At 67.1% G+C, this 382391-nt stretch carries 398 protein-coding genes, 10 tRNA genes, 1 other RNA gene and 5 pseudogenes (1 of these 414 cut by a window edge); 203 read left to right on the forward strand and 211 right to left on the reverse strand.

The features are described from left to right. The 4 genes from ACP7AZ_RS01375 to purM all read right to left on the reverse strand — a co-directional run. On the reverse strand, positions 1-972 hold the 5' portion of the coding sequence (locus ACP7AZ_RS01375; protein ID WP_426035354.1) for a M13 family metallopeptidase. The gene continues 1089 nt to the left of window position 1, outside the view; only the first 972 of its 2061 coding nucleotides appear in the window; it begins with the start codon at positions 970-972; the stop codon falls past the left edge of the window. A 72-nt stretch (positions 973-1044) separates the two neighbouring features. Further along, positions 1045-1647 carry a phosphoribosylglycinamide formyltransferase gene (gene purN / locus ACP7AZ_RS01380; RefSeq protein WP_426035356.1) on the reverse strand — a complete coding sequence of 201 codons (603 nt, stop codon included), beginning with the start codon at positions 1645-1647 and terminating at the stop codon, positions 1045-1047. Beyond that, positions 1644-3020 (reverse strand): M28 family metallopeptidase, encoded by a 1377-nt coding sequence (locus ACP7AZ_RS01385; RefSeq protein ID WP_426035358.1) that lies wholly within the window; start codon positions 3018-3020, stop codon positions 1644-1646. Before ACP7AZ_RS01385 ends, purN begins: the two co-directional genes overlap by 4 nt. A gap of 59 nt (positions 3021-3079) precedes the next feature. Further along, positions 3080-4111 carry a phosphoribosylformylglycinamidine cyclo-ligase gene (purM, locus tag ACP7AZ_RS01390; protein WP_426035360.1) on the reverse strand — a complete coding sequence of 344 codons (1032 nt, stop codon included), beginning with the start codon at positions 4109-4111 and terminating at the stop codon, positions 3080-3082. Between the two features lie 80 nt (positions 4112-4191). Here purM and rnd point away from each other — a divergent pair, with 80 nt between their 5' ends. Then, positions 4192-5340, forward strand: a complete 1149-nt coding sequence (gene rnd, locus ACP7AZ_RS01395; protein WP_426035362.1) for a ribonuclease D — start codon at positions 4192-4194, stop codon at positions 5338-5340. Between the two features lie 9 nt (positions 5341-5349). Here the strand turns inward: rnd and ACP7AZ_RS01400 are convergent, their stop codons facing one another. The 3 genes from ACP7AZ_RS01400 to ACP7AZ_RS01410 all read right to left on the reverse strand — a co-directional run bounded on the left by ACP7AZ_RS01400 (position 5350) and on the right by ACP7AZ_RS01410 (position 9827). Next, positions 5350-6771, reverse strand: a complete 1422-nt coding sequence (locus ACP7AZ_RS01400; protein ID WP_426036055.1) for a Ppx/GppA family phosphatase — start codon at positions 6769-6771, stop codon at positions 5350-5352. A 62-nt stretch (positions 6772-6833) separates the two neighbouring features. After that, complete coding sequence (locus ACP7AZ_RS01405) at positions 6834-9050, reverse strand: RNA degradosome polyphosphate kinase (protein ID WP_426035364.1); 2217 nt, start codon at positions 9048-9050, stop codon at positions 6834-6836. A gap of 93 nt (positions 9051-9143) precedes the next feature. Next, on the reverse strand, positions 9144-9827 hold the full coding sequence (locus tag ACP7AZ_RS01410; protein ID WP_426035366.1) for a chromosomal replication initiator DnaA: 684 nt from the start codon (positions 9825-9827) through the stop codon (positions 9144-9146). A gap of 382 nt (positions 9828-10209) precedes the next feature. Here ACP7AZ_RS01410 and aspS point away from each other — a divergent pair, with 382 nt between their 5' ends. Next, on the forward strand, positions 10210-12045 hold the full coding sequence (gene aspS, locus ACP7AZ_RS01415) for an aspartate--tRNA ligase (RefSeq protein ID WP_426035368.1): 1836 nt from the start codon (positions 10210-10212) through the stop codon (positions 12043-12045). A gap of 41 nt (positions 12046-12086) precedes the next feature. Here aspS and ACP7AZ_RS01420 read toward each other — a convergent pair whose 3' ends face one another. The 4 genes from ACP7AZ_RS01420 to ACP7AZ_RS01435 form a co-directional block, all read right to left on the reverse strand. Further along, positions 12087-12995, reverse strand: coding sequence for a pentapeptide repeat-containing protein (locus ACP7AZ_RS01420; RefSeq protein ID WP_426035370.1), 909 nt, complete (start codon positions 12993-12995; stop codon positions 12087-12089). Between the two features lie 62 nt (positions 12996-13057). Next, a complete protein-coding gene (locus ACP7AZ_RS01425) occupies positions 13058-13540 on the reverse strand; it encodes a pentapeptide repeat-containing protein (protein WP_426035372.1) in 483 nt (160 codons plus the stop codon). A 65-nt stretch (positions 13541-13605) separates the two neighbouring features. After that, positions 13606-14028, reverse strand: a complete 423-nt coding sequence (locus ACP7AZ_RS01430) for an acyl-CoA thioesterase (protein ID WP_426035374.1) — start codon at positions 14026-14028, stop codon at positions 13606-13608. Positions 14029-14034: 6 nt separating this feature from the next. After that, positions 14035-16803, reverse strand: coding sequence for a TSCPD domain-containing protein (locus ACP7AZ_RS01435; protein WP_426035376.1), 2769 nt, complete (start codon positions 16801-16803; stop codon positions 14035-14037). A gap of 205 nt (positions 16804-17008) precedes the next feature. On the opposite strand from ACP7AZ_RS01435, the gene ACP7AZ_RS01440 reads away from it, so the two are divergent. Beyond that, positions 17009-17401: an NADH:ubiquinone oxidoreductase subunit NDUFA12 gene (locus ACP7AZ_RS01440; protein ID WP_426035378.1), complete on the forward strand. Its 393-nt coding sequence runs from the start codon at positions 17009-17011 to the stop codon at positions 17399-17401. Then, complete coding sequence (locus ACP7AZ_RS01445) at positions 17398-18078, forward strand: DUF2155 domain-containing protein (protein ID WP_426035380.1); 681 nt, start codon at positions 17398-17400, stop codon at positions 18076-18078. The genes ACP7AZ_RS01440 and ACP7AZ_RS01445 overlap by 4 nt, the downstream gene beginning before the upstream one ends. Here ACP7AZ_RS01445 and aat read toward each other — a convergent pair. From aat to aroQ, 4 genes are read right to left on the reverse strand one after another with little or no spacing between them, the layout of a single operon-like run. Next, entirely contained in the window at positions 18045-18740 is a 696-nt protein-coding gene (gene aat / locus ACP7AZ_RS01450; RefSeq protein ID WP_426035382.1) for a leucyl/phenylalanyl-tRNA--protein transferase, read from the reverse strand. The genes ACP7AZ_RS01445 and aat overlap by 34 nt on opposite strands. Position 18741: 1 nt before the next feature. Next, positions 18742-20094, reverse strand: a complete 1353-nt coding sequence (gene accC, locus ACP7AZ_RS01455) for an acetyl-CoA carboxylase biotin carboxylase subunit (RefSeq protein WP_426035384.1) — start codon at positions 20092-20094, stop codon at positions 18742-18744. Positions 20095-20098: 4 nt separating this feature from the next. Next, positions 20099-20611 carry an acetyl-CoA carboxylase biotin carboxyl carrier protein gene (gene accB, locus ACP7AZ_RS01460; protein ID WP_426035386.1) on the reverse strand — a complete coding sequence of 171 codons (513 nt, stop codon included), beginning with the start codon at positions 20609-20611 and terminating at the stop codon, positions 20099-20101. A gap of 25 nt (positions 20612-20636) precedes the next feature. Beyond that, positions 20637-21098 (reverse strand): type II 3-dehydroquinate dehydratase, encoded by a 462-nt coding sequence (gene aroQ, locus ACP7AZ_RS01465; RefSeq protein WP_426035388.1) that lies wholly within the window; start codon positions 21096-21098, stop codon positions 20637-20639. Positions 21099-21227: 129 nt separating this feature from the next. Between aroQ and thiS the strand changes: the two genes are divergently transcribed. The 4 genes from thiS (at position 21228) to ACP7AZ_RS01485 (ending at position 24612) form a co-directional block, all read left to right on the forward strand. Further along, entirely contained in the window at positions 21228-21425 is a 198-nt protein-coding gene (gene thiS / locus ACP7AZ_RS01470) for a sulfur carrier protein ThiS (RefSeq protein ID WP_303695557.1), read from the forward strand. Positions 21426-21465: 40 nt separating this feature from the next. Beyond that, positions 21466-22272, forward strand: a complete 807-nt coding sequence (locus ACP7AZ_RS01475) for a thiazole synthase (protein WP_426035390.1) — start codon at positions 21466-21468, stop codon at positions 22270-22272. A 57-nt stretch (positions 22273-22329) separates the two neighbouring features. After that, on the forward strand, positions 22330-22833 hold the full coding sequence (locus ACP7AZ_RS01480) for a DUF3224 domain-containing protein (RefSeq protein ID WP_426035392.1): 504 nt from the start codon (positions 22330-22332) through the stop codon (positions 22831-22833). A 69-nt stretch (positions 22834-22902) separates the two neighbouring features. Further along, positions 22903-24612 (forward strand): hypothetical protein, encoded by a 1710-nt coding sequence (locus ACP7AZ_RS01485; protein WP_426035394.1) that lies wholly within the window; start codon positions 22903-22905, stop codon positions 24610-24612. Between the two features lie 224 nt (positions 24613-24836). Here the strand turns inward: ACP7AZ_RS01485 and ACP7AZ_RS01490 are convergent, their stop codons facing one another. Then, a complete protein-coding gene (locus ACP7AZ_RS01490; protein WP_426035396.1) occupies positions 24837-25421 on the reverse strand; it encodes a hypothetical protein in 585 nt (194 codons plus the stop codon). A gap of 124 nt (positions 25422-25545) precedes the next feature. Between ACP7AZ_RS01490 and ACP7AZ_RS01495 the strand changes: the two genes are divergently transcribed. The 3 genes from ACP7AZ_RS01495 to ACP7AZ_RS01505 are packed head-to-tail and all read left to right on the forward strand — an operon-like array spanning position 25546 to position 27060. After that, complete coding sequence (locus tag ACP7AZ_RS01495) at positions 25546-25827, forward strand: hypothetical protein (protein ID WP_426035398.1); 282 nt, start codon at positions 25546-25548, stop codon at positions 25825-25827. A 37-nt stretch (positions 25828-25864) separates the two neighbouring features. Continuing rightward, complete coding sequence (locus ACP7AZ_RS01500; RefSeq protein ID WP_426035400.1) at positions 25865-26167, forward strand: putative quinol monooxygenase; 303 nt, start codon at positions 25865-25867, stop codon at positions 26165-26167. A gap of 53 nt (positions 26168-26220) precedes the next feature. After that, positions 26221-27060, forward strand: a complete 840-nt coding sequence (locus ACP7AZ_RS01505) for a sigma-70 family RNA polymerase sigma factor (RefSeq protein WP_426035402.1) — start codon at positions 26221-26223, stop codon at positions 27058-27060. 321 nt (positions 27061-27381) lie between these two features. Here ACP7AZ_RS01505 and ACP7AZ_RS01510 read toward each other — a convergent pair whose 3' ends face one another. The 7 genes from ACP7AZ_RS01510 to ACP7AZ_RS01540 form a co-directional block, all read right to left on the reverse strand. Continuing rightward, the gene (locus ACP7AZ_RS01510) at positions 27382-27819 is read right to left on the reverse strand and encodes a BLUF domain-containing protein (RefSeq protein ID WP_426035404.1); all 438 of its coding nucleotides are present in this window, start codon (positions 27817-27819) and stop codon (positions 27382-27384) included. A gap of 254 nt (positions 27820-28073) precedes the next feature. Then, positions 28074-28457, reverse strand: a complete 384-nt coding sequence (locus ACP7AZ_RS01515; protein WP_426035406.1) for a VOC family protein — start codon at positions 28455-28457, stop codon at positions 28074-28076. A gap of 197 nt (positions 28458-28654) precedes the next feature. Beyond that, positions 28655-29338, reverse strand: coding sequence for a glutathione S-transferase family protein (locus tag ACP7AZ_RS01520; protein ID WP_426035408.1), 684 nt, complete (start codon positions 29336-29338; stop codon positions 28655-28657). A 164-nt stretch (positions 29339-29502) separates the two neighbouring features. Then, a complete protein-coding gene (locus ACP7AZ_RS01525) occupies positions 29503-30942 on the reverse strand; it encodes an IS1182 family transposase (protein WP_426035410.1) in 1440 nt (479 codons plus the stop codon). Between the two features lie 231 nt (positions 30943-31173). After that, positions 31174-31971, reverse strand: coding sequence for a thioredoxin domain-containing protein (locus ACP7AZ_RS01530; protein ID WP_426035412.1), 798 nt, complete (start codon positions 31969-31971; stop codon positions 31174-31176). Between the two features lie 22 nt (positions 31972-31993). Beyond that, positions 31994-33418: a M48 family metalloprotease gene (locus ACP7AZ_RS01535; protein ID WP_426035413.1), complete on the reverse strand. Its 1425-nt coding sequence runs from the start codon at positions 33416-33418 to the stop codon at positions 31994-31996. A gap of 55 nt (positions 33419-33473) precedes the next feature. Beyond that, entirely contained in the window at positions 33474-36167 is a 2694-nt protein-coding gene (locus ACP7AZ_RS01540; protein WP_426035415.1) for an Rne/Rng family ribonuclease, read from the reverse strand. Between the two features lie 526 nt (positions 36168-36693). Here ACP7AZ_RS01540 and ACP7AZ_RS01545 point away from each other — a divergent pair. From ACP7AZ_RS01545 to prfB, 3 genes are all read left to right on the forward strand, one after another. Next, positions 36694-37914 (forward strand): N-acetylmuramoyl-L-alanine amidase family protein, encoded by a 1221-nt coding sequence (locus tag ACP7AZ_RS01545; RefSeq protein ID WP_426035417.1) that lies wholly within the window; start codon positions 36694-36696, stop codon positions 37912-37914. 76 nt (positions 37915-37990) lie between these two features. Then, positions 37991-40417: a penicillin-binding protein 1A gene (locus tag ACP7AZ_RS01550; RefSeq protein ID WP_426035419.1), complete on the forward strand. Its 2427-nt coding sequence runs from the start codon at positions 37991-37993 to the stop codon at positions 40415-40417. Between the two features lie 147 nt (positions 40418-40564). Further along, a protein-coding gene (gene prfB, locus ACP7AZ_RS01555) for a peptide chain release factor 2 (RefSeq protein WP_426035421.1) occupies positions 40565-41687 on the forward strand; the annotation gives its coding sequence in 2 pieces (ribosomal slippage) (positions 40565-40633 and positions 40635-41687; 1122 coding nt in all). A gap of 55 nt (positions 41688-41742) precedes the next feature. On the opposite strand, the gene ACP7AZ_RS01560 is transcribed toward prfB, so the two are convergent. The 4 genes from ACP7AZ_RS01560 to tyrS all read right to left on the reverse strand — a co-directional run bounded on the left by ACP7AZ_RS01560 (position 41743) and on the right by tyrS (position 45522). Next, a complete protein-coding gene (locus ACP7AZ_RS01560; protein WP_426035423.1) occupies positions 41743-42324 on the reverse strand; it encodes a bactofilin family protein in 582 nt (193 codons plus the stop codon). Continuing rightward, positions 42314-43462 (reverse strand): peptidoglycan DD-metalloendopeptidase family protein, encoded by a 1149-nt coding sequence (locus ACP7AZ_RS01565; protein ID WP_426035425.1) that lies wholly within the window; start codon positions 43460-43462, stop codon positions 42314-42316. Before ACP7AZ_RS01565 ends, ACP7AZ_RS01560 begins: the two co-directional genes overlap by 11 nt. A 197-nt stretch (positions 43463-43659) precedes the next feature. Then, positions 43660-44112 carry a peroxiredoxin gene (locus tag ACP7AZ_RS01570; RefSeq protein ID WP_426035427.1) on the reverse strand — a complete coding sequence of 151 codons (453 nt, stop codon included), beginning with the start codon at positions 44110-44112 and terminating at the stop codon, positions 43660-43662. 150 nt (positions 44113-44262) lie between these two features. Then, positions 44263-45522, reverse strand: a complete 1260-nt coding sequence (gene tyrS, locus ACP7AZ_RS01575; RefSeq protein WP_426035429.1) for a tyrosine--tRNA ligase — start codon at positions 45520-45522, stop codon at positions 44263-44265. 191 nt (positions 45523-45713) lie between these two features. Between tyrS and ACP7AZ_RS01580 the strand changes: the two genes are divergently transcribed. Together ACP7AZ_RS01580 and ACP7AZ_RS01585 are read left to right on the forward strand one after the other, a co-directional pair. Beyond that, positions 45714-46220: a DOMON-like domain-containing protein gene (locus ACP7AZ_RS01580; RefSeq protein WP_426035431.1), complete on the forward strand. Its 507-nt coding sequence runs from the start codon at positions 45714-45716 to the stop codon at positions 46218-46220. After that, the gene (locus ACP7AZ_RS01585; RefSeq protein WP_426035433.1) at positions 46217-47416 is read left to right on the forward strand and encodes an exo-beta-N-acetylmuramidase NamZ family protein; all 1200 of its coding nucleotides are present in this window, start codon (positions 46217-46219) and stop codon (positions 47414-47416) included. Before ACP7AZ_RS01580 ends, ACP7AZ_RS01585 begins: the two co-directional genes overlap by 4 nt. A 1-nt stretch (position 47417) precedes the next feature. On the opposite strand, the gene ACP7AZ_RS01590 is transcribed toward ACP7AZ_RS01585, so the two are convergent. Both ACP7AZ_RS01590 and ACP7AZ_RS01595 read right to left on the reverse strand, forming a co-directional pair. Further along, positions 47418-48239, reverse strand: a complete 822-nt coding sequence (locus tag ACP7AZ_RS01590) for a transporter (protein ID WP_426035435.1) — start codon at positions 48237-48239, stop codon at positions 47418-47420. A gap of 71 nt (positions 48240-48310) precedes the next feature. Beyond that, a complete protein-coding gene (locus ACP7AZ_RS01595; RefSeq protein WP_303695578.1) occupies positions 48311-48961 on the reverse strand; it encodes an alpha/beta hydrolase in 651 nt (216 codons plus the stop codon). A 156-nt stretch (positions 48962-49117) separates the two neighbouring features. On the opposite strand from ACP7AZ_RS01595, the gene ACP7AZ_RS01600 reads away from it, so the two are divergent. The 12 genes from ACP7AZ_RS01600 to ACP7AZ_RS01655 are packed head-to-tail and all read left to right on the forward strand — an operon-like array spanning position 49118 to position 58871. Further along, entirely contained in the window at positions 49118-49582 is a 465-nt protein-coding gene (locus ACP7AZ_RS01600) for an Rrf2 family transcriptional regulator (protein ID WP_426035437.1), read from the forward strand. After that, a complete protein-coding gene (locus ACP7AZ_RS01605; protein ID WP_426035439.1) occupies positions 49579-50721 on the forward strand; it encodes a cysteine desulfurase family protein in 1143 nt (380 codons plus the stop codon). The genes ACP7AZ_RS01600 and ACP7AZ_RS01605 overlap by 4 nt, the downstream gene beginning before the upstream one ends. A 4-nt stretch (positions 50722-50725) precedes the next feature. Then, positions 50726-52192: a Fe-S cluster assembly protein SufB gene (sufB, locus tag ACP7AZ_RS01610; protein ID WP_426035441.1), complete on the forward strand. Its 1467-nt coding sequence runs from the start codon at positions 50726-50728 to the stop codon at positions 52190-52192. Positions 52193-52206: 14 nt separating this feature from the next. Then, positions 52207-52956: a Fe-S cluster assembly ATPase SufC gene (gene sufC / locus ACP7AZ_RS01615; protein WP_426035443.1), complete on the forward strand. Its 750-nt coding sequence runs from the start codon at positions 52207-52209 to the stop codon at positions 52954-52956. After that, positions 52953-53975 carry a Fe-S cluster assembly protein SufD gene (sufD, locus tag ACP7AZ_RS01620; protein ID WP_426035445.1) on the forward strand — a complete coding sequence of 341 codons (1023 nt, stop codon included), beginning with the start codon at positions 52953-52955 and terminating at the stop codon, positions 53973-53975. The genes sufC and sufD overlap by 4 nt, the downstream gene beginning before the upstream one ends. After that, positions 53954-55195 carry an aminotransferase class V-fold PLP-dependent enzyme gene (locus ACP7AZ_RS01625; RefSeq protein WP_426035447.1) on the forward strand — a complete coding sequence of 414 codons (1242 nt, stop codon included), beginning with the start codon at positions 53954-53956 and terminating at the stop codon, positions 55193-55195. The genes sufD and ACP7AZ_RS01625 overlap by 22 nt, the downstream gene beginning before the upstream one ends. A 5-nt stretch (positions 55196-55200) precedes the next feature. Beyond that, positions 55201-55587 carry an SUF system Fe-S cluster assembly protein gene (locus ACP7AZ_RS01630; RefSeq protein WP_303695925.1) on the forward strand — a complete coding sequence of 129 codons (387 nt, stop codon included), beginning with the start codon at positions 55201-55203 and terminating at the stop codon, positions 55585-55587. 9 nt (positions 55588-55596) lie between these two features. Then, positions 55597-56016, forward strand: coding sequence for a HesB/IscA family protein (locus ACP7AZ_RS01635; RefSeq protein WP_426035449.1), 420 nt, complete (start codon positions 55597-55599; stop codon positions 56014-56016). A gap of 1 nt (position 56017) precedes the next feature. Next, positions 56018-57013 carry a methionine ABC transporter ATP-binding protein gene (locus tag ACP7AZ_RS01640; protein ID WP_426035451.1) on the forward strand — a complete coding sequence of 332 codons (996 nt, stop codon included), beginning with the start codon at positions 56018-56020 and terminating at the stop codon, positions 57011-57013. Beyond that, positions 57013-57675 (forward strand): methionine ABC transporter permease, encoded by a 663-nt coding sequence (locus ACP7AZ_RS01645; protein ID WP_426035453.1) that lies wholly within the window; start codon positions 57013-57015, stop codon positions 57673-57675. The genes ACP7AZ_RS01640 and ACP7AZ_RS01645 overlap by 1 nt, the downstream gene beginning before the upstream one ends. 20 nt (positions 57676-57695) lie before the next feature. Beyond that, entirely contained in the window at positions 57696-58499 is an 804-nt protein-coding gene (locus tag ACP7AZ_RS01650; RefSeq protein WP_426035455.1) for a MetQ/NlpA family ABC transporter substrate-binding protein, read from the forward strand. 3 nt (positions 58500-58502) lie between these two features. Continuing rightward, a complete protein-coding gene (locus ACP7AZ_RS01655) occupies positions 58503-58871 on the forward strand; it encodes a TfoX/Sxy family protein (RefSeq protein ID WP_426035457.1) in 369 nt (122 codons plus the stop codon). Here the strand turns inward: ACP7AZ_RS01655 and ACP7AZ_RS01660 are convergent. From ACP7AZ_RS01660 to ACP7AZ_RS01670, 3 genes are all read right to left on the reverse strand, one after another. Next, positions 58861-59646, reverse strand: a complete 786-nt coding sequence (locus ACP7AZ_RS01660; RefSeq protein WP_426035459.1) for a lysophospholipid acyltransferase family protein — start codon at positions 59644-59646, stop codon at positions 58861-58863. The genes ACP7AZ_RS01655 and ACP7AZ_RS01660 overlap by 11 nt on opposite strands. Before the next feature lie 66 nt (positions 59647-59712). Next, positions 59713-60768, reverse strand: coding sequence for a GGDEF domain-containing protein (locus ACP7AZ_RS01665; protein WP_426035461.1), 1056 nt, complete (start codon positions 60766-60768; stop codon positions 59713-59715). Positions 60769-60881: 113 nt separating this feature from the next. After that, the gene (locus ACP7AZ_RS01670; RefSeq protein ID WP_426035463.1) at positions 60882-62477 is read right to left on the reverse strand and encodes a DEAD/DEAH box helicase; all 1596 of its coding nucleotides are present in this window, start codon (positions 62475-62477) and stop codon (positions 60882-60884) included. 298 nt (positions 62478-62775) lie between these two features. Here ACP7AZ_RS01670 and ACP7AZ_RS01675 point away from each other — a divergent pair, with 298 nt between their 5' ends. Further along, a complete protein-coding gene (locus ACP7AZ_RS01675; protein ID WP_426035465.1) occupies positions 62776-63135 on the forward strand; it encodes a hypothetical protein in 360 nt (119 codons plus the stop codon). A 125-nt stretch (positions 63136-63260) separates the two neighbouring features. After that, on the forward strand, positions 63261-64625 hold the full coding sequence (locus ACP7AZ_RS01680; protein WP_426035467.1) for an MATE family efflux transporter: 1365 nt from the start codon (positions 63261-63263) through the stop codon (positions 64623-64625). Here the strand turns inward: ACP7AZ_RS01680 and parE are convergent. The 4 genes from parE to ACP7AZ_RS01700 all read right to left on the reverse strand — a co-directional run bounded on the left by parE (position 64622) and on the right by ACP7AZ_RS01700 (position 70970). Next, positions 64622-66700 (reverse strand): DNA topoisomerase IV subunit B, encoded by a 2079-nt coding sequence (gene parE, locus ACP7AZ_RS01685; RefSeq protein WP_426035469.1) that lies wholly within the window; start codon positions 66698-66700, stop codon positions 64622-64624. The two genes, ACP7AZ_RS01680 and parE, sit on opposite strands and share 4 nt — an antisense overlap. Beyond that, a complete protein-coding gene (locus ACP7AZ_RS01690) occupies positions 66666-68012 on the reverse strand; it encodes an O-antigen ligase family protein (protein WP_426035471.1) in 1347 nt (448 codons plus the stop codon). Before ACP7AZ_RS01690 ends, parE begins: the two co-directional genes overlap by 35 nt. Positions 68013-68053: 41 nt before the next feature. Then, positions 68054-68458: a hypothetical protein gene (locus ACP7AZ_RS01695; protein WP_426035473.1), complete on the reverse strand. Its 405-nt coding sequence runs from the start codon at positions 68456-68458 to the stop codon at positions 68054-68056. A gap of 136 nt (positions 68459-68594) precedes the next feature. Continuing rightward, on the reverse strand, positions 68595-70970 hold the full coding sequence (locus ACP7AZ_RS01700; protein WP_426036058.1) for an ATP-dependent helicase: 2376 nt from the start codon (positions 70968-70970) through the stop codon (positions 68595-68597). Positions 70971-71093: 123 nt separating this feature from the next. Here ACP7AZ_RS01700 and ACP7AZ_RS01705 point away from each other — a divergent pair, with 123 nt between their 5' ends. After that, positions 71094-71285 carry a hypothetical protein gene (locus ACP7AZ_RS01705; RefSeq protein ID WP_425987218.1) on the forward strand — a complete coding sequence of 64 codons (192 nt, stop codon included), beginning with the start codon at positions 71094-71096 and terminating at the stop codon, positions 71283-71285. Further along, the gene (locus ACP7AZ_RS01710; protein WP_426035475.1) at positions 71286-71612 is read left to right on the forward strand and encodes a hypothetical protein; all 327 of its coding nucleotides are present in this window, start codon (positions 71286-71288) and stop codon (positions 71610-71612) included. It abuts the gene before it with no gap. A gap of 55 nt (positions 71613-71667) precedes the next feature. Here the strand turns inward: ACP7AZ_RS01710 and ACP7AZ_RS01715 are convergent, their stop codons facing one another. Together ACP7AZ_RS01715 and ACP7AZ_RS01720 are read right to left on the reverse strand one after the other, a co-directional pair. Next, entirely contained in the window at positions 71668-72384 is a 717-nt protein-coding gene (locus ACP7AZ_RS01715) for an SIMPL domain-containing protein (RefSeq protein WP_426035477.1), read from the reverse strand. Between the two features lie 42 nt (positions 72385-72426). Next, a complete protein-coding gene (locus ACP7AZ_RS01720) occupies positions 72427-72651 on the reverse strand; it encodes a ribbon-helix-helix domain-containing protein (protein ID WP_426035479.1) in 225 nt (74 codons plus the stop codon). A 75-nt stretch (positions 72652-72726) separates the two neighbouring features. On the opposite strand from ACP7AZ_RS01720, the gene ACP7AZ_RS01725 reads away from it, so the two are divergent. Further along, positions 72727-73488, forward strand: a complete 762-nt coding sequence (locus ACP7AZ_RS01725; RefSeq protein ID WP_426035481.1) for a Coq4 family protein — start codon at positions 72727-72729, stop codon at positions 73486-73488. A 102-nt stretch (positions 73489-73590) separates the two neighbouring features. Continuing rightward, positions 73591-74505 (forward strand): DMT family transporter, encoded by a 915-nt coding sequence (locus ACP7AZ_RS01730; RefSeq protein ID WP_426035483.1) that lies wholly within the window; start codon positions 73591-73593, stop codon positions 74503-74505. On the opposite strand, the gene ACP7AZ_RS01735 is transcribed toward ACP7AZ_RS01730, so the two are convergent. Further along, positions 74502-74681: a hypothetical protein gene (locus ACP7AZ_RS01735; RefSeq protein ID WP_426035485.1), complete on the reverse strand. Its 180-nt coding sequence runs from the start codon at positions 74679-74681 to the stop codon at positions 74502-74504. The genes ACP7AZ_RS01730 and ACP7AZ_RS01735 overlap by 4 nt on opposite strands. A 3-nt stretch (positions 74682-74684) precedes the next feature. Further along, positions 74685-74861 carry a DUF4169 family protein gene (locus tag ACP7AZ_RS01740; protein WP_426035487.1) on the reverse strand — a complete coding sequence of 59 codons (177 nt, stop codon included), beginning with the start codon at positions 74859-74861 and terminating at the stop codon, positions 74685-74687. Positions 74862-74927: 66 nt separating this feature from the next. Here ACP7AZ_RS01740 and ACP7AZ_RS01745 point away from each other — a divergent pair, with 66 nt between their 5' ends. Continuing rightward, positions 74928-75170, forward strand: a complete 243-nt coding sequence (locus ACP7AZ_RS01745; protein ID WP_425987210.1) for a DUF2171 domain-containing protein — start codon at positions 74928-74930, stop codon at positions 75168-75170. Between the two features lie 108 nt (positions 75171-75278). Then, on the forward strand, positions 75279-75671 hold the full coding sequence (locus ACP7AZ_RS01750; RefSeq protein WP_303695611.1) for a YccF domain-containing protein: 393 nt from the start codon (positions 75279-75281) through the stop codon (positions 75669-75671). Positions 75672-75678: 7 nt separating this feature from the next. On the opposite strand, the gene ACP7AZ_RS01755 is transcribed toward ACP7AZ_RS01750, so the two are convergent. Then, on the reverse strand, positions 75679-76410 hold the full coding sequence (locus ACP7AZ_RS01755) for an AAA family ATPase (RefSeq protein ID WP_426035489.1): 732 nt from the start codon (positions 76408-76410) through the stop codon (positions 75679-75681). Positions 76411-76412: 2 nt separating this feature from the next. After that, positions 76413-77804, reverse strand: a complete 1392-nt coding sequence (fumC, locus tag ACP7AZ_RS01760; RefSeq protein WP_426035491.1) for a class II fumarate hydratase — start codon at positions 77802-77804, stop codon at positions 76413-76415. A 97-nt stretch (positions 77805-77901) separates the two neighbouring features. On the opposite strand from fumC, the gene ACP7AZ_RS01765 reads away from it, so the two are divergent. Continuing rightward, a complete protein-coding gene (locus tag ACP7AZ_RS01765; RefSeq protein WP_426035493.1) occupies positions 77902-78516 on the forward strand; it encodes a peptidylprolyl isomerase in 615 nt (204 codons plus the stop codon). A 62-nt stretch (positions 78517-78578) separates the two neighbouring features. Then, the gene (locus tag ACP7AZ_RS01770; RefSeq protein ID WP_426036060.1) at positions 78579-78872 is read left to right on the forward strand and encodes a RusA family crossover junction endodeoxyribonuclease; all 294 of its coding nucleotides are present in this window, start codon (positions 78579-78581) and stop codon (positions 78870-78872) included. On the opposite strand, the pseudogene ACP7AZ_RS01775 reads toward ACP7AZ_RS01770, so the two are convergent. From ACP7AZ_RS01775 to ssrA, 4 genes and pseudogenes are all read right to left on the reverse strand, one after another. Continuing rightward, positions 78869-79268: pseudogene (locus tag ACP7AZ_RS01775) on the reverse strand (GFA family protein). The gene ACP7AZ_RS01770 and the pseudogene ACP7AZ_RS01775 overlap by 4 nt on opposite strands. A 61-nt stretch (positions 79269-79329) precedes the next feature. Then, entirely contained in the window at positions 79330-80085 is a 756-nt protein-coding gene (locus ACP7AZ_RS01780) for a C13 family peptidase (RefSeq protein WP_426035495.1), read from the reverse strand. A gap of 186 nt (positions 80086-80271) precedes the next feature. Beyond that, on the reverse strand, positions 80272-80757 hold the full coding sequence (locus ACP7AZ_RS01785) for an SspB family protein (RefSeq protein WP_426035497.1): 486 nt from the start codon (positions 80755-80757) through the stop codon (positions 80272-80274). A gap of 138 nt (positions 80758-80895) precedes the next feature. After that, positions 80896-81263: a transfer-messenger RNA gene (gene ssrA, locus ACP7AZ_RS01790) on the reverse strand. Positions 81264-81437: 174 nt separating this feature from the next. On the opposite strand from ssrA, the gene ACP7AZ_RS01795 reads away from it, so the two are divergent. Continuing rightward, a complete protein-coding gene (locus tag ACP7AZ_RS01795; RefSeq protein WP_426035499.1) occupies positions 81438-83132 on the forward strand; it encodes a bifunctional protein-serine/threonine kinase/phosphatase in 1695 nt (564 codons plus the stop codon). A 46-nt stretch (positions 83133-83178) separates the two neighbouring features. Here ACP7AZ_RS01795 and ACP7AZ_RS01800 read toward each other — a convergent pair whose 3' ends face one another. Further along, positions 83179-83400: a hypothetical protein gene (locus ACP7AZ_RS01800; RefSeq protein WP_426035501.1), complete on the reverse strand. Its 222-nt coding sequence runs from the start codon at positions 83398-83400 to the stop codon at positions 83179-83181. A gap of 210 nt (positions 83401-83610) precedes the next feature. Between ACP7AZ_RS01800 and ACP7AZ_RS01805 the strand changes: the two genes are divergently transcribed. Both ACP7AZ_RS01805 and ACP7AZ_RS01810 read left to right on the forward strand, forming a co-directional pair. Continuing rightward, positions 83611-84015, forward strand: coding sequence for a BlaI/MecI/CopY family transcriptional regulator (locus tag ACP7AZ_RS01805; protein ID WP_426035503.1), 405 nt, complete (start codon positions 83611-83613; stop codon positions 84013-84015). Beyond that, positions 84002-85474, forward strand: coding sequence for a TonB family protein (locus ACP7AZ_RS01810; RefSeq protein WP_426035505.1), 1473 nt, complete (start codon positions 84002-84004; stop codon positions 85472-85474). The genes ACP7AZ_RS01805 and ACP7AZ_RS01810 overlap by 14 nt, the downstream gene beginning before the upstream one ends. A gap of 28 nt (positions 85475-85502) precedes the next feature. Here the strand turns inward: ACP7AZ_RS01810 and miaA are convergent, their stop codons facing one another. Continuing rightward, on the reverse strand, positions 85503-86372 hold the full coding sequence (gene miaA, locus ACP7AZ_RS01815) for a tRNA (adenosine(37)-N6)-dimethylallyltransferase MiaA (protein WP_426035507.1): 870 nt from the start codon (positions 86370-86372) through the stop codon (positions 85503-85505). A 70-nt stretch (positions 86373-86442) separates the two neighbouring features. Between miaA and ACP7AZ_RS01820 the strand changes: the two genes are divergently transcribed. The 3 genes from ACP7AZ_RS01820 (at position 86443) to ACP7AZ_RS01830 (ending at position 89648) form a co-directional block, all read left to right on the forward strand. Continuing rightward, complete coding sequence (locus ACP7AZ_RS01820) at positions 86443-87492, forward strand: Mrp/NBP35 family ATP-binding protein (RefSeq protein WP_426035509.1); 1050 nt, start codon at positions 86443-86445, stop codon at positions 87490-87492. A gap of 250 nt (positions 87493-87742) precedes the next feature. Further along, the gene (locus ACP7AZ_RS01825) at positions 87743-88840 is read left to right on the forward strand and encodes an NADH:flavin oxidoreductase (RefSeq protein ID WP_426035511.1); all 1098 of its coding nucleotides are present in this window, start codon (positions 87743-87745) and stop codon (positions 88838-88840) included. Between the two features lie 43 nt (positions 88841-88883). Next, on the forward strand, positions 88884-89648 hold the full coding sequence (locus ACP7AZ_RS01830) for a sterol desaturase family protein (RefSeq protein WP_426035513.1): 765 nt from the start codon (positions 88884-88886) through the stop codon (positions 89646-89648). Here ACP7AZ_RS01830 and ACP7AZ_RS01835 read toward each other — a convergent pair. The 6 genes from ACP7AZ_RS01835 to ACP7AZ_RS01860 form a co-directional block, all read right to left on the reverse strand. Beyond that, positions 89615-89935, reverse strand: a complete 321-nt coding sequence (locus tag ACP7AZ_RS01835) for a YbjQ family protein (protein ID WP_303695630.1) — start codon at positions 89933-89935, stop codon at positions 89615-89617. The genes ACP7AZ_RS01830 and ACP7AZ_RS01835 overlap by 34 nt on opposite strands. 17 nt (positions 89936-89952) lie before the next feature. Further along, positions 89953-90480, reverse strand: a complete 528-nt coding sequence (locus ACP7AZ_RS01840) for a dihydrofolate reductase (RefSeq protein ID WP_426035515.1) — start codon at positions 90478-90480, stop codon at positions 89953-89955. A gap of 173 nt (positions 90481-90653) precedes the next feature. Beyond that, a complete protein-coding gene (locus ACP7AZ_RS01845; RefSeq protein WP_426035517.1) occupies positions 90654-90869 on the reverse strand; it encodes an aquaporin in 216 nt (71 codons plus the stop codon). A gap of 93 nt (positions 90870-90962) precedes the next feature. After that, the gene (locus ACP7AZ_RS01850) at positions 90963-91277 is read right to left on the reverse strand and encodes a phosphoribosyl-ATP pyrophosphohydrolase (RefSeq protein ID WP_426035519.1); all 315 of its coding nucleotides are present in this window, start codon (positions 91275-91277) and stop codon (positions 90963-90965) included. Next, positions 91274-92131 carry a thymidylate synthase gene (locus tag ACP7AZ_RS01855; protein WP_426036062.1) on the reverse strand — a complete coding sequence of 286 codons (858 nt, stop codon included), beginning with the start codon at positions 92129-92131 and terminating at the stop codon, positions 91274-91276. Before ACP7AZ_RS01855 ends, ACP7AZ_RS01850 begins: the two co-directional genes overlap by 4 nt. 323 nt (positions 92132-92454) lie before the next feature. Then, positions 92455-92997 carry a DUF924 family protein gene (locus ACP7AZ_RS01860; protein ID WP_426035521.1) on the reverse strand — a complete coding sequence of 181 codons (543 nt, stop codon included), beginning with the start codon at positions 92995-92997 and terminating at the stop codon, positions 92455-92457. On the opposite strand from ACP7AZ_RS01860, the gene ilvC reads away from it, so the two are divergent. Then, positions 92996-94012 carry a ketol-acid reductoisomerase gene (gene ilvC, locus ACP7AZ_RS01865; protein WP_426035523.1) on the forward strand — a complete coding sequence of 339 codons (1017 nt, stop codon included), beginning with the start codon at positions 92996-92998 and terminating at the stop codon, positions 94010-94012. The genes ACP7AZ_RS01860 and ilvC overlap by 2 nt on opposite strands. Positions 94013-94080: 68 nt before the next feature. Here ilvC and ACP7AZ_RS01870 read toward each other — a convergent pair. Continuing rightward, a tRNA-Pro gene (locus tag ACP7AZ_RS01870) sits at positions 94081-94157 on the reverse strand. 155 nt (positions 94158-94312) lie between these two features. Here ACP7AZ_RS01870 and ACP7AZ_RS01875 point away from each other — a divergent pair. Then, a tRNA-Gln gene (locus ACP7AZ_RS01875) sits at positions 94313-94386 on the forward strand. Positions 94387-94433: 47 nt separating this feature from the next. On the opposite strand, the gene ACP7AZ_RS01880 is transcribed toward ACP7AZ_RS01875, so the two are convergent. After that, positions 94434-95036: a sensor histidine kinase gene (locus ACP7AZ_RS01880; protein WP_426035525.1), complete on the reverse strand. Its 603-nt coding sequence runs from the start codon at positions 95034-95036 to the stop codon at positions 94434-94436. Positions 95037-95226: 190 nt separating this feature from the next. Between ACP7AZ_RS01880 and ACP7AZ_RS01885 the strand changes: the two genes are divergently transcribed. Further along, a complete protein-coding gene (locus ACP7AZ_RS01885; RefSeq protein WP_426035527.1) occupies positions 95227-95625 on the forward strand; it encodes a response regulator in 399 nt (132 codons plus the stop codon). On the opposite strand, the gene ACP7AZ_RS01890 is transcribed toward ACP7AZ_RS01885, so the two are convergent. Together ACP7AZ_RS01890 and ACP7AZ_RS01895 are read right to left on the reverse strand one after the other, a co-directional pair. Then, positions 95626-96174, reverse strand: a complete 549-nt coding sequence (locus tag ACP7AZ_RS01890; protein ID WP_426035529.1) for a GNAT family N-acetyltransferase — start codon at positions 96172-96174, stop codon at positions 95626-95628. Then, entirely contained in the window at positions 96171-98387 is a 2217-nt protein-coding gene (locus ACP7AZ_RS01895) for a S9 family peptidase (protein ID WP_426035531.1), read from the reverse strand. Before ACP7AZ_RS01895 ends, ACP7AZ_RS01890 begins: the two co-directional genes overlap by 4 nt. An 88-nt stretch (positions 98388-98475) precedes the next feature. On the opposite strand from ACP7AZ_RS01895, the gene ACP7AZ_RS01900 reads away from it, so the two are divergent. Continuing rightward, positions 98476-99267: a trypsin-like serine peptidase gene (locus tag ACP7AZ_RS01900; protein WP_426035533.1), complete on the forward strand. Its 792-nt coding sequence runs from the start codon at positions 98476-98478 to the stop codon at positions 99265-99267. Positions 99268-99737: 470 nt separating this feature from the next. On the opposite strand, the gene ACP7AZ_RS01905 is transcribed toward ACP7AZ_RS01900, so the two are convergent. Then, complete coding sequence (locus ACP7AZ_RS01905) at positions 99738-101522, reverse strand: acyl-CoA dehydrogenase (protein ID WP_426035535.1); 1785 nt, start codon at positions 101520-101522, stop codon at positions 99738-99740. 154 nt (positions 101523-101676) lie between these two features. Between ACP7AZ_RS01905 and ACP7AZ_RS01910 the strand changes: the two genes are divergently transcribed. The 3 genes from ACP7AZ_RS01910 to ACP7AZ_RS01920 are packed head-to-tail and all read left to right on the forward strand — an operon-like array spanning position 101677 to position 103707. After that, positions 101677-102228 (forward strand): cytochrome b, encoded by a 552-nt coding sequence (locus ACP7AZ_RS01910; protein ID WP_426035537.1) that lies wholly within the window; start codon positions 101677-101679, stop codon positions 102226-102228. Position 102229: 1 nt separating this feature from the next. Beyond that, positions 102230-102796 carry a YceI family protein gene (locus ACP7AZ_RS01915; RefSeq protein WP_426035539.1) on the forward strand — a complete coding sequence of 189 codons (567 nt, stop codon included), beginning with the start codon at positions 102230-102232 and terminating at the stop codon, positions 102794-102796. Then, a complete protein-coding gene (locus ACP7AZ_RS01920) occupies positions 102730-103707 on the forward strand; it encodes an L-threonylcarbamoyladenylate synthase (RefSeq protein ID WP_426035541.1) in 978 nt (325 codons plus the stop codon). Before ACP7AZ_RS01915 ends, ACP7AZ_RS01920 begins: the two co-directional genes overlap by 67 nt. Here the strand turns inward: ACP7AZ_RS01920 and ACP7AZ_RS01925 are convergent. The 3 genes from ACP7AZ_RS01925 to yaaA form a co-directional block, all read right to left on the reverse strand. After that, positions 103704-104783 carry a patatin-like phospholipase family protein gene (locus tag ACP7AZ_RS01925; RefSeq protein ID WP_426035543.1) on the reverse strand — a complete coding sequence of 360 codons (1080 nt, stop codon included), beginning with the start codon at positions 104781-104783 and terminating at the stop codon, positions 103704-103706. The two genes, ACP7AZ_RS01920 and ACP7AZ_RS01925, sit on opposite strands and share 4 nt — an antisense overlap. A gap of 19 nt (positions 104784-104802) precedes the next feature. Next, complete coding sequence (locus ACP7AZ_RS01930) at positions 104803-105651, reverse strand: 3-hydroxybutyrate dehydrogenase (RefSeq protein WP_426036064.1); 849 nt, start codon at positions 105649-105651, stop codon at positions 104803-104805. 108 nt (positions 105652-105759) lie between these two features. After that, positions 105760-106533 carry a peroxide stress protein YaaA gene (gene yaaA, locus ACP7AZ_RS01935; protein ID WP_426035545.1) on the reverse strand — a complete coding sequence of 258 codons (774 nt, stop codon included), beginning with the start codon at positions 106531-106533 and terminating at the stop codon, positions 105760-105762. 121 nt (positions 106534-106654) lie between these two features. On the opposite strand from yaaA, the gene ACP7AZ_RS01940 reads away from it, so the two are divergent. Continuing rightward, entirely contained in the window at positions 106655-107452 is a 798-nt protein-coding gene (locus tag ACP7AZ_RS01940; RefSeq protein ID WP_426035547.1) for a phytanoyl-CoA dioxygenase family protein, read from the forward strand. Here the strand turns inward: ACP7AZ_RS01940 and ACP7AZ_RS01945 are convergent. After that, positions 107449-108855 (reverse strand): FAD-binding oxidoreductase, encoded by a 1407-nt coding sequence (locus ACP7AZ_RS01945; protein ID WP_426035549.1) that lies wholly within the window; start codon positions 108853-108855, stop codon positions 107449-107451. The two genes, ACP7AZ_RS01940 and ACP7AZ_RS01945, sit on opposite strands and share 4 nt — an antisense overlap. Positions 108856-108931: 76 nt before the next feature. On the opposite strand from ACP7AZ_RS01945, the gene ACP7AZ_RS01950 reads away from it, so the two are divergent. From ACP7AZ_RS01950 to ACP7AZ_RS01965, 4 genes are all read left to right on the forward strand, one after another. Next, complete coding sequence (locus ACP7AZ_RS01950) at positions 108932-109348, forward strand: NUDIX hydrolase (RefSeq protein ID WP_426035551.1); 417 nt, start codon at positions 108932-108934, stop codon at positions 109346-109348. A 156-nt stretch (positions 109349-109504) separates the two neighbouring features. Beyond that, positions 109505-109954, forward strand: coding sequence for a hypothetical protein (locus ACP7AZ_RS01955; RefSeq protein ID WP_426035553.1), 450 nt, complete (start codon positions 109505-109507; stop codon positions 109952-109954). 125 nt (positions 109955-110079) lie between these two features. After that, the gene (locus ACP7AZ_RS01960; RefSeq protein WP_426035555.1) at positions 110080-111063 is read left to right on the forward strand and encodes an SPFH domain-containing protein; all 984 of its coding nucleotides are present in this window, start codon (positions 110080-110082) and stop codon (positions 111061-111063) included. Positions 111064-111077: 14 nt separating this feature from the next. After that, the gene (locus ACP7AZ_RS01965) at positions 111078-111539 is read left to right on the forward strand and encodes an NfeD family protein (protein ID WP_426035557.1); all 462 of its coding nucleotides are present in this window, start codon (positions 111078-111080) and stop codon (positions 111537-111539) included. Between the two features lie 4 nt (positions 111540-111543). On the opposite strand, the gene ACP7AZ_RS01970 is transcribed toward ACP7AZ_RS01965, so the two are convergent. Together ACP7AZ_RS01970 and rnhA are read right to left on the reverse strand one after the other, a co-directional pair. Further along, positions 111544-112134, reverse strand: coding sequence for a hypothetical protein (locus ACP7AZ_RS01970; protein WP_426035559.1), 591 nt, complete (start codon positions 112132-112134; stop codon positions 111544-111546). A 72-nt stretch (positions 112135-112206) separates the two neighbouring features. Beyond that, positions 112207-112653 (reverse strand): ribonuclease HI, encoded by a 447-nt coding sequence (rnhA, locus tag ACP7AZ_RS01975; protein WP_426035561.1) that lies wholly within the window; start codon positions 112651-112653, stop codon positions 112207-112209. Between the two features lie 103 nt (positions 112654-112756). Between rnhA and ACP7AZ_RS01980 the strand changes: the two genes are divergently transcribed. Genes ACP7AZ_RS01980 through tatC form a run of 3 tightly spaced genes read left to right on the forward strand, consistent with a single transcriptional unit; the run spans position 112757 to position 114431 of the window. Beyond that, positions 112757-112975 carry a twin-arginine translocase TatA/TatE family subunit gene (locus ACP7AZ_RS01980; RefSeq protein WP_303695654.1) on the forward strand — a complete coding sequence of 73 codons (219 nt, stop codon included), beginning with the start codon at positions 112757-112759 and terminating at the stop codon, positions 112973-112975. A 26-nt stretch (positions 112976-113001) separates the two neighbouring features. Further along, the gene (gene tatB, locus ACP7AZ_RS01985; protein ID WP_426035563.1) at positions 113002-113547 is read left to right on the forward strand and encodes a Sec-independent protein translocase protein TatB; all 546 of its coding nucleotides are present in this window, start codon (positions 113002-113004) and stop codon (positions 113545-113547) included. Next, positions 113544-114431 (forward strand): twin-arginine translocase subunit TatC, encoded by an 888-nt coding sequence (gene tatC / locus ACP7AZ_RS01990; protein WP_426035565.1) that lies wholly within the window; start codon positions 113544-113546, stop codon positions 114429-114431. Before tatB ends, tatC begins: the two co-directional genes overlap by 4 nt. 249 nt (positions 114432-114680) lie before the next feature. Here the strand turns inward: tatC and glnA are convergent, their stop codons facing one another. Next, positions 114681-116090, reverse strand: a complete 1410-nt coding sequence (glnA, locus tag ACP7AZ_RS01995) for a type I glutamate--ammonia ligase (protein WP_426035567.1) — start codon at positions 116088-116090, stop codon at positions 114681-114683. Positions 116091-116161: 71 nt separating this feature from the next. Next, complete coding sequence (locus ACP7AZ_RS02000; RefSeq protein ID WP_271086072.1) at positions 116162-116500, reverse strand: P-II family nitrogen regulator; 339 nt, start codon at positions 116498-116500, stop codon at positions 116162-116164. A 118-nt stretch (positions 116501-116618) separates the two neighbouring features. Between ACP7AZ_RS02000 and ACP7AZ_RS02005 the strand changes: the two genes are divergently transcribed. The 4 genes from ACP7AZ_RS02005 to ACP7AZ_RS02020 all read left to right on the forward strand — a co-directional run bounded on the left by ACP7AZ_RS02005 (position 116619) and on the right by ACP7AZ_RS02020 (position 120213). Beyond that, positions 116619-117437: an NAD(P)H-hydrate dehydratase gene (locus tag ACP7AZ_RS02005; protein WP_426035569.1), complete on the forward strand. Its 819-nt coding sequence runs from the start codon at positions 116619-116621 to the stop codon at positions 117435-117437. A gap of 41 nt (positions 117438-117478) precedes the next feature. Continuing rightward, a complete protein-coding gene (locus ACP7AZ_RS02010; protein ID WP_426035571.1) occupies positions 117479-117988 on the forward strand; it encodes a flavin reductase family protein in 510 nt (169 codons plus the stop codon). Further along, a complete protein-coding gene (locus tag ACP7AZ_RS02015; protein ID WP_426035573.1) occupies positions 117985-118839 on the forward strand; it encodes an NAD(P)-dependent oxidoreductase in 855 nt (284 codons plus the stop codon). Before ACP7AZ_RS02010 ends, ACP7AZ_RS02015 begins: the two co-directional genes overlap by 4 nt. A gap of 297 nt (positions 118840-119136) precedes the next feature. After that, positions 119137-120213 carry an alpha/beta fold hydrolase gene (locus tag ACP7AZ_RS02020; RefSeq protein ID WP_426035575.1) on the forward strand — a complete coding sequence of 359 codons (1077 nt, stop codon included), beginning with the start codon at positions 119137-119139 and terminating at the stop codon, positions 120211-120213. A 39-nt stretch (positions 120214-120252) separates the two neighbouring features. Here ACP7AZ_RS02020 and ACP7AZ_RS02025 read toward each other — a convergent pair whose 3' ends face one another. Further along, positions 120253-121155 carry a LytTR family transcriptional regulator DNA-binding domain-containing protein gene (locus ACP7AZ_RS02025; RefSeq protein WP_426035577.1) on the reverse strand — a complete coding sequence of 301 codons (903 nt, stop codon included), beginning with the start codon at positions 121153-121155 and terminating at the stop codon, positions 120253-120255. Between the two features lie 17 nt (positions 121156-121172). On the opposite strand from ACP7AZ_RS02025, the gene ACP7AZ_RS02030 reads away from it, so the two are divergent. Beyond that, the gene (locus tag ACP7AZ_RS02030; protein WP_426035579.1) at positions 121173-122123 is read left to right on the forward strand and encodes an alpha/beta hydrolase family protein; all 951 of its coding nucleotides are present in this window, start codon (positions 121173-121175) and stop codon (positions 122121-122123) included. On the opposite strand, the gene ACP7AZ_RS02035 is transcribed toward ACP7AZ_RS02030, so the two are convergent. From ACP7AZ_RS02035 to hemB, 3 genes are all read right to left on the reverse strand, one after another. Next, positions 122120-122731, reverse strand: coding sequence for a peptidylprolyl isomerase (locus tag ACP7AZ_RS02035; RefSeq protein WP_426035581.1), 612 nt, complete (start codon positions 122729-122731; stop codon positions 122120-122122). The genes ACP7AZ_RS02030 and ACP7AZ_RS02035 overlap by 4 nt on opposite strands. A 42-nt stretch (positions 122732-122773) precedes the next feature. Continuing rightward, positions 122774-123982: a hypothetical protein gene (locus ACP7AZ_RS02040; protein WP_426035583.1), complete on the reverse strand. Its 1209-nt coding sequence runs from the start codon at positions 123980-123982 to the stop codon at positions 122774-122776. Positions 123983-124122: 140 nt separating this feature from the next. Continuing rightward, positions 124123-125127, reverse strand: a complete 1005-nt coding sequence (gene hemB / locus ACP7AZ_RS02045; RefSeq protein WP_426035585.1) for a porphobilinogen synthase — start codon at positions 125125-125127, stop codon at positions 124123-124125. Between the two features lie 194 nt (positions 125128-125321). Here hemB and ACP7AZ_RS02050 point away from each other — a divergent pair, with 194 nt between their 5' ends. The 5 genes from ACP7AZ_RS02050 (at position 125322) to ACP7AZ_RS02070 (ending at position 130587) form a co-directional block, all read left to right on the forward strand. After that, positions 125322-126461 carry an acyl-CoA dehydrogenase family protein gene (locus tag ACP7AZ_RS02050; protein ID WP_426035587.1) on the forward strand — a complete coding sequence of 380 codons (1140 nt, stop codon included), beginning with the start codon at positions 125322-125324 and terminating at the stop codon, positions 126459-126461. A 19-nt stretch (positions 126462-126480) separates the two neighbouring features. Next, entirely contained in the window at positions 126481-127185 is a 705-nt protein-coding gene (locus ACP7AZ_RS02055) for a hypothetical protein (RefSeq protein ID WP_426035589.1), read from the forward strand. A gap of 19 nt (positions 127186-127204) precedes the next feature. Beyond that, positions 127205-128713, forward strand: coding sequence for a tryptophan halogenase family protein (locus tag ACP7AZ_RS02060; RefSeq protein ID WP_426035591.1), 1509 nt, complete (start codon positions 127205-127207; stop codon positions 128711-128713). Continuing rightward, positions 128710-129750, forward strand: coding sequence for an enoyl-CoA hydratase/isomerase family protein (locus ACP7AZ_RS02065; RefSeq protein WP_426035593.1), 1041 nt, complete (start codon positions 128710-128712; stop codon positions 129748-129750). The genes ACP7AZ_RS02060 and ACP7AZ_RS02065 overlap by 4 nt, the downstream gene beginning before the upstream one ends. 63 nt (positions 129751-129813) lie before the next feature. Then, complete coding sequence (locus ACP7AZ_RS02070; RefSeq protein WP_426035595.1) at positions 129814-130587, forward strand: class I SAM-dependent methyltransferase; 774 nt, start codon at positions 129814-129816, stop codon at positions 130585-130587. Here the strand turns inward: ACP7AZ_RS02070 and ACP7AZ_RS02075 are convergent. Next, a complete protein-coding gene (locus tag ACP7AZ_RS02075) occupies positions 130584-130892 on the reverse strand; it encodes an EthD family reductase (protein ID WP_426035597.1) in 309 nt (102 codons plus the stop codon). The two genes, ACP7AZ_RS02070 and ACP7AZ_RS02075, sit on opposite strands and share 4 nt — an antisense overlap. A 121-nt stretch (positions 130893-131013) precedes the next feature. Here ACP7AZ_RS02075 and ACP7AZ_RS02080 point away from each other — a divergent pair, with 121 nt between their 5' ends. From ACP7AZ_RS02080 to ACP7AZ_RS02150, 15 genes are all read left to right on the forward strand, one after another. Beyond that, a complete protein-coding gene (locus ACP7AZ_RS02080; RefSeq protein WP_426035599.1) occupies positions 131014-131778 on the forward strand; it encodes a class I SAM-dependent methyltransferase in 765 nt (254 codons plus the stop codon). Between the two features lie 70 nt (positions 131779-131848). After that, on the forward strand, positions 131849-132757 hold the full coding sequence (gene mmsB / locus ACP7AZ_RS02085) for a 3-hydroxyisobutyrate dehydrogenase (RefSeq protein WP_426035601.1): 909 nt from the start codon (positions 131849-131851) through the stop codon (positions 132755-132757). Positions 132758-132932: 175 nt separating this feature from the next. Further along, positions 132933-134159 carry a 5-aminolevulinate synthase gene (gene hemA / locus ACP7AZ_RS02090; protein ID WP_426035603.1) on the forward strand — a complete coding sequence of 409 codons (1227 nt, stop codon included), beginning with the start codon at positions 132933-132935 and terminating at the stop codon, positions 134157-134159. Between the two features lie 40 nt (positions 134160-134199). After that, positions 134200-134556, forward strand: a complete 357-nt coding sequence (locus tag ACP7AZ_RS02095; RefSeq protein ID WP_426035605.1) for a hypothetical protein — start codon at positions 134200-134202, stop codon at positions 134554-134556. Next, the gene (locus tag ACP7AZ_RS02100) at positions 134556-134735 is read left to right on the forward strand and encodes a DUF6898 family protein (RefSeq protein ID WP_426035607.1); all 180 of its coding nucleotides are present in this window, start codon (positions 134556-134558) and stop codon (positions 134733-134735) included. The genes ACP7AZ_RS02095 and ACP7AZ_RS02100 overlap by 1 nt, the downstream gene beginning before the upstream one ends. Before the next feature lie 72 nt (positions 134736-134807). Next, positions 134808-136094 carry a serine hydroxymethyltransferase gene (gene glyA, locus ACP7AZ_RS02105; protein WP_426035609.1) on the forward strand — a complete coding sequence of 429 codons (1287 nt, stop codon included), beginning with the start codon at positions 134808-134810 and terminating at the stop codon, positions 136092-136094. 9 nt (positions 136095-136103) lie between these two features. Continuing rightward, positions 136104-136580: a transcriptional regulator NrdR gene (nrdR, locus tag ACP7AZ_RS02110; RefSeq protein ID WP_303695931.1), complete on the forward strand. Its 477-nt coding sequence runs from the start codon at positions 136104-136106 to the stop codon at positions 136578-136580. Further along, entirely contained in the window at positions 136580-137215 is a 636-nt protein-coding gene (locus ACP7AZ_RS02115) for a RibD family protein (RefSeq protein WP_426035612.1), read from the forward strand. Before nrdR ends, ACP7AZ_RS02115 begins: the two co-directional genes overlap by 1 nt. 57 nt (positions 137216-137272) lie before the next feature. Further along, a complete protein-coding gene (locus ACP7AZ_RS02120) occupies positions 137273-137878 on the forward strand; it encodes a riboflavin synthase (protein ID WP_426035614.1) in 606 nt (201 codons plus the stop codon). Next, complete coding sequence (gene ribB, locus ACP7AZ_RS02125; protein WP_426035616.1) at positions 137875-139023, forward strand: 3,4-dihydroxy-2-butanone-4-phosphate synthase; 1149 nt, start codon at positions 137875-137877, stop codon at positions 139021-139023. Before ACP7AZ_RS02120 ends, ribB begins: the two co-directional genes overlap by 4 nt. Then, complete coding sequence (ribH, locus tag ACP7AZ_RS02130) at positions 139020-139481, forward strand: 6,7-dimethyl-8-ribityllumazine synthase (protein WP_426035618.1); 462 nt, start codon at positions 139020-139022, stop codon at positions 139479-139481. Before ribB ends, ribH begins: the two co-directional genes overlap by 4 nt. Next, a complete protein-coding gene (gene nusB / locus ACP7AZ_RS02135; RefSeq protein WP_426035620.1) occupies positions 139478-140008 on the forward strand; it encodes a transcription antitermination factor NusB in 531 nt (176 codons plus the stop codon). The genes ribH and nusB overlap by 4 nt, the downstream gene beginning before the upstream one ends. A 3-nt stretch (positions 140009-140011) precedes the next feature. After that, positions 140012-141001 (forward strand): thiamine-phosphate kinase, encoded by a 990-nt coding sequence (gene thiL, locus ACP7AZ_RS02140; protein ID WP_426035622.1) that lies wholly within the window; start codon positions 140012-140014, stop codon positions 140999-141001. Between the two features lie 92 nt (positions 141002-141093). Further along, complete coding sequence (locus tag ACP7AZ_RS02145; RefSeq protein ID WP_425991600.1) at positions 141094-141522, forward strand: hypothetical protein; 429 nt, start codon at positions 141094-141096, stop codon at positions 141520-141522. A 241-nt stretch (positions 141523-141763) separates the two neighbouring features. Further along, positions 141764-143911, forward strand: a complete 2148-nt coding sequence (locus ACP7AZ_RS02150; protein WP_426035624.1) for a sodium-translocating pyrophosphatase — start codon at positions 141764-141766, stop codon at positions 143909-143911. Positions 143912-144125: 214 nt separating this feature from the next. On the opposite strand, the gene ACP7AZ_RS02155 is transcribed toward ACP7AZ_RS02150, so the two are convergent. Continuing rightward, positions 144126-144605 carry an outer membrane protein assembly factor BamE gene (locus tag ACP7AZ_RS02155; protein WP_426035626.1) on the reverse strand — a complete coding sequence of 160 codons (480 nt, stop codon included), beginning with the start codon at positions 144603-144605 and terminating at the stop codon, positions 144126-144128. 91 nt (positions 144606-144696) lie between these two features. Between ACP7AZ_RS02155 and ACP7AZ_RS02160 the strand changes: the two genes are divergently transcribed. The 7 genes from ACP7AZ_RS02160 to ACP7AZ_RS02190 all read left to right on the forward strand — a co-directional run bounded on the left by ACP7AZ_RS02160 (position 144697) and on the right by ACP7AZ_RS02190 (position 148868). Then, positions 144697-145236: a ubiquinol-cytochrome C chaperone family protein gene (locus ACP7AZ_RS02160; protein WP_426035628.1), complete on the forward strand. Its 540-nt coding sequence runs from the start codon at positions 144697-144699 to the stop codon at positions 145234-145236. Further along, positions 145233-145757, forward strand: a complete 525-nt coding sequence (locus ACP7AZ_RS02165; protein WP_426035630.1) for a YceD family protein — start codon at positions 145233-145235, stop codon at positions 145755-145757. The genes ACP7AZ_RS02160 and ACP7AZ_RS02165 overlap by 4 nt, the downstream gene beginning before the upstream one ends. 96 nt (positions 145758-145853) lie before the next feature. After that, positions 145854-146930: a phosphate acyltransferase PlsX gene (gene plsX / locus ACP7AZ_RS02170; protein WP_426035632.1), complete on the forward strand. Its 1077-nt coding sequence runs from the start codon at positions 145854-145856 to the stop codon at positions 146928-146930. Next, on the forward strand, positions 146927-147904 hold the full coding sequence (locus ACP7AZ_RS02175) for a beta-ketoacyl-ACP synthase III (RefSeq protein ID WP_426035634.1): 978 nt from the start codon (positions 146927-146929) through the stop codon (positions 147902-147904). Before plsX ends, ACP7AZ_RS02175 begins: the two co-directional genes overlap by 4 nt. A gap of 53 nt (positions 147905-147957) precedes the next feature. Next, positions 147958-148290, forward strand: a complete 333-nt coding sequence (locus tag ACP7AZ_RS02180; RefSeq protein ID WP_426036066.1) for an integration host factor subunit alpha — start codon at positions 147958-147960, stop codon at positions 148288-148290. Next, entirely contained in the window at positions 148290-148718 is a 429-nt protein-coding gene (locus ACP7AZ_RS02185) for a MerR family transcriptional regulator (RefSeq protein WP_426035636.1), read from the forward strand. The genes ACP7AZ_RS02180 and ACP7AZ_RS02185 overlap by 1 nt, the downstream gene beginning before the upstream one ends. Before the next feature lie 73 nt (positions 148719-148791). Next, positions 148792-148868: transfer RNA gene (locus ACP7AZ_RS02190), tRNA-Pro, on the forward strand. Positions 148869-149040: 172 nt separating this feature from the next. Here ACP7AZ_RS02190 and ACP7AZ_RS02195 read toward each other — a convergent pair. Further along, complete coding sequence (locus ACP7AZ_RS02195) at positions 149041-149253, reverse strand: DUF2842 domain-containing protein (RefSeq protein WP_426035638.1); 213 nt, start codon at positions 149251-149253, stop codon at positions 149041-149043. Next, positions 149253-149516: a transglycosylase gene (locus tag ACP7AZ_RS02200; protein WP_426035640.1), complete on the reverse strand. Its 264-nt coding sequence runs from the start codon at positions 149514-149516 to the stop codon at positions 149253-149255. The genes ACP7AZ_RS02195 and ACP7AZ_RS02200 overlap by 1 nt, the downstream gene beginning before the upstream one ends. A gap of 135 nt (positions 149517-149651) precedes the next feature. On the opposite strand from ACP7AZ_RS02200, the gene ACP7AZ_RS02205 reads away from it, so the two are divergent. The 5 genes from ACP7AZ_RS02205 (at position 149652) to msrB (ending at position 153651) form a co-directional block, all read left to right on the forward strand. Next, positions 149652-150743 (forward strand): COX15/CtaA family protein, encoded by a 1092-nt coding sequence (locus tag ACP7AZ_RS02205; protein WP_426035642.1) that lies wholly within the window; start codon positions 149652-149654, stop codon positions 150741-150743. A gap of 184 nt (positions 150744-150927) precedes the next feature. Beyond that, entirely contained in the window at positions 150928-151404 is a 477-nt protein-coding gene (gene rplM / locus ACP7AZ_RS02210; RefSeq protein WP_425991582.1) for a 50S ribosomal protein L13, read from the forward strand. A 2-nt stretch (positions 151405-151406) separates the two neighbouring features. Next, a complete protein-coding gene (gene rpsI, locus ACP7AZ_RS02215; protein WP_303695693.1) occupies positions 151407-151907 on the forward strand; it encodes a 30S ribosomal protein S9 in 501 nt (166 codons plus the stop codon). Positions 151908-152119: 212 nt separating this feature from the next. Further along, a complete protein-coding gene (argC, locus tag ACP7AZ_RS02220; protein WP_426035644.1) occupies positions 152120-153058 on the forward strand; it encodes an N-acetyl-gamma-glutamyl-phosphate reductase in 939 nt (312 codons plus the stop codon). 89 nt (positions 153059-153147) lie between these two features. After that, entirely contained in the window at positions 153148-153651 is a 504-nt protein-coding gene (msrB, locus tag ACP7AZ_RS02225) for a peptide-methionine (R)-S-oxide reductase MsrB (protein WP_426035646.1), read from the forward strand. Here msrB and ACP7AZ_RS02230 read toward each other — a convergent pair. Together ACP7AZ_RS02230 and phaC are read right to left on the reverse strand one after the other, a co-directional pair. Then, on the reverse strand, positions 153638-154012 hold the full coding sequence (locus ACP7AZ_RS02230; protein WP_426035648.1) for a hypothetical protein: 375 nt from the start codon (positions 154010-154012) through the stop codon (positions 153638-153640). The genes msrB and ACP7AZ_RS02230 overlap by 14 nt on opposite strands. After that, entirely contained in the window at positions 154009-155988 is a 1980-nt protein-coding gene (gene phaC / locus ACP7AZ_RS02235; protein WP_426035650.1) for a class I poly(R)-hydroxyalkanoic acid synthase, read from the reverse strand. The genes ACP7AZ_RS02230 and phaC overlap by 4 nt, the downstream gene beginning before the upstream one ends. 120 nt (positions 155989-156108) lie before the next feature. Here phaC and ACP7AZ_RS02240 point away from each other — a divergent pair, with 120 nt between their 5' ends. The 4 genes from ACP7AZ_RS02240 to ACP7AZ_RS02255 all read left to right on the forward strand — a co-directional run bounded on the left by ACP7AZ_RS02240 (position 156109) and on the right by ACP7AZ_RS02255 (position 159514). Continuing rightward, positions 156109-156528 carry a hypothetical protein gene (locus ACP7AZ_RS02240; protein ID WP_426035652.1) on the forward strand — a complete coding sequence of 140 codons (420 nt, stop codon included), beginning with the start codon at positions 156109-156111 and terminating at the stop codon, positions 156526-156528. Between the two features lie 62 nt (positions 156529-156590). Further along, positions 156591-157547: a class II fructose-bisphosphatase gene (gene glpX, locus ACP7AZ_RS02245; RefSeq protein WP_426035654.1), complete on the forward strand. Its 957-nt coding sequence runs from the start codon at positions 156591-156593 to the stop codon at positions 157545-157547. After that, positions 157547-159379: a single-stranded-DNA-specific exonuclease RecJ gene (gene recJ, locus ACP7AZ_RS02250; protein WP_426035656.1), complete on the forward strand. Its 1833-nt coding sequence runs from the start codon at positions 157547-157549 to the stop codon at positions 159377-159379. The genes glpX and recJ overlap by 1 nt, the downstream gene beginning before the upstream one ends. A gap of 60 nt (positions 159380-159439) precedes the next feature. Continuing rightward, a tRNA-Glu gene (locus ACP7AZ_RS02255) sits at positions 159440-159514 on the forward strand. 597 nt (positions 159515-160111) lie between these two features. On the opposite strand, the gene ACP7AZ_RS02260 is transcribed toward ACP7AZ_RS02255, so the two are convergent. Both ACP7AZ_RS02260 and ACP7AZ_RS02265 read right to left on the reverse strand, forming a co-directional pair. After that, positions 160112-160504, reverse strand: coding sequence for a hypothetical protein (locus ACP7AZ_RS02260; protein ID WP_426035658.1), 393 nt, complete (start codon positions 160502-160504; stop codon positions 160112-160114). Positions 160505-161433: 929 nt separating this feature from the next. Continuing rightward, positions 161434-163164, reverse strand: coding sequence for a DUF6538 domain-containing protein (locus ACP7AZ_RS02265; protein WP_426035660.1), 1731 nt, complete (start codon positions 163162-163164; stop codon positions 161434-161436). Between the two features lie 360 nt (positions 163165-163524). Here ACP7AZ_RS02265 and ACP7AZ_RS02270 point away from each other — a divergent pair, with 360 nt between their 5' ends. The 6 genes from ACP7AZ_RS02270 to ACP7AZ_RS02295 all read left to right on the forward strand — a co-directional run bounded on the left by ACP7AZ_RS02270 (position 163525) and on the right by ACP7AZ_RS02295 (position 165584). Further along, a complete protein-coding gene (locus tag ACP7AZ_RS02270) occupies positions 163525-164088 on the forward strand; it encodes a cold-shock protein (protein WP_426035662.1) in 564 nt (187 codons plus the stop codon). A gap of 23 nt (positions 164089-164111) precedes the next feature. Continuing rightward, entirely contained in the window at positions 164112-164588 is a 477-nt protein-coding gene (locus tag ACP7AZ_RS02275; RefSeq protein ID WP_426035664.1) for a DUF192 domain-containing protein, read from the forward strand. Between the two features lie 67 nt (positions 164589-164655). Continuing rightward, positions 164656-164732: transfer RNA gene (locus ACP7AZ_RS02280), tRNA-Pro, on the forward strand. A 72-nt stretch (positions 164733-164804) separates the two neighbouring features. Continuing rightward, positions 164805-165110, forward strand: coding sequence for an ETC complex I subunit (locus ACP7AZ_RS02285; RefSeq protein WP_303695702.1), 306 nt, complete (start codon positions 164805-164807; stop codon positions 165108-165110). Positions 165111-165226: 116 nt separating this feature from the next. After that, positions 165227-165303, forward strand: a tRNA-Arg gene (locus ACP7AZ_RS02290). A gap of 20 nt (positions 165304-165323) precedes the next feature. Beyond that, complete coding sequence (locus ACP7AZ_RS02295) at positions 165324-165584, forward strand: hypothetical protein (RefSeq protein ID WP_426035666.1); 261 nt, start codon at positions 165324-165326, stop codon at positions 165582-165584. On the opposite strand, the gene metC is transcribed toward ACP7AZ_RS02295, so the two are convergent. Beyond that, positions 165581-166753 (reverse strand): cystathionine beta-lyase, encoded by a 1173-nt coding sequence (gene metC / locus ACP7AZ_RS02300; protein WP_426035668.1) that lies wholly within the window; start codon positions 166751-166753, stop codon positions 165581-165583. The two genes, ACP7AZ_RS02295 and metC, sit on opposite strands and share 4 nt — an antisense overlap. Before the next feature lie 79 nt (positions 166754-166832). Here metC and ACP7AZ_RS02305 point away from each other — a divergent pair, with 79 nt between their 5' ends. Together ACP7AZ_RS02305 and ACP7AZ_RS02310 are read left to right on the forward strand one after the other, a co-directional pair. After that, the gene (locus ACP7AZ_RS02305; RefSeq protein WP_426035670.1) at positions 166833-167972 is read left to right on the forward strand and encodes an amino acid ABC transporter substrate-binding protein; all 1140 of its coding nucleotides are present in this window, start codon (positions 166833-166835) and stop codon (positions 167970-167972) included. 48 nt (positions 167973-168020) lie between these two features. Then, a complete protein-coding gene (locus ACP7AZ_RS02310; protein WP_426035672.1) occupies positions 168021-169349 on the forward strand; it encodes a dicarboxylate/amino acid:cation symporter in 1329 nt (442 codons plus the stop codon). Between the two features lie 3 nt (positions 169350-169352). Here the strand turns inward: ACP7AZ_RS02310 and sseA are convergent, their stop codons facing one another. Continuing rightward, the gene (gene sseA, locus ACP7AZ_RS02315) at positions 169353-170189 is read right to left on the reverse strand and encodes a 3-mercaptopyruvate sulfurtransferase (protein ID WP_426035674.1); all 837 of its coding nucleotides are present in this window, start codon (positions 170187-170189) and stop codon (positions 169353-169355) included. On the opposite strand from sseA, the gene ACP7AZ_RS02320 reads away from it, so the two are divergent. Further along, complete coding sequence (locus tag ACP7AZ_RS02320; RefSeq protein ID WP_426035676.1) at positions 170188-171753, forward strand: cryptochrome/photolyase family protein; 1566 nt, start codon at positions 170188-170190, stop codon at positions 171751-171753. The genes sseA and ACP7AZ_RS02320 overlap by 2 nt on opposite strands. A gap of 9 nt (positions 171754-171762) precedes the next feature. Here the strand turns inward: ACP7AZ_RS02320 and ACP7AZ_RS02325 are convergent, their stop codons facing one another. After that, positions 171763-173220, reverse strand: a complete 1458-nt coding sequence (locus ACP7AZ_RS02325) for a cryptochrome/photolyase family protein (RefSeq protein ID WP_426035678.1) — start codon at positions 173218-173220, stop codon at positions 171763-171765. Between the two features lie 93 nt (positions 173221-173313). Between ACP7AZ_RS02325 and kdsA the strand changes: the two genes are divergently transcribed. From kdsA to ACP7AZ_RS02345, 4 genes are read left to right on the forward strand one after another with little or no spacing between them, the layout of a single operon-like run. Further along, positions 173314-174204, forward strand: coding sequence for a 3-deoxy-8-phosphooctulonate synthase (kdsA, locus tag ACP7AZ_RS02330; protein WP_426035680.1), 891 nt, complete (start codon positions 173314-173316; stop codon positions 174202-174204). Positions 174205-174222: 18 nt separating this feature from the next. Beyond that, positions 174223-175695 (forward strand): D-glycero-beta-D-manno-heptose 1-phosphate adenylyltransferase, encoded by a 1473-nt coding sequence (gene rfaE2 / locus ACP7AZ_RS02335; RefSeq protein ID WP_426035682.1) that lies wholly within the window; start codon positions 174223-174225, stop codon positions 175693-175695. Between the two features lie 8 nt (positions 175696-175703). After that, positions 175704-176693: an ADP-glyceromanno-heptose 6-epimerase gene (rfaD, locus tag ACP7AZ_RS02340; RefSeq protein WP_426036068.1), complete on the forward strand. Its 990-nt coding sequence runs from the start codon at positions 175704-175706 to the stop codon at positions 176691-176693. Beyond that, a complete protein-coding gene (locus tag ACP7AZ_RS02345; protein WP_426035684.1) occupies positions 176690-177796 on the forward strand; it encodes a DUF3089 domain-containing protein in 1107 nt (368 codons plus the stop codon). Before rfaD ends, ACP7AZ_RS02345 begins: the two co-directional genes overlap by 4 nt. Here the strand turns inward: ACP7AZ_RS02345 and recG are convergent. Further along, complete coding sequence (gene recG, locus ACP7AZ_RS02350; RefSeq protein WP_426035686.1) at positions 177793-179883, reverse strand: ATP-dependent DNA helicase RecG; 2091 nt, start codon at positions 179881-179883, stop codon at positions 177793-177795. The genes ACP7AZ_RS02345 and recG overlap by 4 nt on opposite strands. Before the next feature lie 98 nt (positions 179884-179981). On the opposite strand from recG, the gene ACP7AZ_RS02355 reads away from it, so the two are divergent. Continuing rightward, positions 179982-180302: a succinate dehydrogenase assembly factor 2 gene (locus tag ACP7AZ_RS02355; RefSeq protein WP_426035688.1), complete on the forward strand. Its 321-nt coding sequence runs from the start codon at positions 179982-179984 to the stop codon at positions 180300-180302. Next, a complete protein-coding gene (gene mfd / locus ACP7AZ_RS02360) occupies positions 180302-183766 on the forward strand; it encodes a transcription-repair coupling factor (protein WP_426035690.1) in 3465 nt (1154 codons plus the stop codon). Before ACP7AZ_RS02355 ends, mfd begins: the two co-directional genes overlap by 1 nt. 867 nt (positions 183767-184633) lie before the next feature. Here mfd and ACP7AZ_RS02365 read toward each other — a convergent pair. After that, a complete protein-coding gene (locus ACP7AZ_RS02365) occupies positions 184634-185950 on the reverse strand; it encodes a diguanylate cyclase domain-containing protein (RefSeq protein WP_426035692.1) in 1317 nt (438 codons plus the stop codon). 190 nt (positions 185951-186140) lie between these two features. Here ACP7AZ_RS02365 and ACP7AZ_RS02370 point away from each other — a divergent pair, with 190 nt between their 5' ends. Further along, entirely contained in the window at positions 186141-187064 is a 924-nt protein-coding gene (locus ACP7AZ_RS02370; RefSeq protein ID WP_426035694.1) for a YihY/virulence factor BrkB family protein, read from the forward strand. Here the strand turns inward: ACP7AZ_RS02370 and ACP7AZ_RS02375 are convergent. Together ACP7AZ_RS02375 and ACP7AZ_RS02380 are read right to left on the reverse strand one after the other, a co-directional pair. Beyond that, positions 187030-187275 (reverse strand): sulfurtransferase TusA family protein, encoded by a 246-nt coding sequence (locus ACP7AZ_RS02375; RefSeq protein ID WP_426035696.1) that lies wholly within the window; start codon positions 187273-187275, stop codon positions 187030-187032. The genes ACP7AZ_RS02370 and ACP7AZ_RS02375 overlap by 35 nt on opposite strands. Then, positions 187272-187766, reverse strand: a complete 495-nt coding sequence (locus ACP7AZ_RS02380; protein ID WP_426035698.1) for a CinA family protein — start codon at positions 187764-187766, stop codon at positions 187272-187274. The genes ACP7AZ_RS02375 and ACP7AZ_RS02380 overlap by 4 nt, the downstream gene beginning before the upstream one ends. 87 nt (positions 187767-187853) lie before the next feature. On the opposite strand from ACP7AZ_RS02380, the gene ACP7AZ_RS02385 reads away from it, so the two are divergent. Then, positions 187854-190145, forward strand: coding sequence for a fused MFS/spermidine synthase (locus ACP7AZ_RS02385; RefSeq protein ID WP_426035700.1), 2292 nt, complete (start codon positions 187854-187856; stop codon positions 190143-190145). Between the two features lie 14 nt (positions 190146-190159). On the opposite strand, the gene ACP7AZ_RS02390 is transcribed toward ACP7AZ_RS02385, so the two are convergent. After that, on the reverse strand, positions 190160-191293 hold the full coding sequence (locus tag ACP7AZ_RS02390) for a bifunctional 2-C-methyl-D-erythritol 4-phosphate cytidylyltransferase/2-C-methyl-D-erythritol 2,4-cyclodiphosphate synthase (RefSeq protein ID WP_426035702.1): 1134 nt from the start codon (positions 191291-191293) through the stop codon (positions 190160-190162). Between the two features lie 64 nt (positions 191294-191357). Between ACP7AZ_RS02390 and dusB the strand changes: the two genes are divergently transcribed. From dusB to ACP7AZ_RS02445, 11 genes are all read left to right on the forward strand, one after another. Next, positions 191358-192419: a tRNA dihydrouridine synthase DusB gene (dusB, locus tag ACP7AZ_RS02395; RefSeq protein ID WP_426035704.1), complete on the forward strand. Its 1062-nt coding sequence runs from the start codon at positions 191358-191360 to the stop codon at positions 192417-192419. Beyond that, complete coding sequence (locus tag ACP7AZ_RS02400) at positions 192416-194677, forward strand: ATP-binding protein (protein ID WP_426035706.1); 2262 nt, start codon at positions 192416-192418, stop codon at positions 194675-194677. The genes dusB and ACP7AZ_RS02400 overlap by 4 nt, the downstream gene beginning before the upstream one ends. A 12-nt stretch (positions 194678-194689) precedes the next feature. Then, a complete protein-coding gene (locus ACP7AZ_RS02405) occupies positions 194690-196096 on the forward strand; it encodes a sigma-54-dependent transcriptional regulator (protein ID WP_426035708.1) in 1407 nt (468 codons plus the stop codon). Next, positions 196096-196959, forward strand: a complete 864-nt coding sequence (locus tag ACP7AZ_RS02410) for a D-amino-acid transaminase (protein ID WP_426035710.1) — start codon at positions 196096-196098, stop codon at positions 196957-196959. Before ACP7AZ_RS02405 ends, ACP7AZ_RS02410 begins: the two co-directional genes overlap by 1 nt. Positions 196960-197183: 224 nt before the next feature. Beyond that, positions 197184-197429, forward strand: a complete 246-nt coding sequence (hfq, locus tag ACP7AZ_RS02415) for an RNA chaperone Hfq (protein ID WP_013269198.1) — start codon at positions 197184-197186, stop codon at positions 197427-197429. 292 nt (positions 197430-197721) lie between these two features. Continuing rightward, positions 197722-199038, forward strand: coding sequence for a GTPase HflX (gene hflX, locus ACP7AZ_RS02420; RefSeq protein ID WP_426035712.1), 1317 nt, complete (start codon positions 197722-197724; stop codon positions 199036-199038). A gap of 144 nt (positions 199039-199182) precedes the next feature. Then, entirely contained in the window at positions 199183-200190 is a 1008-nt protein-coding gene (locus ACP7AZ_RS02425) for a hypothetical protein (RefSeq protein WP_426035714.1), read from the forward strand. Beyond that, positions 200180-200884, forward strand: a complete 705-nt coding sequence (gntA, locus tag ACP7AZ_RS02430; RefSeq protein WP_426035716.1) for a guanitoxin biosynthesis heme-dependent pre-guanitoxin N-hydroxylase GntA — start codon at positions 200180-200182, stop codon at positions 200882-200884. Before ACP7AZ_RS02425 ends, gntA begins: the two co-directional genes overlap by 11 nt. Further along, positions 200874-201479 (forward strand): DUF1989 domain-containing protein, encoded by a 606-nt coding sequence (locus tag ACP7AZ_RS02435; protein ID WP_426035718.1) that lies wholly within the window; start codon positions 200874-200876, stop codon positions 201477-201479. The genes gntA and ACP7AZ_RS02435 overlap by 11 nt, the downstream gene beginning before the upstream one ends. Continuing rightward, positions 201476-201847 carry a hypothetical protein gene (locus tag ACP7AZ_RS02440; protein ID WP_426035720.1) on the forward strand — a complete coding sequence of 124 codons (372 nt, stop codon included), beginning with the start codon at positions 201476-201478 and terminating at the stop codon, positions 201845-201847. The genes ACP7AZ_RS02435 and ACP7AZ_RS02440 overlap by 4 nt, the downstream gene beginning before the upstream one ends. Before the next feature lie 74 nt (positions 201848-201921). After that, positions 201922-202542: a hypothetical protein gene (locus ACP7AZ_RS02445; protein WP_426035722.1), complete on the forward strand. Its 621-nt coding sequence runs from the start codon at positions 201922-201924 to the stop codon at positions 202540-202542. A gap of 97 nt (positions 202543-202639) precedes the next feature. Here the strand turns inward: ACP7AZ_RS02445 and mazG are convergent, their stop codons facing one another. Next, complete coding sequence (mazG, locus tag ACP7AZ_RS02450) at positions 202640-203425, reverse strand: nucleoside triphosphate pyrophosphohydrolase (RefSeq protein WP_426035724.1); 786 nt, start codon at positions 203423-203425, stop codon at positions 202640-202642. Then, positions 203422-204786, reverse strand: a complete 1365-nt coding sequence (locus ACP7AZ_RS02455) for an MFS transporter (RefSeq protein ID WP_426035726.1) — start codon at positions 204784-204786, stop codon at positions 203422-203424. Before ACP7AZ_RS02455 ends, mazG begins: the two co-directional genes overlap by 4 nt. A 112-nt stretch (positions 204787-204898) precedes the next feature. Here ACP7AZ_RS02455 and ACP7AZ_RS02460 point away from each other — a divergent pair, with 112 nt between their 5' ends. The 3 genes from ACP7AZ_RS02460 to ygiD all read left to right on the forward strand — a co-directional run bounded on the left by ACP7AZ_RS02460 (position 204899) and on the right by ygiD (position 207037). Beyond that, positions 204899-205759, forward strand: a complete 861-nt coding sequence (locus ACP7AZ_RS02460) for a D-alanyl-D-alanine carboxypeptidase family protein (protein WP_426035728.1) — start codon at positions 204899-204901, stop codon at positions 205757-205759. Then, on the forward strand, positions 205756-206217 hold the full coding sequence (locus ACP7AZ_RS02465; RefSeq protein ID WP_426035730.1) for a hypothetical protein: 462 nt from the start codon (positions 205756-205758) through the stop codon (positions 206215-206217). The genes ACP7AZ_RS02460 and ACP7AZ_RS02465 overlap by 4 nt, the downstream gene beginning before the upstream one ends. A 64-nt stretch (positions 206218-206281) precedes the next feature. Next, entirely contained in the window at positions 206282-207037 is a 756-nt protein-coding gene (ygiD, locus tag ACP7AZ_RS02470) for a 4,5-DOPA dioxygenase extradiol (RefSeq protein ID WP_426035732.1), read from the forward strand. A gap of 364 nt (positions 207038-207401) precedes the next feature. Here the strand turns inward: ygiD and ACP7AZ_RS02475 are convergent, their stop codons facing one another. Further along, entirely contained in the window at positions 207402-208958 is a 1557-nt protein-coding gene (locus ACP7AZ_RS02475) for an AMP-binding protein (protein WP_426035734.1), read from the reverse strand. Between the two features lie 307 nt (positions 208959-209265). Here ACP7AZ_RS02475 and ACP7AZ_RS02480 point away from each other — a divergent pair, with 307 nt between their 5' ends. The 6 genes from ACP7AZ_RS02480 to ACP7AZ_RS02505 all read left to right on the forward strand — a co-directional run bounded on the left by ACP7AZ_RS02480 (position 209266) and on the right by ACP7AZ_RS02505 (position 214209). After that, a complete protein-coding gene (locus ACP7AZ_RS02480; RefSeq protein ID WP_426035736.1) occupies positions 209266-210201 on the forward strand; it encodes a GSCFA domain-containing protein in 936 nt (311 codons plus the stop codon). 52 nt (positions 210202-210253) lie between these two features. Further along, positions 210254-210850: a WcbI family polysaccharide biosynthesis putative acetyltransferase gene (locus tag ACP7AZ_RS02485; protein ID WP_426036070.1), complete on the forward strand. Its 597-nt coding sequence runs from the start codon at positions 210254-210256 to the stop codon at positions 210848-210850. 298 nt (positions 210851-211148) lie between these two features. After that, positions 211149-212111, forward strand: coding sequence for a lipoyl synthase (gene lipA / locus ACP7AZ_RS02490; protein WP_426035738.1), 963 nt, complete (start codon positions 211149-211151; stop codon positions 212109-212111). A 7-nt stretch (positions 212112-212118) separates the two neighbouring features. Beyond that, positions 212119-212574 carry a type II toxin-antitoxin system RatA family toxin gene (locus ACP7AZ_RS02495; protein ID WP_426035740.1) on the forward strand — a complete coding sequence of 152 codons (456 nt, stop codon included), beginning with the start codon at positions 212119-212121 and terminating at the stop codon, positions 212572-212574. Beyond that, complete coding sequence (locus ACP7AZ_RS02500; RefSeq protein WP_426035742.1) at positions 212571-213686, forward strand: NAD(P)/FAD-dependent oxidoreductase; 1116 nt, start codon at positions 212571-212573, stop codon at positions 213684-213686. The genes ACP7AZ_RS02495 and ACP7AZ_RS02500 overlap by 4 nt, the downstream gene beginning before the upstream one ends. After that, on the forward strand, positions 213679-214209 hold the full coding sequence (locus tag ACP7AZ_RS02505) for a GNAT family N-acetyltransferase (protein WP_426035744.1): 531 nt from the start codon (positions 213679-213681) through the stop codon (positions 214207-214209). Before ACP7AZ_RS02500 ends, ACP7AZ_RS02505 begins: the two co-directional genes overlap by 8 nt. On the opposite strand, the gene ACP7AZ_RS02510 is transcribed toward ACP7AZ_RS02505, so the two are convergent. Further along, entirely contained in the window at positions 214210-214551 is a 342-nt protein-coding gene (locus ACP7AZ_RS02510; protein ID WP_426035746.1) for a hypothetical protein, read from the reverse strand. Between the two features lie 46 nt (positions 214552-214597). On the opposite strand from ACP7AZ_RS02510, the gene ACP7AZ_RS02515 reads away from it, so the two are divergent. The 11 genes from ACP7AZ_RS02515 to lpdA all read left to right on the forward strand — a co-directional run bounded on the left by ACP7AZ_RS02515 (position 214598) and on the right by lpdA (position 223719). Beyond that, the gene (locus ACP7AZ_RS02515; RefSeq protein ID WP_426035748.1) at positions 214598-214828 is read left to right on the forward strand and encodes a GNAT family N-acetyltransferase; all 231 of its coding nucleotides are present in this window, start codon (positions 214598-214600) and stop codon (positions 214826-214828) included. Positions 214829-214950: 122 nt separating this feature from the next. Continuing rightward, positions 214951-215133 carry a 50S ribosomal protein L32 gene (gene rpmF / locus ACP7AZ_RS02520; RefSeq protein WP_029416334.1) on the forward strand — a complete coding sequence of 61 codons (183 nt, stop codon included), beginning with the start codon at positions 214951-214953 and terminating at the stop codon, positions 215131-215133. Between the two features lie 118 nt (positions 215134-215251). Next, entirely contained in the window at positions 215252-215866 is a 615-nt protein-coding gene (locus ACP7AZ_RS02525) for a hypothetical protein (protein ID WP_426035750.1), read from the forward strand. A gap of 99 nt (positions 215867-215965) precedes the next feature. Next, complete coding sequence (eno, locus tag ACP7AZ_RS02530; RefSeq protein ID WP_426035752.1) at positions 215966-217243, forward strand: phosphopyruvate hydratase; 1278 nt, start codon at positions 215966-215968, stop codon at positions 217241-217243. 151 nt (positions 217244-217394) lie between these two features. Further along, on the forward strand, positions 217395-217712 hold the full coding sequence (locus ACP7AZ_RS02535; protein WP_426036072.1) for an FtsB family cell division protein: 318 nt from the start codon (positions 217395-217397) through the stop codon (positions 217710-217712). Positions 217713-217836: 124 nt separating this feature from the next. Next, complete coding sequence (pdhA, locus tag ACP7AZ_RS02540) at positions 217837-218871, forward strand: pyruvate dehydrogenase (acetyl-transferring) E1 component subunit alpha (protein WP_426035754.1); 1035 nt, start codon at positions 217837-217839, stop codon at positions 218869-218871. Then, positions 218868-220232 carry a pyruvate dehydrogenase complex E1 component subunit beta gene (locus ACP7AZ_RS02545; protein ID WP_426035756.1) on the forward strand — a complete coding sequence of 455 codons (1365 nt, stop codon included), beginning with the start codon at positions 218868-218870 and terminating at the stop codon, positions 220230-220232. Before pdhA ends, ACP7AZ_RS02545 begins: the two co-directional genes overlap by 4 nt. After that, complete coding sequence (locus ACP7AZ_RS02550) at positions 220229-220537, forward strand: DUF5076 domain-containing protein (protein WP_426035758.1); 309 nt, start codon at positions 220229-220231, stop codon at positions 220535-220537. The genes ACP7AZ_RS02545 and ACP7AZ_RS02550 overlap by 4 nt, the downstream gene beginning before the upstream one ends. Further along, a complete protein-coding gene (locus ACP7AZ_RS02555; RefSeq protein ID WP_426035760.1) occupies positions 220534-221823 on the forward strand; it encodes a pyruvate dehydrogenase complex dihydrolipoamide acetyltransferase in 1290 nt (429 codons plus the stop codon). The genes ACP7AZ_RS02550 and ACP7AZ_RS02555 overlap by 4 nt, the downstream gene beginning before the upstream one ends. 4 nt (positions 221824-221827) lie before the next feature. Beyond that, on the forward strand, positions 221828-222310 hold the full coding sequence (locus ACP7AZ_RS02560) for a glutathione peroxidase (protein WP_426035762.1): 483 nt from the start codon (positions 221828-221830) through the stop codon (positions 222308-222310). A 2-nt stretch (positions 222311-222312) separates the two neighbouring features. Next, complete coding sequence (lpdA, locus tag ACP7AZ_RS02565) at positions 222313-223719, forward strand: dihydrolipoyl dehydrogenase (protein WP_426035764.1); 1407 nt, start codon at positions 222313-222315, stop codon at positions 223717-223719. A 13-nt stretch (positions 223720-223732) separates the two neighbouring features. Here lpdA and ACP7AZ_RS02570 read toward each other — a convergent pair whose 3' ends face one another. From ACP7AZ_RS02570 to ACP7AZ_RS02595, 6 genes are all read right to left on the reverse strand, one after another. Further along, positions 223733-223915, reverse strand: coding sequence for a DUF3606 domain-containing protein (locus ACP7AZ_RS02570; RefSeq protein ID WP_131251093.1), 183 nt, complete (start codon positions 223913-223915; stop codon positions 223733-223735). A 62-nt stretch (positions 223916-223977) separates the two neighbouring features. Then, complete coding sequence (locus ACP7AZ_RS02575; RefSeq protein ID WP_426035766.1) at positions 223978-224781, reverse strand: MBL fold metallo-hydrolase; 804 nt, start codon at positions 224779-224781, stop codon at positions 223978-223980. Next, positions 224778-225557 (reverse strand): TatD family hydrolase, encoded by a 780-nt coding sequence (locus tag ACP7AZ_RS02580; RefSeq protein WP_426035768.1) that lies wholly within the window; start codon positions 225555-225557, stop codon positions 224778-224780. Before ACP7AZ_RS02580 ends, ACP7AZ_RS02575 begins: the two co-directional genes overlap by 4 nt. Further along, positions 225557-226537 carry a DNA polymerase III subunit delta' gene (locus ACP7AZ_RS02585; RefSeq protein WP_426035770.1) on the reverse strand — a complete coding sequence of 327 codons (981 nt, stop codon included), beginning with the start codon at positions 226535-226537 and terminating at the stop codon, positions 225557-225559. Before ACP7AZ_RS02585 ends, ACP7AZ_RS02580 begins: the two co-directional genes overlap by 1 nt. Next, complete coding sequence (gene tmk, locus ACP7AZ_RS02590; RefSeq protein WP_426035772.1) at positions 226534-227160, reverse strand: dTMP kinase; 627 nt, start codon at positions 227158-227160, stop codon at positions 226534-226536. Before tmk ends, ACP7AZ_RS02585 begins: the two co-directional genes overlap by 4 nt. Positions 227161-227208: 48 nt before the next feature. Further along, positions 227209-228057, reverse strand: coding sequence for a septal ring lytic transglycosylase RlpA family protein (locus ACP7AZ_RS02595; protein ID WP_426035774.1), 849 nt, complete (start codon positions 228055-228057; stop codon positions 227209-227211). A 100-nt stretch (positions 228058-228157) separates the two neighbouring features. Here ACP7AZ_RS02595 and ACP7AZ_RS02600 point away from each other — a divergent pair. Continuing rightward, positions 228158-228247 (forward strand) — tRNA-Ser (locus ACP7AZ_RS02600). 62 nt (positions 228248-228309) lie between these two features. On the opposite strand, the gene ACP7AZ_RS02605 is transcribed toward ACP7AZ_RS02600, so the two are convergent. From ACP7AZ_RS02605 to tpiA, 3 genes are all read right to left on the reverse strand, one after another. Then, positions 228310-229959, reverse strand: coding sequence for a CTP synthase (locus ACP7AZ_RS02605; RefSeq protein WP_426035776.1), 1650 nt, complete (start codon positions 229957-229959; stop codon positions 228310-228312). A gap of 145 nt (positions 229960-230104) precedes the next feature. Further along, positions 230105-230518 carry a preprotein translocase subunit SecG gene (gene secG / locus ACP7AZ_RS02610; protein ID WP_426035778.1) on the reverse strand — a complete coding sequence of 138 codons (414 nt, stop codon included), beginning with the start codon at positions 230516-230518 and terminating at the stop codon, positions 230105-230107. 58 nt (positions 230519-230576) lie between these two features. Next, positions 230577-231389, reverse strand: a complete 813-nt coding sequence (tpiA, locus tag ACP7AZ_RS02615) for a triose-phosphate isomerase (protein ID WP_426035780.1) — start codon at positions 231387-231389, stop codon at positions 230577-230579. A gap of 92 nt (positions 231390-231481) precedes the next feature. On the opposite strand from tpiA, the gene ACP7AZ_RS02620 reads away from it, so the two are divergent. After that, positions 231482-233416 (forward strand): peptidyl-prolyl cis-trans isomerase, encoded by a 1935-nt coding sequence (locus ACP7AZ_RS02620; RefSeq protein WP_426035782.1) that lies wholly within the window; start codon positions 231482-231484, stop codon positions 233414-233416. Continuing rightward, complete coding sequence (trpE, locus tag ACP7AZ_RS02625) at positions 233413-234945, forward strand: anthranilate synthase component I (RefSeq protein ID WP_426035784.1); 1533 nt, start codon at positions 233413-233415, stop codon at positions 234943-234945. The genes ACP7AZ_RS02620 and trpE overlap by 4 nt, the downstream gene beginning before the upstream one ends. Here trpE and ACP7AZ_RS02630 read toward each other — a convergent pair. Beyond that, a complete protein-coding gene (locus tag ACP7AZ_RS02630; RefSeq protein WP_426035786.1) occupies positions 234942-235136 on the reverse strand; it encodes a peptidoglycan-binding protein in 195 nt (64 codons plus the stop codon). The genes trpE and ACP7AZ_RS02630 overlap by 4 nt on opposite strands. Positions 235137-235243: 107 nt before the next feature. On the opposite strand from ACP7AZ_RS02630, the gene ACP7AZ_RS02635 reads away from it, so the two are divergent. The 4 genes from ACP7AZ_RS02635 (at position 235244) to lexA (ending at position 238599) form a co-directional block, all read left to right on the forward strand. Continuing rightward, entirely contained in the window at positions 235244-235834 is a 591-nt protein-coding gene (locus ACP7AZ_RS02635) for an anthranilate synthase component II (RefSeq protein WP_426035788.1), read from the forward strand. A gap of 4 nt (positions 235835-235838) precedes the next feature. Next, a complete protein-coding gene (gene trpD, locus ACP7AZ_RS02640) occupies positions 235839-236882 on the forward strand; it encodes an anthranilate phosphoribosyltransferase (RefSeq protein WP_426035790.1) in 1044 nt (347 codons plus the stop codon). Beyond that, positions 236879-237667 (forward strand): indole-3-glycerol phosphate synthase TrpC, encoded by a 789-nt coding sequence (gene trpC / locus ACP7AZ_RS02645; RefSeq protein WP_426035792.1) that lies wholly within the window; start codon positions 236879-236881, stop codon positions 237665-237667. Before trpD ends, trpC begins: the two co-directional genes overlap by 4 nt. Positions 237668-237906: 239 nt before the next feature. After that, positions 237907-238599: a transcriptional repressor LexA gene (lexA, locus tag ACP7AZ_RS02650; protein ID WP_303695772.1), complete on the forward strand. Its 693-nt coding sequence runs from the start codon at positions 237907-237909 to the stop codon at positions 238597-238599. Here lexA and ACP7AZ_RS02655 read toward each other — a convergent pair. Then, positions 238596-240782 (reverse strand): ComEC/Rec2 family competence protein, encoded by a 2187-nt coding sequence (locus ACP7AZ_RS02655; protein WP_426035795.1) that lies wholly within the window; start codon positions 240780-240782, stop codon positions 238596-238598. The two genes, lexA and ACP7AZ_RS02655, sit on opposite strands and share 4 nt — an antisense overlap. Here ACP7AZ_RS02655 and gltX (ACP7AZ_RS02660) point away from each other — a divergent pair. The 3 genes from gltX (ACP7AZ_RS02660) to lepB all read left to right on the forward strand — a co-directional run bounded on the left by gltX (ACP7AZ_RS02660) (position 240781) and on the right by lepB (position 244479). Beyond that, entirely contained in the window at positions 240781-242199 is a 1419-nt protein-coding gene (gene gltX / locus ACP7AZ_RS02660; protein WP_426035797.1) for a glutamate--tRNA ligase, read from the forward strand. The two genes, ACP7AZ_RS02655 and gltX (ACP7AZ_RS02660), sit on opposite strands and share 2 nt — an antisense overlap. Positions 242200-242264: 65 nt before the next feature. Next, positions 242265-243566, forward strand: coding sequence for a citrate synthase (gene gltA, locus ACP7AZ_RS02665; RefSeq protein ID WP_426035799.1), 1302 nt, complete (start codon positions 242265-242267; stop codon positions 243564-243566). 124 nt (positions 243567-243690) lie between these two features. Further along, entirely contained in the window at positions 243691-244479 is a 789-nt protein-coding gene (gene lepB / locus ACP7AZ_RS02670; protein ID WP_426035801.1) for a signal peptidase I, read from the forward strand. Here lepB and ACP7AZ_RS02675 read toward each other — a convergent pair. The 17 genes and pseudogenes from ACP7AZ_RS02675 to dnaE all read right to left on the reverse strand — a co-directional run bounded on the left by ACP7AZ_RS02675 (position 244476) and on the right by dnaE (position 263471). Continuing rightward, the gene (locus tag ACP7AZ_RS02675) at positions 244476-244811 is read right to left on the reverse strand and encodes an EF-hand domain-containing protein (protein ID WP_426035803.1); all 336 of its coding nucleotides are present in this window, start codon (positions 244809-244811) and stop codon (positions 244476-244478) included. The two genes, lepB and ACP7AZ_RS02675, sit on opposite strands and share 4 nt — an antisense overlap. A gap of 20 nt (positions 244812-244831) precedes the next feature. Further along, positions 244832-246007 (reverse strand): lipid-A-disaccharide synthase, encoded by a 1176-nt coding sequence (gene lpxB / locus ACP7AZ_RS02680; protein WP_426036074.1) that lies wholly within the window; start codon positions 246005-246007, stop codon positions 244832-244834. A 5-nt stretch (positions 246008-246012) separates the two neighbouring features. After that, the gene (gene lpxI, locus ACP7AZ_RS02685; RefSeq protein WP_426035805.1) at positions 246013-246852 is read right to left on the reverse strand and encodes a UDP-2,3-diacylglucosamine diphosphatase; all 840 of its coding nucleotides are present in this window, start codon (positions 246850-246852) and stop codon (positions 246013-246015) included. A gap of 106 nt (positions 246853-246958) precedes the next feature. Continuing rightward, positions 246959-247747, reverse strand: coding sequence for an acyl-ACP--UDP-N-acetylglucosamine O-acyltransferase (gene lpxA, locus ACP7AZ_RS02690; RefSeq protein ID WP_426035807.1), 789 nt, complete (start codon positions 247745-247747; stop codon positions 246959-246961). After that, on the reverse strand, positions 247744-248214 hold the full coding sequence (fabZ, locus tag ACP7AZ_RS02695; protein ID WP_426035809.1) for a 3-hydroxyacyl-ACP dehydratase FabZ: 471 nt from the start codon (positions 248212-248214) through the stop codon (positions 247744-247746). Before fabZ ends, lpxA begins: the two co-directional genes overlap by 4 nt. Next, entirely contained in the window at positions 248207-249220 is a 1014-nt protein-coding gene (gene lpxD, locus ACP7AZ_RS02700; protein ID WP_426035811.1) for a UDP-3-O-(3-hydroxymyristoyl)glucosamine N-acyltransferase, read from the reverse strand. Before lpxD ends, fabZ begins: the two co-directional genes overlap by 8 nt. A gap of 10 nt (positions 249221-249230) precedes the next feature. Then, a complete protein-coding gene (locus tag ACP7AZ_RS02705) occupies positions 249231-249809 on the reverse strand; it encodes an OmpH family outer membrane protein (protein WP_426035813.1) in 579 nt (192 codons plus the stop codon). A gap of 31 nt (positions 249810-249840) precedes the next feature. Beyond that, positions 249841-252270, reverse strand: a complete 2430-nt coding sequence (bamA, locus tag ACP7AZ_RS02710; RefSeq protein ID WP_426035815.1) for an outer membrane protein assembly factor BamA — start codon at positions 252268-252270, stop codon at positions 249841-249843. A gap of 29 nt (positions 252271-252299) precedes the next feature. Then, positions 252300-253517, reverse strand: coding sequence for a M50 family metallopeptidase (locus ACP7AZ_RS02715; RefSeq protein ID WP_426035817.1), 1218 nt, complete (start codon positions 253515-253517; stop codon positions 252300-252302). Positions 253518-253547: 30 nt separating this feature from the next. Beyond that, positions 253548-254744: a 1-deoxy-D-xylulose-5-phosphate reductoisomerase gene (gene dxr, locus ACP7AZ_RS02720; RefSeq protein WP_426035819.1), complete on the reverse strand. Its 1197-nt coding sequence runs from the start codon at positions 254742-254744 to the stop codon at positions 253548-253550. Then, on the reverse strand, positions 254741-255559 hold the full coding sequence (locus ACP7AZ_RS02725; protein WP_426035821.1) for a phosphatidate cytidylyltransferase: 819 nt from the start codon (positions 255557-255559) through the stop codon (positions 254741-254743). The genes dxr and ACP7AZ_RS02725 overlap by 4 nt, the downstream gene beginning before the upstream one ends. Continuing rightward, positions 255559-256314, reverse strand: coding sequence for a polyprenyl diphosphate synthase (gene uppS / locus ACP7AZ_RS02730; protein ID WP_426035823.1), 756 nt, complete (start codon positions 256312-256314; stop codon positions 255559-255561). The genes ACP7AZ_RS02725 and uppS overlap by 1 nt, the downstream gene beginning before the upstream one ends. 34 nt (positions 256315-256348) lie before the next feature. Next, positions 256349-256906: a ribosome recycling factor gene (frr, locus tag ACP7AZ_RS02735; RefSeq protein ID WP_425990829.1), complete on the reverse strand. Its 558-nt coding sequence runs from the start codon at positions 256904-256906 to the stop codon at positions 256349-256351. A 27-nt stretch (positions 256907-256933) separates the two neighbouring features. Then, positions 256934-257680 (reverse strand): UMP kinase, encoded by a 747-nt coding sequence (gene pyrH, locus ACP7AZ_RS02740; protein ID WP_425990831.1) that lies wholly within the window; start codon positions 257678-257680, stop codon positions 256934-256936. Positions 257681-257779: 99 nt separating this feature from the next. Continuing rightward, positions 257780-258724 carry a translation elongation factor Ts gene (tsf, locus tag ACP7AZ_RS02745; RefSeq protein WP_426035825.1) on the reverse strand — a complete coding sequence of 315 codons (945 nt, stop codon included), beginning with the start codon at positions 258722-258724 and terminating at the stop codon, positions 257780-257782. Between the two features lie 248 nt (positions 258725-258972). After that, positions 258973-259767, reverse strand: a pseudogene (rpsB, locus tag ACP7AZ_RS02750) (30S ribosomal protein S2); the annotation flags it as partial. A gap of 251 nt (positions 259768-260018) precedes the next feature. Then, a complete protein-coding gene (gene dnaE / locus ACP7AZ_RS02755) occupies positions 260019-263471 on the reverse strand; it encodes a DNA polymerase III subunit alpha (protein WP_426036076.1) in 3453 nt (1150 codons plus the stop codon). Between the two features lie 281 nt (positions 263472-263752). Between dnaE and ACP7AZ_RS02760 the strand changes: the two genes are divergently transcribed. Beyond that, positions 263753-263869, forward strand: coding sequence for a hypothetical protein (locus ACP7AZ_RS02760; RefSeq protein ID WP_303695797.1), 117 nt, complete (start codon positions 263753-263755; stop codon positions 263867-263869). A gap of 69 nt (positions 263870-263938) precedes the next feature. Here ACP7AZ_RS02760 and ACP7AZ_RS02765 read toward each other — a convergent pair whose 3' ends face one another. The 5 genes from ACP7AZ_RS02765 to folK all read right to left on the reverse strand — a co-directional run bounded on the left by ACP7AZ_RS02765 (position 263939) and on the right by folK (position 267845). Beyond that, positions 263939-266125: a RelA/SpoT family protein gene (locus ACP7AZ_RS02765; RefSeq protein ID WP_426035827.1), complete on the reverse strand. Its 2187-nt coding sequence runs from the start codon at positions 266123-266125 to the stop codon at positions 263939-263941. 95 nt (positions 266126-266220) lie between these two features. Then, positions 266221-266580 (reverse strand): DNA-directed RNA polymerase subunit omega, encoded by a 360-nt coding sequence (gene rpoZ, locus ACP7AZ_RS02770; protein WP_303695799.1) that lies wholly within the window; start codon positions 266578-266580, stop codon positions 266221-266223. 98 nt (positions 266581-266678) lie between these two features. Continuing rightward, the gene (locus ACP7AZ_RS02775) at positions 266679-266837 is read right to left on the reverse strand and encodes a hypothetical protein (protein ID WP_426035829.1); all 159 of its coding nucleotides are present in this window, start codon (positions 266835-266837) and stop codon (positions 266679-266681) included. Next, positions 266834-267274: a hypothetical protein gene (locus ACP7AZ_RS02780; RefSeq protein ID WP_426035831.1), complete on the reverse strand. Its 441-nt coding sequence runs from the start codon at positions 267272-267274 to the stop codon at positions 266834-266836. The genes ACP7AZ_RS02775 and ACP7AZ_RS02780 overlap by 4 nt, the downstream gene beginning before the upstream one ends. A 1-nt stretch (position 267275) precedes the next feature. Further along, entirely contained in the window at positions 267276-267845 is a 570-nt protein-coding gene (gene folK, locus ACP7AZ_RS02785; protein WP_426035833.1) for a 2-amino-4-hydroxy-6-hydroxymethyldihydropteridine diphosphokinase, read from the reverse strand. Between folK and ACP7AZ_RS02790 the strand changes: the two genes are divergently transcribed. The 3 genes from ACP7AZ_RS02790 (at position 267844) to ACP7AZ_RS02800 (ending at position 269391) form a co-directional block, all read left to right on the forward strand. After that, positions 267844-268425 carry an NYN domain-containing protein gene (locus ACP7AZ_RS02790; RefSeq protein ID WP_426035835.1) on the forward strand — a complete coding sequence of 194 codons (582 nt, stop codon included), beginning with the start codon at positions 267844-267846 and terminating at the stop codon, positions 268423-268425. The two genes, folK and ACP7AZ_RS02790, sit on opposite strands and share 2 nt — an antisense overlap. Next, positions 268422-269063, forward strand: coding sequence for a uracil-DNA glycosylase (locus ACP7AZ_RS02795; protein ID WP_426035837.1), 642 nt, complete (start codon positions 268422-268424; stop codon positions 269061-269063). Before ACP7AZ_RS02790 ends, ACP7AZ_RS02795 begins: the two co-directional genes overlap by 4 nt. Before the next feature lie 106 nt (positions 269064-269169). Further along, a complete protein-coding gene (locus tag ACP7AZ_RS02800; protein ID WP_426035839.1) occupies positions 269170-269391 on the forward strand; it encodes a hypothetical protein in 222 nt (73 codons plus the stop codon). Here ACP7AZ_RS02800 and smpB read toward each other — a convergent pair. Both smpB and dapA read right to left on the reverse strand, forming a co-directional pair. Then, a complete protein-coding gene (gene smpB / locus ACP7AZ_RS02805) occupies positions 269388-269891 on the reverse strand; it encodes an SsrA-binding protein SmpB (RefSeq protein ID WP_303695808.1) in 504 nt (167 codons plus the stop codon). The genes ACP7AZ_RS02800 and smpB overlap by 4 nt on opposite strands. Next, positions 269891-270772: a 4-hydroxy-tetrahydrodipicolinate synthase gene (dapA, locus tag ACP7AZ_RS02810; protein ID WP_426035841.1), complete on the reverse strand. Its 882-nt coding sequence runs from the start codon at positions 270770-270772 to the stop codon at positions 269891-269893. The genes smpB and dapA overlap by 1 nt, the downstream gene beginning before the upstream one ends. 114 nt (positions 270773-270886) lie before the next feature. Here dapA and ACP7AZ_RS02815 point away from each other — a divergent pair, with 114 nt between their 5' ends. Continuing rightward, positions 270887-272938 carry a transglycosylase SLT domain-containing protein gene (locus ACP7AZ_RS02815; protein ID WP_426035843.1) on the forward strand — a complete coding sequence of 684 codons (2052 nt, stop codon included), beginning with the start codon at positions 270887-270889 and terminating at the stop codon, positions 272936-272938. 88 nt (positions 272939-273026) lie between these two features. On the opposite strand, the gene ACP7AZ_RS02820 is transcribed toward ACP7AZ_RS02815, so the two are convergent. Next, positions 273027-273671 (reverse strand): TetR/AcrR family transcriptional regulator, encoded by a 645-nt coding sequence (locus tag ACP7AZ_RS02820; protein ID WP_426035845.1) that lies wholly within the window; start codon positions 273669-273671, stop codon positions 273027-273029. Between the two features lie 121 nt (positions 273672-273792). On the opposite strand from ACP7AZ_RS02820, the gene ACP7AZ_RS02825 reads away from it, so the two are divergent. From ACP7AZ_RS02825 to ACP7AZ_RS02840, 4 genes are read left to right on the forward strand one after another with little or no spacing between them, the layout of a single operon-like run. Then, a complete protein-coding gene (locus ACP7AZ_RS02825; RefSeq protein WP_426035847.1) occupies positions 273793-274623 on the forward strand; it encodes a hypothetical protein in 831 nt (276 codons plus the stop codon). Further along, entirely contained in the window at positions 274539-275207 is a 669-nt protein-coding gene (locus ACP7AZ_RS02830; RefSeq protein ID WP_426035849.1) for a glycosyltransferase family 2 protein, read from the forward strand. Before ACP7AZ_RS02825 ends, ACP7AZ_RS02830 begins: the two co-directional genes overlap by 85 nt. Before the next feature lie 18 nt (positions 275208-275225). Beyond that, a complete protein-coding gene (locus ACP7AZ_RS02835) occupies positions 275226-276125 on the forward strand; it encodes a class I SAM-dependent methyltransferase (protein WP_426036078.1) in 900 nt (299 codons plus the stop codon). Beyond that, the gene (locus ACP7AZ_RS02840; protein WP_426035851.1) at positions 276122-276916 is read left to right on the forward strand and encodes a TrmH family RNA methyltransferase; all 795 of its coding nucleotides are present in this window, start codon (positions 276122-276124) and stop codon (positions 276914-276916) included. Before ACP7AZ_RS02835 ends, ACP7AZ_RS02840 begins: the two co-directional genes overlap by 4 nt. Here ACP7AZ_RS02840 and ACP7AZ_RS02845 read toward each other — a convergent pair. Both ACP7AZ_RS02845 and hrpB read right to left on the reverse strand, forming a co-directional pair. After that, the gene (locus tag ACP7AZ_RS02845) at positions 276913-278199 is read right to left on the reverse strand and encodes an MFS transporter (protein WP_426035853.1); all 1287 of its coding nucleotides are present in this window, start codon (positions 278197-278199) and stop codon (positions 276913-276915) included. The two genes, ACP7AZ_RS02840 and ACP7AZ_RS02845, sit on opposite strands and share 4 nt — an antisense overlap. 60 nt (positions 278200-278259) lie before the next feature. Continuing rightward, a complete protein-coding gene (gene hrpB / locus ACP7AZ_RS02850) occupies positions 278260-280692 on the reverse strand; it encodes an ATP-dependent helicase HrpB (RefSeq protein WP_426035855.1) in 2433 nt (810 codons plus the stop codon). A gap of 200 nt (positions 280693-280892) precedes the next feature. Here hrpB and ACP7AZ_RS02855 point away from each other — a divergent pair, with 200 nt between their 5' ends. After that, positions 280893-282551 (forward strand): amino acid permease, encoded by a 1659-nt coding sequence (locus ACP7AZ_RS02855; protein WP_426035857.1) that lies wholly within the window; start codon positions 280893-280895, stop codon positions 282549-282551. 318 nt (positions 282552-282869) lie between these two features. On the opposite strand, the gene ACP7AZ_RS02860 is transcribed toward ACP7AZ_RS02855, so the two are convergent. Further along, positions 282870-282954 (reverse strand) — tRNA-Leu (locus ACP7AZ_RS02860). A 133-nt stretch (positions 282955-283087) separates the two neighbouring features. On the opposite strand from ACP7AZ_RS02860, the gene ACP7AZ_RS02865 reads away from it, so the two are divergent. From ACP7AZ_RS02865 to ACP7AZ_RS02875, 3 genes are all read left to right on the forward strand, one after another. Further along, positions 283088-283657, forward strand: coding sequence for a manganese efflux pump MntP family protein (locus ACP7AZ_RS02865; RefSeq protein WP_426035859.1), 570 nt, complete (start codon positions 283088-283090; stop codon positions 283655-283657). 68 nt (positions 283658-283725) lie between these two features. Next, positions 283726-284628: a flagellar motor protein MotB gene (locus ACP7AZ_RS02870; RefSeq protein WP_426035861.1), complete on the forward strand. Its 903-nt coding sequence runs from the start codon at positions 283726-283728 to the stop codon at positions 284626-284628. Between the two features lie 120 nt (positions 284629-284748). Further along, positions 284749-285483 carry an arginyltransferase gene (locus ACP7AZ_RS02875; RefSeq protein ID WP_426035863.1) on the forward strand — a complete coding sequence of 245 codons (735 nt, stop codon included), beginning with the start codon at positions 284749-284751 and terminating at the stop codon, positions 285481-285483. A 21-nt stretch (positions 285484-285504) separates the two neighbouring features. Here the strand turns inward: ACP7AZ_RS02875 and ACP7AZ_RS02880 are convergent. The 3 genes and pseudogenes from ACP7AZ_RS02880 to ACP7AZ_RS02890 form a co-directional block, all read right to left on the reverse strand. Further along, a pseudogene (locus tag ACP7AZ_RS02880) lies at positions 285505-285780 on the reverse strand (DUF6958 family protein); the annotation flags it as partial. Next, on the reverse strand, positions 285699-286739 hold the full coding sequence (locus tag ACP7AZ_RS02885) for a M48 family metallopeptidase (RefSeq protein WP_426035865.1): 1041 nt from the start codon (positions 286737-286739) through the stop codon (positions 285699-285701). The gene ACP7AZ_RS02885 and the pseudogene ACP7AZ_RS02880, both read right to left, overlap by 82 nt. Before the next feature lie 6 nt (positions 286740-286745). Continuing rightward, complete coding sequence (locus tag ACP7AZ_RS02890) at positions 286746-287315, reverse strand: LemA family protein (RefSeq protein WP_426035867.1); 570 nt, start codon at positions 287313-287315, stop codon at positions 286746-286748. Positions 287316-287447: 132 nt separating this feature from the next. On the opposite strand from ACP7AZ_RS02890, the pseudogene ACP7AZ_RS02895 reads away from it, so the two are divergent. From ACP7AZ_RS02895 to ACP7AZ_RS02915, 5 genes and pseudogenes are all read left to right on the forward strand, one after another. After that, positions 287448-287693 (forward strand): annotated as a pseudogene (locus tag ACP7AZ_RS02895) (PA0069 family radical SAM protein); the annotation flags it as partial. Between the two features lie 550 nt (positions 287694-288243). Next, positions 288244-289638: a TolC family protein gene (locus ACP7AZ_RS02900; protein WP_426035869.1), complete on the forward strand. Its 1395-nt coding sequence runs from the start codon at positions 288244-288246 to the stop codon at positions 289636-289638. Beyond that, the gene (locus tag ACP7AZ_RS02905; RefSeq protein ID WP_426035871.1) at positions 289635-290615 is read left to right on the forward strand and encodes a hypothetical protein; all 981 of its coding nucleotides are present in this window, start codon (positions 289635-289637) and stop codon (positions 290613-290615) included. The genes ACP7AZ_RS02900 and ACP7AZ_RS02905 overlap by 4 nt, the downstream gene beginning before the upstream one ends. Positions 290616-290630: 15 nt before the next feature. Further along, complete coding sequence (locus tag ACP7AZ_RS02910) at positions 290631-292634, forward strand: efflux RND transporter permease subunit (protein WP_426036080.1); 2004 nt, start codon at positions 290631-290633, stop codon at positions 292632-292634. Positions 292635-292641: 7 nt separating this feature from the next. Further along, entirely contained in the window at positions 292642-292935 is a 294-nt protein-coding gene (locus tag ACP7AZ_RS02915) for an HU family DNA-binding protein (protein ID WP_426035873.1), read from the forward strand. Between the two features lie 428 nt (positions 292936-293363). Here the strand turns inward: ACP7AZ_RS02915 and ACP7AZ_RS02920 are convergent, their stop codons facing one another. After that, complete coding sequence (locus ACP7AZ_RS02920) at positions 293364-293918, reverse strand: fasciclin domain-containing protein (RefSeq protein WP_426035875.1); 555 nt, start codon at positions 293916-293918, stop codon at positions 293364-293366. Positions 293919-293925: 7 nt separating this feature from the next. Then, on the reverse strand, positions 293926-294897 hold the full coding sequence (locus ACP7AZ_RS02925; protein WP_426035877.1) for a hypothetical protein: 972 nt from the start codon (positions 294895-294897) through the stop codon (positions 293926-293928). A 163-nt stretch (positions 294898-295060) separates the two neighbouring features. Between ACP7AZ_RS02925 and ACP7AZ_RS02930 the strand changes: the two are divergent. From ACP7AZ_RS02930 to ACP7AZ_RS02940, 3 genes and pseudogenes are all read left to right on the forward strand, one after another. After that, positions 295061-295896, forward strand: a pseudogene (locus tag ACP7AZ_RS02930) (IS3 family transposase); the annotation flags it as partial. A 59-nt stretch (positions 295897-295955) separates the two neighbouring features. Then, positions 295956-296531, forward strand: coding sequence for a hypothetical protein (locus tag ACP7AZ_RS02935; protein WP_426035879.1), 576 nt, complete (start codon positions 295956-295958; stop codon positions 296529-296531). Then, the gene (locus ACP7AZ_RS02940) at positions 296515-297804 is read left to right on the forward strand and encodes a hypothetical protein (RefSeq protein ID WP_426035881.1); all 1290 of its coding nucleotides are present in this window, start codon (positions 296515-296517) and stop codon (positions 297802-297804) included. Before ACP7AZ_RS02935 ends, ACP7AZ_RS02940 begins: the two co-directional genes overlap by 17 nt. A 45-nt stretch (positions 297805-297849) precedes the next feature. Here ACP7AZ_RS02940 and drmB read toward each other — a convergent pair whose 3' ends face one another. Both drmB and ACP7AZ_RS02950 read right to left on the reverse strand, forming a co-directional pair. After that, complete coding sequence (gene drmB, locus ACP7AZ_RS02945) at positions 297850-299730, reverse strand: DrmB family protein (RefSeq protein WP_426035883.1); 1881 nt, start codon at positions 299728-299730, stop codon at positions 297850-297852. Further along, positions 299727-301115 carry a helicase-related protein gene (locus tag ACP7AZ_RS02950; RefSeq protein ID WP_426035885.1) on the reverse strand — a complete coding sequence of 463 codons (1389 nt, stop codon included), beginning with the start codon at positions 301113-301115 and terminating at the stop codon, positions 299727-299729. Before ACP7AZ_RS02950 ends, drmB begins: the two co-directional genes overlap by 4 nt. A gap of 149 nt (positions 301116-301264) precedes the next feature. Here ACP7AZ_RS02950 and ACP7AZ_RS02955 point away from each other — a divergent pair, with 149 nt between their 5' ends. Both ACP7AZ_RS02955 and ACP7AZ_RS02960 read left to right on the forward strand, forming a co-directional pair. Next, on the forward strand, positions 301265-301585 hold the full coding sequence (locus ACP7AZ_RS02955; protein ID WP_426035887.1) for a hypothetical protein: 321 nt from the start codon (positions 301265-301267) through the stop codon (positions 301583-301585). A 502-nt stretch (positions 301586-302087) separates the two neighbouring features. Continuing rightward, the gene (locus tag ACP7AZ_RS02960; RefSeq protein ID WP_426035889.1) at positions 302088-303233 is read left to right on the forward strand and encodes a DNA cytosine methyltransferase; all 1146 of its coding nucleotides are present in this window, start codon (positions 302088-302090) and stop codon (positions 303231-303233) included. Here the strand turns inward: ACP7AZ_RS02960 and ACP7AZ_RS02965 are convergent. Continuing rightward, positions 303230-304468, reverse strand: a complete 1239-nt coding sequence (locus tag ACP7AZ_RS02965) for a class I SAM-dependent RNA methyltransferase (protein WP_426036082.1) — start codon at positions 304466-304468, stop codon at positions 303230-303232. The genes ACP7AZ_RS02960 and ACP7AZ_RS02965 overlap by 4 nt on opposite strands. 149 nt (positions 304469-304617) lie before the next feature. Here ACP7AZ_RS02965 and ACP7AZ_RS02970 point away from each other — a divergent pair, with 149 nt between their 5' ends. Continuing rightward, positions 304618-305190: a glycine zipper 2TM domain-containing protein gene (locus ACP7AZ_RS02970; protein ID WP_426035891.1), complete on the forward strand. Its 573-nt coding sequence runs from the start codon at positions 304618-304620 to the stop codon at positions 305188-305190. A gap of 156 nt (positions 305191-305346) precedes the next feature. On the opposite strand, the gene ACP7AZ_RS02975 is transcribed toward ACP7AZ_RS02970, so the two are convergent. From ACP7AZ_RS02975 to ACP7AZ_RS02995, 5 genes are all read right to left on the reverse strand, one after another. Continuing rightward, positions 305347-306096: a TlyA family RNA methyltransferase gene (locus ACP7AZ_RS02975; protein ID WP_426035893.1), complete on the reverse strand. Its 750-nt coding sequence runs from the start codon at positions 306094-306096 to the stop codon at positions 305347-305349. Next, a complete protein-coding gene (locus ACP7AZ_RS02980; protein ID WP_426035895.1) occupies positions 306089-308806 on the reverse strand; it encodes a valine--tRNA ligase in 2718 nt (905 codons plus the stop codon). Before ACP7AZ_RS02980 ends, ACP7AZ_RS02975 begins: the two co-directional genes overlap by 8 nt. Before the next feature lie 76 nt (positions 308807-308882). Then, positions 308883-309479 (reverse strand): DUF2497 domain-containing protein, encoded by a 597-nt coding sequence (locus tag ACP7AZ_RS02985; RefSeq protein WP_426035897.1) that lies wholly within the window; start codon positions 309477-309479, stop codon positions 308883-308885. A gap of 160 nt (positions 309480-309639) precedes the next feature. Beyond that, entirely contained in the window at positions 309640-311169 is a 1530-nt protein-coding gene (locus ACP7AZ_RS02990) for a TolC family outer membrane protein (RefSeq protein ID WP_426035899.1), read from the reverse strand. Positions 311170-311300: 131 nt separating this feature from the next. Next, positions 311301-311930, reverse strand: coding sequence for a protein-L-isoaspartate O-methyltransferase family protein (locus ACP7AZ_RS02995; protein WP_426035901.1), 630 nt, complete (start codon positions 311928-311930; stop codon positions 311301-311303). Positions 311931-312084: 154 nt separating this feature from the next. On the opposite strand from ACP7AZ_RS02995, the gene ACP7AZ_RS03000 reads away from it, so the two are divergent. Then, positions 312085-312158, forward strand: a tRNA-Cys gene (locus tag ACP7AZ_RS03000). Positions 312159-312392: 234 nt separating this feature from the next. On the opposite strand, the gene ACP7AZ_RS03005 is transcribed toward ACP7AZ_RS03000, so the two are convergent. Beyond that, complete coding sequence (locus ACP7AZ_RS03005; RefSeq protein WP_426035903.1) at positions 312393-313208, reverse strand: TrmH family RNA methyltransferase; 816 nt, start codon at positions 313206-313208, stop codon at positions 312393-312395. A 56-nt stretch (positions 313209-313264) separates the two neighbouring features. On the opposite strand from ACP7AZ_RS03005, the gene ACP7AZ_RS03010 reads away from it, so the two are divergent. The 3 genes from ACP7AZ_RS03010 to ACP7AZ_RS03020 all read left to right on the forward strand — a co-directional run bounded on the left by ACP7AZ_RS03010 (position 313265) and on the right by ACP7AZ_RS03020 (position 316004). Further along, positions 313265-313339 (forward strand) — tRNA-Asn (locus tag ACP7AZ_RS03010). Positions 313340-313447: 108 nt separating this feature from the next. Next, complete coding sequence (locus ACP7AZ_RS03015; protein ID WP_426035905.1) at positions 313448-314764, forward strand: Hsp70 family protein; 1317 nt, start codon at positions 313448-313450, stop codon at positions 314762-314764. 40 nt (positions 314765-314804) lie between these two features. Continuing rightward, complete coding sequence (locus tag ACP7AZ_RS03020) at positions 314805-316004, forward strand: winged helix-turn-helix domain-containing protein (protein WP_426035907.1); 1200 nt, start codon at positions 314805-314807, stop codon at positions 316002-316004. A gap of 92 nt (positions 316005-316096) precedes the next feature. Here ACP7AZ_RS03020 and ACP7AZ_RS03025 read toward each other — a convergent pair whose 3' ends face one another. Then, positions 316097-316846, reverse strand: coding sequence for a hypothetical protein (locus tag ACP7AZ_RS03025; protein WP_426035909.1), 750 nt, complete (start codon positions 316844-316846; stop codon positions 316097-316099). A gap of 87 nt (positions 316847-316933) precedes the next feature. On the opposite strand from ACP7AZ_RS03025, the gene ACP7AZ_RS03030 reads away from it, so the two are divergent. Together ACP7AZ_RS03030 and ACP7AZ_RS03035 are read left to right on the forward strand one after the other, a co-directional pair. Continuing rightward, complete coding sequence (locus tag ACP7AZ_RS03030) at positions 316934-317539, forward strand: TIGR00730 family Rossman fold protein (protein ID WP_426035911.1); 606 nt, start codon at positions 316934-316936, stop codon at positions 317537-317539. A 131-nt stretch (positions 317540-317670) separates the two neighbouring features. Beyond that, positions 317671-317979 (forward strand): CC_3452 family protein, encoded by a 309-nt coding sequence (locus tag ACP7AZ_RS03035; RefSeq protein ID WP_426035913.1) that lies wholly within the window; start codon positions 317671-317673, stop codon positions 317977-317979. Positions 317980-318021: 42 nt separating this feature from the next. Here ACP7AZ_RS03035 and gltX (ACP7AZ_RS03040) read toward each other — a convergent pair whose 3' ends face one another. Beyond that, entirely contained in the window at positions 318022-319371 is a 1350-nt protein-coding gene (gltX, locus tag ACP7AZ_RS03040; protein WP_426035915.1) for a glutamate--tRNA ligase, read from the reverse strand. 129 nt (positions 319372-319500) lie between these two features. Here gltX (ACP7AZ_RS03040) and alr point away from each other — a divergent pair, with 129 nt between their 5' ends. Beyond that, positions 319501-320544, forward strand: a complete 1044-nt coding sequence (gene alr / locus ACP7AZ_RS03045) for an alanine racemase (protein ID WP_426035917.1) — start codon at positions 319501-319503, stop codon at positions 320542-320544. On the opposite strand, the gene ACP7AZ_RS03050 is transcribed toward alr, so the two are convergent. After that, positions 320535-321152: a DUF1176 domain-containing protein gene (locus tag ACP7AZ_RS03050; RefSeq protein WP_426035919.1), complete on the reverse strand. Its 618-nt coding sequence runs from the start codon at positions 321150-321152 to the stop codon at positions 320535-320537. The genes alr and ACP7AZ_RS03050 overlap by 10 nt on opposite strands. 13 nt (positions 321153-321165) lie before the next feature. Continuing rightward, positions 321166-321798: a hypothetical protein gene (locus ACP7AZ_RS03055; RefSeq protein WP_426035921.1), complete on the reverse strand. Its 633-nt coding sequence runs from the start codon at positions 321796-321798 to the stop codon at positions 321166-321168. A gap of 150 nt (positions 321799-321948) precedes the next feature. Between ACP7AZ_RS03055 and radA the strand changes: the two genes are divergently transcribed. The 5 genes from radA (at position 321949) to ACP7AZ_RS03080 (ending at position 326830) form a co-directional block, all read left to right on the forward strand. Further along, entirely contained in the window at positions 321949-323316 is a 1368-nt protein-coding gene (radA, locus tag ACP7AZ_RS03060; protein ID WP_426035923.1) for a DNA repair protein RadA, read from the forward strand. Positions 323317-323485: 169 nt separating this feature from the next. Then, complete coding sequence (locus ACP7AZ_RS03065) at positions 323486-324082, forward strand: CvpA family protein (protein ID WP_426035925.1); 597 nt, start codon at positions 323486-323488, stop codon at positions 324080-324082. Between the two features lie 28 nt (positions 324083-324110). Further along, positions 324111-325625 carry an amidophosphoribosyltransferase gene (gene purF / locus ACP7AZ_RS03070; protein ID WP_426035927.1) on the forward strand — a complete coding sequence of 505 codons (1515 nt, stop codon included), beginning with the start codon at positions 324111-324113 and terminating at the stop codon, positions 325623-325625. 64 nt (positions 325626-325689) lie between these two features. After that, entirely contained in the window at positions 325690-326034 is a 345-nt protein-coding gene (locus ACP7AZ_RS03075) for a VOC family protein (protein WP_426035929.1), read from the forward strand. Between the two features lie 40 nt (positions 326035-326074). Then, entirely contained in the window at positions 326075-326830 is a 756-nt protein-coding gene (locus ACP7AZ_RS03080; protein ID WP_426035931.1) for an SDR family NAD(P)-dependent oxidoreductase, read from the forward strand. A 245-nt stretch (positions 326831-327075) separates the two neighbouring features. Here the strand turns inward: ACP7AZ_RS03080 and ACP7AZ_RS03085 are convergent, their stop codons facing one another. From ACP7AZ_RS03085 to ACP7AZ_RS03120, 8 genes are all read right to left on the reverse strand, one after another. Next, positions 327076-327624, reverse strand: coding sequence for a lysozyme inhibitor LprI family protein (locus ACP7AZ_RS03085; protein WP_426035933.1), 549 nt, complete (start codon positions 327622-327624; stop codon positions 327076-327078). Positions 327625-327691: 67 nt separating this feature from the next. Beyond that, positions 327692-329305: a ribosome biogenesis GTPase Der gene (gene der / locus ACP7AZ_RS03090; RefSeq protein WP_426035935.1), complete on the reverse strand. Its 1614-nt coding sequence runs from the start codon at positions 329303-329305 to the stop codon at positions 327692-327694. Positions 329306-329337: 32 nt separating this feature from the next. Continuing rightward, positions 329338-330807 (reverse strand): PQQ-binding-like beta-propeller repeat protein, encoded by a 1470-nt coding sequence (locus tag ACP7AZ_RS03095; RefSeq protein ID WP_426035937.1) that lies wholly within the window; start codon positions 330805-330807, stop codon positions 329338-329340. An 11-nt stretch (positions 330808-330818) separates the two neighbouring features. Next, entirely contained in the window at positions 330819-331589 is a 771-nt protein-coding gene (locus ACP7AZ_RS03100; RefSeq protein ID WP_426035939.1) for a tetratricopeptide repeat protein, read from the reverse strand. Between the two features lie 97 nt (positions 331590-331686). After that, a complete protein-coding gene (gene panB, locus ACP7AZ_RS03105) occupies positions 331687-332523 on the reverse strand; it encodes a 3-methyl-2-oxobutanoate hydroxymethyltransferase (protein ID WP_426035941.1) in 837 nt (278 codons plus the stop codon). Positions 332524-332603: 80 nt separating this feature from the next. Beyond that, positions 332604-333023 carry a hypothetical protein gene (locus ACP7AZ_RS03110; protein WP_426035943.1) on the reverse strand — a complete coding sequence of 140 codons (420 nt, stop codon included), beginning with the start codon at positions 333021-333023 and terminating at the stop codon, positions 332604-332606. Further along, entirely contained in the window at positions 333013-333576 is a 564-nt protein-coding gene (locus tag ACP7AZ_RS03115) for an RNA polymerase sigma factor (protein ID WP_426035945.1), read from the reverse strand. Before ACP7AZ_RS03115 ends, ACP7AZ_RS03110 begins: the two co-directional genes overlap by 11 nt. A gap of 40 nt (positions 333577-333616) precedes the next feature. Next, entirely contained in the window at positions 333617-334027 is a 411-nt protein-coding gene (locus ACP7AZ_RS03120; RefSeq protein ID WP_425990923.1) for a DUF6249 domain-containing protein, read from the reverse strand. Between the two features lie 214 nt (positions 334028-334241). On the opposite strand from ACP7AZ_RS03120, the gene ACP7AZ_RS03125 reads away from it, so the two are divergent. Beyond that, positions 334242-334766, forward strand: a complete 525-nt coding sequence (locus tag ACP7AZ_RS03125; RefSeq protein WP_426035947.1) for a hypothetical protein — start codon at positions 334242-334244, stop codon at positions 334764-334766. On the opposite strand, the gene ACP7AZ_RS03130 is transcribed toward ACP7AZ_RS03125, so the two are convergent. Genes ACP7AZ_RS03130 through ACP7AZ_RS03145 form a run of 4 tightly spaced genes read right to left on the reverse strand, consistent with a single transcriptional unit; the run spans position 334763 to position 336026 of the window. Beyond that, the gene (locus tag ACP7AZ_RS03130) at positions 334763-335062 is read right to left on the reverse strand and encodes a hypothetical protein (RefSeq protein ID WP_426035949.1); all 300 of its coding nucleotides are present in this window, start codon (positions 335060-335062) and stop codon (positions 334763-334765) included. The two genes, ACP7AZ_RS03125 and ACP7AZ_RS03130, sit on opposite strands and share 4 nt — an antisense overlap. Next, positions 335052-335291: an RNA polymerase sigma factor gene (locus ACP7AZ_RS03135; protein WP_426035951.1), complete on the reverse strand. Its 240-nt coding sequence runs from the start codon at positions 335289-335291 to the stop codon at positions 335052-335054. The genes ACP7AZ_RS03130 and ACP7AZ_RS03135 overlap by 11 nt, the downstream gene beginning before the upstream one ends. Further along, on the reverse strand, positions 335292-335594 hold the full coding sequence (locus ACP7AZ_RS03140; protein WP_426035953.1) for an RNA polymerase sigma factor: 303 nt from the start codon (positions 335592-335594) through the stop codon (positions 335292-335294). Between the two features lie 24 nt (positions 335595-335618). Continuing rightward, a complete protein-coding gene (locus ACP7AZ_RS03145) occupies positions 335619-336026 on the reverse strand; it encodes a hypothetical protein (RefSeq protein ID WP_426035955.1) in 408 nt (135 codons plus the stop codon). Positions 336027-336150: 124 nt separating this feature from the next. Here ACP7AZ_RS03145 and ACP7AZ_RS03150 point away from each other — a divergent pair, with 124 nt between their 5' ends. Next, positions 336151-336390: a hypothetical protein gene (locus ACP7AZ_RS03150; RefSeq protein ID WP_426035957.1), complete on the forward strand. Its 240-nt coding sequence runs from the start codon at positions 336151-336153 to the stop codon at positions 336388-336390. A gap of 373 nt (positions 336391-336763) precedes the next feature. On the opposite strand, the gene ACP7AZ_RS03155 is transcribed toward ACP7AZ_RS03150, so the two are convergent. Genes ACP7AZ_RS03155 through crcB form a run of 6 tightly spaced genes read right to left on the reverse strand, consistent with a single transcriptional unit; the run spans position 336764 to position 342247 of the window. Next, positions 336764-337114 (reverse strand): arsenate reductase, encoded by a 351-nt coding sequence (locus ACP7AZ_RS03155; protein WP_426035959.1) that lies wholly within the window; start codon positions 337112-337114, stop codon positions 336764-336766. Further along, the gene (parC, locus tag ACP7AZ_RS03160) at positions 337111-339312 is read right to left on the reverse strand and encodes a DNA topoisomerase IV subunit A (RefSeq protein WP_426035961.1); all 2202 of its coding nucleotides are present in this window, start codon (positions 339310-339312) and stop codon (positions 337111-337113) included. Before parC ends, ACP7AZ_RS03155 begins: the two co-directional genes overlap by 4 nt. A 58-nt stretch (positions 339313-339370) precedes the next feature. After that, positions 339371-340135: an ATP12 family chaperone protein gene (locus ACP7AZ_RS03165; RefSeq protein ID WP_426035963.1), complete on the reverse strand. Its 765-nt coding sequence runs from the start codon at positions 340133-340135 to the stop codon at positions 339371-339373. Next, positions 340132-340806 carry an HAD-IA family hydrolase gene (locus ACP7AZ_RS03170; RefSeq protein WP_426035965.1) on the reverse strand — a complete coding sequence of 225 codons (675 nt, stop codon included), beginning with the start codon at positions 340804-340806 and terminating at the stop codon, positions 340132-340134. Before ACP7AZ_RS03170 ends, ACP7AZ_RS03165 begins: the two co-directional genes overlap by 4 nt. After that, complete coding sequence (locus ACP7AZ_RS03175) at positions 340803-341855, reverse strand: RluA family pseudouridine synthase (RefSeq protein WP_426035967.1); 1053 nt, start codon at positions 341853-341855, stop codon at positions 340803-340805. Before ACP7AZ_RS03175 ends, ACP7AZ_RS03170 begins: the two co-directional genes overlap by 4 nt. Then, the gene (gene crcB, locus ACP7AZ_RS03180; protein ID WP_426035969.1) at positions 341852-342247 is read right to left on the reverse strand and encodes a fluoride efflux transporter CrcB; all 396 of its coding nucleotides are present in this window, start codon (positions 342245-342247) and stop codon (positions 341852-341854) included. The genes ACP7AZ_RS03175 and crcB overlap by 4 nt, the downstream gene beginning before the upstream one ends. 173 nt (positions 342248-342420) lie before the next feature. Here crcB and ACP7AZ_RS03185 point away from each other — a divergent pair, with 173 nt between their 5' ends. Beyond that, a complete protein-coding gene (locus ACP7AZ_RS03185) occupies positions 342421-343587 on the forward strand; it encodes a hypothetical protein (protein WP_426035971.1) in 1167 nt (388 codons plus the stop codon). On the opposite strand, the gene ACP7AZ_RS03190 is transcribed toward ACP7AZ_RS03185, so the two are convergent. From ACP7AZ_RS03190 to ACP7AZ_RS03205, 4 genes are all read right to left on the reverse strand, one after another. After that, complete coding sequence (locus ACP7AZ_RS03190) at positions 343571-344071, reverse strand: CC0125/CC1285 family lipoprotein (RefSeq protein ID WP_426035973.1); 501 nt, start codon at positions 344069-344071, stop codon at positions 343571-343573. The genes ACP7AZ_RS03185 and ACP7AZ_RS03190 overlap by 17 nt on opposite strands. 300 nt (positions 344072-344371) lie before the next feature. Further along, positions 344372-345103: an RluA family pseudouridine synthase gene (locus ACP7AZ_RS03195; protein WP_426035975.1), complete on the reverse strand. Its 732-nt coding sequence runs from the start codon at positions 345101-345103 to the stop codon at positions 344372-344374. Between the two features lie 231 nt (positions 345104-345334). Next, on the reverse strand, positions 345335-345775 hold the full coding sequence (locus tag ACP7AZ_RS03200; protein ID WP_426035977.1) for a hypothetical protein: 441 nt from the start codon (positions 345773-345775) through the stop codon (positions 345335-345337). A gap of 148 nt (positions 345776-345923) precedes the next feature. Continuing rightward, positions 345924-347240, reverse strand: a complete 1317-nt coding sequence (locus ACP7AZ_RS03205) for a replication-associated recombination protein A (protein WP_426035979.1) — start codon at positions 347238-347240, stop codon at positions 345924-345926. A gap of 70 nt (positions 347241-347310) precedes the next feature. On the opposite strand from ACP7AZ_RS03205, the gene ACP7AZ_RS03210 reads away from it, so the two are divergent. Beyond that, positions 347311-347727 (forward strand): VOC family protein, encoded by a 417-nt coding sequence (locus tag ACP7AZ_RS03210; protein WP_426035981.1) that lies wholly within the window; start codon positions 347311-347313, stop codon positions 347725-347727. Between the two features lie 119 nt (positions 347728-347846). On the opposite strand, the gene ACP7AZ_RS03215 is transcribed toward ACP7AZ_RS03210, so the two are convergent. The 3 genes from ACP7AZ_RS03215 to ACP7AZ_RS03225 form a co-directional block, all read right to left on the reverse strand. Beyond that, positions 347847-349238, reverse strand: a complete 1392-nt coding sequence (locus ACP7AZ_RS03215) for a Do family serine endopeptidase (protein WP_426036084.1) — start codon at positions 349236-349238, stop codon at positions 347847-347849. A 150-nt stretch (positions 349239-349388) separates the two neighbouring features. Continuing rightward, positions 349389-350582 (reverse strand): carboxynorspermidine decarboxylase, encoded by a 1194-nt coding sequence (locus tag ACP7AZ_RS03220; protein ID WP_426035983.1) that lies wholly within the window; start codon positions 350580-350582, stop codon positions 349389-349391. A 3-nt stretch (positions 350583-350585) separates the two neighbouring features. Next, the gene (locus tag ACP7AZ_RS03225; protein WP_426035985.1) at positions 350586-351791 is read right to left on the reverse strand and encodes a saccharopine dehydrogenase C-terminal domain-containing protein; all 1206 of its coding nucleotides are present in this window, start codon (positions 351789-351791) and stop codon (positions 350586-350588) included. A gap of 225 nt (positions 351792-352016) precedes the next feature. Here ACP7AZ_RS03225 and ACP7AZ_RS03230 point away from each other — a divergent pair, with 225 nt between their 5' ends. From ACP7AZ_RS03230 to ACP7AZ_RS03245, 4 genes are all read left to right on the forward strand, one after another. Beyond that, positions 352017-352958: an ABC transporter ATP-binding protein gene (locus ACP7AZ_RS03230; RefSeq protein WP_426035988.1), complete on the forward strand. Its 942-nt coding sequence runs from the start codon at positions 352017-352019 to the stop codon at positions 352956-352958. Next, on the forward strand, positions 352948-353811 hold the full coding sequence (locus tag ACP7AZ_RS03235) for a hypothetical protein (RefSeq protein WP_426035990.1): 864 nt from the start codon (positions 352948-352950) through the stop codon (positions 353809-353811). Before ACP7AZ_RS03230 ends, ACP7AZ_RS03235 begins: the two co-directional genes overlap by 11 nt. A gap of 777 nt (positions 353812-354588) precedes the next feature. Further along, a complete protein-coding gene (locus ACP7AZ_RS03240; RefSeq protein WP_426035992.1) occupies positions 354589-355206 on the forward strand; it encodes a response regulator transcription factor in 618 nt (205 codons plus the stop codon). A 128-nt stretch (positions 355207-355334) separates the two neighbouring features. Beyond that, positions 355335-355973 carry a hypothetical protein gene (locus ACP7AZ_RS03245; RefSeq protein ID WP_426035994.1) on the forward strand — a complete coding sequence of 213 codons (639 nt, stop codon included), beginning with the start codon at positions 355335-355337 and terminating at the stop codon, positions 355971-355973. Positions 355974-355981: 8 nt separating this feature from the next. Here ACP7AZ_RS03245 and ACP7AZ_RS03250 read toward each other — a convergent pair whose 3' ends face one another. The 36 genes from ACP7AZ_RS03250 to ACP7AZ_RS03425 all read right to left on the reverse strand — a co-directional run bounded on the left by ACP7AZ_RS03250 (position 355982) and on the right by ACP7AZ_RS03425 (position 380520). Continuing rightward, complete coding sequence (locus ACP7AZ_RS03250) at positions 355982-356893, reverse strand: LysR substrate-binding domain-containing protein (protein ID WP_426035996.1); 912 nt, start codon at positions 356891-356893, stop codon at positions 355982-355984. A gap of 186 nt (positions 356894-357079) precedes the next feature. Next, positions 357080-357733 carry a glutathione S-transferase family protein gene (locus ACP7AZ_RS03255; RefSeq protein ID WP_426035998.1) on the reverse strand — a complete coding sequence of 218 codons (654 nt, stop codon included), beginning with the start codon at positions 357731-357733 and terminating at the stop codon, positions 357080-357082. Continuing rightward, positions 357730-358191 (reverse strand): GNAT family N-acetyltransferase, encoded by a 462-nt coding sequence (locus ACP7AZ_RS03260; RefSeq protein WP_426036000.1) that lies wholly within the window; start codon positions 358189-358191, stop codon positions 357730-357732. The genes ACP7AZ_RS03255 and ACP7AZ_RS03260 overlap by 4 nt, the downstream gene beginning before the upstream one ends. A 91-nt stretch (positions 358192-358282) precedes the next feature. Beyond that, entirely contained in the window at positions 358283-358702 is a 420-nt protein-coding gene (gene rplQ / locus ACP7AZ_RS03265) for a 50S ribosomal protein L17 (RefSeq protein WP_303695910.1), read from the reverse strand. 105 nt (positions 358703-358807) lie between these two features. After that, positions 358808-359827, reverse strand: a complete 1020-nt coding sequence (locus ACP7AZ_RS03270) for a DNA-directed RNA polymerase subunit alpha (protein ID WP_426036002.1) — start codon at positions 359825-359827, stop codon at positions 358808-358810. Positions 359828-359921: 94 nt separating this feature from the next. Further along, entirely contained in the window at positions 359922-360311 is a 390-nt protein-coding gene (gene rpsK, locus ACP7AZ_RS03275) for a 30S ribosomal protein S11 (RefSeq protein WP_013268944.1), read from the reverse strand. Between the two features lie 9 nt (positions 360312-360320). Continuing rightward, positions 360321-360689: a 30S ribosomal protein S13 gene (rpsM, locus tag ACP7AZ_RS03280; RefSeq protein ID WP_425991014.1), complete on the reverse strand. Its 369-nt coding sequence runs from the start codon at positions 360687-360689 to the stop codon at positions 360321-360323. Between the two features lie 99 nt (positions 360690-360788). Further along, positions 360789-361544: a hypothetical protein gene (locus ACP7AZ_RS03285; protein WP_426036004.1), complete on the reverse strand. Its 756-nt coding sequence runs from the start codon at positions 361542-361544 to the stop codon at positions 360789-360791. A gap of 68 nt (positions 361545-361612) precedes the next feature. Next, entirely contained in the window at positions 361613-364072 is a 2460-nt protein-coding gene (locus ACP7AZ_RS03290; protein ID WP_426036006.1) for a zinc-dependent metalloprotease, read from the reverse strand. Positions 364073-364143: 71 nt separating this feature from the next. After that, positions 364144-364872 (reverse strand): TonB family protein, encoded by a 729-nt coding sequence (locus tag ACP7AZ_RS03295; protein ID WP_426036008.1) that lies wholly within the window; start codon positions 364870-364872, stop codon positions 364144-364146. Between the two features lie 62 nt (positions 364873-364934). Further along, positions 364935-365501, reverse strand: coding sequence for an adenylate kinase (locus tag ACP7AZ_RS03300; protein ID WP_426036010.1), 567 nt, complete (start codon positions 365499-365501; stop codon positions 364935-364937). 68 nt (positions 365502-365569) lie between these two features. Further along, positions 365570-366949, reverse strand: a complete 1380-nt coding sequence (gene secY / locus ACP7AZ_RS03305; RefSeq protein ID WP_426036012.1) for a preprotein translocase subunit SecY — start codon at positions 366947-366949, stop codon at positions 365570-365572. A 117-nt stretch (positions 366950-367066) separates the two neighbouring features. Next, entirely contained in the window at positions 367067-367660 is a 594-nt protein-coding gene (rplO, locus tag ACP7AZ_RS03310; protein WP_426036014.1) for a 50S ribosomal protein L15, read from the reverse strand. A gap of 262 nt (positions 367661-367922) precedes the next feature. Continuing rightward, the gene (gene rpmD, locus ACP7AZ_RS03315) at positions 367923-368117 is read right to left on the reverse strand and encodes a 50S ribosomal protein L30 (RefSeq protein WP_425990979.1); all 195 of its coding nucleotides are present in this window, start codon (positions 368115-368117) and stop codon (positions 367923-367925) included. Between the two features lie 2 nt (positions 368118-368119). Beyond that, complete coding sequence (gene rpsE / locus ACP7AZ_RS03320) at positions 368120-368728, reverse strand: 30S ribosomal protein S5 (protein WP_303697172.1); 609 nt, start codon at positions 368726-368728, stop codon at positions 368120-368122. 11 nt (positions 368729-368739) lie between these two features. Next, complete coding sequence (rplR, locus tag ACP7AZ_RS03325; RefSeq protein ID WP_303697171.1) at positions 368740-369102, reverse strand: 50S ribosomal protein L18; 363 nt, start codon at positions 369100-369102, stop codon at positions 368740-368742. A 3-nt stretch (positions 369103-369105) separates the two neighbouring features. Next, positions 369106-369639, reverse strand: coding sequence for a 50S ribosomal protein L6 (gene rplF / locus ACP7AZ_RS03330; RefSeq protein ID WP_426036016.1), 534 nt, complete (start codon positions 369637-369639; stop codon positions 369106-369108). A 2-nt stretch (positions 369640-369641) separates the two neighbouring features. Beyond that, positions 369642-370040: a 30S ribosomal protein S8 gene (rpsH, locus tag ACP7AZ_RS03335; protein WP_303697169.1), complete on the reverse strand. Its 399-nt coding sequence runs from the start codon at positions 370038-370040 to the stop codon at positions 369642-369644. 15 nt (positions 370041-370055) lie between these two features. Further along, positions 370056-370361, reverse strand: coding sequence for a 30S ribosomal protein S14 (gene rpsN, locus ACP7AZ_RS03340; RefSeq protein WP_131249458.1), 306 nt, complete (start codon positions 370359-370361; stop codon positions 370056-370058). Positions 370362-370380: 19 nt separating this feature from the next. Beyond that, the gene (rplE, locus tag ACP7AZ_RS03345) at positions 370381-370941 is read right to left on the reverse strand and encodes a 50S ribosomal protein L5 (protein ID WP_303697168.1); all 561 of its coding nucleotides are present in this window, start codon (positions 370939-370941) and stop codon (positions 370381-370383) included. Beyond that, complete coding sequence (rplX, locus tag ACP7AZ_RS03350; protein ID WP_425990986.1) at positions 370941-371249, reverse strand: 50S ribosomal protein L24; 309 nt, start codon at positions 371247-371249, stop codon at positions 370941-370943. The genes rplE and rplX overlap by 1 nt, the downstream gene beginning before the upstream one ends. Positions 371250-371251: 2 nt before the next feature. Beyond that, positions 371252-371620 carry a 50S ribosomal protein L14 gene (gene rplN, locus ACP7AZ_RS03355; RefSeq protein WP_077354965.1) on the reverse strand — a complete coding sequence of 123 codons (369 nt, stop codon included), beginning with the start codon at positions 371618-371620 and terminating at the stop codon, positions 371252-371254. 18 nt (positions 371621-371638) lie between these two features. Next, positions 371639-371890: a 30S ribosomal protein S17 gene (rpsQ, locus tag ACP7AZ_RS03360; protein ID WP_303697165.1), complete on the reverse strand. Its 252-nt coding sequence runs from the start codon at positions 371888-371890 to the stop codon at positions 371639-371641. Positions 371891-371899: 9 nt separating this feature from the next. After that, positions 371900-372097 (reverse strand): 50S ribosomal protein L29, encoded by a 198-nt coding sequence (gene rpmC / locus ACP7AZ_RS03365; RefSeq protein ID WP_303697164.1) that lies wholly within the window; start codon positions 372095-372097, stop codon positions 371900-371902. Further along, entirely contained in the window at positions 372094-372537 is a 444-nt protein-coding gene (gene rplP / locus ACP7AZ_RS03370) for a 50S ribosomal protein L16 (RefSeq protein WP_303697163.1), read from the reverse strand. Before rplP ends, rpmC begins: the two co-directional genes overlap by 4 nt. Positions 372538-372542: 5 nt before the next feature. Continuing rightward, complete coding sequence (gene rpsC, locus ACP7AZ_RS03375) at positions 372543-373292, reverse strand: 30S ribosomal protein S3 (RefSeq protein ID WP_303697162.1); 750 nt, start codon at positions 373290-373292, stop codon at positions 372543-372545. Between the two features lies 1 nt (position 373293). Further along, a complete protein-coding gene (gene rplV, locus ACP7AZ_RS03380) occupies positions 373294-373674 on the reverse strand; it encodes a 50S ribosomal protein L22 (RefSeq protein ID WP_303697161.1) in 381 nt (126 codons plus the stop codon). 1 nt (position 373675) lies between these two features. Next, positions 373676-373954: a 30S ribosomal protein S19 gene (gene rpsS, locus ACP7AZ_RS03385; RefSeq protein WP_013268924.1), complete on the reverse strand. Its 279-nt coding sequence runs from the start codon at positions 373952-373954 to the stop codon at positions 373676-373678. A 2-nt stretch (positions 373955-373956) separates the two neighbouring features. Beyond that, positions 373957-374790 (reverse strand): 50S ribosomal protein L2, encoded by an 834-nt coding sequence (gene rplB / locus ACP7AZ_RS03390; RefSeq protein ID WP_303697160.1) that lies wholly within the window; start codon positions 374788-374790, stop codon positions 373957-373959. A 4-nt stretch (positions 374791-374794) separates the two neighbouring features. After that, the gene (locus ACP7AZ_RS03395; RefSeq protein WP_298158548.1) at positions 374795-375097 is read right to left on the reverse strand and encodes a 50S ribosomal protein L23; all 303 of its coding nucleotides are present in this window, start codon (positions 375095-375097) and stop codon (positions 374795-374797) included. After that, positions 375097-375765 (reverse strand): 50S ribosomal protein L4, encoded by a 669-nt coding sequence (gene rplD / locus ACP7AZ_RS03400; RefSeq protein WP_426036019.1) that lies wholly within the window; start codon positions 375763-375765, stop codon positions 375097-375099. The genes ACP7AZ_RS03395 and rplD overlap by 1 nt, the downstream gene beginning before the upstream one ends. Further along, entirely contained in the window at positions 375762-376514 is a 753-nt protein-coding gene (rplC, locus tag ACP7AZ_RS03405; protein ID WP_426036021.1) for a 50S ribosomal protein L3, read from the reverse strand. The genes rplD and rplC overlap by 4 nt, the downstream gene beginning before the upstream one ends. 22 nt (positions 376515-376536) lie before the next feature. Beyond that, a complete protein-coding gene (gene rpsJ / locus ACP7AZ_RS03410; protein WP_003164367.1) occupies positions 376537-376842 on the reverse strand; it encodes a 30S ribosomal protein S10 in 306 nt (101 codons plus the stop codon). A 402-nt stretch (positions 376843-377244) separates the two neighbouring features. Next, a complete protein-coding gene (locus tag ACP7AZ_RS03415; protein WP_426036023.1) occupies positions 377245-378183 on the reverse strand; it encodes a GIN domain-containing protein in 939 nt (312 codons plus the stop codon). Positions 378184-378439: 256 nt separating this feature from the next. Then, positions 378440-379363 carry a cupin-like domain-containing protein gene (locus tag ACP7AZ_RS03420; RefSeq protein ID WP_426036025.1) on the reverse strand — a complete coding sequence of 308 codons (924 nt, stop codon included), beginning with the start codon at positions 379361-379363 and terminating at the stop codon, positions 378440-378442. Between the two features lie 11 nt (positions 379364-379374). After that, positions 379375-380520 (reverse strand): GNAT family N-acetyltransferase, encoded by a 1146-nt coding sequence (locus ACP7AZ_RS03425; RefSeq protein ID WP_426036027.1) that lies wholly within the window; start codon positions 380518-380520, stop codon positions 379375-379377. 155 nt (positions 380521-380675) lie between these two features. Here ACP7AZ_RS03425 and ACP7AZ_RS03430 point away from each other — a divergent pair, with 155 nt between their 5' ends. Continuing rightward, entirely contained in the window at positions 380676-380840 is a 165-nt protein-coding gene (locus ACP7AZ_RS03430) for a hypothetical protein (protein ID WP_426036029.1), read from the forward strand. A 5-nt stretch (positions 380841-380845) separates the two neighbouring features. Here the strand turns inward: ACP7AZ_RS03430 and ACP7AZ_RS03435 are convergent, their stop codons facing one another. Further along, a complete protein-coding gene (locus ACP7AZ_RS03435; RefSeq protein WP_426036031.1) occupies positions 380846-381604 on the reverse strand; it encodes a hypothetical protein in 759 nt (252 codons plus the stop codon). A 361-nt stretch (positions 381605-381965) separates the two neighbouring features. Further along, a partial coding sequence (locus tag ACP7AZ_RS03440; protein ID WP_426036033.1) for an EF-Tu/IF-2/RF-3 family GTPase occupies positions 381966-382391 on the reverse strand: 426 nt, incomplete at its 5' end.

Raw genomic sequence — 382391 nt, forward strand, 5'->3', positions numbered from 1 at the left:
CTGATCGATGACATGGAAGGCTTCCCACGACTGCAGGGTCGAGATCGGGGTCTCGGCGAACACCCGCGCCATTCCCGGGAAGGCGGTGTTGTTGGCAGCGATCAGGGTGCGATTCGTTCCAACGCCGGCGGCTGCGGCCCAGCCGGCCCAGTCGAAGCCGGGGGCCGCGGCGGTCAGTTCGGTTACCGTCATCGGGTTGTAGATCTTGTCGATCTGGCGGTTCTGGACGGCCGTCCAGTGCTCCTGGGCGATGGCGGTCTCGAAGGCCAGGATGGCGTCGGCGGCTGCGGCGGGCTCGGCCCAGCCGGCCAGGCTCAGGGCCTGTTCGACATAGACGCGATAGGCGGCCTTCTGGGTCGCGAAACGGTCTTCCAGATAGTAGTCGCGGTCGGGCATGCCGATGCCGCCCTGGACCACATAGGCCGAGGTGCGGTCGGGGGTCCGCAGATCCTCGAAAGTCTGGACGCCGAACAGGCTGGAGCCGAATCCGTACTGGGTGCGGCCCATCAGGACGGCCAGTTTTTCACGGGTGTCGGCGGCGCGGACCTCCGCCAGGTCCGACTGCAGCGGCGAGGCGCCGAGGGCGTTGACGGCAGCCTCGTCGAGGAAGGCGGAATACAGGGCGCCGATGCGGGTCGCATCGGCGCTGGCGCCGGGGTTGGCGGCGCTCTCGTCGATGATGGCGCGCAGATCGGCGTCCGAGCGGTCCCGGAGCACGGTGAACATGCCGTAGGACGGCTTGTCGGCGGGGATCGGGGTGTTGGCCAGCCAGTTGCCGCTGACGTAGCGGTTGAAGTCGTCGCCGGGCTTCACCGACGTATCCATGCCGTTCAGGTCCACGCCGAAGGCGCCGATCTCGGCCTGGTCCTCGGACGGAATCTCGACCGGCAGGGGCGTGGTCTGGGCCAGGGCGGGCGAGGCCAGCAGGAGGGCGGCGCCGGCGGCGCACGCCATGAGGCGAATTCTGGACATTAGGATACCCCGATGGAATTTCGCGGCAGACTGACTCCGTCACGTCGGCCTGTCGCGGGCAAAGCGCGATGATTACAAACTTCTAATCCGGGCCCGGCAGAAGTCGTCCATCGCGCGGGCATAGAGGATATGCTCGGCCTGCAGGACGCGCTGGGCCAGGGTCGCGGACGTGTCATCGTCGACGATGGGCACGGCCTGCCGGGCGATGATCGGGCCTTCGTCCACGCCCTCGGTGACCAGATGGACGGTGCAGCCGGCCTCGGCGTCACCGGCGGCCAGGGCGCGGGCATGGGTGTCCAGCCCCGGATATTTCGGCAGCAGACTGGGGTGGATGTTCAGCATCCGGCCTTCCCAACGGTGCACGAGGAAGGGCGTCAGCAACCGCATGTATCCGGCCAGGGCGACGACATCGGTCCCCGCAGCCATCAGTTCTGCCTCAATCGCAGCCTCGTGGGTGGCGCGGTCCTTGTCGAACGGCCTGTGGTCGATCGCGGCGGTGGGCACGCCCTTGGCGCGTGCGACGGACAGGCCGCCCGCCTCGGGGTCATTGGACAGGACGAGAACCACCCTGAACGACGCATCTGCCGCCTGACCCGCATCGATCAGGGCGGCCATGTTCGACCCGGCCCCGGAGATCATCACGGCCACACGTACGCGGCCCGACGGCTGGTTCATCGGGTGGCGGGCGCCGGCGGGTCGCCCACGGAGACGAAGGCGCCGGCGGGGCCGGGATAGACGACCGGGCTCTCGAACCCGTCGTCGGACAGGGCCGAGACGCCGAAGAAATAGTCGTCGATCGGCACCCCGGTCAGGACCAGCGACGTCGCCGTTCCGGCCGAACGGTTGAACGTCCACTGCGGCGCCGTCGTCGAACGCCACCAGACGCGATAACCGGCCGCGCCCGGTACGGCTGACCAGCGCAGGGTGGTGTCGGGCTTGACCGCGCCCTCGATGGTCACGTCGGCCGGGACCATGGGCGCAGAGGCCAGGGCGGCCATGGTGGCGATGTTGAGCCGGGCGACCTGGGCCAGATAGTCGAAGTCCACGCCCTCGATCGTGTCGCCATATTCGACGCCGTTCTCGGTGCGCAGGTCCTGATGCTGGCGGTCGTAGTTTTCGGAGCCCTCGGAGATGCGGACGGCGGGGAAGCCGGCGCGCAGCATCTCCACCTGATCGCCGCCCCGGCCGAAACGGTCGGTGCGATAGATCATGTCGACGTCGAAATTGGTCAGGTAGCGGTCAGCGATTCCGTCGACGTAGCGGGCGAGATTGCGCGAGGAGCTATCGACCTCCCCACCGTTGTAGCGACGGCGTTCGGTCTGCAGCGGCGTCTCGACGGTCTTGGTGCCCTCTGAAAACACGCGCACCCGGGTCGTGTCGCGGATGCCCGATTGGCCTTCGGAGTTGCCGACGATGTCGTTGTTCAGATTGGCCTCGACGACCCAGCCCTGTGCCTTGGCATAGTCGGCCAGGATCTTGCCGCCCAGCAGACCCTGCTCCTCGCCCGACAGGACGGCGTAGACCAGTGTGGCGTCGAACGAGTGTTTCGACAGGACGCGGGCGGCTTCCAGCACCGCGGACACGCCCGAGGCGTCGTCGTTGGCGCCCGGTGCGTCGGCGGTGAAGTTCATGACGTCGGTCACGCGGCTGTCGATGTGGCCGGAGATGATGATGACGCGGTTCGGGTCGCCGGTTCCGAGTTGGATGGCCACGACGTTGACGACTTCGGTCGGCGTCGGAACGCGGGGACCGGTGACCGTGTCGGCGGGCAGGGCGATCTCGAGGCAGCCGCCGCATTCCGTGCTGATGGTCCGGAAGTGGCTCTCGGCCCAGCGGCGGGCGGCGCCGATGCCCCGCGTGTCCGAATCGGTCTGTGACATCGTGTGGCGGGTGCCGAACCCGACGAGGGCCGTGATGTCGGCGTGCATCCGGTCGGCCTCGACCTGGGACACGATGGTGTGGAGCAGCGGCTGTTCGACCGCCGCCGGCGTCTGGGCGTGAGCGACGGCGGGCAGGGCCAGCAGGGCGGCGAGGGCGATCAGACGCATGGACGACTCCGTTTTCAGCGGCAACCTAACCATATCCCTCTCCCACCGGGAGAGGGAAGTTAGACCAGTTGCCCGCAGACGAACGCCGCTTCACCCGCCTCCAGCAGCCCGGCCAGCACATCCTCGGCGTTCTCCGGCGCGACGATCAGGATGAAGCCTATGCCGCAGTTGAAGGTGCGGCGCATCTCGTGGTCGCTGATGCCGCCGGTCTCGGCCAGCCACTGGAACACCGCCGGCATCGGCCGGGCGTTCCAGTCGAACGAGGCGGTCAGGCCCTCGGCGATGCAGCGGGGCGGGTTCTCGATCAGTCCCCCGCCGGTGATATGGGCCGCGCCCTTGATCAGGCCCGCCTTCATCAGCGGCAGGACCGGCTTCACATAGATTCGGGTCGGCTCCATCAGGGCCTGGGCCAGCGAACGATCTTTTGCGAACGGCGCGTCGTCGCCCCAGGCCAGGCCCGAGCGGTCCACGACCTTTCGGATCAGCGAATAACCATTGGAGTGTGGGCCCGACGACGCCAGGCCGATGATCAGGTCGCCGGTGTTCTGCAGATCCAGCCGGGGCAGGGCGTGACCACGCTCCACGGCGCCCAGCGAGAAGCCGGCCAGGTCGTAGTCGCCGCCCGAATACATGCCCGGCATCTCGGCTGTTTCACCGCCGACCAGGGCGGCGCCGGCCTGACGGCAACCCTCGGCGATGCCCGAAACCACGCGGCGAGCCGCGTCGATTTCGAGCTTTCCAGTCGCGTAATAGTCGAGGAACAGCAGCGGTTCGGCGCCCTGGGCCAGCAGATCGTTGACGCACATGGCGACCAGATCAACGCCGACGCCGTCATGACGGCCCGTCTCGATGGCGATTTTCAGCTTGGTGCCGACGCCGTCGGTTGTGGCGACGATCAACGGGTCGACGAACCCGGCCGCCTTCAGGTCGAACAGGGCTCCGAATCCGCCCAGCGAGGGCTCCGAACCGGGGCGGGCTGTGGATTTGGCCAAGGGCTTGATATGCTCGACCAGCATGTCGCCGGCGTCGATATCGACCCCTGCATCGGCGTAGGTCAGGCCGTTCGGCAATGGGTCTTTATTGTCGCTCATCGCTCACGGGCCTGGAATCGGTGCGGAAATATGGTCGCGGCTCTTGCCACGACCGCGTCGCGGGGGGCTATAGCATTTCAATGACGCCGATCACCACTAATGACGCGCTGGTTCAGTTCTGCGCGGCCGTCGCCCACGCTCCGTTCATCGCGGTCGATACCGAGTTCATGCGGGAAACGACCTACTGGCCCAAGCTGTGCCTGATCCAAGCCGCCACGCCGGAGCATGAGGCCATCATCGATCCGCTGGCCGAGGGCCTGGACCTGGGGCCGTTCCTGGACATCCTGCGCGATCCGAAGATCGTGAAGGTCTTCCACGCCGCGAGGCAGGACACGGAAATCTTCGTCAAGCTGGGCGCCATGCCCAGGCCGATGTTCGACACCCAGGTCGCCGCGATGGCGGCCGGGTTCGGCGATCAGGTCGCTTATGACGGGCTGGTCCGCCAGATGCTGCGCATCGACCTCGACAAGGGCAGCCGGTTTACCGACTGGTCGCGTCGGCCCCTTTCCGACGCCCAGCTGACCTATGCGATCGGCGACGTAACCCATCTGGCGGCCCTGTATCCCAAGCTGCGCGATCGGCTGGAGAAGGACGGCCGGCTCGACTGGGTGACCTCGGAGATGGAGGATCTGGTCGATCCGGCCCTCTACGACACCGATCCGGAGAAGGCCTGGAAGCGGCTGAAACCCAAGAAGTACAACGCGAAATACCTCGCGGCCTTCAAGGCCACGGCGGTGTGGCGCGAGAAGGCGGCGCAGGATCGCGACCAGCCGCGCGGCCGTATCCTCAAGGACGAGGCGATCGACGAGATCGCGACCCAGGCCCCGATGGACGTCGAGGCCTTCAACCGCCTGCGCTCCGTGCCCAAGGGCTTCGGCGGCTCGCGCCTGGGCCTCGAACTGACGGAAGAGCTGAAGCGGGTCATGGCCGATCCGGAGGCCCATGCGCCCAAGCTGGATCGCCCGGCCCACAACCAGCCGGCTCCGCCCTCGGTTGTCGAACTGCTCAAGGTGCTGCTGAAGGCCAAGAGCGACAATGCCGGCGTGGCGTCCAAGCTGATCGCCAATGTCGCCGACCTGGAGCGGATCGCCATCGACGACAATGCCGGGGTCGACGCCCTGACCGGCTGGCGGCGTCAGCTGTTCGGCGAGGATGCGCTCAAACTCAAGCGCGGCGAGATCGCCCTGGTCCTGAACGGGGCCCGGGTCGAGGTCGTCGAGATCGAATAGGCCGCCCGTTCAGATCTCCAGCTTCAGCCCCATGGCCTCGGCCAGGGCCTTGGCGCGGCGACGGGTCTGTTCGCCCAGCAGCACGTCGGCATAGCCGGGCGACGCGGTCAGCTTCAGCGCGCCGTTCTTTACGGTCACCGAGGCGTTGGCCAGTAATTGGGGCGAGCGGCCCGACAGGTCGCAGCCCAGCCGCATGGCCAGGCCCAGGGCCCGGGCGCTGACCCGCGCGTCATCGCTGAGAAGGCGGGTGACGGCAGCCGGCGCGGGCGTCGAGGCCCCGCCGCCGTAGCGACCGTTCAGGGCGCAGGCGAGCCACACGCGCTCGGGGTGGGTCTGGCCCGGGATCGGCGCGCGCAGCACCTGATCGAACACCAGTTCCAGCCGGTGATCGGGATGCAGCCGGGCCCCGAGGTCAGCGAGGCGGCAGGCTGCGGCCGCCAGGACGGCGTCGCGTTCGCGGTCGAAGGCCACGGGCAAGGCGGCGATGACATCGGCGAGCCAGGCGTTAAGGGCGGCCGGCATGGCCGGCGAAATGCCCTGGCGCGCGCCCAGGGCGGCGGCTCCGGCGATCAGCGGATCGGCGGGGGCCTCGTCCTGATCCAGCGTCTCGTAGAGCAGGCCTTCGCGCAGACCCCAGGCGGAGAAGGTGAGGGTCTTCAGTCCCAGGGTATCGATCAGTCCCTCCAGCACCAGGGCGGCGTAGGGCAGGGTCTCGGCGCGGCGTTTTGAGACGCCCGGGAGGCGGTCGAGCGAGGCCTTCGATTGTTGAGCCACCAGTCGGGCCACCCCGCGCGCGTCTTCGGCGCTCATCGCGTACTGGTGGACGATGCGGAGCGGATAGCCGCTCATCTCCATGTGCAACTGGGCCAGAGAGCGCCAGCCGCCGCCCACGGCATGGAGTTCGTCGGCGGCGAATCGTTTCGCCGCCGGTCTCAGCCGTTCCGCGATCGTGGCGCGCAGTCGCCCGGCGTCGAACCCCTTCGGATCGGCCAGGCTGAATGGCCCGAGCGGCAGGGTGATGCCTGACGACGCGGTCCCGTCGCCGACCTTGATAAGCTCCAGGCTGGACCCGCCCATGTCGGCGGCGACGCCTGTCGAGCGCGGCTCTCCGGCGAGGACGCCCAGGGCGGCGTATTTCGCCTCCTCCTCGCCGGTCAGGACACGGACGCGCAGGCCCGTCGTGGCGGCGACGCGGTCGCAGAACTCCGGGCCGTCTGCGGCCTCGCGCACGGCGGCGGTGGCGGCGACGAAGGTGTAGGCGGGACGCACCCCCTCCAGCACGGCCGCGAACCGGCGCAGCGTCGTCATCGCCAACTCGACGCCCGCCGGCGACAGTTTGCCGGTCTCCGGCAGGTCGCGGCCGAGGCCGGCCTGGACCTTTTCGTTGAACACGGTCCAGATGGCGCGGCCTTCCAGCCGGTACAGCACCATGCGGACGGAGTTCGAGCCGATGTCGATCACCGCCGCCTCGCGCGGCGTCGCATAGAGTGCGTTCACTGACCGGGCCGATCGTAGCGCAGCGCTTCCGGCCGGGTCTTCACCTTTCGGCCCCGGCCCGAGAGGCTGGGGTTGGTCATGAAGTATTTGTGGGCCGAGAAGGGCCGAGCCGGATCGGCCGGCGTGACCCTGGTGTAGCCGCCGTCGGCGCCCAGAACCCAGCTCTGGGCGTCGTCCTTCAGGTTGGCGACCATGATCTGGTCCAGCACCTGGTCGTGGACCGTGGCGTTGAACACTGGCGTCATGATCTCGACGCGCCGGTCGAGATTGCGGGTCATCCAGTCGGCCGAGGAAATGAACAGCTTTGCCTTGTCGTGCGGCAGGTCCTTGCCGTTGGCGAAACAGATGATGCGGCTGTGTTCCAGGAACCGCCCGACGATCGACTTGACTCGGATGTTCTCGGACAGCCCCGGTACGCCGGGACGCAGGCAGCAGATGCCGCGCACGACCAGTTCGATCCGCACGCCCCACTGGCTGGCGCGGTACAGAGCATCGATGATCTCGGGATCGACCAGGGCGTTGAGCTTGACCCAGATGGCCGCCGGCTTGCCCTTGGCCGCCGCCGACATCTCCTTGCCGATCAGCTCGATCAGGGTCGATTTCATGTTGAGGGGCGAGACGACCAGCGCTTCCAGATCCTCGGGCTGGGCATAGCCGGTGATGTAGTTGAACACCCGCGACGCATCGCGGGCCAGCACGGGATCGGAGGAGAACAGACTGAGGTCGGTGTAAATCTTGGCCGTGATCGGGTGATAGTTGCCGGTGCCGAAGTGACAGTAGGTCTTCAGCGCATCGCCCTCGCGCCGCACGACGACACTGAGCTTGGCGTGGGTCTTGTATTCGACGAAGCCGAAGACGACGTGGACCCCGGCCCGCTCCATGGCGCGGGCCCAGCGCAGGTTGGCCTCCTCGTCGAACCGGGCCTTGATCTCGACCAGGGCCACGACGTTCTTGCCGTTCTCGGCCGCCTCGATCAGGGCTGCTACGATCGGGCTGTCCTTGGAGGTGCGATAGAGCGTCTGCTTGATGGCGATGACGTTGGGGTCGCGCGCCGCCTGACGCAGGAACTGCACCACCACATCGAAGCTCTCGAACGGGTGGTGGATGAGGATGTCCTTCTCGCGTACCGCGGCGAAAACGTCGCCGCCCTGGTCGCGAACCCGTTCCGGATAGCGGGGCTCATAGCCTGGGAACTTCAGGTCCGGGTGGCCGGAGGGGATCAGTTCGCCCATCTGCGCCAGGCCCAGCATGCCGTCGACCAGAACGACATCCTGGGGCGCGGCCTCCAGTTCGCCGATGATAAAATCGCGCAGATCGGCCGGCATCGACGCCTCGATCTTTACCCTCACGACGGACCCCAGACGACGCTGCTTCAGCGCCTCCTCGAACTCCAGCACCAGATCCTCGGCCTCTTCCTCGATCTCGATGTCCGAGTCGCGGATCAGGCGCAGCACGCCTTTCTCGAGCACCTCATGGCCCGGAAACAGGTGCTCGATGAACAGCAGCAAGACATTTTCGAGCGAGATGAACCGCCTGCGCCCCTTCACCGACCGCCCGTCGCCGGTCAGTTCCCAGAAGCGCCGCACCTGGGTCGGCACGGGCACCAGCGCATAGAGCGTCTTGTTGTCCCGGTTCCGGCGCAGCTTCAGCGCCAGGGAAAAGCCGAGGTTGGGCAAGAAGGGGAAGGGGTGCGCCGGGTCTATGGCCAGCGGCGTCAGCACGGCGAAAAGCTGGTTCAGGAATTCGGGCTCAAGCCGTTCCTTGTCCGTCTTGGTGATCTTGCCTGGCTGAACAACCTCGATCCCGGCCCCGGTCAATTCCTTGCGCAGTTGGCGCCAGCGTTCCTGCTGTTCGTCCATCAGCTCGCCGGCGGCGACGTTGACCTTTTCCAGCTGTTCGGCGGCCGTCAGGCCATCGGCGGAGAGCACCCGCACCCGTTCGCGCACCTGACCCTTCAGACCGGCGACGCGGGTCATGAAGAACTCGTCGAGGTTATTGGCCGAGATCGACAGGAACCGCAGCCGTTCCAGCAGCGGGTGGCTGGGGTTCGCGGCTTCTTCCAGAACCCGCGCGTTGAAGGCCAGCCAGCTGATCTCGCGATTGAAGAACCGTGTGGGCGAGGCCATCAGGGCCTCGTCCAGGTGCAGCTGGGGCGCTCGGGAAGAGGGGACTTCCTCGCCCCGGGTGGCGTCGGCAATGGCGGCGTCGGACATGGGCCGGTTGTGGGGCGCGATTGTTACGGCTGCAACCCTTCCCATAACTCTCCGTCATCCTCGCCCCCACCCTCGATCCTGCTCGGATCTCCGCTACGCTTCGTCCAAGGATGACGGAGACGAGAGTTCCAGCACCTGCCGCGCCAATGTCCGCGTGACCGGCCTGTGCTCCGCATCCAGCCGGTCGACCACGTCGGCGACGGCGGCTGCCGACCGGTCGATGCGTCTGACCAGGTAGTCGATCACGCCTTCACCCGGCGTGATGCTGTGTTCGGCGAAACGGGCGGTCAGGATGGCTGACAGGACGTTGTCGTCCGGCGCCTCCATCGCCACCACCCGCACGGCATCGAGCCGCGACCGCAGATCCGGCACCGCCACATCCCAGCGTCGCGGCGATGGCCGCGAGACCATCAACAGGGCGCCGCCGTCGTGCTGGGCGAGGTTGATCAGGTGGAACAGGGTCTCGTCGTCGGCGTCCTGGGCGATGTCGAGCAGGACAGGGCGGCCCTCCAGCTCGAGCGGATCGGCCAGCGCCGCCTCGGCCCCGTTCAGGGGGATGGCGCCGACCCGTTCAGCCCAGCGGGCGGCCAGATGGCTCTTGCCGCATCCGGCGGGACCGCAGATGGCCATGACCTGACCCGCGCTGTCCGGCCAGGCAGCGAGCGCATCGACAGCAAAGGCGTTGGACGCCGAGCGCACAAAGGCCATCGCGCCATGCGACGCCTCCCGGGTCAGGGGCAGTCTGAGCTGTTCGCGAAGGGGACGGCGCACCGACATGGCTTCACCATAGCAGATCGCCCGGATTGTCCTGATACGGGATTGTCTTGCGACGTGGACAGACGATCCGGCCCTGTGGACCGCTGCGACCGCTTCTGACGTCAAACATAAAAAGTCATTCGACGCTCTGGAAAGCGCCTCTTCCCGGCGGGCGGGCATCGAGGCCTCTCGTCCGCGCCTTGGCGGTCTGCGGGTATAGACTACGGGGCTGGCTCGGACGTCGGCCGCGAACGTGTAGACTCTGTCGACTCTATCGACTCCGTTTTTGGAGTCGCGCGGGGCCCGAAACCGGCGTCCGACCTTGACTTTCGGGGGCGCGGATGCGCCTTACGCCGCTTCCAATTCCCGCCGTTTCGCGGCCGATTCAGACGATTTCCCCCCGATGTCCGACATGCACGCCTATCGCTCCCACACCTGCGGCGCCCTCCGGTCTTCGGACGCGGGCTCCGATGTGCGTCTGTCCGGCTGGGTGCATCGCAAGCGCGACCACGGCGGTCTGCTGTTCATCGACCTGCGCGACCACTACGGCCTGACCCAGCTGGTCTTCCACCCCGAGACCCCGGGCTTTGAAGCCGTTGAGCGCGTGCGTGCCGAAAGCGTGATCCGCGTGGACGGTGAAGTGGTCGCCCGCGACGCCTCGGTGGTGAACCCGAACCTGCCGACCGGCGAGATCGAGCTGCGCGTCACGGGCGTCGAGATCCTGTCCGAGGCCGCCGAACTGCCGCTGCCGGTCTTCGGCGAGCCGGAATACCCCGAGGAAATCCGCCTCAAGCACCGCTATCTCGACCTTCGCCGCGAGACCCTGCACAAGAACATCGTGCTCCGCAGCCGCGTGATCTCCTCGATCCGCCAGCGCATGGTCGGTCAGGGCTTCCTCGAATATCAGACCCCGATCCTGACGGCCTCCAGCCCCGAAGGCGCGCGCGATTTCCTCGTGCCGTCGCGTCTGCACCCGGGCAAGTTCTATGCGCTCCCGCAGGCCCCGCAGCAGTTTAAGCAGTTGCTGATGGTCTCGGGCTTCGACCGCTATTTCCAGATCGCCCCCTGCTTCCGCGACGAGGACCTGCGCGCCGACCGTTCGCTGGAATTCTACCAGCTCGACGTCGAGATGAGCTTTGTCACGCAAGAGGATGTTTTTGCAGCGATAGAACCCGTCATGCACGGCGTGTTCGAGGAGTTCGCCGACGGCAAGCCGGTCTCGCCGATCAGCGCGTCGCACACCTTCACCAACGACTTCGGCCAGACGCTGGAGCACGCCGGCTTCGAGCGCCTGACCTACGAACAGTCGATGAAGTGGTACGGCACGGACAAGCCGGACACCCGCAACCCGATCAAGATGCAGGACGTTTCCGAGCATTTCCGCGACGGCGGCTTCGGCCTGTTCAACAAGATCCTCGGCGCCGACCCCAAGAACGCCGTCTGGGCCATCCCGGCCCCGACCGGCGGCTCGCGCGCCTTCTGCGACCGCATGAACTCCTGGGCCCAGGGCGAAGGGCAGCCCGGCCTCGGCTACATCTTCTGGTCGGATGACAACAACGCCTGGGGCGGCCCGATCGCCAAGAACCTCGGCGAGGCCACCGACGCGTTGATGGCTGCGCTGGGTCTCGGCAAGGGCGACGCCGCCTTCTTCGCCGCCGGTCTGCCGTCGGTCTTCGCCAAATTCGCCGGTCTGGCCCGCACCCGCGTCGCCACCGAGCTGAAGCTGGTCGACGAGGCGCAGTTCAAGTTCTGCTGGATCGTCGACTTCCCGATGTTCGAATGGTCCGAGGAAGAGAAGAAGGTCGACTTCTCGCACAACCCCTTCTCGATGCCGCAGGGCGGGCTGGAGGCTCTCGAAACCCAGGACCCGCTGACCATCCGCGCCTATCAGTATGATATCGTCTGCAACGGCTATGAGCTGTGCTCGGGCGCGATCCGGAACCACAAGGCCGAGATCATGCTCAAGGCCTTCGAAATCGCCGGCTACGATGCCTCGGTGGTCGAGGAGCAGTTCGGCGGCATGCTGAACGCCTTCCGCTACGGCGCGCCGCCGCACGGCGGTCTGGCTCCCGGCATCGACCGCATCGTCATGCTGCTCGCCAACCAGGTCGCCATCCGTGAGGTCATCGCCTTCCCGCTCAACCAGCAGGGGCAGGATCTGCTGATGAGCGCCCCGGCCGAGGCGCAGGACCGTCAGTACAAGGAACTGCACATCCGCCAGAGCCTGCCGCTGAAGTAGGGCTTCCGCCCACAGAGCGGCGGCTTCGACGGCCGCCGCGATCAGTGGTCGGCGCTGGCGAAGTTGCGGCGCGGCGAGGGCGCCGCCGGAGGCGCGGGCGGGACCGGCGGCGCAGGCGTCCGGATCATGACCCGGGAGCCGCAGCTCCGGACGCTGAGACCGTTCGGCAGGCGGGTCGAGGAGTCGCCGCAGGCCTGCGCGATCTGGGCCTGGGTCAGGCCCCGGGCGCTCGACAGGTCGGCGCCCCGGATGTCGGCGCGGCGCATCGAGGCGTCGGTGAAACGGGCCCGGCCGAAGGTCCCCTGGGACAGGCGGGCTCCGTCCAGCTGGGCGTTGCTGAAGTTGGCGGCGCTGAAGTCGCCGTTGGCCATGTTGGCGGCGTTCAGCTCTGCGTTGGCGAAGGAGGCTCCACGTGCACTGACGTTGGCCAGGGTGGTGCCGAACAGCTCGGCGTTGGACAGATTGGTCCCTGACAGCACCGCGCCGTTCATGTTCGCGCCCATGAGTTCGGCGCCCGACAGGTTGGCCCGGCTGAGATCAGCGCGGCTGAAGACGGCGCCCTGGGCCTCCGCTCCGCTGATATTGGCGTTGATGAAGACCGCGCCGCCGAAGTTCGATCCCTGAATCTGCACACCGGTCATGTTTGCGTCGGTGAAGTCGCTGTTCGAGAAGTTTGAGCCGACCAGTTCGGCGCCACGCAGATCCGCTCCGACCAGGGTCGCGCTGATGAAGCTGGCGCCGGTGAAGGTCGCGCCGGCCAGGTTGCGGCCCGACAGTTCGCAGCGGTGGCAGGCCCCCCCCAGTGAGATCATCCGGGTTACGTCGCGGTCCTGGAACGGCAGGCTCACTTCGGCCGCGGCCGGCGCCGCGAGCGCCGAGAGGCCGGCGAAGAGCGCCAGGGCCGACAAGGCGGTGGAAAAACGGCGGGAGAAGACCAAGGCTTGATTCACGCCCTCTAGATGATCCCTGATCACGCGAAACCCTACTTAAATCGCGGTAAGGATAGAGGTCTTCAGCAGGCGGGAATGCGCAGGCTTCCGGGCAGGGAGGTCGCGGCGTCGCCGCAGGCCCGGTTCAGCTGGCTTTGGATCAGGCCCGTGGCGCGCGCCAGCCGGGCGCCGGAGAAGTTGGTCCCTGTCAGGGTCGCGCCCGAAAAGCTTGCCCCCTCCAGGTAGGCGCCGACGAAGCTGGCGTTGGTCAGATCGGCGCGGTTGAAGTTCGAACTGGAGAAGACGCCGCCATAGGCCTCTACATCGCGCAGATCGGCGCTGGAGAACCGGGTGCGGTTCATCACCGCCAGGCTCAGGTCCGCCTGGCGCAGCCGGGAGCCGCTGAGGTTCAGGCCGCGCGCCTCCAGCCCCGAGAAGTCGCCCTGGAACAGATTGCAGCCGGAACAGCTGGCGCCGCCGCGCACACGAGCGATCTGGCCAGCGTTCTGGGCAAGGGCCGGGGCGGCGATAAGGGTCAGGGCGGCGGCGAGGATCAGGCGTTTCACGGCGGTCGTGCTCCGAAGCCGGCGAACCGGCGGCAGTCGTCGCCCTGTGGTTAGCGCACAGGTGCTTACGATCTGTTGAACCGAGCTCGGTCGGGAGCAGCCACGCGGGCGAGCATGGCGCGATAGGCGTCGGAGAGCGGTTCGGATCTGCTCTCCAGGGCGCGGACATAGGTCAACGAGACCTCGGTCAGGATCTGGCCGTCACGCCGGATATCGACGCGAAGCTCATAGCTGGAGCGACCGATACGGGGCAGGGAGACCTCCATGTCCAGAAGGTCGTCGAACCGGGCCGAACTGCGAAAGCTGGCCCGCGCGTCGACGACATAGCTCTGGGCCATGTCGGGATGGTCGTCGGTCATCACCCCGGCGGCGCGGAAGAATTCGGTCGCGGCGACGTCGGCATAGGCGAAATAGTTGGGATTGAAGACGACGCCCTGGGCATCGACCTCGCCCCAGCGGACGCGGAGCGGGCAACTGAACCCGGACATTTGCGCCTATCCACGCATCTGGGGCGCGATCCCGCAGGTGTCGCAGATCCAGGCCGCCCCACGCTGTTGCAGGGTGAAGTCGCCGCAGGCGGGGCAGGCATCGGCCTCGCTGTGGTCGCCGCTGACGACGGGCGCCTCGGTGCGGCGGCCGAAGGGCAGGACGACCAGATTGTCAGGCGTGGCGCCCCGCGCGAAGCCCTTGGAGATGAAACGGGCCGCCGGGACCAGTTCGTCGGCCTTGCCAGAGCCCAAACCGTCGGCGTCCAGGGGCTCGGCGTCGGCGTTGGCCAGCTCGTGCCGATCCAGGTAGCTGACGCCCAGTTCGCGGAAGATGTAGTCGAGGATCGAGGTCGCCGAGCCGATCGAATCGTTGCCGGTAACCCGCCCGGCCGGCTCGAACCGCGTCAGGACGAAGGCGTCGACGAACTCGTCCAGCGGCACGCCGTATTGCAGCCCGATCGAGACCGCTATGGCGAAATTGTTCATCAGGCTGCGGAAGGCGGCGCCTTCCTTGTGCATGTCGATGAAGATCTCGCCGAGCTCGCCGTCCTCGTATTCGCCGGTGTGGATATAGACCTTGTGGCCCCCGACAGCGGCCTTCTGGATATAGCCCTTGCGGCGGTCGGGGAGTTTGCGGCGAGTGCGGACGCGCTCGATGACCCGTTCGACCACCCGCTCGGTCTTGGCGGGACGGGGCGAGGGAGCGGGTTCCGGCGCGCGCCGGGCCGGTTCGACATCCGGCAGCAGAAGCAGGGGCTGGTTCGCTGCCTGACGGCGGGACAGACGAATCGCGCGGCGGCCCTCGGATGCGGCCTGGGTCAGCATCGCCATGGCGGCGCCGATGCCCGCCCGGCTGGGCAGCTCCACCGATGTCATGTCCGCGACGTCGCTTGACGGCTCCGCCGCGCGGATGAGGGCGGCGGCCGCGCCATCGAGGTCAGCGAGAACGGTCTTCAGTCGCATGGGCGTGCTGGGCCAGGCGGACAGGTCCTGATGCCCGAACACATGCTCCGTCGCCGCCGCGATTTCATCGGGGGACGCCAGCTGGGCCAGCAGTCCGCCTTGAATCAGGGTCTTCTGATCGATGCCCAGGACGTCGCGGATGAAGCCGGCTTCCAGCGTCGGCGGTCTAAAGGCGTCTTCGAGCCGCTCGACATGGGTCAGAGCCGTCTCGACGGCTTCCAGCTCCAATTCTGTGAACCCTTTCGCCGAGAGTTCGGCATGGCCGAGGGCCGGCGAGTCCCCCAACGTCCGACGGCCCAGTAGCCAGCGCTCGGCGCCCTCCACGTCGCCGCCTTGGGCCGCGATGGCGGCGGCCAGCGTCGGATGCAGGCGGCGAACGATCTCGCCGTCGCGGGTCTGGAAGACTTCGAGACCGGACAGGGGGGCGACGCCCAGCCGCAAATCCCGCTCCGCGTCCGACGCCAGGGTGGCGATGAGGCACTGGCGGCGACCGGACGCGCTCGCGGCGGCATGGGCCTGGGCGGTACGCAGGGCCGCGGCCCGCCCCAGATCGCTCGTCAGGTCGGCGAGGCGCGCCTCGCGCGCCGCAAGGGCGGCCAGGATGGCCTCGGCGGCGACGGGCCAGTCGGCGGCGGGGCGCAGGGTCTCGGCCAGTTCGCTGGAGGCCAGGGAGGCTGACGCCGCCAGCAGGCTGGAGGCGGCCACGAACTCGGTCTCGTTGATCGCTCCGGCGGCCTGGGAGGCCAGCCAGTCGAGCCCGCCCACCAGCGTCAGGACCACGGGACGCACGGCGTGACGCCGTCGGGCCAGACGCCCGTCCGGAGCGAAGCCGCAGGCGACCTCGATCTCCAGCGCCGTCGTCCACAGCCGTGCGAGGGCGTCCAGGCCTGCGATCATGTCCGGCACGGCGGCCGCCACAGCGGGCAGGGCGATTGCGCAGCCCGGAGCGATGGCCAGATCTGCAGCGGCCTCCGCGTCGCGCACGGAGAAGGCCACGACGAGGTCATCGGCGAGGCAGCCGTCGGCGGCGGCGCGCAGCGGGGCATCCATCGGTGAGTCGGGATCGGATACCGCGACGACCCGCGTCTGTTTCAACGGCTCGGGCTCTGGCGCGGAGAACATCCGTCCGGCGATGGCGTCCAGGATGGCCGTGTCGTCGGCGCCGGCCCGGCGGGCGGCGAGGGCGGCGCGGCCCAGGACCGGGTTGGCGGCGGGGTCGGAGCATACCGACGCCGGGCCGTCGCAACGCCTGACCGCGTCAGTCACGGCCCGCAGGGTGCGGGTGACCCCGGACAGGGCGTGGGCGGTGACGCGCGCGGTGCGCCGCCGCGCCGTGTCGCTTTCGAATCGCGCGCGCACCCCGGCGTCGCCGAGATCGAAGACGGTCGCGTTGCGCGTCGGACCGGGCTGATCCTCGGCTGCAGGGGGAGTCCGCGCGCCCTCAGCCAGGACTGAGGACGGCGCGGCCAGCCCCAGAATGACGCTGGCGACCAGTTCCGAAGCGAAGGTGTCGGCAGCGATCGCGGACGGGAATATGCCGGTGGAGCGGCCCCAGGCGGCGAGGCGGGCGGCCCAGCGATCCAGTGCGCCGTCCAGGACGGGCGGTCCGGCGGCCGCGGTGCGGGTCGGCGCCCCCTCGAGGCGGGGCCAGTCATCGGGCGACTGGTCGTACCAGTCCAGCCACGACTCGACCCTGGCGTCGCTCCAGCCGGCGGGGGCCAGCACCCTGATAACCCGGTCAGCGCGCTCGATCTCGCGCGCTTCGCACACGACGGAGGCGGACAGGTCGGTCAGGAAGGGGGTGAAACGCATTCGCAGGCCCGGACTGGATCGGTTCCCCAGCCTAGGGCGCTCCGCACGGTCGCCGCAATAGATGTAGCGGGTTGAGGCGAGGTTACCCCCAAGATGTTGCTCCATGTGATTTGGGTTGGACGCTGGACGCGGACGCGGCCGGTTTCTATGATCGGGTGAGTGGATCGGGGCTCCCGCCGATCCGAATCTGGACTGGAATCGCCTCGTGCTCGGCAGAATCTTCGGTTGGACGTCCGGCGCGACGATCGGCACCCTCTTCACCATCGCCAAGCGCGGCGAACTGATCGGGACCGACGAGAACGGCAACCGTTATTATCAGTCGCGCGACAACGTCAGCTACGACGGCCGCAAGCGCCGCTGGGTCGTTTACGACGGCTACGCCGAGGCGTCGAAGGTGACGCCTGACTGGCACGGCTGGCTGCACTATACTTTCGATGAGCCGCCGACCGAGGCACCTTTGCCGCGCCGTCGCTGGGAACTGGATCACCGCCCCAACATGACCGGAACGCCGCTGGCCTGGCATCCTCAAGGGTCACTGCTGGAGGAGGGCGTGCGCCCGGCAGCGGCCGGCGACTACGAGGCCTGGAAGCCCGAATGAACCGCGCTCGCATCCTGCTGATCAGTACGGCGGTCGTCGGACTGGCCGTGTCGGGCGGCGTGGTCGCGGGCGGCTGGCAGAATGCGCCGGCCCAGGATGCGACCCCGGCGCCCGATTCCATCGGCGACGTCCTGAGATCGACCGCGCCGACGGAAGAGACGGCGCCCGCCGGCGACCCCGCCCCGGCCGTGCCCATCGCCATCACCCCGCCGACGCCCGCGATTCAGATCGAGACGGCCGCCCTGCAAGGGGATGAGGCCGACGCCGAGGCGGCGGACGCCGATGCGGACAAGGAAGACGAGGACGCCGAGTCTGAAGTGGACAAGGCGAAACGCCTGGCCGCCGATACCGTTCTCCCGCGCCAGCGTCGCCGCGTCGCCATCATCGAGGCGATCGACAAGATCACGGCCGAAAGCATGCGGTTCGAGGTCGAGGTCGGCGGTCGCCCGGTACGCTTCAACCAGGCGCTGATCTTCACCGCCCGCGCCTGCGAGGTTTCGGCGGAGAACGAACTGGTCTCGGACGCTATCGCCTATGTCGATGTGACTCTGCAGCCGAAGGCAGCCGGCGCCGCGGCGCGCCAGATCTTCCGGGGCTGGATGTTCTCGTCGAGCCCGGCCATCAGCGGACTGCAACACCCGATCTATGATGCCTGGGTCGTGGGCTGCAAGGCATAGGTCACGGCCTCCGTGCCTGACAGCGGCCGGGTGAGGGCGGACGAGTCCGGGATCGCGGGCAAGGCGTCGGCCAGGCGTTTCAGATAGGCGCGCTGCGGGATTTCCAGCAGACCGAACTGATCCAGATGCGGCGTGCGGAACTGGGCGTCGAGCAGTCGCCAGCCGCCGAGCCGAAGCCGCGCCACCAGATGGACGAGCGCGACCTTGGAGGCGTCTGTGGTACTGCTGAACATGCTCTCGCCGAAGAAGGCGCCGCCCAGGGTGACGCCGTAGAGGCCGCCGACCAGGACCTCGTCTCTCCAGCATTCGATGCTGTGGGCGTGACCCCGCATATGCAGATCGAGATACAGGCCCATGATCGGGTCGTTGATCCAGGTGTCCTCTCGCCCTGGCCCCGATGCGGCGCAGGCATGTAGGACCGCGTCGAAGGCCGTATCGACGCGCACGACGAACGGTTCGCTGCGGATCGTGCGGCGCAGACGGGCGGGAATGTGGAAGCAGTCGAGCGGGATAACGCCCCGCTGCTCGGGCTCGACCAGATAGACGCGCGGGTCGTCCCGGTCCTCGCCCATCGGAAAGACGCCGTGGGCATAGCACTGCAACAGGGCGTGGGCGTCGAACGGATCCGGCGGCGTGAATGCGCTGGCCGCCGGATCGGTCACGTCAGGCGTCGGTCTTTTGACGCCTGGCCCAGTTCTCCAGCCAGTGGATGTCGTAGTCACCGGACAGGATGTCGGGCTCGTTCAACAGCTTCTGGAACAGGGGAATGGTCGTGTCGATGCCGCCGATGACCATCTCGTTCAGGCTGCGCTTGAGCCGGGCGACGCACTCGGCGCGGTCGCGTCCGTGGACGATCAGTTTGCCGATCAGGCTGTCGTAGTAGGGCGGGATCGAATAGCCGGCGTAGATGGCGCTATCCAGCCGCACGCCGAGGCCGCCGGGGGCGTGGAAGTCGGTGACCGTGCCGGGCGAGGGGGCGAAGGTTTCCGAGTTTTCGGCGTTGATCCGGACCTCGATGGCGTGGCCCTCGAAGTGGATATCGTCTTGCGTGAACGAGAGCGGCAGGCCGGCGGCGATACGGATCTGTTCGCGGACCAGGTCGACGCCGGTGACGGCCTCGGTGACCGGGTGTTCGACCTGCAGCCGGGTGTTCATCTCGATGAAGAAGAACTCGCCGTCCTCCCACAGGAACTCGATGGTGCCGACGCCGAGGTAGCCGATCTTGCCAATCGCCTTGTTGACGACCTCGCCGATCTGGATGCGTTCGGCGGCCGACAGGGCGGGCGACGGGGCCTCTTCCAGCACCTTCTGGTGACGACGCTGCAACGAGCAGTCGCGTTCTCCCAGGTGGACGACGTTGCCGTGGCTGTCGGCCACGACCTGGATCTCGATGTGGCGGGGCTTCTGAAGGTAGCGCTCCATGTAGACCGCGCCGTTGCCGAAGGCGGCCTTGGCCTCGGTCTGGGCGGTCTGGACGGCCTCGACGAGATCTTCGGCGGTCAGGGCGACCTTCATGCCGCGTCCGCCGCCGCCCGCCGCCGCCTTGACGATCAGCGGGAAGCCGATCGACTTCGACGCCTCGATGGCGGCCTCGATCGTCTCGACCTCGCCGGCCGAGCCGGGCACGCAGGGGATGCCGGCTTCCAGCACCGTCTGCTTGGCGCTGATCTTGTCGCCCATGACCCGGATGTGCTCGGGCTTTGGACCGATGAAGGTCATGCCGTGAGCCTCGACGATCTCGGCGAAGCGGGCGTTCTCGGACAGGAAGCCGTAGCCCGGGTGGATCGCCTGGGCGCCGGTGATCTCGGCGGCCGCGATGATCGACGGGATGTTCAGATAGGATTTCGCGGCCGGGGCCGGGCCGATGCAGACGCTTTCGTCCGCCAGCCGCACCCACATGGCGCCGCGGTCGGCTTCCGAGTGCACGGCGACGGTGGAGATGCCCATCTCCTTGCACGCGCGGTGGATACGCAGCGCGATCTCGCCGCGGTTGGCGATGAGGACTTTGGTGAACACGGGATCAGGCCTCGAGGACGACGAGAGGTTCGCCGAACTCGACGGGCTGGGCGTCGCCGACCAGGATCTCCTGCACGACGCCGTCGCGTGGAGACTGGATCGGGTTCATCGTCTTCATGGCCTCGACGATCAGCAGGGTCTGACCCTTCTTGACCTTGTCGCCGACCTTGGCGAACGGCGGGGCCTCGGGCGAGGCCTGCAGATAGACGGTGCCGACCATCGGCGACTTCACCTGCTCGCCCGACTTGGCGACGATCGTGGCCGGGTCCGACGGCATGGACAGAGGCGCGGCGCTGGCCGCAGGCGCTGCGGCGGCCTGCGGGGCGTAGGCCGGAGCCGACGCGTACTGCATCACCGGGGCGGCGGTGATTTCGCGGGCGACGCGGATGCGCAGCTCGCCACGCTCAACCTCGATCTCGGTCAGCGAGGTGTCGTTGAGAATGTCGGCCAGCTGGCGGACCAGCGTGGTGTCGATCTCCACCGAGGGCTCGTTATCCAGTTTCTTGTCGGTCGCCATGAGAGCTATGCCTTGTGGTCTGGGTTCAACGGGCAGGCGATGCGGAGCGTTCCCGCGCCAGCCGGAGGGCGGCCTTGACGGCCAGTTCGTAGGAATGGGCGCCGAAGCCTGAGACGATGCCCGTGGCCGCCAGCGAGACGTAGGAGTGACGTCGAAATTCCTCGCGGGCCGCCGGATTGGACAGGTGGCACTCGACGACCGGGATCGTCAGGGCCTTGAGCGCGTCCAGCAGGGCGATGGAGGTGTGGCTGTAGGCCGCCGGATTGATGACGAGCGCCACAGCTTCCGTGCGCGCTTCCTGGATCCAGTCGACGAGTTCGCCTTCGTGATTCGACTGGCGGAAGAACACCCTCGCGCCTTCAGCGGCCGTCTCGCACAGGGCCTGGACGTCGGCCAGGGTCTCGCGCCCATAGATGTGCGGCTCCCGCACCCCCAGAAGGTTGAGGTTGGGGCCGTTCAGGACGTAGAGGACGGGGGTTTCGGGCATTCGCTCCGGATGGGTTGGCGACGGGGCCAATGAGAGTGGTTCGCCGCTTCGGTGGGCGGGCCTTTTAGCGGAACGGCGTCGCTCGTCAAAGTCGAGGTTGCGCCGGAAAGGTCAGGTTGACGTAACGACATGCGCATTCAAGTCAACGGAGATACGCGGGAAGTGGCCGCGCGGACGGTGCTGGCGCTGGTCGAGGAGCTCGGATTCGACGTTCGCAAGGTCGCCGTCGAGCGTAACCTGGCCATTGTGCCCCGGTCGCTGCATGCCGGGACGGCGCTGGAGGACGGCGACCGGATCGAGCTGGTCCAGTTCGTCGGCGGCGGGTGAGCGGGTTCCGTTCCCCAGCGCGTAGGCCTAGATTAAGGCGATGAACGCTCCCTTCGTTGCACCGACCGCCGATTCCCCGAACGATTGCTGGACCGTCGCCGGGCGCAGCTTCGACTCGCGCCTGATCGTGGGCACAGGCAAATACGCCGACTATGCCCAGAACGCGGCGGCGGCCGAGGCTGCGGGCGCCGACATCGTCACCGTGGCCCTGCGCCGGGTGAACCTCAGCGATCCGTCCCAGGCGATGCTGGTCGATTATCTGAAGCCAGACCGGTTCACCTTTCTGCCCAATACAGCCGGCTGTTTCACCGGGGAGGACGCGGTCCGCACCCTGAGGCTGGCGCGGGAGGCGGGCGGCTGGGACCTGGTCAAGCTGGAGGTGCTGTCCAACTCGGCGCACCTGTACCCCGACATGATCGAGACGCTCAGGGCGCTGGACCTGCTGGTCAAGGACGGCTTCGACGTCATGGTCTACTGCACCGACGACGTGGTCATGGCCAAGCGGCTGGAAGACGCGGGCGCGGCGGCGATCATGCCGGCGGCCTCGCCGATCGGATCGGGTCTCGGCATCCAGAACCGGGTAAATATCCGGCTGATCGTCGAGCAGGCGACCGTGCCTGTGCTGGTGGACGCCGGCGTGGGCACGGCCTCGGACGCGACCATCGCCATGGAACTGGGCTGCGACGCCGTGATCGCCAACACGGCCATCGCCGGGGCGCGCGATCCCATCGGCATGGCGCGAGCGATGAAGCATGCCGTCATCGCCGGGCGGGAGGCCTATCTGGCGGGCCGGATGGCCAAGAAGATGTACGCCGATCCGTCGTCGCCGCTGGGCGGGCTGATCTGAGCTTGACGGAACGCGGGTTCGGGGACAAGGTGTTCCTGTAATGTTCCGGAGCGACCGATGCGCACCCTGACTCTCCGAGGCTATCTCGCCGTGGCTGTTCTCGGCCTGTTGATCGCGATCGGGGTCATGGCCGCAGGAAGCGCCAAGGCCCAGGAGACAACAGTGCATCACGCCGTGGGGACTTTCGAGGTGGCGTTGGCGCCCGCCGATGCCGAGGTGATCGAGGCGGGCTTGGGCCTGTCCCGCTACATCCTGTCCAAGACCTTCAGCGGCGGGATCCAGGGCGTGTCGAGCGGCCAGATGCTGACGGGAGGGCCTCCGGGCGACACGACCGGGACCTATATCGCGCTGGAACGCGTGGTCGGCACGCTGGATGGCAAGGAGGGGGCCTTCCTGCTGGCCCATCGCGGCGACATGAGCCCGGAGGGCTATACGCTGTCGATCACCGTGGTGCCGAACTCGGGCACCGGAGCGCTGGCGGGGATCAGCGGGGACTTCGCCCTGACGCTCGAAGGCGGGGAACACCGCTACGACCTGAGCTACAGCCTGCCAAACCCCTGAGACGATCGGGGCGCTTGGAAGCGCTCTTCGACTGGTGCAGGATCCTCGCCTCGGATCGAGGGGAAGACGATGCGACTGACACTGCTCACCTTCACCGCCGTCGCCCTCTGTCTGGCGGGGCCGGCCGCCGTCGCGGACGCGACCTCTGCCGCAGCGGATGCCGAGGCGAGCGCCTCCCTGTTGCAGAACCCCCGGGGATGCGGCCGGGTCGGGTCGGTGCTGGACGCCGCGCCGGAAGCCTCCATGGTCCTGGTGCCCGGTTTCGGCGAGGTCGCGAGCTGGACCGTCGACACCACAAATCCCGAGGCCCAGGCCTGGTTCGACCACGGGGTGCGGCTGCGCTGGGCCTTTGAACACAAGGAATCGGTCCGGGCCTTCCGCCGGGCGCGGGCCATCGATCCCGACTGCGGCCTGTGCGCCTGGGGCGAGGCCTGGGCGACCGGGCCCAACCTCAACGGCGGCGGCACGGATGACGACTCCCTGCGGGCGGGGCTCAGGCTGGCCCAGCTGGCCCGGCGCGAGGCGGGAGGCGCCACTGCGGTCCAGCGCCAGATGATCGACGCCCTGATCCAGCGCTACTCCGGGGCCAAGGCCAGCCAGGGCGTTCGCTTCGCCCGGGCCATGGACCGGATCGTTCGCCGCAATCCCGACAGCCCTCTGATCGCCGCCATCGCCGCCGACGCCTGGATGCTGCAGGCCGATGAGTGGTTCGACGACGACGGCGCGCCCAAGGACCGCGGCATTGTCCGGGCCATGGACATCCTCGAGGCGTCGCTGACGAAGGCGCCCGACGACCCCGGCACCATCCACCTCTACATCCACCTGACCGAGTGGTCCGACGACCCGCACAAGGCCATTCCCTATGGCGAGAAGCTGGCCCGGCTGGCGCCCTCGGCCAGCCATCTGGTGCATATGCCGTCGCACACCTTCTATCGCGTCGGGCGCTACCGGGACGCCATGCGCTCCAACGTCGAGGCCGTGGCCCTGGACAAACGTTACGACCGGCTGGCCGCGCCTCCGGGCGGGATCACCGGCATGGCCCTGCACGCCCACAACATCCACTTCGGCATGGGCGGGGCCCTGATGGCGGGCGGGGCCGAGGAGGGGCTGGCCCTGGCAGAGGGCTTCCTGTCGACCTATACCGACATCCCGGCCGAGAACCTGTGGCGTCAGCTGATGGCCAATGACGCCTATGCGATCTACGGCCGCTTCGGCACGGAGGCCCAGGTCGCGGCGCTGCCGGAACCGGCCGAAACCAAGCCGGTGCAGCGCGCCAACTGGCGCTACGGGCGCGGCGAGGCGGCGGCCCGGGCCGGCGACGCGGGCGCCGTCCGCGCCGAGGCCGAGGCCATCCGGGCGATCCGCGAAGGCGACGCCATCACCGGCGCCCAGGCCGCCGACATGAAGGACTTCATCGAGGTCTCGCAGCGGGTGCTGGAGGGTCGGGCGGCGATGCTGGAGGGCAATGCCGCCGCCGCCGTGGCCGCCTTCACCCGCGCCGCCGAGATCCAGGGCCAGGAGGAGGAGGGCGGCGACCCGCCGATCATCTGGTTCCCGACCCGTCGCAGCCTGGCCGCGGCGATGCTGGCCAACGGCGATGCCGCCGGAGCGAAGGCCAGGATCGAGGAACTTCTGACCGACTGGCCGATGGACCCCTTCAGCTATTTCGTCCTGGCCGAGGCCGAGGCCGCCCTGGGCAACACGGCCGCCTCAGAAGCCGCGCGGGCGCAGGCGCGGGTCGAATGGATCGGCGGGGAGATGAGTCTGAAACTGGCCTAGGGCCGCGGGTCTGTCCCGTTTCGTCCATTGGTCCGGACGAAAAACACCCTGACAAAACGGACGAAACCGCCAGGTCGGCCTTCCTGATCTCCGTGCACCCCGGCGAAGGCCGGGGTCCAGATGGCAGACGCTGTCTGTCGATCAGTCGTTCAGGTGCGAAATCCCGGCCGCTTCGGTTTGTGATCTGGCCCCCGCCCTTCGCCTGGGTGCACGGTTAAGGGAGGTCAGGTCTCCGCTGCTCCTTCCGCCGCGTCTTCCGCATCCGCTGCCGCCGCCTCGTCTTCCACCCGCCCCTCGGCGATGGCCTCGTTGAGCCGGTGCAGATAGGCGGCGCGGACGTAGTCGACGTCGCGGAAGGCGGCGGCGTCGCTGTCCAGACCGTCGCCGCAGCGCTCCACGAGCTGGCACAGTCGCATCCAGGCGACGGCCTGCTGCGGCCGGTCGACGGCGGCGTTCTCGGCCGCCTGGCGGAAGGCGAAGCGACGCAGGGTCCGGGGATGGGGGTTGAACAGGAGGCCGAAGCGGGAGGTGGACTCGGCCGCGTCCACCTCCTCCAGCGCCGGATCGATCTCCATCTCATCGTCCTTGGTGCGCGGCGCCGCCATCCAGGGCGGCGGCGGGGCGGGGCGCGCCGGAAGGAAATCACGGCGTCGCCAGCCCTCGATGGCGGCGCGGCGGCGGACGCTGCGGTCGGTCGTGCCGTAGCGTTCGGCGATGACGACGCAACTGATGCCGGCGAGGAAGTCCTCGCGGGCGCGGGCCCAGGCTTCGGCGGTGAGGCGGGGCGGTCTGTGTTCGGTCTGGGTCATGCCCGGCATTGTCCGGCCGTTTCGAACCAGGGCGCGTAAAATGGCTCTCGTTAGAGCTGGGCGTTGAATTTAAAGGGGTTTGGGGACGATCCGCGCCCTGGTATCAGGGCTATCGCATACATTGATGCGCCTGAAAGCGGACGCTTCCAACGTCGGTAAGGGGTGGGGAGCGTGCATTGGCAATCCGGACCCTGAGGGGATGCGTTCACGGGTCTCGCAGCAGATCGTCAAGGGCTTCCCCGAATCGCTGGCGGACAGCGTCGGACAAATTTTCAGGCGTAATCACGCCGGGCGCTCCGGTGACCTCCGCCACCCAAGCCTGAAGGAACTCAGCGCCGTGTTGCTCGGCAGTTTTCGCTTTTTGGCTGACCGACGTCACAATACGGGACGGCGGATCGTCATCTGATCGAGACCCGTCTGAGGTCTCCAGCAGGACAACGAACATGCACACCATTTTCCTTGAACACTGCACCCGCCCCGGCGCTCGTGCGCAGGTTCAGGCCGTTTGGAACAAGCATGTGCGGCCCGCCGTAGCCACCAATCCCGGCCACCTCGCCTACATCTACGCCTTTGGAGTCGATGAGGACCGCATCTGCGCCTTTCAGGTCTACAAGTCGGCGGAGGAGGCCCAGGCGTTCCTCCGTTCCGATGCCTACGAGGCTTATGAGTTGGAGGTTACTCCGCTGCTGGACGGCCCTCCGCAGGTCGAGGTTCTACAGGCGAAATGGGTAAAGGGTCTCTCGTGACCCAATCCGTCGGACCGCGGAACATAGCCGCCTTTCAGGACAGCCGTGGCGCCATGCTCGGCCTAGCCTACCGCATGCTGGGATCGCGGTCTGATGCGGATGACGTCCTTCAGGATGTCTTCCTCAAGTGGCAGGCGGCTAATCGCGAGGCCATCCAGGAGCCCGCGGCGTGGCTCGTGACCGCATGCACCCGACGCTGTATCGACGTGCTGCGGTCCGCCGCTCGCTCAAGAACCGATTACGTGGGCCCGTGGCTGCCGGAGCCGATGGACGCAGCAGCGCTTGATGAGCCGGCGGCGCTGTCTGACAGTCTCGAAACAGCTTTCCTGACACTGCTTGAGCGGGTCACACCCCGCGAACGCGCGGCCTTCTTGCTGCACGAAGTGTTCGACATGCCTCATACTGAGGTCGCTGTGGCGCTCGGCCTGACGCCCGGTGCCAGCCGCAAGCTCGTGTCGCGGGCCCGCGCTGCCATCTCTGCCGATGCGCCTCGCGTCGTCGTCGAGCCTGGCCGTCATCGCGCCCTCCTCGAGTCGTTCGAACGGGCGATCCGGACCGACGACATGGCGGAGTTCGGCGCCTTCCTGTCCCGGGACGTCAGGCTGACCGCCGACAGCGGCGGCAAGGCGCCGTCAGTGGGGGCAATCTGCGGATCGGAAGAGGCCCTAGCCTTCCTGGCACAGGCGAGGGCGTGGTGGCCGCACTACGTGTGGCGACCGGTAGATCTCGCCCGGAGTCGGGGGTTTCTGATGTCTGACGGGTACACGCCTGTGGTGCTGATCTGGTTTGCCAGCACCGACGGCCAAGAAGTCTCGGACATCTTTGTCCTTCGCAACCCCGACAAACTGGCCGCCTTTGTCCATTATCTTGGAGCCCCGCCGTGTGCCGGGTGACGCGGACGATCAAAGAGCATTCGGCCAGCTCCGTGCCACGATCGGTCGTTGGAAATCGCAGATCCGCGCGCCTTGGCATACTGCGTCGTAGGGTGCCGCCACGGACCCAAACGTAGAACTATTCGGCATCGGTCGCAGTGGCCGGATAGTCTTGGCTTCAACGCCGAAAGCGGAACCCAGCAATGTCTGCACCGGTCGCGCCCCGTCATTAGCCCTATGTCGGAAAGCAGACATTGGACAGCCGCGCCGGAAGCGGACGTTGCCCGGGTCTCTTTCGGTGGTTAGCGGTCGGAAACTACAGGCATCGGATCGAGGGTGGCGTCACTGAACCTCCGGACTAGGGGACCGGGCCGTTGCGGACCCTTGTTCGGCGCACATCTCATAGATGAGTTCGTTGAGAGCCCCGAACGGCGGCGTCTGATCCGCCACCAAGGCCACCAGGCGAGCCCGCCCCTGAGGTGTGAAGACAGGCGCGATCATCGACCAATCGCTGAAAAGCCGGTGTTGGATCGGAATGCGGGCTAGGACGATCATGTCGTGGTGGCGCGGGTCCATAGCGAGCTTCAACAGCAGGACGTCTAGCGACCCATGTGAGCCTTCCAACACCTGAACGAAGCGCGACGGGGTGAAGGCGAGTGCGCCGGTGATGTTGTTGCGAGGGTTTTTTCGGACCGACTGCTCAAGAATGTCGGAGGCAGCCATTACCGATTCCGCCGGGTCCGTCGCGTGGCTGACGTAGGTTAGTCGTTCAAACTGCATGGCTTGGATCCCCCGCACCAGCGGCTCACCTCGCCGGCGTCGCGTCAGTCAACTCACCGACAAATGGAAAAAGAATTGGTTCGCCGTGGCTGTCGCGGCTCGCGCTTCAGCCGTGGTCGTGTCGGCGAGCGGTCGAACAGCTTGATAAAATGTCCGCAACGGGTCGACATCGCTTTTCGGCTTGCGCCCGGAAAGCAGACGCGCTGGGTATCGACTTAGGGTGGGGAGCAGACGTCCAAGAGGAGGTCGCAGCCTTAGGCCGTGAACGTGTGATGCACGGCTTCAAGGTTAAGGCCCTCCGGGGTGAGCACGAACGCTCCGTAGTAACCCTGATGGTATTGAGGTCTTAGGCCGGGGGCGCCGTTGTCCTGCCCACCGGCTTGGAGAGCCGCTGAATAGAAGGCATCGACGGACGGGCGATCAGGCGCGGGAAAGGCGAGATGGACATAGCCACCAATCTCTTCGCCACGACCGATCCAAAAGTAGGGTTTGGAGCCACTTCCATAGCCGACGTGATCGACCTGTCCTTCTGTCGCTCCGTAGGACATCAGTCGTTTGATCCCGAGCGGTGCGAGAGCCGCGTCGTAGAACGCAAGCGCGACTTCTAGGTCCGCAACGCCAATCCCCACGTGATCCACTCGAACGCCTCCTGATTGCTGCTGCCTTCACGCTACAGACTGGCGTAAAGGACCGCTATGGGTCGGACCACGACATCGACGTCAGGCCGAAAACCAGACATTGACCGCCAGGTCCGAGAACAGAGGTCCCAACCGCCGCTGGGGGTGGGTAGCGGACTCCGCAAAAGGACGACAGTAGCGCAGGCTAAGAGTTCGGATCAGGCCGACTGGGCTTCTTTGTAGCGCATGTCCCCTGGCCCATGGGCGGCGATGATGGCGCATTGATCGTCGATTGCCTTGCGATAGGCAGGTCGGTCCAGGCAGCGTTCCTGATAGGCTCTGAGCGCAGGATAGGTCTTCAGAAGGTCCAGCGACACGGCGATCTTGAGCACGGAACTCATCATCAGGTCGGCGACTGAGAACTCGTCGCCAACCAGCCAGTCGCGGTTGCTGAGAGCAGCCTGAAGCTCGGCCAGACGCTGATGTGCGAAAGGCAAAACCTGCGGTCGCCGCACGGCCTTGGCCGCCTCGTCGGGCAGAAAAAACTCTGCTTCAGCGACATTCATCAGCGCCCCCTCGATCGTGTTGAGGGCAGCGAAATACCATTCCAAGACCTGAGCGCGTTGCACAGAATCGGTCGGGATAAGAACGCCCGCCCGTTCCGCCACCGTCAACACGATGGCACCGTTTTCGAACATCGGTGGCCTGCCGTCCTCTTCGAGCGTGGGCACCTGACCGAAGGGCTGCTTGGCCCGGTGGGCCGCTGACTTCTGATCCACGGCATCAAGCAAGCGCACCTCGTAGGACCAGCCCGCTTCGTTAAGGATCCATCGCACCCGGTGGTCGCGGACCTGTCCGGCGGCAAATGGCGGGACCCACTTGAAGGCTGTGATGGTGATCATGCTCGGATCCTTAGGCGGTTAGCTGACGCCCTACTCGGAAAGGCGCATGATAGGTTTCGAGTTCCGATGCCCCTAAGCGCATGTCCGCAATGGGTCGAGGCCGTGTAAAAACGGGTCGGGCAGTGGCGGGGCGTCGTTGGCGTTAGACGCCAAGCGTCATCGCCTCAGGCCCTGATCGCCTCGATCAGTGGCTTCGTTCCGAGCACCGCCATCACGCGTTTCATGTTGTAGGCGAGGATGTGGAGGCTGATCTCGGTCTTCACGTTGGGCAGGCGCTTCATCAGGAAGTGGGTGTGTCCCATCCAGGCCTTGATGGTGCCGAAGGGGTGTTCGACCAGCCGTCGTCGGATGCGCATGGCGCGCGGTGCCAGGTCCATCCGGGCCTGCAGCGCATCGATCACCGCTTCATGCTCCCAGCGGGTGACCCGACGCTCGATGCTGGGGGTGCACTGGCTCTTGAGCGAGCAGCCGGTGCAACTGGCCCGATCCCAGTATCGGTGCAAAGTCATGCCCTTCTCGACGGTCGTCATGTGGCGCGGCAGCAGCGCGCCGGCCGGGCAGCGATAGACGTCCTGATCGGGCAGGTAGACGAAGTCCTGCTTGCCGAAGCGGCCCGCGGCCTTGGCCCCTGACGTCTGGGGCTTCGGGACGTAGGGCGTTACGCCCATGGCCTCGCAGGCGAGGATCTCCTCGCCGGAGAAGTACCCCCGGTCGGCCAGTACATCGAGCGCTTCCACGCCCATGGCGTCCTTGGCCTTGCCCGCCATCGACGCCAGCTGTTCGCGGTCACTTCCCGTCATCACCACCTCATGGGCGACGATCAGGTGATGCTCGCCCTCGACGGCGGACTGGACGTTGTAGCCGACCATGCCGCTGCCCCGGCCGGACGTCGCCATGGCGCGGGCGTCGGGGTCGGTCAGGGAGACCTGTCCGTCGGGCGACGCCTCCACCTCGGCCTCCATCGCCTTGAGCATCGCCATCTGAGTGCGGAGCCGGTCGATCTTCTCCACCAGCCGCCCGGACCGCGCTTCAGTTGCTTCGCTCTCCTGCCGGTCGGCTGTGTCGAGGTCCTGGAGATAGCCTGCGATGTGCTCGGCCACCTGCTCGATCCGCCGCTTCACCTTGTAGGCGGTGAAGTTGCGGTCACGGGTGTTCACCGCCTTGAACTTGGAGCCATCGATGGCGACCAGGGCCGTTCCGAACAGGCCGAGCTGGCGACACAATACGACGAACTGAGCGCAGGCCACCTGGATCGCCGGACCGTTCTCGCGGCGGAAGTCGGCGATGGTCTTGTGGTCCGGCACCAGCCGTCCCGTCAGCCACATAAGCTCGACGTTGCGCTGAGCCTCGCGCTCCAGCCGCCGGCTCGACTGCACCTTGTTCAGATAGCCGTAGACGTACAGCTTCAGCAGCATGGCCGGGTGATAGGCCGGCCGGCCCGTCGCCGCCGGGGTTACGCCCTCGAAGCACAGGCCCCTGAGGTCCAGTTCGTCGACGAAGACATCGACCACCCGGACCGGATTATCCTCGGCCACATAGTCGTCGAGACACTCGGGAAGCAGCGTCTGCTGCTGGCGATCGGCACCCTGTACGAAGCGGCTCATACCCACCTCCTGCTGACCTCAGAAGGATAAGCTAATTCGCTCGGATGGCAGGCGTTTTCACACAGCCTCGGTCGGAAGCGGTCAAAGGCGTTGGACCGAAAAGCGGACGTTCCCAGGCTCAGACGGCATGGCTGAATGTCGTGTTTCCGGCGCTCGGTGAATGACCGGGTCGGGCGCAACAGCGTCGTCAGCTCGCGGTTCTGCCTTGTCCCCAAGCACAGCTGCTTCTTTCTACCCCGCCTTGGCCGCCGCAATCGCCGCCGCCACTTCCTGCGGGTTGATGGTGGCCGTGGTCTTGCCGTTGATCAGGAAGGTCGGGGTGCCGATGAGGCCGAGGGTGGCGCCGGTGGTGTGGATGTCGGCCAGCAGGCGGTCGGTGCCGGTGTCGCGGATGACGGCGGCGGCCTGGTCCAGGGCGACGCCGTTGGCGGCGAGGATGCGATCCACCGCCTCCGGCGTCAGGCTGCGTTCGGCCATCAGGGCCTGGTGGACGGCGAGGTATTTGCCCTGGCGATGGGCGGCGAGGGCGGCGCGGGCGGCGTAGTTGGACGTGGTGCTGTCGCCCCGGTCGAGGATCGGCCACTCCTTGAAGACGAAACGGACGTCCGGATGGGCGCGCATCAGGGCCAGATAGTCCTCGGAGACGGCCTTGCAGCCCGGGCACTGGTAGTCGAAGAACTCGACCACGGTGACCTTCGCATCGGCGGGACCGAAGGCCGGATCGCGCGGGTCGGGCGCCATCAGGGCGGCGTTGGCGGCGACGGCCGCGTTGATCGTGTCGACGCGGACGGTCTCGGCCCGGGTCTCGAACGCGGCCTGGACCTCGGTCATGACCTGGGGGTTGGCGAGCAGATAGGCGCGGACCTTGCCGCCGAAGTCGCCTCCGGTGACATAGGGGGCGGCCGCCAGACCCAGGGCCACGAGGGACACCGCCAGGGCCGCCGCGCCGCCGCGACCGGACGCGAACCAGGCCAGGGGGTCGCGAGTCGGCTTGTCGTCCGGGGACGGGGCGGGGGCTTGGTCGGTCATTCAGGTCTCGGAAAAGGGGCGGTCAGGCGCCGGGCGCGATGACGGTCTGTTGTTGTTCGCGGCGACGCTCGTTGCGCCGATCGACGTCGGCGATGTCGTCCATCGTGGCCCCGGACGCCAGAACGATGTCCATGGCGCGCCGCCACTCGTTCGAGCCGGGCGGCAGCATGTCGCGGGCGCGCAGGGCGAACTGGGTCGACTGTTCCTCAGCCCCGGCGGCGAAATAGTATTCGGCCGAGGCCAGACGCGCCTCGCCCTCCTTGCCCTGGGAGGCATAGGCCTGACCGAGCAGGCGCCAGGCCAGGGTGTTGTCGCCTTCGCGGGCCGTGGCGCGCTTCAACTGATCGACGGCTTCCTCGAGGTTGGCGGGATCGTTGGTCTCGATCAGGGCGTGGGCCAGGTTGATGCGCAGCAGGGGGGCGTCGGGCTTGAGCCGGATCGACTCGCGGTGGGCGTCGATGGCCTCGCGCGGACGGCCTTCCTCGAACAGGATCTGGCCCTTCAGCTCCCACAGATAGGGGTTGTCGACGTCCCCGGCGATCAGAGCGTCGGTCGCGTCCAGGGCGCGCTGGGTCTGGCCGTCGCGATACCAGGCGATGGCGCGGGCGTAGCGGGCCGGGAAGGAGGTGTCGCTCTCCAGATAGGTGCGCAGGGTCTGGGTCGGCGCATCCATGAAGGCATGGACCTTGGCCAGGATCAGGGCGTGCTCGGCCAGCCTCTCGGGGCTGTCCCTGTGGCTGTAGTGGGACGCGGCCTCGACGGGCCTGCGCAGGGCCTCGATGCGCTGGCCGGACAGGGGGTGGCTGCGGAAATAGGGATAGCGGCGGGCGTCGGAGAACACTTCCTGACTGCGGAAATTCTCGAAGAACTCGACCAGGCCCCGACCGGATTCGCCGGCGGCCTCCAGGCCGCGTGCGGCGGTGATGTCGGCCTCGCCTTCCTGGCCCTGCATGTAGCGCAGGGAGCCCAGGGCGCCGAAATACTGGCCGGACCCGATCAGCGCCATGCCGGCGCCCGGCTGACCGGCCGCGACGGCCAGGGCGCCGAGCGCCATCGACATCAGCATGGGTTGCATGCCCGCGCTCTGGGCGCCGTCGCGCAGGGTGTGCCGGTTCTTGACGTGACCGGCCTCGTGGGCGAGCACCCCCAGCAACTCGTTGGGATCGCGCGTGCGCAGGATAAGCCCCGTGTTGATGCCGATGATCCGTCCGCGCGTGGCGAAGGCGTTCAACTCGGGATCGTTGATCAGCAGGACCTCGACCTCGGACGGTTCGAGACCCATGGCCGCGAACACCGGGTCCGACCACCCGCGGATGATGCCCTCGACCTCGGTATCGCGGATCGTGCTCTGGGCGGAAACAGGGCCGGCCGCCGCCATCACGAGGACGGCGGCGGACGCGGCGACCAGCCCGAGGAGGGAGGACGTGACGCGGGTCGGCCGGATCATGGCGAACTCCTTCGACGGGCGCCCCCGCCCCACGGTCTAATCTAGGCGCGGTTCATCACAGACGCCACCATCCGCGTTTCGGCTTGGCGGGTGGCGCGGTGATCTGGTTCGGATCGTTGGCGATGATCGCGCTGAGATCGGCCTCGGGGGCCGGTGCGACAGACGCCTCGGCGGTGACCAGGGTCTCCGTCCCGATGACGACCGATTCCGGCTCAGGCTCGACGGAGACGGGCGCGGTTTCCGGCTCCGCCTCGACGAAGGCGATCTCGGGCTCCAGCGGCGGCGCGAAAGCCTCGACGGCTTCGGCAGCAACGACTTCGGTCTCAACGGGCGAGCCGGTCGTCTTGCGACGGACGCGGCGACGCTGGGGCTCGGGCGCGATCACCGGAACGACCGCCTCGGAGGCGTCATCCGACAAGACCACGGCCATCGGGGTCTCGGGATCGCCGTCGGCGGGCATGCCTTCGTTGGTGGCGCGACCCTCGACCCTCAGATCCTGCGGCGTGGCGCGTTCGCCGCGACCCCGGCCGCGACGGCGGCGACGCGAGCGACCGCCTTCGCGGTCCCCGGCCATTTCGCCCTCGGGACGTTCGCCGATCAGCTCCTCGACGTCGTGCGCGGCCTCGGCTGTGTCACGGGCTGGCGCGGCCGGGCGTTCGGCGCGCGGGGCGGGGTTGATCGGGTCGAACCAGACATAGGGATCGTCCAGCGACGGCGTGCGGCCCCGGACCCAGAAGAAGGATCCCGCGCCGGCGCCGGCGCCAGCGGTGTCGCCGTCTTCTCGGATGCGACGTCCGCCCCGACGACCCCGACGACGGCGGCGGCCGGCCTCGCTGTCATCGTCATCGGCGGCCAGACCCTCGACCTCGGCGTCGGCGGCCACGGGAGCGGCCTCCTCGTCACGACGGCCGCCCCGACGGCGGCGACCCCGACCGCGGCCCTTGTCGCCCTCCGAACGCTCGGCGCGTTCGGCCCGCTCGCGCGGTTCGTCGTCGTCGGAGTCTTCGCGATCCAGCGCGTCCTCGTCGTCGTCGCCGGCGATGATGTCGTCCTCGTCGTCGTCGTCTTCGTCCTGCCAGGCGTTGTCGTCGAAATCGTCGTCGAGATCGGCCAGCGAGACGATGGCTTCAGGCGGGGTGAAGTCCTCGTTGGTTTCGGTGCGCTCGATTGCGCTCTCGCCCTGACCCAGACGGTCGTCGATCTGGATGATCACGGCCAGGCCGCGACGCTCCAGCAGACGCTGCAGATAGTCGCGCTTGTGGTTCAGGATATAAAGGGCGACGGCCGAGGAGACCTTCAGGTTGATCGACCCCGCGCCGTTCTTGCCGGCCTCGATATCGACGGCGCGCAGCACCATCAGGGCGGCGGATTCGGCCGAGCGGACGCGACCGGCGCCCTGGCAGTGGGGGCAGACCTCGGTGGCGCCTTCCAGCACGCCGAGGCGGCGGCGCTGGCGGCTGATCTCCATCAGGCCGAAGCCGGAGATGCGGCCCATCTGGATGCGGGCGCGGTCGTGGCTCAGTTCATCCTTGAGGATGCGCTCGACGGTCCGGTTGTTCTTGGACTCGTCCATGTCGATGAAGTCGATGACCACCAGGCCGGCGAGGTCGCGCAGGCGCAACTGACGGGCGGCCTCGACGGCGGCTTCGCAGTTGGTCTTGAAGGCCGTGGCCTCGACGTTGCGTTCCTTGGTGGCGCGGCCCGAGTTGACGTCGATCGCGACCAGGGCCTCGGTCTGGTTGATCACCAGATAGCCGCCGGACTTCAGCGGCACGATGGGCTGGTGGATCTGCGTCAGCAGCTCCTCGATGCCGTTGGCGGCGAACAGGGGTCTGGATCCCTGGTACAGATGCACCTTCTTGGCCTGCGAGGGCATCAGCACCCGCATGAAGTCGCGCGCCTCCTTGAAGCCTTCAACACCCTCGACCTGGATGCCGTCGAAATCCTTGTCGAACATGTCGCGCACGGCGCGGCGGACGAGGTTTTCTTCTTCGTAGATCAGTGACGGGGCGTGCGAGGCGAGGGTGGTCTCGCGGATCGTTTCCCACAGGCGCAGCAGATATTCGTAGTCGCGCTTGATCTCGGCCTTGGTGCGCTTGGCGCCGGCCGTGCGGATGATCAGGCCCATGCCGCGCGGGACGTCAAGGGCGGCTGCGGCGGCCTTAAGGCGCTTGCGGTCCGTGGCCTGGGTGATCTTGCGGGAGATACCGCCGCCCTTGCCGGTGTTGGGCATCAGGACGCAGTAGCGGCCGGCCAGCGACAGCCAGGTGGTCAGGGCCGCGCCCTTGCCGCCGCGCTCGTCCTTGACGACCTGGATCAGCAGGATCTGGCGGCGCTTGATGACGTCCTGGATCTTGTAGCGCCGCATCAGGCGACGCTTCAGCCGCTCTTCCTCGGCCATGCCGCCTTCGGAATCGCCGTCGTCCGAGTCGCGGGCGTGCTCGTCGTCGTGATCGTCCTCGGCCGAATGGGCCTCGGCCATGATCGCGTCGCGGTCGGCGGCCGGGATCTGGTAGTAGTCGGGGTGGATTTCGTTGAAGGCCAGGAAGCCGTGGCGATTGCCGCCGTATTCGACGAAGGCGGCCTGCAGGCTGGGTTCTACGCGGGTGACCTTGGCGAGGTAGATGTTGCCGCGAAGCTGGCGTTTGGTTTTCGACTCGAAGTCGAATTCCTCAACCTGGCGGCCGTCCACGATAGCGACGCGGGTTTCTTCCGCGTGCGCTGCATCGATTAGCATCGTCTTTGACATTGAAGGTATCTCTCTGGCGCGCTCGGCCATTGCCGGGGGAGGCAACGGCGGCTCGCCGAACGGGGTAAGGGGCGGACGCGTGCGTCATCCCGTCGTCGCGGCGATGGCCGAAGACGACTGCGACCGGCCCGAAGAGGGCTGTCGGTTCACGGGAGAAGCAGGCGGAAATGCCCATGGGTTCTGGTAGGTCCTCGACCCGCACGCGCCGAGGGCGTCGCAAGGTCCGGTTCGGAATAGGCCCGGCTTTGTCGATCGATGGGCCAGTCAGTCAGTGACCACGGTCAGAGACGGGGGGCGACACGATCCGCGAAGGCGGGAAGTCGGCACCGCGCCGGGGCCGCGCCAAACCGACAAAGCGGCGGCGCGATCGTTCGCGGACGGATACAAGCATAAGCATCAAGTCACGGAATGGAAAGGCAGCCCTCGGCTTTAGGTGGCGAATGCGCAGAAAGCGCTGTCGCTTAACCCAATCCAAACCGGGCCCTGCCACAATGGAACCAACGATAAAGGTGGGCCCGCCGTCAGAATGACTGGTCGCAAGTATTTTAACCTGTCCGGCTGGGGCCCGCGTGAGTGGGCCATGACCGCGCTCGCCCTGCTGGTGCTGGGCGTGGTGCTGCTGGTCAGTACGCGCGGTCTGGCGGCCGGCGCGAGCGGTGACGTGCGCGGCGTGCGCTTCGGCGGGGACGTGCAGCGGACCCGGGTCGTCATCGATCTGGACCGGTCCGCTCGCGGAGAGGTGATCGAGAGCGGGGACCGCGGATCGGTCGTCCTGACCCTGGCCGGGGTTGGCGCCGGTCGCGGCGTTGACGGCGCGGGCTCGGGACTGGTGCGCGACTGGCGCGTCACTGCATCGGGCACGGCTTCGCGGGTGCAACTGGGCCTGGCCCGGACGGCGCGGATCGAGCGTCGGTTCCTGCTGCCGCCCGGCGACGGGGTCCCCTACTATCGCTATGTCATCGATATCGCCGCGACCGGATCGGCTGCGATTCCGGCGGCTGCGCGCCAGGCCCCGCGTCCCGAACAGCGCCGCGCCGAGCGCCCGTTGATCGTCATCGACGCCGGTCACGGCGGCCGCGATCCGGGCGCGCAAGGCGCACAGCGCAGCGAGAGCGAGGTCACCCTGGCCGCCGCCCTGGCCCTGCGCGACGAACTCACCCGGACAGGCCGCTATCGCGTCATGCTGACGCGCGAGACCAATGTCTATGTCGACCTGTACCGCCGGGTGCGGATCGCGCGTCAGGCCGACGCGGACCTGTTCATCTCATTGCACGCCGACGCCGGGGCCGATCCGGCCACGCGCGGGGCGTCGGTCTATACCCTGTCCGAACAGGGGGCGACGCGGGCCGTCCGCGAAGTGACACGCAGCGATGACTGGCACCGCGACCTGCATCTTCCGGGGCGGGATCCTTCGGTGGACCGGATCCTGCTCGACATGACCCAGAGGGCGACCCAGAATCGTTCGGCCCAGTTCGCCCGCGTCCTGCTGACTCACCTGGAGGCCGCCGACCATCCGCTGCTGCGCCGCAGCCACCGCGACGCCGGTCTGGCCGTGCTCCTGGCCCCCGACGTGCCGGCCGTGCTGCTGGAGATGGGGTTCATCACCAATCCCGACGACGAGCGGGCGCTGGGCGACACCGGTCAGCGACGCACGCTGGTCCGCGCCGTGGCCGAGGGGATCGACCGCTATTTCCGTGAACCGTCGGCAGGAACCCAGATCGCCGGCATGCCGAGCGCGGGCGGCTGATCCTGGACGATTCCGGCCTTCCCGCCGGACCCGGCGCGGGTTACATCGGGCCAAGGGCGTAGTCGGAGAAGTCTTGGTGAAGGTTGCCGAACGGTGGTTCGTGATTGCGGGCATCGGCCTTTTGGGCGCGATCGCGCTCGCGGGGCTGATCGTGGCGGTTTACGCCGCCTGGCTGTTCCATGACCTGCCCGACGCATCCGAGCTGGCCGACTATCGGCCGGCGACCGCGACGCGGGTCTATGCCGGCGACGGGACCCTGATCGGCGAATTCTCGGACGAGCGCCGCATCTATGTGCCCTACGAGCAGATTCCGACGCCGGTCGTGCAGGCCTTCCTGGCCGCCGAGGACCGCAACTTCTTCCAGCACGGCGGTATCGACGTGTCGGGCCTGGGCCGGGCGATGCTCAAGAATGTCTTCAACGCTGCCACCGGACGGCGGCTGGAGGGCGGTTCGACCATCACCCAGCAGGTCGCCAAGAACGTCTTGCTGACCAATGAATCGACCATCGGCCGCAAGCTGAAGGAAGCCATCCTGTCCAGCCGCCTGGAGGCGACGCTGTCCAAGGAGCAGATTCTCGAGCTGTATCTGAACGAGATCTTCCTGGGTTACCGGTCCTACGGCGTGGCCTCGGCCGCCTACAACTATTTCGGCAAGTCGCTGGCCCAGTTGACGCCGGACGAGGCGGCCTTCCTGGCGGCCCTGCCCAAGGGCCCCAACAACTATCATCCGAAGCGGCACCCCGAGGCGGCCAAGGGACGTCGCGACTGGGTTCTGGGCGAGATGGCGCAGAACCGGTTCATCACCCAGGCGCAGTACGTCGAGGCGATCGCGCGTCCGCTGACGACCCGCGCCGCCCCACGCCGCGCCGAATACCAGGACGCCGACTTCTTCGTCGAGGAAGCGCGTCGTCAGGCCGCCGCCAATCCGGAGTTCGGCGACCAGCTGAACGCCGGCGGCTTCTACATGCGCACCACCCTGGATCCTTCGCTGCAGACGGCGGCGCGCGACGCCCTGATGCGCGGGCTCGAGAACTACGACCGCCGCCATGGCTGGCGCGGGGCCTGGGGCACGACCGACTTCGCGCCGGGCTGGCAGGCCGTGGCCCTGCGCCAGACCGCTCCGCCGGAACGGCGCGAGTGGCGCGCCGCCGCGGTCGAGAGCGTGTCGGGCAACACGGTCCAGATCCGCACTGCCCGTGATGACACGACCGGCAGCCTGATCGTCTCCGATGCCGCCTGGGCCAACGCCAACCGGCCGCTCAAGCGCGGCGACCTGATCTTCGTCGAGCCGCGCAACGGCCAGTTCGCCCTGAAGCAGGTCCCGGCCGTGAACGGCGCCATGGTTGCCATCGAGCCGCAGTCGGGTCGGGTCCTGGCCATGGTCGGCGGCTATTCCTACGCCCTGTCGAGCTTCAACCGTGCGACCCAGGCCCAGCGTCAGCCGGGGTCTTCGTTCAAGCCCTTCGTCTATGCCGCCGCTCTGGAGGGCGACTTCACCCCGGCCTCGATCGTTGTCGACGGGCCTATCAGCTTCGCCGGCGGGGCGAATGGTCAACGCTGGACGCCCGAAAACTACAGCCGTCGCTACTACGGTCCCTCGACACTGCGGCGTGGCCTCGAGCTGTCACGCAACGTCATGACCGTGCGCCTGGCCAACACCATCGGCATGGACAGGGTCGTCGACCTCGCGGCCCGCATGGGCGTGGCCGACAATCTGCAGCCCAATCTGTCGGTGTCGCTGGGGGCAGGGGAGGTCACGGCCTATCACCTCACCGCCGCCTATGCCGCCTTCGTCAACGGCGGGCGGCGCGTCGATCCCTATCTGATCGAATACGTCCAGGACCGGGACGGGGAGACCATCTATCGCGCCGACCAGCGCCGCTGCCGCGACTGCGGCCGCGCCTTCTCGGGCCAGGCCTCCCCCTATCTGGACGCGCGCGGAACCCAGGTAATCGATCCGATCACCGCCTATCAGATCAGCTCGATGCTGGAAGGCGTGGTCCAGCGGGGCACCGCCGCCAGCGCGCGCGGACTGGGCCGCTGGGTCGGCGGCAAGACCGGCACGACTAACGAATATCGCTCGGCCTGGTTCGTCGGATTCACCACCGACATCGTGGTCGGGGTCTATATCGGGTTCGACGACAACCGGTCGCTGGGATCCGGGGAAGCCGGCGCCTCCGCCGCCGTGCCGATCTTTATCGACTTCATGGAAGACGCGTTGAAAGAGCGGCCGGCGCGGCCGTTCGTCCGTCCGCGCGGCGCCATCTTCCGCAACATCAACGGCATCGAGGAGGCCTTCCGCCCCGGCACAGAGCGTCGCCGCGAGGAAGAGCGTCGCGATACCGGCCCCGCCGTGCCGGAGGGGCCGCAGAACTACAACGAAGTCATCCGTCGCGAGCAGCAGGCGGCCGCCGGCATCACGCCCGGACCGTCCGCGCCCCCGCCAACCGCGCCCCCTGCGCCGAAGCAGGAGCCGGCCGAGGATCTGGACGGGCTGTTCTAGGACGCTGGGCAGCAGGGGTCAGGCCGTCGGCAGCAGGAAGGGCGAGCGTCGCCGGCGGGAAGAAAACCTCCTCTACTGCCTGCTGCCTATTGCCTACTGCCTTCGATCCCCCCTATCTCCGCGCCTTCGCACCGTAAGGATTTGCATATGAGACCGGATGTCGAGGCCATGAAGGCCGACATCGAGCAGAGCGTCGCTCTGCTCAGGAGGCGTCTTTGACTGGGATGTCGCCAACCGAAAGCTCGATGAGCTGAACGCACGGGTCGAAGACCCGACCCTGTGGGACAAGCCCGACGAGGCCCAGGCCGTGAGCCGCGAGCGCTCGAAGCTCGAAGCCCAGATCAACACCGTCAAGGCCATGGAGCGCGAGCTCGAGGACGGTGTCATGCTGTCCGAAATGGCCGATGAGGAAGGCGACGAGGCGACGCTGGAAGAGGCGCGCGCCCAGCTGAAGGCCATCAAGGACCGCGCGGCGCGGGCCGAGCTGGAAGCCCTGCTGTCCGGCGAGGCCGATGGCAATGACGCCTATCTGGAAGTGAACGCCGGCGCCGGCGGCACGGAGAGCTGCGACTGGGCGGGGATGCTGCTGCGCATGTATTCGCGCTGGGCCAGGGCGCACGGCTATGAGGTCGAGATGGAGGCGTCGGAAGACGGCGATCAGGCGGGCATCAAGTCGGCGACGATCCTCGTCACAGGTCCCAACGCCTATGGCTGGCTGAAGTCGGAATCGGGCGTGCACCGTCTGGTTCGGATCAGCCCGTACGACGCCGCGGCCAAGCGGCACACATCCTTTGCCTCGATCGGGGTCTCGCCGGTGGTGGACGACACGATCGAGATCGACATCAATCCGTCCGACGTGCGCACGGATACCTATCGCGCCTCCGGCTCGGGCGGACAGCACATCAACAAGACCGATTCCGCTGTCCGTCTGACCCACATCCCGACTAACACCGTCGTGGCCTGTCAGGCCGGGCGATCGCAGCACCAGAACCGCGAACAGGCGTGGAAGATGCTGCGCGGGCGTCTGTATGAGCTGGAGCTTCAGAGGCGCGAGGCCGCGGCCCAGGCCATGGCGGACGCCAAGACCGACATCGGCTGGGGTCACCAGATCCGAAGCTACGTCCTGCAGCCCTATCAGATGGTCAAGGATCTGAGGACCGAGGTCGAGACCTCGGACACACAGGGCGTACTGGACGGCGACCTGGACGCCTTCATGGGCGCAGCCCTGGCGCAGCGGGTCGGCGAGACCCGCGGATCAACGGTGGATTAAAAGATAAGGGCGGCTCCGCGAAGGAGCCGCCCTTATCTCAGTCCTGGACCGTGGATCAGACCGTCTTGAGGTCGATGATCTGCGGCTTGTCCTCGACCGGAGCGGCGGGCGCTTCGAAGTCGGCGGCGGCCGACGCCTGGGCAGCAGGACGCGGAGCAGTGGCGACCGCGGCGGGCGCATCGCGGCGACTCTGAAGCACGCGACCCTGGAAATAGGCGCCGATGTCGATCGACAGCTGTTCGGCGGTGATGTCGCCGTCGACATAGGCGGTCGAGACCAGCTTCACCTGCTTGCCGTTGACCGCGCCGACGATGCGGCCGCGAACTTCAAGATAGTCGGCGGTGACATTGCCCTCGACGGCGCCGGTCTCGCCGATGATCAGACGGCCGACGCGGACGTCGCCCTTGATCGAGCCGTCGACCTGGAGATCGCCGGCGCCCGAGATATTGCCTTCGAACTGCAGGTCGGACGAGAGGGTCGACAGGCCGCGCGAGGAGGCGATGGGCGAGGGGGCCGGAGCCGCGACGGGGCTGCGGCCCATGCCGGGCGACGGCAGGTCGGGCAGCGGCGGGATCGGCGGCGCGTTGGACGAACGGTCCGGCGTGGCGGGTGCGGGGGATTTGGTTTTATTGAACAATCTGGTCTCCTGCTCGGAAGAAGCGGGCGGGGTTCTGGGGTCGGCCGTCCATCCACACTTCATAGTGCAGGTGAACGCCGGTGGAGCGTCCTGTCGTACCCATGGCGCCGATCCGCTGGCCCAGCGCAATGCGCTGGCCGGGCTGGACGGCCATGGCGTTCAAATGGGCGAAGCGGGTCTTGAAACCGCGACCATGGTCTATCTCAACGGTGTTGCCATACCCTGAACGAACGCCGGCGAAGGACACGATTCCGGGAGCGGTGGCGTAGATCGGCGTGTTCAGGGGGGCGGCGAAATCCTGGCCCTGATGAACCGCCGGACGGCCGTTGAAGGGATCGAAACGGACGCCGAAACCCGAGGTGGTGCGGGCCTGGGTCGGGCGGTCGAACGGCAGGTGTTCGGCGGCGTCCGAAAGGTTGCGCATCTCCGACAGATTGTCGGCGGCGCGGCGGATTCTGACGGCGAAGGGCTCGTCCACGTCGAGGATGGTGGCCAGGGCCTTGGGATCGCTGGCCTCGACCAGAGGTCCACCGAGAGCTGATCCGGAGGCCGCGCCGTATGCGGCCGGGTTCAGGCCCGCGAGGCGGAAGGCGAGGCGCAAGCGTTCGGCGCGGGTCTGGGCGAAGTCGCCGGCCCGTTCGATCAGCCGCTCCTGGTCCATGCGGACCGCGACGATCCGCTGGACCGGACGGGCTTCGGTGGCGCTGAGGGCCGGGGAGGGCGCCAGGGCGGCCTCGGCGCCGTCGACGCCGTGGAACATGCCCATGACGTTGGTCAGGGCCGCGTGGCGGCGCTCGACCATCCGGGCCATCTCGTCTAAGCCGCCCGTCGTGGCGGACATGCGGACGACGGCCGTCTTGAGGCGGGCTTGCAGGTCGGCGTTCAGGCGTTCGGACGCCGCGCGGGCGCGGACCACCTGGGTGTCCGCCTGGCTGCGGGCGATGATGTCGAAGACGAAGCCGCCCGAGGCGACCAGGGTCCATGCGGCGGCGGCGCAGGCGACGCCGGCCATCATCATCTGGCGGCCGCTTGTCAGGACGTAACCGCGCGTGTCGCCGTTCGAGCGCAGATAAACATGGCGCTCAGGAAACCAACGCTCGATCAAAGAGCGTCTGACCACTCTCTGTTCTTCATCCATTTGAACACGCCCCCACGCACTGGAGGCTTTATCCGCGAACTGTTGCCTGTGGGCAATACCGTTCACGCAATGTTAACCACGTTGCCCGTCCTGAGCGATCAAAACGAATCTATTCAGGCGAAGATCCGCGTGCTGGGCGTATTCCGATAGACTGTGGAGGGCGCCGGCTAGACTTCACCGATCCGTCCGGCCTCGGATCAAACCTCTCTTGCGACGGCAAGAACCGCCTCCGCGTGGCCTTTCACCGAGACCTTGCGCCAGACCTTGCGGACCGCGCCTGCGCCGTCGATCAGGAAGGTCGCCCGCTCGACGCCCATATACTGGCGGCCGTAGAGGGTCTTCTCGACCCAGACGCCATAGGCCTCGGTGACGGCCCCGGCCTCGTCGGATCCGAGGATGACCTTGAGGTCGTGTTTGGCCTTGAACCGGTCGAGCTTCTTGACCGGGTCGCGCGAAATGCCGATGACCTGAACGCTGGCCGCCGTGAAGGCGTCGATGTGGGCGGAGAAGGCGATGGCCTCGTTGGTGCAGCCTGGCGTGTCGGCCTTCGGATAGAAGAACACGACCGTAGGGCCGGACACGGTCGCGCGGCCGCCGCCGTCGGCGGGGATGTCGAACGCGGGGGCTTTCGAGCCTTCTTCAACGGTCACTTCAACACTCCGATCCTCCCCGCGAAGGCGGGGACCCAGTTCTGTGGGCGCTCCGGCCCTTTTCCGGTTCGCCACCGCAATCGTTCCCGCGCACCTGTGCCTCACGAAAGCACTGGGTCCCCGCCTTCGCGAGGATGCACGGGAATGGGGTTAGACGGGGCGAACCAGGACGATCTTTTTCTTCCCGAACTGGACCTTGAAGGCTCCGTGATCGGGCAGGAGTTCATCGTAGCTGTGCATCCGATCTTCGACGACAAGTTCGTCATTGATGCGGATCGCGTTGCCGGCCATGTGGCGGCCCGCCTCGCCCAACGACCGAGCGAACCCGGCGGCCTTGACGAGGGCGCGAGTTGAGCGCGCCTGCTCCCATTCGTCCTTGGGCAAGTCGATGACCGGCAAGTCAGCGCTCGTGACGCCCTGCTCGAACGCGCCTTCCGCCGCCGCGCGGGCCGAGGCCGCCGCCCCCGCCCCATGCAGCATCGTGGTGGCCGCGTCGGCCAACGCCTTCTTGGCGTCGTTGATCGCGGCGCCTTCCAGAGCTTCGAAGCGGGCGATCTCGTCCAGCGACAGGTCGGTGAACAGGCGCATGAAGCGGCCGACGTCGCCGTCCTCGGCGTTGCGCCAGAACTGCCAGTAGTCGTAGGCGCTGAGCTGTTCGGCATTGAGCCAGATGGCGCCCTGGGCCGTCTTGCCCATCTTGCCGCCGGACGCCGTCGTCAGCAGCGGCGTGGTCAGGCCGAAGGCGGCCTTCTGATCGACACGACGCACCAGGTCGACGCCCGAGACGATATTGCCCCACTGGTCCGATCCGCCCATCTGCAGCGTGACGTTCTGGCGGCGGTTGAGCTCCAGGAAGTCCACCGACTGCATCAGCATGTAGTTGAACTCGAGGAAGGTCATCGGCTGCTCGCGCTCGAGCCGCAGCTTGACCGAGTCGAAGGCAAGCATCCGGTTGACCGTGAAATGGGCGCCGTAGTCGCGCAGGAACTCGACGTAGCCGTATTTCGACAGCCACTCGTCGTTGTCGATCAGGATCGCGTCGGTCGGACCATCGCCGAAGGTCAGAAATTTCTCGAACACCGTCTTGATGGAGGCGATGTTCGACTGGATGGTCGCGTCGGTGAGCTGGGGCCGCGAGGCGTCCTTGCCGGTCGGGTCGCCGACCTTGGTGGTGCCGCCGCCCATGATGACGACGGGCCTGCCGCCCGCCTGCTGGAGCCGTCGCAGCATCATGATCTGGATCAGACTGCCGACGTGCAGGCTGGGCGCCGTGGCGTCGAAGCCGATGTAGCCGGCCACGACGCCGTTCTTGGCCGCCGCATCCAGCTCGGCCGGATGGGTGATCTGATGGATGTATCCGCGCGCCTGAAGCGTCTGCAGGAAGTCGGACTGGAAAACAGGGTCGGTCATGGTCGGCTCCGTTAGCAGGGAGGCCGGCGCTCTGTCTCGGGTGTCGCGCCGGCAAAATGCAGCGCGTGGGTTCGCGGCCGCTCGCTAGATCAGCGGGCGGTAATAGAAGCCGGGCAGGGCGCGGGGCGCGAACATGGGCCGTTCGTAGCGCCCGGCGTTGACCGGCGTCAACCAGCCGCTATCGGTGCAGGATGCGCGCTACGCTGATCCCCTTTCCCGACGAGACCAAGGTCTATCCCGAGGCGATCTCGGTAGAGTTCGAGCGCGAGGACGGCCTGCTGTGGCTGAGGTTCGTCATTGACGACAATCCGGATTTCATCGCCTGGCCCGGCGAGGCGCCGGTCGGGCGGGCCGACGAGCTGTGGAAACACACCTGTTTCGAGGCCTTCGTGACGACCGACGACGGCTATCGCGAGTTCAACCTGTCGCCGTCCGGCCAGTGGGCCAGCTACCGGTTCGACGGGTATCGTGAGGGCATGCGCCCGGCTGACGAGGTCTGTGTGGTCGAGGGGCTCGACGGCGGCTCGGACTACGTCGCACTGGAAGGCCGGATCGAACTGCCGGTCGAGGCTCGCAAGCTGGCCCTGTCGGCGGTGATCGAGACCCTCGACGGGGCCAGGACCTGGTGGGCGCTGGCCCATCCGTCCGATAAGCCTGACTTCCATCATCCCGATTCCTTCGTTCTGGACCTGCCATGAAATTCGGCATCGACCGCCTCGTCTCCGAGCCCGATCTGCAGGCCGCGCTGAAGGGGCGGCGGGTGGCGCTGGTGGCGCATCCGGCCTCGGTGACGGCCGACCTGACCCATTCGATCGACGCCCTGATCGCCTCGGGCGTGCGGATCAGCGCCGCCTTCGGGCCCCAGCACGGGATGAAGGGCGACCTGCAGGACAATATGATGGAGAGCCCGGACGAGACCGATCCGGTCCACGGCTTCCCCGTGTTCAGCCTCTACGGCGAGGTGCGTCGCCCCACCGGCCAGATGATGAGCACGTTCGACGTCGTTCTGATCGACCTGCAGGACCTGGGGACGCGCATCTACACCTTCATCACGACGCTGTTGTACGTGCTGGAGGCCGCGGCCGAGCACGGCAAGGAGGTCTGGGTGCTGGACCGTCCCAACCCCGCCGGGCGGCCGGTCGAGGGCACGACCCTGGTCGCGGGCTGGGAGAGTTTCGTCGGCGCCGGGCCGATGCCGATGCGGCACGGCATGACCCTGGGCGAACTGGGTCACTGGTTCATCGACCACTTCAAGCTCAAGGTCGCCTATCGCGTCATCGAGATGCAGGGCTATGACCCCGAGGCGGCGCCGGGCCTCGGCTGGCCGCTGGGAGAGCGGGCCTGGATCAACCCCAGCCCGAATGCGCCCAACCTGTCGATGGCTCGCGCCTATCCCGGCACCGTGATGGTCGAGGGCGCGACCCTGTCGGAAGGGCGGGGCACGACGCGGCCGCTCGAACTGTTCGGCGCGCCCGACATCGACGCCCGGGCCGTGATCGCCGAGATGAAGGCCTTCGCGCCCGAATGGGTGAAGGGCTGTGCCCTGCGCGACATGTGGTTCGAGCCGACCTTCCACAAACACCTCGGCCAGCTGTGCTCTGGCGTCCAGATCCATGTCGAGGGCCCGCACTATGACCACGCCGCCTTCCGGCCGTGGCGGGTCCAGGCCCTGGGCTTCAAGGCAATTCGGCGGCTGTATCCCGACTACGACCTGTGGCGGGACTTCCCGTATGAATACGCGTTCGGGAAGCTGCCGATCGATGTCATCAACGGCGGGCCAAGCTTGCGCGAATGGGTCGATGATGCCGGATCGACGGCGGCCGATCTGGACGCCATCGCCGAGCCGGATGAGGCGGCCTGGGTCGAGGCGCGCAAGCCGTTCCTGATCTACTGACCTAGAACCGCCGCGCCACGCCCACGCCGAACTCCACGTCCGGGCTGTCGTCGTTCAGGCCGAAGTTGAGGCCGAAGTCGATCTGGCTGTCGGGCAGGAAGGCCGGGGTCCAGATGGCGATGAGGTCGGCGCTGGCCTGGGTCGTTTCGACGAGAGGATCGTCGTCGCGGCTGACCCAAACCTCGGCCCCGAGGATCCAGTCGCCGAGATCGCGATCCACGTCGACCGCGAACGAATATGCGGCGTGCGATCCTTCGCCGTCTTCGTCGCCGACGATGTCGAGGTAGGGCGACAGGCCGAGGCCCCACTCATTGCCCAGGTCGATCGAGACGGGGACGACGACGCCGGCCTCGATGCCGCTGGCGCGGACCTCGTCGCCGCCGGTCGGCAGGGTGGCGTATCCCATCAGTGCGACCGAGAAACCCTCGCCATCCGGCCGGATCAGCCCTTGGCGGACGGCCAGGAACAGGTCGCCCGTGCCCTCGGCGACGTCCTCGACGCCCGCGACGCGGTCGGTGAACTTCTCGCGCTCGAAGGCCGTGACGCCGATCTGGAATTCCGTTGCCGGGCCGACGCCGAAGCGGGCGGTGATGGACCCGGCCGACCAGCTGTCGATCTCGGCCGCGGCATCCCTCTGGCGCGCGCCATCGAAGGCGCCCACCTCGATCTGCACATGGCCCTGATTCAGCACGCAGCTGGCCGCGCCCTTGCCCGGACGGTCGGCGCAGAAGGGACGCAGATCGTTCGTCTGGGCCGAGGCGGATGCGGGCGCGGGCCAGACGCCAGCCAACGCAAGCACGCCCACGGTGAAGTTGCGGATCATGTCAGCTCCCCGAATCCCGAGCTGAACCATAGGGGCAAGCGCAGCCGCGAAGAAGCGGCAGTCAGACGATATCAGGCCGGCTTTTCTTCCAGCCGCTTGTCCAGATACAGGCCCACGCGGCGGTCGACGGCGGGGATATGGTCCTGCCAGAAGTGGCTCGCGCCTTCTTCCAGTTCGTAGTCGATGATGATGCCCTTCTGGGTGCGCAGCTTGTTGACCACGCGCTCGACCTCGACCGGCGGCACGATGGTGTCGGCCGTGCCGTGCAGGAACAGACCGGAGGCCGGGCAGGGGGCCAGGAAGGAGAAGTCGTACATGTTCGACGGCGGCGAGACCGAGATGAAGCCGTCCGTCTCCGGGCGACGCATCAGCAGCTGCATGCCGATGTAGGCGCCGAACTGATAGCCGGCGACCCAGGTCTGGGTGGCGGCAGGGTTGTTGGACTGCAGCCAGTCGAGCGCCGTGGCCGCATCGGCCAGTTCGCCGATGCCGCTGTCGAACTCGCCTTGCGACTTGCCGACGCCGCGCGAATTGTAGCGCAGGGTCGCGAAGCCGCGCTTCTGGAACAGCTGGTACAGGGTGACCGTCACCGGGTTGTTCATGTGCCCGCCCGCCTTGGGGTGCGGGTGCAGGATCAGGGCGATCGGCGCGTTGGCGCGCTTGCCGGGGGAGTAGCGGCCCTCGATGCGACCGGAGGCGCCGGGCAGGATGACTTCAGGCATGGGGCTCTGGAATCCGTTCAACTGTCATTTCGGGCCCGCCGAATACTTGACTACAGGGGTAGGACTTTCTAAGTCCTGTCTGCGTTCGGCCGCCTCGCGAAGCGGCGGGTCATAGCACAGGACCTCCGAAAAGCGCGCGATTTTTGAGGATGGGCGATGCGACTGTCGACCAAGGGACGATACGCCGTGATGGCGATGGCCGATCTGGCCCGGCACGGTCGGTCAGACGCCGGTGCGGGCCGCGCCGTGTCCCTGGCCGAAATCGCAACCCGACAAGAGATTTCATTGAGTTATCTGGAACAGCTGTTTGCTCGACTTAGAAAAAGCGGGCTGGTGCTCAGCGTGCGCGGTCCGGGCGGCGGCTATCGTCTGGCCAAGACGGCCGGCGAAACCGTGGTGTCCGAAATCGTCCTGGCGGTCGATGAGCCGATCCGGGCGGTGCGTTGCGCGGCCGACGGCACGCCGCGCGGCTGCATGCTGGGCGGCGAACGCTGCATCACCCACAATCTGTGGGACGACCTAGGCGACGAGATCCATCGCTATCTGGCCAGTGTTTCTCTGGAGGACGTGATCCTGAACCGCACCAGCCGTCGCCCTGCGAGCGTGGGAGTAGCGGCATGAGCGGCGTCTATCTGGACTACAACGCTTCGGCCCTCGTGCGGCCCGAAGTTCTGGACATCATGACCGAGGCCCTGGCCGACAACGGCAACCCGTCGGCGGTCCATGCGGCCGGTCGGCGGGCGCGGGCGCGGGTCGAGACGGCGCGGGCGAAGGTCGCCGAACTGGTCGGCGCCGATCCGACGGCCGTCATCTTCACCTCCGGCGGCACCGAGGCGAACGCCCAGGCGCTGCAGAGCGCGCTGGCGGCCGGGTGCGAGCGTCTGATCGTCTGCACCACCGAACATCCCTGCGTGGTCGAGGCGGCCATGGCGTCGGGCAAGTCGGTCAAGCCGCTGCCCGTCGATGAGCGTGGCGTCATCGATCTGGTCAAGCTGGGTCAACTGCTGAACCAGACCGGCGGCCGGGCCGTCGTCGCCATCCACCACGCCAACAACGAGAGCGGCGTCATCCAGCCGATCGCCGAGGCGGCGCGTCTGGTGCGTGCTGCGAAGGGCTGGCTGCACGTCGACGCCATCCAGTCGGCAGGCAAGATCCCGGTCGACATGCGCGCCCTGGGCGCCGACAGCCTGACCCTGTCCGCGCACAAGCTGGGCGGGCCGCAGGGCGTGGGCGCTCTGGTGCTGGGCGAGGGATCCTCGGCGGTTCGCATCCTGCACGGCGCCGGTCAGGAGCGCGGCCTGCGCGCCGGGACCGAGAACGTGCCGGGCATCGCGGGCTTCGGCGTCGCAGCCGACTGCGCCGCGCGCGACCTGCCCATGGCCGAGGCGCATCGTCCGTGGCGCGATGCGGCCGAGGCGGCCGTCGAGGCGGCCGGCGCGACTATCCTGGGCAAGGGGGCGCCGCGTCTGCCCAACACCCTGTTCCTGTCGGTCGCCGGCTGGGACAGCCCTCAGGCCCTGATCTTGCTCGATCTGGATGGTGTCATGGTCTCGGCCGGGAGCGCCTGCTCGTCGGGCAAGACCAAGCCCAGCCGCGCCATCGTCGCCATGGGCCGGATGGACCTGGCGACCGGAGGCGTGCGCGTCTCGGGCGGCTGGGGCACCACGCAAGACGATTGGTCACGCTTCGCTGCAGCGTGGACCAAGGCATACGAGACACATTGCGCGCGTCAGGCCGCCCGCGTGAAGGAAACCGCGTAAGATCATGGCCGCCGTTCAGGAAACCATCGACGCCGTCGCCGCGCTGGAGAAGTACGAGCATGGCTTCACCTCGGACATCGAAACCGAGTTCGCCCCGCGCGGGCTGAACGCCGACATCGTCCGCTTCATCTCCGAGAAGAAGGGCGAGCCGGAGTGGATGCTGGAATGGCGTCTGGCCGCCTATGAGCGCTGGCTGGCGATGGAGGAGCCGACCTGGTCGTCGGTGAAATACACGCCGGTCGATTACCCGTCGCTGTTCTACTACGCCGCCCCCAAAAAGAAGGACGGTCCCAAGTCGCTGGACGAGGTCGATCCGGAAATCCTCGAGATCTACAAGAAGCTGGGCATTCCGCTGAAGGAGCAGGAGGTGCTGGCCGGCGTCGAAGGGGCTCCGCGATACGCCGTGGACGCCGTGTTCGACAGTGTCAGCGTGGTCACCACCTTCAAGGCCGAGCTGGCCAAGGTCGGGGTGATTTTCATGCCGATTTCCGAGGCCTTGCGGGAATATCCCGAACTGGTGCGTCAGTATCTGGGATCGGTCGTGCCGGTCTCGGACAACTATTTCGCGGCGCTGAACAGCGCAGTCTTCTCCGACGGATCGTTCGTCTACATCCCGCCGGGCGTGAAATGCCCGATGGAGCTGTCGACCTATTTCCGCATCAATGCGAGCCAGACCGGCCAGTTCGAACGCACCCTGATCATCGCCGACAAGGGCAGCTACTGCTCCTATCTGGAGGGTTGCACGGCCCCGATGCGCGACGAGAACCAGCTGCATGCGGCGGTGGTCGAGCTGGTCGCGCTGGACGACGCCGAGATCAAATATTCGACGGTCCAGAACTGGTACCCCGGCGACGCAGAAGGGCGGGGGGGCATCTACAACTTCGTCACCAAGCGCGCCGACTGCCGCGGGGACCGCTCGAAGGTCAGCTGGACCCAGGTCGAGACCGGCTCGGCCGTGACGTGGAAATATCCGTCCTGCATCCTAAAGGGCGAGGAGAGCTCGGGCGAATTCTATTCGATCGCTATCACCAACGGACATCAGCAGGCCGACACCGGCACCAAGATGATCCATCTGGGCAAGAATTCGAAGTCGCGGATCATCGCCAAGGCGGTTTCGGCGGGCAAGTCGGACTCCACCTATCGCGGTCTGGTCTCGGTGCATCCCAAGGCGACGGGGGTGCGCAACTTCACCCAGTGCGACAGCCTGCTGATCGGCGGCGACTGCGGCTCGCACACCGTGCCCTATATCGAGGCCCGCAACGGCTCGGCCCAGCTGGAGCATGAGGCGACGACGACGCGCCTGTCCGACGACCAGCTGTTTTATGCCCAGCAGCGCGGTCTGTCGCAGGAGGAGGCCGTGGCCCTTCTGGTCAACGGCTTCGTCCGGGACGTGATGCAGAAACTGCCGATGGAGTTCGCCGTGGAAGCCCAGAAGCTGGTGGCGATCAGCCTTGAAGGCTCGGTCGGGTAAGACAAAGAAAAACAATGCTCAAGATTAATAACCTCCACGTCTCCATCGGCGACAAGCCGATCCTCAAGGGGCTGATGCTCGACGTTCCGGCGGGCGAGGTGCACGCCATCATGGGGCCGAACGGGGCCGGCAAGTCGACGCTCGGCTATGCCCTCTCGGGACGGCCCGGCTATGAGGCCATTGAGGGCTCGGTCGAATGGCGGGGCGAGAGCCTGCTCGACTTCGACCCGGCCGAACGGGCGGCCAGGGGCGTCTTCCTGTCGTTCCAGTATCCGATCGAGATTCCCGGCGTTCCCGCCCTGACCTTCGTGCGCACGGCGCTGAACGCCCAGAAGCGGGCGCGGGGCGAAGAAGAAGTGTCGGCTCCCGCCTTCCTGAAACAGGTCAAGGCGGCGTCGGCAGCGCTGAAGATGGATTTCGACATGCTCAAGCGGCCGCTGAACGTCGGCTTCTCGGGCGGCGAGAAGAAGCGGATGGAGATCCTGCAGATGGCCCTGCTGGAGCCGTCGCTGCTGATCCTGGACGAGACCGATTCCGGCCTCGACATCGACGCCCTGCGGATCGTGTCTGAGGGGGTCAACGCCCTGCGCTCGCCCGACCGCGCCATGCTGGTCATCACCCACTACCAGCGGCTGCTCGATTATATCAAACCCGACCGGGTCCACGTGCTGGCCGCTGGTCGCATCGTGGCCTCGGGCGGCCCGGAACTGGCGCACCAGCTGGAGGCGGAAGGGTACGACAAATACCTGCCGCAGGCCGCTTGACCGTCCTGCACAAGATCGACCTCACCGACGCCGCGACCTTCCCCTCACGGCGGGAGGAGGCCTGGAAATACAGCGACCTGCGCCGCTATCTGCGCGAGGCCCCTGAACCCTCGCCGACCACGGCGATCGGCCCGCCCGGACCCTTCTACGACCTCGGCGGCGAGGCGATCGTCTTCGCCAACGGCCGGGCGGTGGGCGTCACCGACTTCATCGCCTCGGGCGACCAGACCCTGCGTCTGCGCTTTATCTCGCAGGCCACGGAGACCGGCCACACCGCCTCCGCGCGGGTCGTGGCGCGGCCGGGCGCTAAGCTCCTGCTGCTGGAGACGCACGAGGGTTCGGGATCGGCCTATGTCGCCCACAACCGCCTCGACATCGATGTTGCCGGCGGGGCGGAGGTCACGCGGATCGTCCTGGTCGACGAGCCCCATGATGCGATCTCCCTGACCGAGATCGACGTCCGCGTGGCGCCGGGCGGCGTCTATCGCCAGACGACGATGACCGGTGGGGCGAAGCTGCAGCGCCAGGAGACCCGGCTGATGCACGGGGGAGAGGGGGCAGAAGTCCAGATTGATGGCCTCTATGCCCTGTCCGGCGAGCGGCACACCGACCTGACCAGCGTGGTGCGTCACCACGGCCTGAACGGCGTCACCTCGCAGCTGACCAAGGGCGTCGTGCGCGACACCGCGCGCGGCGTGTTCCAGGGCAAGATCGTCGTCGAGCGCGGCGCCGACGGCACCGATGCGAGGATGGGCCACCATGCCCTGATCCTGGGCGAACGGGCCGAGGTCGACGCCAAGCCGGAGCTCGAAATCTACGCCGACGACGTGCAGTGCGCCCACGGCAATACGATCGGCAATCTGGACGAAAGCGCCCTGTTCTACATGCAGTCGCGCGGCATTCCGGCGGACGAGGCGAGAGCCCTTCTGACCCAGGCCTTCCTGTTCGAGGTCGTCGACCGCATCGCCCACGAAGGCGCGAGAGAGGTGGTGAGGTCATGGCTGACGGCACGACTGTAGTCACCCGTTTCGACCCCTACGCCGCCCGGGCCCAATTCCCGATCCTGTCGCGGAAGGTGAACGGCAAGCCTCTGGTCTATCTGGACTCGGCCGCCTCGGCGCAGAAGCCGCGCGCGGTGATTGACGCCCTGACGGCGGCGATGGAGGGGAGCTATTCCAATGTCCACCGCGGCCTGCACACCCTGGCCAACGAGACGACCGAAGCCTTTGAAGCTGCGCGCGAGACCGTCGCGCGGTTCCTGAATGCCGAGACCCCCGACCAGATCGTCTGGACCAAGGGCGGCACCGAGGCTTTCAACCTGGTCGCGGCGGGGCTGGCGCAGAGCCTGAATCCCGGCGACGAGATCGTCACCACCCAGATGGAGCACCACGCCAACATCGTGCCCTGGTCGATGCTGCGCGACCGGCTGGGCGTCGTGCTGAAATGGGCGCCAGTGCTGGACGACGGGTCGCTGGACATGACGGGTCTGGCGGCTCTGATCGGGCCGAGGACGAAGCTGGTCGCCGTGACCCATATGTCCAACGTGCTGGGCACGGTGAACGACGTGAAGGCCGTCGCCGACCTGGCCCATGCGGCGGGCGCTCTGGTGCTGGTCGACGGCTGCCAGGGGGCGGTGCATTGCAGTCCCGACGTCCAGGCGCTGGACTGCGACTTCTACGTCTTCACCGGCCACAAGCTGTACGGCCCGACCGGTATCGGCGGGTTGTACGGCAAGCGCGCCGCTCTGGAGGCCCTGCCGCCGTATCAGGGCGGGGGCGAGATGATCGCCACCGTCACCGAGGATGCGGTGACCTATGCCGGCATTCCGCACAGGTTCGAGGCGGGCACCCCGCCGATCCTTGAGGTCATCGGTCTGGGAGCCGCGCTGGAGTGGATCATGGCCTTCGACCGCGCGGCGATCGCCGCTCATGAACGGGCCCTCTACGACCATGTCGTCGCCCGCCTGTCCGGCCTGGACTGGCTGCGGATCATCGGCGAGGCTCCGGGCAAGGGCGCCATCCTGACCTTCACGGTGGAAGGGGCGCACGCCCACGACGTGGCCCAGATCCTGGACCGGTACGGCGTCGCCGTGCGGGCCGGTGTCCATTGCGCCGAGCCACTGTCGAGGCGATTTGGCATCACGTCGAGCGCGCGGGCCAGCTTCGCCCTATATAACACCACAGAGGATGCAGATGCCTTTGTGGACGCGCTGATCAAGGCGCGGGAGTTCTTTGTGTGAGCGAGATGGACGGACAGATCAGCAGCAGCGACGCCTTCGCCGAGACCTGGGCGGAACCGCAGACGGCCGCCCTGCCCCAGGCCGAACTGGATCGGCTGACCGATGCGCTGATCGCAGCGCTGAAGACGGTCTATGATCCGGAAATCCCGGTCGACATCTATGAGCTGGGCCTGATCTACAAGGTCGACCTCTCGGACGACCGCGACGTGTTGATCGACATGACCCTGACGGCGCCCGGCTGCCCGGTGGCCGGGGAGATGCCCGGCTGGATCGAGGACGCGGTGATGAAGGTCGAGGGCATCAAGTCGGCGCGCGCCAACCTGGTGTTCGACCCGCCGTGGGATTCCTCCAAGATGAGCGACGAGGCCAAGCTGGCCTTGAACATGTTCTGAGGTGACGCGATGACCGACTTCGAGACATCGTCATCCTCCGGCCTGACCGGGGGACGCCCGCGTCGCCCGCGCCCCAAGGTCGTGACGTTGACCGACGCCGCCGCAGAGCGGGTGCGCGAGATCATGGCCAATGCAGAGAAGAGCTACATCGGCCTTCGCGTCGGGGTTAAGAACGGCGGCTGCGCCGGACAGGAATACACCTTCGCCTATGCGGAGGAGATCGGCCCGATGGACGAGGTCGTCGAGGACAGGGGCGTCACCATTCTGGTTGAGCCCAAGGCCATCCTGTTCCTGATCGGGTCCGAGATCGACTACGAGGCGACCAGGCTGGCGTCCAAATTCGTGTTCCGCAATCCGAACCAGACCGACGCCTGCGGCTGCGGTGAAAGCGTCACCATCATCCCGGCCGCGGCGCTCGAGACCGACTGACATGATCCGGCTTGAAGGCGTGACCAAGCGCTATCGCAGCGCGGCGGGCGTGCGCGTGGCGCTGGACGCCGTCGACCTGTCTGTCGCCAGGGGTCAGGTGTTCGGGGTGGTCGGACGCTCCGGGGCCGGCAAGTCGACCCTGATCCGCACCATCAACCGGCTGGAGACCCCGGACGCGGGCAAGGTCTTCGTCGGCGATCAGGAGATCACGGCGATGAAGCCGGCCGAGCTGCTCGCCGCGCGCCGGCGGATCGGCATGATTTTCCAGCATTTCAACCTGCTGAACGCCAGGACCATCGCCGAGAACGTCGCCTTCCCCCTTCAGCTCGAAGGCCGTCCGGCCGCCGAGATCGAGCGGCGGACCGCGGAGTTGCTGGACCAGCTCGGCCTGGCGGAGCACGCGAAGAAGTATCCCGCCCAGCTGTCCGGCGGCCAGAAGCAGCGCGTCGGCATCGCCCGGGCCCTAGCCTGCGGACCCGACGTCCTGCTGTGCGACGAGGCGACCAGCGCGCTCGACCCGGAGACGACCGACGAGATCCTCGGCCTGCTCGACGGGCTCAACCGCGACCTCGGCCTGACCGTCGTCCTGATCACCCACCAGATGGAGGTCGTGCGTCGCGTCTGCGACCGGGTCGCCGTGCTCAAGGACGGACGGCTGGTGGAGGAGGGGGGGACGGCCGATGTCTTCCTGCACCCGAAGTCACCGGTGACCCGCGCCATGCTGGCCGAAGGCGAAGGCGGCGAGACCCATGACGCCTCGGTCGTTCCCGCCGGCGGGCGGCTGGCCAGACTGACCTTCCGGGGCGGTTCGACCTACGCGCCCGAACTCAGCCGTGTGGCGCGCACGACGGGCGTCGACTATTCGATCCTCTCCGGCCGCATCAGCCGCATCCGGGGCGAGCCCTATGGCCAGATGGTCGTGGCGTTCACGGGGGGTGACGCGGACGCCGCTGTGGCCCAGCTCACCGGACGCGGCGTCGTGGTGGAGGCGTTGTGATGGAGTTCTTCGTTAACATCGACTGGCCCGAAATCCTGCGGGCGACGCGCGACACGCTTCTGATGCTGGGCGGGGCCATGGTCCTGACCGTGGTGTTCGGGGTCCCTTTGGGCGTGCTGCTCTACCTGTCCGGCAAGGGACGGCTGGCGGCCAATCCCGTGCTGAACGGTCTGCTGTCTCTGGTGGTCAACATCCTGAGGTCGGTGCCCTTCATCATCCTGCTGATCGTCATGCTGCCGGTGACGGTGCTTCTGGTTGGGACGTCGCTGGGCGTCGCGGGCGCCATTCCTCCCCTGGTCGTCGGAGCCGCCCCCTTCTATGCGCGGCTGGTCGAGACGGCCCTGCGCGAGGTCGACAAGGGCGTGGTCGAGGCGACCCAGGCCATGGGCGGGTCGACGTTCCAGATTGTCACCCGCGCCCTGCTGCCCGAGGCCATGCCCGGTATTATCGCAGGCGCCACGGTCACGGCGATCGCGCTCGTCAGCTACACGGCGATGGCGGGCGTGGTCGGCGCGGGCGGCCTCGGCGACCTGGCGATCCGGTTCGGCTATCAGCGCTTCCAGACCGATGTCATGGTGGTGACCGTAGTTCTGCTGCTGGTGCTCGTACAAATTCTGCAGATGATCGGCGACCGGTTGGTCGCTAGGGTCTCGCACCGCTGATTTCAGACTGAGAGACTTCCATGCTTCGACGCTCCCTGATCCTCGCCGCCGCCGCGCTGGCCCTGGCCGCCTGCGGACAGGGGGTGGAAAAGGCCGCCGACGGATCGGCGCCGCTGATCGTGGGTGCCACGGCCGTACCGCACGCCGAGATTCTCGAGTTCATCAAGCCGACCCTGGCGGTTGAAGGGTTCCCGATAGAAATCAAGGTCTTCAATGACTATGTTCAGCCGAACACCCAGCTGTCCGAGCGTCGCATCGACGCCAACTACTTCCAGACCAAGCCCTATCTCGACGAGTTCAACGCCGCCCGGGGTGCGAATCTGATCACCGTGGCGGGCGTGCATGTCGAGCCGCTTGGAGCCTACTCACGCCGCTTCAAGACGCTGGCCGAACTGCCGAACGGGGCCGATGTGGCGGTCCCGAACGATGCGTCCTCGATCGGGCGCGCCCTGATCCTTCTGCAGACGGCGGGGCTGATCCGCCTGAAAGACCCGACCAACCCGCTTCAGAGCGTGCGGGACATCGCCGAAAATCCGGGGAACCTGCGGTTTCGCGAGCTTGAATCAGCGACCCTTCCGCGCGTGCTGGACCAGGTCGACCTGGCGGTGATCAATACCAACTATGCGCTGGACGCCGGTCTGAAGCCGAAGACCGACGCCCTGGCGCTGGAAGGCGGCGACAGCCCCTATGTGAACTATCTGGTCGCCCGGCCGGACAATCAGAATGACCCGCGCATCCAGGCCCTGGCGCGGGCGCTGCGCAGCCAGGCGGTCAAGGACTTCATCGCCCGGAAATACGACGGTGCAGTCGTCCCGGCGGCCTGACGCATGGCCTACGACCCCGAGTTCGGCGAATGGGTGCGCGAGCATTTCGCAGGGCTTGGGCCGCTGGAGATCAAGCGGATGTTCGGCGCCGGGGCCGTCTATGCCCACGACCTGATCTTCGCCCTGCTGGACGACGGGACGGTCTGGCTCAAGGCCGACGAGATCAACGAACCGCTGTTGCAGGCGGCCGGGTCGCGCCAGTTCACCTATCCGACCAAGGACGGCGAGACGATGAGCATGGCCTACTGGTCCTTGCCCGAGACGGCGCTCGACGACCCGGACGAGGCCGTCGACTGGGCGCGCCGGTCGATCGACTCGGCGCTGCGCAAGGCGGCGGCGAAGAAGCCTCGAAAAGCCAAGCCTAGGCCGTAGCGGCCGCCTTGGCAGCGCGGGCGGCTTCGTCAGGGGCAAGCACGCGAACGTTCTGGATGACCGGCCCTCCACGCGCCTCTGCGATCAGTTCGGCGGTGCGGTTCTCGACCACAGCTTCCAGTCGCGCGAGGAATTCGTCCTTGCCCAAACCCGTCGGAATGGGGTCGAGGAACTCAAGGGTCGCCGTGCCCGGGTGTTTCTCATAGGCCTCCTGCGGCCAGAACAGGCCGAGGTTGGAGGCCAGGGGCACAACCGGCATGTCGAAGTCGCGGTACAGGTGCCAGACGCCGGAGCGATAGCGGAACTTCTCGCCGACCTTCGCCAGATTGCCCTCTGGATAGATCAGGATCTTGCGGCCCTCGGCATGGGCCGTCGCGCCGCTCTGCTTGAGCGAATCCCGGGCTTCGCGGCCGCCGCAGTTGTTGACGACGATGGCGCCGAGCTTGCGCAGGACAGTTCCCAGCAGCGGGAACTTCTCGAGGTGGTCGCCCGTGACAAAGGCCAGGTCATCGAACTGGTCATAGGTGGCGAAGCCGTCGCCCCAGCTCTGATGTTTCGAGGCGATGATGAAGGCGCCGGCGGGCAGACGTTCTCGGCCGCGCACCTCGATCCGGATTCCGGCAAGGATCCACATGGCCTGCACCATGCGCTTCACATAGCGGCGGATCACCCAGGTGGCGGCGTTCCGGCCGGGGGCGAGCGCGGCGAAGGCGGCGGTCAGGCCGTAGCCGATCGACAGGAACCAGTAGGCGATGTTGAACGCAAAGTTTCGCATGCGATCAGCCTGCCAGAGTGTGTTGATCAGGTTCACCCGATTGGCGTCTGACCTTGATCGGTTTGATCAGGCCGCCTGTTCCAGCCGCTCGCCGTTGGTGACCTTGTTCCGGCCGGTGCGTTTTGAGGCGTAGAGGGCCTCGTCGGCGCGGTCGAGCAGGGAGGAGCCGGTCTCGCCGGGGCGACGCTGGGCGACGCCGGCCGAGATGGTCACGGCGCCGAGCTCGTCGTTGGTCGAGCGACGGCGCAGCGCCCGGGTGCCGACCTCCTCGCGCATCGTGTTGAGCACGGCCTCGACGATGGAGGCGCTCTCCGACGGGAAGATGATGGCGAATTCTTCGCCGCCGTAGCGGGCGGCGACGCGGGGCGCCTTGGAGACGCGGCCAATGACGCTGGCGACGTAGCGAAGGACCTGGTCGCCGGTCTGGTGGCCCCAGGTGTCGTTGAACCGCTTGAAGTGGTCGATGTCGATGACGGCGAGGCTGAGCGTCTGACGCTTGTTTTCGGCCTCGTCGCAGGCCCGCAGCAGTTCCTCGTCGAAGGCCTTGCGGTTGGCCAGGTTCGTGAGCGCGTCCGTCATGGCGTCGCGGCGGACCTGTTCCAGATGTTCGCGCAGACGGGCGACTTCCTTGGTGGAGCTTTCCAGACGCTTTTCGAGGGTGGCGTTCTCGGCCTGGACCTGGGTCGTCGCCGAAGTCAGTTTGGACACGACGCCGAGCAGGGCGGTCGGCTCGGACGCGCCTTCCAGATGGGCGGAGGCGCCGGCCAGGGTTTCGCCATAGGCAGCCTGCGACCTCTGGGCCTTGGCGATGGCCTCCGAGACGGTCGACAGTTCGCGGTTCAGCACGGCGCCTGCGTCGCGGATTTCCTCGGAGAGGCGGCCGCGGGGCAGGTATTCGGCGGCCAGCATCTCGGCCGTACCTTCGGTGAAGGCGTCGCCTGCCGCCAGCAGCCGCGTCATCTCCTGGCCGAGCGCGCCGCCGGGATCGCCGAGGTAGTGAAGCCAGAGCTCGAAATTGAGCGGGGTCGGCCACACGCCGGCACGCTCCATCTCCTCGACCGCCTTGCGGGCGAGGCAGAAGGCTTCTGGCCCCCGGAGCGTAGTCTGCACCTGTGTGGACATTCTGTTTTCCCGACCGCCGTTCTTTTTTGACGCTCTACGGTCAGAACTCTAGGCTGGCGTTCCGTAACACCGGGTTAAGCGAGGCCGTCAAATCGGCGAACCCCGCTCAGAAATCAACCTTTACGAGAAGTCGAGCGACGCAGAAACGCAGGGATGTCTCCCCCGAAACCGGCGCCTTCGCGGGCCGGCGGCGCATCGCCTTCGGTCCGGCCGCCGGGACGGCGATCGGCCTGACGCAGGCGGGGTTCGGCGGCAGCGACGGGCCTGGCGGCTTCTTCCGTCACGACGGGCACCGCGACCACTTCGGCGGGCGCGATCTCGGCCTGAGCGGCTTCGACGGGCTTGCTGGAGCGGCGGCTGCGGGTACGGCGGGCGGGCGGCGCGGTTTCACCTTCGGGCGAAGCTGCTGCGGGCGCGGAGGCGGGAGCCGCTTCAGCGACCTCAACCTCGGGCACGGGCTCGGGCGCTGGACGTTCGCCACGGCTGCGGCCCCGGGCGGGACGGCCTTCCGCGCGCTCGGCGGGGCGAGCCGGCGCCGGGCGACCTTCCGACCGGCGAGCGCCGCCCAGGTTGGACCAATCGATATCCAGCACCAGTTCTTCAGGCTGCATCTTGATCAGCTTCATGACCTTGTCGAGCGACTTGTCGTCGGCCGGGGTCACGATCATGAAGGCCTGACCCGTCTTGCCCGCGCGGCCGGTGCGGCCGATGCGGTGGACGTAGTCGTCGGCGTGGTGCGAGACGTCGTAGTTGAAAACGTGGCTGACGTCGGGAATGTCCAGTCCGCGCGCGGCGACGTCGGACGCGACAAGGATCTTCAGCGCTCCGGACCGGAAGTCCGCCAGGGTCCTGGTGCGCAGCGACTGATCCAGGTCGCCGTGGATCGGGGCGGCGTCGAAACCGTGCTGCTTCAGCGACTTGGCGACGACGTCGACTTCGGACTTCCGGTTGCAGAAGACGATGCCGTTCTTGACGTCCGCACGCTCCATCAGGGCCCGCAGCGCCGCGCGCTTGGCCTTGGGATCCGCCGACGGGATGCGGACCAGATACTGGGTGATGGTCTCGGCCGTCATGGCCGGGCGCGAGGCCTCGATCCGGGTCGGGTCCTTGAGGAAGGCCTGGGTCAGACGGGTGATCTCGGGCGGCATGGTGGCCGAGAAGAACAGGGTCTGGCGCTTGGGCGGCGTCAGTTTGAAGATGCGCTCGATGTCGGGGATGAAGCCCATGTCGAGCATCCGGTCGGCTTCATCGACGACCATGAGCTCGACGCCGTTCAGCATCATCTTGCCGCGTTCGAACAGGTCGAGCAGGCGCCCGGGCGTGGCGATCAGGACGTCGACGCCCTTGTTCAGGGCCGCGACCTGGTCGCCCATGGAGACGCCGCCGATCAGCAGCACCCAAGAAAGCTTGGTGCCCTTGGCGTATTTCTCGAAGCTCATCGCGACCTGGTCGGCCAGCTCGCGGGTCGGAGCCAGGACCAGGGCGCGGGGCATGCGGGCCCGCGCGCGTCCCTTGGACAGGCGCTCGATGAGGGGAAGGGTGAATGCGGCGGTCTTGCCGGTGCCGGTCTGGGCGATGCCGAGAACGTCGCGGCCGGCGAGGGCGACAGGAATGGCCTGGGCCTGGATCGGGGTGGCGATCGTATAGCCGGTGTCGATGACGGCTTGCAGGGTTGTGGGCGAGAGGCCCAGCTGGGAGAATTCGGTCATGCGTCCTTAGGACTAAGGCCCGGTCGCCAGGGGCGCCGGGTTGGGACTGTTCGACCGATGCGAGACGGATCGATCGAGGAGGGCCGCGCCATCGGTGGCGAGGCGGGGAATACGCGGAACCACCCTGTCTCTTGGGCGAGCGGGTGGCGCGGTAAGCCAGTCCTGTCCCGAACGTGGGCCGGATATAGAAGCCCCCTCGCCAGAGTCAAGTATTCGCGGGCCAAGGCGCCGCTTGGCAATTCGTGAACGAACGGTAATAATCGACCATGGGGATTAGAATGCCGCGTGAGGGTAGGGCATGAGGAAATGGATCGGCGCCTTGGCGCTGGCGGCGGCCGTGATGGCCCCGATCACGGCCTCGGCCGAGATTGACGAGACCTTCGGCAACACCGTCCTGTCGCGCTATCCGGACGGCGGCTGGGTCAAGCACTGGTTCAATCAGGACGGTTCCTATTCCGCTGAATTCTCCGACGGTCGCCGGCTGGCGGCCCGCTGGCGCGTTGAGGGCGAGCGCATCTGTCTGAATGGCATCCGGCCCTCGTTCATGATGATCTCGCGCTTCTGTTCTCCGTTGATCGAGGCCAGCCTTGGCCAGAGTTGGGTGTCGCGCGATCCGCTGGGCCGGCGGGTGACCAACGTCCTGCAGCCGGGGCGATAGGAAACCCGAGGGTCCTCCCTCGGAGAGACGAATAATAAAACCCGGGCAATATTGACGTTACTATTTCGTCCGGGTAAATCCTCTCCCGCGCATCCGAGTTTGCCGGATCTTGGAGGAGAATGGCGATGCAACAGGATCTGACCCAGGGGTCCATCTCCGGGAAACTGGTGGGGATGGCCGGGTTCATCGGCATCGGTCTGGTGTTCCAGACCCTGTATTTCATCATCGACCTGTATTTCGTCGCCGGACTGGGCGCGGCGGCGATCGCCGGCGTCGGTCTAGCGGGGAACGCCTTCTTCCTCAGTCTCGCGCTCGCGCAGATGGTGGGCGTCGGCGCCCTGTCGCTGATCGCGCGGTCGATCGGGGCCAGGGATTTCGCCGCCTCGGAGGGGGTCTATCGCCAGGCGATGATCCTGTCGCTCGGGCTCGGCGCCCTGACCCTGATCGCCGGCTATCTGCTGGCCGAGCCGGCGCTGGCGACGATTGCGGCGGACGCGGAGACGACGGCCATGGGCAAGGCCTATCTGTTCGGCTTCCTGCCGGCCCTGGCACTGAGCTTCCCGACCAACGCCATGGGATCGGCGCTGCGGGCAGCGGGCGTGGCGCGGCCGACCATGTTGCTGCAGACGGCCTCGGTGCTGCTGAACGCGGCGCTGGCGCCTGTGCTGATCGCGGGCTGGGGCACGGGGATTCCGCTCGGCGTGTTCGGCGCCGGTCTGGCCAGTTCGATCGCGGCCCTGTTCGGCTTTCTGGGCATGCTGTTCGTGTTCGGCCGGTCCCAGACCCTGATTGCACATCCGCTGAAACTGCCGAGGCCGGACTGGAGCGTGTGTCGCCGGATCGTCGGCATCGGCCTGCCGACCGCCGGCGAGTTCCTGCTGATGTTCGTCATCACCGCCGTCGTCTATGGCGTCATCCGTCAGTTCGGCAGCGAGGCCCAGGCCGGTTATGGCGTCGGCGCGCGGGTGATGCAGTCGATCTTCCTGCCGGCCATGGCGGTGTCGTTCGCCGTGGCGCCGGTCGCGGGCCAGAACTTCGGCGCAGGCCGCGCAGATCGCGTCCGGCGCACGGTGCGGGATGCGGCGGTGATCTCATCGGGGTTGATGCTGGTGCTGACGCTGATCTGTCAGGTCTGGCCGCACGCCATGATCGCGGTCTTCGCCCATGATCCGGCGGTCATCGATGTCGGGGCCATGTTCCTGAGGATCGCCTCGATCAACTTCCTGGCGACGGGGCTGATCTTCGTGGCGTCCGGGACTTTCCAGGCGCTGGGCGACACGCGGCCGGCGCTGTGGGGGAGCTTCAGCCGGCGGGCGACCTTCGCGATCCCGGCGATCTGGCTGTCGGGGCAGCCTTGGGCCAAGCTTGAATACATCTGGTGGCTATCGGCGACCTCGGTGGCGATCCACTGCCTGGTAGCGCTATGGTTCCTGCGCGGCCAGCTGAAGCTCAAGCTGGCGGGCCTGACGCCGCGCGGTGCCGTCGCCTAGACGTCGAGATCGGCTTTCGCGAATTGCGCATTGTCCTGGATGAAGCGGAACCGGGCGTCGGCTTTCTTGCCCATCAGCCGCTCGACCAGGTCCTCGATGTCGTCCTCGGATTCCGGGACGGTGACGCGGGCGAGGGTGCGCTTCTTCGGATCCATGGTGGTCTCCTTGAGCTGGGAGGCCATCATCTCGCCGAGACCCTTGAACCGGCCGATCTCTGTCTTCTTGCCCTTGAACACGGTGGCGATCAGCTCGTCGCGGTGGGCGTCGTCGCGGGCGTATTCCGACAGCGGCCCGGCGCTGATCCGGTAGAGCGGGGGCAGGGCCATGAAGAGGCGGCCCTGGCGGATAACCTCGGGCATCGAGCGATAGAAGAAGGTGATCAGAAGCGCCGCGATATGGGCGCCGTCGACGTCGGCGTCGGTCATGATCACCACCCGCTCGTAGCGCAGGGTGTCGATGTCGAAACGCGGGCCGGGGGTGACGCCGAGTGCGAGCGTGAGGTCCGACAGCTCGATGTTCTGGCGCAGCTTGTCGGCGGTGGCCGAGGCGACGTTCAGGATCTTGCCGCGCAGGGGCAGGATCGCCTGGGTCTGGCGGTCGCGCGCCTGTTTGGCCGAGCCGCCGGCCGAATCGCCCTCGACGATGAACAGTTCGGTGCCATTGGCGGACTGGCGGCTGCAGTCCGACAGCTTGCCGGGCAGCCGCAGCTTGCGGGTGGCCTGGGCGCGCTGGACCTCCTTGTCCTTGCGACGGCGCAGCCGGTCCTCGGCCCGCTCGATGATGAAGCCGAGCAGGATGTTGGCCTGTTTCGGATTCTCGGTCAGCCAGTGGTCCAGGGGGTCGCGCAGCAGGGCCTCGACCAGGCGTTGGCCCTCGGCGGAGGACAGGCGGTCCTTGGTCTGGCCCTGGAACTCGGGGTTCCTGATGAAGACGCTGATCAGGGCGCCGGCATTGGCGGTGACGTCCTCGGCCGTGATCTGGGTGGCCCGCTTTTCGTTGGTCAGTTCGCCATAGGATTTCAGGCCCCGGACCAGGGCGGCGCGCAGGCCGGCCTCGTGGGTGCCGCCGTCGGGGGTCGAGACGGTGTTGCAGTAGGACTGGACGAAGCCGTCGGCCTCGCCAAAGCCGATCGGCGACCAGGTCACGGCCCATTCGACGGCACCTGTCTCGCCCTTGCGTTCGACGCGGCCCGAGAAGGCCGGGGTGACCGTGTCCAGCTCGCCGATCCGCTCGGCCAGGGCGTCGGCCAGACCGTTGGGGAAATGGAAGGTGGCGGTCTCTGGCGTCGCGTCGATGATCCGTTCGGGCGCGCAGGTCCATTTGATCTCCACGCCGCGGAACAGATAGGCCTTGGACCGGGCCATGCGGAACAGGCGGGCGGGCTTGAAGGCCGCGCCGACGCCGAAGATTTCCGGGTCCGGATGGAAGCGGATCAGGGTGCCCTTCTTCTTCGACGGCTGCAGCTGCTGGATGGGTCCGAGCGGGATGCCGCGCGAGAAGGACTGTTTCCACTCGAAGCCGTCGCGCCAGACGGTGACGTCGAGAATATCGGACAGGGCGTTGACGACCGAGACGCCGACGCCATGCAAACCGCCTGAAGTTTCATAGGCCTTGCCGGAGAACTTGCCGCCCGAGTGGAGGACGGTCATGACCACTTCGAGGGCCGACTTGCCCGGATGTTTCGGGTGGGGATCGACCGGGATGCCCCGTCCGTCGTCGAACACCGACAGGATGCCGTCCGCGTCGAGATCGACCTTGATGATCTTGGCGTGCTTGGCGACCGCCTCGTCCATCGCGTTGTCGAGGACTTCCGCGAACAGGTGGTGCAGGGCCCGCTCGTCGGTGCCGCCGATATACATGCCGGGGCGTTTGCGGACCGGCTCCAGCCCTTCCAGCACCTCGATCGACGAGGCGGAGTAGCTGCCGGGGACGTGAGGCTGGACGGCTTGCGCAGGCGCTGCGGCCTGCAGCTTCAGGGCCGGTTCCGGGGCGGGCGCGGGTGCGCGTTCCGCAGCCGCCGGCTTCGGCGCTTCGGGCATGTCATCGAACAGGGACGGGACGGTGGACGCGGGCATGAGCAGAGTGTGCGGCGATTCGGGGAGCCGTCTGGTAGGCCCGTGACCTCGCCGTAGCAAGCGGCGCGCGGACGCGATCGGGCTCGAACGCCAGGGCGCGCGCCAGGATGGCCAGCAGCAGGGTCCAGGGCAGGTTGGCGTGGCTGAGCAACACGCTCTCCGACAGGCTCAGCAGCAGGAAGACCAGCAGATAGCCGACGGCCCAATAGCCTTCGCGGGCGCCCGAGCCCGGGATACGGAAGACGGTGACGACCGTAGCGATGGCGACGGTGATGCCGACCGTGATCGCGCCCGGCCAGCCGAGCTGGATCAGCAGATCGATCCAGCCGTTGTGCGCCGACGGCACGGGCCACTGGGTCTCGGCGCGGATGAAGGCGGCGGGCACCGAATCCTTGCCCCAGAAAGCCTGGTAGCCGAAGCCGGTCCACGGCCGTTCGGAGACCTCCCGCATCAGGGCGGCCCAGATGTCGGTCCGACCGGTCAGGGAGGGGTCCTTGCCCAGCGCCTGAAGCACCATGGCCGGGTCGGTGATGAAGACATAGGCCCCGCTCGCCGTCAGGACGACGCCGAACCAGACGGCGACGATGGAGAAGGCTGCGCCGCCGCGCTTCATGGCCCAAAGGCCTCCAACCGCGCCGACGCCGAGCATCAGGCAGAGGAGGGAGGTCTTGGACTGGGTCGCCAGCACCAGAAGCGTGGTGATGGCCAGGGTGATGGCGGGCAGCAGTCGTCGCTGATCCGCAGAGGCGAGACAGGCGGCGGCGGCCACGGCCCCGGCCGACATGACCAGCCCCATCTGGTTCTTCTCGTACCAGAGGCCGCGCCACAGGCCGGCGTTCTCGATCTGGTGCACGCCGATGGTCGGGTTGGCGAAGACCATGACGAGACTGCCCAGCCCCATGATCAGCGAGGCCAGCATCAGCATGCGCGGCAGGTGGCGGCCGGTGAAGGCGACGCCGAGATAGATGGCGAAGGCGCTGGAGATGGCCATGCCGATGACTCGCCTCTGGGTCACACCCGGATCGATGGACCACCATTTCGAGGCGAAGGCCTGAAGCACAAGCACCGCCAGGATCAGCCACGCCGGCCAGGCGCGCACGAGGACCGCCGGACGCAGGGCGATCAGGCCCGCGATGACGGCATAGACCGGCAGCCAGACGAGACGCAGGATCGGCGTCTCCACCTGTGTCGGGGCGAACACCGGGCCGATGAAGGCCTGGGTCAGCATCATGATCACGACGATAGCCGCCGCCTGTTCCCACAGGGGCGGGGCGGGGTCGGTCAGGTCAGGGGATTCGCCAGGCAGTCGCACGACCCGCAGGGTCGGCCATCGCCGCTAACGAACCGTTAGCCTCACCAGCGCGCCAGAAGGGCGTCGAGGCGGGCAACGGCAGCCGGGTCGCCCGCCCGCGTCGCGCGCAATTCCCGCCCCTCCGCCAGCAGTTCGTCGCCGCAGCGGAGTTCGTCCATGCGGGCGTTGATGGCGCGATCCTGTTCGGACTTGTCGCCGCCGAACTCGCTGCCGAGGAAGTCGCAGCGCACCCCGCGCCACATCACGGCCTCGACGGGGTCCGAGGGCTCGACGTTGACCGCCAGATAGCGCTCCTGTTCCGCCGCCCAGGCCGCATCGATGGCAGGCTGGGCCGCGGGGGCCGGCGCGGCGGCCGCCGCAGGTTCGGCAGGGGGAGCCGGTTCGGCGGCGGGTTTGCAGGCCGCGAGGACGAGGCCGGCGAGGCCGATGGTGATGATCCGGGACATGGCTAGCCCTCCCCAGGCTATTGAATAGTCACTGTGATTGGAAAGCGGAGCCGGGGAAAGGGCGTGCTGGACGAAACCGCTCCGGCGCGACCCTCGCCGTCTTGGCCGCACTGGCGACTCTGACTGAAAAGACTGCCTAGTCGCCCGCCCTCTCCACGAAGGTGTCGATGACCTTCTTCTCGCCGGCCTTTTCGAACTCGACGGTCAGCTTGTTGCCCTCGACAATCCGCACCGAGCCGTAGCCGAATTTCTGGTGGAAGACGCGCCGGCCCTTGGTGAAGCCCGAGCCCGACTTCGGGTCGGCGGTCGCCACCAGCCGGCCTTCGCCTTCGATGACCGTATTGCGGGCGGGGCGTGCGCCGGGGGCTCTGGACGCGGTGACCACTTGGGCCCGCTGCCAGCCCGGAGAGGTGTAGCCGGCGCCGAAGGTGGGGGCGTCATCCCAGCGGGATTTGGCCTCTTTCATCCCGGTCGAGGCGCCGTAGTAGCCGGTGTCGCTTTCGGCCTCGACGTGGGCGATAGGCAGTTCGTCGACGAAGCGGCTGGGCAGTTGCGAGGTCCAGCGGCCGTAGACCAGCCGGTTCGCGGCGAACGAAATTCGCGCATCCTGTTTGGCGCGGGTGACGCCGACGTAGGCGAGGCGACGCTCTTCCTCGAGGCCCTTCTCGCCTTTTTCGTCGATGCTGCGCTGGGACGGGAAGACGCCTTCCTCCCAGCCCGGCAGGAAGACCAGCGGGAACTCCAGCCCCTTGGCGCCGTGCAGGGTCATGATCTGCACCGCGTCCGACGACGGGCCGCGATCGAGGTCCATTACGAGGGAGACGTGTTCGAGATAGGCGCCGAGCGTCTCGAACGACTGCATCGCCTGGGTCAGTTCCTTGAGGTTGTCGAGGCGGGTCGGGCCGGTCACTCGGTCGGCCTTTTGCATGTCGGTGTAGCCGCTCTCTTCCAGCACGGTTTCGGTCAGCAGCCAGTGGCGGGTGTCGGCGGCCAGGGTACGCCAGCGGTCGAGGTCGCGCACGAAGGTCGACAGGGCCGTGCGCGTGCGGGCCTGAAGCTCGTCGGAGCCGATCAGCTCACGCACGGCGGTCATGGCCGAGACGCCGCGATGACGGGCGATCTGGAGGATCTTCTGGACCGAGGTTTCGCCAATGCCGCGCTTGGGCACATTGACGATCCGTTCGAACGCCAGGTCGTCGTCCTCGGACTGGATCAGGCGCAGATAGGCGTGGGCGTCGCGGATCTCGGCGCGCTCGAAGAAGCGCGGCCCGCCGATCACCGTATAGGGGATGGCCAGGAGGACGAACCGTTCCTCGAAGGCACGCATCTGAAACGACGCCCGAACAAGGACGGCCATGTCTTTGTATTTCAGGCCATCGCGCTTGGCGGTCTCGATCTCGTCGGCGATCAGCCGGCTCTCGGCCTCGCCGTCCCAGACGCCGCGCACCCGGACCTTGTCGCCCGTCTGGTCCTCCGTCCACAGGGTCTTGCCCAGCCGGTCGCGGTTGGCCGCGATCAGGCCGGACGCGGCCCCGAGGATATGGCTCGTCGAGCGATAGTTGCGCTCCAGCTTGACGATCTTGGCGCCGGGGAAGTCCTTTTCGAACCTGAGGATGTTGTCGACTTCTGCGCCACGCCATCCGTAGATCGACTGGTCGTCGTCGCCGACGCAGCAGACATTGCCGGTCGAGGCCGTCAGCAGCCGCAGCCACAGATACTGGGCGACGTTGGTGTCCTGATACTCGTCGACCAGGATGTAGCGGAAACGATTTCGATAGTCTTCTGCGATATCCGCGTGTTGAGACAGAATAGTAAGGTTGTGAAGCAACAGATCGCCGAAGTCGCAGGCGTTCAATGTGGCCAGTCGCGACTGGTAGGCGGCGTAGAGGGCCTGGCCCTTGCCGTTGGCGAAATCCTCGCCGGCGGGCAGCTGATCGGGCCTCCAGCCCCGGTTCTTCCAGTGGTCGATCAGGCCGGCCAGGGACTTGGGCGTCCAGCGCTTGGTGTCGATGTTGGCGCCCTCGAGCAGCTGTTTCAGCAGCCGCTCCTGATCGTCGGTGTCCAGGATGGTGAAGGTCGACTTCAGTCCTACCAGTTCGGCATGGCGGCGCAGGATCTGGGCCGCAACCGAGTGGAAGGTGCCGAGCCAGCGCAGGCCCTCGGCCGACGGACCGATCAGATGGGTGATTCGCTCGCGCATCTCGCGCGCGGCCTTGTTGGTGAAGGTGACGACCAGCAGCTCCCACGGACGGGCGCGGCCGGTGGCGAGGATATGGGCCAGACGGGTGGTCAGGACCCGGGTCTTGCCCGTGCCGGCGCCGGCGAGGACCAGGACAGGCCCCTCGGTCGTCTCGACGGCCTCGCGCTGTTCGGGGTTCAGGCCGCTGAGATAGTCCGGCGTCTCATGCGCCACGCCTTCGGGACCGCGCGAGCGGGCCAGGTCGGAGATGCGCGACCCGGACACTGGAGGATTGGGCAGGAAATCGGTCAAACAGAGGCACTCGGGAGCGATGCGGGATTCGAGAACCTAATGAGCACATGAGGCAAAGTCAGGCCCTCACGGTTCATCTCCCGGAACCGGCAAGCGTGGCCGGAGTTTGGTCGGGTCAGGGGAAGCTTCTGAGAGGGAAATACAATGGCTGAGAATACAAACAGCGGCGGCGGCAACACAGGCCTCGCCTTTATCGTTGGCGCGGTCGTGGTCGTGCTGGCGATCGTGGCGTACTTCGTCTTTGCACGCGGCGGCATGGGTGGAGACACCAAGGACGTCAACGTCGACGTGAATTTGCCGTCGGTCGAGGCGCCGGCCGTCCCGGGGACCAACTAGATGACGGACCCGAATATGCCGCCCGAACGCGTCGTGGTCGTCGATCCGCCGCGCCAGACCACCGTCAATGTCCAGCCCGAGCGTCGTGGCGGGGGCGGTGGCGCCATGGCCTTCATCGTGGGCGGCCTTCTGGTCGTCGTCGCGGTCATCGCCTTCTTCGTCTGGAACGGTGGCGGCATAGCCACGCCGGACGCGGCGGACACCAACGTCGATGTCGATGTAAACCTGCCAACTCTGCCGGAAGCGCCGAAGCTTCCGGATGCCCCGACGCTTCCACCGATCGAGCCGCCGACCCTGCCGTCGCCGGGTCCGGCCCCGTCGAACTGATCGACTGAATGTCTCCTCCCTGCCGCGAAGCGGTGGGGAGGAGACGCTGCAACAGCTAGCGCAGCTGGTAGGTGACCGTTGCCACCACGCGGACGCGCTTGTCCAACGAGGTGGATTCGCTGTCGACGTCCTCGCGGGCGAGGATCTCGAACGAACCCTGGGTCGCCTGTTTGATCGGACCCAGCGGCGCCCCCGAATCCTTGGCGAACTGTTCGGCGCCCGAACGGGCCGAGGCGGTGGCCTCGGCGATCATCTCCGGACGCACGTCATTGAGCTTGGTGAAGACATAGGTCGGGGCGGTGAAGTCCAGCAGGACGCCCTGACGGACTAGGTCGTTCAGGGCGCGTTCGGTCTGGGCCACGCGGGCGACGTCCGTCGTGCGGACCGTCACGCTCTGGGCAACGATATAGTGCGGCGTGCCGTCGGACGGGGCATAGCTCTGCGACTGGGTGTCGGTGACTTCCAGGCGGCCGATAGTGATGATGTCGTCGGCGTAGCCCTGTGAGGTCAGGAAGGCCCGGACCTTGGCCAGATCGCCGTCGATCTTGGACTGGACCCCCGGCAGTTCCTCGCCGGCCACGGTGAACCGCAACGACAGGATGGCCAGATCGGCCTCGACATTGCGCTCGGCGACGCCGCGTACGGTGACCTGGCGGTTGCCGGTGTTGGCGTTGACCACGCCCCCGCCGACGGCGATGCCGGCCCCGATCAGGCCTAAGGCGATGAGGCCGCCGATGATGGCCGGTGGAATGAGGCTGCGGTCGATCTGCACGTTGGTTTCCCCTTGTTGAGAAGGGCAGGCTGCGCCTTGAATTCAGCGTTCGCCAATGACCCTTTCTGACGCCGAGAATTCCAGCGCCAGAAGGCGGCAGGCGGAGGCCAGGGGGCGGCGGCCGCGCGTTTCGTCGACCCAGACCAGCAGGCCTGCGTGGCTGAGCCCGCGCGCCAGGGCGATACGGTCCAGCACGGCCCAGAATTCGGGCTCAAGCGCCACGGAAGTGGCGTGGCCGGCGAGGACGACGGAGCGTTTCTTGAGCACAGGATCTCCGGCGGAACGGCTTTGAGCAGACGGTGGGTTGCGATAGGATACCCGACTTCGAGCAGGATGTTTCCGATGACGATGGGCGCCGCCGTCTACCCCGACGAATTCCAGGTGCTCAAGCCGCAACGGATTCGGCCGGTCACCGCGTTTCGCGCCTTCCGCAAGCTGATCCGCGACAAGGAGGACACCGCCCAGGTGTTCGAGATCATGCGGGCCCTGGCCGGCCGGTCAGGCGCCAGGGGCTACGGCCGGATGCTGAAGACGGTCGAGGGTGGGCGTCAGGCCTTCCTGCGCGACGAACTGGCGTTGAAGCTGGACGATCCGATCTGGCTGGCGCGGTTCGCGCCGGGCACGGTCGGGGCGAAATACAAGGCGTTCCGTGAAGCGCGAGGGTTCACTGCAGACGGTCTGGCCGAGACCGCGCGCGAAGTGGCGCCCGAGATCGATGCGCCGCATCCGGTGATCTGGTACTCGCGCCGGCTCCGGGACGTGCACGATATCTGGCATGTTTTGACCGGCTACGGCACCGACGCTCTGGGCGAAGCCTGCGTGGTCAGCTTCTCCTATGCCCAGACTCACAATCTCGGCTTCGGTTTCATCGGCTACGGCGCGGCGCGGGAAATCCAGCGCGAGAAGCGGTCCATCCCGGCGCGGCGGGCCGTCTTGCAGGCCTGGTCGAACGGGCGCCGGGCGCAGTGGCTGCCGGGGCTGGATTACGAGGCCCTGTTCGCCGAGCCGCTGGCGACCGCGCAGGCGCGGCTGGGCATTCGACCGGCGACCGTTTACGCCGCTGTGCCTGCGGCGAATCTGGCGGCGCTGAAGCTTCGCGGCTGACATAAGCGGCGCTTGTCAGCAGTCTTCGGTATCGGTGTTGCACCGTTCCCGTCGGGAGCGCATCCAGCGCAATCCCGTCTCCCCGCGTTTCGTGAGTCTGCCTTGACCCTTTCCGAGCTGCGCCGGCCGTCCGCCGGCGTCCTGGCCATCGCCGGCGTCGCGCTGTGCGCGATCATCTGGGGCACGACCTGGTATGCCATCACCTGGCAACTGGGAACGGTCGATCCGGTGGCGTCCCTGACCTGGCGGTTCGGGCTGGCGGCTCTTGTCCTGTTCGTCGGCTGTGCGGCGACGCGGCGGTCGCTGGCGTTGAACCGGGGCCAGCATCTGGCGGCGCTGGGGCAGGGGGCGTTCGTCTTCGCCGTCAGCTACACCTTCACCTATGCCGCCGAAGGGCATGTAACCTCCGCCATCGTCGCCGTGGTGTTCGCGGCCCTGGCCTTCCTCAATCTGGTGATGTTCCGGGTCTTCGTCGGCCAGAAGGCGTCGCGCATGGCGTGGGTCGGAGCGATCCTGGGTGTCGTCGGGGTCGCCGTGCTGTCCGGCGGCGAGGCCCTGGGGGCCGGGTTCGACGCCCGCGCCCTGACCGGCATCGGCCTGGCCGTGCTGGCTGTGAGCAGTTCGGCCGTCGGCAACTATTTCTCCTGGAAGGGGCAGGAGCTCGGGTCCGCGATCCTGCCGCAGACAGCCTGGGCCATGGGCTATGGCACGGCCATGCTGGCGCTGCACGGCCTGGTCACCGGCGCAGAGTTTACCATTGATCCGTCGCCCGGGTACCTGATCTCGCTGGTCTACCTGGCGGTGCTGGGATCGGTGGTCGCCTTCGTCGTCTATTTCGCCGTTGCTCGAGCGCGCGGCTATGCTTTGGCCAGCTATATCTCGGCCCTGACGCCCCCGATCGCCATGCTGGTGTCAGTCCTGTTCGAGGATGCCCGGTTCGGCTGGACGGCGCTGGTTGGCCTGTTGCTGGTCCTGGCCGGGCAGGCCCTGCTGATTCGGGCGCCGAAGGTCCCCTAGCGGAACCAGCCGCGCTTCTTCGGCTTCGCTTCGACCTTTGCCGCCGTCTTTGCCTCGCGTTCGGCCTCTTCCAGCTTGCGACGTTCGCGCATGGCCCTGGCCTGGCGGATGGCGATCAGGGCGATCAGCCCATGACGGGTCCGGGATGAGGCGCCGGGTGTACAGGTCGCGCCCATGAGTCAGTCCTCGCGCTTCGTCTGATCGAGAAGCCGCGACAGCCGCTCCCGTTCCGCCTTCGCCATTTCGCGCTGGGCCTTCGTCAGGCCGTGGGCGACACGATTGGCGGCGGCGTCGGATTTCGCCACGGCCTTGTCGCGCGCCTTTCTGGCCCGGTTCAGATTGACGATCTCGGCCATCGGTTCCTCGCAACCGGCTGAAGCAAGCGGCGTTTCAGGGTCTCACCATTCGACAGGAGACACCCGATGGTAGACCTCACGCTCATCAAGGAACACCTCGAAGTCGTCGGCTCCGACGGCGGCCATGTGGGCCGCGTCGATCACGTCCTCGGCGACCAGATCGAACTGGCCAAGCTCGATCTCGCCGGCGGCTTCAAACATCACATGATCCCGACCAGCTGGGTCGACCATGTCGATGACGACAAGGTCCGCCTGACCCTGACCAAGGATCAGGCCAAGGCGCAGTGGACCGAAAAGCAATCCCACTAGATCTCGCCACACGACTAACCGCGAATTCACGAGGGCCCCGCTGATATTGGCGGGGCCTTTCGCCTATCTAGGGTCCGTCGGCGACTCCGCCGGTAGGAGAGAGGCGCCGTGATCCGACTGATCCTGAATATCCTGTGGTTCATCCTCGGCGGCTGGATCTCCGGCCTGCTGTGGCTGATCGGGGGCGCGGTGCTGGCCCTGACCGTCGTCGGCCTGCCGTGGAGCTTCGCGGCCTGGCGGATCGCCAGCTATTCCTTCTGGCCGTTCGGACGCGAAGTTGTCTGGGGAGGCGAGGCGGACGGCAAGGACATCGGCTGTTTCGGCGTCGGCCTGAACATCATCTGGTTCCTCTTCGCCGGCTGGTACATCGCCCTGTCGCACCTGTTGATCGCCTTCGCCGAGGCCATCACCCTCATCGGCATCCCCTTCGCCCTGAAGGACCTCGAACTGGCCAAGCTCGCCCTGGCCCCGGTCGGCGCGACGATCCGGGACAAGCCCTGACTGCCGGTCAGTCGTCTTTCAGCAGCACGTCCAGCATCCTCTCGCGCCGCGTCAGGAAGTTCTTCGTGACCTTATAGTGGTCGGTGTCCTCGTACTCGATCCGGTCGAGCCCATGCTCCGAGGCCTGGTAGATCCAGGCGTGCGGATAGCCGAGCAGGATCGGCGAATGGGTGGCGATGATCAGCTGCGACCGGGCCAGCACCAGTTCGTGCATCCGCGCCAGGAACGACAGCTGCCGGCTCGGCGACAAGGCGGCTTCGGGTTCGTCGAGGATATAGAGGCCGTCGCCGATGAAGCGATTGTCGAACAGGGCGAAGAAGCTCTCGCCATGAGACTGTTCGTGAAGGGATTTCTGCCCGAAGCGATTGGCGCCGGCGGCCTCGAGATAGCTGGCGACCGTGAAGAAGCTCTCGGCGCGAAGGAAGAAGCCGTCCTGAAGCCGCAGCGGTGATTTGATCGGCCGCACGAACCGGTGCAGGGGCGAATGCGATTGCCGAGTCCCGAACCGGTGCTCGCGCCCGCCGCCCTCGGCATTGAAACCCCAGGCCACGGCCAGGGCCTCGATCAGGGTCGACTTGCCGGAACCGTTCTCACCCACAAGGAAGGTGACGTTCGGATGAAATTCCAGCGTGTGCAGGGACCGCACGGCCGGCAGGTTGAACGGATAGACGCCCTCATCCCACCCCTCGCGCCGCTCGAACCACGCCTCGATCCAGTAGGGTTGGGTAAGGGCGGTCATCCTCAACCCGGCGAGATCATCTTCTCGGGGCGCACGGCCTCGTCGAACTCGGCGTCGGTCAGATAGCCGCCACCGACGGTTTCCTGACGCAGGGTGGTCCCGTTCTTGTGGGCGGTCTTGGCGATCTTGGCGCAGGTGTCGTAGCCGAGCCTGCCGTTCAGGGCCGTGACCAGCATCAGCGAATTATTCAGGCCGCGCGCGATGTTGTCTTCGCGCGCCTCGATGCCGACAACGCAGTTGTCGGTGAAGCTGATGGCCGCGTCGGCGACCAGGCGGACCGACTGCAGGAAGTTGTAGGCCATCACCGGGTTGTAGACGTTCAGCTCGAAATGGCCCTGCGAGCCGGCGAAGGTGATGGCGGCGTTGTTGCCGAACACCTGGACGCAGACCTGGGTCAGGGCCTCGCACTGGGTCGGATTGACCTTGCCCGGCATGATCGAGGAGCCCGGCTCGTTCTCCGGCAGGGCCAGTTCGCCGAGGCCCGAACGCGGGCCGGAGCCCAGGAAGCGGATGTCATTGGCGATCTTGAACAGCGACGCGGCGACCGTGTTGATCGCGCCGTGGCTGAAGACCATGGCGTCGTGGGCGGCCAGGGCCTCAAACTTGTTCGGCGCCGTGGTGAAGGGCAGGCCGGTGATGCCGGCGATCTGTTCGGCGACCTTCTCGGCGAAACCGACGGGGGCGTTCAGGCCTGTGCCGACGGCCGTGCCGCCCTGGGCCAGTTCCATCAGTTTCGGCAGGGTTAGTTCGATCCGCTCGATGCCGTTCTCGACCTGCTGCGCATAGCCGCCGAACTCTTGGCCCAGCGTCAGGGGCGTGGCGTCCTGGGTGTGGGTGCGGCCGATCTTGATGATGTGGGCCCAGGCCTCCGACTTGGCCTTCAAGGCGGCGTGCAGCGTCTTGAGCGCGGGCAGCAGGTCGTTGACCACCTGTTCGGCGCAGGCGACGTGCATGGCCGTGGGGTAGGTGTCGTTGGACGACTGGCTCATGTTGACGTGGTCGTTGGGGTGGACCGGCTTTTTCGACCCCATCTCGCCGCCCAGCATCTCGATCGCGCGGTTCGAGATCACCTCGTTGGCGTTCATGTTGGACTGGGTGCCCGAACCCGTCTGCCAGACCACCAGCGGGAAGTGGTCGTTGAGCCTGCCCTCGATCACTTCGTTGGCGGCGGAGATGATGGCGTCGGCGATGGTCGGGTCCAGCTTGCCCAGGGCCATATTCGTCTCGGCGGCGGCGCGCTTGACGATGCCGAGGGCACGCACGACCGGCAGGGGCTGTTTCTCCCAGCCAATCTTGAAGTTGCCGAGGCTGCGCTGCGCCTGGGCGCCCCAATACTTCGAGTTATCGACTTCGATGGGGCCGAAGGTGTCGGTTTCGGTGCGGTAGGCGGTCATCGGCTTCGGCTCTTCAGGGCGTGGCGGGAGGATGCGCGGCGGTGTAGCACGGAGGAATGACCGGACAAGCGCACGGGCGTCGGAGACTGGGATACGCGTGATCAGAAGAACCCTGACGATACTGGCGACGACGGTGCTGGCCATGACCAGCGGCCCCGCTCTCGCGCAGGACAATCAGCCCCTCGTCACACTGCATACGACGCAGGGCGACATCATCGTTCGTCTCGACGCCGGGCAGGCGCCGATCACCACCTGCAACTTCCTGCGCTACGTCCAGGCCGGCCGCTATGCCGGGGGAACATTCTTCCGCACCGTCGTGGCGGAGACCAACGACAGTCCTGCCCCCATCGATGTGATCCAGGCCGCGACCACGGCCGGAAGCGACGATCCCGGACTGGGTCCCATCACGCTGGAGAGGACGATCGACACCGGCCTGAGGCATTCCGCCGGTGCAATCTCGATGGCGCGGGACGGCCCGGACACGGCGACGTCCAGCTTCTTCATCGTCACGAGCGATACGCCCGCACTCGATTTCGGCGGTGGACGCAATCCGGACGGCCAGGGGTTCGCGGCGTTCGGCCTGGTCATCTCCGGCATGGAGATCATCCAGGCGATTCATTCGGCGCCGGCCGAGGACGAGCAACTCATCAGCCCGGTGGTCATCGGGGCGGCTACCCTGTCGACCGGGCTGCCGGCAGTCTGCCGCGCGTGAACGACGACTGGATCATCTCCGGCAAGGTCCGCGCGCGCGAGGAGGGGGACGCCGTCGTCATCATGATCGACGGCCTGACCACCCAGGCCAAATACTACAAGCCGCTGGTCTACGAGTTCTTCCGCAGGGAATGGCGCGGATCACGGCCGGCCTACGGCGACTTCGTCGTCGAGATCGTGATGGAGCATGTCGGCGATCCGCCATGGATGGACCTGGACAACCTGGCCAAGGCGCTGCTGGACGCGATCAAGGGCTATCTGTTCCACGACGATGCCCAGGTGGCGCGGCTGCTGGTCGAGCGGCGCGAGGGGGAACGCGAGCGGATCACCATCCGGGCGTTTCCGCGCAAGGCCTAGCCCGGCGGTCCGGGATAGCGTTCGAACGACGGGAGTCTGTGCAGTTCGGCCATCCAGCCTATGCCGTCGGCAGTCTGGATCTGGGCCTGGAGGGGAATGGCGTCGGGGTTATCGAGCGTCGCACTCTGAACGTCGATCTGGTCGGGGAAGATGTCTTCGTTGGTGTAGAACAGGCCGGTCCCGCACCGTCCGCAGAACCCGCGCCGTCCATGTTCGGGAGGCATACCAGACCGGCTCGCCCGTGATCTTCACCTGATCGGACGGCGCCAGGGCCCATGCGACCGCGGGCGCCCCCGCGCATTTACGGCAATCGGTGCAGTGGCACAGGGCGTGATGGATCGCTTCCTCGGCGGTCTCATAGCGAATGGCGCCGCAATGGCAGCCTCCGGTCAGCATCGACAACCTCCTTCCGCGTTCATGTTCTGTTCTATACCCGGAATGATGGCGACGCAATCCGTCAAGGCGACGGCCGGGTGAAGCGCAGCGTCGGAAGAAGCAGTTGCAGGTCGGCCCCGATCGAGACCTGCGGCTCCGAGGCGGGTGAAAGGCCCTCAGCCTCCTCGCGGGTTTTGACGCAGGCGCGGACCCCGTTGGCCAGGGCGATGAAGTCCGTCGCCGTCGGCAGGGTCGAGATCACGCAGGCGTCGAAATACGGGTAGGTCGCATCCTCGCTGCATCCGAACGAGGAGCGGTCACGGCGGGCCGCGGTCATGATCATCCGGTTACGCGCGGCGAGGGAGTCCACGAAGATGCCGGAATAGTAGGCGGAGAGAACCACCACTGTCGGCCGGTCCTGGCACCAGCCGCGCACCAGCGTCACCATGCTGGTCGGGCTCAGGATCCGGTTCGGGCCGAACACAATGCCCTGAGGACCGCCGTGCGAGGTCATGTAGAGCAGGCAGCCTCGCGTGGCTCTCGCCGTCGCCTCGGCGATGCCCCGGACGGCCGCCATGTCGGTGGTCACGGGCGTCACATCGGGACGCAGGCTGTAGTCGACCATGTCGGCGCGCGAGAAGCCTGCGGCGAGGAAGCCCGAGGTCAGGTCGCGGCGGGCGTTGTCGAAGGCCTGGATCGGCTCACCCTGGCTGGTGCGCCAGTCGGCGGCGACGACGGCGGAGGCCCAGCCGTCGAAACGGCTGGCGGGCGCGGTCTGAGCGGCCGTCGTCGTCGCGCAGGCCATGCTGAGCAGCACCGACAAAACCAGTCTGAACATGCGACCCCCGACGCCAATCCACCTCACACCGTGCACCCCGGCGAAGGCCGGGGTCCAGATGGAAAATCTCGCAGTCGGAGTCCGGGTCGAGCTTCAAATCCAGGCGATCGCGTGCACGATCCGGCCCCCGGCCCTTGGTTCATCCTTGAGCCGGCGAAGCCGGACCCGGGGGCCGGGGCGCACGGCTTACTTCTTCCGGAACTGGTCCAGCGAGACGACCTTGGGGCCGTCGTCGCCGGACGGCGTCGGATCGGTGCGGGTCGGGGCGGGCAATTCAGCGACGGGTTCTGGCACCGGCTCGGGCGCCTCGAACTGAAGCAGGAACTGGACGCTGGGGTCGTAGAAGCGGGTCACGGCCGTATAGGGCACGGTCAGGACCTTGGGCATTCCACCGAACTTCAGCATGACCGAAAACAGGTCGTACTCGACGGCGAGGTCCCAGTACTGATGCTGGAGGACGACCGTCATTTCGTCGGGATATTTGGCGATGACGTCAGGCGGGACGGAGACGCCGGGGCCGCGCGTCTTGAAGGTGATGTAGAAATGGTGGGCGCCGGGGATGCCCGAGGGGCTGGCCGCGCGTTCGAGGGCGGAACGGATCACCCCGCGCAGAGCGTCCTGCGCCAGCTTCTCGTACTGCATCTCGTCGACGGGCGGGGTCTCTTCGGCCATGGGTATCCTCGCTGCGGGGCGACAGATAGCGGGACCGTGCCCTGGGCGGAAGATAAGAATGCGAGGAAAGTGCCGGAGGTTCTGTTGGCAGGCCCCCATCCTTCAAGAATCAGAAGGAGGGCCTCTTCAAACAGGGAAAGTGCCGGAGGTTCTGTTGGCAGGCCCTCCGGCGGCCCCGCCTAAGGATCTGAACCCCTAGGACTTAAGATTCGAAATCAACCGAACCGCATTACGCGGCGAGGCGGACTTCTCCAGCGAAGTTATCGTTCGCAGTTAGAAAATGGCCCGATACGGTGGGCCAGGACGGGCAAAAGCAGTCTTCTTTACACGTCCGTCGATGCTAGTCGGCCCCATGCTGTCCCGCCGATAACGCGGAGGAAGAGATGGTGGAGCCGCCGGGAATCGCACCCGGGTCCGGTCCGCTTATTACAAGCGCGTTTATCGCCATATCCGGAGCAAGCCCCGGCAAGGCCAATATAGGGGCCCTGCGGGTGAATGCCAAGTTCCCCGCTCTCCGTTCCGTTCAGCCGGCCCCCGGGTCGGGCTTCGCCGGCCCGAGGATGAACCAAGGCCCGGGATCCAGGAGACGCGTACAGCCGCCGGCCGCGTGTCTAAATCCCAACCACCGTCTGGACCCCGGCCTTCGCCGGGGTGCACGGTGGGGTGGAGGGGGATCGACCATGGACGCGAAGGGCAGGCTGGAGATCGCGGCGGGGTTCGCCACGGCGCTCGGGCCGCGCAAGGACAACCAGGATTTCGGCGCGGTGCACCTCGGCACGCCGTCCGAACAGGCCCTGCATGGCATGCTGGCCATCGTCGCCGACGGAGTCAGCGGGTCGAAGGCGGGGCGCGTCGCGTCGGAACTGGCGGGCAGGACCTTTATCGACGGCTATCTGGACCAAAGCCCGCTGAAGGGCATCGCTGCGGCCGGGGTGGCGGCCCTGTCGGGCTATAACCGCTGGCTCCACGCCAAGGGCCGGTCGGATCCGGAGATGGCCGGAGCGGCGACGACCTTCACCGCCCTGGTCATGCGCGGGCGCGAGGCGACGGTCCTGCATGTGGGCGACAGCCGGGCCTGGCATTTCCGGGACGGCGTCCTGACCCTGCTGACCGAGGACCATGTGCTGGCCCAGCCCGGCCTGAGCCACGTCCTGTACCGCGCCATCGGCATCGAGCCGGACCTGAGGCTCGATGCGCGGGCGGTGGCGCTCAAGGCGCACGACCGGCTGCTGCTAACCACCGACGGCGTGCACGGCGCAGTGTCGGACGAGGATCTGACGCGACTGCTGGCCCGGCGCGCGTCGCCCGAGGCCGACGCCCAGGCCATCGTCGACAAGGCGGGCGAGGAAGAGACCCGCGACAACGCTACCGCCATCGTCATCGACGTCATCCGCATCGGGGCGGTGGATCAGGACGCCATCGGCGCCGAGGCCGCCGGCCTGGCGATCCCGCCGCCGCCCGACGTCGGCGACAATGTCGACCGGTTCCGGCTGGAGCGGCTGTTGTCCGACGGGAAATACACCCGGGTCTTCGCGGCGAAGGACGAGGAGGGCGGCGGCCCCGTGGTCCTGAAATTCCCCAAGCCCGCCTTGCTGTCCGAGAGCGGTGCACGGGGTGCCTTCCTGCGCGAGAGCTTCATCGGCCGGCGCATCGACAGTCCGTTCGTCGGCAAGACCCTGACGCTCGACGCCGGGCGCCAGAGCCGCCTCTGTATCGCCCAGCCCCTCTATGTCGGCCGGACCCTGCACGCCAGGATCGCCGAAGAACCGTTTGATATCCCGGAAGGCGTGAGCATCGCCATCCGTCTGTCGCGCGCGGTTGCGGCCCTGCACCGCCAGGGCATCACCCACCGCGACATCAAGCCGGACAATGTGCTTCTGGAGACGAACGGCGGCCTCAAACTGATCGACCTGGGCGTCGCGCGCCTGCCGCGGATCGAGGAGTTCGCCGAGGCCGAGACACCCGGCACCCCCGGCTACAAGGCGCCGGAGATGTTCGCCGGGAACAAGGGCGACACCCTGACCGACCAGTATGCCCTGGGCGTGACTCTCTATCGCCTCTTCACCGGCGACTATCCGAGCGGCCAGGAAGAGGACTTCAACCGCATACGGTTCGAAAAGCCGACCCGCCCGACCAGCCATCGCCCCGACATGCCCGCCTGGCTGGAGGCCGCGATCCTGCGGACCCTCGCCGTCGAGCCCGGCGACCGCTTCGCCGACGTCGAGGAGTTGATCCACGTCCTCGAAGGCGGCAGCGCCGCCGCCGTGCCGCCCAGCCGCGACCTGTCGCTGATGGAGCGCGAGCCGGTGCGGTTCTGGCAGGGGATCAGCGCCGTGTTGCTGGTGCTGCTGCTGGCGTCGTTGATGGTGGGGTGAGCCATGAGCCGCATCGAACCGGTCACGGAACTCGCAACCGGAGATGCTACGCCTTGGACGGCCCCGGTCTCCATCGTGCCGACGCCATGGTGACGGCCCCGATGACGAGTGCGGAGACCCCTACGGTGATCGCATGGAGCTGAACCTTGTCCGCCGCGAAGGCGTCTAGCCAGAAATAAAGCGGGCCTTTGACGAACGCTGCGCCGAAGACAACGGCCGCTAGTCCGACGAGCACAAGAAAGCCGCCGGTCACCATCCGCAACTTCATAGCGTTCTCCAGATGATCGGTCCGCAATCTATACGGGCAAGACGACACACGGACAAGCCTCTTTGGATGCCCAGCCAGAAGGGTTCAATTCCAGCCTCGCCTGAACCCTCGCCCGATCCAGGATCGCCTCGTGAGCGCAAGGACAATACGGCGACGCTTGACGTGTCTGCGTGACAATTGTAGCGTATACACGACAAGTACGGAGCCGACATGTCGCAGACCGGAACCCCGACCCCGACGGACGCCGAACTGGAGGTCCTGAAAAGCTTCTGGCGCGACGGCGATCTGTCGTCGCGCGAGGTCCATGACCGGATCGCGGCCCAGATGGACTGGACGCCGTCCACGACCCGCACCGTCCTGGAGCGGATGCGGGCCAAGGCCCTGGTCTCGCGGCGCGATGTGCATGGCGTGGCCGTCTATTCCCAGACCCGGCCCAAGGTGGAGGTCCTGACTGGACTGATGCGCCGGTTCTCGGCCCTGCTCGACATGGACGAGGCGTTGCCGGCGGCCGCCTTCACCGGCAGCCAGCTTCTGAACGATGCCGACATTGCCGAACTGGAGGCAATGCTCAACGCGCCGGTCGCCAAGCGGGAGGTCGGCAATGGGAACGGCTGAACTGCTCGCGCTGTCGCTGGGATTGTCGCTGATTCTGGACGGCGCAGCCTATGGACTGGTGCGGCTGTTCGAGGCCGGCGCGCCGGACCCGGTCCTGCGCGATACCGCCTGGGCTCTGGCGCTCTATCTCCCTGCCTTACCGATCGTCCTCGTCGGGGCTGCGCTGTTACTGCCGCCGCCGACCGTTGCGAGCGCCGTCGGGCTCGAAGGTCCGGCAACCGGCCCCGACGTGATCGAGATCATCGTCCCGCAGGGCGCCGCCGTGGCGCCCGTCGGCGAACCGCTGGCTCTCGGCATCCTCGCCCTGGCCGGTTTGCTGTCTCTTATCAGGGTGATCTGGCTGGCCAGGCGCAGCCTGCGCCTGAATCGCCTGATCCGTGCTTCGGGCGAGGCCTCGCCCGCCGTCCGACAGATCGTTGAAGACACGGCCCGGCGTCTCGGCGCGCCGACGCCGGAGGTCCGGGTGCGCGCGGCCGGAGCCGAGGCGCTCATCGCCGGACTGCTCAGGCCCGTTCTCGTCTTGCCGGCCAGCCTTCTCGACGCGACGGATCCGCAATCCCTGCGCGCCGTCTGCGCCCACGAACTGGCGCACCTGAAGCGCGGCGATCATCGCGCATTGTGGATCGAGGAGGCGCTCCTCACGGTTCTGGCCTGCAACCCGCTCCTCCGGATCATTCGCGACTATCGCTCCGCCGCGCGGGAGGAGGCCTGCGACGCTGCGGCCCTCGCTCACGCCGGAGACGATGCCCGCAGGCTCTACGCCCGCTCACTCCTCGACGCGCTTCGCGCCTCGCCCAAGGGCGATGACGCGCCCGCACTCACGTTCACCAGCAGCAGAAGGATACTCGTCATGCGTCGCCTGAAAGCCATCCTGTCCCCGGTCCCGACCTCGGGCGTTCGCCAGCGCCTGGCCGTCCTCGGTCTGGGCGTCGCCGTCGCGGCAGTGGCCGGTACGAGCGCCTATGCCCTCGCGGCCCAGAGGGAGGCCGTAGTCGCCCCGCAACCTGCTCCGGTCATGACCGTGAGCCGTGCGCTTCCCACGCCTCGGTCGGTCGTCTCCGCGACGCGAGCCCTGCCGTCCGTCGCTTCGCGAGCAATCGCCGCGCCCGCGCCGACGTCGGAACCCGCGCCGCTCCCGACGCCAACCCCTGAGGCACAGCGTCAGGCCGAGGTGATCACCAATCCGAGCTGGTCCCGGATGCCGATGCCGTTGACCTACCCGGCGGCGGCTCTTGAACAGGGTTCGACCAGTGGCAACGCCGACCTTTCCTGTAATGTGCAAGCCGACGGCCGCGTCTCGGACTGCGCCATCGTCAATGAAACGCCTGTCGGCGCGGGATACGGCGGCGCCGCCGTGGAAGCTGCGGCCGCCGCGCGCCTGTCGCCCCGGAGCGTCGATGGCGTCGCGGTCGGGGGCACGGTTCGCTTCACCGTCCGGTTCATTAGGGCCGCCGAGTAGTGAGACGAGGGCCTGATGGTGCTCGCAGTCAGGCCCTCGCCCAATCCCGGCACTGGTTCCTGAACCAGGTCAGCTGGCGTTTGGCGTAGTTGCGGGTGGCCTGCTGAAGGGCGGCCACCGCATCGGCGCGGGTGGTTTCGCCTGCCAGCCAGGCGGCGATCTCCCGGACCCCCACGGCCTTCATGGCGGGCAGGGCCGTGTCTAGGTCGCGGGCGATCAGGGCGCGGACCTCCTCGACGGCGCCGTCCTGCATCATCGCCAGGACCCGGGCGTCGCAGCCAGCGTAGAGAGTCTCCCGCTCCGGCTCGAGAACCAGCCGGTCGTATCTCCCGGGTTTCAGCAGCGGCGTGGTGCCCGCCTGCCAGTCCGACAGGGACCGACCGGTCGACCGGGCCACGGCGAAGGCGCGGGTCAGACGCTGACGGTCGCCGCTCGCGATGCCCGCTTCGGCCGGCGGATCGAAGGTGATCAGTCGCAGGCGAAAGGCGGCCTCGCCCTCGGTGTCATACAGCGCCATGGCCTCGTCGCGGGCTTCGATCGGCACCTCGGGGATGTCGGCCAGTCCCTTCGTCAGGGCGGTGAAATACAGCCCCGTGCCGCCGACGAGGAGGATCGGGCGACCCTGGCTGGCCAGTTCGTCGATCAGGGGCAGGACCGCGCGGGTCCAGCGTCCGACGGACCAGGCCTCCGCCGCATCGACGGTCCCATAGAGATGGTGCGACGCCTGCCGTTCCTCGTCGCGCGACGGTCGGGCCGTCAGGACGCGCAGGTCGGCATAGAGCTGCTGGCTGTCGGCGTTGACGATGGCGGCGCCGGTCGCCCGGGCGCGCTCCAGGGCGAGGCGCGACTTTCCCGAGGCGGTCGGTCCGGCGATCAATGTAATGGGCGGATGGGACAACGGGTGCTCGCGCGGGACAGGGGATGGCGATAGAACGCGCATCCTTCCCTCGCAACCGGGACAGATCCCCTTGATCGACCGCGCCTCCGTCGAAGCCGTGCTCAACGCCATCCTCGATCCCGACACGGGCCAAGGACTGATCGACGCCGGGGTGCCGAAGGGGCTGACGGTGGCCGAGGATCGCGCCGGCTTCGTGATCGAGGTCCCGGCCAACCGGACCGCCGCCTGGGCCCCGGTGCGAGACGCGGCCGAGGCGGCGCTGAAGGCCATGCCGGGAATGGCGCGGGTGTCGGTGGTGCTGACGTCGGAGACGGCCCCGGTCGGGCGCAAGGCCTCCCTGTCGCCCGCCGCCGTCGACCAGACGCGCGCCAGGGCGCCCGTGCCGACTGATCGCCCGGCCCATGTGCGGCGCGTGCTGGCCGTGGCCAGCGGCAAGGGCGGGGTGGGCAAGTCCACCGTCGCGGTCAACCTCGCGACGGCCCTGGCGCGGCGCGGCCTGAGCGTCGGCATCCTCGACGCCGACGTCTACGGGCCGTCGTTGCCGACCATGCTGGGGCTGTCGGGCCAGCCCGCCTATGAGGACGGGGCGATCGTGCCGCATGTGGCGCACGGGCTGAAGGCCATGTCGGTGGGCCTGCTCACCCAGAGGACCGACGCCATGATCTGGCGCGGGCCGATGGCGTCCCAGGCCATCACCCAGATGCTGACCCAGACGCGCTGGGGCACGGAAGCCGGGCCGCTGGATGTGCTGGTCGTCGACCTGCCGCCGGGCACGGGGGACGTGCAGCTGACCGTGATCCAGAAGACGCCGCTGGACGGCGCGGTGATCGTCTCGACGCCGCAGGAGGTGGCCCTGGCCGACGCGCGGCGGGCCCACACCCTGTTCCAGCGGGTGAATGTTCCGACCCTGGGCCTGATCGAGAACATGAGCGGCGACGTCTTCGGGCGCGGTGGAGCGCAGGCGGAGGCCGGACGGCTGGGCGTCGACTTCCTCGGCGACCTGCCGCTGGATGCCTCGTTGCGAGAGGCAGCGGATGCAGGCGCGCCTCTCACGTCCGGGCGGGTCGCGGATCGGTTCGACGCGATGGCGGAAGCCCTGGTCGCCAAACTGGGGCTGTAGCCCCTCACTTTCGTCATCCTCCGGCGAAGCGCAGCGGAGACCGGGGGACCCAGCGGCGCCGAAGGCGATCTGTCCAGGCCCGATGTCGGACGCAGCAGGGTGCGCGACAGGTTCGCGCTCTCGCGCGCCGCTGGGTCCCCCGGTCGCTTCGCGCCGGAGGATGACGAATGAAAATAGCAAAATCGAGGGTTTTCAAACGCAACGGAAACGGCCACCTTGCCGCTTCCTGCATCCTCCCGCGAGACTTCCGATGAGCGTCGACACCCTGTTCCGGCCCTTCACGATCAAGGGGCTGACGCTGCCGAACCGCATCGTCATGGCGCCGATGACGCGATCCTTCTCTCCGGGCGGCATCCCGACCTCGGATGTCGCGGCCTACTACCGTCGCCGGGCCGAGGGCGAGGTCGGACTGATCATCACCGAGGGCACGGTGGTCGAGCGTCCCGCCGCGCGCAACGACGCCAGTGTGCCGGTCTTCCACGGCGAGGCCCTGCCCGAATGGAAGAAGGTGGTCGACGAGGTCCATGCGGCCGGAGGCCTGATCGCGCCGCAGATCTGGCACGTCGGCGCCGCGCGCGGCCGAACGGCGGACTGGGAGCCGCTGGGCCAGGTCGACAGCCCGTCCGGCCTCGTCGCGCCCGGCAAGCAGAAATACGAGCCGATGACCGAGGAGGATATCGCCGACACCATCGCCGCCTTCGGCCGGTCGGCACGGGCGTCGCGTGAGCTGGGCTTCGACGCCGCCGAGATCCATTCGGCCCACGGCTATCTGATCGACCAGTTCTACTGGTCCGGCCTCAATGCCCGCGGCGACCACTGGGGTGGTCCGTCGATCGCCGAACGCGCCCGGTTCGGGGTCGAGGTCGTGAAGGCTGTGCGTGAAGGCCTGGGGCCGGACATTCCTCTGATCATCCGTCTGTCGCAGTGGAAGCTGCAGGATTACGACGCGAAGATCGCCGCCAATCCTGACGAGATGGCCGAGTGGCTTCTCCCGCTTTCGGATGCGGGCGTGGACGTGTTCCACTGTTCGCAGCGCCGCTTCTGGGAGCCGGAGTTCGAGGGCTCGGACCTCAACTTCGCCGGATGGGCCAAGGTGATCACCAAAAAGCCTACCATCAGCGTAGGCTCGGTCGGTCTGGACGGCGAGTTCATCGCGGCCTTCGGCGGGGCCGGGTCGAAACCGGCGTCGCTGGAGGGGCTGATCGGGCGGATGGAGCGCGAGGAGTTCGACCTGATCGCCGTGGGCCGCGCCCTGCTGGCCGATCCGGACTGGGTGCAGAAGGTCCGCGACGGCCGCCAGGCCGAGCTGACCGATTTCGACCGCAGCCATATGGCTGTGCTGCACTGATGGGGTCCTCCCCCGACGGGGGAGGAAGGGGTAAGGTGAATCTATGGTCGTCGCCGTCCTCGTCACCACAGTCTGGCTCAGCCTAATCATCGGTGCGCGCTATCTGCTGGTCGCGGGCGGCATGTGGTGGATCACCTGGGGGCGACCGAACGGCGTCGGGCGCCGATTGAACCGCGAGCGGCCGTCGCGCAGGCTGATGCTGCACGAGATCCGCTACTCACTACTGTCGACGCCGATCTACGCCTTCCCCGCGGCCATCGCCCTGGAGGCGTGGAAGGCGGGCGGGACGAAACTGTATCTCGATCCCGCCGCCTGGCCCCTGTGGTGGCTGCCGCTCAGTTTCCTGCTCCTGCTCATCGTGCAGGACGCCCATTACTACTGGACCCACCGGCTGCTGCACGACCGGCGGGTCTTCGCCTGGGCCCATGCGGCGCATCACCGGGCGCGCGACCCCAGCCCCTTCGCCAGTTTCGCCTTCGATCCGGCGGAGGCCGTGTTGACCGCCTGGTTGCTGCCGGTTCTGGCCTTCATCGTCCCGCTGAACATCTGGATGCTGGCCGTGATGCTGACGGTGATGACGGCGACGGCGGTGATGAATCACTGCGGCCGGGAGATGTGGCCGGATCGTTGGGTGCGCGGGCGGATCGGCTCACAGCTGATCACGGCGACCCATCACAGCCGGCACCACACCCACATGAGGACGAATTTCGGGCTCTATTTCCGGGTCTGGGACCGCTGGTGCGGGACCGACGCCATGCCGCCTGCGGACAGGACTCAGACGGGTTCGACGACGACCGCCGTGCCGTAGGCCAGCACCTCGGTCACGCCGGGCATGATCTCGGTGGCGTCGTAGCGCATGGCCAGGATGGCGTTCGCCCCGGCGGCCCTGGCGTGTTCGACCAGATGTTCGAAGGCTTCCTGCCGCCCGACCTCGGCCAGCTTCACATAGGCCCCGACGCGGCCGCCGAGCATCGACTGGACGCCCCCCACCATGTCCGAAATGGCGTTGCGCGAGCGCACGGTGATGCCGCGCACGACGCCGATGTGGCGCACGACCTTGTGGCCGAAGATCTCGTTGGTGGTGGAGGTCATCATGACTGGCGGCTCCGGGGTCAGAGGCGTTCGAGGATGCGGAAGGCGAAGGCGTGGTCGTCTTTCTCGCCCGCATCATGCCGCTCGATCGAGACTTCGCGGAAGAGGGATTCGTCGAAGGCCGGAAAGACCGCGTCGCCCTGCGGCTCCGCATCCACCTCGGTGATGTAGAGCCGCTTCGCACGCGGCAGGGCGGTCTCGAACAGGGCCGTGCCGCCGATGACGCAAACCTCGTCGATGTCGTCGTCCTCGGCCGTCTCGCGGGCGATATCGATGGCGTCGGCGAAGCTGGAGACGACCACGGCGCCCCTCGCCTTGCCGGATTCCTCATAGGACAGGTCGCGTGACAGGATCAGGTTCAGCCGGCCGGGCAGGGGGCGCAGCGGCAGGCTCTCCCAGGTGCTGCGGCCCATGATACAGGGCTTGCCCGTGGTGATCGCCTTGAACCGTTGCAGGTCGCTGCGCAGCGTCCACGGCAGGTCGCCGTCCCTGCCGATGACGCCGTTCCGGGCGCGTGCCACCACGAGAGCAATGTGAGGAATGGGCATGGGCGGCTCCGTCGATGCAGAACCTGATCGGCTGAGGAGGAATCGCTTCGCGATTCCGCTGATGCCGTGAATCAGGCTCCAGGTTTAAGCGAAAGCTTGATTCACGCTTCATGTCGGACCCGCGAAGCGAGTCCACCAGAAACGATCATGCTCTGGCCGCCCACTGACCTGTGTCAGGGGTCCGGGTCCAGCACTTTCAACCGGAACAACAGAGCCCCAGCACCGCGCCCACGGCCGGGGCGACGATGAACAGCCACAGCTCGCGGATCTCCGTGCCCCCGCGCCCCCGCGAGGACAGCGGGACCGAAGCTGCGGGCCGGATTGACCGAGACGCCGGTCGCCTGGATGCCGACGATGTGGATGACCGCAGGGGTGACGCCGATGGCCACGCCCGCGAACGGTCCGTGACCCTTGTCGCCGCTGGCACCCCGGCCGCCCGATGCGGATCCAGACGGAAGGCCGCGCCGAGTCCTATGGTGACGCTAGGCGAATTGAACGCCGGTCTTCGGCTCGAGCCAGTGGAGCCATTTGCGTTGCATCGCCTTCTCCAGATCGATGCCTGCGCGGTCGCAATAGATCAGAAGCATGCCCAGGACATCGGCCGCCTCGTCGCCTAGCGCGTCCGGATCGGCGGCGCCCCGCGCGCGGCCGCTGATCCGCAGATGTTCGGCCGTCAGCTCGCCCAGTTCCTCCTGCAGCTTCAGGATCGCCCAGTCGCCGGAGCGGTCGATGCCGTGTTCGGCGGCATAGATGTCGGAGATGCGAGCGACCTTCTCCGACAGTTCGGAGAGGATCATATGGCGACGGCCGCCTTGATGTGCGGGTGCGCCTCGTAACCCGACAGGACGAAGTCCGACGGATCGAAGGCGAACAGGTCGCGCTTCGCCGCGATGGTCATGGTCGGCAACGCCAGCGGCTGGCGGGTCAGCTGGAGCGCGGCCTGTTCGACGTGGTTCGAATACAGGTGGGCGTCGCCAAGGGTGTGGACGAAGTCGCCCGGCTCCAGCCCCGTGACCTGGGCCACCATCATGGTCAGCAGCGCATACGATGCGATGTTGAACGGCACACCCAGGAAGACATCGGCCGAGCGCTGGTACAGCTGGCAGCTCAGCTTGCCGTCGGCGACGAAGAACTGGAACAGGCAGTGACAGGGCGGCAGGGCCATGTCCTCGATATCGGCCGGGTTCCAGGCCGAGACGATGTGACGCCGGCTGTTGGGGTTGGCCTTCAGCCCCTCGAGCAGGCGCGCGATCTGGTCAATCGACTCGCCGTTCGGCGCGGCCCACGACCGCCACTGTTTCCCGTAAACCGGACCCAGCTCGCCATTCTCGTCGGCCCACTCGTCCCAGATCGAGCAGCCGTTCTCCTTCAGCCAGCGGGTGTTGGTCTCGCCGCGCAGGAACCACAGCAGTTCGACGATGATCGAGCGCAGGTGCAGCTTCTTGGTCGTCAGAAGGGGAAAGCCCTTAGACAGGTCAAAGCGCAACTGGCGGCCGAACACGCCCAGGGTGCCTGTGCCGGTGCGGTCGTCGCGACGCACCCCGTTGTCGAGAATGTCGCGCAACAGGTTGAGGTACTGGAATTCCGGATGATCGGCCGGCGCGGCGCCGATACGGTCCTGAAGGTCACTGATCTGGGCCACGGCGTTCATCGCCACAGTGTGCCGGTGATTCGCCGCCGTCACATCGGCGCGATTCGGTTGCTCACAGGAAATTGGCCTCGCCTGCGACCGAATCTGGCGCACCCGCGTGGCAGGGTTCCGGCTTGAACCGCGCCAGCCAGATCAACTCTCCCGGACCTCTACGGTCAGGGCGGCGCGATGCCCCGCCGACGGGGTGCGCTCGCCAACCCCTGCCTCTATTCGTGCTCGGTCCAGTAACTCCCATAATTTGAATGAGATAGGGAAATTATCGCTCACGGACACAGAGAAGTTGGACTCTTTGGACTCCTTTTTTTTGAGTGCAATCCGGCGGTTCAGCCTCCGAACCCGCCCTGATCCAGAAAGGCCTGTTCCTCCGCCGTCGTCTCGCGGCCCAGCGCCCGGTTGCGGTGCGGGAAGCGGCCGAAGCGAACGATGATGTCCCGGTGGATGTGGGCGTACTTCAGCACCTCGGGCATGTCGGCGCACAAGGGCAGGGCGGCGTCCTGTTCGGCCAGGGCCTCGGAATGCTCGAACGGGGTGACGAAGAACTGGCGCAGATCCGGCTCGAACGTCTGGGGCCAACCGCGCTCCCAGGCCTGTTTCGCGTACATCAGCCCCAGGCTGTCGGTGGCGAACTGGTGCGCCGTGCCGCGGTAAGAGTTCCGGGGATACTGATCGAGCAGGATCATCAGGGCCAGGGCGCCCTCGGCCGTCTCGATCCAGTCATCCAGTTCCCGCCGGGCGGCGGCCCAGTGCGGGTCGAGAGCAGCCTCGCGGAACGCGCGGTCGAAGGCCTCGTCCTTGGCGTACCACTTCTGCGGCCCCGCCTCTTTCCAGAAGGCGACGACGGAGGAAGGCGTTATGAGGACGGTCATGAGCCAGCTTGTACCCAATCCGCTTCCCGTCTTCCACGACCGCGACTGCGACCTGTCGATCATCCGCGGCAAGCGGGTGGCGATCATCGGCTACGGCAGCCAGGGGCGGACCCACGCACTGAACCTGCGCGACAGCGGCGTCGTCGACATCGTCGTGGGGCTGAAGGCCGGTTCGACGACGCGGGCGAAGGCAGAGGCCGACGGCTTCCGTGTCCTGACCGCCGGCGAGGCGACGGCGGGCGCCGACGTCATCGCCGTCATGGTCTCCGACGAGGCGCATCGTGACCTGTATCGCGATGAGATCGAGCCGAGCATCCGGCCGGGCGCGGCCCTGATCTTCGCCCACGGCCTGTCGGTGCGGTTCGGGCTGGTGACGCCGCGCACCGACCTCGACGTCATCCTCGATTCGCCCAAGGGCATCGGACCGCGCATCCGCGATCTCTACGAAGCCGGGGAGGGAGTCTTCTGCCTGTTCGGGGTCCATCAGGACGCGACCGGCGGAGCCCACGCCCTCGGCCTGTCCTATGCCGCGGCTCTGGGCTGCGGCCGCAAGGGCATTCTGGAGACCACCTTCGCCGCTGAATGCGAGAGCGACCTGTTCGGGGAACAGGTGGTGCTGTGCGGCGGCGTCGGCGAACTGATCGACGCGGCCTTCATGAAGCTGGTCGACGCCGGCTATCCGCCGGAGGTGGCGTGGTTCGAATGCTTCTACGAGGTCAAGCTGGTCACGGACCTGATGTACGAACGCGGCATCGCCGGGGCCTTCGCCAAGATCTCCAACACCGCCGAGTACGGCGCCTATCTGACCGGCCCTCGCGTGATCGGGGAGGCGTCGCGGACGGCGATGGACGGGGTGCTGGCCGATGTGCGCGACGGGTCGTTCGTGAAGCGGCTGATGGCCGACTACGACGCCGGTTCGCCCGAACTGCTGGCGCGCAGGAAGGCGCTGGGAGGCCGTACGATCGAGGCCGTGGGCCTGCGTCTGGGGGAGGTGGCGACAAGGGCGGAGGACTGAAACGAAAAGAGCGCTCCTGACGGGGCGCTCTTTCGATCGTATCGGGGGTTCGGACACCCCTGCATAAATGGTCGGAGTGAGAGGATTCGAACCTCCGACCCCTGCCTCCCGAAGGCAGTGCTCTACCAGACTGAGCCACACTCCGACTTGGAGGCGGGCTTATAGCGAGGGGTTTCGGAGCCTGCAAGCGCGATCCGGGGCTTTGCAAAATAGTCCGGAAACCGGGTGTTGCATCCCCGGCAGCCTTGGCGTATTCGACCGCCTCCCTCGGGCCCAGGCCCTCGGGCGCACCGGTCCTGCTGGGGAATGGTGTAATGGTAACACTCCGGTTTTTGGTACCGTCATTCAAGGTTCGAGTCCTTGTTCCCCAGCCACGGCCTTCCAGGCAGTCCAGCCATGACCACGCCCTCAGGGGCGGGCGTCAGTGCGTCGTTTCGGGCCGTATAGTCAGGCGCACGCGGATGCCGACACCGGCTCCGGCCGCGGATTCGATGACCATGGCGCCCCCCAGATGGGCGACCAGCCCCTCCACCAGCGCCAGGCCGTCCCCCTTGGCGAGGTCATCCGCGCCGATCCCCGAATCGCGAACCACCAGGCTGACGCCGTCGGAGGCCCGGGAGCAGGCGATGGCGATGGAGCCCCGGCGGTCTTCCGGGAAGGCGTGGCGCACGGCGTTGGAGATCAACTCGTGCACGATGATGGCCAAGGGCAGGGCGTGGCTTTCCGGCAGGGCGGTCGGGGCGGCGCGCAGGTCGATGCGCACGCCGCGAGTCTCGCAGGTCCGCCGCCAGAAGCCCGTCGCGTCATCCAGGTAGGCGGCGAAATCGACTGACCCGCCCTCCACCACGCGGCGATTGATCAGACCCATGGCGGCGACGATGTCGCTGAGCCAGGTCAGATGCCGCCGGCTCTCGGAATCCCGGACGCTGCGCAGCCGGATGCCGACCAGCGCCTGGAGCAGCTGATAGCCGCCAGGCAGCGGCGGATCGATCTCGGCGAGTCTCAGTTCCGAGTCGGCGGCCATTCGCCCCCCAAGGCGCGTAAATCGGAGATTCTGATACCTCACGGTGAACCAACTTTCCAAGCGCGCGTTTGGATTGTGCGGTAACCGACACAGTAACCTTTACGACCGTCGGCGGGGCGCTTTGGCGAGTAGATTGCAGCAGACGTCTGGCCTGCGGGTCATGATCGTGGAGGACTAGGCGATCCTCGCGATGGAACTGGAGCTCGTGCTTGGCGACGCCGGGTGCGACGTGGTCGGCTGCGCCATGGATCGCAAGGGCCCCTTCGAGATTGCCGAGCGCGAGCGGCCAAGGCTGGCCCTGGTGGATGTCAACCTGCTGGACGGGATGACCGGGCCGCAGATCGCGCATCGACTGGTGAGCGACTACGGTATGGCCGTGATCTTCCTGACCGCCAACCCGGAACAGATTCCCGACGGATTCGCGGGCGCGCTAGGCGCTGTGTCCAAGCCGTTCGACGAGCAGACGATCCGCGCCGTTGTGGCCTTCGCACAGCGTTTTATCCTGACCCGGACGGTGGGCGATCCGCCGAGGCGGTTCCGGCTGGCGCCGTGGCTGACCACGCCGCCGGCGGACATCGCCCCGCACTGATCAGGCGAGACCTCCGGTCAGATCGATTCCCGGAGCCTTGGGCGGGACGCCGGTCGGATCGAGATCAAGCTGCATCAGGTGGACGTCCAGCCACCGATCGAACTTCCAGCCGACCTGATGGTAGCGACCCACGCGGCCGAATCCGAGGCGTTCATGCAGGGCGATCGACGCCTGACTGGTTGTGCTGTCGCTGATGGCGCCGATGATATGGCGCAGGCCCAGCTCGCGGGCCCGATCGATCAGGGCGACCAGCAGCGCGCGGCCGATGCCGCGGCCGCGCGCGGTCTCCTCGACATAGATCGAGCCCTCGACGCCGTAGCGATAGGCCGGACGCGGCCGGAACGGCGAGGCGTAGGCATAGCCCGCGAAGGCGCCGTCGATCTCTGCCACGAACCACGGCAGACCCCTGGCGCGGACGGCGGAGAAACGGCCGGTCATCTCGGCCAGCGAGGGCGGCTCCAGCTCGAACGTCGCCGTGCCGGTCAGAACCTCGCGGCCGTAGAGGGCCGTGATGGTGGGGAGGTCGTCGGGTGTCGCCTCGCGGATCACGCGGCCTCCCACCCCCGTTGGATCGCCCAGACCGCGAAAGCGTAGTCGTGGGCGACTTCCTTCAGATAATCGAAACGGCCGGAGGCTCCGCCGTGGCCGGCCTCCATGTTGATCTTCAGCAGGACCGGCTTGCCCGAGGTCGTCGCGGGCCGCAGCCGGGCGACCCACTTCTCGGGCTCCCAGTAGGTCACGCGGGGATCGGACAGGCCCCCCGTGGCCAGGATCGCCGGATAGGCCCTGGCCTCGACGTTGTCATAGGGGCTGTAGCTGGCAATGTAGTCATAGGCCTGGACGTCCTCGATCGGATTGCCCCACTCGGGCCATTCCGGCGGCGTCAGGGGCAGGCTGACGTCCGACATGGTGTTGATCACGTCCACGAACGGCACCTGGCCGATGACCCCGGCCCAGAGCTCGGGCCTCATATTGGTCACCGCCCCCATCAGCAGGCCGCCTGCGGACCCCCCTTGCGCCACGATGTTCCCGGCGCGGGCGTAGTCTCGGCTGATCAGATGGTCGGCGGCGGCCGTGAAGTCCGTGAAGGTGTTCTTCTTAGTAAATTTGCGTCCGTCGAGGAACCAACCCCAGCCCTTGTCCGAGCCGCCCCGGATGTGGGCGATGGCGTAGATCCAGCCGCGATCGACCAGCGACAGCCTTCCGGTCGAGAAGCTGGCCGACATCGGGATGCCGTAGGAGCCGTAGCCGTAGAGCAGCAGGGGTGCGGACCCGTCGACGGGCGTCGAGCGACGACGCAGAACAGTGACCGGCACCAGCTTGCCGTCCGAAGCAGGGGCGTTCAGCCGCTCGACCACATAGTCCGCCGGGTCGTGGCCCGAAGGGACCTCCTGTACCTTGCGCAAGGTCCGCACACGGGTGGCGAGGTCGTAGTCGTAGGTCGAGGTCGGGGTCGACGGCGAGTTGTAGTCGTAGCGCATCGTCGTGGTTTCGAACTCCGACGCCCCGGCCAGCGACAGGGCGTAGGCCGGTTCGTCGACGGCGATCTCGTGCTCGTCGCCCGCGCGGCTGCGGATGACGATCTTCGTATTGGCGTCGGCGCGCTCCTGCCGGGCGAGGAAGCTCTTCACCACGGCCACGCCCTCGATGAAGCGGCCGGGCGTGTGGGGGACCAGGTCCTCCCAGCTGGCGCGGGCGGGCCTTTCGGTCGGGGTCTGGACAATCTTGAAGTCGATGGCGTCGTCGGCGTTGGTGCGGATGACCCAGCGGTCCTGCCAGTGATCGACGTCGTAGCGGACGGCGACCTCGCGCTCGGCCAGGATGACGGGCAGGTTCGTCGGCCGCTGGCCGGAAATGTAGCGGGCCTCCGAAGTCTCCTGATTCTGGATCGAGATGACGATGAAGGCGTCGTCGGAGGTGCGTTCGACGCCCATGAACATGCCGTCATCGGCTTCCTCGTAGACCAGTGTCGTTTCGCCGCCGCGGGAGGGGCGGCGGAAGATCTTGTCCGGGCGGCCGTTGTCGTCGCGGTTGGTCCAGAAGATCCAGCAGGAGCAGGGCGAGAAGGTGAAGTTGCCGGTCGCCGACGTGATCGGGTCGGGTAGGACCTCGCCGGTCGCCAGGTCGCGGGTGTAGATGTGGTGGACCTCCGACCCCTGGGCGTCTTCGGCATAGGCGAACAGGGTGTGGTCGGGGCTGTGCTCGACGGCCGAGACCTCTGAATAGGCCTTGCCCTCGGCCAGCAGGTTACAGTCCAGCAGCAGTTCGGGCGTCGGGGCGACGATGAAGTTCTTAGTCACCTGTCGCCCGTCGGCGATCCAAGTCCCCTGGCGCTCGACACGCATATAGCGGGGGTGCTGGTCGCCGGTGCGGTATTCGGTGAAATACTCCCACGGGCCGTCGGGCGAGGGGACGGATGAATCGTCCTCCTTGATGCGGCCCTTCATCTCCTCGAACAGCTGCGCCTGCAGCGGAAGGGTCGAGGCCAGCATGGCCTCGCGATAGGCGTTCTCGGCCTCCAGGTGCTCCTTGACATCGGCCTTGATTAGGGTCGGGTCGCGCAGGACGGCCTGCCAGTTGTCATCCTTCATCCACTGATAGTCGTCGGTGCGTATGCGCCCCAACTGTTCGATGACGACGGGAATCTTCCGGGCGACGGGGGGCGAAGGCGACATCTGGGCTCCGGGGGAACGGGCGAGGGCGGGGGAGGCGGCGGCGAGCGCCGAGGCGGCGGTCGTGGCGACGAATTCGCGGCGGTTCATCGTGGTCGCTCCCCTGTAAGTCAGTGGCGCAGCTTGTGCGACCGGCATGCACGCCGTCAAATGCAGCGCCCGTCCAGGAAGGTTGCCCATGATCGAGATCCCGCCCGCCCAGGACGCCGCGCCGCCGCCGATCGTCGCCCATGTCTGGGACCTGACGGTCGGTCTGATCGACGCGACGGTGCAGCTGGACCAGCCGTCGGGACCGACCACGCGGACCGTGGGCACCGGGTTTCTGATCCAGGCGCCGAGGCCCGACGGGACGCCGCGGGTCGTTCTGGTCACCGCGGCCCATGTGCTGGAGACCATGAACGAGGCCGAGGCGCGGATCGGCTGGCGCACGCCGCTGGGTGACGGGACGTGGCGTTTTGATCCCGAGCCCCTGACGATCCGCGACGCGGAGGGGCAGCCGCTGTGGACCCAGCATCCGGATCGCGATGTGGCCGTGATGGAGGTGCAGGCCCCGGAAGCTTTCGCCCGGGCAGCGATCCCCCTGGGCTGGCTGGCGGACGAGAACGCCTTCGACGCCTGGCAGGTGGGGCCGGGCGATGAGCTGTTGTCGCTGGGCTTTCCGCGCGGACTGTCGGCCAACCGGGCCGGTTTTCCGATCCTGAGGGTCGGGCGGATCGCGTCGTATCCCCTCTCGCCCGTCAGCGCGTTTCCGACCTTCCTGCTGGATTTCACCGTCTTCCCCGGCAACTCCGGGGGGCCGGTCTTCTGGACCCCGAGCGCGCGGAAGCGTCCCGGCACGACGGAGCCGGAGACCGCCTTCATCGCCGGCCTGCTGAGCCAGGAGGTGAGGGTCAACGACGAACAGCTCGAGATCGGGGTGGTGACCCACGCCGTCTATATCCGCGAGGCGATCGAGATGCTGGACCGATAGGCTCCGCACGACGCTCAGGCCGGGCTGGATTGGACTCCGGAAAAACCGAGTCCAAAGAGTCCAACGACCAGTAAATTTCGAACATCTTCAGGGTGTTGGAACGATGTCCTGATTGGACTCGAGTCCAATGCGAGTCCAACGCTCTTGCCTGATCCGACGATTTCACAAGCCTCCTTGAGGAGGTGGGTGTGGCTCTCCTGCCGCGCAAGAGGCCGTGAGGAATAAATACCTCTTACCTTCGCTCGCTTGGCGCTGCTCTACATTCAACGGTGCTGACTTTATCACCGTGCACCCCGGCGAAGGCCGGGGTCCAGATGGCGCACTCCGACTCTCGGCACGAAGATGAGCGCCAAATTCCAGCCGCCTGGGTCTGTGATCTGGACCCCGGCCTTCGCCGGGGTGCACGGAAAAGCCAAGGGCGCCTGGATGAATCTCTAACCCACCACCGCACCGGGAAGAGACAGGAGCGCCTAAGCCCCCAGCGCTTCGCGGGTCATCCGCGACAGCAGGTCGCCGCCCTGACCGATGGCCGCGAGGCGGCTGGAAGCGTGGCCGAGGATGTTGGCGGCATAGACCTCATAGAGGTCGATCTTGCCCTGCAGCCAGGCCGGATCGCCGTCGTGGGCGTCGAGACGGGCCCTGGCCGCCAGGGCCCCCCTGGCCAGCATCCAGCCGCCGATGACGTCGCCGAGCAGCTTCAGATAGGCGTCAGCGGCGGCGAGTACATCGGCGCCGCGCGCCGCATCGGCCTTGGCGTCGAGCAGCCACAGGGTCGCGTCCTCGACCGCGCCGATAGCGGCGGCGAACCGCTCGACGGGCTTGCCGGTGTAGAGCGCCCCGAGGACCTTCAGCGTCGCCTTCATCTCGGTGATGACAGCCTTGGCCGATGCGCCGCCGTCATGGGACAGTTTGCGGCCGACAAGGTCTATCGCCTGGATGCCGTTGGTGCCTTCGTAGATCGGGGTGATGCGGGCGTCGCGGTAGTACTGGGCGGCGCCGGTCTCCTCGATGAAGCCCATGCCGCCGTGGATCTGGATTCCGTCCGAGGCCACGTCGCAGCCAACGTCGGTGCCCCAGGCCTTGGCGATCGGCACGAACAGGTCCTCACGGCCCTTCCAGGCCCTGCGCTCGTCCTCGGTGGCGGCGTGCCGGGCCATGTCCGCGGCGACCCCGGTGGCGAAACAGATGGCGCGGGCGGCCTCGATCTTCGCCTTCATGACCGCGAGCGTACGGCGGATATCGGGGTGGTCGATGATCGGAGCGTTGGCCTCTCCGGTCCAGATCGAGCGGCCCTGACGCCGGTCCAGCGCATAGGCCAGGGCGTGCTGGTAGGCGCCCTCGGCGACGCCGACGCCCTGGACGCCGACGGCCAGGCGGGCATTGTTCATCATCACGAACATGTGAGCCAGGCCCTGGTTCGGCTGACCGACCAGCTCGGCGCGCGCGCCTTCATAGCTCATGACGCAGGTCGGGGAGGCGTGGATGCCCAGCTTGTGCTCGATGCCGACAGGGCGGAAGTCGTTGCGTCCGCCGAGCGAGCCGTCGGCCTTGACCTCGAACTTCGACGCCAGGAACAGGCTGATGCCCTTCGGTCCCGGAGGGGCGTCGGGCAGGCGGGCGAGGACCAGATGGACGATGTTCGGCGTCGCGTCGTGGTCGCCCCAGGTGATGTAGATCTTCTGGCCGTTGAGGGCGTAGGTCCCGTCGCCGTTCGGCGTCGCGGTCGCCGTCAGGGCGCCCAGGTCCGAGCCCGCGCCCGGCTCGGTCAGGACCATGGCGCCGGTCCACTCGCCGGAGACAAGCCTGGGCAGGTAGGTTGTCTTCTGGTGGTCGGTGCCGACCTGCTCCAGCGCCTCGATCGCGGCCAGAGACAGCATGGGGCACAGGGCGAAGGCCATGTTGGCCGACTGGATGGTCTCGTAGGCCGCCAGTTCCAGCGCCTTGGGCAGGGCCTGGCCGCCAGCCTCGGCCGAGGCCGTCAGACCGGTCCAGCCGCCCTCGGCGAACTGGCGATAGGCGTCGGCGAAACCGGGCGCGGCGGTGACCGAGCCGTTGGCGTAGGTCGAACCCTTCTGATCGCCGATGCGGTTCAGCGGCGCCAGCACGCCTTCGGAGAACTGACCTGCGGCCTCCAGCACGGCGCCCAGAACGTCGGCGTCATAGTCCGGGAAGGCGCCGGTGGCAGCGACCTGGTCGATGCCGGCGATGGCGGTCAGGCTGAAGGCGAGATCCCGAACGGGGGCGCGATAGGTCATGGCGGAAATCTCCGGTCGGGCTGAAGCGTCTTCTTACTCAAGTCACGCAGTGCGTCAGACCTTCTTGCGACGATGCCGTCGCGTCAGGCAAGGGACCGCTTGGCCTGCGCCGTCCGTTGCGGCAAGCTGTCTGCGACGCGTCGGGGGAATATGCATGGCCGAGCCTAGAAACCGATACTCGATCGTGTCGCTGGTCTTCCACTGGGGACTGGCGCTGCTGGTCCTGTGCCAGGTGCTGCTGATCACGGCGAAGGAGGCGACCGACGGGCCGATCTCGCGTGAGTTCGTGCAGATCCACAAGGCGCTGGGCCTGACCGTCCTGGTCCTGACCCTGGCGCGCATCGGCTGGCGGCTGGCCAACCCGGCCCTGCCCATGCCGCCTGGCACCCCGGACTGGCAGAAGTTCGCAGCCAAAACGACGCATGTGCTTTTCTACGTGCTGCTGATCGGCATTCCGATGTTCGGCTGGGCGGCGGCGAGCGCCGGTGGACGGGACATCGACTGGTTCGGACTGTTCAACTGGCCGCTGCTGCCCGTCGAACGGAGCCGCGCTATGGCCGGGACCCTCATGGGCCTGCACGAGGCCGGGGTTAAGGGGCTGTACGTCTTGCTCGCCCTGCATGTGCTGGCGGCGCTTAAGCATCATTTCGTCGATCGCGACAATGTCCTGCACCGGATGATCCCCCTGATTCGCCGGCGGCCCTGAGATGCGCCTGGCCCTGATCGCATTGCTGATCGGGGCGGCCTGTCTGGCGACGGGCGCGAGCCGGGCCGAGGTCGAGCGCTGGGCCGTCGTCCCGGGTGATTCGGTCATCACCATGCGGGTCGGGACCCCGGTCGGCGCGCGGACCGGGCGGTTCACGCGCTGGACGGGCGATATCCGTTTCGATCCCGACGCCCCGGAGACGGCGCAGGTCGCCATCGAGGTCGAGGCGGCGTCGCTGAGAATGGATGACGGCCGCCTGACGTCCACGGCGGCCGGTGCAGGCTTTCTCGACAGCGGCCGCTATCCGCGCATCGCCTTCCGCCTGACCGGTCTGGAACCGGCCGGCGGGCAGCGCTTCACGGCCTGTGCGGACATCACGATCAAGGGCGTCACACGGTCCGTGAGGTTCCCCGCGACCTTGCGCAGCGAAGGGCGGACGGCGCAGATGACCGGCGGCTTCTCGCTGGATCGGGCGGCCTTCGGCATTGGAACGCGTGGACCGTGGAACGGACTGATCGGACGGCAGGTGAGGGTGAACGTGTCCCTGGCGACGCGCCCGGTCGGCTGAGCGGGGTCGAGGGCGCCGTCGCGGCGCTGCGGGCCGGCGAGCTGCTGATCATGCCGACCGAGACCGTCTATGGGCTGGCGGCGGACGCCGGGAACCCCGATTCGGTCGCAAAGATCTTCGAGGCCAAGGGACGGCCGCGTTTCAATCCCCTGATTTCGCATGTGGCAGATGCCGTGGCGGCCGAGCGGATCGCCGTCTTCGACGATGCGGCGCGGCGTCTGGCGGCGGCCTTCTGGCCCGGGCCGCTGACGATCGTGGCGCCGTGCCGGGACATGACGGTAGTCAGCGATCTGGCGCGTGCAGGGCTGGACAGTATCGCGGTGCGGGTCCCCGGCCATGCCAGGGCCCGGGCGGTGCTCGACGCGTTCGGCGGTCCTGTGGTGGCGCCCTCGGCCAACCGGTCCGGGCGGCCCAGCCCCACGACCTTCGCCGATGCCATGGAAGAGACGGGCTCCTTCGCGAGCGCGGCACTGGACGGCGGGCCGTGCGCGGTCGGGGTCGAGAGCACCGTCGTTTCGGTGCTGGACGGGCGGGTGGCCCTGCTGCGGCCCGGGTCGGTGACGCGCGAGGAGATCGAGGCCCTGGTCGGGCCGCTGGACGGGGCGGGCGAGGGGCACAGGTCGCCCGGACGGCTGACCCGCCACTATGCACCGGTCTCGCCGGTACGGCTGGAGGCGGGCGAGGCCGGGGCCGGGGAAATCCTGCTCGGCTTCGGGCCGGGGGTCGGCGTCGAGCGCTGGAGTCTGAGCCCGTCAGGCGACCTGCGGGAGGCCGCGGCGAACCTGTTCCGGCTGTTGCGTGAGGCCGATCGGGAAGGCCCCGCAGCGATCGCCGTGGCGCCGATCCCCGCGACCGGACTGGGCGAGGCCATCAACGATCGATTAGAGCGCGCCGCCGGCTTCGTCGGCTAGCCGAACCGCGCCTGCAGATCGACGCTTGACCGCACCCCCACATCTCCGAAGCAACTGTCCAGCCATTCCTCCGCCGCCGCGCGCCCGCGTGTCTTCAGGTCGTTGAGGAAGGTCCATTCGGTGTTGAACTTGGATCCCAGCGAAAGGTCGCCCAGCCAGCCGTCGGCCTCGATGGCGTGCATCAGGATGTGGCGATACTGCTCGCGGGCGGAGGGGGTGAGGCGGCCGTCCTCGATGAGTTCCTGGACGAAGGCGACGGCGCGCAGTTCGGCGACCAGCGGCGCGTTGAAAACGACCTCGTTCAGCCGGTCCATGATGTCGCCGGCGGCCTTGGGCGCATCCGCGCGCTCGAAGGCGTTGAGGGTGATCAGGAGGACGTCGTCCGGCGTGTCCTGGTAGAACAGGGGCCACAGCGGCGGATTGGCGAGGTAACCGCCGTCCCAGTAGGGCTCGCCGTCGATCTCCACCGCCTGGAAAAGGTGGGGCAGGCAGGCGGAGGCGAGCAGGACCTGATCCGTGATCTCGCTCGAGGTGAAGACGCGGGACTTCGCATGGCGGACGGCCGTGGCGGCGACGAAGAACTTCACCTCGGCGGCGCGAACGGCCTCGAAGTCGATCGTGGCCTGCAGAACCCGTTTCAGAGGATTGTGATTGAAGGGATTGAATTCATAGGGCGACATTGACATCGCGAGGGTCTCTGACGCCCGCCACAGGGGCGAGTCCTTCAGCCAGGTCGGCTGCAGGGCATTGGACCAGATCGAGGTGTCGCCGAACACGTTCTTGCCGCCCGACTGGTTCGTCTCGCGCCACAGTTTGTCCAGCGCCTCGCGGGCTCCGTCGGTGCCGCCGATGGCCAGGCCGGAGACCAGGGCGGCGCCGTTCATGGCGCCGGCCGAGGAGGCGGTGACGGCCCGGATGTCGACGACGTCGGCCTCGAGCAACCGATCGAGAACGCCCCACTGGAAGGCGCCGTGCGCGCCGCCGCCCTGAAGCGCCAGGCAGATGGGGCGGCGACCGCTGACGGGCGGTTCAGGCGCTGCGGGCGCCGGGGTCGACTTGCGTTTGAAAAGCGCCATCGTCTCCCCTGCGTTCGTCCTATTGAGCGGTCCAGCCGCCGTCGATCGAGAAGCTGGCCCCGTTGGCCGAGGCTCCCAGGTCCGACACCAGATAGAGGAAGATGCCGGCCAGTTCGTCGGTTGTGACGAACCGCTTGGTTGGCTGGGCGGCGAGAATCACGTCCTTCAGGACCTGCTCTTTGGAGATGCCGCGCGTGCGGGCCTGATCGGCGATCTGCTTCTCGACGATCGGCGTCTCGACGAAGCCGGGGCAGATGGCGTTGCAGGTGATGTTGTCCTGCGCCAGCTCCAGAGCCACGGTCTTGGTGAAGCCGAGGACGCCATGCTTGGCGGCGACATAGGCGGACTTGAACGGCGAGGCGACCAGACCGTGCGCCGAAGCGATGTTGACGATCCGGCCGCGGCCCTGCGCCTTCATGATCGGGATGGCGGCGCGGGTGGCATAGAAGGTCGAGGAGAGGTTGATCGCGATGATCTTCTCCCACTGGTCAGACGGGAATTTCTCGACCGCCTCGACGTGCTGGATGCCGGCGTTGTTGACCAGGATGTCGAGCCGGCCGAGCTGATGCCTGGCATAGGCGACCATGTCGGCGACCTCGTCGCCCTTGAGCATGTTGGCAGCGTGATAGCGGACCCGGACGCCGCAACTGGCCTCCATCTCGGCGCGCGTGCGCTCGATCTCCGACGGGTCGCCGAGGCCGTTCAGGACCACGTCGCCGCCGCGCGAGGCGACCGCGCGAGCCAGGGCCAGGCCGATGCCGGACGTCGAGCCAGAGATGACGGCCACCTGGCCCTTGAGGTCGTTGGGATCACGATAGACGGGGCGCTCGGTCTCCGAGCCGTCCTTCTTGCCGGGCCATTGGAACATGGGGTCGTTCACTCTCGTCTCTTGCCCTTGTCCGCGTCGATCGAACGCGTCGGGGATCTCTGGTTTGCCGGGACTCTAACCTTTCGCGACTGCGAAGGCGACCCGGTCTCAGGAATTTCCCTGCCTGGTGAATATCCAGTCTGTCTCGGTCGAGGCGGCCTTCTGGAATCGATAGCCGTCACGATCGAACGCCTTCAGATCGCCGGCGGCTTCGATACGCTCGTCGATGGCGAACCGCGCCATGGTCCCGCGCGCCTTCTTGGCGAAGAAGGAGATGATGCGGCTCTCGCCGTCCTTTTCCTCACGGAAGTGAGGCGTGACGACTGGCAGTTTCAACGCCTTGGCGTCGACGGCGCCGAAATATTCCTGGCTGGCGAGGTTCACGAGTGTGGGATCGGACTGGCCTTCGGCGTCGGCATTCAGCTGTTTCGAGATCCGGTCACCCCAGAAGTCGTAGAGACTGGACCCGCGCCGGGTCTTCAGACGGGTTCCCATCTCCAGGCGGTAGGGCTGGATGCGGTCAAGCGGCCTCAGCAGCCCATAGAGGCCGGACAGGATGCGCAGGTGATCCTGGGCGAAGGCGAGACCGGCATTGTCGAGGGTGCGCGCCTCAAGCCCCTGATAGACGTCGCCGGCGAAGGCGAAGGCAGCCTGGATGCCGGTGTCGAGCGCGTCGGGTTCGAACGCCTTGAAGCGAGCCTGGTTCAGCTTCGCCAGATCGGTCGAGATGCCCATCAGGCGGCGCAGATCGGCCTGGGTCTGGTTGCGCGCCGTCTTCGACAAGGTCGAGGTGTCGTCGACGAAGCGGCGGTATGTCGCCGCGACGTCGTGCGAGGGTTCGGTGAAATCCAGCCGCTTGGCCGGGGACAGGACGATCAGCAAGGCGGTCTCCGTTCTTCAGCCGGGTGCATAGGCCGCTTGGGTGACGAATTGAACCGGACGGAATTCGCGCCCGTTTGCGAATCGGCAAATCGTGGCTTCCCGGGCGTACCAAGAGACTGGGATGACAAGGCAAACTTTGACGGCGCAAGACCTCCGCACCTATGCGGAAGATGGCTATCTGGTCGTGAAAGGAGCCGCCGCGCAGAGGCCGATCGACGAACTGATGGGATTCGTGGCCCATGTGATCCGGCTGGAATCTGGATCGATCGAGCCGGACGAGGCGGTGCTGAACCGCGTTCTCGTCGATCTAAAGCGGTCCCATCCGTCGAGCAGTTCGTGGATCTATCAGACCATACTGGGGTCCTGGGCGCTGAAACGATTCTTCATCGACATCGCCATCGAGGACATGGCCATGCAGTTGCTGGGGATGGACGACCCGAACAATCTCGGCATCGTCAGTCCGGCCTTCCGTTTCGACATTCCGGGCGACACCCGCAACGTCCGGGCCTGGCATCAGGACTCCGCTTATTTCCGCGAGAACCAGGCCGGGACGGATGCCCTAGTAGCCTGGATTCCGACCACGCCGTCGAGACAGGAGAACGGCTCGGTCGTCATGGCGCCCGGCACCCACCACGTCGGTCGTGTCGGATCAGTCCACGAGGAGGCTTCGGGCTACAAGTCCGAGCAGTACGTCGTGCCGGACAGCATGCTGGAGGGGCGTCGCCTGGTTCACGTCGAGGCGGAGCCGGGAGACGTGGCCTTCATCAACATGGACCTGGTGCACGGCTCGGGCGTGAACTCGACCGCCGACAACGTTCGCTACACCGCCCAGATCCGGTTCAACACCATCAATCGTCCAGAGTATCGGCCCGTCCAGCTCCGACCGATCTATCCGACCTATGAGCGCCGGACAGACTAGAACAGCACGGCTGGATTCATGATCCGCTGGGGATCGATGGCCTTGCGGATCGCCTCCATGGTCGAGATTTCCAGCGGCGACTTGTAGCGGCGCGCCTCGTCCGTCTTCAGCCGGCCCAGCCCGTGCTCTGCGGAGATGGACCCGTCGTAGCGGGCGACGATGTCGTGGACGACCCGCGACCCGTCCAACCAGCGGCCGAGGAAGGCCGGCAGGTCGCCGCCGGGCGGGCACAGGATGTCGTAGTGCATATTGCCGTCGCCGACGTGGCCGAAGGCGCTGACGCGGGCGCCCGGCTCGAAGGCCTCGACGGCGGCGGTGGCTTCATCGAGGAAGTCGGCGATGCGGCTGACGGGGACGGAGACGTCGTGCTTCCAGCCGCCGCCCTCTGGCCGTTGGGCCGCCGACTGTTCCTCGCGCAGTTTCCAGAAGTCGCGGACCTGGGACTCATTCTGGGCGATGGCGGCGTCGGTGATCAGGTCTTCCTCGAAGGCCGCGGTCAGGATGCGTTCCATCCCGGCCTCGGCCGCACCGGGCTCGCCGGAGGCCAGTTCGATCAGCACGTACCAGGGCTGGACGCTGTCCAGCGGCTCGCGGACGCCCGGGATGTGTCTGATGCCGAACTCGACGCCGATGCGCTTCATCAGCTCGAAGGCCTCGACCCCGCCGCCGGTCTCGGCCTTGGCTCGGGCGAGGAGTTGGATGGCGGAATGGGCGCTGGCCAGACCGACGATGGCGGTAGCCCGGCTGCGCATGATCGGGAACAGCTTCAGGGTCGCGGCGGTGACCACCCCCAGCGTGCCCTCCGCGCCAATCAGCAGCTGCTTCAGGTCGTAGCCGGTGTTGTCCTTGCGCAGCCGTTTCAGGCCGTTGAACATCTGGCCGTCCGGCATGACCGCCTCGATGCCGAGCACCAGGTCACGCATCATGCCGTAGCGCAGGACGGCCGTTCCCCCGGCGTTGGTCGAGATGACCCCGCCGATGGTGGCCGTGCCCTCGGCCGCAAGGCTGAGGGGAAAGAAGCGATCGGCCCCGGCGGCCAGTTGCTGGGCCTCCAGCAGGGTGACGCCCGCCTCGACCGTCATGGCGTCGTCCAGGGGGGTTACATCGCGCACGGCGCGCAGGCGGCGGGTCGACAGCAGCACCTCACCCATCGGAATCTGGCCGCCGACCAGGCCGGTGTCGCCGCCCTGGGGTGTGATGGCGACGCCGTGGCGGGCGCAGATCTCCACGGCGCGGGCCACCTCGGCGGTCGTGCCGGGCTTCAGCATCAAGGGTGTGTGCCCCTTCCACTTGTTGCGCCATTCTGTGAGCCACGGGGCGATTTCGGACTGATCTTCCGTCCAGCCCGAGGGGCCGAGCACGGCTTTCAGTTCGTCGAGGGCGGTGGAGGAGGGGGAGGCCATGGCGTCTTGTCTCAAAGCCTTGCCTCAGACGCTACTCAAAAGAGGGGCCAGCCTAAACAGGCGCTAGGGTGGCGTCATGAGCGATTCCTCCATGATGCCCGTGCCCGCCGTCGGCGTGGTTTGCCTGAAGGGCGAAGAGGTGCTGCTGATCCGACGCGGGACGCCGCCACGGATGGGGGAGTGGAGCCTGCCGGGAGGACGCATCGAGCCCGGAGAGCGCGCGGCCGATGCGGCGTTGAGGGAACTCGTCGAGGAGACGGGGATCGAGGCGCGTATTCTCGGCCTCCTCGACGTCGTGGACGGCATCTTTCCCGAGGCGGGGCGACACTATGTGCTGATCGACTATGTCGCCGAATGGACCGGCGGCGAGGCGGTCGCGGGCGACGATGCGGCGGACGCTGTCTTCATGCCCATTGCCACCGCCATGGCCGCTGTTGACTGGGCCGAGACGCGGCGAGTGATCGCCCTGGCGGTGGCGTTTCGCCATGGTTGACGGCATTGTCAGGTCCCGTCACTTAACCTAGCGTGCTGCAAAGCCGACATATTTACAGGACGGCCCAGACGATTCCGTCCTCGGTCGCTCTCTTTTGAACTTTGGCCGGCATCCCGCCAGCCTCGGGGGACTAAACAGATGAAGACGAAACTGTTCATGGCGGCCTCTGCCGCCGCCATCCTGTTCGCGACAGGCGCTGCCGCCCAGGCGACCATGACGGTCACCAACGACGGCGAAGTCGCTATCACCGAACTGGCCATCTCCGGCACGTCGGTCGAGGACTTCGGCGACAACCTGCTGGACGAAGAAATCGCACCGGGCGACGGCGTTGAAGTGACCTTCGACGTCGGTGACGACTGCGTCCAGGACGTGATGGCTACCTACGAGGATGGCGACACCGAAGAAGTGTACGACGTCGACCTGTGCGAAGGCGGCGGCTTCGAAGTCGAGGACGACGACGCCGACGAGGAAGATCCGAGCGAGGACGAAGACGAAGAAGACGACGAGGAAGAAGAAGACGAAGAAGAAGAAGAAGGCGAAGAAGAAGAAGAAGGCGAGGAAGAAGAAGACGAGGAAGAAGAAGAGGACGAGGAAGAGGAGGAGTAATCTTCCGACCCACCTTTTTGCGTTGCGGCGGCTCCCGGAAGGGGGCCGCCGTTTTCGTTTGCGGTGTCCGGATTCCGTGGCGTGCCGGCTCGGCGCGGGCTAACCTGCGGCCAGGAGGATCCTGAATGACCTATTTCGCCGTTGTGCTGCTGGTTTTCGCAGTCATTTTCGTGTTCAGCACCGTCAAGATCGTGCCCCAGGGGCGGGAGTTGACGGTCGAGCGGTTCGGCAAATACACCAAGACGCTGAAGCCCGGCATCAGCATCCTGATCCCGTTCGTGGAACGGATCGGCCGGCGCATGAACATGATGGAGCAGGTCCTGGACGTGCCCCAGCAGGAGGTCATCACCAAGGACAACGCCATGGTGAAGGTCGACGCCATCGTCTTCATCCAGGTGATGGACGCGCCGAGCGCCGCCTATCGGGTCGAGAACCTGCCGTATGCGATCACCCAGCTGTGCTCGACCAATCTTCGGACCGTGGTCGGGTCGATGGATCTCGACGAGGTCCTGTTCCAGCGTGACAACATCAACTCGCGTCTGCTGACCGTCATCGACGCGGCGACCGAGCCTTGGGGCGTCAAGGTCAACCGGATCGAGATCAAGGACCTCACCCCGCCGGTCGACATCACCAACGCCATGGCGCGCCAGATGAAGGCCGAACGCGAACGCCGCGCCGTGATCACCGAGGCCGAGGGCGAGAAACAGGCAGCCATCGCGCGCGCTGAGGGCGCCAAACAGGCGGCGATCCTCGAGTCCGAAGGTCGCAAGGAGGCCGCCTTCCGCGACGCCGAAGCGCGCGAACGGGCCGCCGAGGCCGAGGCCAAGGCCACGGCCATGGTATCCGAGGCCATCGCCCGCGGCGACGTCAACGCCATCAACTATTTCGTCGCCCAGAAATACGTCGAGGCCTTCGCGGAACTGGCGCGCAACCCGACGGCCAAGACGGTCATCGTGCCCGCCGAGATGAGCGGACTGGTCGGGACCATCGCCGGCATCGGCGAACTGGTCGGACTGGCTCGCAACCAGCAACAGGCGGCTCGCCCGGCTCCGGCGGCGCCGCCGGCGCGGTCCACCCGGTCCGGCGGCGCCGTGCCGCCGACGGCATGACGGAGTTCTGAGCCATGGGCGCTATTCTGGACATCTATGCCGCCCAGCCGTTCTGGATCTGGCTGGCGGTGGGCGTGCTGCTGCTCGCAATCGAGGCGTCGCTGTCGACCGAATGGCTTCTTTGGCCGGCGGTCGCGGCCGGCGTGGTCGCTGTTCTGACCGCCCTGGGGCTGCGCATGGGGCTGGCCGTCGAGGTCGGGCTTTTCGCTGGCCTGACGGTGCTGGCGACCGCGTTGTCGCGGCGCCTGATCCGACGTGTGAACCCGGAAGACCACCCCGACATCAACGACCGCGATCTGCGCCTCGTCGGACAGCGGGCGCGGGTCGTTCAGGCCTTTGTCGAGGGCAGGGGACGGGTCTTCGTCTCCGGCGCCGAATGGGTCGCCCTGATCGACGGCGACGCTCCGCCCGTGGGCGACAGCGTCGTGGTGGATCGCCTGGAAGGTCCGTCGCTGAAGGTCCGGCGCGAGGCCTGACCGGTCAGCCTATGCCGGCGACCGCACCGACCTCGTCGCGACAGGCGCTCGACGCGGTGTTCAGCTGGTCCGTTTCCTCGCCCGCGAGTCGCTCGAGATCGGCGATGTCCTGGGCTGTGATGACGCCGGCGTCCAGCACCTCGACCTGCTTGTTGTAGAGCGCCACCCGCTTCTCGCTGGCGGCATAGGCGGCGTCGCTGATCTCGTCGGGGAAGACCATCGTCATCTGAAGATACTGTTGGTAGATCGACGTCGAGACGGCGTCGCCAGCCTCGAGGCGCGCGGTGATCTCGGCGCTGACGTCGTCGTCGATCGGTCCCTCGACCAGGGCTGCAGCCTTCTCGCTGTCCGACGAGGCGCGGGCGGTCAGTTCGCTGAACTGCAGGCAGGTGGCCAGCTGGGTCTCGAAGATCTTCTGCTTCGCCGCCGTGCGCGACACGTCCAGCGCCTGGACAGCGGTGAACATGGACGCCGCCGCGACGATCATTGCAGAGATGGCCGAGACGGAGGCGATCGTGCCCTCGACGGAAACGCGCTGGGTCTTGCCCCTGGAGCCGTTATCGATCGGATCGGTCTCGGGAGGAATCGGGGTCATGTCGGTCATCCGCCGACCTGATCGCATCCCAAGCTTCGCCGCAAGGCGTCTACCGACGTTCGTCTGAACCCGTCAGGTCGAGGCGGCGCGCATCCGGTCGATTCCGAGGTTGGCCAACTGGTCCGCGCGCTCGTTGAGTTCGTGGCCGGCGTGACCCTTGACCCAGTGCCACTTCACCTCGTGGCGGGTGCGGGCGATGTCCAGCCGCTTCCACAGGTCATCGTTCTTGACCGGCTTCTTGTCCGCCGTCTTCCAGCCGCGCGCCTTCCAGCCGTGAATCCAGCTCGTGATTCCATCCATCACGTATTTGCTGTCGGTATGGAGATCGATCTTGCAGGGCCGCGTCAGCGCCTCCAGCGCCATGATGGCCGCAGTCAGCTCCATGCGGTTGTTGGTGGTCAGTGTTTCGCCGCCGCACAGCTCCTTGGTCTTCCCGCCAGCCTGCAGGATTGCGCCCCAGCCGCCTGGGCCCGGATTGCCCTTGCAGGCACCGTCGGTGTGGATTGTGACGTGACTCATTTGCGCGGACTTACAGCTTCCCTTGGCGCGTCGCCATCCGCTGGACTATAGGAACCGTATGTTTGACACGGGCCGCATTCGGCCTGTTCGAGGAGAGCGTTCCGTGGGCAGCTTCAGCATCTGGCATTGGGCCATCGTCATCGTCGTCGTCGCCCTGCTGTTCGGCGGCAAGGGCAAGATCTCGGGCCTGATGGGCGACGCCGCCAAGGGCATCAAGGCCTTCAAGGAGGGTCTGAAGGACGACGACAAGAAGGACGGCCCGTCCGACGGCGTCAGCAGCCTGCCGCGAACCGACGCGGAAAAGGAAGAGCTGAAGCGCTAGGTCCGGTTCGGGAAAGAGCCTGACGCATGGGCGGCCTCGGCCCCGGGATCGGGGGCCTCGAATATCTCGTAATCGGCATCGTCGCCCTGGTGGTGGTCGGACCCGAGCGGCTGCCTGGAATGCTGCGCCAGCTCGGCAAGATGGTCGCCAAGGCGCGCGGCATGGCCAATGAGTTTCGGTCCAGCTTCGAGGAGATGGCGCGCCAATCAGAGCTCGACGATCTGCGCAAGGAGGTCCAGGCGCTGCGCGACGGTCAGGGACCGGTGGGGCAGGGGATGGTCCGCCTCGGCGACGAGGCCAACGCCGCCTTCAAGGACATCAAGGCCGAGCTGGAGGCGCCCGCCTATGTCGAGCCGCCGCCACGCGCGGTGATGGTGGACCAGCCGGAATTCCCCGAGCCGGCGACACCGCCCGTCGTCGCGCCGGTGAAGACCCGCAAGCCCCGCGCGACGCCGCCCAAGGCCGCCGCTACCCCGGCCGCCAAGGCCGCAGCCGCCAAGCCTCGCGCCAAACCCGCATCCAAGGTCGCCGCCAAGCCGCGCGCGCCGCGTAAGCCCAAGACTGTCCCATGACCGACCGCGACGAAGCCGAGATCGAGGCGTCGCGCGCCCCGTTGATGGAGCATCTGATCGAGCTGCGCGGTCGGATGATCTGGTCCGTCGTCGCCTTCTGCCTGGCCTTCCTCCTGTGCTTCTTCTTCGCCGCCCAATTGCAGGTCGAGTTGATCAAGCCGTTCCAGGCCGCCGCAGCGGTTCACGCCGCCGCCGTGGCGAAGGGCGAGCACGGCAATCCTCTGGACCTGCTGGCCATCACGGCCGGTTTGAAGCCTTTCCCACCCGGCGGGCTGGCGGCGGTCGAACTGATCGCCACGGCGCCGCTGGAACAGCTGTTCACCAAGATGAAGATCGCGGGGTTCGGCGCCATCGTCCTGGCCTTCCCGATCCTGGCCTATCAGCTTTACGCCTTCGTCGCGCCGGGCCTGTACCGCAACGAGAAGGGCGCCTTCCTGCCGTTCCTGATCGCGACGCCGGTGATGTTCTTCCTGGGAGGGGCGCTGGTCTATTTCGTCATGCTGCCGTTCGTGATGCTGTTCTCCCTGAGCCAGCAGATCTCCAGCGAGGGCATCACCGTCCTGCTGACGACCAAGATCTCGGACTATCTGAACCTGGTGACCTCGCTGATCCTGGCCTTCGGCCTGTGCTTCCAGTTGCCGGTCGTGACGACGCTGCTGGGCATGGCCGGGCTGATCTCGTCCAAGCTGATGAGCGAGGGGCGTCGCTATGCGATCGTCGCCGTCGTGGTCCTGGCAGCCGTGGTCACGCCGCCGGACCCGATCAGCCAGCTGATGCTCGCCGTGCCGCTGGTGCTGCTCTACGAGGTCTCGATCTGGTGCGTGCGCCTGATCGAATGGCGTCGGAAGAAGGACGATAACGCCGAAGGACTGGCGGCGGCCTAGCTTGGTGTCTCCTCCCCGGCGCGAAGCGGTTGGGAGGTGGCGCGGTGCACTTGCGCCGTGACGGAGGGGCTCTTCGCCCCAGACACCTTGCCTTGATCAAGAACCCCTCCACCGCTTCGCGGTCCCCATCCCCATTGCCAAGCGGCGACGGGGAGTGGACGGCGCCAGGCTACCAACGCCTTCCAGCCACAACAAAAAGCCCCGGATGGCGGACCATCCGGGGCTTTGTCTATCCGCCGATCGAACCGATCAGCAGCTGTAGTACATGTCGAATTCGACCGGGTGCGGGTGCAGGGCCAGGCGCATGACCTCTTCCATCTTCAGCTCGATGTAGCTGTCGATGAAGTCGTCATCCATAACGCCGCCCTTCTTGAGGAAGGCCCGGTCCTTGTCGAGGTTCTCCAGGGCTTCCTTGAGCGAACCGCAGACTTCCGGGATCGAGTGACGCTCTTCCGGCGGCAGGTCGTAGAGGTTCTTGTCGGCGGGGCCGCCCGGATCGATCTGGTTCTCGATCCCGTCGAGGCCGGCCATCAGCAGGGCCACGAAGGTCAGATAGGGGTTGCCCATGGGATCGGGGAAGCGGGCCTCCAGGCGCTTGGCCTTGGGGTTCGAGGTGTGCGGAATGCGGATCGAGGCCGAACGGTTGCGGGCCGAGTAAGCCAGCTTCACCGGGGCTTCGTAGCCGGGCACCAGACGCTTGTAGGAGTTGGTGGTCGAGTTGGCGAAGGCGTTGATGGCCTTGGCGTGTTTGATGATGCCGCCGATGTACCAGAGACACTGCTGGGACAGGCCGGCGTATTTGTCGCCGGCGAACTGGGGCTTGCCGTCCTTCCAGATCGACATGTGGACATGCATGCCCGAGCCGTTGTCGCCGAACATGGGCTTGGCCATGAAGGTCGCCGACTTGCCGTAGGCTGCGGCCACATTGTGGATCACGTACTTATAGAGCTGCAGCCGGTCGGCCATGGTCAACAGGTCCGAGAACTTCAGGCCGAGCTCGTGCTGGGCCGGGGCGACCTCGTGGTGGTGCTTCTCGGGGTTGAGGCCAAGGTCTCGCATGACGCCCAGCATCTCGCCGCGCAGGTCCTGGCCGCTGTCGACCGGGTTGACGGGGAAGTAGCCGCCCTTGGGTCCCGGGCGGTGGCCCATATTGCCCTCGGTGTATTCCGCGCCCGTATTGGCCGGCAGCTCGATCGAGTCGTAGCTGTAGCCGGTGTTGTGCGGGGCGGTGTTCCAGCGGACGTCGTCGAAGATGAAGAACTCGGCTTCCGGGCCGAAATAGACCACGTCGCCCACGCCCGAGGACTGGACATAGGCCAGGGCCTTCTTGGCCATGGAGCGGCTGTCGCGGTTGTAGGGCTCCATCGTGTCCGGGTTCATGACGTCGCAGAACAGGAACATCGTGGTCTGCTGGTAGAAGGGGTCGATATAGGCCGTCGTCAGGTCCGGCAGCAGCAGCATGTCGCTCTCGTTGATCGCCTTCCAGCCGGCGATCGAGGAGCCGTCGAACATCGTGCCTTCTTCGAGGAATTCCTCGTCGACCAGGTCGATGTCGAAGGTGACGTGCTGCAGGCGACCCTTGGTGTCGGTGAAGCGGACGTCGACGTACTTGACGTCCTTGTCCTTGATCTCCTGCAGGATTTTCTTGGCGGCGCTCATGGTCGATGATCCTTATGCGTTTCTTCTGGGGAGGAAGTCTTTTGCGGGGTTCGGCCTAGACGGCCATTCTTCTAGACGGCTTGCGCCCCGGTTTCGCCGGTGCGGATGCGGATGACGTCGATCACGTCCGAGACGAAGATCTTGCCGTCGCCGATCTTTCCGGTGCGGGCAGCGGTCTGGATGGCCTCGACCACGGCCGGGTAGAGGTCGTCGGCGACCACCACCTCGATCTTGATCTTGGGCAGGAAGTCGATGACGTATTCGGCGCCGCGATAGAGTTCGGAGTGACCCTTCTGGCGGCCGTATCCCTTGGCCTCCAGCACAGTCATGCCTTGCACCCCGATGTCCTGGAGCGCTTCCTTCACGTCGTCGAGCTTGAACGGCTTGATGACGGCTTCGATCTTCTTCATGGGCGACCCCGAGGCGGCATCAGGTGGGCCAGACGCTCGGGAACCAAAGGGACATCGCATCGCAGCATAAGGCAAGGGGCGATTTGCATTTTCGTCACGGAAGGGCGTTGAGAGAAGCATGAGCGAAACCAACGATCCCGCCCTGTGGCGCAGCCTGCTGCGGTGGCCCGGCCCCGATGCGCACAAGCATCAGCGTGGCCGGCTGGGCGTCGTGTCGGGCGGTATGCTGCACACCGGGGCGGCGCGACTGGCGGCGCGGGCGGGTCTGAGGATCGGCGCGGGGCTGGTGCGGATCCTGTGTCCGCCGGACGCCGGACCGCTGATCGCGGGGGCGATGGAGGCGGTGATGGTCTCCGACTTCGACACGGCGGAGGCGCTGGCGATTCTGGCCGAGCCGCTGGATTGCATCGTGATCGGACCGGCGGCGGGACTGACCGAGGCGACGGCATCGAACCTCAAGGCGCTGGCCGGGACGAAAGCCGCGCTGGTCGTCGATGCGGACGCGTTGACGCTGTTCAAGGGGCGGCCGGACGATCTGTTCGCCTGTCTCGAGGCGAAGGATGTGATCACGCCGCATGAGGGCGAGTTCGAGCGGGTGTTTCCGGGCCTTCTGGGGCAGGGGCGCGAGACGGCCGCCGTCGAGGCGGCGCGGATCAGCGGGGCGCATGTGGTCCTCAAAGGTCGGGAGACGGTCATCGCCGCGCCTGATGGTCGGGTCAGGGTCAATCGGAACGGCTCGCCGTGGCTGGCGACGGCGGGCAGCGGCGACGTCCTGGCCGGATTGATCGGAGGACTGATGGCCCAGGGGATGGATCCCTTCGAGGCGGCGTCGGCTGCCGTGTGGATCCATGCTGACGCGGCCGGGCGGTTCGGGGCGGGGCTGACGGCGGACGATCTGCCGGGATTGATCCCCGCCGTGCTGGGCAATCTCGCATGACGCCGGTTGCCTCAATGGGCGGTGTCGCCTAGGTCCGGTCCGTGAGCCTTGAATCCCTTCCCCAAGAGGTCGCCGGGGGCGACGTGACCGCCTATCGGCGCGCGCTGGGCGCCTTTGCGACCGGGGTCTGCGTGGTGACGGCCGACAGCAGCCTCGGGCCGCTGGGGATCACGATCAACTCCTTCACCTCCGTGTCGCTGACGCCGCGTCTGGTGCTGTGGTGCCTGGATGAGCGGTCGGAGCGGTGGCAGGCCTTCTGTGAGGCGGAGCGGTTCTCGATCCACGTGCTCGACGCCCAGTCGGAGGCCCTGGCGCGCCGGTTCGCCAAGGGCATCGGCCTGATGGAGGCGCACGAGTTCCAGCGGGTCGGCGATGCGCCGCCGCGGCTGGGCGCCGCCGCCGCCCGGTTCGACTGCAAGACCCACGACCGGGTGCAGATGGGCGACCACATGATGATCATCGGCGAGGTCGCGGGCTTCGAGTCCTCGGATGCCGCGGCCCTGACCTATTTCCGGGGGCGCTACGGCGTGGCCGGAGGCGCCCAGGCATGAGGATCGGTTTCGCCGGCCTGGGCGTCATGGGCGGGCCGATGGCGCGTCATCTGGTCGCGGCCGGGCATGAGGTCGCCGGCTACAACCGCTCGCCCGACAAGGCGCGGGCCTGGGCCGAGGCGAACGGCGGACGGTTCGCCGCGACCGTGGCCGAGGCGGCCGAGGGCGCGGACCTGTTCGTGCTGTGCGTCGGCAATGACGACGATGTGCGTCAGGTGGTGGGCGAGGCCCTGCCCATGCTGAAAGCGGGGGCCGTGATCGTGGATCACACCACCACCTCGGCGAAGGTGGCGCGGGCGATGGCGGATCTGTGCGCCGCCGCCAGTGTCGCCTTTATCGACGCGCCGGTCTCGGGCGGTCAGGCGGGGGCGGAGAACGGCCAGCTCAGCGTCATGGCGGGCGGCGACGCGAACGCCCTGGAGACGGTGCGGACGGCGGTCATGGCCTATTCGAAGGCGATCCAGCACATGGGGGCCTCGGGCTCGGGCCAGCTGACCAAGATGGTCAACCAGATCGCCATCGCCGGCGTGGTCCAGGGTCTGGCCGAGGCGGTGCATTTCGCCCGGGCCGCGGGGCTCGATACGGACGCCGCCTATGACGCGGTGTCCAAGGGGGCGGCCCAGTCGTGGCAGATGGACAACCGCTGGAAGACGGCGGCCAGGGGTGAGTTCGAGTTCGGCTTCGCCGTCGACTGGATGCGCAAGGACCTGGGACTGGTGCTGGACGAGGCGCGGGCCAATGGCGCGGTCCTGTCGCTGACGGCGCTGGTCGATCAGTTCTATTCCGAGGTTCAGGGGATGGGCGGCAATCGCTGGGACACCTCGAGCCTGAAGGCGCGTCTCAAGCCCTGAGCCAGCGCGGCCTGGACTCCGAAAAAACCGGGTGCAGAGTCCAATTTGCTGAGGAATGACGCGTAATCTCTTGATCTTGAGAGATTAACGCGCCGGGACGGAATTGCACTCCGAGTGCAACCCGTCCAATCGGCGCCCCGGCGCGGGTCTGCGGGATGTCAAAGACCGAAGACCATCATACCATGGCTGCGAGGGGTGCCTGTTCGAGTGCCCCAAAAATTCATAAATGTCCGGGGATTTCAGCGGCCTGACGGGCCGTGGAATGCTAACTCGGGGCGTTGAGGAGCCAAGACGGCCATGCGTATCGCGACGATCCTTCTGTTTCTGCTGGTCTGGTGTGGTCAGGCCGACGCCCGGACCCCGCAGATGTGGAGCCCGATCGAGGGCGATGCAGCGATCGGCGACCTGCCCATGGCGCGGGGATCGACGCTGGCGAACGCGCGGATGCACTATCGGACGCTGGGAGAACCCCGGCGTAACTCCGAGGGGCATGTGACCAATGCGGTCCTGTTGCTGCACGGCACGGGCGGGACGGGCGCGACCTTCCTGTCCGCACAGTTCGCCGGGGAGCTGTTCGGGCCGGGCCAGCCGCTGGATGTGACCCGCTACTACGTCATCATGCCCGACGGTCTGGGGCACGGCGGGTCGAGCAAGCCGAGCGACGGTCTCAGAGCGGACTTCCCTGAATACGGCTACAACGAGATGGTCGAGGCCCAGCGGCGGATGCTGGTCGACGGGTTGAAGGTCGATCACCTGCGGCTGATCCTGGGCACTTCGATGGGCTGTATGCATGCCTTCGTCTGGGGCGAGGCGCATCCCGACTTCGCCGACGCCCTGATGCCCATGGCCTGCATTCCGACCGAGATCGTCGGACGCAACCGGCTGTGGCGCTCGATGGTCAAGGACGCCATCCGGGCGGATCCGGCCTGGAGCGGCGGCGACTATGTCGAACAGCCCGTGCAGGGGTTGAGGACGGCTGTGGACCTGCTGCTGCTGGCGGGCGGGGCGGTGATGCCGATGCACCAGGACCTGGCCACGCCCGAGGCCGTCGACGCCTGGCTGGCGACCCAGCTCGAGCGTCGGCTGCCGACGCTGGACGCGAACGACTTCTGGTATCAGGTCAATGCGTCCTGGGACTACGACCCCTCGGCCAACCTGGAGCGGATCACGGTTCCGGTGACCTGGATCAATTCGGCTGACGACTTCATCAATCCGCCGGAGCTCGGTCTGGCCGAACGGTTCGCGCCGCGCCTCGCCAACGGGACCTATCGGCTGATCCCCAACAGTCTCGACGGCAAGGGCCACGGCACCCACACCTGGGCGCGGTTCTGGAAGGACGATCTGGTCGCCCTGCTGGCCCGCAGCGAGCCCTGAGGAGCGACGAGTTCGGCGCGGACGACGTCCTGATCGCGGTCAGGCTTCGCCGACTGGCCAGCCGGCGGCTCTGAGTTCGGCGACCTTGGAGCGGGCGACGGGGGCCTCCAGTCCGGAAACCAGCTTCAGGCGCAGGTTTCGCCCGTCCTGAACGACACCCTGCACCGCCTGACGGGCGACCCACCATGAGCGATGCACCTGCATGCCCTCTATGGCGCCGACCTGGGTGATGGCGGTGCGCAGGGGCGTCAGGACGAGGACCGAGCCTTCCGGCGTGTGGAGGCGGACATAGTGGTCTTCCATCTGCAGGCAGAGGAGGTCTCGACCCAGACGATGGGGCAGGCGGTCGAGGATGCGGGCTGCGCCCGTGGGCATGGGCGAGGTCTCGCCGGACGGAGCCTGGGCCGCCCGGGCATGGGCCGCGACATAGGCCGCGAGGAAGACCAGCTCGATCAACAGGGTCTGTCCGAACCACTCGATCAGGCTGACCCGATCCCGGATGCCCGGCCAGAAGCCCATAGCGAAGACGCGGGCGAACAGGCCGAGCGGACCCGTGATCGCCACCCCAAGGAGCGCAACCCACGCCCAGGCCGGCACGCGCCGCCGCCGGGCGACAGGCCAGACCCAGCGCACGCTCGCGCCGATGACCGCACCGCTAATCAGGGCCAGCGTCATCCAGTAGGCGAGGCGCACCGGCAGCGTATCGTTGAAAAAACTTCCGAAGGGCCCGACCGCGCCGAGGATCGCCCCGACAACAGCCCAGGCCGCGAGGTCGATCATCCAGGCGCGCGGCGTGTTCATCGACCGGGTCGGTGTCTCGTTCATCGCCCGACTATAGCGGTGACCGGCTGAAGCGGAACCGTTCGCCGTGTCGCGAACCCGTTCGCCCGTTCGCGAAACCGGGCTGGCGGCGGCGACCGGGCGGCGGGCAGGAGAGGTCATCCAACCCGGAGATCCTCATGCAGATCCCTGCGTCCTTCCCACGCTTCCTTTGCGCCCTGTTCGCCTGCGTCCTGATCGGAGGGCTGCCCGTCACGGCTCGCGCCCAGTCTGACGCCCCTGACCAGATCATTCATTTCACGGGCCCCGGCGGTGAGACGATCGAAGGCGGCGTCTGGTTGCCCGACGGCGCCAGCGATGGCTCGCCTCGACCACTGGTGGTCATCTCGCACGGCAACAGCGGCTGGTATCGCGGCCATTCCGATACGGCCGGGGCCCTGACGGAGGCCGGCTTCGTCGTCGCGGCCCTGACCCATCCCGGCGACAACTTCCAGGACCAGAGCCGGGGGCTTCGGCTGACCGGACGGGCGCCGCAACTGAGCGCCCTGATCGACTATATGACCGAAACCTGGATCGGCCCGGTGGAGATCGACGACGCGCGGATTGGCGCGTTCGGCTTCTCGGCGGGCGGCTTCACGGTGACGTCGATCATCGGCGGGGTGTCGGACGCCGGAGCGATCCGGGCGCATTGCGTGGCCCAGCCCGAGGTCTTCGCCTGTCGGCTGGTCGCGATGTTCGGCGGACTGGATCTGGCGACCTGGCGGCCGGAGACCCGCGATGCGCACGTCAAGGCGGCCGTCATCGCCGCGCCGGCGTTCGGCCTGTCGTTCACCGACGAGAGTCTGGCCGCGATCACCGTTCCGGTGCAGCTGTGGCAGGCCGCCGACGACCAGATCCTGCCGTCGCCATGGAATGCCGAACCCGTGCGCGACCGGCTGGGCGGGACGGTCGACTATCACCATGTCGAGAACGCCGGCCACTATGACTTCCTGACCCCCTGCGCGCCTGAGATGAGGGCGGCGATGCCCGAGCTGTGCACGTCGGCGCCCGGCTTCGACCGGGCCGCGTTCAAGGCCGCGTTCAATGCTGAGGTCGTACGCTTCTTCCGCGAGGCGCTGGGCGAACCCTAGGGCGTCGTTTCACGCCAGGCCCGGAGGATGGTGATCTTCGGCTCCAGCATCTGGCCTCGCATGAAACCTTCGCCCTCGGTCGGGGAGGTCGGGCTGGCCAGGATGGCGCGGACGACCTCCATGCCCCCGACCACGCGGCCGAAGACGGCGAAGCCGTCGGGATCGACCGAGAACGAGCGTCCTGCGTCGTAGGACAGGGTCGGGCCCACAGAGACGAAGAAGTCGCCTGTGGCCGTGCCGGGGGCGTAGCGGGCCATCGAGACGGCGCCGTCGATATGGCTGAGGCCCGTCTGCGTCGTCGGCTCGTGGGCGATGGGCGGCAGGACCCGCTCGGGATCGTTGTTCACCCCGCCCTGGACCAGACCCATGCCAGGGCCGGACTGCATGGCGCGATAGAAGGTTGCGCCATCGAGGCGGCGCTCGTCTACGTATTTCAGGAAGTTGGCGACCGTGATCGGCGCCTTGACCGCCTCGACCTCGATAGTGATGCGACCGGCCGAGGTCTCCAGCGCCACACGGGGCAGGGCGGGCCCGGCCGGGTCCTGGGCCACGGCGAGCGCGGGCCATAACAGCAGGCCGGCGAGGGCGAGGAGTGTGCGTCTGATCATCGATGTTGTCTCACGTCGTTCCCGAGAGCGACGCTAGCGGGATCAGCCGGTCGCGGCCAGCGAGCGATCGATTGTCAGGACCGGCAGGGCCCCGGCCTCCCACGCACGACCGCCGATCGGCTCGCTCTGAAGCCGGCAGATTCCTGGCCCGGTCAGGAACGGGAAGCCGAGGCTGATCGCCAGGTCGCGCTCGGCCCGGTAGCGGATGTTGGACAGCCCAGGCCAGATGCGGCGGCGCCGGTATTCCGGAGCGTGAGAGGCGAACCGCCTCAAGGCGGCCGTCCGAACCTCCTGGCTCGCGTTGGGGAGCACAAGGGTGACGCTCGTCACCGTCTTCTGCGCCAGCTGCGTGACCTCGAAATCCGGGTCCTGGGTGCGTAGGTCAAGGCTGGAGAAATGGTCACGCAAGGCCTCATGGATGACCTTGAGCGACTGGAAAGACGGCGCCCTGGGCACGTCATAGACGGTCGCGGCCAGCTGGGAACGGGTCTCCACAGGCAGGATGCCGAGAAGCTCGACATAGTCCGCCCTCTGGGTGGGGCGGACCAGGGTCGAGAACGACACCGGCACGAACAATGGGGTCACGACCGGGAAATCGACCAGGAAACGCAGCGCCGTCATCACGCAACTGCCGTCGAACGACCCGGATTCGTCGGGCAGGTGCTCCTCGCCGTCGACGGCGCTGTAGTAGGTGGGCGCGCGTGACGGAGTGCAGCTGATGACGTCGCCGACGAAGGCCCGGGCCTTGGGGAAATAGATGCCCTGCGCGCCATCGATCGAGGGACCGAAGTTGGTGTCGTCGACGGGCCCCTTCGGCGCCCTGACTTCCTCCGGCACGTCGATCAGCGATCCGTCCGCCGCGATGCGACGCAGGCGACCGCCTTTCGGCAGGCGGCCAGGATCCTCCATGGCCAGCACCACCTCTTCGGCGGATGCGGCGGTGAAGGCGCGCATCGCCTCCGGCTCGCCCTCGAACAGCACCAGCTTCACCGCGTCCTCGACCCCGGTGCCGAACAGCCGCTCCTGGAGCTCGGTGGCCAGGTGAGCGAGTTCGAAGGTGTCCAGCTGGTCGGTCTGCGGGTCGCTCAGCAGATAGCAGTAGTGGGTGAGCGGATCGGCGGTGCGGGGCCGGACCCAGCGCACCTCCAGAAAGATGATGGTGTATTTCGCCACGAGGGGGCCGAGCGTCTCCGCTGGCAAATCCGTGCGATTTGCGTCCACCATGACCCGCAGGCACGAAACAGCCGTCATCGCCTTCCCTTTTCCCGAATCGTGGCGGGGTCGGGTGAAGATTTGACGAAGGAGCTTGGCCGCAAGGGCCTGATCGGTTCTGGTGGACCCGCTTCGCGGGTCCGACATGAAGCGTGAATCAGGCTCTCGCTGATCCTGCTCTAGCGGCCCAGCAGCCTCGCGGCCTGGGGCGCGAAATAGGAGAGCACGCCGGCGCAGCCCGCGCGCTTGAACCCATGCAGGGTCTCCAGGATGGCGCGGTCCTGGTCGAGCCAGCCGTTGGCGATGGCGGCCTGCATCATCGAATACTCGCCGCTCACCTGATAGGCGAACGTCGGCAGTTTGAACGTCTCGGAAACCCGCTGGACGATGTCGAGATAGGGCATGCCGGGCTTGACCATGACCATGTCGGCGCCCTCGGCGATGTCCATGGCGACCTCTTTGAGGGCCTCGTCGGAGTTGGCGTAATCCATCTGATAGGTCTTCTTGTCGCCGGTCAGCATCTTCGCCGAGCCGACCGCGTCGCGGTACGGGCCGTAGAAGGCCGAGGCGAACTTGGCCGCGTAGGACAGGATCAGGGTGTCGTGGAAGCCGTTGGCCTCGAGCGCCTCGCGAATGGCCTGGACCCGGCCGTCCATCATGTCCGAGGGGGCGACGACGTCGGCGCCGGCGTGGGCCTGGATAAAGGCCTGTTCGGCGAGGCGCTCCAGCGAGGCGTCGTTGACGATCCGGCCGTCCTCGACGACGCCGTCGTGGCCGTGGTCGGTGTAGCAGTCGAGCGCCACGTCGCACATGACGCCGATCTCGGGCGCCGCGTCCTTGATGGCCTTGATGCAGTCGGGGATCAGGCCGTCGGGATCGGTGGCGCCGGTCCCGATAGCGTCCTTGGTCGCAGCGTCGACGTTGGGGAAGAGGGCGACCATGGGGATGCCGAGGTCGCGGGCCTCGACAGCCGCCTTGGCGGCCGCCTTCGGTGACAGGCGGAAGACGCCGGGCATGGATGGGACGGGCACGCGGTCCTCGGCGCCGTCGTGGACGATCAGGGGCCAGATCAGGTCGGACGGCGTCAGGGTGGTCTCGGCCACCAGTCGGCGCACCCACGGCTGGCTCCGCAGGCGGCGGGGACGGGCCATGGGGAAGGCGGCGGGTGCGAAGGGGAGGGTCATGGGTGTGCTGTAACGCCCTTCTCCCGTTGGGAGAAGGTGGCCCGCAGGGCCGGATGAGGGTCGGGTCAGACCGATGAGGCACGCCCCTCACCCTTTCGCGCAAGGACGACGGCTGCGCCACCGTGCGCTCAAGCCCTCTCCCAACGGGAGAGGGATGCGGATAGAAGCCGAAGAAAAGCCGCACCGGAGACCCTATGGATTTCGCCCTCACCGACGACCAGCGCGCCATTCAGGACGCGGCGCGCGCCTTTGCCGATGCGGAGCTGGCGCCCCATTCGGCCGCGTGGGACGAGACCAAGCATTTCCCGGTCGATGTGATGCGCCGCGCGGCCGAGACCGGGTTCGCCGCCATCTACGCCTCCGAGGAGCACGGGGGCATGGCCCTGGGCCGGGTCGAGGCGGCGCTGATCTTTGAAGAGCTGGCGCGCGGGGACGTGTCGACGGCGGCCTTCATCTCGATCCACAATATGGCGACCTGGATGATCGACCGGTTCGGCTCGGACGACCTGCGCGCCCGCTATGTGCCGCGTCTGGCGACGATGGAGCTGATCGCCTCCTACTGTCTGACCGAGCCGGGCTCGGGGTCGGACGCGGCGGCCATGCGGACGAGCGCGACGCGGGACGGCGACGACTGGGTGCTGAACGGGTCGAAGGCCTTCATCTCCGGCGCGGGCACGTCGGACGTCTATGTCGTCATGGCGCGGACCGGCGAGGCGGGGCCGAAAGGCATCAGCGCTTTCGTGGTGGAAATGGGCACGCCGGGCCTCAGCTTCGGAGCGCAGGAGAAGAAGATGGGCTGGAATTCCCAGCCCACGGCCATCGTCCAGTTCGACGACTGCCGCGTGTCGGCGGCCAACCTGTTGGGCCAGGAAGGCGACGGTTTTCGCTATGCGATGATGGGTCTGGACGGCGGGCGGCTGAACATCGCGGCCTGTTCCCTGGGCGGGGCGCGGCTCGCGCTCGAGACGGCCCAGGCCTATGTCGCGACGCGCAAACAGTTCGGCAAGGCCCTCGCCGAGTTCCAGAACACCCAGTTCAAGCTGGCCGACATGGCGACCGAACTGGAGGCGGCGCGGCTGATGGTCCTGCGCGGCGCCTGGGCGCTGGACACGCGTCACCCCGAGGCGACCAAATGGTGCGCCATGGCCAAGCGGATGGCGACCGACGCCTGTTTCCAGATCGCCGATGAGGCCCTGCAACTGCACGGCGGCTACGGCTATCTGAAGGACTATCCGCTGGAGCGGATCGTGCGCGACCTCAGGGTTCACCGTATCCTGGAAGGCACCAACGAGATCATGCGGGTGATCACCGCGCGAGAGATGATGCGGCAGTAGCGGAAGGGAAAGCACGGGAATGTGGAAGATCACTCTAGCGGGCGTCGCGGCCCTGATTTGCCTCGCCGGTCCCGCCTGGGCGCAGGTCGACGAGATCATCGTGACAGGCAGCCGTTCCATCGAATGGGATCGGGACGACATTCCGGTCGTGCAACTGCCCCGGCGGGCGGACAATCTGATCGTCGCGGTCACGGTCGTGAATGATACGCGCGAGGCCGCCGGCCGGCGCAATGAGCTGATCGCGACCCTCAGGGCCATGGTTCAGGCCGCCGGCCGCGATGCCCGGATCGATCTGTCCATCGAGGATGACGGCGCTCTCGTCCCCCTGACCGAAGACATGGTCTCGACCCTGACGCTGGGCGCTGATCCGGGTCGGGCGGACACCAGCGTCGCGCATCTGATCGTCAAGACGCCGATCGCGGCGGCGGATACGCTCGACGACGCCTCGGGGCGAATCGAGACCTTCGTCGAGGCGACGCCGAAGACGGGTCGCTCGCTGGTCGACATCACGGGCGAGTGGGAGCTGTCGATCATCGATCCCGGCCAGTACCGACGTGCGATTCTGGCGGCGATCTCATCCGACGCGACGACGACGGCAGAGGCCTTCGGAGCCGGCTACGCCGTCGAGGTTTCGGGCCTGTCCAATCGGGTGACCTGGACGCAGTCCGGGCCGCTCGACCTGAGCCTGTTCATTCCCTACGAAATGACCGTCAAGCCGCGCTGAGACGGCGGGAAGAAACACCATGGCCGAACCCATCAAGTCCGTCCTGATCGTGGGCGGCGGCACGGCGGGCTGGATGGCGGCCGCCGCGATCAAGCGGTCGGTGGGACCGCATGCCGAGGTGCGACTGGTAGAGAGCGCCGACATCGGCATCGTCGGGGTGGGAGAGGCGACGGTGCCGCCGATCCGTGACTTCAACGCCCTGATCGGCCTCGATGAGGCGGAGTTCATGCGCGAGACCCGCGCGACCCTGAAACTGGGCATCGAGTTCAAAGGATGGGGCGCGAAGGAGAGCGCCTATTTCCATCCGTTCGGGACCTTCGGCGCCGGGCCGACGCTGGGCGACTTTCCCGGGTCCTTTTTCGCCCTGAAGGACCGCGGCCAGACGGGCTCGCTTGAGTCCTATTCGATCACCTCGCACGCGGCCAAGCGCGGCAAGGTCGGGGCGCGGTCGAACGATCCGAGATCGGCGTTGTCGGGCTTTCACACTGCCTATCATTTCGATGCGACCCTCTATGGCCAGTACCTGAGGAAGGTCTGTACGACGCGCGGCATCGAGCGGATCGAGGGCGAGATCGTCGGCGTCGTGCAGAAGCCGGAAGACGGCTTCGTCGACCATGTGGTGCTGAAGGACGGACGGACGCTGACGGCGGACCTGTTCATCGACTGCACCGGCTTCCGGGGCCTGCTGATCGAGGGGGCGCTAAAGGCGGGCTACGAGGATTGGTCGCACTGGCTGCCGATGAACCGGGCCCTGGCCGTGCCCTGCGCCAAGGTGCGGGCGGTCGATCCTTTCACGTCTTCGGCGGCGCGCGAGGCGGGGTGGCAGTGGCGGATCTCGCTGCAGCATCGGACCGGCAACGGCTATGTCTATTGCTCGGACTTTATCGAGGACGAGGCTGCAAAGCAGACGCTGATGGCCAACCTCGATGGCGAGGCCCTGGCCGATCCGCGGCCGCTGCGGTTCGTTACCGGGCGGCGCAAGACACTATGGGACAAGAACGTCGTGTCGCTGGGCCTATCGTCGGGCTTCATCGAGCCACTGGAATCGACCAGCATTCATCTGGTCCAGGTCGGGATCATCCGGCTGTTGCAGCACTGGCCAGACACGGCATTCAGCCAAACAAATACAGACGGTTACAATCGACGGCTGACACGCGAGATCGAGCTGATCCGCGACTTCGTGATCCTGCATTATCACGCGACCCGGAGGGACGACACGCCGTTCTGGCGGCACGTCCGCGACATGGCGATCCCAGACAGCCTGGCCGAACGGGTCGAGATGTTCCGCGACCGGGGTCTGCTGTTCCAGGTCGGCGCCGACGAATATTTCAGCCAAGGGTCGTGGATGGCGGTGATGATGGGTCAGGGTATCGTGCCCAGGGCGCACAACCCGCTTTATAACTACCAGGACCTCGATCGGGTCGCGGCGGGTTTCGAACAGATCAAACAGGCCTGGGCGACGACGGCGGAGAACCTGCCGGCGCACGAGGATTATCTCAAGGCGAACAGGATGTGGGCGGACGCATGAGCGAAGCTGAAGTGATCACACGGATCGAGGGATCGGTCGGGCGCATCATCCTGAACCGGCCCAAGGCGCTGCATGCGCTGAACCTGGCCATGTGCGAGGCGATGACGACGGCATTGCTGGCTTGGGGGGACGATCCCGCGGTGACCTCGGTGCTGGTCGACCATGCGGGCGAACGCGGGTTCTGCGCCGGCGGCGATATCCGGATGATAGCCGAGAGCGGGGCCACGGATGCGTCGGAGGCCAGGGCCTTCTTCCTCGCGGAGTACCGGCTGAACCACCTGATGTTCGAATACTCCAAGCCGATTACGGCCCTCGTGGACGGGATCGTGATGGGCGGCGGCGTCGGCATCTCCGAGCCCGCCCAGATCCGCATTGCGACCGAGCGGACGACCTACGCGATGCCGGAGACGGGCATCGGCCTGTTCCCAGATGTCGGCGGCGGCTGGTTCCTGCCGCGGCTGCCGGGCGAGACCGGGACCTGGCTGGCCCTGACCGGGGCGCGGCTGAAGGCGGCGGACACGGTAGCATTGGGGATCCATACCCATTTCGTGGCGTCGGGCAGCCTCGAGGCGCTGAAGGCCGATCTGCTTTCCCATGGGCCGGATGCCGTCGCGGAGCATGCGGCTGATGCCGGCGCCGCGCCGCTTTCGTCTCACCGCGAAGCCATCGACCGGCTGTTCGCCTTCGACACGGTCGAGGCGATCCTAACGGCGCTCGAGGCCGATGGGTCGGACTGGGCGCTGTCGCAACTGGCGACGCTGAGGACCAAGTCGCCGCAGTCGCTGAAGGTCACCTTGCGTCAACTGCGGGCGGGGCGTGCGATGCAGACCTTCGCCGAGGTCATGGCGATGGAGTACCGGCTGGGCGGCCGTGTGGTGCAGACCCGCGACTTCCAGGAGGGGGTGCGGGCCGTCATCGTCGACAAGGACAATAAGCCGAAATGGTCGCCGGCGACGCTGGAAGGCGTGACCGAGGCCGAACTCGACGCCCTGTTCGCGCCGCTCCCCGTCGATGAGGAATGGACGGCGCTGTGCTGACCACTTGCATCCTGTGAAGCGCGCGCGCGTATGTGCTTCCAACCGCTGTTCGAGGATCGCGCCATGCTGAAACTGTCCCTGCTCGCCGCAACCGCCCTGGTCCTGACGGCCTGCGCGCCGATGATGTCGGCGGAGACGCCGGCTGATCCCGCCGAGCGAGCCTCGGCGATCGTCAACGACTACGCCCTGGCCATCGCCGATCCGTTGCGGCCCGCCGGGGAAGTGGCGCGGGATCCGCTGAGGAAGCCGGCCGAGATGCTGGCCTTCATCGGCATCGACGGCGGCGAGCGGATCGCCGACGTGCGGCCCGAGGAGGGCTATTTCTCCCGCCTGTTCGCCCGCGCCGTGGGGCCCGAGGGTCGGGTCTACGCCTATGTGCCAAACCAGACGGCGGCGCGCGAGAACGCGTTCGGCGACACCCTGGCGACCGACTATCCGAACGTGACCCGGCTGACCGGCGCGCTGGAGGCGTTCGCCATTCCCGAGCCGCTGGACGTCGTCTTCATGGGCCAGGAATACCATGACTTCGTCATCGACCGGTTCAACGTCGACGTGGCGGCGATGAACGCGGCGGTGTTCCGGGCGCTGAAGCCGGGCGGGCTTTATGTCATCCTGGATCACCAGGCGGCGGCGGGCGCGGGGACCAGCGTGGTCGGCACCCTGCACCGGATCGAGGGCTCGGCCCTGCGCGCCCAGGTCGAGGCCGCAGGCTTTGTCTTCGACGGCGAGACCAGCGTGGTCAGGAACCCCGAGGACGATCACAGCCTGTCGGTCTTCGACGAGGCCATCCGGGGCCGCTCCGACCAGTTCGTCTACCGGTTCAGGAAGCCGGGCTAAGCCTCTCGGGTCTCGAACATCAGCATCGAGGCGCCGCCCGTGGCGAAGTTGGCGACGTCGCCGGCGGCCGCCTGACCCTGAAGGCTGGCAAAGGCGGCAGCGATATCGCCCAGGCCGTCGAAATACAGGGTGGCGATCAGATGCACGTCGGAGGGGCCCTCCGGCGTCAGGACCGGCCCCTCGGTGACCTCGAAGCGGCGCAGGCCGGGAATCGCCTTCGCCAGGGGCGCGTGCACGTCGCGATAGTGGGCGTCGAAGGCGGCGATGTCGGTCGGCGTGCGGTAGGTCACGACAAGCTGGGCCAAGGGGGTCTCCTGCGATGGCGTTGAATGTGAATTCGAGGACAGGTTCGCGTGATGGACACTGACACAGGCCGGCGACAAAGATAAAACGCCGTTGCGCCGTCCGGGCGTCGTGGAGGTTTCGATGCGTCATTCGCTCGCCTTTATTCTGACCGGGACCGTTTCGGCCGCGATCCTTCTGTCCACCGGGGCAATAGCGCCCGCGCCCCAGCACGGCGGCGCCTATGCCGCCGTGCTGGCCGATGCTGATCGGCCCGAGGCCGACACTGCCCGCGACGCCGCGAGGAAGACGGCCGAGGTCCTGGCCTTCGCCGACGTGATGCCGGGCCAGACCATCGGCGACATGATCATCGGCGGCGGATATTTCACGCGCGTCTTCGCCAGCGCTGTCGGCGACGGAGGCAGCGTGGTCGCCTGGCAGCCGGCGGAGTTCATCGCCTTCCAGGCCAGCTATGGCGAATCAATCACAGCGGCGGACGCCATGGACAACGTCTCCGCCATCCGCTCGCCCATCGGCGCGCCCGAGTTTCCGGCCGGGATGGACCTGGTCTTCACGGCCCAGAACTATCACGACCTGCACCTGCGGCCCTTCCCGGCCGACACGGCGGCGAAGGTCAATGCGGCGGTGTTCGCGGCGCTAAAGCCCGGCGGCCTCTATGTCATCGTGGACCACGCCGCGACGGCGGGCGCGGGGCTGGACGTCGCCGACACCCTGCACCGGATCGACATCGCCAACGTGAAGCGCGAGGTCGAGGCGGCGGGCTTCGTGCTGGACGGCGAGAGCGACATCCTGCTGAACGCGGAGGACCCGCTGACGGCCAATGTGTTCGATCCTTCGATCCGGGGACACACCAGCCAGTTCATGCTGCGCTTCCGCAAACCCGCGTGAGGACTCTGGCGGCGGTCGGAATGAGAGGCTAACCGGAGGCCAACAAGAACGCTTCCAGGGAAACGCCGCAATGACCGCCACCAAGATCGCCTTCATCGGCCTGGGCAACATGGGCGGCGGCATGGCCGCGAACCAAGCCAAGGCGGGCCATGCGGTCGCGGCCTTCGACCTGTCGGCGGCGGCTCTGGATCGGGCGAAAGGCGCGGGCTGCGTGCCGGTCGAATCGGTCGCCGAGGCCGTGCGCGACGCGGAGGTGGTCATCACCATGCTGCCGGCCGGGCCGCATGTGCTGAAGGTCTATTCGGAACAGATCATCGGCGTGGCGCCGTCCTCGGCCCTGCTGCTCGATTGCTCGACCATCGACGTGGACACGGCGCGCAGGGTCGCGGGCCTGGCGAAGGAGGGCGGCTACGCCTTCGCCGACGCGCCGGTTTCGGGCGGTACGATGGCGGCGGACGCCGGGACGCTGGCCTTCATGGTCGGCTGCGACGAAGGCGACTTCGCGCGCATCGAGGCGGCGCTGGAGCCCATGAGCCGGGTGACCTTCCGGGCCGGTGACCACGGAGCGGGGCAGGCGGCCAAGATCTGCAACAACATGATCCTGGGCATCACCATGCTGGGAACCTGCGAGGCGATCGCCCTAGCCGAGAAGCTGGGTCTGGATCCGGTGAAGATGTTCGACATCGTCGCCAAGTCATCGGGCCAGAGCTGGTCGACGACGACCTACTATCCGTGGCCCGGGCCGGTGCCGACGGCGCCGTCGAATCGCAACTATGACGGCGGTTTCGCCACAGCGATGATGCTGAAGGATTTGAAGCTGGCGCAGGACGCAGCGGCCAAGGCCGGCGCGAGCACGCCGCTGGGGGCGCAGACCGAAGCCCTGTTCCAGATGTTCGACGGCCTCGGTTACGGCGGCCGCGACTTTTCGGGCATCCTGCAGATGCTGCGCGGGAAGCTGGACGAGTTGCCCCGGACTTGATCCATCTCAATGCGGCGCATGTCTCTTCCCGCGATTGTCGCACATGCGCACGAACGAAACTGAGAACCGTTATCAATTAGAAGGTTGCGACCATTTTGCAGCCTGTGGCGATAGACTTTCGCGGACCCGGAGCGCAAATACCGCGTCATCCCGAGAGACCACGCGAGTAACAGGGTTGTTCGACTACACCGCCGCATTCCAGTCCGCCGTCGACCAGGTGAAGGGCGAAGGGCGCTATCGCGTCTTCGCCGATATCAAGCGCGTGCGCGGCCAGTTTCCGAAGGCGGTTCGGCGCCTGGATGACGGGTCCGAGCAGGACGTCATCATCTGGTGCTCGAACGACTATCTCGGCATGGGCCAGCATCCGGTCGTCCTTGAGGCCATGCAGGCCGAGCTGGACGCCGTGGGCGCCGGCGCCGGGGGCACGCGCAACATCAGCGGCACGACTCGTTCGGCCGTGGACCTGGAGGCCGAACTGGCGTCCTGGCACCAGAAGGAAGCGGCCCTGCTGTTCACCTCGGGCTATGTGGCCAATGAGGCGACCCTGACGACCCTGCAGCGCATTCTGCCGGGACTGATCATCTTTTCCGACAGCCTGAACCACGCCTCGATGATCGCGGGGATCCGCAACGGCGGCTGCGAGCGTCACGTCTTCCTGCACAACGATGTGACGCACCTCGAGGAACTGCTGGCCGCGGCCCCTGCGGATGCGCCCAAGCTGATCGCCTTCGAGAGCGTCTATTCGATGGACGGCGACATCGCCGACATCGCCGGGACCATCGCCCTGGCCCGGAAATACGGCGCCATGACCTATCTCGACGAAGTCCATGCGGTCGGCCTCTACGGCGCGACCGGCGCGGGCGTGGCCGAGCGCGACGGCGTGCTGGACGGGATCGACATCGTCGAATGCACCCTGGGCAAGGCCATCGGCGTCATGGGCGGCTATATCGCCGCTGACGCGGTGATCATCGACGCCGTGCGCAGTTGGGCCTCGGGCTTCATCTTCACCACCTCGCTTCCGCCCGCATTGACCGCCGGGGCCCTGGCCTCGGTGCGGCACCTGAAGACGCATCCGGAACTGCGCGAGGCGCATCAGGAGCGGGCCCGGACCCTGAAGGACCGTTTCGCCGCCGCCGGCATCCCGGTGATGCCGAGCGAAAGCCACATCGTGCCGGTCTTCGTCGGCAATCCTGTGCATGCCAAGATGATCTCGGACATGCTGCTGGAAGACTTCGGCGTCTATGTTCAGCCGATCAACTATCCGACCGTGCCCAAGGGGACAGAGCGGCTGCGCTTCACGCCCTCGCCGAACCATGACGACGGCATGATGGACGCCCTGGTCAGCGCGATGGACAAGCTGTGGACCCACTGCCACATCGCCCGGATGCCCGTGGCGGCTTGACCGATTTCCGGCTGCCGCGGATTCGCGGTATCCTGACGCCATGAACGTCCATCAGCCGATCCCGGAGATACCGATCGAGGAGGAAGACTTCTTTCTCATGTCGAACCTGCGCCCGAAGCACACCGGTTTGCCGATGGTCGTCTGGGTCAGCAATCGCGGCAATGCACGACACGACGCCAGAGTGAAGGTGTGCCGCAAACCAGGCGACCTAATCGACGTCACTGACATGGCTGTCGTCGGCATCCGGCCCACGCCCACCTTGATCGAGGGTTCACTTGATAATGCCAGCTTGAAGCTGGTGCAGGACTGGATCAGGCTGAACGAGGCTACGTTGATCAGCTACTGGAATAGCGAACTCGACTCGATTGATCTTGGTCTGGCGCTGAAGAAAATCTGATGTCTGAGGACATCGGCGAGGTCATCGTCGAGGCGATACGCAACGGGACCTATCTGAAGGTCACGGCCGTCCATGTCGCCACCGGTCGTGAGGCGACGGCCGTCGGACCGGCGCACGAACCGAGGGCCGTCGAGCGGCTGGCCATAGCCAAGCTCAAGCGGCTGCTTGCGACGCAGTGACACAAGATGTTGTGGTGAACGGGCGTGGGGCCTAGATAAGCCGCCTCCCATTCCGTCAGCCCGGACCTGCCCGTGACCGCTCCCTTCATTCACGACGCCTATTTCTCCAAGGGTCTGGCCGAGGCCGATCCTGAAGTGTTCGGCGCCATCGAGGGCGAACTGCATCGCCAGCAGGAACAGATCGAGCTGATCGCGTCCGAGAACATCGTCTCGAAGGCGGTGCTGGAGGCGCAAGGGTCGGTGCTGACCAACAAATATGCCGAGGGCTATCCGGGCCGTCGCTACTATGGCGGCTGCGAGTTCGTCGACGTCACCGAGGACCTGGCGCGCGAGCGGGCCAAACAGCTGTTCGGCGCGGCCTTCGCCAACGTGCAGCCGCACTCGGGCGCCCAGGCCAACCAGGCGGTGTTCCTGGCCCTGCTGCAGCCCGGCGACACCTTCCTGGGCATGGATCTGGCGGCGGGCGGGCATCTGACGCACGGCTCGCCAGCGAACCAGTCGGGAAAATGGTTCCGGCCCGTGACCTATTCGGTCAACCCTGACACCCATCTGATCGACTACGACCACGTCGCCGAGATGGCGCAGAAGGAAAAGCCGAAACTGATCGTGGCGGGGGCCTCGGCCTACAGCCGCCACATCGACTTCGCCCGCTTCCGCGAGATCGCCGACAGCGTCGGCGCCTATCTGATGGTCGACATGGCCCACTATGCGGGTCTGGTCGCAGGCGGCGCCTATCCGAACCCGGTGCCGCACGCGCACGTGGTGACGACGACGACCCACAAGACCCTGCGCGGACCGCGCGGCGGTATGATCCTGTCCAACGACGTCGAGCTGGGCAAGAAGTTCAACTCGGCCGTCTTCCCGGGGCTGCAGGGCGGGCCGCTTGAGCATGTCATCGCCGCCAAGGCCGTGGCCTTCGGCGAGGCGCTGAAGCCCGAGTTCAAGCTGTATGCGAGACAGGTCGTGCTGAATGCCCAGGCGCTGGCAGGTGTGCTGATCGAGCGCGGCCTGGCGGTCGTGTCCGGCGGCACCGACAGCCACATCGTCCTGGTCGATCTGCGGCCCAAGAACGTGACGGGCAAGGCGACCGAGCTGCAGCTCGAGCATGCCCTGATGACCTGCAACAAGAACGGCGTACCGTTCGACACCGCGCCGTTCACGGTCACCTCGGGCGTTCGCCTGGGCACGCCGGCGGGCACGACGCGCGGCTTCCGAGAGGAAGAGTTCAAGCAGATCGGTCACTGGATCGCCGACGTCGTCTCCTCGATGAACGGCGGGGACGAGGCCGATCCGGCCGTGGTCGCCGAGGTCGCCGGACAGGTCCGCACCCTGACGGCCCGCTTCCCGATCTACGGATAGGGCCCAGCGATGAAGTGCCCCTTCTGTGGCAACATGGACAGCCAGGTGAAGGACAGCCGCCCGTCAGACGACGGTGCGGCGATCCGTCGTCGCCGGTCCTGTCCCAACTGCAACGGGCGCTTCACGACCTTCGAGCGGGTGCAGCTGCGCGAGCTTGTCATCCTGAAGCGCAACGGACGGCGCACGCCCTTCGATCGCGACAAGCTCGAACGATCCCTGGCCATTGCGCTGCGCAAACGTCCGATCCAGCCGGAGCAGGTCGAACAACTGGTGTCGCGGATCGTGCGTCAGCTGGAGAGCCTTGGCGAAACCGAGATCCCGTCCAGCGTCGTCGGCGACTTCATCATGAAGGGGCTGAAGGCCGTGGATGAGGTCGCCTATGTTCGCTATGCCTCGGTCTACAAGGACTTCCGGGCGACCGGCGACTTTGCCCGCTTCCTCGGCGACGAGGGACTGGACGACGATCCGGGATCGTCGAGCCGCTGATGAGACCCCGGATTACCTGGAAGGTCGCCACGTCGCTGGACGGGCGGATCGGCACGTCGACGGGCGAGAGTCAGTGGATCACAGGGCCGGAGGCGCGCGAGCAGGGCCACCGGCTGCGCGCGGCGAACGACGCCGTGCTGGTCGGGGTCGAGACGGTGCTGGCTGACGATCCGCGCCTGACGGTGCGTTTGCCGGAGGGCGAGGCGAGCAAGGACCCTCTGCGCGTCGTGCTGGACAGCAGGCTGCGGACGCCTTCGTTCGCGCGGCTGGCCAGGACGGGCACGCTGATTCTGACCACGCGCGAGCCGATCGCGGTCGGCGAGGCGGAAGTTCTGAAAGTGAAGGGCGACGCCCACGGCCGCCCCGGCGTGGACGCCGTGCTGGAAACGCTCTCCGAACGCGGCGTCAAATCCCTGATGATCGAGGGCGGCGGCCGGGTCGCCGCCTGTTTCATCGCGGCCGGGGTCGTGGACGCCATCGAGTGGTTTCGGGCGCCGATCCTGCTGGGCGGAGACGGGCGTCCGGGAGTCGCGGCCCTGGCTCTCGCGCGCCTCGCGCACGCTCCGAAGTACCGGCGCCTTGCGGCGGAGCCCATGGGTGCCGACCTGTGGGAACGCTACGAGAAGGTCGTTTGATGTTTCCCGCCGTCCTATCCGAAAACCGGCGTCCACTTTTCGGGACGGCGGACTGACATGTTCACCGGAATTATCACTGACATCGGCCGCGTGCGCTCGGTCGCCCAGACGGCGCGTGATCGCCGGTATGAGGTCGAGACGGCCTGGGATGTCTCGGGCATCGACCTGGGCGCCTCGATCAGCCACGGGGGCGTCTGCCTGACCGTGGTAGAGAAGGGCTCCAGGCCTGAAGGGGGCGGCTGGTTCGCCGTCGAGGTCTCGGGCGAAACGCTGGACAAGACCACGCTGGGCGAATGGAGCGCCGGCACGCCGGTCAATCTGGAACGGGCGACGAGGGCCGGCGATGAGCTGGGCGGCCATATCGTCTCGGGTCACGTCGATGGGCTGGGCACGGTCGTCGAGATCACGCCCGAGGGCGGATCGCACCGGATCGTCATCGAGGCCCCCGCGCCGCTGCACCGGTTCATCGCCGCCAAGGGCTCGATCACCGTGGACGGTGTGTCGTTGACGGTGAACGCGGTGGACGGTCGCCGTTTCGGCCTGAACATCATTCCGCACACCTGGGAGGCGACGACGCTCGGCGCCCTCAAGGTCGGGAGCGCGGTCAATCTGGAGATCGACATGCTGGCGCGTTACCTCGCGCGGTGGCAGGAGACAGCATGATGACCAACACCATCGTCCTGGCCCACGACATGTTCGACAGTCCGATCAGCCCGATCGAGGATATCCTCGAGGATGCCCGCAACGGGCGTCCCTACATCCTGGTGGATGCCGAGGACCGTGAGAACGAGGGCGACGTCATCATCCCGGCCCAGTTCGCGACGCCGGACCAGATCAACTTCATGGCCCGGCATGCGCGCGGCCTGATCTGCCTGGCGATCACCGCCGAGCGGGCGCGCCAGCTGCGCCTGCCGCCGATGGCCGCCGAGAACCGCGAAAGCATGGCGACCGCCTTCACCGTCTCGATCGAGGCGGCCGAGGGGGTGACGACGGGAATCAGCGCGGCGGATCGCGCGCGAACGGTGCAGGTGGCCTCAGACCCGACAAAGACCGCCGACGACATCGTCTCGCCGGGCCACGTCTTCCCACTGGTGGCGCGCGATGGCGGGGTGCTGGTTCGGACCGGACACACCGAGGCGGCGGTGGACATCAGCCGGATGGCGGGTCTGACCCCCGCCGGCGTGATCTGCGAAATCATGAACGACGACGGGACCATGGCGCGCTTGCCGGATCTGGTCGCCTTCGCCCAGCTGCACGGACTGAAGATCGGCACCATCGCCGACCTGATCGCCTATCGCCGCCGCACCGAGCGGTTCGTCGAGCGGATCATGGACCAGCCGTTCGAGAGCGTACATGGCGGGCCGTTCCGCCTGATGCTCTACAGGAACACCATTGAGGGCGCCGAACACGTCGCCCTGGTCCACGGCCGGATCTTACCGGGCGAGCCCACGCTGGTGCGGATGCACCAGGTCGATTTCGCCGCCGACCTGCTGGGCCATGTCGAAGATCGCCAGAGCTATATCCCCGACGCCCTGAAGACGATCACCCGGCATGACGGGCCGGGCGTGGTCGTCTTCCTGCGCGACCCGACCCTGCAGGGTCTGGCCGAACGGCTGGCGGGCGTAGACAAGCCGGCGGCGGTCGATCGCAGCCTTAGAAACTACGGGGTGGGCGCGCAGATCCTGCTGGATCTGGGGGTCAAGGACATGATCGTCATGAGCTCCACCCGCCCCGAACCCGCCGCCATCGAGGGCTATGGCCTGCGCATCGTCGGCTGGCGCGACATGGACGGAGAAGACCAATCTTGAAGGATCCCCCCCGCGTTCTCATCGTCGAGGCGCGCTTCTATGACGAACTGGCCGACGCGCTTCTGGAAGGCGCGAAGGATGCGCTGCGGACTCAGGGTATCGCGTTCGACGTCGTCACCGTGCCGGGCGCTCTGGAGATTCCGTCGACCATCGCCCTGGCCGAGGAGGCCGGCCGCTATCCGACCGCCCCGCGCTATGACGGCTATGTGGCGCTGGGCTGCGTGATCCGGGGCGAGACCTATCATTTCGAGATCGTGTCGGATCAGTCGGCGGCCGGGATCATGCTGCTCGGCACGCGCGGCGTGATCATCGGCAACGGCATCCTGACCGTCGAGGACGAGGATCAGGCCTGGGCCCGGGCCCGTCTGTCCGAAGGGGACAAGGGCGGCGGCGCGGCGCGCGCCTGCATGGACCTCATTGCGCTGAAGAAGCGTCTGCGCGTAGGGCTCGGGGAATGACCGAGCCCCACTCCATCAAGGCCGTTCTCGCCCAACTGGCCGAGAACGAACGCGCCCAGGCCGAACCGCAGCTGACCAGCCGCCAGCGGCGCGCGCGCACGGTGGCGCGTCTGGCCGCCGTTCAGGCCCTGTATCAGATGGAACTGGCGGGGGAGGGCGTCGAGACCGTCATCACCGAGTTCTCGAACCATCGCTTCGACGCGGACATCGAGGGCGAGGCGCTGGCGGAGGCCGATGAGGCCTGGTTCGCTGATATCGTGCGCGGCGTCATCGCCGGCCAGAAAGACATCGACTCCTCGGTGAAGGCGCGTCTTGCCTCGAACTGGCGGCTGGAACGGCTGGACGCCACGCTGCGGGCCCTGCTGCGCTGCGGAGCCTGGGAGCTGACGCACAAGACCGAAGTGCCCAAAGAGATCGTGATCGACGAATATGTCGAGCTGGCGAAAGCCTTCTTCGACGAGGGCGACGCGAAATTCGTCAACGCCGCCCTGGACGGGGTGGCCCGCGACGTGCGTTCGAAGGCCTAGGTTATGGCCGCCGTCGACGCCGCCGGTGAGTTCGAGACGATCCGCAAGCTCTTCGCACCCCTGGCCCACCCGGACCATGCCTGGGGGCTGACCGACGATGTCGCGGTGATGCCCACGCGGCCGGGCGCCGATCTGGTCCTGACCAAGGACGCGATCGTCGAGGGGGTCCATTTCCTGCCCGGGGACCCGCTCGATACGGTGGCTCAGAAGCTCCTGCGGGTGAACCTGTCGGACCTGGCCGCCAAGGGGGCGGAACCGTTCGGCTATCTCCTGGCCTGCCACTGGTCGCCGCGGTGCGGCTGGCCCGAACGGGAAGCCTTCGCGGCCGGACTGGCGGCGGACCAGAAAGAGTTCGGCATCCATCTGCTGGGCGGGGACACTGTGCTGACCCCCGGACCGGCGTCCTTCTCCGCGACGATGCTGGGCTGGGCGCCGAAGGGCGGATCGGTGACGCGCGGCGGAGCCAAGCCCGGGCACGGGATCTATGTCACCGGCATGATCGGCGACGGCTGGCTGGGGCTGCAGGCGGCGAAGGGTCATCTGCACCTGGAACAGGAACGCATCGCCGCGCTGGCGGAGCACTATCGCCGGCCCGTGCCGCACCTGGCCTTCGGTCAGGCGGTGCAGGGGCTGGTCACGGCCATCATGGACGTTTCGGACGGCCTCATCGCGGATCTCGGACATATCGCCAGCGCGAGCGGCGTGGCGGCCTCGGTGCAACTGGAACTGCTGCCGCGGTCGGCGGCTGCGACGGCCTGGTTCGACTCGCGGACGGACCCCGAGGTCGCGCTGGTGACCCTGGCGACAGGCGGCGATGACTACGAACTGCTGCTCACCGCAGCCCCTTCGGACGAGCCGGCGCTGAAGCGCGAGGCTGATCGACAACTGCTGCGCCTGACCCGCGTCGGGACCATTTCGGCGGGACGCGGCGTGACGGCGAGCTATCTCGGCAAGCCGGTCGATATCCGCAAACCCGGCTGGACCCACGACTGAAACGGTCCCGACTCTCCGCTCTGCTCCGGCCGGAATGACAGGGGCCGGACCGAAGCAACGGAATCCTAATCGATCCGCGCGATAAGGCTCTCATGCGCCGTAGAGACCTCTTCGCCCTCGGAACCCTGGCCCTGGCCGGAACCGCCGCCAGCGCCGCTTCGGCGTCGGAGGCCCCGGCCTCGTCCGGTGCGGTCACCTCGAACATCGCGGGCGTCGGTCTGCCGATCATCGCGGGCGGGCGTATCCGCAACTATGTCTTTGTGACCATCAGCCTGACGCTGGGCGGCGGTTTCACCGCGGAGCAGATGCGGGCCAAGGAGCCCTATTTCCGTGACGCCCTGGTCCGCGCCGCGCACCGGACGCCGTTCGTGCTGGCCGATGACTGGACCCAGGTCGACGCCCCGGCGCTGTGCGCCGCGATGATGCGTATTGCGCCGTCGATTTCCGGCGCCGGTTCGATCGCCAGCATCCAGGTCGCCCTGCAGGCGCCGCGTCGCCGCACAGGCGTCCGGCCCACCTAGACCAGGATCGGCTGAGGAGGACTCGCTTCGCGATTCGGCTGACGCCGTGAATCCTGCCCCGTCTGTTCCTGAAAAACGCCGGTTGCGTCGTTCCGACGCAGTTGTAAGCTTCCCGGGCAATTCCCGAGGGACGCGCTACTGCGTCGAGACTGCGCACGGGGGGACCGGAAGGCGGACAGAGGCCAAAAGGCCCGCCGCGCCAAGGGTCCGCGCGCCCAATGCTTTAGGTATGGAAACGCCAATGACCAATGTTCTGTGGCTAGTGATAGCCGCCGGCGCGCTGGGGGTCCTCTACGGGCTCGTCCAGACCGCCAGTCTGATGAAGGCCGAAACCGGCAACGACAAGATGCGAGAGATCGCAGCCGCCATTCAGGAAGGTGCCTCGGCCTATCTGAAGCGCCAGTACACCACCATCGCCATGGTCGGCGTGGTTATCCTGATCATCGCCTATCTGCTGATCGGCCAGTACGCCGCCATCGGCTTCGTGATCGGCGCGGTCCTGTCGGGCCTGGCCGGGTTCGCCGGCATGCTGATCTCGGTGCGCGCCAATGTGCGCACGGCGCATGCGGCGTCGCAGAGCCTGTCCAGAGGACTCGACCTCGCCTTCCGCTCGGGCGCCATCACCGGCATGTTCGTGGCGGGCGGAGCCCTGCTGGGCGTCGCCGGCTACTACGGCGTGCTGACCGAGGTGCTGGGGCTGGAATCGACCGGCCGCGAGGTCATCGACGGCCTGGTGGCCCTGGGCTTCGGGGCCTCGCTGATCTCCATCTTCGCGCGTCTGGGCGGCGGCATCTTCACCAAGGGCGCCGACGTGGGCGGCGACATGGTGGGCAAGGTCGAGGCCGGCATTCCCGAGGATGATCCCCGCAACGCCGCGACCATCGCCGACAATGTCGGCGACAACGTCGGCGACTGCGCCGGTATGGCCGCCGACCTGTTCGAGACCTATGCGGTGACCACGGTCGCCACCATGGTGCTGGCGGCGATCTTCTTCCGCGGCCAGCCCTATGTGGAGGTGATGATGCTGCTGCCGCTGGCCATCTGCGGCATCTGCATCGTGACCTCGATCATCGGCTCCTTCTTCGTGCGCCTCGGCAAGTCGAACAACATCATGGGCGCCCTGTATCAGGGTCTGATCGTGACCGGTGCGCTGTCCGTCATCGCGGTCTGGTGGGTCATCACGACCCTGGTCACCGGCCCGGTCGTCACGACGTCCGGCCTGCAGATCGAGCCGATGGCCCTGTTCTGGGCTGGCATGGTGGGTCTCGCGGTTACTGCGGCCATCGTGGTGATCACCGAATACTACACGGGCTCGAACTTCCGCCCGGTGCGGTCGGTGGCCAACGCCTCGGTCTCGGGTCACGGCACGAACGTGATCCAGGGTCTGGCGGTCTCGCTGGAGTCCACTGCGCTTCCGGCGCTGGTGATCATCGTCGGCATCGTGGCCAGCTTCCAGCTGGCTGGCCTGTTCGGCATCGCCATCGCCACCACGACCATGCTGGGCGTGGCCGGGATGATCGTGGCGCTCGACGCCTTCGGTCCCGTGACCGACAACGCCGGCGGCATCGCCGAAATGGCGGGCCTTCCGGCCGATGTGCGCCATGTCACCGACGCCCTGGACGCCGTGGGCAACACCACCAAGGCCGTGACCAAGGGCTATGCGATCGGATCGGCGGGCCTCGGCGCGCTGGTCCTGTTCGCGGCCTATACCTCGGACCTGCAATACTTCGCCGCCAACCCGGCCGAGTATCCGTTCTTCGCCAACATGGGCCCGGTGGCCTTCGACCTGACCAACCCCTATGTCGTCGTCGGCCTGCTGTTCGGAGGGCTGCTGCCCTTCCTGTTCGGTGGGATGTCGATGATGGCGGTCGGACGCGCGGCCGAGGCCGTCGTGGAAGAGGTCCGTCGCCAGTTCCGCGAGAACCCCGGCATCATGACCTATGAGGTCAAGCCGGAGTACGGACGCGCTGTCGACATCCTGACCAGGGCGGCGATCCGCGAGATGATCGTTCCGTCACTGTTGCCGGTCCTGTCGCCGATCGTCCTATTCACGGCGATCCTGTTCATCTCGGACAAGGCCAACGCCTTCGCCTCACTGGGCGCCATGCTGATGGGCGTCATCGTGACCGGCCTGTTCGTGGCCATCTCGATGACCTCGGGCGGCGGCGCCTGGGACAACGCCAAGAAGGTGATCGAGGAAGGCTTCACCGACAAGAACGGCGTCGTCCACGGCAAGGGCTCCGAGGCTCACAAGGCCGCGGTGACCGGCGATACGGTCGGCGATCCCTACAAGGATACGTCCGGCCCGGCGGTGAACCCGATGATCAAGATCACCAATATCGTGGCCCTGCTGCTGCTGGCGGTGCTGGCGAGCGGGAACATCGGCTAGCGAAGCGGGTCTCCTCCCAGCGCCGCAGGCGTGGGGAGGTGGCTCGTAGCGAAGCGAAGAGACGGAGGGGGTCTGGTCGCATAATGAATCCCTCCGTCTGCTCGCAAAGAGCTCGCATCTACCTCCCCGGCCGCAAAGCAGCGAACGGGGAGGAGACAAAGAAAAGGCCCCGGAGAGCGATCTCCGGGGCCTTTTTCTGTGCCTGGGCGAGAGCCTAGTCCGGACGGCGCTGACCCGGGACATCTTCGTCGGTGCGGGGCAGCTGGCCGCGGCCGACGTTGCCGAGCAGCTGTTCCAGGATGGTCAGCTGGCGACCGCGGGTCGGCGTCTCGCGGCGCTCCATGGCGATCTGCTGGCCGTCTTCGAGGTTGAGGTTGCGGACCTCTGCGACCTTGTCGTCGGCCTCGTTGAAGGTGATGGCGGTGACGTTCCGCTGGGACACCTGCGGGCGGTTGTAGGTGTACCGCTCCGTCGTCTGGGAGATGTAATACCAGATGTTATCCTCAAAGGTCGAAACCGCCGAGGGCGAGCCAAGCTGGGCCAGGACGGTCGACTTGGTGTCGGTCCCGATGACGATGTCCTTGGGATTGACGTCGATGACCTGGAAGCCGTGGTTGCCCACGACGGGGGCGCAGGCGACCGCAAGCGGCGCGAGGGCGACCAGAACGGCGAGACGAACGACGACTTTATTCATGGAGACGAGCGCCTGGGACGAAACAAGGTCTTTGACCTAACCGGACCTGACGCCTAGTTCAACGGCGCGGCGGAAAAGGGGCCGTATACCGATGCTGAAGAACCTGTTCCGAACCCGATCCGCCGAGCGCATGGGCCTGCCGTTGTACACGGCGGCCGTGGAGCAGGCCCGCGATCCGGGATTCTACACCACCCTGGGCGTGACCGACGAGATCGACTCCCGCTTCGAGCTCTACACCCTGCACGTGCTGCTGCTGATTCTGCGCCTGCGTGACGAGACGGGCACCGGGGCCGAACGGGGCGCCGAAGCGGCGCAGAACCTGTTCGACGTCTATGTCTCCGCCCTGGACAACGCGCTGCGCGAGCTGGGCGTGAACGATGTGACCATGGCCAAGAAGATGCGGCGGCTTGGCGAGGCCCTTTACGGCCGCATGACCGCCTACGAGACGGCGCTGAGGGCAGGGGACGCGCCTGAGCTGTCCGGCGGCCTGGCGCGCAACGTCTATACGACCGACGATGCCGACCTGGCGACCGGACTGGCGGCCTATGCCCTGGCGGCGCGTGGGGTGCTGGCGAAACAATCGATCGACACGGTGCTGGCCGCGCCGGTCTGGCCGGAGATCCAGGCATGAACCCGGAACATCGACTGCCCTTCAGCGAGGTGGTGCGGGTCAACGAGATCGGCGCAGGGCTGGAACGCCATCTGGTCCCGGATGAGGCGGCGCGGAAGCGCATCATCAAGGCGCTGGATCTGGGCTCGCTGTCCGCGTTCGAGGCCGATCTGAAGATCACGCCCAGCCATGTCGGCTGGATCCTGACGGGCCGGGTCACGGCGACGCTGGAACAGGTCTGCGGCATCACGCTCGACCCGCTGCCGGTTCAGGTCGATGAGCGATTCTCCGTCCATCTGGTCGAAGCGGCCGAGCCGGAGGCGGACGAGATCGAGGTGACGCTGGACGACGACGCACCCGATGTGATCGAGGACAGCCGAATCGACCTCGGCCAGTACGCCGTCGAGCAACTGGCCCTGACGCTGGACCCGTTCCCGCGCAAGCCGGGCGCCGAGTTCGTCCAGCCGGACGAGCCCGCCGAGATCTCGCCCTTCGCGGTCCTCAAGGCGTTCAAGGCCGGGGACGACGACGGAAAATCTTGACGTAACGTCCGCGCGGTTTGCATCCGCACCGCGCGGCGGTATCCTTGAGACCAGCAGAAAGCGCCGCAACGACGACGCACCGGAGTTTCCGACCCCTTGCCAACCCCCACGCTTATCTCGCTCGACGCCATGGGCGGCGACCATGGTCCGCCCGTCGTCGTCGGCGGAATTCGCGACTACATCCGCCGTCACGGCGAGCAGGACGTCCGCTTCCTGCTGCACGGCGACGAGCAGGCGATCGTCGCCGAACTGGCGAAGTTCAACCTGACCTCCGAGGTCTGCGACATCCGCCATACGGACAAGAAGATCGCCTCCGACGAAAAGCCGGCCCAGGCGATGCGGCGCGGCAAGGGTTCCAGCCTTTGGAACGCCATCGAGGCGGTGAAGTCGGGCGAGGCGGGCGCTGTCGTTTCCGCTGGCAACACCGGCGCCCTTATGGCCATCTCCAAACTGATCCTGCGCATGGCGGCGCCGGGCCTTGAGCGGCCGGCGATCGTGGCCAGCTGGCCGACCCAGCGTGGCGTCACCGCCGTCCTAGACGTCGGCGCCAATATCGAGAGCGACGCCGAACAGCTGGTGGAGTTCGCCATCATGGGCGAGGCCTTCCACACCGCCGTGCACGGCACGGCCCGGCCGACCATCGGCATCCTGAACGTCGGGTCCGAGGACATGAAGGGCCACGAAGAGGTGCGCGAGGCGGCGCGGATCCTGCGCGAGGGTGGCCTGGGCCTGAACTATCACGGCTTCGTCGAGGGCGACGACATCGCCAAGGGCACGGTCGATGTGGTCGTCACCGACGGTTTCACCGGCAATATCGCCCTGAAGACCGCAGAGGGCGTGGCGCGGTTCATCTCGGTCCTGCTCAAGGAGGCCCTGACCTCCAGTCTCCAGGCGAAGGCGGGAGCCTTCATCGCCATGCCCGCGTTGAAGGCCATGGCCCAGAAGATCGACCCCAGCGCCATCAACGGCGGCCCTTTGCTGGGGCTGAACGGCATCGTGGTGAAAAGCCACGGCGGCGCCGACGCCAAGGGATTCGGCAACGCCATCCGCATCGCTGTCGATCTGGCCCGCAGTGACTATATGCAGACCGTTGGCGCCAATCTGGGGCGACTCGGCGACGTGCTTCATGCCCCGGCGGCCCTCAAAACCCAGTCCCAAGAGAGCGTTTCGTGAGCGTCACCCGCAGCGCTGTCACCGGCGTCGGTTCCTTCCTGCCGGAAAAGGTCGTCACCAACGCCGATCTGTCGAAGTTCGTCGACACCTCGGACGAATGGATCATCGAGCGCACCGGCATCTTGCAACGCCATCAGGCCCGTGACGATCAGCCGACCAGCGACCTGGCGGCCGAAGCTGCGAGGCGGGCGCTCGCCGACGCAGGCAGAACCGCCGCCGACGTGGACATGATCATCGTCGCCACCACGACGCCGGACATGACCTTCCCGGCGACCGCCTCGATCGTTCAGAGGAAGATTGGCGCGCCCGTGTGCATCGCCTTCGACGTCCAGGCCGTCTGTTCGGGATTCGTCTATGCCCTGAGCGTGGCTGACGGTTTCGTCGCACGCGGCCTGGCCAAATGCGCCCTGGTTATCGGCGCCGAGGAAATGACCCGGCTGATGGACTGGACCGACCGGACGACCTGCGTCCTGTTCGGCGACGGGGCCGGGGCTGTAGTGGTCGAGCCGCGCGAGGGGCAGGGGACCAGCGCCGATCAGGGTCTGCTCGGCTTCGCCCTGCGCTCGGACGGGACCAAGACCGATCTGCTCTATGTCGACGGCGGTCCGTCCAGCACAGGGACGGTCGGTCATCTCAGGATGGCGGGCAATCAGGTGTTCCGTCACGCCGTGGTAAACATCGCCGAGGCCATCACCGCAGCCTGCGCCGCCTCCAATATCACCGTGGCCGAGGTCGACTGGTTCGTGCCGCACCAGGCCAATCAGCGAATCATCAAGGGCGTGGGCGACCGGCTCGGCCTGGATGAGCACAAGGTGATCTCCACGGTCGCCATGCACGCCAACACCTCGGCCGCCTCCATCCCGCTGGCGCTGGACGCCGCCATTCAGGACGGGCGCATCAAGAAGGGCGATCTGGTACTGCTGGAGGCCATGGGCGGGGGCCTGACCTGGGGCGCCTGCGCCTTCCGGCTGTAACTTCGGGCTACAATCGCCCGGTGTCCTTTGACTTCGCCCGCTTTTCGCCTTCTATGGTGTGTCGGGATCAAAGGGGACGAACCTTGGGCGAACTACAAACCTTGACCCGCGCGGACCTGTGCGAAGCGGTTCATGAAGAGGTCGGCCTGTCGCGGCAGGAATGTTCCAGCATGGTCGAGCGCACGCTCGAGCTCATCGTCGAGAGCCTGGAACAGGGCGAGACGGTGAAACTGTCCGGTTTCGGCGTCTTCCAGGTGCGCGAGAAGCGCGCGCGCATGGGGCGCAATCCCAAGACGGGCGAGCCGGCGGCGATCAACCCGCGCCGTGTCATCAGCTTCCGGGCCTCACAGATCATGAAGTCCCGCGTTCACGGCGCCGGCGCCTGATGAGCAAGAGCCCCAACGCCTTCCGAACGATTTCGGAGGCCGCGGAGGCGGTGGGCGCCCCGCAGCATGTCCTGCGGTTCTGGGAGACCAAGTTCCCGTTCGTGACGCCTGTGAAACGCGCCGGCGGGCGGCGATTCTATCGCCCTCATGACATCGTGGTGCTGAAGGCGATCCGTCGGCTGCTGCACGACGAGGGCCTGACCATCAAGGGCGTGCAGCGGTTGCATCAGGAACAGGGGATCGCCCGTCTGGCCGCCTACGGCGATGCGGATGCGGCCTTCAGCATGGATGCGCAGCCCGGAGCCGCGCCTGCGCCGACAACCGAACCTGTGTCCTCGACCTCGGGGCGGTCCGAACGCGAATTGCGGGGGATTCTGGCTGATCTGGAGAGCGCCCGCGCCCGGATGGACGCCGTTCTGGCGGGTTGAACCCGCCCATCGGACGCGTGACGCGTTTTCTCGTTTGCGGCGACGCCAACCCCCCGCTATAGGACCGGCCTCTCGGAGCGTGGCGCAGCCTGGTAGCGCACTTGACTGGGGGTCAAGGGGTCGCAGGTTCGAATCCTGTCGCTCCGACCATCTTCCTTTTCAGGAAAATGAGTCGGCTAAGAGGGGCCGCTTTCGAGCGGCCCCTTTTTGCATGTTTGAGGCGCTATCACTCGCCGCGCGGCGGCTCGCTGCTTGAGCGGGTTTGGTGTGCTATCGCTCGCGACGCGGTCGCTCAGTGCTTGAGCGGGATTGGGGCGCGCTTCTACCGCTTCTTCAGGAACGGCTTGCCCTCGGCCCAGGACATCAGCGGCAGCAACGGCACGCCCCACAGCGTTCCGGCCAGACCGTAGAAGAGCAGGGACGCCACCGGATGATCCGGCACATGGGCGCCGATGGCGATGACCCCCCACACATAGAGGACGAGGAAGGCGAGAATGCCGACCGAGGCGATGGCCCGACGCGCGCGCAGCCCCATCAGCGGGTGTTCCGGAACAGATAGTAGGTGACCAGACCCAGCACGGTGCCTGCGCCCGACCACAGGACCCAGCCGAACTCGTCCATCGTCGAGACCCCGAAGACGCGCACCGCCAGGAACCAGCCGCAGGCCGCACCGGTCAGGGCCACCAGCGAGGCGGCGAACAGCCCCCTCCGCCCTGTCAGCAGATCGGCGATCCAGCCGAGGACGAACGCCCCGACAACGGCGACGACGATATCGGCGTATTCCAGCAGTGATTCCAAAACGGGGGGCTCCAGGCAGGTCGGCATGCGACCCTGCGTCATGACTTCGGACTTTGATCTCGCCACGATCCAAGGGCATACCGCCCCGGTCGCCGCGATTAGCGACACTGTATCCGTTGGAGCGTCAGGCGTCGAATGAGCCGTTTCAGAAGTCGGGACCAATCGAGAGCCGTCGCCATCTGGCTGTTCGTCTGCGCCGCCATGGTATTCGCCATGGTGGTCATCGGGGGGATCACCCGACTGACGGGTTCAGGCCTGTCGATCACCGAGTGGAAGCCGATCATGGGCGCCCTGCCGCCGATGTCGGCCGCCGACTGGGCCCAGGCCTTCGAGAAATACAAGGCGATCCCGCAGTACGCCCAGATCAACGCCGGCATGTCGCTGGGGGAGTTCCAGGCCATCTTCTGGTGGGAGTGGTTCCACCGGCTCGTCGGGCGGCTGGTCGGCGTGGTGTTCGCCGTGCCGTTCTTCGCCTTCCTGTCGTTCCGGCTGCTGTCCGGGCGGGGCTTCCTCGGCCGGATGGCCATGCCGACGCGGTTGATCTGGCGCTGCGCCCTGCTGTTGTCCCTCGGCGGACTTCAGGGGCTGATCGGCTGGTGGATGGTGTCTTCGGGCCTGTCGGAACGGGTCGATGTCGCCCCCGAGCGGCTGGCGACCCACCTGGGGCTGGCCCTGGTCATTTTCGCCGGCCTGATCTGGACGGGGCTGGAGGCCTGGTCGGGCGAGGAGCATTCGCGTTCGCCCGCGGGCTGGAGCCGGGGCGCCGCCATCCTCCTGGGCGCGATCTTCATTCAATGCCTGCTGGGCGGTCTCGTCGCCGGGGCCAAGGCCGGCTTCATCTACACCGACTGGCCGCTGATGAACGGCGATGTCCTGGCGCCTGTCGACTGGGGTCTCGGCGGTCTGGCCTTCCTGCATGACCAGGCGCTGGTCCAGTTCAATCACCGGGTCTTCGCCTATGGCCTGCTGATCGGCGGCACCATCTACGCAGTCCAGGCCTGGCGCTGGCGGCTGGCCGAGGGGCTGGGTCTGGCCGCCTTCGTGGTGGCCGCAGCCCTGTGGCTGCAGGCGGCGCTGGGGATCGTGACCCTGATCCACGCCGTGCCGCTGTGGCTGGGCGGGCTGCACCAGGCGGGGGCGGCGGTCGTCCTGGCCCTGGCGACGGCCAATCTCTGGCTGGTCCGACGCTCGCAACCCCGGCTTTTCATGTCCGGACCCCGCCTCTAGGCCGTCAAATCGTGCGGTATTTTCATACCGTTACAGAAAAACCGTTTTAGAACAATATTATAGGGCATTTTGCGCGCGCGAACCGGCATTGACGCCTGTGGATGTTTCCCCTACTAGCGCGCCTTCGCTCGCTTCGGCCCGTCCGGAGCGACCCCGTTTCGCCTCCTATTTCAGGAACCACCTCATGCTGAAGAGCACCACGGCTGCCTTGAAGCCGTCCGAGGTCGAGAGGAAGTGGATTCACATCGACGCTGAAGGCGTCGTCGTGGGCCGTCTCGCGACCTTCATCGCCATGCGTCTGCGCGGCAAGCACCTGCCGACCTACACCCCCCACGTCGACTCGGGCGACTATGTCGTCGTGACCAACGTCGACAAGGTCGTGTTCACCGGCAAGAAGCTGACCGACAAGATCTACTATCGCCACACCGGCCACCCGGGCGGCGTCAAGTCGACGACCCCGCAGAAGGTCCTGAACGGCCGCTTCCCCGAGCGCGTGCTCGAGAAGGCTGTCGAGCGGATGATGCCCAAGGAAAGCCCGCTGGCGCGCGGTCAGATGACCCACCTGCGTCTGTTCGCCGGCTCGGCCCACGAGCACGACGCCCAGCAGCCCGAGACCATCGACTTCGCCGGCCGTTCGGCCAAGAACACCCGGAGCATCTGAGCATGACCGACGTCACTGAAGACACGGCCACCGGCTTCGACGCCCTCAAGGGTCTCGCAACCTCGGACAACGGCTACGACAACTCGGCTCCGGTCTATGTCCGCAAGGTCGACGCCCAGGGTCGCGCCTATTCGACCGGCAAGCGCAAGAACGCCATCGCCCGCGTCTGGGTCATGCCCGGCAGCGGCAAGTTCACTATCAACGGCAAGGATCAACTGCAGTATTTCGCCCGCGAAATCCTGCGCATGATGATCGCCCAGCCGCTGGTCGTCTGCGGTCGCGAGACCGAGTTCGACGTCGTCTGCACGGTCGAGGGCTCCGGCCTGTCCGGCCAGGCCGGCGCCATCCGCCACGGCCTGTCGCACGCCCTGACGCACTACGAACCGGCCCTGCGCCCGGTCCTGAAGCCGCACGGCTTCCTGACCCGCGACAGCCGGGTCGTCGAGCGCAAGAAGTACGGCCGCGCCAAGGCCCGTCGTTCGTTCCAGTTCTCGAAGCGCTAGTCGCAATCGCGACTTGGAATACAAAGGCGCTCCGGGGAAACCCGGGGCGCCTTTTTTTCTTCCTTCTCCCGGTGGGAGAAGGTGGCCGCGGAGCGGACGGATGAGGGTTGGACCTCAACGGGAGTCACCCGACCCTCACCCTTTCGCGAAAAACCGATCGCTGCGCTCTCGGGCGCTCAAGCCCTCTCCCACCGGGAGAGGGAGGAGGCAGGATGACCCACACCATCTTCATCGACGGCGAGGCCGGGACCACGGGGCTGGAGATCCGCCAGCGGCTGGAAGGCCGGACGGACCTGGAGTTCATCTCCCTGACCGGCGACCTGCGGAAGGACCCGGCCGCGCGCGCCGAGGCGCTGAACGCCGCCGACGCCGTCATCCTGTGCCTACCAGACGAGGCGGCCAGGGAAGCCGTGGCCATGATCGAGAATACGACGACGCGGGTCATCGACGCCTCCACCGCCTTCCGCACCGCCACCGGCTGGACCTATGGCTTCGCCGAGATGGACGCCGTCCAGCGCGGCCAGATCATCGGTTCGCGCCGGGTGTCGAACCCCGGCTGCTATCCGACCGGATTCATCGGCCTGGTCCGCCCGCTGGTGAAGGCCGGCCTGATCCCCGCCGACTGGCCGATGACGGTCAATGCCGTGTCCGGCTACTCCGGCGGTGGAAAATCAATGATTGCCGAGTTTGAACAGGGTGGCGCCGCCGACGCCTTCCGCGCCTATGGCCTGTCGCTGCAGCACAAACATGTGCCGGAGATGACCAAACATTCGGGGCTGAAGCACGATGTCCTGTTCGCCCCGGCCGTCGGCGCCTATCGCCAGGGCATGCTGGTCGAGGTTCCGCTGCAGCTCTCGGCCCTGCCCGAGACGCCGTCAATCGACCGTCTCCACGGCGCCCTGGTCGAGGCCTATGACGGCTGCCGCTTCGTCGAGGTCGCCGGGCTGGATGCTGCCGAGGCGATGACGGGCCTGGACCCAGAGGGGCTGAACGGCACCAACAGCATGCGTCTGCATGTCTTCGGCCATCGCGACGGCGCGCAGGCGCGGCTGGTCGCCCTGCTGGACAATCTCGGCAAGGGCGCATCGGGCGCGGCGGTGCAGAACCTCAACCTGATGCTGGGTCTGGACGAGGCGACGGGGCTCATTTGATCCGGGCATCCCCGCGAAGGCAGGGATGCACGGAGTTTACAGCGGTCGACGCTTGAAACCCTGCCCGCCTTTGCGACGTATAAGGGATCATGACCCACGTTCTCACGACCTCACGCCGGACCCTTCTGCTCGGCGCCGCCGCGACCGCCCTGGCGTCCTGCACCTCGGGCGAGGCCGACGCCTCCGTGGCGCAGTACGCCAGCTCGCCGTTCCGTCGCGTGACCGACGCCCAGTGGCGTGCGCGGTTGCCGGGCCTGAGCTACGACGTCCTGCGCCACGAAGCGACCGAACGGCCGTTCACCAGCCCGCTGAACGACGAGCATCGGGCCGGGACCTTCGTCTGCCGGGGCTGCGATCTGCCGTTGTTTCAGTCGCGGACCAAGTTTGACAGCGGCACCGGCTGGCCCAGCTTCTACGACTACATCCCGGGCTCGCTGGGCATGAAGCAGGATTTCGCCATCGGCATTCCCCGCACCGAATACCATTGCGCCCGTTGCCTGGGGCATCAGGGTCACGTCTTCGACGACGGCCCGCGCCCGACCGGCAAACGCTATTGCAACAACGGCGTCGCCCTGACCTTCAGGCCCGCCTGACCTTCAGCGCCGACTCGATGGTCACCCCGGCCATGACCGAGGCGATGATGACCAGCAGTCCGTAGTCATGGCCGCTCCAGATCATCGGGATGGCGGCGAACAGCATGACCACGACCGGGAAGCCGCCGGCCCAGGCGGCGGTCGCGGGCGTGTCGAGATTGATCATCGGCGGTGTCACCCGGCCCATGCGCCGGGCCATGATGCCGTTGCCGATCACGAAGGCGACCACGCAGATCACGGCGATGACCGGATATTTGATCGCCCCTCCCGGCGCGCCGAACAGGGCGCCGGTCGCGATCAGCAGGGTCAGGGCGATCAGGGTCGAGACGGCCAGCAGGAAGTTCGGTTCGAGACGCTTCAAGACTTCACTTTCACATAGGAGCCGGGGGCCGGCTCGATGGGCTTCAGCGGCCCCTTGTTCGGATCACGCGCCGGAATCATGTCGCCGGACTTGTCGGCCAGCCAGGCGGCCCAGTGGTTCCACCAGCTGCCGGGATGCTCCACCGCCGCCGCCTGCCATTCGGCCAGGGTTCCGGGCAGGGCAGCGTTGGTCCAGTGCTGATACTTGTTCGCGCTGGGCGGATTGATAACTCCGGCGATATGGCCGGACCCAGCCAGCGTCAGGGTCACGGCGGCGTTCGAGAAGGCCCTGGCCGAGCGATAGACCGAGTTCATGGGCGCGATATGGTCCTCGCGGCTGGCCTGGAAATAGAGCGGGATGGTCACCTTCGACAGGTCGACCTTGATGCCGCCGATGGTGAACTCGCCCTTCGACAACAGGTTCTGGCCGTACATCGAGCGCAGATAGTCGAGGTGCAGCTTTTTGGGCATGCGGGTCTGGTCGGCGTTCCAGAACAGCAGGTCGAACGCAGCAGGCGATTTGCCCATCAGGTAGTTGCTGACGAAGAACGACCAGATCAGGTCGTTGGCGCGAAGGGCGTTGAAGGTCTCCGCCATCGCCGCACCGGGCAGAACGCCGCCTGCTGCGTCCATCTGCTCCTCGACCTGGCCCAGCCAGTGCTCGTCGGTGAACAGCAAGAGGTCGCCGGCCTCGGCGAAGTCGTGCTGGGCGGCGAAGAATGTGGTGGCGGCGACACGGCCGTCCTTCCTGGCGGCCATATGCGCCAGCGCCGCCCCCATAAGCGTCCCGCCGATGCAGTAGCCGACGGTGTTCACCGTCTTCGAACCCGTCTGCTCGAGCGTCTTCTCGACGGCGCGATAGATGCCCTTTTCCAGATACTCGTCGAAGCCGAACCCGGCCTTGTCCTTGTCCGGATTGACCCAGGAGCAGACGAAGACGGTGAAGCCCTGGGCCGACAGCCAGCGGATAAGCGAGTTCTCCGGCTGCAGATCCATAATGTAGAATTTGTTGATCCATGGCGGGAAGATCAGCAGCGGGACGGTGTGCTGCGTCTCCGTGGCCGCATCGAACTGGATCAGCTCGAACAGCTCGTCGCGCCAGATAACCTGGCCCGGGGCGGTGGCGACGTTCTCGCCGACGACGAACTTGCCGTAGTCGGCCTGGCTGATCTTCAGCTTGCCCATGCCGCGTTCGAGGTCGGCGGCGAAATTCTGCATCCCCTTGACCAGCGATTCGCCGTTGGTCTCGGCCATGGCCTTCAGGGCGACCGGGTTGGAGGCGAGGAAGTTCGACGGCGAGAAGGCGTCGGTCAGCAGTTTGGTGAAGAATTCGGCGCGGCGCTTGGTCCTGGGATCGACGTCCTCGACCGAGGAGACGAGGCCGTTCATCCAGTCCGACGTCACGAGATAGGACTGGCGCATCATGTCGAACATCGGATTCTCCGACCAGGCCGGGTCCTTGAACCGCTTGTCTTTCGAGGGGGCAAGGGTCTCTTCCCCGGCCGCGCGCCGAGTCGAAGTGGCCCACAGGTCCATATAGCGATTGAACAGATCGGCCTGGGCCGCGAACAGCTTGTCCGGGCGCGAGGCGAGGCTGGTCATCACCGAATTCATCGCCGGGCCGACGTTGAACGGGTCGGGCGACAGGGCGGCGGGGCGATCCGCCTGTGACAGAGCCGCCTCGGCGATCGCGGATTGCGCCGTCATCGCCGCCCTGGCCAGGTTCAGCGACAGGGCCTCCAGCATTTCGCGCTGGTCGGCGCCGGGGAAGGCGAACGGAGTGTCAGCCGGGGGCGACGAGCCGGCCGTGGGCGCTTCAGCCTGGGCCTCGACCCGGGGTTCCGGCTGCGGGACCGTCTCGACCGGCGCCGTATGCGCACGCGGCGCTCGGGGTTTGGCCGAGGTCGGGCGGCCTGACTTCCGCGGCGCCCGGGCGACGGGCAGGGGCTCGGGCGGGGTCCTGGGGGTCCTGGCCATGGGTATCCGCGCGCCTCCGCTGTGACGTCGGACGTTTGCTCCGCCCTTCCGCCTGTCGCGATCATGGCCTAGACCGGACCCGAAATGAACGCGCGTCAGGCGAAAAAGATATCCGGCGGCTTGCTGCTCGCTTCGGCCGTCACGGCCCTGGGCGGATGTGCGACCGCGTTCGACCCCCAGACGGACGAGGCCTCGCCCCTCGCGCCCCGTGTTCAGGCCCTGGTGGATGCCAACCGCGCCTATCCCCGCTGGGAGGATTTTCCGCGTTCGACCGATCCCCTGCCGGAACCCGTGGAGGTCGCCGCCCGCGTGAACGGCCTGCGCGTCAGCGGCACGGACCTGGCCGCCGAGGCCGCGCGGGTCGACTGGCAGCTGGGCGATCCGGTCGCCTTCGCCAATGAGGTCAACAGCCGCATCGACGCCCAGGCCGTGGCCCCGGTCACCGCCGAGACCCAGGCGGAGGTCGAGGCCTTCGCCGCCCGCACGCGCCAGCGCGGAACCGCTCCGCCGCCCGTGGACAGGGGCCCGGCGCCCCGCTGATTTTCGTCCCTATCGCCCGGTCGAGAGAATCCGGGGATCATCCTTCCTCAGGAGCATTCGACATGGCTGACACGGCCCCCTTCGCCTCGACCCTCGCTGCCGACGCCGCCATGGTCACCGAACTGGCGGCCATCGCGTCCTGGGCCCAGATCGGCCGCGGCGACGAGAAACAGGCCGACCAGCTGGCGGTCGACGCCATGCGCACGGCGCTGAACAGCCTCGACATCGACGGCAAGATCGTCATCGGCGAGGGCGAGCGCGACGAAGCCCCGATGCTCTACATCGGCGAGAAGGTCGGCACCGGCAAAGGCCCCAAGATCGATATCGCCCTGGACCCGCTGGAAGGCACCACCCTGACGGCCAAGGCCATGGCCAACGCCCTGACGGTCCTGTCGATGTCGGCCGGCGGCGGCATGCTGCACGCGCCCGACACCTATATGGACAAGATCGCCATCGGCCCGGGCTATGCGCCGGGCACCGTCGATCTGGACATGAAGCCGGGCGACAATGTCCGTTCGCTGGCTTCCGCCAAGGGCGTGCGGCCGCAAGACATCACCGTCTGCGTCATGGACCGTCCGCGCCACGAGGACCTGATCGCGGCCCTGCGCGAAGTCGGCGCTCGGGTCATGCTGATCACCGACGGCGACGTGGCCGGCGTCATCCACACGGCCGAGCCGGAAACGGGTATCGACCTGTATCTCGGCTCCGGCGGAGCGCCTGAGGGTGTGTTGGCCGCCTCGGCGCTGAAATGCGTCGGCGGTCACTTCCAGGGCCGACTGCTGTTCCGCAACGACGACGAGCGCGCCCGCGCCGAACGCACCGGCGTGACCGATTTCGACCGCAAATACGACCTGCATGAGCTGGTGTCGAAGGACGCCGTCTTCGCCGCCACCGGCGTGACCAAGGGCGCCATGCTGGACGGGGTGAAGATGGGGCAGGGATTCGTCACCACCCACACCCTGGTCATGGACTCCTCGACCCGCACCGTGCGGCGCATCCACACCACGCGCCCCCTCTGATGGCGGATGGAGCCCCCGCATCCGGCCCTCATAAAGAGGGATGGGCGCCGGGGTTCCTCGATGTCTCGCGCTCGCTGTCCGGACGCGCCTGGCGGCAGAGGCCGGCCGAGGCTTCGGTCGTCCGCGCGCATATGCAGGGGCTGGGACTGTCCGAACCCCTGGCTAGGGCGCTCGCCGCTCGAGGCGTCCTGGCGGATCAGGGCGCGGACTTTCTTGAGCCGACGCTGAAACGGCTGTTCCCCAATCCGTCGTCCTTCATGGACATGGACGCGGCCGCTGCGGCCATCGTCGCCGCCCTCCAGGCGGGCGAGAGCATCCACGTCTTCGCCGACTATGATGTCGACGGCGCTTCGAGCGCGGCCCTGCTGGTGCGCTGGTTCCGGTCCTTGGGGGCTGACCTGCCCCTCTATGTGCCGGATCGTCTGACCGAAGGCTACGGGCCGAGCCCGCTGGCCTTTGACCGGCTGAAGGCGTCGGGCGCCGATCTGGTCATTACCGTGGACTGCGGCGCAGCGGCCAACGAAGCCATCGCCCACGCCTGCGCGGTCGGGCTCAAGGTCGTGGTCATCGACCACCACATGATGCGCGAGGAGCCGCCGCAGTGTCTGGCCGTGGTGAACCCGAATCGCCCCGGCGACACCTCAGGCCAGGGCAACCTGGCGGCGGCGGGGGTGGTCTTCGTCCTTCTGGCTGCCCTGAACCGCGAGGCCCGCCAACAGGGGCTGTTCGCCGATCGCGCCGAACCGGATATCCGCCAGTGGCTGGATCTCGCCGCGCTCGGCGCCATCTGCGACGTCACCGGCCTGACCGGCTTCAATCGCGCCCTGACCGGCCTGGGCCTGAAGGTCATGTCGAGCTGGGGCAATCCCGGGCTTAAGGCCCTGCTGGCTGTCGCGGGCGCCGAACCCGGCCCCGCGAAGTCGAATCACGCCGGCTTCATCCTCGGGCCGCGCATCAACGCGGGCGGGCGAATCGGTCGGGCCGATCTCGGCGCCCGCCTGCTGTCTACGGATGACCCGCTCGAGGCCCGGGCCCTGGCCGAAGAGCTCGACGCCCTCAACATCGCCCGACGGGAGGTCGAGCGCGAGGTCACCGAGACCGCCACTCGCCGCGTCGAGGCGACCGGCCAGCACGCCGACGGCTCGGCCGTGGTCGTGGTCTCCGGCGAGGACTGGCACCCCGGCGTCGTCGGCATCGTCGCGGGAAGGCTGCGCGAGCGCTGGCGGAAACCCGTCATCGTCATCGGCGTGGACGCGGTCGGCGGTGTCGCCAAGGGCTCGGGCCGGTCCCAGCCGGGCATGAACCTGGGTCGCGCCATCCAGGCGGCCTGGCGCGAAGGCCTGCTGCTGGCCGGCGGCGGGCACGCGATGGCGGCGGGTTTGACGATGCGGCCGGACGGGATCGACGCCTTGAGAGATTTCCTGAACGGGACCATGGCCGACGAACAGGCCGATGCCGACGCGCTGGACTGGGTCGAGGTCGACGCCCTGATCGAGCCGGGCGCCGCGTCTCGCGCCCTGTTCGAGGATTTCGAACGGCTGGCCCCCTTCGGCCCCGCCAACCCCGAACCCCTGTTCGCCCTGCACGGCGTCCAGGCCCGCGAGCCGGTGCAGATGAACGGCGGCCATGTGCGCTGTCGACTCGTCGGGGCGGACGGCGCCTCGGTCAAGGCCATCGCCTGGCGCTGTGCCGACCTGCCGACCGGCCGGGCGCTGCTGGCAGGGCAGAGCGGTCTCAGCGTCGTGGGTCGTCTGAAGGCGGACGACTGGAACGGTCGCAAGGGCGTGCAGTTCGAGATCGAGGACATCGCCGATCCGCGGATGGCTAGTTAGTTCGAAACGGCGCTTGCGCCCCCCGGAATCGCCCGCTATATCGCCGCTTCCCCGCGCCGCGGTCCCTTCGTCTATCGGTTAGGACGTCAGGTTTTCAACCTGAAAAGAGGGGTTCGACTCCCCTAGGGACTGCCACGCGGGGCTTTCCTAATATAATCAGATAGATAACCCCCGTTTCGGGCGTGGTTTTCTACGGTTATTTCCACGATTTTAGGTGCTGTTCCGATGGCCTGTTCGACAGGTCATCGTCCTCTCAGCGCAGGGGTCGTTTTCAAGAGAAATGGGCATCCGCCTAAGCGCCCGATGAGCCCTGGCGACTTGCGGATCATCGACCAAAAAGACGAGCATCTGAGGGCAGAACACCTCGGCTGTGCGCTTGGAGTCCGGAAGCTGGATGTCGCTGACGATGCCGGGATTATCAGCGTTTCCCCACTATTGCGGCACCTGCGAGATAGATTCGATGGACAGTCAGAATCATCGCCTCCGCTATTTCACCTTTCCACTCATGGACCGCGACGCCCGTCTAAAGGCTGTGCGGGCCTCGGCCATACGATCAGGTGCCGAAGGGGGCGTCTATGGCATCATCTACGCCCCAATAAGGGCCGTATCACCAGCCCGACTGCTCTGGGATGCCTCCGGCCAACAAACGCTTTCCCAGCCGCCCGGACGGCAACAGACGCGAGCCCCATCAGGTTATCACGTGGGAGATGCTGTTCCCGAGGAGAAGGCCGCCTAGTTGACGCTCTGTCCGCCGTGGATTTTGGCCTGCCAGACGATTTCCGGGCAGTGACGTTCGCCCATGATATGCCAGACGCCGACAGTAACATCGCCAGAGTAATGGGGGGTCACCTCCGTGTCGCGATGTCCGACCTCGAAGGCGTATGTCGTGCCGGGAAGAGCTTGGTCGTTACGCGCGGGGTTGATGCGTTCAGTTATCATGCCCTCAGCGAACGCAAGGGCTTCCGACATGGATGCGTTAGTGAGCCGTTCGTAGCGGACGAGACTATCATTGTTCCATTTAAGCAGCGCGAATTCGATAAATATGAGTTCCTCTGACGCATTGTTGCGTTCAGTCAGTATGGACGATTTCTGGTTCAAAGGTTGCGGGAATGACACGTCAAACAAGGGATCATGAGCGGTCTAGTTAGTCATTGGATCGCCGATACCTCTACAATGCTCTCAGAGAGGTGCTGGAGCGCTAAGTGTCTACTTCCAGCGTGATTGTATGCGGACAACCCAATACGCGCTGTGGCGGCCCGTAAGCGGATTCCTCCGACTGCGTGTGATATTCCGTTGATCTCCAGCTGGGCTTGCGTGCCTCGCGCGCGGCGGTCGGGTTTGACGGCTACGGCTGTAGGCTGCGTCCGGTCTCTAAACCCAGCCTGTCCGCGCCTAGGCGGAGGAGCTATGCAAAGGGGTGGATAGGAACAACCCGTGCTTGATTCGGCTTTGTTTACGGCGGGTGCGCTGTTCAGCACCGACTACCTTCAAGAGGCCATCCGGACGGACCCGGCCTACAAGGCTGTCGATTCTGCGGTCGTTCGTGCGCGCCTATTGGACATCGCCGGTGCCTTCCCCCAAAGCTGGATGCGCTCTACTTCATCCTCTACGGCGTCTTCGACCCGGCAGACCCAACGCAGAGCCGCGACGACATCCGCTACATTTACTCGACCTTCCCGATCGTCGAGCGCGATGAGATCGCCAAATGGGGCTCCTATCGCAGCCGCGACCTAGCCCTAGCCTGGATCAATGCACTGATGGCCGGCCAGCCCGACGCAGCCATTGCGGGATAGGGGCTCTGCTCGCTGCCGACTCCACAAGCGCCCGACCGCATGACAGGGTCCACGGATGTGCGTCCTTGCCAGCCTGAGTAAGCGTCAACCGCCATCCTCGATCGGTCCAACATTGGAGCAGAAAGTCAATACATGAGCCGCTTTGCCCTGACCGTGGATCGCGCCCAGCTTGCTGCCGCCTTGAAAACCGCAACGACCCGAGTGCGCGGCAAGGCGTTGTTCAAGGTGCGCCTCGATTTCGCAGAGGGTGTTCTGGTCGTTTCAGGACCCGGTGCCAGTGCCGACATTGACGCCGCCGGTCTCTGGCCCGGAGCAATCCTGATGGATGCCCCCGGTGGCTCTCCCGGTGAGCCTGAACATCACCTCTTCCGGGATGTTCTTCCCGGTCATGGCGTCCTCGAAGACGTGTCGGAAAGAGTGGAGTGACACGGAGGGGTCCTGGTCGAGGCCGACGTGCTTGAGGATGGTCCGGTTGAACTGGCGGAACACGCAGCTTCCGTCCAACTCGTGATCGGACAACACCCCCTTGGCGTCTCGTGCTTCCTCGACAACCTTGGGGAAGAGGTAAGACGTCGTCGCTGGCAGGGTCCGCAGATATTCGTCGAAGCCCATCATCATCGCCCAAGGGTGCAGAGGGATGACGCGCTCGGTGTCCTTGTTCTTGAGGCGTCGGAGGGGGGTGAAGCGGAACACAATGCGATCGACACCGTCCCCGATGATGACTTCCGGCTTCTCCAGCCCGGCTATCTCGCTGGCGCGCGCTCCGGTGAGGAAGCAGAGCATCGGGATCCAGAACCGCTCGTCTCTGATCATGACGCTGCCAGGACGGAATAAGCCACGACTGTCGTCGCCAGCACATCCCGCATACATCGGCTGATCGAAGATCTGCTTCAGTTCCGAGCCCGAGAATGGACGTCTCTGGACTACCGGATTGCTGGCATTCGGCTTGACGTTTTTGAGCCCGAGTGTGGGGTTCAACCGGATGTGTCCTGCATCGAGAGCCGAGGCCAAGACGGTCTTGATGTTGCCTACGTGTCTGTTGATCGTAGCGGCGGCCAGTCGTTTCAGACTGCTGCCGCCCCCCTTCTGGAGATCGACCAGTTCACGGGCCGACTTGCCCTTGAGCGAGCCGGTCAGAATGCGCCCGTCCGGAAGATATCGTAGAAGGCCTTGGAACTCAGAGACATCAGCGCGGGTCACACGGAAGACAGGCTTGTCGCCAAGGAGGTCGACGAAATAATCAACCGACTGCTCTTTGATCTTAGCAGATCCGTCCTCGATCTCGCCCCGATGATCTGGCTGGTAAACCTCCCGGAAGTAGCGAGAGAATGGCCATGCCGCTCGCGGGTCAAGGGCTCGGTTGCCGTCAGGGGATTCGCCTATGTCAGACCGAAGCGCAGGGTAACGAGGAGGCGATACCGCTCGTCCGAATTCGATCTCACGCCCAGCCCGCCATGAGTCCTTCAGAACCTCGGCACATTCACGAAGCACCTGACGGTAGACCGCAGACCGCAGGAGCGTGTCGGGTAGTTCGGAGAAGTTGAGGTTCATCTGTTGTGCGAAGAAGGCGTCGGCTGCCCATCCAACGGTCGCGGCAAGTTCGTCGGGGTCGTCGGTGTTCAATCGCGCGACTAGGCTCTGGGCGGTGTAGACGTTGGGTGAGGGGTTCTTCGCCGTCAGCTGTTCATCGGCTACGCGCGCGATTTCATGGGTCTGGGCGGCGTGCAGCTGTCTGGCAAATGCCTCAAATGTTTCGGAGGCTGTCCCTCGTCGAAGCGACTCGAATGCGACCAGATCCTTTGACACCTCTTTCGCATGCCGTCGGTTCGCCTCGTCGGGATCATCAGTCTCGAGGCTCACGACTCTCTTAGTGCGTCCGTAGGCGAAGTGGAGATCGGCCGGGATCTTGAGATGGGCTTGGAGCTTCCCGTCAGGGCGACCATAGATTCCCGGGTTCAACTTGCGTGTGACACGGGATGTTCGACTCGGCATCGGTGCGTGGTCCTGGCACCGCTTTCTACGCTCCGTTCTACGAAACTGGCTACGGCACCCACGCTAAGGTGCTGATTTGGCGAGAATAGCAAGGACTACAGTCGTATAGCCGGCGGCATGACCCTGTCCCCTAGGGACTGCCACGCGGGGCATTCCACACATCCTGATCCGCCGCCCCCCGTCGCCGTCGCGACGCGCAGGGATCGTGCCGTGGAGCCGTGTCCTGAGCGAGACGCCAGGCGAGTTCATTCCCGGTGAAGTTCGCGATGAGGTTGAAACCGGCGTTTTTCGGTTTTCCCGCGTTCACAGAACCGTGTTAAACGTGAACCGTCCGTCGGGAGAGCGGGCGGGGGGTTTGAAGTGTCTGACTACGAGGGGCTGGACGCGCCGGACATGGTCCGGATCGCCGGCCGGGTAAAATGGTTCGATGCGGGCAAGGGCTACGGCTTTATCGTGCCCGATGACCCGGCCCAGACAGGGGCCAAGGACGTTCTGTTGCACATCAGCAGTCTGAGGGACGGCGGCTGGGACAGTGCGGGCGAAGGCGCTCCGATCGAATGCGACTGCACGCGCCGCCCCAAGGGCTGGCAGGTGGTCCAGGTCCACGAACTTGGCGAAGGCGAGGTCGAGGCGCCTGCTCGGCGATCCGGCTACGAAGGGATGCGGGCGGATTCGCACGCAATCCGCGAGCCGGGGGACGCCGAGGCCGCCGGCGTGCTCGAGGTGGCCACCGTGAAATGGTTCAATCGCACCAAGGGATACGGTTTCGTGGTGCGCGCGACCGATCCTGGCGATATCTTCGTCCACATCGAGACCCTGCGTCGCTGCGGACTGGACGATCTGGTCCCCGGCGAGACGGTCGCGGTGCGATTCGCCGAAGGCCCCAAGGGTCTGGTGGTCGCGGAAATCAGACCGGGCGACTGATCGGTCGCCCCGAAAGGGCGGTCATGCTGTCGAGACGTCTCCTCATTGTCGGAACCCTGGCCCTCGGCCTGGTCCTGTCTGCCTGCGCCAAATCCTCCGCACCCGTCGATGAAGCCGGTCGTCCGCTGGAGGCACTGAAGATCGTCACCGCCTCGGGCGAGCACGACTTCCTGGTCGAGATCGCCGACGACGAGCCGGAACGCGAGCGCGGCCTGATGTTCCGCCCGCCGCTGGCCGACGACCGCGGCATGCTGTTCCAGTTCCCCGATTCCGCGGAGCGGTCATTCTGGATGCGCAATACGCCCAGCTCGCTCGACATCCTCTACATCGACCCGACGGGCAGCATCGTCTCGATCGCCCACCACGCAACCCCCTATTCGGAAGCACCGCTGCCGTCGAATGGCGCCGCCAATGGCGTGCTGGAACTCAGGGCCGGCCGGGCGGAAGAGATCGGCGCCAAGGCCGGCGACAAGGTTGTCCACCCCTTCTTCCGCCCCTGAGCTCGATCTGGCGTCGCGGCCCATTCTTACGTTGCAGGTTGGGCCGGATGCTGGCAGACACCTCCGCCGGAGTGTAGCGCAGCCTGGTAGCGCATCTGGTTTGGGACCAGAGGGTCGGAGGTTCGAATCCTCTCACTCCGACCATTATCCCTTGAGTGGCTACCGCTCGACGCGCGGCGTCTCGCTGCTTGAGCCACGGATGTTGTGAGACTGCCCATGCTGGCCCGCATCTATCGCCCCGCAAAGACCGCCATGCAGTCAGGCAAGGCCAAGTCGAAGGACTGGCGGCTGGACTTCGAGCCGGCGTCGGCGCGCACCATCGATCCGCTGATGGGCTGGACCAGTTCTTCCGACATGAACGGCCAGGTCCGCCTGACATTCGAGACAAAGGAAGAGGCCGTCGCCTACGCCGAACGCCATGGCATTCCGTTCCGTCTGCATGAGCCCCAGGAACCGCCGGTGATCCTCAAGGCCTATGCCGACAATTTCGCCACCGCCCGCAAGCAGTCCTGGACGCACTGATTCAAGAGGGCGGCGATCGCTCGCCGCGCGGCGGCTCACGACTTGAGCCGCGAACTCGACCATTGACCAGCCATCGCTTGAGCCGCACGGGCGGTGCGGCTAACGCTCCCGAACACGCGCCCATAGCTCAACCGGATAGAGCACCCGCCTTCTAAGCGGACGGTTGCAGGTTCGAGTCCTGCTGGGCGCGCCATCCCGATCGCAAGGACCCCCATGGCCGAAATCCGCAATCAGGTTCTCGAAGGCCGTCAGCTTCTCGACGGAAACAGCTTCATCGACTGCGAATTCAGGAATGCGCAGCTGGTGTTCAAGGGCGTGGAACAGCCCGGGTTCGCCAACTGCAAATTCACCCGGAGCCGCTTCGTGTTCGAGGACAATGCGGCGGTGACGGTGAACCTGCTGCGCGGCATGCTCCGCCCCGAGACCGGCATGCGCTCGTTCGTCACCGGCATGATGCCCGAGATCGGCGTCTAGAGCAGGGCAGCCCGCCAGGCGGCGAGCCCGACCTCCAGATCCGCGACAAGTTCCGTCGGATCCTCCAGCCCGACGTGGAGTCGCAGCAGCGGCCCCTCCAGCGTCGGCGGCCTCTCCCGGAACGCCATCTGCGGCGTCTCAAAGGTGATCAGGCTCTCAAACCCGCCCCATGAGTAGCCGAGCCCGAAGAGGCTGAGGGTGTCGAGGAAGGCCTGGGCGGCCTTCGCATCCCCGCCCTTCATCACCACCCCGAACAGGGATGCGGCGCCGGTGAAGTCGCGCGCCCACAGCGCATGCCCCGGGTCGCCGGGCAGGGCGGGGCCGAGCACGCGCGAGACCTCTGGCCGGCGCGCCAGCCAGCCGGCGACCTGCATCATCGACCGCGCCTGTTCCGCATAGCGAAGAGGCAGGGTGCGCAGGCCGCGCAGGGCCAGCCAGGCATCGTCCGGCGAGACGCAGAGGCCGATGTCCTCATGGGCCTCTGCGATGGCCTTGATGACCCCGGCGTCGCGCGCGCAGACCGACCCCAGCAGCAGGTCGGAATGGCCGCCGGCGTATTTGGTCAGGGCCTGGACGCTGACGTCGACGCCATGGGCGAGCGGCTTGAACGCCAGTCCGGCGGCCCAGGTGTTGTCCATGACGGTCAGGGCGCCCCGTGAACGGGCGGCGGCGGCCACGGCGGGAACGTCGACCATCTCGAACGTCAGCGATCCGGGCGCTTCGATGAGGACCACCCGCGTGCGGTCGGAGATCGTCGCCGCGATCTCCTGGGCGGAGGCGTCGGCGGAGTGGAATCGGACCGTGACGCCGCGCACAGCCAGGTAGCGGCTCAGGAATCTCCGGACGGGTCCATAGACGGCGTCTGTGGTCAGAACCTCGTCACCGGGCCTCGTCAGGGCCAGCAGCGGCAGGGTCATGGCGGCGAGGCCGGACGGCGCCAGCCAGCAGCCCTCCGCGCCCTCCAGGTCGGCGATCGCGCGTCTCAACGCATCCTGCGACGCTGTACCGTCGATGCCGTAGAGCGGCCCCAGCCCGGAGTCGCGCATGTCGCCGACTGCATCCGACAGCATGGTCGAGGCGCGCTCGATCGGAGGATTGACCGGACGGCGTCCGTCTCCCCGCCGGGTCGCCGCCGCGATCAGCCGGGTGCGGTCGGAAAGCGGATCCATGGCGGCCTCGACGGGTTGCGAACGAAGCCCCAAAGGCCTCTAAAGCAGCGGGGGCGCAAGGGGTCGCGGCGGGAGAGTCGTGACGACAGCGAACGCGGGACAGACCATGGGTGGACCAACCTCGGCTTTCTGGATGCGGATGGCGGGCCTCGCAGCCCTGACCATGGCGGCCGCGTGCGGCGACCGTGATCGTGAGGCCGAAGCCCCGGTCACGGAGGCGAGGACGGGCGCGACCCCGACGGCGACCGCAGCTGTCGAAAGCCCGACGCTGGCCGCGATCAAGCGGCGAGGACGGCTCAACTGCGGCGTTAACCAGGGTCTGGTCGGCTTCGCCTACACCGACAATCGGGGAGAGTGGCGCGGCTTCGACGTAGACTTCTGTCGTGGTCTGGCGGCGGCCATCTTCGGCGACCCGGACGCCGTGCGGTTCGTGCCCCTGACGGCCGAGAACCGGTTCCAGGCCCTGGCCGACGAGCGGATCGACGTCCTGTGGCGCAATACGTCCTGGACCATGGAGCGCGACACCGGCGGCCAACTCGCCTTCGCCGGGGTGAACTACTATGACGGTCAGGGATTCCTGGTCCGTCGCTCGCTCAACCTGAACAGCGCCACGGAATTAACCGGCGCTCGGGTTTGCGTTCAGGTGGGCTCGACCAGCGCCCTCAACGCCGACGACTATTTCCGCAGCCGGGGCATCGACTATCGCCCCGTGGTCCTGCCGACCGAGGAGGCCGCGCGTCAGGCCTATGGCCGCGAGGATTGCGATGCATTGAGCGCCGACGTCTCGGCCCTGGCCGCCGCACGCACCACCCTGGCGGACCCTCAGCAGCACGTCGTCCTGTCGGACGTCATTTCCAAGGAGCCGTTGGGCCCCGTCACCCGCCGCGGCGACGAGCAATGGACCGCTGTCGTGCGCTGGACCCTGAACGCCCTGATTCTTGCCGAGGAAATGGGCGTGACCCAGGCCAACGTCGATGAGCAGGCAGATACCTCGAGCGTTCCACAGGTCCGCCGCCTGCTGGGCGCGGAGGGCGATTTCGGCCCGCGGCTGGGCCTGTCGAAGACCTGGGCGGCGGACGCTGTCGAGGGGGTCGGCAACTATGGCGAAATCTTCGACCGGAACCTTGGTTCGCAATCGCCTCTCGACCTGGCGCGCGGGTTGAATGCACAATGGAACGCTAGACCGGGCGGGCTGATCTACGGCCTGCCGGTGCGATGATGATCTAGCGCGGCTGCGAAGACGCAGCCGGCGGCTTTCGGGGGACGAATGGATACGACGAAGAAGGGCGGCATTCCGCTCCACTGGTTGATGCTGATCGGGTTCGTGATCGGCCTGGGCGGAGGCCTGTACGTCAATCAGTACATCGGGCCGGAGACCTATTGGGTCCAGTGGCTGACCTCGAACGTGACCGGACCGGCAGGACAGATCTTCCTGCGCCTCCTGTTCATGCTGGTGATCCCTCTGCTCTTCTCCGCCCTCGTCGTCGGCGTGGCCGAGATGGGCGACCTGAAGTCCCTGGGTCGCGCGGGCATCAAGACCCTGCTCCTGACCATCCTGGTGTCCGGCATCGCGGTGGTGATCGGTCTGGGCATGGTCAACTATTTCCGCCCCGGCGACGGTGTCGATCCGGCCCTGGCCCAACTGCTTCTCGCCCAGGGGGCGGACGGCGCCGCGGCGATCGTGGAGCGGGCGCCGGAAGGCGTCCAGTTCGGTACCTTCTTCCTGGACCTGATCCCGTCGAACGTCTTCACGGCGGCGTCGGAGAACCAGATCCTGCCGATCATGATCTTCGCCCTGCTGTTCGGGATCGGCCTTGTCATGGCCAAGAGCCCCAACACCGACAAGCTGCAGAACGTCATCGAGGGCATTCTCGAAGTCACGATGAAGCTCATCAACCTGGTCATCAAGCTGGCGCCGATCGCGATCGCCTGCCTGATGTTCAACCTGGCGGCCCTGTTCGGATGGGACCTGCTGGTGCGACTGGCGGCCTATGTCGGCGTGGCCGTGGGCGCCATGGCGATCCACATGTTCGTGGTCTATCCGCTGGTCGTCTGGATCGGCGGCGGCATGAACCCGATCACCTTCTTCAAGGGCGTGCAGCGCCCGATGATCGTGGCCTTCTCGACCGCGTCGTCCAACGCCTCCCTGCCCGTGTCGCTGAAGGCGGCAGAGGAAGAGCTGAAGCTGCCGCGCAAGATCGCCCGCTTCGTCCTCACCGTCGGCGCCACCGCCAACCAGAACGGCACGGCTCTGTTCGAGGGCGTCACGGTGCTGTTCCTGGCCCAGTTCTTCCAGATCGAACTGTCGCTGACCCAGCAGGTCGTGGTGATGCTGGTCTGCATCCTGGGCGGCGTAGGCACAGCCGGGGTGCCGGCGGGTTCGCTGCCGGTCATCGCCATGATCCTGGTCATGGTCGGGGTGCCGGCCGAGGGCATCGGCCTGATCCTGGGCGTCGATCGCTTCCTCGACATGTGCCGGACCGTGCTGAACGTGACGGGCGACCTGGTCCTGGCCACCGTCGTCTCTCGCGGCGAGAAGGACGACCCGGTTTCGCCCGAGCCCGCAACGCCGCCGACCGTGGCGTCCGTCGCCTGATCCTCAGGGGCCGGTGACGACCTCTGTGTCGTCCCGGCCGCCCCATTCGGCCCACGACCCGTCATAGAGCACGCCTTCGCGCCCCAGCAGGGCGAGGGCCAGCAGGGTCACGGCGGCGGTGACGCCGGAGCCGCAGCTGGTGATCGGCCTGTCCGCAGGGTCCAGCCCCCGCGCCGCAAAGGCTGCTTCCAGCGCCTCGGGGTCACGCATCAACCCCTCGGCCGTCAGCAATTCGCCGAACGGCAGGTTGACCGCGCCCGGCATGTGACCCGCGCGCAGCCCGGGGCGCGGCTCGGGGGCGGACCCGGCGAAACGGACGGCGGCGCGGGCGTCGAGCACCGGCTCTCCGGCGTCCAGCGCCGCCCGGACCCGTGCCACATCGGCGATCATGTCCGGCCGGGGGTCGGCTGTGAACACGGCCGGGCGGGGCGAGGCGGGCCCGGTCTCCAGCGATCCGCCCATGCGCTTCCAGGCCGGCAGGCCGCCATCCAGCACCTGAACCCGGTCGCAGCCCATGGCGCGGAACATCCACCAGGCGCGCGCCGCCGTGAAAAGACCGAAGGTGTCATAGACGACGATCCGGTCCGTCTCCGACACGCCAAGTCGACCAGCCTGTTCGCTAAATTGACCAGCCGACGGCATCATGTGGGGCAGGGGGTCGTTCCGGTCCGAGATCGCCTCCAGATCGAAGAAGACCGCCCCCGGCACATGCCCTGCCTCGAAGATCGGCCGCGCGGGCGTGCCGTCCAGATGCCAGCTGGCGTCGAGAATCCGAAGGTCAGAATCGCCGGACGCGGTAAGGAGTTCGGTTGCGGAGACGAGAGCAGGGAATGTGGTCATGACCGAGCCTACCACGAGAGCGACAGCCAGGCTTCGTCTGGTGCTCGGCGACCAGTTGTCCGACAGCCTGTCCGCCCTGGAGGGTCTCGATCCGACGCGCGACGTCGTCCTGATGGCCGAGGTCAACGACGAGGCCACCTACGTCAGACACCACAAGCAGAAGATCGCCCTGATCTTCGCCGCCATGCGCAGCTTCGCCCTGAGGCTTGAGGCGCGCGGCGTCGCGGTGCGCTACGTCCGCATCGACGATCCTGCAAACACCCATTCGATCGTCTGTGAGCTGCACCGCGCGCTCGACGATCAGCCTTTCAGCGGGGTTGTGATCACCGAATGCGGCGAATGGCGGCTGGCCGAGGCGCTCGCCGCCTTCGCGGAAATCGCTGCGGTCCCGGTCGATATCCGCGAGGACCGTCGCTTTATCTGCCCGCACGACCGCTTCCGGCGCTGGGCGTCCGGGAAGTCCCAGCTGCGGATGGAGTTCTTCTATCGCGAGATGCGTCGCGATGCCGGCATCCTTCTCGACGACGGCCAGCCGGTCGGCGGCAAATGGAACTACGACGCCGAGAACCGCAAGGGCCTGACCAAGGGCCTGCGCCCGCCCGCGCGCCTGCGGACCCCGCCCGACGAGATCGCGCGGGCGGCCATCACGGATGTGGCGCGTCTGTTCCCGGATCACTTCGGTGACCTCGATGAGTTCGGGTGGCCGACGACGTCCGAACAGGCCGAGAGCGTCCTCGCAGACTTCATGAAAAACGTCCTGCCCAACTTCGGCGACTGGCAGGACGCCATGGCGCTGGGCGAACCGTGGATGTGGCACGGGCTGATCTCGACCTCGCTCAACCTGGGTTTGCTCGATCCGCTCGACGTCTGCCGCCGCGCCGAAGCCGAGTATCGCGCGGGTTGCGCGCCGCTGAACGCCGTCGAAGGCTTCATCCGCCAGATCCTGGGCTGGCGGGAATTCGTGCGCGGCATCTACTGGCTGAAGATGCCGGACTATGGGCGGCGCAACTTCCTCGACTCAGATCGGTCCCTGCCGGGGTTCTACTGGTCGGGTGAGACCGACATGGCCTGCGTCGCCGACGTCGTCGCCCAGACGCGCAGCCACGCCTACGCCCACCATATCCAGCGGCTGATGGTCACCGGCAATCTCGCCATGCTGCTGGGCGTCCATCCCGACGAGATCGACGAGTGGTACATGGTGGTCTACGCCGACGCCTATGAGTGGGTGGAGATGCCCAACACGCGCGGCATGGCCACCTTTGCCGACGGTGGAATCATGGGCTCGAAACCCTATGCCGCGTCCGGCGCCTACATCGACCGGATGAGCGACTACTGCGGATCGTGCCGGTACGACGTGAAGGCCAAATCAGGTGAAAACGCCTGTCCGTTCAATCGTCTGTACTGGGGTTTTCTGGAACGAAACCAGAAGCGGCTGCGCGGTAACGTTCGGCTGGCCATGCCCTACCGCACCCTGGAAAACTTCGGACCTGAGCGTCGGGCAGCCTTGCTGAACGACGCCGAAGCGGCTCGTGACAGATTGGGCGCGGTTCCCCGGCGGGAATAGCGCGTCCCGTCAGTCGTCGGCCCGTGCGCCGCCGCTGATCGCCTTCAACGCCGCCAGGGCCCGGTCGCGGGCCTCGGCGTGATCGACGACCGGCCTCGGATAGTCATGGCCGAGACGGATGCGGGCCTCACGCAGGACCTCGGGCGGCGCGGTCCAGGGCGCATGCACCCATTTGTTCGGGATGCGGGCCAGTTCGGGGACCCAGCGGCGGACATATCGGCCTTCGGCATCGAACTTCTGTCCCTGGGTGACCGGATTGAAGATGCGGAAATAGGGCGAGGCGTCGGCTCCAGACCCCGCGACCCACTGCCAATTCTGCGAATTCGACCCCAGGTCGGCATCGACCAGAGTGTCCCAGAACCAGGCCTCGCCCCGGCGCCAGTCGATGAGCAGATCCTTGATCAGGAAGGAGGCCACAATCATCCGCACCCGATTGTGCATCCAGCCGGTCGCCCACAGCTGGCGCATGCCGGCATCGACGATCGGGTACCCCGTCAGGCCGCGCGTCCAGGCCGTGAACCCCGTGTCGTCATCCAGCCAGGGGAAGGCGTCATACTCCGGCCGGAACGCCCGCTCCGGCAGGGTCGGGAAATGATGCAGCAGATGGGCGGAGAACTCGCGCCAGCCGATCTCGGCGAGGAACTTGTCCGCCTCGGCCGCAGGGGCCTGGCCCGCTCGCTCCGCCTCCTCGACAGCGGTCCACGCCCGCCACGGGCTGAGTTCACCCCAATGCAGGTGCGGCGACAGGCGACTGCCGCCGATCTCCGCCGGCCGGTCGCGGCCGACGCTGTAGGTCTTCAGCGCCGACAATGTGAACCGCCGCAGCGCCTCGACCGCGCCAGCCTCACCGGGCGTCCAGTCGAACCCCTTCGACCAGTCCGGATCGGAGGGGTGCAGCCCCCAGTCGTCAACCGTGTCGCTGTCCAGCGTCGCGACCGCCCCGAACGACGTCGGTCCCGTCGTGTGTGGCGGCGCCTCCGCCTGCGCGCGCAAGCTCTTCAGAAACGGCGTGAAGACCTTGTACGGCCCGCCCGTCCCGTTCAGCACCGCCCCCGGCCGACACAACAACGAGCCGTTGAAGCCCCGGCATTCGACGCCCTCGGCCTTCAGGTCGTGGGCGATATCGGAATCGCGGCGCGAGGCGTCGGGCTCGAACAAACGGTTCATGAAGACCGTTTGCGCGCCCGTCTCGGTGATCAGCCGACGCAGTTCGGCGTCCGAATCGCCCCGGCGCAGGATCAGGGTCGCTCCGCGTTCCGCCAGCCTTGCAGACAGGGCGCGCAGGGACTTGTCCAGCCACCACAGGCTCGCTGCCCCCTCGCGCCGAACCGCCGAACCCTCGTCGTGGATATAGACAGGGACAATGGGCCGGCCGGTCGCATGGGCACGCTCGAGCGCGGGATTGTCGGCCAGCCGCAGGTCGCGGCGGAACCACAGGATGACGGGGGGCTCGCCTTCAGTGGTCACGCCTCGGATCTCCGTGGTAGGTTGAAAAACAAGGCGCGCGGGGCCACCTCACCGCCCCATAGGCGTGGCATCGCCAACGCGCCATCCGTCAGAATGTCTCAAAGAGAAGGCCCGCCCGTGAGCGCTCCCAATTCCGTCATCACCCTGTCAGGCCACGGCATCACTACGCCGGTCGTCATCGGCGGCGGGGCGCGCATCGCCTTCATCGCCGGCCCGTGCCAGCTGGAAAGCCGCCAGCACGCCCTCGAGATGGCTCATGCCCTGAAGGAAATCGGCCAGCGTCTGAATGTCGGCATCATCTACAAGACCAGTTTTGATAAGGCGAACCGCACCTCCGCCAGCGCCGCGCGCGGCCTGGGACTGAAGGAGTCCCTGCCGATCTTTGCCGAAATCCGCGAGGTCACTGGCCTGCCGGTCCTGACCGACGTCCATTCCGAGGAACAGGCCCGCGAGGCCGCCCAAGCCGTGGACGTGCTGCAGATTCCCGCCTTCCTCAGCCGCCAGACGGACTTGCTGCTGGCCGCCGCCGCGACGGGCAAGGCCATCAATATCAAGAAGGGCCAGTTCCTGGCCCCCTGGGACATGAAGAACGTCATCGCCAAGGTCGTCGGCGCGGGTAATCCGAACGTCATGGCCTGCGAGCGCGGCGCCAGCTTCGGCTACAACACCCTGGTCTCCGACATGCGCGCCCTGCCGATCCTGCGCGAGATCGGCTGCCCCGTCGTGTTCGATGCGACCCACAGCGTCCAGCAGCCGGGCGGGCAGGGGACGTCTTCGGGCGGCCAGCGCGAGTTCGTCCCGGTCCTGGCCCGCGCCGCCGTGGCCGTCGGCGTCGACGCCGTCTTCATGGAAACGCACCAGGACCCCGACCACGCCCCCTCGGACGGCCCGAACATGGTGCCACTGGATCAGTTCGAGGGCCTGGCCGCCGAGCTGCTGGCCTATGACGACCTGTCGAAGGCGCGGATGGCGAAGGCGGCCTGAATCCGATAGGCGAAGGCGATGTTTGATCGCACCCTGGACCTCGGCGCCCTGCAAAGCATGCTCGACCGCGCGCGCGATCAGACGGTGGCCTGTGTCGGCGACCTGATGCTGGACCGCTATGTCTATGGCGAGGTCAGCCGGATTTCCCCAGAAGCTCCGATCCCGGTGCTGCGCTCTCGCCGCACGGTGTCCATGCCGGGCGGCGTCGGCAATGTGGCGCGCAATGTCGCGGCCCTTGGCGGTCTGGCCCGGCTGGGCGGCGTCACGGGCGTGGACGCAGCGGGTGAGGAACTGGCCCGGCTGGTCGCCGCCGAAGACCGGATCGAGGATTTCATCGATCGGACCGAAGCCGCCGGCACCATCGTCAAGACCCGCTACGTCTCGAGCGGTCAGCAGCTGATGCGGCTGGACGAGGAAGAAATCGCGGTCGGCGCCTTCGCCCGCGAGGACGTGTTTTCAAACGCTTCCGCCATCCTCCTGTCCGACTACGCCAAGGGTGTCATCACCGAGCGCCTGATCCGCTCGGCTCTCTGGCAGGCGCAACAGACGGGCGCCGTAGTCATCGTCGATCCCAAGGGCCGCGACTTCGCCCGCTACGGCGCGGTCGACCTGATCAAGCCCAACGCCTCAGAACTGGCCGGCGCCACCGGCCTGCCGGTCGAGACCGACGCCGAGATTGAGGCCGCGCTCGAGGCCCTGCTGGCCGCCACAACCGCGAGGGCGATCGTCGTCACCCGCGCCGGAAAGGGCATGAGCCTGATGCGCCGCGGAGAGACGGTCCAGCATTTCCCGGGTCGCGCGCGCGAGGTGTTCGACGTGTCCGGCGCCGGCGACACGGGTCTGGCGGCCCTGGGTCTGGCGCTCGGCGCCGGGGCCTCGCTGGAACAGGCGGTACAGCTGGCCATCCTGGCCTCCGGCGTCGTGGTCGGCAAGAGCGGCACGGCCGTGGTCACTCCGGGCGAACTGATCGAGGCCGAGATGAGCCAGCACGCCGGTGCCGCCCTTGCCAAGGTCACGGCGCTCGACGATCTCACGGCCGAGGTCGAGGCCTGGCGCCGTCAGGGACTGAAGGTCGGCTTCACCAACGGCTGTTTCGACATCCTGCACCGCGGCCACGTCGCCTATCTGGCCCAGGCGCGATCCTGGTGCGACCGGCTGGTCGTGGCCCTGAACACCGATGCGTCGGTGCGCCGCCTGAAAGGCGATGGACGTCCCGTGAACGATCTCGACAGCCGCGCCGTGGTCATCGGCGGCCTGGCCAGTGTCGACCGCGTCACCTCCTTCGACGATCCGACCCCGCTGTCCCTGATCGAACGCCTGCGCCCCGACGTCCTGATCAAGGGCGCGGACTACACCCGCGAGGGGGTGGTCGGCGGCGATCTGGTCGAGAGCTGGGGCGGCGAAGTGCGTCTGGCGGCGTTCGCCGACGGCTATTCCACCACCCGGACGATCGAGAAGATAGCTGAGAGCACCCTCGGAGAGGCCGGCTGATGCGGCGGATGATCGTGGTCACCGGCGGCGCCGGCTTCATTGGCTCCAACATCGTCTCTCGCCTGTGCACAGAGGACCGCTGGGACGTGGTCGTCTGCGACCGGCTGGAGGACGCCAATCTCGGCAAATGGCGGAATATCGCCAAATCGCCCATCGCCGACTTCTGGCAGCCGGAGGAGCTGTTCATGCAGCTCGACCGTCACGCCGAACGGGTCAGCGCCATTGTCCACATGGGCGCGATCTCCTCGACGACGGAGCAGGACACCGACATGATCCTGCGCACCAACTTCAGCCTGTCGCGCGACATCTGGGACTGGTGCGCCCTGAACGACACGCGGATGATCTACGCCTCCTCGGCGGCCACCTATGGCGACGGCGAGGCCGGGTTCGAGGATGCCGACGATCTTGGGTCAATCTCGAAGCTTCAGCCGCTAAATGCCTACGGATATTCAAAGAAACTGTTCGATCAGTACGCTGTGCGCGAGGCCTCGCGCGACCACGCGCCGCGTCAGTGGGCCGGGCTGAAGTTCTTCAATGTCTATGGCCCGAACGAGGGTCACAAGGGCGGGATGAAGTCGGTCATCGCCCAGATCTGGCCCAAGGTCGCGGCCGGCGAGACCGTCAGCCTGTTCCGCTCGCACCACCCCGACTACGCCGACGGCGGCCAGTTGCGGGACTTCGTCTTCGTCGACGACGTGGTCGACATCATCGACTGGCTTCTCTGTACCCCCGACGTCAGCGGCGTCTTCAACGCCGGATCGGGCCAGGCGCGGTCCTTCCTCGACCTCGCCAATGCCACCTTCGCGGCCGCCGGCAAGGAGCCCGCCGTCACCTATATCGACATGCCCGAGGTCATCCGCGACCGGTATCAGTATTTCACCGAGGCCCGCATGGACCGCGTCCGCGCCCTCGGCTTCAGCGGCCAGTCGACGCCGCTGGAAGAGGGTGTCCGTCGCTACGTTCAGTCCTTCCTGTCGCAACCGGATCCCTATCGGTGAAACTGCCGCGCCTGACCTTCTCGCAGAGCGTGGGCTGGGCCGGGTTCGCCCTCGTGTTCCTGATCGCGACCGCCGTTACGGTCTGGCGCGGGGATATCCTGAAAGCCGGTCTGGACCCCCAGGTGCCGTTCCAGACCTACGACCCGCCACCCGCACCGGACTACGCTTCGGCGGCCTCCTGGGTCATGAGCGATGAGCGGGCCCCCACCTCGGGCCCGGCCGCCATCTTCTTTCTGCACTCGACCACCTTCGACGGCGGCGAGGACTGGAACGGGCCGATCGGCGCCGCCGGGGCCGACGCCTATCTGGAGCGGGTGGTGATCCCGAACTATGCGGGTCCGTTTGCGCGGGCCGGCGCCATCAGCCTGCCACGCTATCGCCAGGCGTCGCTCTACACCCGGTTGACGCTGAGGGATGACGCTCGTGACGCCCGCGCCTTCGCCTATGGTGATGCCCTTGCCGCCCTCGAAGTCTGGCTGACCGCCCATCCAACCGGACCGCTGGTGCTGGCCGGAGTGGAGCAGGGGGGTGAGTTGATCGACCGGCTGGTGCGGGAACGTGTGGCCGGGGACGCTGCGCTTCGCCGCCGGATCGTCGCCGTCTATCTGGTCGATGTGATCGTGGCCGAAGACTCGCTGTCGCCCGCCGTGCCCGCCTGCGTCACGGCCACCAGTATCGGCTGCGTCGTCGGCTGGTCACAGGTCGGAGACGAGAATGACGGCGCCGCCTGGCGTCGTCTGCGCCGCGCTCTGGTCTGGGACCAGGCCGGACGACTGGTCGATCTCGGCGGCCGAGCAGCCCTCTGTGTCAATCCGGTCAGCGGAGCCCGCAGCGACGCCGCCGTGCCCGCGCGCCTCCATCACGGCGCGGCCAATGCGACGGGGCTGGAATGGGGCGTGCGACCGGCCTTCATCGACCGCGCCGTAGCGACCCGGTGCGTCGACGGCATCCTGCGCCACACCGAGCTGACCACGGAATCCTTCCGCGAGATTGGCAACTGGGCGGATCGAAGAAAAGCACGGCCCTACAATCTGTTCTATGCCGATATTGAAGCGGACGTTGAGCGCCGCCTGAACGTCTGGGAAGCGTCGGACGCGCCTTAGTCCAGCCCGCCCCGCTCTGTCTTCCAGTCAAACAGCGCCTCCAGCACCTGGATCGCCTCGCCACGCGGACCCGTCAGGTCTGGATCGCGGCCCAGCACCAGGCGGGCATCGTCCGCCGCCGCCAGCAGCAGGGACCGGTGCCGGATCGGATCAGCAAATCGATAGGCCGGGAAGCCGCTCTGCCTGAGGCCCAGCGGATCGCCGCCGCCGCGCAGACGGAAATCCTCTTCCGCGATCTCGAACCCGTCCTCGCTGCGCCTCAGGGTCTCTAGCCGCTCTCGCGCCGTATCCCCCAGGCCCCCATCCTGACCGCCGTAAAGCAGGATGCAGGCGCTCGATTTCGCCCCGCGTCCGACCCGCCCGCGCAACTGATGCAATTGGGCCAGGCCGAATCGATCGGCGTGTTCGATGACCATGATGGTGGCGTTCGGCACGTCGACACCCACCTCCACCACCGTGGTGGCGACCAGCACCGACAGCCGCCCGTCGGAGAAATCGGCCATGACCGCCTCCCGCTCGGCGCCCGGCATCTGCCCATGGGCCAGGCCGACCTCGATATTCAGGATCCGCCGCAGGTCGCGCGCCCGTTCCTCGGCGGCGGCCAGATCGCTGACCTCGGATTCCGCCACCAGCGGACAGATCCAGTAGGCCTGGGCTCCGCTCTCGACCGCCGCTTTGAGCCGCTGCGCCACCTCGCCGATCCGCGCGAGCGGCAGGACCGCGGTGGAGATCGGCGTTCGCCCCGGCGGTTTCTCCATCAACCGGCTGACCTCCAGTTCGCCGTACTGGGTCAGTTCCAGCGTGCGTGGGATCGGCGTCGCCGACATGGTCAGCAGGTGGACGCCGCCGACGCGCGGATCGCCCTTGGCCTGCAGTCGGCTGCGTTCATTGACCCCGAACCGATGCTGCTCATCGATGACCGCCAGGGCCAGTCGGTCAAAGCGGACGGCGTCCTGGAACAGGGCGTGAGTGCCGATGGCCACCCTGGCCTCGCCTGACGCCAGGGCCGCCAGCCGTTCGCGCCGTTCCGCCGGCGTGTCGCGGCCGGTCAGCAGGATCGTCGGCGCCCCGGCCGCCTCCAGCATCGGAGCCAGCCGCTGGAAATGCTGGCGGGCGAGGATCTCGGTGGGCGCCATCAGGGCCGCCTGGAAACCCGAACCGGCCGCGTCGGCCAGAGCCAGGGCCGCGACCGCCGTCTTGCCGGAGCCCACGTCGCCCTGCAGCAACCGGCCCATCTGCTCGCCCGAGGCGAGGTCGCGGCGGATCTCGGCCACGGCCTTGGCCTGGGCATGGGTCAGGGTGAAGGGCAGGGCGGTCAGCAAGGCCTGCGACACGGCTCCGGGCGCGATGATGGGCGCGGGCGTTATTTGGCGCGCGCGCTTCCGTCGCGCCAACGCCAGTTGATGGGCGAACAGTTCGTCATAGGCCAGTCGCTGGCGCGGCGCGGCATCCGGCGACAGATCGGCCTCGCCCGCCGGCGTATGCAGGGCCTCGATCGCCGCGTGCCAGCCCGGCCACCGCTGTTTCGCCAGCCAGGCGGGATCCTGCCACTCCTGCAACTCCGGCGCGGAATCCAGCGCGCCGAGCGCCAGCTTCCGCACCACCCGCGACGTCAGCCCGGCCGTGGCCGGATAGACGGGCTCTACGGCCGGAATCTCCTCGCCCCTGTCCAGGGGCACGATCCAGTCGGGATGGACGATCTGGACCTCGCCATTGAACCGCTCGACCTTGCCGGAGACCAGCCGTCGCTCGCCCTGCGGCAGCTGACGGTCGATGTGCTGCGGACTGCCGCCGAACCAGATCAGGTGAACGAAGCCGGTCTCGTCGCTGGCCCGGACCTTGAGCGGCACGCCCGGGCGAGCCGGCGCGATCATCCGGTCCACGACGACGTCGAAGATTCCGACCTCGCCCTCCACCGCATCCGCGGCCTGGGTCCTGCGGCGCGTGATGACCCCGACCGGCGCCAGGAACAGAACGTCGCGCACCAGCGGCCCGGCCAGCTTCTGGATCAGGGGAGCGACCTTGGTCCCCACCCCCTTCAGGATGGTGACCTCCGCGAACAGGGGAAAGAGAATCTGGGGCCGCATCGCCGATGACATTAAACGGTGCGGCGGCGCTGGCGAAACGGGATGGGGAGCGCTATCTGGAAACCACTGTTGAATGACTGGACCGGGCAAGGATTCTTGTGGCCGATAGCGATGGGCGTGCCGACACCGACCTTCGCCAGCAGCGGCTGGGCCGGATCACCTTCAGGGCGTGGCGGCGGGGCTTCCGCGAGGCGGACCTGGTGCTCGGCCCCTTCATGGAGCGCGAGGGTGCGACCCTGAGCGACGCCGAGCTCGACGCGCTGGAGACCCTGCTGGCCGAGGACAACGATCACGACCTCTACGCCTGGATCATCGAGACCCGGCCGACGCCGGCCGAGCACGACACGCCGCTAATGATGAAGCTGCGCGTCTTCATGCGCGCCCACGTCGCCGCGGCCGTCGCCGATGGGGCGGGCTGATGGACGGCGCCAGGATGGATCGGCGGACCGATCAGGAACTGGGCGGCGCGCCGGAAGGGCTGGACGCTCTCGTCGTCGCCGAACGGTTGAAGGCCTCCGGCGGCGTCGGCTTCTTCGTGGCCCGCGACTTCTCGCGCTCCAGCGCCTTCGTGCAGGCGTTCAACTTCTTCGCCGGGGCCGTCGAGATCGTCGAGTTTCCGGCCTGGGACTGCCTGCCCTACGACCGGTTGAGCCCGACCTCGGGCATCTCGGCCGAACGCATGGCCGCCCTGACCCGACTGGCCGGGCGCGCCGCCGACGAGACCCGGCCTCTGCTGGTCGTCACGACCGTGGCCGCCGCCCTGCAGCGCACGCCGCCGCGCGAGGTCACCTGCGCCGCCGGGTTCCTGGCCGTCGTCGGGCGGGAGCTCGATATCAAGGCGCTGGAGATCTATTTCACCACCAACGGCTACATGCGTGCCTCGACCGTCAACGAGCGCGGCGAATACGCCGTGCGCGGCGGAGTCATCGATGTCTTTCCGCCGGGCTTCGAGGAGCCGGTGCGGCTCGACATGTTCGGCTCCGAACTGGAATCGATCCGCACCTTCGATCCTGCGACCCAGCGCTCGACCGGCCAGCGCACCGAGGTGGCCCTGTCTCCCGTGTCCGAGGCCCTGCTGGACGCCGGGACCATCAGCCGGTTCCGCACCGGCTATCTGAACCTGTTCGGCGCGCCCGGCGACGATCCGCTCTATGCGACCATCAGCGAGGGCGCCCGGCGTCAGGGCATGGAGCACTGGATGCCGCTGCTCTACGACCGCCTCGAGACCCTGTTCGACTACCTTCCGGATCGCGCCTCGATCTTCCTCGACCACCAGGCCGACGCCGCCCGTACAGACCGCTGGAACCTGACCCGCGACGCTTATGAGGCACGCCAGGAGGCGTCGAAGGCCCAGTCTGGAAAGGGGGGCGGCGGCGCCAACCGCGCCCTGCCGCCGAACCGCCTCTATATGCCGGAGGAGGACTGGAACTCGGCGCTGGCCGGGCGAAATGTCCGCCGTCTGTCGCCATTCGACACCGCGGCCGAGGACGCCGGCGGCCGTCTGGGTCGGACCTTCGCCGCCGAGCGGGCCCAGGACAGCGTCAACCTGTTCGAGGCCGTCGCCGACCATGCCGCCAGGCTGAAAGCCGACGGCAAGCGCGTCCTGTTCGCCTCCTGGAGCGAGGGCTCGTCCGATCGCCTCGGCGTCATGCTTGCCGATCACGGGCTGGAGCATGTCGTTGCCGTGCGCGACTGGGCCGATGTGCAGACCGCGTCGAAGGACCTCTATCTGCGCGCCATCCTGCCGGTAGAGCATGGCTTCATGACCGGCGACCTCGCCGTCATCTCCGAGACCGACATCCTCGGCGACCGGCTGGCCCGCCCGAAGCGGAAACGCCGGGCGTCGAACTTCCTCGCCGAGGCCTCGGCCCTGACGACGGGCGACCTCGTCGTTCACCTCGACCACGGCATCGGCCGCTACGAGGGTCTCAAGACACTCGAGATCCAGGAGGCGCCGCACGACTGCCTCGAACTCCTCTATGCCGGTGATAGCAAACTCTATCTGCCGGTTGAAAATATTGATCTTCTGACCCGGTACGGGTCCGAATCCGATGGCGTCCAGCTCGACCGGCTCGGCGGCGCCGCCTGGCAGGGTCGCAAGGCCAAGGCCAAGGCCCGGCTGCGCGACATGGCCGAAGGGCTCATCGCGCTCGCGGCCAAGCGCGCGCTTCGGGTGGGGGAGGCGATCACTCCGCCCGCCGGTCTGTTCGACGAGTTCTGCGCCCGCTTCCCCTATGAAGAGACCGACGACCAGCTCAACGCGATCGGCGACGTGCTGGAGGACCTCGGCAAGGGCGTGCCGATGGACCGCCTGATCTGCGGCGACGTCGGCTTCGGCAAGACCGAGGTGGCCATCCGCGCCGCCTTCGTCGTGGCCATGAGCGGGCAACAGGTCGCCATCGTCTGCCCGACGACGCTTCTGGCCCGCCAGCACTTCAGGACCTTCTCGGAGCGGTTCGCCGGCTGGCCGATCAAGGTCCGGCATCTGTCGCGCATGGTCACGGCCAAGGATGCGGCTGAAACCCGAGCCGGGCTCAGGGACGGTCAGTTCGAGATCGTCGTCGGCACCCACGCCGTCCTCGCCGAACAGGTCGGGTTCAAGGACCTGGGCCTGGTCATCGTCGACGAGGAGCAGCATTTCGGCGTCAAGCACAAGGAGAAGCTCAAGAGCCTCCGCGCCGACGTCCATCTGCTGACCCTGACCGCCACCCCGATCCCGCGCACCCTGCAGATGGCCCTGTCCGGCATCCGCGAGATGTCGATCATCGCCACGCCTCCGGTCGACCGCCTGGCCGTGCGGACCTATGTCGCGCCCTGGGATCCGGTCATGGTGCGCGAGGCCCTGCTGCGCGAGAAATATCGTGGCGGTCAGGCCTTCTACGTCTGCCCGCGCCTGTCCGACCTGCCCGACATCGAGGAGTTCCTCCGCATCCAGGTGCCGGAGATCAAGTTCGTCGTCGGTCACGGCCAGATGAGCCCGACCCAGCTCGAAGACGTGATGAGCGCCTTCTACGACGGCTCCTATGATGTGCTGGTCTCGACCACGATCGTGGAGAGCGGCATCGACATTCCGACCGCCAACACCCTGATCGTGCACCGCGCCGACATGTTCGGCCTGGCCCAGCTGCACCAGATCCGGGGCCGGATCGGCCGGTCCAAGGCCCGCGCCTTCGCCTATCTGACGGTCGATCCGAAGCGGCCGATGACCCTGTCGGCCGAGCGGCGGCTGCAGGTGTTGCAGTCGCTCGACAACCTCGGCGCCGGCTTCCAGCTGGCCAGCCACGACCTCGATCAGCGCGGCGGCGGCAACCTGCTGGGCGACGAACAGTCGGGCCATATCCGCGAGGTCGGGGTCGAACTGTACCAGCAAATGCTGGAGGACGCGGTCGCCGAGCTGCGCCAGAACGGCGAGGGCGGTCCCGTCGATCGCGGCTGGTCACCGGCCATCAACGTCGGCGCGGCTGTATTGATTCCAGAGGATTATGTCTCGGACCTCAACGTTCGTCTGAGCCTCTATCGCCGCCTGTCCGACGCCGAGAACACCGAGTCCCGTGAGGCCCTGGCCGCCGAACTCATCGACCGGTTCGGCCCGCTGCCGGATGAAGCCAAACAGTTGCTGCGCATCGTCGGCATCAAGGCCAGTTGCAAGACGGCCTGTATCGAGCGGATCGACATCGGGCCCAAGGGCTGCGTCCTGACCCTGCGCGACAACTCCTTCCCGAACCCGATGGGGCTGGTCGGCCTGATCCAGAAGAACCACGCGTTCTGGAAGATCCGCTCGGATCAGAAGATCGTCGTGAAGGGCGACTGGCCGACCCCCGAGGATCGGTTGAAGGTCGCCGAGCGCATCACGACCGATCTGGCGCGGGTGGCGGGGGCCTAGGTGTTCAGTCCCGAATTGAGGTGGGCCAGACCGCATTTGAGGCGTTCCGGCTCGTCAGCCTAAGCCCCACAGATGGCCTCGTAATGTGTGAGGCCCTTAAGGGTCTTCAACCGTCTGAGCCTGCCCTCGTCGGTCCTGACCTCGGCGATGTCGATGTAGAATTACCTGCCGACGCACGCACTCGTGACTCGACGCCCCACCCGCCGCTGTCCTTCGTGGCATCCACCTCTTGTCCCGAAACAGCGCCATGATTCTCGTTTCCGTCGCCCTCGCAACCGCCATTTCGATGAGCGATCCCCAAGCTGCCGATATCTTGTCGAAGCTGGATATGACGACATTCCGAAACTCCCTTCGACCGCGTGCGGCAGAAGGGCTGAAGCGACCAGCCGATTGGGGCTTCGCCGGCCCCACTAACGAAGCTGGGTGGGCCTACCTCACGTAGCAGGTCGCGGGCCGCCGCAGCTGGACGATCGGCCTGACAATCATTCGGCAGGAAGGCGAAGCGGTCGTGGCATGCTTCTCTGACCAGCCCCGGAATGGCGGAACCTACTACGCCCGGAGCGCCGTGCGCATCGTCAGCGATGGTGAAGGCGGCTATCGCGTGGATCAGCAAGGGTCGGATGAGCCCACCTGCCAACCAGCCCCCGGCCAAGGCTAAGCTGCGCCTCAAGCGCCGCCCTCCGACCGTCCGACCGCTGTGCAGCGGCCGAGCCTGTTGCTCCAGCGCCTTGGTCAGCCACGACGGATTCTGGTCCCTTCACCGATGCATTTGGTGGACCAAGTGAGGAGCAGTCCAACTCCATGGAGTCACAGGCCCGCTTGATGGCTGAGCCGGACTATGCGCGTCCGGATGGTCCTGTCTATCGGTCAGGCGAGCTGGGTCTGCATGTCGGCAGAGGCGCGTTCAAGAACAGCGGCGGCGCCTTCGCCCGGCATCAGTTCGGCGACGCCGACGCTGAAGTCGACCACGAAGGGCGTCCGGTCGGGACCGGCGTCGAAGGCGGTGCAGCCGATGACCGCTGCGATCCGCTCGACCGCCAGGCGCGCGGCCGGTCCGGGGGTGGCGGGCAGGGCGAGGGCGAAGACCTCGGGGGCTAGTCGGGCCGCCGTGTCCTCGACCCGAACGAGGCGCGACACCATGGCGCCGATCTGGGGCATGGCCCGGTCCAGCCAGCCGCCCATGCGCGCACGGGTCAGGTTATCGCTGTCCGCCACCCGCAGGACGCAGACGGACAGGGGGCGCCGCCGCGCCGAAGCGCCCTCGGCGACCCGCCCAAGATGGCTGGCGAACAGGTTGCGGGTGAACAGGCCCGTAGACGGATCCATGATGCCTGCGCCACGCGCGCCTTCCAGAGCCTTGCGGATGGCCAGATGGCGGCGATGGGTGTGGGCCAGGTCGAGGACGCGCGCGGCGGCCTCGGGCTCCGGCGTGCCGGCGGCCGCCACTTCCGAGAAGCCCCGGTTGTACAGTTCGCTCAGATTGATCTCGCCTTCCGACCGCAGATAGAGGGCCAGCGGGATGTGATAGAGGCGCGTGTTCCGCTTCATGCCCGAGGCGATGGACAGGGCCGGCGCATGGTCCGGCGCGCCCCACAGAACCGCCGCGTCGAAGGCGCTTTCGTGCAGATAGTCGAAGGCGGTGTAGGGCGTCGGCGCGGCCACCACCTCGGCTCCGCCGGCGATCAGCGTGTTTGAAAGAGCGATGAACCGGTGATCCGGGGCGCCGGCGATCAGGATACGAACCGGGCTGGGATCAGGCACCCCCGGGTCCAGGGTCGCGCCGTGCAGGGCGAAGGTCGCCTGACGCAGGCGGAACTCCTCCTCGGCGATGGCGGAGCGAACCAGTTGTTCGATGCGCAGGGCGGCCTGGGCCGGATGCGGCGGTTCGGCCATCGTCAGATCAAACGTCCCGGCAGCGAGGCTCGCCGCCATGGGGCCGAGGGCGATGACGGGCAGTCGCCGGGCGCCGGCCGCGAGTCGCAGGGCCTCGGGAAGGGCGTCAATCTCCGGGTGACCGGCGTCCAGGATCGCCGCCTCCAGCGTGAAGTCCGTCAGGGCAGCCACGGCGGCGGCGCCCGACCGGGCCGTCATTGTGCGCCAGCCCAGCGAGTCCAGCCCGCGGCACAGGGCGCCGATCCGCTCATCCGTCTCGGCGACGACCAGAACGCGTGGATCCGAACCCAAAATCGATGACTCCCCCTGCGCGACCGGACGGCCGCGACTCCGGACACGGAGCGGGCGGACCATACCGACGCGGCCCCGTTCGGCGCAACGGTGCTGATGCGCGCGGCAGGGGAAAACGACGGTGGCCCGGCCGCTTCCAAAGCGAGGATTTTCCGCTAGAGTCACCCCTTGGGCTACGGCGGGAACCGGCTTGAGCGGACAGACTACGGAATTGGCGTCACCCGGCTTCTGGGTGCGGCTCTCAGGGCGGGCATTCGCCCGCAGCTGGGGCCGGGACGTCATGCTGTACACGGGCGGGGTGTCGTTCTTCGCCCTGCTGGCAGTGTTCCCGGCAATCGCCATCCTGATCGGCTTCTACAAGGCCGTGCTGTCGATCGGTCAGGTCGGCGAGCAGGCGGCGGCCCTGGCCGACGTCATGCCCCATGCCGCCCGCGTCATATTCCGCGCCGAGGTCGAGAGGCTGTCGAACGCCTCGGCCCGCGCCGTCTCGACCCAGAGCGCCTTCGCCCTGGTGGTCGGCGCCTATGCCGCGCATCGTGGATTCAAGGCCTTGCTGGCCGGACTGAACCTGATTCATGACGAGACGGAGCCGCACGGCTTCTTCAAGTTCAACTTCCTCGCCTTCATCGTCGCCGTGGTGGCTTTTGGCCTGTTCACCATCGTTTCGGGCGCCGTGGTCACCGCGCGGCTGCTGGAGCATGCCGGGCCGGTCACGGGGCAGGCCGGGCTGCCGTTCAACGGCTTCCTGCCCGCGGCCGGCCTCGGCCTCGGGCTGACGCTGCTGTATCGTTACGCCATGTCGCACCGGGACCCTGTGGCCTGGGTCCCGTCCATCGCCGGCGGGGCGGTGGCGACCATCCTGTCGATGATCTCGTCCTGGCTCTGCGCCATCTATGTCGAGCAGATCGCCCAGCTGGGCGCGACCTACGGATCGGTCGGCGCCGTCGTGGTCCTGCTGATCTGGCTGTCGTGGAACGTCAACGCCATCTTCTACGGCGGCGCCTTCGCCACCGAGATGGAGATCGCCTCGCGGGCCAGGGGCGCGCCGGATATCGCGCCCGAGGACAGCCCCTCGGTCGTCAATCTGTCGGAGCGGCGCGCGTCTCGACGGTAATCGTCAGGACGCCGTCGGTCTCCTCGACCGACATCACCCGTCCGCCCAGTTCCGCCATCAGATACGGAACGTCGATCCGCGCCATCGGATCGGTCGCGAGGAGGACGAGACGGGTTCCCGCCCGCCCTTCGGCCGCCTTCCTCAGACGCAGGCTCGGCACAGGGCAGCGATGGCCCCGGGCGTCGACGACGATGGGCGCGCCTTCGCTCACCTCGCCTCGCAGGCGGCGAGCAAAAGACCCAGGGCGACGCGCACGCTTTCCAGCCGCACCTCTTCGCGCCCGATGTCTCCGAACAGTCGCTTGTCGTGAACGAGTCCCTGCGGCGTTGCGCAGCCGAAATGAACCAGCCCGACCGGCTTTTCGGCCGAGCCGCCCCCCGGGCCTGCAACGCCGGTGATCGAGACGGCGAGGGCGGTCTTCGCGGCCTGCCGGGCCCCCATCGCCATGGCCCGCGCCACCGGCTCTGATACCGCGCCGTGCTTGACGATCAGGGCGGCCGGCACGCCAAGCATCTCCGACTTGGCCGCGTTGCTGTAGGTCACGAAGCCCCGGTCGACGACCGACGACGACCCGGCCACGGCCGTCAGGGCCCCCGCGACCAGCCCGCCGGTGCAGCTCTCGGCCGTCGCCACCGTCCAGCCCCGCGCCGAGGCGGCGGCGATCACCGAGGCCGCCAGTCGCTGGATATCGTTCGGGAACATGGGTCTTTCCGATCCGTGCGCGAGTCAGTCTAGGCTGGCCCCGTGGCGTGCGTCTGTCGATAGCACGCGCGCCAGACCGGGGACCCCATGACCGACACAGCCCTGCCGGACGACGCCGCGCCTTCGATGGAGGGCGGCGATCGCGTGACGCCCATCCTGTTCGCCGTGGCCATCTTTACCTCGGCGGCCCTGGTCTTCGTCGTCCAGCCCATAGTGACCAAGCTGGTCCTGCCGATGCTGGGCGGCTCTCCATCGGTCTGGAACACGGCCATGGTCTTCTTTCAGACCGCGCTTCTGGCCGGCTACGCCTACGCCCACCTGCTGCAGCGCCTGACCTCGATGCGGGCCCAGATGGCGACCCATCTGGTCCTGCTGCTGCTGGCGGCCCTGTTCCTGCCGCTGAAGATCAACGGTGTGCTGGGCGACCCTGATCCGAGCGCCCCGATCGGCTGGCTGCTGGCGACCCTGGCCCTGTCGGTCGGCGCCCCCTTCGCCGTCCTGTCGGCGACGGCGCCCCTGCTGCAGGCCTGGTACGCCCGGGTTCGCGTCGGTCACGCCGACGGCAAGAACCCCTATGTCCTCTATGCCGCTTCCAACCTCGGCAGCTTCCTGGCCCTGCTGGCCTATCCCCTCATCCTCGAACCGCTCATGACCCTGTCAGGCCAGCGCGTAAGCTGGAGCGGAGGCTATGCCGCCTTCATGCTGATGGTCGTGGCGCTGGCCGTCGTGGCCTGGCGACGCGGTCAGATCGGCGGGGTGCCGGTCGCCAGTCTGGAGACCAGCGCGCCGATCCCATGGCGCGAGAAGATCATCCTCGTACTTCTGGCCGCCGCGCCGTCCAGCCTGATGCTCGGCGTCACCGCCCACCTGGCCACCGATGTCGCCTCGGCGCCCTTCCTGTGGGTCATCCCGCTGGCCCTCTATCTGCTGACCTTCGTCATCGCCTTCCAGGACAGGCCGTGGATCCCGCTGCCGATCACCCTGGTCGTTGCGGCGGCCGTCAGCCTCGCCTGTATCGCGTTCACAGCCTTCAAGACCGGCGACTGGATCCTGATGTTCGGCCTACATCTGGGGGCCTTCTTCCTGCTGGCCCTGATGTGTCACCAAAGGCTGGCCGCGCGGCGTCCTCCGCCTGACCGGCTGACCGAATTCTATCTGCTGATGTCGCTGGGCGGGGTCGTCGGCGGCGCCTTTACGGCCCTTCTGGCGCCGGTGCTGTTCAACGGCGTGTGGGAATACCCGCTGGTCCTCGTCCTGGCCGGTCTGGCCCGGCCGCTGAACAAGGCGCCGATCCGGAACTGGGAGGTCTATCTGTTCGTCGGCGCGGTGCTCGCCACCGGCCTGCCGCCGCTGCTGTCGGCAGTGTTCCAGGCGGACTGGGGCTTCGCCTGGTGGTTCAACAACAACGTCTCGGACAATATGCCGGGCCTGACCCAGTTCATCATGCTGGCGCCGATCCTGGCCGGCTTCATCCTGCGCGATCGCACCCCGGCCTTCGTCATCATCGCCGCCGGCATCGCCCTGTCGACCGCCTATATCGCGCGCGGCTATGAGGCAGCCTTCACCGACCGCAGCTTCTTCGGCGTGATGAAGATCGGCGTCACCGAGGACCCGCGCCTCGGCGGTCAGGTCAACATCCTGATGCACGGCACGACCCTGCACGGCGCCCAGCCCCGCAATCCGGCCTTCGCCTGCATGCCGACCCTCTACTACGCGCCGGCCAGCCCGATCGGTCAGACGACCCAGATGCTGCAGCTGCGCCGTCCAGCCCTGAAGATCGGCGTGGTCGGGCAGGGGTCCGGCGCCATGGCCGGCTACAAGCGCGCGGCCGACGAGATGAAATTCTTCGAGATCGATCCGATGGTCGATCGGCTGTCGCGCGATCCGCAGTGGTTCAGCTTCATCTCCGGCTGCGCCGACGGCCCGATCGAGACGGTGCTCGGCGACGCCCGGCTGACCATGGCGCGCGAGACGGCCGGCACCTACGACCTCTTGCTGATCGACGCCTTCTCGTCGGACTCGGTGCCGACCCATCTGCTGACGGTCGAGGCGATCGAGGGCTATCTGAAGCTGCTGAAGCCGGACGGCGTGGTCATCCTGCACCTGTCGAATCGCAACCTCGACATCACCCTGCCGGCCGCGGCGGCGGCGCAGGCCCTGGGCGCGGCGAACCTGCATCAGCTCTATCAGGAATCGCCCCTCGCGCCGGACATGGCCGAGGCCTCCACCGAAGCCCTGATCCTGTCGCCGACGGAAGAGGGCCTGGCGGAGTTCCGTGACCAGGCCCAGTGGCGAACCCTGGCCGAGACCGACGTTCGACCCTGGACCGACGACTATGTGAACCTGTTCGGCTCGTTGTGGCGTCACTTCCGGCGGTGACATCAGCCGTTTGATCAGGCGGGCAATTCGATCGTCGCGATAGCCGAGGCAGCGAGGCCTTCCTCGCGTCCGGTGAACCCCATCTTCTCCATCGTCGTCGCCTTCACGCTGACGGCGTCGAGCGGCAGATTCAGGATCGCGGAGAGCCGTTCGCGCATGGCCTGACGGTGCGGCTTCACCTTGGGTCGCTCGCAGATCAGGGTGACGTCGACGTTCACCAGCCGCCCGCCCCGCGCCGCCAGCCGCTCGACCGCATGGATCAGAAACTGGTCCGAGGCCGCGCCCTTCCACTTCGGGTCGGTTGGCGGGAAGTGGTCGCCGATGTCGCCGTCGCCCATGGCGCCCAGCACCGCATCGGTCAGGGCGTGCAGTCCGGCGTCGGCGTCCGAATGGCCGATCAGGGTCTGGTCATGTGCGATCTCGACCCCGCACAGCCACACGCTGTCGCCCGGCCCCCAGCGGTGGGCATCGAAGCCCTGACCGACGCGGGTCTGTCGGGCGATCAGCGCTTCGGCCATGGCGAAATCCTCGGGATAGGTCAGTTTCATCAGGCGCGGATCGCCCTGGACCAGACGAACGGTTCCCCCGTCCTGCTCGACCACGGCCGCATCGTCGGTGGCCGCCGCACCCTCGGGCCAGGCGGCATAGGCGGCCCGCAGGCGGTCGGCGCGAAACGCCTGCGGCGTCTGGGCCCGCCACAGGCCGCCGCGATCGACAGTCGCCTCGATGCGATCGGAACCGCGCTTGAGGGTGTCGGAGACGGGGAGGGCGGCGATGGCTCCATCCGCACCCGGCAGGGCCTCGAGCAGCCGCCGGATCACCTCGGCGGACAGAAGGGGCCGTGCGGCGTCGTGAACGAGGACGGGCCGATCCGGCGCCCCGGTCAGGGCTTCGAGCCCGGCGCGCACCGAGTCCGCGCGCTCAGCGCCGCCCGCCACGGCCCGCCAGTTGCTCAGCCCGGCCAGCGCCTCGGCCGCCCGCGCGAACCCGTCCGCCGCGACCACCACGACGACCTCTTCGGCCCCCGCATGGAGCAAGGCCTCGAGCGACCAGCGGACCACGGGCTTGCCGCCCAGCGGCCGCCACTGCTTGTCGCCTCCAGCCCTGGAGCCCGAGCCGGCCGCCACCACGATCGCTGCGAATGTCATCCTCGCCTTCTAGGGGCCACGATGGCGGTTGACGAGGGGCCAGGCTTCGCGTGTTGACGGACGGATGAGCACAGGGTTTAAGATCGGCGACGTCGCCATTCCCGGCCGGGTTCTGATGGCGCCCATGACGGGCATCACCGACCTGCCTTTCCGGCTGCTCGCCAGCCGCCTCGGCGCGGCCTATGTCGCGACCGAGATGGTGGCCGCCGCCGAACTGGCCCGCGCCCGCCCGGACGTCGTGCGCCGCGCCGCCGTGGGCGACGGCCTGCCGCTCACGGTCATCCAGCTGGTCGGCCGTGATCCCTCAGCCATGGCCCAGGGTGCGCGCATGGCCGAGGCGGCCGGCGCCGACATCACCGACCTGAATTTCGGCTGCCCGGCCAAGGAGGTCACCGGCTCGGCCTCGGGCTCGGCCCTGATGCGCACGCCCGACCTGGCGGGCCGGATCATGGCGGCGACGGTGGCGGCGACCTCGCGACCGGTCACGGTCAAGATGCGCCTCGGCTGGGACGACGACACCAGGAACGCCGCCGAGCTGGCGAAGCGCGCCGAAGACCTCGGCGTCAAGGCCGTGACGGTCCACGGCCGCACTCGCCAGCAGTTCTACACCGGAGCCGCCGACTGGGATGCGGTCGGGGCGGTCAAGGCGGCGGTCTCCATCCCGGTCATCGTCAACGGCGACATCATCACCGCCGAACAGGCGAGGGAGGCTCTGGACCAGTCCGGCGCCGACGCCCTGATGCTGGGTCGCGGCGTCTACGGCCGTCCCTGGCTCGCCGCCCACCTCGATCGCGCGCTGCGGGACGGCACGGTCCTCGTCGAGCCCGACCGCCAGGAGCGGTTCGATATCGTCGTCGCGCATATGCTGGCGTCCTGCGACTTCTACGGCGAACATCTGGGCCTGCGGATGTTCCGCAAACACCTCGGCTGGTACGTAGAACAGGCGCCCTGGCCCGCCGATCCGGCCGACCGCCGCACGGCCAAGAGCCGCCTGTGCCGGCTGGAACAGCCCACGCTGGTTGGCGAAGCCCTCGCTGACCTTTGGGACCGGCCTCCACCCTCGCTGTATTTCAGCAACTCTCCTGTTGAAGTTTCGCCACAGGTGGTTGAAGCTTCCGGGACATGACGGACACGCCCGCCCCGCTTCCGGCAACAGAAGGCGACCCCTCCTTCTGGGGACGTCTCGCGGCCGGTCGAGCGCGGGCCGCCTTCGGGGCCGCCTATGTCATCGCCTTCCTGATCACCGGCGCCGCCATCTGGCTGGTCGCCGTGGCCCCGGGAGCCAGCGCGGGCGATGACGCACGCTCGACGGCCAGCCGCGCAGTCCTGTTCATCCTGCTGGCCAATCTGGTCCTGATCGTCGCCCTCGCGGCCATCATCGGCGGCCAGGTTCTGAGATTGTCCCAGCGTCGGCAGGACGACCCGGGCGCGCGCCTTCACCTGCGCTTCGTAACGCTGTTCTCGCTGGTGGCGGTCGTGCCGGCGGTGCTGATCGCCCTCGTCTTCGGCCTTCTGGTCAATCGCGGCGTGGACCAGTGGTTCAGCGACAACGTCCGTTCCGCGGTCAACAACGGAGCCTTCATCGGCAAGGCCTATGTTGCGGATGTCGGAGGCGGTCTTGAACGCGACCTGGGCAGCATGGCCAACGAACTCGGCGGCGTTCGCGGCGCTTTCGACGACCGCATCCAGTTCTCCAGCGCCCTGACCCAGATCGCCGATTTCTTCGGCTACCCGGCCGTCTACATCCTGAACGGCGAGGGCGAGGTCCTGGCCCAGAGCGACCTGCCCGATGCCCCCGCCTATGTCGCCCCGCCGCGCGAGGAGTTCGAGAAGGCCGCCGAGGGCGAGGAGGTGCCGGTGACCGTGACCGAGCATCCCGACACCATCCGCGCCCTCTATCCGTTGCCAGACTACGGCGATGCCTATCTGTATGTCGTGCGCCCCCTGGCCCCCGGCCTCGTCGAGCGGATGCGCAATGGCCGCGACTCCATCGAGTCCTATCGTGTCGCCGAGGAGAGCCGGGCCCGGATCCAGGCCGCCTTCGCCCTCAGCTATCTGGAGACGGCCCTGCTGGTGCTGGTCGGCGCCGTGTGGCTGGGCATGTCGGCGGCCAGCGCCATCTCCGGGCCCATCGGTCGTCTGGTGAAGGCGGCAGATCAGGTCGCGGCCGGCGACTTCAGCGCGCGGGTCGAGGCCGACGGCGCGCCCGGCGAGATCGCCACCCTGTCCCAGGCCTTCAACCGCATGACCGGCGATCTCGAGGCCCAGCAGGCCGCGCTGAAAACCGCCAGCGAGGAGGCGCAGGACCGCAGTCGTTTCATCGAAACCGTCCTGTCCGGCGTCAGCGCCGGCGTCATCGGTCTGGACAAGCGCGGTCGGATTTCCGCCATCAATGACAGCGCCTTGCAGCTGCTTTCGATCTCGGAAGTTGAGGTGCGAGGCAAGGCCCTGGGGGTCGTTGCACCCGAACTGGCGGAACTGGTGAAACGCGTCGAGGCCCATATCGAGGAGGACATCGACGTCGCTCGCGAAGGCGAGACCCGGCGTCTGCGCGTCCGCATCGAGGGCGGGGTCGGCGGCGAGATGGTGCTGACCTTCGACGACATCACCCGTCTGGTGACGGCCCAGCGCAATGCCGCCTGGCGCGACGTCGCCCGCCGCATCGCCCACGAGATCAAGAACCCACTGACCCCGATCCAGCTTTCGGCCGAACGGCTGAAGCGCAAGTTCCGTCCGGCGATCACCGAAGACCTCGAAATCTTCGACCGCTGCACCGACACCATCATCCGCCAGGTCGGCGACATCGGCCGGATGGTCGACGAGTTCTCGTCCTTCGCCCGCATGCCTGCGCCGCGTTTCACCAATGAGAACCCGGCCGAACTGCTGCGGGAAGCCGTCTTTGCCCAGCGCGTCGCCGCGCCCGACCTCGTGGTCGAGCTGGTCGAGCCCCTGCCGAGGGCGAAGTTGAAGGCGGACGGCCGCATGGTCGGACAGGCCCTGGCCAACATCCTCAAGAATGCCGGCGAGGCCGTCGCCGCCCGTCGCCTCGCCACGCCTGCCGATGAGGAGCAGGTCGCCATCATCGCCCGGCTTGAGATCGAGGACGGCATCGCCACCTTCATCGTCGAGGACGACGGCAAGGGTCTGCCCGTCCGCGACCGCGACCGTCTGACCGAACCCTATGTCACCACGCGCGAGAAGGGCACGGGCCTCGGCCTCGCCATCGTCAAGCGCATCTGTGAAGACCACGGCGGCGAGCTGAAGCTGTCAGATGCCGACAGCCTGCACGGCGCCAGGATTTGCCTGATCTTCCCCCTCAACCCCACCGGCAAGGCCGGGCGTGAAACGGAGCCTCGCGGCGCCGGCGCCCCGGCGGCCGAATAGTAGCGAGGCGTCATGCGTTCCACCGGAGCCGATATCCTGGTCGTCGACGACGAGGCCGACATCCGCGACCTGGTCTCGGGCCTGCTGGAGGATGAGGGCCATTCCGTCCGCGTCGCTTCCAGCTCCGAGGAGGCCCTGGCCGGCATCCGCGCCCGCAAGCCCAGCCTGATCGTCCTCGACATCTGGATGCAGGGCGGCGGCATGGACGGGCTGGAGCTGCTCGACCTGGTCAAGACGCTCGACGCCGACCTGCCGGTCGTCATGATCTCGGGCCACGGCAATATCGAGACGGCCGTCAGCGCCCTCAAGCGCGGCGCCTACGACTTCATCGAAAAGCCGTTCAAGTCCGACCGGCTCGTCGTGGTCATCGATCGCGCGCTCGAGTCCGCCTCGTTGAAGCGCGAGAACCGCCGCCTCCGCACCGTGGCCATGACCCCGACAGGCCTGATCGGTCGCTCGGCCGCCGCCCAGGTCCTGCGCACCACCATCGTCAAGGTCGCCCCGGCCAACAGCCGCGTCCTGATCTCGGGTCCTCCCGGTTCGGGCAAGGAGCTGGTGGCGCGCCAGATCCACGAGGCCAGCCCCCGTGCGCGCGGCGAGTTTGTCGCCATTTCCGCCGCCGGCATGACGCCGGAACGCCTCGACCTTGAGCTGTTCGGCGAGGAAGGTCACGACGGCCGTCCGCGCAAGATCGGGGTCTTCGAACGCGCCCACAACGGCACCCTCTATCTCGACGATGTCGGCGACATGCCGCGCGAGAGCCAGAGCCGCATCCTGCGCGTCCTGGTCGAACAGCGCTTCCGCCGTGTCGGCGGCGAACAGGACGTCCAGGTCGATGTCCGGGTCGTCACCTCGACCTCGCGCGACCTGAAGATCGAGATCACCGAGGGCCGCTTCCGCGAGGATCTGTTCCACCGCCTCAACGTGGTGCCGATCCGCGTTCCGCCTCTGTCGGAGCGCCGCGAGGACATCGGTGAACTGGTCGAATATTTCATCGAGACCCTCAGCGTGTCCCAGGGCCTGCCGCGCCGCAGACTGGGCGACGACGCCATCGCCGTGCTCCAGGTCCATCCCTGGCCCGGCAACGTCCGCCAGCTGCGCAACAACGTCGAGCGCCTGCTGATCCTGGCGACCGGCGACCTCAACGACCCGATCTCGGCCGACATGCTGCCGCAGGAGGTGGCCTCGACCGGCGCGGCAGGGATGGGGGCCGAACGCACCATCGCCCTGCCTCTGCGGGAGGCCCGCGAGGTGTTCGAGCGCGAATATCTGGCGGCGCAGATCATGCGCTTCGGCGGAAACATCTCGCGTACGGCCGCCTTCATCGGCATGGAGAGATCGGCCCTGCACAGGAAGCTGAAGTCGCTGGGCGTGTCGCCCTCGCGCGGCGGGGACGAGGACGAAGGGAATACCGACTGATGTCGCGCGTCGCCTATGTGAACGGGGTCTACCAGCGCCACTCGGAGGCGACGATCCATGTCGAGGATCGAGGCTTCCAGTTCGCCGACGGCGTCTATGAGGTCTGGTCGGTGTTCGACGGTCGGATGGCCGATTTCGAAGGCCACATGACCCGGCTTCACCGAAGTCTCAACGAGCTTCGCATCGACATCCCCATGTCGGTCGACTCCCTGACCCGCGTGCTGAAGGAAACCATCCGCAGGAACCGCGTCCGCGACGGCATCGTCTATCTGCAGGTCACGCGCGGCACGGCCCGCCGCGACCACCCTTTTCCCGCGCCCGGAACCCCGCCCAGCGTGGTCGTGACGTCGAAGTCGCTGAGCGCGCGCAAGTCCGACGCCCAGGCCGCCAAGGGCGTCGCCGTCGTGACCCATCCCGACATTCGCTGGGGCCGCTGCGACATCAAGACGGTCGGCCTGCTGCCCAACGTCCTCGCCAAACAGGCGGCCCGCGACAAGGGCGCCTACGAGGCCTGGATGGTCGACGAGATGGGTCTGGTCACCGAGGGCTCCTCGACCAACGCCTGGATCGTCGACAAGTCCGGCAAGCTGCGCACCCGCGACACCCAGGCCAATATCCTCAAAGGCATCACCCGCACCGCCATCATGGCGATGATCGAGGCGGAGGGGATCGAACTCGACGAACGCCCCTTCAGCGTCGACGAGGCCAAGGAGGCGAAAGAAGCCTTCTTCACCGCCGCCGGCGCCTTCGTCATGCCCGCCGTCTCGATCGACGGGGTAAAGATCGGCGACGGCAAGCCCGGTCCGATCGCGACCCGGCTGCGCGCGCGTTATCTGGAAGAGGCGAAGCGGGACTCGGTCTGATTTTTCTCCGTGCACCCCGGCGAAGGCCGAGGTGCACGGATGGAGGGCGTCTAAGCCTCGCGCTCTCTGGTTGCGCGACCTCGAAATCCATCGGGATGAAATCGGTTACCGGGCCTGTTGCGACCCGCGAGCGCCAGCGTCTAAGGTGACGAACCGGGCGTTCGATCCGGAGCCGCGATCTCCCCGACGCGGTGAAAACCAAGAAAGAACAGGACCAACCTGCCATGTCGCAAGACAAGCGTCAGAACCTTCAGGACACCTTCCTCAACTCCGTCCGCAAGACCAAGACCCCGCTGACGATCTTTCTCGTCAACGGCGTCAAGCTGCAGGGCATCGTGACCTGGTTCGACAACTTCTGTGTGCTGCTCCGTCGCGACGGCCAGTCGCAGCTCGTCTACAAGCACGCCATCTCGACGATAATGCCGTCGGCGCCCGTGCAGCTGTACGAACCCGAGGCCGACGAGGACTGAGGCAAGTGGCCTTGTCATCCCGAACGAAGCGAAGCGAAGATCCGGGACGCCGACCAATTCCTTCGACTCTCCCGGAAGACGCGAAGCGGCTGTCCGGGAGACCGTCAGGTGCGGTCCCACCGTTCCCCGGATAATCGCTGACGCGATTTCCGGGAGGACTAACTTCATCGTCTGGCGTCCCGGATCTTCGCTTCGCTACGGCCGGGATGACAAGCATCGCACGCTGACCACTGGCGATGGCCGCCCAGGCGGCCCATGTTGACGCCTCCGCCCGACAACCGACAGAGACCCTTTGAACGCCAAACTCATCGACCACTCCGTGCCGCTCATCCGCGCGGTCGTCATCCACCCCGATCTCGGCGAGCGCGCCTCTCGCCCGGCCGGTGAGCGTCTGGAGGAGGCCGCCGGCCTCGCCCGCGCCCTGGACCTCGACGTCCGTGCCGAGGAGATCGTGCGTCTGCGCAAGACCACGCCCGCGACCCTGTTCGGGGCCGGAAAGGTCGAGGAACTGGCGGCCCTGATCCGCGCCGCCGAGGCCGAGGCCGCCGTCATCGACTTCGACCTGACCCCGGTCCAGCAGCGCAATCTGGAGAAGGAATGGGACTGCAAGGTCATCGACCGCACCGGGCTGATCCTGGAGATCTTCGGCCGTCGCGCCCGCACCAAGGAGGGCAAGCTGCAGGTCGAACTGGCCCGGCTCGACTACGAGAAATCCCGCCTCGTCCGCACCTGGACCCACCTGGAGCGCCAGCGCGGCGGCACCGGCTCGACCGGCGGCCCCGGCGAGACCCAGATCGAGCTCGACCGCCGCCTGATCGCCGACCGCATCGTCAAGCTGAAGGGCGAGCTGGAGGAGGTCCGCCGCACGCGCGGCCTGCACCGCAAACAGCGCAAGAAGGCCCCGTTCCCGGCCGTCGCCCTGGTCGGCTACACCAACGCTGGCAAGTCGACGATCTTCAACCGGCTGACTGGCTCCGAGGTCCTGGCCAAGGACCTGCTGTTCGCCACCCTCGACACGACCCAGCGCACCATCCGCCTGCCCCAGGGTCGCCCGGCCATCATCGCCGACACGGTGGGCTTCATCTCCGACCTGCCGCACGAACTGGTCGAGAGCTTCCGCGCGACCCTGGAGGAGGTGGGCGAGGCCGACCTGATCTTGCATGTCCGCGACATCGCCTCGGCCGACACCGCCGCCCAGGCGAAGGATGTCGAGGAGGTCCTGAAACAGATCGAGCAACCCGCCAATCCTGACGGGACGATCAAGCCGCGCCGCATCCTCGAGGTCTGGAACAAGACCGACCTCCTCGACCCCGAGGTCCGCGAAGAGATCGAGGGCCAGGCCGCCCGCTCGGGCAATGCTTCGGTCGCCGTCTCCGCCTGGACCGGGGAGGGGATTGAACGCCTGCGCCAGGCCATCACCGACCTGATCGACGACGACCCCGAGACGGAACTGGTGCTGCAGCCCTCACAGGGCGAGGCCCTGGCCTGGCTCTACGCGCACGGCCGGGTCACGGCGCGCGACACGGACGCCGAGGGGCGGATGCGGCTGACCGTGCGGCTGGACCCGCAGGCGATGGGACGGTTCGAGCGGCAGTTTCAGGCGGGGTGAGGGCCGGTCTGCCGCGGCAAGCTGGCCATGGTTGCTGTGCGGATGGATGTCTGATCCGGCGCTGACCCCTGGGGCCTCGGCTCCGATCCGGCCGGTCCCATTTCCCGTTTGGAACCTAAGCGTTGCCGAACGCTTCTGTCTCCGATGTCGCACCCCCCCTCTGAAATCAGCCGGCAACATGGATGGCTGTCCGATTTCCAATTCTCGAACGGCCGCGTCAGGGTTCGCAAGACGGACATCAACCTCGCGGTCGATGAGAAGCTCATCGCCGAAATCTGGGCCTGGATCCCTTACCTGGCCGTCCTCTGGCTAAGGGCCGTTTGGGCGACGCTCGCTCGGCTGGTCCGGGGCGACCGTCGAATGATCTGGTACGCGCCCGATCGGCCAAGACCCTGGTATCTGGTGCGAGGAGCCGCGCTGTGGGCCGGAATCGGTGTCGCCAGACATCGGGCGGACGCCGACATCGAATTCTACTTCGATGATGTCACCGCCGGGGAGGCCCCACTCGGCGGCGAAGCGCTGAATGTGCGGTGCACCGACGTGTCGAAGAGCCACGTCGCCGAAACCTTCGAAGCGGTTTTCGCCTATCCGCTCCGGGTTGACCCGACCACCTACCACGGCCCTGTCGTCGAGAAGTCCGAGAAGAACGGCGTTCACGACGGCCGTATCATGGGATCCGGCGATGCCCTGCGGTCCGACTGCGTTTATCAGCGACTGATCGACACCACGGACGCCGACGGAAGCGCCAACGACCTGAGGACTCTCTGCGTCGGCGGGGCTCCCGTACTTGTCTGGTTGAAGGTCAAACCGGCCGGCGCTCGGTTCGCGATCCACAATCGCAAGGCCAGCCTGCGAGAGCCTGCCGAGATCTTCAGCCGCGAAGAGAGCGCGCTCATCGGCCAGTTCACCGCACGCATGGGTCTGGACTGGGGTGGACTGGATATCCTGCGTGATCGGGCGGACGGTCGAATCTATATCGTCGACGTCAACAAGACCGACGTCGGTCCGGTCATCGCCTTGTCCTGGCGCGACAAGATGCGGTCGATGGATCGGCTTGGTCGAGCCCTGGAGGGGCTGGTCGCGTCGCGCGGGCGGGTCCGTCAATCGCGCTTTGCGGATCGGCCGGCGGAGGGGCCCGTTCATGCGAGCTGACTCTCTTCCGCTTGGGGACACCGAGCTCGACGGGGCGGACAGACTTCGGGCCTTCGTTGCTGACATGGCCTTTCCGTGCGTCGGAGCGAAATCGGCGCTGGCGCGCGGAGGTCTCGTGATCCATCGGGCCGGCGACCTCACATCCGCCTGGGACGACCTTCAGATCTACGCAGCATTGATGGCGTTCGTTGCCCGCTATCGGACCGACCCCGCGCCATTCCAGAGCCTGGCCATCGTTTTTGAGGGCCCCGGGACGCTGGATGAAGCGGCTTTCGAAACCGCCCTGTGGCAGCGCGCGCAGTCGCTTTCGGACAAGGATTTCTGGTTGGGCCAGACGCCGGATCCACGGGCCAGCGTCGATCCGGAGCATCCGGAGTTCGCCCTGAGCTTCGGCGGAGAGGCCTTCTTTCTCGTGGGACTCCACCCGGCCGCCAGCCGGCCGGGCCGCCGCTTCGAGCGCCCTACGATCGTCTTCAACCCGCACGCCCAGTTCCGGAACCTGCGTGAGACGGGCCGCTACGAGCCGATGCGGCGGACGATCTTGAAGCGGGACCTTGCTCTGGCAGGAACCGAGAACCCGATGCTGGCCCGGTTCGGCGAGGTGTCGGAAGCGCGTCAATACAGCGGTCGTGCGGTGGACGCGCACTGGCGTTGCCCGTTCCAGTCCAGGGCGGTCCTACTCCATGAGACATGAAATCGCCGCGCGCAGCGGGACAGCGTTCCGGCTCAACAAGGGCGACAGGCTGAAGGTGATCGATCCCCGGGGTGAGCAGGTGTCGGACCTGCTGGCCTTCAACGCCGCTGACACCGATGAGGTGATCTCATCGGGCCGCACGCTGGACTACGCCAGTCGGCTTTTCCTGACGACCGGCGACCCGCTCTATTCGAACCGAAGCCGGGTCATGCTGACCATCGTGGAAGACACGGTCGGTCGCCATGACTTCCTTCTGACGCCCTGTTCGAAAGACACCTTCCGGATCATCTATGGCGACACCGATCCCCATCGGGGCTGCTTCGGCAACCTCGCGGAAGCGCTCCAGCCCTTCGGGATCCTGCCGGACCAGATCCCGACGGCGTTCAATGTCTTCATGAACGTGCGGGTCGATGGCGAGACGGGCGTCCTGACGGTCGCGCCGCCCCTGAGCAAGGCTGGCGACCACATTCTGCTGGAGGCGCAGATGGACCTGATCGTGGCGCTGACGGCGTGCTCCGCGCTTCAGTCGAACAACCACAGCTTCAAACCGATCGAGTTCGAGATTGAAACCGCTCGCGCCGGGCAGGTTTCATGAGCCTGAAATCGGTTGTCCTGATAGCCGCCGCCCTGGGTCTGGGCTTGGCTGGGGCATCTGCGCAAGCACAGGACTCGGCTTTGGCGCCGACCTTCGGTAACACCATCGTATCTACCCACCCGGACGGACGGCAGGCCCGGCTTTGGCTGAGCGCCGACCACACGTTCCGGGCTCAGGGACGTGGCGGCAACCGGTCGAGCGGCGTTTGGCGCGTGCGGGGAAGCCGACTGTGCCTGACCCAGCGGCGCCCGATCTCCATACCGTTTTCGTACTGTCATGCGTTCCCCCAGGTGGCGGTGGGCCAGGCGTGGAACGATACGGCTTCGAACGGCGACCATGTCGTCAATCGAATCGTGCGCGGGCAATAGGGAAACAGCGAAAGCCTCTGAGCGGCGCGATAGCCGCGACCGATTCTGACGTAGCCGCATGGCAGCCTCCCGCCATGACCTCCGACACTCAGCTCAACCCCGCCAACCTCGACGGTCTCGGCGGCGACTACTGGGACCATGCCCGGCGGGAGTATCTGGCAGGCGTGAAGGCGACGACCGTCTGCCAGCGGTACGGCATGTCGCTCAGTTCCTTCCGGCAGCACGCGCGGCTCGGGGGCTGGCGGCGCATGGATCAGCCGGGATGCGAGGCGCCGCCCGAGTTCGGCGAATACCATCCCGACGACAATGTCAGCTTCGCCGACCTGGCCGCCGAGGCCTTCCTCAACATCCGCCGGGCTCTGGGCATGGGGCGGGCGTCCGAGGCCTCGACCTGGATGCGCGTCTACGACAGCCTCGCCGACCGCGCCCGATCCGAGGTCATGGCCGACCTGCCCGACATCGCCCCGCCCTTGCTGGAGTCCAGACGCGAGCCCCTGAAGCTGGTCGCGTCCGAAGACTTGAATGTCAATTATTTGAATGCAGTGCCAAAAATTCCTGAGATAACACCTCAGGAAATGGACTCCTTGCACCCTATTTTTTCGGAGTCCAATCCGCCCTCAGACTTCCTTCTCCCGGTGGAAGAAGGTGGCTCGCGAAGCGAGACGGATGAGGGTCGGATTTCTCAGTCGGCGTAAGCCGTCGCGGGACGCCGGATACAACCGACCCTCACCCTTTCGCCTGACCGATCGCTGCGCTCCCGGAGGCTCAAGCCCTCTCCCACCGGAAGAGGGATCAGATCCGCTCCGCCGCCTTGGCCGCGTCCCACAGGCCGTCCATCTCGGCCAGGTCCGACTGCTCCGGCGTCCGCCCGTCCTTGGCAAGCTCCGCCTCGATGAAGCCGAACCGGCGCACGAACTTGGCATTGGTCCCGCGCAGGGCGTCCTCGGGCTCGACCCCCAGTTTCCGGGCCAGGTTGGCGACGACGAACAGCAGGTCGCCCATCTCTTCGCGGGCCTTGTCGAGGTCCCCGGCGGCGATCTCGGCCTTCAGCTCGGCGACCTCCTCGTGCAGCTTGTCGAAGACCTCATCCGTGCTGGGCCAGTCGAACCCGACCCGCGCCGCCCGCTTCGTCAGCTTGGCCGCGCGGTGCAGGGCGGGCAGGCCGACGGGCACGTCGTCCAGCACCCCGTGCTGGGCCTTGCCCGCGCGCTCCGCCGCCTTGATGTCCTCCCAGCGCAGCTTCTGGGCCGGGCCCGAGATCTGAGGGTCCTCCTCGCCGAACACATGGGGATGGCGCCGGACCAGCTTGCCACACATGGCCTCGGCCACGTCGTCGAAGGCGAACAGCCCCTGTTCCTCGGCCATCCGCGCGTGGAAGACCACGTGGAACAGTAGGTCGCCGAGCTCGGTCTTCAGCTCCCCCATGTCGCCGCGATCGATGGCGTCGGCGACCTCATAGGCCTCCTCGATCGTATAGGGGGCGATGGTCTCGAAGGTCTGTTCGACGTCCCACGGACAGCCGCCATCCGGGTCCCGCAGCCGCACCATGATCCCCTTCAGCCGGTCCGTCGGGCTCATGCCGCAGTCCCGTCGCGGGCCTCGAGTTCACGCCGGATCTCGTTGTGACGCGCCGGCGTCAGCGGATAGTTCTTCAGCAGCAGGGCCGCGCTGGCCAGCAGCAGGCCGGGCAGGGCGATGAACAGGATCTGGAGCACCAGCAGCGAGCTCCCGCTGTTGCCTCCCGCAGGCGGCACCGCCTGGAAGCCGACCCACTGCAGGATCAGATAGGGGATCAGGGCCACGACATGCCCCACCTTGGTCGTCGCCGACAGGATGGAGAACATCAGCCCGGTCCGGTCCACCCCGGTCTCCAGCCGCACCTCGTCGCCCACGTCCGCCATCATGGCCCTGAGCAGGAACAGCCCCGCCGCATAGGGAAGCCCGGCGATGAACATCGCGACGGCCGTCAGGGCGAAGCTACCGCCGGGCACAAGGGTCGCCCCGACATAGAAGACGGCGAACACCAGGCTGGCCACGGCCAGCGCCCTGTCCTTGCCGATCCGCGTCGCCAGCCAGGCCCAGAAGGGCGCGCCGATCAGGCCGGCGACGAAATACAGCAGCATGAACAGCGACGCCTCGGTGTGGCCGTAGCCCTTGATCTGGCCGAAGAAGAAGAACAGCAGCGACCCCGTGATCCCCGGCGCGACGCCCAGAACCACGTCCGCCAGCAAAAGCTTGCGCACCGCCAGCCGCTTGAACAGGTCCAGATAGGCGCGCGGCCCCCCGTGCGGCGCGGCGCCGGCGTTGACCGGCTCCGGCACCACGAACAGGGCCAGGGCTATGGTGACGGGCAGGGCGATCAGGATGGCCCAGCCCATGATCCGCACGCCGTCGGCATAGTCCCCGAGGCCCGTCTGGATCACCACCGTCGGCAGGATCAGGATCAGGATCACCCCGATGATGTTGAACACCTGCCACCAGCCATAGACCCGGCTGCGCTGGTCGTATTCCGGCGCCAGCACCGAGGCCCAGCCGAGCTGCCCCAGGGTCCCGATCGAGAAGCCGAGGTAGAGGACCAGCAGCCAGGAGAACAGATAGACCGGCCCGGCACCGGGCTGGACCACCACGAACATCATGAAGGCCGCCAGCATCAGGATCGGGGTCGAGGCGACCATCCACGGGCGATAGCGGCCGAACGGGCTCCTGGTCCGGTCCATGGCCCAGCCGATGAAGGGGTCGAAGGTGATGTCGATCAGGCGGACCGCCATGAACACCGCCGCCACGACGCCCAGCTCCAAGCCTACATGGGTGGCGTAGAACTCCGGCAGTGTGACCGGCAGGGCCACGCCGAAGGCCGCCAGCGGCAGGCAGACAGACGAGAAGGCGGCGAGGACGCCGTTGCTGCGCCTCGTCGACGTGGGGGCGATGGCGTCGGACATGCAGGGTTCCAGCGGCGTCGCCTTGAGTCGGCGCACGCACTGATCATGCCAGTTTTGAGCGCGACGGAAGAGGGGCCTTGCTTGCACCGCAACGGTAAGGCTTCCTCTCTCCATGCGCGTGGCGATGGCGGGACTGATCGTGGCGGCGGCCCTGGCCTGGGGCCTGCCCGACGCCGCCTCGGCCCAGGGGCGATGCGAGACCCAGCGCGGCCAGTGGGCCGGTCAGGCGGTCGCCAACGCCATCTCCCTCTACTCCCTGGAGTGGACCCCGTTCGGGGCGACCGAATGGGGATGGGGGACCTATCTTCCCCTGCTCCAGAAGGAGATCGGCACCGACTGCGAGCCGGGCACGTCCGACTTCGCCTCATCCCTCGCGGCCTTCCAGACCCGCTATGGCCTTGCCGCCACCGGCGTCTTCGACCAGGCGACTTTCGTCGTGCTGAAAGGGGTGCTGCAGGAACGGCGGCCTTTCGTGATGGCGCGGGTGCGCGATGAGTGCCCTGATCCGCCGCCGCTGCGCGAGCTCGGCTATCTCGAGGCGCCAGAGGAGCATGCCGACCGGCTGACACGGCTCTTGAGGCGCGACGTGCTGGCCTCCTACCGCCGCATGGTCGCCGCCGCCCGCGCCGAGGTCCCCGAGGTCCACAATGATCCGGAGTTGCTGCAGATCTTCTCCGGCTTCCGCGATCCCGAGGCCGATGCGGCCCGTTGCGCGACAGAGCGCAACTGTGACGGGCTCAGGCGGGCGGTGTGTTCGCCGCACAGGACCGGCACGGCGGTCGATCTCTATGTCGGCCAGTTGCTCGGCATGGGCGTCGACTCGACCAGCCCGGCGAGCCGCCAGCATATGACCCAGGGGGCGACCTATCGCTGGCTGGTCCGGAACGCCGGCCGGTTCGGTTTCGTGCCCTATCTCTACGAGCCCTGGCATTGGGAGTGGGTCGGCGCCTCGGCGCGCTACGGTCCGCCGTGATCCGGGGGCTGACCGGGGCGGAGCAGAGACTGGCCCGAGGCGAGTTCGGGGACGCGCTCGACTTCGACAGCATCCGGCTCCTGCCGACGCCGTGGCCGTTCGATCGGGCGTTCGTCCCGGGGCGCTGGTTCGGGCGGGACTGGATCCTGTGGCCGGGCCGGAGCCTGCCTGGAGATTTCGCCGTCGCGCCCGTCGCGCTCCAGGCCGTGCTGATCCACGAACTGGTCCATGTCTGGCAGGCCCAGGCGGGGATGAACCTGCTGGCCGCGAAGATCAGGGCAGGGGACGGCCCCTCGGCCTATGGCTACCCCGAGGCGCCCTGCGGCTGGGACGCGCTGAACATCGAACAGCAGGCCATGGCGGTGGAGCATCGCTTCCGGGCGGGGCGGGGCCAGCGGGTTCCCGACGAGGCGTCGCTCTACGCAAGGCTATGTCCGATCGGCAGGGCGGGGGCTTGAACGGCGAGCGAGGATCGCCACATCTGCTACTGTAGTTGTTTCAATAATCAGGAAGCCAGTCGCCATGCGTCAGCCCGCCGTCTTCTTTGGCCACGGTTCGCCGATGAACGCCTTGGGCGGTCCCTATGTCGACGCCTGGCGCGCGGTCGGCGAGGCCACGGGCAAGCCGAAGGGCGTGGTCATGGTGTCAGCCCACTGGGAGACGCGCGGGATCGGCGTAACGGCGCAAGAGCGGCTTGAAACCATTCATGATTTCGGTAACTTCGGCCCGGAACTACATGCGATGCAGTATCCGGCGCCCGGGTCGCCGGAGCTGGCGCGGCGGGTCGCCGAGTTGGTCGGCGCCCAGCCCGTCAAGACATGGGGGCTGGATCACGGAACCTGGTCGGTGCTGACCCACGTCTGGCCCGAGGCCGATGTGCCGGTCGTGCAGTTATCGCTCAATCGCGACCTGACGGCCCGCCAGCACTATGAGCTGGCGAAGGGACTGAAGCCCTTGCGCGACGAGGGCTATGTCATCGCCGGCAGCGGCGACTTCGTCCACAACCTGCGCACATGGAAGCGGGATGGCGGCGACCCCTGGCCGTGGGCGACCCGCTTCAACACGGCGGTGAAGTCGGCCTTCGTGCGCGGCGACCATGACGCCTTGATCGACTGGATCGATCTGGCCGAGGACGCGCAACTGAGCGTGCCGACCGATGAACACTATCTGCCGCTGCTCTACGTCGCCGCACAGGCCGAGCCGGGTGAGCCTGTCGCCTTCTTCAACGACGTGATCGAGGGCGGCTCGATCTCGATGACCGGCGTGCGGATCGGCTAACCCCGTTCCCGTGCACCCCGGCGAAGGCCGGGATCCAGATCACGGGTTCAGTCGGCCGGGACCTGAGCGCCGGCCTCATGCGCAAGCTTCCGCGTTCGCCATCTGGACCCCCGGCCTTCGCCCAAGTGCACGGGGAGAGGGGGATTGTCCGGACGAAAAACACCCTGACAAGACGGACAAACCGACTCGTCGCCTGTGCAAATTCAATCGCTTGTCGCGTCTCGGTGAGTCCGACGGACTCGATTATGCGAAGCCCGACAAAATCTCTGCTCTGGTTGTCAAAGACCCGATCGACACATGGTCGTCGGCAACCGGCCTCGCAAGACCCGAGGAGGAAAATATTCTTAGGCCAAGATCTTGCGGATCAGGCCGCCTCGGCCAGATCGACCAGCGACTGGATCGCGACATAGTCCGTCTTGCCGGTTCCGAGCACGGGTAATTCGCGCACCCTGACGATCTTCTTGGGTACAGCCAGTTCCGGCGCGCCGTGTTCGCGCGCCCATTCGGCGATCTTGCCCACGTCGGCGTCGCTGCGCTCGGTGACCAGGACCAGTTTCTCGCCCTTGCGGCTGTCGGCGATCGCTATGACGGCATGGCGTTGCTCGGGCCAGACGGACTGGACCAGACCCTCCACGGCGCTCAGGGAGACCATCTCGCCGCCGATCTTGGCGAACCGCTTCACCCGGCCGAGGATGGCGATATAGCCCTCGTCGTCGATGTCGACGATGTCGCCGGTGTCGTGCCAGCCGCCCGCCAACGGATCGATCTTCGTCGGATCCTCGGGCGACATGTAGCCGGCCATGACGTTGGGGCCGCGCAGGAACAGGCGCCGACCCTCGGTGATCCCTTCCACTGCCTCCAGTCGCGCCTCCATGCCGGGCAAAAGCTGGCCGACAGTGCCTGGCCGGTTACGATCGGGGTGATTCACGGCGACCACGGGCGCAGCCTCGGTCGCGCCATAGCCCTCCAGCAGCTTCACGCCGCCGAATTTGGTGTTGAACAGGTGATGGGTCTCGTCGCGGACCCGTTCGGCGCCGGCGACCACGAACTGCAGGGTGCGGAAGTCGTCGGGCGAGGCCACGCGCGCCCACTGGTTCAGGAAGGTGTCCGTCGCGAACAGGATCGACGCGTTGACCTCGGCCAGCAGGGCCACGATCTGCTTGCCGTGCAGCGGGGAGGGGTACTGGAAGGTCTTCAGACCGTTCAGGATGGGCAGGATGACGCCCCCGGTGAGGCCGAAGCAGTGGAAGGTCGGCAGGGGATTGAACATCACCCAGTTCGGATCGAGCGGAATGTGGGCATTCACCTGACGCGCGTTGGCGACGAGGTTCTTCTGGCTCAGCAGCACACCCTTAGGGGCGCCGAAACTGCCCGAGGTGAACAGGACCACGCCCGGATCATCGGGCTGGACGGTGACGCGGAAGCGTTTGGGCATCAGGCCGGCCATCAGGCCGAACAGCTTGTCCTGCAGGCCGATGCTCTCTCGCACGTCGTCCAGCCAGACGATCTCGGCGACCGCGGCCAGCTGCGCAATCAGGTCCTCGAGTTTGGCCTGTTCGACGAAGCGGCGGGCGCAGAGGATTTTCCTGACCCCGGCCGCATCGATGGCTGCCTTCAGGTTCCGCTGGCCCGAGGTGAAGTTCAGCATCACCGGCACCCGCCCAAAGGCGTGCAGGCCGAAGAAGGTCACGACGACGCCCATCGACGACGGCAGCAGGATGCCGACCCGCTCGGCCGGCTGGGTCATGGATGCGATCTTGCGCCCGAGAACGAAGGCCGCCCGGATCAGCCCGGTGTAGGTGAGAGGCTTCCTGTCCTGGTCCTCCAGGATCTCCTTGTCGCCGTAGCGGGCGCGGGCGGCGATCAGGGCGTCGAACAGGGATTCGTCGCCTGCCGATGGGTCGAGGCCGGGCCTAAACAATACGCGTCTCCTCCGGAGGGCATTGTCGCCGCCCCCTCGCTGTCAGGCGCGCAAACTAGTTAAGCGCCGCCACGATGAAAAGATGCGTTACGCAGGGTGAGGCTCTGGGCGCGCGAGGTGTCGGCCTTAATGTTTGACGGGCTCCGATCCCACGCTCGGACCAGCTTCCGCCTTCGACCCTTAGCCGACGTCCCTCTTGTCCGCTTGCGGACGGTGAACCAAGTTGCCTTACACCCTTTGATAATGAGATGGCCGTCTCCTCACCGAAAGCAGCCACTGTGCCCTTGTTCTGGATGCTAGGTTGCAAATGGCTCGCGGCTTTGACTGGGATGCCGGCGTGGAGAACCCGTATAGACAAGCTCCCGATCAAGCTTTCTGGTCACGCGCGGTCAGCGATCGGACTGGCGAAGCCGTGCAACCGGTCGTCAAGGCGGGTTTCGTCATCTCACCGAGCGATCGGATTGCTGCGGCAGGCAGCTGCTTCGCCCAGCACATCGCAGGCGCTCTGCGACACGAGGGTTACAGATCGATGATTACGGAGCCGGGCGATCCCGGCCGTCAGTTCGGCGTCTATCCGGCGCGGTTCGGCAACATCTACACGGCCCGACAACTGTTGCAGCTTTTGCAACGGGCGTTCGGCCTCTTTGCACCGCTTGAAGGAGCGTGGCGTCGGGCAGACGGCTTCATCGATCCTTTTCGTCCGCAAGTAGAGCCGGACGGGTTCGCGACGCTGGACGCACTGGAGGCAGATCGCCGGACCCACATGCAGGCCGTGCGGACGATGTTCGAGGCAGCCGACGTCTTCATATTCACTCTAGGGCCGACGGAAGCTTGGATCTCGACCCGAAACGGCGCCACCTTTCCCTCAGCCCCAGGTGTCGCCGGTGCGCCAGCCAACGCGGATCATATCCGCCCGCATAATCTGACGGTGGCAGAGGTTGCGGAAGACCTTCACGGCTTCATCGAGCTTGCGCGAGTTTTGAATCCGACACTGAAGATCATGCTGACGGTGTCACCCGTACCGCTAGTTGCCACGTTCACGGGCCAGCACGTCCTGGCGGCGAACACATACTCCAAATCCGTTTTACGTGTCGCCGCCGGCATGGCAGCCGAAACCTTCTCCCTCGTGGACTACTTCCCCAGTTATGAGATCGTGACGGGCGCGCAGAACGGCCATCGCTTCTGGGCCGAGGATCTCCGTTCTGTCACGCCACAGGGCGATACAGGCAGAAGGCCGTCGTAGCCTTCCGGCTCCGTGGGTCATTTTCCGAGGGTTCCACCCCGATTGCGCCCTGCTGTTCGATAAGGGTGTGATCGTGAACGCGGCCGCTGGGCCTTATCACTCCAGCATCGCTGCTGCGGCCTGTCTCGAAGGCCTAGACGAGGCGCGGGCGCTAACACTGTTCAACGCGCTGACTTTTTCGGCCCTAGGCTATTTCGATGCTTTCGGCGCGGCGGCCGACATTATGAGCCATGAATGGGCGGCGATTGGCCTCGACGCGTCGGTCTGGCTGACCAAGCCGCTGCACCCATTTATGAGCACAATCAACCATCCTGTGTCCGAGGTGCTCGGCGATGTCATGAGGCAACTTTTACAGCGGGCCGGGATCGCCGCCGTCGAACCGGAAACATCTGCGAACGATACGCTAATCAGCCAGGGCGTCTGGCCGATCTACCCCGAGATCGCCGGTCGACTGGGCCTCACGGGGTCGACCGACTTCGTCTTGCCGGACCGAACGGTGTCTCGCGAAGCCCAAGTAGCGGGAACCTATGCGGCACTTCGCGCTATGGGCGCACCAGAAACGGTAGCCGACGTGGGCGGCGACCACCCGGCTTCCAAGCCGGTCATCGACCGCGCCCGCGCTTTCATCCGGAACTACGTCAGACGTTGATTGGAGCACGGCGGGCGTTGCCGCATCGCAGCCCTCGCGCCGCCCTAGCTGCATCGGCGTAAAGCGCTGCCCGGGCTGGCTCTTGAATCCTAACTGATGTCCGCGCGGGTTCCTCCGCCTTAAGCACTGGGATCAATGTCCGCTCCCCACCCTTAGCGGCCGTTGAGCGAGTCTGTTTAAGGGCGGGTCCATCTGGGTCAGTCAGGCGCGCTTGCACACCGACACAGGCCGTGACTTGCCTTCCGAAGGCGGAACGACGACATACCCTGTTCAAGTTCCTGGAGCCCGGCCCGCCTCGATGGTCACCCTCATCGACACCCTGACGCGCAAGCCGTCAGACCTGCGTCATCCGGAAAAGCAGAACCGGCCCGAGACGGCTGTGCTGCGCAAGCCTGACTGGCTCAGGGTCAAGGCGCCGGGATCGGGTCAGTACAATGCGACCCGGGACATCGTCCGCTCCAAGGGGCTGGTCACTGTCTGCGAAGAGGCGGCCTGTCCGAACATCGGCGAGTGCTGGAGCCAGAAACACGCCACCCTGATGATCATGGGCGACACCTGCACGCGGGCCTGCGCCTTCTGCAACGTCAAGACGGGCCTGCCCCAGCCGCTGGACCCGGAAGAGCCGGCCAAGGTCGGGCTGGCCGTGTCGCAGCTGGGTCTGAACCATGTGGTGATCACCTCGGTGGACCGGGACGATGTCTCCGACGGCGGGGCGGCCCACTTCGCCGAGGTCGTGCGTCAGATCCGCCTGCAGGCGCCCAACACGACGATCGAGATCCTGACGCCCGACTTCCTGCGCAAGGACAGGGCGGCCGAGGTGGTTATCGATTCGACGCCCGACGTGTTCAACCACAACCTGGAGACCGTACCGCGGCTGTATCTGAAGATCCGGCCCGGGGCGCGCTATTTCCACTCGCTGCGCCTGCTGCAGATGGTCAAGGAACGCGACCCCAAACAGTTCACCAAGTCCGGCATAATGGTCGGTCTGGGCGAGACCAAGGAGGAGGTCATGCAGGTGATGGACGACATGCGCTCCGCCGGCGTCGACTTCATCACCATCGGCCAGTACCTGCAGCCCACGCGCAAACACGCCGCCATCGACCGGTTCGTGACGCCCGAAGAGTTCAAGGCCTATGAGGCGATCGCCCGGGCCAAGGGCTTCCTGATGGTGTCGTCGAGCCCGCTGACGCGGTCGTCGCACCACGCCGGGGACGACTTCGCCCGGCTGAGGGCGGCGCGTCTGGCGCAAACGGGACGCTGACGACCTTTTGGCCGTCCACCGCGTCACCCGAGTCCTGCCCTATACGCCCGCCCAGCTCGCCGATCTGGTGGCGGACGTGGAGGCCTATCCGCGCTTCGTCAAATGGGTCAGCGCCATGCGGGTGTGGAACCGGCGTGAGGAAAGCCCCGGCGTGTCCCTGCTGGACGCCGAGGCGGCCGTCGGATTCTCGTTCCTGAAGGAGCGGTTTTCCACCTGGGTGCGGCATGACCGTAACGTGCCATCGGTGGATGTCGGCCTGTTGCGCGGCCCGTTTCGACACCTGAAGAACCGTTGGATTTTCCATGCGATTCCAGAGGGTACCCGGCTGGAGTTCATGATCGACTTCGCCTTCAAGTCGCCGCTGCTCAACGCCGCGCTCCAGGCCAATTTCGATCGCGCGGTGTCTTCCTTGATCGGCAGTTTCGAGGAAGAGGCGGCGCGGCGCTACGGAAAGCCCGAATGACGGATTTCGACTTCGACGCGGTCGTGGTGGGGGCCGGGGCCGTCGGCCTGGCCTGCGGGCGGGCGCTGTCGAAGCGGGGGCTAAGCGTGCTCGTGCTCGAGAAGGAGCCGCACATCGGGCAGGGCGTGTCCTCGCGGAACTCAGAGGTCATCCACGGCGGGCTCTATTATCCGACCGGGTCGCTGAAGGCGAAGTTCTGCGTCGAGGGTCGGCGCGCGCTCTACGCCTATCTGGAGACGCACAAGATCGACTACCGCAAATGCGGCAAGCTGGTCGTGGCGACTCAGGGAGACGAGATCGGGCTGATCGAGACGATCTTCGTCCAGGCGACAACCAATGGCGTCGAGGGGCTGGAGCATCTGTCAGGTGAACAGACGCGGGCGATGGAGCCCGGGCTGAACGCCCACGCCGCCATCCTGTCGCCCGAGAGCGGCGTGTTCGCCAGCCACGACTATATGCTGTCGCTGGAGGGCGAGATCGCGGACGGCGGGGGATCGGTCGTGGTCTCGACACCGTTCGAGCGCGCCGCGCTCCTGCCGGGCGGCGGGTTCACGATCACGGCCGGCGGGGAAGGCGGGGCGACCCTGACCTGTCGCCTGCTGGTCACCGCGCCCGGGTTGTCGTCGCAGGAGGTCGCGGGGCGGATCGACGGCTTTCCGGCCGAAAGCATTCCCAAGGGCCATTTCGGCAAGGGGGTCTATTTCCGGCTGACGGGCAACGCGCCGTTCGAGCGGCTGATCTATCCGCCCCCGATCGCCGGGGCGCTGGGCACCCACTACCGCAAGGACCTGGGCGGGCAGGCGGTGTTCGGGCCGGATCTCGAATACGTCGAGACCGAGGACTATTCCGTGGATCCGGCTCGGGCCGAGGGGTTCGCGACCTATATCCGCCGCTTCTGGCCCGGGCTGCCGGACGGCGCCCTGACGCCCGACTATGCCGGCATCCGGCCGAAACTGCATGGGGCCGGCGAGCATCAGCCGGACTTTCAGCTAAGCGGGCGCGACCATCACGGCATCGAGGGCCTAGTCGCACTGTTCGGCATCGAAAGCCCGGGCCTGACCAGTTCGCTGGCCATCGGCGAAGCGGTCGCGGATATGTTGAGCCATGACTGAGACGATCTTCAGAGACGCTGCCCCCGGCGACATCCCCGCGCTGCACGCCCTGGTGGAGAAAGCCTATCGCGGCGAGAGCTCGCGCGCGGGCTGGACCACTGAGGCCGATCTCCTGACCGGACAGCGCACCGATCCGGACGAGCTCTCAGAGATTGTCGCCGATCCGGAACAGGCGATGCTGACGGCCTGGGACGGCGAGGATCTGCTGGCCTGCATCCGCATCCAGCGGCAACCGGACGGAGCCGGGTATTTCGGCATGCTGTCGGTCAGCCCGACGCGGCAGGCTTCGGGGCTCGGCCGCCGGATGGTCGCGGCGGCGGAAGACGCGATGGCGCAGCGATTCGGGGCGCGGCTGATTCGGATTTCCGTCTTTCCCCAGCGCGACACTCTGATCGCCTGGTACGAGCGGCTGGGCTACGCCGACACCGGCCGAACCCTCGCCTTCGACTACGGGAACCTGCGGCTGGGCACGGCGCTGCGCGACGACCTGTATTTCGTCGTTATGGAGAAGGCGCTGGCCTGATCAGATCGGGTTCGGCTGGCCGAAGCCGAGGCTGAAGATGATGATCAGGGCGACAACCCAGGCGAACGGCGAGAACAGCAGTATCCACGATAGCCGCTCGTACCTTAGCCAATAGGCGATCCAGCCGAGGGCCGGCCCCAAAATAATGGCCAGCGGGAAGCTCATCATCGTGACGATGAAGACATAGATCATCGTGTTCACCCCTGCGTCGGTGGCCATCACGGACATCATCCCCATCATGCCGGCCGGGATGATCGCGAGCACGGCGACGATCGAACCGATGATCAGCCACAGCCGAAGCGTCTTGCTGCGGGGCGGGCAAGGGGCGTTGGGCTCGGTCATGGTGGGCATTTGACGCGGTCAAGCCGGATACGGCAAGGCTCGGGGCATGGAGATCACCACGTCCCGGCTGAGGCTTCGTCCCGCCCGCCCTGAGGATCTGAACGCCATCCACGCCGTCCTGTCGCACCGGGAGGCCATGCGCTGGTGGTCGACTCCGCCGCATGACGACATCGAACAGTCGCGCGCCTGGCTGGACGCGATGATCGCCAATACGGCAGCGGGCGCGCTCGACTACGGCCTAGAACGGTCTCGCCGGCAGACGCGTCAGGAGGGTTGAACTTCTGTCCGGCTTGAGGCATAAGCCCGCGCTCGCTGGCGGCTCTTTCGAGGGGCCGCCGCTTCTGTTTTTTGCGTCAGGCCCCTGCGGGAACCGGCGCCGTATACGAGATCGAGACGGACATGGCCGTTCCTAAGCGCAAAGTATCGCCCTCGCGTCGCAACATGCGCCGCGCCCACGACGCCCTGGGCACGAACCCGTACACCGAGGACAAGGACACGGGTGAGCTGCGTCGTTCGCACCACATCGACCTGAAGACCGGAACCTATCGCGGTCGCCAGGTCCTGACGCCCAAGGAAGACTAGTTTTCGACGCGGGATCGCGCTCCGGTCTCATGACGAAACGGTGAAGTTTGCGGCGCGCGGTTCACCCGCGCGCCGTTTTCGTGCGTTTATGGCCTCTCATCCAACGAGGAGCGCCCCCGTGATCCGCACGCTTTCCGCCACCGCCGCCGTCGCCCTGTTGCTCGCCGCCTGCAGCCGGCCGGATGCGACCGAGCCTGCCGCTGCGCCTGAAACCCCCGCCGCAACCCCGCCGGCGGCGCCAGCCCCCAACGCCCTGACGGCCGGCGGCTATGGCCCCCTGGTCATCGGCATGACCCGTGCCGAGGTCGTCACGGCCTTGGGCGACGACAGCGATCCGAACTCGGCCGGCAGCGCCGAGCCCGATGTCTGCGACCAGTGGCGTCCGGCCCGCGCGCCCGAGGGCGTGCTGGTCATGATCCAGGACGGCGTCCTGACCCGAATCTCAGTGTCCTCCCCCTCGACGCTGAAGACGGATCGCGGCTTCGGCGTCGGCGACACGGCCGCCGCCATCAAGGCCGCCTACGGTCCCCTGGCCGTGGCCCAGCCGCACAAATATTCCGCGCCGCCGGCCGAGGACATTTTCGTCTGGGCCACGGGCGGTCCGGCGACAGCCGGGGCCTTTGTCCAGGACGCCGCCGCGCGCGGCGTTCGCTACGAGATCAATGGCGAGGGCAGGGTCCAGATCGTCCACGTCGGCGGGCCGGACATCCAGCTGGTCGAAGGCTGCTCTTAACCCTTGGAGCGCCGGACTTGGAGGTCCGCGGGCCTTGGCGATTCGCAGGCGTCGGGCTAAACCCCGGCGCCTGCTCTCCCTCGCACCTCGAAGGCTCCCATGACCGACATCGCCGACATCGTCGCCCGCCAGATTCTCGACAGCCGGGGCAATCCCACGGTCGAGGTGGATGTGGTTCTGGATGACGGCAGCTTCGGCCGCGCGGCAGTGCCTTCGGGAGCCTCGACCGGCGCGCATGAGGCGGTCGAGCTTCGCGATGGCGACAAGGACCGCTGGGGCGGGAAGGGCGTCCAGAACGCGGTGGACGCGGTCAACGGCGAGATCTTCGACGCCCTGTCCGGCATGGACGCCGAGGATCAGCGGCGTATCGACGAGGCCCTGATAACCCTGGACGGCACCGAGAACAAGGCCCGCCTCGGGGCCAACGCCATCCTCGGCGTGTCGCTGGCGGTCGCCAAGGCCAGCGCCATCTCCGTTGGTCTGCCGCTGTTCCGCTATGTCGGCGGCATCTCGGCCCGCGTCCTGCCGACCCCGATGATGAACATCATCAACGGCGGCGCCCACGCCGACAATCCGATCGACATCCAGGAGTTCATGATCCTGCCGACCGGCGCCGAGAGCTTCTCGGAAGGTCTGCGGATGGGCTCGGAGATCTTCCACGCGCTGCGGAAGCAGCTGAAGGACGCGGGCCACAACACCAACGTCGGCGACGAGGGCGGCTTCGCCCCCAACCTGGCCTCGGCCGAGGAGGCCCTGAGCTTCATCACCAAGGCAGGGCAGGCGGCCGGCTATCTGGCGGGCGAGGACTTCCACCTGGGCCTGGACGTCGCAGCGACCGAGTTCTTCAAGGACGGGGCCTACAACATGAAGGGCGAGGGCAAGATTCTGGACGGAGAGGGGATGGTCGCCTACCTCGCCGACCTGTGCGAACGCTTCCCCATCGTCTCGATCGAGGACGGCTGTTCCGAGGATGATTTCGAGGGCTGGAAGTTGCTGACGGATGCTTTGGGCGAGCGGGTCCAGATCGTCGGCGACGACCTGTTCGTCACCAACCCGGCGCGCCTGGCCGCCGGCATCGGCGAAGGCCTGGCCAACTCCATCCTGATCAAGGTCAACCAGATCGGCACCCTGTCCGAGACCCTGGACGCCGTCGATATGGCCCACCGCGCCGGCTACACGGCCGTCATGAGCCACCGTTCGGGCGAGACCGAGGATTCGACCATCGCCGACCTGGCCGTGGCCACCAACTGCGGACAGATCAAGACCGGCTCCCTGGCCCGTTCGGACCGCACAGCCAAGTACAACCAGCTGCTGCGTATCGAGGAACTTCTGGGCGATCAGGCCAGCTACTACGGCGACGGAATGCTGCTGAAATAGGCCGCAGGAGGGGCGGGTCGTCGTCGACGTCCGCCTCTTCAGTCCACGTTACGTAATTCTACGGCAGAGCTAGGGTTTGTTAGGCATTTCCGGTCACAAACGCTCAACTGTGTGACCACGCTCAGAAGGAGCGTTCGTATTGCCCGAACGGATGAAGCCCTACTCGCTGTCTGCCTTCCTCTTTTTGCTCGTCGTGTACCTGGGAGTTCAGGCGCTGACGGGGGAGCGGGGTCTGCTCAGTGGCGCCGCCCGCGACGCACGGCTGGACCAGCGCGAGGCGCAACTCACCGCCCTGACCGAGCAGCGCGCCGACCTGGAGATCCGCGTGCGCTATCTGCGTACGGGCAGCCTGTCGCGTGATCTACTCGAGGAGCGGGCCCGCGCCGTGCTCGGTTTCAGCGATCCGCGCGACTATGTCGTGCGCACTGTCGCCGTCACGCCGGCCGCAGCGAGTGAAACCGTCTCCTGAACTCTTGTTACAGCCCGGGTAGCGTGCTTTGCGTTTGGGGAAGGAAGGCTGCTACAGCCGCTTTCCGTAACGACAAGAGGCCCGAACGGCGCGTTTCGCCATGGGCTCACCCGGGAGATGCCGGATGGCGAGAGCCGCCCAGAAGACCACGGATTCCAAGGGGTCCGCCAAGATTCCAAACACGCCGGCGGCGTCCAAGGAGGACCTGCTCAGGTACTATCGCGAGATGGTCCTGATCCGCCGCTTCGAGGAGCGCGCCGGACAGTTGTACGGCATGGGTCTGATCGGCGGATTCTGCCACCTCTACATCGGCCAGGAGGCCGTGGCCGTCGGCGTTCAGGAGAGCGTCAGGCAGGGCCATGACAAGATCATCACCGGCTATCGCGACCACGGCCACATGCTGGCCGCCGGCATGGACCCGAAAGAGGTCATGGCCGAGCTGACAGGTCGCTCTGGCGGGTCGTCCAAGGGCAAGGGCGGGTCGATGCACATGTTCGACGTCCCGACCGGCTTCTACGGCGGTCACGGCATCGTGGGCGCCCAGGTCGCGCTGGGCACCGGCCTGGCTTTCGCGGGCAAATACCGCGGTGATGACTCGGTCGCCTTCATCTATTTCGGCGACGGCGCCTCGAACCAGGGTCAGGTCTACGAGAGCTTCAACATGGCCCAGCTGTGGAAGCTGCCGGCCATCTACATCATAGAGAACAACCAGTACGCCATGGGCACGAGCATCGAGCGCTCGTCGTCCACGACCGAACTCTACATGCGCGGCTCGAGCTTCGGCATTCCGGGCGAACAGGTCGACGGCATGGATGTGCTGGCGGTCAAGGACGCGGTCGAACGCGCCGTGAAGCGAGCCCGGGAGGGCGGCGGTCCCTTCATCCTTGAGGTGAAGACCTATCGCTATCGCGGTCACTCGATGTCGGATCCGGCCAAATACCGGTCCAAGGACGAGGTCGACGAGGTCAAGAAGACCCGCGATCCGATCGACCACGTCAAGATGCTGCTCGAACAGGCCAAGGCCACCGAGGACGAGCTGAAGGCCATAGACGCGGAGATCAAACAGATCGTCGCCGAAGCGGTCCAGTTCGCCCAGGAAAGCCCTGAGCCCGATCCGTCCGAACTCTATACCGACGTCTATGTGGAGACCGCAGCGTGACCGACATCCTGATGCCGGCGCTGTCGCCCACGATGGAAGAGGGCAATCTGACCAAGTGGCACGTGAAGGCGGGCGACGTGGTCAAGGCCGGCGACGTGATCGCCGAGATCGAAACCGACAAGGCGACTATGGAGGTCGAGGCCGTCGATGAGGGCGAGATCGCAGAGATCCTCGTGGCCGAAGGCTCCGAGGGCGTGAAGGTCAACACCCCGATCGCCCGCATGGCCGGTGAGGCCGGCGCGGCAGCTCCCGCTCCGAAGGTCGAGGCGCCCGCGCCTGCCCCTGACGCTGACGCTTCGGGCGAACCTGAGAAGAAGGCCGCCGCGCCGTCGGCGACGCCGAAGGTCGAATTGCGCGATCCGGAAATCCCGGCCGACGCTAAAATGGTCAAGACGACCGTGCGCGACGCCCTGCGCGACGCCATGGCCGAGGAGATGCGGCGTGACGAAAACGTCTTCCTGATCGGCGAGGAAGTCGCCCAGTACCAGGGCGCCTACAAAGTCTCCAGAGAGCTGCTGCAGGAGTTCGGCGACCGCCGTGTGGTCGACACCCCGATCACCGAGCACGGTTTCGCGGGCCTGGGCGTCGGCGCCGCGATGGCCGGCCTAAAGCCGATCGTGGAGTTCATGACCTTCAACTTCGCCATGCAAGCGATCGACCACATCATCAACTCGGCCGCCAAGACCCTGTATATGTCGGGCGGTCAGATCCGGGCCCCCATCGTGTTCCGCGGTCCGAACGGCGCCGCCAGCCGCGTCGGCGCCCAGCACAGCCAGGACTATTCGGCCTGGTACGCCCAGGTTCCGGGCCTGAAGGTGGTCGCTCCTTATGACGCCGCCGACGCCAAGGGCCTGCTGAAATCGGCCATCCGCGACCCGAACCCCGTCGTCTTCCTCGAGCACGAGATGATGTACGGGATCGAGTTCGACGTGCCCGACGTCGAGGACTGGCTGGTCCCGATCGGCAAGGCCAAGGTCCGCCGCGAAGGCACGGACGTGACCATCACGGCCCATGCCCGCATGGTCGGCTTCGCCCTGCAGGCCGCCGAGCAGCTGGAGGCCGAGGGCATCTCCTGCGAGGTCGTCGACCTGCGCACCCTGCGTCCTCTGGACCACGAGACCATCGTCGCCAGCGTCAGGAAGACCAGCCGCCTGGTCTCGGCCGAGGAAGGCTGGGGCCCGATGGGCGTCGGCGCCGAGGTCGTGGCCCGGGTGATCGAGCATGCCTTTGACTATCTGGACGCGCCGCCGATGCGGGTGCACCAGGAAGACGTGCCGCTGCCCTATGCCGCCAATCTGGAAGTCCTGTCGCTGCCCGGCGTCGACAAGATCGTCGCGGCCGTCAAGGCGGTGATGGCGTGACCGACGAGCCGTCCGAGTTCCAACTGACGGTCCCCGACAGTGTGGCTTCCGACCCCGACGCGGTCGAGATGCTGCGCTTCTGGTGGTCGCGCGGCGAACCCGTGATGGCGATCAAGCCGGCTTTCGAGGACCCCCGGGCCTATGGAAGCATCCTGGCCATCGCGGCCCGGAACGTCGCCCACGTCTATCATGCGGCCAAGGGGCTGGATGAGGACGAGACCTACCGCCAGGTGCTGGCCGGGCTGGAAGCCGCCCTGGGCGGCCCCGGCTATCAGACCATCGCCGAGACCAAGAGCGAAGCATGACCGACATCCTGATGCCCGCCCTGTCGCCCACCATGGAAGAGGGCGTTCTGGCCAAATGGCACGTCAAGGTCGGCGATGTCGTCAAGGCCGGCGACGTGATCGCCGAGATCGAGACCGACAAGGCCACCATGGAGGTCGAGGCCGTCGACGAGGGCACGATTACCGAGATACTCGTGGCCGAGGGCGCCGAGGGCGTGAAGGTCAACACGCCGATCGCGCGTCTGGCCGAAGAGGGCGGTTCAGCCGCTCCCGCGCCGAAGGCCGCCGAACCGGCGAAGGCCGAGACTCCGAAGGCGGAAGCCGCCACGGCTCCTGCCGAGACCCCCAAGGCCGCCGCGCCGGCTCCCGCCGCCGCAGCCCCTGCCGCGAAGTCCGGGGACCGCGTCTTCGCCTCGCCCCTGGCCCGTCGTCTGGCGAAGGACGCCGGGCTCGACCTGTCGACCCTGAAGGGCTCCGGTCCGCACGGCCGTATCGTCAGGTCCGACGTGGAGGCCGCAGGCAAGGGCGGCGCCCGCCCGGCAGCTGCGCCCGCGACCGCAGCCTCGGGCATCGAAACCCGCAAGGTCCAGTCGCTGGCCGACATGGGCATACCGGACGGCAGCTACGACCTGATCCCGCTGGACGGGATGAAGAAGGCCGTCGCCCGCCGCATGGTCGGCGCGGTGCAGAACGTGCCGCACTTCCCGCTGTTCATCGACGTCGAGATCGACGCCCTGCTGGCGGCCCGCGCCACGATCAACGCCCTGCTCGAGAAAAGCGGCGTCAAAGTCTCGGTCAACGACTTCGTCATCAAGGCAGCCGCCATGGCCCTGAAGGCGGTGCCGGAGGCCAACGCCAGCTACTCGCCAGAAGGCATCGCCCTGCACCACAACGCTGACGTGGCAATGGCGGTGGCGATCGATGGTGGCCTGATCACCCCGATCATCTTCAAGGCCGAGACCAAGTCCCTGTCGCAGATCGCGGTCGAGTCGAAGGATCTGGCCAAACGGGCCCGTGAGAAGAAGTTGAAGCCCGAGGAATTCCAGGGCGGCACCTTCAGCGTCTCGAACCTCGGCATGTTCGGGATCAAGGCCTTCAGCTCGATCATCAACGAGCCCCAGGGCGCGATCATGAGCGTCGGCGCGGGCGAGCAGCGTGCGGTCGTGAAGAACGGCCAGCTGACCGTGGCGACCGTAATGACGGTCACCGTCACCTGCGATCACCGTGTCGTCGACGGCGCGACCGGCGCCCGCTTCCTGCAGGCGTTCAAGCCGCTGATCGAAGACCCCGTCACCATGCTGGCCTAGGGCGATGACGGCATCGGTCTATGACTTCACCGCCACCGGGATCGACGGGACAGAGATTCCGCTGGACCGGTTTCGGGGACAGGCGCTGCTGATCGTCAACACCGCCTCGAAATGCGGCTTTACCGGCCAGTACGCCGGGCTCGAGGCCCTGCATCGCCAGTATGCCGACCAACCGTTCGAGGTGCTGGGCTTTCCCTGCAACCAGTTCGGCGCCCAGGAGCCTGGCCGGGCGGCGGAGATCGCGTCTTTCTGCAGTTCGACCTTCGATGTCAGCTTTCCGATGTTCGACAAGGTCGAGGTCAACGGGCCGAGGCGGCATCCGCTCTATGACTGGCTGACGCGCCAGAAGCGCGGCTTCCTCGGCAGCCGCGATGTGAAGTGGAACTTCACCAAATTCCTGACCGACCGCGAGGGCAGGGTGGTCGCCCGCTTTGCCCCCCAGGTCGAACCCGAGGCCATCAAGGCCGATATCGATAAGGTGCTCTGATCATGGCCGTTAAATTCGATCTCATCGTCATTGGTTCGGGCCCCGGGGGCTATGTGGCCGCGATCCGCGCCAGCCAGCTGGGCCAGAAGGTCGCCATCGTCGAGCGCGAGAGCCTGGGCGGCATCTGCCTGAACTGGGGCTGCATCCCCACCAAGGCGCTGCTCAAGTCCGGTGAGAAGTTCGAAAGCCTGTCGCACCTGAAGGAGTACGGCCTGTCGGCATCGGGCGCGGCCTTCGACTTCGACGCCATCATCCAGCGCTCGCGCGGCGTGGCGGCGACGATGAGCAAGGGCATCACCTTCCTGATGAAGAAGAACAAGATCGAGGTGATCGAGGGTTCGGCGAGGCTGGAGAAGGGCGCCGCCGCTCCGAAGGTCATTATCGACCTCAAGGCGGGCGGATCGCGCACGGTCGAGGCGAAAGCGGTCATGCTGGCCGTCGGAGCCCGCGCCAAAGCCATCCCGCAGATCGGCCTGGAGGCCGACGGCGACCGGATCTGGGCCTATCGCGACGCTCTCGCGCCAAAGACCATGCCCGCGTCGATCGTCGTCATCGGCTCGGGCGCCATTGGCATCGAATTCGGCAGCTTCTACAGAGCGTTGGGCGCTGAAGTTACGGTAGTGGAAGCTGTCGACCGCATCATGCCGGTCGAGGACGAGGAGGTCTCCAAGGCCGCACAGAAGTCGTTCGAGAAGCGCGGCATCAAATTCCGTCTCGGGTGCAAGGTCACCAAGGTGTCCAAGAGCGGGAAGGGGGTCCAGGTCGCCATCGAGACCGACGGCAAGGCCGAGACGCTGGAGGCCGAGGTCTGTATCTCGGCGGTCGGCATCACCGCCAACACCGACGGCATCGGACTGGAGGCGCTGGGCGTCAACATGGACCGAGGCCACATCACCATCGACGGCCACTGCGCCACGAATGTGAAGGGACTCTACGCGATCGGCGACTGCGCCGGCGCGCCCTGGCTGGCGCACAAGGCATCGCACGAAGGCATCCACGCCGCCGAATACATCGCCGGCTACAAGACCCCGAATGTCAACTCGCCGATCGCCGGCTGCACCTATGCCCAGCCCCAAGTGGCCTCGGTCGGGATCACGGAGCAGGGCGCCCGCGAGGCCAAACGCGAGGTCAAGATCGGCCGCTTCCCGTTCCGGGTGAACGGCAAGGCCGTGGCCGCGGGCGAGGTGGACGGCTTCGTCAAGGTCATCTTCGATGCGAAGACCAGCGCCCTGATCGGCGCCCACATGATCGGTCACGAGGTCACGGAGATGATCCAGGGCTATGTCACCGCGATCACCATGGAAGCGACCGAGGAAGACATCCACGGCATCGTCTATCCGCACCCGACCATGTCGGAGGCCATGCACGAGGCGGCGCTGGACGCCTACGGGCGGACGATCCACCTGTAGGCGTGAGGAGGCCTCAGCGCTTCTTGCCGAGCTCGGCGGCGATGTCCTTGACCATGCGGCCAGCCTTGCGGTGGGCAGCGCTGATCTGGTCGCGGGTCACGCCCCAGCGCTTCATCCAGTATTCGACAGCCTGACGCTCGGAGAGGTCGAGACGGTCCTTGTCGATGAAGCCGCGTTTGTCCTTGAGACCGGCCATGAAGGTGTTTCCTGTTTGCGCCTAAGATATATTATGCGAAATTCTGTGTGTCAGAAGAGCCGTCAGATCGGCACGTTTGCGGTCCAGCCGTCGAATCCGACTTCGACATTGGCCGGAAGAAGCGCCGCCAAGGCATTGTAATCCAGATCGATGTGCAGATTGGTCAGCACAGCGCGCTCGACGCCGCTGCGCGCGATCCATTCCAGGGTCCGATCGACGTGGCTGTGTGTCGGATGGATCGTCCAGCGCAGCGCATCGACGATCCAGAGGCTGCATCCGGCCAGGGCCTCGAACGCCGCATCGTCCAGAGCGTCGATGTCGCTTGAATACGCCACCGATCCCACCCGGTAGCCGACCGACCGGATCGGCCCGTGTCCCTGATCGAAGGTCACGACCGGTACAGGGCCGCCAGCACCATCAACGGCCCAATGCGCGCCATGCTCCGGGATCTCGCTGAGGTCCAGGATCGCCGGATAACCCTCTATGCTCTCGAAGATATAGGGGAAGCGCGGAACCAGCGCGTCGCGGGTCGCGACGTCCATCCAGGCCGGGATACGCTGCCGCCGCCGGATGGCGAAGACGCGCAGATCATCGATGCCGTGGGTCTGGTCGGCGTGATCGTGGGTGTACAGGACCGCATCCACGGACTTCACACCGGCTCTGAGCATCTGCTCGCGCAGGTCTGGAGAGGTGTCGATCAGGACGGTCGTGTCGCCGACCGGGCCGCGCCGCCGGACCAGGGCTGAACAGCGGCTGCGCCGGTTCTTCGGCTCGGCGGGATCGCAGACGCCCCAGTCGCCGTCGCCGCGCGGCACGCCGCCGGACGAACCGCTGCCCAGAATGGTGATCTCGAGTTCACCGCTCATGGGCGGGGAATTCCGTCGAACAGGTTGAAGAAGGCGTCCGTCGTGCTCGCCTCCGCCTCCTCCCGGCTCCATCCGCGGATGTCGGCCAGGGCCTGCAGCACATGGCCGACATAGGCCGGCTCGTTGCGGCGGCCCCTGTGCGGCACGGGCGCCAGATAAGGGCAGTCGGTCTCGACGATGATCCGGTCGGTCGGCATGGCGCGGATGACCTCGCGCACGTCCTCGGCCGCCTTGAAGGTTGCGATGCCGGAGACCGAGAACCACGCCCCCATTTCCGCTGCCTGTTCCGCAAGTTCTGCGCCGCTGGTGTAGCAATGCATGAGGAAGCGGAACGGCGCCTTCGCCTGACCTTCCCGCAGGATCGCGGCCATGTCGGCGTCCGCCTCGCGGGTGTGGACCACGAGCGGCAGGCCGGTGCGCTGGGCCGCCTCGATGTGGGTGCGAAAGACCTGGGCCTGCTCTTCGCGCGGGCTGAGGTCATAATGGAAGTCCAGACCACACTCGCCGATGCCGACCACGCGCGGACGGCCCGCCAGGGCGACCAGATCGTCGGCCGTCATCGCCGTGTGGTCCTTGGCCTCGTGCGGGTGGGCGCCGACGGTGCACCAGATGTCCGCATGCGCCATGGCCAGGGCATGGGTGACCTCGAAGGTGGAAAGCTTGTCGGAGATTTCGACCATCAACCCGACCCCGGCCGCGCGGGCGCGGGCGATGACGGCGTCGCGGTCCTCGTCGAACTGGTGCGCGTGGAGATTGATGTGGCTGTCGATCAGCATCAGCCCGCCATCCTTTTGACGCGCGCCAGATCGGCCAGGGCCCCGGCCAGCAGGTCGCCCTTGTCCAGGTTGATGGCGACCGCCCGCTCGGGCGCCTCGGTCAGCCGGGTCCACAGATCGGCCCAGGCGGCCCCCTGCCCTCCCTGAGCCAGTGACCGCGCCTTCACGGCGGCGGCGAGCCGGTCCAGCAGGGCCTCGAACCGCGCCTGTCCTTCCGCGCCCCGGAAACCGTCGGCGATCGACACCTGTTCGGCGCGGTCCACCGGACCTTCGTCGACCCAGCGGCGCGCCAGCCGATCGAGCTCGAGGTTGGCGGCCGTGGCCAGCAACAGGGCGGCGCCCGGCGAGCCGCGCGCCATGCCGGCGATGCGTTCGGACTCGTCGCCCTCGAGTTCGGTCTGTCGCTCCAGCAGGGTCGCCACAGCCGCCTCGGTCCACGGCTGGAAGGTCAGACGGCGGCAGCGCGAACGGATCGTCGCCAGCAGCCGCCCCGGCGCATGGGTCACCAGGAACAGCACGCCGCGCTCAGGCGGCTCCTCCAGAACCTTCAGCAAGGCATTGGCGGCATTGAGATTCAGGTCATCGGCCGCGTCGATGATCGCGACCCGGTACGCCGCCCGGGACGGGGTCTTGGAGAAGAACTCCGGCAGGTCGCGCGCTTGGTCCACCGAGATGGATTTCTTGGTCTTGCCGCCTTCGACGAGCCGTTCCAGCACCAGCAGGTCGGGATGGGACTGGGCAGAGATCAGCTGGCTGACCGGATCGGACGGCCGTGCGCCGAGCGGGCCGCGCGAGGGATCCGGCGCCGCGCCCAGCAGACGCCGGGCGGCGCGATAGGCGAAGGTCGCCTTGCCCAGACCCTCGGGTCCGCAGACCATCCAGGCGTGATGCAGGCGTCCGCGCTCGAGGGCGTCGAGGAAGGCCGTCTCCGCCTCCATCGACGGGACCAGATCGAAGCGATCGCGCGGATGCTCGCTCACGGCAGGATAGGCTCCACGGCCCGCCAGACGCGCTCGGCGACCGCATCCGGCTCGCCTGTCGCGTCGATGATCCGGCAGCGCTCCGGGTGCTGGGCCGCCACGGACAGGAAGCCGTCGCGCAGGCGGCGATGGAACGCCAGCCCCTTGGATTCGAACCGCGTCTCCGCGCCCCCCCGCGCCAGCGCCCGCTCCAGACCCACCTCCACCGGCAGGTCAAAGATCAGGGTCAGGTCCGGCTGGTCATCGCCGACGATGACGTCGTCCAGGGCCTCAATGAAGTCCGCCGGCGCGCCGCCGCCCGCACCCTGATAGGCGCGGCTGGAATCCGCGAAACGGTCGCACACGACCCAGCGCCCGGCCGCCAGCGCCGGGCGGATGGTCTTTTCCAGATGGTCGCTGCGCGAGGCGAACATCAGCAGGGTCTCGGTCAGGGGCGACCAGCGGCCGGCGTCGCCGTTCAGGGCGATGTGGCGAATCTCCTCGGCGCCGGGCGAGCCGCCGGGCTCGCGCGTGTGCACGACGTCGAGACCGCGCGCGGCGAGCCGGGCGACCAGTCTGGCGGCCTGGGTGGACTTTCCAGTCCCCTCCCCGCCTTCAAGCGTAATGAAATGTCCTCGGGTCACCGGCGCACAATGGCGATCCGGACCGCCCGGGCCAAGGGCGCAGTCGGTTCAGGGCGCTGATATCAACAGGGCGTCGGCGAATCCGTCGGCCATGACCGACCGGCGGGCCCGTTCGGCGGCGTCGGCATCGTTCCACGGCCCCATCAGGACCCGGAACATGCTCTGGTCGCTCGCGGCCTGGACGCGGGCGGAGCGACCGATTCTCCCCGCGACGGACTGGGCCCGGGGCTGGTCGCGATAGGCGGCGACCTCGATCCAGTATCTCTGACCGGCCTCCACGGGCGCCCCGGCCGGAAGCGGAGGGGGCGGAGGCGGCGCCGACGCCATCTGCAGCACTGTTCCGCCGCCCAGACGCGGGGCGCGACCGATATAGCGGACCCTCACCTCGCCGACGCCGCGCGACAGCATGTCCAGCGCCTCGGCCGCGCCGCGCGACAGGTCGATGATCCGATCATCGACGAAGGGCCCGCGATCGTTGACCCGCAGCACGACCCGACGACCGTCGGCCAGGTTCGTCACCTCGACCAGACCGGGCAACGGCAGCGTCTTGTGAGCCGCCGTCAGGGCATGCATGTCGAACCGCTCGCCGGTCGCCGTGGGCCGTCCGTTGAACTGGTCGCCGTACCAGGATGCCAGGCCGACGATGTCATAGTCCGGCTGCTCCTCCGGCTGATACCAGCGCCCGCGGATCTGGTAGCGGCGCATGGTCCCCGACACGATCGGAGCCGGGTCGGTCACCACGGGAGCCGCGTCCGCCACACGCGATCCGCCGCGCGTGGGACCGGAGAGACCGCCCGACGTCGCGCTCGCACTCGCACAGGCGGCCAGCAGGGCCGTCGCGGCGGCGACGACCACGACCCGGAAGGCGTGGCGAAGGAGGACGGGCGACATCGACATGGTGAAATCATCGCGGAACCGATTTCCGTTTTGGTTAACGCGCGATGCGCTGCTATGGCCCCTCTCCAGCCGGACAGGTGGCCATTCAGGCTGCCAATAAGGAAGTGTGGCCGAGTGGTTTAAGGCACTGGTCTTGAAAACCAGCGACGGTGAAAGCCGTCCGTGGGTTCGAATCCCACCGCTTCCGCCACGCCGCGCGCGAGGTTGTCGCCGAGCCGGGTCGTGGCGGCGTCAAGCCGGCCGCCGAACGGGCTAGACCAGCCGGCTCTGCACCATAGCCGCCTCGATGAAGCTGGCGAACAGCGGATGCGGCTTGAACGGCCGGCTCTTCAGCTCGGGGTGATACTGGACACCGATGAACCAAGGGTGGTCGGTCCGCTCGACCGTCTCGGGCAGGATGCCGTCGGGCGACAGGCCGGCGAAGATCAGGCCCTTGGCCTCGATGGCCTCGCGATAGTTTATATTGACCTCGTAGCGGTGGCGGTGCCGTTCGCTGATGGCGGTCGTGCCGTAGATCTCCGCGATCCTCGAGCCGAGGGCGAGGGTCGAATCATAGGCGCCCAAACGCATGGTGCCGCCCAGGTCCCCGCCCTGCTGGCGCAGGACCCGCTGGTTGCCCTGGGTCCATTCGGTCATCAGGCCGATGACCGGCTCCTCGGTCGGGCCGAACTCGGTGGACGAGGCCTTGGGATAGCCGGCCTGGTTCCGGGCCGCCTCGATCACGGCCATCTGCATGCCAAAACAGATGCCGAAATAAGGGATGTTGCGCTCGCGGGCGAAGCGGGCCGCCTCGATCTTGCCCTCGGCCCCGCGCTCGCCGAAGCCGCCGGGCACCAGGACGGCATGCGCGCCCTGGAGCCGCTGTTCGCACAGTTCGCGGTCGCTCTCGAAGGTGTCCGCCTCGACCCAGTCGATGTTGACCTTGACCTGATTGGCGACGCCGCCGTGATGCAGGGCCTCGATCAGGGATTTGTAGGCGTCCTTCAGGACCGTGTACTTGCCGACCACGGCCACCGTGACCTCGCCGTCGGGCTGCAGACGCCGGCGCACGATCTCGTTCCAGCTCGACATGTCCGGCTCGGGCGCGTCCGTGATGCCGAAATGCGCCAGAACCTCGGCGTCCAGACCTTCGCGGTGATAGTCGAGCGGCACCGCATAGATGTCCTCGGAATCCATCGCCTGGATGACGCCGGAGGGCCGCACGTTGCAGAACAGGCCGATCTTGCGCTTCTCTTCCTCGGGGATCGGGAATTCACAGCGGCACAGCAGGATGTCGGGCTGGATGCCGATCGAACGCAGCTCCTTGACTGAGTGCTGGGTCGGCTTGGTCTTCATCTCGCCGGCAGTCTTGATGAAGGGCAGAAGAGTCAGGTGGACGAAGCAGGACTGGCCGCGCGGCAGGTCCTGGCCCAACTGGCGGATCGCCTCGAAGAACGGCAGGCCCTCGATGTCGCCGACCGTGCCGCCGATCTCGACCAGAACGAAGTCGACGTCCTCGCCCTCGTCGGTCAAGGCGGGCGTCAGGCAGAAGGATTTGATCTGGTCGGTGACGTGCGGGATCACCTGCACGGTCGCGCCCAGATAGTCGCCGCGCCGCTCCTTCTCCAGGATGGTCGAGTAGATGCGGCCGGTCGTGACGTTGTCGGACCGCGCCGCCGAGACGCCGGTGAACCGCTCATAGTGGCCGAGGTCCAGGTCGGTCTCGGCCCCGTCGTCGGTCACGAAGACCTCGCCGTGCTGATAGGGGCTCATCGTGCCCGGATCGACGTTCAGATAGGGGTCGAGCTTGCGCAGGCGGACCTTGTAGCCACGCGCCTGCAGCAATGCGCCGAGAGCCGCCGACGCCAGCCCCTTGCCCAGCGAGGAAACCACGCCGCCCGTGATGAATACATATCTAGCCACGGGGGATCACCTTAGCCCTGATTCGGGCAGTCGCTGCGGATCCGCATGCGATCCACCTGTTGAAAACAAAACTCCGCCCCGGCGCATGGCCGGAGCGGAGGTGTTGGTGGCGGGAGAAGCGGCGGAGGATGTCCCCGCCGTCACCTTATTGAGCCGGCGCGGGGGCCGGGGCGGCGCCGGCCGTCGGCAGGCTCGCTTCCAGATCGTCGAGGGACGGCGCGGCCGGGGCCGCGGGAGCCGTTTCGGCCGGAGCGGTCTGCTGTCCGGCGGCCGGAGCCGTGTCCAGTGCGATGGAACCGACGGCGTCGGCGTCAACGACAGAACGGCTGGCCCGTTCCATGTTGCCGACGATGGTCAGGCTGATGGCGCAGATCACGAAGAGAGCGCCCAGCCACCAGGTCGTGGTGGTCAGGAGGTTGCCCGCGCCACGTGCGGTCATGAAGCCCGAAGGCCCACCGCCCATACCCAGCGCGCCGCCTTCGGAGCGCTGCAGCAGGATCACCCCGGACAGGGCGATCGAGATGATGATCATGGCGACGAGGAGAATGGTCTGGAGCATGGGTGCTTACATGTGTGGCGGACGGCCGCCGATCAGGTGGCGGCGTCTATCATCCTTGTCACCCGGCGGCAACGCTGGCCGGTTGCGCCGCACGGATGATCGCCAGGAAATCGGCCGCCTTCAGCGAGGCGCCGCCGACCAGGGCGCCGCCGACCTCGTCCACTGCCAGGATGTCGCGAGCGTTCCCCGGATTGACCGAACCGCCATAGAGAATCGGCGCGGCGCCTCCGCCATCACCCAGCCGTTCGATCATCGCGGCCCGCGCGGCGGCGTGAATTTCGGAGATCTGTTCCAGCGTCGGCGTCAGGCCCGTGCCGATGGCCCAGACCGGCTCATAGGCCAGGGCCCAATCCTTGCCCGCCAGATCGTCATTCAGCGAGCCGAGGACCTGGCCGCGCACGACCAAGGCCGCTTCACCGGCCTCCCGCTGCGCCAGGGTCTCGCCGACGCAGATGATCGGCGTCAGCCCGGCCCGCAGGGCGGCGCCGACCTTGTCGGAGACCAGGGCGTCGCTCTCGCCGAACTCCTGACGCCGCTCCGAGTGGCCGAGTATGACCAGCCTGGCTCCGGCGTCGACCAGCATCTCGGCCGACACCCCGCCAGTGAACGCGCCTTTGGCTTCGACCCGGCAATCCTGGCCGCCGACTTCGATGTGGCTCGTGCGAACATCGCGAGCCAGCCGATCAATCAGGGTGGCCGGGGGACAGATGCCGACGCGGCATTGCTGCGGCTCCAGGTGGAGGTCATGCAGTAGGTCAGCAACCGTCGTCGCCAGATCGGCGCCGAGGCCGTTCATCTTCCAATTGCCGACGATCATCTTCACGGATTGTTTCATGCGCCCCTGTCTAGGCGCCGTCTCGCCTGCTGCCAAGTCTCGGGCGAGTCGAGCGCTTGCGGGGTGACGGCGCCCTCCCCTATACGGCGCGGTGGCGCTCTTCGCCGTCCGACCGTCAGGCCCCTTCGATGATTTCCGTGTTCCGCGACTTCGCCAAGTCCAAATGGGCCATCGCCCTGTTCGCCCTGCTCATCATCAGCTTCGCCGTCGTCGGCGGATCGCAGACCGATGTGTTCAGGGGCCTGGGCGCCCAGCATGTCATTTCCGCCGGCGAGCGCTCGGTGGACGCTGCGCAGTTCCGGGCTGACTTCGAGCGGATCCGCACCAATGCCTCCGAACAGGAAGGACGCCCCCTGACGCTTGAGGACCTGGTCACAGCCAACGTTCACGTCCGCTATCTGGAAGGCCAGACCCAGCGCCTCGGCTTCCTGGAATGGGCGCGCCGGGTCGGCATCCGCCCGGACGAGTCGCTGATCATCAAGCGCATCCGCGAGATCCCCGCCTTCTTCAATCAGGTCACCGGCCAGTTCGATCAGGCCCAGTATGAACAGACCCTCGCCCAGCAGAACTTCACCCCCGTCCAGCTTGAGGAAGAGTTCCGAGACACCGCCGTGACAGAACATTTCGGCAGCGCCATCCAGGCCGGTATCCGTTCGCCCCGCATCTTCGGCGCCCTGATCGCCGGGCGCGCGCTGGAGCTGCGTGACGGCCGCTGGTTCAACGTGACCCAGGCCATGGCCGGGACCGCCGGCGCCCCCACCGACGCCCAGCTGACGGCCTTCATGAGCGAGAACGCCGCCCAGTTGCGTCGCCCCGAGTTCCGCATCGCCTCGGTGGTTCTGTTCAACGACGCCGCGGGCGCCGCCGCTCCTGCCATTCCCGAGGCCCGCATCGTCGAGCGTTTCAACTTCCGCAAGGACGGGCTGTCGACCCCCGAACGCCGTACCTTCACCACCCTGACCGCGCCCGACCGCGCCGCCGCCGACCGGATCGCCGCCGCCCTGCGCGCCGGCCAGTCGCCGACGGCCGTGGCCGAGGCCAACCGCATCCAGCCCGCCGAATATGCCGCCCAGCCGCAGAGCGCCGTGCCGGACCCCGTCGTCGGAACCGCCGTCTTCGGTCTGACGACCGGTCAGGTCTCGGCCCCGATCCAGGGACGCGTCGGATTTACCGTAGCGAAGCTGGTTTCCATCGCCCCCGGCGCGCCCGCGACGCTGGAAGGCGTCCGAGAGGCGATCGTCACCGAACTGCAGGAAGAGGACGCCAAGGCCCGCATCTTCAGCCGCGTAGAGGCCTATGAGAAGGCTCGCACCGACGGCAAGCCTCTGGCCGACGCCGTGCGCGAAGTCGGCGCTCGCATCGTGCAACTGCCGCCCTTCACCCAGGACGCTCGCCTGCCTGACGGTCAGCCGATGAACGCCCCCCCGCAGATCATCCAGAATGCCTACACCCTGACCAAAGGCGCAGAGTCGGACGTGATCGACGCCGGCCAGGGACAGTATTTCGTCCTGCGGCTCGACGACATCCAGCCCGCCGCCCTGCCCGCGCTCGCCGACGTGCGCGAGCCGCTGGCCCAGCAGTGGATCATGCGCGAGAACGCTCGTCGCCTGACCAGCAAGGCCGAGGAACTGGCCGCCCGCGTGCGCGGCGGCGAGGACATAGCGGCCGTCGCGACCTCGGCCGGCGCTACCCTGACCACCCGCGCCGGCGTCCAGCAGAATGCGGCATCGCAGGCCTCGCTCGGCGACGGCGTGCTGGGCGGCCTGTTCGGACAGGGGCGCGGCCAGGTCTTCACCGGCCCGGCCTCGGAGACCGCCTTCGTCGTCGGCCGCGTGGATGCGGTTCGCGCGCCTACGGCCGCCCTCGCCGCGCCGATCGCCGACCAGATCCGGCCCCGCCTGGCCCAGGAGCTGATCAACGGCGCCGGCGAGGCTCTGGTCGCCGCCGCCGCCCGCGCCGCCAAGGCCGAGAACGATCCCGCCCGCGCCATCGAGGCCCTGGGCGTGACGCCTGCGGCCGCCGGCGCGACCCCGCCCGCGACCCCCGCCGCCCCCGCTCAATGAGCCGAGGCGGCGCGGATCCCGACCGCGCGGATATCCTCGCGGGACTGACGCAGGGCCGACCCCAGGTCGTCGTGCGCCGGATTGTCGATGATCTGGAGACCCCGGTCTCGGCCTATCTGAAGGTCGGCTGGGGCCGTCCGCACGCCTTCCTGCTGGAATCGGTCGAGGGCGGCGCCTTGAACGGCCGCTATTCGATCATCACCCTGGAGCCCGACGTGGTCTGGCGCTGCCGCGACGGCGTCGCCTCGATCGCACGCGGTCCCGATGTCGCCGCCAAACGCTATCCGACCCAGGACGGCGGCGCGCTCGACAGCCTGCGCGCCCTGATTGCCGAGACCCGGTTCGCCCTGCCCGACGGCCTGCCGCCCATGGCCGCCGGTCTGTTCGGCGTCTTCGGCTACGACATGGTCCGGCTGCTGGAGCCGCTCGGCGCGCCCAATCCCGATCCGCTCGATCTGCCCGACGCCGTGCTGACCCGGCCGTCGGTCGTGGCCGTGTTCGATTCGGTGAAGCACGAGATCGTCGTCATGGCTCCGATCTGGCCCGGCGCGTCGGACCCCGCCGCAACGGTCGATGCGGCCGAAGCCCGGCTGAACGATTTCGAGGTTCGCCTGCGCCGTCCCCTGGTCGCCCGGGGCGCCGCCGAGCCCGCCGCAACCCTCGCCTTCAAGTCCCCGGTCGATGCCGCCGCCTATGGCGACCTGGTCGCGGCGGCCAAGGGCTATATCGTTGCCGGCGACATCTTCCAGGTGGTCCTCAGCCACCGGTTCCGCGCGCCGTGGTCGGGCGATCCGTTCGCCTTCTACCGCTCGCTGCGCCGCCAGAACCCGTCACCCTATCTGTATTTCCTCAACTTCGACGACTTCCAGCTGGCCGGTTCCAGCCCGGAGATCCTGGTCCGCCTGAAGGACGGCGGCATCACCATCCGTCCGCTCGCCGGCACCCGCCCGCGCGGCGCGACGCCGGAGGCCGACAAGGCGCTGGAGGCCGAACTGCTGGCCGATCCCAAGGAGCGCGCCGAACATCTGATGTTGCTGGACCTGGGCCGCAACGACGTGGGCCGCGTCGCCGCACCTGGCACGGTCAAGGTGACCGAGAGCTTCGTGGTCGAACGCTACAGCCAGGTCATGCACATCGTCTCCAACGTCGAGGGCCGAGCCCACCCGGACATCGACGCGGTCGACGCCCTCCTTGCGGCCCTTCCCGCCGGCACCCTGTCCGGGGCGCCCAAGGTCCGGGCGATGGAAATCATTGACGAGCTGGAGACCGAGAAGCGCGGCGTCGGCTACGGCGGCGGGGTGGGCTATATCTCGGCAGGCGGAGAGGCGGACATCTGCATCGTCCTGCGCACCGCCATGTTCGCCGACGGCCAGGTCTTCGTTCAGGCCGGAGCCGGCGTCGTCAATGACAGCGATCCCGCTGCCGAATACGCCGAGACAGAGGCCAAGGCCCGCGCCCCCATGCGCGCGGCCGAGGACGCCTGGCGCTTCGAACTGGGCGCGCCGGTGAACACGCCAGGCGAGGTCTAGAAGGTCTGGCTCGCCGAGGGTGGCCCATCCTCCAGCGCGACGCCCGGCCCCAGGATCATCACCCCGGCCAGGAGCACGGCCGCACAGGCCGCCAGGCTGGCCGCGGCGAGCGTTGCCATCACGCCGTTGCGCGCCTCGGGCGCGCTCAGCGCCACGCGGGCGGCGTCGATCTGGACCTGGGTCTGGCGCATGGAATCGATAGCTCCGGTGGAAGCCCCGATTTCAGGCCGCGACCGTTAACGATCCGTTGCGCACGCGTCGGCTTGGCGTCGGCGCGGTCCCGCTCTAGAAGCGCGGCATGATCCTCGTCGTCGATAACTACGACAGCTTTACCTACAACCTCGTCCACTACCTCGCGGAGCTGGGCGCGACGACGCATGTCGTGCGCAACGACGACCTGACGACGGAGGAGGCCTGGGCCCTGAAGCCCGAGGCGGTCCTGCTGTCGCCCGGCCCCTGCGCCCCCGATCAGGCCGGCATCTGCCTGCCCCTGATCGACACCGCGCCGCTGGACATGCCGATCCTCGGCGTCTGCCTGGGTCACCAGGCGATCGGCCAGGCGATGGGCGGCCACGTCATCCGCGCCAAGGCCTTGATGCACGGCAAGACCTCGCCCATCATCCATGAAGGCAAGGGGATGTTCGCCGGTCTGCCGTCGCCCTTTACCGCGACCCGGTATCATTCGCTCGCGGTCCAGCGCGAAACCCTGCCCAACAGCCTCAACGTCACGGCCTGGACCGAGGACGGCGAGATAATGGGCTTCCAGCATCACGAGCGGCCGATCTACGGGGTCCAGTTCCATCCCGAGTCCATCGCCACCGAACACGGTCACGAGATGCTCGCGAACTTCCTCGACCAGGCGGGCGTCAAGCGTCTGGCGATGGTCTGATCCCATGGCTGAGGGTGGTTTCAAGCCGCTGCTGGCCAAGCTGGTCGACGGCCAGACCCTGACCACGGCCGAGGCCGGCGACTTCTTCGCCGCCTGTCTGCGCGGCGAGCCGACGCCGGCCCAGGTCGCCGCCGCCGTGACCGCCCTGCGGATCCGCGGCGAGACGGTCGAGGAGATCGCCGCCTTCGCCCAGGCGATGCGCGATGCGGCCGTGACGCTGGACCATCCCTATGACGTCATCGACACCTGCGGCACCGGCGGCGACGGGGCCCACACCTTCAACATCTCGACCGCCGCCGCCCTGGTGCTGGCCGGCGCGGGCCTGAAGGTCGCCAAACACGGCAACCGCGCCATGAGTTCGAAATCCGGGTCATCGGACGTGCTCAGCGTCCTCGGCGTCGACCTGACCGCGGGACTGGCGCAGCAGCGGCAGGCGCTCGACGAGGCCGGCATCGCCTTCCTGTTCGCCCCCGCCTACCACGGCGCCATGCGCCACGTCGGACCGGTCCGCGCCGAGATCGGTTTCCGCACCGTCTTCAACCTTCTGGGACCGCTCTCCAATCCAGCGGGCGCCAAACGTCAGGTCATGGGCGTCTATGATCCGCGCCTTGTCGAGCCGCTGGCCGAGGTGCTGGGCCGGCTCGGCGCGACCCGGGCCTGGACCGTCCACGGTCAGGGCCTCGACGAACTGACCACCACGGGACCGACCGAGGTGGCGGAGTGGAAGGACGGGGTCGTCCGCCGTTTCACCGTCACGCCCGAGGACGCCGGCCTGCCCCGCGCCGACATCGAAGCCCTGCGCGGCGGCGACGCGGAGACCAATGCGGTGGCCCTGACCGCCCTGCTGGCCGGGGAGACCGGTCCCTATCGCGACGTCGTGCTGTTGAACGCCGCCGCCGCCCTGGTGGTCGCGGACAAGGCGCCGGACCTCAAAGTCGGCGTGGCCCTCGCCGCTGTCGCCATCGACGAGGGCAGGGCGGCCCGGGCGCTCGCCGATCTGGCCCGCATCACCTCGATGCCGCCGCCCGTTGCCGAAGACCCCGCATGACCGACATCCTCGACCGTATCGCCGCCTACAAGCGCGAGGACGTGGCCGCCCGCAAGGCCGCCCAGCCGCAGGCGGAGATCGAATCCCTGGCGCTGATCGCCGGCATGCCGCGCGGCTTCCGCAGCGCGCTGGAGCGCCGCGCCGCGCCCGGCCGCCCCGCCCTGATCGCCGAGATCAAGAAGGCCAGTCCATCAAAGGGCCTGATCCGTGCGGACTTCGACCCGCCGGCCCTGGCGCAGGCCTACGAGGCGGGGGGCGCGGCCTGCCTGTCGATCCTGACCGACGGCCCCAGCTTCGAGGGCGCCGACGACTATCTGATCCAGGCCCGCGCCGCGGTCGCCCTGCCCTGTCTGCGCAAGGACTTCCTCGTCGACCCCTGGCAGGTGGCCGAGAGCCGCGCCCTGGGCGCCGACTGCATCCTGATCATCCTGGCTATGATCGACGACGTTCTGGCCGGCGAGCTGCTATCCGAGGCGAAACGCTTCGGTATGGACGCCCTGATCGAGACCCACGACGAGGCCGAGATGGAGCGCGCCGCCGCGTTGCGCGGGGATCTGGTCGGCATCAACAACCGTTCCCTGCGAACGTTCGACGTCGACCTCCGCGCCACGGCCCGCCTGGCCCCGCTGTCGCCAGCGGGCTCGCTTCTGGTGGCCGAAAGCGGGATCTTCAGCCCGGCCGATGTCTTGGAGGTCTCCAGCGCTGGCGCCGCGGCCATCCTCGTCGGCGAAAGCCTGATGCGTCAGGCGGACGTGACGGCCGCGACGCAAGCTCTGCTCGCCTAGGGTCTTCCTTCTCCCGCTGGGAGAAGGTGGCTCGCGAAGCGAGACGGATGAGGATCGGACCTCACCAGCAGCGCACGACACTCGCCGTTTCGCGCAAGACCGATCGCGCCGCTCTCGGGCGCTCAGGCCCCCTTCCACCGGGAGAGGGTATTCGCCTCTGCCGTTAAGTTGACATTAGGCAAGAACACTTACAGAACATCGGCAACGGTTCACGACTTGTTCTGGAGGCGATTCCCACCATGCTGACGCGCAAGCAGCACGAACTCCTGATGTTCATCCATGAACGACTCAAGGAGACCGGCGTTTCGCCGTCGTTCGACGAGATGAAGGAGGCGCTGGATCTGGCGTCCAAGTCGGGCATCCACCGGCTGATCACGGCGCTGGAGGAACGCGGCTTCATCCGCCGCCTCGCCCACCGCGCCCGCGCCCTTGAGGTGACCAAGCTGCCGGAACAGGCGACGGCGGGAGCTGTGCGTGGCCGCGCGGGCTTCACCCCGGCGGTCATCGAGGGCGGGGGCCGCAGCCCTGCCGCCGAGCCCGCCAACGACACCCGCGAACTGGTTCTGGTCGGCAAGATCGCCGCCGGCGTGCCCATCGCCGCCCTGCAACAGGACCACGGCCGCTATCAGGTGCCCGAATCCATGCTGGGCGCCGGCGAGCACTACATGCTCGAGATCGAAGGCGATTCGATGATCGAGGCCGGCATCCTCAACGGCGACCTGGTGGTCATCAAACGTGTCGACACCGCCGCGTCCGGCGAGATCGTCGTGGCTTTGGTTGAAGGTGAAGAGGCGACGCTCAAACGCTTGCGCAAGAAGGGCAATTCCATCGCCCTGGAGCCCGCCAACCGCAACTACGAGACCCGCATCTTCGGTCCCGACCAGGTCGAGGTCCAGGGCAAGCTGGTCGGCCTGATCCGCCAATACCACTAGACGCCGTCACTCGGGACCACATCCGCCGCATCGGGATCGCTGATGCGGCTCCAAGGCCTGTCGCCCCGCACATCAGTGGCCCAGACCGCGCGCCAGCCCTGAGCGGTGCGCCACAACTCGACTGAACCGCCCTGCGCATAATCCAGTCCGTCGAGCACCAGTTTTCCATCGCAGCTTGGCGGCAGGTCTTGGACAACGGCTCGGACGCTGACCAGCGGCGCTGAGGCGCACAAGGCGGCGAGCTGGCCGGCGTCCGGCGCGGCCTTCCCCCACCACAGGGCGATGGGCGCCCTATCGGTTTTGGCCGGAGCGCAGCTTGATCGCGCGCAGACCCATCCGTCTTCGGGTCGTGGCTCCAGCGTCAGCCCGCGCCGCCGCGACCACAGGTCCGCCGCGAACTGCCGCACGCCCGGCCGCACCACGACCGCCTTGCCCGCCTCGCTGAACGCCGCGTTCGTTCCGCCATCCCCGATCCAGAGCGTCGGTGTGGGCGCGCGAGGCCACAGCAGGACAGCGCAGGCGAAGGGCAGGCCCAGCCACCGCAGCCGCCCCTGCCACAGGCACAGGAAAAGGACGCCGAGGAACGAGATCGGCAGCACATGGTCCGGCGCGCTGGCGATGGTCTTCACCGCCCCTGGCAGCCCCGCCGTCCAGTGACCGATGGCCAGCATCAGGTCGACTCCCTTGCCGGCCACCCACAGGAACGGCCCGCCCAGCCCGATGGGCTCCAGCAAGGCTCCCAGCGCCAGCGCCGGCATCATCACGAAGTCCGCGATAGGCGACGTCGTCAGGTTGGCGAGCAGCCCGTACATGGCCGCCCTGTTGAAATGCTGGACCGCGAACGGTCCGGTCGCCGCGCCGGCCACCAGACTGGCCGTCACGGCGATCAACAGCCAGTGCCGCGCCGACTGGAACGCCGCGATCGGCCAGGGCACGGACAGCTCCCGTGTCCTCGGCGGCCAGCCCTCCGACAAGGCCACCAGGGCCGCCGTCGCTGCGAACGACATCTGGAAGCCCGGCGTCACGATGGCCTCAGGCTGAAGGATCAGGACAACCATCGCCGCCAGCGCCAGCGCATGCATGGTGATCGCCGGCCGGTCCAGCAGGATCGCCGCGAAAGCGACCGACGCCGTGATCGCCGCCCGCTGCGCCGGCGGGGGCGCGCCGGACAGCACCAGATAGCTCCACACGGCGACCAGCCCCGCGACCGCCGCCACCTTCTTGCCCGACACCCTCAGCGCCAGCCACGGCCAGGCGGCGACGCCAAGCCGGACAAGGAAGAAGGCGAACCCGCCGACGATGGCCATGTGCAGACCCGAGATCGACAGGATGTGCGCCAGGCCGGAATCCCGCATGGCATCGAGGTCTTCGCGCGCGATCCAGGTCTCATGGCCCGTGGTCATGGCCGCCGCGATCCCGCCCGTCCGCTCGCCCAGCCGGGCGACGATCCGCTGCGACAGGGCGAACCGCGCGCCGTTGACCGCCATCGACAGCCGCAGTCGCCATGGCGGCGGCGCCAGATACGCCTCCCGCGTCTCGCCCAGTGCGAAAGCCGTGCCGCCGAGCCTCTGAAACCAGGCGTTGCGGCCGAAATCATAGGCCCCGGGACTGGCCGGGGGCGGCGGCGGATTGAGGATGGCGAACAGCCGGATCGCCGAGCCCGGGGTCGGCGGCTCCCCCCGCACCGTCGCCCGCAGCCGGATTGGCGTCGCCTCGGGCTCCAGCCCCCGGATCCGCACCGGCGCGACGACGATCCGATGGCCGCGGTCGCCCGGGCTGTCGACATCGACGACCCAGCCCTCGACGACGGTCGGCTCCGCCAGCGCCGGCGCGATCGGCGCCGCCACCGCCTCCGCCCGCAGCCTGGCGCCCGCGAGCCCCAGGAACAGGCAGGCGACCAGCATCAGCGGCAGGGTAACAGCCCGACCCCGCCTCAGCAGCTTCGCGCCCAGCCACACCCCCGTCGCCGACACCGCCGCGACCGCCGGTGGCCACAACGGCGGCTCCTGCCTCAGCGCGAAATAGACCGCCGCCCCGCCGCCGAAGGCCACCGGCGCCCACAGCCGCCAGCGCATCGACTGGGCCAGCACCTCGTCCCAGGCCCAGGCACGAAGACGCGCCGACAGGCTGGGCTTTGCCGCATCGGGGGGTATAAGGGCGGCCCGTTCGGACCCCTCCCCCATGCCCACAGCCTCCTCTCCCCAGGTCGTCACCCGCTTCGCCCCCTCGCCCACCGGCTACCTCCATATAGGAGGCGCGAGAACGGCGTTGTTCAACTACCTTTACGCGAAAGGCCGCGGCGGCAAGTTCCTCGTCCGCATCGAGGACACCGACCGGGAGCGTTCGACCGACGACGCCGTCAAGGCGATCTTCGACGGCCTGAGCTGGCTTGAGCTGTTCGCCGACGAGGAGCCGGTTTTTCAGCACGCCCAGGCCGACCGGCACCGCGACGTCGTGGACCAGTTGCTTGAGCTCGGCGCTGCCTATCGCGACTTCACAACCGCGGAGGAGACCGGCCGCCTGCGCGACGAAGCCAAGACCGAACGCCGTACCTTCGAATCGCCATGGCGCGACCGCCAGCCGACCGTCGACGACCTGTCCCAGCCGCACGTCGTGCGCTTCCGACGCCCCCTGCCGGGCCGGGTCATTGTGCCGGACGCCGTCCAGGGCGAGGTCAGTTGGGACGCGAACGATCTGGACGACCTGGTCCTGCTGCGCTCCGACGGCGCCCCGACCTATAATCTCGCCGTCGTCGTCGACGACCACGACATGGGGGTGACGCATGTCATTCGCGGCGACGACCATCTGAACAATGCCGCGCGCCAGTCGCTGATCTATGACGCCCTGGGCTGGAACCGGCCCGTGTTCGCCCACATCCCGCTGATCCACGGCCCCGACGGCGCCAAACTGTCGAAGCGCCACGGCGCCCAGGCGGTCCATGAGTATGCCGACATGGGCTATCTGCCCGAGGCGATGCGCAACTATCTGGCTCGTCTGGGCTGGGCCCATGGCGACGACGAACTGTTCGGCGACGAACAGGCGCGGGACTGGTTCGATCTGGACGGCGTCGGCAAGGCGCCGGCCCGACTGGACTTCGACAAGCTGGCCCACGTCAATTCGCACTGGCTGCGTCTGGCCGCCGACGAGCGGCTGGCCGGCCTGACGCTGGACGCCCATCTCGCCAGGGGCGCGCCCCTCAACGAGGGCGACGAGGCCCGCCTCCAGCGCGCCATGCCGTTCGTCAAGGATCGCGCAAAGACCCTGCTGGAACTGGCGGATCAGACAGCTTTCGTTCTCAAGACCCGTCCGCTCGAACTCGACGAAAAGGCCCGCGCCCTGCTGTCCGGAGAGACGGTCGAACGCATCGCCCGCGTCCGCGCGCGTCTCGCCCTGTTCGAAAGCTGGGACGTGTTTGCCCTGGAGGCCGAGCTCAAGGCCTTCGCGGAGGAAGAGGGCGTCGGCTTCGGCAAGATCGGCCCGCCGATGCGCGCAGCCCTGACTGGCGGGATCGCTTCGCCCGACATCGCGCGCACCCTCTCGGCCCTCGGACGCGAAGACGCGCTGGGGCGCTTGGATGATGCGCTGCAACAGACTAAGTGAACGGCCATAACAATCGGGGTCCGGGTTTCTCGCGTCCGGACAGAACACGAAAGCAAGGGCGCCAGATGACCGAAGCCTCCAAATCCGCCGGGTCGGCGACCCTGACCTACGGCGACAAGTCCGTCGAACTGCCGGTCCTGTCCGGCACGACCGGACCTGACGTTATCGATATACGCAAACTGTACGGCGCGACCGACGCCTTCACCTTCGACCCGGGCTTCACCTCTACGGCGGCCTGTGAAAGCGCCATCACCTATATCGACGGTGACGCCGGCATCCTGCTGCACCGCGGCTATCCGATCGGCCAGCTGGCCTCGAAGTCGAACTTCATCGAGGTCTGCCATCTGCTGTTGCACGGCGAGCTTCCGACCGCCGCCGAGTACGCGGCGTTCGAGGAGACGATCACCCGCCACACCATGCTGCATTCGCAGTTCGACCGCTTCTTCGAAGGCTTCCGCCGCGACGCCCATCCGATGGCGATCATGGTTGGCACGGTCGGCGCCCTGTCGGCCTTCTACCACGACAGCCTGGACATCCACGATCCGGTCCAGCGCAACATCTCGGCCATCCGCCTGATCGCCAAGATGCCGACCCTGGCGGCCCGCGCCTACAAATACCACATCGGCCAGCCGTTCGTTTCGCCGCGCAACGACCTCAGCTACGCCGAGAATTTCCTGCGTATGTGCTTCGCCGTTCCGGCCGAGGACTATGTCGTCGATCCGAAGATGGCCAAGGCCATGGACCGCATCTTCACCCTGCACGCCGACCACGAACAGAACGCCTCGACGTCGACCGTTCGCCTGGCCGGTTCGTCGGGCGCCAACCCCTTCGCCTGTATCGCCGCCGGCATCGCCTGCCTGTGGGGTCCGTCGCACGGCGGCGCCAACGAAGAGGCGCTGATGATGCTCAAGGAAATCGGCACGCCCGACAAGATTCCGGAGTTCATCCAGGGCGTTAAGGACAAGAAATACAAGCTGATGGGCTTCGGCCACCGCGTGTACAAGAACTACGATCCCCGGGCGACGGTGATGAAGGAGTCCGCGGACGAGATCCTCGAACTGGTCGGCGACAAGAACGATCCCCTGTTCCAGGTCGCCAAGGAACTGGAGCGCATCGCTCTTTCGGACGAGTATTTCATCGAGCGTAAGCTGTTCCCGAACGTCGACTTCTATTCGGGCATTACCCTCTCGGCGATGGGCTTCCCGACCTCGATGTTCACCGTCCTGTTCGCCCTGGCCCGCACGGTGGGCTGGATCGCCCAGTGGGAAGAGATGCTGGCCGATCCGGCGCAGAAGATCGGCCGTCCGCGCCAACTCTACACCGGTCCGACAGAGCGCGATTACGTGCCGATCCAGAACCGGGGCTGATACAGCCGCACAGACAAGACGCCGGGGCCCGCGCCCCGGCGTTTTTCTTTGTCCGGACACGATCGGGCGCTGTCCGGACAAGACTTCGCTGGCGCAGAGAGCGGTCGGGCGCTCAGGTGCCGGCATGACCCAGACCCCCGACACCCGTCCTCCGGACACGCCGACCACGACAGACGCGGCGCCGTCAGGCATGGCCGAGATCATCGACACGGTCCGCACCATCGCTGTCGCCCTGGCCGCTGCGGTCGCGATCCAGACAGTCGCCTTCCAGCCCTTCACCATCCCCTCGGCCTCGATGGAGCCCGGCCTGGTCGTCGGCGACTATCTGGTGGTCTCCAAGTTCGCCTATGGCTGGAGCCGCGCCTCCCTGCCCTTCAATCCGCCCCTGCCGTCGGGGCGACTGTTCGAGCATCTGCCCAACCGCGGCGACGTCGTCGTCTTCCGCCGGCCGAGCAACCCGCAGGAGACCTGGATAAAGCGGGTCATCGGCCTGCCCGGCGACACAGTGTCGGTCTCGGGCGGCGCCGTGACGGTCAACGGTCAGGCCCTGTCCCAGCGGGCGCTCGGCCCGGGCCTCGATCTGGACGCGCCCGCACGGCCCGTGGAGCAGGTCGAGGAGCGTCAGGTGGATGGCCGCGCCTACATCACCTTCGATGCCGGACACGGGCTTGAGGGCGACGATCGCCCCGCCCGGATCGTGCCCGAGGGTCAGTTGTTCGTCATGGGCGATCACCGCGACAACTCGCTGGACAGCCGCTGGTCTGGAGACGTCGGCGTAGGCCTGCTGCCGGTCACGAACGTCGTGGGACGCGCCGAACTCGTGGTTGCCTCGTGGAAGCCGGGTGCCTCGCTCTGGAAGCCTTGGACATGGTTCAACCTGAGGCCAGGCCGGATCGCCCACCGTATACGCTAGCGGGCCTGAAACTCCGCGAAGGAGACGACGCCGTCATGGTTGGCGTCCATCTGGTCGAAGGCGGCACGGGATCCCGGCAGGGCCTGGGCGATCGACGGCGCCGCGGCCGCGCCGATGACGACGCCCGCGATGGCAGCAGCCAGCACCTGCCAGGCCGTCATCGTCCGGTGCGCCTTCGGAGCCGTCGGAGCCTCGCTCTCGATCTGGCGGCGCACGACCTCGCTCGCGGTCAGGCCGGCCGCGCGGCAACGCTCCATGAAGGCAAGCTTCGCGGCGTGCGGCAGCCGGATTTCCAGCGTCTCGCTTTTCTTTGGCAGGCGAGGAGAGGTCATTCGACGGTCATCCAGAAGGATCAGCGGCCGGAATCTAGGGCGGATGCGCCGTTTGATCCAGAGGCGCCCGCGATGATCGTCAGAACCGCTTCGGCGGCCAGGGCCGACGGGTCCTCGCCTCCCCTGCCCATATAGTCCAGCGCCTCCGTTTGGCGCCGGGTCTGGGCCGCCCGCGCGTCGGGATTGCGAAGCAACCGACCGACCTCGGCCGCGACCTTCTCCGGCGTCGCATCGGTCTGGATCAGCTCGCGCGCGATTTCCTCGTCCGCCGCGTGGTTGAACAGGGTCGCGTATCTGCCTGTGAAGAAGGGCTTCATGATCGCGTAACTGAGCGGCGCGAACCGGTAGGCGATCACCATGGGCGCGCCCGCAAGCGCCAATTCGGTCGAGACCGTGCCGCTGGTGGCGAGGGCCACACCGGCCGCCTTCATCGCCGCGTATTTATCGGCTTCACTGACCACGTGGGTCCGGAACGGCCAGGCGGCGATACGCGCCGTCACGTCGTCCGCGACCGTGCCCGCAACGACGACCGCAACCTCCAGGCCCGGACGCTCCGTCTTCAGTTTCTGGATCGCCGCCTCATAGACGGGCGTCATCAGGCGGATCTCGCTCGGGCGGCTGCCGGGCATGACCAGCAGCAGGGGCGCATCGGCGGCGATCCCCCGCGCGGCGCGGAAGGCCACCGGATCCGCCGTGCCCATGTCGATGTGCAGCGCCTGCGGGCCCACCACGGTCGTGGCCAGGCCTTGGCGCTCGAACCACGGCGCGTCGAAGGCGTAGAGGGCCAGCAGATGATCGACCGCGCCCGCCAGAGTCTTCGCCCGGCCCGGTCGCGAGGCCCAGACCTGGGGGCCGACGTATTTGATCAGCGGCACGCCGGGCAGCACCAGCCGCAGCGCCTTGGCGACCCTGATGGTGAACCCCCAGCTGTCGATCAGGACCACTGCGTCGGGCCGCTCGCGCACCGCCAGGGCGACGGTATCGGCGACCCTCGCCTTGACCCGGCCATAGGCCCGCAACCCCTCCAGCCAGCCGAGGATGGACAGCTGGGCGATGTCGAAAGGGCTCTCGACGCCCTCGGCCGCCATCTTCGGGCCGCCGACGCCGACGAAGGCGATGTCCGATAGCCGAGCTCGCAGGGCCTGCGCCAACCCCGCGCCCAACGAATCGCCCGAGGCCTCGGCGGCGACCAGCATGACTTTCACGACCGGTCCTCGCCCCAGACGAACAGGCCCAGCCGATCCGCAGCCTCGATGATCGCGGGCCGGTCGATCAGGATCAGCTTGCCCGCGACCCCGCCGACGCCCGCCAGCCCGGCGGCGGCGGCCATCTCGATCGTCTGTGCGCCCATGACCGGCATGTCGACGCGCAGGTCCTGGATCGGCTTCGGGGCCTTTCCTAACGCCCCTTTCGGATTGCCCGTGGCGCCGCGCAGATCGCCGGGCAGCCCCGCAACCCGGGCCAACATGGCATCGGTGCCCTCCTGGGCTTCGACCGCGAGGACCAGACCGTCGCACACGACCGCGCCCTGTCCGATATCCAGTTCGCCTGCCTTTTCAGCGACATGCAGTGCTTTCCTGAGGTCTGAAAGCTGGGCTTCATCCGGCGTGACGCGGCCCAGGGCGCCGACCGTCAGGGTCTCGCCGCCCAGAATGTCGTCGGCCCCTTCGATGGCATAGCCCTCGTTCTCGAACACCGACAGGATCTTGCGCAGCAGGGCGTCGTCGCCCTTCGTCGCCGCCGCGATGATTCCCGGCAGCACCAACGCGCCCTTCAGATCGGGCTTCAGAGCCTTGAAGTCCGGACGGTTCACGGTCCCGGCAAAACAGACGGCGACACAGTCCGCCGCCTTCAACGCCGCCAGCACCCGACCGATCTCGGCCAAGCCCGCTTCCAGTCCCGGATAACGGATCAGATGCGGGTCGGCGAAGCTGGTCAACCGCACCACGAACACAGGCCGCCCCTCGGCCTCGCACCGCGCCGCAATCGCCAGCGGCAGGGCGCCCCCGCCCGCGATGACACCGAGCTTGCCGGCGCTCATGCCGCGCCGTCGCTGGTCGAACGCGCGATTGGCGAGTCTGACGCACTTGACGTCCCGACTGATCGGATTGGTCCCGATTCCTGGTCAGTTTGGCGTGGGGTTTTGATCATTCGCCCGGCAGGCACAAAGGCCGTTTGCCGTCCTCGCGGATGAAGGCGACGATCTCCATGATCTCGGGCAGGTCCGCGTAACCGGCCTCGACCGCATCGAGCCGGTCCGCGAACACCCCTTCGCCTTCAAACAGGTCCCGGAAAGCCGCCAGCAACCGGCGCACAGCGTCCTTGCCGTAGCCTTTCCGCTTCAGCCCGATCAGGTTCAGGCCGTGCAGCTGAGCATGGTTGCCCCAGGCCGAACCATAGGGGATCACGTCGCGCGTCACGGCCGCGAGACCGCCAACGATGGCGCCCTGCCCCACCCGGCCGTTCTGGTGCACGGCGCAGAGGCCGCCGAGGAAGACCTTGTCGCCGATCCGCGCATGGCCGCCCAGGGTCGCGCTGTTGGCCATCACCACATGGTCGCCGACGACCGCATCGTGGCCGACGTGGGCGCCGGTCATGAACAGGCCGTTAGAGCCGACACGCGTCACGCCCGATCCCTGCGGCGTGCCCCGGTTGAAGGTGGCGTGCTCGCGGATCGCGTTGTCCGAGCCGATCTCCAGCCGGACCGTCTCGCCCTTGTAGCCATTGTGCTGGGGGTCGCCGCCGATGACGGCGAAGGGGTGGATGACGGTGCGGGCGCCGACCGAGGTGTCCTGCTGGACCACCACATGGCTGACGAGATGGACCCCGTCCGCCAGCGTCACGCCAGGTCCCACGATGCACCACGGCCCGATCGCCACGTCCGCACCCAGGTCGACCGAGCCGTCGACGATGGCGGTGGGGTGGATATGGCTCATGGCGTGACGGGCTGGTTGACCGTGACGACCATGGCCGCGAAGTCGGCTTCGGCCGCCAGCTTGCCGTCGATGAAGGTCTCGCCCCGGAACTTGAAGATGTCGCCGCGTTGTCGGGTCACGACAACGTCCATGCGCAACTGATCGCCCGGCCGCGCGGGCTTCCGGAAGCGAACGCCGTCGATGGACATGAACATGATGACCTTGCCCTCGACGGCGACGTCCAGGCTCTTGGACATCAGCAGCGCGCCAGTCTGGGCCATGGCCTCGACGATCAGGACGCCCGGCATGACGGGATCGATGGGGAAGTGGCCTTGGAAGAACGGCTCGTTGTGCGTGACGTTCTTGATGCCCGTGATCGACGTGCTCGCCACGAAGGCCTCGGCCTTGTCCACCAGCAGGAACGGATAACGGTGGGGCAGCCGGCGCATGACCTCGGCGTAGTCGATCTTCACCCCAGGCTCAGTCATCCGTCCGCTCTCTTTTTCGCCCCGCCTGTTTGGACACCCAGACAGTTTCACGCAAGAACTGACGGATCGGTTTGGCCGGATAGCCGGACCAGGTTTCACCCGCCGGAATGTCGGCCAGCACCCCTGCGCCCGCCGCTACCCGCGCGCCGACGCCGATCCTGAAGTGGTCGCCCACGCCCGCCTGGCCGCCGAACATGACGCCGTCTCCGATCGTCACCGACCCCGAGATCCCCGTCTGGCCCGCGATCAGGCAGTTGCGACCGATGACGCAATTGTGGGCGATCATGACCAGATTATCGATCTTCGTGTTCTCGCCGATCACCGTGTCATCGAATGCGCCCCGGTCGATACAGGTGTTGGCGCCGATCGTGACACCGTCCTGGATGATGACGCGCCCCAACTGCGGCACGTCCACCGGGCCGGTCGTGCCGCCGGCGGCGCCGAACCCGGCCTCGCCCAGCCGTGCGCCGGCATAGATCTTCACCCGATCGCCGATCAGGGCGAATCGGATGGTGACATTGGGGCCAATATCGCAGTCGCGGCCGATCTGAACTCCGGGGCCGATGACGCTGTTGGCGCCGATACGGCTGCCTCGCCCGATGCGCGCGCCCTGACTCAGGATCGCGCCCGACTCGATCACCACGCTGTCGTCCTCGCAAACATCGACAACCGATGTCGCAGTCAGCCGGATGGGGCGATGCAATGCAATTGCGCAAGCGGCCCAGGCCGCCTGAGGCGTGCGGGAGACTATGACCGCCGCCCCGGTCGGAGCGGCGTCCACGGCTTCACTGGGCAGGATCACGCAGCCGGCCGTGGTGGCCTGCAACGCTCCGAGGAATTTTCGGTCGCCGAGGAAGGCCACGGCCCGACCATCCGCCGTGGCGAGCGGTGCGACCCGCGCGATGCGAACATCCGAAGTGCGAACGACCTCGCCGCCCGTCAGGGCCGCGAGGTCGTCGACGCCGAGCGGACTCAGCGTATCGAAAAAGCGGGCGTCGGGCGTCATGCCCTTCGCCTTATTGAGCCGCTTGAGCCGGGACCGGCAGGCGGTTGAAGCTCAGGGTCGGCAGCTGGCTGTTCAACCGCTCGATGACCACGTCGGTCACATCCATCGCCGGGTTCAGGATGAACACGCTCTCGCGGTCGATCAGGATGCCGCAGCCACGTTCCTGATAGACGGCGACCAGGATCGGCTCGACAGCGGCCGAAATCAGGCGGCGCTGTTCCGACAGGGTGTAGCGCAGTTCGTCCTGGCGGGTCTGTTCCAGGGTCTGGGCTTCCTGGATGCGAGCCTGCAGGGCCGTGCGGCGCGTACCGTCGGCGTCAGCGGCCTGACCGCCCTGTTGCAGGGAAGTGATCTCGGTCTGGATCGTTGTGGCATAGGGCGACAGTTCGCCCTGAACTTCGGTCGCCAGCTGTTCCATGCGGGCCTGAACGGCCTGACCGGCGGTCGAGGTCGCCAGCAGGCGCTGGTTGAAATAGACGCAGACGCCCGGGATGTTCGGACCAGGATTTTGCGGGCCCTGGGTCTGGGCGACGGCGGTCGAGGCGACGAGCGAAGCCAGGGCGAAAGCGCCAATAGCGAGGATTTTCATGGGTAACCTTTTAGGGCCGAAGGGCCCGGGCTTAGAACTGGGTTGAGGTCGAGAAGCGGAAGGTTTCGGTCCGGTCGTAGTCTTCATTGCTCAGAATCTGGCTGAAATCGAACCGGATCGGGCCCATCGGCGACTTCCAGTGGACGCTGAGACCGGCGGACGCGCGCAGCGACAGGTCATCCGCGATGGAGGGGTCCGGCAGGCCGTTGGTTCCGAGAGTATAACGGTTGTCCAGAACCCCCAGGGTGCCGACGTCGGCAAACAGCGAGGTCTTGATACCGTACTGCGCGGGCAGGCCGTTCGGCAGGGTCAGTTCGACGCTGCCCACGGCGTAGAAATTGCCGCCCAGCGCATCATTCGTTGCCAGATCGCGCGGCCCCATGCCGGCGTTCTCGAAGCCGCGGAAGCTGTTGCCGCCCTTGAAGAAGCGGTCGTTGATCCGCACGGCGTCGCCGCTCCAGCCGGACACATAGCCGGACGAACCCGCCACAGTGACAATCCAGCTCGGGGTGATGCCGTAGTAGAGGGTCGCATCAACCTCGGTCTTCACATAGTTCACGTCGCCGCCGAGACCCGCGAAGTCCTGGCGGATCGAGCCTGTCCAGCCGCGCGTGGCGCGCACCGGGTCATTTCGGCGATCGACCAGCAGTGTGTAGCCGACCGACGAGTTCAGCGAGGCGCCGACCTGTTCGCACAGGGCCGACGAGCCGACACCGTTGGCGTCGCAGTAGCCGATCGGCACCAGGATCTCGTCGTCCTTGATGAAGTAGCGCGTCGACAGACGGCTGTAGCCGTTCAGCGGGTAGGTCAGACGCACGCCTGCGCCGGTCGAGCGATAGTCGAACGACGATTCCTGCTGGAAATCGTAGCGCGAGTGGAACAGGTCAAAGCCCGCGCCGACGTCACGGCCCAGGAACCGGGGCTCGGTGAAGCGGAAATCGATCTGCTGGCGCAGCGAGCCCCATTCGACGCGGGCGACCACGTTCTGGCCCCGCCCGCGGAAGTTGCGTTCCGAAATGCCCAGGTTGACCACGAAGCTGTCGACGGAGCTGAAGCCCGCGCCGACGGACAGTTCGCCTGTCGGCTGCTCCTCGACGGTGACATTGACGATCGAACGGTCCGGCGCGGCGCCGCGGGTCTCATCGACCGTGACTTCCTTGAAGAAGCCCAGCGCCCGAAGGTTGTTGCGCGACCGCTCCAGCAGGGTGCGGTTGAAGGCGTCGCCTTCGGTCAGCATCAGCTCGCGCCGGATGACCGGGTCGATGGTGCGGGTGTTGCCGATGACGTTGATGCGATCGACGTAGACACGCTGGCCTTCCGACACGTTGAACGTGACGTCGATGGCGTCGGTCTCGGGATTCGGACGATAGGTCGGGTTGATGTCGACGAAGGCGTAGCCCGCCGAGCCCGCCGCGAAGGTCAGGGCGTCGACCGAGCTCTCGATCTTGTCGCTCTCGTACAGGTCGCCGGTCCGGATCGGCAGCAGCAGTTCCAGGAAGTCCGCGTTCAGGCGGTCGTTCTCGGTCACGACCTGGATGTCGCCGAAGTTGTACTTGTCACCCTCTTCGACCGTCAGGGTCATGGCGAAGGCGCTGTCGTCCGGCGCCAGTTCGGCCACGGCCGAGGTGATGCGGAAGTCGTAGTAGCCCCGGTTCGTATAGAATTTCCGCAGCTGCTCTCGGTCATAATCAAGGCGGCCGGGGTCGTAGTTGTCGTTCTTGGTGAACAGCCGCCACCACTGCGTCTGCTTGGTCACCATGACCTCGCGCAACTCGCTGTCGGAGAAGGCGTCATTGCCCAGGAAGGTGATCGACTGGACGCCCGTCTCCGGGCCCTCGTCGATCTCGAAGATCAGATCGACGCGGTTCTGTTCGAGCTGGACCAGTTTGGGCGTCACGTTCGCCGAGATACGGCCCGACAGACGATACAGTTCAATGATCTTGCCCACATCCTCCTGGACCCGGGCGCGGGTGTAGATGCCGCGCGGCGCGATGGTTACTTCCTCGCGCAGCTTGTCCTCGCTGATCGCGCCGTTCCCCTCGAACACGACCTGGTTAATGATCGGGTTCTCGACGATGCGGACGACCAGGTCGCCGTTCGGCTGCAGGCCGATCTGGATATCGGCGAACAACTGGGTTCGGTCCAAGGTGCGGATCGCGACGTCCAGGATCACTGCGTCGATGGTGTCGCCCGGCTGGATCGGCAGATAGGATAGCACCGTCGTCTGGTCGATGCGCTGGTTGCCCTGGACCAGGATGCGGTTGACCACTCCGGTCTCGGATGGAGCCGTCTGGGCGGCCGGCGCGGCGATCTGGCCGGGCTGGATGGCGGGCGCCGGCGCGGTCTGCGCCAGGGCCGGCGTCCCCGCGACAAGCGCCAGAAGGCTGGCCGTGGCCACGCAGGTCCTGCGCAGGTTGCGGTCACCCGTATTCGATGCGGCGCGGAGGTCGTTCAGGATCATGCGGGAAACCATCGGGGGCTGGCGTCGGCTCAACTGACGAGCCCGCCCAGGAATTTGAACAGGTTCAACTTCTGCAGGTCGTTCCAGGTCGCGAACAACATCAAACCCGCCAGCAAAGCAAGACCGACCCGGTACCCCGCCTCCTGAACGACGGCGGCAACGGGTTTCTTCGCCACAGCCTCATAGGCGTAGAAGACCAGATGTCCGCCATCCAGAACCGGGATGGGCAAGAGGTTTAGAAAGCCGATTCCGATCGAAAGTATGGCGGCGAAGCTCGTCAGCGTCAGAAGCAGGTTCAACACGGTCGCCACGGGATCGGGATTGGCGGCCACCGCCGCGTTGGTCAGGGCCCCGGACGCCTTGGCGATGCCCAGCGGCCCGCTCAACTGATCCCCCGACTCACGGCCCGTGAATATCCGGCCCAGATAGGTCAGGGTGGTTCCCAGGATGTCGCCGGTCTCCTGGACGCCGCGGCCGACGGCCTCGACAGGATTATAGCGGACGTGACGGGTCTCGGCCGCCGTGGAGGACAGGGCCAGGCCGATCCGGCCCACGCTGACACGGCCCGCAATCGGATCCGTTTCGACCCGCCGGATGGGCGTCGCGACCAGCCGTATTTCCGATCCGGCGCGCTCGACGGTGAACTGGACGGCGTCGCCGGCCGACAGGCTGACCTTGCGCGTTACCTCTCCGGCGTCGGCGATCACGCGGCCGTCGATGGCCGTGATCAGGTCACCAGCCTGAAATCCGGCGGCGGCGGCGGGCGACCCTGCCGTCACCTCGGCCACCCGGGCGGGGCGCAGGTCCACCCCGAGCAGCGAGAACAGAAGGGTGAAGATGAAAATCGCTAGGATGAAATTCGCCACCGGACCGGCGACGACGATCAGCATCCGCTGCCAGACCGGCTTGAAGTGGAAATAGTCGCGCTCGGCGCCGATACCGTCCCGCGCCACGATCTCGGACTTCAGCGTATCGAGGCCCCGGCTGTCGGGTACGCTGGACGCATCCATGTCGCCGGAGAATTTCACATATCCGCCCAGCGGCATCCAGCCGACGCGCCATTCGATACCGTTCCGGTCGGTGCGGCTGAACATGGCCTTGCCGAAGCCGATCGCGAACCGATCGACCTTCACGCCGAAGGCGCGCGCGACCAGGAAGTGGCCCAGTTCGTGGATGGTGACGATGACCGTCAGCACCAGCAGGAACGGCACGATGTAGATCAGGGCCTGTCCCAGCGCGTTCAGCATACCGTCTCCATTTCCGCTGAGCCGAAGGGATCAGGCGGCGAACGCCAGATCCCCGACGATTTCGATCGCGACCCGGCGGGCGCGAGCATCGAGCGCAAGAGCGCCGGCGCAGGCATCGTCGAAATCGGCATCCGCCCCCGTCTTCGTCATCCGATCAAGGGTTTCGGCGACGACTGCGGCAATATTGAGAAAGGCCAGGTGCCGGTCAAGGAAGGCCAGGGCGGCGACCTCATTGGCGGCGTTGAAGATCGTTGGCGCTCCCCTGCCCGCCTCGAGCGCCTCGCGCGCCAGTCGCAGGGACGGAAACCGCTCCGGATCGGGCGCCTCAAAGGTCAGCCGACCCAGGGCGGCGAGGTCCAGCTTGGGCGCCGGCCAGGCCATCCGGTCGGGCCAGGCCAGGGCGTAGGCGATCGGGGTCTTCATGTCCGGCGGCCCCATCTGGGCCAGGGTCGAGCCGTCAATGAACTCGACCAGGCTGTGAATGATCGATTCGGGGTGGACGACCACATCGATGCGATCGGCCGGCATGTTGAACAGATAGGCCGCCTCGATCATTTCCAGGCCCTTGTTGGCCATGGTGGCGCTGTCGACCGAAATCTTGGCCCCCATGCTCCAGTTCGGGTGAGCGACGGCCTGTTCCGGGGTCATTGAGGCCATGTCAGCGCGCGAGGCCTGGCGGAACGGGCCGCCCGACGCCGTCAGGATCAGTCTGGAGACCCGTTCAGGCGCCTCGGACGGGAAGACCTGGAAGATGGCGGAATGCTCGGAATCGACCGGAATCAACCGGCCTCCGCTCGCCTTGACCCGCTCGATCAGGGCCGAGCCGCAGCAGACGAGACTTTCCTTGTTGGCCAAGGCCAGGGTCGCTCCCGTCGCGGCGGCGGCCCAGGCGGACTTCAGCCCTGCGGCGCCGACGATCGAGGCCATGACAAGATCCGCCGGTCGCGTCGCCGCCTCGACCACGGCCGCCTCTCCCGCCGCCACCGCGATGCCGGTCCCGGTCAACGCCGTACGCAGCTCTTCCAGCCTGTTCGGATCGGCCGTGACGGCCACAGCGGGACGCCAGCGGCGCGCCTGTTCGGCCAGCCGCTCGATATTGTTTCCGCCGGTCAGGGCGACGACCTCAAAGGCCCCTGTCCCGGCCGCCTCCGCCTGATCCATCAGGTCCAGAGTCGAGGCGCCGACGGAGCCCGTGGACCCCAGCACAGTCACGCGACGCCGGATCACGTGCCCGCGCCGAAATAGTTGGCCAGGACCCGTCCGACGGCGACGACCACGATGGCGAACATCAGCCCGTCCACCCGATCCATCAGACCGCCGTGTCCCGGAATCAGGTTTCCCGCGTCCTTGACCCCGAACCGCCGCTTCAGAGCAGATTCCCACAGGTCGCCGGCCATGGTCGCCAGGGCGGCGGCGAAGCCGAGCAGCGCGCTCCACTGCATCGAGCGCACGCCCGCCTCGGGCAGGGCCGACATGGCGGCGCCGGCCACAGTGCCCGCCAGCAAGCCGCCTATGAAGCCGGACCAGGTCTTGTTGGGCGAGAACCGCGGCCACAGCTTCGGGCCTCCGACGGCGCTGCCAACCAGGAAGGCCACGATATCCGACGCCCAGGCGACCACGAAGGCCAACGTCACCCAGTAGAAGCCGATCGCCGTGTTCCCGTCCCGCAACCAGATCAGCAGCAGTGCCGGCCAACCGAGGTACAGCACGCCGTAGGCCGCATCGATTCCGGACTGCCCGCGCGCCCTCGCGAACAGGCCTGCCGCAGCGCCGCCGAAAACCAGCAGCACCAGGCTGAAGGACAGGGCCTCGTTCGGATTGGACAGCAGTGTGGCCACCAGCGCCAGGGCGACGGCGGCGGCGACGGCCTTCCAGTCGGACGGAGCGCTCATCCTGGCCCATTCCATGGACAGGACGACACAGGCGATCAGCAGGACGCCGAGAATCCAGGGTCCGCCAAACCAGACGGCCAGCATGGCCAGCGGCGCCAGAACGATGGCCGAAGCGGCGCGCAGGCCCATGTCGCGCACCTTGAACGCCATCAGCTGACCGCGAGCGCCGGCTCGACCGCGATCGCGCCGAACCGTCGGTCGCGCTGCAGGTACTGGTCCACCGCATCGGCCAAGGCCTCGGCCCCGTAGTCGGGCCACAGCACGTCCTGATAAACCAGCTCGGCATAGGCCGCCTCCCACAGGAGGAAGTTGGACAGCCTCTGCTCGCCCGAAGTGCGCACGATCAAGTCCACGGGTGGTCCGTCCGCAGTGGACAGGCCCAGTCCCAGGGTCGTTTCATCCAGCGGCCCGGTCGCCTCGCCGGCCAGCAACCGATCCACATAGGCCTTGGCCGCATCGACGATGTCCGCCCGGCCGCCATAGTTGAACGCGACCTGCAACAGGAAGCGGCTGTTGTGCGCCGTCGACCGCTCGGCGCGTTCGACGATGGCCGCGATATCGGCGGGCAGTCCGGTCCGGCGGCCCAGGACGCGCACGCGTACGCCCTCCCGCTCCAGCCGGGCCAGATCGCTGGCCACATAGGACCGGACCAATCCCATCAGGTCGGAGACCTCTTCGGCCGGACGCCGCCAGTTCTCGGTCGAGAACCCAAACACTGTCAGGCATTCGATGCCGAAGGCCGGCGCCGCCTGGACGGTGCGTTTCAGCGCCTGCACACCCTCGCGATGACCCATGGCCCGGGGCAGACCGCGAGCCTGAGCCCAGCGACCGTTGCCGTCCATGATCAGTGCGACATGCCGGGGCCCCGCTTCAGGGGCTGGCGCGCCGCCGGAGGGGGCCGTCATCCGATATCCGTTCTGTCGAGGCTTGAGGGAGGCCTCAAACCTGCATGATCTCAACTTCCTTGGTCTTCAAGGTCTCGTCGATGCGCTTGATGGCCGCGTCGGTGTCCTTCTGGACCTCGGTTTCCATCTTCTTCTGCTCATCCTGGCTGATGTCGCCCGCCTTCTCGGCCTTCTTGAGGTCGTCGTTGGCGTCGCGACGCACATTGCGCACGGAGATCTTCTGCGTTTCGGCGTATTTGCCGGCCAGCTTGGCCAGGTCCTTGCGACGCTCTTCGGTCAGGGGCGGCACGGGGATACGCAGGGTCTGGCCATCGACGATGGGGTTCAGGCCCAGACCGGCGGCGCGGATGGCCTTCTCGACCGGTCCGACCATCGTCTTGTCCCAGACGCTGACCGAGATCATGCGCGGCTCGGGCACGCTGATCGCCGCCACGGCGTTCAGCGGCGACGAGGAGCCGTACGCCTGCACCTGAACGGGATCTAGCAGACCAGCATTGGCGCGGCCGGTGCGCAGGCCCTGGAATTCTTCCTTCAGCGAGGACACAGCCTTGTCCATACGGTCGCGATAGGTCTTCAGATCAGGCTTGGCCATCGGGGTCTCCTCATTCTTGGTCTTGTCTCAGGCGGCTTTGGGCGGAGCGTCACTGATCACGGTGAACGTTCCCTTGCCTTTCAGCACCTTGCGCAGTGAATCTTCCTCGCGGATCGAGAACACCACAATCGGAATCTTGGACTCGCGCATCAGGGCGATGGCGGCGGCGTCCATGACCTTCAGGTTCTGCGACAGCACGTCCTGATAGGTCAGGTGGTCGTAGCGGGTCGCGGTCTTGTCCTTCTTCGGGTCAGCGGAATACACGCCGTCCACGGAAGTTCCCTTCAGCAGGGCGTCGCAGCCCATCTCGGCGGCGCGCAGGGCGGCGGCCGTGTCGGTCGTGAAATAGGGGTTGCCGGTGCCGGCGGCGAAGATCACCACCCGCCCCTTTTCCATGTGGCGCACGGCGCGACGACGGATGTAGGGCTCGGCGATCGCGGCCATCGGGATGGCGCTCTGCACCCGAGTATCGACGCCGATCTTCTCCAGGGCGTTCTGCATGGCCAGGGCGTTCATGACGGTGGCCAGCATGCCCATGTAGTCGGCGCTGGCGCGCTCCATGTCCGCGGCCGCCGTCGACAGACCACGGAAGATGTTGCCGCCGCCGATCACCAGGCAGACCTGGGTCCCGCCCTTGACCACCCGGGCGATGGCCGCGGCCACGGTATCGACCGTGTGCATGTCGATGCCATAGCCCTGCTCGCCCATCAGGACCTCGCCCGAGACCTTCAGCAGCACCTTCTTGTATCGCGGGGGGGCGCTGTCAGCAGGCATGGGGGTCTCGTTTCACGGGAATCGGGCGGGCCTTTATAGACGAAGGGCGCGTCCGGCTTCAAAGCCGAACGCGCCCCGATAGTCACGCAGTATGTATGGTTAGACTTTCGGAGCCATCATCGAGGCCACTTCCGAAGCGAAGTCCGGGCCCTCGATCTTCTCCACGCCCTCGCCCAGAGCCAGGCGGACGAAGCCGGCCAGGTGCAGGCCAGGAGCGCCCAGTTCCTTGCCCGTGTCGGCGACCAACTGTTCGATGGTCACATCCGGATTCATCACGAACGGCTGCTTGGTCAGCACCACGTCCCTCTGGAACTTGTTGATCTGGCCTTCCACGATCTTGGCGATCATGGCTTCCGGCTTGCCTTCTTCCTTGGCCTTTTCGGTCAGGACCGAGCGTTCCTTCTCGACGGCGGCCGGGTCCAGATCGTCCGTGTTCAGCGACAGCGGAGCAGTCGCGGCCACGTGCATGGCGATCTTGCGGCCCAGTTCGCGCAGGGCAACCTTGTCGCCGCCGCCGTGCAGGGCGACCAGCACGCCGATGCGGCCGAGGCCCGGAGCCACGGCGTTGTGGACGTAGGAGGCGACGACGCCTTCATCGACCGACAGGCGAGCCGCCCGACGCAGCTGCATGTTCTCACCGATGGTCGCGATCATGTTGGTGACCTCGGCCTGGATGGTGTTGCCGTTTTCCAGCTCGGCGCCGTGCAGGGCCTCAACGGAGTGGTGCTCCAGGCCCTTCTGGGCGAAGGCCTTGGCGGCGTTCTGGAACAGCTCGTTGCGGGCGACGAAGTCGGTTTCCGAGTTGAACTCGATGGCGGCGCCGATTTCGCCCTTGCCGTCTTCGCGGCTGGCGACGGCCACCAGGCCTTCGGCGGCGACACGGTCGGCCTTCTTGGCGGCCTTGGACAGGCCCTTGGCGCGCAGCCAGTCGATCGCGGCGCTGATGTCGCCGTCGGTTTCCTGAAGCGCCTTCTTGCAGTCCATCATGCCGACGCCGGATTTGGCGCGCAGTTCCATGACGAGGGCGGCGGTGATCTCGGCCATTTCTGGTCTCCTGAGGTCTGTATCGAATGCATGAGCGGCCGGGGGATTACCCCGGCCGCATGTCAGTTTTGCGGACGGTCCGGATCGCCGGACCGATCCGATCAGGCTTCGGTCTTCTCGGCTTCGGCTGCCGGTTCCACGGCAGCAGGCTCCGCGGCAGCAGGCTCTTCGGCAGCAGGCTCTTCGGCAGCAGGCTCTTCGGCAGGCGTCTCTTCGGCCGACGCGGCCAGCATTTCCTCGGCGACAGCCTCGGCGCCCTCGGGGGCGAGATCGGCTTCAACCGGGGCCGAGGCCTCGGCCAGCATCGGCTCGACGGGGTTTTCCATCGCGCCCAGGTCGACTCCGGAGTTCGCGGCGCCGGCGGCCAGGCCGTCCAGGACGGCGTCGGCGATCAGGTCGCAATAGGTCTGGATGGCGCGCGCGGCGTCATCGTTGCCCGGGATCGGATAGGTGATGCCGTCGGGGTCCGAGTTGGTGTCCAGGATCGCGATGATCGGGATGTTCAGCTTGCGGGCCTCGAGGATCGCGATCGCTTCCTTGTTGGTGTCGATCACGAACATGATGTCGGGGATGGAACCCATGTCCTTGATGCCGCCCAGGGAAAGCTCCAGCTTTTCCTTTTCGCGCTCGAGGGTCAGCAGTTCCTTCTTGACCCGGCCTTCCCCGCCGCGCTCCAGCAGGCCTTCCAGCTCGCGCAGGCGGGCGATCGAGCCCGACACGGTGCGCCAGTTGGTCAGGGTGCCGCCGAGCCAGCGGTTGTTCATGTAATACTGGGCGCAGCGCTTGGCGGCCTCGGCGACGGGCTCTGCAGCCTGGCGCTTGGTGCCGACGAACAGGACGCGACCGCCCTTGGCGGCGACTTCGCGTACGGCCACCAGAGCCTGGTGGAACAGCGGCATCGTCTGCGACAGGTCGATGATGTGGATGTTGGAGCGCGAGCCGAAGATGTAGCGCTCCATCTTCGGGTTCCACCGGTGCGTCTGGTGGCCGAAGTGGGCGCCTGCTTCGAGCAGGGTGCGCATGGAGAAGTCAGGCAGAGCCATCTTGGAAGTCCTTTTTCCGATTATTCCGCCGCAGACGGTGAAAGGACCGGATGGTCCCTCGGAACGGAGCGCTTCAGGATGTCTCCCCGAAACGCGCCACGCCTGCGTGTGAAGTGGGCAGGTTTCTAGTCCTGGACGCGCGAGAAAGCAACCCTCCCCCGGCGGAAGAGGGTTCGAGCGCACAAGAGCGGATCGTTCATCCTTGCCCGCAGGAGTGAGGAATCCACAGAAAATATATATCCGGGCCGACCTCAGGCATCCTCCAGCATCAGCACCCCGGGCGCCGACTTCAGCGCCCCGCGCAGCGCCCCGTCCAGCCGATAGCGGCCGGGCAACCGCACCTCCACCTCGCGTCGCCCGTCCAACGAGGCGATCAGGGTGACCTCACCGCCCTTTCCTTGCGCCAGGGCCCTGGCCAATCGGACCTGGATCGCCGCCGGATCCGTGGAGCGCGCGGAGACGTGGACCCGCAGTCCCACCGACGCGTCGTCCACCAGCGTCTCCAGCCTGGAACAGTCATCGCCGAAGAACCGCACCTCGCCGTCCGACGACTTCGCCCGAACCCGCACCATCAGGGCAGCGCCCACCTCCAGCAGTTCGCGGCATTTCCTTAACTGTTCCGGCGGGAACAGACATTCGAACTCGCCGGTCGGGTCCGAGAAGGTGACGAAGGCGAACTTCTCGCCGGATTTCTGGCTGGCCCTTTCCTGACGGCGGCGCACAACGCCGGCCATCAGGAAGGCGTCGTGGCCCTGCTCCGCGCGCTGCACCGCCTCGGCGACGAAGGTCACGCGCTTGCGCCGCAGCGCGCCCTCCATGTCCTCCAGCGGGTGGCCGGACAGGTAGAAGCCGACCGCCGACAGCTCCTGATCCAGGCGTTCAGGCCCGACCCAGGGCTCCATGCTCTTGAGCCGGGGCCGCGACGCGCCGGCCTGATCGGCGCCGAACAGCGACACCTGCGACGAGGTCCGGTCCGCCGCCACGCTCTGGCAATAGGCCATCAGGGTGTCGGCCTGTTCGAACAGCTGGCGCCGGTTCGGGTGGATCGAGTCGAACGCTCCAGCCTTGGCCAGGCCTTCCAGCGCCCGCTTGTTGACCGCGCGCGGATCGACCCGCTCCAGGAAATCGAAGATGTCAGCGAACCGCCCGCCGGTCTCGCGCACCTCGACGACATGTTTCATCGCCTCCAGGCCCACGTTGCGGATGGCGCCGAGCGCATAAAGGACCGCCCCCTTGCCCTCATCCCAGCTGACGTCGAAGTCGGCCGAGGAGGCGTTCACGTCGGGCGCACGCACTGGCACCTCGAACTTGCGCGCGTCCTGATAAAAGACCGCCAGCTTGTCGGTGTTCGACAGGTCGAGCGACATTGAGGCGGCGAAGAACTCGACGGGGTGGTTCGCCTTCAGCCAGCCCGTCTGGTAGCTGATCAGCGCATAGGCGGCGGCGTGCGACTTGTTGAAGCCGTAGCCGGCGAACTTGGCCACGAGTTCGAAGATGGTGTCAGACTGCTGTTCCGGCACGGACTTCTCGGAGGCGCCCGCGATGAAGCGCGCCTTCTGGATGTCCATCTCCTCCTTCTTCTTCTTGCCCATGGCGCGTCGGAGAAGGTCGGCCTCGCCCAGAGAATAGCCGGCCAGGATCTGGGCGATCTTCATCACCTGTTCCTGGTAGATGATGACGCCGTAGGTCTCCGACAGCGTCTCCTGCAGAGACGGATGCAGGTAATCGACTTCCTGTCGCCCGAACTTGCGATCGATATAGGTGTCGATCATCTCCATCGGCCCCGGCCGGTAGAGGGAGATCAGGGCCGTGATCTCCTCGATGGAGCCGCACCGCATCTTGCGCAGGGTGTCGCGCATGCCCTGGGATTCCAGCTGGAACACCCCGACCGTCTGGCCCGAGGCCATCAGCTCATAGGTCGACCTGTCGTCGAGCGGCAGCAGGTTGAAGTCCTGCGCGGCGCCCCTGCGGCTCAGATAGCCGTGCGCCCGGTCCAGCACGGTCAGGGTCTTCAGGCCGAGGAAGTCGAACTTCACCAGACCGGCCGGCTCGACCCATTTCATGTTGAACTGGGTGGCCGGAATGTCCGAGCGGGGGTCCTGATACAGGGGCGTCAGCTCGACCAGCGGCCGGTCGCCGATGACGATGCCGGCGGCGTGGGTCGAGGCGTTGCGGTAAAGCCCCTCGAGTTCCAGCGCCGTCGCCAGCAGGTTCGCCACCGCCGGCTCGGCGTCGCGGGCCTCTTTCAGGCGGGGCTCGATCTCGATGGCCTGCGCCAGCGTGGTCGGATTGGCCGGGTTGTTCGGCACCATCTTGCAGAGCCGGTCGACCTGGCCCAGCGGCATCTGCAGCACACGGCCGACGTCGCGCAGCACGGCCCGCGCCTGCAGGGTACCGAAGGTGATGATCTGGGCGACCCGGTCCTTGCCGTAGCGCTCCTGGACATAGGTGATCACCTCCTCGCGCCGCTCCTGGCAGAAGTCGATGTCGAAGTCGGGCATGGAGACCCGTTCGGGGTTCAGGAACCGCTCGAACAGCAGACCGAACCGCAACGGATCCAGATCGGTGATGGTCAGGGCCCAGGCGACCAGAGACCCTGCCCCGGATCCCCTCCCCGGCCCGACAGGAATCCCGTGCGACTTGGCCCATTTGATGAAGTCCGCCACGATCAGGAAATAGCCGGGGAAGCCCATCTGGGTGATGATCCCGACCTCCCACTCTAGTCGCGTCCAGTAGTCGGCCTCGGGCGCCGAGGGCGTGACCAGCTTCAGCCGCGCCTTCAGACCCTCGCGGGCCTGGTGCATCAGTTCGTCGGGCTCGGTGCGGCCGTCTCCGGCGTCGAAGCGCGGCAGGATCGGCGGGTGGGTCTTGACCAGGAAGGCGCAACGGCGCGCGATCTCGATCGTGGTGTCGCAGGCCTCGGGCAGGTCGGCGAACAGGGTCCGCATCTCTGGGGCCGACTTGAAGAAATGCTGGTCGGTGATCCGGCGCCGGTCTTCCTGGCCGGTGAAGGCGCCGTCGGCGATGCACAGCAGGGCGTCGTGCGACTTCGCCTGGTTCTGTTTGGCGTAGTGGACGTCGTTCGTGGCGACCAGCGGCTGGTCGTTGGCGTAGGCCCATTCGACCAGTCCACGCTCGGCGGCGGCCTCGTCTGGCAGGCCGTGGCGCTGCAGCTCGACATAGAAGCGGTCGCCGAACTCCCCGGCCATGGCGGCCAGGGTCGTGGCGGCCTCGCCAGGCTTGTTCTGCACGAGCAGCGGGTCGACGGGGCCGTCAGGGCCGCCGGACAGCAGGATCAGCCCTTCCGAATGGGCGACGACCTTGGCCCAGGGCACGTGCGGCTCCTCGTCGCCCGCATCGAGATAGGCCGAGGACGACAGGGCGCACAGGTTTCGCCAGCCGGTCTCGTTCTGGCATATCAGGACCACGGTCGGGACCTTGGCCCAGCGCTCACCGCGCTTTCCGCCGATGCCGGTGACCGGCAGCGCACAGGCGATCAATGGTTGAACACCAACGCTCTTCGAAGCCTCGGAGAACTCCAGCGCCCCGAACAGATTGACCCGGTCCGCCACGGCCACCGCCGGCATGCCGATATCCGCCGCCAGCCTGCCGACCTTGCCCGCCTTGATCGCGCCTTCAAGCAGCGAATAGGCCGAGCGCACCCTCAGATGGACGAAACCGGTCTCTGCGGGCGTATCGGTGATGGCCTGAACCTCGAGCGCAGGCCGGAGGCGACTCATCTCGCCAACAGGGCGACCTGCCAGACCATCCAGACAAAGCCGCCGCACGATGCAAGCGACAGCGCTTCCCGAACCACTCTTGTCATCGCCTTATCCCCAGATGTATCGTTCTGGTATTGTTCTATGTTGGCAGTTTGTTCTCGTCAACAGGGCGTGAAGCTTGGGCGGCGGCTATTGTGGAAAATCTCGCGTTGGAGGAGGACAGGCATCCGCCCTCCCGGCGGCGCGCGTCAGGAGTATCGGTCATGGCCAAGGGTCAAGTGAAGTCGAACAAGGAAGTCCGCAAACCCAAGGCCGAGAAGCCCAAGCCGGCGGTGTCGGTCGGAACCTCGCCCTTCACCCAGCCGCCCGGCAAAAAATAGGCGCTATTCGTCATCCCCCGGTCTGCGCCGCGAAGGCGTGGGGGGGGGCGGAGGATGCGAAAGCCAAGGTTACCCCCGCGAGCGTTCGACCGTATCCACGCTGGGATTGGCCCTCAGAGCGGCGATAATACTGGTGGCGTGTTTGGCGTCAGCGACCTCGACGTCGAGGTCCATGTCGAAGAAGTCCGACTGCCGGTGGGCCATCTTCAGGTTCAGGATGTTGCCGCCGGCCTCGCCGATCACTGTGGCGACCTGACCGAGCACGCCCGGCGCGTTCTGGATCGTGGCGCGCAGCCGGGCGGTGCCGACCACCCCCTGTTCGGCCTGCGGCGTCCACTGCAGGTCCTGCCAGACGCTGTCGTTGTCCGCGAAATCGGCCAGCTTCTGGCAGTCGATGACATGGACGGTCAGCCCCTTTTCGGGCTCGAGGATGCCGACGATCCGGTCGCCTGGCACCGGGGTGCAACAAGCGCCGAAATGGATGCTGATGCCCGGCGTCAGGCCTCCGCCGCGCACAAACAGCCTTGCGTGGGCGTCGCCGATCTTCTTGCGATCCGCGCCCGTCGTCAGCGTCCCCTTCAGCGAAGGGAACAGGATCTCGACGACCCGGTTGGCCTGGATCCGTCCCCGGCCGATGGCGTCGAACAGGTCTTCCTGCGTCCCCGTCGCCAGGGTCTCGACCACGACCTTCAGCGACACATCGGCCAACGACTTGCCCGCGCGCGTCAACGCCTGCTCCAGCGTCGTCTTGCCCAGCTTGTAGAATTCGTCCCGCTCCGACGAACGGATATGGCGACGAATCGCCGACCGCGCCCGGCCAGTGACGGTCAGGCTGCGCCAGTCGGCCGGCGCCTCGCGCTTCTTGCCGCGGATGATTTCGACCACGTCGCCGTTCTGGAGCGCCGTACGCATGGGCTTCAGCTCGCCATTGATCTTGACCCCGACGGCCGTGTCCCCGACCTCGGTGTGGACCGCATAGGCGAAGTCCAGCGCCATCCCGCCGCGCGGCAGGGTGATCAGGGCGCCCTTGGGGGTGAAGACGAAGACTTGGTCCAGGTACATCTCGAGCTTGGCGTGCTCGACCCAGTCCTCGCCCCCCTCCCCGTGCTCGATGACCTGCACAAGGTGCCGCAGGTTCTGCAGCGGGTCGCGCCCGCCATCCTTCTCCATCGCCTCCTGGTCAAAGCCATAGGACTGGTTCTTGTAGGCCCAGTGCGCCGCCACCCCGTCCTCGGCCACCCGATCCATGGCCTCGGTGCGGATCTGCATCTCGATCCGCAGGCCGCCCGGTCCGACGACGGTCGTGTGCAGTGAGCGGTAGTTGTTCGACTTGGGCGTGGAGATGAAATCCTTGAACCGCTCCGGCACCATCGGCCAGGCGCGGTGGATGACGCCCAGGGCGCGGTAACAGTCGTCCTCGAACGCGACCAGAACCCGAAAGCCGTAGATGTCCGACAGGGACGAAAAGCCCACCGACTTGCGCTGCAGTTTCCGCCAGATCGAATAGGGAGTCTTCTGGCGACCATAGACGCGCGCCGCGATGCCGGCCTCGCTGAGCACCTGCTGGATCTCGGCGGCGACGCCTTCGGTGGCGTGGCCGTGTTCGAGCTTCAGCGCCTCCAGGCGCCGCTCTATGGCGGTCCGGGCCGTGGGGTTCAGGTGTTCGAACGCCAGTTCTTCCAGCTCGGACGCGATCGAATGGATGCCGATCGACCGGCCCAGAGGCGCGTAGACTTCCAGCGTCTCCCTGGAAATCCGCTCACGTTTCTCCGGCTTGACGTATTTGAGCGTCCGCATGTTGTGCAGACGGTCCGCCAGCTTCACCAGCAGGACACGCACATCCTTGGAGATGGCCAGGATGAATTTGCGCAGGTTCTCGGCCTGGCGCGTATGCTCGGCCTGGAGTTCCAGCCGGCTCAGCTTGGTCACCCCCTCGACCAGCCCTGCCACCTCCTCGCCGAACATGGCCGCGATATCGTCGCGCGTCGCCGAGGTGTCCTCGACCACGTCATGCAGCAGTGCGGTGACGATGGTAGCGGTGTCGAGCTTGTAGTCGGTCAGAATGCCCGCGACCTGGATCGGATGGGCGAAATAGGGGTCGCCAGAGGCCCGCAACTGCGAGCCGTGCATTTTCATCGCATAGACATAGGCCCGGTTCAGCAAGGCCTCGTCGGCGGTGGGGTCATAGGCCTTGACCGCCTCGATCAGTTCGAACTGGCGCAGGACCGGAATGCGTTTCGCCGCCTGCGTTTCCACAGACGGCGAAGCGGTGTCATTGGCAATGATCTTAGGCGGCGGGGTCGTACCGGACCGCGCCGGGAGGATGGTGATACCGTTGGCGGGTACCGCCGTCAGTAGCGTTCCTCCTGGCCGCCGTCCCGGTCGCTCTGCAGCGCACGGATCAGCTCGGCCTCGGCCATGTTCATATGTTGCGGCTCGGCCAGCAGACCGACGATTTCCGCCTCGTCCTCGGCTTCCGTGCGCTCGTCGACGCGTTGCAGGGCGACGATGACGGTCTCAAGCAGTTCGGCCGGAACGACTGTGTCGTCGGCGATTTCGCGCAGGGCGACGACGGGGTTCTTGTCGTTGTCGCGATCGAGCGTCAGGGCGGCGCCGTTGGCGATCGCGCGGGCGCGGTTACCCGCCAGCAGGACCAGGCCGAACCGGTTCGGCACCTTCTCGATGCAGTCTTCGACAGTGACGCGAGCCATGAATTACCTCGGGCGGGGGGAGAACCGCGTTGCATACAGATAGGCATGCCTTTGTGCAACGCCACATCTGCACTCCCAGGGCGGCGGTTTTGCGGCGGCTACCGGTGCGAGCGCTCGAAGCCGGCCGGAATGTCGCGGCTCCAGCATGCCGCCAGCTGGCCCTCCGCGAACTCGACGAAGCCCTTGATCAATCCAGCCCCGCCGGCGATCATCAGATCCGTGAAGTCGCCATCCGCCGTCTGCGCCTGCGCCTTCACCCAGATCGCGTAGCTGTTTCCGTCCGGTCCCGGCGCGGCTGGATACAGGCCGCCTCGATGGGGATGCGCCGTCGCAACCCCCAGATATCGATCTGCGGCGGCTGGAAGGCATCCAGCGCGCGCATCACCCCCAGGACCTGCGGGCAGGTCTCTTCATCCGCCCAGACGATCTGCTCGATCCCCTCGGGATTGTTCAGCGACTTGCGGATGGCGAAGTGGCCGAAACCCAGTCCGTCCTCAGTGTCGGGAAAGGGTACGAACCGGCTGTAGATATCGTGCCGCCAGGTTCCATTGCGGCCCGACACAGCGAAGCCCCCCACGGGCCAGGCGTCTCGCGGCGCGGTCGCCTGTGCGACGTCGAGCCAGTCGGATTGGGCGAGCCCCGGTGTCGGCGCAGAGATCAGGACGAGAGCCAAAGCGCCAGCGAGACGACGCATGTTAACTCCGCGAAAGATGTGCATCTGTCCCGACGCTCGCCATCCGTGCAAGCTCGACCGCCTCTCCCCCATGCGGATGAACCCACCCCGGCGCGATCTCCGCCAGCGGCCCCATGACGAACAGCCGCTCGGCCGCTCTCGGATGCGGCAGGATCAGGCCGTTGCAATCGCCCTGCTCCCGGCCATAGGCGATCAGGTCCAGGTCCAGCGTGCGCGGCGCATTGGCGGCTGTGCGCCGTCGTCCGAACGCCTCCTCGATCCGGCCCAGGGCCGCCATCAGGGCGTGAGGATCATGGTCCGTGCGCACGATGACGACGCCGTTCACGAAGGGCGGGTCGCTCGGGTCGGGCCAGGCCTGCGACGTCCACCAGCTCGAACTGGCGATCACATCGATCCCTTCGAAGCGAAACCGGTGCAGCGCCGCTTCCAGCGCCTCGCGGCACGAGGGCCAGACCCCCTTGTCATTGCAGCCCAGGGCGACGATGACGGCGGCGTCCAGATCCAGGTCGACGTCGATATTGACGCTGACCGCCTGAGGGGCTGTGACCGATTCCGGGGACGCGATTTCCATGAGACTTTATCCGACCGACCGTCTGGCGCTGTTTATCGACGGGGCCAATCTGTATTCGGCGACCAAGGCCCTGAACGCGGACATCGACTTCAAGAAGATGGTCGATGCGTTCCGGGAGAAAGCCGTCCTGGTTCGCGCCTATTATTACACGGCGGTGACCGAGGGCGAAGAGTTCTCTCCGATCCGGCCCCTGATTGACTGGCTGGGCTACAACGGCTTCTCGCTGGTGACCAAGCCGGTGAAGCGATTCACCGACGCCCAGGGCCATACGCGCACCAAGGGCAATATGGACATCGAGATCGCGGTGGACATGCTGGAGCTGGCCCCGCGCATCGACCATGCCATCCTCTTCTCCGGCGACGGCGACTTCCGCCGGCTGGTCCAGGCGGTGCAGTCGAAGGGCGTCCGCGTCACCGTCGTCTCGACCCTGAAGAGCCAGCCGCCGATGATCGCCGACGAACTGCGGCGTCAGGCTGATGACTTCGTCGAACTGGTCGACCTGCTCCAGGACTACGGCCGCCCCCGCACGCCAGCGACCACGCCGACGGTGCGCACCTTCCCGGCGGACGATCGCGCATGACCCCGGAACCGCCCCGCGATTGCCCGCTTTGCCCCCGCCTCGTCGCCTATCGTGAGGAGAACCGGCGCCAGAACCCAGACTGGTTCAACGGCCCCGCCCCCTCGTTCGGTGATCCCAACGCCCGCCTGCTGGTCGTCGGCCTCGCCCCTGGTCGAACCGGCGCCAACCGCACCGGCCGCCCCTTCACCGGGGATGGCGCAGGCTGGATCCTCTACCAGACCCTGACGAAGACAGGCTTCGCGACCGGCGTCTACGACGCGCGACCCGACGACGGCCTGCAACTGGTCGATTGCATGATCACCAACGCCGTCCGCTGCGCCCCGCCGCTGAACAAGCCCCTGCCGATCGAGGAGAAGACCTGCCGCCCTTTCCTGATCGACCGTCTGACCGCCCTGCCCCGGCTGAAAGTCATCGTCACACTGGGCGACGTGTCGCGAAAGAGCGTGCTGAAGGCGCTTGGCGTCCCGGCCTCCGGCATGGCCGCCGGTCACGGCGTCGAGGCAAAGGTCGGCCCCTACACCCTGATCAACAGCTATCACTGCTCCCGGCTCAACACGAACACCGGCCGACTGACGCCAGAGATGTTCGTGACCATCTTCGCCCGCGCCCGCGCCGCCATCGAGGCCGACCCCGTTTAGGCGACTGTTGTTCGCCGGACACACCGAATCGGCGAGTCTTCCTGACGCGGAACCGGGCGGAACACTGCGGCGCAGCTTCCGTTGCAGGAGGGAGAGGAAGGTTCAGATGCGCAGACAGACCAACAACAAACCTCAACTGTTCACAGCAGGCGAGCGGAAGGTCGCGGGGCTCGCAATCCTGGCGGCGATCGTTCTCACGCTGTCGGGTCAGGTTCTGCAAGCGATGATCCGCCCGTCGCTCGGCCTCTATGACGCCAATCCGGCCGCCGTCGCCTCGATCCCGAATGTAATCGAGGCCAGCCCCTTGAGCCGCTCTGCGGGCTTCTAGCCCTTGTCGCGCATGAGCCGGGCCTTGTCCCTCTGCCAGTCGCGGTCGGCCGAGGCCTCGCGCTTGTCGTGCAGTTTCTTGCCCTTGGCCAGGGCGATCTCAAGCTTCGCCTTGCCGTCGTCATTCAGGTAGAGCCGCAGCGGGATGATAGTCTGGCCGTCCTTCTGGACCGCCCCGATCAGCCGGTCGATCTGCTTGCGATGCAGCAGCAATTTCCGCGGCCGGCGCGGCTCGTGGTTGAACCGGTTGGCCTGGGCATAGGGTGGGATGTCGGCGTTGATCAGCACGATCTCGCGCCCTTCCACCGCCGCATAGCTCTCGGCGATATTGGCCCGACCCATACGCAGGGCCTTGATTTCCGTCCCTAGCAGCATGATCCCGGCCTCGAGATTATCCTCGAGGAAATAGTCGAACCGCGCCCGGCGGTTCTCGGCGATCAGCTTGGCCTTGGTGATCGGAGCCTTGACGGTCGCGGCCGCCTTTTCCTTGGTGGTGGCCATCACAGACCCGCCGCGGCCATGGCCGCATCGACGGCCGGCTTGACGTCATCGCGCATCGGCACGAGCGGCAACCGCATTTCCTCGGTGCAAAGCCCCAGCCGGGCCAGGGCGTATTTCGTCGGTGCCGGCGAACTGTCCAGGAAAAGCGCTCTTGCCAGTCCGCTCAGCCGGTCCTGCCAGGACAGGGCCAGGGCTCGGTCGCCAGCCTGGATGGCGTTCCACAGGGCGACCATGCCTTCGGGAGCGACGTTCGACACCACGGAGATGATACCGCCCCCGCCGTGGGCCATATAGCCGGGGAAGCTCGCATCATCGCCGGTGATCAGGGCGAAGGATCCGCCGATGTTAACCCGCATCCAGCTCACCCGCGCCATGTCGCCGGTCGCGTCCTTGATGCCGACGATGTTCGGATGCGCCGCAAGCGCCGCCACGGTCGTATCGGCCATGTCCGCACCCGTCCGGCTGGGCACGTTGTAGAGCAGCAGCGGCAGTTCGACCGCGTTTGCGATGGCTTCGAAATGGGCCTGCAACCCCGCCTGCGAGGGCTTGTTGTAATAGGGCGTCACGACCAGGGCGGCGTCGACGCCGACGGTCTTGGCATGCCGGGTGTAACCCATGGCCCTGTCGGTCGCGGTTGAGCCGCAGCCCGCGATGACCCGGACCCGACCCGCAGCCAGCCGTACGCACAACTCGACCACCTGACGATGCTCGTCAGATGTCAGTGAGGCGCTCTCTCCGGTCGTGCCCATGGGGACGACGCCGTGAACCCCGGCGGCGATCTGGCGTTCCAGCAGGGCCTCGAAGGCGCCTTCGTCCACGTTTCCGTCACGAAGTGGTGTGATCAGGGCGGTGATCACGCCCTTGAACAAGGGGGCGGTCATTGAAACAAGAATACCTTGCGTGGGGGATGGGCGACGGGCGCCTGATACGAGACGCAAGAGGGTAGGTTGCCGGGCTCGAACCCGCAACCGGGATGAATGAGGATCGGACACATCATGCTCGCGACCAGCCTAGCGGCCGTACTGGCCGTTCTCGCGCCGATTCCGCAGGCTGCCGACCTGAACCGTCAGCCGACGCCCTACGTCACCGGGCAGAGCGGCGGATATCAGGCGCGCATCCTGGGCGACGCCGACACCGCCCTCTTCCGCCAGGGTCTGGCCGCCGCTCGCGCCCGCGACGTGATGGGCACGCAGAACGCCATCTCCGGCATTGGCGACCCGACGGCCAGGAAGCTGGTCGAGTGGGCGCTCGTCGATACTGCCGCGCCGCAACTGTCCTGGACCGAGCTGTCCAACGACGTTCAGGCGATGCGCGCCTGGCCCCGCGCCGAGGCCCGAATCGCTGCCGGCGAACAGGCGCTGGAACGCGCAGGCATGGGCGCCGATGCCGCCCTCGCCTTCTTCAGCGCGTCGCGTCCGACGACGGTGCAGGGCGCCATCGCCCTGGCCGATGCGCTGGACCAGCGCGGCCGTTCCGGCGAGGCCCGCCTGCTGATCCAGGAATGGTGGCAGACCCAGTCCTTCGACGAGGCGACCCAGAGCCGCATCCTCACCCGCTGGGGCAACACCCTCACCCAGCGCGATCATGACGCCCGGATGAACATGCTGCTGACCGGCCCGCATGGCCCAGCGACCCGCGCCATGCTCGATCTGGTCTCGCCGGAGCGCCGCGCCACCGCCAATGCCGCCATGACCCTGCGAAGCGCCTATGCGGCCGACAGCGTCGTCGCCAGCCTGTCGCCGTCACAGGCCGCTGACCCTGCAGTCGTCCTGGAGCGAGTCCGTATCCTGCGAGCGGCCAATCGCCAGACCGAAGGCTTCGCCCTTTTGTCCGCCCTGCCTGCCGCGCCCCTCCACGCCGACGGCCAGACCGCCCTGTGGAACGAGCGCCGCAACTATTTCCTCGACGCGCTGGAGCGCCGCGAGTGGCGCGCGGCCTATGACGCCATGGCCGGTCACGGCTTCCCGTCAGGCGAGCGCAAGGTCGACGCCGAGTTCTTCGCCGGCTGGGTCGCCCTGACCAAGCTGGGCGATCCCGCACGCGCCGCCGGTCACTTCGAGACCCTGCGCCAGTCGTCTTCCACCCCGATCACCCAAGGCCGCGCCCTCTACTGGCTGGGTCGCGCGGCGGAAGCCCAGGGCGACCAGGCCAGCGCCCAGGCCTTCTATCAGGGCGGCGCACGTCACATTCAGACCTTCTACGGCCAGCTGGCGGCGGAGAAGGCGGGGATGACCACCCTGACCCTGCCGCCCGAGCCCGTCCCGACCCGGAACGACGTCGCATCCTTCGAAGCCAATGAGGTCGTTCGCGCCGCCCGCATCCTGGGCGAGACGGGCGAGACGAGCCTCTATCGCGTCTTCGCCTACCACCTGGACGACACCCTGCCGGGCATCAACGACCTGGCTCTCCTGATGGACATGACGCGCGGCTACGGCGACGGCTTCGGGGCCATGATGGTCGGTCGCGCCGCCAGCCAGCGCGGCTTCCTGCTGCCCGAGCGCCAGTACCCGATCCGCATCCCGCCCGAGGTTGCCGGCGCCGCCCCCCTGGCCTTCACCATGGCCATCACGCGTCAGGAATCCAGCTTCGACCCGCGCGCCCGATCGGGCGCCGATGCGCGCGGCATGATGCAGTTCCTGCCCTCCACCGCCTCCGGCGTCGCCCGTCGTCTGGGCATGTCCTGGTCGGCCGAGCGACTGTGGGATGCCGACTACAACATGACCCTCGGCAGCTACCATCTGGGCGAGCTGATGAGCCAGTTCCGGGGCTCGATGCTGCTGACCACCGTGGGCTACAACGCCGGGCCCGCACGGGCTCCGCAATGGGTGGCCCGTTGCGGCGATCCGCGCGGCGGCTTGGCAGCCGGCGGGGTCGATCCGATCGACTTCATCGAGTGCGCGCCCTTCACCGAGACGCGCAACTACATGATGCGGGTGATGGAGAACATGGCAGTCTACAAGGCCCGCCTGAACGGGGGCTCGGCCCCGCTCACCACCTCGGCGGACATCGCGCGCGGCGCCGGCGGACCCCAGCCCTACCAGCCTTGATCGCCTCGAGCCTGATCGTTTGAGACGGAAGCGCTTCGCGCTTCTGTCGAAAGCATGAGTCAGGCTCTCGCTGATCTCTGGAGCAGGATCAGGGCTTGAGCAGTCCGGCGAACAGGGCGTCGAGCATGGTCCGGGTCAGCAGGCTCCGATCGACCCACTCGAAATAGGGCTTCGTGATCATCAGCGAGATGACCCCGTGCGACCCCGCCCACAACGCCTGGGCCGAGGCGCGCGCATCGCCCCGCAGTCGACCGGCCGCACCCGCCTCTTCCACGATCGCCTCAAACGCCCGGAACAGTTCGCCGCCCAGCATCTGGGCCGCGCTCTGGGCCCCGTCCCGCGCCTCGATCGGGCGGGTCAGATAGGTCAGGCGATAGGCGTTGGGGTTCTCGAATCCGAAGTCGACATAGGCCTCCATCAGCTTGCGCAAGACGACCTCGGGCGGCCCTCCCTCGGCGATGACCGTCGCGTTCGCCGCCTGCAGCCGGGCGAAGGCCAGGCGGCAGATCTCGTGCAGGATCTCGCTCTTCTCGGAGAAGTGCATGTAGAGCGCCGTCGATGACAGGCCGACCTCGTCAGCGATCCGGCGGATGGTCGCGCCCTCGTATCCGACGTCGACAAAGATGCGTTCCGCAGCGGCCAGAATCTCGGCGCGGCGCGCGTGACCCTCGCCCTTCGGCTTGCGGGTCGAGCGGGACGAAGCGGTTGAGGGTATTACGGTTTCAGCCGACACGCTGAACTCCTTGAAGGAGAACCGGCGCACCAACAGGGCCCGCCTCGACCTTGCATAGCGCCATTGCCGCAGGCGCGCCAACGGCTTGCCGGAGACACAACCTTAAGCTAGCATAATAACCATGGCGGGCATTCGGGGCAGCACGCAAGGCGCGATCCGCGGGTATCCCCACCGCGCGGACATGCGGTCGTTCGGCCTCGGCCAGTCGATCATCTTCGTGATCAGCCTCGGTGCCCTCATATGGGGAATGGCGACGAACGGCCCGGTCACCGGCGCCTTCCTCATTCTGCTGGCCCAGGTCGTCTTCCTTGCCGCCGCTGCCTGGCGCGTCGTCCTGATTCTGATGAGTCTCCGCCTCGCTCCCGATCCCGAACCGGCCGCCGATCTGCCTCGCTACACCATCCTCGCCGCCCTGCTCGACGAGGCGGAAATCCTGCCCCAGTTGGTCGAGCGCCTCGACGCGATCGACTATCCCCGCAAGCTGCTGGAAGGATTCCTGCTTCTGGAGGCCCACGACCACGCGACCCTTGCCGCCGCCGCTCAGTGCGCACTGCCGGCCTGGCTGAATGTGCTCGTCGTTCCGCCTGGCAGCCCGCGCACCAAGCCGGCCGCCCTGAACGCCGGGCTCGCGGTCGCGTCCGGCGCGCTCCTCACCGTCTATGACGCGGAGGACGATCCCGACCCGCGTCAGCTGCGCGAGGCCGCCGCCCGCTTCGCCGCCGATCCGACCGGCCGGCTCGCCACCCTTCAGGCGCCCCTGCGGATCCGCGCGCAGGCCGGCTCCGGAGGCGGCTTCCTGGAGCGCCAGTTTGCGGTCGAGTACGCCGCCTGTTCGAGGTCACCCTGCCCGCCTTGGCGCGGCTCGGTTTGCCGTTCCCGCTCGGTGGGACCAGCAATCATTTCAGCGTCCAGGCCCTGCGCGCCGTCGGCGGATGGGACGCCCACAACGTGACCGAGGACGCCGATCTGGGCTTTCGGCTGTGGCGGTGCGGCTATCGGCTCGGCACGCTCCGACAACCGACCTACGAGACGCCGCCCGGCGACATGGTCGACTGGCTGCCCCAGAGGACGCGCTGGCTGAAGGGATTCATGCAGACCTGGGGCGTGCACACCCGATCGCCGGCAGGACTGGGCTGGCGCGGCGTCCTCGCCCTGATGACGACCTTGGGACTGTCGCTCGCGGCCGCTGCCGCCCATGCACCCTCCGTGGCCTGGGTCATCGCCACGATGGCCCTTGCGACGGCGGCAGGCCTGCCCCCGGAGACTCCCCGGTTCGCCCTCGCGGTTCTTGTCCTCGGCCTTGTCGCCGCCTGGCTGAACGGAAAGGTCGGCGCACGACGGGCGGGGGTGTCCTATACCGTGGCCGACATGATGGTGGCTCCCGCCTACTGGTCGTTGCTGACGCTCGCCTTCGGGCACGCGGCATGGCGTCTGGCGGCCGAGCCTTTCGCCTGGGACAAGACCCGCCATCGGCGCGATCCGGCCCTGGCGATCGCCGCCCAGGCCGAGGTCGAAGCTGGACGCGAGGCCGCATGACGGAATAAGGCCATGCCGATGCCGCCCGTCCTGTCCTCTTTGCCCGAAACCCTCGTCACGCGCGGATGGTCGGACTACGCCCTGCTGGACAGCGGCGACGGCAGGAAGCTGGAACGCTACGGCCGCCACACCGTGGTCCGCCCCGAGCCTCAGTGCTTCTGGAAGCCGCGCGACCCGGCCGCCTTCACGCGCGCCAACGCCGTCTTCGATCCCCAGCAGGAGGAAGAGGACGCCGGCCGCTGGCGCTTCGACGAACAGGGCACGATCGACGCCTTTCCGCTGAGCTGGCGCGACGTCCGCTTTGTGGGCCGTTTCACCCCCTTCCGACACTTGGCGATTTTCCCCGAGCAAGCGGCCAACTGGGAATGGCTGGAGGCGCGGATCCGCAACCTGCAGCGCCCGAAAGTTCTCAACCTCTTCGGCTACACTGGCGTCGCTTCCCTGGCAGCCGCTGCAGCCGGCGCCGAGGTGACCCATGTTGACGCTTCCAAAAAGTCCGTGGCCTGGGCGCGGGAGAACGCCGAACTGTCCGGCCTGTCCGACAGGCCGATCCGCTGGATCGTCGATGACGCCCGCAAATACGTCGCGCGTGAGGTTCGCCGGGGAGCGAAATACCAGGGCATCATCCTCGACCCTCCGAAATACGGGCGCGGCCCCACGGGCGAGGTCTGGCGCCTGTTCGAGGACATGCCGGGCCTGCTCGCCGACTGTGCCGCCCTGCTGGCCGACGACGCCGACTTCCTGGTGTTGAACGCCTACGCCGCCCGAATCTCGGGCCTGTCGCTGGCCCACCAGATGAAGGAGGCCACGGCTGATCGCGGCGGCCGGATCGACTGGGGCGAACTGGCGCTGTCCGAAGAGGGTCCCGACGCCCGCGCCATCGGCCTCAGCTTCTTCGCCCGATGGTCGGCGTCGTGAGCGAAGACCGCCTGATCACCTCCCTGACCAACGACACGGTCAAGGCCGTCCGCGCCCTTCACATGCGCAAGGAACGCGACGCCACAGGCCTGTTCCTGGCCGAGGGTCTGAAGTTCATCGGCGAGGCCCTGGAACAAGGTCGTGCCCCCAGGACCCTGCTCGTCGGCATGGAGGCGCGGCCCCACCCCCTGCTGGAGCGCGCCCGCGCCGAGACCCTGAAGGTCGGGGGCGAGATTGTCGTCGTCACCCATCCGATCCTCGAGAAGATCAGCCGTCGCGAAAACCCCCAGACAGTGCTAGGCGTCTTCGAACAGGCCTACACGCCCCTGTCGGCGCTGAGGCCCGAGACCGCCCCGTGCTGGGTCGCCCTGGAACAGGTACGCGATCCCGGCAACCTCGGCACCATCATCCGAACCGCGGACGCGGCGGGGTGTGGCGGAGTCATCCTGATCGGCGACTGCGTCGATCCCTTCTCGGTCGAGGCCGTCCGCGCGACCATGGGCTCGGTCTTCGCCGTCGCCATCACACGCTGCACGCCGGATGCCTTCCTGGCCTGGCGCGGCGCCTGGCCCGGCAGCGTCGTCGGCACCCGTCTGGACGCCACGGTCGGCTACCGCGAGGCCGCCTACGCGAGACCCAGCCTGATCCTGATGGGCAATGAACAGGCCGGTCTGACCGACGCCCTGGCCGCCGCCTGCGACGTCAATGTCAAGATCCCGATGCGCGGCCGCGCCGACAGCCTGAACCTGGCCATCGCCACGGGCGTCATGGTCTATGCGGTGACTGACTAGACCTCGTCCTTCAGCCGCGACATGCCGATCAGGGCCAGCACCGTGATCGCCGCCGTCGCCGCCAGATAGAGCCCCACCGCCGGGACGCCGTAGGTCTTGGCCAGCGACGTCGCCGCATAGGGCGCCAGCGACGCTCCCGCGATCCCCGCCAGATTGAAGGCCATCGACGCCCCGGTGTAGCGGACCGCCGCCCGGAACGGCCGCGCCATGGCGGCGCTGAGCGGACCGTAGGTGGCGCCCATCAGCGCGAAACCCAGTGAGAAGAAGATCAGCAGTCCGGTGAGGCCGCCGGTGAACAACGGCGCGATCAGGAAACCGAACAGGCCGATCGCGACCGAGGCCGCGATCAGCACCTTGATCTGTCCGAACCGGTCCGCGGCCAGGGCCGAGATCGGGATGAAGGCCCCGAAGAAAATCACCCCGACGAGCTGGATCGGCAGGATGTCGGCGCGGGTGAATCCCATGGTCGTCGTCGCCCAGCTCAGGGCGAAGACCGTCATCAGATAGAACAGCAGGAAGGTCGTCGTCGCCCCGAGAGTCCCCAGGATCAGCGCCCCCTTGTATCGCGCCAGCAGCGTCAGCACCGGCGTCTTCACCCGCTCGGCCCGCTCGATGACCCGGCTGAATTCCGGCGTCTCGGTGATTCTCAGCCGCACCCACAGGCCGACGAACACCAGCACCGAACTGGCCAGGAAGGGCGTGCGCCATCCCCACGACAGAAACGCCTCTTCGCTCATCAGCGAGGTCAGCAGGATGAAGGCCCCGGTCGACAGGATGAAGCCGATCGGCGCGCCCAGCTGCGGGAACATGCCGAACCAGGCCTTGCGTCCCGGCGGCGCGTTCTCGGTCGCCAGCAGCACAGCCCCGCCCCACTCGCCGCCCAGCCCCAGCCCCTGTCCGAACCGGCACACCGCCAGAAGCAGGGGCGCGATCACCCCGACCTGCGCATAGGTCGGCAACAGACCGATGGCGATGGTGGACAAGCCCATCGTCATCAGGGCCGCGACCAAGGTCGCCTTGCGTCCGATCCGGTCGCCGAAATGGCCGAACACGACGGCGCCCACCGGCCGTGCGAAGAAGGCCAGCGCGAAGGTGGCGAACGACTGCAGTTGCGCCGTCAGCGGATCGCTGCCGGGGAAGAACAGGGCTGGAAACACCAGCACCGCCGCCGTGGCGTAGATATAGAAGTCGAAAAACTCGATCGTCGTGCCGATCAGGCTGGCGAACAGGACGCGGCGCGTCGAGGCCGGGCTGGGTGCAATCAGTAGTGCAGGTTCGGTCAACGGTAGTCCCCCAGGTCGTCGACCATCGTTGCGTCTGACACCCTCGGCTGGTCAAGCCGGTCAGGTCCCGCGCGGCTTCACCCTGTTGGTCGGCGGCGCCTCGGCCGGATTCTCGGGCCAGGGATGCCTCGGATAGCGACCGCGCATCTCGGAGCGCACGTCTTTCCATGAGCCACGCCAGAAGCCGGGCAAGTCCCTGGTCAGCTGGATCGGACGCCGCGCCGGCGACAGCAGGGCCAGCGTCAGCGGAACACGCCCTCCGCCCACGGCCGGATGGGTCGTCACCCCGAACAGCTCCTGCACCCGGATATCCACGCGCGGCCCGCCCTCGGCCCCATAGTCGATACCCGCCGACCCGAGCGGCGTCGTCAGCCGTGCGGGCGCCAGCTCGTCCATCAGCCGCCGCCGATCCCACGGACTCAGGGATTCGAGCCCCTGCGCCAGGGCCTCATCCCGGATCTGAGACAGGTCCTGAACGGTTTCCAGCAACGGCCACAGCCAGTCCGCGCGCCGCTCCATCAGGGCCGCGTCCGACATGTCCGGCCAGTCCGCGTCCAGCCCATGCAGAAAAGCCAGCCGCGCCCGAACCGCGCTCGACCGCTCGCCCCACTTCAGGCCTCTCAACCCGTCCGTCCCGACCTCGTCATGAAGCGCCTTCGTGATCGCTGCCCGATCCGGCGCCCCGGTGATCTTCTCGTCGAACACGATCGCGCCCACCCGGCGGATGCGCCGCACGACCATCCGCCCGGAAGGCTCGCGCACCAGCCGGTCCTCGGTCGTCAGCCGTGGCTCCAGCCCGGCCGGGTCCAGCGGCGCCGCCAGCCGGATGCGATCCTTCGCATCTCCGCCGCCGAGGTCGGCCACCGCCAGCCACGCCTCCCGCGCCAGCCCGTCCGTCGGATCGAGAAACGCGCCGCGCCCCGACGCCAGCAGCACCTCGCCAGGCCTGCCCCTTGCCCTGGCGACCCGTTCGGGGAAGGCCTCCGCCAGCAGTTCGCCGACCTCGACCTCTCCCCCGCCGCCGGAACCGCCGCCCGCCGCCCTCGCCCATCGCTCGACCAGCTTCCTCGCATCCTGCGCCCGTGCCGACCGGTCGCGTTCAAACCCGCGCAACCGGTCTCTCAGGTCAATGTCGTTTCCGCCCAGCCCCGGCTCGCTCAGGACCGCGGCGATGCGCGCGCCCAGCATCGCCGCGCCGGCGTCGGCCGCCGCCGCCACCAGATGCGCCAGCCTCGGCGTCAGCGGCATCCGGGTCAGCCGCCGCCCGTGCTCCGTCAACCCGCCCTGCCCGTCCAGCGCCTTCAACCGCGTCAACACCGCCCGCGCCTCCGCCAGCGCCCCCGCCGGCGGTGCATCGAGCAGCGCCAGCCCCTCGGTCGTCCGCGCGCCCCAACGCGCCAGATCCAGAGCCAGCCCGGTCAGGTCGGCCTCCAGAATTTCCGGTCGCTGATGCGGGACCAGGCCGCGCGTCGCCTCCTCGTCCCACAGTCGGTAACAGACACCCGGTTCCGTCCGCCCCGCCCGACCCCGGCGCTGCTCCGCCGATGACCGGCTGACCCGCACGGTCGCCAGCCGCGTCAGCCCGCTGGAGGGTTCGAATCGGGGCACGCGCGACAGGCCGCAATCGACGACGACCCGCACCCCCTGAATCGTCAGACTGGTCTCCGCCACCGAGGTCGCCAGCACGATCTTCCTCCGCCCGGTCGGCGACGGCTCGATGGCCCGATCCTGGGTCTCCTTGTCCAGGGCGCCGTACAGGGCGACCACATCAACGTTCGAATCGCGCAGCCGTTCGCCGATCCTCTGCGCCGTCCGATGGATCTCCCCCTGGCCGGGCAGGAAGACGAGGATCGACCCGGACTGGTCGTCCAACGCCGTCAGACAGGCGCGCGCCACGGCGTCCTCGATCCGCTCGACCGGATTGCGACCCAGGTAAAGCGTTTCCACCGGAAACGCCCGCCCCTGCGCCTCGATCACCGGCGCCCCGTTCAGCAGCTTGGACACCCCGACGATATCCAGCGTCGCGGACATGACCACCAGCTTCAGGTCGTCGCGCAGCACCGACTGGCTGTCCCGCGCAAGCGCCAGTCCCAGGTCGGCGTCGAGGCTGCGCTCGTGGAACTCGTCGAACAGGACGGCGCCTGCGCCCTCCAGACCCGGATCCTCCAGAATCATGCGGGTGAAGACACCCTCGGTGATCACCTCGATCCGCGTCTTCGGCCCGATCCGGCTCTGCAGCCGGGTGCGATAGCCGACCGTGTCGCCGGCCTTCTCGCCCAGGGTCTGCGCCATCCGCTCCGCCGCCGCCCGCGCCGCCAGCCGACGCGGCTCCAGCAGCAGGATCTTGCGCCCGCCCAGCCAGTCGGCACCCAGCAGCGCCAGCGGCACGACCGTGGTCTTGCCGGCGCCCGGAGGGGCGGCAAGGACGACCGCCGGATTAGCGGCGACCGCGGCCTTCAGGTCATCGAGCACGGCGTGGATGGGCAGGATCATCCGGGGTGCACTAGCCCGACATCGGCGGCCCACCAAGGAATGTGCGTTCGGACGGCCACGCGTCGGGTCACGAAACCGTTGCAGCGCCTTCATGGATCGGAAACCGCGTTGCGCCTGCGTTGATCCGTCGCTAGCGTCCCGCGCTGGAAGGCGGCCCCGGGGAGGGGCCGCCGTGTTTTCGTATCGAGGGGGCGCGACGTATGTCCGCAGATGGCCTTAGGCCCAAGGGGAACCGACTGTTCCTCAGAAAATCCGTAGCGCAGATCCAGAAGGAAGCGGCCAAGAGCGAGCTGAAGCGCACGCTCGGTAAGTGGAATCTGATGAGTCTGGGCATCGGCGCCATCATCGGCGCCGGCATCTTCGTTCTGACCGGTCAGGTGGCTGCGGCCAACGCCGGTCCGGCCATCATGCTGTCCTTCGTCGTCGCCGGCATCGCCTGCGGCCTGGCCGGCCTCTGCTACGCCGAACTGGCCTCGACCATGCCGGTCTCCGGCTCCGCCTATACCTATGCCTACGGCACCCTGGGCGAGGTCTTCGCCTGGATCATGGGTTGGCTGCTGGTTCTGGAATACGGCGTCGCGGCCTCGACCGTGGCGGTCGGCTGGTCCGGCTACGTTGTCTCGATCCTGACCGACTTCGGCATCAGCCAGCAGATCTTCCCGACCATCGCCTACGCCGGCGGCGAGGGCCCTCAATGGGCGACGCCTCTGGTTCAACTGGTCCAGGAAGCAGGTGCCACGTCCTTCCCGATGACCGGCACGTTCAACCTGGTCGCCGCCATCGGCATCGCCGCCGTATGCGGCCTGCTGGTGCTGGGCGTTTCGGAATCCGCCAACATCAACAACGTCATCGTGGTCATCAAGATCATCGTCCTGCTGACGTTCATTGCGGTGGGCATCGGCTATGTGAACCCCGACAACTGGGTGCCCTTCATCCCTGAACCGACAGGAGTCGCCGGCCAGTACGGCGTCGGCGGCATCTTCAGGGGCGCCGCGATCATCTTCTTCGCCTACGTCGGCTTCGAGGCCGTCTCGACCGCCGCCGCCGAGGCCAAGAACCCGTCCAAGGACGTGCCTTTCGGCATCCTGGGCGCCCTGTTCGTCTGTACCCTGATCTATATGGCCGTCGCCGCGGTCATGACCGGCGTGGTTCCGTATATGGAGCTGGCCAGCCCCGCGCCCGTGGCTGTCGCCATCGACCGCATGAGCCTGGAATGGGCCAACACGCCGATCATCCTGGCGAGTGGTCAGCCGCTGAACGTCATCAGCTTCATGATCAAGATCGGCGCCATCACCGGCCTCAGCTCGGTCATGCTGGTGCTGTGCTACGGCCAGACGCGGATCTTCTACACCATGGCCCGCGACGGTCTGCTGCCGCGCGCCTTCGCCGTGATCCATCCGAAGTTCCGCACCCCCTGGATCGGCACCATCCTGCTGGGCGTGCTGATCGCCATCGCGGCGGCCTTCCTGCCCATCTCGATCCTGGGCGACCTGGTCTCGCTGGGTACGGCCACGGCCTTCTCGATCGTGTGCCTGAGCGTGATCTTCCTGCGCATCAAGCACCCGGAAATGCCGCGTCCGTTCAGAGTCCCGGGCGGCATCTTCACTGCCGTCCTGGGCATCCTGGCCTGCCTGTTCCTGGCCAGCCAGAACCTGATCCCGATGTTCCAGCACGCGGCGGAGGACAACCCCCTCCCGCTCATGCTGCTGGGCGGCTACGCCGCCGTCGGTGCGGTCATCTACGCCGTCTACGGCTTCTGGAACTCCAAACTGGCCAAGGGCATCGACATCACCGAGGAGACCACCATGTCCTCCCCGGCCGAGGCGATGGGCTCCGGCGTCGACAACCAGAAGGACTGAGGTCTCTCTAGTCCAGACAAACGGAAGGCCCGGGAGCAATCCCGGGCCTTTTGTTTTTTGGGCTGCACACTGAACGCAGCCGGCTAAACCCCAACCGTGCACCCCGGCGACGGCCGGCAAGACTGGTGCTTTGAACGGTTTGAGGCGGCTGATCCGTGCCGCCGACGGCTGCGATCTGGCCCCCGGCCTTCGCCGGGGCGCACGGGGGATTGGGGAATCCGCGCCCAAACAGCGAGGCTCCGCGAGCCAAGCGATAGCGCCCAAAATGCGCTCAAGCAGTGAGCCGCAGCGCGGCGAGCGATAGCGCCCTAAAAAAGATGGTGCGGATGAGAGGACTCGAACCTCCACATCTTGCGATGCCAGAACCTAAATCTGGTGCGTCTACCAGTTTCGCCACATCCGCGTGGCGGCGGGTTTAGGACCTGACGGCGCCTGCGACAACCGTCATGTCAGTTCAGTCTGGGCTAACTGATCCGCCGTCCCCTAGGACGGCCCCGCCCGATCCGGCCGGGCGCCGTGACTGCCCGGCGAGATCGATGATGACGCCCGGAGCGATCGCTGTCCTGTCTCTCAGCATGTCCACGGACGCCTTCGCCGCCGCCGTGGGGCGCGGCGCCGCACATCGGCCGTCGTGGTGGTCGGCGGTCAAAGCGGGCGCCGTCTTTGGCGTGATCGAGGCCATCACGCCCCTGATCGGCTGGAGCCTCGGCCTGCTCGCCGCAGGCTTCGTCGAGAGCGTCGATCACTGGATCGCCTTCGTCCTGCTGGCCGCCGTCGGCGGCAAGATGATCTGGGAGGCCTCCCGACCCTCCGAACCCGATGCAGCCCCGACGCGGTCCGGCCCATGGGCCCTGATCGCCACCGCCGTGGCCACCAGCATCGATGCAGCGGCGGTCGGCGTGGGCCTGGCCTTCCTCGGCGTGAATATCTGGGTCATCGCCCTCAGTGTCGGCCTGACGACCTTCGCCCTGACCACGGCGGGCATGTTGATCGGCCGGGCCGTCGGCGCCCGCTTCGGCAAGATCGCGGAAATGATCGGCGGCGTCGCCCTCATTGCCCTGGGGACGACGATCCTGCTCGAGCATCTCGGGTTTCTCGCCGCCTGAGGCGACTACGAAACGTCGCATTAACCTTGATCATCGACGGTCGGTTCAGTTCCCGTGAGCCCGAGTCGATGAACGCCAGCGATCGTCCGATCATCATCAAGAAGATCAAGAAGGTGGTCGGCGGCGGCCACCATGGCGGCGCTTGGAAGGTCGCCTACGCCGACTTCGTGACCGCGATGATGGCCTTCTTCCTGTTGATGTGGCTGATCAACACGACCGATCCGGAACAGAAGAAGGGCATCGCCGAATATTTCGCGCCCGCCAGCGTCTCCCAGACCACATCCGGATCCGGCGGCATCCTGGGCGGCACCTCTCTGGGCGAGGACGGCTCCAAGAGCTCGGGCTCCCAATCGGTTCTTGAACAACAGGCCCCCGAAGCGCCCCTGAACGCGCCCGAGGAGGCGGGGTCCAGCGCCAACCTCGGCGCCGCATCCGAAGAGGAACTGCGTCAGGAGATCGCCGCCCGCGAAGCCGCCGAGTTCGCCTCCGCCGCCGAATCCCTGCGCCAGGCCATGCAGCGCATGCCCGAACTGGCCGAGCTCTCGAAACAGCTGATCATTGACCAGACGCCCGAAGGCCTGCGCATCCAGCTGGTCGATCAGGAAGGCCGCTCGATGTTCGAACAGAACTCGACCCGTCCGAACGCCCGCGCCCAGGTCCTGCTGCGGGCCATCGCCGGGGTCGTGAACCGGTTGCCGAACCGGATCTCCATCTCGGGCCACACCTCGGCGGTCGCCGGCTCAGGCCGCGCCTCGACCGCCAGCGACTGGCCCCTGTCGGCCGGCCGCGCCGATGCCTCTCGCCAGATCCTCCAGGGCGCCGGGATCGACGCCGACCGGGTCTATTCGGTCGCGGGCAAGGCGGGTTCTGATCCTCTGTATCCGGACGATCCGTCCCTCGCCGGCAACCGCCGGATCGCCATCGTCCTGCTGCGCGAAGCGCCGGTCCTGCCCACGGACACCAGCCTGTGAGGGCCGCGCCGTTCGGTTACGGCGCGAACCGGCTTGCGGCGCAGCAGCGATTGGCGGCAAATCGTCCGATGAACACGGCCCTGCCCTACGCCGGACGACAGCGGATGCGGACCTGACGCCGTGACGCAGCATGTTCCGACACGTCAGCTTCGCTTCTTCATGACGGCGGTCGCGCCCTGCCCCTATCTGCCGGGCATGACCGAGCGGAAGGTGTTCGCCAACCTGCCCTTCTCGGACGGCGCACACGTCAACGACGAGCTGACCCACGCCGGCTTCCGGCGCAGCCAGAACATCGCCTACCGCCCGGCCTGCGAAGGCTGCGACGCCTGTATCTCCGTGCGGCTTCCGGCGCCGGAGTTTCAGTTCTCGCGCGGCCAGCGCAAGGTCCTCGCACGCAACGACGACCTGTCGCGCGATCTCGTCGAGGCCGAGGCGACCCAGGAGCAGTTCGCCCTGCTGAAACGCTACCTCGCCCATCGCCACCCGGGCGGCGGCATGACCGACATGACCTGGCCCGACTATATCTCCATGGTCGAGGACACGGCGGTCCGCACCCATCTGATCGAATACCGCCTGCCCTCGACCGACGAGGGTCCGGGCGATCTGGTCGCCGTGACCCTGGCCGACCTCCTCTCCGACGGCCTGTCCATGGTCTACAGCTTCTTCGATCCGGAGATGGTCAAGCGGTCGCTGGGCGTCTTCGCCATCCTCGACCACGTGCGTCAGGCCCAGGCGGTGCGCCTGCCCTTCGTCTACCTCGGCTACTGGGTCGAGGGCTCGCCCAAGATGGACTACAAGGCCCAGTTCAGGCCGATGGAAGTGCTCAAGCCGCTCGGCTGGACTCGCATCGACTAGGCTTTCCGCAGCCGCACCGGGGAACAGGTCCTGAGGCAGTTTCGGCGTCAGCGCCGACTTGATCTCGGCCGGCGTCATCCCCGGCGCCTCGCGGATCAGCACCGACAGATAGGCGTCGCGAGTCGCCTCGTACTTGTCCGCGTCGACCGACTGGACGTGGCCAGGGCTGACGGCGTTCTCAACCTCGATCTTGCGCTTGGCCACGGAGGAACCTCTCAGCTGTAGGGAACGGCGGTCGATCTGGTCTGCGGAACCGCTGTCCTGTTGCCCCTCATCGGTCCGTCGAAGCCGTCCCACGGTTCCGGATCACGCCCGCCGCCGAACTTCACCAGCGCCGCGATCCGCCTGTCGATCGACGGGTGGGTGGCGAACAGGGCGTCGGTGAAGCCCGCGCGCTCGTTGTCCAGGAACATGCCCTGCACGTCATCGGGCGCCTCCAGCTTGGATCGCCCCGACACCTTCCGCAACGCGGAGATCATGGAATCCGGGTTCTTGGTCAGCTCCACCGCGCCGGCGTCCGCCACATACTCCCGCGTCCGCGACAGCATCAGCCGGATGACGATGGCGAACACATATCCGATGGCCGCGATGGCGAACCCGATCAGGATCAAAGGCAGTGCGTTCTTGTTGTCCTTGCCGCCTCGCACATAGAACAGCCCCCGGAACACCAGCTGGCAGATCACGCTGATGATCCCGGCGAAGATCGAGGCGACCACCATGGTCCGCACGTCCTTGTTGATGACGTGGGTCATCTCGTGCGCCAGCACGGCCTCCATCTCGTCGCGATCCAGGGCGTCGATCAGCCCCCGGGTTACCGTGACGCTGTAGTGGCCCTCGCGGATGCCCGAGGCGAAGGCGTTCAGGCTCTCCGACTCGATGATCCGCAGTGCCGGCGTCCTCAGACCGCGGGAAATCGCCAGGTTCTCCAGCAGGTTATAGAGCTCCGGCGCGTCCTGTCGCTCGACCTTCCGCGCCCCGGTCATCACGTCGATCATTGCCTGATTGCCGAACCAGGCGATGGCGAACCAGATCAGGGCCACGACGACCGCCAGCGGAATGGTCCCCGCCAGCATCCCCACGGCGTAGTTGATGTCGTCGCCCAGCGTCCCGCCCGAGTTGGGCAGGACGCCGTATCCCATCAGCACCAGCTCCAGCCCGAACAGGACCAGGCTCAGCATGACTGGGAACCCGATCAGCAGCAGGGTCGACCGGGTGTTGTTCGCCCAGATGTGGGTCTGGAGACCGACAGCGGCCATGTGGACCTAGAACTTCACCGACGGCGGAGCGGCGGTCATCGCGGCGCGATCCGCGGCGTCCACGGCGAAGAAGGGCTTCTCGGTCCCGAAGCCGAACATCCCGGCGAACAGCACGGTCGGGAACTGGGCCCGCACCGCGTTGAACTCGGCCACGGCGTTGTTGAAGAACCGGCGCGCGGCGGCCAGCTTGTTCTCGATGTCGCTGAGCTCGCGCTGCAGCTCCAGGAAGTTGGTGTTGGCCTTCAGGTCCGGATAGGCCTCGGCCACGGCGAACAGCTTGCCCAGGGCGCCGGTCAACATGTTGTCGGCTGTCACCTTGTCGTCGACGGTGGTGGCTCCCGCGGCGGCGGCGCGCGCCTGGGTCACGGCGTTCAGCGTCTCCTGCTCGTGCGAGGCGTAGCCCTTCACCGTCTCGACCAGGTTGGGGATCAGGTCGTTCCGCTGCTTCAGCTGCACGTCGATGTCGGCGAACGACTGGTCGGCCTTCTGATCCAGCGCGACCAGGCGGTTGTAGGCCCCCATCACCACGAAGATCAGGATAACGACGATAACGCCGATGACGATGAGTGTGATCATGACAGCTCCTCTGCGATGGCTGGGATTATCGCGCGAAGGGCGAGCCCCGGATAGTGAAATCGGCGTTAGTGGATCGCGAGCTCACGACGAATTTGTTCTTGCTTTGTTCCGTTCTGGAACCTAGCCTCCCCCATGTCTACTGCTCCCTTGCCGAGGAAAGGACGCGGCGCCCGCACCAACGCCACCGGCCGGTTCGAACCCGTCGTGCACGAGGATTTCGACGATGGCTGGACGGCGGAGGACGACACGCCGGCCCCGCTCCGAACGACCCTGACGCCTGAACACGCCCGCAAGATCATCACCACCAATACCAGTCCCGACGTCGGTTTCGACCGCTCGATCAACCCCTACAAAGGCTGCGAACATGGCTGCATCTACTGACCTGTTACACACGGGTTTGATGCAGGCCCGGCCGATGCCGACCTAGGCTATCACGAACGCCTACCCGTTGGCTGACGAAGGCGACGCCTTGTGTCAGGTCGTCGCGGGAGTGTCCGCTTTCCGGCACTATGCCAACTTCGCAAATCGACCCAGTCGAGACATTTCCGTCGGAAAGCTCAACGACCGGATCTGACACAAAGGCGCAATCGGGAATGTCTGCTCTCAGGGAGGTGGCCAGGACAGGCGTGCCGCAGAACAAGTCGCTCTCCCGCCTGTGTTGTGGGCGGTCCTGTGGCCGCGCCTCGCGCGCCGGGAATCGCCGCATACTTATGAGGCCGTCAAATCACGCCAGATTTGTCGATCATCGCAAACTTCCCACGCTCGGCGAGCGTTTCAGCCTGATGACACTGAAGCGCCGATCTTGCATATCACCAGCCCGAACGACGCCAGCACCATCGGCAGTCATTGGGAATCGACAATGTGCTGCATGGTGCAGCTTTGGGCATGAAGAGCGACGATGTTGCCGTCCGCTCGATCCTTAAGACGCTTGCTCGGAATTTTTCCTGTCGTCGCCATGGGCATGTTGGCGGGCTGCACCACCTATGCACCGGTCGCCTTGGACGTGCCCGCGATCCTTGCCGTTCGCCGGGAGACCACCCTTGATCCTGAGCGCGTCGCTGCGGCGGCGATAGCAATCGCACCGGGCGCCAACCCTGCAGACGGACCATGGGATCGGCTGACGCTGCTGGCGGCTGCCCTCATCTACAATCCCGACATTGAGGCCGCGCGTTCGGGCGTTGTCAGCGCCGAGGCAGGAGCGCGGGCGGCGCGGGTGGGGTCGCCAGCAACGCTTACGCTCAGCGCCGAATATGCCCGTGACGCAGCGGCCCAGTCCCCGTGGTTGCTAGGCGCGGCGCTGGACCTGCCGATCGATCGTGGGGTTCGGCGTGCCGCGCGATCCGGAGTGGCCGACTTTGCCGTCGAGATCGCCCGCTATGACGAGGCCGAGGTGATCTGGACTGCGCGCATGGCGCTTCGTCGGGCGCTCGCCGATCGTTTGATTGCCGAGAGACGCGCCGCTGATTTTCAGGTCGTCGCCGATCTGAGGGCGCGCCAGATGGCGGCGGTGGACCGGCGAGTCGCGGCGGGCGAAGCGAGCCGGACCGAGCTGGACCGGGTTCGCGCGGACGGAGCCGACGCATCGCGCGGCCTGATCGACGCCCTCGCTCAGGCGAAAGACGCTCGATTGCGCCTTGCCGCCGCGATCGGTCTGCCTCCCGAGGCCCTGGTGGGGATTACGCCGGAGTGGAAGGGCTTCGACGAGCCTGTTTCGGACTTGGGCGCGACCCTCGACCCCGAAATACGGTCGCTGGCCATCCTGGCCCGTGCGGACGTGCTGAAAGCCATGGCCGCCTACGATCAGGCCGAGGTGGAGTTGCGCCTTGAGGTCGCCAGACAATACCCGGCCCTGACGCTGTCACCCGGTTACACCTGGGAGCGCGGTCTGGTGAAGTTTCCAGTTTCGCTCGGCCTCGCCTTGCCGCCCCTGGACCTGAACCGAAGCGCCATCGCCCTGGCGGAAGCCCGGCGGGCTGAAGCTGGCCAGACGCTCGAGGCGATCCTGGCATCAGCCGAAGCGGCGATCGAGTCAGCCGGGGCGGAAACCTCCGCCGCGCGCACGGCCCTTGATCAGATCCGGTCGGTCGAACGGCCGACTGCGGATCGGTTGGCCAGACAGGCCGATCGTGAGTTGAGCGCGGGCGCCATTGACCGCGTGGATTGGGCAGCGGCCCAGGCTGGCGCCGCCCAGACCCGTCTGGTCGAACTCGATGCCCTGGCGCGCGTCCATGCGGCGGATGCCGCCCTCGAAGACGCGGTTCGCCGGCCGCTCGAGGGTCCTGAAATCCTGATCAACGCCGCTGACGTCCGGAGCCGCCAATGACCCGTCTCGCCGCCATCGGCTGGACTGCTCTCGGGGCAGTGGTGGCCTCGACCGTTCTGGTGGGTTTTGTGCTACCGCGCACCGAGTTTAAGTCGGTGCCTGGCGACGCTCCGGCCGAGACCGAACGTGCCGTCGATGGAACCGTGCACCTGGAACCCGATCAGCAGCGCAGGGCGGGCGTGACCATCGCCATTCCTCGCTCAGGCACAGCGCCTGTTCTGCAACCCGCCTATGCTCGGGCCCTGGATGTAGCGCCGCTTGCCGCCATCGATTCCGAGATCGCGGCGGCCAGCGCCGCTGCGGGCGCATCCCGCTCCGAAGCCAACCGATTGGCTGGCTTGGCCGCCGAAGACCAGAGCGCATCGACCCGGTCCGTCGAGGCGGCGCGCGCGCAGGCAGCGACCGATCAGGCTCGGGTCGATCTTGCGTCTCGCAGGCTCGGCCTGGAGTTCGGACCGGGACTCGCCCGTCTGGGGCCTGGACAGAGACGCGCCCTAGTGGCCGACATCGCGGCCGGTCGAGCGTCGCTGGTGCGGATCGACCGTCCAGGCGGCGCGGTGGCCGGTCGGGTCCGCGTCATCGACGGCGATATCAGCACCCTGGTCACCGTGCTCGGTCCTGCCGCTGTGTCGGATGCACGGCTGCAAAGCGCGGGTGTCCTGGCGATCGTGCGAGGGCCGCTGGCGGCCAGCGCCACGGCGGGACGTGTTCTGACAGCGTCTGTCGAAACCAATGCCGCCGAGGCCGGCGCCATCCTGACAAGGGACTCGCTTATCCGCTGGCGGGGCGGCCTGTGGGCCTACGTCCAATCGGCGCCCGATACCTTCGTCCGTCGCGAACTCGTCGATGCCCGCCCGGTCGAGGACGGCTGGTTTGTCCAAAGCGGGTTCGGGCCGCAGGACCGCATCGTCGTGGGGGGGGCGGGCTTGCTTTTGGCCATCGAGCGCGGTGGCGACGCCCCGGCTGAGGAAGACTGAGCGATTCTGTCGCTGATCGTCCGACTTGCCTTGCGTCACCCGGGAATGATCGTCCTCGGTGCATTGCTGTTGCTGGCGTTCGGCGTCGTGACCGTCGGCTCTGCGCGATACGATGTCTTCCCCGAGTTCGTGCCGCCCCAGGCCACGGTGCAGGCCGAGGCCCCGGGTCTGACACCGGAGCAGGTCGAAGCCCTGGTTACCCGCCCACTGGAGACGACGATCAACGGCTCCAACGGGGTCGCCACGGTCCGTTCGGAATCGATCCAGGGACTATCCGTCATCACCGTGATCTTTGCGGAGGGAAGCGACCCCTTTCGAGCCCGGCAGGTTCTCGCCGAAGCTCTGAGCGAGGCCGCCGGCCGACTGCCTGCCGGGGTGTCGGCCCCCAAGCTCAGCCCCTTGACCTCCTCGACCATGGATCTGCTGAAGATCGGGTTCGTCAGTGACACCCTGAGCCCGATGGCCCTGCGGGATCTGGTGCAGTGGACGGTGCGTCCTCGCCTCCTTGCGACCGCCGGGGTCGCCCGGGCGACGGTCTTCGGTGGCGAGCTCCGCAGGATCGAGGTGCTGGTGCGCCCCGACGATCTCGCCGCTCGCGACATTCCCTTGTCCGATGTTCAGAGCGCGGTTCAGGCAGCGGCGGCCGTCCGAGGGGGTGGGTTTTCCGAAACGGCGACCCAACGAATCCTAATCGAACCCACCAGCGGCGCGGTGACACCGCAAAGCCTGTCGGGAGCGGTCCTCCCGGCGGCGACAGGGCTGCCGGTTCGCATAGGAGACGTCGCCGACGTCGTGGAAGCACCATCGCCACGCTTTGGCGACGCCAGTGTGATGGGTCGGCCTGGCGTTCTGGTGTCGCTTGCGAGCCAGTATGGCGCCAACACCTTACAGGCCACACGCGCTGTCGAAGCGACCATTGCCGACCTCCGCCCCGGGTTGGAAGCGCAGGGCGTCACCCTCTACCCAGCCCTGCACCGTCCCGCCAACTTCATCGACGCCGCGCTTGGCGGCATTCGCACGGATCTGCTGATCGGCGCGGCGCTGATCGGTCTGATCCTGATGGCCTTCCTGCGCGATCTGCGGGTCGCCTTCATCGCCTTCGTTTCGATCCCCCTGTCGCTGCTGGCCGCCCTGATCGTGCTGGACCGCATGGGTCAGACGATCAACACCATGACCCTGGGCGGATTGGCGGTCGCGTTGGGCGTGGTGATCGACGATGCCATCGTGGGGGTGGAGAACATCGTGCGGCGTCTGCGCGATGCAGGACCGGAAATGGATCGACAGTCAGTTATCGAAGCCGCGTCGGTCGAGGTCCGGGCGCCCGTCGTCTATGCGACCTCCGTTCTGGCGCTGACCATCGCGCCGATCCTGTTCCTGACCGGTCTGCAAGGCTCCTTTTTCGGACCGCTCGCGTTCGCCTTCCTGCTGGCCACGCTCGCATCGCTGGCCGTCGCCGTGACCGTGACGCCGGCGCTGTCGCTGCTCTTTCTGCGTCGTGTCAGGCTGCATGAAGAGCCGCGCTACATCACCCGTCTGAAGGACGCCCATGCGCGTCTTCTGAACCCCATCTGCGCGCGCCCCCGTGCCGTTGCCCTGGGAACCCTCGGCGTCGGTGTGATGTCGCTATTGGCCTTCCTGGCATTCGGCTCGGAGCTTCTGCCATCGTTTCGGGAGGGCCATTATGTCCTCAAGATCACCCTGCCGCCCGAACTGCTCCGCGACCCTGAGAGCCTCGGCGGTGTGCTGGTTCGCTCGATGACGACGGCCGTTCCCCTGTCGCAGATCGCAACCTTGCGAACGGTGGATGCCAGAACGTCGATCAATCACGAGGCAGGCCAGCGTCGCCAGGTCGTAACGGTTCACCCGACGCGCGCCGATGTCTCGGGCTTCGTGCGCGATGCCAAGGCCCGCATCGCCGCCGACGTGACCCTGCCGCCCGGTGTGTCGCTCCAGTTCTCCGGCGTGGCCGAAGGTCCGCTTCGGAAACACCATTGGCAGATTGCCCCGGTCCCGCTTTAAATGATGGATGAGAAAAACTCAGCTTATGGGCCGTCTCGCCGCCGAATATCCGCATCTCGGCACGGAGGGGGCGCGGCGAGTAGTTGAGACGATCTTGGGCAACATCGAAACCGCCCTAGGTCAAGGTAGGCGGATCGAACTGCGAGGCTTTGGGATATTCACCCCACGTATCGTTGCTGAGCGACCGGCGAGGAACCCACGGTCGGGGGAGGCAGTCATCGCGCCAGCCGCCACGAGCACAACTTTTCGAGCGGGAAAGCGACTCAACGAGCGTCTGAACCGATCAGTCAACTTTGATTGACGGCTATCCGCCTTCCTAGCAGTGTTTTCTCAAAGCCTGTCCGCTTCCGGATCGGATGTCGCTGACCGTTTCCGACCCTGGGGAGAACTCCACAACGTCTGCTTGGCGAACAAACTCGGTCATTCCCTGGGTGCCTGTTTCGTGCCGCATCAACCCAAAATGATGCGCGCCACAAGGCCTGCCGCAAACACGACCAATGCCACGATGACAACCACCGCGATCGAGCGTGGTGCAACACGGCGCGCAGGTGGGACGGCAGGCCAAAACAGGTTCTGTCGCTCAAGCTTGATCGGCATCTCTGTACCTTAGGCTGGCCAACCTTCCTAACAAGTCTCGCTGGTCAACGCTGTTCGCCCTGCCCGTTCTGCGCCCACGAAACACTCTACGTGAGAGACACCAATGGGTCACGGTTGCAGGTTTTTCGCGAACTACCCCGCCTTCACCAGTACCCCGTCCACCGGCTGAACCACGCCGTTCGACACCACCGTCTCCTCGCCCGTCAACCGCGCGGTCGCGCCGTCGGCAGCGGTCACCACCACTGCGTCGCCGTCCTTGGAGAAGGTCAGCAGACCGTCGGCCATGGTCCGCATCTGGACGCCGCCGCCACCGCTGCGCTCGATGGCGGCCATGATGTCGGCGCGGGTAAGGGCACCCGGCACGATGTGGGCGCGCAACAGGGCGGCGCTCTGGGCCTTCATTGCCTCGCCCGCCAGGTCCGCGCCCGCCGTGCCAAGCGCGGCATTCGCCGGAGCGAAGACCGTATAGGGGCCCTTGCCCTCGAGAACGTCGGACAGGCCTGCGTTCTTGACCACCCCTTCCAGCGTGTCGAGGTCGCCCTCGTCGCCGATGGCGGCCGCCAGCGTCTTCGAGGACGGCGCCGGCGTCGCGCCGTCTCCACCTTCGGCCTTGTCGGCCTCGCCGCCACAGGCGGCGAGGCTCAGGACCATGAGGGGCGCGAGCGCCCACAGTCTTTGATTGCGCATCGGTCCCTCAGGTCAAAAGCTGGATGACGGCCCGCACCAGCTGTGTGGTGGGGTCGACCTGGTACACGGAGCCGTCGTTGTAGCGGTACTGGCTCTGGGCGCTGTCGGCGTACTGGTTCCGATAAGCATAGGGCACGTTGTAGACGTCGTAGCCGGCGGGCAGACGCTGGCCGACGTTGAACTGCTGACCGGTCAGCAGGGCGGCGACCTGGCCAATCGAAGAGGTCTGCGGATCGACGCGGTACAGCACTCCGTCGGCATAACGATACTGCGCCCCGTCGTTCAGGCCGTAGTATCGCGACAGCGACTGCGGCGGCTGCTGATAGGCGTACTGGCTGGGCCAGGTGTTGCCCGGCGACAAGATGCCGCCCAGCACGGGCAGATAGCCCAGCAGCCCGCCCTGGGGCGTGGTCCGGTAGACGTAGCCGTCGCGATACTGATAGTCGCCGTCGCCGCCCAGCGTGCGCCACAGATAGTTGTAGCGGTTGTACGGATCCTGGGCCCGTTCGATCTGACGCGCCTGTCCCGGCGGCAGACAGCCGTTGTCACGCTTGGCCAGCCCCGGCGGGCACCCGTTCATCAGCCCGCGATTGGCCTCACGACGCAGGAGGACCACGCCGTTGTCGACCGTGACCCGTTGTTCGACCTTGCGGCGGACGTCGCGTTCCATCCGGTCCTGACCGCGCGCCATATCGCGGGCGACGTCGGGGATACGGGCCTCAACTTGCCGCTCCATGCGGTCGTTGCCGCGGCCGTTATCGCCGCCCCGGTTGTCGTTGCCGCCGCCCCGGTTTGCATTTCCGCCACCGTTGCCGTTGCGGCGTTCCTGCTGGGCGTTGTCGCCCCCGCCATTGCCGTTGCCCCGGCCATTACCGTTGCCATTACCGTTGCCATTACCGTTGCCATTCTGGGCCATAGCGGCACCCGAGATGGCCAGGGTCAGCGCCAGCGCGCTCGTCAGGGTGATTGATCGTTTCATTGCCAGACTCCTCGTCTGGAAGACCTAACGACCACAAACCTTCGCTGTTCCGCCGCTGCCATCGGCACCGTTGTCAGGGTATCTGAAGCGAAGGTCCGCTGACGTGACCCCCTGAAACTCCTCCAGGAATAGCTAGAGTCCGCCCCTCGAAAGGACGGACAGAATGAAGCGATCACGGTTCACGGAAGAGCAGATCATCGGGATCCTGCGCGAGCAGGAGACGGGTGTCCCGGTGGCGGACCTGTGCAGGAAGCACGGGCTCAGCTCGCCGACGTTTTACAAGTGGAAGGCCAAGTTCGGCGGCATGGATGTGTCGGAAGCCCGGCAGCTGAAGACGCTTGAGGACGAGAACGCCAAGCTGAAGCGGTTGCTGGCGGATGCGATGCTGGACAACGTCGCGCTGAAGGATCTGCTGGGAAAAAAGTGGTGACGCCCGCCGCGCATCGAGAGGCTGTGGCGCACCTGCGATCGGTCTACGAGATGAGCGAGCGGCGGGCGTGCCGGGTTCTGGGCGTCGATCGTGCGAGCGTGCGCTACCAGGCCACGCAACCGGACGACGGCGCCTTGCGGGATCGGCTGAAGGCGCTGGCCCAGGAGCGGCGGCGGTTCGGCTATCGCCGTCTGCACGTGATGCTTCGGCGCGAGGGACATGCCGTTAACAGGAAGCGGGTCCAGCGGATTTACCGCGAGGAGAAGCTGATGGTGCGCCGGCGCGGTGGACGCAAACGCGCCATGGGCACGCGGCGTCCGCTGGAGGTTCCCCTGGTGGCCAACCAGCGCTGGTCGCTGGACTTCGTGTCCGACCAGATGACCGACGGGCGGCGGTTCCGGATCCTGACGGTGATCGACAACTGCACCCGCGAGTGCCTCGGGCTCGTCGCAGACACCTCGCTGTCGGGTCGGCGGGTGGCGCGAGAGCTGGACGCCATCATGCTCCGGCGCGGACGACCGGACACGGTCATCAGTGACAACGGGACGGAATACACATCCAACGCCATCTCCGTCGCATTGTCGAAGCGTTCGTAGCTGACAAGCGCGCACTCCAGAAATCTTGTCTGGTGCGGGTGACGGCCGGCGTGGTTGATGACGAAATTGCCGCCCAGGACCGGATGGGACGGGCTCCCGATCTGACAGATTATTTCGCCGGCTTCTTGGATGTTCGAAGGACGAGAACCGACGGCGAACTGAATAGGAAGCTTTCGGAGGCCTTGCGGGAGGTGTTTGTCGAACGTCGGGCTGACCTGCCGGGCCAAGATGCCAGTGCTGCCTTGCGAACTGCGAAAAACGCTTTGAGCCAACGCCAGCGGATCGACAATGCTGCTGTTCAGGAAGCCGTGCTGGTCGCTGCCGGAGACCCGCAAGACGACGACCTCAGGAGAGCGTTTGAATCGACAACGACGCGCAAACTGAGGACAGCCAAGCTGACCGGAGTCGAGTTTGAGCCGGATGCCACGATGCTTCGCCGGCCAGCACGCAAGCGGATTCAGACTGTCGAAGGGGTGACCATCGAATATCCAACAGACCTTGAAGGCGTTCGTGTAAGGCAGCAGCCTAACTCAGCTGGTGGTCGAACGATCGTGATCGAAACCGCGCGCGTTGAGGACGAGGGTCCTGTCCGTGATCGAACTCGCTAACCGCCTGGATGCGCTCGTCCTCCAGGACGATTTGTTCGTGGTCGAGACGCCGGAAACAGTAGCCCTCTCCGGGGCCAGCGCCGAGATCGCGCAGGAAATCGCTGCACACCTGCTCCGGTTGGGTTGGCAGTGCCAAGTCGAGGACAACGCCAATGAGATCGTCATGGGCGCACTCGACGCCGCATTCGAGCCCTATCGACTGCATGCGGCGAAGCCAGTCACACCCGGTCGGATCAGATTCCTAACAATCGCCGGTTTTAAGGACTGGCTATCTAGAGAACCAGCGGGACTCACGCAGGTCGTCGCCAATCTGTCGCCTTTCTCGACTGGTGCGTTCCGCCTGGGTGATTGGGCAGACATGGGCGAGCATCAGATTGCTCCGCCAACGAAATCTCCTCGCTCATTGGTTAGGGAAACCAGTGAGCAGAGGGTGACACCTGTTGATATTCGCCCTTGGATTTTGACCGTGGGCGAGACACCCGACTGGGACGACCCCACGTTTCGCGTCTGGCGCCGACAAGCCTCCAGGGAATGTCTTCGTGCCCTCGCGTCCGAGGTGGACAGCGGACTAGAGTTTCGATTCATGGGTTCGGCCTGCCTCAGAGTGACCGATACTGCACCGGATGAGGGAGACATCTCACCTGCCTCATTCACTGCACTACAACTCCTGACTCGCTGGGTTTATGAGAGTGAAAGCGACGCTGAAACGCGCTTCAGGCTGGTGAACCACGAGTTCGCGCGGCTCGGTCGAACCGGTCGTTCGACCTTCAAGGAGGTTTTGGATTATGCTGAAATCGCGCTAGAAGGCGCTCGGCTGGCTTTCCAATACAATCTCGCTCAAGTCAGCGCGGATAGCGCCAAGGCCCTTTCTGATCTGCGAAAATCCCTCTCGGATGAGACCGGTCGTCTCGCGGAAATGGTTCGCCAGTTGATCGGTGCCGTGGCCGGCGCAATCTTTGCCGGTATCGGGTTGATCGCGGCTCGGATAACCACCGAGACCCCCGCTCCAGCATTGTTGACTATGGGGGTGGTTCTGGGCGGCTATATAACCTTCATCATCCTTAACGGTTACAGGCAGATCGCTCTTCAGAGGGAACTGAGGTTAGAATGGCAGAAGCGCTTATACAGTTACATCTCCAATGAGGACTATCGGAGGATGGTCCTAAATCCCGCTGGTAAAGCCGAAGGTCACTTCACCGCCGCAGCTTGGGGTGGCGGCGTCATAACCGCCTTGGTTTTAGTCGCTCTTTGTCTTGCTGTTTGGACCAATTAGGCAACCAGGAACGACTTGGCGTCCGACATCCTGATTGGAAAGATCTCACCTTCCGGAAAGGAAAAACGGCAAGGATGACGACGCGGCCATGGTGGCGACGATGAGATTTCGATCCAGGTAGAGGTTCCTCGCTTCGCAGCTCGTTTCAGCGATCAATTGGCATCCGTGACACGCGGCGCCCAAAAGGCTGCGGTCGCCGCTACCCTCACCCGGGACATGGTCCGCGCAGACGGGATCAGAAGAACAGATCAGTTGCGATTCCAGCGCCTCGTCGAGGATCGATAGGATGCGCTGAGCGACGCCTGCGAGCCCGCCCAAAGACCCCTGCGCGCCCGGCGACGCCGTGTAGATCAGTATCCCGCACCGCTCCGGCGCGGCACCCCGATTCCCGGCGATGGCGTAGACGCGCTCTTTCAGAGAACTCGCCGGATAGCCGCAATCAAGGGCGATCTGCGTCAGCAATGAGTGCGACAGAGTGTGAAGCAGCACGTAGGCTATGCCCGGCGCGGGAGGGGCCTCACTCGTAGCCTTCCGGTCTCCCCACCACTTGTCATGCGCGACTTGGAGGGCCGTAGCCCGTTCCTTAACTTCGGGCCGTAACATCCATGATTGGATTTCGCGCTCGTCGAAATGCAGAAACAGGCCCTCGCCCAGCTGTTCAATGGCGGGCAGCCATGACGTCTCCTTCGCCAGGGGCGCGCCGCTCACCGCCAGTCGGATGTCTTCGAGTTCCCCGTCGTCCTGTGTCGGTGCTGGTTCCAGCCGCGTGAAGCCGTAAAGGGCCGACACCTCCCTCAGGCGGTGCACTGCGACGACGTTGCGAATGAAACGGCCGGTTGAGCGACCATCGTCCCAAGCCGCCCTGGGCAACGTCTCCGCATAGAATCGGGAAGTGGGTTCGTTGCGGCCGATCTGTGGATCGCCCTGCGCCAGCCGGTCGAACTCCGCCACCTTGATGGGGGCCTGCCCATCAGCAGCCGCACCTTCGCGAATCTGATTCAGGGCGGCGAGGATTTCATCGTCTCCGTAACCCTCGAAGGCCGCCTTAAATTGTTCGATCACCCTGAACGCCGCGATCTGCTGCGCGCTCGTCACCTGGGCCAGGAAGTTCATATTTGCCTGCACCAGGCGCCCCAATTCGGATTCGGCTTCGGGCAGGGAGATCACTGTGGCGACCTGCGGGAAGTAGGTGTTGGTCGCGGTCCGGATCAAAAGACTGACGTCGTGCGCCTCCTGGCACCCCTCATCGTCGCCGATGAGCCAGGGGCTGGAGCCCCGGCACTTCCCGAGGCGCCCGGGAGCCGAGGCCTGCACGAGCGAGATGGATTGGCCGCATTCGCAGGCGATCGTCACGTCACGGGGATCACCGCTGGTGCCCTGTTCTTCAAGCCAAAGGGGCTGCCGGCACTTGACCCCGTCCGCGTGAACGATGCCGCTCCAGTTCAAATCTTGGAGGTGGCCAGAGGGACAGGCACCGACGAAACGAATGGGCGTGACACTGACCTTCTTGCCCGTTGTCTGGCTGACGTAGGCCTTGCGGTTGCCGGCGGCGTCGAGACGGCTCCAAGGGACCAATTGACGCCCACGACCTTCGCGTCCGCCGGAGGTGAAGGCTTCGACCTGCTCGCTCACGAACCATGTCGGAAAGACGGTTGCCGCCACGCCCGGCGGAATCCCGTGGGTTCTTGGCGGCAGCGGCGGCGTGCGCAGTGTGAGGGTTTGCTCCGGGTCAATCTCAGTGCGCTGCTGAAGGAGTGCTTGCAACTTCAGCGACAAGCGCGGCTCGTCGATCAGTTTCCAGCCGCCCTCGCGCATTTCCCAGCGTTCTAGGCCGCCGATGATGACCGAGCGGTCGGGCAGATCGACCATGGCGCCGGGGCCGAACAGCCCCACCAGCTGGCTCAGGCGAACTTCATCCTTGCTCATGCCGGGTCACCACCGATCGAATTGCCGTAGGGGTCTTTGATCTTCAATGGCACGGGCGGCTCGACGTCGCGCATGGAGCGGCCGGCCCGGAATTTCCGATGGTCCGCGTCCAGATCGTCCACGCCCTTCCCTAGCACCTCCTGCAACAGACGTCCTTCGGCCGGAGCCTTCGAATAGACGAAGCCCTGCCCCCCGACGGTCTGCTTCTCCACCGTGTCGAGCCAGGCTTTCAGGATGGCGTCGATCTGCGCGCCCAAAGCCTCCTTGCCGCCGGCAATGGCGGCGGCGGGAGCACGGGCCAGGAGCACCTCCCTGACGGACACCTGAAGGTCCGGGCGGTCCGCGAGCGTGCGAACAGCACCCTCGGGCGTCATCTCATCGTCCATGTGCCGGAGGATCGCGACGACGACCGCCGCCAATGACCGATCCAGGGCCCGCGCCGCCCAAGGGGTGACGCTGGTCGCCTCCACAGCCCGATAGAAGCTGGTGTGGTAGGCGGTGAACTGCTCGAAATGGGCCCGGTCGCGCGGTTTGTGCAGGTTTAGGATAACCGCGATGAGGCCTGGCTTGGTCGGGACGCGGCCGACCCGGCTGGTAGCCTGGATGTATTCGGCGGCGCCCTTGGGTTGGCCCTGGACAACCATGAGGCCGAGGCGGGTGATGTCGAGGCCGACCGAGATCATGTTGGTGGCCAGGGCGACGTCGATGGAATGCGCGCCACCACCAAATGCCGCTTCGAGCCGCCGCTTGGCTTCGGCGACCTGATCGGTGGACACGCGCGAGGTCAGTTCCAGCGGCTCGTCGATGCGCCGGTTCGCGAACTCGGGCTCAGTCGGGTCGAGGCGACGACGCTTGTCGCCATAATCCAGCACCTGGGGCGCCACCTCGACGGCCGCTTGGCGTGGCTTCCTGATCCAGTCCACCCGGCGCGGCTCCTCGCCGCCCTCACTCTTCAGGATGGCGGGCGGAACCGGCGGCTCGGTGACGTAGTCGCCCCAGGTCACCCGCACGTCGAGGGCAGTCACATCCGGATCGACCAGAACAGTCAGGCCGATGGAGGCGGGGAAAAAACGGCGATGGCCGGTCGGCGCTTCGCCGATCTCGTCCTCGGAGCCCGCCTCGCCGGGCGCCAGCGGGTTGTCGCCGTCCTCGTCGGCGAACAGATCGCTGTCGTCAGCGACGGCCGCCTCACCCTCGGCGTCGACGGCGGCGGCTTCGTCCTGATCCGGGGCGATGAAGCCGGCCAGATACCAGGACGAGGGCTTTTCGCTCAGCCTCTCGCGATGCAGGTCGGCGTCTTCCGCGCCGTCAGGCTCGGGCCCGATCAAATCGCGACGCAGGGCGCGGACCAGACTTGCGCGAACTTGGATTGAACTGATCGACACTATCGCCCCCTCACCCCCTGTCTTCGCCGTTAGGCGGCAAGGAGAGCCGTGACCCTAAGGTCCAAATCCTTGGAGCGCGCCCGAATTTTCGCGCATCCCACATTCGGCGCACAGTCGCGGTGGTCAGCGCCTGTATTCAGCTGACAGTGATGCCGATTCCACTGCGTGCCGGAGGGACCCTGCGCCTGCCGCTCGAGATCAAAACCCTCTTTGCCGAGTGGCTGGCCGACGCCCGCCCGGACCGCGCCGCCCGCGTCATGTCCCTCATCCGCCAGACGCGCGGCGGCAAGGACTACGACGCCGACTGGTCCCAGCGGATGAAGGGCACCGGCCCGGTCGCCGAGCTGATCTCGGCCCGCTTCAAGGCGGCGGTCAAACGCTACGGCCTCGACGGGCCAAGGCACGAGCTGGACGTGACGAAATTCCGGGTCCCGGCCGACGCCCGGGCGCAGCTGGAGCTGTTCGGCTGACTTTCGTCATCCTCCGGCAAGCCGCCGCTTGGCGGCGCAGACCGGGGGACCCAGCGGCGCGCGAGAGCGCGAACCTGTCGCGCGCTCCGTTCTCGAAACATTGTGCCTGAACAGATCGCCTTCGGCGCCGCTGGGTCCCCCGATCTCGCTGCGCTCGCCGGAGGATGACGAAAGAGAGGGACAGGTCGCAACGGAATATTTTCTTATACGGACCTTGATCACCGACCTTTGCCGCCCATCTGTGTTCGTTCTTCGGGTCTTTGACATGCCTGGATTGCGACAGCCCATCTGTCCTGCGTCGCCATGAAACGCACGGACGCACTCACGGCATGTCAGACATGTGCTACCAGGACTTCGCCGCAAATATCTGCAATAAAGAGCTTTCTCAAAATTGCACTTCTTGGACTCTGTTTTTTCAGAGCCCAACGACCGATGGACGCGGCTCACCTCCGTCGGCACCCTGACCCAATGTGCGATTCCCTCTGCCCCCGGACCTGAGCCCATGCGCGGCTTCTACGAGTTCTTCGCCGGCGGAGGCATGGTCCGCGCCGGTCTCGGCGCCGGCTGGGACTGTCTGTTCGCCAACGACTTCGACGCTCGCAAGGGTCTGACCTATCAGGCCAACTGGGGCACGGCCGGCGAGCTGACCGTCGGCGACATCCGCGCCCTCGACGCAGCCGCTCTCCCCGGCCGCCCCGACCTCGTCTGGGGCAGCTTCCCCTGCCAAGACCTGTCGCTGGCCGGAAACGGAGCCGGCCTCGCCGGAGAGCGGTCAGGGACCTTCTACGCCTTCTGGGACCTCGTCCGCGGTCTGGCGGCCGAGGGCCGCGCGCCGCGTCTCGTCGCCGTCGAGAACGTCTGCGGCGCCCTCACCTCGCGCGGCGGCGCCGACTTTGAGGCCATGTGCAGGACCTTCGCCGGGGCCAGCTACCGCTTCGGCGCCCTGGTCATCAACGCCGACCGGTTCACGCCTCAGTCCCGCCCTCGCCTTTTCGTCGTCGGCATCCACGCCGGCGCCGACATCGCCCCGGACCTGACCGCGCCCGGCCCCATCGCCCCCTTCCACACCCCGGCCGTGGTCCGCGCCGTGGAGCGCCTGCCCGACGACCTCCGCGATCAGGCCTTGTGGTGGAACCTGCCCTCGCCGGAGCGCCGCGCCTCCACCTTCGCCGACCTCATCGAGGACCAGCCAGACAGCGTGGCCTGGCATACCCCCGCTGAGACCAACCGCCTCCTGTCCCTCATGTCGCCGGTCAACCGCGCCAAGGTCCAGGCCGCCCAACGCGCCGGGCGCCGGATGGTCGGGGGCGTCTACCGCCGCACCCGCACCGACGCCTCGGGCCATAAGGCCCAGCGCGCCGAGGTCCGCTTCGACGATGTCGCCGGCTGCCTGCGCACCCCTTCGGGAGGGTCCAGCCGCCAGACCATCCTCGTCATCGACGGCCCCTGCATCCGCTCCCGCCTGATTTCGGCGCGCGAGACCGCCAGGCTCATGGGTCTGCCCGACAGCTACGTCCTGCCCCGCAGCTACACGGACGCCTACCACCTCACCGGCGACGGCGTCGTCGTCCCGGTGGCCCGCCACCTCGCCCGGTATCTGTTCGAGCCACTGGTCGGGTCGTCAGCGGCCGCCAGCAAGGCCGCCTAGCGCCGGAAGACGCCAACCAGTTCGACGTGGGCCGACCACAGGAACTGGTCAACCGGCGTGACCGTCTCCAGCCGGAACCCGGCGTCGATCAGCACCCTGGCGTCCCGCGCGAAGGTCTGCGGATTGCACGACACCCCGACCACGACCGAGGCCTTCGTGTCCTTGACCTGGGCCGTCTGGTCGATGGCCCCGGCCCGGGGCGGGTCGAACACGATCGCCTCGCAGCCCTTGAGGTCATAGGGCGACAGCGGCCGCCGGAACAGGTCGCGCGCCTCCGCCGTGATGGGCTTCATCCCCCTGGCTGAGCCGATCCCCTGTTTCAGCGCCGCGATCCCCGCCGCCGAGGCGTCCGCCGCCAGAACGCTCGCCACCGTCGCCAAGGGGAAGGTGAAGGTCCCGGTCCCGCAGAACAGGTCCGCCACCTTCCTGGCCCCCTTCACCGCCGCCACGGCCCGCTCGACCATCGCCGCCTCCGCCTCCGGCACAGCCTGCAGAAAGCCCCCGGTCGGCAGGGGCACGGTCGCCGGTCCGAACTGCACCCGGGGCTGGCGCGCCATCATCAGTGTCTCACCGGCCATGCTGAGCCGCGCGACATCCGCCTCCCGGGCCGCCCGGATCGCCTGCATCTGGCGGTCCGCCGACAGCCCGCCGGACTTCCGCTCGATCCCGGTTACATCGATGTCCAGCCCGTCCAGCGACCAGGTCACATGCAGGGTCGGGGCCGACTTCGGATGCTCCAGAAAAGCCGCCGCCACCTTCGCCAGAGCCGGAAAGGCCGCCACCAGCCGGGGATCCGCCACGGGACAGGTCGAGACCTCCACCAGCCGCCACGACTTCCTCGCCTTGAACCCCAGTACGACCCGCCCGTCCTTTAGCCGCCGCGCATGCAGAGCCAGCCGCCGCCGCGTCCCCGGCGGCACCGCCACCGTCGCCTCGACCTCGGTGTCGATCCGCTGCCTCGCCAGAGCCCCGACGACCTGATCCCGCTTCCAGTCCAGATAGGGCCCGCTCGCCCAGTGCTGCAGCGAACACCCGCCGCAGTCCCCGTAATGGGGCGACACCGGCGCGATCCGGTCCGGGCTGACCTCCAGGATCTCGGGAGCCTCCATCCGGCCATCGATCACCACACCACGTACCGTCTCGCCCGGCAGGGTCAGGGGCGCGAACACCGGCCCGCCCGGGGTCTCGGCCACGCCGTCCCCTTGCCCTGCCACCCGGGCGATCTTCAGCGTCATGGTCATCGGCGGCTTCTAGGCGGTCTGACGAAAATCCGAAACCTGAACGAAGATGAACGACCCGCTCAAAACGCGTTCAGGTTCGGTGGCCCATACGTGGATCCAACAAGACGCCGGACCTCCCCGGCGCCGTACAGGGGTTCTCTCTTATGACCGCCTTCGTGAAGTCCGCCGTCGCCGCCGCCGCTCTTGCCGCCGCCGCGACCCTCGTTCCCGCCGCCGCCTCGGCCCAATCCTATGGCTACGGCAACGGCTACAATCAGAACCAGGGCTACAACCAGTCCTACGGCTACAACGACCGGAATCAGGACCGTTGCCGGACCCTGGGTCAGGGCCGCACCGGCTCGGGCGCCCTGATCGGCGCAGGCATCGGCGCCGTGGCCGGCTCGCAGGTCGCTGCTCGCGGCAACCGCACCGAAGGCTCGATCATCGGCGGCGTTCTCGGCGCCATCGTCGGCGCCCAGGTCGGCCGCGCCTCCAACGACCAGTGCCGTCCGAACACCACTTACTCGCAGGCCCCGACCTACTACAGCCCGAACGACCGCTACAACGACCGGGCCTATTCGTCGAACCGGTACGACGACCGCGGCTATCGCGACGACTATCGCCGCGACGATCGTCGGGACAACCGTCGGGACGATCGCCGCTACGAGGGCGGCTACGAGGTTTCGGCCGACGGCCACTACTATTTCGATCCGCGCCGCGGCTGGCTGCCGCGCTGATCCAGGGCTTCGCGGCATCGATATTTTTCAGCCCCCCTGTCGATCGATGTCGCGACGGGCCGCCGGTGGAGCAATCCACCGGCGGTTTCTCTTTGTCTCAAGGGTCGCTAACGCTCGCGCTGCGGTCGCTCGCTGCTTGAGCGACGGGTCGGATCGCTATCGGGTGCGTCGGGCCCAGAGCAGGAATTCGATGTTGCCGTCGCCGCCGGTGATCGGGCTTTCCGTCGTGGCCTGGACGGTCCATCCGACAGTCGCCAGCCATGCCGACGCGCGGTGCACGGCGTCGAGGTGCGCCTGTGGGCCCTTGACCACCCCCTTCTTGCCGGCCTCCTTGGGGCCTTCGCCCTCGAACTGGGGCTTGACCAGGGCGATCAGATCGGCGTCTTCGGCCGCGAGATCCAGCGCGGCCGGCAACACCTTGGCCAGGCCGATGAAGCTGGCGTCGCAGACGATCAGGCCCGGCGTTTCCGGGATCAGGACCTCGTCGAGCGTCCGGGCGTCGGTCTTCTCCAGGTTCACGACCCGGGGATCGGCCGAGACCTTTGGATGCATCTGGCCCTGGCCGACGTCGACGGAGAAGACCTTCGCCGCCCCGCGCGCCAGACAGACCTCGGTGAACCCGCCGGTCGAGGCGCCGACGTCCAGCACCACCCGACCTTCGACCGCCACTGGCCACAGGGTCAGGGCGTGATCCAGCTTCAGCGCTGCGCGGCCGACCCAGCCATGGGGCTCGACGACGGTCACCACAGCGTCCTCGCCCACCCCCTGCGGAGCGGCGCGCGCCGGTTGGCCATCGACGGTCACGCCCCCGGCCTCGATCGCCGCCTTCGCCCGCGAACGGCTTTCGACCAGGCCGCGTGCCACCATCAGGTGGTCCAGCCGGATCCGGGGTCCGAAGTCAGCCAAGATCGGCCAGCCGGGCCAGAGCCGCTTCCAGCCGCACCTTGCCGGCCTCGGCCTCGGCCAGCTTGGCGCGCTGCTCGTCGATCACGGCGGGGGCCGCGCGTTCGACGAAGTTGGGGTTGCCCAGCTTCTTCATCACATGGCCGACGTCGCTGTCGAAGGCGGCGATCTCCCGGGTCAGGCGGGCGCGCTCGGCCGTCAGGTCGATGATCCCGGCCAGCGACAGGGCCGCCGCCGATCCGCCGGACACAAAGGTCACCGCCCCGGTCGGAGCAGCATCGGCGGTCGCAACCTCCGACACACGGGCGAGCGTCAGGATCAGGTCACGGTGCCGCACCGCCTTGTCAGACGTCGACGCGTCCGGCGCGACGAAGGTCAGCGCCGGCTTCGCTCCCGGCGGCACGTTCATTTCGCTGCGCAGACCACGAACCTCGCCGACCAGATCGACCAGCCAGCCGATCTCGGTCTCCGCCTCCGCGTCAACGAAGGCGTCAGGCAGCACGGGCCAGGCCGCGCCGATCAGGGTCGCCTCGTCGCGTGGCGCGCCCTCCTTGCCGAGCTCGGCCCATAGTTCCTCGGTGATGAAAGGCATGACCGGGTGCAGCAGCTTCAGTGTCTGATCCAGGGTCCAGGCCGTCATCGCCCGCGTCTCGACCTTGGCCGCCTCGTCCGACCCCTGGAACACCGGCTTGGCCAGCTCCAGATACCAGTCGCAGAAGACGTTCCAGACGAACCTGTAGAGCGCCGAGGCCGCGTCGTCGAAACGACCGCCCTCGATGGCTTCCGACACTGCGCGCTCCGTCTTGGTCAGTTCGCCGCGAACCCAGCGGTTGATCGTCTGTTCGACGGTCGTGGGGTCGAAGCCCTCGACGCGCCGCGCCTCGTTCATCTCGGAGAAGCGGGCTGCGTTCCACAGCTTGGTGCCGAAGTTGCGATAGCCCTCGATCCGCTGCTTCGACAGCTTGATGTCGCGCGTGCCCGACAGGATGGCCATGGTGAAGCGCAGGGGATCGGCGCCCAGCTCGTCGATGATCACCAGGGGATCGATGACGTTCCCCTTGGACTTGCTCATCTTCTGGCCCTTCTCGTCGCGGACGAGGCCGTTGATGATGACGCGCCTGAACGGGACCTCGTCCATGAAGTGCAGGCCCATCATCATCATCCGGGCGACCCAGAAGAAGATGATGTCAGCGGCCGTCACGAGGTCGCTGGTCGGATAGAACCGCGCCAGATCTTCCGTCTTCTCCGGCCAGCCCATGGTCGAGAACGGCCACAGGGCCGACGAGAACCAGGTGTCGAGGACGTCCTCGTCCTGTGTCAGGGCCTTCCCGCCCGCCTGCGCGATGGCTTCCGCCTCGGTCTCGGCGACGTAGATCTTGCCGTCGGCGTCATACCAGGCCGGAATACGGTGACCCCACCAGAGCTGGCGGCTGATGCACCAGGGCTCGATGTTGCGCAGCCATTCGAAATAGATCTTCTCGTAGGACTTCGGCTCGAACACCGTGTCGCCCTGCTCCACCGCCTTCAGCGCCGGCTGGGCCAGGGTGTGGGCATCGACGTACCACTGGTCCGTCAGCCACGGCTCGATGACGACCCCCGAGCGGTCACCGTGAGGAACCACGTGTCGTGTCTTCTCGATCTCGCGCAGCCAGCCGGCCTCTTCCGCCAGGGCCACGATAGCCTTGCGCGCCGCGAACCGGTCCATGCCGTCGTACTCGGCCGGGATATCGGTCGTGTCGGCCGTGGTGATCCGGGCGAAGGCGTCCAGCACGTTGAGGGCAGCGAGCCCCGCCCGCTTCCCAACCTGGAAGTCGTTGAAGTCGTGCGCCGGGGTGATCTTGACCGCGCCCGAGCCCTTGGTCGGATCGGCGTAGTCGTCGGCGACGATGGGGATGCGCCGGCCGGTGATCGGCAGGATCACCGACTTGCCGATCAGACTCTTGTAGCGCTCGTCATCCGGATGCACGGCCACGCCGGTGTCGCCCAGCATCGTCTCCGGGCGTGTCGTGGCCACGACGATGAAGTCGCGGGTCTCGAAACCGGTCGCCACGCCCTCGTCGTCGAAGGCGATCGGATGTTCGTAGGTGACGCTGTCGGCCAACGGATAGGCGAAATGCCAGTAGGCGCCCTCGACCTCCCGCTGCTCGACCTCAAGGTCGGAGATGGCCGTCTGGAACTGGGGATCCCAGTTCACCAGACGTTTGTCGCGATAGATCAGCCCGTCCTGATGCAGCTTGACGAAGACTTTGCGCACGGCGGCATTCAGACCCTCGTCAAGCGTGAAGCGCTCGCGCGTCCAGTCGCAGGACGCGCCGAGGCGACGAAGCTGCTGGACGATGGTCCCGCCCGACTCGGCCTTCCACTCCCAGATTTTGGCCACGAAGGCCTCGCGGCCCATGTCGCGGCGGCCGATGTTGCCGGCGGCGGCCAGCTGGCGCTCCACAACCATCTGGGTGGCGATGCCGGCGTGGTCCGTGCCGGGCAGCCACAGGACGGCCTTACCCTGCATCCGGTGATAGCGGGCCAGGATGTCCTGCAGGGTGTTGTTCAGCGCGTGGCCGATGTGCAGAGAGCCCGTCACGTTTGGCGGCGGGATGACGATCGAATAGGCCTCGGCGGCGCCATCCGTCTTCGGAGCGAAGGCGCCGGAGGCCTCCCACGCGGCATAGAGGCGGGGTTCGGCGGCCTTGGGGTCGAAAGTCTTGTCGAGCATTGGGAGGTCCGGAAATGCGAAGGGGCGGCCCGTGAGAGCCGCCCCTGCTGGTCTTAGTCGCCGGTGGCGAGCGGGGCTAGCCCGCGCTGCGGGCGATGCGTTCGACTTCCTTCTTTACCGCCGCCTCGACGATGCCGGGCAGATTGGCGTCAAGCCAATCCTTCAGCATCGGACGCAGCAGACTGCGGGCCAGGTCGTCGATGGTTGGGCCGACGCCGCCGGTCGGAACCGGCTCGGGCTGGCGGAACGCAGCGGAGAGGCCGGCGAAGGCCGAGGCGGACGCCGCCGAGGCGCTTTCGCCGACGAGCGAATCATAGGGCACGGACGAGGCGCTGGGCGCCGGCTCCTGGGCCACGGGACGCTCCGGCTCTGCGCACGAGGTGGGGAAGGGTTCGGGTTCCGGCTCGTCGGCCGGGGCGATGACGTCGAGGTCGCCGATCGTCTCGGCCGCCGGGGCCTCGTAGCGGTCGGTCAGGTCGAGGATCTCTTCCTCTTCCTGCGGCTCGGGCTCCTGCATCGACGGGGTCTCGTCCATCAGGGCGGGCGACGCCGCTTCGACGGGCTCGGGGGCCGGGGCCGATTCGGCGGCGGGCGCGTCGTCTTCGGAGATGATCCGGCGGATCGACGCCAGGATCTCTTCCATCGTCGGCTCTTGGGCGGTGGTGTCGGTCATGATCGGGCCTTCGAAGAACCTGCGCCGGCCGCCTTGGGCCCACGGGTGACGAACAAAGAGGGTCGGAGCCGACGTTCAGCCCTGCCCCAGTTCATTTCGTCGCATCAACGCCCGTGGGAATCAACGGGCGTTTTTCGCCTGGCTGGTTAATCCGCAGGCGTCAGTTCGAGTTCGGCGCGGTCCGAACGATCTCGCCGTCAAGCTGGGTGTCGATCGGCGCGTTCTCGGTCTCGTTCGCCGGAGTGATCAGGGGGGCCGCGATACGGTCAAGCGTCTCGACCAGACCGTCCCAGGGCACGGCGCCGCGCAGGCGGACGCGGTCGGCGTTGACGGCCGGATCATAGACCTCGAGGCCCGGGTTCAGGTCCTCGCCGCTCAGACGACCCATGGAGGTCAGCAGCGACGCCTGGGCGACGTAGAGATTGCGCTTGGCCACAGCCAGGTTGATCTCGGCGTTGCGCAACTCGAGTTCGCCGTTCAGCACGTCGAGGGTCGTGCGCAGACCGACCTGCTGCTCCTGACGGACACCCTCGGCGGCCACGCGGGCGGCGCTCACACCGGCGACGCCTGCCTCCAACTGGGAGCGGTTCGAGACGACCTGGGCGTAGGCGCTCGAGACACCCTGCAGAACGGAGCGCTTCTGGCGGTCGATTTCGATCTTGGCCGCGTTGGCCTGTTCCAAGGCCTGTGCCACACGCGAGCTGTTCAGCCCGCCGGTGAACAGGGGCACCGAGACGCTGACGCCGGCCTGGAAGGTGTTGGTGCGATCCGACAGGTCGAAGCCGGAGATCGGGGTCGAGCCGCCATACGAGCTGGAGAGACCCACGGACGGCAGATAGGCGGAGCGGGCCTGGGCGTGACGCGCCTCGGCCTCGCGCAGTTGATATTCGGCGGCCAGCAGGCTGGGGTTCTCGGCCAGGCCGATGTCCAGGGCGGCGTCGAAATCGGTCGGCACGCCCGGCAGCGCCGGCGGATCTTCCAGATTGGCGGGCGCCTGGCCGACGACGGCGGCATAGGTGGCGCGCGAGACCGACAACTGGGCCTGGGAGCCGGCGAGGTCGGCTTCAGACTGGGCCAGGCGTGCCTCCGACTGCGAGACGTCGGTGCGGGTGATCTCGCCGACCTCGAAGCGGGCGTTCGATTCGTCCAGCTGTCGGCGCAGGACGGCCAGGTTGGCCTCACGGATGCGCAGGATTTCGACGTCGCGCTGGACATCGACATAGGCCTGGATCACGGCGGCCAGCACCTGTTGCTCGATACTGCGCAGGCCCTCGCGGCCGCTCAGGACCGACGCCTCGGCGGCGTCGATGCCACGCGCGATGCGTCCCCCCGAGTACAAAGTCTGGTCCACGCCGATGCTGGCGCCGACCGAATCGGTATCGGTCGAATTACGCGAGCTCGGTATATCGACGATCCCGTCGCCGTTGAGGTCGATCCCGGGCTCACGCGAGTCAATGTTCCTGTAGCTGGCCGACCCGCTGACGGTGAGTGTCGGGCGAAGGCCGGCCCGGGCCTGGGGCACCGCTTCGTCAAGGGCGCGCTGCTGGGCGCGCTGACCCTGCAGGGTCGGATTGGTGCGGTAGGCCAGGGCAATGGCCTCCTGCAGGGTCTCGGCCCAGGCAGGAGCGGCCAAACCGGCCGTAACGGCGATCAGGGCGACGGAGGCGAGCGCGCGCGAGCGTTTGAACATGACAGTATCCCGATGGGCGTCGCGAACGGCGCCGGTATCTCTTCACAGGCCTAGTGCTTGAGGGCCTACAGCTACGCCAGTTAAGTTTTATTCACGCGACCGCTACCCGGCTCCGTCGAAATGGCGGCAAATCAGAGGGCGAAAGCGGGGGCCGGTGTCATTTCGGCCAGCACCGGTGGCGCAGCGTCGAACAGTTCGCGACGCGAGACGCCCTCGCGACCCTTCACATAGAGCACCGCCCGGCCGTTCGGACCGGGGCGCTCGACCACCGCCAGACGGCCGCCGACACGCAGCGCCGCCAGCCAGGCGGTCGGACGAACCGCGACCGCGCCTTCGGAGACGATGATATCCCAGTCCTGGCCCGTCGGTTGCGACAGGGGCGCGACGACGGTGGCGACGCCCGCGTCGGCCAGGGCCGGTCCGACGACGTCGAGTACGGGGCGTTCCGCTTCCTGGGCGGTGACGGACACCTTCATGGCGGCCAGCACGGCAGCGGCGTAGGGGCCGGCAATCGCCAGGGCCGTCTCGCCCTCGCGGGCATCCAGCGCCTGGATCAATTTGGCGACCTCGCGCGCCTGCATGAGACGGCGCCCGGCGGCAATCTCGACCTCGACCTCGCCATAGGCGGCGAAGGCCTGGTCCGGGGCGCAGAAGTGTTCGCGAGGAACGGCCATCAAGGCGGCCTGAAGGCCGCGGTCGGTGACGTCGTTCACACGGACCTGGGAGTCCACCATGACCTTGCGAGCGGCGGCGTAATCCATGTGACGCGGAATCCTTGAAGCGAAGCGACCGGCCAGGCCGGAAATCTGGCGCGCTTATAGGTCCGTGCGTCTCCGGCGACAATCGCGTTGCAGCCACGAAGCCAATCTGATAGCGAACGCCCCTCGCGATCTGGGGCATCTCAAAAAGCCCTGTGGCCTGATGGCGGAGTGGTGACGCAGAGGACTGCAAATCCTTGCACCCGGGTTCGATTCCCGGTCAGGCCTCCATCGCGATCTCGTTGAGATCGATGATGATTTTTAGATCGGCGCAGTCAGCCAGCCGATCGCGCCGGCGCCGCCGACAGCCGCGGCCACTACGGCAATCGCGACTGCCATCCGCACGTTTCGGCTCATGAACCCCAGAATACCAGCCATGTCGTCCTCCCCGGACCTCCATAGCGTCATGAAAATCGGCGTTCATCAAGGTGCATGAAACGTTAACGCGCTGAAATCACGCGACTGTCAGCGAATCGACACGGCTGTGACTTGGTACAGGGCGAGGGCGCTGGTCACAGCGACGTTCAGGGAGTCGAATCCCCCCGCCATAGGGATGCCGACGGTCCTGACCAGCGCCATGATCTCCGCCGGCAGGCCCGGCCCTTCGGAACCGACCAAAACGGCCTTGCGACCCCCGCCAGCCAGCCCGGACAACCGCTCGCCCGCACCGGGCGACAGGGCGATCACCTCGAACCGCGCAGCCTGAAGAGCGATGATCAACTGTTCCAGCGAGGCAGCGCGGGCGCTCGGCGTCCTCAGCACCGCGCCGACCGAAACCCGGATGGCCTTGCGATAGAAGGGATCGCAGCAGCGTTCGTCCCTGAGCACCGCCGCCGCCCCGAACGCCGCCGCATTGCGGAACAGGCCGCCCATATTGTCGTGGTTGCCGATCTCTGCGCAGGCAAGCACCACACATTCCTCCGGCAGATCCGCCAGTGTCTCGGCGACGGTCCGCTCGACCGGCTTCTCGCCGAGGGCCAGCAGGCCGCGATGCAGGGGGAAGCCGGCGATGGCGTCCATCACCGCCTGCGACGCCGCATAGACCGGCGCCTCCCCCGCCGCCGCGACCAGTTCGCCCTGGGCGTCGAGTCGATTCGCAGCGATCAGCAACGAACGGGCTCTGCACAGAGACGTCGGCGACAGCAGGGTGCGGATCACCACCTCCCCTTCCGCCACGAACAGCCCTTCGCGGCCGGTCAGGTCGCGTTCGCGGATATCGCGATAGGCGGCTACGCGGGGATCGGCGGGATCGTCGATGAACTGAATGGCGATGGCTGACATTTCCCGTTGCACAATCAAGAAGGCCGCTGCTATAGGCCCGCCTCCCGAGCCCCTGTTCCGCGGTAGCTCAGTGGTAGAGCAGCCGACTGTTAATCGGCTGGTCGTAGGTTCGAATCCTACCCGCGGAGCCACTCGGCGCTTTAGCCCGATTTCGACAAGGCGATACCGCCTTTCGGCGGCGAGCCCCCAGGCCAAGACAGACCATCAGCGCCGTCCCGGCCGCAACCGAGGCGCCGCTCATGATTCTGCAATCCGCGACGACGATCGGGATCGACTTCGGCACCACCAACACGGTCGTCGCCCTGACCAGCGGCGATGGCGAGGCGGTCGTGATTCGCTTCGAGGCGCCTGGCGGCGATCTGGCGACGTTCCGCTCGACATTGAGCTTCCAGCTTCACCCCGGCGCCGACGGCCGGACGCCCGAGCGAGTCGTCGAGGCCGGTCCGTGGGCCATAGAGGCCTATGTCGAGGATCCACTCGAAACCCGCTTCATCCAGTCGTTCAAGACCTTCGCCGCCAGCGCGGCCTTCACCGAGACGGTGATCGACAACCGGCGCTACAAGTTCGAAGACCTGCTGGCGGCCTTCCTGCTGCGCCTCCGGCATCACGCGGGCGAGACGATGGACGCCCTGCCGCCTCGCGTCATCGTCGGGCGACCTGTGACCTTCGCCGGCGGAGCGCCCGACGCGGACCTCGCGCTTTCGCGCTACCAGACGGCCTTCGCCCGGCTGGGCTTCACCGACATCCGCTATGCCTATGAGCCTGTCGGCGCGGCCTTCTTCTTCGCTCGCAAACTGACCGAACCGGCCAATGTGCTGGTCGCGGACTTCGGCGGCGGCACCAGCGACTTCTCCATCGTCCGCTTTGAGCCGTCGCCCCAGGGGCTGCGCTCCACGCCGCTCGCACGATCCGGCGTCGGCGTGGCCGGCGACGCCTTCGACTACCGGATCATCGACCAGCTTGTGTCGCCGGCGCTCGGCAAGGGCGGCTCATACCGGACGCTCGGCAAGACCCTGCCCATCCCCCAGCGCTACTATGCCGCCTTTGCGCGCTGGGATCAGCTGGCCCTGCTGCGCGCCTCGCGCGACATGAAGGACATCCGGGCCATGGCCCGGATCGCAGAGGAACCCGGGAAGGTCGCGCGGCTGATCGAGGTGCTCGACGACAATCACGGCTACGCCCTCTACCAGGCGATCTCGCACCTGAAGATGGACCTGTCGCGCGACGAGAGCGCGACCTTCGTTTTCGACGCCGGATCGATTCGTCTGGAAGCGCCGGTCGCCCGATCGGAGTTCGAGGCCTGGATCGCACCCGAGTTGGCAGCCATCGAGGCGGCCGTCGACAGGGCAATCGAGGGATCCGGCCTGCGCCCCTGCCAGATCGACCGCATCTTCCTGACCGGCGGCACCTCCTTCGTCCCGGCGGTGCGCGACATCTTCAACCGGCGATTCGACCCTGCGAAGATCGAGACCGGCGGCGAGTTCGAGTCCATCGCGTCAGGCCTGGCCATGATCGGGCGGGAAACGGACCTCGATCTCTGGACCGAAAGCCGCTGACGAGACTTCGCCGGTCTCGCCCGATAGGATCGGTGCAGATATGACCGAACAGCTTTCGCCCGCCCTCGCCCGACGCATGGCCCTGGCCGCCCAGGGCTTCGGCAAACCCCATCCGACGAGCGCCGGCACGCGCCAGTTCCGGGACACAGCCCGTCGCCTGGGCGTGATCCAGATCGACAGCGTCAATGTCGTCAGCCGCACCCACTATCTGCCCGCCTTCTCCCGCCTCGGCGCCTATCCGCGCGACCTGCTTGAGACCGAGGCCTGGGGCAAGAAGCCGTCCTTCTTCGAATACTGGGGCCACGAGGCCTCGCTGATGCCTCTGGAGATCCAGCCCCTGATGCGCTGGCGGATGGAGCGGGCGCGCGACGGGCATGGCGCCTGGCCTGGGATCAATCGCTTCGGCCGGGAACGTCGCGACTATATCGACGGCGTCCTGGCCGAGATCGAACGACGCGGCCCTGTGACAGGCGCCGACTTCGCCACTGGCCCGCGCGGCAAGCCCGGCTGGTGGGAGTGGTCGGACGGCAAGCGCGCGCTGGAGTGGCTGTTCTGGGCCGGACTGATCACGACCAGGACCCGGCGCGGCTTCGAGCGGGTCTATGACCTGACCGAACGGGTCATTCCCCCAGCAATCCAGAGCCTGCCGACCCCGTCCGAACCCGACGCCCAGCGCGCCCTGATCCGCATCGCCGCCGAGGCCATGGGTGTGGCCACCGCTGCCGACCTGCGAGACTATTTCCGCATGCCGCTGCAGGACGCGCGCGATCGCATCGCCGAACTGGTCGAGGAGGGCGCACTGACGCCCGTCGGCGTCCCGGGCTGGAAAGGCTCGACCTATATTGCGCCGGACGCCCGCCGCCCTCGGAAGGTGCAAGGCGCCGCTCTGCTCTCCCCCTTCGACAACCTGATCTGGTTCCGGGATCGGACCGAGCGGCTGTTCGACGTGCGCATCAGGCTGGAAATCTACACCCCGGCGCACAAGCGGGCGCACGGCTACTATGTCCTGCCCTTCCTCGAGGACGAGGCGATCACGGCTCGGGTCGATCTGAAGGCGGATCGCCAGGCGGGCGTCCTGCTTGTCCAGGCGGCATGGCGCGAGCCGCTGGCGACGCCGGAGACCCCCTCGAGACTGGCGGCGGAACTGATCCGGATGGCGGACTGGCTTGGTCTGGGCCGGGTCGGGGTCAAGGAGCTCGGCGATCTCGCTGCCGATCTGTCCGACGCTCTCTCGCGCTGACGCCAAAGAAAAAGCCCGACGCGGGCGCCGGGCTGAAGAGGTTCGGTGGTGGGTGTCCTCTGAGAGAACGCTGTATCGGTGAGCCGAATTGGTTAACGAGCCGTTGCAGGCTTGTCGGGGAACCACGTCGACTGGCGCCCGCCCCCCGGGCTCGACCAGGCGATGCTCCATCCCGCCCCGGCCCGATGCAGGTTACCGGGCTCCGCAACCGCACCCGGAGCCGGCGCATAGGCCCGTCCGTCGATCGTGATCGGCGTCGTGCCGTCGCCGGACCCCGCCAGCCGCCAGCGCCCCTCCTCGTCCGCCGTTACCGTGCTCTGGACGCTCCCTTCGATGACCACCCCGGTCCCGGCAGTCGACCTTCCCGAGACGAAGACCGCCCGTCCGTCGGTGTCGACGGCGTCCAGGCCGAGGCCAGAATCCAGTCGTTGCGTGGGCGCACCGATGGCCAGAAGCGCGATCGGCGCCGAGGGGTCAGCTCCGATCAGAAGACGATAGGGCGCCGGAAAGCCGGCCTGGCCCGCGCGCGCCTCGACCAGGAACAGGGTGTCTTGGGCCGGGCGCGGCACGCGCAGCTCGAACCGCCCCTCAGCGTCGGCGCCCACGGCATAGGCCAGACCCCCCGCGCCGCTGACCACGACCCGCCCCAGGGGAGAGGCCTGTCCGCGAACGATCAGCTCTCGCCCGCTCGAAGCGACCGCGTCGATCTCGGGCGGCATGATCCAACCCGTTTCCTGGGTCGCGTCTGCGGCCGGTTGGGCCTGTTCGCCGCAGGCAGAGACGCTCAGCGCAATGGCGCAGGTCAGGGTCGCTGAAAGCCTCGATGCGATCGGTCGTTTCATCCTGTCCACCGGGTCTGTAGGACTGTTCGCCCAGATAGACCGGCTCGACCGGCCTGTCTCCAATCTTGCGTCTCGTCTCGAGGGTTCATGTCGGCGTCAATCCCCACCATCGCTCCGTTCGACGGTCAGTCGGTCTGCCTGTTCTGCGGATCGTCCGATGCGGCCGATCCGATCTTCACCGCTGCGGCCGCAGCGTTCGGCGCGGCGACAGCGCGCGAAGGCTGGCGTCTGGTCTATGGCGGCGGCGGCGTCGGCCTGATGGGCGCCTCGGCCCGGGCGGCGCACGAGGCCGGCGGGCGGGTCGTCGGCATCATGCCGGCCTTCCTGCGCAGCCGCGAACGCCTGTTCGACGAGGTGGAGACCATCGTCGTCACCTCGATGCACGAGCGCAAACAGCTGATGTACGACCAGTCCGACGCCTTCGTCGTCGCGCCTGGCGGCATCGGAACGCTGGAGGAGGTCGTCGAACTGCTGTCGTGGAAACGACTGGACCTGCATGGCAAGCCGGTGATCTTCCTCAACATCAACGGCTTCTGGGAGACCTTCTTCGCCCTGATGCGCCAGAGCGTTGAGACCGGCTTCACCCCGCCCTCCTTCCTGCAAGCGTGGGTCGTCTGCGACACGGTCGAGGAGGCAATCGAGGCGATGCGACAGACTGACGCCTCCCCTGTCTTGAAACATGACCAGCGATAAGTAATCATTGGTCAGTCAGCTCCGAAGTCCGTTCCGTTTGAAAACGCGGATTGACAGTTTCGAATAACAACGCACTATGTCGGTGTTGACGCTGGACCCTGTCGGTCCGTTCCCTGCACCGGAGTTTCCCCATGCGCGCCGTCCTCCCCCTGCTCGCCCTCTGCGCCGCCTTCGCCGCGGCTCCCGCCGTCGCCCAGGCCCCGTCCTCCGCCGCCACCCGCGTCGTCCTGGCCGACGCCTCGCGCGTCCCGACCCGCTCCACCGTCATCGACGGCGCCAACTGGCGTTGCGAAGGCCAGACCTGCACCGCTTCGGGCGGCGCGGATCAGCCCGCCCCGCGCGCCTGCCGTCGCGTCGCCGCCCGTCTGGGCCCGGTGACGGAGTTCTCGTGGAAGGGCACGGCCCTGTCGGCCGAACAACTGGCCGTCTGCAACGCCTAAGCAAAAGGGGCGGCCCAGCGGGCTGCCCCTTTTCTTTGCCCCCTAGGCGACTTCGCCCTTCAGCCGCTTCTCGATCCGTTCGCGCCCGATCAGCGGCACGATCGTCGCCATGTCCGGCCCGTGCGGCTGGCCCGTCAGGATGTGGCGTAGCGGCATGAACAGGGCCTTGCCCTTGGCGCCGGTGCTTTCCTTGACCGCATTGGTCCATGCCGACCACGCGCCCGCATCGATGACCTTCGGCAGGACGGCCAGGGCCGCCGCCGCGAAGGCCGGATCCTCGATCACCGGCGTCACTGGCCCACGCACCATCCGCGCCAGATCGACCACGTCGGCGAACTTCGTCAGGTTGGCCCGCACTCCGTCCCAGAAGCTCTCGCCGAGGTCGCAGTCGAGAGCCTCCAGCCGCCCCTTTGCGGTCGCATAGGGCATGGCGTGCAGGGCCTGGGCGTTTAGCCGATCCAGATCCTCTGTGTCGTAGCGCGCCGGCGACCGGCCCATCTTGTCGAAACTGAAGCCCAGGCCCAGGGCATGGATGTCGGCCGCGACCTCCAGCGGATCGGACGTCCCGATCCGGCCCAGGTGGCTGGTGATGGCGATGGGCTCATAGCCCTGGTCGCGCATCTCCGCGACCGACAGCGACCCCAGCCGCTTGGACAGGGCCGCCCCGTCCGCGCCGACCAGCAGCGGCATATGGGCGAAGTTCGGAACCGTCGTGCCGAGGCCGGCAGCAATCAAGGCCTCGAAGATCTCGATCTGGGCGCCAGTGTTGGTCGTGTGGTCCTCACCCCGGATGACGTGGGTGATGGCCATGTCGATGTCATCGACGACCGACGGCAGGGTGTAGAGATACAGGCCGTCCTCGCGGATCAGCACCGGGTCCGACATCGAGGCGGTATCGACCTCTGCGTGACCGCGCGACAGGTCCTCCCAAGCGACCCGGCGGCCATCCAGCTTGAAGCGCCAATGCGGCTTGCGACCCTCGGCCTCGAACGCGGCCTTCTCCTCGTCGGTCAGGGTCAGGGCGGCGCGATCGTAGATCGGCGGCAGACCACGCGACAGCTGCACCTTACGGCGACGATCCAGGTCCTCGGACGTATCCCAGGCCGGATAAAGACGCCCGGCCTTCTTGAGCCGTTCGGCCGCGTCGTCATAGCGGTCGAACCGCTTTGACTGGTTGTACCGTTCGTCCCACAGCAGGCTGAGCCAGGTCAGATCGTCCTCGATCCCCTGTTCGAACTCCGGCGTCGAGCGGGCCAGATCGGTGTCGTCGATGCGCAGGACGAAGGATCCACCCTGCCCCTTGGCGAACATCCAGTTGACCAGGGCGGTGCGGACGTTTCCGACATGCAGCTTGCCGGTAGGCGACGGGGCGAAACGGACCTTGACGGACATGGATAGGGAGACCTTGAAAGCGAGGCGCGTAGGTCGGTCACGCGCCGCCCCAAGTCAAGGACAGCCGCGATCCGGCCGTTCGGTCGCTTTTCGGCTTTTCCCGCAACGATCTTGCGGCATAAGGCGTCAATGACCGCGCCCGCCTCCCTGACCGTCGATCTCAACGCGCTTTCGCACAACTTCCATGCGCTGGAAGCGGTGTCAGGCGTGCCCGTGCATCCGGTAGTGAAGGCCAATGCCTATGGCCTCGGCGCCGTTCCGGTGGCCAGGCGGCTGCTGGCAGAGGGCGCGCGGACTTTCTTTGTGGCGCGAACAGACGAGGCCGTCGCCTTGCGCGAGGCTCTCGGGGCGGGACCAACCATCTATGTGCTCGACGGCTGCGTGGGAGACGCAGCTGCGGCGCTGAAGGCTGCGGACGTGCGCCCGATCCTCAACCACGGCGACCAGATCGCGTCCTGGAATGCGGCCGGCGGCGGCGCCTGCGGACTCCAGATCGACACCGGAATGAACCGCCTGGGCTTCCGCCCGGATGACGCGCCGGAGCCGTTCACCGGACTCGAACTGGTCATGAGCCACCTCTCCTGCGCCGACGATCCGGCGGAACCGATGAACCGGCGCCAACGCGACGCCTTCGCAAACGTTTCAGGACGTTATCCCGATGCGCTGAAGTCCTTCGCCAACTCCGGCGGCTGTTTCCTGGGTCCCGACCATGTCTTCGACGCCGTCCGACCGGGCATCTGCCTGTACGGTGGTGGTCCCGAGGGCCGACCGGACGACCGACTGAAGGCCGTCGCGACCCTGACCGCCGAAGTGCTCCAGATCCGCGACCTCCCCGCCGGTGAGAGTGTGGGCTACTCCCGCGGCTTCATCGCCGACAGACCCCGCCGCATCGCCACCTGCGGCGCCGGCTACGCCGACGGCGTGTTCCGCAGCTCAAGCCCGAACGGACAGGTCTGGATCGCAGGTGCCCTGCGCCCGCTGCTCGGCCGCGTGTCGATGGACGTCATCGCCGTGGACGTCACCGGCGTCGAGGTCTCGGTCGGCGACAGCGTCGAACTGTTCGGCGCCAACCGCCCGGTCGACGACGCCGCCATGGCCGCCGGGACGCTCAGCTATGAACTGCTGACGTCCATCGGCAACCGCTGCGAGCGCCGCTACCTCGGTCAGGCCTGAGCCGCGATCCAAGCCGGCTGTTCGGTCGGCGGGGTGGTCGGGAAGTCGTCCACGGGATCCGGCAGCTCGCCGTCGGCCCCGATCGCCCCGCAGTCCATGTGCCACTGGCGAGCCAGCACCAGCCGCGCGCCGTCCCAGCGCCATTCGGCGCCTTCGGCGCATCCCGTCGCCTGGAGCCGGGTCGATCCTGCAAAAGTCCTGGTCGCAGCATCCCATGACAGGTTCGACATCGCGTCCCAGGTCATCCAGCCGTCCGCGCCTTGGTACTTGTAGAACGGCAGAGGGACATGGACGGGCGCGCCGTTGTCCTCGGAAACATAGACCCGGCTCCACTGGTCCGCCGTGCCGGTCGAACAGACGACGAGCACGGCGACATCACCGCCTCCAAGGTCGACGGCCTCCACGGTGCGCTCGCCCTCCATCGGCTCGGGCAACACGCAGTCCTCATCCGCCTTCACCATCGTCAGGGCGGAGGCCTTAAGGGCTTCGAACCTGGCGGTGATCGCATCGTCCGGAGCCGAGCCGGCGTCCGTCGCAGTCGGCGTCTGTTGTTGACAGGCCGACAGCAGAGCCATCGCGGCCACGCCGCAGATCATGGATCTGTTCATGGGGTCTCTCCGCCTAGACAGGAGTGGCGAGCGGGGTCGGGTCGGTCTTGCCGGCCGCGGGCCAGCCGGTGACCTCGCCGGTCGCAGGCGCGCCAGGCGTCGCATGGGTCACGCGGACCGCGCCCAGCATCGCCAGCCTGGACCCGTCCCAGCTCCAGCGCATGGTGCGCGTCTGGGTGGACGTCTCGCCATCGTTCGGCCCGACCGTGTCGGACCAGACGAGTTCCCTGGCCGCCGTATCCCACGTCGCCTGCGACGTAAGGCTTGGCTCCCAGTCAAAGCCTTCGTCGAACTCCGCCTCCGGGCCATTGAAGAGGATCAGCGACTGGGATTTCAGCACCCCGTCTACGCCCTGGGTGTGCAGGCTCTTCCAAGGCGCCTTCCCCTCCTCGGTCGGGTAGCAGTCGGTCAGGACCGCGAAGGCGCCGCCGCCCAGATCGATGACCTGGTTCGCCGTCGGGGTCGCATGACCGGGCCAATCGCTTCCGCACCGGTCCGCCACCGGCATGGCCAGAATGCGCGCCACAGCGGCGTCCGAACCGGCCGGCGACGGACTCGCCGCCCCGGCCGGAGCCTTGGTTTCAGCCCCCTGCTGGCACGCGGCCAGGGCGAGCGCGGCGATGGCCGCAATGCAGATGCTCTTCATGTCTTCCCCCAATATACTGGAGGCAGCGAACGGCGTTTCGGCCGCCCGCGCAAGCAGTCAATCCTGACGGTCCCCGCCCACGTCTGAAACGGTCGCAGGCCTGAAACCGCCCCCTGCCCCGCCGCTCGCGACTCCTGTAAGCCGTCACTCATGGCCAGAGACGGTGCGATCTATGTTTGTCAGTCCTGCGGGGGCGTCCACGGCAAGTGGTCGGGCCAGTGCGGGTCGTGCGGCCAGTGGAACACCATCGTGGAGGAGGGCCGCTCGGCCTCGCCTCCCGGAGCCCTGAAACCCGCATCGACGGCCAGGGCGCGGGGCCTGCAGTTCGAATCCCTGCTGTCCGAAACGCCCGAGCCGCCGCGCATCGTCACCGGCGTGACCGAGTTCGACCGCGTCTGCGGCGGCGGCGTCGTGCCCGGCTCGGCCATCCTTCTCTCGGGCGATCCCGGCGTCGGCAAGTCGACCCTGCTTCTCGACGTCGCCGGCCGCGCCGCCCTTTCGGGCGCCCGCGTCGCCTATATTTCCGGCGAGGAAGCGATCGAACAGATACGCGCCCGCGCCAGACGGATGGGGCTGTCCGAAGCGCCTGTCCAGCTCGCCTCCGCCACGGCGCTGCGCGACATCCTCGCCACGCTGAAGCGCGAGACGTTCGACATCGTCATCGTCGATTCGATCCAGACCCTGTGGTCCGACGCCCATGAGGCCGGGCCAGGCTCGGTGACCCAGGTCCGGGCCTGCGCCGGCGAACTGGTGCGACTGGCCAAGGCCGGCGGCCCGGCCGTCGTGCTCGTCGGCCATGTCACCAAGGACGGCCAGGTCGCCGGCCCGCGCGTCGTCGAACACATGGTCGACGCGGTCCTGAGCTTTGAAGGCGAGCGCGGCTACCCGTTCCGCATCCTGCGCGCCGGCAAGAACCGCTTCGGTGCCACCGACGAGATCGGCGTGTTCGAGATGGGGGACGCAGGCCTGCGCGAAGTCTCCAACCCGTCCGCCCTCTTCCTCGGCGAAGGCAAGGATCGCGCACCGGGCGCCGCCGTCTTCGCGGGCATCGAGGGCAGCCGTCCCGTCCTGGTCGAGATCCAGGCCTTGGTGTCCAAATCCGCCTATGGCACCCCGCGCCGTGCCGTCATCGGCTGGGAGACCGGCCGTCTCGCCATGGTGCTGGCGGTGCTCGAGGCGCGCTGCGGCTTCGGCTTCGGGGACCAGGACGTCTATCTGAACGTCGCGGGTGGTCTGCGCATCAATGAACCCGCCGCCGACCTCGCCGCTGCGGCGGCCCTGATCTCCTCGGCCACCGGAATGCCCCTGCCCCAGGGCTGTATCGTCTTCGGCGAGATCAGCCTGTCGGGCGAGGTCCGCGCCGTGGGCCGCGCCGAAGCCCGGCTGCGCGAAGCCCGGAAGCTTGGCTTCGACCAAGCCCTTTCCCCGCCCCTGACAGTCAAGAGCGGCGACGTTTTGATCACAGGCGTCAGCCGATTGACGGAAGCCGTCGAAAGAATCTCGCAGAACAGGTATTGAGCCTACGTCACCTCTCCATCGCAGACGGGGAGGTGACTCGTAGCGAAGCAAAAAGACGGAGGGGTTCTTTTTTGAAACGATCGCCGTCTACCAGGCTTCTAAAACCCCTCCACTGCTTCGTGGTCCCCCTCCCCATTTGCGAAGGCGCGAACGGGGAGGAGACATTTGCATGACCGGCTTCGACGCCTTCGCGATTATCGTCATCCTCGCCTCAGCCGCCGCCGGCTGGGTTCGCGGCGGTACGCGCGAGATTATCACCCTGCTCAGCTTTGTGCTGGCGGCGTTTCTTGCCCTGGTCGCCCTGCCGCTGACGGCGCCGCTTGGGCGGGCCCTCATCGACCCGGACTGGGCCGGCTCGATCGCCGCCGCCATAGCGTCCTTCCTGCTGGTCTATTTCGGCATCCGCATCTTCGGCTCGATCCTGTCCCGGCGGGCCCAGGCCCATCCGACCCTCGGCGGCGTCGACCGGTTCATCGGCATCCTCGTCGGCGCCGCACGCTCGCTGGTCTTGCTGGGAGCCATCCATCTGGTGATCGTGGCGGCCATGCCGGGCGAGCGAACGCCGCGCTGGCTGTCGGAGGCGACATTGCGTCCGGTCAGCGCCGGGGCCGCCCGCGCCATCCAGTTCATCCTGCCCGGCATCGGACGCGGCGCCGACGCCATCAGCCCCGTGGTCGATTCGTCCGTCCGCAGAGGCTTTTCCGGCGATCAAGCCTTGCCCTTGCCCCAAACCGGCCCTAACTCGCGCCCGTCCGCCGCCCAGTAAAATTTCGCCTGTCATCGGAGCCCCCACGATGCGCAGCTTGCCTCACGACATCCAGCCCCCGGTCGTTCACCGGGAGCACTATCGAGACGCAGATGATGATCGTCCGCGCCTCGAATGCGGCGTCTGCGGCGTCTGGGGCGCCGAAAAGGACGAGGCCTCGGGCATCGTCGCACTTGGCCTGCATGCCCTGCAGCATCGTGGTCAGGAAGCCTGCGGCATTGCCTCGGTCAATGCCGAGCGATTCCACACCGAACGCCACATGGGCCATGTGGGCGAGGCGTTCGGCGGCACCGACCTGGCCAAACGCATGCCGGGCTCGGCGGCCGTCGGCCACACCCGCTATTCGACCGCCGGCGGCAGCTTCCTGCGGAACATCCAGCCGATGTTCGCCGATCTGGACCAGGGCGGCATCGCCATCGCCCACAACGGCAACCTGACCAACTTCCACTATCTGCGGAACCAGCTGGTCGGCGAGGGTTCGATCTTCCAGTCCACCTCGGACTCTGAGGTCATCCTCCACCTGATCGCCCGCAGCCGTAAGGCCAAGATCGTCGACCGCTTCATCGACGCCCTGGCGCGGATCGAGGGCGGCTATGCCCTGGTCGCCCAGACCCGCACCAAGCTGATCGGCGCGCGCGATCCGCTGGGCATCCGCCCGCTGGTGCTCGGCAAGATCGGCAACGCCTGGGTCATGGCGTCGGAGACCTGCGCGCTCGACACCATCGGCGCGACCTTCGTGCGCGACGTCGAACACGGCGAGGTCATCGTCATCGACCACGAGGGCCTGCGCTCGCTGAAGCCCTTCCCGGCCCGCGCGGCCCGGCCCTGCCTGTTCGAATACGTCTACTTCTCGCGCCCGGACAGCGTCGTGAATGGCCGCTCTGTCTATGGAGTGCGCAAGCGGATGGGCGAAGGCTTGGCCCGCGAGTTCCCGATCGACGCCGACGTCGTCGTCCCTGTCCCCGACTCCGGCGTCCCGGCCGCGCTCGGCTACGCCCAGGCCAGCGGCATTCCTTACGAGATGGGGATCATCCGCAGCCACTATCTCGGCCGCACCTTCATCCAGCCGAGCCAGGGCGCCCGCCAGAAGGGCGTGGCCATGAAGCACAGCCCCAACCGCTCAGTGATCGAGGGCAAGCGCGTCGTCCTGATCGACGACTCCATCGTGCGCGGCACCACCTCTGTGAAACTGGTCCGCGCGGTCCGCGACGCCGGGGCGACCGAGGTCCACCTGCGCTCCGCCAGCCCGCCGATCCTGTGGCCCGACTTCTACGGCATCGACATGCCGGAGCGGGACCAGCTGATCGCCGCCAACAAGACCGTGGAAGAGATGCGCCAGGTGCTGGAGGTCGACTCGCTCGGCTTCCTGTCCGTCGATGGTCTCTACAAGGCCATGGGCGAGACGGGCCGCAACGACGCCGCGCCCCAGTTCACCGACCACTATTTCACCGGCGACTATCCGACCCGTCTGGTGGACCGCGAGATCGAGGAAGGCGGCCGCGATGCGGTCGGCCGGCAACTTTCCCTGCTGGTCAGCGCTTAGCAGGCGCGATCCCGAGACAGTGGACGCCGGTTTTCGGACAGGATCGCGCCCAGGCAAGGAAGCCATGATCAACCTCGGCTACTTCACCCTCGACACCGTGGACATCGCCAGGGCCAAGGCCTTCTACGGCGCTCTGTTCGGGTGGACCTTCGACGACGACGCGTCGAGGTCGACCTACGCCCACGTCGCCGGCAGTAATCCGCCGTTCGGCTTCACCAAGGTCGAGCGCGCCCGCGACTACGCCAACCTCTATTTCCGTGTCGACGACATCGCAGCGACCTGCGCGCGGGTGAACGCGCTCGGCGGCAAGTCCGCGATCCCTGCCGAAAGCCCTACCGGCCTCAGCTGCGCCGTCCACGACGATCAGGGCGCGAGCTTCAGCCTGTGGCAGGCGGGAGAAGGGTTCTGAACCGTCTTCCGCCGGTTCCGTCGGCGCGCTATCAGGCCCGATGACCGACGCCCTCCCGCTTCAAGACCGTATCGCCCTCGTTGTCGGGGCCTCGCGAGGGATCGGCTATGAGGCCGCCCTGGCCTTGGCCGTCGCCGGCGCCCACGTCGTCGCCACGGCGCGGACACAGGGCGCTCTCGAGGAGCTGGACGACGCCATCTATGCCGCGACCGGCCGTCACGCGACGCTTGTGCCCTTCGACCTGATCGACGGCGGCGGCATCGATCGTCTGGGCGGCGCCATCTTCGGCCGGTTCGGCAAGCTCGACATCTGGGTCAACGCCGCCGCCACCTTGGGCGCGCAGGGCCTGACCCCCGTCAGCCACATCGACCCGCGCGGCTTCGCCAAGATCGAGAAGACCAACTTCACCGCAACCTATCGCCTGATCCGCTCACTGGAGCCCCTGTTGCGCGCCTCCGACGCCGGGCGCGTCATCCACCTGACGACCAGTCTGGCCCGCGAGCCGAAGGCCTTCTGGGGCCTCTACGCCGCGACCAAGGCCGGCGCCGAGGCCCTGATGCTGGCCTGGGCCGACGAGATCGAGAGCACCAACGTCCGCATCAGCGTCCTCGACCCGGGCCGGATGCGCACCCAGATGCGAGCCCAGGCCTTCCCCGGCGAGGATCCCATGACCCTGCCCGCCCCGTCCGAACTCGGCTCCATGATTGTCGAACTGGCGCGCGGCGATCTGACGCCGCCCAGCAAGGTGTCGTTCAAGGATTGGAAGACAGAGCTACCGGCAGGCGCGCTGATCTAGGGCGCTCGCGGGATGGGAGGCTACGATCGGTCGCCCGTCCCCCAGTCCCCGTCCTGGATTTCGACGCCTGCGGTTGTCTGGATCATCGGCATCGGAGAGGGACGGACAGAGGGCAGATCGCCCCATATCATCGCCCTCGCAGAAGCGGCCTGACCAATCGAGTCGCCTTTGGTTTCACGCAGGCTCGAGGCCGGTGGCGAGCGCACAAGTCTCGGGCGATGCGGGCTGCCGTGCCCTGCTCGGCCCTATTCAGGGATGGCTTGCGCGAAGGGTTCAGGCAAGATCGGCGGCGTGGAGTCCCAATAGCTGAGATGGTCGCGCCAGATGACCCGGGTTCGCTCCAGGGTTATGTCGGTCATGCAACTCAGGAACATCGCCGTGTGGATGGAGCCATCCTTGAAGCTGTCGTCGACGCCCTCGCAGACGATGCGCGCATATGCGGTCCAGGCGGCCTGTGAGGCCGCCAGATAAGCACGCTGCGCGCTTGGCCCGCCGAAGGCACGCGGCAGTTCATCGCTTGACCTTGCCTGTTCCCGCGCAGCAGCCAGATACCGATCCATCCGAGCCTCCTCCGCCGCGAGGTCCTGCGCGAGGCAGGCGTTGATCTGCGGGGTGGAGCCGTCTCTGACGCAGTCGAAAGGGCGGGCCGGATGCGAGGACGCTGCGGATGCGGCTGCAGCGTCTCCGGCGGCGGCAGCAGCCGATTCAAGGGAGGCGCGGTTCAACGCCTCCAGCTCGGCGGCGGATGGGCCCGTCACCTGCATCAAGATGGACATGACGAGGGCGGCGATCATGGTGTGTGTCGTTCCCGGAAACCGCGAAATGAACCCGATCGACGCAAACCGTCAAACGGCAAACGCCCTACTTCTTCGGCGCGTGCTTCTGACCGGTCCGCACACGTCCCGACCGCGAGACCTGCCTCGCCCCTCCGCGCGCGCCCTTCTGGACGGCGACCGATGACCCGGCCTTCTTCGACGCGCTGTTCTTCACCGCACCGATGATGCGCGGCTTGGCGACGCGGGTCTTCTTCTGCTCCAGCGCCTTGCCGGGCAGATGCGATTCCTCTTCCGCCTTCTTGCGCACAGCGCGCGGCGCGGTCTTGGCGTCGCCCTTGTAGCGTTCCGGCCCCGACTTGGCGCCGCCCGTCGCATAGGGGTTCTCCGACCCGCCCTTGACCGTCAGGCGGATCGGCACGCCGGGCAGGTCGAAGCTCTCGCGGATCGAGTTGGTCAGATAGCGGATATAGTGCTCAGGCAGATTGCCGCCCCGGCTGGCGAACAGCACGAAGGTGGGCGGGCGGGCCTTGGTCTGGGCCATGTATTTGGTCTTGATCCGCTTGCCGTCGACGGCGGGCGGCGGGTGCCTCTGGGTCGCCAGGGACAGCCAGTCGTTGAGGTCCTTGGTCTTGACCTTGACCGACCAGGTCTCGTGCGCCTTCAGCACCGCCGGCATCAGCCGGTCGACGCCACGGCCCGAGTGCGCCGACAAGGCGACGAACGGCGAACCCTTCAACTGAGGCAGCTTGTCTTCCGCCAGATGCTTCAGCTCGGCCATGCGCGCCTGGGGGTCCTCTTCGAGGTCCCATTTGGCGGCCACGTACACCAGTGCCCGGCCCTCGCGCTCGACCAGGTCGGCGAGTTGCAGGTCCTGGACGTCGAAGGCGTTGTCCTTGTCCATGACGAGGACGACGACCTCGGCGAAGGTGATGGCGCGGATGGTGTCGGCGACCGACAGCTTCTCCAGCTTCTCCTGCACCCGGGCCTTGCGACGCATCCCGGCCGTGTCGACGAGGCGGATGTTCTGGCCATCGTATTCCCAGTCCACCGAGATGGAATCGCGCGTGATCCCGGCCTCGGGGCCGGTCAGCAGCCGGTCCTCGCCGATCAGGCGGTTGATCAGGGTCGACTTGCCGGCGTTCGGGCGGCCGATGATGGCGATGCGGATCGGCTTGTCGGGCTCGTCGACCTCCTCGATGTACATGTCTACCGAGGCGTCGCGGATCGCGGCATAGAGGTCGGCCATGCCCTCGCCGTGCTCGGCGGAGATGGCGACGGGCTCTCCGAAGCCCAGAGAATAGGCCTCGCCGACACCGCCTCCGCTCTCTCGGCTCTCGGACTTGTTGGCCAGCAGGATGACCGGCTTGTGCTGTTTGCGCAGCCGCTCGGCGAAGATCTGATCCAGCGAGGTCACCCCCTCGCGCGCATCCATCATGAACAGGATCAGATCGCCGTCTTCCAGCGCCAGCTCGGTCTGCTCGCGCATCCGCGATTCAAGGCTGTCGTCGTTGACGTCCTCGTAACCCGCCGTGTCGATCAGCGTCAGGTCCATGTCGCCGATATTGCCGTCGGCGTAGCGACGATCACGGGTCACGCCTGGGCGATCGTCGACCAGCGCAAGGCGCTTGCCGACCAGCCTGTTGAACAGTGTCGACTTGCCCACATTGGGGCGGCCGACGATGGCGAGCTTCAGTGCCATGTCGGCCTTCTAGCGTGTTTCGCGGTTTTTGGTCAGCGAATGCTGATCAGTTCGCCGTCGTTGGTCAGGACGTAAAGCGCGCCGTTGTAGGCGGCCGGAGCAATATAGGCGGGCGCGCCGAGGTTCAGCGTGGCCGTCAAGGCGCCGGTCTTTGGATCGAAGGCCACGGCTTCGCCGTCCGAATTGACCAGGACCAGCCGGTTCGACGCCAGGATCGGTCCGGACCATTCCGGTCGCACGGTGCGGTCGAAGAAGCCCAGGAATCCGCCTTCCTGACGCACGCGACCCTCGTTCAGGTCGCGCGTCCAGTAGACGGCGCCTGAGTCGCGATTGATCAGGGTCAGCTCCCCCGACTTGGACACGACATAGACGACGTCGCCGGCCGGCAGGGGCGCGTTAACGCCCGCGACCGGCAGGGTCCATTTGGGCTGGCCGGTGCGGATGTCCATCGCCTGCAGCACGCCCGAGTGGCTGACCGCATAGACGAAGCCGCGCGAAATCACCGGGCGACCGGCGATGTCTCGGATCTCCGACAGGGCGCTGGTGCGGCTGGTGCGCGACAGCACCTCGTTCCAGACCGGCTGGCCGTTGGTGGCGCGCAGGGCGACGACCTCACCGGACGAGAAGGGCGCGATGACCGTGTCGCCGCTAACCGACGGGCTGGACGCGCGCATGACGCGGGCCGGCTCGGCGATACCGCGATAGGACCAGTCCTGCAGGCCGGTCGTGGTGTTGAAGGCGATGATCTGGTTGTCGACGTCGATGACATAGACCCGGCTGCCCGCGACCGTCGGCGCGCCGTGGATCGGCACATCGACCGGCTGCGTCCAGACCACGGCGCCTGTCGCGGCGTCCAGCGCCGTCATGGTGCGATAGCCGGACGCGACGAAGACCTTGCCGCCGCTGACGGCCACGCCGCCGCCGAACCCGCCGCTGAGCGATCCGCCGCCCTCGCTGACGAAGGGAATGGGCAGGCCGAAGGCGGAGACGCCACCGGCCGCTTCACGTCCGGTCGGTTTCACATCGACCTTCCAGACCACCTCGCCCGAGGCGGCGTCCACGGCCGTGACTGTCGATTCGCCATCCATGACGAAGACCTTGCCGGCGTCGGCCACGACCGGCGCCATGACCTGACGCGTGCGCGTCGAGCCGGAGCCGATGCGCCGGCGCCAGCCGATGGTGAACTGCGGCGCGGCGATCACATGCTCGATCGAGGCCTCGGCGTTTCCGCCAGGCATCGGCCAGGACGTCGCGGCCACGGGCCCCGGGAGGAAGAAGTCGCGACCGGCCAGCCCGGCCGCTGGAGCCAGTTGCTGATCGAAGGCCAGGATGGAGACGCGCTGTCCTTCGCTCGCCGTCGCCTGGGGCGATTTGTCCTCGCCCAGCCCGAACGGCAGGATGCGCCGCGCCGAGGCGCAGGACGCCAGAGAGGCGGCGAGCCCCAGGACGATGGCGGTCTTCAGCACGCGCGTCACGGTCGTCATCCGAACTCCGGTCGTCATCAGGCGGGTCTTCACGGTTGGGCAGCCTGGGCGGCCTGGACCTGCGCGGCCTGGGCGAGTTGGTCGGCCGTCGGGGCGGGAGGGGCCGGCGGCGTCACGGCCTGCGCCGCCACGATGGCCGGCAGGCCTGCGGCGACGCCGGTATCGATCATACCGATAGCGGCCTGCGCGCGTTGGCGCACCGAATCCGGCACGTCCTGGCCGAGCGTCAGCAGCACGAAGACCTCGCGGGCCTCGGCGGGCTTGTTGAACTGCAGGCGGGCCATGCCCAGGGCTTCCTGGGCGAAGGGCAGCATCGGCCGGCCCTCCTTGGTCAGGGGCTCCAGCTTCGCTTCCAGCGTTTCAAGGGTGGCGCCGTTGTCCATCATCAGCAGCGCCGACTTGTAGACGGCCGTATCGTGCAGGATCGGATCGCCCGAGGCCTTGGCGGCGTCGTCAAACAGCTGGATGGCGTCCGGAATGCGGTTGGCGGCGACGGCCAGGCCGGCGCGCTGTTGCAGGGCCAGAGCCTTGTAGGCGCCGTTGCCGGCCTTCTCGGCCTCGGCGAAGGCCGTCTCGGCCCCGGCGGAGTTGCCGGTCTGCAGGGACTCGAGGCCGCGCTGATAGGCGATCGAGCCCGCGTTCGCGCGGCTGGTCTGGAAGCTCTGCCAGCCCCACCACGCCAGGGCGGCGATGAGCGCGACGAGCAGGACGCCGCCCAGAATGGGAAGCCAGTTGCGCGCCAGGCGCTTGAGGCGTTCGGAGCGAATCTCCTCCTCGACCTCTTCGAAGACATCAGTCACTAGCGGAGCCGCCCCAAAAAACGCTGAAAAGCCAATCGGCGCGGACCCTAGAGGGTCGCCCTCGCCCTCGCAACGCCTCTTGAAGACAAGACGGGGGCTACGGCAGAGCCGACTTTTTGGAGAAGTAGGTCTCGACTTCGGCAGGAAAACGGCGGGCCCTCACATCGGCAGCATAGGTTTCGACCGCGCGGCCGATCTCTGCGCGCAGATCGGCGTATTTCCGCACGAATTTCGGGGTCCAGTCGAACATCCCCAGCATGTCGGGCGTGACCAGCACCTGTCCGTCGCAGGCCGCCGAGGCGCCGATGCCGATGGTCGGCCTGGCGATCGCCTCGGTGATCTCGCGGGCCAGACCTTCCGCCACGCCCTCGATGACCACGGAGAAGGCCCCGGCGTCGGCCGTGTCATGAGCGGATTGCAGGATTCGCGCATGCTCCGCCGCTTCCCGACCCTTGGCCTTGAACGACCCGTCGATGTTGATCGACTGCGGCAGCAGGCCGACGTGACCCATCACCGGCACGCCGCGCTTCACCAGATATTCGATCGTGGCGGGCACTTCCGGGCCGCTCTCGACCTTCACCGCCTGGGCGCCGGTCTCCTTGAGGATGCGGACGGCGTTAGCGTAGGCCTGTTCGACCCCGGCCTCATAACTGCCGAACGGCATGTCGATGACCACCAGGGCCCGTTTCGAGCCCCGCATCACCGCCTGGCCGTGCAGGATCATCATCTCCAGGGTAACGCCGACCGTCGAGGTCATGCCGTGCACCGCCATGCCCAGGCTGTCGCCGACCAGAAGCACGTCGCAGTGAGGATCCATGATCGCTGCCGTCGGCGCATCATAGGCGGTCAGCATCACGATCGGTTCGCCGCCCTTGCGTGCGGTGATCTCCGGGACCGTGATCCGTTTCACGACTTCCTGTTTCTGGCTCGACATGGATGCTCCGCTGATGGCGGCGGAGAGATAGGGGGTCGGGCCGGTTCCGTCGACCCGCCCCCTTCTCGTCATGCCCTCGATCAGACGTCTTGCGACAGCCTCACCACGCCCGCCGCCGCGATGGCGATCAGGGCGCCGGCGGCGATCCAGAACAACTGCATCCCGCCCATCGAGCCCAGCGTCAGGTCCGATAGGCCAAGCTGCGACAGGCCGGAGCCCACCGCGCCCTGGACGTTCAGGCTGGCGGCCTCCAACCCCTGTCCGATCACCCGGCCGGCCACGGGGGCCTGATCGTTCGACAGATGCAGGTTCAGGTTCATCGATTCCCTGACCGCGATAACCCCGCCGATCAGGCCGGCGACGGTCAGGGCCAGGGTGCGCACCCGACTGGACGAATGCAGTTTCGTCTCGACCTCGACCGCGAACAGGCTGGCGTCGGCCATCTGGGGCGAGCGCGCGAACAGCCGCTCGATCATCGGATCGAATTCATCAGCCGACATGGGTCGACCTCCCCGACTGTCCGACATCCGGCGAAAGCCGGGCGCGGAGTTTATCCAGACCACGTTTGACATGAGACTTCACCGTTCCAAGCGGCAGATTCATGGCCGTGGCGATCTCGGGATGAGACAGCCCCGCGCCATGGCACAGGGAGACGCAGAGACGTTCGGTTTCGTTCAACCCCTTCAACGCCTCGTCGAGGTCGACCAGCCCCGCCTGATCGCGTGCGGGAGCCGCATCGTCCTCGCCCGGTTCAACTTCCGCGACGTAGCGGGCGTCCCTCGCCTTGCGCTTTAGATAGAGGCGCGCGGCGATCCGCTTGACCCAGGCGGCGAAGGTGCCCTCGCCCCGGAACTCCGCGCATTTCTCGAACGCCTGCAGGAAGGCGTCCTGGGCGACGTCGTCGGCCTCGGCGACCTGCGCTCCCATGCGTCGCAGCAGGAACCGCACGGCCGAGCCGTGGCGGCGGACCAGTTCGCCGAACTCCCGCCGTCCACCCGCCGCCGCGAGGGCGGCGAGTTCGACGTCGTGGTGGTCCAAAAGGGCCTTGGGCATGACAGTTCCCCCCAACTTTCCTGGAGATGCCTGACCGTGCTCAGTCCTTGTTCTTGTTGAAGAAGCTCAGGACGATGAAGGCAAGGCCGATGGTGATCGGGATCGCCGCCAGGCCCAGCAGCCCGCCATCGAAGTTGGGGCCGTCGTTCCAGTCGTCACCAAAGCCACGCAGGTCGTTGATCAGGCTGAAGGCGGCCATGCCGATGCCGACGGCCAGCCAGATGATGCCCCGGCGGATGTCGCGGCTTCGCGACGGAATGTTCTTCGTCGCTTCCGTGCTCAGCGCGTCGATGACCTCCGGCGGCAGGGGCTGTCCCTTGTCGATGGCGGCGCGGACAGTCGCCTGCATCTCGCGGCGTTCACGGCTCTTGAAATAGGTCGGGCCGACGATGATGGCCGTGATGGAGCCGAAGACGGCGAAGATGGCGAAGATCGGAATGAAGTCTTCCATGGGATATCCCCTCTTTCGATGATGGGCCGGAGCCTGATGCCCGAACCTTCTGATCACAAGAGGCGCCGGCGACGCCCAACGGATGCGATCAGCGACGTGAATTCTTCGTAAGGTGACGCCTGACCCATTCTGACGCGCTCCGTCCGGAGATGGCGGATCGCGGGCGAACACCGTAGCGTCTCTTCAAGATCAATCAGATCGCAGGATACTTCGTATGCTTCGTCGCCCTCAGCTTCTGACCTTCGTCTTCTGTGCAGCCCTCGCGGCCGCCTGTTCTCCGAGGACCGAAGCAACGGCTGAAACCGAGACGGCCGAGCCGCAGGCCCTGACCGCCGCACACGTCGCCGACCTGATCGCAGCCGACGGAGCGGCCCACACCGTCGCCGTGCTCACCGGTCCTGCGGACCCTACCGGCATTCAGAAGGTGTTCGACGGCATGGCCACCGGCGACCCGGAATGGTTGGCGCTCGTTCCCGCGATCGCCCCCGAGACCGACGGCGAATATGCGGAGGGCCTCAACTACGCTCTCAGCCAGGCACTGGTTTACAACGCGGCAGGCGTCCTCGCTCTGATCCCCGAGCATGGCAGCTACTATTTCGTCTGCGCCGACGCTGACCACGAGACGGCGCGCCCGCTCGTCGCCGCAATCACCGAACGATCTCTCCGGGCGTCACGCGACCTCTGCCTCAAGTATATGGACGCCGACGAGCAGGAGCTTGAGGCGCTCGAAGCCGCCTAGAGCGGCCTCAGCCGCTGCGCCGACGCCGTCAGCACGACCACGCCCAGCCCCGTCAGCATCAGGATGGCGGTGGCGGGCGCCAGGGTCTGGCCCATGCCCTCGACCACCGGCGCCATCATCGGTCCGACGGCCCAGCACAGCACCATGGCCGCGATGGTCCACGGGATCAGGGCGACGACGGTGGCGACCGCGCGCCGGCGAGCGACCCGCTCGGCGACCCCGGCCTGAAAGCCCAGGTCGCGCGCCGCCGGCGTCGCCTCGGCGAAGAATGCGTTCAGCCGTTCCTCAGGCGTCATCGGACCCTCCCGTCAACGCGGCCAGCAACCGCGCCCTGCCCCTCGCAACATGGGACTTTACGGTCCCGAGCGGCAGGCCCAGCGCTTCGGCTGCGTCCGAATGCGACCAGCCGTCTGCGAGGCAAAGCGCGACGCAGGCCCTCTGGTCCGCCGGCAGTCCGGCCATCGCATCGGCGAGGGCCAGCCGGTCCTCTTCCGAGATCCCGCCCGTCGGCGCCGTCTCGTCCAACTACGACCGGTCGCGCGCCTGCGATCGCAGGCCCGACCGAATCCGGTCCTGCCCCTTGCGCCAGGCGATGCCGAACAGCCAGGATCGCACACCAGCCGGATCCTTCAGCCGCCCCAGGGAACCCCAGGCCGCCACGAATACATCCTGGGCCAGGTCGTCCGCCTCGTCCCAATTGCGTCCCAGCAGCCGCCTGAGAAAGGCCCGCACCGGCGCCTGGTGCCGTTCGACCAGCCGCGCGAAGGCGGCGTCCGAACCGGCGCGCGCGGCCGCCACCAGCCCCACATCCACTGAGGCGCCGTCCATCCTCATGCCCCCCACGGACCGACATCAGTCCCGGCGGCGTCGACGACCGAGAAGGCTCGAGACCAGCGAGGCCGCGGCCAGGGCGCCCATCACGAAGGCCACGATCAGGAAGGCGTCGCCGGCCCCGTACATGTTCGACCAGCTGGCGTAGCCGAAGCCCACGGCCATGATCCCGAACAGCACGACCGAGAAACCGTTGCCGTCGTCCATCCGCCTGTTCTGCGTGTACTCGTGGCGATCGTCGATCGGTTGCTCCACGATCTTCAGCAGCGCCTCGGGCGGCTGTTCGCCCCGGTCAGCGTAGGTCTTGATGATCTTCAGCACGTTCTTCTGGCGGTAGTAGTTCACCATGGCGTTGAAGCCGCCGAAGACGAACCAACCGAGCGGGAACAGAAGCCACCAGAAGGATTGGAACAGTTCGACCATCGTCATTCACCTCTTGGGCGCCGGCCCATCGCCCGCGCTTTCGATGAGTGGTCGGCGCCGACCATGTGAATGGATGCACGTCGGCGAAGAAAATGCCATCAAGGCCGAAATCCCCCACCGGAGTCGCATCATGAGCCATGTCACATATCGCATCGTCGAGCACGACGGCGGCTGGGCCTACAAGGTCGGCGACACCTTCTCCGAGACCTTCCCCGATCACGACGCCGCCAAGGCCGCCGCCGTCCGCGCCGCCCGCGAGCAGAAGGTGTCCGACGACAACGCCATGATCGAATACGCCGACAGCAACGGCGACTGGATCACCGAACGCGCCGACGGCCACGACCGCCCGGAGACGGACGTCGAGGGGTAACGTCCCCACCCTCCGATCATCCCCGCGGAGGCGGGGACCCAGTTCTTTGGGCGCTCGGCGCCCGCCGGACTTTGCACTGGTATTGATCCCACGCACCGTGCCCAACGAAAGCACTGGGTCCCCACTTCCGCGGGGATGAGCGGGATTCTTGAGGTGGTGCGGATTTATTTCCTATCCATGCCTTGCGCCCGTGAAGAAGGCCCACCATCTCCGCGGGACGGTCTTTGACACGTCCAACATCCGCCCGCTGTTCGGACGAATCCGATCGGCCCCATCCGCAAGCCACCTCTGATTTTCCAGACGATTTCCCTCGATTTCGTCCGTTTCGTCCGGTTCGTCAGGGTGTTTTTCGTCCGGCCCAACCGGACACGGCTCAGGCCGGGAAGGCAGCCTCATAGAAAGCGGGCTTGAATCCGACGATCGTCTGGTCGCCCAGATCCAGCACCGGCCGTTTGATCATCGACGGCTGCGCCAGCATCAAGGCGGTGGCCTTGTCGGCGTCCAACCCTTCCTTATCGGCCGCGTCCAGTGCCTTGAACGTCGTGCCGTTCCGGTTCAGCACGACCTCCCAGCCATGCTCGGCGACCCAACCTTCGAGCGACGCCCGGTCGATCCCGACCTTCTTGTAGTCATGGAAGAGAAAAGCGCGCCCGTGCTGATCCAGCCAGACGCGCGCCTTCTTCACCGTGTCGCAGTTGGGGATGCCGTAGAGGGTCGGGATCACCGGAACTTCCTCAACCCGCGCGGTCCCATACGACCCGCCCCGGCGCGCTTGCCCAGCCAGTCCTTCCAGTCGGGCCAGTTGCGACGGCGTCCGCCGCCGTCGACCCATTCCGGCCCGACGTCGCCGATGAAGACCGCGATGTCGGTCAGGCCGCCCTGTTTGAAGGACTGCAGCTTGACGCCCTTGCCGCGGCCCATCTCGGGCAGCTCCTCGGCCTTGAAGATCAGGGTCTTCAGATTCTCGCCGATGGTGACGATGTGGTCGCCGGTGACCCGGATCACGGCCAGCAGGTCGCCGTTCAGCACCTGTTTCCCGCCGCGCTTCTGGGCCAGCAGCTCGTCTTCCGGCGCGATGAAGCCGTAACCGGCCTTCGACGCCATCAGCAGTTTCGAGCCCGGCTGGTGCGCCAGGACGGCGATGATGCCCGCGCTCTCCTCCAGCTCGATCATCAGCCGTAGAGGCTCGCCATGCCCACGCCCGGAGGCCAGCTTGTCGGCCCCGACCGTAAACACCCGGCCATCCGAAGCCGCCACAAGCAGCTTGTCGGTCGTGAAAGCCGGCACGAGGAAGCCGAGACTGTCCCCCTCCTTGAACTTCAGCTCGGAAGGATCGTCGACCTTGCCCTTTACAGCGCGAATCCAGCCCCGCTCGGAGAGGATCACCGTGATCGCTTCCTTGGGAATGAAGGCCTCGGCGGTCACGAAGGCCGAGGCATCCACGGCCTCGGCGATCGTCGTCCGGCGCGGTGAGACCATGGCCTTGCGCGTCGCGGCCAGCTCCTGTCCGATCTTCTTCCACTGTTTGGCGGGCGAGGACGACAGTGTCTGCAGATTCGCAAGTTCCTCGGCCAGAGCCTTGTATTCGTTCTCGATCGCCATTTCCTCGATCCGCGCCAGCTGACGCAGTCGGGTGTCGAGAATGTAGTCCGCCTGCATCTCGGTCAGGCCAAACCGGGCGATCATCACAGCCTTCGGCTGTTCCTCCTCACGCACGATCCGGATCACCTCGTCCAGGTTCAGGAAGACGATCCTGAGCCCTTCCAGCAGGTGCAGACGCTTCTCGACCCGCTCGATCCGCCACTGCGACCTGCGGTTCAGCACCTCGCGCCGGTGATCCAGGAAGGCCTGCAGACAAGGCTTCAGACCCATGACGTGCGGCGTGCCGGTCGCGTCCAGCACGTTCATGTTGACCGGGAAGCGGATCTCCAGGTCCGACAGCCGGAACAGGCTCTCCATCAGGCTCTCGGCGTCGATGTTTCGGCTCTTGGGCTCGATGACGACGCGGATGTCCTCGGCTGACTCGTCGCGCACATCGCCCAGCAGCGGCGCCTTCTTCTGTTCGATCAGCTCCGCCAGGGCCTCGATCAGCTTGCCCTTCTGGACCTGATACGGGACCTCGGTGATGACGATCTGGTAGCCGCCCCGGTCCAGCGGCTCCCGCTCCCAGCGCGCCCGCAGACGTACGCCGCCGCGCCCGGTCTCATAGGCCTCGAGGATCGAGGCATGGCCCTCAACGGCCACGCCGCCGGTCGGGAAATCCGGTCCCGGGACGATCTCGCCCAGCTCCGACGTCGTCGCCTCCGGCCTGTCCAGCAGCAGCAGACAGGCATCGATCAACTCGCCGACATTGTGCGGAGGGATCGAGGTCGCCATGCCCACGGCGATGCCCGACGATCCATTGGCCAGCAGGTTCGGGAACCCGGCCGGCAGGACCACCGGCTCCTCGTCCTGGTCATCATAGGTTGGGCGGAAGTCCACGGAATCCTGATCGATTCCGTCCATCAGCAGCACTGCCGCCGCCGTCAGCTTGCACTCGGTGTAGCGCATGGCTGCGGCGTTATCGCCGTCGATGTTGCCGAAATTCCCCTGCCCGTCGACGAGCGGATAGCGCTGGGCGAAGTCCTGGGCCAGGCGGACCAGAGCGTCATAGATCGAGGCGTCGCCATGCGGGTGATAGGTGCCCATCACCTCGCCGACGACCTTGGCGCATTTCCGCGCTGCGGCCTGCGGGTTCAGCCGCATCTGGTGCATGGCGTACATGATCCGCCGGTGCACCGGCTTGAATCCGTCGCGCACGTCCGGCAGGGCCCGGTTGGTGATCGTCGACAGGGCGTAGGCCAGATAGCGGCGCGACAGGGCCTCGGCCATCGGCTCGTCGACGATACGGCCGCCTTCGGGCGGAGGGGTGTGGATGGTCATGGGGCTGCGAATCACTCAGGCGAAGGTCGAAGTCTAGCCGCTTCCGGCCCGGTGCGGCTCAGTCGAGAGCCCGGAACCAGCGGTCGATCAGAACGGCCTCGGCGCGACGTGCGGCGGTCCGCTCTTCGGCCTCGGCGTCCACGCCCCACTGACGCTCCTGGAAGGCCTCGTCGATCCGGCTCAGTTCGAACGCCGCCTCCCCGCCCAGCGCGCCGCGTTGCACGGCCAGGCCGAGGAGCGCGCTGCCCAGCAGGGGCACGGCCATGGCCAGGGCCGTCAGGGCGAAGTCGTCCAGTTCCAGGGCCAGGTCGCGCACCCGGGCGATGCTCTGCGGCGGCTGGGCGCGGTGGATGATGCCCTGCGTCGCCACGACGACGACGCCCAGCTCCCGCTCGGCCCACTCGCGCCACGGCGTCCAGGCGCGGGTCTGTTCCGCGACCAGCGGCGTCGGGTGTTCGGCGAGATAGCAGAGCAGGTCCGACCCGACGTAGGCGGCGATCTCCTCGGCCACCGGCTCGCGCGTGACGGCGACGCGGTCGATGGCCGTGGCCGCGATCCGCGTCGCCGGCATGGTCCCGGGATCCAGGAACTCCCCCTGCGCCGCCCATTCGTCGGCGACCATCCGGGCGGCGGCCTCGGTCGACAACAGGAAGCGGTTGTGCGCCGGCGTCTTGGGCGCGCGGCCATCCAGCAGGACGATCCAGCCGCCTGCATCCCCGGCGGAGACGGAGGCGTCCTTCCAGAAGCGCTTCAGCCGCTCTTCGGATTCGCGAAAGCCCTTCCTGGCGGCGACCATCGGGTCCAGCGGCGGGATGTGGCTCATGCGAAAGCTCGTGCGGCGAAACGGTCGAGGGCGGCTTCCAGATCGTCGAAGTCCTTGGCCACGTGAGCGGCGCCGGCTGCGGTCTGTTCCTGCGGCGTATGGAAGCCCCAGGCCACACCCTGAGGCATGACCCCCGCCGCCACCGCCATCGAGATGTCGTGAGCCGTGTCGCCGATCATGACCGTCGAGGCGGGCTCGGCCGACGCGGCGGTCATGGCGGCGTGCAGCATGGCCGGGTCCGGCTTGCCCGGACCATCCTCGGCGCAGTGTGATGACACAAACAGCTCCGCCCACCCGGCTCGGGCCAGGTTCCGCGCCACGCCGCGGCGGTTCTGGCCTGTCGCCAGCGACAACCGCCAGCCGTCCCTGTGCAGTCGACTCAGGGTCTCCATCGCGCCGGGATACAACGGCTCCTCGTGACCCGCATCGAACATCCGGCCGAAGCTGGCTCGGAAGGCGGCGGTGAACCGCTCCAACTCCAACGGCGTCAGGTCTGGCTCAAGCACCGCCAGCGCATGCGGCAGCGACAACCCCACGATCTGACGGACCCTGTCGTATTCGGGATCGGGCAGCCCGAGCTCCCTCGCCGCATCCGTCGCGGCCTGAAGGATCGAGGCGCGGCTATCGACCAGCGTCCCGTCGATGTCGAAGACTGCGAGCGGACGGCTCATCGCTGACGCTTCACGCCTTCGAACGGATCGTAGTCCGCCTCGCCGTCGTCGAACCCAAAATGCTGGAAGCCGGCGCGCAGTTCGGCGCTGATCGGCGCCTCGACGATCAGTTTTCCGCCCGACGGATGGTCCAGCTCGATCCGTCGTGCATGCAGTTGCAGCTTCAGCGGCCCGCTCAGTTCGGTCGATTTCTCGTCGCCGTATTTCGGATCACCCAGAATGGGATGACCGATCGCCTTCAGGTGCGCACGCAACTGGTGCGTTCGCCCGGTGAACGGCCGCAGAGCCATCCACGACGCTCGCTGGCCCGCATGGCTGATCAGGGCAAAGGCGGTTTCGGCCGGCTCCGCCCCGTTCTCCTTCGGATCGGCCGGGCGCATGATCTCGTAGTCGTTGATACCCGACTTCTTCAGATGCATGTCGATCTGGCCCGCGTTCGGCTTGGGCAGGCCCATGACGATAGCCCAGTAGGTCTTCTTGGCCTGACGTCGCGCGAACGCCCCCGCCAGCCGCTTGGCCGCCTCCGGTCCCTTGCCGAGCAGCAGGACGCCGGACGTATCCCGGTCCAGTCGATGCACCAGACGCGGACGGTCCATTCCCTCGCCCCAAGCCGACAGCAGTCGGTCGACGTGGCGCGTCGTCTTGGTCCCGCCCTGCACGGCCAGGCCCCAAGGCTTGTTCAGGGCGATAACCAGGTCGTCCTCATAGATCACCATCGACCTGGCAAAGTCGATCTCTGCGGGCGTCAAGGCCATGTGCTCGCCGGGCGCACGGACGATCGGTTCGGGAATCGGCGGCACGCGAACGGCGGCCCCTGCGGTCAGGCGGCCTTCCGGCTTGATGCGGGCGCCGTCGACGCGGATCTGGCCGCCGCGCGCCATCTTCTGCACCTGGATGTTCGACAGGTGCGGCCAGCGCCGGCGGAACCAGCGGTCCAGCCGGATTCCGTCCTCGGCCTCAGCGACATAGAGGATCTGGGCCTCGCGGGCGCCAACCGGGCCCTTGGGCGCCGGGGCTTCCGGCGCGTCTTCCTTGGGGTCGTAGCTCACAGGGCGTCTCCGAATGCGCGGCGGGCCAGCATCAATCCGGCCATCAGGGCCGCCACGGCCAGCACCACCGACAGCAGAACATAGGCGCCCGCCAGACCGTATTCACGCCGCTCGATCATCAGCGCCGTCTCCAGCGAGAAGGCGCTGAAGGTGGTGAAGCCGCCGAGAACGCCCACGGCCGCGAAGACGCGAACCGTGTCCTGCCCTGCCCCTGCCTTCAGACCCATCCAGCCGACCAGCAGACCCATGGCCAAGCCGCCGACGATATTCACCGTCAGCGTGCCCCACGGCCAGGTGGAGGCCGGAAACAGGCGAGCGGCGCCCAGTCCCACGCCATAGCGCGCCATTGAGCCGAGGGCCCCGCCGATGGCGACGAGCAGAAATCTTGTCATGATCGGGGCCTTATACCTTCACAGACGCCTGCGTCACCTGACCGAAACTTCACTTGCCGCGTTATAGGGTTAACGGCGATACCCAAGCTTCGCGTTGGGAGAGAACCCGGTCGGTCCGCCGACGGATTCTGCCATAGTGCCGGGTCAAGGTCGCAAGGGTTACACCGTCCGCCATGTCGCATGACGATCATCATACCCCAGAGCCGGGTCCCGGCCTGACGATCCCGGCGTCGTCGGCGGCGCCGCCGTCGGGCGCGGCCGATATTCCCGACCGGCCGATTCCGGCGGCCGCGCCCGCCCCGGCGCCCAAGCCGATCACGGCCCAGGAAGGCATCCTGCGTCCGATCCAGGAAAGCGATTATTTCACGCTGGATCCGGAGGCGATCCGGATCATCTCGGCCAATATCGACCAGTATTTCAACCAGGCGCTCGATATCTTCCCGTTCTGGGAGACCGAGAACAAGCCGGACCGGTTCCACGTCCTGTTCACACGTCAGATCGAGGAACGCTTCCCCGCCGACGAGGATATCCGGGGCCGTATCCACGGGTATGGCCGTCGCGTCTTCAACGCCTTGCGCGTGCATGTGATCACCAAACGTCTGACCCAAGGTCTCTCCCTGATCGCATTCGCGGCCATGGCGGTCCTGGGCCCCGGGATCTTCGCAGACTGGACCGGGGGCCAGCCCCAGGGTCTGGGCCTGGCGGTTCTGGGCATGCTGATCACCGTGGGCATCTTCTTCGGCGTGTCCTCGATCCTGTTCGTCCAGTACAGGTTCCGGCTGGAGAACGATTCCTACGAACTGTCGCGCGAAGTGGTTCAGCGGACGCGCGAGCTGCAGAACCTGTTCACCAACGCCCGGGCCCTGTCAGATCAGGCCGAGACCCAATTCCAGATGGACGGCAAGGGTTGGGGCCAGCGCGCCTTGTTCCTCACGCGATTGGTGATGTGGATCGCGGCACGGATGGAATATCTCGAGAAATTCGCCCAGATGGAGCTGTGGCGCGTGCGCCGCGAGCGCTACTGGATGCGCTGGGTTGCGCGGATCACGACGCCTTTCGTCCTGCTGGTCTGGCTAGCCATCTTCGCCTTCTGGCCCGCCCCTGCAGCCAATGAAGCGGGCTTCCGGATCCTGCAGCTGGTCGCTCTGGGTATGGGGCTTCTGGTGTCCTGGCTGTCCTACTTCAACTGGCGGACCCCGACTGCGGCGGTCAAGGACAAGCTGGGGGTCGAGGGATGGGTCCGCTACGCCTCGCTGGACGTCGACAACACGATCGGCGACCAGGTGCGACGCGACAAGGAACGCCTCGTCGAATACCGAGCCCTCACTCGCGGCCGCTGAGCGAGTAACGCACCTCCCGCGCCTCATAGGCCTCGCCCCGATCGGGGCGGGCGCCTCGGCCCAGGCGGATTTCCAGAACGGTCGAGGTCGCCGACGGCCCTTCGAAGTTCAGGCCCACGCCGACGCCCACGCCGGAAGACGAGTATCGGCGACCGCCGTAGCGGCCCGAGCTGCCACCGTAGCCGACCGAGACGTTCGGACGGACGCCGCCGGCGCTGTCCGGCCGCCCGTCGATATAGCGCTGGGTCACCTCGAACCAGTCATAGCCCTGCTCGACGGTCAGATCGGCAGCGCGCAGCAGGGCCATGTCCGCGACGGGTCCGGGCGCGCCGACGCCATTGTAGGTGACGCGATAGCGGTCGCTCTCGATCCGCTGTTCCGAATAGCCCTGCCCGTTCGGGCCCCGCTGGGCTCCATAAGGGGCGAGGCTGGCGCAAGCCGCCAGCGACAAAGCGGCCGTGGCGATGACGAGGGTGCGGATCATGGGCGTAGTCCTTTCCTACGAGTAAGCGCCGCGGGCGGGCGAGCCGTTCCCGATGAACCCGACTCCGGAGAATTCAGTGCAGATAGTCCATTGAGTCTGGCCGGCCCGAATCCGAGAACTCCGTCCGAAACGTTCGCCCATGGTGATCCTCGCCGCACGAAAGGGATCAGTATGGGAGCGTTTCAGGGGGTGATGGATAAAAGACCTCTCGTTAAGGCCGAACCTTGATTTGATTGAGCGAATCGACGCGTCCGTTGATGGGTATCGCCTGTCTTCCTTCTCCCCCTGCGGGAGAAGGGTTTAGATCTTGAGCCCCATCGCTTCCGCCAGCGCTTTAAAATCCTCCGGCGGTTCAGCCGTCACCGTGCGCTCTCCACCGTCCGGGTGCGGGAACTTCAACGACGCGGCATGCAACATCAACCGGGGCGCGCCCCGGCCCGCCGCTGTCAGAGCGCCTCCATAGCGGACATCCCCGACCAGAGGCCGTCCGATGTGGGCCATGTGGACGCGCAGCTGGTGCATACGACCGGTGAAGGGCTGGAGCTCGACCAGGGCGCCGTCCTCGCTGGACGACAGGGTGCGGTATTTGCTGCGTGACCCCTGCGCGCCTTTCGCGTCGAAGGCGGCGACCCGCATGTAGCTTTCGCGGCCGATCTCCTGGCGGACCAGGGGGACATTGATGTCGCCGCTGGGCGGCTCGGGCGCGGCCGAGACCAGGGCCAGATAGGTCTTGGTGAGCTTGTGGGCCTGGATCGCCTTGCCGAGGAAGCCGGCGGCCGGCTTGGTCTTGGCGGCGAGGATGACGCCCGAGGTGTCTCGGTCCAGACGATGCACGAGATCCGGCCGCTTGCCGTTCGAGCGGGCGAAGGCCCACAGCAGGTCGTCCAGTGTGTGCGCCTGGATGCGGCCGCCCTGGCTGGACAGGCCGGCGGGCTTGGCAAACGCAATCGTCGAGGCGTCCTCGTGGATGACCCACGAGCGGACGGCGGCGATCTCTTCGGGTGACAGGATGACGGGGATGCGGTCGGACACCCCCGGTCCTTAGCGGTCCAGGCAGGCGGCGTCAGCAGCCATAGCACTCGCGCAATCCCCAATCCGATAACTTTCTCGTTAAAACAGTCACTTAGGGGCCTCATCAGACATCGTCTGACAGCCTGCACCGTGTCAGGAGTGAACTACGAAAAAACAGCGTCAAAAGAGTGCAAGTCATTGTTCTTGCTGCTTTTCGATTTCACCCATCGGACTCAGGGAGTCCGATGGATTTCAGCGGAGCACGCCTCGCCGGCTCATGGCCCAGGCGTACCAGAGCAGGAAGGCGGCGATCGCGGCGATGACCCAGGGCATCCAGGCCATGACGGCCATTTCAGGCGGGAGGCCGGGCATGGGGTTCATCAGGCCGAAGATCAAGCTGGTGACCGCGCCGATGACCGACAAGGCGAAAGCGTGCACCGCCCATTTCATACGCAGCAGCAAAAGGATCGACCCGGCGATCGCGCCCCACACGCCAAAGGTCCACGGTACATACATCCAGGTCGGCATGGCGTTGAAGTAGTCGATCATGGGCTGGGTCATGCCCGAGGCGCGCAGATAGGTTTCGCCCTGGGTGTTGGTCATGATGAAGTCGTAGCCGCCGTAGGCATTCCACAGCAGGCTCAGCACCCCGACCATCCACACGTGCCAGGGCGTCTTCGTTAGGTCAGTCATCGTCCCCTCCCAAGGATTTGAAGGGCAAAGCTATGCCGGAGACGGGCGTTCGACAATGAACGGCGATCACTCAGGGGCTGACGTATTCCCACTTTCGTCATCCCAGGCGCAGCGCAGCGAAGACCGGGGGATGAAGAAGGTGAAGAGGTCAGACGTCTGAGGCTTTGCCCGCGATCTCCGCCCGCATCTGCGCCCAGCGTTCCAGCCGCGACTTGATCTTCTCCTCGTGACCCTCGCCCCTGGGCGAATAGAAGGTCCGCCGCTCCATCTCGTCGGGGAAGAAGTTCGCGCCGGAGAAGCCTTCCTCCGTGCTCGGGTCGTACTGGTAGCCCTTACCGTAGCCGAGCTGTCTCATCAGCCTGGTCGGGGCGTTGCGGATATGGGCCGGCGGCATCAGGGAGCCCGTCTCGGCGGCCGCCTTCTTCGCCGCCTTGAAGGCTTCGTAGACGGCGACCGACTTGGGCGCGGTCGCGAGGTGGACCACCGCCTGGGCCAGGGCCAATTCGCCCTCGGGACTGCCGAGGAAGTCGTAGGTATCCTTGGCGGCGTTCGCGACCATGATGGACAGAGGGTCGGCCTCGCCGATGTCCTCGACCGCCATCCGCACGATCCGGCGCGCCAGATAGAGGGGATCCTCGCCGCCGTTCAGCATCCGCGCCAGCCAGTACAGGGCCGCGTCCGGGTCCGAGCCGCGCACGGATTTATGGAGCGCCGATATGAGGTTGTAGTGTTCTTCTCGACTCTTGTCGTAGGCGGGGGCGCGGCGTTGAAGGGTTCCTGCCAAGGCTTGGACGTCCAGCACCGGCTCGGCCGGCAGGGCGAACAGGGTCTCGGCCATGGTCAGCAGATAGCGGCCGTCGCCGTCGGCCAGGGCGGTCAGGGCGTGACGCGCCTCGGGCGTCAGAGGCAGGGCGTGACCCTCCTGCGCCTCGGCCCGCGTCAACAATTGATCCAGAGCCGCGTCGTCGAGACGCTTCAGCACGAAGACCTGGCTGCGCGACAGCAGCGCCCCGTTCAGCTCGAACGACGGATTCTCCGTCGTGGCCCCAACCAGGGTGATGACCCCCTCCTCCACGAACGGCAAGAAGCCGTCCTGCTGGGCACGGTTGAAGCGGTGGATCTCGTCGACGAACAGCAAGGTCGACTGACCGGCGGCGCGACGCACGCGGGCCTGTTCGAAGGCCTTCTTCAGATCGGCGACGCCGGAGAAGACGGCCGAGATCTGCTGGTACTGGTAGCCGGCGGCCCTGGCCAAAAGGCGGGCAATGGTGGTCTTGCCAGTGCCCGGCGGCCCCCACAGGATCATCGAGCCCAGACGTCCGGCCTCGACCATGCGCCGGATCGGCCCGCCCTCGCCCAACAGGTGATCCTGACCCACCACCTCGTCGAGCGTGGCAGGGCGCAGGCGGTCGGCCAGCGGCGCGTCGGGGGGATGGATGCCGGAGGCTTCGAACAGATCGGTCATGGACGGTGAGGTGTAGGCGTTCGCACGGGCGATTTCACGCGTTACAATGGCCCTGAATCGAGGAGATGACATGGAACAGGTCGATGCGCCCCGGCCGCTGACCGGCATCACGCCCTATCTGAGCATAGCCTCGCGCGGCGGCCAGGCGGCGGTGGAGTTCTACGCCCGCGCCTTTGGAGCGGTCGAGGTGCGACGGATGCTGGCGGATGACGGCGAACGTATTATGCACTCCCATCTGCAGATCAACGGCGGCAGCGTGATGCTGTCGGACGAGTTCCCGGAAATGGGCGGCGAGGTCGACGTCGTGCCGAAGTCGGTGACGCTGCACCTCTATGTCGACGATGCGGACGAATGGTGGAACCGCGCCATCGTCGCCGGAGGGGCGCCTGTCCATCCCTTGGCCGATCAGTTCTGGGGCGACCGCTATGGGGTACTGAAAGACCCGTTCGGCCATTGCTGGTCCGTCGGGTCGCCGATCAAGGGCTAGAGTATTCGACGCGCGAGTTGCGGCGCACTTGGAGGGCGGACCTCCAGGTCCGCTCTTCAGCGGCGAAAAGAGCGGACCTGGGTCCGCGCTCCTTCAAGTGTTTTCGACCACCGAACGCTCTAGCCGACGACGCCAGTCATCCGGCGGCCCTGACGTTCGATGGTGATCTCGGAGCGCCCGATGCGCTGCAAGGCGTCCGGCGAGCGGACCGGGCGACCATTGATCTCGCGCACCAGATCCCCGGGACGCAGGCCCGCGCGAGCCGCGTAGCTGCCGGGTGCGACATTGGTGATCAGCAGACCCTGGGCGAAGGGATCGCCGCCCAGACGATCGGCCAGAGCCGGGTTCAGCGCGGCGATCTGGGAACCCGAGAAGGGGCCCTGCTGGATCAGCAGGCCGTCAGTCTTCGCGTCACCCGGAAGGGATTGGACGCGGGCGTTGATGGTCTGGGTGCGGCCGTCGCGCAGCACGGCGACCGCCACCGTCTCGTTCGGGCTGCGGGTTCCGACGCGGAAGTTCAGACCGGCCTGGTCGTGGACCTCGGCGCCGTCCAGCGCGGTGATGACGTCGCCTTCGCGCAGACCCGCGCGCGCACCCGGGCCGCCGTCGTAAACGTCGGTGACGATCAACCCCTGGGGCCGCGCCATGCCGAGCGAGCGCGCGATCTCGGCCGAGACCGTGTCGCCCTTCACGCCCAGCCAGGGGCGCACGACGGCCGTCGCGCCTCCGAGGGCCGAGTCGACCACGCGACGGACCATCGAGGCCGGGACGGCGAAGCCGACGCCCGAGGACGAGCCCGAGCGGGAGAAGATGGCCGTGTTGATACCGATGACGTCGCCGTCCATGTCGACCAGGGGCCCGCCGGAGTTGCCCGGATTGATCGCCGCGTCGGTCTGGATGAAGGAGCCGGAGTCCGAAATGCCGGTCTCGGTTCGGTTGAGGGCCGAGATGATGCCGTTGGTCACCGTCTGGCCGACGCCGAAGGGGTTGCCGATGGCCAGCACGAGGTCGCCGACCTCCTGTTCCTCGCGGTCGTCGATGGCAAGCACGGGCAGCTGTTCGGTGACCCCCTGAAGCTTCAGCACGGCGATGTCGCTGCGCGCATCGGCCAGGATGACCTCGGCCGGGTATTCACGACGGTCATTCAGGACCACGCGGATCTGGGTCGCGCCCTCGATGACATGGTTGTTGGTGACGACGATTCCGTCGGAGCGAACGATGACGCCGGAGCCGGCCGATTCCGCGACCCGCTGCTGGGGCATGCCGCCGCCGAAGAACTGGAAGAAGGGGTCGGCCTGGACCCGCTGGATCGACCGGGCCGAGATGTTGACCACGGCGGGCGCCGCCTCGCGCACCACGGGGGCGAAGCTCTGCTTCATCGACGTGGAGTCGGTGGGCACCTGGCGCTCGTTGGGCTCGGCGAACACGCCGTCCTGGGCCCTGGAGGAGTTGGCGTTGCCGCAGGCGGCCAGCGTCAGGCACGCCGCGAGGGCGATCATCGAGATCTTCATTGCAGTCCGGAAGTGAGCCATGTCGTGGCCCCTATATCTGTCCCGCTTTCGGGCCGGATCAAGGCGTCGCGGCCCCGCGGCTCCCGAGAGCCAGCATCGACAGGGTCCGGCGGATCCCGCCGATGGATCGCGAATTGTCTCCGCGACGGCTCAGGATAGCCGGTCGCGGAAGTCGGGATAGTCGAACCGGCGAACCACCCGCAGGGCGTCGGTGTCCGAGTTCCAGAGGGCAATGGCCGGCAGCGGCACCCCGTTGAATGTCGTGGTCTTGACCATCGAATAGTGGGCCTGGTCGAGGAAGGCGATGCGCGTCCCCGGGGTCGGCGGCGAGGCGAAGCGGTAGTCGCCGATGATGTCTCCGGCCAGGCAGGACGGGCCGCCGAGCCGGAAGGTGACCCCCTCGTCAGCCTCTCCCAGCATCGCCGGGCGGTAAGGGGCCTCGATGACGTCCGGCATGTGGCAGGTGGCCGAGATGTCCGTGATGGCAACTGGCAGGCTGTTCTCGAAGGTGTCCAGCACCTCACCGACCAGTATGCCGGCGTCGAGCGCGATGGCCTCGCCGGGCTCGATATAGACCTCGATGCCGTGGCGTTCGCCGATGCCGCGCAGCAATGCGATCAGGCCCTCGCGGTCATAGTCGGCGCGAGTGACATGGTGGCCGCCGCCGAGGTTCAGCCATTTCAGCGAGGCCAGGGCGCCCTCGATCTTCGGCTCCAGCGACGCCCAGATGCGTTGCAGCGGTTCGAAGCCCTGCTCGCACAGGGCGTGGAGGTGCAGGCCGTCAACGCCCTGCAGATGTTCGGGCCTGAGCTGAGACACGGGGAATCCCAGCCGCGACCCGAACTGGCAGGGGTCGTATTTGGCGACCTCGGCCTCGGACTGTTCGGGGTTGAGGCGCAGGCCGATGTCGAAGGTCTCGCCGGCGGCGCGAGCCTCGGCGATCAGGTCGGCGAAGCGCGCGATCTGGGCCGGGGTGTTGAAGATCACCGAGTCGGACAGGCGCAGGATTTCAGATAGATCCCCGGCCTTGTAGGCGGGCGAATAGGTGGTCAGGTGGCCGCGATAGAACTCCCGCGCCAGCCGCGCCTCCCACAGTCCAGAGGCGCAGACGCCGTCGAGGTATTCCCCGACGAGATCGGCCAGCGACCACATGGAGAAGGCCTTCAGCGCCAGCAGCACGCGCGCGTTCCCCCGCGCGCCCACGTCCTTGAGGAGGGCGAGGTTGCGAAGGATCGCCGCCTCGTCGACGACGAAGGCGGGTGACGGCACGCGGTTCAGGTCGAAACGGGCGAAGGCGCCGGGGCCCCCCGCCCTGGTTTCCATGGCGTCGGAAGGAGTGTGCATCGATCAGAACGCCAGCGGGGCGTCCAGGTCCTGCACCTTCCAGGGCAGGCCGTGCTTGTTCAGCATGTCCATGAAGGGATCCGGATCCAGCTGCTCCATGTTGAACACGCCCGCACCCTTCCACTGGCCGGTCAGGATCATCGCGGCGCCGATCATGGCAGGCACGCCGGTGGTGTAGCTGACGGCCTGATTGCCGGTCTCGGCATAGGCCTCTTCGTGGTCGCAGACGTTGTTGACGTAGACCGTCTTCTGCACGCCGTCCTTCAGGCCGGTGGCGATGGTGCCGATGTTGGTCTTGCCCCTGGTCAACGGACCGAGCGACGACGGCTCGGGCAGGAGCGCCTTCAGGAACTCGATCGGGATGATCTCGCGGCCCTGGAACTGCATCGGCTCGATCGAGGTCATGCCGATGTTCTCGAGCACCTCGAGGTGTTTCAGATAGGAGTCGCCGAACGTCATCCAGAAGCGGATGCGGCTGATTTCCGGATAGAATTTCGCCAGCGACTCCAGCTCCTCATGGTACATGAGGTACATGTTCTTTTCGCCCACCTGGTCGAAGTCGAACACCTGTTTGCGAGTCAGGGCCGGGCCCTCGATCCACTGGCCGTTCTCCCAGTGACGCGACGGGGCGGTCACTTCGCGCAGGTTGATCTCGGGATTGAAGTTGGTCGCGAACGGCAGGCCGGTATCGCCGCCGTTGCAGTCGAGGATGTCGAGCGTCTCGATCGAATCCAGCAGATGCTTCTTCGTGTACGTCGTGAACACCGAGGTCACGCCGGGATCGAAACCCGAGCCCAGAAGAGCCATCAGACCGGCCTCCCTGAAGCGGTCCTGATAGGCCCACTGCCACCTGTATTCGAACTTCGCTTCCTCGCGCGGCTCGTAGTTGGCGGTGTCCATGTAGTGGACCCCCGCCGCGAGGCAGGCGTCCATTACGTTCAGGTCCTGGTACGGCAAGGCCAGATTGACCACGAGCGCGGGCTTCACGGCCTTGATCAGGGCCGTGGTCGCGGCGACGTCGTCGGCATCGATGGCCGCCGTGTGGATGACGACGCCGGTGCGTTCCTTTACCGAGGCGGCGATGGCGTCGCATTTGGACTTCGTCCGCGAGGCCAATGTGATGTGGGAGAAGATGTCGGCGTTCATCGCCATCTTGTGGACGGCGACGGAGCCTACGCCCCCCGCCCCGATTACGAGAACCCTGCTCATCTCATGCACTCCTGAAGTCTGCACCGCCTGAAACCCGTCACATCGACGCGTTGGGTGGGGTCCTATACGAGGATGGGCCTTCCCGTAACCGTCCCGGCCGGTGTTTTGCGTTGCCAGGCGTCCTTATTTCGATCGCCCGAGGGACAGGACGCGCCCCGCCGATCCTGTCGGAAGCTTAATCCTCCACACGCTTGCCGAGCGCGATTGGCCGGGCGATGGTCGGGCATGACCGCAGTGATCGAAACCCGGAACCTGACCAAGACCTACGGCGCAGTCCGTGCGCTGGACGGGCTCAGCCTCTCCATTCCGCGCGGCGGGGTCTATGGCGTGCTGGGGCCGAACGGCGCCGGCAAGTCGACCCTGTTTCGCATCCTGCTGGGCCTGATCCGGCCGACCGACGGCGAGGCCTCGGTGATGGGCGGGCGCATCGGCGACGTCGCGGCGTCGCGGCGGATGGGCTCGATGATCGAGACCCCGCGCTTCCCGCCCTTCATGACAGCGCGCCAGGTGCTGGTCTGGCTGTCCGCCGCCCACGGGCTGACGCCTGACGCCGCGCGCGTCTCCGGCTGGCTGGAGCGCGTCGGTCTGACCGAGGCCGCCGACCGCAAGGTGCGCGGCTTTTCCGTCGGCATGATGCAGCGACTCGGCGTCGCAGGCGCCCTGATCACCGATCCCGAGCTGGTCATCCTGGATGAGCCGACCAGCGGCATGGACCCGCCCGGCATCCAGGAGATGCGCGCCCTGATCCGGTCGCTGGCCGAACGCGACGGGATCACCGTCATCCTGGCCAGCCATCAGTTGCTGGAGGTCCAGCGCGTCTGCGACCGTGTCGCCATCCTGAACCGGGGCAAGCTGGTGCGCGAAGGCGCCGTCAGCGAGTTGACCGCCTCGGGCGAGCGGCTGCGTCTGTCGGTGACGCCGATCTCGAAGACGCTGGAGATCGTGTCCGGCCTGCCCGGGGCGTCGGGCGTGCTGGAAGGCGACGCCGTCATGGCCACCCTGCCCCGCGCCGACACCCCCGCCCTGCTGCGCGCCCTGATCCAGGCCGGTGTCGACATCGACGAAGCTCGCTGGATCGGCGCCGATCTGGAGAGCGTCTTCATGTCCGAGACCGGCTCCGTGCAACATCCGGAGACAATCATTCAGGAGGTCGGACATGCTGGCTGATTCCGTCCGCTCCGAGCTGTATCGCTTGTCTCGCAACCGCATGGCCGTCTTCTGGTCGGCCCTGTTCGTGCCGCTGCTCTTCGTCGTCGGCGGGGCCGCCTTCCACCTGATCACGAAGTCGAAGATGGCGGAGGTGAGCGGCGATCTGGCGCCCGGCGCGGCCGCCTCGATCGCCGTCACCAACCTGGGTCAGGACCTCGTGCAGGGTGCGGGCATCGTCGCGAACGGCGCCGTCCTCGTCTTCATGCTCATCGGCGCGGCGACCCTCTATGCGGGCGACTACCGCTGGGAGACGTGGCGGCTGATCAGCGCGCGCAACAGCCGGCTCAACCTGATCCTCGGCAAGGTCGGAGCCTTCAAGGTCCTGACCCTGACGGCCATGGTGGTCTTCCTGATCGCGGGCCTGGTCTTCTCGATGAGCGGGGCCCTGATCAACGGTAACAGCATTACCTTCAGCTTCGACGGCGGCGACGCGGCCGACTTCGGCCTGCTGCTCCTGCTCGGCTACATCCGCATCATCCAGTACGCGATGGTCGCCCTGCTGACGGCGGTGCTTACCCGCTCGTTGCTGGCCACCCTGTTCGTCCCGGTGGTGCTGGGCTTCGGCCAGAGCCTGCTGGGAGGGCCCGGCCTCGCGATCCTGCAGTGGGAGCCGACGGCCTGGCAATCACAACTGCTCCTGCCGGGCCTCGCCTTCGACGCCCTGAAGGCCATGGTGACCGCCGGCGTCGGCGCCCCGCCCGCGCCCGACGGCTTGATGCTCAAGGCCATCGTCAGCCTCGCCCTTTGGCTGCTGGTCCCCCTGGCCGGCGCCATCGCCTGGTTCAATCGCCAGGACCTTTCGAAGGAATAGGCGGAGGCATCCCGTTTGCTTGGCCGACGGTCGTAGTTATTCAGGCGTAGTTCTACCGTCGTAGTTATACCGACGTAGTTATACCGACGTAGTTATACCGACGTAGTTATACCGGCGTAGTTATACCGGCGTAGTTATACCGGCGTAGTTATACCGGATAGCCGCCGCGAGGGGCGAGGCCTACGGCTCATGCCAGGAGAGTGTCAGCAAGCCTCTGGCGGCGCCATCTCCCGCTCGGACCCGCACGGGTCTGGCAGCCGTCGCCAGGGAGTCCTGTCATGCGTGTTTCCGGCCTGTTGCTCGGCTTCTCCGTCGGCGTCTACCTCATGTGGAAGGTCGCCGTACCGGCCCCGGACGCGCCTCTCTCCTGCTCCGTCGCTCCCGATTGCGCGGTTGCGACCGGCGACTCCCCGGATGCAACCCCTGCAGCGCAGCCGGGTCTGCGAGTCGTCGTGTATGATCCCGCGATCGAACCGCGCGACAGGGCCCATGAGGGGCCGCACAGCCCTGGATGGACATCGGCCGAGGACACGTCTCTCGCCGACCGCCCCGTGGTCCCTCCAGCGGCCAATGTGATTCCCCTCCCGAGATTGCGGATCGTCGGCCTCGATCAGGCCAACGCCCACGGGGCATGCGCGGTTCTCGGCGAAAGGAAACTCGGCTGTTTGGGACTGACTAACCTGGGCGAGCAATAGGGAACCGCTTTCGATCACGTGCGTATGATCGAGTGAGTCGGGTATACGACTTATCCTCGCGAATCCGCGGTCACGGGCGTCAATGCATCACAGGGCTTTCGATCGAATTGTCCATATCGTCGATGCTGACGCGGCTGCAAGACAGCATGGCGCGGCGGTCCTGCGCGCTTCGGACTACGAGGTTCAGACCCACGCTTCCGGTAGCGACTTTCTTCTCACCCACCCTGATGCACACCCGGGCTGCATCCTGCTCGACATCCAGATGCCCGAACCCGACGGCCTCGACGTTCAGGACAAGCTGATCCAGGCCGGTCAGACGATGCCTGTCATCGTTTTCACCGGCGAGAACGCATTGGATATCGCGGTGCGCGCGATGAAGGCCGGCGCGCTGTATTTTCTCGAAAAACCCTATCTGGACGCCGATTTGTTGCGCATGGTCGCTGAAGCGCTTGCGCGCCAGGAGGCGACCGAAGACAGCGCGGATTGCAAGGCGGACGCGACGGCCCGGCTCGACTCGTTGTCGCCTCGTGAAACCCAGGTGATGCAGGGACTGGCGGAGGGCTCGCCCAGCAAGATCATCGCGCATGAGTTGGGACTCAGCATCCGGACCGTCGAGATGTATCGAACCCAGCTGATGGAGAAACTGGAGGCGCGTAGCCTGTCGACCGTGCTCAGACTCTGGTTCGACGCGGGCCGTTAGGCGACCGCCCCGGCCCCCGGTATAACTACGATATCCACCCCGAGGGGCCGTCGGGCTACACCCTGCGAACAGGCAGGATCATGATTAACGCACAACGTGGAGTGAAATCGGTTTTCAGGGGTCAGTCGGTGCCGATCTTCGGCGCGCTCGGGGCGACACTGCTCGGCGCCGGGGTGGCGCTGGAGTTCGACCGCCTGGTCGCCGTCGCCGACCATCTGATGCTTCCCGTCGGCCGGGAGGTCTTGATCGGGGCGGTCACCACGGCAGGTCTGACAGGCTTTCTGGTGTGGGTCGCCAGCGCGCTCATCGCACGGAGCATCATCAGGGTGACGCTTGAACCCTATGACACCCTGACCGAACAGCTCGAAGGTCTGGCAGACGGAAGGACAGGTACCGACCTCGCTCTGCAGGGCGCGGCCCAGGGGATTCAGCGCCTGGCCCGCGTGATCGTGACGTTCCAGACCAGGCTGGTCGAAAGCCAGCGCTCAGAGGCCGCGCTCCGCGTTCGGTATGACGCTCTTTGCCAGGCGAACGATCATGAGCGCCAGAGCCTGATGGCAGTCCTGCTGGACCGGTCGACGACTGTCACAGTGAAGGCTGCGCCGGTAATCGATGTCGAACCGTCCTCGGGATACGATATCCCCGAGTATTCCGCCGAAGCGCTCGAGGCTCAGTCGCCGGATCCGATCGGGGAGGTCATCGACCTGACGGACCAGCTCGGCCCCATGACGCGGCCCCCTGCATCGTGCGAGGCGACGAGCCATTGAGGCAGACGTCAGGCGGCGTTCCAGCAAACGGGCGGTCCCGGACTGACAGACCCTTCCGCGACCAGCCAGTCACGGAAGGCGTCGACGGACCGGTCCGGGCGGCTCTCCGGCCGCAGGAAGACGAATTTCGACGGCCGCTCGGCAAAGCCGAACGGCGCGACCAGCCGACCGGCCGTCACGTCGGGCGCAACGAAGGCCCACGGCGCGATGGCCGCGCCCATGCCAGCGGCGGCGGCCTCGATCATCGAGTTGTTGTGCTGGAACTCTCGCTCCTGCGGGGCGGCAGGCAGCCGGACCCCGACCAGTTCGCTCCACACGGCCCAGCTTTCGCGGAAGGTCGAGGCGTGCAGGCGCGGCAATCGGCCCAGGGTCTCGATGCTCATTCCGGGCGGCGTGACGGAGGGAGCGCCGACGGGGCCCTGATACTGGCGCAGGAACGGCGTCGCCTCCTGGCGAGCGGGAGCCTGTCCCGGATTGAAGATGCGAATGGCGCCGTCCAGCCGGTCACGGGCGAAATCGACGGCGGCATACGACTCCGACACCTTGACCCGGATGTCTGGATGCAGAGCCATGAACCCGGGCAGGCGCGGGATCAGCCATTTCAGGGCGAAGGTGCCGAGGCAGGAGATTTCGATCTCGCGCCGTTCGTCCCGCCGGGCCGCGTCGACGGCGTCGGTAATCGTCGCGAAGGCGACGGACAGGCGCGCCGCCAGTTCTGCTCCGGCGGGCGTCAGGGTCAGGCGGTGACGCGGGCCGACAACGAGGGCGACGCCGAGATGTTCCTGAAGCGCGGCGACCTGACGGCTGACCGCGCCGTGGGTGACGCAGAGTTCCGTCGCCGCCGTCGTCATGGCGCCATGGCGCGCGAACGCCTCGAAGGCACGCAAGGCGTTGAGCGGCGGCGGGGCGACGGACTTCATGTGATCTCAGCTCACAGATTGCCGCCGGTTTAATCGATTTCGGCCCGGAGGCAATTCGGATTGAAGCTGATCGATGCTGCAGTTCGACAAAGACCCGCCCCCGCCGCGCCGGACCCTCTGGGACCGCATCCTCTATGTCGTGGCCGCCGTCGCGATCTGGGCGGCCGTCTTCTACTGCGCCCTGGGTTAGTCCTGGTCGGGAGCGCCGAGAGGGAAATAGTTGCGATATGGCCGTGCCTCATCGAGCGCCCGCGCATAGGACGGCCGGGCCAGCAGGCGACGGCGATAGGCCCATAGATGGATGTGGTTCTCGGGGATCGCATGGGTCCAGTGGGCGTAGAGCAGGCCCGGCGCCGCGCCGCAGTCGGCCAGGGTGAAAACCTCGCCCGCCGCCCAGGTCCGGTCGGCCATGACGTCGTCGAGCCAGGCGTAGGCGGTCTCCAGTTTCGCCCGCGCCTCGGCCTCAGCGATGGGGTCCCGATCGGCCTCGGGCCGCAGGGCGTTGTAGATGATCCTCTGCTGGTTCGACTGGACGTGGTTGTCGAACACCCGGTCCATGAACCGCGTCTCCAGCGCCAGGGCGGGATCAGCCGGGATCAAAGGGGTTGCGGGGGCGATCTGGTCCAGCCGCTCGATGATGATCGAGGCCTCGGCGAAGCGGCGGTCGCCGTCCTTCAGCACCGGGAACTGACCGAAGGGCCATAACGCCGCGAGTTCGACCATCGCGCCTTGGTCTTCCAGCATCCGCTGCTCGAACGGCAGGTCCTTCTCGTAGAAGGCGACGATGGCCTTCTGGCAGTAGGACGAGAACGGGTGGCTGTAGAGAACGAGGTCGGTCAAAGGCGTTTCTCCATCCAGACATTGCAGCGGGCATAGGGAGTCGGTTGCGGCGGCAGATCGACGAAGCCGAACCTGCGATACAGAGCGATGGCATGCGTCTGGGCGCTGTTGGTCTCGAGATAGAGGCGCGGCGCGCCGGCCGACCGGGCGTGGGCCGCGCAGGCGTCCAGCAGTCGACGCCCGAGGCCGAGGCCCTGGCCGTCCGCCGCCACAGCCATCTTGCCGACCTCGTAGCCGCCGTCCGGCATGAGTATCAGCGAGCAGCAGCCGATCGCCTCACCATCCCGCTCGGCGATGAAGATCACGCCGCCCCCGGACAGGATCGACCCGTCCGGATCGTCGAGCACGAGCCGGTCCTTGGCCTCGATGGCGTAGCCACCGTCCAGAATCCAGTATTCGTTGAGGGCGATCCAGGCGGCGGCGTGATCTGGGCGGTAAGGGAGGATTTCGATGCTCATCAGCCTTACCGTGCACCGGCGCGCGAAAAAGCAAAAGAGCGGCCCGATCGCTCGGGCCGCCCTTTCAATAGCTCAACCGTGGCGTCGAAGCTTACGCTTCGTCGTCGCCCTCGATCGCATAGACCGGACCAGAGTCCAGGCCCTTGGCGTCGACGTCGCGATCGACGAACTCGATCACGGCCATCGGGGCGTTGTCGCCGTGGCGATAGCCGGCCTTCATGATGCGGATATAGCCGCCGTTGCGTTCGGCGTAGCGCGGGCCGATCGTTTCGAACAGCTTGCCGACCTGGGTCACGTCACGGACGTGGCTGATGGCCTGACGACGCGCATGAAGGTCGCCCTTCTTGCCGAGCGTGACCAGCTTTTCGACGAAGGGGCGAAGCTCCTTGGCCTTGGGCAGTGTGGTCGTGATCTGCTCGTGCTTGATCAGAGACGCAGCCATGTTGGCGAACATGGCGGTCCGGTGGCTGGCCGTACGGCCGAGCTTGCGATAGGCGGCGCCGTGGCGCATCGGGGTCTCTCCTACTCCGGCCCTGGTTTCCGTCTTACCGGACCCGTGACCGCATTATTCTAACCGCTCCAATGACCAACAAACGGTCCGGGCGGAGGGTTGAAACTAGATTTGGTCGTCAAACTTCTTGGCGAGGTCTTCGATGTTTTCCGGGGGCCAGTTCGGCACATCCATGCCGAGCGACAGACCCATGGAGGTCAGCACTTCCTTGATCTCGTTCAGCGACTTACGGCCGAAGTTCGGGGTGCGAAGCATTTCGCCCTCGGTCTTCTGGATCAGGTCGCCGATGTAGACGATGTTGTCGTTCTTCAGGCAGTTGGCCGAACGCACCGAAAGTTCCAGCTCGTCGACCTTCTTCAGCAGGGCCGGGTTGAACGGCAGATCGGGCTTGCCGTCAGTCGCTTCCACAGCCTTCTTCGGCTCGTCGAAGGTGATGAAGATCTGCAATTGGTCCTGCAGGATGCGCGAGGCGTAGGCCACGGCGTCCACAGGCGACACGGCGCCGTTGGTTTCGACTTCCAGCACCAGCTTGTCATAGTCCAGCGACTGACCCTGACGGGTTGGCTCGACGCGATAGGCGACGCGCTTGACCGGCGAATACAGGGCGTCGACGGCGATCAGGCCGATCGGGGCGTCTTCCGGACGGTTGAACTCCGAAGCGACATAGCCCTTGCCGTTCTGGACGGTCAGTTCCATGCGCACCGAAGCGCCGTCATCGAGCGTGCAAATGACGTGGTTCGGGTTCAGCACCTCGATATCCGCAGGGACGTCGATCTGGCCGGCGGTGACCGGGCCTGGGCCGGTGGCCTTCAGCGTCATGCGCTTGGGGCCCTCGGCGTGCATGCGCAGCGCCAGTTGCTTGATGTTCAGCACGATGTCGACGACGTCCTCACGCACGCCTTCCAGCGACGAGAATTCGTGCACGACGCCGTCGATCTGGATAGCGGTGACAGCGGCGCCTTGCAGCGACGACAGGAGCACGCGGCGCAGGGCGTTGCCAAGCGTCACGCCGAAACCGCGTTCGAGGGGCTCGGCCACCAGGCGCGCCTTGCGCTGGGCGTCAGAGCCGAATTCGATTTGCGGCTTCTCGGGACGAATCAGTTCTTGCCAGTTTCGTTCGATCATGGGTGTCCCTCGAATGGAGTTCGCCGGCCCCTCGCTACCTCGTCAGGTGCGTCCAGGGCCGGCGGAGAATAGGGTCGGCGTAGGCGGTGTTCGCTTAGACGCGGCGGCGCTTGGGCGGACGGCAACCGTTGTGCGGCATCGGCGTGACGTCGCGGATGGTCGTGATGGTCAGGCCGACCGACTGCAGGGCGCGGAGCGCCGACTCACGACCGGAACCCGGACCCGAGACGTTGACTTCCAGCGTCTTGACGCCGTGTTCCTGGGCCTTCTTGCCGGCGTCTTCGGCGGCCATCTGGGCGGCGTAGGGCGTAGATTTGCGCGAACCCTTGAAGCCCATGTGACCCGCCGACGACCACGAGATCGCGTTGCCCTGGGCATCCGTGATCGTGATCATGGTGTTGTTGAAAGACGCATTCACGTGGGCGACGCCCGAGGTGATGTTCTTGCGCTCGCGCTTCTTTACGCGACCCGGTTCCTTGGCCATGTGTCTGTCTTACTTCTTCTTGCCGGCGATCGGCTTGGCGGGACCCTTGCGGGTGCGGGCGTTGGTGTGCGTGCGCTGGCCGCGGACCGGCAGGCCCTTGCGGTGACGCAGGCCGCGGTAGCAGGCCAGGTCCATCAGACGCTTGATGTTCATCGACGTCTCGCGGCGCAGGTCGCCCTCGACGGTGTGATCCTTGTCGATGGTCTCGCGGATCTGCAGGACTTCGGCGTCCGTCAGTTGGTTGACGCGGCGGGCGGCTTCGATGCCCACCTTGCCCACAATGTCCTTGGCGGCGGCGGGGCCGATGCCGTGAATGTACTGAAGCGCGATTTCCACGCGCTTGTTGGTCGGGATGTTGACGCCAGCAATACGGGCCACGTAGCTCTCCAGATGCGCATGATCAGACGCAGAAACCGCTCCGGTCAACAGACCAGGAGCGTGCGCGTCTTTCGCGGAAGCCGACTTTATACAGGTGATTCAGCTTCCGTCAACCAGCGCTGTGACGGGTTCCGCCTCGGGGGCAGCCGGAAACGCGATGGCGACGATTTTCCAGCGTCCATCGACGGGTCGCCCACCCTGCTGTGGTGGCAGAAAGCGAAACTCGCGCGATCGCAGGAGGGCGGCTCTGCGATAGCCGGAGGGGCGCGGATGCTCTCCTATCACGCGGCAACCCGTCAGCCGCTGATCTAGACGTATCCGGCAACGCAGAATGACATGAGACTGACCGGCTTGCACCAACGCGGCCGACTGCACGTCCTGGGTGATGACCGCGCCGGCGGGTCCCTCGATGAGGACCGCATCCCTGCTCCCGGCCGCACCAGGCCCTGGTCCGGCCCCTATGCCGTCGCCGCTTACCGTCCCCGCCCCCGCCGATGACGACGGGCTGATCAGGGGCGCGAAGCCCAGCACCAGAGGCTGGAGGGGCGCGGGTTCAATAGGTGCGGTCAGCTCCACCGCATCCAGACGGGGTTCGGGCGCAAGATGGAGGGTCGAGGGTGCGGAGGCCGCGCCGCCACTGGAGGTCGGACTGTCGGAATCGGGGTTCGGCTTCATCGCGGGTCGCATCAGGACAACGTCGAATGCCCGGGTCGTCACCTCCGGGAGGACGGGAACCACACTGACGCCCAGCCAGATCAGCACGGCGACGTGAAGGGCCGTCACGGCGGCGCCGATTGCGGCTCGCCTGCGACGCTCGACATTGACCGCCCCGTTGACCGCCGCGCCGCCGTTCATCGCGCCCGTCCCTTAATTCCGAGAACGCCGGATGCTGGATCTCGGCGGCGAGACGGTCAAGTCCCCGGTCAGCAGTGCCAACAGGCCTCCGCACCTATCGGGCTGCCCGGTGGCGTGGGAGTCTCGACCCGGTTTGCCTCCAGCAGTTGATCCAGGCGTTCGCGATCCTGCAGCAGGGCGCCGAGCCAGCGGTCGTGCGCCCGCTGCACCGGATCAGCGGCGCGGGAGGCCGCCAGACGCCCGGCCAGCGTTTCCAGCCGGTCGGCGACCACGGCGGCCGTGGTCGCCGACACCGCACCGGACCGCAGCAGACCGGCCAGGGTCAGGGCCGTGCGAGCCTGGACACGGCGCGCGGGCTCGCCAAGGCGACCGGGAGCGGGCGCGAACACGGCCGTGGTCAGGCTGTCGATCGTCTCGGCGAGACCCAGGGCGGCCGGATCGCGGCGCCCCATGTCTGTGAGCCGCTCGACGCGTTGGGGCGCGAACAGGGCCTGGAGGGTGACGTCCGCCGCCGCCTCCGCCGCGCTGCCGGCGTCGAAGTTCCGGCCCTGGCGCGAGGCGAAGACCTCGATGTCGTGCTGCGGGTCGCTATCGCCCGACTGCTGGGCCGCCAGCAGGGCCAGAAGCGGGTCAGGCAGGTCGAGTTCAGCGGGCGACAGGGTCCCGATCAGGCCCGCCAGGGCCGCGCGCTGGATCGCGGCCGGAACCGCCGTCGCCGCTTCATGCCCGTCGCCGACGATGGGGTAGGCATAGTCCACGCCCGCCACCAGCTTGGCCACCGCGTCGACCTGGTAGCGGTGATACAGATAGATCGGCACCAGCCGCCGCCTCAGATCATTGACGGCCGAGCCGGCGGGCAGGTTGTCGAGTCCGAAATGTTCCAGGGCGACCCGGCGGACCTGCATCAGGTGATCCAGTTCGGCGACGGGGTCGGCGCCGTTGTCCCACAAACTGCCCCAGGCCTGGGCATCGCCGCCAATACGGGCGTCCGGATCGGACACGAAACGCCAGGTCGCCGCCCCTGCTGCGGCCCGGCGGTCCAGTTCAGCCGGACTGACATCGGCGTAGAGCCAGTCGATGGCGAACCGGTCCCAGCCGCCCATGCCGACCGAATAGGCGTCCGTGAAGTCCAGGCGGTCACCGTTCACCGCGACCTGGGGAACCGGATAGTCCATCACCGAGGCTCGATCCTGCGTCGAGGCGGCGAAATTGTGCAGCAGGCCTATGGCGTGGCCCACCTCGTGCGCCGACAGCTGGCGAATGCGGGCGAGCGCAATGGCCTGCGGATCGTTGGGGCCGCCCGCGCCGGTCTGGCCGGCGCCGACGAGACCTTCGAAGATCAGCATGTCCTGGCGGATGCGGAGGGAACCCAGAAGAACGCTGCCCTTGACGATCTCGCCCGTGCGCGGATCGACGACGCTCTGGCCGTAGGACCAGCTGCGCGTCGCGCGGTTGACCCAGTTGATGACGTTGTAGCGGGCGTCGAGCGGATCGACGCCCTCGGGCAGGACCTCGACGCGGAAGGCGTCGATATAGCCGGCTCGGTCGAAGGCGTCGGCCCACCACATGGCCCCCTCGACCAGGGCCGAGCGGATCGGCTCGGGCGCGGCGCGGTCGACGTAGAAGACGATGGGCTCGACCACGGTCGAACGGGCCGCAGACGGATCGGTCTTCACCAGCCGGAAGCGGTTGGCGAGGCGGCTGACAATCGGCTCGTCCAGCGGCGCGGAGAAGTCGGTCACGATAGTGCTGATCGCACCGGTGCGCGGATCATAGGGGCGCGGCGCATAGCCAGCGTCGGGCAGGCGGATGAAACTGTGGCGCACGGTGAAAGTCACCAGCCGAGCATCCGGCGCGATCTGGCGCAGCACCGGGCCGGGGCCATCGACGGAGAAGGTCAGCCGGGCCTCCATCTCGACATTGTCGGGGAAGGACTTCGCCTGCGACGCATCGACCATCGTCAGGTCGGCGACGGGACGCAGCGTCCCCTGCCCTGCCAGCCCCTGGACGATGCCGTGGGCGTCGCGGGTCACGAAACCGGAGATGTCGATGAGGACAGAACCGTCGGGCGCCGTGGCGACCACGTCCCCCGCCCAGATGGTCGAGCCGACGAAGGCGTCGCGCGCCGCCGCCTGCTCCTCGGCCGAGCCCGCCGGCGCGCGATAGCGGGGGTTCTCGAATTCGGCGACGACGCGTTTGCCGACACGGCGGAAGACAAGGATGTTGGTCGCCCCGATCTGTGCCCGGTCCAGCCCGGTTACGGCCGAGCCGACGCCGGTTCGCAACGCCGTGTGATGGATAACGCGCGCCAGAGTCCCGTCCGCTCCGGGCGCGGGCAGTTGCAGCAGAAGCTTGCCGGACGCCGCATCGGTGAACAGGGTCAGGAGGCCGTCCTGCCGCGTCAGGCCCTCGACACTCTCGGCATAGCTCACGGGGGTCGTTTGGGCGATCACGACCGAAGGGGCCATGCCGCCCATGGTCAATACCAGAGCGATCGCCGTCGCCGTCCCGCCGAACCTGAAAGTCATGGTCGCCCCCAACGCAAAATCTGCGCCCCATCTGGGGGTGATTGGGGAGCGGGTGTCAAACCGCCGGGGCTCTACTGGCGGCCGAAGTTGACCGTGACCGTCACGCGGAACCCGTCCACCGGCCGTCCCGATGCCGTCGTCGGCGGGCGGAAGCGGAAATGGGTCTCGGCGATCCGGACGGCGGCCTCACCGAAGCCGAAGCCGCCGGGAGATTCATCGACGACCCGGCAGCCCTCGAGTCGGGTGTCGGCGCGGATCACACAGTTGACCGCGCTTCGGCCCGACCGCCGCTGTCGCCGGGCTTCGGGCGGCACGAAGGCCAGGATCTCACCATTCGAGGCGCCTCGCAGGATGATCGGCCCCGAGCCCGAGCCCGGCCCGTCTCCTTCGCCCGTTCCTGATCCCGTCCCGGTCCCCTGCCCGCCCTGACCGAGGCCTGAGTTCAGACTGGCGGTAGGCGAGGCTCCGACGACCAGCGTCGGAGCGGCCGCGGGCGTCGGCGGGGCGACGGGCAGTTCGGGCGGAACCTCGGGAGGCTTGGGCGTGACATGGACGCGGGACGGCGCTGCGGGCGCGCCGCCGCCGGGAGCGACCTCGACCAGCGCGGGAGGCGGAGGCGGCGGAGGTGTGATGGGGCGGAACAGCTCGACGTCGATCGGCGTGCGCATGGGCACATCGATCGACTCAACCTGTCCCATGCCGACGGCGGCGAACAGGCCGGCATGGACCAGGACGACCAGCGCCACGGCGCCGGCCCGGGCCGCACTGCGGGCTCGCGGAGAGGATGGAGGATGTAACACGGCCGCTTCTACCATGCCCGGCTGAACGCGCAGGAATGCCGAAGGCTCAGCTCCGGTTCAGATCAGGACGCGTCGAGTGCGGTGTCGATGGCAATAGCCACCGTCTCGATCGAGCCCATGCCATCAACCTCGGTCAGCAATCCCTTGTCGCCGTAGTAGGGCAGCAGGGGCGCGGTGTTGCGGTTGTAGGCGTCCAGACGAACCTTGAAGCTCTCCGGATTGTCGTCCGGACGGCCTTGTTCGGCGAAGCGTTTGGAAATCCGATCCGTCAGGGCTGCGTCATCGACCTTGAGGCGGACAACCCGATCGATCTGCTTGCCCATCTTGGCCAACATGGCGTCGAGCGCCTCGGCCTGGGCGATCGTGCGCGGGAAGCCGTCGAAAATTGCGCCTCCGGCGTCTTCGGCTTCCTTCAGTCGGGCCTCGATCAGGGCGATGACGATGTCGTCGGCGATCAGACCGCCTTGCGCCATGATCTCCTTGCACTGCTGACCCAGTTCCGAGCCGGATGCGATCGCCTCGCGCAACATGTCGCCGGTCGACAGCTGGACCATGCCGCGCTGCTCGACCAGCCGCTTGGCCTGGGTGCCCTTGCCGGCCGCAGGGGGCCCGAACAGGATCAGGTTCATGTTCAGGCCCCTCCCCGGGCGCTCGGGCCCAAATCACGCAATGCGCGACAGCCCATCACAATGCTGGCTTAGCGGCGAACGGGCGTAGGCGCGCCTCGGCCGCCACGACCCCGCAGTCGGGCCTTCTTGATCAGGCCTTCGTACTGGTGAGCCAGCAGTTGAGACTGGATCTGAGCCACGGTGTCCATGGTCACCGACACGACGATCAGGATCGAGGTGCCGCCGAAGTACAGACTGTTGCCCATCTGGGCGACCATCAATTCCGGCAGGAGGCAGACGGCCGTGATGTAGGCAGCGCCGATCACGGTCAGGCGGGTCAGGACGTAGTCCAGATATTCCGCCGTGCGCTTGCCCGGACGGATGCCCGGCAGGAAGCCACCGTACTTCCTCAGGTTCTCGGCCGTGTCTTCAGGGTTGAAGGTGATCGAGGTGTAGAAGAAGCAGAAGAAGATGATCAAGCCGGCATACAGCAGCATGAACAGCGGCTGGCCATGGGTCAGCTGGGCGGTCACGAAGGGCAGCCAGCTCATCCATGCCGGCAGGTCGGCCGTGGCGGTCATCTGGGCGACCGTGGTCGGCAGCAGCAGCAGCGACGAGGCGAAGATCGGCGGGATGACCCCGGCGGTGTTCACCTTCAGCGGCAGGAACGAACGCTCGCCCCCGGCCATCCGGTTGCCTTCCTGGCGCTTCGGATACTGGATCAGAAGACGGCGCTGGGCGCGTTCCATGAAGACGATGAAGACGATCGTGGCCACGGCGAGGACGGCCAGGAACAGGAGGCCGAACGCTGAAATCTGACCCTGCTGGGCCAGTCCAAGCATCCGGGCGACGGTGCCCGGCAGAACCGCGACGATACCGGCGAAGATGATCAGCGAGATGCCGTTGCCGACCCCGCGCGCTGTCACCTGCTCACCCAGCCACATCAGGAACATGGTGCCGCCCGTCAGGGAGACGACCGTGGTGGCGATGAAGAAGATGCCGGGCTCGTCAATCAGGCCGGGCTGGGCGTTGAGGCCCGCCGCGATGCCGAACGACTGGGCCAGAGCCAAGAACACGGTCAGGTAACGGGTGTACTGGTTCAGCTGCTTGCGGCCGCTTTCGCCGCCTTCTTTTTTCAGCTTCTCCCACGGCGGATACACACTGCCCATCAGCTGGACGATGATCGAGGCCGAGATGTAGGGCGTCACATTCAGCGCGAAGACGGCCATCCGTTCCACGGCGCCGCCCGAGAACATGTTGAACATGTCCAGGACGCCGCGCTGTCCGTCCGGATCCTGGAAAAACTGCAGGAAGGCGGCGGAGTTGATGCCCGGGATCGGCACATAGGTACCGATGCGATAGACGAGAAGCGCGCCAAGCGTGAACAGCAGACGCTTGTGGAGCTCGGTCGCCTTCGCGAACGAGCCCATGTTCATATTGGCGGCGAGTTGTTCGGCGGCCGAAGCCATATGTCGTTACCCCGACTTGTCAGTACGCTGCGTCCGATCCGCTTTCGAATCCGACGCCTTCGTCCAGATAGGCGAAGGGCGGCCCCTTAGCGAGACCGCCCCCCACGCTTTATTGGGTTAAGCCTTGGCGGCCGTGCGGGTCGTGCGAGCCGAGATCTTGTTGGCATCGCCGCGCGGGGCCTTGGCAGCCGGAACCTTGCCCTTGGCGAGGTTGCGCTTCTCGACGCGCGCAGCGGCCTTGGCTTCAGCAGCGATCCGCTCCTGCACGACCGAGCCGCCTGCGGCTTCGATCGCCTTCACGGCGCCGGCCGAGGCCGACCAGACGACCAGGCTCAGCTTGGACTTGACCTCGCCGGTGCCCAGCAGACGGACGCCGTCCTTGACGCGACGGATCACGCCGGCGGCGACCAGGGCGTCGCCCTTGATCTCGCCCTTGATCTCCAGCTTGCCGCCGTCGATGGCGTCCTGCAGGCGCCACAGGTTCACTTCGGCCAGCTTGAGGGCGTTAGGATTGTTGAAGCCGCGCTTGGGCATACGCATGTACAGCGGCATCTGGCCGCCTTCGAAGCCGCCGATGGCGACGCCCGAACGGGACTTCTGGCCCTTGACGCCGCGACCGGCGGTCTTGCCCTTGCCCGAACCCGGGCCGCGGCCGACGCGCATGCGCTTCTTGTGGGCGCCTTCGTTGTCGCGAATTTCGTTCAGTTTCATGTGCCTGATCCTTTCGGGTGCTAGCGCCCGCTGTATCAGCGGACTCGGCTTGTTGGTCTCGGTCGTCTCCCTCCCCGTCCGGGGAGGGTGGTCGGCGAAGCCGACCGGGTGGGAACGGCAAGGCGAGCCGGGCCCAAATCTCTAAGGGACGCGCGCTATAGCGGCTCCCCCGACAGCAGTAAAGGCGGCTCGCCGAGCCGCCCCCACCCGGTCGCCCGAGGGCGACCTGCCCTCCCCCGAGGGGGAGGGAGATACAAACGGCTTACTTTTCGACGATCTCGGTCAGGTGGGCGACCTTGGCGATCATCCCGCGAACCGAAGGGGTGTCTTCCAGCGTGGACTCGCGGCCCATGCGGTTCAGACCCAGGCCCACCAGGGTGGCGCGCTGGTCGTTCTTGCGGCGGATCGGCGAACCGGTCTGCTTGACGGTGACCGTCTTGGCTTCTGACTTGGCCATGCTCAGGACTCCACGGCTTCAGGCGTCGAGGCGCCGTCGTTGCGGCGGCCCATCAGGTCGGAGACCTTCTTGCCACGCTTCGAGGCGACCTGGCGGGGCGAGGACTGAACTTTCAGCGCCTCGAACGTCGCCCGGATCATGTTGTAGGGGTTCGACGAGCCCGTGGACTTGGCGACCACGTCGGCGACGCCGAGGGTCTCCAGGACTGCGCGCATCGGACCGCCCGCGATCACGCCGGTTCCCGGAGGAGCCGCGCGCATCATGATCTTGCCGGCGCCCCAACGGCCGTTGCCATCGTGGTGCAGGGTGCGGTTTTCGCGCAGGGGAACGCGGATCATCGTCTTCTTGGCTTCTTCGGTCGCCTTGCGGATGGCTTCCGGCACTTCGCGCGCCTTGCCGTGACCGAAGCCCACGCGTCCCTTGCCGTCACCGACGACCATCAGGGCTGCGAAGGAGAAGCGACGGCCGCCTTTGACGGTGGCCGCGACGCGGTTGATGTGGACCAGCTTTTCGACGATGTCCGAATCCGGACCGTCGGCGGCAGGGCCGTTGCGGTTGTCGCGACGATTGCGGTCGTTGCCGCCGCCGCCGCGTTGAGGTGCTTGCGCCATCTGTGCGGTCCTTAGAAGTTCAGGCCGGCTTCACGCGCGGCATCCGCCAGCGCCTTCACCCGTCCGTGATAGATGTAGCCACCGCGGTCGAAGACCACATCGGTGACGCCCTTCTCGATGGCGCGCTGGGCGACCAGCTTGCCAATCGCGGCAGCCGCCTCGACGTTGGAGCCCTTGGACGTCCCGGCCTTGTCGCCTTCCAGCGACGAGGCGGAAGCCACGGTGATCCCCTTGAGATCGTCGATGATCTGGGCCGAGATGTTCTTGTCCGAACGATGCACGGACAGACGCAGGCGACCGTTGCCCATCGCCTTGAGCCGGCGACGGTTGCGATCGGTGCGGCGGACGGCTTTTTGCTTGAGAGTCGTTGCCATGACCTACTTCTTCTTGCCTTCCTTGCGCCGCACCTTCTCGCCCGAATAACGGACGCCCTTGCCCTTGTAGGGCTCGGGGGGACGCAGCTTGCGGATGTTGGCGGCCAGTTCGCCGACGACCTGCTTGTCGTTGCCGGAGATGCGGATTTCGGTCTGCTTGGGCACGGTGAAGGTGACGCCGGCCGGGGCCTTGACGTCGACTTCGTGCGAGAAGCCCAGTTGCAGCGACAGGTCCGAACCCTTCAGGGCGGCGCGATAACCGACGCCGACCAGTTCGAGCACCCGCTCGAAACCGTCCGTGACGCCGACGACCATGTTGTCGACCAGAGTGCGCGACAGACCCCACATCGCGCTGGCGCGTTGCGAGTCGTTACGGGCGACCAGGTTGATCTCGCCGTCTTCGAACTTGACCTCGATCTCGTCAGCGACGGTCCAGGAGCGTTCGCCCTTGGGACCCTTCACCGAGACGGTCTGGCCGTCGATGGTGACCGTGACAGCCTTGGGCACCGTGATGGTGCGTTTTCCGATACGGGACATCTTTAGTAGACCCTGCAGAGGACTTCGCCACCGACGTTCGCGTCGCGGGCTGCGGTGTCGGACATGACACCCTTTGAAGTCGAAAGGATCGAGATGCCCAGACCGTTCTTGACCGGCTTCAGGTCAGTGATCGCCGAATAGACGCGGCGGCCCGGCTTGGACACGCGAGCGATCTCGGCGATGACCGGCTGGCCGTCGAAGTACTTGAGCTCGATCTCGAACTGCGGGAATTCGCCGGGGTTCTGAACCAGCGAATAGCCGCGGATGTAGCCTTCGTCCTGCAGCACGTCGAGGACGCGCTGGCGCAGACGGGAGGCCGGGGTGAGCACTTTGGAACGCTTGCGCATGGCCGCGTTCTTCATGCGAGCGATCATGTCGCTCAGGGGATCGTTGATCATCATGTCTGTTCGCTCCCCTTACCAGCTGGACTTCGTCAGGCCCGGGATCTGTCCCAGGTTGCCGAGTTCGCGCAGCGCGATCCGGCTCATCTTGAGCTTGCGATAGAAGGCCCGCGGACGGCCCGTCACTTCGCAGCGGTTGCGGATCCGGACGGCGGCCGAGTTACGCGGCAGCTCGGCCAGCTTCAGGCGGGCGTCGAAACGCTCTTCCAGAGGCAGGCTCTCGTCGTTGGCGGTCGCCTTGAGGGCGGCCCGCTTCGCGGCATACTTCGCAACAAGGGCTTTCACCATCTCGTTGCGGTTTACGGCGCTTTTCTTTGCCATTTTGCTTTTCCCTTCCCGCTCAGTTCTTCACGAACGGGAACTTGAACTCGGTCAGAAGCGCGCGCGCCTCGTCGTCTGTCCTGGCCGTGGTGCAGACGATGATGTCCATGCCCCACATCTGGTCGATCTGGTCGTAGTTGATCTCGGGGAACACGATGTGTTCCTTTAGCCCCATGGCGTAGTTGCCGCGACCGTCGAACGACGTCGGCTTGAGACCACGGAAGTCCTTCACGCGCGGCAGGGCGATCGTGATCAGACGGTCCAGGAACTCATACATCTGGTCGCCGCGCAGGGTGACCTTGCCGCCGATGACCATGCCTTCGCGCAGCTTGAAGCCGGCGATGGAGTTACGGGCCTTGGTCGGCACCGCCTTCTGGCCGGCGATGGCCGTCAGATCCTTGAGGGCCGCATTGGCCTTCTTGGAGTCGGCGACGGCTTCACCGATGCCCATGTTCAGGACGATCTTGTCCAGACGCGGCATCTGCATCGGGTTGGTGTAACCGAACTTCTCGGTCATCACGCCCTTGATGCGGGTGTTGAACTCGTCCTTCAGACGAGGGGTGTATTTGGTATCGGCCATCAGATGACGTCTCCCGTCGTCTTGGCGAAGCGAACCTTCTTGTCGCCTTCCATGCGGAAGCCGACGCGGCTCGCCTTGCCGTTGGCGTCGGCGATCGCGACGTTCGACAGGTGAAGCGTGGCTTCCTTGTTCTTGATGCCGCCCTGGGGGTCGCCCTGGGTCGGACGCGTGTGGCGCTGGACCATGTTCACGCCCTGGACCAGGACGCGGTTTTCGGTCGGCAGCACCTTGGTGACTTCACCGGTGCGGCCCTTGTCCTTGCCGGCGAGGACGACGACGCGATCGCCCTTTTTGATCTTGGCGGCCATGACTACAGGACCTCCGGAGCGAGCGAGATGATCTTCATGTGGTTCTTGGCGCGCAGTTCACGGGGAACCGGGCCGAAGATCCGCGTGCCGACCGGCTCGTTCTGCTTGTTGACGATGACGGCGGCGGACTTGTCGAAGCGAATGACGGAACCGTCCTTGCGCTGGATGTCCTTGGCGGTGCGCACGACGATGGCGCGAACCACTTCACCCTTTTTGACGCGGCCACGAGGAATCGCTTCCTTGACCGAGGCGACAATAGTGTCGCCCACCGAGGCGTAGCGACGCTTAGCGCCGCCGAGCACCTTGATGCACATGACCCGGCGAGCACCCGAATTATCGGCTACCTCCAGGTTAGTTTGCATCTGGATCATAGTGTCAGATCCCTCTGATTACGACGCCGAGGCCGGGGTGTCCTTCGAGAGGACCTCCCAGCGCTTCAGCTTGGACTTCGGGGCGCACTCACGGATGCGGGCGATGTCACCTTCCTTGAAGGCGTTCGCTTCGTCGTGGGCGTGGTACTTCTTGGAGAGGCGCACGATCTTTTTCATGACCGGGTGCAGCAGCGTGCGTTGGACGACGACGACGACGGTCTTGTCGCCTTTGTCGGACACGACCACGCCTTCGAGGATTCGCTTGGGCATAGTGTTTCCTTACGAGGCCGACCGCTTCTCACGCAGAAGCGTCGAGATGCGGGCGATGTCTTTGCGCACTTCACCAACGCGGTGAGTTTTTTCCATCTGGCCGGTGGCGGCCTGGAAGCGCAGGTTGAACTGCTCCTTTTTCAGGGACAGCAGCTGGTCGCCCAGCTGATCGGGGGTCTGGACCCGGAGGTCGGCGATCTTGGTCATGCGCCTACGTGCTCCACATGGGCGACGCCGGCGTCGAGGCGGGTGACCACCTTGGTGCGGACCGGCAGCTTGGCGGCGCCCAGACGCAGGGCTTCGCGAGCCACGTCGTCGGCGACGCCGTCGATTTCAAACAGGATCCGGCCCGGGTGGCAGCGCGCCGCCCAGTGATCCACGGCGCCCTTGCCCTTGCCCATGCGGACTTCGGCAGGCTTGCCCGAGACGGGAACGTCCGGGAAAACGCGGATCCAGACACGGCCCTGACGCTTCATCTGGCGGGTGATCGCGCGGCGGGCCGCCTCGATCTGACGCGCAGTGATGCGTTCCGGCTCAAGCGTCTTCAGGCCATACGAACCGAAGTTCAGCGAGAAGCCACCCTTGGCGGCGCCGTGGATACGGCCCTTGAAGGCCTTCCGGTACTTGGTTTTCTTAGGCTGCAGCATTTTCCCTAGCCCTCACGGCCACGGCGGGGACCACGGTCACCGCGCGGGCCACCACGTTCGCGGCCTTCGTTGGACGACGGACCGGCGGCTTCCAGAGCCCAGCGCTTGTCCTGGGCCATCGGATCGTGCTCGAGCACTTCACCTTTGAACACCCAGACCTTCACGCCGATGATGCCGTAGGTCGTCTTGGCCTGAATGAAGCCGTAGTCGATGTCGGCGCGCAGGGTGTGCAGCGGCACACGGCCTTCGCGATACCATTCCATCCGCGCGATTTCGGCACCGCCGAGGCGACCCGACACGTTGATGCGAACGCCCTTGGCGCCGAGACGCATGGCCGACTGCATGGCGCGCTTCATCGCGCGGCGGAACGCGATACGGCGTTCCAGCTGCTGGGCGATGTTCTCGGCAATCAGCTGGGCGTCGGTTTCGGGCTTGCGGACCTCGACGATGTTCAGGTGAACTTCGCCTTCGGTACGGGCGGAGATGTCCTTGCGGAGCTTCTCGATGTCAGCGCCCTTCTTGCCGATCACGACACCCGGACGGGCGGCGTAGATCGTCACGCGGCATTTCTTGTGCGGACGCTCGATGATGATGCGCGACACGCCGGCGGCGTTCAGGCGTTCCTTGAGCCACGTGCGCAGCTTCAGGTCCTGGTGCAGCAGACGGGCGTAGGTCGGGCCGTCGGCGAACCAGCGGCTGTCCCAGGTACGGTTCACGCCGAGGCGGAAACCGATCGGATTGATTTTCTGACCCATATCAGGCGGCCTCGCCGGCTTCACGGACCACGATAGTGATCTCGCTGAACGGTTTCAGGATACGCGACGAGCGGCCACGAGCACGGCTCGCGAAACGCTTCATCACCAGGTTCTTGCCCACGAAGGCCTCGGACACGATCAGGTTGTCGATATCGAGGTTGTGGTTGTTCTCGGCGTTCGAAACCGCCGAATACAGAACCTTGCGGACGTCGTCCGAGATGCGCTTGCGGCTGAACTCGAGTTCGTTCAGCGCCTTTTGCACCGGCAGACCACGGATCGACTGGGCAACCAGGTTCAGCTTCTGAGGGCTGATCCGGACGTTCACCAGTTTGGCGCGGGCTTCGGTCGGACCGACGCGGCGTGTGTTGTTCGTCTTTGGCATCTTACTTCCGCTTCGCCTTCTTGTCCGCGGCGTGGCCGGGGAACGAACGGGTGGGCGAGAACTCGCCCAGCTTCATGCCAACCATGTCCTCGTTCACATGCACGGGGACGTGCTTGTGACCGTTGTGGACGCCGAAAGTCAGGCCCACGAACTGCGGCAGGATGGTTGAGCGGCGCGACCAGGTCTTGATCACGTCCTTGCGGCCCGACGTCGAAACGGCGTCGGCCTTCTTGAGCAGATACCCGTCGACAAACGGGCCTTTCCAGGAGGAGCGAGCCATCTTTAGCGAGCCTTCTTGAGGTGACGGCTACGGATGATGAAACGATCCGTAGACTTGTTCTTGCGGGTGCGCGAACCCTTGGTGTCCTTGCCCCACGGCGTAACCGGGGTACGACCGCCAGAGGTCTTGCCTTCACCACCGCCGTGGGGGTGATCGACCGGGTTCATGGCGACGCCGCGAACGTGCGGACGGAAGCCCATGTGACGGACGCGACCGGCCTTGCCCATGTTCTGGTTCATGTGGTCGGCGTTAGAAACGGCGCCCACCGTGGCCATGCAGCCGTCCAGAACCATGCGCAGTTCGCCGGAGCCGAGGCGGATCTGGGCGTAGCCCTGATCGCGACCGACCAGCTGGGCATAGGCGCCGGCCGAACGGGCCAGCTGGGCGCCCTTGCCCGGCTTCATCTCCACGCAGTGGATGATAGTGCCGACGGGGATGGAGCGCAGCGGCATGGCGTTGCCAGGCTTAACGTCCGTCTTTTCGCCGGCCACGATCGTGTCGCCCGCCTTCAGGCGTTGCGGCGCGACGATGTAGGCCTTTTCGCCGTCCTCATAGGTGATGAGGGCGATGAAGGCGGTGCGGTTGGGGTCATACTCCAACCGTTCGACGGTCGCGGTCTGGAACTTACGACGCTTGAAGTCGATCTTGCGATACAGGCGCTTGGCGCCGCCGCCGCGGAAGCGAACAGCGATGCGACCGCCCTGACCACGTCCGCCCGACTTGGTCAGGCCTTCGGTCAGCGACTTTTCGGGACGGCCCTTGAAGAGCTCCGAACGGTCGATCAGCACAAGGGCGCGACGGCCCGGCGAAGTCGGATTGTATGTTTTCAAGGCCATCTGATCAGAGCCCCGTGGTGACGTCGATCGACTGGCCGTCGGCCAGCGTCACGATCGCTTTTTTGATGTCGACCCGACGGCCCATGATGCCGCGGAAGCGCTTGGTCTTGCCCTTTTGAACCAGGGTGTTGACCTTCAGGACGTTGACCTTGAACAGGCTTTCGACCGCAGCTGCGATCTCGTCCTTGGTCGAGGTTCCGGCAACGCGGAACACGACCTTGTTTTGCTCCGACAGGATCGTCGCCTTCTCGGTGATGATCGGCGACAGGATGGTGTCGTAGTGTTTGGCGGTGGGTTGGGCAGCCATTACGCGGCGTCCTTCTCGGCTTGCTCGCGACGCGACGGCTTGAAGTCGGCGTAGCGGGCTTCGATGGCTTCGACGGCGGCCTTCGAGAGGACCAGCTTGTCGGCGCGCAGGATGTCATAGACGTTCAGGCCGGCGTTCGGCAGCACGTGGATCTGCGGGATGTTCCGCGAGGCCAGCGCAAAGTTCGCGTCGACTTCGGGACCGGCGATGATCAGCGTCCGGGTCCAGCCCAGCTTGCCGAAGGTCTCGCGCAGAGCAGCGGTCTTGGCGTCCTTGACCGTCAGGGCGTCGACGACGACCAGGTCGCCCGACTTCGCCTTGGAAGACAGGGCGTGACGCAGGGCCAGGGCGCGAACCTTCTTGGGAAGGTCGAAGCCGTGATCGCGGACGATCGGGCCGAAGGCGCGCGAACCGCCGACGAACTGCGGTGCACGGCGCGAACCGTGACGAGCGCCGCCGGTGCCCTTCTGCTTGTACATCTTCTTGCCCGTACGAGAGTTCTCGTTGCGGGTTTGAACCTTGTGGGTGCCGGCGCGGCGCTTGGCCAACTGCCAGTTGACGTAACGGGCCAGAAGGTCGCCGCGAATGTCGGTGATGCCGAAAACGGCGTCCGACAGTTCAACGTCGCCCAGGGCCTTGCCGTCGAGGTTGATGCTCGAAAGTTTCATGCTTCACCGCCTTCGACGGTCTCGACCGCTGCCGGCTCTTCAGCAGGCGTTTCGGCCGGAGCGGCTGCAGCGCCGCCCTTGGTCTTGAACGAGCCGGGGAACGGCAGGTCGGCGGACGGCTTCTTGTGCGCGTCGCGAACCTTGACCCACGAGCCCTCGTGGCCGGGGACAGCGCCCTTGACCAGGATCAGGCCGCGCTCGGCGTCGACACGGACGATGGTCAGGTTCTGGGTGGTGATCGTCTCGTTACCGAGCTGACCCGCCATCTTCTTGCCCTTGAACGTCTTGCCCGGGTCCTGGCGTTGGCCGGTGGAACCCAGCGACCGGTGCGACACGGACACACCGTGCGACGCCCGCAGACCGCTGAAGTTCCAGCGCTTCATGCCGCCCTGGAAGCCCTTGCCGATCGTCTCGCCCTGGATGTCGACCTTCTGGCCGACCACGAAGTGGTCTGCCGTGAGGGTCGCTCCGACGTCGATCATGGCGTCGTCCGACACGCGGAACTCCATGACGACGTGCTTGGGCTCGACTTCCGCCGTGGCGAAGGTCGTGCGTTGAGCCTTATTCGTATTTTTTGCCTTCTTGGCCCCGGCGCCCAGTTGCAGGGCGACGTAGCCGTCCCGCTCCTGAGTGCGTTGGCCGACGACCTGACAGTCGTCGAGCTGAAGCACAGTGACCGGAACGTGCGCGCCGTCTTCGGCGAACACGCGGGTCATGCCCAGCTTCTTGGCGATCACGCCCGTGCGCATATCGGATCCCGCCTTTGTTTCTTTAAATCTTGATCTCGACGTCCACACCGGCGGACAGGTCGAGCTTCATGAGCGCGTCCACGGTCTGCGGGGTGGGGTCGACGATGTCTAGGACACGCTTGTGCGTGCGGATTTCAAACTGCTCGCGCGACTTCTTGTCGACGTGCGGCGAGCGGTTCACGGTGAACTTTTCGATCAGGGTCGGCAGCGGGATCGGACCACGTACAGTGGCGCCCGTGCGCTTGGCCGTATTCACGATTTCGCGCGTCGAAAAGTCGAGGACGCGGTGATCGAAGGCCTTGAGCCTGATGCGGATGCTTTGATCCATATCGGTCGTATTTCCCAAGCAGGCGAACCTGCGTCCCTGTGAACCATTTCAAAGACCGGAGGCCTTCAGGCACGAATGCCTTCAGAGTACGCACGTCCGCAAAAACGATCGGCCCACGCAGTCGCCCGCGAGAGCCGTTGAAGTCCCAGGTCGCTGCAAAGAACAGGTCCGAGGTCGTTCCTGCGGACTGCGTCTGCGGTTTCCCGCACAGCCAGTCCAACAAGAGTTGGCGCTTATGACGATTGATTCCGTTTTGGTCAAGCGGCCCGGACCGTTACGGGCGACTTTCTCTCGTTTCGGAGACGAGCAGTTCGCCGGTCAACTCCCGTTTGATAGTAAGACGGCCCGGGCGGTTCCACTCGCCCAGGCCGCCTCCTTGTCAGCAGACTGAGTTCAGGAGGCTCAGTTGCCGATTCGCACTCGGCCGCCGCCCATGACGGATTGGGAGACCGAGCCCGTGACCCGGCCTACGCGGACGTCGCCGCCGCCCACCAAGCTGGCGTCCAGGCTGGCGACTGTGCCTGTGACTGTGATGTTGCCCGAGCCGGCGATGGAAGCGTCCAGCGGCCCGGCATCGCCCGTGATGGTGATGTCGCCCGAGCCGCCGACGGCCGCGTCGACCTCGCTCGGCCTGCCACCGTTGACACGGATGTCACCCGAACCGCCGATGGCGGCGTCGACCTTGCCCGTGGCGCTGGCTACGATGATGGTTCCCGAACCGCCGATGGAGGCGTCGAGGTTACCAGTCGCCCCGGCCGCGATGTTGCCGGAGCCGCCGATCGAGGCTTCCAGGCTGCTCGAGGTCCCGGCGCGGATACTGCCCGATCCACCGATCGACAGGTCGGCCGAGCCCGCGGTGTTGGCCACGGTCCAGTCGCCGCAACCGCCGCTGCCCAGTTCGATCGAGGTCGCGCCGCGACCGATCGAGCCGAACACGGCGGAGTCTTCGGTGGAGATGTCCACGGTGGGCGGTGTGCGGACGACGATCAGGGGAGCGGCGGACAGGTTGACCCGGCCGTGCTCGCGCACCTCCACGGACGCGCCCTCCCCCGGCTGACGGGCGTCGGCGGGGCCGCTTTCGCAGCGGCGGAAGGCGCGACGGCCGAGGTTGCCGTTGATGCGGACCTCGTCGCCGGAGCGGGTCACGGTCGGCAGGGGCAGGCCGCCCGAGCCCGGCTCGATCTCGACGGCGATGTCGGTGCGGTTTTCGACGATCACCACCACGCGCGCGGCGGCGTAGCGAATGCGAACTTCGCGGTCGGCCCTGGCCGAGGCCGGGGCTGCGGCGCCGAGGGCGGCCAGCAGGGCGACGGATGCGGCGGCAGTTACGAAAGCTCTCATGACGTGGTTCCTCTCCAAGGCTTGAAGCGAACCTGACCCCGGGATGAACGGAAGTCAGTTTAACTCGACGTCATGACCTCGAATTAATCCGGGCCCAAGTTTTCCCTCCCACTCGGGGGAGGGTGGTCGAAGCGTAGCGGAGACCGGGTGGGGCCGGCTTGGCGAGGCCCCCCGCACAGGGCTGCACTCGTTCGCTCTGCCGCCCCCACCCGCTCGCTACGCGACCACCCTCCCCCGAGTGGGAGGGAAAAGTCTGTCACGCACGCAAGGCCCCCGCCCCGTCGGCCGCGCCGACTTCAGGGGTGAAATCGCGCTCGAAATGCTCGATCCGGCTCTTGAGGCCACCGACGCGACGCAGGGCCAGAGACGCGGCCCAGCGGGCGGCGAGTTCGGGTGTAGACATGGCGTCGGTGAACCGCGGACGCCCTCCCCGGCTGCGGATCACGGCATTGGTGTAGATGGCCCCGTTGCGGAACCGCGTCGGCCAGGTCTGGAAATCCATCGACAGGCTGACGCAGAACCTGTCGAGATTCTCGACCCGGTGCGGCGCATAGAGCGGCCAGGTCAGGGCCTCGCCGGGCTCCAGATCCATGACCTGGGCGTCCGCCTCGAAGGCGCGGGTGTAGGGCAGTTCCTCGGTCGTCTGGCGGGCCACGACCTGCTCCATCGCCGTCTCCGGCAGATGGGTCTCGTCACCCGGATAGATGAAGAGGCGTTTGCGGCCGCGCAGGTGGAACAACACCACCCCGGCGGCGTCGAAATGATAGGGCACCCTAGCGACCGGCGACGAGATGATCAGCTGGCCGGCGTTGGTCACAGCCTTCATGCCGGGATAGGTGGCCTGGATCGTGGCGAACTCGCCCATGGCAGCCTGCCACAGGTCGGGACAGCCGGCCTCGGCCTGACGCAGGTTGACCCACAGACGCCCGGCCTGGACCGCCGCCAGAAGCTGGTCGCCCGACAGGCCGCCGCGCGCGCCGGTGCGCAGGCTGACCTGCCCCTCGTCGTCGTAGTCGTACAGGTTGATGTCGAACAGTTCGGCCGGATAGCGGTGCAGGATCTGAGCCAGCGCCTCGTCGGTGGCGAAGCCCTGGTCGACGAGGGCGTGCGGGTGCTTCTTCGCCTGATCGATCGGGCCGGGATAGCGGGTGCGCCGGGTCTGGCTGGGGGTCTGGCTCATGCTCATCTCGATCAGGCGGCCTGGGGGGCGCTCTTGACCTTCTTCATGGCCGCGCCGGCGGCGGCGACCGCACCCATCAGGCGGTTGGCGGATGTGGTCTCGCAGGCCTCAATGGCGGCCCAGCGACGCCGCACGCTGGTGCGCAGCCGCTCGCCCTGCCCACCCGCGGCGGTGTTCAGGAGGCCCACGGCCGCGTCAGACAGCATGGAGCCGACGCCTGGCTTCACGATCACCGCCTCGCGCACCGTCTGGGTCGCGTTGCAGAAATATTTCTTGTAGCCCTCGCCGCCGAAGCCGAAGTCGAAGACCCGGAACCCGGCATCGCAGCCCAGCCGCATCGTATCCATAGTCAGGAGAATGCCGGGCGAGCAGCGCGCCAGCGCAGGCTCATAGGCCGGGAACCAGAAATGGTAGCGGTCGCCGGCGTGCAGCGAATATTCGATGGCGGTCAGCCTGTCCCCGGCCCACAGCGCCGCCATCGAGGCGCCGAAATCCTCGTGCTCCGAGGCCATCAGGGCGTGCAGCAGATCACGCGTCCAGCCGCAGGCGAAGATGTCGTGCCGACCCGTGCGGGCATACTGGTCGCGCTTCAGCCCGATCAGCTGATCCAGCAGCGCCGGATCGGTCAGGCCGCGCTGGACCCGGATCGGCCCCAGCTCCGCCTCGAGGCTACGGCGCGCCCGTTCCTTGTCCTTGAAATATTTGCCCCAGGTCTGGCGACGCTCGACGTACCAGGCGTCAAACCCCTCCTCGGGCGTGACCGTCATCAGGGTCTCGCGCAGTTCGCCCGCGCCCGACGGTCCGACCCAGGCCGAGACGTTCAGCCGGGGCGCATTCAGCAGGGCCGCGACGGTGGCCAGGGACGGCGCCTCGCCCGGCATGGCGATGACGCCGTGATAGTCATTCATGGGCGCCCCGAGCGGCTGGATCGCCGATCCGCGCCGCTGGTGCGGGAAATAGCCGATGGTGCGCCCGCCCCGGCTGAAGATCGCCACGGCGGCGTCGGGGCTGATCCGGGCGGCGATCTCGGTGAACTCCCAGCGGAAATAGGGGCTGGACAGATCGGGGTTGGCCTCGACCATGGCGCGCCACAGCACCCGGTCCGCGACCGTCAACTGGTCCGCCTTTACGACCTCGATATGTAGCGTTCCGGGCATGCAAGTCTCCGACCCACGCCCATGAGCAAGGCGCGTTCCTGTCTCAGGTCTAGCCCACGTCCCGTTTCGCGACGGTGTAATGGCATGGTGAACAAAAGCCTGCCTTGGAGCCGCCGCGCGTCTGGGGCGTTGTGTCGGCCATCAGGAGCTTGAGCATGACCGACCCCGCCCGACCGCCGCGCCAGACCGAGGACGAGAACCAGCGCCCAGCCGGCGACGGCCAGCCGCCGCGGCCCGCGACCGAACCCGTGGGATCGAAGGGATCGAGCAACTCCGGCGAGACGGCGACGGATCCTGCGACGGGCAAGCCGAACGGGTAATGGCGTTACCGGGGCCCTGTCTTCTCATCGTCGCGTAGCGACGGGGAGGTGGATTCGGAGCGAAGCGGAGGAGACGGAGGGGTCCTCGCCGCACGAAGACCCCCTCCGTCCGCTCGCGAAGGGCTCGCGTCCACCTCCCCATCGCTACCCGACAGGGAGGAGAAATCCGCGTCGTCCACTTCGCGTGGCTTCACGCGCACCAACTCGCCATCCCGGGTGATGTGGAACCCCCTTACCGGGCCCTGGTCTTCGAGACTCTCCGCGAATTCAGAGTCCAGATAGTTCCTAGAGTCCGGCTCGGCCTCCTCGGCCTCGATATCGCGGGCGCGCTGGCGGATGTGGAACTTGCGGACCTCTTCCTCCTCGGCCCAACGGCGCAGTTCGGCCTCGCGGACCTCGATGATCTCGGCAACCTTGTGCCAGCGCATGAACTCGGCCGAATCCCCGCGCAGGACCGCGCGCATCATCCGCCCCTCGGCGACGCCCGACAGTTCGCCCCATTCGATCAGGTCGAGATTTCCGCAAATACGCTCTTCGAGAATACGGCCCTCGTCCCAGGGATCGAGCGACTGAGGCGGGATCCAGGGCTGGTCCGAGCGCCGCCAACCCTCGCGAGCCGCCCGGTTTCGCAAGGCCGACAGGCTCACACCGTGCCGCCGGCAGCAGTCGGGCCCCGACAGACCGGCGAGATAGTCCGCCTTCACCGTCTCCCAGACCTCCTCAGGAACGACCTGTCGGCCGGTGTTTGTCGCCTGATCATCCATATCCGTGCCTCCGCAAAAGGACCGGACAGTGTGAGGCCGTTTCAGGGGGTGATGGGTATAAGGGCTTTAAATAGAGCCGGGTGTTGTTTCGATTGAGGAAATCGGACCATCCGTTGATGGGTATGGCAGGTTCCCTTCTCCCCTTGCGGGAGAAGGTGGCAGCCGAAGGCTGACGGATGAGGGGTCGTACCGGCGGCTGACAGGAGGGTTGGCTGGGCCGACTTCGAGCATCAGCGTGACCCCTCATCCGCCCCTGCGGGGCACCTTCTCCCGCAAGGGGAGAAGGGAAAGAAAAAGGCCCCGCCGGATTGCTCCAGCGGGGCCTCATTCAACTCAATTCATCGCTGGACCGTCGTATTCGCTACTCGAGGATCTTGGCGACGACGCCGGCGCCGACGGTGCGGCCGCCTTCACGGATGGCGAAGCGCAGGCCCTGGTCCATGGCGATCGGGGTGATCAGTTCGACGTTCAGCTCGGCGTTGTCGCCGGGCATGATCATCTCGACGCCTTCCTTCAACTGAACGATGCCGGTCACGTCCGTGGTGCGGAAGTAGAACTGCGGGCGGTAGTTGGTGAAGAACGGGGTGTGACGGCCGCCCTCTTCCTTGTTCAGGATGTAGGCTTCGGCGACGAACTTGGTGTGGGGCGTGATGGAGCCCGGCTTGCACAGGACCTGGCCGCGCTCGACGTCTTCACGCTTGGTGCCGCGCAGCAGCACGCCGACGTTATCGCCCGCCTGGCCCTGGTCCAGCAGCTTGCGGAACATTTCCACGCCCGTGCAGGTCGT

The sequence above is a fragment of the Brevundimonas sp. DC300-4 genome, from assembly GCF_049897365.1.
GTDB lineage: Bacteria > Pseudomonadota > Alphaproteobacteria > Caulobacterales > Caulobacteraceae > Brevundimonas.

Bases quoted from the DNA above. Each gene is read 5' to 3' on its own strand.
- purN (WP_426035356.1), bottom strand. From the start codon at position 1,647: ATGAACCAGCCGTCGGGCCGCGTACGTGTGGCCGTGATGATCTCCGGG.
- ACP7AZ_RS01385 (WP_426035358.1), bottom strand. From the start codon at position 3,020: ATGCGTCTGATCGCCCTCGCCGCCCTGCTGGCCCTGCCCGCCGTCGCT.
- purM (WP_426035360.1), bottom strand. From the start codon at position 4,111: ATGAGCGACAATAAAGACCCATTGCCGAACGGCCTGACCTACGCCGAT.
- rnd (WP_426035362.1), top strand. From the start codon at position 4,192: ATGACGCCGATCACCACTAATGACGCGCTGGTTCAGTTCTGCGCGGCC.
- ACP7AZ_RS01400 (WP_426036055.1), bottom strand. From the start codon at position 6,771: ATGGTGCTGTACCGGCTGGAAGGCCGCGCCATCTGGACCGTGTTCAAC.
- ACP7AZ_RS01405 (WP_426035364.1), bottom strand. From the start codon at position 9,050: ATGTCCGACGCCGCCATTGCCGACGCCACCCGGGGCGAGGAAGTCCCC.
- ACP7AZ_RS01410 (WP_426035366.1), bottom strand. From the start codon at position 9,827: ATGTCGGTGCGCCGTCCCCTTCGCGAACAGCTCAGACTGCCCCTGACC.
- aspS (WP_426035368.1), top strand. From the start codon at position 10,210: ATGTCCGACATGCACGCCTATCGCTCCCACACCTGCGGCGCCCTCCGG.
- ACP7AZ_RS01430 (WP_426035374.1), bottom strand. From the start codon at position 14,028: ATGTCCGGGTTCAGTTGCCCGCTCCGCGTCCGCTGGGGCGAGGTCGAT.
- ACP7AZ_RS01435 (WP_426035376.1), bottom strand. From the start codon at position 16,803: ATGCGTTTCACCCCCTTCCTGACCGACCTGTCCGCCTCCGTCGTGTGC.
- ACP7AZ_RS01445 (WP_426035380.1), top strand. From the start codon at position 17,398: ATGAACCGCGCTCGCATCCTGCTGATCAGTACGGCGGTCGTCGGACTG.
- accB (WP_426035386.1), bottom strand. From the start codon at position 20,611: ATGGCGACCGACAAGAAACTGGATAACGAGCCCTCGGTGGAGATCGAC.
- aroQ (WP_426035388.1), bottom strand. From the start codon at position 21,098: ATGCCCGAAACCCCCGTCCTCTACGTCCTGAACGGCCCCAACCTCAAC.
- thiS (WP_303695557.1), top strand. From the start codon at position 21,228: ATGCGCATTCAAGTCAACGGAGATACGCGGGAAGTGGCCGCGCGGACG.
- ACP7AZ_RS01475 (WP_426035390.1), top strand. From the start codon at position 21,466: ATGAACGCTCCCTTCGTTGCACCGACCGCCGATTCCCCGAACGATTGC.
- ACP7AZ_RS01480 (WP_426035392.1), top strand. From the start codon at position 22,330: ATGCGCACCCTGACTCTCCGAGGCTATCTCGCCGTGGCTGTTCTCGGC.
- ACP7AZ_RS01485 (WP_426035394.1), top strand. From the start codon at position 22,903: ATGCGACTGACACTGCTCACCTTCACCGCCGTCGCCCTCTGTCTGGCG.
- ACP7AZ_RS01490 (WP_426035396.1), bottom strand. From the start codon at position 25,421: ATGACCCAGACCGAACACAGACCGCCCCGCCTCACCGCCGAAGCCTGG.
- ACP7AZ_RS01495 (WP_426035398.1), top strand. From the start codon at position 25,546: ATGCGCCTGAAAGCGGACGCTTCCAACGTCGGTAAGGGGTGGGGAGCG.
- ACP7AZ_RS01500 (WP_426035400.1), top strand. From the start codon at position 25,865: ATGCACACCATTTTCCTTGAACACTGCACCCGCCCCGGCGCTCGTGCG.
- ACP7AZ_RS01505 (WP_426035402.1), top strand. From the start codon at position 26,221: ATGCTCGGCCTAGCCTACCGCATGCTGGGATCGCGGTCTGATGCGGAT.
- ACP7AZ_RS01510 (WP_426035404.1), bottom strand. From the start codon at position 27,819: ATGCAGTTTGAACGACTAACCTACGTCAGCCACGCGACGGACCCGGCG.
- ACP7AZ_RS01520 (WP_426035408.1), bottom strand. From the start codon at position 29,338: ATGATCACCATCACAGCCTTCAAGTGGGTCCCGCCATTTGCCGCCGGA.
- ACP7AZ_RS01525 (WP_426035410.1), bottom strand. From the start codon at position 30,942: ATGAGCCGCTTCGTACAGGGTGCCGATCGCCAGCAGCAGACGCTGCTT.
- ACP7AZ_RS01530 (WP_426035412.1), bottom strand. From the start codon at position 31,971: ATGACCGACCAAGCCCCCGCCCCGTCCCCGGACGACAAGCCGACTCGC.
- ACP7AZ_RS01535 (WP_426035413.1), bottom strand. From the start codon at position 33,418: ATGATCCGGCCGACCCGCGTCACGTCCTCCCTCCTCGGGCTGGTCGCC.
- ACP7AZ_RS01540 (WP_426035415.1), bottom strand. From the start codon at position 36,167: ATGTCAAAGACGATGCTAATCGATGCAGCGCACGCGGAAGAAACCCGC.
- ACP7AZ_RS01545 (WP_426035417.1), top strand. From the start codon at position 36,694: ATGACTGGTCGCAAGTATTTTAACCTGTCCGGCTGGGGCCCGCGTGAG.
- ACP7AZ_RS01565 (WP_426035425.1), bottom strand. From the start codon at position 43,462: ATGGATGAAGAACAGAGAGTGGTCAGACGCTCTTTGATCGAGCGTTGG.
- tyrS (WP_426035429.1), bottom strand. From the start codon at position 45,522: ATGACCGACCCTGTTTTCCAGTCCGACTTCCTGCAGACGCTTCAGGCG.
- ACP7AZ_RS01580 (WP_426035431.1), top strand. From the start codon at position 45,714: ATGCGCGCTACGCTGATCCCCTTTCCCGACGAGACCAAGGTCTATCCC.
- ACP7AZ_RS01585 (WP_426035433.1), top strand. From the start codon at position 46,217: ATGAAATTCGGCATCGACCGCCTCGTCTCCGAGCCCGATCTGCAGGCC.
- ACP7AZ_RS01590 (WP_426035435.1), bottom strand. From the start codon at position 48,239: ATGATCCGCAACTTCACCGTGGGCGTGCTTGCGTTGGCTGGCGTCTGG.
- ACP7AZ_RS01595 (WP_303695578.1), bottom strand. From the start codon at position 48,961: ATGCCTGAAGTCATCCTGCCCGGCGCCTCCGGTCGCATCGAGGGCCGC.
- ACP7AZ_RS01600 (WP_426035437.1), top strand. From the start codon at position 49,118: ATGCGACTGTCGACCAAGGGACGATACGCCGTGATGGCGATGGCCGAT.
- ACP7AZ_RS01605 (WP_426035439.1), top strand. From the start codon at position 49,579: ATGAGCGGCGTCTATCTGGACTACAACGCTTCGGCCCTCGTGCGGCCC.
- sufB (WP_426035441.1), top strand. From the start codon at position 50,726: ATGGCCGCCGTTCAGGAAACCATCGACGCCGTCGCCGCGCTGGAGAAG.
- sufC (WP_426035443.1), top strand. From the start codon at position 52,207: ATGCTCAAGATTAATAACCTCCACGTCTCCATCGGCGACAAGCCGATC.
- ACP7AZ_RS01625 (WP_426035447.1), top strand. From the start codon at position 53,954: ATGGCTGACGGCACGACTGTAGTCACCCGTTTCGACCCCTACGCCGCC.
- ACP7AZ_RS01630 (WP_303695925.1), top strand. From the start codon at position 55,201: ATGGACGGACAGATCAGCAGCAGCGACGCCTTCGCCGAGACCTGGGCG.
- ACP7AZ_RS01635 (WP_426035449.1), top strand. From the start codon at position 55,597: ATGACCGACTTCGAGACATCGTCATCCTCCGGCCTGACCGGGGGACGC.
- ACP7AZ_RS01640 (WP_426035451.1), top strand. From the start codon at position 56,018: ATGATCCGGCTTGAAGGCGTGACCAAGCGCTATCGCAGCGCGGCGGGC.
- ACP7AZ_RS01645 (WP_426035453.1), top strand. From the start codon at position 57,013: ATGGAGTTCTTCGTTAACATCGACTGGCCCGAAATCCTGCGGGCGACG.
- ACP7AZ_RS01650 (WP_426035455.1), top strand. From the start codon at position 57,696: ATGCTTCGACGCTCCCTGATCCTCGCCGCCGCCGCGCTGGCCCTGGCC.
- ACP7AZ_RS01655 (WP_426035457.1), top strand. From the start codon at position 58,503: ATGGCCTACGACCCCGAGTTCGGCGAATGGGTGCGCGAGCATTTCGCA.
- ACP7AZ_RS01660 (WP_426035459.1), bottom strand. From the start codon at position 59,646: ATGCGAAACTTTGCGTTCAACATCGCCTACTGGTTCCTGTCGATCGGC.
- ACP7AZ_RS01665 (WP_426035461.1), bottom strand. From the start codon at position 60,768: ATGTCCACACAGGTGCAGACTACGCTCCGGGGGCCAGAAGCCTTCTGC.
- ACP7AZ_RS01670 (WP_426035463.1), bottom strand. From the start codon at position 62,477: ATGACCGAATTCTCCCAGCTGGGCCTCTCGCCCACAACCCTGCAAGCC.
- ACP7AZ_RS01675 (WP_426035465.1), top strand. From the start codon at position 62,776: ATGAGGAAATGGATCGGCGCCTTGGCGCTGGCGGCGGCCGTGATGGCC.
- ACP7AZ_RS01680 (WP_426035467.1), top strand. From the start codon at position 63,261: ATGCAACAGGATCTGACCCAGGGGTCCATCTCCGGGAAACTGGTGGGG.
- parE (WP_426035469.1), bottom strand. From the start codon at position 66,700: ATGCCCGCGTCCACCGTCCCGTCCCTGTTCGATGACATGCCCGAAGCG.
- ACP7AZ_RS01695 (WP_426035473.1), bottom strand. From the start codon at position 68,458: ATGTCCCGGATCATCACCATCGGCCTCGCCGGCCTCGTCCTCGCGGCC.
- ACP7AZ_RS01705 (WP_425987218.1), top strand. From the start codon at position 71,094: ATGGCTGAGAATACAAACAGCGGCGGCGGCAACACAGGCCTCGCCTTT.
- ACP7AZ_RS01710 (WP_426035475.1), top strand. From the start codon at position 71,286: ATGACGGACCCGAATATGCCGCCCGAACGCGTCGTGGTCGTCGATCCG.
- ACP7AZ_RS01725 (WP_426035481.1), top strand. From the start codon at position 72,727: ATGACGATGGGCGCCGCCGTCTACCCCGACGAATTCCAGGTGCTCAAG.
- ACP7AZ_RS01735 (WP_426035485.1), bottom strand. From the start codon at position 74,681: ATGGGCGCGACCTGTACACCCGGCGCCTCATCCCGGACCCGTCATGGG.
- ACP7AZ_RS01740 (WP_426035487.1), bottom strand. From the start codon at position 74,861: ATGGCCGAGATCGTCAATCTGAACCGGGCCAGAAAGGCGCGCGACAAG.
- ACP7AZ_RS01745 (WP_425987210.1), top strand. From the start codon at position 74,928: ATGGTAGACCTCACGCTCATCAAGGAACACCTCGAAGTCGTCGGCTCC.
- ACP7AZ_RS01755 (WP_426035489.1), bottom strand. From the start codon at position 76,410: ATGACCGCCCTTACCCAACCCTACTGGATCGAGGCGTGGTTCGAGCGG.
- fumC (WP_426035491.1), bottom strand. From the start codon at position 77,804: ATGACCGCCTACCGCACCGAAACCGACACCTTCGGCCCCATCGAAGTC.
- ACP7AZ_RS01770 (WP_426036060.1), top strand. From the start codon at position 78,579: ATGATCGACGGCCTGACCACCCAGGCCAAATACTACAAGCCGCTGGTC.
- ACP7AZ_RS01780 (WP_426035495.1), bottom strand. From the start codon at position 80,085: ATGTTCAGACTGGTTTTGTCGGTGCTGCTCAGCATGGCCTGCGCGACG.
- ACP7AZ_RS01785 (WP_426035497.1), bottom strand. From the start codon at position 80,757: ATGGCCGAAGAGACCCCGCCCGTCGACGAGATGCAGTACGAGAAGCTG.
- ACP7AZ_RS01795 (WP_426035499.1), top strand. From the start codon at position 81,438: ATGGACGCGAAGGGCAGGCTGGAGATCGCGGCGGGGTTCGCCACGGCG.
- ACP7AZ_RS01800 (WP_426035501.1), bottom strand. From the start codon at position 83,400: ATGAAGTTGCGGATGGTGACCGGCGGCTTTCTTGTGCTCGTCGGACTA.
- ACP7AZ_RS01805 (WP_426035503.1), top strand. From the start codon at position 83,611: ATGTCGCAGACCGGAACCCCGACCCCGACGGACGCCGAACTGGAGGTC.
- ACP7AZ_RS01810 (WP_426035505.1), top strand. From the start codon at position 84,002: ATGGGAACGGCTGAACTGCTCGCGCTGTCGCTGGGATTGTCGCTGATT.
- ACP7AZ_RS01825 (WP_426035511.1), top strand. From the start codon at position 87,743: ATGAGCGTCGACACCCTGTTCCGGCCCTTCACGATCAAGGGGCTGACG.
- ACP7AZ_RS01830 (WP_426035513.1), top strand. From the start codon at position 88,884: ATGGTCGTCGCCGTCCTCGTCACCACAGTCTGGCTCAGCCTAATCATC.
- ACP7AZ_RS01835 (WP_303695630.1), bottom strand. From the start codon at position 89,935: ATGATGACCTCCACCACCAACGAGATCTTCGGCCACAAGGTCGTGCGC.
- ACP7AZ_RS01840 (WP_426035515.1), bottom strand. From the start codon at position 90,480: ATGCCCATTCCTCACATTGCTCTCGTGGTGGCACGCGCCCGGAACGGC.
- ACP7AZ_RS01850 (WP_426035519.1), bottom strand. From the start codon at position 91,277: ATGATCCTCTCCGAACTGTCGGAGAAGGTCGCTCGCATCTCCGACATC.
- ACP7AZ_RS01855 (WP_426036062.1), bottom strand. From the start codon at position 92,131: ATGAACGCCGTGGCCCAGATCAGTGACCTTCAGGACCGTATCGGCGCC.
- ilvC (WP_426035523.1), top strand. From the start codon at position 92,996: ATGAGCCAGCTTGTACCCAATCCGCTTCCCGTCTTCCACGACCGCGAC.
- ACP7AZ_RS01860 (WP_426035521.1), bottom strand. From the start codon at position 92,997: ATGACCGTCCTCATAACGCCTTCCTCCGTCGTCGCCTTCTGGAAAGAG.
- ACP7AZ_RS01880 (WP_426035525.1), bottom strand. From the start codon at position 95,036: ATGGCCGCCGACTCGGAACTGAGACTCGCCGAGATCGATCCGCCGCTG.
- ACP7AZ_RS01885 (WP_426035527.1), top strand. From the start codon at position 95,227: ATGGAACTGGAGCTCGTGCTTGGCGACGCCGGGTGCGACGTGGTCGGC.
- ACP7AZ_RS01895 (WP_426035531.1), bottom strand. From the start codon at position 98,387: ATGAACCGCCGCGAATTCGTCGCCACGACCGCCGCCTCGGCGCTCGCC.
- ACP7AZ_RS01900 (WP_426035533.1), top strand. From the start codon at position 98,476: ATGATCGAGATCCCGCCCGCCCAGGACGCCGCGCCGCCGCCGATCGTC.
- ACP7AZ_RS01905 (WP_426035535.1), bottom strand. From the start codon at position 101,522: ATGACCTATCGCGCCCCCGTTCGGGATCTCGCCTTCAGCCTGACCGCC.
- ACP7AZ_RS01910 (WP_426035537.1), top strand. From the start codon at position 101,677: ATGGCCGAGCCTAGAAACCGATACTCGATCGTGTCGCTGGTCTTCCAC.
- ACP7AZ_RS01915 (WP_426035539.1), top strand. From the start codon at position 102,230: ATGCGCCTGGCCCTGATCGCATTGCTGATCGGGGCGGCCTGTCTGGCG.
- ACP7AZ_RS01925 (WP_426035543.1), bottom strand. From the start codon at position 104,783: ATGGCGCTTTTCAAACGCAAGTCGACCCCGGCGCCCGCAGCGCCTGAA.
- ACP7AZ_RS01930 (WP_426036064.1), bottom strand. From the start codon at position 105,651: ATGTTCCAATGGCCCGGCAAGAAGGACGGCTCGGAGACCGAGCGCCCC.
- ACP7AZ_RS01940 (WP_426035547.1), top strand. From the start codon at position 106,655: ATGACAAGGCAAACTTTGACGGCGCAAGACCTCCGCACCTATGCGGAA.
- ACP7AZ_RS01945 (WP_426035549.1), bottom strand. From the start codon at position 108,855: ATGGCCTCCCCCTCCTCCACCGCCCTCGACGAACTGAAAGCCGTGCTC.
- ACP7AZ_RS01950 (WP_426035551.1), top strand. From the start codon at position 108,932: ATGAGCGATTCCTCCATGATGCCCGTGCCCGCCGTCGGCGTGGTTTGC.
- ACP7AZ_RS01955 (WP_426035553.1), top strand. From the start codon at position 109,505: ATGGCGGCCTCTGCCGCCGCCATCCTGTTCGCGACAGGCGCTGCCGCC.
- ACP7AZ_RS01960 (WP_426035555.1), top strand. From the start codon at position 110,080: ATGACCTATTTCGCCGTTGTGCTGCTGGTTTTCGCAGTCATTTTCGTG.
- ACP7AZ_RS01965 (WP_426035557.1), top strand. From the start codon at position 111,078: ATGGGCGCTATTCTGGACATCTATGCCGCCCAGCCGTTCTGGATCTGG.
- ACP7AZ_RS01970 (WP_426035559.1), bottom strand. From the start codon at position 112,134: ATGACCCCGATTCCTCCCGAGACCGATCCGATCGATAACGGCTCCAGG.
- rnhA (WP_426035561.1), bottom strand. From the start codon at position 112,653: ATGAGTCACGTCACAATCCACACCGACGGTGCCTGCAAGGGCAATCCG.
- tatB (WP_426035563.1), top strand. From the start codon at position 113,002: ATGGGCGGCCTCGGCCCCGGGATCGGGGGCCTCGAATATCTCGTAATC.
- tatC (WP_426035565.1), top strand. From the start codon at position 113,544: ATGACCGACCGCGACGAAGCCGAGATCGAGGCGTCGCGCGCCCCGTTG.
- glnA (WP_426035567.1), bottom strand. From the start codon at position 116,090: ATGAGCGCCGCCAAGAAAATCCTGCAGGAGATCAAGGACAAGGACGTC.
- ACP7AZ_RS02000 (WP_271086072.1), bottom strand. From the start codon at position 116,500: ATGAAGAAGATCGAAGCCGTCATCAAGCCGTTCAAGCTCGACGACGTG.
- ACP7AZ_RS02005 (WP_426035569.1), top strand. From the start codon at position 116,619: ATGAGCGAAACCAACGATCCCGCCCTGTGGCGCAGCCTGCTGCGGTGG.
- ACP7AZ_RS02015 (WP_426035573.1), top strand. From the start codon at position 117,985: ATGAGGATCGGTTTCGCCGGCCTGGGCGTCATGGGCGGGCCGATGGCG.
- ACP7AZ_RS02020 (WP_426035575.1), top strand. From the start codon at position 119,137: ATGCGTATCGCGACGATCCTTCTGTTTCTGCTGGTCTGGTGTGGTCAG.
- ACP7AZ_RS02025 (WP_426035577.1), bottom strand. From the start codon at position 121,155: ATGACCTCTCCTGCCCGCCGCCCGGTCGCCGCCGCCAGCCCGGTTTCG.
- ACP7AZ_RS02030 (WP_426035579.1), top strand. From the start codon at position 121,173: ATGCAGATCCCTGCGTCCTTCCCACGCTTCCTTTGCGCCCTGTTCGCC.
- ACP7AZ_RS02035 (WP_426035581.1), bottom strand. From the start codon at position 122,731: ATGATCAGACGCACACTCCTCGCCCTCGCCGGCCTGCTGTTATGGCCC.
- ACP7AZ_RS02040 (WP_426035583.1), bottom strand. From the start codon at position 123,982: ATGACGGCTGTTTCGTGCCTGCGGGTCATGGTGGACGCAAATCGCACG.
- hemB (WP_426035585.1), bottom strand. From the start codon at position 125,127: ATGACCCTCCCCTTCGCACCCGCCGCCTTCCCCATGGCCCGTCCCCGC.
- ACP7AZ_RS02050 (WP_426035587.1), top strand. From the start codon at position 125,322: ATGGATTTCGCCCTCACCGACGACCAGCGCGCCATTCAGGACGCGGCG.
- ACP7AZ_RS02055 (WP_426035589.1), top strand. From the start codon at position 126,481: ATGTGGAAGATCACTCTAGCGGGCGTCGCGGCCCTGATTTGCCTCGCC.
- ACP7AZ_RS02060 (WP_426035591.1), top strand. From the start codon at position 127,205: ATGGCCGAACCCATCAAGTCCGTCCTGATCGTGGGCGGCGGCACGGCG.
- ACP7AZ_RS02065 (WP_426035593.1), top strand. From the start codon at position 128,710: ATGAGCGAAGCTGAAGTGATCACACGGATCGAGGGATCGGTCGGGCGC.
- ACP7AZ_RS02070 (WP_426035595.1), top strand. From the start codon at position 129,814: ATGCTGAAACTGTCCCTGCTCGCCGCAACCGCCCTGGTCCTGACGGCC.
- ACP7AZ_RS02080 (WP_426035599.1), top strand. From the start codon at position 131,014: ATGCGTCATTCGCTCGCCTTTATTCTGACCGGGACCGTTTCGGCCGCG.
- mmsB (WP_426035601.1), top strand. From the start codon at position 131,849: ATGACCGCCACCAAGATCGCCTTCATCGGCCTGGGCAACATGGGCGGC.
- ACP7AZ_RS02095 (WP_426035605.1), top strand. From the start codon at position 134,200: ATGAACGTCCATCAGCCGATCCCGGAGATACCGATCGAGGAGGAAGAC.
- ACP7AZ_RS02100 (WP_426035607.1), top strand. From the start codon at position 134,556: ATGTCTGAGGACATCGGCGAGGTCATCGTCGAGGCGATACGCAACGGG.
- nrdR (WP_303695931.1), top strand. From the start codon at position 136,104: ATGAAGTGCCCCTTCTGTGGCAACATGGACAGCCAGGTGAAGGACAGC.
- ACP7AZ_RS02115 (WP_426035612.1), top strand. From the start codon at position 136,580: ATGAGACCCCGGATTACCTGGAAGGTCGCCACGTCGCTGGACGGGCGG.
- ACP7AZ_RS02120 (WP_426035614.1), top strand. From the start codon at position 137,273: ATGTTCACCGGAATTATCACTGACATCGGCCGCGTGCGCTCGGTCGCC.
- ribB (WP_426035616.1), top strand. From the start codon at position 137,875: ATGATGACCAACACCATCGTCCTGGCCCACGACATGTTCGACAGTCCG.
- nusB (WP_426035620.1), top strand. From the start codon at position 139,478: ATGACCGAGCCCCACTCCATCAAGGCCGTTCTCGCCCAACTGGCCGAG.
- thiL (WP_426035622.1), top strand. From the start codon at position 140,012: ATGGCCGCCGTCGACGCCGCCGGTGAGTTCGAGACGATCCGCAAGCTC.
- ACP7AZ_RS02145 (WP_425991600.1), top strand. From the start codon at position 141,094: ATGCGCCGTAGAGACCTCTTCGCCCTCGGAACCCTGGCCCTGGCCGGA.
- ACP7AZ_RS02150 (WP_426035624.1), top strand. From the start codon at position 141,764: ATGACCAATGTTCTGTGGCTAGTGATAGCCGCCGGCGCGCTGGGGGTC.
- ACP7AZ_RS02155 (WP_426035626.1), bottom strand. From the start codon at position 144,605: ATGAATAAAGTCGTCGTTCGTCTCGCCGTTCTGGTCGCCCTCGCGCCG.
- ACP7AZ_RS02160 (WP_426035628.1), top strand. From the start codon at position 144,697: ATGCTGAAGAACCTGTTCCGAACCCGATCCGCCGAGCGCATGGGCCTG.
- ACP7AZ_RS02165 (WP_426035630.1), top strand. From the start codon at position 145,233: ATGAACCCGGAACATCGACTGCCCTTCAGCGAGGTGGTGCGGGTCAAC.
- ACP7AZ_RS02180 (WP_426036066.1), top strand. From the start codon at position 147,958: ATGGTGTGTCGGGATCAAAGGGGACGAACCTTGGGCGAACTACAAACC.
- ACP7AZ_RS02185 (WP_426035636.1), top strand. From the start codon at position 148,290: ATGAGCAAGAGCCCCAACGCCTTCCGAACGATTTCGGAGGCCGCGGAG.
- ACP7AZ_RS02195 (WP_426035638.1), bottom strand. From the start codon at position 149,253: ATGGGGCTGCGCGCGCGTCGGGCCATCGCCTCGGTCGGCATTCTCGCC.
- ACP7AZ_RS02205 (WP_426035642.1), top strand. From the start codon at position 149,652: ATGAGCCGTTTCAGAAGTCGGGACCAATCGAGAGCCGTCGCCATCTGG.
- rplM (WP_425991582.1), top strand. From the start codon at position 150,928: ATGCTGAAGAGCACCACGGCTGCCTTGAAGCCGTCCGAGGTCGAGAGG.
- rpsI (WP_303695693.1), top strand. From the start codon at position 151,407: ATGACCGACGTCACTGAAGACACGGCCACCGGCTTCGACGCCCTCAAG.
- argC (WP_426035644.1), top strand. From the start codon at position 152,120: ATGACCCACACCATCTTCATCGACGGCGAGGCCGGGACCACGGGGCTG.
- msrB (WP_426035646.1), top strand. From the start codon at position 153,148: ATGACCCACGTTCTCACGACCTCACGCCGGACCCTTCTGCTCGGCGCC.
- phaC (WP_426035650.1), bottom strand. From the start codon at position 155,988: ATGGCCAGGACCCCCAGGACCCCGCCCGAGCCCCTGCCCGTCGCCCGG.
- glpX (WP_426035654.1), top strand. From the start codon at position 156,591: ATGGCTGACACGGCCCCCTTCGCCTCGACCCTCGCTGCCGACGCCGCC.
- recJ (WP_426035656.1), top strand. From the start codon at position 157,547: ATGGCGGATGGAGCCCCCGCATCCGGCCCTCATAAAGAGGGATGGGCG.
- ACP7AZ_RS02265 (WP_426035660.1), bottom strand. From the start codon at position 163,164: ATGCCGAGTCGAACATCCCGTGTCACACGCAAGTTGAACCCGGGAATC.
- ACP7AZ_RS02275 (WP_426035664.1), top strand. From the start codon at position 164,112: ATGCTGTCGAGACGTCTCCTCATTGTCGGAACCCTGGCCCTCGGCCTG.
- ACP7AZ_RS02285 (WP_303695702.1), top strand. From the start codon at position 164,805: ATGCTGGCCCGCATCTATCGCCCCGCAAAGACCGCCATGCAGTCAGGC.
- ACP7AZ_RS02295 (WP_426035666.1), top strand. From the start codon at position 165,324: ATGGCCGAAATCCGCAATCAGGTTCTCGAAGGCCGTCAGCTTCTCGAC.
- metC (WP_426035668.1), bottom strand. From the start codon at position 166,753: ATGGATCCGCTTTCCGACCGCACCCGGCTGATCGCGGCGGCGACCCGG.
- ACP7AZ_RS02310 (WP_426035672.1), top strand. From the start codon at position 168,021: ATGGATACGACGAAGAAGGGCGGCATTCCGCTCCACTGGTTGATGCTG.
- ACP7AZ_RS02320 (WP_426035676.1), top strand. From the start codon at position 170,188: ATGACCGAGCCTACCACGAGAGCGACAGCCAGGCTTCGTCTGGTGCTC.
- sseA (WP_426035674.1), bottom strand. From the start codon at position 170,189: ATGACCACATTCCCTGCTCTCGTCTCCGCAACCGAACTCCTTACCGCG.
- kdsA (WP_426035680.1), top strand. From the start codon at position 173,314: ATGTCTCAAAGAGAAGGCCCGCCCGTGAGCGCTCCCAATTCCGTCATC.
- rfaE2 (WP_426035682.1), top strand. From the start codon at position 174,223: ATGTTTGATCGCACCCTGGACCTCGGCGCCCTGCAAAGCATGCTCGAC.
- rfaD (WP_426036068.1), top strand. From the start codon at position 175,704: ATGATCGTGGTCACCGGCGGCGCCGGCTTCATTGGCTCCAACATCGTC.
- recG (WP_426035686.1), bottom strand. From the start codon at position 179,883: ATGCGGCCCCAGATTCTCTTTCCCCTGTTCGCGGAGGTCACCATCCTG.
- mfd (WP_426035690.1), top strand. From the start codon at position 180,302: ATGGACGGCGCCAGGATGGATCGGCGGACCGATCAGGAACTGGGCGGC.
- ACP7AZ_RS02380 (WP_426035698.1), bottom strand. From the start codon at position 187,766: ATGTTCCCGAACGATATCCAGCGACTGGCGGCCTCGGTGATCGCCGCC.
- ACP7AZ_RS02385 (WP_426035700.1), top strand. From the start codon at position 187,854: ATGACCGACACAGCCCTGCCGGACGACGCCGCGCCTTCGATGGAGGGC.
- ACP7AZ_RS02390 (WP_426035702.1), bottom strand. From the start codon at position 191,293: ATGACATTCGCAGCGATCGTGGTGGCGGCCGGCTCGGGCTCCAGGGCT.
- dusB (WP_426035704.1), top strand. From the start codon at position 191,358: ATGAGCACAGGGTTTAAGATCGGCGACGTCGCCATTCCCGGCCGGGTT.
- ACP7AZ_RS02400 (WP_426035706.1), top strand. From the start codon at position 192,416: ATGACGGACACGCCCGCCCCGCTTCCGGCAACAGAAGGCGACCCCTCC.
- ACP7AZ_RS02405 (WP_426035708.1), top strand. From the start codon at position 194,690: ATGCGTTCCACCGGAGCCGATATCCTGGTCGTCGACGACGAGGCCGAC.
- ACP7AZ_RS02410 (WP_426035710.1), top strand. From the start codon at position 196,096: ATGTCGCGCGTCGCCTATGTGAACGGGGTCTACCAGCGCCACTCGGAG.
- hfq (WP_013269198.1), top strand. From the start codon at position 197,184: ATGTCGCAAGACAAGCGTCAGAACCTTCAGGACACCTTCCTCAACTCC.
- ACP7AZ_RS02425 (WP_426035714.1), top strand. From the start codon at position 199,183: ATGTCGCACCCCCCCTCTGAAATCAGCCGGCAACATGGATGGCTGTCC.
- gntA (WP_426035716.1), top strand. From the start codon at position 200,180: ATGCGAGCTGACTCTCTTCCGCTTGGGGACACCGAGCTCGACGGGGCG.
- ACP7AZ_RS02435 (WP_426035718.1), top strand. From the start codon at position 200,874: ATGAGACATGAAATCGCCGCGCGCAGCGGGACAGCGTTCCGGCTCAAC.
- ACP7AZ_RS02440 (WP_426035720.1), top strand. From the start codon at position 201,476: ATGAGCCTGAAATCGGTTGTCCTGATAGCCGCCGCCCTGGGTCTGGGC.
- ACP7AZ_RS02445 (WP_426035722.1), top strand. From the start codon at position 201,922: ATGACCTCCGACACTCAGCTCAACCCCGCCAACCTCGACGGTCTCGGC.
- mazG (WP_426035724.1), bottom strand. From the start codon at position 203,425: ATGAGCCCGACGGACCGGCTGAAGGGGATCATGGTGCGGCTGCGGGAC.
- ACP7AZ_RS02455 (WP_426035726.1), bottom strand. From the start codon at position 204,786: ATGTCCGACGCCATCGCCCCCACGTCGACGAGGCGCAGCAACGGCGTC.
- ACP7AZ_RS02460 (WP_426035728.1), top strand. From the start codon at position 204,899: ATGCGCGTGGCGATGGCGGGACTGATCGTGGCGGCGGCCCTGGCCTGG.
- ygiD (WP_426035732.1), top strand. From the start codon at position 206,282: ATGCGTCAGCCCGCCGTCTTCTTTGGCCACGGTTCGCCGATGAACGCC.
- ACP7AZ_RS02480 (WP_426035736.1), top strand. From the start codon at position 209,266: ATGGCTCGCGGCTTTGACTGGGATGCCGGCGTGGAGAACCCGTATAGA.
- lipA (WP_426035738.1), top strand. From the start codon at position 211,149: ATGGTCACCCTCATCGACACCCTGACGCGCAAGCCGTCAGACCTGCGT.
- ACP7AZ_RS02500 (WP_426035742.1), top strand. From the start codon at position 212,571: ATGACGGATTTCGACTTCGACGCGGTCGTGGTGGGGGCCGGGGCCGTC.
- ACP7AZ_RS02505 (WP_426035744.1), top strand. From the start codon at position 213,679: ATGACTGAGACGATCTTCAGAGACGCTGCCCCCGGCGACATCCCCGCG.
- ACP7AZ_RS02510 (WP_426035746.1), bottom strand. From the start codon at position 214,551: ATGACCGAGCCCAACGCCCCTTGCCCGCCCCGCAGCAAGACGCTTCGG.
- ACP7AZ_RS02515 (WP_426035748.1), top strand. From the start codon at position 214,598: ATGGAGATCACCACGTCCCGGCTGAGGCTTCGTCCCGCCCGCCCTGAG.
- rpmF (WP_029416334.1), top strand. From the start codon at position 214,951: ATGGCCGTTCCTAAGCGCAAAGTATCGCCCTCGCGTCGCAACATGCGC.
- eno (WP_426035752.1), top strand. From the start codon at position 215,966: ATGACCGACATCGCCGACATCGTCGCCCGCCAGATTCTCGACAGCCGG.
- ACP7AZ_RS02535 (WP_426036072.1), top strand. From the start codon at position 217,395: ATGAAGCCCTACTCGCTGTCTGCCTTCCTCTTTTTGCTCGTCGTGTAC.
- pdhA (WP_426035754.1), top strand. From the start codon at position 217,837: ATGGCGAGAGCCGCCCAGAAGACCACGGATTCCAAGGGGTCCGCCAAG.
- ACP7AZ_RS02555 (WP_426035760.1), top strand. From the start codon at position 220,534: ATGACCGACATCCTGATGCCCGCCCTGTCGCCCACCATGGAAGAGGGC.
- ACP7AZ_RS02560 (WP_426035762.1), top strand. From the start codon at position 221,828: ATGACGGCATCGGTCTATGACTTCACCGCCACCGGGATCGACGGGACA.
- lpdA (WP_426035764.1), top strand. From the start codon at position 222,313: ATGGCCGTTAAATTCGATCTCATCGTCATTGGTTCGGGCCCCGGGGGC.
- ACP7AZ_RS02570 (WP_131251093.1), bottom strand. From the start codon at position 223,915: ATGGCCGGTCTCAAGGACAAACGCGGCTTCATCGACAAGGACCGTCTC.
- ACP7AZ_RS02575 (WP_426035766.1), bottom strand. From the start codon at position 224,781: ATGAGCGGTGAACTCGAGATCACCATTCTGGGCAGCGGTTCGTCCGGC.
- ACP7AZ_RS02580 (WP_426035768.1), bottom strand. From the start codon at position 225,557: ATGCTGATCGACAGCCACATCAATCTCCACGCGCACCAGTTCGACGAG.
- ACP7AZ_RS02595 (WP_426035774.1), bottom strand. From the start codon at position 228,057: ATGTCGATGTCGCCCGTCCTCCTTCGCCACGCCTTCCGGGTCGTGGTC.
- secG (WP_426035778.1), bottom strand. From the start codon at position 230,518: ATGCTCCAGACCATTCTCCTCGTCGCCATGATCATCATCTCGATCGCC.
- ACP7AZ_RS02620 (WP_426035782.1), top strand. From the start codon at position 231,482: ATGATTTCCGTGTTCCGCGACTTCGCCAAGTCCAAATGGGCCATCGCC.
- trpE (WP_426035784.1), top strand. From the start codon at position 233,413: ATGAGCCGAGGCGGCGCGGATCCCGACCGCGCGGATATCCTCGCGGGA.
- ACP7AZ_RS02630 (WP_426035786.1), bottom strand. From the start codon at position 235,136: ATGCGCCAGACCCAGGTCCAGATCGACGCCGCCCGCGTGGCGCTGAGC.
- ACP7AZ_RS02635 (WP_426035788.1), top strand. From the start codon at position 235,244: ATGATCCTCGTCGTCGATAACTACGACAGCTTTACCTACAACCTCGTC.
- trpD (WP_426035790.1), top strand. From the start codon at position 235,839: ATGGCTGAGGGTGGTTTCAAGCCGCTGCTGGCCAAGCTGGTCGACGGC.
- trpC (WP_426035792.1), top strand. From the start codon at position 236,879: ATGACCGACATCCTCGACCGTATCGCCGCCTACAAGCGCGAGGACGTG.
- lexA (WP_303695772.1), top strand. From the start codon at position 237,907: ATGCTGACGCGCAAGCAGCACGAACTCCTGATGTTCATCCATGAACGA.
- gltX (WP_426035797.1), top strand. From the start codon at position 240,781: ATGCCCACAGCCTCCTCTCCCCAGGTCGTCACCCGCTTCGCCCCCTCG.
- ACP7AZ_RS02655 (WP_426035795.1), bottom strand. From the start codon at position 240,782: ATGGGGGAGGGGTCCGAACGGGCCGCCCTTATACCCCCCGATGCGGCA.
- gltA (WP_426035799.1), top strand. From the start codon at position 242,265: ATGACCGAAGCCTCCAAATCCGCCGGGTCGGCGACCCTGACCTACGGC.
- lepB (WP_426035801.1), top strand. From the start codon at position 243,691: ATGACCCAGACCCCCGACACCCGTCCTCCGGACACGCCGACCACGACA.
- ACP7AZ_RS02675 (WP_426035803.1), bottom strand. From the start codon at position 244,811: ATGACCTCTCCTCGCCTGCCAAAGAAAAGCGAGACGCTGGAAATCCGG.
- lpxB (WP_426036074.1), bottom strand. From the start codon at position 246,007: ATGCTGGTCGCCGCCGAGGCCTCGGGCGATTCGTTGGGCGCGGGGTTG.
- lpxI (WP_426035805.1), bottom strand. From the start codon at position 246,852: ATGAGCGCCGGCAAGCTCGGTGTCATCGCGGGCGGGGGCGCCCTGCCG.
- lpxA (WP_426035807.1), bottom strand. From the start codon at position 247,747: ATGAGCCATATCCACCCCACCGCCATCGTCGACGGCTCGGTCGACCTG.
- fabZ (WP_426035809.1), bottom strand. From the start codon at position 248,214: ATGACTGAGCCTGGGGTGAAGATCGACTACGCCGAGGTCATGCGCCGG.
- lpxD (WP_426035811.1), bottom strand. From the start codon at position 249,220: ATGACGCCCGACGCCCGCTTTTTCGATACGCTGAGTCCGCTCGGCGTC.
- ACP7AZ_RS02705 (WP_426035813.1), bottom strand. From the start codon at position 249,809: ATGAAAATCCTCGCTATTGGCGCTTTCGCCCTGGCTTCGCTCGTCGCC.
- bamA (WP_426035815.1), bottom strand. From the start codon at position 252,270: ATGATCCTGAACGACCTCCGCGCCGCATCGAATACGGGTGACCGCAAC.
- ACP7AZ_RS02715 (WP_426035817.1), bottom strand. From the start codon at position 253,517: ATGCTGAACGCGCTGGGACAGGCCCTGATCTACATCGTGCCGTTCCTG.
- ACP7AZ_RS02725 (WP_426035821.1), bottom strand. From the start codon at position 255,559: ATGGCGTTCAAGGTGCGCGACATGGGCCTGCGCGCCGCTTCGGCCATC.
- uppS (WP_426035823.1), bottom strand. From the start codon at position 256,314: ATGACGGCCCCCTCCGGCGGCGCGCCAGCCCCTGAAGCGGGGCCCCGG.
- frr (WP_425990829.1), bottom strand. From the start codon at position 256,906: ATGGCCAAGCCTGATCTGAAGACCTATCGCGACCGTATGGACAAGGCT.
- pyrH (WP_425990831.1), bottom strand. From the start codon at position 257,680: ATGCCTGCTGACAGCGCCCCCCCGCGATACAAGAAGGTGCTGCTGAAG.
- tsf (WP_426035825.1), bottom strand. From the start codon at position 258,724: ATGGCCGAGATCACCGCCGCCCTCGTCATGGAACTGCGCGCCAAATCC.
- ACP7AZ_RS02760 (WP_303695797.1), top strand. From the start codon at position 263,753: ATGGCCAAGGGTCAAGTGAAGTCGAACAAGGAAGTCCGCAAACCCAAG.
- rpoZ (WP_303695799.1), bottom strand. From the start codon at position 266,580: ATGGCTCGCGTCACTGTCGAAGACTGCATCGAGAAGGTGCCGAACCGG.
- ACP7AZ_RS02780 (WP_426035831.1), bottom strand. From the start codon at position 267,274: ATGCGTCGTCTCGCTGGCGCTTTGGCTCTCGTCCTGATCTCTGCGCCG.
- ACP7AZ_RS02790 (WP_426035835.1), top strand. From the start codon at position 267,844: ATGAGACTTTATCCGACCGACCGTCTGGCGCTGTTTATCGACGGGGCC.
- folK (WP_426035833.1), bottom strand. From the start codon at position 267,845: ATGGAAATCGCGTCCCCGGAATCGGTCACAGCCCCTCAGGCGGTCAGC.
- ACP7AZ_RS02795 (WP_426035837.1), top strand. From the start codon at position 268,422: ATGACCCCGGAACCGCCCCGCGATTGCCCGCTTTGCCCCCGCCTCGTC.
- ACP7AZ_RS02800 (WP_426035839.1), top strand. From the start codon at position 269,170: ATGCGCAGACAGACCAACAACAAACCTCAACTGTTCACAGCAGGCGAG.
- smpB (WP_303695808.1), bottom strand. From the start codon at position 269,891: ATGGCCACCACCAAGGAAAAGGCGGCCGCGACCGTCAAGGCTCCGATC.
- dapA (WP_426035841.1), bottom strand. From the start codon at position 270,772: ATGACCGCCCCCTTGTTCAAGGGCGTGATCACCGCCCTGATCACACCA.
- ACP7AZ_RS02815 (WP_426035843.1), top strand. From the start codon at position 270,887: ATGCTCGCGACCAGCCTAGCGGCCGTACTGGCCGTTCTCGCGCCGATT.
- ACP7AZ_RS02825 (WP_426035847.1), top strand. From the start codon at position 273,793: ATGGCGGGCATTCGGGGCAGCACGCAAGGCGCGATCCGCGGGTATCCC.
- ACP7AZ_RS02835 (WP_426036078.1), top strand. From the start codon at position 275,226: ATGCCGCCCGTCCTGTCCTCTTTGCCCGAAACCCTCGTCACGCGCGGA.
- hrpB (WP_426035855.1), bottom strand. From the start codon at position 280,692: ATGATCCTGCCCATCCACGCCGTGCTCGATGACCTGAAGGCCGCGGTC.
- ACP7AZ_RS02855 (WP_426035857.1), top strand. From the start codon at position 280,893: ATGTCCGCAGATGGCCTTAGGCCCAAGGGGAACCGACTGTTCCTCAGA.
- ACP7AZ_RS02865 (WP_426035859.1), top strand. From the start codon at position 283,088: ATGATGACGCCCGGAGCGATCGCTGTCCTGTCTCTCAGCATGTCCACG.
- ACP7AZ_RS02870 (WP_426035861.1), top strand. From the start codon at position 283,726: ATGAACGCCAGCGATCGTCCGATCATCATCAAGAAGATCAAGAAGGTG.
- ACP7AZ_RS02885 (WP_426035865.1), bottom strand. From the start codon at position 286,739: ATGGCCGCTGTCGGTCTCCAGACCCACATCTGGGCGAACAACACCCGG.
- ACP7AZ_RS02890 (WP_426035867.1), bottom strand. From the start codon at position 287,315: ATGATCACACTCATCGTCATCGGCGTTATCGTCGTTATCCTGATCTTC.
- ACP7AZ_RS02905 (WP_426035871.1), top strand. From the start codon at position 289,635: ATGACCCGTCTCGCCGCCATCGGCTGGACTGCTCTCGGGGCAGTGGTG.
- ACP7AZ_RS02915 (WP_426035873.1), top strand. From the start codon at position 292,642: ATGAGAAAAACTCAGCTTATGGGCCGTCTCGCCGCCGAATATCCGCAT.
- ACP7AZ_RS02920 (WP_426035875.1), bottom strand. From the start codon at position 293,918: ATGCGCAATCAAAGACTGTGGGCGCTCGCGCCCCTCATGGTCCTGAGC.
- ACP7AZ_RS02925 (WP_426035877.1), bottom strand. From the start codon at position 294,897: ATGAAACGATCAATCACCCTGACGAGCGCGCTGGCGCTGACCCTGGCC.
- drmB (WP_426035883.1), bottom strand. From the start codon at position 299,730: ATGAGCAAGGATGAAGTTCGCCTGAGCCAGCTGGTGGGGCTGTTCGGC.
- ACP7AZ_RS02955 (WP_426035887.1), top strand. From the start codon at position 301,265: ATGCCGATTCCACTGCGTGCCGGAGGGACCCTGCGCCTGCCGCTCGAG.
- ACP7AZ_RS02960 (WP_426035889.1), top strand. From the start codon at position 302,088: ATGCGCGGCTTCTACGAGTTCTTCGCCGGCGGAGGCATGGTCCGCGCC.
- ACP7AZ_RS02965 (WP_426036082.1), bottom strand. From the start codon at position 304,468: ATGACGCTGAAGATCGCCCGGGTGGCAGGGCAAGGGGACGGCGTGGCC.
- ACP7AZ_RS02970 (WP_426035891.1), top strand. From the start codon at position 304,618: ATGACCGCCTTCGTGAAGTCCGCCGTCGCCGCCGCCGCTCTTGCCGCC.
- ACP7AZ_RS02980 (WP_426035895.1), bottom strand. From the start codon at position 308,806: ATGCTCGACAAGACTTTCGACCCCAAGGCCGCCGAACCCCGCCTCTAT.
- ACP7AZ_RS02985 (WP_426035897.1), bottom strand. From the start codon at position 309,479: ATGACCGACACCACCGCCCAAGAGCCGACGATGGAAGAGATCCTGGCG.
- ACP7AZ_RS02990 (WP_426035899.1), bottom strand. From the start codon at position 311,169: ATGTTCAAACGCTCGCGCGCGCTCGCCTCCGTCGCCCTGATCGCCGTT.
- ACP7AZ_RS02995 (WP_426035901.1), bottom strand. From the start codon at position 311,930: ATGGATTACGCCGCCGCTCGCAAGGTCATGGTGGACTCCCAGGTCCGT.
- ACP7AZ_RS03005 (WP_426035903.1), bottom strand. From the start codon at position 313,208: ATGTCAGCCATCGCCATTCAGTTCATCGACGATCCCGCCGATCCCCGC.
- ACP7AZ_RS03015 (WP_426035905.1), top strand. From the start codon at position 313,448: ATGATTCTGCAATCCGCGACGACGATCGGGATCGACTTCGGCACCACC.
- ACP7AZ_RS03020 (WP_426035907.1), top strand. From the start codon at position 314,805: ATGACCGAACAGCTTTCGCCCGCCCTCGCCCGACGCATGGCCCTGGCC.
- ACP7AZ_RS03025 (WP_426035909.1), bottom strand. From the start codon at position 316,846: ATGAAACGACCGATCGCATCGAGGCTTTCAGCGACCCTGACCTGCGCC.
- ACP7AZ_RS03030 (WP_426035911.1), top strand. From the start codon at position 316,934: ATGTCGGCGTCAATCCCCACCATCGCTCCGTTCGACGGTCAGTCGGTC.
- ACP7AZ_RS03035 (WP_426035913.1), top strand. From the start codon at position 317,671: ATGCGCGCCGTCCTCCCCCTGCTCGCCCTCTGCGCCGCCTTCGCCGCG.
- gltX (WP_426035915.1), bottom strand. From the start codon at position 319,371: ATGTCCGTCAAGGTCCGTTTCGCCCCGTCGCCTACCGGCAAGCTGCAT.
- alr (WP_426035917.1), top strand. From the start codon at position 319,501: ATGACCGCGCCCGCCTCCCTGACCGTCGATCTCAACGCGCTTTCGCAC.
- ACP7AZ_RS03050 (WP_426035919.1), bottom strand. From the start codon at position 321,152: ATGAACAGATCCATGATCTGCGGCGTGGCCGCGATGGCTCTGCTGTCG.
- ACP7AZ_RS03055 (WP_426035921.1), bottom strand. From the start codon at position 321,798: ATGAAGAGCATCTGCATTGCGGCCATCGCCGCGCTCGCCCTGGCCGCG.
- radA (WP_426035923.1), top strand. From the start codon at position 321,949: ATGGCCAGAGACGGTGCGATCTATGTTTGTCAGTCCTGCGGGGGCGTC.
- ACP7AZ_RS03065 (WP_426035925.1), top strand. From the start codon at position 323,486: ATGACCGGCTTCGACGCCTTCGCGATTATCGTCATCCTCGCCTCAGCC.
- purF (WP_426035927.1), top strand. From the start codon at position 324,111: ATGCGCAGCTTGCCTCACGACATCCAGCCCCCGGTCGTTCACCGGGAG.
- ACP7AZ_RS03075 (WP_426035929.1), top strand. From the start codon at position 325,690: ATGATCAACCTCGGCTACTTCACCCTCGACACCGTGGACATCGCCAGG.
- ACP7AZ_RS03080 (WP_426035931.1), top strand. From the start codon at position 326,075: ATGACCGACGCCCTCCCGCTTCAAGACCGTATCGCCCTCGTTGTCGGG.
- ACP7AZ_RS03085 (WP_426035933.1), bottom strand. From the start codon at position 327,624: ATGATCGCCGCCCTCGTCATGTCCATCTTGATGCAGGTGACGGGCCCA.
- der (WP_426035935.1), bottom strand. From the start codon at position 329,305: ATGGCACTGAAGCTCGCCATCGTCGGCCGCCCCAATGTGGGCAAGTCG.
- ACP7AZ_RS03095 (WP_426035937.1), bottom strand. From the start codon at position 330,807: ATGACGACCGGAGTTCGGATGACGACCGTGACGCGCGTGCTGAAGACC.
- panB (WP_426035941.1), bottom strand. From the start codon at position 332,523: ATGTCGAGCCAGAAACAGGAAGTCGTGAAACGGATCACGGTCCCGGAG.
- ACP7AZ_RS03110 (WP_426035943.1), bottom strand. From the start codon at position 333,023: ATGTCGGCTGATGAATTCGATCCGATGATCGAGCGGCTGTTCGCGCGC.
- ACP7AZ_RS03115 (WP_426035945.1), bottom strand. From the start codon at position 333,576: ATGCCCAAGGCCCTTTTGGACCACCACGACGTCGAACTCGCCGCCCTC.
- ACP7AZ_RS03120 (WP_425990923.1), bottom strand. From the start codon at position 334,027: ATGGAAGACTTCATTCCGATCTTCGCCATCTTCGCCGTCTTCGGCTCC.
- ACP7AZ_RS03125 (WP_426035947.1), top strand. From the start codon at position 334,242: ATGCTTCGTCGCCCTCAGCTTCTGACCTTCGTCTTCTGTGCAGCCCTC.
- ACP7AZ_RS03130 (WP_426035949.1), bottom strand. From the start codon at position 335,062: ATGACGCCTGAGGAACGGCTGAACGCATTCTTCGCCGAGGCGACGCCG.
- ACP7AZ_RS03140 (WP_426035953.1), bottom strand. From the start codon at position 335,594: ATGGACGGCGCCTCAGTGGATGTGGGGCTGGTGGCGGCCGCGCGCGCC.
- ACP7AZ_RS03145 (WP_426035955.1), bottom strand. From the start codon at position 336,026: ATGACGATGGTCGAACTGTTCCAATCCTTCTGGTGGCTTCTGTTCCCG.
- ACP7AZ_RS03150 (WP_426035957.1), top strand. From the start codon at position 336,151: ATGAGCCATGTCACATATCGCATCGTCGAGCACGACGGCGGCTGGGCC.
- parC (WP_426035961.1), bottom strand. From the start codon at position 339,312: ATGACCATCCACACCCCTCCGCCCGAAGGCGGCCGTATCGTCGACGAG.
- ACP7AZ_RS03165 (WP_426035963.1), bottom strand. From the start codon at position 340,135: ATGAGCCACATCCCGCCGCTGGACCCGATGGTCGCCGCCAGGAAGGGC.
- ACP7AZ_RS03170 (WP_426035965.1), bottom strand. From the start codon at position 340,806: ATGAGCCGTCCGCTCGCAGTCTTCGACATCGACGGGACGCTGGTCGAT.
- crcB (WP_426035969.1), bottom strand. From the start codon at position 342,247: ATGACAAGATTTCTGCTCGTCGCCATCGGCGGGGCCCTCGGCTCAATG.
- ACP7AZ_RS03185 (WP_426035971.1), top strand. From the start codon at position 342,421: ATGTCGCATGACGATCATCATACCCCAGAGCCGGGTCCCGGCCTGACG.
- ACP7AZ_RS03190 (WP_426035973.1), bottom strand. From the start codon at position 344,071: ATGATCCGCACCCTCGTCATCGCCACGGCCGCTTTGTCGCTGGCGGCT.
- ACP7AZ_RS03200 (WP_426035977.1), bottom strand. From the start codon at position 345,775: ATGACTGACCTAACGAAGACGCCCTGGCACGTGTGGATGGTCGGGGTG.
- ACP7AZ_RS03205 (WP_426035979.1), bottom strand. From the start codon at position 347,240: ATGACCGATCTGTTCGAAGCCTCCGGCATCCATCCCCCCGACGCGCCG.
- ACP7AZ_RS03210 (WP_426035981.1), top strand. From the start codon at position 347,311: ATGGAACAGGTCGATGCGCCCCGGCCGCTGACCGGCATCACGCCCTAT.
- ACP7AZ_RS03215 (WP_426036084.1), bottom strand. From the start codon at position 349,238: ATGAAGATCTCGATGATCGCCCTCGCGGCGTGCCTGACGCTGGCCGCC.
- ACP7AZ_RS03220 (WP_426035983.1), bottom strand. From the start codon at position 350,582: ATGCACACTCCTTCCGACGCCATGGAAACCAGGGCGGGGGGCCCCGGC.
- ACP7AZ_RS03225 (WP_426035985.1), bottom strand. From the start codon at position 351,791: ATGAGCAGGGTTCTCGTAATCGGGGCGGGGGGCGTAGGCTCCGTCGCC.
- ACP7AZ_RS03230 (WP_426035988.1), top strand. From the start codon at position 352,017: ATGACCGCAGTGATCGAAACCCGGAACCTGACCAAGACCTACGGCGCA.
- ACP7AZ_RS03235 (WP_426035990.1), top strand. From the start codon at position 352,948: ATGCTGGCTGATTCCGTCCGCTCCGAGCTGTATCGCTTGTCTCGCAAC.
- ACP7AZ_RS03240 (WP_426035992.1), top strand. From the start codon at position 354,589: ATGCATCACAGGGCTTTCGATCGAATTGTCCATATCGTCGATGCTGAC.
- ACP7AZ_RS03250 (WP_426035996.1), bottom strand. From the start codon at position 356,893: ATGAAGTCCGTCGCCCCGCCGCCGCTCAACGCCTTGCGTGCCTTCGAG.
- ACP7AZ_RS03260 (WP_426036000.1), bottom strand. From the start codon at position 358,191: ATGAGCATCGAAATCCTCCCTTACCGCCCAGATCACGCCGCCGCCTGG.
- rplQ (WP_303695910.1), bottom strand. From the start codon at position 358,702: ATGCGCCACGGCGCCGCCTATCGCAAGCTCGGCCGTACGGCCAGCCAC.
- ACP7AZ_RS03270 (WP_426036002.1), bottom strand. From the start codon at position 359,827: ATGATCGAACGAAACTGGCAAGAACTGATTCGTCCCGAGAAGCCGCAA.
- rpsK (WP_013268944.1), bottom strand. From the start codon at position 360,311: ATGGCCAAGGAACCGGGTCGCGTAAAGAAGCGCGAGCGCAAGAACATC.
- ACP7AZ_RS03285 (WP_426036004.1), bottom strand. From the start codon at position 361,544: ATGAACGGCGGCGCGGCGGTCAACGGGGCGGTCAATGTCGAGCGTCGC.
- ACP7AZ_RS03290 (WP_426036006.1), bottom strand. From the start codon at position 364,072: ATGACTTTCAGGTTCGGCGGGACGGCGACGGCGATCGCTCTGGTATTG.
- ACP7AZ_RS03300 (WP_426036010.1), bottom strand. From the start codon at position 365,501: ATGAACCTGATCCTGTTCGGGCCCCCTGCGGCCGGCAAGGGCACCCAG.
- secY (WP_426036012.1), bottom strand. From the start codon at position 366,949: ATGGCTTCGGCCGCCGAACAACTCGCCGCCAATATGAACATGGGCTCG.
- rplO (WP_426036014.1), bottom strand. From the start codon at position 367,660: ATGAAACTGAACGAAATTCGCGACAACGAAGGCGCCCACAAGAAGCGC.
- rpmD (WP_425990979.1), bottom strand. From the start codon at position 368,117: ATGGCCAAGTCAGAAGCCAAGACGGTCACCGTCAAGCAGACCGGTTCG.
- rpsE (WP_303697172.1), bottom strand. From the start codon at position 368,728: ATGGCGCAAGCACCTCAACGCGGCGGCGGCGGCAACGACCGCAATCGT.
- rplR (WP_303697171.1), bottom strand. From the start codon at position 369,102: ATGGCAACGACTCTCAAGCAAAAAGCCGTCCGCCGCACCGATCGCAAC.
- rplF (WP_426036016.1), bottom strand. From the start codon at position 369,639: ATGTCCCGTATCGGAAAACGCACCATCACGGTGCCCAAGGCTGTCACG.
- rpsH (WP_303697169.1), bottom strand. From the start codon at position 370,040: ATGATGATCAACGATCCCCTGAGCGACATGATCGCTCGCATGAAGAAC.
- rpsN (WP_131249458.1), bottom strand. From the start codon at position 370,361: ATGGCAAAGAAAAGCGCCGTAAACCGCAACGAGATGGTGAAAGCCCTT.
- rplE (WP_303697168.1), bottom strand. From the start codon at position 370,941: ATGGCCGATACCAAATACACCCCTCGTCTGAAGGACGAGTTCAACACC.
- rplX (WP_425990986.1), bottom strand. From the start codon at position 371,249: ATGGCCGCCAAGATCAAAAAGGGCGATCGCGTCGTCGTCCTCGCCGGC.
- rplN (WP_077354965.1), bottom strand. From the start codon at position 371,620: ATGATCCAGATGCAAACTAACCTGGAGGTAGCCGATAATTCGGGTGCT.
- rpsQ (WP_303697165.1), bottom strand. From the start codon at position 371,890: ATGCCCAAGCGAATCCTCGAAGGCGTGGTCGTGTCCGACAAAGGCGAC.
- rpmC (WP_303697164.1), bottom strand. From the start codon at position 372,097: ATGACCAAGATCGCCGACCTCCGGGTCCAGACCCCCGATCAGCTGGGC.
- rplP (WP_303697163.1), bottom strand. From the start codon at position 372,537: ATGCTGCAGCCTAAGAAAACCAAGTACCGGAAGGCCTTCAAGGGCCGT.
- rpsC (WP_303697162.1), bottom strand. From the start codon at position 373,292: ATGGGTCAGAAAATCAATCCGATCGGTTTCCGCCTCGGCGTGAACCGT.
- rplV (WP_303697161.1), bottom strand. From the start codon at position 373,674: ATGCCAAAGACGAACAACACACGCCGCGTCGGTCCGACCGAAGCCCGC.
- rpsS (WP_013268924.1), bottom strand. From the start codon at position 373,954: ATGGCTCGCTCCTCCTGGAAAGGCCCGTTTGTCGACGGGTATCTGCTC.
- rplB (WP_303697160.1), bottom strand. From the start codon at position 374,790: ATGGCCTTGAAAACATACAATCCGACTTCGCCGGGCCGTCGCGCCCTT.
- ACP7AZ_RS03395 (WP_298158548.1), bottom strand. From the start codon at position 375,097: ATGGCTGCCCAACCCACCGCCAAACACTACGACACCATCCTGTCGCCG.
- rplD (WP_426036019.1), bottom strand. From the start codon at position 375,765: ATGAAACTTTCGAGCATCAACCTCGACGGCAAGGCCCTGGGCGACGTT.
- rplC (WP_426036021.1), bottom strand. From the start codon at position 376,514: ATGCGCACGGGCGTGATCGCCAAGAAGCTGGGCATGACCCGCGTGTTC.
- rpsJ (WP_003164367.1), bottom strand. From the start codon at position 376,842: ATGGATCAAAGCATCCGCATCAGGCTCAAGGCCTTCGATCACCGCGTC.
- ACP7AZ_RS03415 (WP_426036023.1), bottom strand. From the start codon at position 378,183: ATGAGAGCTTTCGTAACTGCCGCCGCATCCGTCGCCCTGCTGGCCGCC.
- ACP7AZ_RS03420 (WP_426036025.1), bottom strand. From the start codon at position 379,363: ATGAGCCAGACCCCCAGCCAGACCCGGCGCACCCGCTATCCCGGCCCG.
- ACP7AZ_RS03425 (WP_426036027.1), bottom strand. From the start codon at position 380,520: ATGCCCGGAACGCTACATATCGAGGTCGTAAAGGCGGACCAGTTGACG.
- ACP7AZ_RS03430 (WP_426036029.1), top strand. From the start codon at position 380,676: ATGACCGACCCCGCCCGACCGCCGCGCCAGACCGAGGACGAGAACCAG.
- ACP7AZ_RS03435 (WP_426036031.1), bottom strand. From the start codon at position 381,604: ATGGATGATCAGGCGACAAACACCGGCCGACAGGTCGTTCCTGAGGAG.